The sequence below is a fragment of the Streptosporangium brasiliense genome (assembly GCF_030811595.1).
Taxonomy (GTDB): domain Bacteria; phylum Actinomycetota; class Actinomycetes; order Streptosporangiales; family Streptosporangiaceae; genus Streptosporangium; species Streptosporangium brasiliense.
The window spans coordinates 3,978,160-4,439,532 of record NZ_JAUSRB010000002.1 but is presented as its reverse complement, the minus strand read 5'-3'; the positions used below and the strand labels follow the sequence as shown (position 1 = coordinate 4,439,532).

The 461,373-nt window shown below is 71.3% G+C and carries 398 protein-coding genes, 4 tRNA genes, 2 rRNA genes, 1 other RNA gene and 4 pseudogenes (2 of these 409 cut by a window edge); 191 read left to right on the top strand and 218 right to left on the bottom strand.

Features of this window, described 5'->3' with window-relative positions; genetic code table 11:
- The 6 genes from J2S55_RS29025 to J2S55_RS29000 form a co-directional block, all read left to right on the top strand.
- Nucleotides 1-706 carry the end of a glycoside hydrolase family 36 protein gene (locus J2S55_RS29025; protein WP_306867458.1) on the top strand. 1,043 nt of this gene lie to the left of the window's left edge, so 706 of the gene's 1,749 nt are visible here — the last part of the coding sequence; its start codon lies beyond the left edge, outside the window; it ends in the stop codon at nt 704-706.
- A complete protein-coding gene (locus tag J2S55_RS29020; RefSeq protein ID WP_306867455.1) occupies nt 703-1,698 on the top strand; it encodes a LacI family DNA-binding transcriptional regulator in 996 nt (331 codons plus the stop codon). The genes J2S55_RS29025 and J2S55_RS29020 overlap by 4 nt, the downstream gene beginning before the upstream one ends.
- Nucleotides 1,699-1,775: 77 nt before the next feature.
- Entirely contained in the window at nt 1,776-3,719 is a 1,944-nt protein-coding gene (locus J2S55_RS29015) for a carbohydrate-binding protein (protein WP_306867452.1), read from the top strand.
- Between the two features lie 363 nt (nt 3,720-4,082).
- Complete coding sequence (locus J2S55_RS29010) at nt 4,083-4,298, top strand: methyltransferase domain-containing protein (RefSeq protein WP_306867449.1); 216 nt, start codon at nt 4,083-4,085, stop codon at nt 4,296-4,298.
- 434 nt (nt 4,299-4,732) lie between these two features.
- On the top strand, nt 4,733-5,926 hold the full coding sequence (locus J2S55_RS29005) for an IS110 family RNA-guided transposase (protein WP_306867446.1): 1,194 nt from the start codon (nt 4,733-4,735) through the stop codon (nt 5,924-5,926).
- Nucleotides 5,927-6,324: 398 nt separating this feature from the next.
- Nucleotides 6,325-7,149, top strand: a complete 825-nt coding sequence (locus tag J2S55_RS29000) for a hypothetical protein (RefSeq protein WP_306867443.1) — start codon at nt 6,325-6,327, stop codon at nt 7,147-7,149.
- A 944-nt stretch (nt 7,150-8,093) separates the two neighbouring features.
- On the opposite strand, the pseudogene J2S55_RS28995 reads toward J2S55_RS29000, so the two are convergent.
- Nucleotides 8,094-8,400, bottom strand: a pseudogene (locus J2S55_RS28995) (hypothetical protein); the annotation flags it as partial.
- 156 nt (nt 8,401-8,556) lie between these two features.
- On the opposite strand from J2S55_RS28995, the gene J2S55_RS48640 reads away from it, so the two are divergent.
- A protein-coding gene (locus tag J2S55_RS48640) for an IS630 family transposase (RefSeq protein WP_442480352.1) occupies nt 8,557-9,626 on the top strand; the annotation gives its coding sequence in 2 pieces (ribosomal slippage) (nt 8,557-9,055 and nt 9,055-9,626; 1,071 coding nt in all).
- An 87-nt stretch (nt 9,627-9,713) separates the two neighbouring features.
- Here the strand turns inward: J2S55_RS48640 and J2S55_RS28980 are convergent.
- The 5 genes and pseudogenes from J2S55_RS28980 to J2S55_RS28960 form a co-directional block, all read right to left on the bottom strand.
- A complete protein-coding gene (locus J2S55_RS28980) occupies nt 9,714-10,280 on the bottom strand; it encodes a DUF4291 domain-containing protein (RefSeq protein WP_306867441.1) in 567 nt (188 codons plus the stop codon).
- Between the two features lie 75 nt (nt 10,281-10,355).
- Nucleotides 10,356-11,009: pseudogene (locus tag J2S55_RS28975) on the bottom strand (transposase).
- 91 nt (nt 11,010-11,100) lie between these two features.
- A complete protein-coding gene (locus J2S55_RS28970) occupies nt 11,101-11,484 on the bottom strand; it encodes an SMI1/KNR4 family protein (RefSeq protein ID WP_306867438.1) in 384 nt (127 codons plus the stop codon).
- A 136-nt stretch (nt 11,485-11,620) separates the two neighbouring features.
- Complete coding sequence (locus J2S55_RS28965; RefSeq protein ID WP_306867437.1) at nt 11,621-12,205, bottom strand: hypothetical protein; 585 nt, start codon at nt 12,203-12,205, stop codon at nt 11,621-11,623.
- 69 nt (nt 12,206-12,274) lie between these two features.
- Nucleotides 12,275-13,018, bottom strand: a complete 744-nt coding sequence (locus tag J2S55_RS28960; RefSeq protein ID WP_306867435.1) for a DJ-1/PfpI family protein — start codon at nt 13,016-13,018, stop codon at nt 12,275-12,277.
- Between the two features lie 71 nt (nt 13,019-13,089).
- Between J2S55_RS28960 and J2S55_RS28955 the strand changes: the two genes are divergently transcribed.
- From J2S55_RS28955 to J2S55_RS28945, 3 genes are all read left to right on the top strand, one after another.
- The gene (locus tag J2S55_RS28955; RefSeq protein WP_306867434.1) at nt 13,090-14,058 is read left to right on the top strand and encodes a GlxA family transcriptional regulator; all 969 of its coding nucleotides are present in this window, start codon (nt 13,090-13,092) and stop codon (nt 14,056-14,058) included.
- A gap of 341 nt (nt 14,059-14,399) precedes the next feature.
- Nucleotides 14,400-14,945 (top strand): hypothetical protein, encoded by a 546-nt coding sequence (locus J2S55_RS28950; RefSeq protein ID WP_306867432.1) that lies wholly within the window; start codon nt 14,400-14,402, stop codon nt 14,943-14,945.
- A 438-nt stretch (nt 14,946-15,383) separates the two neighbouring features.
- Nucleotides 15,384-15,806 carry a tyrosine-type recombinase/integrase gene (locus J2S55_RS28945; protein ID WP_306875606.1) on the top strand — a complete coding sequence of 141 codons (423 nt, stop codon included), beginning with the start codon at nt 15,384-15,386 and terminating at the stop codon, nt 15,804-15,806.
- 66 nt (nt 15,807-15,872) lie between these two features.
- Here J2S55_RS28945 and rnpB read toward each other — a convergent pair.
- The 4 genes from rnpB to J2S55_RS28925 form a co-directional block, all read right to left on the bottom strand.
- Nucleotides 15,873-16,265, bottom strand: an RNA gene (rnpB, locus tag J2S55_RS28940) — RNase P RNA component class A.
- Nucleotides 16,266-16,336: 71 nt separating this feature from the next.
- Nucleotides 16,337-17,578: a bifunctional RNase H/acid phosphatase gene (locus tag J2S55_RS28935; protein ID WP_306867429.1), complete on the bottom strand. Its 1,242-nt coding sequence runs from the start codon at nt 17,576-17,578 to the stop codon at nt 16,337-16,339.
- A complete protein-coding gene (locus tag J2S55_RS28930) occupies nt 17,575-18,315 on the bottom strand; it encodes a zinc ribbon domain-containing protein (RefSeq protein WP_306867425.1) in 741 nt (246 codons plus the stop codon). Before J2S55_RS28930 ends, J2S55_RS28935 begins: the two co-directional genes overlap by 4 nt.
- Nucleotides 18,312-19,148, bottom strand: a complete 837-nt coding sequence (locus J2S55_RS28925; RefSeq protein ID WP_306867422.1) for a Nif3-like dinuclear metal center hexameric protein — start codon at nt 19,146-19,148, stop codon at nt 18,312-18,314. Before J2S55_RS28925 ends, J2S55_RS28930 begins: the two co-directional genes overlap by 4 nt.
- Nucleotides 19,149-19,228: 80 nt before the next feature.
- On the opposite strand from J2S55_RS28925, the gene J2S55_RS28920 reads away from it, so the two are divergent.
- The 5 genes from J2S55_RS28920 to menC all read left to right on the top strand — a co-directional run bounded on the left by J2S55_RS28920 (nt 19,229) and on the right by menC (nt 25,263).
- Entirely contained in the window at nt 19,229-20,668 is a 1,440-nt protein-coding gene (locus J2S55_RS28920) for a flavin-containing monooxygenase (protein WP_306867419.1), read from the top strand.
- 216 nt (nt 20,669-20,884) lie between these two features.
- Entirely contained in the window at nt 20,885-21,922 is a 1,038-nt protein-coding gene (locus tag J2S55_RS28915; RefSeq protein ID WP_306867417.1) for a dipeptidase, read from the top strand.
- The gene (locus J2S55_RS28910; protein WP_306867414.1) at nt 21,919-23,262 is read left to right on the top strand and encodes a M20 family metallopeptidase; all 1,344 of its coding nucleotides are present in this window, start codon (nt 21,919-21,921) and stop codon (nt 23,260-23,262) included. The genes J2S55_RS28915 and J2S55_RS28910 overlap by 4 nt, the downstream gene beginning before the upstream one ends.
- Nucleotides 23,259-24,092: a GNAT family N-acetyltransferase gene (locus J2S55_RS28905; RefSeq protein WP_306867411.1), complete on the top strand. Its 834-nt coding sequence runs from the start codon at nt 23,259-23,261 to the stop codon at nt 24,090-24,092. Before J2S55_RS28910 ends, J2S55_RS28905 begins: the two co-directional genes overlap by 4 nt.
- 70 nt (nt 24,093-24,162) lie before the next feature.
- On the top strand, nt 24,163-25,263 hold the full coding sequence (gene menC, locus J2S55_RS28900) for an o-succinylbenzoate synthase (RefSeq protein WP_306867408.1): 1,101 nt from the start codon (nt 24,163-24,165) through the stop codon (nt 25,261-25,263).
- A gap of 24 nt (nt 25,264-25,287) precedes the next feature.
- Here menC and J2S55_RS28895 read toward each other — a convergent pair whose 3' ends face one another.
- From J2S55_RS28895 to J2S55_RS28885, 3 genes are read right to left on the bottom strand one after another with little or no spacing between them, the layout of a single operon-like run.
- The gene (locus J2S55_RS28895) at nt 25,288-26,766 is read right to left on the bottom strand and encodes an AMP-binding protein (RefSeq protein WP_306867404.1); all 1,479 of its coding nucleotides are present in this window, start codon (nt 26,764-26,766) and stop codon (nt 25,288-25,290) included.
- A 17-nt stretch (nt 26,767-26,783) separates the two neighbouring features.
- Complete coding sequence (locus tag J2S55_RS28890; RefSeq protein WP_306867402.1) at nt 26,784-27,764, bottom strand: acyl-CoA dehydrogenase family protein; 981 nt, start codon at nt 27,762-27,764, stop codon at nt 26,784-26,786.
- Nucleotides 27,761-29,017, bottom strand: a complete 1,257-nt coding sequence (locus J2S55_RS28885; protein ID WP_306867398.1) for an acyl-CoA dehydrogenase family protein — start codon at nt 29,015-29,017, stop codon at nt 27,761-27,763. The genes J2S55_RS28890 and J2S55_RS28885 overlap by 4 nt, the downstream gene beginning before the upstream one ends.
- Nucleotides 29,018-29,189: 172 nt before the next feature.
- Here J2S55_RS28885 and J2S55_RS28880 point away from each other — a divergent pair, with 172 nt between their 5' ends.
- Nucleotides 29,190-30,536 carry a sensor histidine kinase gene (locus J2S55_RS28880; RefSeq protein ID WP_306867395.1) on the top strand — a complete coding sequence of 449 codons (1,347 nt, stop codon included), beginning with the start codon at nt 29,190-29,192 and terminating at the stop codon, nt 30,534-30,536.
- 9 nt (nt 30,537-30,545) lie between these two features.
- Entirely contained in the window at nt 30,546-31,148 is a 603-nt protein-coding gene (locus J2S55_RS28875; RefSeq protein ID WP_306867391.1) for a TetR/AcrR family transcriptional regulator, read from the top strand.
- Here the strand turns inward: J2S55_RS28875 and J2S55_RS28870 are convergent.
- Nucleotides 31,105-32,028 carry a DMT family transporter gene (locus J2S55_RS28870; protein ID WP_306867388.1) on the bottom strand — a complete coding sequence of 308 codons (924 nt, stop codon included), beginning with the start codon at nt 32,026-32,028 and terminating at the stop codon, nt 31,105-31,107. The genes J2S55_RS28875 and J2S55_RS28870 overlap by 44 nt on opposite strands.
- A gap of 206 nt (nt 32,029-32,234) precedes the next feature.
- Between J2S55_RS28870 and J2S55_RS28865 the strand changes: the two genes are divergently transcribed.
- Together J2S55_RS28865 and J2S55_RS28860 are read left to right on the top strand one after the other, a co-directional pair.
- Nucleotides 32,235-33,224, top strand: a complete 990-nt coding sequence (locus J2S55_RS28865) for an AurF N-oxygenase family protein (protein ID WP_306867385.1) — start codon at nt 32,235-32,237, stop codon at nt 33,222-33,224.
- Nucleotides 33,221-34,018, top strand: a complete 798-nt coding sequence (locus tag J2S55_RS28860; protein WP_306867382.1) for an SDR family NAD(P)-dependent oxidoreductase — start codon at nt 33,221-33,223, stop codon at nt 34,016-34,018. The genes J2S55_RS28865 and J2S55_RS28860 overlap by 4 nt, the downstream gene beginning before the upstream one ends.
- A gap of 62 nt (nt 34,019-34,080) precedes the next feature.
- Here the strand turns inward: J2S55_RS28860 and J2S55_RS28855 are convergent, their stop codons facing one another.
- Nucleotides 34,081-35,187 (bottom strand): zinc-dependent alcohol dehydrogenase, encoded by a 1,107-nt coding sequence (locus J2S55_RS28855; protein ID WP_306867379.1) that lies wholly within the window; start codon nt 35,185-35,187, stop codon nt 34,081-34,083.
- Complete coding sequence (locus J2S55_RS28850) at nt 35,180-36,130, bottom strand: Gfo/Idh/MocA family protein (protein WP_306867376.1); 951 nt, start codon at nt 36,128-36,130, stop codon at nt 35,180-35,182. The genes J2S55_RS28855 and J2S55_RS28850 overlap by 8 nt, the downstream gene beginning before the upstream one ends.
- Nucleotides 36,131-36,298: 168 nt before the next feature.
- On the opposite strand from J2S55_RS28850, the gene J2S55_RS28845 reads away from it, so the two are divergent.
- The 6 genes from J2S55_RS28845 to J2S55_RS28820 all read left to right on the top strand — a co-directional run bounded on the left by J2S55_RS28845 (nt 36,299) and on the right by J2S55_RS28820 (nt 43,865).
- Entirely contained in the window at nt 36,299-37,288 is a 990-nt protein-coding gene (locus tag J2S55_RS28845; RefSeq protein ID WP_306867373.1) for a glucosyl-3-phosphoglycerate synthase, read from the top strand.
- Complete coding sequence (locus J2S55_RS28840; RefSeq protein ID WP_306867370.1) at nt 37,285-38,505, top strand: glycosyltransferase; 1,221 nt, start codon at nt 37,285-37,287, stop codon at nt 38,503-38,505. Before J2S55_RS28845 ends, J2S55_RS28840 begins: the two co-directional genes overlap by 4 nt.
- 128 nt (nt 38,506-38,633) lie before the next feature.
- Nucleotides 38,634-39,242: a class I SAM-dependent methyltransferase gene (locus J2S55_RS28835; protein WP_306867368.1), complete on the top strand. Its 609-nt coding sequence runs from the start codon at nt 38,634-38,636 to the stop codon at nt 39,240-39,242.
- A 181-nt stretch (nt 39,243-39,423) separates the two neighbouring features.
- Nucleotides 39,424-41,961 (top strand): chitinase C-terminal domain-containing protein, encoded by a 2,538-nt coding sequence (locus J2S55_RS28830; RefSeq protein WP_306867365.1) that lies wholly within the window; start codon nt 39,424-39,426, stop codon nt 41,959-41,961.
- A gap of 294 nt (nt 41,962-42,255) precedes the next feature.
- A complete protein-coding gene (locus tag J2S55_RS28825) occupies nt 42,256-42,837 on the top strand; it encodes a copper resistance CopC family protein (protein WP_306867362.1) in 582 nt (193 codons plus the stop codon).
- A complete protein-coding gene (locus J2S55_RS28820) occupies nt 42,834-43,865 on the top strand; it encodes a CopD family protein (RefSeq protein ID WP_306867360.1) in 1,032 nt (343 codons plus the stop codon). Before J2S55_RS28825 ends, J2S55_RS28820 begins: the two co-directional genes overlap by 4 nt.
- Here the strand turns inward: J2S55_RS28820 and J2S55_RS28815 are convergent.
- A complete protein-coding gene (locus J2S55_RS28815; protein WP_306867357.1) occupies nt 43,823-44,980 on the bottom strand; it encodes a hypothetical protein in 1,158 nt (385 codons plus the stop codon). The genes J2S55_RS28820 and J2S55_RS28815 overlap by 43 nt on opposite strands.
- Nucleotides 44,981-45,089: 109 nt before the next feature.
- Between J2S55_RS28815 and J2S55_RS28810 the strand changes: the two genes are divergently transcribed.
- The 14 genes from J2S55_RS28810 to J2S55_RS28745 all read left to right on the top strand — a co-directional run bounded on the left by J2S55_RS28810 (nt 45,090) and on the right by J2S55_RS28745 (nt 56,709).
- Nucleotides 45,090-45,611 (top strand): GNAT family N-acetyltransferase, encoded by a 522-nt coding sequence (locus tag J2S55_RS28810; RefSeq protein WP_306867355.1) that lies wholly within the window; start codon nt 45,090-45,092, stop codon nt 45,609-45,611.
- A 64-nt stretch (nt 45,612-45,675) separates the two neighbouring features.
- Nucleotides 45,676-48,294, top strand: a complete 2,619-nt coding sequence (locus tag J2S55_RS28805) for a CocE/NonD family hydrolase (RefSeq protein WP_306867351.1) — start codon at nt 45,676-45,678, stop codon at nt 48,292-48,294.
- Nucleotides 48,291-49,202, top strand: a complete 912-nt coding sequence (locus tag J2S55_RS28800) for an ABC transporter permease (protein ID WP_306867350.1) — start codon at nt 48,291-48,293, stop codon at nt 49,200-49,202. The genes J2S55_RS28805 and J2S55_RS28800 overlap by 4 nt, the downstream gene beginning before the upstream one ends.
- A 179-nt stretch (nt 49,203-49,381) precedes the next feature.
- Nucleotides 49,382-50,299: an aminoglycoside phosphotransferase family protein gene (locus tag J2S55_RS28795; RefSeq protein ID WP_370879708.1), complete on the top strand. Its 918-nt coding sequence runs from the start codon at nt 49,382-49,384 to the stop codon at nt 50,297-50,299.
- A 421-nt stretch (nt 50,300-50,720) separates the two neighbouring features.
- Complete coding sequence (locus J2S55_RS28790; protein ID WP_306867345.1) at nt 50,721-51,383, top strand: hypothetical protein; 663 nt, start codon at nt 50,721-50,723, stop codon at nt 51,381-51,383.
- A gap of 6 nt (nt 51,384-51,389) precedes the next feature.
- The gene (locus tag J2S55_RS28785; protein ID WP_306867342.1) at nt 51,390-52,718 is read left to right on the top strand and encodes an SRPBCC family protein; all 1,329 of its coding nucleotides are present in this window, start codon (nt 51,390-51,392) and stop codon (nt 52,716-52,718) included.
- Between the two features lie 41 nt (nt 52,719-52,759).
- The gene (gene gvpJ, locus J2S55_RS28780) at nt 52,760-53,167 is read left to right on the top strand and encodes a gas vesicle protein GvpJ (protein WP_306867340.1); all 408 of its coding nucleotides are present in this window, start codon (nt 52,760-52,762) and stop codon (nt 53,165-53,167) included.
- 1 nt (nt 53,168) lies between these two features.
- Entirely contained in the window at nt 53,169-53,981 is an 813-nt protein-coding gene (locus J2S55_RS28775; RefSeq protein ID WP_306867338.1) for a GvpL/GvpF family gas vesicle protein, read from the top strand.
- A 3-nt stretch (nt 53,982-53,984) separates the two neighbouring features.
- On the top strand, nt 53,985-54,257 hold the full coding sequence (locus J2S55_RS28770) for a gas vesicle protein GvpG (protein WP_306867337.1): 273 nt from the start codon (nt 53,985-53,987) through the stop codon (nt 54,255-54,257).
- Nucleotides 54,258-54,261: 4 nt separating this feature from the next.
- Nucleotides 54,262-54,702: a gas vesicle protein GvpO gene (gvpO, locus tag J2S55_RS28765; protein WP_306867334.1), complete on the top strand. Its 441-nt coding sequence runs from the start codon at nt 54,262-54,264 to the stop codon at nt 54,700-54,702.
- A gap of 11 nt (nt 54,703-54,713) precedes the next feature.
- A complete protein-coding gene (locus J2S55_RS28760; RefSeq protein WP_306867331.1) occupies nt 54,714-55,199 on the top strand; it encodes a gas vesicle protein in 486 nt (161 codons plus the stop codon).
- Complete coding sequence (locus tag J2S55_RS28755) at nt 55,192-55,998, top strand: GvpL/GvpF family gas vesicle protein (RefSeq protein ID WP_306867328.1); 807 nt, start codon at nt 55,192-55,194, stop codon at nt 55,996-55,998. Before J2S55_RS28760 ends, J2S55_RS28755 begins: the two co-directional genes overlap by 8 nt.
- On the top strand, nt 55,995-56,237 hold the full coding sequence (locus tag J2S55_RS28750) for a gas vesicle protein (RefSeq protein WP_306867325.1): 243 nt from the start codon (nt 55,995-55,997) through the stop codon (nt 56,235-56,237). Before J2S55_RS28755 ends, J2S55_RS28750 begins: the two co-directional genes overlap by 4 nt.
- A gap of 175 nt (nt 56,238-56,412) precedes the next feature.
- Nucleotides 56,413-56,709, top strand: a complete 297-nt coding sequence (locus J2S55_RS28745; protein WP_306867322.1) for a gas vesicle protein K — start codon at nt 56,413-56,415, stop codon at nt 56,707-56,709.
- A 66-nt stretch (nt 56,710-56,775) separates the two neighbouring features.
- Here J2S55_RS28745 and J2S55_RS28740 read toward each other — a convergent pair whose 3' ends face one another.
- A complete protein-coding gene (locus tag J2S55_RS28740; RefSeq protein WP_306867319.1) occupies nt 56,776-56,943 on the bottom strand; it encodes a hypothetical protein in 168 nt (55 codons plus the stop codon).
- Nucleotides 56,944-57,167: 224 nt separating this feature from the next.
- Here J2S55_RS28740 and J2S55_RS28735 point away from each other — a divergent pair, with 224 nt between their 5' ends.
- On the top strand, nt 57,168-59,225 hold the full coding sequence (locus J2S55_RS28735) for an ATP-binding protein (RefSeq protein ID WP_306867316.1): 2,058 nt from the start codon (nt 57,168-57,170) through the stop codon (nt 59,223-59,225).
- Here J2S55_RS28735 and J2S55_RS28730 read toward each other — a convergent pair whose 3' ends face one another.
- A complete protein-coding gene (locus J2S55_RS28730) occupies nt 59,226-60,146 on the bottom strand; it encodes a 4-epi-cubebol synthase (protein WP_306867312.1) in 921 nt (306 codons plus the stop codon).
- A gap of 145 nt (nt 60,147-60,291) precedes the next feature.
- On the bottom strand, nt 60,292-60,684 hold the full coding sequence (locus J2S55_RS28725; RefSeq protein WP_306867309.1) for an ankyrin repeat domain-containing protein: 393 nt from the start codon (nt 60,682-60,684) through the stop codon (nt 60,292-60,294).
- Between the two features lie 102 nt (nt 60,685-60,786).
- On the opposite strand from J2S55_RS28725, the gene J2S55_RS28720 reads away from it, so the two are divergent.
- Entirely contained in the window at nt 60,787-61,695 is a 909-nt protein-coding gene (locus J2S55_RS28720; protein WP_306867306.1) for a proteasome assembly chaperone family protein, read from the top strand.
- A complete protein-coding gene (locus J2S55_RS28715; RefSeq protein WP_306867303.1) occupies nt 61,688-62,725 on the top strand; it encodes a Gfo/Idh/MocA family protein in 1,038 nt (345 codons plus the stop codon). Before J2S55_RS28720 ends, J2S55_RS28715 begins: the two co-directional genes overlap by 8 nt.
- Nucleotides 62,726-62,791: 66 nt before the next feature.
- Here J2S55_RS28715 and J2S55_RS28710 read toward each other — a convergent pair whose 3' ends face one another.
- The 3 genes from J2S55_RS28710 to J2S55_RS28700 form a co-directional block, all read right to left on the bottom strand.
- On the bottom strand, nt 62,792-63,589 hold the full coding sequence (locus tag J2S55_RS28710) for a tyrosine-protein phosphatase (RefSeq protein ID WP_306867299.1): 798 nt from the start codon (nt 63,587-63,589) through the stop codon (nt 62,792-62,794).
- Between the two features lie 91 nt (nt 63,590-63,680).
- Nucleotides 63,681-66,242: a tetratricopeptide repeat protein gene (locus J2S55_RS28705; protein ID WP_306867296.1), complete on the bottom strand. Its 2,562-nt coding sequence runs from the start codon at nt 66,240-66,242 to the stop codon at nt 63,681-63,683.
- Nucleotides 66,243-66,642: 400 nt separating this feature from the next.
- The gene (locus tag J2S55_RS28700; protein WP_306867293.1) at nt 66,643-68,736 is read right to left on the bottom strand and encodes a M6 family metalloprotease domain-containing protein; all 2,094 of its coding nucleotides are present in this window, start codon (nt 68,734-68,736) and stop codon (nt 66,643-66,645) included.
- Between the two features lie 168 nt (nt 68,737-68,904).
- On the opposite strand from J2S55_RS28700, the gene J2S55_RS28695 reads away from it, so the two are divergent.
- Nucleotides 68,905-69,951: an amidohydrolase family protein gene (locus J2S55_RS28695; RefSeq protein WP_306867289.1), complete on the top strand. Its 1,047-nt coding sequence runs from the start codon at nt 68,905-68,907 to the stop codon at nt 69,949-69,951.
- 178 nt (nt 69,952-70,129) lie between these two features.
- Here the strand turns inward: J2S55_RS28695 and J2S55_RS28690 are convergent, their stop codons facing one another.
- On the bottom strand, nt 70,130-70,546 hold the full coding sequence (locus J2S55_RS28690) for a MarR family winged helix-turn-helix transcriptional regulator (protein WP_306867286.1): 417 nt from the start codon (nt 70,544-70,546) through the stop codon (nt 70,130-70,132).
- 122 nt (nt 70,547-70,668) lie between these two features.
- On the opposite strand from J2S55_RS28690, the gene J2S55_RS28685 reads away from it, so the two are divergent.
- From J2S55_RS28685 to J2S55_RS28675, 3 genes are all read left to right on the top strand, one after another.
- Nucleotides 70,669-72,405: an ABC transporter ATP-binding protein gene (locus J2S55_RS28685; RefSeq protein ID WP_306867283.1), complete on the top strand. Its 1,737-nt coding sequence runs from the start codon at nt 70,669-70,671 to the stop codon at nt 72,403-72,405.
- A 133-nt stretch (nt 72,406-72,538) separates the two neighbouring features.
- Nucleotides 72,539-73,675 (top strand): PP2C family protein-serine/threonine phosphatase, encoded by a 1,137-nt coding sequence (locus J2S55_RS28680; RefSeq protein ID WP_306867280.1) that lies wholly within the window; start codon nt 72,539-72,541, stop codon nt 73,673-73,675.
- A 104-nt stretch (nt 73,676-73,779) separates the two neighbouring features.
- Nucleotides 73,780-76,593 (top strand): ATP-binding protein, encoded by a 2,814-nt coding sequence (locus J2S55_RS28675; protein WP_306867277.1) that lies wholly within the window; start codon nt 73,780-73,782, stop codon nt 76,591-76,593.
- 127 nt (nt 76,594-76,720) lie between these two features.
- On the opposite strand, the gene J2S55_RS28670 is transcribed toward J2S55_RS28675, so the two are convergent.
- The 3 genes from J2S55_RS28670 to J2S55_RS28660 form a co-directional block, all read right to left on the bottom strand.
- On the bottom strand, nt 76,721-80,116 hold the full coding sequence (locus tag J2S55_RS28670) for a M28 family peptidase (RefSeq protein WP_306867274.1): 3,396 nt from the start codon (nt 80,114-80,116) through the stop codon (nt 76,721-76,723).
- 606 nt (nt 80,117-80,722) lie between these two features.
- Nucleotides 80,723-81,145 (bottom strand): DUF5360 family protein, encoded by a 423-nt coding sequence (locus J2S55_RS28665; RefSeq protein ID WP_306867272.1) that lies wholly within the window; start codon nt 81,143-81,145, stop codon nt 80,723-80,725.
- Entirely contained in the window at nt 81,132-81,692 is a 561-nt protein-coding gene (locus J2S55_RS28660; RefSeq protein WP_306867269.1) for a TetR/AcrR family transcriptional regulator, read from the bottom strand. Before J2S55_RS28660 ends, J2S55_RS28665 begins: the two co-directional genes overlap by 14 nt.
- A 67-nt stretch (nt 81,693-81,759) precedes the next feature.
- Between J2S55_RS28660 and J2S55_RS28655 the strand changes: the two genes are divergently transcribed.
- The 3 genes from J2S55_RS28655 (at nt 81,760) to J2S55_RS28645 (ending at nt 84,807) form a co-directional block, all read left to right on the top strand.
- Nucleotides 81,760-83,298, top strand: a complete 1,539-nt coding sequence (locus J2S55_RS28655) for a gamma-glutamyltransferase family protein (protein WP_306867267.1) — start codon at nt 81,760-81,762, stop codon at nt 83,296-83,298.
- Nucleotides 83,299-83,345: 47 nt separating this feature from the next.
- Nucleotides 83,346-83,651 carry a DUF5709 domain-containing protein gene (locus J2S55_RS28650; RefSeq protein WP_306867264.1) on the top strand — a complete coding sequence of 102 codons (306 nt, stop codon included), beginning with the start codon at nt 83,346-83,348 and terminating at the stop codon, nt 83,649-83,651.
- 373 nt (nt 83,652-84,024) lie between these two features.
- Entirely contained in the window at nt 84,025-84,807 is a 783-nt protein-coding gene (locus tag J2S55_RS28645) for an AfsR/SARP family transcriptional regulator (RefSeq protein WP_306867262.1), read from the top strand.
- Here the strand turns inward: J2S55_RS28645 and J2S55_RS28640 are convergent.
- From J2S55_RS28640 to J2S55_RS28620, 5 genes are all read right to left on the bottom strand, one after another.
- Complete coding sequence (locus tag J2S55_RS28640; RefSeq protein WP_306867260.1) at nt 84,787-86,334, bottom strand: ATP-binding cassette domain-containing protein; 1,548 nt, start codon at nt 86,332-86,334, stop codon at nt 84,787-84,789. The genes J2S55_RS28645 and J2S55_RS28640 overlap by 21 nt on opposite strands.
- The gene (locus J2S55_RS28635) at nt 86,324-87,496 is read right to left on the bottom strand and encodes a protein-L-isoaspartate O-methyltransferase family protein (RefSeq protein WP_306867259.1); all 1,173 of its coding nucleotides are present in this window, start codon (nt 87,494-87,496) and stop codon (nt 86,324-86,326) included. Before J2S55_RS28635 ends, J2S55_RS28640 begins: the two co-directional genes overlap by 11 nt.
- A gap of 8 nt (nt 87,497-87,504) precedes the next feature.
- Nucleotides 87,505-88,506: an MvdC/MvdD family ATP grasp protein gene (locus J2S55_RS28630; RefSeq protein WP_306867257.1), complete on the bottom strand. Its 1,002-nt coding sequence runs from the start codon at nt 88,504-88,506 to the stop codon at nt 87,505-87,507.
- A 150-nt stretch (nt 88,507-88,656) separates the two neighbouring features.
- Nucleotides 88,657-88,986 (bottom strand): hypothetical protein, encoded by a 330-nt coding sequence (locus J2S55_RS28625; RefSeq protein ID WP_306867255.1) that lies wholly within the window; start codon nt 88,984-88,986, stop codon nt 88,657-88,659.
- Between the two features lie 905 nt (nt 88,987-89,891).
- Nucleotides 89,892-90,551 (bottom strand): HAD family hydrolase, encoded by a 660-nt coding sequence (locus tag J2S55_RS28620; protein WP_306867253.1) that lies wholly within the window; start codon nt 90,549-90,551, stop codon nt 89,892-89,894.
- 159 nt (nt 90,552-90,710) lie between these two features.
- Here J2S55_RS28620 and J2S55_RS28615 point away from each other — a divergent pair, with 159 nt between their 5' ends.
- Nucleotides 90,711-91,313: a Uma2 family endonuclease gene (locus J2S55_RS28615; RefSeq protein ID WP_306867251.1), complete on the top strand. Its 603-nt coding sequence runs from the start codon at nt 90,711-90,713 to the stop codon at nt 91,311-91,313.
- 127 nt (nt 91,314-91,440) lie between these two features.
- On the opposite strand, the gene hrpA is transcribed toward J2S55_RS28615, so the two are convergent.
- The 8 genes from hrpA to J2S55_RS28575 form a co-directional block, all read right to left on the bottom strand.
- Nucleotides 91,441-95,319: an ATP-dependent RNA helicase HrpA gene (gene hrpA, locus J2S55_RS28610; protein WP_306867249.1), complete on the bottom strand. Its 3,879-nt coding sequence runs from the start codon at nt 95,317-95,319 to the stop codon at nt 91,441-91,443.
- A gap of 288 nt (nt 95,320-95,607) precedes the next feature.
- Nucleotides 95,608-97,911, bottom strand: a complete 2,304-nt coding sequence (locus tag J2S55_RS28605; protein ID WP_306867247.1) for a glycoside hydrolase family 6 protein — start codon at nt 97,909-97,911, stop codon at nt 95,608-95,610.
- A gap of 246 nt (nt 97,912-98,157) precedes the next feature.
- The gene (locus J2S55_RS28600) at nt 98,158-98,844 is read right to left on the bottom strand and encodes a class F sortase (RefSeq protein ID WP_306867245.1); all 687 of its coding nucleotides are present in this window, start codon (nt 98,842-98,844) and stop codon (nt 98,158-98,160) included.
- Complete coding sequence (locus J2S55_RS28595; RefSeq protein WP_306867243.1) at nt 98,837-99,487, bottom strand: hypothetical protein; 651 nt, start codon at nt 99,485-99,487, stop codon at nt 98,837-98,839. Before J2S55_RS28595 ends, J2S55_RS28600 begins: the two co-directional genes overlap by 8 nt.
- 121 nt (nt 99,488-99,608) lie before the next feature.
- Nucleotides 99,609-100,343 (bottom strand): polyphosphate--glucose phosphotransferase, encoded by a 735-nt coding sequence (gene ppgK / locus J2S55_RS28590; RefSeq protein ID WP_306867240.1) that lies wholly within the window; start codon nt 100,341-100,343, stop codon nt 99,609-99,611.
- Between the two features lie 70 nt (nt 100,344-100,413).
- Entirely contained in the window at nt 100,414-101,457 is a 1,044-nt protein-coding gene (locus tag J2S55_RS28585) for an NADP-dependent oxidoreductase (protein WP_306867237.1), read from the bottom strand.
- Nucleotides 101,458-102,202: 745 nt separating this feature from the next.
- The gene (locus J2S55_RS28580; protein WP_306867234.1) at nt 102,203-103,183 is read right to left on the bottom strand and encodes a LacI family DNA-binding transcriptional regulator; all 981 of its coding nucleotides are present in this window, start codon (nt 103,181-103,183) and stop codon (nt 102,203-102,205) included.
- Nucleotides 103,184-103,288: 105 nt separating this feature from the next.
- The gene (locus tag J2S55_RS28575; RefSeq protein ID WP_306867231.1) at nt 103,289-104,926 is read right to left on the bottom strand and encodes an ABC-F family ATP-binding cassette domain-containing protein; all 1,638 of its coding nucleotides are present in this window, start codon (nt 104,924-104,926) and stop codon (nt 103,289-103,291) included.
- A 240-nt stretch (nt 104,927-105,166) separates the two neighbouring features.
- Here J2S55_RS28575 and J2S55_RS28570 point away from each other — a divergent pair, with 240 nt between their 5' ends.
- The 4 genes from J2S55_RS28570 (at nt 105,167) to J2S55_RS28555 (ending at nt 109,008) form a co-directional block, all read left to right on the top strand.
- Nucleotides 105,167-105,895, top strand: a complete 729-nt coding sequence (locus J2S55_RS28570) for a hypothetical protein (RefSeq protein ID WP_306867228.1) — start codon at nt 105,167-105,169, stop codon at nt 105,893-105,895.
- Between the two features lie 165 nt (nt 105,896-106,060).
- Nucleotides 106,061-106,867 carry an SAM-dependent methyltransferase gene (locus J2S55_RS28565; RefSeq protein WP_306867225.1) on the top strand — a complete coding sequence of 269 codons (807 nt, stop codon included), beginning with the start codon at nt 106,061-106,063 and terminating at the stop codon, nt 106,865-106,867.
- Nucleotides 106,867-107,784, top strand: a complete 918-nt coding sequence (locus tag J2S55_RS28560) for a TIGR03619 family F420-dependent LLM class oxidoreductase (RefSeq protein ID WP_306867222.1) — start codon at nt 106,867-106,869, stop codon at nt 107,782-107,784. The genes J2S55_RS28565 and J2S55_RS28560 overlap by 1 nt, the downstream gene beginning before the upstream one ends.
- Nucleotides 107,785-107,856: 72 nt before the next feature.
- Complete coding sequence (locus tag J2S55_RS28555; protein WP_306867219.1) at nt 107,857-109,008, top strand: acyl-CoA dehydrogenase family protein; 1,152 nt, start codon at nt 107,857-107,859, stop codon at nt 109,006-109,008.
- Nucleotides 109,009-109,102: 94 nt separating this feature from the next.
- Here the strand turns inward: J2S55_RS28555 and J2S55_RS28550 are convergent, their stop codons facing one another.
- From J2S55_RS28550 to J2S55_RS28540, 3 genes are all read right to left on the bottom strand, one after another.
- Nucleotides 109,103-110,143: a family 2 encapsulin nanocompartment cargo protein polyprenyl transferase gene (locus tag J2S55_RS28550; protein ID WP_306867216.1), complete on the bottom strand. Its 1,041-nt coding sequence runs from the start codon at nt 110,141-110,143 to the stop codon at nt 109,103-109,105.
- 150 nt (nt 110,144-110,293) lie between these two features.
- Entirely contained in the window at nt 110,294-111,691 is a 1,398-nt protein-coding gene (locus J2S55_RS28545; protein WP_306867213.1) for a family 2B encapsulin nanocompartment shell protein, read from the bottom strand.
- Nucleotides 111,692-112,154: 463 nt separating this feature from the next.
- On the bottom strand, nt 112,155-112,427 hold the full coding sequence (locus J2S55_RS28540) for a GlsB/YeaQ/YmgE family stress response membrane protein (protein WP_306867210.1): 273 nt from the start codon (nt 112,425-112,427) through the stop codon (nt 112,155-112,157).
- A gap of 395 nt (nt 112,428-112,822) precedes the next feature.
- On the opposite strand from J2S55_RS28540, the gene J2S55_RS28535 reads away from it, so the two are divergent.
- From J2S55_RS28535 to J2S55_RS28520, 4 genes are all read left to right on the top strand, one after another.
- On the top strand, nt 112,823-113,221 hold the full coding sequence (locus J2S55_RS28535; protein ID WP_306867207.1) for a hypothetical protein: 399 nt from the start codon (nt 112,823-112,825) through the stop codon (nt 113,219-113,221).
- A gap of 65 nt (nt 113,222-113,286) precedes the next feature.
- A complete protein-coding gene (locus J2S55_RS28530; RefSeq protein WP_306867205.1) occupies nt 113,287-114,150 on the top strand; it encodes an NAD(+)/NADH kinase in 864 nt (287 codons plus the stop codon).
- A gap of 209 nt (nt 114,151-114,359) precedes the next feature.
- On the top strand, nt 114,360-115,559 hold the full coding sequence (locus J2S55_RS28525; protein ID WP_306867201.1) for an FxsB family cyclophane-forming radical SAM/SPASM peptide maturase: 1,200 nt from the start codon (nt 114,360-114,362) through the stop codon (nt 115,557-115,559).
- A complete protein-coding gene (locus tag J2S55_RS28520) occupies nt 115,556-116,860 on the top strand; it encodes an HEXXH motif domain-containing protein (protein ID WP_306867198.1) in 1,305 nt (434 codons plus the stop codon). Before J2S55_RS28525 ends, J2S55_RS28520 begins: the two co-directional genes overlap by 4 nt.
- On the opposite strand, the gene fxsT is transcribed toward J2S55_RS28520, so the two are convergent.
- Nucleotides 116,857-119,394, bottom strand: coding sequence for an FxSxx-COOH system tetratricopeptide repeat protein (fxsT, locus tag J2S55_RS28515; RefSeq protein WP_306867195.1), 2,538 nt, complete (start codon nt 119,392-119,394; stop codon nt 116,857-116,859). The two genes, J2S55_RS28520 and fxsT, sit on opposite strands and share 4 nt — an antisense overlap.
- A 271-nt stretch (nt 119,395-119,665) precedes the next feature.
- Between fxsT and fxsA the strand changes: the two genes are divergently transcribed.
- The 3 genes from fxsA to J2S55_RS28505 all read left to right on the top strand — a co-directional run bounded on the left by fxsA (nt 119,666) and on the right by J2S55_RS28505 (nt 122,764).
- Complete coding sequence (gene fxsA / locus J2S55_RS48385; RefSeq protein WP_370879707.1) at nt 119,666-119,830, top strand: FxSxx-COOH cyclophane-containing RiPP peptide; 165 nt, start codon at nt 119,666-119,668, stop codon at nt 119,828-119,830.
- A gap of 79 nt (nt 119,831-119,909) precedes the next feature.
- Nucleotides 119,910-120,791: an SIR2 family NAD-dependent protein deacylase gene (locus J2S55_RS28510; protein WP_306867193.1), complete on the top strand. Its 882-nt coding sequence runs from the start codon at nt 119,910-119,912 to the stop codon at nt 120,789-120,791.
- Nucleotides 120,788-122,764, top strand: a complete 1,977-nt coding sequence (locus J2S55_RS28505) for an nSTAND1 domain-containing NTPase (RefSeq protein ID WP_306867191.1) — start codon at nt 120,788-120,790, stop codon at nt 122,762-122,764. Before J2S55_RS28510 ends, J2S55_RS28505 begins: the two co-directional genes overlap by 4 nt.
- On the opposite strand, the gene J2S55_RS28500 is transcribed toward J2S55_RS28505, so the two are convergent.
- The gene (locus J2S55_RS28500; RefSeq protein ID WP_306867188.1) at nt 122,694-123,521 is read right to left on the bottom strand and encodes a hypothetical protein; all 828 of its coding nucleotides are present in this window, start codon (nt 123,519-123,521) and stop codon (nt 122,694-122,696) included. The genes J2S55_RS28505 and J2S55_RS28500 overlap by 71 nt on opposite strands.
- A gap of 192 nt (nt 123,522-123,713) precedes the next feature.
- Entirely contained in the window at nt 123,714-124,958 is a 1,245-nt protein-coding gene (locus J2S55_RS28495) for a hypothetical protein (RefSeq protein ID WP_306867186.1), read from the bottom strand.
- A 463-nt stretch (nt 124,959-125,421) separates the two neighbouring features.
- Between J2S55_RS28495 and J2S55_RS28490 the strand changes: the two genes are divergently transcribed.
- Entirely contained in the window at nt 125,422-127,059 is a 1,638-nt protein-coding gene (locus J2S55_RS28490; RefSeq protein ID WP_306867182.1) for a glycoside hydrolase family 13 protein, read from the top strand.
- 91 nt (nt 127,060-127,150) lie between these two features.
- On the opposite strand, the gene recQ is transcribed toward J2S55_RS28490, so the two are convergent.
- The 7 genes from recQ to J2S55_RS28455 form a co-directional block, all read right to left on the bottom strand.
- The gene (gene recQ / locus J2S55_RS28485) at nt 127,151-129,037 is read right to left on the bottom strand and encodes a DNA helicase RecQ (protein ID WP_306867179.1); all 1,887 of its coding nucleotides are present in this window, start codon (nt 129,035-129,037) and stop codon (nt 127,151-127,153) included.
- Between the two features lie 170 nt (nt 129,038-129,207).
- The gene (locus tag J2S55_RS28480; RefSeq protein ID WP_306867176.1) at nt 129,208-130,755 is read right to left on the bottom strand and encodes an N-acyl-D-amino-acid deacylase family protein; all 1,548 of its coding nucleotides are present in this window, start codon (nt 130,753-130,755) and stop codon (nt 129,208-129,210) included.
- A complete protein-coding gene (locus J2S55_RS28475; RefSeq protein WP_306867174.1) occupies nt 130,752-132,509 on the bottom strand; it encodes a dipeptide ABC transporter ATP-binding protein in 1,758 nt (585 codons plus the stop codon). The genes J2S55_RS28480 and J2S55_RS28475 overlap by 4 nt, the downstream gene beginning before the upstream one ends.
- Nucleotides 132,506-133,360, bottom strand: a complete 855-nt coding sequence (locus J2S55_RS28470; protein ID WP_306867171.1) for an ABC transporter permease — start codon at nt 133,358-133,360, stop codon at nt 132,506-132,508. Before J2S55_RS28470 ends, J2S55_RS28475 begins: the two co-directional genes overlap by 4 nt.
- Nucleotides 133,357-134,307, bottom strand: coding sequence for an ABC transporter permease (locus J2S55_RS28465; RefSeq protein ID WP_306867169.1), 951 nt, complete (start codon nt 134,305-134,307; stop codon nt 133,357-133,359). Before J2S55_RS28465 ends, J2S55_RS28470 begins: the two co-directional genes overlap by 4 nt.
- 20 nt (nt 134,308-134,327) lie before the next feature.
- Entirely contained in the window at nt 134,328-135,902 is a 1,575-nt protein-coding gene (locus J2S55_RS28460; protein ID WP_306867166.1) for an ABC transporter substrate-binding protein, read from the bottom strand.
- Between the two features lie 77 nt (nt 135,903-135,979).
- Nucleotides 135,980-137,527 (bottom strand): serine hydrolase domain-containing protein, encoded by a 1,548-nt coding sequence (locus J2S55_RS28455; RefSeq protein ID WP_306867163.1) that lies wholly within the window; start codon nt 137,525-137,527, stop codon nt 135,980-135,982.
- Nucleotides 137,528-137,725: 198 nt separating this feature from the next.
- Here J2S55_RS28455 and J2S55_RS28450 point away from each other — a divergent pair, with 198 nt between their 5' ends.
- From J2S55_RS28450 to J2S55_RS28425, 6 genes are all read left to right on the top strand, one after another.
- A complete protein-coding gene (locus J2S55_RS28450) occupies nt 137,726-137,977 on the top strand; it encodes a transposase (protein ID WP_306875604.1) in 252 nt (83 codons plus the stop codon).
- Nucleotides 137,978-138,105: 128 nt separating this feature from the next.
- Nucleotides 138,106-138,579, top strand: a complete 474-nt coding sequence (locus tag J2S55_RS28445; RefSeq protein WP_306867161.1) for a hypothetical protein — start codon at nt 138,106-138,108, stop codon at nt 138,577-138,579.
- A gap of 2 nt (nt 138,580-138,581) precedes the next feature.
- Nucleotides 138,582-138,731, top strand: coding sequence for a hypothetical protein (locus J2S55_RS28440; protein ID WP_306867158.1), 150 nt, complete (start codon nt 138,582-138,584; stop codon nt 138,729-138,731).
- 288 nt (nt 138,732-139,019) lie between these two features.
- Nucleotides 139,020-139,946, top strand: a complete 927-nt coding sequence (locus J2S55_RS28435; RefSeq protein ID WP_306867155.1) for a TIGR03619 family F420-dependent LLM class oxidoreductase — start codon at nt 139,020-139,022, stop codon at nt 139,944-139,946.
- A complete protein-coding gene (locus J2S55_RS28430) occupies nt 139,943-140,587 on the top strand; it encodes a hypothetical protein (protein ID WP_370879800.1) in 645 nt (214 codons plus the stop codon). The genes J2S55_RS28435 and J2S55_RS28430 overlap by 4 nt, the downstream gene beginning before the upstream one ends.
- 234 nt (nt 140,588-140,821) lie before the next feature.
- On the top strand, nt 140,822-142,171 hold the full coding sequence (locus tag J2S55_RS28425) for a carotenoid oxygenase family protein (RefSeq protein WP_306867150.1): 1,350 nt from the start codon (nt 140,822-140,824) through the stop codon (nt 142,169-142,171).
- A gap of 647 nt (nt 142,172-142,818) precedes the next feature.
- Here the strand turns inward: J2S55_RS28425 and J2S55_RS28415 are convergent.
- The 3 genes from J2S55_RS28415 to J2S55_RS28405 all read right to left on the bottom strand — a co-directional run bounded on the left by J2S55_RS28415 (nt 142,819) and on the right by J2S55_RS28405 (nt 144,643).
- On the bottom strand, nt 142,819-143,613 hold the full coding sequence (locus J2S55_RS28415) for a nucleotidyltransferase domain-containing protein (RefSeq protein ID WP_306867148.1): 795 nt from the start codon (nt 143,611-143,613) through the stop codon (nt 142,819-142,821).
- Nucleotides 143,614-143,704: 91 nt separating this feature from the next.
- Complete coding sequence (locus J2S55_RS28410) at nt 143,705-143,917, bottom strand: hypothetical protein (protein ID WP_306867146.1); 213 nt, start codon at nt 143,915-143,917, stop codon at nt 143,705-143,707.
- A 228-nt stretch (nt 143,918-144,145) separates the two neighbouring features.
- Nucleotides 144,146-144,643 carry a P-loop nucleotide/nucleoside kinase family protein gene (locus J2S55_RS28405; RefSeq protein WP_306867143.1) on the bottom strand — a complete coding sequence of 166 codons (498 nt, stop codon included), beginning with the start codon at nt 144,641-144,643 and terminating at the stop codon, nt 144,146-144,148.
- A 224-nt stretch (nt 144,644-144,867) separates the two neighbouring features.
- On the opposite strand from J2S55_RS28405, the gene J2S55_RS28400 reads away from it, so the two are divergent.
- From J2S55_RS28400 to J2S55_RS28380, 5 genes are all read left to right on the top strand, one after another.
- Nucleotides 144,868-145,350 (top strand): MarR family winged helix-turn-helix transcriptional regulator, encoded by a 483-nt coding sequence (locus J2S55_RS28400; protein WP_306867140.1) that lies wholly within the window; start codon nt 144,868-144,870, stop codon nt 145,348-145,350.
- A 140-nt stretch (nt 145,351-145,490) separates the two neighbouring features.
- Nucleotides 145,491-147,224 carry a thiamine pyrophosphate-binding protein gene (locus J2S55_RS28395; RefSeq protein WP_306867137.1) on the top strand — a complete coding sequence of 578 codons (1,734 nt, stop codon included), beginning with the start codon at nt 145,491-145,493 and terminating at the stop codon, nt 147,222-147,224.
- Nucleotides 147,221-148,180, top strand: coding sequence for a hypothetical protein (locus J2S55_RS28390; RefSeq protein ID WP_306867133.1), 960 nt, complete (start codon nt 147,221-147,223; stop codon nt 148,178-148,180). Before J2S55_RS28395 ends, J2S55_RS28390 begins: the two co-directional genes overlap by 4 nt.
- Nucleotides 148,181-148,522: 342 nt before the next feature.
- Entirely contained in the window at nt 148,523-148,987 is a 465-nt protein-coding gene (locus J2S55_RS28385; RefSeq protein WP_306867131.1) for a hypothetical protein, read from the top strand.
- A gap of 6 nt (nt 148,988-148,993) precedes the next feature.
- Nucleotides 148,994-150,181 carry a GDSL-type esterase/lipase family protein gene (locus J2S55_RS28380; protein WP_306867128.1) on the top strand — a complete coding sequence of 396 codons (1,188 nt, stop codon included), beginning with the start codon at nt 148,994-148,996 and terminating at the stop codon, nt 150,179-150,181.
- Nucleotides 150,182-150,185: 4 nt separating this feature from the next.
- Here the strand turns inward: J2S55_RS28380 and J2S55_RS28375 are convergent, their stop codons facing one another.
- The 6 genes from J2S55_RS28375 to J2S55_RS28350 all read right to left on the bottom strand — a co-directional run bounded on the left by J2S55_RS28375 (nt 150,186) and on the right by J2S55_RS28350 (nt 156,448).
- Nucleotides 150,186-150,911, bottom strand: coding sequence for an alpha/beta fold hydrolase (locus J2S55_RS28375; protein WP_306867126.1), 726 nt, complete (start codon nt 150,909-150,911; stop codon nt 150,186-150,188).
- 156 nt (nt 150,912-151,067) lie between these two features.
- Nucleotides 151,068-151,751 carry a 4'-phosphopantetheinyl transferase family protein gene (locus tag J2S55_RS28370; protein ID WP_306867124.1) on the bottom strand — a complete coding sequence of 228 codons (684 nt, stop codon included), beginning with the start codon at nt 151,749-151,751 and terminating at the stop codon, nt 151,068-151,070.
- A complete protein-coding gene (locus J2S55_RS28365; RefSeq protein WP_306867122.1) occupies nt 151,735-152,118 on the bottom strand; it encodes a hypothetical protein in 384 nt (127 codons plus the stop codon). The genes J2S55_RS28370 and J2S55_RS28365 overlap by 17 nt, the downstream gene beginning before the upstream one ends.
- A gap of 761 nt (nt 152,119-152,879) precedes the next feature.
- A complete protein-coding gene (locus J2S55_RS28360) occupies nt 152,880-153,587 on the bottom strand; it encodes a maleylpyruvate isomerase family mycothiol-dependent enzyme (protein WP_306867120.1) in 708 nt (235 codons plus the stop codon).
- Nucleotides 153,588-153,609: 22 nt separating this feature from the next.
- Entirely contained in the window at nt 153,610-155,289 is a 1,680-nt protein-coding gene (locus tag J2S55_RS28355) for an acyl-CoA carboxylase subunit beta (RefSeq protein ID WP_306867117.1), read from the bottom strand.
- A 91-nt stretch (nt 155,290-155,380) separates the two neighbouring features.
- Nucleotides 155,381-156,448: an SDR family NAD(P)-dependent oxidoreductase gene (locus tag J2S55_RS28350; RefSeq protein WP_306867115.1), complete on the bottom strand. Its 1,068-nt coding sequence runs from the start codon at nt 156,446-156,448 to the stop codon at nt 155,381-155,383.
- A 678-nt stretch (nt 156,449-157,126) separates the two neighbouring features.
- On the opposite strand from J2S55_RS28350, the gene J2S55_RS28345 reads away from it, so the two are divergent.
- Entirely contained in the window at nt 157,127-157,414 is a 288-nt protein-coding gene (locus tag J2S55_RS28345) for a hypothetical protein (protein WP_306867111.1), read from the top strand.
- 26 nt (nt 157,415-157,440) lie between these two features.
- Here the strand turns inward: J2S55_RS28345 and J2S55_RS28340 are convergent, their stop codons facing one another.
- Both J2S55_RS28340 and J2S55_RS28335 read right to left on the bottom strand, forming a co-directional pair.
- Nucleotides 157,441-158,427 carry a helix-turn-helix domain-containing protein gene (locus tag J2S55_RS28340; RefSeq protein ID WP_306867109.1) on the bottom strand — a complete coding sequence of 329 codons (987 nt, stop codon included), beginning with the start codon at nt 158,425-158,427 and terminating at the stop codon, nt 157,441-157,443.
- A gap of 118 nt (nt 158,428-158,545) precedes the next feature.
- Nucleotides 158,546-159,016, bottom strand: coding sequence for a MarR family winged helix-turn-helix transcriptional regulator (locus J2S55_RS28335; protein ID WP_306867107.1), 471 nt, complete (start codon nt 159,014-159,016; stop codon nt 158,546-158,548).
- A 436-nt stretch (nt 159,017-159,452) separates the two neighbouring features.
- Between J2S55_RS28335 and J2S55_RS28330 the strand changes: the two genes are divergently transcribed.
- Both J2S55_RS28330 and J2S55_RS28325 read left to right on the top strand, forming a co-directional pair.
- Nucleotides 159,453-159,899: a MarR family winged helix-turn-helix transcriptional regulator gene (locus J2S55_RS28330; RefSeq protein ID WP_306867104.1), complete on the top strand. Its 447-nt coding sequence runs from the start codon at nt 159,453-159,455 to the stop codon at nt 159,897-159,899.
- A 311-nt stretch (nt 159,900-160,210) separates the two neighbouring features.
- The gene (locus J2S55_RS28325) at nt 160,211-161,518 is read left to right on the top strand and encodes a chymotrypsin family serine protease (RefSeq protein ID WP_306867102.1); all 1,308 of its coding nucleotides are present in this window, start codon (nt 160,211-160,213) and stop codon (nt 161,516-161,518) included.
- Between the two features lie 177 nt (nt 161,519-161,695).
- On the opposite strand, the gene J2S55_RS28320 is transcribed toward J2S55_RS28325, so the two are convergent.
- The 3 genes from J2S55_RS28320 to J2S55_RS28310 all read right to left on the bottom strand — a co-directional run bounded on the left by J2S55_RS28320 (nt 161,696) and on the right by J2S55_RS28310 (nt 164,312).
- Complete coding sequence (locus J2S55_RS28320) at nt 161,696-162,682, bottom strand: YcaO-like family protein (RefSeq protein ID WP_306867099.1); 987 nt, start codon at nt 162,680-162,682, stop codon at nt 161,696-161,698.
- A gap of 533 nt (nt 162,683-163,215) precedes the next feature.
- Nucleotides 163,216-163,941, bottom strand: a complete 726-nt coding sequence (locus J2S55_RS28315; RefSeq protein WP_306867096.1) for an alpha/beta fold hydrolase — start codon at nt 163,939-163,941, stop codon at nt 163,216-163,218.
- An 89-nt stretch (nt 163,942-164,030) separates the two neighbouring features.
- Nucleotides 164,031-164,312 (bottom strand): phosphopantetheine-binding protein, encoded by a 282-nt coding sequence (locus tag J2S55_RS28310; RefSeq protein WP_306867094.1) that lies wholly within the window; start codon nt 164,310-164,312, stop codon nt 164,031-164,033.
- Nucleotides 164,313-164,793: 481 nt separating this feature from the next.
- On the opposite strand from J2S55_RS28310, the gene J2S55_RS28305 reads away from it, so the two are divergent.
- Nucleotides 164,794-165,570: a tryptophan 2,3-dioxygenase gene (locus tag J2S55_RS28305; RefSeq protein WP_306867091.1), complete on the top strand. Its 777-nt coding sequence runs from the start codon at nt 164,794-164,796 to the stop codon at nt 165,568-165,570.
- Nucleotides 165,571-165,704: 134 nt separating this feature from the next.
- Here the strand turns inward: J2S55_RS28305 and J2S55_RS28300 are convergent, their stop codons facing one another.
- A complete protein-coding gene (locus J2S55_RS28300; RefSeq protein ID WP_306867088.1) occupies nt 165,705-166,199 on the bottom strand; it encodes a SigE family RNA polymerase sigma factor in 495 nt (164 codons plus the stop codon).
- Nucleotides 166,200-167,017: 818 nt separating this feature from the next.
- Here J2S55_RS28300 and J2S55_RS28295 point away from each other — a divergent pair.
- Nucleotides 167,018-167,785, top strand: coding sequence for a helix-turn-helix transcriptional regulator (locus tag J2S55_RS28295; RefSeq protein ID WP_306867085.1), 768 nt, complete (start codon nt 167,018-167,020; stop codon nt 167,783-167,785).
- Nucleotides 167,786-168,347: 562 nt separating this feature from the next.
- Here the strand turns inward: J2S55_RS28295 and J2S55_RS28290 are convergent.
- The 11 genes from J2S55_RS28290 to J2S55_RS28240 form a co-directional block, all read right to left on the bottom strand.
- Nucleotides 168,348-169,790, bottom strand: coding sequence for a cytochrome P450 (locus tag J2S55_RS28290; RefSeq protein WP_306867082.1), 1,443 nt, complete (start codon nt 169,788-169,790; stop codon nt 168,348-168,350).
- The gene (locus J2S55_RS28285) at nt 169,787-170,326 is read right to left on the bottom strand and encodes a flavin reductase family protein (RefSeq protein WP_306867079.1); all 540 of its coding nucleotides are present in this window, start codon (nt 170,324-170,326) and stop codon (nt 169,787-169,789) included. Before J2S55_RS28285 ends, J2S55_RS28290 begins: the two co-directional genes overlap by 4 nt.
- A gap of 30 nt (nt 170,327-170,356) precedes the next feature.
- Nucleotides 170,357-170,785, bottom strand: coding sequence for an acyl-CoA thioesterase (locus tag J2S55_RS28280; protein WP_306867076.1), 429 nt, complete (start codon nt 170,783-170,785; stop codon nt 170,357-170,359).
- Between the two features lie 3 nt (nt 170,786-170,788).
- Nucleotides 170,789-176,578: a type I polyketide synthase gene (locus J2S55_RS28275; protein WP_306867073.1), complete on the bottom strand. Its 5,790-nt coding sequence runs from the start codon at nt 176,576-176,578 to the stop codon at nt 170,789-170,791.
- A complete protein-coding gene (locus tag J2S55_RS28270; RefSeq protein ID WP_306867070.1) occupies nt 176,575-177,561 on the bottom strand; it encodes an enediyne biosynthesis protein in 987 nt (328 codons plus the stop codon). Before J2S55_RS28270 ends, J2S55_RS28275 begins: the two co-directional genes overlap by 4 nt.
- A gap of 2 nt (nt 177,562-177,563) precedes the next feature.
- Nucleotides 177,564-179,537 carry a CRTAC1 family protein gene (locus J2S55_RS28265; RefSeq protein WP_306867067.1) on the bottom strand — a complete coding sequence of 658 codons (1,974 nt, stop codon included), beginning with the start codon at nt 179,535-179,537 and terminating at the stop codon, nt 177,564-177,566.
- Nucleotides 179,534-180,496, bottom strand: coding sequence for a DUF1702 family protein (locus J2S55_RS28260; RefSeq protein ID WP_306867065.1), 963 nt, complete (start codon nt 180,494-180,496; stop codon nt 179,534-179,536). Before J2S55_RS28260 ends, J2S55_RS28265 begins: the two co-directional genes overlap by 4 nt.
- A 245-nt stretch (nt 180,497-180,741) precedes the next feature.
- Complete coding sequence (locus J2S55_RS28255; RefSeq protein ID WP_306867062.1) at nt 180,742-181,734, bottom strand: DUF1702 family protein; 993 nt, start codon at nt 181,732-181,734, stop codon at nt 180,742-180,744.
- Nucleotides 181,735-181,890: 156 nt separating this feature from the next.
- On the bottom strand, nt 181,891-182,103 hold the full coding sequence (locus tag J2S55_RS28250; protein WP_306867059.1) for an acyl-CoA carboxylase subunit epsilon: 213 nt from the start codon (nt 182,101-182,103) through the stop codon (nt 181,891-181,893).
- Between the two features lie 394 nt (nt 182,104-182,497).
- Nucleotides 182,498-182,842: an MmcQ/YjbR family DNA-binding protein gene (locus J2S55_RS28245; RefSeq protein ID WP_306867057.1), complete on the bottom strand. Its 345-nt coding sequence runs from the start codon at nt 182,840-182,842 to the stop codon at nt 182,498-182,500.
- Nucleotides 182,843-182,882: 40 nt separating this feature from the next.
- Entirely contained in the window at nt 182,883-184,958 is a 2,076-nt protein-coding gene (locus tag J2S55_RS28240; protein ID WP_306867054.1) for a glycosyl hydrolase family 28-related protein, read from the bottom strand.
- A gap of 447 nt (nt 184,959-185,405) precedes the next feature.
- Here J2S55_RS28240 and J2S55_RS28235 point away from each other — a divergent pair, with 447 nt between their 5' ends.
- Nucleotides 185,406-186,089, top strand: a complete 684-nt coding sequence (locus J2S55_RS28235; protein WP_306867051.1) for a pentapeptide repeat-containing protein — start codon at nt 185,406-185,408, stop codon at nt 186,087-186,089.
- 133 nt (nt 186,090-186,222) lie between these two features.
- On the opposite strand, the gene J2S55_RS28230 is transcribed toward J2S55_RS28235, so the two are convergent.
- From J2S55_RS28230 to J2S55_RS28210, 5 genes are all read right to left on the bottom strand, one after another.
- Nucleotides 186,223-186,459 carry a hypothetical protein gene (locus tag J2S55_RS28230; protein WP_306867048.1) on the bottom strand — a complete coding sequence of 79 codons (237 nt, stop codon included), beginning with the start codon at nt 186,457-186,459 and terminating at the stop codon, nt 186,223-186,225.
- Nucleotides 186,460-186,520: 61 nt separating this feature from the next.
- A complete protein-coding gene (locus J2S55_RS28225) occupies nt 186,521-186,652 on the bottom strand; it encodes a hypothetical protein (protein ID WP_306867046.1) in 132 nt (43 codons plus the stop codon).
- A gap of 130 nt (nt 186,653-186,782) precedes the next feature.
- Nucleotides 186,783-187,316 carry a hypothetical protein gene (locus tag J2S55_RS28220; protein ID WP_306867043.1) on the bottom strand — a complete coding sequence of 178 codons (534 nt, stop codon included), beginning with the start codon at nt 187,314-187,316 and terminating at the stop codon, nt 186,783-186,785.
- Nucleotides 187,317-188,083: 767 nt separating this feature from the next.
- Nucleotides 188,084-188,422 (bottom strand): helix-turn-helix domain-containing protein, encoded by a 339-nt coding sequence (locus J2S55_RS28215; RefSeq protein ID WP_306867041.1) that lies wholly within the window; start codon nt 188,420-188,422, stop codon nt 188,084-188,086.
- On the bottom strand, nt 188,419-188,781 hold the full coding sequence (locus tag J2S55_RS28210) for a type II toxin-antitoxin system RelE/ParE family toxin (RefSeq protein WP_306867038.1): 363 nt from the start codon (nt 188,779-188,781) through the stop codon (nt 188,419-188,421). Before J2S55_RS28210 ends, J2S55_RS28215 begins: the two co-directional genes overlap by 4 nt.
- A 383-nt stretch (nt 188,782-189,164) precedes the next feature.
- On the opposite strand from J2S55_RS28210, the gene J2S55_RS28205 reads away from it, so the two are divergent.
- On the top strand, nt 189,165-189,779 hold the full coding sequence (locus tag J2S55_RS28205; RefSeq protein WP_306867035.1) for a DUF6461 domain-containing protein: 615 nt from the start codon (nt 189,165-189,167) through the stop codon (nt 189,777-189,779).
- 513 nt (nt 189,780-190,292) lie between these two features.
- A complete protein-coding gene (locus J2S55_RS28200) occupies nt 190,293-191,204 on the top strand; it encodes a sulfurtransferase (RefSeq protein ID WP_306867033.1) in 912 nt (303 codons plus the stop codon).
- Nucleotides 191,205-191,639: 435 nt separating this feature from the next.
- On the opposite strand, the gene J2S55_RS28195 is transcribed toward J2S55_RS28200, so the two are convergent.
- Nucleotides 191,640-191,948, bottom strand: coding sequence for a helix-turn-helix domain-containing protein (locus J2S55_RS28195; protein WP_306867031.1), 309 nt, complete (start codon nt 191,946-191,948; stop codon nt 191,640-191,642).
- A 710-nt stretch (nt 191,949-192,658) separates the two neighbouring features.
- Between J2S55_RS28195 and J2S55_RS28185 the strand changes: the two genes are divergently transcribed.
- Nucleotides 192,659-192,835, top strand: a complete 177-nt coding sequence (locus J2S55_RS28185) for a type II toxin-antitoxin system RelE/ParE family toxin (protein WP_306867028.1) — start codon at nt 192,659-192,661, stop codon at nt 192,833-192,835.
- A complete protein-coding gene (locus J2S55_RS28180; RefSeq protein ID WP_306867025.1) occupies nt 192,832-193,158 on the top strand; it encodes a helix-turn-helix domain-containing protein in 327 nt (108 codons plus the stop codon). Before J2S55_RS28185 ends, J2S55_RS28180 begins: the two co-directional genes overlap by 4 nt.
- A gap of 148 nt (nt 193,159-193,306) precedes the next feature.
- Here the strand turns inward: J2S55_RS28180 and J2S55_RS28175 are convergent.
- From J2S55_RS28175 to J2S55_RS28150, 6 genes are all read right to left on the bottom strand, one after another.
- Nucleotides 193,307-193,378, bottom strand: a tRNA-Val gene (locus J2S55_RS28175).
- Between the two features lie 32 nt (nt 193,379-193,410).
- The gene (locus tag J2S55_RS28170; protein WP_306867022.1) at nt 193,411-194,358 is read right to left on the bottom strand and encodes an ROK family protein; all 948 of its coding nucleotides are present in this window, start codon (nt 194,356-194,358) and stop codon (nt 193,411-193,413) included.
- Nucleotides 194,359-194,469: 111 nt separating this feature from the next.
- Nucleotides 194,470-194,781, bottom strand: a complete 312-nt coding sequence (locus J2S55_RS28165; protein ID WP_306867019.1) for a hypothetical protein — start codon at nt 194,779-194,781, stop codon at nt 194,470-194,472.
- A 59-nt stretch (nt 194,782-194,840) separates the two neighbouring features.
- Entirely contained in the window at nt 194,841-195,299 is a 459-nt protein-coding gene (locus J2S55_RS28160) for a peroxiredoxin (RefSeq protein ID WP_306867016.1), read from the bottom strand.
- Between the two features lie 85 nt (nt 195,300-195,384).
- Nucleotides 195,385-195,813, bottom strand: a complete 429-nt coding sequence (locus J2S55_RS28155; protein ID WP_306867013.1) for a DUF3052 domain-containing protein — start codon at nt 195,811-195,813, stop codon at nt 195,385-195,387.
- 123 nt (nt 195,814-195,936) lie between these two features.
- A complete protein-coding gene (locus J2S55_RS28150; protein ID WP_306867009.1) occupies nt 195,937-196,344 on the bottom strand; it encodes a secondary thiamine-phosphate synthase enzyme YjbQ in 408 nt (135 codons plus the stop codon).
- A gap of 480 nt (nt 196,345-196,824) precedes the next feature.
- On the opposite strand from J2S55_RS28150, the gene aceE reads away from it, so the two are divergent.
- On the top strand, nt 196,825-199,572 hold the full coding sequence (aceE, locus tag J2S55_RS28145) for a pyruvate dehydrogenase (acetyl-transferring), homodimeric type (protein WP_370879706.1): 2,748 nt from the start codon (nt 196,825-196,827) through the stop codon (nt 199,570-199,572).
- A gap of 89 nt (nt 199,573-199,661) precedes the next feature.
- Complete coding sequence (locus J2S55_RS28140) at nt 199,662-201,218, top strand: alpha/beta hydrolase (protein ID WP_306867007.1); 1,557 nt, start codon at nt 199,662-199,664, stop codon at nt 201,216-201,218.
- Nucleotides 201,219-201,266: 48 nt separating this feature from the next.
- Here the strand turns inward: J2S55_RS28140 and J2S55_RS28135 are convergent, their stop codons facing one another.
- Nucleotides 201,267-203,066, bottom strand: a complete 1,800-nt coding sequence (locus tag J2S55_RS28135) for a bifunctional serine/threonine-protein kinase/glutamate ABC transporter substrate-binding protein (protein WP_306867005.1) — start codon at nt 203,064-203,066, stop codon at nt 201,267-201,269.
- A 166-nt stretch (nt 203,067-203,232) separates the two neighbouring features.
- On the opposite strand from J2S55_RS28135, the gene J2S55_RS28130 reads away from it, so the two are divergent.
- Genes J2S55_RS28130 through J2S55_RS28105 form a run of 6 tightly spaced genes read left to right on the top strand, consistent with a single transcriptional unit; the run spans nt 203,233 to nt 208,725 of the window.
- Nucleotides 203,233-203,736 (top strand): hypothetical protein, encoded by a 504-nt coding sequence (locus J2S55_RS28130; RefSeq protein WP_306867003.1) that lies wholly within the window; start codon nt 203,233-203,235, stop codon nt 203,734-203,736.
- Nucleotides 203,733-204,779, top strand: coding sequence for a peptidoglycan-binding protein (locus J2S55_RS28125; RefSeq protein ID WP_306867000.1), 1,047 nt, complete (start codon nt 203,733-203,735; stop codon nt 204,777-204,779). The genes J2S55_RS28130 and J2S55_RS28125 overlap by 4 nt, the downstream gene beginning before the upstream one ends.
- Entirely contained in the window at nt 204,776-205,555 is a 780-nt protein-coding gene (locus J2S55_RS28120) for an ABC transporter ATP-binding protein (protein WP_306866998.1), read from the top strand. Before J2S55_RS28125 ends, J2S55_RS28120 begins: the two co-directional genes overlap by 4 nt.
- A complete protein-coding gene (locus J2S55_RS28115; protein WP_306866996.1) occupies nt 205,552-206,916 on the top strand; it encodes an ABC transporter permease in 1,365 nt (454 codons plus the stop codon). The genes J2S55_RS28120 and J2S55_RS28115 overlap by 4 nt, the downstream gene beginning before the upstream one ends.
- Before the next feature lie 49 nt (nt 206,917-206,965).
- Nucleotides 206,966-207,619 (top strand): response regulator transcription factor, encoded by a 654-nt coding sequence (locus J2S55_RS28110; protein WP_306866993.1) that lies wholly within the window; start codon nt 206,966-206,968, stop codon nt 207,617-207,619.
- Nucleotides 207,616-208,725, top strand: a complete 1,110-nt coding sequence (locus J2S55_RS28105) for a sensor histidine kinase (protein ID WP_306866991.1) — start codon at nt 207,616-207,618, stop codon at nt 208,723-208,725. Before J2S55_RS28110 ends, J2S55_RS28105 begins: the two co-directional genes overlap by 4 nt.
- Nucleotides 208,726-208,866: 141 nt before the next feature.
- On the opposite strand, the gene J2S55_RS28100 is transcribed toward J2S55_RS28105, so the two are convergent.
- Nucleotides 208,867-210,369: an MFS transporter gene (locus J2S55_RS28100; protein WP_306866988.1), complete on the bottom strand. Its 1,503-nt coding sequence runs from the start codon at nt 210,367-210,369 to the stop codon at nt 208,867-208,869.
- An 89-nt stretch (nt 210,370-210,458) separates the two neighbouring features.
- On the opposite strand from J2S55_RS28100, the gene J2S55_RS28095 reads away from it, so the two are divergent.
- Entirely contained in the window at nt 210,459-211,622 is a 1,164-nt protein-coding gene (locus J2S55_RS28095) for a LysR family transcriptional regulator (RefSeq protein ID WP_306866985.1), read from the top strand.
- A gap of 13 nt (nt 211,623-211,635) precedes the next feature.
- Here the strand turns inward: J2S55_RS28095 and J2S55_RS28090 are convergent, their stop codons facing one another.
- Entirely contained in the window at nt 211,636-212,904 is a 1,269-nt protein-coding gene (locus J2S55_RS28090; protein ID WP_306875597.1) for an amidohydrolase family protein, read from the bottom strand.
- Nucleotides 212,905-212,986: 82 nt separating this feature from the next.
- Between J2S55_RS28090 and J2S55_RS28085 the strand changes: the two genes are divergently transcribed.
- Complete coding sequence (locus J2S55_RS28085; protein ID WP_306866982.1) at nt 212,987-213,520, top strand: MarR family winged helix-turn-helix transcriptional regulator; 534 nt, start codon at nt 212,987-212,989, stop codon at nt 213,518-213,520.
- Nucleotides 213,521-213,542: 22 nt separating this feature from the next.
- Here the strand turns inward: J2S55_RS28085 and J2S55_RS28080 are convergent, their stop codons facing one another.
- Nucleotides 213,543-214,331: a helix-turn-helix transcriptional regulator gene (locus tag J2S55_RS28080; RefSeq protein WP_306866979.1), complete on the bottom strand. Its 789-nt coding sequence runs from the start codon at nt 214,329-214,331 to the stop codon at nt 213,543-213,545.
- 115 nt (nt 214,332-214,446) lie between these two features.
- On the opposite strand from J2S55_RS28080, the gene J2S55_RS28075 reads away from it, so the two are divergent.
- From J2S55_RS28075 to J2S55_RS28035, 9 genes are all read left to right on the top strand, one after another.
- On the top strand, nt 214,447-214,875 hold the full coding sequence (locus tag J2S55_RS28075; RefSeq protein WP_306866976.1) for a hypothetical protein: 429 nt from the start codon (nt 214,447-214,449) through the stop codon (nt 214,873-214,875).
- Between the two features lie 10 nt (nt 214,876-214,885).
- Nucleotides 214,886-216,046, top strand: a complete 1,161-nt coding sequence (locus tag J2S55_RS28070) for a glutathionylspermidine synthase family protein (RefSeq protein WP_306866973.1) — start codon at nt 214,886-214,888, stop codon at nt 216,044-216,046.
- Nucleotides 216,047-216,061: 15 nt separating this feature from the next.
- On the top strand, nt 216,062-216,547 hold the full coding sequence (locus tag J2S55_RS28065) for a DUF350 domain-containing protein (RefSeq protein WP_306866970.1): 486 nt from the start codon (nt 216,062-216,064) through the stop codon (nt 216,545-216,547).
- Between the two features lie 152 nt (nt 216,548-216,699).
- Complete coding sequence (locus J2S55_RS28060; protein ID WP_306875594.1) at nt 216,700-217,884, top strand: PucR family transcriptional regulator; 1,185 nt, start codon at nt 216,700-216,702, stop codon at nt 217,882-217,884.
- A 116-nt stretch (nt 217,885-218,000) separates the two neighbouring features.
- Complete coding sequence (locus J2S55_RS28055) at nt 218,001-218,906, top strand: ACP S-malonyltransferase (protein WP_306866968.1); 906 nt, start codon at nt 218,001-218,003, stop codon at nt 218,904-218,906.
- 74 nt (nt 218,907-218,980) lie between these two features.
- Nucleotides 218,981-219,937, top strand: a complete 957-nt coding sequence (locus J2S55_RS28050; RefSeq protein ID WP_306866966.1) for a beta-ketoacyl-ACP synthase III — start codon at nt 218,981-218,983, stop codon at nt 219,935-219,937.
- 112 nt (nt 219,938-220,049) lie between these two features.
- Nucleotides 220,050-220,289 (top strand): acyl carrier protein, encoded by a 240-nt coding sequence (locus J2S55_RS28045; protein ID WP_306866964.1) that lies wholly within the window; start codon nt 220,050-220,052, stop codon nt 220,287-220,289.
- Nucleotides 220,290-220,342: 53 nt separating this feature from the next.
- A complete protein-coding gene (gene fabF, locus J2S55_RS28040; RefSeq protein WP_306866962.1) occupies nt 220,343-221,575 on the top strand; it encodes a beta-ketoacyl-ACP synthase II in 1,233 nt (410 codons plus the stop codon).
- A 33-nt stretch (nt 221,576-221,608) separates the two neighbouring features.
- On the top strand, nt 221,609-223,030 hold the full coding sequence (locus J2S55_RS28035) for an acyl-CoA carboxylase subunit beta (RefSeq protein ID WP_306866959.1): 1,422 nt from the start codon (nt 221,609-221,611) through the stop codon (nt 223,028-223,030).
- Nucleotides 223,031-223,419: 389 nt separating this feature from the next.
- Here J2S55_RS28035 and J2S55_RS28030 read toward each other — a convergent pair whose 3' ends face one another.
- Nucleotides 223,420-223,914, bottom strand: coding sequence for a DUF3145 domain-containing protein (locus J2S55_RS28030; RefSeq protein WP_306866956.1), 495 nt, complete (start codon nt 223,912-223,914; stop codon nt 223,420-223,422).
- Between the two features lie 205 nt (nt 223,915-224,119).
- Here J2S55_RS28030 and J2S55_RS28025 point away from each other — a divergent pair, with 205 nt between their 5' ends.
- From J2S55_RS28025 to J2S55_RS28005, 5 genes are all read left to right on the top strand, one after another.
- Nucleotides 224,120-225,181, top strand: a complete 1,062-nt coding sequence (locus J2S55_RS28025) for a S8 family peptidase (protein ID WP_306866951.1) — start codon at nt 224,120-224,122, stop codon at nt 225,179-225,181.
- Between the two features lie 61 nt (nt 225,182-225,242).
- The gene (locus tag J2S55_RS28020) at nt 225,243-225,815 is read left to right on the top strand and encodes an RNA polymerase sigma factor (protein ID WP_306866950.1); all 573 of its coding nucleotides are present in this window, start codon (nt 225,243-225,245) and stop codon (nt 225,813-225,815) included.
- A complete protein-coding gene (locus J2S55_RS28015) occupies nt 225,812-226,276 on the top strand; it encodes a hypothetical protein (protein WP_306866947.1) in 465 nt (154 codons plus the stop codon). The genes J2S55_RS28020 and J2S55_RS28015 overlap by 4 nt, the downstream gene beginning before the upstream one ends.
- Nucleotides 226,277-226,975 carry a tetratricopeptide repeat protein gene (locus tag J2S55_RS28010; protein ID WP_306866945.1) on the top strand — a complete coding sequence of 233 codons (699 nt, stop codon included), beginning with the start codon at nt 226,277-226,279 and terminating at the stop codon, nt 226,973-226,975.
- A 74-nt stretch (nt 226,976-227,049) separates the two neighbouring features.
- A complete protein-coding gene (locus J2S55_RS28005; protein ID WP_306866942.1) occupies nt 227,050-228,780 on the top strand; it encodes a recombinase family protein in 1,731 nt (576 codons plus the stop codon).
- 56 nt (nt 228,781-228,836) lie between these two features.
- Here the strand turns inward: J2S55_RS28005 and J2S55_RS28000 are convergent, their stop codons facing one another.
- Both J2S55_RS28000 and J2S55_RS27995 read right to left on the bottom strand, forming a co-directional pair.
- On the bottom strand, nt 228,837-228,980 hold the full coding sequence (locus tag J2S55_RS28000; protein ID WP_306866939.1) for a hypothetical protein: 144 nt from the start codon (nt 228,978-228,980) through the stop codon (nt 228,837-228,839).
- Nucleotides 228,981-229,272: 292 nt separating this feature from the next.
- A complete protein-coding gene (locus J2S55_RS27995) occupies nt 229,273-230,871 on the bottom strand; it encodes a replication initiator (protein WP_306866936.1) in 1,599 nt (532 codons plus the stop codon).
- A gap of 92 nt (nt 230,872-230,963) precedes the next feature.
- Here J2S55_RS27995 and J2S55_RS27990 point away from each other — a divergent pair, with 92 nt between their 5' ends.
- Entirely contained in the window at nt 230,964-231,917 is a 954-nt protein-coding gene (locus J2S55_RS27990; RefSeq protein WP_306866933.1) for a GntR family transcriptional regulator, read from the top strand.
- Between the two features lie 659 nt (nt 231,918-232,576).
- On the opposite strand, the gene J2S55_RS27985 is transcribed toward J2S55_RS27990, so the two are convergent.
- The 4 genes from J2S55_RS27985 to J2S55_RS27970 all read right to left on the bottom strand — a co-directional run bounded on the left by J2S55_RS27985 (nt 232,577) and on the right by J2S55_RS27970 (nt 235,238).
- On the bottom strand, nt 232,577-232,813 hold the full coding sequence (locus tag J2S55_RS27985; RefSeq protein WP_306866930.1) for a hypothetical protein: 237 nt from the start codon (nt 232,811-232,813) through the stop codon (nt 232,577-232,579).
- On the bottom strand, nt 232,810-233,133 hold the full coding sequence (locus tag J2S55_RS27980) for a hypothetical protein (RefSeq protein ID WP_306866927.1): 324 nt from the start codon (nt 233,131-233,133) through the stop codon (nt 232,810-232,812). Before J2S55_RS27980 ends, J2S55_RS27985 begins: the two co-directional genes overlap by 4 nt.
- Complete coding sequence (locus tag J2S55_RS27975) at nt 233,130-233,528, bottom strand: hypothetical protein (protein ID WP_306866925.1); 399 nt, start codon at nt 233,526-233,528, stop codon at nt 233,130-233,132. The genes J2S55_RS27980 and J2S55_RS27975 overlap by 4 nt, the downstream gene beginning before the upstream one ends.
- 486 nt (nt 233,529-234,014) lie before the next feature.
- A complete protein-coding gene (locus J2S55_RS27970) occupies nt 234,015-235,238 on the bottom strand; it encodes a helix-turn-helix domain-containing protein (RefSeq protein ID WP_306866922.1) in 1,224 nt (407 codons plus the stop codon).
- A gap of 481 nt (nt 235,239-235,719) precedes the next feature.
- Between J2S55_RS27970 and J2S55_RS27965 the strand changes: the two genes are divergently transcribed.
- Nucleotides 235,720-237,438 (top strand): CHAT domain-containing protein, encoded by a 1,719-nt coding sequence (locus tag J2S55_RS27965; protein ID WP_306866918.1) that lies wholly within the window; start codon nt 235,720-235,722, stop codon nt 237,436-237,438.
- Here the strand turns inward: J2S55_RS27965 and J2S55_RS27960 are convergent.
- The 4 genes from J2S55_RS27960 to J2S55_RS27945 form a co-directional block, all read right to left on the bottom strand.
- Entirely contained in the window at nt 237,378-238,190 is an 813-nt protein-coding gene (locus J2S55_RS27960; RefSeq protein WP_306866915.1) for a sulfurtransferase, read from the bottom strand. The genes J2S55_RS27965 and J2S55_RS27960 overlap by 61 nt on opposite strands.
- Nucleotides 238,187-239,302 carry an alkaline phosphatase family protein gene (locus tag J2S55_RS27955; protein WP_306866912.1) on the bottom strand — a complete coding sequence of 372 codons (1,116 nt, stop codon included), beginning with the start codon at nt 239,300-239,302 and terminating at the stop codon, nt 238,187-238,189. Before J2S55_RS27955 ends, J2S55_RS27960 begins: the two co-directional genes overlap by 4 nt.
- Nucleotides 239,299-239,889, bottom strand: a complete 591-nt coding sequence (locus tag J2S55_RS27950; RefSeq protein ID WP_089207763.1) for a DUF5998 family protein — start codon at nt 239,887-239,889, stop codon at nt 239,299-239,301. Before J2S55_RS27950 ends, J2S55_RS27955 begins: the two co-directional genes overlap by 4 nt.
- A gap of 295 nt (nt 239,890-240,184) precedes the next feature.
- Entirely contained in the window at nt 240,185-242,803 is a 2,619-nt protein-coding gene (locus J2S55_RS27945) for a bifunctional acetate--CoA ligase family protein/GNAT family N-acetyltransferase (protein WP_306866906.1), read from the bottom strand.
- Between the two features lie 175 nt (nt 242,804-242,978).
- Here J2S55_RS27945 and J2S55_RS27940 point away from each other — a divergent pair, with 175 nt between their 5' ends.
- Entirely contained in the window at nt 242,979-243,872 is an 894-nt protein-coding gene (locus tag J2S55_RS27940) for a carbohydrate kinase family protein (protein ID WP_306866904.1), read from the top strand.
- A 200-nt stretch (nt 243,873-244,072) separates the two neighbouring features.
- Nucleotides 244,073-245,119 (top strand): magnesium transporter CorA family protein, encoded by a 1,047-nt coding sequence (locus J2S55_RS27935; RefSeq protein ID WP_306866901.1) that lies wholly within the window; start codon nt 244,073-244,075, stop codon nt 245,117-245,119.
- An 89-nt stretch (nt 245,120-245,208) separates the two neighbouring features.
- Here the strand turns inward: J2S55_RS27935 and J2S55_RS27930 are convergent, their stop codons facing one another.
- Together J2S55_RS27930 and J2S55_RS27925 are read right to left on the bottom strand one after the other, a co-directional pair.
- Nucleotides 245,209-247,278: a RecQ family ATP-dependent DNA helicase gene (locus J2S55_RS27930; protein ID WP_306875593.1), complete on the bottom strand. Its 2,070-nt coding sequence runs from the start codon at nt 247,276-247,278 to the stop codon at nt 245,209-245,211.
- Between the two features lie 155 nt (nt 247,279-247,433).
- Nucleotides 247,434-248,255, bottom strand: a complete 822-nt coding sequence (locus J2S55_RS27925) for a TauD/TfdA dioxygenase family protein (RefSeq protein WP_306866897.1) — start codon at nt 248,253-248,255, stop codon at nt 247,434-247,436.
- A gap of 292 nt (nt 248,256-248,547) precedes the next feature.
- Here J2S55_RS27925 and J2S55_RS27920 point away from each other — a divergent pair, with 292 nt between their 5' ends.
- From J2S55_RS27920 to J2S55_RS27895, 6 genes are all read left to right on the top strand, one after another.
- Nucleotides 248,548-249,129, top strand: coding sequence for a GNAT family N-acetyltransferase (locus J2S55_RS27920; RefSeq protein ID WP_306866894.1), 582 nt, complete (start codon nt 248,548-248,550; stop codon nt 249,127-249,129).
- 342 nt (nt 249,130-249,471) lie between these two features.
- Complete coding sequence (locus J2S55_RS27915) at nt 249,472-251,967, top strand: DNA gyrase/topoisomerase IV subunit A (RefSeq protein ID WP_306866892.1); 2,496 nt, start codon at nt 249,472-249,474, stop codon at nt 251,965-251,967.
- 238 nt (nt 251,968-252,205) lie between these two features.
- Nucleotides 252,206-252,646: a hypothetical protein gene (locus J2S55_RS27910; RefSeq protein WP_306866889.1), complete on the top strand. Its 441-nt coding sequence runs from the start codon at nt 252,206-252,208 to the stop codon at nt 252,644-252,646.
- A 2-nt stretch (nt 252,647-252,648) separates the two neighbouring features.
- Nucleotides 252,649-253,029 carry a hypothetical protein gene (locus J2S55_RS27905; protein WP_306866887.1) on the top strand — a complete coding sequence of 127 codons (381 nt, stop codon included), beginning with the start codon at nt 252,649-252,651 and terminating at the stop codon, nt 253,027-253,029.
- Nucleotides 253,030-253,039: 10 nt separating this feature from the next.
- Nucleotides 253,040-254,146: a sensor histidine kinase gene (locus J2S55_RS27900; RefSeq protein ID WP_306866884.1), complete on the top strand. Its 1,107-nt coding sequence runs from the start codon at nt 253,040-253,042 to the stop codon at nt 254,144-254,146.
- On the top strand, nt 254,143-254,748 hold the full coding sequence (locus tag J2S55_RS27895; protein ID WP_306866881.1) for a response regulator transcription factor: 606 nt from the start codon (nt 254,143-254,145) through the stop codon (nt 254,746-254,748). The genes J2S55_RS27900 and J2S55_RS27895 overlap by 4 nt, the downstream gene beginning before the upstream one ends.
- Nucleotides 254,749-254,778: 30 nt before the next feature.
- On the opposite strand, the gene J2S55_RS27890 is transcribed toward J2S55_RS27895, so the two are convergent.
- Together J2S55_RS27890 and J2S55_RS27885 are read right to left on the bottom strand one after the other, a co-directional pair.
- On the bottom strand, nt 254,779-255,144 hold the full coding sequence (locus tag J2S55_RS27890) for a VOC family protein (RefSeq protein ID WP_306866878.1): 366 nt from the start codon (nt 255,142-255,144) through the stop codon (nt 254,779-254,781).
- Nucleotides 255,145-255,221: 77 nt separating this feature from the next.
- Nucleotides 255,222-255,539: a hypothetical protein gene (locus J2S55_RS27885; protein WP_306866874.1), complete on the bottom strand. Its 318-nt coding sequence runs from the start codon at nt 255,537-255,539 to the stop codon at nt 255,222-255,224.
- 171 nt (nt 255,540-255,710) lie between these two features.
- Between J2S55_RS27885 and J2S55_RS27880 the strand changes: the two genes are divergently transcribed.
- A complete protein-coding gene (locus tag J2S55_RS27880; RefSeq protein WP_306866870.1) occupies nt 255,711-256,208 on the top strand; it encodes a beta-class carbonic anhydrase in 498 nt (165 codons plus the stop codon).
- Nucleotides 256,209-256,506: 298 nt separating this feature from the next.
- On the opposite strand, the gene J2S55_RS27875 is transcribed toward J2S55_RS27880, so the two are convergent.
- A complete protein-coding gene (locus J2S55_RS27875; RefSeq protein ID WP_306866867.1) occupies nt 256,507-258,579 on the bottom strand; it encodes a DNA gyrase/topoisomerase IV subunit B in 2,073 nt (690 codons plus the stop codon).
- Nucleotides 258,580-258,818: 239 nt separating this feature from the next.
- On the opposite strand from J2S55_RS27875, the gene J2S55_RS27870 reads away from it, so the two are divergent.
- Nucleotides 258,819-259,049: a DUF7455 domain-containing protein gene (locus J2S55_RS27870; protein ID WP_306866864.1), complete on the top strand. Its 231-nt coding sequence runs from the start codon at nt 258,819-258,821 to the stop codon at nt 259,047-259,049.
- A gap of 3 nt (nt 259,050-259,052) precedes the next feature.
- On the opposite strand, the gene J2S55_RS27865 is transcribed toward J2S55_RS27870, so the two are convergent.
- Nucleotides 259,053-259,763: a GNAT family N-acetyltransferase gene (locus J2S55_RS27865; protein WP_306866862.1), complete on the bottom strand. Its 711-nt coding sequence runs from the start codon at nt 259,761-259,763 to the stop codon at nt 259,053-259,055.
- 46 nt (nt 259,764-259,809) lie between these two features.
- On the opposite strand from J2S55_RS27865, the gene J2S55_RS27860 reads away from it, so the two are divergent.
- Nucleotides 259,810-260,550, top strand: coding sequence for a YaaA family protein (locus J2S55_RS27860; RefSeq protein WP_306866860.1), 741 nt, complete (start codon nt 259,810-259,812; stop codon nt 260,548-260,550).
- A 162-nt stretch (nt 260,551-260,712) separates the two neighbouring features.
- Here the strand turns inward: J2S55_RS27860 and J2S55_RS27855 are convergent, their stop codons facing one another.
- Entirely contained in the window at nt 260,713-262,341 is a 1,629-nt protein-coding gene (locus J2S55_RS27855; protein ID WP_306875591.1) for an RNA polymerase sigma factor, read from the bottom strand.
- Nucleotides 262,342-262,585: 244 nt separating this feature from the next.
- Nucleotides 262,586-264,679: a SpoIIE family protein phosphatase gene (locus J2S55_RS27850; protein WP_306866857.1), complete on the bottom strand. Its 2,094-nt coding sequence runs from the start codon at nt 264,677-264,679 to the stop codon at nt 262,586-262,588.
- A 743-nt stretch (nt 264,680-265,422) separates the two neighbouring features.
- On the opposite strand from J2S55_RS27850, the gene J2S55_RS27845 reads away from it, so the two are divergent.
- From J2S55_RS27845 to J2S55_RS27825, 5 genes are all read left to right on the top strand, one after another.
- On the top strand, nt 265,423-265,665 hold the full coding sequence (locus J2S55_RS27845) for a hypothetical protein (protein WP_306866855.1): 243 nt from the start codon (nt 265,423-265,425) through the stop codon (nt 265,663-265,665).
- A gap of 197 nt (nt 265,666-265,862) precedes the next feature.
- A complete protein-coding gene (locus tag J2S55_RS27840; RefSeq protein ID WP_306875589.1) occupies nt 265,863-267,374 on the top strand; it encodes a hypothetical protein in 1,512 nt (503 codons plus the stop codon).
- A gap of 7 nt (nt 267,375-267,381) precedes the next feature.
- The gene (locus tag J2S55_RS27835; protein ID WP_306866853.1) at nt 267,382-268,137 is read left to right on the top strand and encodes a LamB/YcsF family protein; all 756 of its coding nucleotides are present in this window, start codon (nt 267,382-267,384) and stop codon (nt 268,135-268,137) included.
- Nucleotides 268,138-268,147: 10 nt separating this feature from the next.
- Complete coding sequence (locus J2S55_RS27830) at nt 268,148-269,020, top strand: 5-oxoprolinase subunit B family protein (protein ID WP_306866851.1); 873 nt, start codon at nt 268,148-268,150, stop codon at nt 269,018-269,020.
- Nucleotides 269,017-269,889 (top strand): 5-oxoprolinase subunit C family protein, encoded by an 873-nt coding sequence (locus tag J2S55_RS27825; RefSeq protein ID WP_306866848.1) that lies wholly within the window; start codon nt 269,017-269,019, stop codon nt 269,887-269,889. Before J2S55_RS27830 ends, J2S55_RS27825 begins: the two co-directional genes overlap by 4 nt.
- 20 nt (nt 269,890-269,909) lie before the next feature.
- On the opposite strand, the gene J2S55_RS27820 is transcribed toward J2S55_RS27825, so the two are convergent.
- The 7 genes from J2S55_RS27820 to J2S55_RS27790 all read right to left on the bottom strand — a co-directional run bounded on the left by J2S55_RS27820 (nt 269,910) and on the right by J2S55_RS27790 (nt 281,619).
- Entirely contained in the window at nt 269,910-270,998 is a 1,089-nt protein-coding gene (locus J2S55_RS27820; protein WP_306866845.1) for a winged helix DNA-binding domain-containing protein, read from the bottom strand.
- 67 nt (nt 270,999-271,065) lie between these two features.
- On the bottom strand, nt 271,066-272,802 hold the full coding sequence (locus J2S55_RS27815; protein ID WP_306866843.1) for an ABC transporter family substrate-binding protein: 1,737 nt from the start codon (nt 272,800-272,802) through the stop codon (nt 271,066-271,068).
- Nucleotides 272,803-272,815: 13 nt separating this feature from the next.
- On the bottom strand, nt 272,816-274,954 hold the full coding sequence (locus tag J2S55_RS27810) for an ABC transporter ATP-binding protein (RefSeq protein ID WP_306866840.1): 2,139 nt from the start codon (nt 274,952-274,954) through the stop codon (nt 272,816-272,818).
- Nucleotides 274,951-275,862 carry an ABC transporter permease gene (locus J2S55_RS27805; protein ID WP_306866838.1) on the bottom strand — a complete coding sequence of 304 codons (912 nt, stop codon included), beginning with the start codon at nt 275,860-275,862 and terminating at the stop codon, nt 274,951-274,953. The genes J2S55_RS27810 and J2S55_RS27805 overlap by 4 nt, the downstream gene beginning before the upstream one ends.
- Complete coding sequence (locus tag J2S55_RS27800) at nt 275,859-276,854, bottom strand: ABC transporter permease (protein WP_306875587.1); 996 nt, start codon at nt 276,852-276,854, stop codon at nt 275,859-275,861. The genes J2S55_RS27805 and J2S55_RS27800 overlap by 4 nt, the downstream gene beginning before the upstream one ends.
- 308 nt (nt 276,855-277,162) lie before the next feature.
- Nucleotides 277,163-279,505, bottom strand: coding sequence for an AAA family ATPase (locus J2S55_RS27795; protein ID WP_306866836.1), 2,343 nt, complete (start codon nt 279,503-279,505; stop codon nt 277,163-277,165).
- A 254-nt stretch (nt 279,506-279,759) separates the two neighbouring features.
- Complete coding sequence (locus tag J2S55_RS27790; RefSeq protein WP_306866832.1) at nt 279,760-281,619, bottom strand: tetratricopeptide repeat protein; 1,860 nt, start codon at nt 281,617-281,619, stop codon at nt 279,760-279,762.
- 233 nt (nt 281,620-281,852) lie between these two features.
- On the opposite strand from J2S55_RS27790, the gene J2S55_RS27785 reads away from it, so the two are divergent.
- The 3 genes from J2S55_RS27785 (at nt 281,853) to J2S55_RS27775 (ending at nt 285,670) form a co-directional block, all read left to right on the top strand.
- Nucleotides 281,853-283,409 (top strand): MFS transporter, encoded by a 1,557-nt coding sequence (locus J2S55_RS27785; RefSeq protein WP_306866829.1) that lies wholly within the window; start codon nt 281,853-281,855, stop codon nt 283,407-283,409.
- A gap of 68 nt (nt 283,410-283,477) precedes the next feature.
- Nucleotides 283,478-284,248, top strand: a complete 771-nt coding sequence (locus J2S55_RS27780) for a DoxX family protein (RefSeq protein ID WP_306866826.1) — start codon at nt 283,478-283,480, stop codon at nt 284,246-284,248.
- 258 nt (nt 284,249-284,506) lie between these two features.
- Nucleotides 284,507-285,670: a low temperature requirement protein A gene (locus J2S55_RS27775; RefSeq protein WP_306866823.1), complete on the top strand. Its 1,164-nt coding sequence runs from the start codon at nt 284,507-284,509 to the stop codon at nt 285,668-285,670.
- Nucleotides 285,671-285,777: 107 nt separating this feature from the next.
- Here J2S55_RS27775 and J2S55_RS27770 read toward each other — a convergent pair whose 3' ends face one another.
- The gene (locus J2S55_RS27770) at nt 285,778-286,137 is read right to left on the bottom strand and encodes a winged helix-turn-helix transcriptional regulator (protein ID WP_306866818.1); all 360 of its coding nucleotides are present in this window, start codon (nt 286,135-286,137) and stop codon (nt 285,778-285,780) included.
- Between the two features lie 83 nt (nt 286,138-286,220).
- Between J2S55_RS27770 and J2S55_RS27765 the strand changes: the two genes are divergently transcribed.
- Nucleotides 286,221-286,892 carry an NADPH-dependent F420 reductase gene (locus J2S55_RS27765; RefSeq protein ID WP_370879705.1) on the top strand — a complete coding sequence of 224 codons (672 nt, stop codon included), beginning with the start codon at nt 286,221-286,223 and terminating at the stop codon, nt 286,890-286,892.
- 439 nt (nt 286,893-287,331) lie between these two features.
- Here the strand turns inward: J2S55_RS27765 and J2S55_RS27760 are convergent, their stop codons facing one another.
- Entirely contained in the window at nt 287,332-288,858 is a 1,527-nt protein-coding gene (locus J2S55_RS27760; protein WP_306866812.1) for a hypothetical protein, read from the bottom strand.
- A 63-nt stretch (nt 288,859-288,921) separates the two neighbouring features.
- On the opposite strand from J2S55_RS27760, the gene J2S55_RS27755 reads away from it, so the two are divergent.
- Nucleotides 288,922-289,161 (top strand): hypothetical protein, encoded by a 240-nt coding sequence (locus J2S55_RS27755; RefSeq protein ID WP_306866811.1) that lies wholly within the window; start codon nt 288,922-288,924, stop codon nt 289,159-289,161.
- Nucleotides 289,162-289,284: 123 nt separating this feature from the next.
- Here J2S55_RS27755 and J2S55_RS27750 read toward each other — a convergent pair whose 3' ends face one another.
- The 4 genes from J2S55_RS27750 to J2S55_RS27735 all read right to left on the bottom strand — a co-directional run bounded on the left by J2S55_RS27750 (nt 289,285) and on the right by J2S55_RS27735 (nt 295,288).
- On the bottom strand, nt 289,285-289,542 hold the full coding sequence (locus J2S55_RS27750; protein WP_306866808.1) for a metallothionein: 258 nt from the start codon (nt 289,540-289,542) through the stop codon (nt 289,285-289,287).
- A 256-nt stretch (nt 289,543-289,798) separates the two neighbouring features.
- On the bottom strand, nt 289,799-290,218 hold the full coding sequence (locus tag J2S55_RS27745; protein WP_306866805.1) for a sensor histidine kinase: 420 nt from the start codon (nt 290,216-290,218) through the stop codon (nt 289,799-289,801).
- A gap of 131 nt (nt 290,219-290,349) precedes the next feature.
- Nucleotides 290,350-291,711, bottom strand: a complete 1,362-nt coding sequence (locus J2S55_RS27740) for a serine/threonine-protein kinase (RefSeq protein WP_306866802.1) — start codon at nt 291,709-291,711, stop codon at nt 290,350-290,352.
- Nucleotides 291,712-291,748: 37 nt separating this feature from the next.
- Entirely contained in the window at nt 291,749-295,288 is a 3,540-nt protein-coding gene (locus J2S55_RS27735; RefSeq protein ID WP_306866798.1) for a WD40 repeat domain-containing serine/threonine-protein kinase, read from the bottom strand.
- A 112-nt stretch (nt 295,289-295,400) separates the two neighbouring features.
- Between J2S55_RS27735 and sigJ (J2S55_RS27730) the strand changes: the two genes are divergently transcribed.
- The 5 genes from sigJ (J2S55_RS27730) to J2S55_RS27710 all read left to right on the top strand — a co-directional run bounded on the left by sigJ (J2S55_RS27730) (nt 295,401) and on the right by J2S55_RS27710 (nt 298,718).
- Nucleotides 295,401-296,270, top strand: a complete 870-nt coding sequence (sigJ, locus tag J2S55_RS27730; RefSeq protein WP_306866795.1) for an RNA polymerase sigma factor SigJ — start codon at nt 295,401-295,403, stop codon at nt 296,268-296,270.
- Nucleotides 296,267-296,731, top strand: a complete 465-nt coding sequence (locus J2S55_RS27725) for a carboxymuconolactone decarboxylase family protein (RefSeq protein WP_306866792.1) — start codon at nt 296,267-296,269, stop codon at nt 296,729-296,731. The genes sigJ (J2S55_RS27730) and J2S55_RS27725 overlap by 4 nt, the downstream gene beginning before the upstream one ends.
- Nucleotides 296,732-297,063: 332 nt before the next feature.
- Nucleotides 297,064-297,219: a hypothetical protein gene (locus J2S55_RS27720; RefSeq protein WP_306866790.1), complete on the top strand. Its 156-nt coding sequence runs from the start codon at nt 297,064-297,066 to the stop codon at nt 297,217-297,219.
- Between the two features lie 68 nt (nt 297,220-297,287).
- On the top strand, nt 297,288-297,983 hold the full coding sequence (locus tag J2S55_RS27715; RefSeq protein WP_306866787.1) for a pyridoxamine 5'-phosphate oxidase family protein: 696 nt from the start codon (nt 297,288-297,290) through the stop codon (nt 297,981-297,983).
- A 156-nt stretch (nt 297,984-298,139) separates the two neighbouring features.
- A complete protein-coding gene (locus J2S55_RS27710; protein ID WP_306866785.1) occupies nt 298,140-298,718 on the top strand; it encodes a TetR/AcrR family transcriptional regulator in 579 nt (192 codons plus the stop codon).
- Here the strand turns inward: J2S55_RS27710 and J2S55_RS27705 are convergent.
- Nucleotides 298,633-300,360 carry an alpha/beta fold hydrolase gene (locus J2S55_RS27705; RefSeq protein WP_306866783.1) on the bottom strand — a complete coding sequence of 576 codons (1,728 nt, stop codon included), beginning with the start codon at nt 300,358-300,360 and terminating at the stop codon, nt 298,633-298,635. The two genes, J2S55_RS27710 and J2S55_RS27705, sit on opposite strands and share 86 nt — an antisense overlap.
- A gap of 232 nt (nt 300,361-300,592) precedes the next feature.
- Complete coding sequence (locus J2S55_RS27700) at nt 300,593-301,153, bottom strand: TetR/AcrR family transcriptional regulator (RefSeq protein ID WP_306866780.1); 561 nt, start codon at nt 301,151-301,153, stop codon at nt 300,593-300,595.
- Between the two features lie 225 nt (nt 301,154-301,378).
- On the opposite strand from J2S55_RS27700, the gene J2S55_RS27695 reads away from it, so the two are divergent.
- From J2S55_RS27695 to J2S55_RS27685, 3 genes are all read left to right on the top strand, one after another.
- Complete coding sequence (locus tag J2S55_RS27695; protein WP_306866778.1) at nt 301,379-301,879, top strand: DinB family protein; 501 nt, start codon at nt 301,379-301,381, stop codon at nt 301,877-301,879.
- 146 nt (nt 301,880-302,025) lie between these two features.
- Nucleotides 302,026-302,664, top strand: a complete 639-nt coding sequence (locus J2S55_RS27690; RefSeq protein ID WP_306866775.1) for a TetR/AcrR family transcriptional regulator — start codon at nt 302,026-302,028, stop codon at nt 302,662-302,664.
- A 91-nt stretch (nt 302,665-302,755) separates the two neighbouring features.
- Nucleotides 302,756-304,135, top strand: a complete 1,380-nt coding sequence (locus J2S55_RS27685; protein WP_306866772.1) for a pyridoxal phosphate-dependent decarboxylase family protein — start codon at nt 302,756-302,758, stop codon at nt 304,133-304,135.
- 13 nt (nt 304,136-304,148) lie between these two features.
- On the opposite strand, the gene J2S55_RS27680 is transcribed toward J2S55_RS27685, so the two are convergent.
- Entirely contained in the window at nt 304,149-305,135 is a 987-nt protein-coding gene (locus J2S55_RS27680; protein ID WP_306866769.1) for a helix-turn-helix domain-containing protein, read from the bottom strand.
- Between the two features lie 131 nt (nt 305,136-305,266).
- Between J2S55_RS27680 and J2S55_RS27675 the strand changes: the two genes are divergently transcribed.
- Nucleotides 305,267-305,743, top strand: coding sequence for a rhodanese-like domain-containing protein (locus J2S55_RS27675; protein ID WP_306866766.1), 477 nt, complete (start codon nt 305,267-305,269; stop codon nt 305,741-305,743).
- A gap of 93 nt (nt 305,744-305,836) precedes the next feature.
- Here the strand turns inward: J2S55_RS27675 and J2S55_RS27670 are convergent, their stop codons facing one another.
- Entirely contained in the window at nt 305,837-306,346 is a 510-nt protein-coding gene (locus J2S55_RS27670) for a cupin domain-containing protein (protein ID WP_306866763.1), read from the bottom strand.
- Nucleotides 306,347-306,424: 78 nt separating this feature from the next.
- On the opposite strand from J2S55_RS27670, the gene J2S55_RS27665 reads away from it, so the two are divergent.
- On the top strand, nt 306,425-306,919 hold the full coding sequence (locus J2S55_RS27665) for a MarR family winged helix-turn-helix transcriptional regulator (RefSeq protein ID WP_306866761.1): 495 nt from the start codon (nt 306,425-306,427) through the stop codon (nt 306,917-306,919).
- 124 nt (nt 306,920-307,043) lie between these two features.
- Here the strand turns inward: J2S55_RS27665 and J2S55_RS27660 are convergent, their stop codons facing one another.
- Nucleotides 307,044-307,382 carry an MmyB family transcriptional regulator gene (locus J2S55_RS27660; RefSeq protein ID WP_306866758.1) on the bottom strand — a complete coding sequence of 113 codons (339 nt, stop codon included), beginning with the start codon at nt 307,380-307,382 and terminating at the stop codon, nt 307,044-307,046.
- A 20-nt stretch (nt 307,383-307,402) separates the two neighbouring features.
- Between J2S55_RS27660 and J2S55_RS27655 the strand changes: the two genes are divergently transcribed.
- The gene (locus J2S55_RS27655; RefSeq protein ID WP_306875585.1) at nt 307,403-307,699 is read left to right on the top strand and encodes a nuclear transport factor 2 family protein; all 297 of its coding nucleotides are present in this window, start codon (nt 307,403-307,405) and stop codon (nt 307,697-307,699) included.
- An 82-nt stretch (nt 307,700-307,781) separates the two neighbouring features.
- Here the strand turns inward: J2S55_RS27655 and J2S55_RS27650 are convergent, their stop codons facing one another.
- The 4 genes from J2S55_RS27650 to J2S55_RS27635 all read right to left on the bottom strand — a co-directional run bounded on the left by J2S55_RS27650 (nt 307,782) and on the right by J2S55_RS27635 (nt 312,149).
- Nucleotides 307,782-310,616, bottom strand: a complete 2,835-nt coding sequence (locus tag J2S55_RS27650) for a vitamin B12-dependent ribonucleotide reductase (protein ID WP_306866754.1) — start codon at nt 310,614-310,616, stop codon at nt 307,782-307,784.
- Between the two features lie 84 nt (nt 310,617-310,700).
- Nucleotides 310,701-311,162 carry a transcriptional regulator NrdR gene (gene nrdR / locus J2S55_RS27645; RefSeq protein ID WP_306866752.1) on the bottom strand — a complete coding sequence of 154 codons (462 nt, stop codon included), beginning with the start codon at nt 311,160-311,162 and terminating at the stop codon, nt 310,701-310,703.
- Between the two features lie 443 nt (nt 311,163-311,605).
- A complete protein-coding gene (locus tag J2S55_RS27640) occupies nt 311,606-311,872 on the bottom strand; it encodes a LysM peptidoglycan-binding domain-containing protein (RefSeq protein ID WP_306866750.1) in 267 nt (88 codons plus the stop codon).
- Between the two features lie 40 nt (nt 311,873-311,912).
- On the bottom strand, nt 311,913-312,149 hold the full coding sequence (locus tag J2S55_RS27635) for a hypothetical protein (protein WP_306866747.1): 237 nt from the start codon (nt 312,147-312,149) through the stop codon (nt 311,913-311,915).
- Nucleotides 312,150-312,208: 59 nt separating this feature from the next.
- On the opposite strand from J2S55_RS27635, the gene lexA reads away from it, so the two are divergent.
- From lexA to J2S55_RS27620, 3 genes are all read left to right on the top strand, one after another.
- Nucleotides 312,209-312,919, top strand: coding sequence for a transcriptional repressor LexA (lexA, locus tag J2S55_RS27630; protein WP_306866743.1), 711 nt, complete (start codon nt 312,209-312,211; stop codon nt 312,917-312,919).
- 533 nt (nt 312,920-313,452) lie between these two features.
- The gene (locus tag J2S55_RS27625) at nt 313,453-314,334 is read left to right on the top strand and encodes a hypothetical protein (protein ID WP_306866741.1); all 882 of its coding nucleotides are present in this window, start codon (nt 313,453-313,455) and stop codon (nt 314,332-314,334) included.
- Nucleotides 314,335-314,485: 151 nt separating this feature from the next.
- Nucleotides 314,486-316,480: a glycosyl hydrolase family 18 protein gene (locus J2S55_RS27620; RefSeq protein ID WP_306866738.1), complete on the top strand. Its 1,995-nt coding sequence runs from the start codon at nt 314,486-314,488 to the stop codon at nt 316,478-316,480.
- Nucleotides 316,481-316,680: 200 nt separating this feature from the next.
- Here the strand turns inward: J2S55_RS27620 and J2S55_RS27615 are convergent, their stop codons facing one another.
- Entirely contained in the window at nt 316,681-318,780 is a 2,100-nt protein-coding gene (locus J2S55_RS27615) for a GTP-binding protein (RefSeq protein ID WP_306866736.1), read from the bottom strand.
- Nucleotides 318,781-319,125: 345 nt separating this feature from the next.
- Here J2S55_RS27615 and J2S55_RS27610 point away from each other — a divergent pair, with 345 nt between their 5' ends.
- A complete protein-coding gene (locus tag J2S55_RS27610; RefSeq protein WP_306866733.1) occupies nt 319,126-319,779 on the top strand; it encodes a TetR/AcrR family transcriptional regulator in 654 nt (217 codons plus the stop codon).
- 132 nt (nt 319,780-319,911) lie between these two features.
- Here J2S55_RS27610 and leuS read toward each other — a convergent pair whose 3' ends face one another.
- A complete protein-coding gene (gene leuS, locus J2S55_RS27605) occupies nt 319,912-322,380 on the bottom strand; it encodes a leucine--tRNA ligase (protein WP_306875584.1) in 2,469 nt (822 codons plus the stop codon).
- Between the two features lie 555 nt (nt 322,381-322,935).
- Here leuS and J2S55_RS27600 point away from each other — a divergent pair.
- On the top strand, nt 322,936-325,026 hold the full coding sequence (locus J2S55_RS27600; protein ID WP_306866731.1) for a hypothetical protein: 2,091 nt from the start codon (nt 322,936-322,938) through the stop codon (nt 325,024-325,026).
- Between the two features lie 2 nt (nt 325,027-325,028).
- On the opposite strand, the gene J2S55_RS27595 is transcribed toward J2S55_RS27600, so the two are convergent.
- From J2S55_RS27595 to J2S55_RS27580, 4 genes are all read right to left on the bottom strand, one after another.
- The gene (locus J2S55_RS27595) at nt 325,029-326,303 is read right to left on the bottom strand and encodes a cytochrome P450 (RefSeq protein WP_306866727.1); all 1,275 of its coding nucleotides are present in this window, start codon (nt 326,301-326,303) and stop codon (nt 325,029-325,031) included.
- A 46-nt stretch (nt 326,304-326,349) separates the two neighbouring features.
- Nucleotides 326,350-327,594, bottom strand: coding sequence for a cytochrome P450 (locus J2S55_RS27590; protein ID WP_306866724.1), 1,245 nt, complete (start codon nt 327,592-327,594; stop codon nt 326,350-326,352).
- Between the two features lie 135 nt (nt 327,595-327,729).
- Nucleotides 327,730-328,980 carry a cytochrome P450 gene (locus tag J2S55_RS27585; RefSeq protein ID WP_306866721.1) on the bottom strand — a complete coding sequence of 417 codons (1,251 nt, stop codon included), beginning with the start codon at nt 328,978-328,980 and terminating at the stop codon, nt 327,730-327,732.
- Nucleotides 328,981-329,124: 144 nt separating this feature from the next.
- Nucleotides 329,125-330,669: a GMC family oxidoreductase gene (locus J2S55_RS27580; RefSeq protein WP_306866717.1), complete on the bottom strand. Its 1,545-nt coding sequence runs from the start codon at nt 330,667-330,669 to the stop codon at nt 329,125-329,127.
- 180 nt (nt 330,670-330,849) lie between these two features.
- Here J2S55_RS27580 and J2S55_RS27575 point away from each other — a divergent pair, with 180 nt between their 5' ends.
- The 3 genes from J2S55_RS27575 to J2S55_RS27565 all read left to right on the top strand — a co-directional run bounded on the left by J2S55_RS27575 (nt 330,850) and on the right by J2S55_RS27565 (nt 336,217).
- Nucleotides 330,850-332,385, top strand: a complete 1,536-nt coding sequence (locus tag J2S55_RS27575) for a long-chain-fatty-acid--CoA ligase (protein WP_306866712.1) — start codon at nt 330,850-330,852, stop codon at nt 332,383-332,385.
- Nucleotides 332,386-332,550: 165 nt separating this feature from the next.
- Nucleotides 332,551-334,710, top strand: a complete 2,160-nt coding sequence (locus tag J2S55_RS27570; protein ID WP_306866709.1) for a P-loop NTPase family protein — start codon at nt 332,551-332,553, stop codon at nt 334,708-334,710.
- A complete protein-coding gene (locus tag J2S55_RS27565; RefSeq protein ID WP_306866706.1) occupies nt 334,703-336,217 on the top strand; it encodes a type 1 periplasmic-binding domain-containing protein in 1,515 nt (504 codons plus the stop codon). Before J2S55_RS27570 ends, J2S55_RS27565 begins: the two co-directional genes overlap by 8 nt.
- Before the next feature lie 130 nt (nt 336,218-336,347).
- On the opposite strand, the gene J2S55_RS27560 is transcribed toward J2S55_RS27565, so the two are convergent.
- The 4 genes from J2S55_RS27560 to J2S55_RS27545 all read right to left on the bottom strand — a co-directional run bounded on the left by J2S55_RS27560 (nt 336,348) and on the right by J2S55_RS27545 (nt 341,684).
- Entirely contained in the window at nt 336,348-337,607 is a 1,260-nt protein-coding gene (locus J2S55_RS27560; RefSeq protein ID WP_306866703.1) for an SAM-dependent methyltransferase, read from the bottom strand.
- A 12-nt stretch (nt 337,608-337,619) separates the two neighbouring features.
- Entirely contained in the window at nt 337,620-338,969 is a 1,350-nt protein-coding gene (locus J2S55_RS27555) for an FAD-binding oxidoreductase (RefSeq protein ID WP_370879799.1), read from the bottom strand.
- Between the two features lie 119 nt (nt 338,970-339,088).
- Nucleotides 339,089-340,069, bottom strand: coding sequence for an NAD(P)-dependent oxidoreductase (locus tag J2S55_RS27550; protein ID WP_306866699.1), 981 nt, complete (start codon nt 340,067-340,069; stop codon nt 339,089-339,091).
- A 1-nt stretch (nt 340,070) separates the two neighbouring features.
- Complete coding sequence (locus tag J2S55_RS27545) at nt 340,071-341,684, bottom strand: serine/threonine-protein kinase (RefSeq protein ID WP_306866696.1); 1,614 nt, start codon at nt 341,682-341,684, stop codon at nt 340,071-340,073.
- Between the two features lie 213 nt (nt 341,685-341,897).
- Between J2S55_RS27545 and J2S55_RS27540 the strand changes: the two genes are divergently transcribed.
- The 5 genes from J2S55_RS27540 to J2S55_RS27520 all read left to right on the top strand — a co-directional run bounded on the left by J2S55_RS27540 (nt 341,898) and on the right by J2S55_RS27520 (nt 345,617).
- Nucleotides 341,898-343,031, top strand: a complete 1,134-nt coding sequence (locus J2S55_RS27540) for a CaiB/BaiF CoA transferase family protein (protein ID WP_306866693.1) — start codon at nt 341,898-341,900, stop codon at nt 343,029-343,031.
- 112 nt (nt 343,032-343,143) lie between these two features.
- Complete coding sequence (locus J2S55_RS27535; protein WP_306866690.1) at nt 343,144-343,989, top strand: ABC transporter ATP-binding protein; 846 nt, start codon at nt 343,144-343,146, stop codon at nt 343,987-343,989.
- Nucleotides 343,986-344,822 (top strand): ABC transporter permease, encoded by an 837-nt coding sequence (locus J2S55_RS27530; RefSeq protein ID WP_306866687.1) that lies wholly within the window; start codon nt 343,986-343,988, stop codon nt 344,820-344,822. Before J2S55_RS27535 ends, J2S55_RS27530 begins: the two co-directional genes overlap by 4 nt.
- A gap of 19 nt (nt 344,823-344,841) precedes the next feature.
- Nucleotides 344,842-345,078 (top strand): helix-turn-helix transcriptional regulator, encoded by a 237-nt coding sequence (locus J2S55_RS27525; RefSeq protein WP_306866685.1) that lies wholly within the window; start codon nt 344,842-344,844, stop codon nt 345,076-345,078.
- Nucleotides 345,075-345,617: a hypothetical protein gene (locus tag J2S55_RS27520; RefSeq protein ID WP_306866682.1), complete on the top strand. Its 543-nt coding sequence runs from the start codon at nt 345,075-345,077 to the stop codon at nt 345,615-345,617. The genes J2S55_RS27525 and J2S55_RS27520 overlap by 4 nt, the downstream gene beginning before the upstream one ends.
- Before the next feature lie 81 nt (nt 345,618-345,698).
- Here the strand turns inward: J2S55_RS27520 and J2S55_RS27515 are convergent, their stop codons facing one another.
- The gene (locus tag J2S55_RS27515; protein WP_306866679.1) at nt 345,699-346,166 is read right to left on the bottom strand and encodes a GyrI-like domain-containing protein; all 468 of its coding nucleotides are present in this window, start codon (nt 346,164-346,166) and stop codon (nt 345,699-345,701) included.
- A 136-nt stretch (nt 346,167-346,302) separates the two neighbouring features.
- On the opposite strand from J2S55_RS27515, the gene J2S55_RS27510 reads away from it, so the two are divergent.
- A complete protein-coding gene (locus J2S55_RS27510) occupies nt 346,303-347,742 on the top strand; it encodes a GuaB1 family IMP dehydrogenase-related protein (protein WP_306866676.1) in 1,440 nt (479 codons plus the stop codon).
- Nucleotides 347,743-347,812: 70 nt separating this feature from the next.
- Here J2S55_RS27510 and J2S55_RS27505 read toward each other — a convergent pair whose 3' ends face one another.
- Nucleotides 347,813-347,956 (bottom strand): hypothetical protein, encoded by a 144-nt coding sequence (locus tag J2S55_RS27505; RefSeq protein ID WP_306866675.1) that lies wholly within the window; start codon nt 347,954-347,956, stop codon nt 347,813-347,815.
- Between the two features lie 254 nt (nt 347,957-348,210).
- Between J2S55_RS27505 and J2S55_RS27500 the strand changes: the two genes are divergently transcribed.
- Entirely contained in the window at nt 348,211-348,945 is a 735-nt protein-coding gene (locus J2S55_RS27500; protein WP_306866671.1) for a YflT domain-containing protein, read from the top strand.
- On the opposite strand, the gene J2S55_RS27495 is transcribed toward J2S55_RS27500, so the two are convergent.
- The 3 genes from J2S55_RS27495 to J2S55_RS27485 form a co-directional block, all read right to left on the bottom strand.
- Nucleotides 348,903-349,853 (bottom strand): carbohydrate ABC transporter permease, encoded by a 951-nt coding sequence (locus tag J2S55_RS27495; RefSeq protein ID WP_306866668.1) that lies wholly within the window; start codon nt 349,851-349,853, stop codon nt 348,903-348,905. The two genes, J2S55_RS27500 and J2S55_RS27495, sit on opposite strands and share 43 nt — an antisense overlap.
- Before the next feature lie 64 nt (nt 349,854-349,917).
- A complete protein-coding gene (locus tag J2S55_RS27490) occupies nt 349,918-350,889 on the bottom strand; it encodes a carbohydrate ABC transporter permease (RefSeq protein ID WP_306866665.1) in 972 nt (323 codons plus the stop codon).
- Between the two features lie 84 nt (nt 350,890-350,973).
- Entirely contained in the window at nt 350,974-352,329 is a 1,356-nt protein-coding gene (locus J2S55_RS27485) for an ABC transporter substrate-binding protein (protein ID WP_306866662.1), read from the bottom strand.
- 192 nt (nt 352,330-352,521) lie between these two features.
- On the opposite strand from J2S55_RS27485, the gene J2S55_RS27480 reads away from it, so the two are divergent.
- Nucleotides 352,522-353,901, top strand: a complete 1,380-nt coding sequence (locus tag J2S55_RS27480) for a GH1 family beta-glucosidase (RefSeq protein ID WP_306866658.1) — start codon at nt 352,522-352,524, stop codon at nt 353,899-353,901.
- Nucleotides 353,898-354,897: pseudogene (locus J2S55_RS48380) on the top strand (LacI family DNA-binding transcriptional regulator). Before J2S55_RS27480 ends, J2S55_RS48380 begins: the two are co-directional and overlap by 4 nt.
- Here the strand turns inward: J2S55_RS48380 and J2S55_RS27460 are convergent.
- From J2S55_RS27460 to J2S55_RS27450, 3 genes and pseudogenes are all read right to left on the bottom strand, one after another.
- Nucleotides 354,881-355,876 carry a LacI family DNA-binding transcriptional regulator gene (locus J2S55_RS27460; RefSeq protein ID WP_306866648.1) on the bottom strand — a complete coding sequence of 332 codons (996 nt, stop codon included), beginning with the start codon at nt 355,874-355,876 and terminating at the stop codon, nt 354,881-354,883. The pseudogene J2S55_RS48380 and the gene J2S55_RS27460 overlap by 17 nt on opposite strands.
- A pseudogene (locus J2S55_RS27455) lies at nt 355,877-356,788 on the bottom strand (glycoside hydrolase family 1 protein); the annotation flags it as partial.
- A gap of 20 nt (nt 356,789-356,808) precedes the next feature.
- A complete protein-coding gene (locus J2S55_RS27450) occupies nt 356,809-357,579 on the bottom strand; it encodes an SDR family NAD(P)-dependent oxidoreductase (protein ID WP_306866643.1) in 771 nt (256 codons plus the stop codon).
- Between the two features lie 160 nt (nt 357,580-357,739).
- On the opposite strand from J2S55_RS27450, the gene J2S55_RS27445 reads away from it, so the two are divergent.
- The 4 genes from J2S55_RS27445 (at nt 357,740) to J2S55_RS27430 (ending at nt 361,954) form a co-directional block, all read left to right on the top strand.
- The gene (locus J2S55_RS27445) at nt 357,740-358,114 is read left to right on the top strand and encodes an FKBP-type peptidyl-prolyl cis-trans isomerase (protein ID WP_306866640.1); all 375 of its coding nucleotides are present in this window, start codon (nt 357,740-357,742) and stop codon (nt 358,112-358,114) included.
- 118 nt (nt 358,115-358,232) lie between these two features.
- Nucleotides 358,233-359,759, top strand: coding sequence for an ATP-dependent DNA ligase (locus tag J2S55_RS27440; protein WP_306866637.1), 1,527 nt, complete (start codon nt 358,233-358,235; stop codon nt 359,757-359,759).
- Between the two features lie 249 nt (nt 359,760-360,008).
- The gene (locus J2S55_RS27435; protein WP_306866634.1) at nt 360,009-360,842 is read left to right on the top strand and encodes a septal ring lytic transglycosylase RlpA family protein; all 834 of its coding nucleotides are present in this window, start codon (nt 360,009-360,011) and stop codon (nt 360,840-360,842) included.
- Between the two features lie 194 nt (nt 360,843-361,036).
- Nucleotides 361,037-361,954: an AEC family transporter gene (locus J2S55_RS27430; protein ID WP_306866631.1), complete on the top strand. Its 918-nt coding sequence runs from the start codon at nt 361,037-361,039 to the stop codon at nt 361,952-361,954.
- A 294-nt stretch (nt 361,955-362,248) separates the two neighbouring features.
- Here the strand turns inward: J2S55_RS27430 and J2S55_RS27425 are convergent, their stop codons facing one another.
- On the bottom strand, nt 362,249-362,833 hold the full coding sequence (locus J2S55_RS27425) for a DUF1707 and DUF4870 domain-containing protein (RefSeq protein ID WP_306866628.1): 585 nt from the start codon (nt 362,831-362,833) through the stop codon (nt 362,249-362,251).
- Between the two features lie 191 nt (nt 362,834-363,024).
- Here J2S55_RS27425 and J2S55_RS27420 point away from each other — a divergent pair, with 191 nt between their 5' ends.
- The gene (locus J2S55_RS27420; protein ID WP_306866626.1) at nt 363,025-363,363 is read left to right on the top strand and encodes a hypothetical protein; all 339 of its coding nucleotides are present in this window, start codon (nt 363,025-363,027) and stop codon (nt 363,361-363,363) included.
- A gap of 4 nt (nt 363,364-363,367) precedes the next feature.
- Here J2S55_RS27420 and J2S55_RS27415 read toward each other — a convergent pair whose 3' ends face one another.
- From J2S55_RS27415 to J2S55_RS27390, 6 genes are all read right to left on the bottom strand, one after another.
- Nucleotides 363,368-364,477, bottom strand: a complete 1,110-nt coding sequence (locus J2S55_RS27415) for a DUF4192 domain-containing protein (RefSeq protein WP_306866623.1) — start codon at nt 364,475-364,477, stop codon at nt 363,368-363,370.
- Nucleotides 364,478-364,581: 104 nt separating this feature from the next.
- Entirely contained in the window at nt 364,582-365,334 is a 753-nt protein-coding gene (locus J2S55_RS27410) for an EI24 domain-containing protein (RefSeq protein ID WP_306866621.1), read from the bottom strand.
- A gap of 255 nt (nt 365,335-365,589) precedes the next feature.
- Nucleotides 365,590-366,183 (bottom strand): Maf family protein, encoded by a 594-nt coding sequence (locus J2S55_RS27405; protein WP_306866618.1) that lies wholly within the window; start codon nt 366,181-366,183, stop codon nt 365,590-365,592.
- Between the two features lie 177 nt (nt 366,184-366,360).
- A complete protein-coding gene (gene ftsH, locus J2S55_RS27400) occupies nt 366,361-368,373 on the bottom strand; it encodes an ATP-dependent zinc metalloprotease FtsH (RefSeq protein WP_306866616.1) in 2,013 nt (670 codons plus the stop codon).
- Between the two features lie 60 nt (nt 368,374-368,433).
- Entirely contained in the window at nt 368,434-368,577 is a 144-nt protein-coding gene (locus J2S55_RS27395) for a hypothetical protein (RefSeq protein WP_306866615.1), read from the bottom strand.
- A gap of 58 nt (nt 368,578-368,635) precedes the next feature.
- Nucleotides 368,636-369,634, bottom strand: coding sequence for a hypothetical protein (locus J2S55_RS27390; protein ID WP_306866614.1), 999 nt, complete (start codon nt 369,632-369,634; stop codon nt 368,636-368,638).
- 108 nt (nt 369,635-369,742) lie between these two features.
- Between J2S55_RS27390 and J2S55_RS27385 the strand changes: the two genes are divergently transcribed.
- Complete coding sequence (locus tag J2S55_RS27385) at nt 369,743-369,961, top strand: DUF3616 domain-containing protein (RefSeq protein ID WP_306866612.1); 219 nt, start codon at nt 369,743-369,745, stop codon at nt 369,959-369,961.
- Here the strand turns inward: J2S55_RS27385 and J2S55_RS27380 are convergent.
- Nucleotides 369,948-370,640, bottom strand: coding sequence for an aminoacyl-tRNA hydrolase (locus J2S55_RS27380; protein WP_306866609.1), 693 nt, complete (start codon nt 370,638-370,640; stop codon nt 369,948-369,950). The genes J2S55_RS27385 and J2S55_RS27380 overlap by 14 nt on opposite strands.
- A gap of 64 nt (nt 370,641-370,704) precedes the next feature.
- Complete coding sequence (locus J2S55_RS27375) at nt 370,705-371,979, bottom strand: MFS transporter (protein WP_306866606.1); 1,275 nt, start codon at nt 371,977-371,979, stop codon at nt 370,705-370,707.
- A gap of 714 nt (nt 371,980-372,693) precedes the next feature.
- Here J2S55_RS27375 and J2S55_RS27370 point away from each other — a divergent pair.
- The 6 genes from J2S55_RS27370 (at nt 372,694) to J2S55_RS27345 (ending at nt 379,857) form a co-directional block, all read left to right on the top strand.
- On the top strand, nt 372,694-374,439 hold the full coding sequence (locus tag J2S55_RS27370) for an ABC transporter family substrate-binding protein (RefSeq protein WP_306866603.1): 1,746 nt from the start codon (nt 372,694-372,696) through the stop codon (nt 374,437-374,439).
- Between the two features lie 147 nt (nt 374,440-374,586).
- A complete protein-coding gene (locus J2S55_RS27365; RefSeq protein ID WP_306866600.1) occupies nt 374,587-376,095 on the top strand; it encodes an ABC transporter permease in 1,509 nt (502 codons plus the stop codon).
- A 16-nt stretch (nt 376,096-376,111) separates the two neighbouring features.
- Nucleotides 376,112-377,095: an ABC transporter permease gene (locus J2S55_RS27360; protein WP_306866597.1), complete on the top strand. Its 984-nt coding sequence runs from the start codon at nt 376,112-376,114 to the stop codon at nt 377,093-377,095.
- Complete coding sequence (locus tag J2S55_RS27355) at nt 377,095-378,249, top strand: ABC transporter ATP-binding protein (RefSeq protein ID WP_306866593.1); 1,155 nt, start codon at nt 377,095-377,097, stop codon at nt 378,247-378,249. The genes J2S55_RS27360 and J2S55_RS27355 overlap by 1 nt, the downstream gene beginning before the upstream one ends.
- Nucleotides 378,246-379,280 (top strand): ABC transporter ATP-binding protein, encoded by a 1,035-nt coding sequence (locus J2S55_RS27350; protein ID WP_306866591.1) that lies wholly within the window; start codon nt 378,246-378,248, stop codon nt 379,278-379,280. Before J2S55_RS27355 ends, J2S55_RS27350 begins: the two co-directional genes overlap by 4 nt.
- 184 nt (nt 379,281-379,464) lie before the next feature.
- Nucleotides 379,465-379,857 carry a DUF3224 domain-containing protein gene (locus tag J2S55_RS27345; protein WP_306866589.1) on the top strand — a complete coding sequence of 131 codons (393 nt, stop codon included), beginning with the start codon at nt 379,465-379,467 and terminating at the stop codon, nt 379,855-379,857.
- A 36-nt stretch (nt 379,858-379,893) separates the two neighbouring features.
- Here the strand turns inward: J2S55_RS27345 and J2S55_RS27340 are convergent, their stop codons facing one another.
- A complete protein-coding gene (locus tag J2S55_RS27340) occupies nt 379,894-381,477 on the bottom strand; it encodes an alpha/beta hydrolase (protein ID WP_306866587.1) in 1,584 nt (527 codons plus the stop codon).
- A 592-nt stretch (nt 381,478-382,069) separates the two neighbouring features.
- Between J2S55_RS27340 and J2S55_RS27335 the strand changes: the two genes are divergently transcribed.
- Nucleotides 382,070-383,293 carry a sensor histidine kinase gene (locus J2S55_RS27335; protein WP_306866584.1) on the top strand — a complete coding sequence of 408 codons (1,224 nt, stop codon included), beginning with the start codon at nt 382,070-382,072 and terminating at the stop codon, nt 383,291-383,293.
- A complete protein-coding gene (locus J2S55_RS27330; RefSeq protein ID WP_306866581.1) occupies nt 383,290-383,952 on the top strand; it encodes a response regulator in 663 nt (220 codons plus the stop codon). Before J2S55_RS27335 ends, J2S55_RS27330 begins: the two co-directional genes overlap by 4 nt.
- 64 nt (nt 383,953-384,016) lie before the next feature.
- On the opposite strand, the gene J2S55_RS27325 is transcribed toward J2S55_RS27330, so the two are convergent.
- Both J2S55_RS27325 and J2S55_RS27320 read right to left on the bottom strand, forming a co-directional pair.
- A complete protein-coding gene (locus J2S55_RS27325) occupies nt 384,017-384,361 on the bottom strand; it encodes a VOC family protein (RefSeq protein WP_306866574.1) in 345 nt (114 codons plus the stop codon).
- 1 nt (nt 384,362) lies between these two features.
- Nucleotides 384,363-384,539: a ribbon-helix-helix protein, CopG family gene (locus tag J2S55_RS27320; protein WP_306866571.1), complete on the bottom strand. Its 177-nt coding sequence runs from the start codon at nt 384,537-384,539 to the stop codon at nt 384,363-384,365.
- Nucleotides 384,540-384,639: 100 nt separating this feature from the next.
- On the opposite strand from J2S55_RS27320, the gene J2S55_RS27315 reads away from it, so the two are divergent.
- Nucleotides 384,640-386,247 carry an MFS transporter gene (locus J2S55_RS27315; RefSeq protein WP_306866568.1) on the top strand — a complete coding sequence of 536 codons (1,608 nt, stop codon included), beginning with the start codon at nt 384,640-384,642 and terminating at the stop codon, nt 386,245-386,247.
- 182 nt (nt 386,248-386,429) lie between these two features.
- Here J2S55_RS27315 and J2S55_RS27310 read toward each other — a convergent pair whose 3' ends face one another.
- From J2S55_RS27310 to J2S55_RS27295, 4 genes are all read right to left on the bottom strand, one after another.
- The gene (locus tag J2S55_RS27310; protein ID WP_306866564.1) at nt 386,430-386,837 is read right to left on the bottom strand and encodes a PaaI family thioesterase; all 408 of its coding nucleotides are present in this window, start codon (nt 386,835-386,837) and stop codon (nt 386,430-386,432) included.
- Between the two features lie 307 nt (nt 386,838-387,144).
- Nucleotides 387,145-387,217: transfer RNA gene (locus J2S55_RS27305), tRNA-Ala, on the bottom strand.
- A 199-nt stretch (nt 387,218-387,416) separates the two neighbouring features.
- The gene (locus J2S55_RS27300; protein WP_306866562.1) at nt 387,417-388,892 is read right to left on the bottom strand and encodes a vWA domain-containing protein; all 1,476 of its coding nucleotides are present in this window, start codon (nt 388,890-388,892) and stop codon (nt 387,417-387,419) included.
- Nucleotides 388,893-388,991: 99 nt separating this feature from the next.
- Nucleotides 388,992-389,525, bottom strand: a complete 534-nt coding sequence (locus J2S55_RS27295) for a TIGR03086 family metal-binding protein (RefSeq protein ID WP_306866559.1) — start codon at nt 389,523-389,525, stop codon at nt 388,992-388,994.
- A gap of 64 nt (nt 389,526-389,589) precedes the next feature.
- On the opposite strand from J2S55_RS27295, the gene J2S55_RS27290 reads away from it, so the two are divergent.
- Nucleotides 389,590-390,531: a helix-turn-helix domain-containing protein gene (locus J2S55_RS27290; protein WP_306866557.1), complete on the top strand. Its 942-nt coding sequence runs from the start codon at nt 389,590-389,592 to the stop codon at nt 390,529-390,531.
- A gap of 127 nt (nt 390,532-390,658) precedes the next feature.
- Complete coding sequence (locus J2S55_RS27285; RefSeq protein ID WP_306866554.1) at nt 390,659-392,935, top strand: family 2 encapsulin nanocompartment cargo protein terpene cyclase; 2,277 nt, start codon at nt 390,659-390,661, stop codon at nt 392,933-392,935.
- An 87-nt stretch (nt 392,936-393,022) separates the two neighbouring features.
- Here the strand turns inward: J2S55_RS27285 and J2S55_RS27280 are convergent, their stop codons facing one another.
- The 3 genes from J2S55_RS27280 to J2S55_RS27270 all read right to left on the bottom strand — a co-directional run bounded on the left by J2S55_RS27280 (nt 393,023) and on the right by J2S55_RS27270 (nt 395,261).
- Nucleotides 393,023-393,532 carry a DoxX family protein gene (locus tag J2S55_RS27280; RefSeq protein ID WP_306866551.1) on the bottom strand — a complete coding sequence of 170 codons (510 nt, stop codon included), beginning with the start codon at nt 393,530-393,532 and terminating at the stop codon, nt 393,023-393,025.
- Nucleotides 393,533-393,812: 280 nt separating this feature from the next.
- Nucleotides 393,813-394,184 (bottom strand): nuclear transport factor 2 family protein, encoded by a 372-nt coding sequence (locus J2S55_RS27275; RefSeq protein ID WP_306866548.1) that lies wholly within the window; start codon nt 394,182-394,184, stop codon nt 393,813-393,815.
- Nucleotides 394,185-394,301: 117 nt separating this feature from the next.
- Entirely contained in the window at nt 394,302-395,261 is a 960-nt protein-coding gene (locus J2S55_RS27270; protein ID WP_306866546.1) for an isocitrate lyase/PEP mutase family protein, read from the bottom strand.
- 215 nt (nt 395,262-395,476) lie between these two features.
- Here J2S55_RS27270 and J2S55_RS27265 point away from each other — a divergent pair, with 215 nt between their 5' ends.
- The gene (locus J2S55_RS27265) at nt 395,477-396,862 is read left to right on the top strand and encodes a selenium-binding protein SBP56-related protein (RefSeq protein ID WP_306866544.1); all 1,386 of its coding nucleotides are present in this window, start codon (nt 395,477-395,479) and stop codon (nt 396,860-396,862) included.
- Between the two features lie 37 nt (nt 396,863-396,899).
- Entirely contained in the window at nt 396,900-397,499 is a 600-nt protein-coding gene (locus J2S55_RS27260; protein WP_306866539.1) for a hypothetical protein, read from the top strand.
- A gap of 140 nt (nt 397,500-397,639) precedes the next feature.
- On the opposite strand, the gene J2S55_RS27255 is transcribed toward J2S55_RS27260, so the two are convergent.
- On the bottom strand, nt 397,640-398,473 hold the full coding sequence (locus J2S55_RS27255) for an SCO6745 family protein (RefSeq protein ID WP_442480499.1): 834 nt from the start codon (nt 398,471-398,473) through the stop codon (nt 397,640-397,642).
- Nucleotides 398,473-399,264, bottom strand: coding sequence for an SDR family oxidoreductase (locus tag J2S55_RS27250; RefSeq protein ID WP_306866532.1), 792 nt, complete (start codon nt 399,262-399,264; stop codon nt 398,473-398,475). Before J2S55_RS27250 ends, J2S55_RS27255 begins: the two co-directional genes overlap by 1 nt.
- 165 nt (nt 399,265-399,429) lie before the next feature.
- On the opposite strand from J2S55_RS27250, the gene J2S55_RS27245 reads away from it, so the two are divergent.
- Entirely contained in the window at nt 399,430-400,281 is an 852-nt protein-coding gene (locus tag J2S55_RS27245) for a MerR family transcriptional regulator (protein WP_306866529.1), read from the top strand.
- Between the two features lie 187 nt (nt 400,282-400,468).
- Here the strand turns inward: J2S55_RS27245 and J2S55_RS27240 are convergent, their stop codons facing one another.
- Together J2S55_RS27240 and J2S55_RS27235 are read right to left on the bottom strand one after the other, a co-directional pair.
- Nucleotides 400,469-401,389 carry a diacylglycerol/lipid kinase family protein gene (locus J2S55_RS27240; RefSeq protein ID WP_306866527.1) on the bottom strand — a complete coding sequence of 307 codons (921 nt, stop codon included), beginning with the start codon at nt 401,387-401,389 and terminating at the stop codon, nt 400,469-400,471.
- Between the two features lie 224 nt (nt 401,390-401,613).
- Entirely contained in the window at nt 401,614-402,765 is a 1,152-nt protein-coding gene (locus J2S55_RS27235; RefSeq protein WP_306866525.1) for an alpha/beta hydrolase family protein, read from the bottom strand.
- Nucleotides 402,766-402,874: 109 nt separating this feature from the next.
- On the opposite strand from J2S55_RS27235, the gene J2S55_RS27230 reads away from it, so the two are divergent.
- From J2S55_RS27230 to J2S55_RS27215, 4 genes are all read left to right on the top strand, one after another.
- On the top strand, nt 402,875-404,014 hold the full coding sequence (locus tag J2S55_RS27230) for a sensor histidine kinase (RefSeq protein ID WP_306866522.1): 1,140 nt from the start codon (nt 402,875-402,877) through the stop codon (nt 404,012-404,014).
- Nucleotides 404,011-404,658 (top strand): response regulator, encoded by a 648-nt coding sequence (locus tag J2S55_RS27225; RefSeq protein WP_306866519.1) that lies wholly within the window; start codon nt 404,011-404,013, stop codon nt 404,656-404,658. The genes J2S55_RS27230 and J2S55_RS27225 overlap by 4 nt, the downstream gene beginning before the upstream one ends.
- 366 nt (nt 404,659-405,024) lie before the next feature.
- On the top strand, nt 405,025-408,504 hold the full coding sequence (gene rpoB / locus J2S55_RS27220; protein WP_306866516.1) for a DNA-directed RNA polymerase subunit beta: 3,480 nt from the start codon (nt 405,025-405,027) through the stop codon (nt 408,502-408,504).
- 41 nt (nt 408,505-408,545) lie between these two features.
- Complete coding sequence (locus J2S55_RS27215; RefSeq protein WP_306866513.1) at nt 408,546-409,028, top strand: hypothetical protein; 483 nt, start codon at nt 408,546-408,548, stop codon at nt 409,026-409,028.
- A 314-nt stretch (nt 409,029-409,342) separates the two neighbouring features.
- Here the strand turns inward: J2S55_RS27215 and J2S55_RS27210 are convergent, their stop codons facing one another.
- Entirely contained in the window at nt 409,343-409,837 is a 495-nt protein-coding gene (locus J2S55_RS27210; RefSeq protein ID WP_306866511.1) for an SgcJ/EcaC family oxidoreductase, read from the bottom strand.
- Between the two features lie 62 nt (nt 409,838-409,899).
- Between J2S55_RS27210 and J2S55_RS27205 the strand changes: the two genes are divergently transcribed.
- Nucleotides 409,900-410,382 carry a MarR family winged helix-turn-helix transcriptional regulator gene (locus J2S55_RS27205; protein WP_306866507.1) on the top strand — a complete coding sequence of 161 codons (483 nt, stop codon included), beginning with the start codon at nt 409,900-409,902 and terminating at the stop codon, nt 410,380-410,382.
- A gap of 281 nt (nt 410,383-410,663) precedes the next feature.
- Here the strand turns inward: J2S55_RS27205 and J2S55_RS27200 are convergent.
- Both J2S55_RS27200 and J2S55_RS27195 read right to left on the bottom strand, forming a co-directional pair.
- Nucleotides 410,664-410,736: transfer RNA gene (locus J2S55_RS27200), tRNA-Ala, on the bottom strand.
- A gap of 19 nt (nt 410,737-410,755) precedes the next feature.
- Nucleotides 410,756-412,186 (bottom strand): MFS transporter, encoded by a 1,431-nt coding sequence (locus J2S55_RS27195; RefSeq protein WP_306866505.1) that lies wholly within the window; start codon nt 412,184-412,186, stop codon nt 410,756-410,758.
- Nucleotides 412,187-412,296: 110 nt separating this feature from the next.
- Between J2S55_RS27195 and sigJ (J2S55_RS27190) the strand changes: the two genes are divergently transcribed.
- Nucleotides 412,297-413,184, top strand: a complete 888-nt coding sequence (gene sigJ / locus J2S55_RS27190; protein ID WP_306866502.1) for an RNA polymerase sigma factor SigJ — start codon at nt 412,297-412,299, stop codon at nt 413,182-413,184.
- A 132-nt stretch (nt 413,185-413,316) separates the two neighbouring features.
- On the opposite strand, the gene J2S55_RS27185 is transcribed toward sigJ (J2S55_RS27190), so the two are convergent.
- From J2S55_RS27185 to J2S55_RS27160, 6 genes are all read right to left on the bottom strand, one after another.
- Complete coding sequence (locus tag J2S55_RS27185) at nt 413,317-414,117, bottom strand: SAM-dependent methyltransferase (RefSeq protein ID WP_306866500.1); 801 nt, start codon at nt 414,115-414,117, stop codon at nt 413,317-413,319.
- Nucleotides 414,118-414,225: 108 nt separating this feature from the next.
- Nucleotides 414,226-415,068, bottom strand: a complete 843-nt coding sequence (locus J2S55_RS27180; RefSeq protein ID WP_306866497.1) for an alanyl-tRNA editing protein — start codon at nt 415,066-415,068, stop codon at nt 414,226-414,228.
- 66 nt (nt 415,069-415,134) lie between these two features.
- Nucleotides 415,135-416,364 (bottom strand): CynX/NimT family MFS transporter, encoded by a 1,230-nt coding sequence (locus J2S55_RS27175; protein ID WP_306866494.1) that lies wholly within the window; start codon nt 416,362-416,364, stop codon nt 415,135-415,137.
- 201 nt (nt 416,365-416,565) lie between these two features.
- The gene (locus J2S55_RS27170) at nt 416,566-417,249 is read right to left on the bottom strand and encodes an SRPBCC family protein (RefSeq protein WP_306866491.1); all 684 of its coding nucleotides are present in this window, start codon (nt 417,247-417,249) and stop codon (nt 416,566-416,568) included.
- Between the two features lie 61 nt (nt 417,250-417,310).
- Nucleotides 417,311-417,691, bottom strand: a complete 381-nt coding sequence (locus J2S55_RS27165) for a hypothetical protein (protein WP_306866489.1) — start codon at nt 417,689-417,691, stop codon at nt 417,311-417,313.
- Nucleotides 417,688-418,050: a hypothetical protein gene (locus J2S55_RS27160; RefSeq protein ID WP_306866487.1), complete on the bottom strand. Its 363-nt coding sequence runs from the start codon at nt 418,048-418,050 to the stop codon at nt 417,688-417,690. Before J2S55_RS27160 ends, J2S55_RS27165 begins: the two co-directional genes overlap by 4 nt.
- Nucleotides 418,051-418,136: 86 nt before the next feature.
- On the opposite strand from J2S55_RS27160, the gene J2S55_RS27155 reads away from it, so the two are divergent.
- Complete coding sequence (locus J2S55_RS27155) at nt 418,137-418,634, top strand: 2-thiouracil desulfurase family protein (RefSeq protein ID WP_306866485.1); 498 nt, start codon at nt 418,137-418,139, stop codon at nt 418,632-418,634.
- 18 nt (nt 418,635-418,652) lie between these two features.
- On the opposite strand, the gene J2S55_RS27150 is transcribed toward J2S55_RS27155, so the two are convergent.
- Nucleotides 418,653-419,306 (bottom strand): hypothetical protein, encoded by a 654-nt coding sequence (locus J2S55_RS27150; protein WP_306866482.1) that lies wholly within the window; start codon nt 419,304-419,306, stop codon nt 418,653-418,655.
- 50 nt (nt 419,307-419,356) lie between these two features.
- On the opposite strand from J2S55_RS27150, the gene J2S55_RS27145 reads away from it, so the two are divergent.
- Together J2S55_RS27145 and J2S55_RS27140 are read left to right on the top strand one after the other, a co-directional pair.
- Complete coding sequence (locus J2S55_RS27145; protein WP_306866480.1) at nt 419,357-420,034, top strand: response regulator transcription factor; 678 nt, start codon at nt 419,357-419,359, stop codon at nt 420,032-420,034.
- A complete protein-coding gene (locus J2S55_RS27140; RefSeq protein WP_306866477.1) occupies nt 420,031-421,371 on the top strand; it encodes a sensor histidine kinase in 1,341 nt (446 codons plus the stop codon). Before J2S55_RS27145 ends, J2S55_RS27140 begins: the two co-directional genes overlap by 4 nt.
- A 148-nt stretch (nt 421,372-421,519) precedes the next feature.
- On the opposite strand, the gene J2S55_RS27135 is transcribed toward J2S55_RS27140, so the two are convergent.
- Nucleotides 421,520-421,969: a hypothetical protein gene (locus J2S55_RS27135; protein ID WP_306866473.1), complete on the bottom strand. Its 450-nt coding sequence runs from the start codon at nt 421,967-421,969 to the stop codon at nt 421,520-421,522.
- A gap of 63 nt (nt 421,970-422,032) precedes the next feature.
- On the opposite strand from J2S55_RS27135, the gene J2S55_RS27130 reads away from it, so the two are divergent.
- Nucleotides 422,033-423,013: a helix-turn-helix transcriptional regulator gene (locus tag J2S55_RS27130; protein ID WP_306866470.1), complete on the top strand. Its 981-nt coding sequence runs from the start codon at nt 422,033-422,035 to the stop codon at nt 423,011-423,013.
- Between the two features lie 166 nt (nt 423,014-423,179).
- On the opposite strand, the gene J2S55_RS27125 is transcribed toward J2S55_RS27130, so the two are convergent.
- Complete coding sequence (locus J2S55_RS27125; protein WP_306866467.1) at nt 423,180-426,500, bottom strand: AfsR/SARP family transcriptional regulator; 3,321 nt, start codon at nt 426,498-426,500, stop codon at nt 423,180-423,182.
- A 213-nt stretch (nt 426,501-426,713) separates the two neighbouring features.
- Between J2S55_RS27125 and J2S55_RS27120 the strand changes: the two genes are divergently transcribed.
- Together J2S55_RS27120 and J2S55_RS27115 are read left to right on the top strand one after the other, a co-directional pair.
- Nucleotides 426,714-427,307, top strand: a complete 594-nt coding sequence (locus J2S55_RS27120) for a PadR family transcriptional regulator (RefSeq protein ID WP_306866464.1) — start codon at nt 426,714-426,716, stop codon at nt 427,305-427,307.
- Nucleotides 427,308-427,503: 196 nt separating this feature from the next.
- The gene (locus J2S55_RS27115; protein ID WP_306866461.1) at nt 427,504-428,178 is read left to right on the top strand and encodes a DUF998 domain-containing protein; all 675 of its coding nucleotides are present in this window, start codon (nt 427,504-427,506) and stop codon (nt 428,176-428,178) included.
- Between the two features lie 181 nt (nt 428,179-428,359).
- Here the strand turns inward: J2S55_RS27115 and J2S55_RS27110 are convergent.
- The 4 genes from J2S55_RS27110 to nadD all read right to left on the bottom strand — a co-directional run bounded on the left by J2S55_RS27110 (nt 428,360) and on the right by nadD (nt 430,350).
- Nucleotides 428,360-428,432 (bottom strand) — tRNA-Ala (locus J2S55_RS27110).
- 125 nt (nt 428,433-428,557) lie between these two features.
- Nucleotides 428,558-429,190 (bottom strand): histidine phosphatase family protein, encoded by a 633-nt coding sequence (locus J2S55_RS27105; RefSeq protein ID WP_306866458.1) that lies wholly within the window; start codon nt 429,188-429,190, stop codon nt 428,558-428,560.
- Nucleotides 429,187-429,594 carry a ribosome silencing factor gene (gene rsfS, locus J2S55_RS27100; protein WP_306866456.1) on the bottom strand — a complete coding sequence of 136 codons (408 nt, stop codon included), beginning with the start codon at nt 429,592-429,594 and terminating at the stop codon, nt 429,187-429,189. Before rsfS ends, J2S55_RS27105 begins: the two co-directional genes overlap by 4 nt.
- 135 nt (nt 429,595-429,729) lie before the next feature.
- Nucleotides 429,730-430,350 (bottom strand): nicotinate-nucleotide adenylyltransferase, encoded by a 621-nt coding sequence (gene nadD / locus J2S55_RS27095; protein ID WP_306866453.1) that lies wholly within the window; start codon nt 430,348-430,350, stop codon nt 429,730-429,732.
- A gap of 74 nt (nt 430,351-430,424) precedes the next feature.
- On the opposite strand from nadD, the gene J2S55_RS27090 reads away from it, so the two are divergent.
- On the top strand, nt 430,425-431,450 hold the full coding sequence (locus tag J2S55_RS27090; protein WP_306866450.1) for a M48 family metallopeptidase: 1,026 nt from the start codon (nt 430,425-430,427) through the stop codon (nt 431,448-431,450).
- An 87-nt stretch (nt 431,451-431,537) separates the two neighbouring features.
- Here the strand turns inward: J2S55_RS27090 and J2S55_RS27085 are convergent, their stop codons facing one another.
- The 25 genes from J2S55_RS27085 to J2S55_RS26965 form a co-directional block, all read right to left on the bottom strand.
- Nucleotides 431,538-433,310 carry a serine/threonine-protein kinase gene (locus J2S55_RS27085; protein WP_306866447.1) on the bottom strand — a complete coding sequence of 591 codons (1,773 nt, stop codon included), beginning with the start codon at nt 433,308-433,310 and terminating at the stop codon, nt 431,538-431,540.
- 151 nt (nt 433,311-433,461) lie between these two features.
- A complete protein-coding gene (locus tag J2S55_RS27080) occupies nt 433,462-434,085 on the bottom strand; it encodes a DoxX family protein (protein WP_306866446.1) in 624 nt (207 codons plus the stop codon).
- Nucleotides 434,082-434,273 carry a hypothetical protein gene (locus tag J2S55_RS27075; RefSeq protein ID WP_306866443.1) on the bottom strand — a complete coding sequence of 64 codons (192 nt, stop codon included), beginning with the start codon at nt 434,271-434,273 and terminating at the stop codon, nt 434,082-434,084. The genes J2S55_RS27080 and J2S55_RS27075 overlap by 4 nt, the downstream gene beginning before the upstream one ends.
- A gap of 326 nt (nt 434,274-434,599) precedes the next feature.
- The gene (locus J2S55_RS27070; protein ID WP_306866440.1) at nt 434,600-435,889 is read right to left on the bottom strand and encodes a glutamate-5-semialdehyde dehydrogenase; all 1,290 of its coding nucleotides are present in this window, start codon (nt 435,887-435,889) and stop codon (nt 434,600-434,602) included.
- Nucleotides 435,890-435,905: 16 nt separating this feature from the next.
- Nucleotides 435,906-437,057, bottom strand: a complete 1,152-nt coding sequence (proB, locus tag J2S55_RS27065; protein ID WP_306866436.1) for a glutamate 5-kinase — start codon at nt 437,055-437,057, stop codon at nt 435,906-435,908.
- 26 nt (nt 437,058-437,083) lie between these two features.
- Complete coding sequence (gene obgE / locus J2S55_RS27060) at nt 437,084-438,436, bottom strand: GTPase ObgE (protein ID WP_306866434.1); 1,353 nt, start codon at nt 438,434-438,436, stop codon at nt 437,084-437,086.
- Between the two features lie 105 nt (nt 438,437-438,541).
- Nucleotides 438,542-438,799 carry a 50S ribosomal protein L27 gene (rpmA, locus tag J2S55_RS27055; protein ID WP_012893687.1) on the bottom strand — a complete coding sequence of 86 codons (258 nt, stop codon included), beginning with the start codon at nt 438,797-438,799 and terminating at the stop codon, nt 438,542-438,544.
- A 19-nt stretch (nt 438,800-438,818) separates the two neighbouring features.
- Nucleotides 438,819-439,121 carry a 50S ribosomal protein L21 gene (gene rplU / locus J2S55_RS27050; protein WP_306866422.1) on the bottom strand — a complete coding sequence of 101 codons (303 nt, stop codon included), beginning with the start codon at nt 439,119-439,121 and terminating at the stop codon, nt 438,819-438,821.
- A gap of 219 nt (nt 439,122-439,340) precedes the next feature.
- Complete coding sequence (locus tag J2S55_RS27045; protein ID WP_306866419.1) at nt 439,341-442,109, bottom strand: Rne/Rng family ribonuclease; 2,769 nt, start codon at nt 442,107-442,109, stop codon at nt 439,341-439,343.
- Nucleotides 442,110-442,204: 95 nt separating this feature from the next.
- On the bottom strand, nt 442,205-442,981 hold the full coding sequence (locus J2S55_RS27040) for a TIGR03936 family radical SAM-associated protein (RefSeq protein ID WP_370879798.1): 777 nt from the start codon (nt 442,979-442,981) through the stop codon (nt 442,205-442,207).
- A gap of 106 nt (nt 442,982-443,087) precedes the next feature.
- A complete protein-coding gene (locus J2S55_RS27035; protein WP_306866414.1) occupies nt 443,088-444,998 on the bottom strand; it encodes a TIGR03960 family B12-binding radical SAM protein in 1,911 nt (636 codons plus the stop codon).
- A gap of 17 nt (nt 444,999-445,015) precedes the next feature.
- Entirely contained in the window at nt 445,016-445,915 is a 900-nt protein-coding gene (locus J2S55_RS27030) for a phosphotransferase family protein (protein ID WP_306866411.1), read from the bottom strand.
- Nucleotides 445,912-447,339, bottom strand: a complete 1,428-nt coding sequence (locus J2S55_RS27025) for a hypothetical protein (RefSeq protein ID WP_306866408.1) — start codon at nt 447,337-447,339, stop codon at nt 445,912-445,914. Before J2S55_RS27025 ends, J2S55_RS27030 begins: the two co-directional genes overlap by 4 nt.
- Before the next feature lie 162 nt (nt 447,340-447,501).
- Nucleotides 447,502-447,726 carry a hypothetical protein gene (locus J2S55_RS27020; RefSeq protein WP_306866403.1) on the bottom strand — a complete coding sequence of 75 codons (225 nt, stop codon included), beginning with the start codon at nt 447,724-447,726 and terminating at the stop codon, nt 447,502-447,504.
- Nucleotides 447,727-447,837: 111 nt separating this feature from the next.
- On the bottom strand, nt 447,838-449,001 hold the full coding sequence (gene rodA, locus J2S55_RS27015) for a rod shape-determining protein RodA (RefSeq protein ID WP_306866400.1): 1,164 nt from the start codon (nt 448,999-449,001) through the stop codon (nt 447,838-447,840).
- Nucleotides 449,002-449,140: 139 nt separating this feature from the next.
- A complete protein-coding gene (mrdA, locus tag J2S55_RS27010; protein WP_306866397.1) occupies nt 449,141-451,204 on the bottom strand; it encodes a penicillin-binding protein 2 in 2,064 nt (687 codons plus the stop codon).
- 67 nt (nt 451,205-451,271) lie between these two features.
- On the bottom strand, nt 451,272-451,802 hold the full coding sequence (mreD, locus tag J2S55_RS27005) for a rod shape-determining protein MreD (RefSeq protein ID WP_306866395.1): 531 nt from the start codon (nt 451,800-451,802) through the stop codon (nt 451,272-451,274).
- Between the two features lie 2 nt (nt 451,803-451,804).
- Nucleotides 451,805-452,848: a rod shape-determining protein MreC gene (gene mreC, locus J2S55_RS27000; RefSeq protein ID WP_306866391.1), complete on the bottom strand. Its 1,044-nt coding sequence runs from the start codon at nt 452,846-452,848 to the stop codon at nt 451,805-451,807.
- Nucleotides 452,848-453,879 carry a rod shape-determining protein gene (locus J2S55_RS26995; protein WP_306866388.1) on the bottom strand — a complete coding sequence of 344 codons (1,032 nt, stop codon included), beginning with the start codon at nt 453,877-453,879 and terminating at the stop codon, nt 452,848-452,850. The genes mreC and J2S55_RS26995 overlap by 1 nt, the downstream gene beginning before the upstream one ends.
- Nucleotides 453,880-454,069: 190 nt before the next feature.
- A complete protein-coding gene (ndk, locus tag J2S55_RS26990; protein WP_271223390.1) occupies nt 454,070-454,480 on the bottom strand; it encodes a nucleoside-diphosphate kinase in 411 nt (136 codons plus the stop codon).
- A gap of 94 nt (nt 454,481-454,574) precedes the next feature.
- Nucleotides 454,575-456,884: a hypothetical protein gene (locus tag J2S55_RS26985; RefSeq protein WP_306866382.1), complete on the bottom strand. Its 2,310-nt coding sequence runs from the start codon at nt 456,882-456,884 to the stop codon at nt 454,575-454,577.
- An 11-nt stretch (nt 456,885-456,895) separates the two neighbouring features.
- The gene (locus tag J2S55_RS26980; protein ID WP_306866379.1) at nt 456,896-457,234 is read right to left on the bottom strand and encodes a DUF4233 domain-containing protein; all 339 of its coding nucleotides are present in this window, start codon (nt 457,232-457,234) and stop codon (nt 456,896-456,898) included.
- Between the two features lie 26 nt (nt 457,235-457,260).
- Complete coding sequence (locus J2S55_RS26975; protein ID WP_306875582.1) at nt 457,261-458,553, bottom strand: bifunctional folylpolyglutamate synthase/dihydrofolate synthase; 1,293 nt, start codon at nt 458,551-458,553, stop codon at nt 457,261-457,263.
- Nucleotides 458,554-458,676: 123 nt separating this feature from the next.
- A 5S ribosomal RNA gene (rrf, locus tag J2S55_RS26970) occupies nt 458,677-458,793 on the bottom strand.
- 144 nt (nt 458,794-458,937) lie between these two features.
- Nucleotides 458,938-461,373, bottom strand: a 23S ribosomal RNA gene (locus J2S55_RS26965) (it continues 688 nt past the right edge of the window).

Sequence of the window (461,373 nt, the reverse complement as noted above, 5' to 3'; positions counted from 1 at the left end):
CGCCATGAACGTGCTGCTGACCGAGCTTCAGGCCGCGCTCGAGGCCATCCGGCCCGACGTGCTCATCGAGCTGCGCCAGCCGTACGTCGGGCCGGGCATGGCGCCCTTCGGCAACATGCTCCGGGCCGACGACTGCCCGGCCGACGCGACCGCCAACCGGGTCCGTACGATCGACGTCGGCCTGCTCTCCGTGCGCGGGGCCGTCCACGCCGACATGCTGATGTGGGACCCTGAGGGGGAGGCGCGGAGCGCCGCGCGCCAGCTCATCGGCCCGCTGCACGCCGTGCCCCAGATCTCCGTGAGACTCGCCGGGCTCAGCGAGGAGCACCGGCGGATGGTGGCGTTCTGGCTCGGCCAGTGGCGCAGGCTGCGGCCTCTCCTGCTCGACGGTGAGGTGGAGCCGGGCCGCCCCGACGAGCTGTACCCGGTCATCACGGCGTCGCGGGGAGAAGACTGCGTGATCACTGTCAGCGCCGACCGGGTGGCCACGCTGGACACCGCGCGGCACCGGCGGATCACGCTCGTCAACGGCACCGCCGCGGAACGCCTCGTCCTCGACGTCACAGGACCGGGAATCACGGTAGAGCTGATCGTCTACGGTGCGGCTGGATCTATGATCGAGCGGGTGGAGCGGCGGCTTGAGCCCGGCCTGTGCGCGCTGGCCGTCCCGCCCTCGGGCCTGGCGACTCTGGAGGAGACCCAGTGAAGATCGGCATCACCGAGGTGGCGGCGCGGGCTGACGTGAGCGAGGCCACGGTCAGCCGGGTCATCAACCGCCGCTCCGGTGTCTCCGCCAAGACCCGCGAGGCCGTCGAGCGGGCCATGGCGGAGCTGGGCTACGAGCGCTCCACCCGGGGGCAGATCGTCGCGGTGATAACGCCGTGGCTGTCCAACCCGTTCTTCGCCGATGTCGCCGAGCTGATCGAGGCCGCGCTGGCACCGCACGGGCTCAAGGGCGTGCTCTGCCCCGCCCTGCCCGGCGGCATCCAGGAGCGCGAGTTCGTGACCGCGCTGGCCGACCACGGTGTCGCCGGGGTGGTGTTCCTGTCGGCCAGCAACACCATCGAGAACGCCGATCCCGAGACATACAACGTGCTGGCCGCGAGGCGGATCCCGTTCGTGGGGGTCAACGGCGGCTTCGAGGGGCACGACGCGCCGGTCTTCTCCACGGACGACCACCTCGCCGCCGAGCTGGCCGTGGAGCACCTGTTCTCGCTGGGGCACCGCAGGGTCGGCATGGCCGCCGGTCCCGTCGGCAACCGGCCCGCCGATCGCCGGGTCGAGGGATTCCTCGCCGCGCTGGAGCGGCGCGGGGTGGAGGACCCGGACCAGTGGGTAGTCCGGCAGTACTACACGATCGAGGGCGGCCAGTCGGCCACGTCCACCCTGCTCAGGCAGGATGTCACCGCGATCGTCGCGGCCAGCGACTTCATGGCGCTGGGCGCTATACGGGGCGTGCGCAGGGAGGGGCTGTCCGTGCCCGGCGACGTCTCGGTCGTGGGTTACGACGGCTCGATGATCATGGAGTTCGTCGATCCGCCGCTGACCACGGTCCGGCAGCCCGTCGACCGCCTGGCCAAGGAAGTGGCCCGTAGCGTGGTCGCCCTGGTGAGCAACCGCGAGGTGCCGCCGGGCGAGCTTCTGTTCAGTCCGGAGCTGGTGGTGCGGGCGTCGACGGCGCCGCCGCGCTCCGCCTGATTTTCTCGAATTTTCACCTCATCTCACCGTTGATCGCCTGAGATTCATCCGATCACCCCCTGAATCGGGAGACACCCATGAGGTACATCGCGTTATCCGTCCTGCTCGGCTCCTCCCTTCTCGCCGCCGCGGCCCTGACCCCGGCCCAGGCGGCGGCGGGCGGCCCGCTCGTCGTGGTCAACCCCGGCTTCGAGAAGGGCGTCGAAGGCTGGACGTTCACCTCCGGCACCGGAGTCGCCACCAACCTGCCGCACGGCGGCACCAAGCTGATCTACCTCGACTCCGGTGAGGGCAGGAGCATCAGCCAGACCGTCGTCGCCCCCGCCGCGGGCCGCTACTCCGTCTCCGCCTGGATCGCCACCGGCGGCGCGGGCGGTACCTTCACCGTGCTGCGCAACGGCGCCGCCGCCGGCTCCGTGACCCTGCCGGCCCGCTCCACCTACACCCGCTACACCGTCTCCGACGTGGAACTCGCCGAGGGCGACCGTCTGGGGATCGTGTTCGGCTCCGGTTCCGGCTGGGTGAACGCCGACGACGTGATGGTCTCGCCCGGCGCGACCGCCGGGCCCCGCGTGAGCTCGTCCAACGCCAAGATCGTGGAGATGTTCGGCTGGGCCAAGGCCAAGGCGGGCAGCTGGGTGCATCAGAACGGCGTCCCCGGCCCGCTCAACGTCGACGAGCGCAAGCCCGCCGGCACCGGCGAGGGCAGCTACGTCTCCTCCTACTGGGCCGGATACGCCCACCGCAGCGGCTACTACTCCCGCGACTTCGCCCACCAGCTGGCCGGAGCGCACATCCTCGGCCTGGCGGCCGAGAACAAGGCGATGCTCCGCTCGTTCGCCGCCTCGGCCACCGAGGAGCACAAGTACTACCCGGTGTGGGCCCTCAACTTCGACGCCTCCACCTACCTCGACATCGACTACAGGAGCCCGACCAACTTCGTGCGCGAGGTGCCGGCCACGTTCGAGCTGGTCGAGAAGGCCAACCACGCGTTCCGCTGGAGCGGCGACCGCTCCTACATCGACGACCCGGTGTTCTGGGACTACTACCGGCACGCCACCAAGGAGTTCGTCGAGCTGCACGACGGCACCGTCCCCAACGGCTCCGTCAAGGTCGCCGAGGGCACCGGCAAGGGCATCTTCCAGGGTACGGCCAGCTACAACGAGGACGGCGAGCCGCTGATCGAGGCCGGTGACGGGATCGGCGCCCAGTACCAGGCGTACAAGGCGCTGGCGGACCTCGCCGTCGACAAGCGCGACCTGAAGCTGGCGGCGGAGTACGCGGCCAAGGCGCGCGAGCTCAGGCGCTACTTCAACGACACCTGGAGCCGGAAGGAGGGCAGCACCGACTTCGTCCGCGCCTACAACGTCTCCGGCGAGCCGGTGACCGGCTTCGGCAAGGAGAACAGCTGGTTCATGCCGATGAAGGGGATCATCGACGCCGGCCCGCGCAACGACGCCTACCTCGACTTCATCGACACCCAGGCCTCCGGCCCGGAGGGGCCGGTCAACATCGAGGCGTTCACCTACCTGCCCGACACGTTCTTCAGGCACAACCGCAACGAGACCGCCTGGAAGTGGATGCAGAGCGTCTACGACAGGCGTGAGAACAGGCACGTCGTCGGGCGCCAGGGGCTCAACGGCGACTACCCCGAGGTGTCGTTCACCCTGGTCAGCCAGACGGTCGAGGGACTGATGGGCATCCAGCCCGACGCCCCCCGGCGCACCGTCGCCACCCAGTCGCGGCTGCCCGCCGACATCGGCTGGCTGGAGGTGGCCGACGTGCCGGTCGGGGACGGCAAGGTGACGGTCCGGCACGACGGCCAGACCTCGACCACGCTCACGAACGGTTCCGACCGTCAGACCTTCTGGGAGGCGCGCTTCCCGGGCAAGCACCGCTGGCTGGAGGTCGACGGGCACCGCATGATCGGCATGCCCAAGGTGATCGACGGCGTCGGCTACACCGTCGCCCTGGTGCCCGTGCGCGCCGGCCGGACCGCCACGGTCAAGGTCTCCGGCTGACCCACGTCCGCCGCCGCCCCGCCGTACCGGCTCCCCGCCTTCCGGGATCGGTACGGGGCTTGAGCAACAACGGAACGGCCAGTGGCGGTAGCGGGCTGAAGACCGCCGGACTGCCGCCGCTGGCCGTTCGAATGTCGTTCACCGGGTTGGTGGACCAGCTCGATCTCGATGGCGAGGACGCCGAGGGCTCCGTTCTCATGGGTCGTGGATGCGGGGGATGTCGGCGAGCTGACGGGAGAAAGGGGCAGCCCCCTGGTCACCGACCACGCCTCTGGAGTGATTACGGCTCGAACATGGCGGGATAAGTCCGGCGCGATAACAATCACTGACCTTTAAGTCGTGATGTTCACCGATCATGTGACCATGGCTGGAAAATTGATACCGGAGCGGTTCTCCTGGGCGGTGGAGACACTGGATCTCGCGCCGTCCGATCGGGTCCTGGGGATCGGATGTGGCCGCGGTGTCGCGGCCACGCTCGTCCTTGACCGCCTCAAGGCGGGGTCGCTCACCGCGATTGACCGGTCGGACACAGCCATCGAGGCGGCCAGGCAGCGCAACAGCGGGCACGTGGCAGCCTGACCTTCACTTTTCAGAAGTCACGATCACTCTGCCCAGTCAGACCGACCGGGTACCGGGCCGCCGTCGAGAGTGCGCGTCGTGTGGGTTTGGTGTCCGACGTCGCCGTCAGCGTTGCCATCACGGCGACCACTGTGACCAGCGCCAAGGCCGACGAAGGAGGGCCCTGGCGGCGATCGTCCCGATCGCGTACGGGGGCGGCGAAGTGAGCGATCCCTACCTTCTTCTTGGGCCGTCCGAACCGGTCGTAGGGTTCTGACACCCAGGGGTGCCGGGTGTGGCTTTGAGCGATCTGCCGTCCGTGGCTTGTGACGATTGGCCGCCCGGCACCCGGGACGACTCGGCCGCTGATTGAGAATTGCGAGTTCATCGCTGTGTAGGGATGCGCCGGCGAGGTCGTCCGCGGGACCGCAAGAACGATCGAAGGAGGGACGACGGTGCAGCGGGTGTGGGCCGGGGTGGACATCGGCAAGACTCATCACCACGCGGTGGTGATCGACTCGGAGGGCAAGCGGCTATTGTCGCGGCGGGTGGCCAACGATGAAGGCGCCCTGACTGCGCTGTTCGCCGAGGTCACTGCGCTGGCCGAGGAGGCGGTGTGGGCTGTTGACATCATGACCGGCGGGGCGGCGCTGCTGCTGGCGGTGCTTCTCGATCACGGTCAGCAGGTGCGCTACATCTCCAGCACCATGGTCAACCGGGCTGCCGATGGCTACCGAGGAGCGGGCAAGACAGACGCCAAGGACGCCGCGATCATCGCCGACCAGGCCCGGATGCGGCAGGACCTGACCGTGCTGCGCCCCGGACCCGAACTGATCGCCGAGCTGCGGATGCTGGTGGCCCGCCGCCAGGACCTGGTGGCCGACCGCACGCGCGCAGTCAACCGGCTGCGCGATCAGCTCTTGGCCATCTGCCCGGCCCTGGAACGCGCGCTGGAGGTGACCAACAAGGGACCGTTGATCCTGCTTACCGGCTATCAGACCCCTGCGGCCATCTGCGCGGTGGGCCAGGACCGTCTGGAGGAGTGGCTGCGCGCAGCCGGCGTGCGCCGCGGCGCGAGCGAGTTGGCCGCGCGAGTATTCCAGGCGGCATCTTCCCAGACCGTCACCGTGCCGGGCGAGCAGATGGCCGCCCTGCTGGTGGCCCAGCTCGCTACGGAGCTGATCAGGCTCAATGCGCTGATCGACGACGTCGATGCCCTCATCGCCGACCGGTTCGGCCGCCACGAACTGGCCGAGATCATCGTCAGCATGCCCGGCATCGGTGTCCTGCTCGGCGCCGAGTTCCTGGCTGCCACCGGCGGCGACATGACCGCCTTCGCCTCACCGGACCGCCTGGCCGGCTATGCCGGGCTCGCCCCCGTTCCCCGCGACTCCGGACGCATCAGTGGCAACCTGCACCGGCCACGGCGCTACAACCGCGCCCTGAACCGGGTCTTCTACACCTCGGCCCTGATCAGCGTCCGATGGCACTCCGACTCGCAGGCCTTCTATGAGCGCAAACGCGCCGAGGGCAAGCTTCACACCCAAGCCGTGCTGGCTTTGGCCCGGCGACGGGTCAACGTGTTGTGGGCGCTCATCCGTGACCGACGATGCTACGAGGCAACCCCGCCGCTTCCTCAAGCGGCATAGCCGACCACCTTGACAACTTCATTGAGAATCGTCACGGCCTCAGCGGCCACCCGCGGTCTTCTGATCTGCAGGGAAGCTCCAGCGACGTGCGATCATGCCGCTGCCCAGGCGCTGATGTGCGGCTACATGTCCCGTTCGGCCATCGTGAGGCCTCACCAGTGCCCTGGATGTCTCGCCACAGCGTGCCGGACAAGGCTTGCCTTCCCAGGATGGCCGCCTCTGCCGGCCCTGACCCGAAAATACGAGAAAAGGCAAGGATTACCCCGCCCGCCTTCGTCGAAGGGCTGTCACCACTTGAGATCACCGGTCTGCACGGGATCGTTATAAGACCTCCTTTATCTCGCTAACACCACCCTCATACTCTTTTTTCTGCTATATCCCCATAATCAAGGACGCTGATGAAGCTCTTCTTCGCAGGCCTCGTGGCAACGGCCGCGGCCGTGTCCGCGGTGGCCGTACCCGCTCAGGCGGCATCCGTCGCATCCGTGCAGGCCGCCCCAGTGGACCCGGTGAAAGCCCTGAAGGCCCAGCTGGTCCCGGGCAGAGGCGTAAAGATCACCGAATCAAGCGGCATCATCCTCGATTTCACCGCCGACGACCGGGCTATGCAGATACGGGTGAACACCCGCACGGTCGGCACCCTGGCTTTCGGCAAGGGCAATGCAGCGGCTGCCGACCTCCGTGTCCGCATGTCCTCACCCCAGAAAGGGTCCAACCCTCCCTACCGGGTCATCGCCGAGGGCAGAAACGCCTACGTGACCAACGCCGGCATCGCCAAGGCGCTGCCTTCCGGTCGTTCCTGGATCCAGTCGAAGGCCAGTGGGCACAGAAACGCCGTCCCCGACATCGTCACTCCTGCCGAACTGAAGTTCATGCTGGACAACGCATCAGAAGTGGCGACCGGCGAGTATCAGGGCACCGCCACGCTCGCTGACTTCCAGCACGACAGATCCGCCGGGGAAGGCAGCGTCGAGTTCCGCCTGTACTTCGATGAACACAACCTGCTCACCCACACGGTCGTCGACACGACAACCTACCCGGACGACGACACCATGGCCTATGACCAGATGGTCTTCCACACCGATACCAAGTATTCGGGCTGGGGCACCAAGGTGAAGATCGCCGCACCGGCGGCCAGCAAGGTCATCAGTGAGAAGAAACTCAACGCGAAGACCCTCAAGGCCGCCATAAAGGCCGGCTATCCGGAGAGCGGCCCTTTCTGATCTGCGCCAACAAAAGGAACCGACATCGGCGGGCGAACCCGTGTACATCTTTCCCGCCTGAGCAGTACCCCTTCAAAGGGGCATGGGAGCCAATCAGGAGGCACCGAGCCCTCATGGGGGTCAAGACGAGATCGCCAAGCGGCGAACCAGCGAGGTCCTGAGCTCCGGAGTGTGGGGCCGTACTGGGGACGACCAGCCGACATCGCCTGACAACCGCCGGATGCCGAAACATGATCCACAAGCGAAAAGCCCTGGTCATCGCTGAGATGACCGGGGCTTCCGTTACGCGCGGCCGAGAAGATTCGAACCCCTGACCTTCTGATCCGCAGGGAAGGGCATACGCCTCGTCAGTGCTCTTTCGCCCTGGTGGAGCGGTGGACGCGGGTCCCTACCGTGTGATCGCGTAAGACGGTGTTGCTGTACGCGCCGCTGTACTGATCAAGAAAAACGGGCATGACGAGTTCGCCTCTCACCCGTCAGGCCATTTCCACAGATGACTTCCGCCATGCCAGAAGGACGGCCCGCTATCCCTGCTGAGCTGGAGCGGGCGGTGATGGTCGAGGCGGGACGTCGATGTGCGATCAGGGATGGATCTGCTTGTGATGAACCTGGTCAACGACGGGCATCTCATCCCAGGGAAGGTCTGGTACGCCAAAAGCCTCCTTGAGCCAGTATCTTTCACCCTGGCAGCCACACGGGAATGCCTGATAACGCGAGATGTCCGTGAGCTCGTGCAACGCCGGAAAGATGCTCAGCCGCTCGATCAGCGAAGGCTCCACCGGATCCGGGGATTGATGGAAAATGTAGTTAGTTGTAACGCCTAGCATTCTTTATCCTGGTCAAGGGCCCAGATACTGGCTGCTACAGCACACGGCCGTTAGAAGCTGCTTCCTGGATCAGGTCGGAGCCAGATAACCAGTGCGGCGACGGTGACGGTTCCCAGGCGGACGGCACCGCCCCTCGGCCGGCACGTGGATCTCCGTGGTGAACCCGCCGCGTGAGCGCCCTGAGCACTCCCCGGTCGGATCACCTCCGCCAGCCGGGCTGCCAGGGTTGCCAGCACCGGATCGCCCCGATCTGTCCCCGCCCGGTCCCCCTTTTGCCGACTCGGCGACGGCGGGTGGGCAGGGCCGCGCGGAGCGCGCCGGCTGCGTGCTGGTGCGCTCGCACGGTCGTCGAATCCACCGACACGTCCCGGTCCACCCGCCCCTGCTCGTCTTGAGCCGCCTGAACCGCCGCCAGCAGCCGCTCCCGCTCGGCATTGGTCAGGTCTCCACGACCCATACGTCAAGAGCGGCAAGCCAGGCACAGGCCGCCGGCAGATCTGACAACAACTCTTACTGATCTTTAATTCGTGGTGTTAAGCGATCATGTGACACTGCCGGTTTCTGGCGGTATGTCCAGGTCATGCGGTACGCGCAAGGCGGCGGGCTGACCGCCGCACAACGAGCCAAGCGCGAACAGGTACGGCTGTGCGCGGCCGAACTGTTCGCCCGCGGATACACCGACCTGCAGATAGCCAAGGAACTGCGCGTCAGCCGGATGTCGGCCAACCGATGGCGCCGCGCCTGGGCGCACGGCGGCGGCGCGGCCCTGACCTCCAGGGGACCGGCGTCCCTGCCGCGGCTGAGCGAGGCGCAGTTCGCCCGGCTGGAGGCCGCGCTGCTGCGAGGCCCGGCCGCGCACGGCTGGAACGACCAGTACTGGACGCTGACCCGGGTCCGGCGGGTGATCGGCCGGATGTTCCACGTGTCGTACTCCCTGCCCGGGGTGTGGAAACTGCTGACCCGCCATGGCTGGTCGTGCCAGGTGCCCGCGCGCCGGGCCCGCGAACGCGACGAGAAGGCGATCGAGGTATGGAAGGAGCAGGTGTGGCCGGCCGTGGAAAGACCGCGGCGGACCTGGGCGCGTGGGTCTGCTTCGAAGACGAGTGCGGGCGCACTTTGAGGCCGCCGATCGCCCGCACCTGGGCGGTGCGCGGCGCCACCCCGGTGGTGCGGGTACCGGGCCACCGCACGGGCAGGGTCTCCGTCGCGGCACTGGCCTGCTATCGGCCCGGCCGGCGCTCCCGGCTGATCTACCGGGTGCACGTTTACCGGCGGCGCAAGAACGAGGCAGCGAGCTTCACCTGGCGCGACTACCGGGACCTGATCACCATGGCGCATCTGCAGCTCGGCGCGCCGATCGTGCTCATCTGGGACAACCTCAACCGGCACACCTGCCCGCAGATGCGGCAATTCATCGCCGACAACGCCGACTGGCTACGGGTTGTCCGGTTGCCGGCCTATGCTCCCGATCTCAATCCGGTGGAGGGCCTGTGGTCGCTGCTGAACCGTGACGGGCTGGCCAACCTCGCCGCCACGGGCCTGGACCACCTAACGCGCGTGATCAAGCGAGGCCTGAAGAAGATCCAGTATCGGCCGTATCTGATCGACGGCTGCCTGGCCGGGACCGGCCTGCTTCTCAAGCCGCCGTAACTTCACGCATTAAAGATCAGTAAGGCCTGTTGCGAAAGGACCCGTAGTGTCTCAGGCGCGGGCAACTTATCCCTCGCCAGTCGGCCGTCAGCTACCCGGGGAAAGGAGGCTTTCCAGCGTCCGTGGCAGTGGATACACCCGCTCTGCGGGAAATAGCCGCTGAGCCTTGGTAGCGTGCCCGGTTTGTGTCAATACCGCGGCCTTGCGGACCTGGGGGGTGAGGTCGGTGAGGCTGACGATCCAGTCGTCGGTGAATGTGCGGATCAGATTGCGGCCGATGCCGACCTGGATGCTGTAGTGGTTCAGTGCCGCTCCGCGCAACGAGCGTTCCGGGTCCCACTGGACATGTACGGCTGCCTGGGTCACAGCTGCCGGATCCGCGGTCGTGAGCACGGCCTGGGACAGAGCTTCCTCCCAGCCCTGCCGGGTTATCCGCACTGCGAGAACGCGCTCTTGACCGGGTTTGCGGGCCCAGTTGCTGCGATGCATGAGCCACAGGAATGAGGGCTTGATCCATGTCATCCTGTGGAATGAGAACGGCGCGACGAAGCGGCCCGCTCGCAGCGCTGCGTCGGCTATGGCAGGCGCGTATGCCTGGTAGACCACGATCGTGTCAGCGTCGTAGTCTGCGCGAATCTGGTACTGGGGTGCCATGCGTTGCACCCTGCCATCCGGTGCACTCGCATCGCGAAGCTTTTTCCCCGCCCCCGGCCGGAGCGAATGTGCTGGTCATAGCCACTCGTTGATGGCCGCTACGAGGACGGTCGCCTCGTAGCGGACCGCGAGCTTGTCGTATCTGGTGGCCACGGCACGGTGCCTTTCGAGGCGGTTGATGCCGCCCTCCACCGCCTGCCGAGCCTTGTAATCCTCCGGATCGAACTTCGGCGGACGACCGCCCCTGGATCCGAGTTTCTTGCGGTTGCGGGCCTGGTCGGCCTTGTCCGGGATCGTGCAGCGGTGCCGCGTCAGCGCAGGTAAGCACGGTTCTTACGGGAAGCGTATGCCTTGTCGGCACGCACCCGCCCGGGCCGGGTGCGCGGCCGGCCGGGCCCGAGGCGGGGCACCCGGATACGGCCCAGAACGGCCTCGAACTGCGGGGCGTCGCCACGCTGCCCGGCCGTGATCACGATCGACATTGGCTTCTGGCCCTGCTCGACAGCCAAGTGCCGTCCCGCTGCCGGCGCCGGACAAGTCGTACACCCGACCCCACGGCCCATACTCCTCAGGCATGTCCCGCCACGGGATGCCGGTGCGGACCCGGAACCGTATGCCGTCGATCAACTGCCGCCGAGGCCATACCGGCGGCCGACCGGGCCTCTTGTCCTTCGACAACAGCGGCCCCAGCACCGCCCACCGCTCGTCCGTCAGATCCCCACGCGCCACAAACCGTGATCTCCCCACGGCCAAGATCCACTTTCGGCACACGCTGACTCGTTCGGCCCACGCCGGTAAGCGAACCCGAGAATGCCCTTTGTCAGCAGGAAGGGACAGGACCAAGCGATTCGATCCAGGACGCGAAGTCCGCGGACACGACGTCGAAGTCCGCAGGCTCCAGATCGCCCAGACCGGAGGAGAACACGGCGGAGTCCCGGTCATCGGCACGCAGGAGAAACCCGCGGCCACCACTGTCATCGCCGACGAGGAGGAATCCTGGTGCATACCGCGCGACTTCGTAAGTGGCGTTGCGTTCACCGATGTCCCCTGCCGAGTACACCGCGACACCGGACTCTGCGTGAAAGCCGTCCCTCACACTCCACAGTGCCACCAGCGGAGCCGGAAGGCTCATCGCCGTCTCGGCCCGCGCCCGCATCACATCGTCCGGCGTTGCCGCCGCCGGCCTCGAAACCGACCCCGCCATCCTCCACCCCTCCCAACAGACTCCGGCCGCCCTGGCAGGCGGCGGCACAGCCACTCCCACCAGGACCGCTCCCAAAGCAAACCACTGCAACCGGCCGACGGCGGCCCCAACATGATCACGATCTACGGCTGAAGTACTACGGAGAACGCACGCTGGACACGTCCCCGCCGTCACATGTGTCACTGCGGGCCATGATGGCGGCGAGCCGGGCAGACCACTCGCGTTCGGCGATGACGAGGCCGCCCTCCAACGTCTCGACGAGCACCGTCCGGCTCACCGACACCACCGTCGGCTCACGCCGGGCCTCGGTGCCCCAGGCGGGACCGCCTCCATCGCGTACCCGACAGGCGAGGTGCACCCGGTCCCCGTCAGGGAACGCGAACGCTGTCACCTCGTCGGTGCACTCCCCCCACTCCAGGAACACACACCGTGCGAGTGCCGCCTCGGCCCCAGGTGCGGCCCCGATACTGGCGTCGTCGTACATCCAGCTCTCGGCAATGCGGAAGGACTCAGACGGCGAGGTGAACCCCATCGGCGGCACAGCCGGCGTGCGGAAGCGGCTGAGCTCGTCCTTGAGCTTCTTGACCAGCAGCGGCGGATAGAACGCGTTGTCCCACGTGTTCACATGGAGCCCGCCGACGAAGACGTCGACGCACAGCAGCCCCGGGTCCTGTTCGACGTGGAACTCCAAACCGAATCCGGTCCGCGACCCGAACAACATGGCGACCTCCTCAGCCCTGGCGCGACACCCATCAGCCAGCCGCGTTCCTAACCTCTCAGGTCAATACACCTAGCCGCGGCGGCGGGCCTCGTGGACGACGCCGCGGCGTTCGTACTCCAGCACCATCTCGACATTCATCGACATCTGCGTGCCATACGCGCGTTGGACGAGCCACAAGGCCAGTTCCAGGCCGCTCGTGACGCCGGCTGAGGTGACCAGGTCACCGTCGTCGACCACGCGTGGCCCCAGCATGCCTCCGCCGGGCCCGTTGACGACCTTGCCGCCCTGCTCAGCCAACTGTTTCTTGCTGCTGTGATGCGTGGTGCACGGCCGACCCCGGACCAGACCCGCCGCACCCAGCAGCAGCGCGCCGGTACACACCGACGCCATGGTCAGCCCCCGTCTGCGGGCCGTGCGCAACGCGGTCGGGATCACTCCGCGCTTGATCTCCGCCGCCACGCCGGGCTTGCCGGCGTCCCGAACGTCGCCGCCCGGCACCAGGATCACGTCCGCTTCCCCAGGCATCCAGTCGGCGCCTACATCGATCCGCGTGCCGCAACTGGCCGTCACCCTACGCGGCCCTTCGACGGTGACCAACCTCGTCTCGATGGGCGCGCCGAACTTGCCGGCGATGTCGAGGGTTTCCAGCGGCGCGGCGAAGTCCAGTTCCTCGACGCCGTCGAACAACACGATGTGCACGCGTTGCCGCGCACCGACGGGCGAGTCCGCCGTGGCGGCAGCAGCCACGGTATCCGGTAGGGCGGCCGCGGTGATCGCGGCGGTCATACCCATCAAGAGGTTTCTGCGTTCCATGGCCCAAGTGTCGAGATTGACGGGATGACCGGACCAGGGCCGGGCGTGCCGTGTTGCGATACGTTCTGGCCATGCACACGGTGGCGGTACTGGCCTTCGACGGGGTCGTCGCGTTCGATCTGGCGGTGCCGTGTCAGGCGTTCTCCGCGGCATGGCGTTCTGACGGAACGCCTCGGTATGCGGTCCGGGTCTGCGGTGATCAGGACGTCACCGCCACCGCTGTCGGCGTCCCGAGCTTCCAGGTGCGCTGCGACTTCCCGCTCGACGCGGCCGCCGACGCCGACACGATCGTGGTGCCGGGCGTAGCCCGGCACTCCCAGCCGCCGGAACCACGGGTGCTGGAGCTGCTGCGCACGGCCGCGGGGAACGGCGCACGGATCGCGTCGATCTGCACGGGCGCCTTCGTCCTCGCCGCCGCCGGGCTGTTGGACGGACTCCGGGCCACCACCCACTGGCGTGCCGCCCAGGATCTCGCCCGGTCCTACCCGCGTGTCACGGTGGACCCAGCGGTCCTGTTCGTCGACAACGGGCAGGTGCTGACCTCCGCGGGGGCCGCCGCGGGACTCGATCTGTGCCTGCACATGATCCGCACCGATCACGGTGCCGCGGCGGCCGCCGATGCCGCACGTACCGTGGTGATGCCGCCGCAGCGCGACGGCGAGCAGGCCCAGATCATCCGGCACCCCGCTCCCCGAAGCGACGGCCCGATCCTCCGATCGACCTTGCAGTGGATGCACGAGAACCTGCATCTGCCTCTGACGTTGGGCGACATCGCCCGGCATGCGCACTTGAGCGTACGCAGCCTCAACCGGCAGTTCCGGGCACAGACGGGCACCACTCCGCGGAAATGGCTGCTGACCGCGCGACTGGACCATGCCCGGGAACTGCTGGAGACCACTGATCTCCCAGTCGAGCGGATCGCCGCCCTGGCCGGCTTCGGCTCACCCGTGACGCTGCGCTCGCACTTCGCCTCCCGCATCGGCCCCAGTCCCAGCGCGTACCGCGCCACGTTCAAACTCCAGAAGCAGGTCAGGCCATGAATTCAGGAACGTCGGGGGCTTCCGCCTCGTAGTGCGTAGTGCGCACGGGCGGACGGCGGGAACCGCGCCGTGCCGTTGTGGAACGGCACCGGCACCTCCGGCTGCTGTTCTCGCAACTGTTGAGCCGGCCATACGTCGCGCTCTGGCCCTTGTTCTCGGAGGTCCTCGCGGCTGGAGCTTCCGAGCAGATGGTCTTCTCCGATCCCGAACGAGCAGGCCGCACTGAAGTGCGTCTACATGGCGGTCATGGGCCTGGACCCCACCGGCAAGGGGCGCAAACGATGGGCCAGCGGCTCCTCACTCTTCTTTTGGACTCTTATGCAACAGAATCCGGATAAACTATGACTCTTTTTCCTGCTGAAAACCAACAGCGTCTTCTGGTGGCACACGGGCTCGACAGGAGGTTCGGTGCCCTATGGGTCAGCATTGCGGACGGTCACGAGGTGGCCCGGGGTCTGCACTTCCCGGCGGGGACGATAGAGACGTGCGACTTTCAGACCGCTATGAGGACATACGATCCTGCGGGCTCTGCGCAGCGGGTCTGGATCACGTCGCATGCACCCGGCTGGTCCCATGTCCTTATCCTCAGTGGCGGGCAGGCGTCGTCCGCCGAGGAGCTCAGCCGCCATGACCGGCGCGTGTTTGAAATTTCATACGTCGGCGGGATCGAGGACCTTGACGAGCCGATCCACACCTACGACGGCGAGTACAGAAGCGTCTTCGACGAGGCCGAGCATGAAGCCCATTGGACAGATCTGCCAAACGACAACACGATGCCGGTACCAGAAGCGCTGGACCAGTTTCTGATCATCATAGGAAGAATCACAGGGCGTTTCCTCGACCAGGATTGGGTTTCATCGGAGGGGCTGCTGTGTGTCATGCCTTGATGCTGGCGTAATGCCTTGTGCGGACTGATACAAGTGGGGCGATCGCACTGAGAGGAATCGGTCAACCCAGGCAGGTCGAATCGCAATGAAATGAGCACCCTCGGCAAGATCGCAATGTCCTTCCGGCGGCCCCGGTCCGCTCCAGCCGGGTGCCCGCCCACATCGACCGCGTCGGTGGACGGCCCGTTCGCGCTACCCCGGAACTCGACCCTGTGCCTGCCGAAAACACATCCAGGCACGTCAAGCAGGAATTGCATCGCTTCCGAAGCGACAACAGGTCATCCTGGCGATCAGCCGCGCATCGTCCACCGATGACTGCTCGGCGGTTGCTCGCGTGTATGCGATACAGCGCGGCATGCGTCGACACAGGCCGACACGACGATGGGGAGAATTCCGGCAACGGCGGTACAGGACAACACTTGACGGCACTGAGCGGCACTGATCGAGCTGACTCATAATCCGCAGGTCGCAGGTTCGATTCCGTCCATCCGTGACGTCCCCATCCGGGCCGTCCTGGCCGACGCGCTGACCGAGCACATCGACCGGCACAGTCCCGAGGACGCGCTGTTCCGGACGGCGCGCGGCAACCTGATCCGGCGCGACCACTTCAACGTCGACATCCTCGGACCCGCGATCCTCGCGGCCGGGGTGCCGGTGGACATGACGTTCCACGATCTGCGGCGCACCTTCGCCAGTACGGCCCTCGCCGAGAGGGTGCCCATCTCCGAGGTGTCCCGGTGGCCGGGCCACGGGTCCGTCACCACGACCGTGGACCTGTACGGGCATCTGGTCCCGGAGGCGTCCGAGCGGGCACGGACGGCGCTGGACAACGCCTTCGCCACCGGACCTCAACTCACCTGAATGTGCCCTCTCAGGGTCTCCAGCTCCATGAGCAAGAGCTCCGCCGCAGGTCAGGGGCGGGGAGGGCGGACGAGTCGGCCTGTAGGCCGGGTTCTGTCCTTCACTGACGTGAAGGGGCGACCATCCATCTAGGGCCGCCGTTGCCGGCGGCCTCAAGCGGTCTACCCGCACGACTCGGGCGGGCAGCCCTCGAACGTCGTGCGCGGGACGCTCCGGGGAGCGTCCCTTCTTGACCTTGCTCCAGGTGGGGTTTACCGAGCCGCCCACGTCACCGTGGGCGCTGGTGGTCTCTTACACCACCGTTTCACCCTTACCTCCCTCACGGGAGGCGGTCTGTTCTCTGTGGCACTGTCCCGCGGGTCACCCCGGGTCGGCGTTACCGACCACCCTGCCCTGTGGAGCCCGGACCTTCCTCGGCGGGTCTCCGAAGAGACCCGACGCGGCCGCCCGGCCGGCTCGTCCGCCGTGCGTCCCAGCCTAATGGCTCCCCAAGTGGTCTCCAACCGAGCGGCAAGTCGCCTCCGGTGGAATCAGGGTGCCGTCTCAGCCAGGTGCGAGGTGTCGTTGAACACCTTGACCACCGCCGGGCCGTCGGCGTAGTACTCGATCAGGGACAGGGCTGCCAGATCGAGATGCATGCGGTACAGCGCGGCGAGGGGAGCGAGCAGCGCGGACCGGAGCAGCATCTTGATCGGCGTGACGTGGGAGACGGCGAGGACCGTCCTGCCCTCGTAGCGCTCGACCAGCCGGTCTCCGGTCGCCTGGACCCGCCGCGCCGCCTCCCCGAAACTCTCCCCACCCGGCGGCGCGGCGGACGGGTCCGCCAGCCACGCGGCGAGCAGGTCCGGCCACCGGCGCTGGATCTCGGTGAAGGTGTGGCCCTCCCAGTCGCCGAAGTCGACCTCCCTGAGCCCCTCGTCGACGACCACCTCCAGCCCGAGCCGGGCGGCGACGGTCTCGGCGGTGGCGCGGGCGCGCCTGAGCGGCGAGCTGACGACCACCTGCACGCCGTACGGCCCGCGCGACAGCCTGGCGGCGGCGGCTTCGGCCTGGGCGACGCCGTTGGGGGTGAGCTCCGGATCGCCGAGCCCGGAGAACCTGCGCTCGACCGAGAGCGGCGTCTCGCCGTGCCGGAGCAGGAGCAGCGAGGTCGCCACGGTCGTGGGCGCGCGCCAGCCGCTGCCGACGGTGGTGGTGGCCGCCACGACCTGCTGCCCCGATGAGACGTCATCGGAGTCGAGGAGGTCGAGGAGGGAGTCCTGCGCGGCCGGCGCGGCGGCGGGAGAGCCGGCCCCGCGGGACGGGGCTCCGCCCGCGGTGGAGCCGGCGACCGAGGATCCGCTGAGCTGCCAGGGGCGGCCCTTGGCGGCGGCGTCCATGGCCTCGTTGGCCAGCCGGTCGGCGTCCTTGTTCTTCTCCCTGGGGATCCACTGCCAGGTGACCCGCAGGCGCCGGGCCAGGGCACCCGCCTCCAGCGCGAGCGGGCGCAGCCCCTCGTTCTTGATCTTCCAGCGGCCGGCCATCTGCTCGATGACCAGTTTGGAGTCCATCCGGACCTCGACGGCGGCGCCGTCGCCCGCGAGGGCGAGAAGCGACTGCAGGCCCGCGATCAGGCCGCGGTATTCGGCGACGTTGTTGGTCTGGGTGCCGATCGCCTCGGCGGTCTCGACCAGCACCTGGCCGTCGGCTGCGTCCTTGACGACGGCGCCGTAACCGGCGGGGCCGGGGTTGCCCCGGGACCCGCCGTCGGCCTCGACGACGTAGGCGGTCACAGCCCCGACTCTGCGGTGCGGACCAGGATGCGGCGGCATTCCTCGCAGCGGATGACCTCGTCGTGCGAGGCGGCCTTGATGCGGTTGATCTCGGCGATGGACAGGCTCGTGCGGCAGCCGAGGCAGCGGGCGCCCTGCAGCATCGCGGCGCCCACTCCGAACTGCTCGCGGAGCTTCTCGTAGAGGGCCAGCAGGTCGGCGGGGATGTCGGCGGCGACGCCCGAGCGCTTGCCCTTGACCTCGGCGCTCTCCTTGTCGATCTCGGCGAAGGCGGCGTCCCTGCGGTCCTCGGCGACGCCGCGGACGGCGGCGAGCTCGTCGCGCTCAGCGACGATCTTGGCGACCTGCGCGTCGGCCGACTCGCGGCGCTCCATGATCTCCAGCACGACCTCTTCCAGGTCGCCCTGGCGGCGGTTCAGGGAGGCGATCTCGGACTGGAGGCTGGCCAGGTCCTTCGGCGAGGACACCTGGCCGGAGTCGAGGCGCTTCTGGTCGCGCTCGGCGCGGATGCGGACCGAGTCGACGTCCGCCTCGGCCTTGGACTGCTCGCGGGCCAGGTCGCCCGCCTCGGTCTCGGCGGCGATCACCTGGGTCGCGAGCCTCGCCACGCGGGTGGAGACCTCGTCGATCTCGGCCAGCTCGGGCAGGGTGCGGCGGCGGTGGGCCAGCCGGTCGATGACGGAGTCGAGTTCGGCCAGGTCGAGCAGACGCTTCTGGGCCGCCGGGGCTGCTTTCACTTCAAATCCTCGCACTCTGCTGTTGTCTTCCAAGCGTCCGTGACCGTCTCGGATACGCGCGTCTCAACAGTAATCCCCTTCCCGGCCAATCCGGACTCCAGACGGCGTGCCGCCTCGGCCAGCCAGGGCCACTCGGTGGCCCAGTGGGCGGCGTCGATCAACGCCGGTCCGCCGGAGGCCTCCATGAACTCGGACGCCGGATGGTGGCGCAGGTCCGCGGTGAGGAAGACGTCCACCCCGGCGGCGCGGGCCGTGCCGAGGAGGGAGTCTCCCGATCCCCCGCTCACCGCCACCAGCCGGATCTCGCGGTCGAGGTCACCGGCGACCCGCAGCCCGCCCGCCGTACCGGGGAGCCCGCGCGCGGCCTGCCGGGCGAACTCGCGCAGCGACAGCGGGGCGGGCAGCGAGCCGACCCGGCCGAGCCCGCGCCGCGGGCCGTCGGCCGAGGGCAGCAGGGGCGTGAGCGGACCGGCCAGGCCCACGGCGCGGGCGAGCGCGTCGGAGACGCCGGGGTCGGCGACGTCGGCGTTGGTGTGGGCGGTGAAGAGGCCGATGTCGTTCTTGATCAGCGTGTGGACCAGACGGCCCTTGAAGGTGGTGGCCGCGACACTCGTGGTGCCGCGCAGGTAGAGCGGGTGATGGGTGACGATCAGGTCGGCGCCCCACTCGACGGCCTCGTCGGCGACGGCGGCCACCGGGTCCACCGCGAACAGGACTCTGCGCACCTCCGAGGAGGGGTCTCCGCAGACGAGCCCGACGGCGTCCCACGACTCCGCCCATCGGGGGTCGTAGGTCGATTCGAGCTCTCGGACGACGTCGGCGAGGGTAGGCACGTGCGCAGACTACCGGCCTATGTCCGGACGGAGGCGAATCGCTTAATGTAAGTGGATCCCGACCTCCGGAGGGCTGGTCTGTGAGTCCGACTGTCGCGATCATCGGTGCCGGTTTCGGCGGGCTGTGCATGGCCATACAGCTGGAGCGGGCGGGGATCGGCTCCTACACGATTTTCGAGAAGGGGCCCGGCGTCGGGGGCACCTGGCGGGACAACACCTATCCGGGGGCCGGCTGCGACATCCCCTCGCACCTGTACTCCTTCTCCTTCGAGAGATACTCCAGCTGGACCCGCCGCTATCCCGGACAGCCGGAGATCCTCGCCTACCTGGAGATGTGCGCCGACAAGTACGGCCTGCGCCCGCGGATCCGGCTGGACACCGAGGTCACGGCCGCCACGTTCGACGAGTCGCTGGGCAGGTGGCGGGTGCGCACCGCGGCCGGCGAGCAGCTCTTCGACGTGGTGGTGTCCGGGGTGGGGCAGCTCAACCGCCCCCGGCTGCCCGACATCCCAGGAATGCCGGACTTCGCGGGCGCGGCCTTCCACTCCGCCCGCTGGGACCACTCGCAGGACCTGACCGGCAGGCGGGTGGCGGTGATCGGGAACGGGTCGTCGGCGGCGCAGCTCATCCCCCGGGTGGCCGAGGTCGCCGGGCGGGTGGACGTCTTCCAGCGCACCCCCAACTGGGTCATCCCCAAGCCGGACGCCGTCTTCGGCGAGGGCGTCCGGACGGCCTTCCGCCACGTGCCGTTCCTGCAGCGGGGCTACCGCGAGTGGGTCTACCGATACGCCGAGGGCGCCCTCCACCCGGCCCTGGCCGGCGGGTGGAGCGCGGGGATGCTGCGCAGACGCGCCCTGGCCCATCTGCACGGCCAGGTCCAAGATCCGTTGCTGCGGGCCAAGCTGACCCCCGGCTACCCGCCCGGCTGCAGGCGGGTCATCATCGACAGCGACTTCTATCCCGCGCTGACCCGCTCCAACGTGGATCTCGTCACCGAACCGATCACCCGGATCACCGCGGCGGGCGTCGAGACCACCGCCGGCCTCCGCGAGGCCGATGTGATCGTCTACGCCACCGGCTTCCACAGCACCGACTTCCTGGCCCCCATCGAGATCACCGGCCGTCAGGGGCGCCGTCTCGGCGAGGAGTGGAAGGACGGGGCGGAGGCCTACCTCGGCATCGCGGTGCCGCACTTCCCGAACCTGTTCCTGCTCTACGGGCCCAACACCAACCTCGGTCACAACTCGATCGTCTTCATGATCGAATGCCAGGTCGGATACGTCATGGGCTGCCTGCCGCACCTCGCGCGGAGAGGACCGATGGAGGTCAGGCCGGAGGCGATGGACGCCTGGCGGCGGAGCCTGGAGCAAGCGATGGACACCATGGTGTGGGGGGCGGGCTGCACGAGCTGGTACAAGAACTCGGCGGGCCGGGTGACCAACAACTGGCCGGCCCCGACGACCGTCTACCGGCGGATCACCAGGGCGCCCCGTCCGGCGGCCTTCCGCTTCGCGCGCTGACCCGCCGGACCCGCGCGCCGGCCCGCTCCGCCCGCCCCACCCGCTCCGCCCGCTCCGCCGGGTGTCCGGGCGACCTGGCGACCTGGCGACCTGAGGCTACGCGTGCCGTCCCGTCCGCCGGCCGGCGGCCTCACAGAGCGCCCCGTCCAGGCGCCGGGCGCGGACTCTCGATAGCGTCGGCGGTGACGAGAGCCACCTGCGAAGAAGGGCCTGCCCGTGTCCGCTGACCTCCACCGTGACGCCGTGGTCGCCGATACCCACAACGACCTGTTGATGGCCGTCACGGCACGGCCTCCGCGACAGTGGGCCTCCTTCTTCCGCGAGCGCTGGCTGCCCCAGCTCCGCGAGGGCGGGGTGGACCTGCAGGTGCTGCCGGTCTTCATCGACGACCAGTACCGGCCGGAGGGGGCGCTCAGGCAGACCCTGCGCATGATCGAGTGCGCGCACACCCTGGCCGAGGGCAACCAGGACGCGGTACGGCTCTGCACCGACGGCACCCAGATCGACGGGGCGCTCGGCGAGGGGAGGATCGCCCTGGTATTGGCGCTGGAGAGCGCTCCCGGCCTGGACGCCGACGTGGAGCTGCTGCCCACCCTGCACCGGCTGGGCGTGCGGGTCGCCTCGATCGCGCACTGGGGCCGTACGGCCCTCGCCGACGGCAGCGGCGAGGACGCCACCGGCAGCAGGCTCACCACGGCGGGAGTGGAGGTGGTCCGGGAGATGGAACGCCTCGGCATGATCTTCGATGTCTCCCACCTGAGCGCCTCCGGGGTGGAGCACGTGCTGGAGCTGGCCACCCGCCCGGTGATGGCGACCCACTCCTCGGCCCGCGCCCTGCGCGAGCACCACCGCAACCTCACCGACGACCAGATCCGCGCCGTCGCCGCGACCGGTGGCGTGGTGTGCGTCAACTTCCTGGCGGCCTTCCTCGCCGACGACCCGGCCGACTACACCGTGGACCGCCTGGTGGACCACATCGAGCACGTCGTGAGCGTCGGCGGGATCGACCACGTCGGGCTCGGCCCCGACTTCATGCGCGAGGTCATGAACGACGTCACGCCGCCGTGCTGCGAGGGGTTCAGCTACAGCGGCGTCGACCCGCTGGCCGCCGTCCCCGGGCTGGCCGGCCCCAGCGGGCTGCCGCTGGTCACCGACGCCCTGCTCAAGCACGGCTTCGCCGACGAGGAGATCGTCAAGATCATCGGTGGCAACGTCCTGCGGCTGTTCCGCGCCGAGCTGGGGAGACCGGCGTGAACCTCGACCTGATGCTTGAGGACCTGGCGGAGCTCGTCGTCTGCGAGTCCTTCTCCGCCGACCACGAGGCGGTGGCCCGCAGCGCCCGGGTGGTCGCCGACCTGGGGTCCAGGAGGCTCGGCGCGCACCCGGAGACGATCGTGATCGACGGGGTCACCCACCTGCGGTGGAGCTTCGGCACGCCCCGGGTCCTGCTGGTCGGCCACCACGACACGGTCTGGCCGGTCGGGACGCTGGCCGAGCACCCCTGGTCGCTCGTGGACGGGATCGCCCGCGGGCCGGGGGTCTTCGACATGAAGGCCGGGCTGGTGCAGGCCTTCCACGCGCTGGCCGCGCTGCCGTCGCCGGACGGGGTGTGCGTGCTGGTCACCGGGGACGAGGAGGTCGGCTCGCCGACCTCGCGCGCGCTGATCGAGGAGTCGGCGCGCGGTTGCGCGGCCGCGTTCGTGCTGGAGGCCAGCGCCGACGGCGGGGCCCTCAAGACCGCGCGCAAGGGCACCTCCAACTACCGGGTCACCGTGCACGGCAGGGCCGCGCACGCGGGACTGGAGCCGGAGAAGGGGGCCAACGCCGCGGTCGAGCTGGCCCACCAGATCCTCGCGCTCAGCTCGATCGCCGCGTCGGTGGACGGCGGGCCGGCGCCGGGCCGGCCGGGCGGCCTGGGTCCGGCCACGGTGACGCCGACCGTGCTGTCGGGGGGCACCACCGTCAACACCGTGCCCGCGCTCGCCGGCGTGGAGGTGGACGTGCGCGTGCCCACCGTCGCGGCACAGGAGCGGGTGGACGAGCTGGTGCGGGCGCTGGTCCCCCGGGTCCCGGGGACCCGGCTGGAGGTGAGCGGGGGCCCGAACCGGCCGCCGCTGGAGGAGACCTCCTCGGCGCGCCTGTTCGAGCTGGCCCGCCGGATCGCGAAGGATCTGGGCATGGGAGCGGTGCGGGGGGTGGCCGTGGGCGGCGCCTCCGACGGGAACTTCACCGCCGGGGCCGGCTGCCCGACGCTCGACGGGCTGGGCGCGGTGGGAGGCGGCGCGCACGCCGCGCACGAGCACGTGGTCGTCGCGGAGATGCCCGGCCGGGCGAGGCTGCTGGCCGGGCTGATCTCGGCGGTGCTGGCGGGAGAGCTCGCGGCACCGGCGGCGGAGGCTCCGGCCCCCGGGCAGACCTCCGTGGCGCTGGGAGACGGCCCGGCGCCCTCAGGAGACGGCTCCGCACCCCGGAGAGACGGCCCGGCACCTCAGAAAGACCACTCCGCACCCCGGAGAGACGACTCGACATCCCAGGAAGACCACTCCGCAGCCCGGGAAGACCACTCCGCGCCCTCGGGAAGGGGCGGCGGGTGACGGACCGTCCGGCGGGCTCCCCGCGGAGCGACGAGCACGCCGAGGCGGCGGCGGAGGCCGCGGGGGTGCGCATCGTCGAGCTGTCGGAGCTGTCCGGCTTCGAGGAGGTCCACCGGCTGTTCGACGACATCTGGCACCCCGGGCTCGGCGATCCGCCGATCTCCGTGGAGATGATGCGGGCGCTGTCCCACGCGGGCAACTACGTGGCCGGGGCCTACCAGGGCGGCCGGATGGTCGGGGCCTCGGTGGCGTTCTTCGGGGCGCCGCCCGGGCAGGTGCTGCACTCCCATGTCACCGGCGCCTCCGTCGGGCGCGGGATCGGGTTCGCCCTCAAGCTGCACCAGCGCGCCTGGGCCCTCGACCGGGGCCTGGACCGGATCACCTGGACCTACGACCCGCTGGTGCGGCGCAACGCCCATTTCAACATGGTCAAGCTCGGCGCCCGCCCCGAGGAATACCTGCCGTCCTTCTACGGCGTCATGGAGGACGCGATCAACACCGGTGACGAGTCGGACCGGGTGCTCGCCGTCTGGCGGCTGTCCGAGCCGCGGGTGTCGGCGGCCGTCCGGGGCGAGCCGTACCGGCCGCAGGTCCCGCCGGACGCGGTGACCGCCCTGGCCGAGCGCGACGGCCGCCCGGTCGCCGGGCGCGGCGACGCCCGGGTGGCGCTGGTCGCGGTCCCCTCCGACATCGAGACGCTGCGCCGCGCCGATCCGGGTGCGGCGCTGGCGTGGCGCCACGCCGTACGTGACGTGCTGGGCGGGTTGATGAGGGAAGGGGCCCGGGTGACCGGGTTCACCGGCGAGGGCCACTACATCGTGGAACGGTGAGCCCGGCCGGAGGGAGCGGGGGCGGGCAACGGCCCCCGGCAGGCGAGGGACCCACCGAGAAGGAGAGAACATGAAGATCACTGGAATCGAACTGCGGCGGATCGGGATGCCGCTGGTCGCGCCGTTCCGCACCTCGTTCGGCACCGAGACCGAACGCGACGTGCTGCTGGTGCGGGTCGTCACCCCCGACGCCGAGGGCTGGGGCGAGTGCGTGGCCATGTCCGACCCCCTCTACTCCCCCGAGTACGTGGACGGTGCCGCCGACGTCCTGCGCCGCTTCCTCATCCCCGCCCTGCCCGCCCACGCCGACGTCCACGGCGTGGGCCGGGCCCTCGAACCGTTCAAGGGGCACCGGATGGCCAAGGCCGCCCTGGAGAGCGCCGTCCTGGACGCCCAGCTCCGGGCTGGCGGGCAGTCCCTCGCCTCCTTCCTGGGAGCGTCCAAGGACCGGGTGCCGTGCGGAGTGTCGGTGGGCATCATGAACTCCGTCCCGGAGCTCCTGGACGCCGTCGGCGGCTATCTCGCGGAGGGCTACGTCCGGATCAAACTGAAGATCGAGCCCGGCTGGGACGTCGCCCCCGTCCGTGCCGTGCGTGAGCGCTTCGGCGACGACCTGCTGCTCCAGGTCGACGCCAACGCCGCCTACACCCTCACCGACGCCCCCCACCTGGCCAAGCTCGACGACTTCGGCCTGCTGCTCATCGAGCAGCCGCTGGCCAACGACGACATGGTCCAGCACGCCCGGCTCGCCGAGCGGCTGAAGACCCCGATCTGCCTGGACGAGTCCATCGAGTCGGCCGAGCACGCCGCCGCCGCGATCACCCTGGGCTCCTGCTCCATCATCAACGTCAAGCCCGGCCGGATCGGCGGCTATCTGGAGGCCCGCCGGATCCACGACCTGGCCCGCGCCCACGGCGTCGCCCTGTGGTGCGGGGGCATGCTGGAGACCGGCGTCGGCCGCGCCGCCAACGTCGCCCTGGCCGCGCTGCCCGGCTTCACCCTGCCCGGCGACACCTCCGCCTCGCGCCGTTACTTCGCCACCGACATCACACCGCCGTTCGAGCTCCGCGACGGCCACCTGGACGTCCCGACCGGCCCCGGCATCGGCGTCGACCCCGTCCAGGACATCCTGGAGGAGGTCACCACCTCCACCGAGTGGATCACCACCTAGTGGCGGCGCCGGACGGCCCGGCCGCTAGCGGGACAGATACTCCTCCCGGACCCTGGTCCGGGAGAGCTTCCCGGTGGGGGTGCGGGGCAGCTCCTCACGGAACTCGATCACCCGGGGGTGCTTGAACCGAGCGATGCGCGGGCCGAGGTGCTCCAGCAGCTCCTGTGGGGAGGGCGGGGCGCCGGGCGCCGGCTGGACGAGCGCGACGACGGTGTGGCCCCATTCCTCGTCGGGCACGCCGATCACCGCGACGTCGGCGACCCCCGGGTGCTCCAGCAGCGCCGCCTCGATCTCGGCGGGGTAGATGTTCACCCCGCCCGAGACGATCAGGTCAGTACGGCGGTCGCACAGGAACAGGAAGCCGTCCTTGTCCATGAACCCGATGTCCCCGGGGGCGTACCACTCCCCCCGCATGCTGGCGGCGGTCTTGGCCGGGTCCTTGCGGTAGGCGAAGCCGCCGAGCCCCGACTTGACGTAGACCATGCCGGGCTCGCCGACCGGGAGTTCCTCGCCCTCCGGGCCGAGGATCCGGGCCTCGAAGCCCGGCGCCGGGCGGCCGACCGTGCCGGGGCGCTCCAGCCAGTCGTGCGGCTTGACGGAGAAGGCGATGGTCGACTCGGTGGAGCCGTAGTACTCGTACAGGACCGGGCCCCACCAGTCCATGATCTGCTTCTTGACCGCCACCGGGCAGGCCGCGGCGGTGTGGACCACCTGCCGGAGCGACGACACGTCATAGGCGCGGCGGACCTCCGCCGGCAGCCGGAGCATCCGGTGGAACATCGTCGGGACCATCATGGCGTTGGTCACCCGGTACCGGTCGATCAGTTCGAGGATCCCGGCCGGCTCGAACCTGGGCGCGATCACCAGGGTGTGGCCCAGGTGCAGCGCGAACATCGTGTGGGCGCAGGGCGCGGAGTGGTACATCGGCGAGGTCACCAGGTGGATCCCGTCGCCCGGCCGCAGGTCGCAGACCTCGCCGAGGAACCAGGTGACGAGCGGGACCGTCGCCTCCGGCTCGGTGCCGGGCAGCGGCCGCTGCACGCCCTTGGGGAACCCGGTGGTGCCCGAGGTGTACCACATGACCGCGCCCGCCGATCTGCCCTCGGGGGCGGTCACCGGCTGCCCCTCGGCCAGGTCGGCGGTGCCGGTGAGCGCCCCTTCCACGGGGCGGGCCGGGCCGGCGACCACGATCTCGGCGTCGCAGTCGGCCAGGATGTAGGCGATCTCGGTGTCCGTCAGGTGCCAGTTGACCGGCACGTAGTACAGTCCGACCTGGCCGGTGGCCATCAGCATGACCACCGCGTCGAGGCCGTTGGGCAGCACGCCGGCGACCACGTCCCCCTCGGCGAGTCCCCGGGCCCGCAGCCCGTGCGAGACCTGGTTGACCCGGGCGAGCAGCTCGCCGTAGGTCGTCACCGCGCCGTCGGTGTCGATCACCGCCCGGCGGTCCGGGTCGGCCTGCGCGATCCGGTAGAAGCCGGGGAGCGCGCTGATGTCGGGCATGGGGTCCCTCCTCGGGCTCAGAGCTCCAGCAGATCGGCCAGACGTGCCCGGTGGATCCGCGGCGGGCCGAGGAGCACCTCGTCGGCCTTGGCCCGCTTGTAGTAGAGGTGCGCGTCGTGCTCCCAGGTGAAACCGATCCCGCCGTGCAGCAGCAGGCTGTCGCGGGCCACCTCGAAGCAGGCCCGGCCCACGTGGGCCTGGGCGAGCGCGGCGGCCAGGGGCAGCTCGCTAGGGGCCTCGTCGGCCGCCCAGGCGGCGTGCCGGACGATCGAGTCGGCCTGCTCCAGCTTGCAGTGCATGTCGGCGAGCCTGTGCTTGACCCCCTGGTAGGAGCCGATGAACCGGCCGAAGGCCACCCGGACCTTGGCGTAGGCCACGATCGCCTCCAGCGAGGCCCGCAGCACGCCGAGCTGCTCGGCGGCCACCGCCACCGCGAACAGGTCGCGGGCCCTGGCCAGCGCCGCCTCCGGGGCGGAGACGGCCTCGCCCTCCCGCAGGTCCACCCGCGCCTGCCTGCGCGTCGGGTCCAGGACGGTCAGCGGGGTGCGGGCGCCGCCCCGGACGGCCCGGACCCGCGTGCCGTCCACCGCGAGGACCACCTCGGCCTCCGCGCCGTTGAGCGCCCGGTCGCCGTCGAGTGCCACGGTCGCGACCGTGGTCCCGGCGGCGATGCCCGGCAGCGTCTCCTTGTCCTCCAGCTCGGTCAGCAGGATCGCGGCGAGGGTGGTGGCCAGGAACGGGCCGGGCAGCAGCGCCGCGCCGGTCTCCTCCAGGACGACGGCGAGCTCGGCGTATCCCGCGCCGGCCCCGCCGTGCTCCTGCGGGACGATGAGGCCGGCGAGCCCGAGCTCGCCGTTGAGACGCCGGTAGACGGCCGGGTCGTAACCGGTCTCCGAGTCGGCGGCCCGGCGGACCTCGGACAGGGGCGAGGCGGCGGCGAGGAAGGAGCGGACCGTGTCGCGCAGCTCCCGCTGCTCCTCGGTGAGGACGAGTTTCACTGCTGGGTTCCCGTCTTCAGGTCCTTGAACGGCACGTTCTTGTCCACCCGCGGCTCGGGCGGCAGGTTCAGCACCCGGTCGCCGATGATGTTGCGCATGATCTCGTTGGTGCCGCCGCCGAGGGACAGCGCGGGGGCGAGCGCGATCGATCCGGCCAGCCGGCCGTCGTCCTCGTAGGCCACGGCCTCCGGGCCGGCCAGCGAGGTGGCCAGGTCGGCCTGGAACATGCTGAGCTCGGCCAGGAGCAGCTTGGCCGCGCTGCCCCGGGCGCCGGGGAAGACGCCCGCCTTGGTCTCCTGGGCGAGCCGCTGGTTGAACAGGGCGAGCGCGCGGGAGCGGATGTAGAGCTCGACGAGCTGGTCCCGCACGAGGGGGTCGCCGGTGTCGGCGGTCCGGCGCAGCGCCTCGAAGGCGGCCGGGTTGTCCTTCTGGCCGCTCATGCCGACGCCGCCGGAGATCGACAGGCGCTCGTGCAGGAGGGTCGTGACCGCGCAGCTCCAGCCGTCGTTGACCTGGCCGACCAGGTTCTCGGCGGGAATGCGCACGTCGTCGAAGAAGATCTCGTTGAAGTGGGCGCGGCCGGTCATGTCCCGCAGCGGCCGGACGGTGACGCCGGGGGCCCGCATGTCCACGATGAACATCGTCAGGCCCCGGTGCTTGGGCACGTCCACGTCGGTGCGGGTGAGCAGCAGGCCGTGGGAGGCGTGCTGGGCCACCGAGGTCCAGACCTTCTGGCCGCTGACCACCCAGCCGTCCTCGGTCTCCGTCGCCCGGGTCTGCAGGGCGGCGACGTCGCTGCCCGCGCCGGGCTCGGAGAACAGCTGGCACCAGATCTCCTCCCCGCGCAGCAGCGGCCGGATGTGGCGGGCCTTCTGCTCGGGGGTGCCGAGGTCGAGCAGGGTCGGCCCGCACATGCCCAGTCCGATGGAGAACAGGTAGGTCGGCAGCGCGAAGTCTCTCGCCTCCTCGGCGAAGACCCGCTCCTCGGCCTGGCTCAGCCCCTGCCCGCCCCACTCCGCGGGCCAGGAGATCCCCGAATAGCCCGCGTCGTGGAGGCCGGCCATGAAGGTCTTCGCCGCGGCGACCCCGTCGGCGCCGGGGCCTCCCCCGGCCCCGGCCTCCGGGGCGTTGGCCGCCAGCCAGCTCCTGGCCCGCCGGCGGTAGTCCGCGAGGCCGGCGTCCTCGGGGCCGGCGTCCTCAAGATCGGTGTTCGCCGGGTCCGTGCCCGCAGCGTCCGCGTCCGCAAGGTTCATGTCCGCTCCAATCAGCGCTCACTTACTCTAACCAGCGCCGGATCAGCAGTACAGAGCAATGCTCTGCAGCGGAAGGTGGGAGGGATATTTGCCCATTCTTGGCCATGAAGCACCAGGAATCGGTAATTAATTCATCCATGTGATCGTCTGATCTCCGGGGGGAGAGATTGGCGTGATCACACGGAACGGCTACTCCGTGCGGGCGCGGCTGACACTCATCGCCGTCACCGTCACCGTCCTGTGCGGCATCCTGGTCACCACCGTCCTGACGCTCGCCCTCTACGACATGGCGGAGTTCTCCCGGACCAACGAGGTGGCCGGATCCGCCCTGGAGGTCGTCAACCTCGCCCGGAGCGGGAGCGCGCGGCCCGCCACCCTGCCGGTGGGGAACACCGAGGGCGTCCAGGTCCTGAACCCGGAGGGCAAGGTCGTCGCCTCGTCCCCGGGCCTGGCCGGCGCCCCCCCGATAGCGGACTTCGCTCCCCCCGACGGGAAGGTGCGGGCCGACCGGCAGCTCTGCGACATCCCCCGGTTCCCCGACAGGTGCATGGTCGTCGTGGCCCTCCGCATCCGCAGGCGGGAGGGCGACTGGCTCATCTACTCCGTCGACGACGCGACCCCCTGGTACGTCCACCCCGGCGTGTTCGCCGCGCTCGTCGGCTCCTCCCTGCTGCTCGTGGCGCTGGCCGGGCTCGGCGCTTACCACATGGTGACCAGGGCGCTGCACCCGGTGAACGACATCAGGAAGCGGCTGGCGGAGATCACCGCGACCGACCTCGGCCGGCGGGTCCCGGTGCCCGAGGGGCACGACGAGATCAGGCAGCTGGCCGAGACGATCAACCAGACCCTCGACCGCCTGGAGGCCGTGGTGGAACGGCAGCGCCGGTTCGTCTCCGACGCCTCCCACGACCTGCGCAGCCCGCTCACCGCCATGCGCGCCCAAGTGGAGGAGGCGCTGCTCTATCCCGACGACACCGACTGGACCGCGAAGGCCACCGCGATGCTCGCCAGTCTCGACCGGCTCCAGGCTCTCGCCTCCGATCTGCTGATGCTCGCCAGGATCGACGCCGGCACGCCCTCCGACAGGGAGCCGGTCGACCTGGGCGAGCTGTGCGGCGACGAGCTGGACCGCCGCAAGCGCGGCGTCACGGTGGTCCGGGAGCTGAAGCCCGGCCTCGTCGTGTCGGGCGACCGGCTCCGGCTGGCGCGGCTGCTGACGAACCTGCTGGACAACGCCGAGCGGCACGCCGCCTCGTGGGTCTCGGTGAGCGCGACGGAGCAGGACGGCACGGCCGTCGTCGAAGTGGTCGACGACGGCGCCGGCATCGCCCCCGAGCACCGGGAGGTGGTCTTCCACCGGTTCACCCGGCTGGACGCCTCGCGCAACAGGGACGCCGGGGGCACCGGGCTGGGGCTGGCCATCGCCAGGGAGATCGCCCAGGCGCACGGCGGACAGCTGACGCTCGAAGACAGCCCGCAAGGCGCACGTTTCGTCCTGCGTATCCCCCTGAACCGCTAGGGTTCCCCTGTGGCACGGGGATTTGGGCGACTACGCCGTGACGATCTACTCCGGACCGCCTGCGATGTCATAGCGGCCCAGGGGTTCGGGCACACCCGGACCGCCGACATCGCGCAGGCCGCCGGGGTCAGCCAGGCGCTGCTGTTCTACCACTTCGAGACCAAGGAGAAGCTGTTCGCCCAGGCCTTCGCCTATGCGGCGGAGCGCGACCTGGAGGCGCTCACCAAGCTGGAGGAGTCGGGCGGCTCCCCGCTGGAACGGCTGCGCGGACTGCTCAGGCTCTACTCCCCCAGCGGCAGGTCCAAGTCGTGGACGCTGTGGATCGACGCCTGGGCCGAGTCGATACGCAATCCCGACCTGGAGGAGATGTCCCGCAGGATCGACCTGCGCTGGAAGCAGGCGCTGCGCGCGATCATCGACGAGGGCGCCGCGGCCGGGGCCTTCACCTGCGCCGACCCCGACGGTTCGACCTGGCGGATCATCTCGCTCGTCGACGGCCTGTCCACCCAGGTGACCGTGCACAAGCGTGTGCTGCCCCGGGCCCGCATGGCCCAGCTCGTCCGTACGGCTACCGCGGCGGAGCTGGGCCTGTCCGTCGACGCGCTGTCCTGAGCAGCCCGCCGGGCAGCACGACCAGGAGCATGGCCAGCGCGATCAGCCCTCCGCCGAGGAAGACGCTCCAGGTGAGCGGCTCGCCGTACAGCACGACGGCCAGGGCGGTCACCCAGAGCGGCTGGGCCGACAGGAGCACGGCGGCGGGCACCGGCGGGACGTGGAGCTGGCCGTAGGAGCGGGCCAGGAAGCCCAGCGCGCAGGCCACGACCGACAGGTGGCCGAGGATCAACCAGTCGCCCGGCGTCCGGGGCAGGGTGAGGCCGTCCGGCACCGCCAGGACGCCCGTCATGAGCGCGATGGTGCCGAGCTGGATCACCGCGACCGCGTAGGCGTCGCGCCGTGCCCCGGCGGAGCTCCCCAGCACCAGCGTGTGCGCCGAGTACAGGACCGCCGACAGCAGGGTGACGGCCAGGGCGGGCGGGGAGACGGCGGCGCCTCCGGCCTCCCGCAGCAGGGTGAAGACCGTCATCGCGGCCAGCGCGAGCGCCACCGCGACCCAGGTGCGCCCCTGGATCCTGGTGCCGAGCAGGACCAGCCCGAGGACCGGGGTGATCACCACGTAGGAGCCGACGGCGAAGCCCGACACCGATGACGGCAGGTCGTGCAGCGCGACGGCCTGGGCGGTCTGGCCCACGCCGAACAGCAGGCCGAGCAGGGCGCCGGTCAGCCAGGTGCCGTCCGACAGCCCCCGCAGGCAGCCCGGACGGGCCGCGACCAGGACGAGCGCGGCGATGCCATACCGCTCGGCGAGCAGGTCGGCCACCGGCATTCGGACGATGAGGTCTTTCATCAGCGGGAAGGCCGACCCCCAGGCCGCGCTGACGGACAACAGAAGTATGGCTCCCAGGAGGGGTCGAGAAGCGAACACCGCTGTCATACCGGAAGGATCGCATCACCGGGAGCTACCGGAAGGTCACGGCGAGGATCGGGAGTGGTCCGAATACAACGCTGAGTCGGTCCGAATACAACGCTGAGGTAAGGACGCCACACCGGCGTGAGGGAGCTCACACCCTCTCGGGGACTTCCGCCGCTATTAGATGCTTCGTACAATTACGCGGCAGGACACCCGATGGGAGTGCAGCGATGACACCCGCTCCGAACACCACCGCGGACAGAGAGAACGACCAGACCGTCACGGAGAGGCGCGCTTACGAGGCCGTCATCGAGCGCCTGTCCAAGGCCTCGGTCGACAAGCACTGGGAGCCCTACGCCGACATCCCCTGGGACGACGAGGACTTCCTCGTCCGCCAGGACGACCCCCGCTGGGAGCTGCCCGGGGTCGACAGGCTCGGTGGGCACCCCTGGTACCGGGCGCAGCCGCCCGAGGTCCGCGCCAGGATCGGCCTGTGGCGGGTGGCGACCGCCATGAAGATCGGCCTGCAGTTCGAGAACCTGCTCAAGCGCGGCCTGCTGAACTACGCCTACCGGCTGCCGAACGGCTCCCCCGAGTTCCGCTACGTCTACCACGAGACCATCGAAGAGGGACATCACGGGATGATGTTCCAGGAGTTCGTCAACCGCACGGGGCTTCCGATCAGGGGCATGCCGGGCCCGCTGAGCCTGCTGGCCCAGATCACCCCCTGGATCCCGCTGATCTCCACCGAGCTGTTCTTCATCTTCGTGCTCGGCGGCGAGGACCCGATCGACCACGTGCAGCGCAAGACCCTCAGGGAGGGCCAGATCCGGCACCCCCTGGAGGAGACCATCATGCGGATCCACATCGCGGAGGAGGCCCGGCACATCTCCTTCGCCCGGCACTACCTGCGCCGCCGGGTCCCGCGGATGCCCCGCTACCGCCGCTTCACGCTGGGGATCGTCTCGCCCGTCGTCCTGGGCGTCATGGCCCGGATCATGCTGTCGCCCCCCGGGTCGATGATCAGGCGGTTCCGGATCCCCGAGCACGTCGTCAAGGAGGTCTACACCGACAGCCCCGAGACGGCCGGGCAGATCCGCGACTCGGTGGCCAAGACCCGGGAGCTCTGCGCCGAGCTGGGCATGACGAACCCCGTCCAGCGCGGGGTCTGGAAGGCGATGGGCATCTGGGCGGCGCCGGCCCGGGAGAGGGCCCGATGAGGACGGCGATCGTGACGGGCGGGGCCTCCGGCATCGGCCGGGCCCTCTGCCGCGAGCTCGGCCGGCGCGGCGCGCACGTCGTGGTCGCGGACCTGGACGGCGCCGGGGCCGAGCGGGTCGCCAAGGAGTGCGGCGGCGTGGGCGCGGCGCTGGACGTCACCGACCCGCAGGCCGTCCAGGACCTGGTGACGGCCGTCAGGGCCGAGCGGGGCCGGCTGGACTTCATGTTCAACAACGCCGGGATCGCGGTCGGCGGCACCACCGACGAGCTCACCCTCGACCACTGGGACCGCACCATCGACGTGAACCTGCGCGGCGTGGTCCACGGCGTCCACGCCGCCTATCCGGTCATGATCCGGCAGGGCCACGGCCACATCGTGAACACCGCGTCCCTGGCCGGCCTGGTCCCCGCCCCGCTGATGGCCCCCTACACGGCGACCAAGCACGCGGTGGTCGGGCTGTCGCTCGCGCTGCGGGCCGAGGCGGCGGCGCACGGCGTGCGGGTGAGCGTGGTCTGCCCGGGCTTCACCGACACTCCGCTGCTCGACCACGCCAACCCCGGCCTGCCGCAGACCGCGACCGGGGCGGGGGCCCGGCGGTCGGCGGTCAGGACCCAGGGCCGGCTCTACTCGGCCGACTCGCTGGCCGTCGACGTCATGAGGGGCCTGGCACGCGACCGGGCGCTCATCGTGGCCCCGGCGTCGGGGCGGATGGCCTGGCGCGGCACGCGGCTCTCGCCCGTGCTCGCCGTCCGCGCCGCCGCGCTCGCCGTCCGGCGTCTGGGCGGCGGCTGACGGGCCGCCCGGCGACGGGCCCCGGACCGGCCCGCAGGGCAGGGGCCGGGGCCGCCGGCCGGTCACCCGGAGACCATGTCGAACACGGTCTGGACGGTGTGACGGCGCCGGGCCGCGAGAGCGGACATGAACGGGGGCGCGTCGTCGAAGGGCACCATGTCTGTGATCAGGTGGCGGCGGATCCCGTCGCCGTGCGCGCGCAGGAGGTCGAGCGTCTCGGCCGAGAGCCGGTCCCGGCTCCAGACGTGGTCCAGCCCGCGCGGCACGCGGCCGATCTGCGAGCACCTGATCGACAGCGCGTTGTGGTGGAACTCCTCGCCGAGCCGCAGTCGCGCCGCGCCCTCCTGGTAGAAGGCCAGATCGACGACCGTGCCCTGGGGCCGCAGCAGCCGCAGCCCGAGGTGCAGGCTCTCCGGCCGGCCGCGGCACTGGAAGACCACGTCGGCGCCCCGGTCGTTGCGGGAGTGCCGCCAGCGGGCCTTCACCGCGAGCGCCGGGTCCTGGCCGTCCATCGCGACCGTGTCGAAGCCGAGCCGTCCGGCGCGCTCCAGCCGGTCCCGGGTCCGGTCCACCACCGTCACCGCCGCGGCGCCGTGATGCCGGGCGAACAGGGCGGTCATCAGCCCGACGACCCCCGCCCCGGTCACCGCGACGCACCGGCCCCGCACGCCGTCGCCGAGGGTGCGCACGTCCGCCCCGCAGATGTCGGCGGCCGCGTGCAGCAGGCCGTTCGCGCAGATGGGCCCCATGTGGGCGGCGTAGATGCCCAGCAGGGGATCCAGCCCGGCGGGCAGCGGGACGTAGCGGTCCTCGACGGAGTCGGCCGTGTAGCCGGTCCGGTGGCCGTACGCCATCGCCACGACCTGGCCGGGCGACAGCGCCGGGGTGCGGCTCTCGGCGACCTGGGCGACCTCCATGTAGCCCAGCCGCGTCACCGGGTACGCGGCGGCCGGCCGGTCGGCGCGGAACAGCCCGAACGCCGGATCCCAGCCCGCCGACAGGTAGGGGTTGGTCCCCTTGACGTAGGACAGCTCCGTGCCAGCCGACAGCCCGCTGTAGAGCGTCTCGACGCGGAAGCCGCCGTCCCCGACCGGCGCCTCCGGCTCCTCGGCGATGACGACCCGGCCCGCGCCGGCGACCTGCAGCACCCGCACGACCCGCTCACCCATCGGTGTCCTCCAACCTCACCGGGGCGCCGGAGGTGGCCGCGCGGGCGACCGCGCACGCCAGCCGGTGCGTGCGGAGCGCGTCGTCGTAGGGGGCCCGCACGTCCGTGCCGCGGCGCAGCACCGCGTCCACGAACGCCCGGTCCACGCGGCGCCTGGCGTCTCCGGCTTCGACGATGACCCGGCGTCCCGCCCCGGTGTCGACGACCAGCCGGTCCTCCGATATCCGCAGCGCGATGCCCTCGGCGTAGATCTCCAGCCCGGCCCGGTGCTTCCAGCCCAGCAGGCAGGTGGCGCCGAGGATCCCGGTGGCGCCGTCACGGAAGCGCAGCAGGGCGCCGGTGGCCGCCCCGACCGCCCCTTCGGCCTGGTCGGGCGGGTGTCCCGATTCGTGGGCGCTCACCTCGGTGACCTCTCCGACGAGCAGCCGGGCCAGGTCAAGCACGTGCACCGCCTGCTCGATGACCTGCCCGCCCGAGCCGTCGCGGCGCGGCCACCAGGGCACCGGGGGCACCTTGTCCAGCCACACGCCCACCGCCAGCCGTACCGGCCGGTCGCCGAGCAGCCGCCGCGCCTGCTCGACGACGTCCAGGTAGCGCCAGTGGTGCCCGACCGCGGTCACCGCCCCCCGCCGCCGTGCCGCGGCGGCCACCCGCCGGGCGGTCGCCTCGTCCAGTGCGAGCGGCTTCTCCACGAACAGCGACAGGCCGGCGTCCAGGACGGCGAGCTCGATCTGGCCGTGCGCGAAGGGCGGCACGCAGACGTAGACGGCGTCGAGCCGCTCGCTCCGCAGCAGGGCGGCGTGGTCACCGTAGGCGGCCGTCCCGTGCTCGCGGGCCAGCCCGGCGGCCCGGGCGGCGTCGGTGTCGGCTATCCCGACGATACGGACGTCCGGGAAGCCCGACAGCACACGCGCGTGGCGCGCGGCGACGTTCCCCGCGCCCACGAAACCGATTCGACAGGTCACAGGACGAGCAATCCCACCATTACTCGACGCCAAACCCTCTGACACCGGATTTGAACTGCTCTGACCAGGGCAAACAGTAATAACACGGGTATACAGCCGGGGGGACACAGTCGATGACGACGCTTGGGTATCCGCCCTTGAGGGGCGATGTTCACTGAGGTCGGTCGCTGGCTGGACGCGCGCACCAGCCGGGCCGGCGACTGGCTCCCGGAGGCCGTGCTCGCCGCCAAGGGCGACCACAGGGTCAGCGTGGTCCTGCCGGCGCGCGACGAGGAACGCACCGTCGGGGAGATCGTCGGGCGGATCCGGCGGGACCTGCGGGAGCGTCTCCCCCTGATCGACGAGCTCGTGGTGATCGACTCCTGCTCGACCGACGCGACCGCCCGGGTGGCCGCCGACGCGGGCGCGCAGGTCGTCCACCAGAACGCCGTGCTGCGCGGGTACGGCCTCCTGCCCGGCAAAGGGGACGCGCTGTGGAAGGCGCTGGCCGTCACGACCGGTGACCTCGTCGTCTTCATCGACGCGGACCTGCGTAACTTCGGCACGCATTTCGTCACCGGACTGCTCGGGCCGCTGCTGTCCGACCCCTCGGTGGCCTACGTCAAGGGCTGCTACGACCGGCCGCTGGCCGACGGCACGGCCGCGCAGCCGCACGGCGGCGGAAGGGTGACCGAGCTGGTCGCCCGCCCGTTGATCAACCTGCACTGGCCCGCGCTGGCCGGCTTCATCCAGCCGCTGGCCGGCGAGTACGCCGGCCGCCGCGCCGTGCTGGAGGAGATCTCGTTCGTCACCGGGTACGGCGTCGAGCTGGGCCTGCTCGTCGACCTGCTCGGCCGGGTGGGCCTGGACTCCCTCGCGCAGGTCGATCTCGGCGTGCGGGTCCATTCCCACCAGCCGATCGAGGCGCTCGGCCGGATGGCCGGCCACATCATGCTCACCGCCTGGTCGCGGCTGGAGCGGGAGGGCCGGCTCGTCACCGCCGACCCGCCCAACGGGCGGATCGCGCAGGTCCGCCGGCTCGGGAACGGCCGACGGCTGCACGTCAGCGACGTGGGCGTGCACGAGCGGCCGCCGCTGATCACCATTCCGGAGTACGCCTCGGGCGCTCGGCTGATGCCGGAACGGCGGCAGCCGTGAACATCACAGTGCTGATGAACGCCGGCCCCTGGCTGCCGGTCCCGCCCCACGGATACGGGGGGATCGAGACAGTCGTGGCCACGCTCGTGCCCGAGCTGAGGGCACGCGGCACCCGCGTGGTCCTGGCCACGGTCGCCGCGAGCACCCTGGCGGCCGACGATCAGGTGTGCGTGTTCGACGAGGGACAGTTCGCGCAGCTGCAGCGCCCCTACAACCAGGTGATGGGGCTGGCCCACGCGCACATGCAGCGGGTCGTCGCGGAGCTGCGCCGGCGCGAGGACATCGACCTGGTCCACGACCACGTGGAGGCGGTCGGCCTCGGCGTCCTGAGCACCATGGGCCGCTCCGCCCCGCCCGTGCTGCACACCCTGCACTGGGACCTGCACAAGCATCCCGAGCTGTACGGCGGCTTCAGCGGCGACGGCAGGGTCTGGGTCAACGGCGTGTCCCGCTCCCAGGTCGCGCGGGCGCCGCGCAACCTGCGCGAGCACAGCCTCGGCTGGGCGTATCTGGCGACCCCGCTGGCCGGCGCGGACCGTACGGCCCCGCCCGAGGAGGGCCGGGTCCCGGACGGAGCGCGGCCGGCGGCCCCGTCCGACGGCGCGGGACGGGGCCACCGCGGTCCGCTGGTGATGCTGGGCCGCATCAGCCCGCTCAAGGGTCAGCACCTGGGCGCGCGGCTGTGCCGGGAGCTGGGGCTGCCGCTCGTCCTGGCCGGCCCGGTCGGCGGGCTGCGCGGGCCCCGGGAGCTGGCCGCCGCGCTCGCCGATCCGGACCACGGCGCCCACGCCAATCCCGACGTGCGCTACCACCTCGACCGGCTGGCGCCGTACGTCGACGGCGAGCTCGTCCGCTGGGCCGGCTCGGTGAACGGCCCGGAGCGCGAGCGGCTGCTCCTCGACGCCCGCGCCGCGCTGTTCCCGGTGCAGTGGGAGGAGCCCGGCGGCACGGCCGTGATCGAGGCGCTGGCCTGCGGCGCCCCCGTCGTCGGCCTGCGGCGCGGCTGCCTGCCCGAGCTCGTCGAGCACGGGCGTACGGGACTGCTCGCCGACACCGAGGAGGAGCTGCGCGAGCACCTGAGGCGTGTCGAGGACATCGACCCCGAGGAGTGCCGCCGCAGCGCCGCGCTCCGGTTCTCCCCGCCGGTGATGGCCGAGCGGTATCTGGACTTCTACGGCCGGGTGCTGGACCTCGCCGCCCGGACCCGCCGGAGGTAGCACGGCGCCGCGCCCGGCCGTCACGCCCGGAGACCATGGCCCCGTCCGGGGTCCCGAGGTCGCGGGCCGGTCCGGAGCGGACGTCCGAAGATCACGTATGCGCCCGCCGCCCGGAGTACAGTGCGCTGATGCCCGACGACTACTGGAACCACAACGTCCACTACCATCCGCTGGTGCTCGGCGCCGTGCCGGAGGGGTGTGGCGAGGCGCTGGACATCGGCTGCGGCGACGGCCTGCTCGCCCGCAAGCTGGCTGGCCGGGCCCGCCACGTGACAGGGGTGGACCGCTCGCCGGAGATGATCCGTCTCGCCCGCGAGCGCGACGTGCCCGGCGGCGAGGTGACCTTCGTGGCGGCGGACTTCCTCGACGACCCCCGGGGCCGCTTCCCCGCGGGGAAGTACGACTTCGTCAGCGCCGTCGCCGTCGTGCACCACATGGACTTCGGAGCCGCCGTCACCGGCATGGCCCGGCTGCTCGCGCCGGGGGGCCGCCTGGTGATCGTCGGGCTGGCCCGCAACCGCACCGCGTCGGACTGGCTCATCAGCGGCGCCGGCGTCCCCGCCTCTCTCGTCCGGGCACGGCGGCACGGCGGCAAGGGCCACCCGGCCGGCATGCCGATGGAGGACCCCGACATGTCCTGGGGCCAGGTCCGCGACGCGGCGCGCCGTCTGCTGCCCGGCTGCCGCTTCCGCCGCCACCTGCTGTGGCGCTACTCCATCGTGTGGCAGCGCCCCTGAAGCCGTGCGGCAGCGCCCCTGAAGCGCCGCGGGCCGTCGCCGCCCACCTCGCACACCTTAACTATCAAGAAAGTTTCTTAAAAGAGAGCATTGACGGACCTGGTGGGACCGCATAGTTTCCGGTTCAGACGACCCGTGGGGGGCGGGATCACGGCCATGTTCCCTCGGAGGTAGCTCTCCCATGTCCTCACGCCTACGCGCCGGCCTCGCGGCGGCCGGCGCGTCACTCGCCCTGATCGCAGGCGCGCTCGCCGGCACGGCCGGCGCCGCCGCCGGCGACGAGTCCTGCCGCCCGGACGGCCTCTACACCACACCCGGCCTCGACGTGCCCTTCTGCCAGGTCTACGACGAGGCCGGCCGCGAGAAGATGGGGGCCGACCACCCCCGCCGCATCATCGGCTACTTCACCGGGTGGCGGACCGGCAAGAACGGCCGGCCCTCCTACCTGGCCAAGGACATCCCGTGGGGCAAGATCACCCACATCAACTACGCGTTCGCGCACGTCGGCCCGGACAACAGGATCTCGGTCGGTGCCGACGGCCCGGACAACGCGGCCACCGGCATGGAGTGGCCGGGGACCGACACCCTCGACCCCGCCCTGCCGTACAAGGGCCACTTCAACCTGCTGAACAAGTACAAGAAGGCCAACCCGGACGTCAAGACGCTGATCAGCGTCGGCGGCTGGGCCGAGACCGGCGGCTACCTCGACGGCTCCGGCAACCGCCAGCCCTCCGGCGGCTTCTACACGATGACGACGAACGCCGACGGCTCGGCCAACACCGCCGGGATCAACGCCTTCGCCGACTCCTCGGTGGCCTTCGTCAGGAAGTACGGCTTCAACGGCGTCGACCTCGACTACGAGTACCCGACCTCGATGAAGGACGCGGGCCACCCGCTGGACTGGCAGGTCGCCAACGCCCGCCGCGCGTCGCTGATGAAGAACTACGCGGTCCTGATGAAGACCATGCGCGACAGGCTCAACGCCGCCTCGGCCGCCGACGGCAAGTACTACATGCTGACGGTCGCCGCCCCGTCGTCCGGCTATCTGCTGCGCGGCATGGAGACCTTCCAGGTCACCCAGTACCTGGACTACGTCAACATCATGTCCTACGACCTGCACGGCGCGTGGAACGAGTTCGTCGGCCCCAACGCCGCGCTCTACGACGACGGCAAGGACGCCGAGCTGGCCAAGTGGAACGTCTACAACACCGAGGCGTACGGCGGGATCGGCTACCTCAACACCGACTGGGCCTACCACTACTTCCGCGGCGCGGTGCAGGCCGGCCGGATCAACATCGGCGTGCCGTACTACACCCGCGGCTGGCGCAACGTCACCGGCGGCGTCAACGGCCTGTGGGGCACGGCCAAGAGCACCAGCGGCTGTCCGACCGGCCTGACCACCTGCGGCGACGGCGCGCGCGGCATCGACAACCTCTGGCACGACGAGGAGAACAACACCGAGGTCAGCGGCGGCGGCAACCCGCTGTGGCACGCCAGGAACCTCCAGGACGGCCGCACCGGCTCCTACGGGCCCGCCTACGGCCTGGACCCGGCCGACCCCGAGGACAGGCTCACCGGCACCTACACCCGCAACTACGACTCCACCCTGGTGGCGCCGTGGCTGTGGAACTCCGCCAAGAAGGTCTTCCTGTCCACCGAGGACGAGCAGTCCATCGGCGTCAAGACCGGCTACGTCAAGGACCGGGGCATCGGCGGCCTGATGATCTGGGAGCTCGCCGGCGACTACGACTGGGACGCGGCCAAGGGCGAGTGGTTCATGGGCGACACGCTCACCAGCCAGGTGTACGAGGCGTTCAGGAGCGCCACGCCGTACGGCGCGACCCGCGCCAAGGTGAACGTGCCCGCCGAGAAGCTCGACGTGAGCGTGGAGATCGGCGGCTTCCCGGTCGGCGACAGCAACTACCCGATCACCGGCAAGCTGAAGATCACCAACAGGTCGGCGACGGCGATCCCCGGCGGCGCGGAGTTCCAGTGGGACTACGCCAGCTCGGCCCCGAGGAACGCCAAGGACCAGTCCGGCTACGGCGTCACCGTGATCAGCAGCGAGCACGGCGCGGGCAACAACGTCGGCGGCCTGAAGGGCGACTTCAACCGGATCTCCTTCAAGCTGCGCGCCAACGAGCCGCTGGCCCCAGGCGCCTCGCTGAACATGGACTACGTCTACTACCTGCCCGCCCCGGCGCCGGCGAACTTCACCGTGAGCTTCGGCGGCAGGACCTACGGCCTGACCGCCGACAACGCCCGCGGCGGCGTGATCGTCAACCCGACCCCGACGACCGGTCCGGGGGGCGACTGCACCGCCCCCGCGTGGTCGGCCACCCAGGTCTACGGCGGCGGCAACAAGGTCTCCCACAAGGGCAGGCAGTGGGAGGCCAGGTGGTGGACCCAGAACAACGAGCCGGGCACCAACGACGTCTGGAAGGACCTCGGGGCCTGCGCCGGCGCCACCCCCTCCCCCACGGTGACGCCGACGGTCACCCCCACCCCGACCGTCACCCCCACCCCGACGGTCACCCCGACGCCGACGCCGACCGTCACCCCCACCGGGGCCTACCCCGCCTGGAAGGCGGGCACGGCCTACACCACCGGCAACCGGGTCTCCTATTCCGGCGCCGACTACGAGTGCCGCCAGCCTCACACGGCCTACGCCGGCTGGGAGCCCTCGAACGTCCCCGCCCTCTGGCTGCGCCTGAGCTGAGTCCCCCTGACCCCGCCGGACGTGCCGGCGCCCGGCCGCGCCCCCCAGTCCCGCGGCCGGGCGCCGGCGCCGGCTCCGAGCACGGCGAGGTCGAACACGCGCTGCACAGGGCCGGCCGGGAGCGCCGGGAGACCGCCGAGCGGGCCCGCCGCCAGGACCGCGCCCGCCGCGCGGGAGCGGGCCCGTCCGCTCCCCCGGGCCGCCCGGCCGTCCCGGGCGGCTCGATTGTCCGGGCGGAAGGTAGTGATGGGACCATGTCCGGGTCATGAAGAACCCAACGGAAGGCCCTCATCGGTGAGGCGGCTACTCACGGTCCTGCTGTTCGCGGGCGCCGCGCTGCTCGGCGTGGTCACCCCGGCCCAGGCCCACAACGTGCTGATCGGCAGCGACCCCAAGGACGGCGCCCAGTTCGCCACCGGCCCGGAGAAGGTCACACTCACCTTCGACCAGCCGGTGCGGCAGGGCTTCGCGCAGATCAGCGTGACCGGCCCCGACGGGAGCCGCTGGGAGGACGGCAAGTCCGCCGTCGACAGCCAGAAGGTCAGCGTCGCGGTCAGACCCCTGGGCCCGGCCGGCCAGTACGTCGTGGGTTACCGCATCCTCTCCTCCGACGGCCACCCGGTGGCCGGCAAGGTGACCTTCACCTTGACCGCCGCGGGACCGGGCACCGCCGCCCAGCCCGCCCCCGTCCCCTCGGCCGCCGCGCCGCAGGCGACCGCCTCCCAGGCCCCCGATCTGAGCGCCCAGGCCGCCGAGGCCGCGCAGAACGGCGGGGCCGGGATGGCCGTGCTGTGGATCGCCGCCGCCCTCGTCCTGCTGGGCGGGGCCACCGTCGTGGCGCTGCGCCGTACGAGGGAGCAGGGGGCCGGGCGATGACCGCGACCGTCGAGAGCGCCCCGGAGGCGGGCACGGTCAGGAGGCTGGTGGTCGGGGGGCTCGTCTCGGGGGCCGTGCTGGCCGTGCTGGCCGCGACGGCCTTCAGCGCCCAGGAGGCGGTGCCGGGGATCGCGATGCCCGGCCCGCTGGTGGAGTACGGCCTGCCGGTGCTGCGGGTGCTGCTGGACCTGGCCGCGGTGGCCGTGGTCGGGCTGAGCCTGCTGCCCAGGCTGCTCGGCTTCGACGATCCGGAGCGGACCGAGCCGGTGATGCGCCGGGCCCGGCCGCTGGCGGTGACGTTCGCGTGGGCCTGGGCGGTGCTGGCACTGGTCATCATCGTCTTCCAGACCGCCCAGCTCAACCCCGGCCTGGTGCCGACCCCGGGGATGATCGCCGAATACGTCGACAGCGTCGGCGCGGGCCAGGGGATGCTCTTCAGCGCCGCCTGCGCGCTCGCCTACGCCGGGATCGGGCTGCTGGCGGTCCGCTTCGGCGAGAAGGTCCCGGCCGAGCTGCGGATCGTGATCGCCTTCTTCGGGCTGCTGCCGATCCCGGTCACCGGCCACGCGGTCGACTCGGTCTGGCACGACCCCATCATGATCTCGATGGAGCTGCACGTGATGGGCTCGGCCGCCTGGACCGGCGGGCTGCTCATGATCGTCACGCTGGCCGCCGGGGACCGCGAGCTGCTGGCACAGGTCCTGCCGAGGTTCTCCAGGCTGGCGACCCTGGCACTGCTCCTGGTCAGCGTCTCCGGCCTGGTGAACGGCCTGGCCACGATGGCCCTCACGCAGGGGGTGGAGCTGCCCGGCGCGGTGTTCACCAGCGACTACGGGCTGCTCGTGGTGGCCAAGACCGTGTGCGTGGCGCTGCTGATCCCCTTCGCCGCTCACATCCGCTTCCGCCTGCTGCCGCGCATCGCGCAGCGGCAGGGGACGGCGGTCGTCGCGTGGGCGGCGGCGGAGATCACCGTGATGGGCCTGGCCTACGGCATCGCGGTGGCGCTGACCACGGCCTCCATGTCCTGAGACCGGAGCCGGTGACGGGTGGAGGCCCATTCGAGGCCCAGCCACAGGGCGGCGAGCAGGAGACCGCCGATCAGCATGGTCATGGGAGACACCAGGGGCGGGGTGTAGTAGGCCCCGCTCTGGAGGCGGAGCGCCTGGTCGACGAGGACGGTGACGCCGAGCGAGCCGACCAGCGCCCGCACCGCCGGGATCCGGATCAGGAACGCCAGGTCGACGGCGAGCGCCCCGGCGATCAGGAAGACCGGCACCGACGAGCGCGGGAAGTCCGCGATCGCCAGGAGCGGCCAGATCAGGGCCCGGTAGGTGAGATAGACGCCGATCACGGCGGTGGCCGAGAACATCCGGCCGATCATCGCGCGGGCGGCGACCAGGACGACCATGGCGGCGACCGCGGCGTAGAGCGGATACACCTGGTCGGGCACCGGCAGCGAGAAGTTGACCACCATCTGCCGGTCCACCGCGCGGCCCATCTGGTCGGCGGCGAACTGCAGCAGGATGGGCTCGGCCTCCGGCTGCCCCCGGTCCCAGGCGGCGATGCCGAACACGCCGTACTCCTGGTGCTGAGCCGGGAACCAGACGTTCTCGAACAGGAACACGAAGAGCCCGCCGAGCACCATCGTCCGCATCCGCCCGGGGGCCGCGCCCATGAACCAGCCGCGGATCACCCCGCAGATCATCAGGAACGTGCCGATGTAGAGCATCATGTGGGACGGGCTCCACGAGGTGATGTCGAGCCCGTTGATCCGGTGGTTGATCAGGTCCAGCGGCACCGCGACCAGGAAGATCCCGGTGCCCCAGCCGACGAGGCGCTGCGCCGTCCTGTCCACGCCGTAGCCGGTGTAGAGGTGAATGATCGTGAGCACCAGCGCGATGGCCGTGCCGACGCTGTTGAGCAGGTGCGGCGGCGCCAGGTCGTCACGGAGCCACTTGAAGTGCCAGGAGACGTCCCACGAGGCGCCCAGCACCTTGAAGGAGAAGGCCACCAGCCATCCGAGATACAGCAGCCGGAACAGCTCCTCCGGCGTCTGGCGACCGGCCTTCCCCCTGGTCCACAGGGGCAGGGCCCACTCGACGGCCGGGGTGACTCTTCGTTTGAGGCTCTCGACTGACTTCACGCGTCGAAATGATGCCTGGCCTTTACCTTGGTCCGCAATCGGGGACATCCCTGAGGCATCGTCCGAGCATCGACATGAGCGGACCTTCATGTCTGGATAATTGTCTGATATGGGAGCTTTTGTGCGGGACGGCGGGCCGGACGACGCCCTGGATGTCATGCGCATCAGGACCGAGACCTGGAAGACCGCCTACAAGGGACTGCTTCCGCAGGACTTCCTCGACGCGCTGCGGATCGAGCCCCGCGCGGTCGAGCTGCTGCGGGGCAGGCTCGCCGGCGGCGCCGAGCACCTCGTGATCGGCGAGGCGGGCGGCGAGGCCGCCGGTTTCAGCCTGTTCGGGCCCGCGCGCGGCGAGGGGCTCACCGGCGGGGAGGTCTACGCGCTCTACGCGCTCAGCGGGCACTGGTCGACCGGACTGGGCCTGGCCATGATGGAACGGTCCGTGGCGCGGCTGCGGGGCATGGGCCACGCGGAGGCGGGGCTCTGGGTGCTGGAGGGCAACGCCCGCGCCCGCGGGTTCTACGAGCGCTTCGGGTTCACCCTCTCCGGGCGGGCCCAGGACGCGGCGGGCCTGCCGTTCTCCGTCCCCGAGGTGCACTACCGGCTCTCCCTCGCCCCCGCGGGCGCCTGATGCCGCGCCGACGGCCGCCGGGCCGTCTCAGGTCTCTCTCAGCTCCCCTCAGTAAGCTCGCGGCATGAAACTTGCGGGGAGAACGACCACCTGGGTCGCGGTGGTCGCCGTGCTGGCCGTCGGCGTCGCGGCCTGGCTGCTGTGGCCGTCCGCGCCGCCGGTGCGGGCCCAGGATCACAGGATCGAGGTGCTCGACGGCCCGCGGGACGACCAGCGGGTCACCCTCGACGCGAGTTTCTTCCCGCCCGCCGGCGGCGGCAAGGCTCCGGCGGTGCTGCTCGCACACGGCTTCGGCGGCAGCAAGCGGAGCGTCCGTGACGCGGCGGTGCGGCTGGCCCAGGAGGGCTACGCCGTGCTGACCTGGTCGGCGCGGGGCTTCGGCCGCTCCACCGGGCAGATCGCGCTCAACTCCCCCGACTACGAGGTCAAGGACGTCCGCCAGCTCGTCGACTGGGTGGCCAGGCGGCCCGAGGTCCGGCTCGACGCGGCCGGCGATCCGCGGGTGGGGATCGCCGGCGGCTCGTACGGCGGGGCCATCGCGCTGATGGCCGCCGCGCACGACGGCAGGATCGACGCGATCGTCCCGCAGGTCACTTGGTACGACCTCGCCGACGCGCTGTTCCCGGACGCCACCGGACAGGGGCCGGCCAACGGCGTGTTCAAGCGGATGTGGGCGGGGCTGTTCTTCAGCCGGGGAGGTCCGGCGCCGGAGGCCGGGCAGGCGGTGCCGGGCCCTGCCGCCCGGCCCGCCCCGGCCCTGCCGGCCGGCCCGCCGCCGACCGCGCAGGAGGTCCGGTGCGGCCGCTTCCTGCCGGAGATCTGCGACATGTACCAGCAGGTGGCCGAGAGCGGCCGGGCGACCCAGACCGCGATCGACACCCTGCGCAGGTCCAGCCCGATCTCCGTGCCCGGCAAGATCAAGATCCCGACGCTGCTGCTGCAGGGGCAGCGCGACTCGCTGTTCCCCCTGGGCCAGGCGGACGCCAACGCCAGAGCCGTCGCCGCGACGGGCGCCCCGGTCGCCGTCGCCTGGTTCGACGGCGGTCACGACGGCGGCGACGGCGAGGTCGACTGGCTCCACGAGCAGACCCTCGGCTGGTTCGACCGCTATCTGAGCGAGAGCGCCGGCGCGCAGGCGGCCGGCAGCCCGTTCACCGTCACCCGCGACGGCGGCCGGGACCCGGGCACCCGCCGCCCGGTCCAGCTGCACGCCACCGCGGACGCCTATCCCGGCCTGTCCGGCAGCGGCCGGACCTCGGTGCCGCTCAGCGGTCCCGAACAGCGGGTGGCCAACCCGCCGGGCGGGTCCCCCGCCTCGATCTCCGCCGTCCCCGGCTTCGGCGGCCTCACCGGTGGTGTCGGCAACCTGAGCGTGTCCGTCGACATGGCCGGTCAGAGCGCCGGCTTCGACTCCGCCCCGCTCACCGCCCCGCTCCAGGTGACCGGCAGCTCCACCGTGCGGGTGAAGGTGGCCTCGGAGGACGGGGAGAGCCCCGGCGGGGGCGCCGACCAGGAGGGGCGGCAGGCCGGCCGGGGTGAGGTGACACTGTTCGCCAAGCTCTACGACGTGGCGGGGGACGCCCAGGCGCCGCTCCTGCCCGAGGGGCTCGCCGCCCCGATCAGGATCCCGCTGTCCGAGGGCGGCACCGGGGAGGCCACGGTCACCCTGCCCGCCATCGACCACCGCTTCGACGTCGGGCACCGGCTGCGCGTCGCCTTCACCACCACCGACCTCGGCTACAGCACGCCGGCCGCCCCGGCCGTCTACAGGGTCGGCCTGGCCGAGCCGTCGGTGACCGTCCCGACGGACACCGCGCTGCGGACCCCCTCCGCCGCCCCCGCCTGGTGGACCTGGGCGCTGCCGCTGGCCTCCCTCGTCGTCGCCGCGGCCCTGCTGCTGACCGGGCGCCGGCGCGGCCGGGACGAGCACGACCCGGCCCTGGCCGCCGTCCCGCTGCGGATCAGCGGCCTGACCAAGGCGTACAGCAACGGCGAGCTGGCCGTGAACGACCTGTCCTTCACGGTTGAGCACGGTCAGGTGCTCGGCCTGCTCGGACCCAACGGCGCGGGCAAGACCACCACCATGCGGATGCTGATGGGCCTGATCCACCCCGACGCGGGCGAGATCCGGATCTTCGGCCACCGGGTCGTCCCCGGCGCCCCGGTCCTGTCCCGGCTGGGCTCCTTCGTCGAGGGCCCCGGCTTCCTGCCGCACCTGACCGGCCGGGCCAACCTGGAGCTCTACTGGAAGGCGACGGGCCGGCCCGCCGAGGACGCCCACTTCGCCGAGGCCCTGGAGATCGCCGGGCTCGGCGGCGCGCTGGAGCGCGCCGTGCGGACCTACTCCCAGGGCATGCGCCAGCGCCTGGCCATCGCCCAGGCCATGCTGGGCCTGCCCGACCTGCTGGTCCTCGACGAGCCCACCAACGGTCTCGACCCGCCCCAGATCCGAGAGATGCGCGAGGTCCTGATCGCCTACGCCGCGCGGGGCCGCACCGTCATCGTCTCCAGCCACCTGCTCGCCGAGGTGGAGCAGACCTGCAGCCACGTGGTGGTCATGCACCGCGGGCGCCTCATCACGGCCGGCCCGGTGGGTGACCTGCTGCGCAGCCGTACCACGTCCAACGGCTCGGGCACCCGCCTGGAGGACGTGTTCCTGGACCTGATCGGAGAAAACGCATGAGCGGCGCCAACGGCTCCGGTACGGCTCTCGCCGGCGGTCCGGCGGCCACCGGCTCCCCGGGGAACGGCTCGGCGGGCGGATACCTGCCCCGGCACACCCTGCCGCTCGCGGTGGAGGTGGTCCGCCAGTTCAAACGGCGCCGCACGCTGGTCATGTTCGGCCTGCTGCTCGCGCTGCCGTGGGTCCTGGTGGTCGCGTTCAAGGTCGGCGCCGACTCCGGCCAGCCGGGCAACACCTTGCGCATCTCCGACCTGGCGACCGAGGGCGGCCTGAACTTCGCCGCGTTCGCGCTGTCGGTGTCGGCGAGCTTCCTGCTGGTCGTCGCGGTGGCGCTGTTCTGCGGCGACACGGTGGCCAGCGAGGCGAGCTGGTCCTCGCTGCGCTACCTGCTGGCCGCCCCCATCCCCCGCGACCGGCTGCTGCGGCAGAAGCTGGTCGTCGCGATGGGCTACTCGGCGGCGGCGGTGATCTGCCTGCCGCTGATGGCGTTGCTGGCCGGGACCCTCGCCTTCGGCTGGAACGACGTCCGGGTGCCGGGCACCGGCGAGACCATCGCCGCGCTGGAGGTGCTGCCCCGCTTCGGCATCGTGATCGTCTACGCCCTGATCAGCCAGTTCGTGGTGGCGGCGGTGGCCTTCCTGCTGTCGGTCGGCACCGACTCCCCGCTCGGCGCGGTGGGCGGGGCGGTCGGCCTGGTGATCGTGAGCAACATCCTGCAGGCGGTGGAGGCGCTCGGCTGGCTGCGGGAGTTCCTGCCGACGTTCTGGAACACGGCCTGGACGGCAGCCCTCACGCCGCAGCCCGACTACAGCGGAATGATCAAGGGTGTGGCGATCTCGGTCACCTACTCGGCGATCCTGGTGGCGTTCGCCTTCCGCAGGTTCCGGCGGAAGGACGTCGTTTCTTAGCGCCCGCAACCTGCACGACGCCCTCGTCTCCCTCATCTGCTGGAGACGCCTTGCGAAAGCCCAACCGTGATCGTGCGTGAGCTGTGACTGGTGAAGGCCGAGGACGGTTGGCCGTCCACTGTGATCCGGTAGGTTGCCGCGGGAAACGCGATTCCCGCTGGAGGGAACAGGATTTGAGCATGTTGGAAGCGGTCGAGGTCCCGCAGTCCCTGGCGGTGTCGTACGCCAGAGGTTTCGGTGAGGAAGGGAGGGCCTGGATCGCCGGACTGCCGGCTCTCGCTGCGGAATTCCTGGACCGCTGGGAGCTGGAACGGGACGGCGCAGCCGGAGCCGGGGAAGCCTCGCTGGTGCTGCCGGTGCTGCGTAAGCACGGCACGCGCGCGGTGCTCAAACTGCAGATGCCCAGAGAGGAGACCACCGCCGCACTCATCGGGCTGCGCACCTGGAACGGCGCGGGGATGGTGCGGCTGCTCGACCAGGACCCAGGAAGCAGCACCATGCTCCTGGAGCGGCTGGACGCCGCCCGCACGCTGACCTCGATCGAGGACGACGACGTTGCGATGGGCATCCTCGCCGAGCTTCAGGCCCGGCTGGTCCGCGTCCCTGCGCCGCCGGGACTGCGTAGCCTCGGCAACATCGCCACCGAGATGTTGGAGCAGGTCCCCGAGGCGGTCGCGGCTCTGGCCGACCCGGCGGACCGGCAGCTCCTGCGCGGCTGGGCGTCGGCGGTGGCCGAGCTGGTCGGCGAGCCCGGAGACCGGATGCTGCACTGGGATCTGCACTACGACAACGTTCTCGCCGCCCATCGTGAGCCGTGGCTCGCCATCGATCCCGAGCCGCTCGCCGGGGACCCCGGCTTCGACCTCTGGCCCGCCCTGGACAGCAGGTGGGACGACGTCGTCACGAAGGGCGATGCTCCGCGCGTAGTGCGGCGCCGCTTCGACCTGCTCACCGAGGTCCTCGGACTGGACCGCGCACGCGCGACCGGCTGGACGCTCGGGCGGCTGCTGCAGAACTCGCTGTGGGCCATCGACGACGGCGAGACCGCTCTCGACCCGGCCTCCGTCGCGATCGCGGAGTCGCTGCTCAACCGGTGACCCTGCCCCCTTGGCGGGATGAAGATCCGCCGCCCGGTATTCATCCCCGCCAAAGGCCGAATCGTCACACCTGTCAGACACGGCCGGCAGACCTCGACAAGATCGTGTTACGAACTCTTAGCGCTTCAGCGCCATTTCACGATTCCCGCGCATTCGCACCGAGCATTTGGTCACGGACCGGCTGCCGACATAGCGACCTGAGTATCTTTCCACAGGGTTAATTATGTCCGCTTTTTACCTATATGTGTTTCTTTATCACGTTCTAGGGTAGGAAACAGCCGATCCGGAAGCGAGACGCTTCCGCCACGTTCAAAGCGGCAGACGTCAGCGCTTCCGACGTCTTCCCTTCCGTCCGGCCGACCGGTCGAGCCCGTAGACGGACGGATCCCAAGGCGGAGTGATCGATTGGGGAGTGGTGATCGTGAAATGCGGACTGCAGATGGCCCTGGCCGTCGGCGCAGGCTATCTTCTCGGCCGGAGTCACAAGCTGCGGCTGGCGCTCGCACTGGCGGCGGCCGGCGCGACCGGGCGGCTGGGAGTGAGCGGAGGCGACCTGCTGCAGCAGGGGCTGAAGACGCTCGGATCCTCTCCCGAGCTGAGCAAGCTCACCGACAGCGTCCGGGGTGAGCTGCTGGAAGTCGGCAAGGCCGCCGTCCGGACCGCGGCGAGCAAGCAGATCGACTCGCTGACGTCCAGGCTCCACGAGCGCGCGGAGTTCCTGCGGGGGCAGGGCGAGGCCGCCGAGGAGGAGCCCGAGGAAGAGCGGGAACCCGCCCGCGGGCGCCGGGCCGCCGGCCGCCGTCCGGCCGGCAGGTCCCGCGCCGCCCGCGAGGAGCCCGAGGACGAAGAGGAAGAGTACGAAGAGGGGCCCGAGGAGGAGGAAGAAGAGGAAGAGGAGGAACCGGCTCCCGCCCGCGGACGCCGGAGCACCGGCAGGTCTCGCAGCGAGCGCGAGGAGCCCGAGGAGGAGGAAGAAGAAGAGGAAGAGGAGCCCGAGGGGGAGCCTCCGGCCAGGCGCCGAGCCGGCGCGCGGCGCACCCAGACGGCCACCCGCGAGCGGCCGGTCCGCCGGGCCCGAGGGTGAGGCCCGATGACCGAGCAACCGAGGATCGCCCGGCCTGACCAGGACACCGGGCAGGTGCTGCCCATCGAGGAGCTCACCCAGGAGCTGCGCAACCTCGCCGAGGCGCTCGGGGAGCGGATCCTGTCGTCCGCGACCGAGAAGATCGGCGGGCTGACCGAGCGGCTGACCGACTACGCGCAGGGCGGAGGCGGGGGCGGCGGAGGCGGCGCGTTGAGCCTGCTGGGCTCGGTGGTCGGATCGAAGCACCCCGTGGCCGCCGGGCTCAAGGGCGCGGTGAAGATGGCGGCCGGCGGCCTGATGAGCAAGATCACCGGGGGCGGCAAGGGGGGCAAGGGCAAGAAGCTCAAGCTCACCAACATCGTCGAGACGCTCGACGTGGGCGCCTCGCGGCGACTCGTCTACGACCAGTGGACCCAGTTCCAGGACTTCCCCAGCTTCACGAAGAAAGTCGAGGGAGTGGATCAGCAGGACGACCAGAAGACGAACTGGAAGGCGCAGGTCTTCTGGTCTCACCGGACCTGGGAGTCGACGATCGTCGAGCAGGTGCCGGACCAGCGGATCGTCTGGCGTTCCAAGGGGGCCAAGGGCTACGTCGACGGCGCCGTGAGCTTCCACGCGCTCAGCCCCGACATGACCCGGATCCTGGTCGTGTTGGAGTATCACCCGCAGGGCCTGTTCGAGCGCACCGGCAACCTCTGGCGCGCGCAGGGCCGGCGGGCCCGCCTGGAGCTCAAGCACTTCCGGCGGCACGTCATGACGCAGACCGTGCTCCACCCCGACGACGTCGAGGGCTGGCGCGGCGAGATCCGCGACAGCAAGGTCGTCAAGGACCACGAGACCGCCCTCAGGGAGGAGCGGGAGCGGGAGGAAGCGGAGGAGCGGGAGGAAGAACCCGGAGCGGGACAGGAGGCCGGCGAGGAACAGCCGCCGGAGGAAGAGGAACAGGCAGCGGAGGAGGAAGGGCCGGAAGAAGAGAGGCTCGTGGAGGAAGGCGCAGCGGAGGAAGGCGCGGAAGAAGAAGAGGGAGAAGGCGGGGAGGAGGAGCCGGAGGAAGAACCGGCCCCCAGGAGACGCCCCGCCCGCCGACGCGCCGCCGCCGCCGCCGAAGAGACGGAGAGCGGAGAGCAAGAGGAGCCGGAGGAAGAACCGGCCCCCAGAAGGCGCCCCGCCCGCCGACGCGCCGCCGCCGAAGAAGCGGAGAGCGGAGAGCAAGAGGAGCCGGAGGAAGAACCGGCCCCCAGGAGACGCCCCGCCCGCCGACGCGCCGCCGCCGAGACGGAGGAGAGACCTCCTCCGCGTCCCGCCCGCCGACGGACAGGCGCCCGGAGCACATGACCCGGGAGCCGGAAGCGAGCAGCGGACCGAGGAGATAACGGATGACCATCGTGCAGCCTTCAGGAGGCGGAGGAGCCGGCCGCGGGTCCTCGTCGGGACTCGCCGACGTCATCGACACGATCCTGGACAAGGGCCTCGTGATCGACGCGTTCGTCAGGGTCTCCCTCGTCGGCATCGAGATCCTGACGATCGACGCGCGCATCGTCGTGGCCAGCGTCGACACCTACCTACGTTTCGCCGAGGCCACGAACCGGCTGGATCTCACGCAGACCGGAGGGAAGGGACTACCGGAAGTCGTGCAGGACATGACGCAGGGCGTGAGCAGCTCCAAGAGCAAGGGGGTCGCCCAGGGGATGCTGGAGGCGGCCTCGGAGAAACTCCAGGACTTCCTCGGCGAGCCCGAAGAGGAACCGGCGCCTCGCCGGCGGCGACGGCGAGAGGAGGGGTGAGATGGCCGGGCCTACCGAGAAGACAGGGACCGCCGGGTCCGAGGAGACCGCCCGGCAGGGGCGGGTCGGCAATTCCTACGTCTACGGCGTCGTGCCGGCGGACGTCGAGCTGGCCCCCGAGGCCCGCGGCGTGGGCGATCCCCCCCAGCCGATCAAGCTGATACGGCACGGCGAGGTCGCCGCCCTGGTGAGCGACATCGTCCTGGACCGCCCGCTGGGCAGGCCCGACGACCTGGTGGCCCATCAGCGGCTGCTGGACGACACGGCGGCCGAGGTGCCCGTGCTCCCGTTCCGGTTCGGGGCGGTGGTGACCGGCCCGGAGGCGGTCGTCGAGGAGCTGCTGGGCCCCAACCACGATGCGTTCGTCACCGCGTTGAAGGAGCTTGAGGGGCGGGCGGAGTACGTCGTCAAGGGCCGCTACGTCGAGCGGGTGGTGATCGGGGAGGTCCTCGCGGAGAACCCGGAGGCCGAGCGGCTGCGTGAGGAGATCCGCGGCCGTCCGGAGGAGGCGACCTGGGACGCGCGGATCCAGCTCGGGCAGATGATCGGTGAGGCGGTCGCGGCCAAGCGCGACGCCGACACGGCCGTGCTGGTCGAGGCCGTCGCCCCGCGGTGCGTCGCCGTCGCCGTGCGCGAGCCGACCCACGAGCAGGACGCCGCGCACGTGGCCGTCCTGGTGGAGACCGGCCGGCAGGCCGAGTTCGAGGAGGTCCTGGACGGGCTGGGCGAGCGCTGGGCGGGCCGGGTCGACCTGCGCCTGCTCGGCCCGATGGCACCGTACGACTTCGTCACGACGCGGGGACAGGGGGAATGACGGATGGACCTGTTCAGCCTGACATTCGGCCTGCCCTTCGCCCCGATCCGCGCGCTCATCAAGATCGGGGAGATGCTGCAGGAACAGGCCGAACTCGAAATGCGGCACCCGGCCGCGGTCCGGCGCAGGCTGGAGGAGGTCGAGGAGGCCAGGCTCTCCGGCCAGATCTCCGAGGAGGAGGCGGCCCAGGCGACAACGGAGATCCTCGAACGGATGGTGGCCCAGCCGGACCTGCCCGGCATGACCGTGCCGGGCCGAGGCGGAGAGGGGGAATGATCCCGTGCCTGTCAGGCGCAGTTCCCACGACAGGCGTGCGGACGCCTCCGACGACCTCTACGACGAGGAGGACGAGCGTCTCGACGAGGACGAGGACGAGGACGAGGACGACGACGCCTTCGACGACGAGGACTTCGACGAGGACGAGCCGGTGGAGGAGATTCCGGACACCCGCCGGCGGCCGCGCGGCCTCACCGCGGCGACCGCCGGCCGGGCCGGGCTGCGCCACATCGCCGACCTGACCGGGAAGGCTCTCGAAGGCGTCACCTTCGTGCAGCCGCAGGAGAACGGCTGGCGGGTCGGGGTCGAGGTCGTCGAGGACCGCCGCATCCCCTCCTCCGGCGACATCCTGGCGCTCTACGAGGCCGAGATGGACCAGGAAGGCGATCTTCTCTCCTACCGCAGGACGCGCCGCTACAAGCGCGGCAGAGGCGACGACGGTTAGGCGTGACTGAGATGACCGATCCGGCACGGTCCGGCTCCGTTTTCCCCCAGTCCTACGGTGGCAGGGCGCCCGCCCGGCACGAGTCCACCAACCTGGGCGACATCCTGGAGCGGGTGCTCGACAGAGGCGTGGTGATCGTGGGAGACATCCGCGTGAACCTGCTGGACATCGAACTGCTCACGATCAAGCTGCGGCTGCTGATCGCCTCGGTGGACACGGCGCGGGAGCTGGGCATCGACTGGTGGGAGGACGATCCGTGGCTCAGCTCGGACAGCCGCCGGCTGGCCGAGGAGAACCGCCGGCTCCGCAGGCGGCTCGCCGCCGCGGAGGACGGCCTCGGGGCTATCCAGGACGAGCAGGAGGACCTGGAGGAGCTGGAAGAGCGGGAGGACCGGCGGGAGGAACTGCGGGGCGACCGGCGGGAGCGCCGCTCCGTCGGGGCCCGGCGGAGAACCTCCGAGGGGCGTCCGCGCGGGACGGAGGAGCGCGGTGGCTGACACCGGCACGTACGTCTACGCGATCGCGCCTGAGGCGGGCTCTCCCCGGCCGGGGGGCCTGACGGGTGTGGCCGGAGCGCCCGTGCGGACGGTCGGGCGCGCCTCACTCGTCGCGTACGTGAGCACCGTGCCGCTGGACCGGTTCGGGGAGGAGGCGCTGCGGCACTCCCTGGAGGACCTGGAGTGGGTCGAGGAGACGGCCCGCGCCCACCACCGCGTCGTGGAGGCGGTCGCGGCGGCCGTCCCGACGGCCCCCGTCCGGCTCGTGACCGTCTACAGCGACGAGGAGCAGGTGGGCGACCTGCTCCAGCGGCGGCACGACGACTTCGTGGCGCTGCTCTCCCAGGTGGCCGGGCGGCGGGAATGGGGGGTGAAGGGCTACGCCGAGCGGGTCGGGCCGCCGGCCCCGGCCGGCGGCGACGTCTCCGGGACGGGCAGCCCCGGCACCGCCTACCTGAGACGCCGCCAGGCGGACCTGCGTGGCAGGGAGGACACGTGGCGGCACGCGGTGGCCGAGGCCGAGCGCGTCCATGCCCGCCTCTCGGCTGTCGCCGTCGCCGACCGGCTCCACCGGCCGCAGGATCCGAGCCTGTCCGGCCGCGAGGAGTGGATGGTGCTCAACGGGGCCTATCTCGTCGACGACGACCGCGGCGACGAGTTCGCCGCCGCCCTTGAGTCCCTCCGCGGCCACGGGATCGACCTGGAGCTCACCGGCCCCTGGGCGCCCTACTCCTTCACCGTCCTCGACACCGGCACGACGGGTCCGGAAGGCACGGCCGGCCCGGGAGACACGCCATGACGCCCCGCGCCTCGCGAGGCGCCGAACTGGCCGCCGAGGGGCGCCTGCCGTCCCAGCGCGTGGCGCTCGTCGACCTGCTCGACCGTCTGCTGGCGGGCGGCGTCGTGGTGACCGGTGACCTCGTCCTGTCCATCGCCGACATCGACCTCGTGCGCGTCTCCCTGCGCGTGCTGATCACGTCCATCCTGGAGTCCGACCCGTCCGAACGGGAGAACCGGAATGACCTCGCCCGGAAGTGAACCCGCCTCGACAGGCACCGGCCGGCCGTGGGACACGGCGCCCCCCGGCCCCGCGACGCCGTACGCGACCCGGCCCCATGGAGCGCGGCCGTACACGGCCCGGCCGGACGCGGCCCGGCCGGACGGGGCGCGGCCCTACGCGGCCCGACCTCACGGAGCACAGCCGGACGCGACCATGCAGGACGGGGTGCGGTCGGGACACCGGCGCATCGAGGCCGACCCCGAGACGGTCCAGCGCGACCTGACCTGCCTGGTGCTCACCATCGTCGAGCTCGTACGCCAGCTGGTGGAGCGGCAGTGCATCCGGCGGATGGACCGGGGCGACCTGTCCGAGGAGCAGATCGAGACGGTGGGCCTGACGCTGATGCGCCTGGAAGAGGCCATGGCCGAGCTGTGCGACCACTTCGGCCTGTCCCCGTCCGACCTCAACCTCGACCTGGGCCCGCTCGGGACCCTGCTCCCCACGGACTGAGCCCGCACGGACCGGACCCCACGGACCGGACCCCACGGGCCGCGGCCTCCTGTCCGGCGGCGGCGCCTAGCCCCAGTGGGGCGGGCGGTCCTCCAGCAGCCGGGCGTCGTCGTCCGCCTCGCGCCAGTCTCCCCACCCCAGGTCGGTGTCGTCACCGGTCTGGTCGGGCAGGATGGGCGGACCGTCGTCGGAGAGGTCGACGGGGCGCAGGTCGTCAGGCTCATTCGATGTCACCCGTCCATGCTAGCCACCGTTACGGCGAGTCATTTTCTCCTTCGGAACAAGGCGCGTCGCGCCCGGTGGAAAGCTCCGCACCGTGGCCCGCAGCGCAAAGGACAGCCGAGGCTCCCGGCGGGTACGATGCGGGTTCAGTGTCAGCTACCCCCCGTGAGGCGGCCATGGCAACGCCATCTGGATGGCGGCGAGACGGCAATCTCCCCAACGAGCTAACCAGCTTCGTGGGACGCACCAGGTTACTGACCACCCTCCGGCAGCGGCTCCGCGAGCACCGCCTGGTCACCGTGACCGGCATCGGCGGGGTCGGCAAGTCCCGCACGGCGCTGCGCATCGCCCACCTGATGCGCGACCAGTTCAGGGACGGCGTGTGGTTCGCCGACCTGGCCCGGCTGCAGGACTCGGGGATGGTCCGGCACACGATCACCTCGGCGCTCGGGATCGCCGACCAGTCGTCCCGCTCGGCGGACGAGACGCTGGTCGAGTGGCTGGGCGACCGCGAGATCCTCCTGATCATCGACACGTGCGAGCACCTGGTCGACGCCTGCGCCACGCTCTTCGAGGACCTGCTGAGCAACGCCAAGGGCCTGACGATCCTGGCGACCAGCCGCCAGTCGCTGAACGCCAGGGGCGAGCACACCGTCACCATCCCGCCGCTGGCCGTCCCCGGCGACTCCCCCGGAGAAGACGTCTTCACCAACGAGGCGGTGCAGCTGTTCACCGCGCGGGCGGGCGCGGTGGTGCCCAACTTCATGCTGGACGAGCACAACATCGGGCCGGTGGCCGAGCTCTGCCGCCGCCTCGACGGCATCCCGCTCGCCATCGAGCTGGCCGCGGTCCGGATGCGGGCGCTGTCGGTGGAGCAGATCCTCGGCCTGCTGGCCGACCGCTTCAGCCTGCTCGCGGGCGCCAGCCGTACGGCGCTGCCCCGGCACCAGACGCTGCGCGCCGCGATCGGCTGGAGCCACGAGCTGTGCGAGCCCGCCGAGCGGCTCCGGTGGGCCCGGCTGTCGGTCTTCGCCGGCGACTTCGAGCTGGACGCCGCCCGCTACGTCTGCTCCGGGGAGAGCCTGCCCGCCGAGGACGTCATGGACCTCGTCGCCAGCCTGGTGGAGAAGTCCATCCTGCTGAGCGACGGCACGCCCTCGGGGCACCGCTACCGGCTGATCGACACCCTGCGCCAGTACGGCGAGGAGTGGCTGGAGAAGCTCGGCGAGACCGCCGCCGTCCGGGAGCGGCACCGCGACTACTACCTGCAGCTCGCCACGAGGAGCGAGGACGCCTGGTCCGGCCCCCGCCAGGTCTACTGGTACGTCCGGATGCGCCACGAGCACGACAACATCCGGGTGGCCCTGGACCACTGTCTGCGCAGCCCCTCCGAGGTGCAGGCGGGGCTGAAGCTGCTGTCCTCCCTGTGGTTCATGTGGGTGGCCTGCGGGCTGGCCCGCGAGGGCAGGGTCTACCTGGAGAGGACCCTGGAGCTGTCCTCCCACCCGAGCCCGGAGCGGTGCAAGGCGCTGTGGGTGCTCTCCTACATCCACAGCGCGCAGGGCAACATCGCCGGGGCCGTGGAGGCCGCCGAGAAGTGCAGCTCCGACGCCGTCCGGGTGGGCGACTCCGGGGCGGTCATCCTGGCCACGAAGATGCTCGGCACGGCCGCGTTCCTCCAGGGCGACCTGCAGAAGGCCAGCGCGCTGCTCGGGGTCGCGATCGAGTTCCACAAGAGCGGCCGGGAGCTCAACCCGGGGCTGCTCCCCTCGATCGTCGAGCTGTCGATGGTGCTGCTCATGCAGAACGACCCGGCCGAGGCCGAGGTGCTGCTGCGCGACTGCATCGCGGTCTGCACCCAGCGCGGCGAGCTGTGGCTGCGCTCCTATGCCATCTACGCCCTGGCCAGCGTCTACCAGGCGATGGGCCGGGCCCCGGAGGCCATGGCCAACGCGCGCGAAGCGCTCCGGATCAAGCGCTACTTCCACGACGTGCTCGGCATCGGCCTGGCGATCGAGGTGGTGGCCAAGCAGGCCCTGGACGACGGGCAGCCGCTGCTCGCGGCGCGGCTGATGGGCGCCGGCCAGGCGAACTGGCGCACCTTCGGGATGCCCCAACTCAACTCGCCCTTCTTCAACACCGAGCACGACCGGTGCGTCAAGGAGTGCCGGCGCGTCCTGGGCGAGCAGGCGCACGAGGAGGCGTTCGCCCAGGGCAGGAAGCTGAATCTGGAGGAGCTGATCGAGCTCGCGCTCGACGACCAGGAGCCGGGCGACCCGCTCCTCCAGACCTGATCACTGGGGGGAGATCCGCTGGGCCGCCCGCTGCCAGGCGACCGTGTAGCGGGAGCTGGTCAGCGAGTAGTCGACGCTCCCGCTGATCCAGAACTCCAGGCCGCGCACGTAGGCGAGCACCGCCTCCGAGCCGAGCGCCTCCAGCGAGGGACGGACCGCCACCATGTCGGCGATGGCCCGGTTGCGCATCTCGCCGATCTCCTCCATCGCCTGCTGCCGGGAGTAGTGCCGGTGCTCGGCCAGCACGTTCACCAGGTTGTTGCGGGAGTTGCCGCCGTCGCTCTCCTTGGCGTAGGAGATGAGGTCGTTGTCCCAGACGACGACGTCGTTGGCGCTCTCGGTGATCGCGCGCATCCCGGGGTGGCGCCACTCGTCGGCGGTCAGGCGGCGGCCGGTGGCGACGTCGATGAGGGCGAAGACGGTGAGCATGGCCCCGGTCCGCCGTCGCATGAAGATGTAGTCCCCCAGGGAGGGCACCACCTCGTCCTCCCGGTTGGCCGCCTCCCACACCTGGGCGAACAGGTAGTCCTTGGTGACGTTGCGCCAGCGGTCGAGCTGGTCGGCGTTGCCGTAGGCGGCGATCCTGCCCTTGATCTCCAGCAGGGATCTGGCGAACACGTCGTCCACCTGCGAGCCGACGTCCAGGTCCTCCAGGACCGCGTAGAACTGGGGCAGCGCGCGGGCGATCTGCGCGGCGCGCCTGTCCGACTCGCAGAAGGCGTCGTCGAAGGCGAACAGCCACACACACCAGTCAGTCACCAGGCGGAGCGTGTGATGGTCGGCGTAGGGGTATGTCCGAGCGGACAGCCACCCGTATTCGGCCCGCCTGTAGCGCTCCACCGTCTCGGCGTCGTCGAGCATTTCCGAGCCGATGAGCCATTCCAACGTCTCTTTGTTGACCTGCTCGACGTAGGGGTTCACTTCACTCGGGAAGGGACAGGGGAGTGGAGGGAGGCGGAGGGGCCGGTCGAACCTGTGCGTAGTAGTAGTTCCCACCCGACAAGAATGGCCGAACACTCAGTGATTTCATATATGTCTTAAAGTAACGACACGTCATAAACAACGTTTAATGCCCGAACCATTTTAGATACTCTCCGTGACCGAACATCCGGGCCGTGTCCGTCGCCGAAGGGGTCCCCTGGTCAGGGTCGGCGCCGGCCTCCAGGAGCGCGCGGATCACCTCTGACTCCTTCTTGAAGACCGCCCCGGACAGCGGCGTCTGCCCGCGGTCGTTGGCCCGTCCCGGGTCGGCGCCCAGGGCGGTCAGCGCGCGGACCGTCTCCGGGTGACCGTGGTAGGCGGCGAGCATCAGCAGCGTGTCGCCTCGGTCGTTGGACAGATCGGCCGGGACCCCGGCCTCGACATACGCGCGGAGCCGGTCGGTCTGCCCGGTCCTGGCCAGGTCGAACAGGCGGGTGGCGAACTCCTCGAGCTCCGGGTCAGGCTGCATGGGATCCATTGTGCCCCGGTAGGGTGCCCATTGATCGCCGCGGGTAGGCGGAATTCACCGGACACCCCACGGGTTCATGTGAAGAGACGACCGACGAAAGGCTGGAACACGGTGTTCGACCCGACGGATCTCTACCGGCTCAGCGGAGACGTCCCTGAGCTGACCGATCCGGTGCTGCTCTACCACTTCGACGGGTTCGTGGACGCGGGGGGCGCCGGACGGCTCGCCTTCGGCCATCTGCTCGGCGAGCTGGAGCACCGGGTCGTGGCGACCTTTGACGTGGACCGCCTGCTCGACTACCGCTCCCGGCGGCCGGTCATGACCTTCGACACCGACCGGTGGGTCGGCGTGGAGAGCCCCGAGATCGCCCTCCACCTGGTCAACGACACCACGGGCACGCCGTTCCTGCTGCTCACCGGCCCCGAGCCGGACCGGGAGTGGGAGCTGTTCACCGCCGCCGTCGACACGCTGGCCACCCGGCTGAAGGTGAGCAAGCTGGTGACCACCCACGGCATCCCGATGGCCGTGCCGCACACCCGCCCGCTGGGCGTCACCGGTCACGCCAGCCGGGCCGAGCTCGTCACCGGCCAGAGCAGCGCCTTCGGCCGGGTCCAGGTGCCCGGCAGCGTGGCCGCGCTGATCGAGTTCCGGCTCGGCGCCAAGGGCCACGACGCCCTCGGCTACGCCGTGCACGTCCCGCACTACCTGGCCCAGGCGGAATACCCCGCGGCGGCGGTGACCGCTCTGGAGGCGGTGACCGGGGGCACCGGCCTGGTGTTCCCCCTGGAGAGCCTGCGCGAGGCCGCCGGCAGGACCGACAGCGAGATCGCCGAGCAGATCGAGGCCTCCGACGAGCTGTCCACCGCGATCACCGGCCTGGAGCAGCAGTACGACGCGTTCGCCGCCGGGGCCGAGCGCGAGAACCTGATGGCCGAGTCCTCCGAGATGCCCACCGGCGACGAGCTCGCCGCCCAGTTCGAGGCCTTCCTCGCCGAGCGCGACGAGCAGCGCGGTGACTGACCTCCGCGTCGGCCTCATCGGATACGGCGTGGCCGGGGCGTTCTTCCACGCCCCGCTGATCGCCGCGACCCCGGGGCTGCGCCTGTCGGCCGTGGTGACCGGCAACCCCGAGCGGGCCGCCGAGGTGGACCGGAGATACGGCGCGCGGGCGGTGGGCGACGCCGCCGAGCTGTGGGACTCCAGTGACCTGATCGTGGTCGCCTCCCCCAACCGCACCCACGTCCCGCTGGCCGAGGCCGCGCTGAAGGCCGGCCTGCCGGTCGTGGTGGACAAGCCGCTGGCGGCGACCGCGGCGCAGGCCGAGTCCCTGGTACGGCTGGCCGGCGACCTCGGCCTGATGCTGACCGTCTTCCAGAACCGGCGCTGGGACGGCGACTTCCTGACGGTCAGGCGGCTGATCTCCTCGGGAGAGCTCGGCACGGTGAGCCGGCTGGAGTCCCGGTTCGAGCGCTGGCGTCCCACCCCCAAGGGGGGCTGGCGGGAGGTCGGCGGGGCCGAGGAGGTCGGCGGTCTCCTCTACGACCTCGGCAGCCATCTGGTGGACCAGGCCCTGCGCCTGCTCGGCCCGGTCACCGACGTCTACGCCGAGTCCGACGTCCGCCGCTCCGCGGTCACCTCCGACGACGACACCTTCATCGCCCTCACCCACGCCGGCGGCGCCCGCTCCCACCTGTGGGTCAGCGCGGTCGCGCCCCGGCTCGGCCCCCGCTTCCGGGTCCTGGGCTCGGCGGCCGGCTACCTGAAACACGGCCTGGACGTCCAGGAGGACCGCCTGCGCGCCGGTCTCACCCCTGACTCCCCGGGTTTCGGCGAGGAGCCGCAGGAGCGGTGGGGCAACCTGGGCACCGACGACGCCCACCACCCCGTCCGCACCGAGCCGGGCGCCTATCTCGACTTCTACAAGGGGGTGGCGGCGAGCCTGCGCGAGGGCGCCCCGCCGCCGGTCGACCCGGGCGAGGTGGTCGAGGCCCTCACCGTCCTGGAGGCCGCCCGCCGGTCGGCCGCCGAGCGCCGGGTGATCGCCGTCTGACGGCAGCGGGTCGCGGACGGCCGCCCCGGCGAGCGGGCGGGAGACCGGGATCCCCCGCCGGCGGCGTCAGTCGCGCAGGCGGGAGCGGAGCGCCTGGGAGTCCGCCTCGGTCCAGCCGTGGGAGGCGAGCCACGGCAGGGGGCCGCCGAAGCGGTCGTCGATGACCTGAAGGAACTGCTCGATGTATTCCGGCCGCGGCCGGTGGTCGTCGGCCGGACGGGAGTCGAGGTCGTCGCGGTAGGTGGCGCTGGAGCGCAGGCGGGCCAAGATGCTCTCCAGGCGCTCGCCGGTGGCGGTGTAGTCGGCGACGATCGCCTCCCGGGTGGCGCCGGCGACCTCCAGGGCCAGGGCGCAGACGACGCCGGTGCGGTCCTTGCCCGCCGCGCAGTGCACGACGGCGGCGCCGTCGCCGCCGGCCATGGCGCGCAGGGCGGCCAGCACCGAGTCAGGACGGTCACGCAGGTAGGCGTAGTAGAAGCCGGTCACCCTGAGCTCGGCGAGATCCTCCTCGACCCGCTCCTGCCAGGGCAGCACCCTGTCGGCGTCGATCGTGTCGGCCTCGACGTCGGTGTGCCTGCCGCCCTCGGCGAACAGCGTGTGGTGGTGGATGCTCACCTCCGGCACGGCCGTGAGCGGCCCGGGGCCCTCCAGGGACACCTCGGCGCCGGAGCGCAGGTCGATGACGTGGCGGAGCTTGAGCTCACCGACGAGCAACTGGATGTCGCGTCCGGTCAGCCCCTGCAGGTTGTCCGACCGGAACACGCGGCCGAAGCGCGTGGTCCCGCCGTCCACCGTCGCGAGCCCGCCGAGGTCGCGCACGTTGACGGCACCTTCAAGATCAATCCATCGCGTGAAGTCATTCATCACGATGAGCCTATACGCCAGGGTATGTCCGCACAGTTAACGCCCGGTGCTCATTGCCGCAACGGCGCCGCCCCGCCGAGCGGGGTCCGGCTCACTCTCCGGCGCGGCGCAGGAGTTCGAGGGTGCGGCCCATCCCGGCCTGGTTGCCCAGGCTCCGGTAGATGTCCTGGGCGTGCCTGAGCGGGAAGAGCGCCGCATCGCGATCACCCGCCTCCAGATGCGCCTCGCCGAGGTAACGCAGGCTCCTGGCCATCCACCAGCGGTCGCCCAGCTCCTCGAACGCGTGCACGGCCCGCTCCAGGGACGCCCGCGCCTCGGGGGCACGGCCCAGCCGGCCGTGGGCGCGTCCGGCCGACAGCTCGGCCCTGGCCACGCCCCAGGAGTCGCCGAGGGCGCTCAGCATCTCCGTGGCCCGCCGTACGTAGGTCAGCTCGCGGAGCCCGTCGGCCGGGTTGCCGACCTCGCCGGCCGCGCGCAGGCACCTGGCCTCCTCCCAGAGCTCGCCTCTGAGCCGGAAGGTCTCCGCCGCCCGGTCGAGGCTGAACCCGGCCCGGATGAAGTCCTCCTCGGCGGCCCTCGTCTCCCCCTTGGCGTGCAACGCCCGCGCGGTCGCGCCGAGCACCTCGCCGTAGGCGCGCAGCGTCTGCGCCTCGGAGTAGCGGTTGCGGTCGTGCTTGAACACCTGCAGGGCCTCCTCCAGCAGCTCCTTGGCCTGCTCGGGCCGGCGCTGGGCGAGCCGGAGCTCGGCCAGGTTGCGCTGGGTCCGGGCCGTCCACCAGCGGTCGTCCTCTCCCTTGAAGGCGGTGATCGCCTCGATGAGGTAGTCCTGGCCCAGGTCGAGGTTGCCGTCGCTGAACAGCGACATGCCGACCGAGCGCATCGCCCGCGCGGCCCACCAGGACTCCCCCAGCCCGGTGAAGAGCTCCAGCGCCCGCTCGGCGTCCGCCCTGGCGACCTGGTGGCTGCCCTGCCCGCCGGTCACCGCCGCCCGGTCCAGCAGCGCGATGCCCAGGGCCCGCCGGTCGTCCATGTGGACCGCCGCCTCGCAGACGATCTCGGCGACCGCCCGCCAGTCGGACCAGTAGGCCCGCAGGGAGTGGCACAGCGAGCAGAAGGCCCGGCCCAGCCCCCAGGCCAGCTCCCACATCTCCAGGCCGCGGGCCTGGTTGATCATGGCGACCAGGGTCAGCCGCTCGGCGTTGAGCCAGTCGGCCGCCGACGCCTGGGCGAGCGTCGTGGACGCCGGGTCGGCGTTCCTGCCGCTGCGGCCCCAGTCCTGCGGCCAGCGGGCCATGGCGGCGGTCTCGGCACGGCGGCGGTAGCCGGACAGGACCCGCTCGATGGCCGCCCGGCGGTGGCCGTCGTCGTCGCCGGAGCCGGAGTAGGCCAGCTCGCGGGCGAAGATCCGGACCAGGTCGTGCAGCCGGTAGCGCATCACGCCGGAGAAGTCGATGCCGGAGCACTCGGCGAGCTGGGTGTCGACCAGGGCCTCCAACTGGTCGGCGCCCTCCAGCTCGGAGGCGGCCAGCAGCTCCCCCGCCACCCAGCCGGGCACGTCGGGGGCGGTGAGCAGGCTGAGCAGGCGCAGCAGGCGGCGCTGGAGGCCGGTGCAGTCGTCGTAGCTGAGCTGGAGCGAGGCGCGCACGCTCTTGTCGAGCCTGCGGGCGAGTTCGAGCTGGTCCAGGCGGCGGCGCTCGTCCCTCAGCCGGTCGGCGAGGCCGCGCAGGGTCCAGTTCTCCCGGGTCGCCAGGCGCCCGCCGCAGATGCCGATGGCCAGCGGCAGGTGGTCGCACATGCGGACGATCTCCTGGGCCGACTCCAGGTCGGCGGCGACCCGGTCGTCCCCGGCCAGCCGGGCCAGCAGCTCCACGCCCTGCGCCTCGCTGAACACCGACAGCTGCTTGTCGTAGGTGTTGAGCAGGAACAGCGGCTGCCGCGAGGTGATCATCACGGCGCACCCCGGCTCGGCCGGGATCAGGTCCTTGACCTGGTCCCCGTCCTGGGCGTTGTCCAGGCCGATCAGGATGCGCCTGCCCTTGGTCCAGGTCAGCCAGAGCTTGCGCAGCTCGGTCAGGCCGCCGGGGTCGGTGGTGAGCCGCACCCCCAGCGCCCGCAGGAAGCCGATCAGCACCTCCTCGGGCTGGACCGGCGCCTCCACCGCGCCGCGCAGGTCGGCGTAGAGGCGCCCGTCGGGGAACCGGTCGGCGACCTCGTGCCCGAACCTGGCGGTGAGCGCGGACTTGCCCACCCCGCCCCTGCCGTACACCGAGACGACCAGCGGCGAGGTGTTCTCGCCGGGGCCGCGGGAGCGGCGGCGCTCGGCGAACACCTGGCGCAGCTCGGCCAGCGATTCGGTGCGCCCGGTGAAGTGCGTGGAGACCGGTGGCCACTGGTCGGGCGGGCGCCAGGAGGGGCCGTGCCCCGGGGCGGGCTCCTGCTGCTCCCGCTCCCGCGCCCCGGTGGTCGCCCAGGTGAGCAGGCCGACCAGGAGGGCGGTGCACACGGTGATGCCCACCTTGACCTGGGTGGGCAGGTCCCAGATGTCGAGCGACGTGGCCAGGATGCTGGCGACCGCGGCGGCGATTCCGGCGGCGGCGGGGGCCGCCAGCGGGATCGATCGCCTCCGCGGTCCCGGATCACGATGATCAGGCACGTTCGACGGCCTGGGCATCCACACCCCCCGGAGAGAACCGCGACACGTCCGCGGCCCCCGCCCCGGCCGACGTGTCGTCCAAGATTTATTGAACCAGACTCCCGGCGGCCGGCGGCGTCCCGAAGTGACACGGATCAGTCGAGAACGTGACATTACCGCGAATTTCCGGAGCGGAGCGCCCCGGCCCCGGCCATGCGGAGGGCCGGCGGGCACGCCCTCGACCCCGCCCCGGCGCGCCGCCGGAGATCCGGCCTGAGCCGCCGGTGACGGGGTACGGCACGCGCCTCCGCGACCGCGGTACGGCGCGCGCCCCCGGAGCCGCCGGTGACGGGGTACGGCGGGCCCGCCGTACCCCGTCACCGTCCGTCCGTGGGTCTCCTCCGGCCTCCGCCGGGACCCGCTACAGGCCGATCACGTGACAGGTGGCCTTGGCGGTCCTGGACGGGTCGCTCTCGGAGGTGGCGGTCAGCGTGACCTTGGCCAGACGGCTGCCGCCGGAGGCCCGCTGGGCGTTGACGGCCACCAGCGTCCGCCCGCCGAAGTCCGCGGTCGCCAGCTGGTTGGGCAGCGAGGCCGTCCAGCCCCTGCCCTCGACGGTGGCCGAGAGCCGGTAGACGTCGCCGTTGAGGTAGGCGCTCACGTCCTCGGGGTGCTGCCCCTGGGCGGGGGCGGCCTTGCCGGTGTTGAACAGCGGGAAGCGGCAGGAGGACAGGCCCTTGCCGTCGGGGACCCCGGCGGCGGGCAGCAGCTTCAGGCCGCGCCGCTGCGGCCCGGCGCCGTCCAGGGAGCGGACGGCCACCGTGTAGGACAGGACGCCCTCGCGGTCGCGCTGCACGTCGAGGACGTAGAAGTGGAGCCTGTTGGCCTCGTCGACGTACTCGAACTCGGAGCCGGAGTCGGTGCCGGCGTGGAACAGGGCGTCCGAGAGCTGGCGGTAGTCACCGATCGTGATGGGCACGGCGGTGCCGTCGGGCAGGACGTAGTCGGTCATCCCGATGTCCTGCGGGTTGGCGTCGACGACCCACTCGAACGGCGCGCGGTCCTCGTTCTTGGTCTTGGCCAGCAGCACGCCGGAGTCGGGCGTGAAGGAGTCGGCACCCATCCGGTCGACGACCTCGACGGTGTAGTTGTTGTAGCCGCCGCCGTCGCAGAACGGGTCCTTGGCGGTGTCGCAGGCCGGGCTGCGGTCACCGTCGCCGAAGGCGATGTTGACCCCGGACAGGCCGGTCGGTCCCGGCTGGACCACCCGGGCGGTGACCTTGGCCACGACGAGACCGGACTCGGCCAGCGCCTCGCGGGACAGACGCAGCACGTTCCGCTCGTCCACCATCTCAAGCTTGATCTTGTTGCGGAGCATGTGCTGGGCGCCCATGGAGCCGCCTCCGGTGGGCGGGATCATCCAGCGGCTGTGCGGGCCGCCGGGCCCGTTGAAGCTGCCCCGGCTGAGCATCTCCCAGATGCCGGTGTAGGCCCGCCTGGGCGGCACCCCGAACGGGTTGTTGTAGTTGTCGCCGATGCCGAGGATGTGGCTGAGCTCGTGGGCGTAGACGCCCTGCCCGGAGCTCTCGGCCTGGGTGGAGGACCCGCCTCCGGCGTTGGGCCAGATGGCCGAGGCCGAGGCCCAGGAGGTCCACTCCACGTACCGGGTCCTGGCCCAGTTGGGCAGGGCGGGGTCGGGCGGGCCGAAGTCGTCGGTCACCGCCTCCTTGGCCGGGAACTTGATCGGCCCGAACTCCTGCCAGGTGGCAGACTCGTCCTGACCGGCGCTCAGGAAGAAGACGAAGTCGAACCCGGCGGGGACCTCCGTCCCCTCGGCGGCCACCCAGGCGGCCCGCCCGTCGGTCCTGATGTTCTTGTTGCAGCTGTCGCCCGCCGGGCAGCCGGTGCCCGCCTGGAACTCCATGGCGTACTCGTGGGACTTGCCCGGCATCCGGTAGGGGCCGAAGGCGGTCAGGTCGACGCCGTAGCGGCCGCCGGAGTCCTCCATCCAGTACTCGTGGATGGTGTGGCCGCGGTTGAGCTGGTTGGGGGTGTTGAGGAAGTCCTTGTAGAACTGGGCGACCTTCTCACGCGGCACGTCGTGGGCCTCGGCGCTGGGGTTCTTGAAGACCGTCGACCCCTGGGGCTGGGTGACCACGAACGGCTGGTTGGGATAGTCGAGCAGGACCAGCGCGCCGCGGAAGGTGCGCTTGGAGCCCTTGACCGCAGGGTCGGCCCAGTCGGTGCCCGGCGATTTCCGGTAGTCGGCCCACGTCATGTGGTCCGGGTTCTTCCAGTTCTGCGGGTCGATCGGGGCCGGGCCGCCGGGCTTGCCGCGGAGCGTGGCCGTGGGTTCGTCCCGCTGCCAGGGCTGGGTCTGGGGCCAGTGGTCCAGACGCCAGGGGTGCTCGGGCGCGGGAGAGGGGTCGGCGGAGGCGGGGGCGGAGGCGAGTCCGACGGGGATCAGCACCACCGCCGCGATGAGAGCTTTCAGCAACCTGGGGGGTCGAGTCACGCCAAATGACGCTATAGATCGCTTTATCAACGATCAATCGTCTTATGTAGGAATGTCGTCTGTCAGGTGTAGGAAAACGGCCCGCGACGCACCCCTCCGGTGCGACATTTGAGATCAGCAGGCCGATGCCCTTACCCTCCCTAAAGGGACAAACGGACAGGAGTGTCTATGCCCACGCGCGCGGGCCACGCCATCGGCGCCCGTGCGCTCACGCCGGTCGCCGTGCACAGCGCGCCCCTCGTCCTCCCCGTCTGCGAGCCGCCCGTCGAGGACGGCGCCGTCGCCGTCCGGGGCCACCGGGTGGTCCGGGTCGGCCCGCGCCGGGAGATCGAGGCCGCCTATCCCGAGCTCGTCCCGGCCCGCTGGCCGGGGATGATCATACCGGGGCTGGTCGACGCCCATCTCCGGCTGGACCGGGCCCTGTCCCGGGTCACCGCCCACGGCGTCACCGCGGTCGCGGGCGTGGCGGGCGACCTGGACACCGCGTCCGCGGCCGGTGAGGCCGGCCTCGGCGGCGTGACCTACCTGGAGACGCGCTGCGAGGACGAGAGGCGCTGGGAGCACGACGGGCGTGACCGGCTGATCACCGCCATCCGCGAGGTGGACCATCCGGGGATCGTCGGCATCGCCCCGCACTCCCCCGACCCCGCGGTCATGGAGGACCTGGCCATCCTGTCCCGGACGTTCGGGCTCCGGCTCCACGTCGAGCTCGGGCGGCATCCGGCCGCCTTCCTGGACGAGGTGGGCGCCCTCGGGCCCGGCTGCCACGTGGCGATCTCCGGCCCGCTCGACGAGACCGGACGCAAGCTTCTCCGGGCCCGGAACACGGCGGTGGCGATCTCGTCGCCGTTCGCCGCCGAGGGGCTGCTGGACGGCGAGCTCACCGTCGCCTTCGGTACCCGGACCGGCGGCGACCCGCTGGCCGCCGCCCGCGCGCACGCCCGCGACCCGGTCCGCGACCGGCTCCTGGTCGAGGCGGTGACCCTGGGCGGGGCCCGGGCCCTGGGCATGGCCGAGGGCCCGGGCCGCCTGGGCTCCCTCGGCCCGGGCAGCCGGGCCGACTTCGCCGTCTTCGCGGTGGAGGCCGACGGGCCGACCGCCTACACCGCCCTGCTCCGCGAGGGGCCGGGCCGGTGCGTGGCCACGGTCATCGGCGGCCGGATCCGCCACCGCCCCGGCGACGACCTGGACGCCGAAGCCAGGCGGCTCGCCTGACCGGGGCCGGGAGGCCCGCCCCGGCCGCCGGACCTCCCACGCCCGGCGGGCGACATGACGGCCCGGACGACCGGCCCGGCGACGCCCGAGCCCACCGGCCCGACGACCCCGGCGAGCCCACCGGCCCGGCGGACGCGCGAGCCCACCGGCCCGGCGAGCCGGCGGGCGCGCGGCCCGCCTACCCGAACTCGCGGTCCACCAGCCCCAGCAGCTCCCTGAGCCGGTCCTGCTGCTCGGAGGTGAGGACGGAGAACAGCTCCTCGGCCACCTGCCTGCGCGCCTCGCGCACCTGCGTGTACTGGGCCCGGCCCTCGGGAGTGATCACCAGCAGGATGGAGCGGCGGCTGGCCGGGTCGACCTCGCGGCGGACCAGACCGGCCTCCTCCAGCGCGTCCACCACCGGGGTGACCGAGCGCGGCACGATCCTGAGTCTCTCGGCGAGCTGCACCATCTTCAGCGGCGGCTCGGCGTCGGCGATCACCCGCAGCGCACGTGCCTGGCCGGGGCTGAGTCCGAGCGGCCCGAGCCGCTCGCCGTAACCGCGCCGCAGCCGGTGGCCGACGCCGTGCACGAGATCGGCCAGTTCCCTCTCCACACCCCGAACTTATCTCATTGTCCGCTGGAATTAATGTGAGTTAACCTCTGTTTGAGATAGCATCAGAAAGAGGTTGCATGACTGAACGAACCGAGAAAGCTCTCCGGCCCGAAGCACCTGACATGAACGACGGACCCCAGGTGCCCCTGCGGCGCATCGTCGCCCTGTTCCGCCCCTACCGGGGCCGGCTCGCCCTGGTGGGCGCCCTCATCGGGCTGTCCTCGCTGGTCTCGCTGGCCTCGCCGTTCATGCTCCGCGAGGTGCTCGACGACGCCGTCCCCAACGGCAGGACCGGCCTGCTGACGCTGCTGGCGCTCGGCATGGTCGCGGTCGCCGTCACCACCAGCGTGCTCGACGTCGTCCAGACGCTCATCTCCACCACCGTGGGCCAGCGCGTCATGCACGACCTGCGCACCGCCGTCTACGGCCACCTCCAGCGCATGTCCCTGGCCTTCTTCACCCGCACCCGCACCGGCGAGGTGCAGTCGCGCATCTCCAGCGACATCGGCGGCATGCAGTCGGTGGTCACCTCCACCGCCGCCTCGATCGTGTCGAACCTGACCACCGTGGTGGCGACGGTCATCGCGATGCTCGTCCTCGACTGGCGGCTGACCGTCGTGTCGCTGCTGCTGCTGCCCGTCTTCGTCGGGATCAGCCGCAGGGTCGGCCGCGAGCGCAGGAAGATCACCTCGGAGCGGCAGCGGAAGACGGCCGCGCTGTCCTCCATGATCCAGGAGTCGCTGTCGATCAGCGGGATCCTGCTGGGCCGGACCATGGGCCGCGGCCCCGAGCTCACCGGGCGGTTCACCGCCGCCTCCGGCGAGCTGGCCGACCTGGAGGTCCGCTCCAGCATGGCCGGGCGCTGGCGGCAGTCCACCATCCAGATCATCATGGCGGCCATGCCCGCGATGATCTACTGGGCCACCGGGCTGACCTCCGCCGTCTCCATCGGCACCGTCGTCGCCTTCACCACGCTCCAGATGAGCCTGTTCCGGCCCACCGTGTCGCTGCTGCGGCTCGGCGTGGACGTGCAGAGCTCCCTGGCCCTCTTCGCCCGGATCTTCGAATACCTCGACCTGCCCGTGGACATCCACCCCGGCACCCGGACGTTGACGGACGTGCGCGGCGAGGTGCGCTTCGAGCGCGTGGACTTCTCCTACGGCGAGGCCCCGACCCTGTCGGAGGTGGACCTCACCGTCCCCGCCGGCACGTCCCTGGCCGTGGTCGGCGAGACCGGCTCGGGCAAGACCACGCTGAGCTACCTGCTCCCCCGCCTCTACGACGTGACCGGCGGCCGGGTCACCGTCGACGGCGTGGACGTGCGCGAGCTGACCTTCGAGACGCTGGCCGAGACGGTCGGCGTGGTCTCCCAGGAGACCTACCTGTTCCACTCCTCGATCGCCGACAACCTCCGTTTCGCCAAGCCCGCCGCGACCGACGCCGAACTGGTCGAGGCCGCACGTGCCGCCCGGATCCACGACCACATCATGTCGCTGCCCGACGGCTACGACACCATGGTCGGCGAGCGCGGCTACCGCTTCTCCGGCGGCGAGAAGCAGCGCCTGGCCATCGCCCGTACCCTGCTGCGCAACCCGCCCGTGCTGATCCTCGACGAGGCCACCAGCGCCCTCGACACCCAGACCGAGCGCGCCGTCCAGGAGGCCCTGGACACCCTGTCGCGCGGCCGCACCACCATCACGATCGCCCACCGCCTGTCCACCGTCCGCGACGCCGACCAGATCGTCGTCCTGGACCACGGCCGCGTCGCCGAGCGCGGCACCCACGGCGAGCTCCTCGCCGCCGGCGGCCCCTACGCCGCCCTGGTCCGGCGCGAGGAGCCCCTGGCCGCCGCCGCCTGATCCGCGGGCTCGGTCCGGCGGGCTCGGTCCGATGGGCTCAGTACGGCGGGCTCGATCCGGCGGGCTCGGTCCGGCGGGCTCGGTCCGGCGGGCTCGGGAAAGATCCGTTTCCAGCAGGGTGTAAGCAGGAAGAATGCAGCTTAGGCAGCGTGTTTCTGAGTTACGCGACCTGCGGCGTCCGGGATACGCGCTGGCCGCGATCCCGTTCGGGCTGATCCTGGGGATCACGGTCGCCGACGTCCTGATCCCGGGCCGGGTCCACCTGGCCCCGCTGCTGGTCGCCGCGCCCGCGATCACGGCCGCCCTCGCCGGCCCGCGGCTGACCGGGACGGTCGGCCTCCTCGCCGTCGCCGACCAGATGCTCATCGGCGCCCGCGACGGCGAGCTGGGCTCCCAGGAGCTGCGCGTGCAGGTCCTGGCCCTGATGGTGGTCACGGCCCTGGTGGTGGGCTTCTCCCTGCTCCGCGACCGGGACCGGCGGGAGCTCGTCCAGGTGCGGTCGGTGTCCGAGGCCGCGCAGCGGGTCCTGCTGCGGCCCCTCCCCGAGCTGATCGGCCCGCTCCGGCTCGCCTCGGTGTATCTCGCCGCCGAGGAGGAGGCCCAGATCGGCGGCGACCTGTACGGCGCCGCACGGACCACCGGCGGGACCCGGCTGATCATCGGCGACGCCCGGGGCAAGGGCCTGGAGGCCATCTCCGAGGCCGCCCTGCTGCTCGGCGCCTTCCGCGAGGCCTCCCGCCGCCACACCAGCCTGCCCATGCTCATCGCCGACCTGGAGGAGAGCGTCAGCGCGGGCCCGGGGCAGCCGGTCGAGGCGGGGCACGACGCCGACGAGAGCTTCGTCACCGCCGCGGTGTTCGAGATCCCCGACGACGACGCGCTGCTCGACATGATCAGCTGCGGGCATCCGCCGCCCCTGATGATGCGCGGCGGGCGTGTCACGACGCTCCACGCCGGCCGGCCCGCGCCCCCGCTGGGCCTGGGCGTGCTCCACGAGCCCGACTACGACATCGAGACGTTCAAGTTCGAGGCGGGCGACATCCTCCTGCTCTACACCGACGGCGTCATCGAGGCCCGCGATCCCGGCGGCGTCTTCTACCCGCTGGCCGAGCGGGTCTCCGGCTGGACCGGCGACAGCCCCGAGGCACTCCTGCGGCACATCCACGACGACCTCCTCGCCCACGTCGGCGGCCATCTTGGCGACGACGCCGCCATGATCGCGATCGAACGCCTCGCCGGCCGGGACGGCCCGGCCGCGTGTGATTCTTGACACGCACCCGCAACAAGCCCGTTATGTCCAAGGGTTGACCTTGAATGGAGATATGTGGGTACCCTCCGTGAGGGTCCCGCAGCCGTCTCCCCTCGGAGCCGCCAATGAGCAACCCGGCCTCGCCCGTACTCGTTGGACGCGCCTCTGAGCTGCGGGTTCTGATCGACGCGATGACCCGCCCGCCGGCCGTGGTGATGGTGGAGGGAGAGGCCGGCATCGGGAAGACCCGGCTCGTCCACGCCGCGCTGAACCGTCTCGTGTCCGGCGACCGCTCCATCCTGCTCGGCTACTGCCACCAGATCCGCGAACCCTTCCCGTACGGGCCCGTGGTGGAGGCGCTGCGGGAGGTCGCGGGCCGGCTGCCGGCGGCCGAGGCCCTCAGTCCGGTCACCGGCGCGCTCCGCGACTACCTCCCCGAGCTGGCTCACGCGCTCCCGCCCGCGCCGCAGCGGCTGAACGACCCGCGGGCCGAGCGGCACCGGCTGTTCCGCGCGATGCGCGCCCTGCTGGCGGCCGTCGGACCGGCCCTGCTCGTGATCGAGGACCTGCACTGGGCCGATGACGGGACGCGGGACCTGCTCCGTTTCCTGGCCGACCAGCCGCCTGAAGGGCTGACGGTGGTGGCGACCTACCGGCGCGAGGACCTGGGCACGCCCGGCCTGCCGCTGGGTCACACCTACCGGCGCCCGCCCGGCACGACGAGCCTGGTGATACCGCTGCGGCCGCTGGACGCCCCGGGGGTGAGCAGCCTGGCCTGCGCGCTGCTGAAGCGCCCCGACCTGCCCCCGGCGTTCATCACCCGGCTGCACGAGCGTACGGCGGGCATCCCGTTCGTGGTGGAGGAGGTCGTCCGCTCCCTGCCCGACGTGGAGGGGCCCGACGCGCTGGACCGCGCCGGGGTGCCACTGCTGCTGCGCGAGGCGATGGCCGAGCAGATGGCCGGCCTGTCCGCCGCGGCGGTGAGCGCCGTGCAGGCGGCGGCGGTGCTGCGGCTCCCCGTGGGCGAGCGGCTGATCACGGCGGTCGGCGGGGACCCCGCCGGGCTGGGTCAGGCGCTGCGCGCCGGCGTGCTCCACGAGCATCCCGGCGGCCGCTACGGCTTCCGCCACGCCCTGGCCCAGCAGGCCGTGTACGACGCGATCCCGGGCCCGGACCGGCGGCTGGCGCATGAGCGCGCGATGACCGCGCTCGCGGCGGTGGAGCCGCCGCCACTGGTCCAGCTCGCCTTCCACTCCCGGCAGGCCGGGGACACCGGCGCCTGGCTGCGCCACGGCAGGGCGGCCGCCGACCAGGCGGCCGCCCTCGGCGACACCGCCCTGGCGGTCGAGGTGCTCGACGGCATGCTCGCCGACCCCGATCTGCCCACGCCGGACCGCGGTCCCCTCGCGCTGGCGCTGAGCCGCCTGGCGGCGGCCGAGCTGTCGCACCAGCGGGTGGTGCGGCTGCTGCGCCGCCTGCTGCGGGACGACTTCCTCGCCCGCGAGGTGCGCGGCGAGGCACGGCTCAACCTCGGCCTGGTGCTGTGCAACCAGGCGGGCGACAGCGCCGCCGGACGTCCTGAGATCATGGCCGCCGTCGCCGAGCTGCACGACCGGCCGACGCTGGCCGCCCGCGGCTGGGCCAGCCTCGCGCTGCCGGGGTGGGGGACCGAGTCGCTGGCGACGCACGAGGAGTGGATGGCCCGCGCCGAGGCGCTCGTCGCGACCGCCGACAACCCGGAGCTGGCGGCCGCGGTCCTGGCCAACCGGGCCTCGTTCGAGATGACGATCGGCTCCCGCGACGCCTTCGCCGTCGCCGCCACGCTGCCGGTCACCGACCCGTCCGCGGCGGTCCGGCGGGAGGCCGCCCGCGGCTACTGCAACCTTCACGACTCGGCGACCATGCTGGGCCACTACGCCGCGGCGGAGATGTTCGGCCGGGAGGGCCGGCGGCTGGCCGCGGAGGCCGGCGCGCAGTACCCCGCCTATCTCGTCGACGTCTCGACGGTCCACCGGCAGTGGCTGACCGGCCGGTGGGACGGGCTCCGCGACCGGGCGATCACCCTGGCGGAGCTGGCCACGGAGACTCCGCTGATCGCGGTGGACGCCTGGCTGGTGCTGGGGCTGCTCGCCCTGGCCACCGGCGAGTGGGAGGAGGCCGCCGGGCACCTGCGGGGCGCGGGCATGGACGCGCCGGACGCGCGCTTCCTGCCGGTCGTCGTGGCCGCCGCGGGCGGTCTGGTCGAGCTGCACCTCGCCCGCGGCGCGCTGGAGAGCGCGGTCACCGAGGCCCGGCAGGCGGTCGCCCGGCTACGCCGCAAGGGGGTGTGGGTCTGGGGCGCCTACCTGATCCCGTCCGCCGTCACCGCGCTCGCCCGGGCCGGGCTCGTGAACGAGGGGTCCGAGCTGGTGGCCGAGTTCGCCGACGGGATCGCGGACCGTCTCGCGCCCGCCGCGCACGCCGCCCTCGACCACGCCCGGGGCGCGCTGGCCGCCGACCGGCGGCCGGCCGACGCCGCCTGCTGCTTCGCCCGTGCCCGGGAGGCGTACGCGGCCCTGCCCCAGCCCTACGCGGCGGCGCGGGCGGGTGAGGGCGAGGCGCGGGCCAGGCTCGCCCTCGGTGACCGCTCCGCCGCCCCGGCCCTCGCCGAGCTGGCGGAGCGGTTCGGCGCGCTCGGCGCCACCCACGACGCCGCGCGCTGCCGGCGCGCGCTGCGTGACATCGGCGTGGAGTCCCCGCTGCCGCGGGGGCGCAAGGGCAACGCCGGCGCGCTGTCCCAGCGGGAGAAGGAGGTCGCCCGGCTCGTCGCGCTCGGCCGGACCAACCGGGAGATCGCCGACGTCCTGTTCCTGTCGACGCGCACGGTCGAGACCCACGTCGCCACCGTGCTGCGCAAGCTCGGCCTGCGGTCGCGGACCGAGGTCGCCCCGCCCGTCTGAACGGGTGCGCGCGCCGGCCCGTGCTCACCGGCCCGGGCGGCCCCGCCCGTCCGGACCCGGGAGACGGCGGACCCCCGGGACCCGACCGCTCGGTCCCGGGGGCGTCTTCGATCCGCTGGCCGGTCACTCAGACGGTGATGCTCCACCAGTCGAGGTAGCCGGTGTCGATGAAGTAGTTGTCGGTGACCTCCAACAGCCACTGTCCGGCCGCCTGCTGGGTGACCGGGACCGTGTAGGTCCGCGTGCCGTACGACGTGCAGGTGGAGCCGCCGCTGGAGTCGAGGAGATACCACTTCCCGCTCGGGCCGCGGAGCCAGATCTCAAGGTCCTCGGCGCAGGTGTGGTCGATCGTGACGGTGAGCTTGACGGGCGAGGTCGCCGGCCCGGTCGCGGTGGAGGTGATCGGGCTCTCGACGGTTTCGAGGTCGTCGATGGTGTAGTCGGTGTCGTTGCGGAACGTGCGGCCGGGCGAGGTGCCCTGCACGGTCAGCGTGTACACCGAGGTGTGGGTGGCGGTCTCGCCGGTGCCCGTCACCGTCACCTGGTAGGTGCCGGCGGGCGTCGTGGCCGTGGTGGCGATGGTGAGCGTGGAGGAGCCGCCCGAGGTCACCGACGCCGGGTTGAAACCGGCCGTGGCGCCGCCGGGCAGACCCGACGCGGACAGGTTGACCGTCTGCGCGGTGCCCGCCGTGGTGGCGGTGGCGACCGTGGAGGTGGCCGCCTGGCCGGCCTGGACCGTCCCCGACGACGGGTTCGTGGAGATCGAGAAGTCGCGGCTCGTGGTGGTGCCCGTGGCGAGCTTCCAGATCGCGTACGCCGAGGCGTCGGCGGCCCGGTCCAGAACGGTGTCGTTGATGTTGCTCGTGGTGTCGCACGACTGGTGGTAGCAGGGGTCGTACGCCCGGCCCGCCGTACCGCCCCACTTGGTGGCCTGGGCCGAGGACTTGATGGCGCTGGCGCCGGCCGCCACGCCGGAGGTCGCGATCCCCGCGTTGCGGAACGACGCGTCGTCGGACCGGTTGGCGCCCTCGGTATTCTCCTCCGGCTGGAGGCTCAGGCCGTCGTAGAAGGCCTTGAGGTACCGGGCCGCCTCGGTGGTGATGTTGTTGATGAAGTAGCCGCCGTTGGTGGAGCCCACCATGTCGTAGTTGTGGTAGACCTTGATCTTGCTACGCTCGGTGGAGCTGAGCGAGTTGACGTAGAACTCCGAACCGTTGAGGCCCTGCTCCTCGTCGGTCCACCAGCCGAACCGCACGTGCTTGGCCATCGTCGGGTTCTTCGCCGCCAGGGTCAGCGCGACCTCCAGCAGCACCGACGAGCCCGAGCCGTTGTCATTGATGCCCGGACCGGCCGAGACGCTGTCCAGATGGGCGCCGGCCATGACGACCTGGTTGGCGTCGCCGCCGGGCCAGTCGGCGATCAGGTTCGGCCCGGCCCCGGAGGTGCAGCCGGAGGTGCAGGGCTGCCGCACCACGGTGTAGCCGGCGGCGGTGAGCTTCTGCTCGATGTAGGACACCGACGCGGTGTAGCCGGCGCCCGTGGACCTGCGGTTGCCGCCGTTGGCGGTGGCGATGCTCTGGAGCTGCTGCAGGTGAGTCTTGACGTTCGCGACGCTGATGTCCGGCGGGTCGGTCGGGTTGGGCCCGGTGCCGACCGTCAGGGTGTAGGCCGCCGTGTGCGTGCCGGAGGTGGCGGAGCCGGTGACCGTGACGGTGTACGTCCCGGCCGGCGTCGACCCGGCGGTGCTGACGGTCATGGTGGAGGAGGCGCCCGAGGTCACCGAGGCCGGGTTGAAGCTCACGGTGGCGCCCGCCGGCAGGCCGGAGGCGGTGAGGTTGATCGTCTGCGCGCTGCCCGAGGTGGTCTGCGTGCCGACGGTCGAGGTGGCCTGCTGGCCGGGCTGCACCGAGCCCGCGGCGGGGTTCAGCGACACGGAGAAGTCGTTGCCCGTCGCGGCGCAGGTCGGCTCGCCGGACTGCACCGGCACGCTGATCGCGTTCCAGGCCGCCTTGGTGGCGGCGCACTCGGGGCTGTTGGCGCCGTACAGTTCCACCGCCGCCGTCAGCGACGCCGACCTGGCGTTGGCGTACTTCCAGGTGGAGGTCTTGCGCATCAGCGCGCCCATGAAGATCTTGCCGGCCTTCTGGATGCCGATACCGGACACCGAGGAGGGGCCGCCGGAGCAGATCGGGCTGTTCGGCTTGCCGCCGCCCGGCGAGGAGCCCTCGGCCAGCAGGTAGAACCAGTGGTTGAACGGGCCGGCCGCGGCGTGCACCTCGGTGTTCGGGATCGAGGAGGACCAGCAGTTGGGGTCGCCCACCCGGGACGGGTCGTACATGTAGCGGATCGGACCGTCGCCGACGAGGTCCACCTCCTCGCCGACCTCGTAGTCCGGCGGGTCGTTCGGGTTGTTGGCGTAGGCCTCGGTGAGCGCCCCGAAGACGTCGCCGACGGCCTCGTTGATACCGCCGTTCTCGTTGCCGGAGCCGGCGCCGCCGGGAGTGGTCTGGAAGACGGCGTGGCCGAACTCGTGACCCACCACGTCGATGTTCGTCGCCTGGCGCTGGTTGTCCTGCGAGTGGCCGAAGTTGGTGGTGCTGCCGTCCCAGTAGGCGTTGACGTCGGAGAGCCCGACCTTGGCCGGGAAGCCGCCGCCGCTGCCGTTGATGCCGCTGCGACCGAGCCAGTCGCGCAGCATGTCCCATTCCTTCTGGACCGCGTAGAGCGCGTCCACGCACGCGGTCTCCAGGTTCGTCCCGGAGCCGTTCCCCCAGGCGTCGTCGGTGCCGGTGTAGGCGGAGCCGTTCTGCCCGCCGCAGCGGATGCCGCTGCGGGTCGTGTCGGTCATCGAGTACGAGGTGCCGGAGCCGCTCGTGGCGATGGTGACCTGGCCGTTGTAGTAGCTGTTCCCGGTGCCCGCCCGCACCTCGTCGTAGGAGTCGACGATCTTTCCGGTGCGCGCGTCGACGAACACGTGCTGCTTGCTCGGCTTGCCGTCGGCGATGCCGGAGACCAGGGCCTCCCAGGCGAGGCGTGGCCTGGCACCCCAGGCCAGGACCACCAGGCGCGGGTCCGCGCTGTCGTCGACCCGGGTCAGCCGGGTCTTCGCCTCGGCGCGGGCGGCCTCGGCGGTCACCGTCGGCGAGGTCGGCACGTTCCGGGTGGCGCCGGCGGCCGCCGCGGTGTCGCGGACGTTCCCGGCGGAGTCGGTGATCACGACCGCGTCGCCGCCCACCACGGGGAGCCCCTTGTAGGTGCGCTCGTAGGCGACGGAGTACATGCCGCCGGAGCCCGCGGTCACGGCGGTGCGCCGGTAGCTCTCCTCCGGGCCCTTGCGCAGGTCGTCCAGGCCGCTCGCGACGGCCTGGTCGGCGGCGGCCAGGGCGAGCTGGGGCGGGTCGGCGAGGGAGCGGAGGTGGTCGGCCGTCCCGGGGGACGGTTTCGCGGCCGCAGGTGAGGAAGGTGCCACCGCGGCCACGACGGCCAGGCCGACGGCAGCCGCGAGTACAGCTCTGCGTCTCACGCGTGTTCCTTTCGATCGATGTCCCGCGCCGCGGCCGTCCGCGTGAGCGGGCGGCGGCGGCCGCGCCGCCGGGGATCACCCGGCGGCGGGCACAGCGGGATCGGGGGGGTGAAAAGGAAGATGAGCAGCGGAATCCGCCCGGGTGAGACGGGCGGTCGGCGGGAGTTCCGCCCGGACGGAACAGGTGGCCGGATCGGGAGAGGTCATCCGTTTCCGGGCCGCCGTTCCAGCCGCGGCCGACGGTGCCGGCGGTGACACCGTCGCCGGACGGCTAGGGCGGGGAGGGGAGGCGGCGCTCCATGACGCTCCTTGTTCTGCGGATCGCTCCGCGGACGCGGTGGGCATTTCCGGGCCGCCGGTCCTGCTCGGTCGGCGTTCGCGCGTCTCCGTCACCCGTGCGGGCCGGAGAGGGGCGTCGATCTCGCGCGATGACCGGGCGGATGTGCGGCGACCTGTGCCGTGACGCTAGATCCGCGATCAGGCGCCGAACATCCGTATCGACATCCGTATGCCTACGGAAAAAGCGGCTCCCGCGCCGAGCCGCTTGAGGATGAGCCCGTTCCCGGGCTGGACATGCCGGAGCCAGATAAACGGACAAATAACGCTTTACCGGGCGGTCGTGGCCGGCGCGGCCGGACCGGCGAGACGGACGATCGCGGGGAGGGGGAACAGCAGCAGGTAGAGGTTGGGGATCCACCAGGCCGGGGAGAAGTCCCCGCGCAGGGTCCAGAAGGCGATGGCCATCAGGCCGGAGGCCGCGGTCAGGACCAGGGAGACGAGCATCAGCGGCGGGCCGTTCGGCGCGCCCCTGCGGATGAGGTGGAGGCTGGTCAGGCCGGTGGCGCCGGCCAGGACGTCGATCCAGAGGAACGACCAGTTCCAGGAGACCATGATCGGGTCGGCGTAGTCGGCGAAGGCCCACTCCGGCGGGACGAGGCCCAGGCCGGTGACCGAGAAGTAGACCAGGAAGCCGATGTCGGTGACCAGCATGAGCGCCTTGGTCACCCCGGAGGGGCTACGGCGCGCCACAGTCGATCATCTCCATCAGATGGCGGCGGACCCGCTCGTGCAGCCCGGCCTCGGGCTCGGCCAGGCCCAGCAGGCGGGCCGCCCACCAGCCGTCCACGGCCAGGCGGACCAGGGTGGCGACCGCGGGGTCGACCCCGTCGTCGGTGAGGCGGCGCTGCCAGGTGGCGTAGCGCTCCCGCAGGGGCGCGAGCCCGCCGGGGTCGACGAGGACGCCCGCCAGCAGGGCGGCGGTGACCCGGTCGGCCGGGGCCCGACCGCCGGCCGGACGCTCGGGGACGGCCTCGGGGACGGTCGCGGCGACATAGGCGCGCAGGAAGTCGCCCGGCCGCGGGCCGGCGTCGGCGAGAGCCGCGTCGAAGGCGCCGACCAGGCGCTCGATCATCGCGGCGACCAGGGCCTGCTTGGTGGGGAAATGGTAGAACAGCCCGCCCTTGGAGATCCCCGCACGCCGGGCCACGGCCTCCAGGGTCAGCGACTCGGCCCCTTCGGTGAGCAGCACCTCGGCGGCGGCGTCGAGCAGGCGATCTTTTGAACTCGGTCTCGGCACGGCCGAAACTGTACCGGCCGACCGGTATAGTTTCAACGGCGGACAGCGGAAGCCGTACGCTCTCGTCATGCTGAACACCCGCTACGCGCGCTCTGGAATGGTCTGCACTGTCGATCACCTCGCCTCCAGCGCGGGCGTGGCCATGCTGGAGCGGGGAGGTTCGGCGGCCGACGCGGCGATCGCGGCCAACGCCGTGCTGGCGGTGACCGCACCGCACATGTGCGGGCTGGGCGGCGACCTGTTCGCGCTCGTCCATGACGGCTCCGGCGCGCCCGCGGCGCTCAACGCCTCCGGGCGGGCGGGATCGGGCGCCGACCCCGAGCGGCTGCGCGCCGAGGGGCACGACCGCATGCCGCACCGGCACGACGTCCGCTCGGCCCCGGTGCCGGGATGCGCGGACGGCTGGCTGGCCCTGCACGGGCGGTACGGCAGGCTGCCGGCGGCGGAGGTGCTGGCACCGGCGATCAGGCACGCCCGCGACGGGTTCCCGGTCTCGCCGCTGATGGTCCCCGCGTTGGAGACGGTCGGCCCGCTGTGCGAGGACTTCGCCCCGGCCCGGCAGGCCGGCGACCTGATCCGGCGGCCCGGGGTGGCGCGGGCGCTGGAGGCACTGACCGCCGGCCGGGACGGGTTCTACCTCGGCGAGTTCGGCGAGGGACTGCTCGCGGTCGGCGGTGGTGAGTACACCGAGGACGACCTGGCCAAGGACAGCGCGCAGTGGGTGGATCCGCTGCGGGCGCGGGCCTTCGGGCACGACGTGTGGACCATGCCGCCCAACTCGCAGGGATACCTGCTGCTGCTGGCCCTCGGCATCGCCGAGGGGCTCGACCTGCCCGCCGACCCGGCCGACCCCCTCTGGGCGCACCTGCTGGTGGAGGCCGCGCGGCTGGCCGGGCACGACCGGCTGGAGGTGCTGTTCGACGGCGCCTCCGTCGACGGGGCGCTGGGCTCGGCCGCCGCGCGCCGCGCCCTGATCGACCCGGCCGGACGGGCCGCGGTGCGCGATCTCACCGCGCCGGGCGACACCACCTACCTGTGCGCGGTGGACGGCGACGGCATGGGCGTCTCGCTGATCCAGTCCAACGCCGCCGGCTTCGGCAGCCTGGTCTTCGAGCCTCACACCGGCATCAACCTGCACAACCGGGGCATCGGGTTCTCGCTGGTCCCGGGTCATCCCGCCGAGTACGGCCCCGGCCGCCGCCCCCCGCACACCCTGGTCCCCGCCCTGGTCACCCGGCCTGACGGGTCGCTCCGCTCGGTGGTGGGCACGATGGGCGGCGACGCCCAGCCGCAGATCCTGCTCCAGGTCCTGACCCGCCTGCTCGTCCACGGCCGGACGGCCGGCGAGGCGGTCGGCGCCCCCCGCTGGCGGCTGGCCGCAGGCGGCACCGGCTTCGACACCTGGCACGCCCCCGACCAGGCCGTGGTCGAGGTGGAGGAGGGCGGCCCGTGGGGCGAGGGCCTGCGCGACCGGGGACACCCCGTCGCCGCCGCGCCGTACGGTTCCGCCTTCGGCCACGCGCACCTGATCGACGTGCTGCCCTCGGGCGTCCTGGCCGGGGCCGCCGACCCGCGCTCGGTCATCGGGGCCGCGGCGGGGCTCTGACCGGGGGTTTCCGGCGACAGAACGGGTAGGGCGGCGATATGAGTGAAATGCCCCCAGACCGTGAGGGTCTGAGCGACGAGCAGGCGGTCGAGGTCGAGGAGTGGACCGACGACCTCGGCATCAACCACGAGATCCGCGAGGACGACCCCGAGCACCGGGACACCCTTGACGAGCGCCTCCGGCGCGAGGCCCCGGACCGCGAGCGACCCTCGCGCGAGGAGAGCCGCCTGGTGGCGCCGGACGAGGGCATCGGCCCGGACGAGACGTCCGAGGCCTACGCCCGGGACGTCGGCCCCGACGACGGCGACCTGTCGGCCGAGGAGCGCGCCGTCCACATCGACCCCGAGACCTGACCCGGGAGCACGGCCGCCGGCCGCGCGGGCGAGGGCCGGCCCCAGAGACCCGCCCGCGCGGCCCACCCGGTCCGCCTCAATGAGGAGGGCCGGCAGGACGCGCTGCCGGCGAGCACGCCCGAGGACGGCCGGCGACCCGCCGGCTGTGACGGGGGACTCCCCCGACGGCACGGACTCCGCGGTTCCCGCCCGTACTCCCCGCGACGGCTCCGCCGCCACCGGGACGCCAATCGGTGACGCGTCATTCTTTGTCAGGCTATTCAAGATTTATTCAAGGTTTTTCGCACAGTGGCCGATGAATAGTGAGTGTTGATGGGTCCTCGGGCCCGTCCAGACAGTCCTGGCCCGTGCGAAAGGGTTCGACGGTCGCGACATGGTTGCACACGGCGTATCTGACGACCGGTCCCTGCGTTTCAGCATCCTCGGCCCGCTGGAGGCGAGCCGGTACCAGCAGATCCTGCCGATATCCGCCCGGCGTCCGCGCGTCGTGCTGGCGACCATGCTGCTGGCCGCGAACAAGGTCGTGTCCGCCCAGCGGCTGACCCGGGCACTGTGGCCCGGCTGGCCGCCGGACACGGCGCGGACGCAGATCCACTACTGCGTGTCCTCGCTCAGGAAGCGGCTCGCGCCGGCGGACGTCATCCTCTCCCACCCCTCGGGTTACGCCCTGACGATCGCCGAGGATCAGCTCGACGCGCTGGCGTTCCACCGGCTCGTGTCCGACGCGGAGGCGGCGCGGGAGAACGGCGACCTGGACGCGGCCGCCCGGCTGCTGCGGCAGGGGCTGTCGCTGTGGCGGGGCCCGGCCCTGGACGGGCTCGACGTCCCCTGCCTGGGGGCGGAGGCCGCCCGGCTCGACGAGCTGCGGCTGCTGGCCTTCGAGGAACTGGTCGATGTCGAGCTGCGGCTGGGCCGGGCCCAGGAGGTGATCCCCGGGCTCCGCGAGCAGGTGGCCCTCTTCCCCCTGCGCGAGCACCTGGCGGCCCAGCTCATGACCGCGCTCCACCGCGCGGGCCGCCGGTCCGAGGCGCTCGCCGTGTTCCGCGGGGTACGGCGCCGCCTACGGGAGAACGAAGGGCTCGGGCCGGGGCCTGAGCTGCGCGGCGTCGAACAGCTCATCCTCAGCGCCGACGCGTCACCCGGCCGCGGCGCCTGACTCCTCCACCGCGCCGGACGGCGCCGCGTACACGGCCAGATGCAGCCGGAACAGCTCCGCGTACAGCCCGTCCTGCGCCATCAGCCCGGCGTGCGCGCCGTGCTCGACGATCCGGCCGCGGTCCAGGACGTAGATCCGGTCGGCGAGCTGCGCGCTCGTCATGCGGTGGGTGATGAGGACGACCGTCCGCGGTTGCCGATCCTCCTCTCCCGCCGGCGCCCCCCGCCCGAGGACCCGCGCGCTGACGTCGGCGAACAGCGCGTGCTCCGCGCGCGCGTCCATGGCCGCCGTCGGCTCGTCGAAGATGAGCAGCGGCACGTCCCGGTAGAGGCCGCGGGCGATCGCGATCCGCTGCCACTGCCCCCCGGACAGTTCCTGCCCCCCGGCGAAGCGGCGGTCGAGCAGCGTGTCGTACCCGTGCGGCAGCCGGTCGACGACCGGGCCGAGCCCGGCCGCGGCGCCGGCCGCGATCACCGGCGCGTCTCCTCGCGCGTCGCCCGCCTCGATGTTCTGCCGTGCCGTGAGGGGCCAGCGGGTGTAGTCCTGGGGCACGTAGCCGATCCGCGCCCGGAGCGCGGCGGGGTCGATCTCGGTCGTGGGCACGTCGTCCCATCTCACCTCGTCCCTGTCCGGCCGGTAGAGTCCGGCCAGGATCCTCGCCGGCGTGGACTTGCCCGAGCCGTTCTCGCCGACGAGGGCGATGATCTCCCCTCGCTTGATCTCCATGTTGACGCGGTCGAGCACCGCGACGTCGGAGGCCGGATAGGAGAACGACACGTCACGCAGGGTGATCGTGTCGAAGGCCGGGGACGCGGCGCCGGGCGACGGCTCCGGCGTGCGCTCCCGCGCCAGCGTGCAGAAGTCGAGATAGTCGGTGAAGTACAGGCCCTCCTCGTAGCAGCGGCTGACCGTGCGCATCAGGGCGATGAGCGTCGTGCGGCCGACGCCGACGGCGAGCGCCGCAGTGGCCGCCTCGGCCAGCGGGACCACCCCGAAGACGAGCAGGAGGCCCAGCGTCAGGTACACCACGCCCGCGCTCAGGGCCGCGAAGGCCTCCCCCAGCACCCGGACGCCCGTCTGCCTGCGCGCCAGGCGCAGGCGCTCGCCCTGCTCGACGCGGGTGACCGCGGAGAACTGCGCCAGCAGGAAGCGGCTCATGCCGTACGAGCGGACCTCCGGTGCCGTGGCACGGTCGGCCATGAGCTCGTTGAGGATCCACTTGCGCCGCAGGCTGGTCGACAGCAGGTGGACCGTCGCGTACCCCATCCTGGCGACCAGCACCTCGGCCCACCCGGCCGGCAGCGCGGCGACGACCAGCAGCGCCAGCAGCAGCGGGTGGAGCATGCCCAGCACGCCCGCCACCGCGGCGATGCCGGCCAGCCCGGCCACGACGTCGACGGTCGCGTCGACCACGGCGCCCGCCGAGGCGGCGCCGCGGAAGGGCACGCGCGACAGCTCGTCCTCGCGGGGATACCAGGCGGGGTCGTCGGCAAGCTCCGGGAACTCCGCGGCCTCCTCACGTCCCAAGGAAGCCCCGCTCTCCCAGCACGCGGCCGCCGCGCGTGGCGAGGCTCGTACGGCCCGCCTGCCACGACCACACGTAGCCGCCCTCGTCCGGGCGTCCGGCGCCGTCCCAGAGCCGGCGCACCGCCGTCAGCCGTTCGGCCAGGCCACGGCCCGCGGACGTGGCGCGGACCGCGCCGCTCCCGTCCACGATCAGCGAGCAGTTCTCGCGGTGGCCGTCCACGAGCTGGACGGCGGGGGCACCGCCGGCCGGGGGAGAGAACGGCAGGGCGGCCAGCCCGGGGATCGCGAAACCGGCGAGCAGGGCCAGGCCGGCAGGCGTGCCCGGCTCGATCGACCCGGCGGGCCCGAACTCGTCCAGGCTCACCTCCACGGCCTCGTGGACCGGCACGCCGGGTAGCGCCGTGGCACCGCTCGATCCGCCGTGCACCAGCGAGGGGCAGGTGCGCCCGCCGTTGGCCAGGAACCGCCCGGTGGCCATGTCCTCGCCGGTCCGGCGGACCACGAGGGTGAGCCCCCGCCACGGCAGCGGATACGTGGCGACCAGCGTCCCGCCCGGTCGCAGCGCGGCGATCCAGCCACCGGGGACGACGGTGGTCGCGGCCGAGACGAGGACCCGGGAGAAGCACGCGTACCCGGAGTCAAGCCGGGTGGCGTCGCCCGCGCGGACCGTGACCGCGTCGAAGCCGAGGCGCGCGAGCGTCCTGCCCGCCACGGCGGCGAGGCCGTGGTCGATCTCGACGGTCTCGACGGCCGCTCCGGTGACCTCGGACAGCAGCGCCGCGGCGTACCCGGTGCCCGTTCCGATCTCCAGGACTCTCGCCCCGGTGGGCGGGTCCAGTTCCTGCAGCAGGTGCCCGACGAGCGACGGCGCGGTGCAGGACGATCGGATGCCGCCGTCGTCCGCGCACCGGACGACCAGGGGCCGGTCCGTGTAGGCGGCGGCGATCGCCTCGGCCGGATCCGGCATCTCGGGCCAGCGGAACCGGTCGTCCGGCCGTTCCGGCAGCCAGAAGGCGTGGTCAGCCACGAAGGCGTGCCGGGGCACCCGGGCGAAGGCGGCCCGCAGCCGCGGACAGGACAGACCTCTCTCCTCGGCGAGCAGCGTGACGAGAGCCGCCCGGCGCTCCGCGGCGATCTCGTCGACGGTGGTGGCGGGTCGCACGCCGATCCCTATCGGGCCAGGCCGGCCGCCAGGTACTCGGCCATGGCCCCCCTCAGATTCAGGTCCTCGATCTCGTCGTCCAACCAGGCGAACTGCCCTGACGGGTTGACCTCCAGGAACACATGCTCGCCGCGGGGTGTGACCACCATGTCCACGGCGCCGTAGTTCAGCCCGAGCTCGCGCATGAGCGCGCGCAGGCCGGTCTCCACCGATTCGGGGATGTCCACCCTGCTGTGCCGGAGGTGCTCGTCGGAGCCCACCGGGCAGGAGCGCCAGTCGACGGCCCGCCCGCCGTCCTCGTCGACGCCGTCGATCCTGACGGGGAAGAGCCGGTCGCCGATGACGGTGATGCGCAGGTCGTACGCCTTCTCGACGAGCTCCTGGAAGATGCAGGGCGCGAACCGGACGCGGGCCAGCAGGTCGTCGTCGAGCTGCGCCACCGCCGAGGTGAACAGGCCGCCGGGCCAGCCGCCCGGCTCGCGGATCAGCCCGCTGTTGAGCGCCTTGTAGATCATCGACCCCTCGCACTCGGCATGGAACGGCCTGACGCGGGCGGGATCATTGGTGATCAGGGTCCGGGGCACGCGCAGGCCCACGCTTCTGGCGATCCGCAGTTGCAGCGGCTTGTAGTCGGCACGTGCCTCCAGGTCGGGACGGTTGACCCAGAGCACGGGCAGGCCGCTCATCACCCCGCCGAACGCGTGCGCCGCCTCCTTCTGCGCGAACTCGCGGAACGGGCCGGTGAGCGCGTCGTCGAACCGGAACGCCGTCGGCCGCAGGTACCAGACCGACGCGACATCCTCCAGCGAGATCGACCGCTCGCTGTGGGTCGAGTCGAACAGCTCGGTCGTGCATCCCGCGGGACCGATCCGGTACGTCAGCGTGGAGTTGACCGGGTAGTAGCTCGTGTCGTAGCGGAACACCGGGACATCCATGTCGTGGAGGACCTTGACGACGCTGTCGGCGGTGAGATCCATCTCCTGGGTGAGGACGACGACCGTGCGCTTCATGCGGATCCCTTCGTGCTTCGTGTTCGGCAGGCTGCTCGCAGGAGGAATGACCGGCCGGTGAGGAGGCGGGAACGCGGGAGCTCCCGCCTCCGCCCGGACGAGCGGACGTCACGGAACCGGACGGTGGCCGGCCGTCAGGTCACCGGACCGTCAACAGGCGTCATCGGTGGTCGGGTCGTTGATCCACACGCCGCCGCCGATATAGGTGCTCTTGTTGGTCTTCGTGTACACGCCCTGCATGCGGATCTCCTGGTGCGAGGTCGACCAGATCTGCGCCTTGGGGTCGTAGTGGTGCTGCGACCAGAGGTCGGCGAGCGGGTTCTTGCCCGCGACCAGGTCGGGCCCGTAGTCGATCTCGAACGCGTACCCGAACGGCTTGACGGCGTCGTCGACGTCCAGATAGGCCGTGATGCGCTCGATGGATTCCGGCAGGCTCAGCTCGAGGAACTGCCGGGAGGTGCGGAAGGATTTCGGATACATTTCCCTGGCGGGCGCTTCTTGGATAACGAGGTCGAATGCCATTCCCAAGCCCTCCTTGCGGGACGCGGAATTCCGGCGGGCCGAATTCGGTCCGGCCGTTTCCACCCGAAGAATAAACGACCGACGCTACCAAAGGACTATCAAACCGCTACCACGGCTCCGACCTGGATTTTTCCGTCAAAAGACCTGTTTTGCAGGTGCTGAGGGTGCGGCTCCGGACGACGCCGCCCTCCGGCCCGGGAAAACGCCGCCCTCCGGCCCGGGAAAGAGGACGGCCGGGAGCGGGCGGTTATGTGACCGAGATGTCGGCGGTGGCCTCGGCGCCCGCTCAGGCCCCACCGGACAATCGCCGTCCCGGGCGCTCCGCGTCCTGGTGCCGCCCCTCGGTCCGGTAGCACCGCTGGGCCCGATCTCGATGTGCCGACCGTCGAGGAGGACCTCGACGTCACCCAGAAGCCGAAACTCCACCGGCATGACCGCCCCCGTCAATTGATCTTCTTTGTCCAACGGACCGGACATGCCGATTCAAGGGGTCGCACCGGGACCGCACGTGGGCGGCCGGGAGCGATCAGCCGTGGGCAGGCCGCACCGCACCGCCGGGCCGCAGGCCACGGCTCCGCCCCTTCCTGGAAAGTCACTTCACCGGCACGGGAGCGGCCCGCTCCGGTGGACCCTCCACCCGGGTCCGTGCGATGAGCCCTGAGCGGAGCGCCTTCCCCGGTCACAGCACCTGCCGCCATCGTGAACGGGGCCCGGCGGTATTGGCGCGGCATCCAACGGATACGCCTCAGACCTGCGCTTACGCAGAGGTCTCGAGCTGGTGGAACAGACCTGAGCCCTGCCCGTCAATGCGGGCCGGCGGCATGTCCGGCAGATGGGCAGATCAAAGCCCGCCCCTGAGGCGGTCAGCCGGCAGGCGTGGCGGTCAGCGCCGTGACGAGGGCGGGGAAGTCGTCGACGACGAAGTCCGCGTCCCCCGCCTCGGGGCGGGCGGCGTGCAGGTGACCCCAGGGGCCGCGGCGGATCAGGGCGGTCCGCATCCCGGCCGTGCGGGCGGGGCGGACGTCGTTGTCGATCCGGTCGCCCACGTAGAGGATCTCGCCGGGCTCCCGCCCCGACACCGCGACCACCTCGGCGAAGAAAGCGGGGTCGGGCTTGGCGACGCCCCAGCCGTCGGAGGTGTGGATCGCGTCGACGGGCAGGTCCATCGCGGCCAGCGCGTCGTAGGCCTGCGGCGGCTGGTTGCCCGCGATGATCAGCTCGTAGCCGAGGTCGCGGAGCACGGCCAGGCCGGGCCGTACGTCCGGATAGAGGTCGTCGGCGTCGAAGTTCACCCGGAGCCCGTCGGGGTCCTCCCGCTTCCACGCCTCCTGTTCGGCCTCGACGTCGAATCCGGGCCTGAACAGCTCGAAGGCGTCGGTGAGCGGCCGGTCGAGCGCGGCCATGCCGCCCAGCACGCCCAGCAGCGTGAACCGGGGGACGCCGAGCCGGTCGGCCCAGCGCGACCAGATCCGCGTCTCGTCGATCAGCGTCTCCCCCACGTCGAACACCAACGCCCGCACCACGATGCTCCCCCTTCGCTCAACCCACCGATCCTATTGGCGTACGGCGGCGCCCCCCGCGGCGGCCGGGGCGCCTCATAGCCACCGCGCATACCTCGCGTGTTTCGACGATCTCCATGGAACACTCAGAGTGCTTGTTCGGACACGAAGGGACACAGGTCGATGGTGATGACAGCGCCCGGACGCCCCGCTCAGCACACCGCCCCGGAAGACCCACAACTGCCTCGCACGCCGAGGGAGCTCTTCGAGTCCCTTCCTTCCACCCTCTGCCTCCGGGCCGAGATCATCGACGGGAACCTTCTCTTGAGCCCTTCCGGGACCCCCCAGCACGCCCGTATCGCCAGACGCCTCAGCCGAGCCCTGATTCCCGTGGAAGACGAGAACGGTTGGGAGAGCTTCACCGGCGACGTCGACGTCTGCATCGAGGGACCACGTGACACGGTGATCCCCGACTACTGCCTGGCCCCCGTGAACGCCCCGCTCTGGGGTGATCGAGAGATCCTCTCCTCAGGTTTGATCATGGTCGCCGAGGTCGTCTCACCGGGGAGCATGGAGATCGGCCGCGCCACCAAGCCCAGGATCTACGCGGGGTGCGACATCCCGATCATGCTGATCGTCGACTCCGTGGCCTCCCCGCCGACGGTCACCGTTCTCAGCGACCCCGAAGAGGGCGTCTACCGGAGCATGAGCCAGGTCCAGACAGGCAAGCCGATCCGGATCCCCGCCCCCGTCGACTTCGAGTTGGACACCTCGATCTTCCTGTAGTCCGCGCTTCCTCGACCGGACCCGTCGACGGCGTGCCTCCAGGGCCGTGACGGGGCCGCTCACGGGTGGCACGGCGCAGCCGCCGGACCACCCGGACGTCCTCCTCCGGAGGAGCCGGCGCCGGCGGTCAGCCGACGAGCTGCTCCATGGCCTTGCGGACGCGCTTGTCGGAGATCGAGTAAGGGGTGCCGAGGGTCTGGGCGAAGTAGCTGACCCTGAGCTCCTGGATCATCCAGCTGATCCGGCGGACGTCGTCGTCGGAACGGCGGGCGGGGGGGAGCTTGTCGACCAGGTCGTGATAGTCGTCCTCAAGATCGTGGATCTTGTGCATCCGCTCCTCGTCACGGAGCCGGTCGTCGGGCAGCTTCTCCAGCCGCCGCTGGGCCGCCTTGAGATAGCGGAGCAGGTCAGGCAGGCGCTTGTAGCCGGTGGCGGTGACGAACCCCGGGTAGACCAGTCCGGCCACCTGGTCGCGGATGTCCTCGATCGCGGGGGTCGAGCGGGCCTCGGGCAGCATGGTGGTGACCGAGTGCCAGACCCTGAGGATGCCCTCCACCCTGGCGACCACCTCGGCGGTGGTGTCGAACAGCTCGGCGCGGACCTTGTCGTGCAGGGCGGTGAAGGCGGGCCCGTCCCAGACCGGCCCGCCATACTCGCCCATCAGCTCGTCGGCGGCGCAGGCGATGCAGTCGTCGAACAGGGCGGTGGCGCCGGGATGCGGGCTCCGGCTGAGGGCGAGCTTGGCCTGGTTGTCCAGGCGGCCCAGCACCCATTTGGCCGGGGAGGGGGTGTTGAGCAGCAGCAGCCTGCGGGTGCCCTCCCACATGGCGCGGCGCTGCTCGGCCTCGGTCTCGAACATCCGCACGGCCACCGTGGCGCCCTCGTCGGCCAGCGCCGGATATGCCTTCATCCGGCGCTGCTCGAAGGTCTTGGGCAGCTCCCCCAGGTCCCACGTGGTCAGTCCGGACTTCTCCAGGCCGTCGGCGGCCCTGGAGAGGGTCTGGCGGAGCTTGGGCGCCAGCCGCCGCTTGAGCTCGGCCAGGTCCTTGCTCTCGGCCAGCTTGTGCTTGCGGCCGTCGATCACCCTGAAGGTGATCTTCAGGTGGTCGGGGACCAGGTCGAGCTGCCACGCCTCACGCGGCACCTGGATGCCGGTCAGGTCGAGCAGCTCCCGCTCCAGCACCGCCAGCAGCGGCTCCTGGGTGGGTCTGGCCCGCTGGAGCACCTGCCTGGCGTAGTTGGGGGCGGGCACGAAGTTGCGCCGGACGTTCTTCGGCAGGGCCCGGATCAGCGCGGTGAGGAGCTCCTCGCGCAGGCCGGGGATCTGCCAGTCGAAGCCCTCGACGTTCACCTGGTTGAGCAGGGCCAGCGGGATGTGCGCGGTGACGCCGTCGGCGTCGGTGCCCGGCTCGAACTGGTAGGTCAGCGGGAAACGCAGGCCGCCCTGGCGCCAGACGTCGGGGTAGTCGCGCTGGCTGACGTCCCCCGCCGCCTCGCTGATCAGCATCGACTTCTCGAAGCTGAGCAGGTCGGGCTGGGCCGTCCGGGTCTTCTTCCACCAGGAGTCGAAGTGGCGCCCGGAGACGACGTCGGCCGGGACGCGCTGGTCGTAGAAGTCGAACAGCGTCTCGTCGTCGACCAGGATGTCGCGGCGGCGGGCCCGCTCCTCAAGCTCCTCGACCTCTTCGAGGAGCCTGCGGTTGTCCTTGAAGAACGCGTGGTGCGTCTCCCAGTCGCCCTCGACCAGGGCGTGCCGGATGAACAGCTCGCGGCTCAGCTCCGGGTCGATGCGGCCGTAGTTGATCTTCCGCTGCACCACGATCGGCACGCCGTACAGCGTGACCTTCTCGTAGGCCATCACCGCGCCCTGGTTCTTCTCCCAGTGCGGCTCGGAGTAGGTGCGTTTGATCAGGTGCTGGGCGAGCGGCTCGACCCACTCGGGCTCGATCTTGGCGTTGACCCGGGCCCAGAGCCGGGAGGTCTCCACCAGCTCGGCGGACATGACCCACAACGGCTGCTTCTTGGCCAACGCGGAGCCGGGGAAGATCGCGAAGCGGGCGTTGCGGGCGCCGATGTATTCGGTGACGGGGCGGCGGGGACCGTCGTTCGTCGTCTTCTTGTCGATGTCCTTGACGCCGACGTGGGACAGCAGGCCCGACAGCAGCGAGAGGTGGATCTTCTGCTCGTCGCCGGGGGTGCTGTTCAGCGTGACGCCGAGCGACTTCGACATCTGGCGGAGCTGGCTGTAGACGTCCTGCCACTCGCGCACGCGCAGGTAGTTGAGGAACTCGGCCTTGCACAGGCGGCGGAAGGCGCTGGAGGACAGCTCCTTCTGCTGCTCCTGGAGGTATTCCCACAGGTTCAGGTAGGAGACGAAGTCCGACTCCTTGTCGGCGAAGCGGCGGTGCTTGTCATCGGCGGCCTGCTGCTTTTCGGCCGGGCGCTCGCGCGGGTCCTGGATGGACAGCGCCGCGGCGATGACCATGACCTCGCGGACGCACCCGTTGTGGTCGGCCTCCAGCACCATGCGGGCCAGACGGGGGTCGACCGGCAGGCCGGCCAGCTTGCGGCCGAGCGGGGTCATCTGCTTGGCCTGGTCGAAGGCGCCCAGCTCCTGGAGCAGGTCGTAGCCGTCCTTGACCTGGCGCTGGTCCGGCGGCTCGACGAACGGGAAGGCCCCGATGTCGCCCAGGCCGATGGAGGTCATCTGCAGGATGACCGAGGCGAGGTTGGTGCGCAGGATCTCCGGGTCGGTGAACTCCGGCCGGGTGAGGAAGTCGTCCTCCTCGTACAGCCGGATGCAGACGCCCTCGGAGACACGGCCGCAGCGGCCCTTGCGCTGGTTGGCCGAGGCCTGGGAGATCGCCTCGATGGGCAGGCGCTGGACCTTGGTGCGGTGGCTGTAGCGGGAGATGCGGGCGAATCCGGGGTCGACCACGTATTTGATGCCGGGCACGGTCAGCGAGGTCTCGGCGACGTTGGTGGCCAGCACGACCCGGCGGCCGGTGTGCCGCTGGAAGACCTTGTGCTGCTCGGCCGCCGACAGCCGGGCGTACAGCGGGAGGATCTCGGCGTCCTTGCGTTTGGACAGCGCGTCGGCGGTGTCGCGGATCTCGCGCTCGCCGCTGAGGAAGACCAGGATGTCGCCCGGCCCCTCGGCGCACAGCTCGTCCACGGCGTTGCTGATCGCCTGGATCTGGTCGTCGTCCTCGGCGACCGGCCGGTATCGGACCTCCACCGGGTAGGTCCGGCCGGAGACCTCGACGATCGGGGCGTCGCCGAAGTGCTTGGAGAAGCGCTCCGGGTCGATGGTGGCCGAGGTGATGACGACCTTGAGGTCCGGCCGTTTCGGCAGGAGCTGCTTGAGGTAGCCGAGGATGAAGTCGATGTTGAGGCTGCGCTCGTGCGCCTCGTCGATGATCAGCGTGTCGTACTGGGCGAGGTCGCGGTCGGTCTGCAGCTCGGCCAGGAGGATGCCGTCGGTCATCACCTTGACGAGCGTGCCGTCGCTCACCTGGTCGGTGAAGCGCACCTTGTAGCCCACGGCGTCGCCGAGCCGGGTGTCCAGCTCCTCGGCGACGCGCTCGGCCACGGTGCGGGCGGCGATCCGGCGGGGCTGGGTGTGCCCGATCAGGCCCCGGACGCCCCGACCCAGCTCCAGGCAGATCTTCGGCAGCTGGGTCGTCTTGCCGGAGCCGGTCTCACCGGCGACGATCACGACCTGGTGGTCGCGGATCGCCTCCAGGATGTCGTCCTTGCGCTGGCTGACCGGCAGCGCCTCCGGGTAGGTGACCACCGGCACCCCGGCCCGGCGGTCGGCCACCCTGCGCTCGGCCTTCTCGATGTCGGCGGTGATCTCCGCGGCGATCTTCTGCTGTGCGGTGCGGTTTCTGACCTTGCGCGCGCCGTCGAGCCGGCGCCGTAGCCGCCGCTGGTCACGCAGCGTGAGCTCGGGCAGGCGCGTGTGGAGGTCGGCGAGTGGAGATGTCAACGGAGGCGTTCCCATACTGCTTCCAGAGTACTTTCAGCCCGCAAGTCAGGAGCCAACCGCCCATCGTGCCCGAGCCTCGGCGCGGCCGCATCCCAATATTCGCCCATGCCCGCCCGGCCTGCGCGGGACCCCGCGGAGACGGGCACGGGACCCCGCGGAGACGGGTACGGCCCCGCCGCTCCCTCACGGGGAGTGGCGGGGCCGCACGGCGCCGGTCACGGGACCACCGGGCGCCCCCGCCGGAGCGGGGGCCGCGTCGGGGTTACGGGAGGGCGGGGTAGGCGTTCCTCAGCAGCTCAGGGGTTACGGGAGGGCGGGGTAGGCGTTCCTCAGCAGCTCACGGAACTGCGCCGAGAACCACTGGCCGGAGATCGGGGCGTCCGCCAGCGCACCGGTCAGGTTGTTGCCGTTGCGCTCGTTGCCGGTGTAGGTCGGGTCGCACATCCGGTCGAAGCCCTTGCCCTCGTCGTTGGGGATGAGCTTGCTGGAGCCGTCGGACTCGCCCGGCGGCTTGATCCAGACGTAGGCGTCCAGACCGGCGGCGGGGCTGGCCTGCGGGCGCTCACCGAGGCCGGCACCGCTCTGGTTGCACCAGTTGCCGGCGTGGATCCGGCGGTCCACCCGCGACTGGTCAACGAAGGTGTTGAGGTCGGTGGAGGTGCTGGGAGCGGCCGGGCGGGCGGTGCCGCCCCACCCGTTGCGGGAGGTGTCGATCAGCATGCCGAGGCCCGGCTTGAAGCCCTTCTGGACCAGCAGGTTCCGGAACGCCTGGGCGTAGGACAGCTCGTCGACGTAGAAGTTCCAGTCGACCCACCGCGACTGGCGGATCGTCTGGCCGCCGACGGTGGTGTTGATGGCGAAGTGCGGCTCCCGCAGCGCCGAGTAGTTGGCGGTGTTGGTGATGAAGCCGTCGACGCTGTCGAAGCCGGCCGTGGTGCCGGAGACAGTGCTCGCGAACAGGTCGGCCGAGGGACCGAAGTTGGTGTCCCAGCCCAGCCAGCCGTGGTGGCCGGCGTCGATGTAGGTGTAGACGTTCTTGATCGCGTGCAGCTTGTTCAGGGCGTAGCGGACGCCGTCGACGTAGGCGCCGGTCGACTTGGCCTCCGCGCACTTGGGCACGTTGAGGTTGGTGATCAGGTTGGGCAGCGAGTCGATCTCGATGATCGTCGAGATCCGGAGCGCGGAGTACTTCGCCTCGCCCATGATCGCCGCGATCGGGTCGATGTACTCGGTCTTGTAGCGGTTCAGGCCGTTCTGGGCGATGAGCAGCTCACCGTTGGAGGCCAGCGCCGAGCAGTCGCGGTTGGGCAGGTTGTAGATGACGAACTGGATCGTCAGCGGCTTGCTGCCGTTGGCCGCGTCCTGCTTGAGGGCCTCGTCCAGGTGGGCGCGGAGGCCCTTGGCCGAGGCGCTGCCCTCGATGGCGGCGATGCGGTCCAGCCAGACGCCGGTCGAGATGCCGGCCACCGCGTCGCCGCCCGGCTCGGCGGCGGCCTTGGCCGACCAGTCGGGGTTGACGTAGCCGGTGGCCCCGGCGTACGGGTTCTCCACGTGCTCACCGGGCTGCGTGACGACGTCGTCGTCGGACTCGGTCGCGGTGACGGAGACGCCGGTGTGCCCGGTGGCGGCGGCCGCGACGGTGGCGGTGCCGTCGGTCTGGTCGGCGTCCTGGGCGGCCGAGACGGTCACGTTCTGCGCCGTGTTCCAGTTGGCGGAGGTGAAGGTGAGCGTGGAGGGCGCGATGGTCAGGTCGGCGTCGCCGGTCTTGGTCAGGTTGACCGTGACGTTGCCGGCGGGCGCCTTGCCGAGCCGGAAGCCGACGGTCCTGGAGCCGCCCTCGGGGACGCTGACCGAGGTCGCGGAGGCGACGATCGACGCGGCGCCCCCGTCGGAGCCCACGGTGAAGGAGACCTCGGCGCTCTCCTTGGACAGGACCGGGGTGCCGTTGTCGTAGGCCTTCGCCTTGGCGGTGTGGCCGCCCGCCGCCACGCCCGTCGCGGAGTAGCTGTAGGGGGCGGAGGTGTCGGTGCCGACCAGGGCGCCGTCGACGTAGAACTCGACCTTGCCGACCGCGCCGTCGTCGCTCGCCGTCGCGGCGAGCGGTACGGCGGAGCCCGCCGGGATGGAGGCGCCGCCCGCCGGGCTGGTCAGGCTGACCGTCGGGGCCTGGTTCACCGGCGGCTGCCCGCCGCAGGTGACGCCGTTGACCGTGAAGGAGGTGGGCTTGGGGTTGCTCCCGCTCCACGACCCGTTGAAGCCGATGCTGGTCGACGCGCCGGTGGCGAGGTTGCCGTTCCAGTCCAGGTTCTTGGCGGTGACCTGGTTGCCGCTCTGGCTCCAGGTCGCCGACCAGCCCTGCTGGAGCTGCTGAGTGCCGGGGAAGGCGAAGCCGAGGGTCCAGCCGGTGAGCGCGTCACCGAGGTTCTTGATGCTGACGTTGGCGGTGAAGCCGCCCTGCCATTCGTTGGTGCTGTAGGCGACGTCGCACGAGACTGCGGCGTGCGCCGTGCCGGCCTGCCCGGCGGCGAGACCGGTGGCGGCGACGAGCAGGGCCGCCGTGGTCACCGCCCGGTTGCGCCAGGCTCGGCGGCGCGGATGAGCTGTCATTCGTAATCATCTCCAGGACGAGGGTGGGAGCGCTCCCATAGTCCGGATGTTTCACGCGTGTGTACAGCGTGTCGCCCGCCGGGAGGCTTCCGCCGGGACCGCCCTCGCCCCTGACCTCACCGAACGCCGCTCCAGCCCGATGAAAGTTTCAAAACCGCCCCGCGGCCGGTCCCGCGCCGCGTGGTCACGGCCGCCCCCGCGTCCGGCGGCCCCGCCGGACCCGGCGCCGCCGGGACCTCCCGGCGGTCAGGCGCGGGGCAGGTCCGACAGGCGGTACCAGCCCGTGAGGCCGCCGTAGACGATCAGGTTGTCGTCGTAGGAGTGCCGCTCGGAGTCGTAGGTTCCGCCACAGGTCACCAGCCTGATCGCCGGACGCGGCGGCGCCCGGTAGACCTTCCCCACCGGGAAGGCGCTCTTGCGGACCCGCTCGACGGCCGACACTCGGAAGACCACCGCGGTCCTGTCCTGACGGGTCACCACCACCGCGTCCCCCTCGCGCACCTGGGACAGCCCGGCGAACACGGCGGGCCCGGTCTTGGTGTCGAGATGGCCGACGACGACCGCGGAGCCCGGTTCACCGGGCGTCGGCCCCAGCCGGTCCCAGCCGACGAGGTCGGCCCGCCACAGGGGCGGCGGCTCCAGGGTGCCGTCGGCTCCGGAGTCGATCGGGGCGACGGGGGCGTTCACCTTCGCCCGCGGCACCACGAGCGCCACCGGATCCGACTCGCCCGGAAGCCCCGGCAGCGTCTGGGGCCATCCGCCCCGCCCCGCTCCGGCGTGCGCGGCGGCGCCCGGCCGCGGCACCGCGGGGGCGGTCACCGGCAGGGCGCGGACCAGCGCGGGGTCCGCCTCCTCACCCGTCCTGGGCAGGCAGCCCGCGAGCAGGAGGACGGCGACGGCCGCCGAGGCCGTCACCGCCCGGAGGTCAGCCACGCCCCGCCGCCCGGCGTCTCCTCACCAGGATCAGTCCACCGGCCCCGGCGAGTACGGCGGCCGCCCCGGCCCCCCAGCCGAGTGCGGGGTCCGCTGTCGTCTCCCGGGTCGCCACCGCCCCGTGCGCCGTCCTCCCGGCGAGCGCGAGGCCGCCGCCCCCGGTGTCCGGGCCGAAGCCGTCGACCACGTAGAGCTCCCCGTAGACGGTGTCATCGGTGCCCTCGCAGTCCACCTCCACGGAGTAGGCGCCTCTGGGCGCGTCGTAGTCCACCTGCGCCCAGCCGACCGCCGGCGGGCCGCCACCGGACCCGTCCCCGGGGCCTCCCCCGAACCCGCCGGGCCCGTCCTCCCCGAACCCCTCGTCCCCGAACCCCTCGTCCTCCCCGAACCCCTCGTCATCCTGGAGGCCCCGGTCGCCGAACCTCACCTCGTCCTGGAAGGCCGCCGAGTGGGCGAGAACGGGGCCGCCGCATCCCGGCACCGCGATCTCGATGTCCTGCCCCGGCCGCACCCGGTACGGCGAGAGCCTCACCTCCCGGTCGTCCCCTGTCGCCGCGGCCGGCCACGCCGCCCCCGCGGCCAGGAGGGCCACCGCCCCGGCCGCCCCGGCCCAGCGGGCAAGAACCCCCGTCGACTGCATCACGCTCCCCACCCCCAGCAGATCTCGATCTTGCTGACGTAGCGCTACCTACCCAGGTCGGAGAGCGTGTCCGGCAAAAGAAGATCAAAATCTGAACGGCCTTCCCGGCCGCGCCGGCGGGGCCCTACGCCGCCGCGGCGGCCATGGCGGCACCCACGATCCCGGCCTCGTTCTGCAGGGTGGCCGGCACGAGCGGGGTGCGCACCTCCACCTTGGGCAGGAACTTCTCCGACTTCTTGCTGACCCCGCCGCCGATGATGATCAGTGACGGGGAGAACAGCGCCTCGACGTGCTGCAGATACTCCTCGACCCGCCCGGCCCACTGGTTCCAGCTCAGGTCGTGCTCCTCGCGCGCGTGATCGGAGGCCCGCTTCTCGGCGTCCTTGCCCCTGATCTCCAGATGCCCCAGCTCGGTGTTGGGCACCAGATGCCCGTCGACGAACAGGGCGCTGCCGATCCCGGTGCCGAAGGTCAGCATCAGCACCACCCCGCCCTTGCCCCGGCCCGCGCCGACCTCCATCTCGGCCGTGCCCGCCGCGTCGGCGTCGTTGAGCACCGTCACGGGCAGGCCCGTCGCCTTGGCGAACAGCGCCCGCGCGTCCTCGCCGATCCATGACTGGTCCACGTTGGCGGCCGACCTCGTGACCCCGTCGGTCACGACTCCCGGGAAGGTCACCCCGACCGGCCCTTTCCAGGAGAAGTGCTCGGCGATCTGCCCGACCACCGCGGCGACCGCCTTGGGAGTGGCGGGGACGGGGGTCGGGATCCGCAGGCGATCCTGCGTCAGCTCACCTTTGGCGATGTCCACCGGCGCACCCTTGATCCCCGATCCGCCGATGTCGATTCCCAGCGCTTCCATGACATCCACCTCCTGTTCCGGGCTCCTTCCCCGGGACAGGGCGCTGATGCTCCCGCGGGTGCGGCGGCCGTCAGCCCCCGAGGCGGACGAGCATCTTGCCGACGTTGGCGCCGCGCAGCACGCCCAGGAAGGCGGCGGGCGCCTGGTCGATGCCCTCGATCACGGTCTCTTCGGCCCGCAGCGTGCCGTCGGCGAGCCAGCCGGTGGCCCGTTCGATGTATTCGGGGAAGAGAGGGAAGTAGGAGTTGATCAGCAGGCCCCGCATGGTGAGCTCCTTGTAGGCCGCCTGGAAGAGGTTCACCGGCCCGGGGAGCGGCTCGGTGGCGTTGTAACCGCTGACCGCGCCGACCAGGGCGATCCGGCCCCCGGGCCGGGCCGCGGAGATGGCGGCCTCCAGATGGTCGCCGCCGACGTTGTCGAGATAGACGTCGATGCCCTCGGGGGCGGCCTGGGCGAGCTGGGCGGCGAGCGGACCGGCCTGGTAGTCGATCGCGGCGTCGAAGCCGAAGTCCTCCACCAGCTTCCTGGCCTTGCGCGGCCCGCCGGCCGAGCCGATCACCTTGGCGGCGCCGAACGTGCGGGCGAGCTGCCCGGCGACGCTGCCGACCGCGCCGGCCGCGGCGGAGACGAAGACCACGTCGCCCTGCCGTACGGGGGCCACCCGGGTGAGGGCGGCGTAGGCGGTCAGGCCCGTCGTGCCCAGCACGCCCAGGTACGCCTGGGCGGGGACGGCCGCGGTGTCGACGACGGTCGCGGCGGAGGCGTCCAGGACGGCGTACTCGCGCCAGCCCAGGAAGTGCGAGACCGTCGCACCGACCGGAACGGCCTCGGACCGGGAGGCGATGACCTCTCCGACGGCGCTGCCCTCCAGCACGGCGCCGAGCTGGAACGGCGGAATGTAGGACTCGGCGTCGTCCATCCGGCCCCGCATGTACGGGTCGACGGACATCCAGGTGTTGCGGACCAGGATCTGGCCCTCGCCGGGCTGCGGCACCTCGGCCTGGACCAGTTCGAAGTCCTCCGGGCTCGGCTCACCGGCCGGACGGGAGGCGAGCCGGATCTCCCGGCCGATGATCGTCTTGTCGGACGTGACGGTGGTGATGGTGGAGGACATGGCGATCGCCGCTTTCTGTCAGATGTGCGTCGGGTGTGAGCCGGGTGTGAAAGGCCGTACTGATCCACCGGCACTCCGTGAGAGCCGGTCCGCGGGTGCCGTGGAGGGCGTACGCCCACCGGCCGGGCGCACTCCCGCGGAGCGCGGCCCGTCCTCGACCCCGCCAGGCTCAACTGTGCCGACGGGCGCGCACGATCCGCTGGGGGTCCGCTGAGGGCCGGCCGGGGGCCGACGCACAGCCGGGCACGGACCGGCCGGTCCGGCGCCACCCAGCTGCGCCGATGCGGCGGCTACGCGGCTCGCTCGGCGGGGACCGCCTGCCGGCGACGGACCACGGCGGGCCGTTCTCCACGGCCAGGGTTCCTACGGCGTGGACCCCTTACGGCCAGGGTTCCTACGGCGTGGGCCCTACGGCGTGGCGCTGATCCCGGCCGGGCTCGGCTCCATCGCCGGGCAGCGCGGCGATGCCGGGCAGGCCGCGCTCTCCGTTGTGCGGATCTGGCCGCATCGAGCGGGGCCGGCCGCGTTGGGCGGGGCCGGCCGCGGCACGTGAGATCGGCGGCCCTTGGGCGATCGCCTCGCCCCTGAGGGCTTGGCCGGCGCGCAGGTGATCGCGGGACACCACGGCCACGTGTTTGCGACAGATATCCGTAACACCGGTATGCATACCCGCAAGACGGCGACCGGGGCCCGTGGGATCACCCACCGGCGGACGGCACGCGGCCCGGACGCACCGGAGCCCGGCTCAGCGCTTGACCGGCCCCGTGGAGGCCCTGACCACCAGCTCGGGCTCGAAGAGCAGCTCGTCGGCCGGGACCAGGGCCTTGTCGATCTGGGCGGCGAGGAGGTCGACGACCGCGCGGCCCATCGCGTCGATCGGCTGGCGCAGCGTGGTCAGCGGCGGGTCGGTGCAGTTCATCAGGGCGGAGTCGTCGTAGCCGATCACCGAGATGTCGCCGGGGACCGACAGCCCCGCCCGGCGCGCCGCCCGGATCGCGCCCAGCGCCATGACGTCGCTGGCGCAGATGACGCCGGTCACGCCCCGCCGGATCAGCCGGGTCGCCGCCGCGTGCCCGCCCTCAAGGGAGAACATGGTGTGCTCGACGGCCTCCGGGGGCAGACCGGCCGCCGCCAGCTTGCGCCGCGAGGGGACGTGGTCCGGCGGCCCGAGCACCATGCCGATCCGCTCGTGCCCGAGCGAGCGCAGGTGGCCGAGCGCCATCTCGGCGGCCGCCACGTCGTCACAGGAGACCTGGGGGAAGGCGAGATGCTCGACCGCGGCGTTGACCAGCACCGTCGGCAACCTGCGCTCCAGCAGCAGCTCGTAGTGGCTGTGGGAGGCGTCGGCCTGGGCGAACAGCCCGCCGGCGAACACCACGCCGGACACCTGCTGCTGCAGGAGCAGGTCGACGTACTCCGCCTCGGAGACCCCGCCCAGCGTCCTGGTGCACAGCACCGAGGTGAAACCCTGCTGGGCCAGCGCTCCCCCGACCACCTCGGCGAAGGCCGGGAAGATCGGGTTCTGCAGCTCCGGCAGGACGAGCCCCACCAGCCTCGCCCGGTCGCCGCGCAGCTGCGTCGGCCGCTCGTAACCGAGCACGTCGAGCGCCGTGAGCACGGCTTCCCGGGTCGCCTCCGACACTCCGGGTTTCCCGTTGAGCACGCGACTCACCGTCGCCTCGCTCATGCCGACCTTCTTGGCCACCTCTGCAAGCCGTCGCGTCATGGCGAAACCATACGGCATTAAGCGCAAATATTTGCGGTTACTTGCGAAAATTATCGCATATTTCTCTGGGTCCCCCGCCCCCGCGTGGCCTGCCGCGGCGCCTGTCTAGAGCTCCGCGATCCGGCCGGCGTCGAGGTGGATGTGGCGGGTGGTGTGCACGGCCTCCAGCATCCGCCGGTCGTGGGTGACCAGCAGGAGGGTGCCGGGGTAGGAGGCGAGCGCGGACTCCAGTTGCTCGATGGCGGCCAGGTCCAGGTGGTTGGTCGGCTCGTCGAGGACGAGGAGGTTCACCCCCCGGGCCTGGAGCAGCGCGAGGGCGGCCCGGGTCCGCTCTCCGGGGGAGAGCGTGGCGGCCGGGCGCAGCACGTGCGCCGCGCGCAGCCCGAACTTGGCCAGCAGCGTGCGCACGTCGGCGGGGGGCATGTCCGGCGCGGCCGCGCCGAAGGCGTCCAGCAGCGACTCGCCGCCGAGGAACAGCCCGCGGGCCTGGTCCACCTCGCCGACGACCACGCCGGGGCCGAGGGAGGCGTTCCCCTCCTCCAGCGGGACGCGGTCCAGCAGCGCGGCCAGGAGCGTGGACTTGCCCGAGCCGTTGGCGCCGGTGACCGCCACCCGCTCGGCCCAGCCGATCTGCAGGTCGACCGGGCCGAGGGTGAAGGCGCCGCGCCGGACCACGGCGCCGCGCAGCGTCGCGACGACCGCCCCGGCCCGGGGGGCCACGGCGATCTCCATCCGGAGCTCCCACTCCTTGCGGGGCTCCTCGACCTCCTCCAGCCGCTCGATCATCCGCTCGGTCTGGCGAGCCTTGGCGGCCTGCTTCTCGGTCGTCTCCGTCCGGAAGCTCCGGCCGATCTTGTCATTGTCGGGCGCCTTGCGCCGCGCGTTCTTGACGCCCTTCTCCATCCAGGCGCGCTGCATCCCGGCCCGCTGCTTGAGCGCCGCGACGGTGCCGGCGTACTCCTCGTACTGGTCGCGGGCGTGCTGCCGGGCGACCTCCCGCTCGGCGAGGTAAGCCTCGTAGCCGCCGCCGTAGATCCCGATCCGCTGCTGGGCGAGGTCGAGCTCGACGACCCGGTCGACCGTCCTGGCCAGGAACTCGCGGTCATGGCTGACCAGCACCGTCCCGGCCCGCAGCCCGGCGACGAAGCGTTCGAGCCGCTCCAGGCCGTCCAGGTCGAGGTCGTTGGTGGGCTCGTCCAGCAGGAAGACGTCATAGCGGCTGAGCAGCAGGGAGGCCATCCCGGCGCGGGCGGCCTGGCCGCCGGAGAGCGCCGTCATCGGCCGGTCCAGGTCCACCGCCAGGCCGAGCTCGGCGACGACCTCCTCGGCGCGCTCCTCCAGATCGGCCCCGCCCAGGGCGAGCCATCTCTCCAGGCCGGCGGCGTAGTCGTCGTCGGCCCCGGGGCGCCCTTCCACCAGCGCCTCGGTCGCGGCGTCGAGCGCGCGCTGGGCGGCGGAGACCCCGGTCCGCCGGCCCAGGAAGGCCGCGAGCGTCTCGTCCGCCCGGCGCTCCCGCTCCTGGGGCAGGTAGCCCACCGCCGCCGAGGGCGGGCTGAGCCGTACGGTGCCGTGCTCCGGGGGCAGCAGGCCGGCCAGGATCCGCATCAGCGTGGACTTGCCGGCCCCGTTCACCCCGACCAGGCCGATCACCTCGCCGGGGGCGACGACCAGATCCAGACCGGAGAACAGCGCGCGGTCGCCGTGTCCGGCGGCGAGGTCCTTGGCGACGATGGTGGCACTCATGAGGGAAACCGTATCCGCCGCCGTGACCTCTCCCGGGCCGCCGGGTCCGCGCGCCCGGTCCGCGGGCCGGCCCTCCGGCACCGGCGCGACCTGCGGTTTTACCGGGAAACGTTATCTTACGGAAACTTTATCCGGACTTTTTCGAGACTTCAGCCAACATTTGCCGTGCCAACCCCGTCTTATAAGGGTGGAAGCGATCGTCCCGGCCGCTTCTCACAACGGGGAGAGGGAAACGTCTTGATGAAACGAATCGCCGTCGGCCTGCTGTCCGTGGTCGCGGGCGGCTCACTGCTGCTGTCGGCCGGTACGGCCTCCGCCGAGCGCACCGCCCTCAGCGTGCGCGTCGACAGTGTGAACCCCAACCCGGTCGTCGTGAAGAACGGCGCCGACACGAGGGTCACGATCGAGGTCCGCACCACCGAGGCGACCCGCGTCGAGCTCCGTCTCAAGCCGGTCTCCAGTCAGTTCCGCACTCTGGACGTGCGCGAGCCCAAGATCATCCAGGAGGGTGACCTGTGGCGCTTCAGCACGAGCTTCGACGAGAACGACTTCGAGGGCCGCTGGCTCGCGATCGCCGACGCCTACGACAAGGACGGCAAGAAGGTCACCGACCAGGTCAACTTCTCCGTCAAGCACGAGCAGGACAGGGCCGACACCCGCCTGTCCGGCTTCTCCGCCGACCCGGGCGCGGTCCGCAAGGGCCGCTGGGTCTACTTCACCGGCCGCCTCCAGTCCGACGCCGACGGCCACTGGCGGGGCGTCGAGGACGAAGAGGTGACGATCTACTTCCGGCCCCGCGGCTCCAGTGCCTGGAAGTGGGTCACCACCGCCGACACCGGCTGGCGGGGCGGGTTCCGCGCCAAGGCCCGCGCCTCCAAGAGCGGTGAGTACCGCGCCGTCTTCGACGGGACCGACGACCTCGGCGACAGCACCAGCCGGTCCGACCGGGTGCGGGTCTGGTACCGGTAGTCCCTCACGGACCGCGCCCGCCGAGACGGGCGCTCCTCGATGACGCGGAAGCCCAGGGCGACCTGGGCTTCCGCCGTTCTTATCCGAAAAACCTATCCGATCCCCGCAGATAGGGCATTACGCTCAGGATAAGGATCTTCACGACTGTTCAGGCGAGGGGCGAACATGGCGGAAGACGAGTGGACGCGGCGGGGGATCGACGTCAACACTCCAAGCGTCGCCAGGCTGTACGACTACTACCTCGGCGGCAAGGACAACTTCGCGGCCGACCGCGCCGCCGCCGAGGAGATCCTCTCGATCGCCCCGGAGCTGCGCATGGCCGCCCGGGAGAACCGCGCCTTCCTCGGCCGGGCCGTCAGGTCCCTGGCGGAGGCGGGGATCGAGCAGTTCCTGGACATCGGCACCGGGCTGCCCACCCGGGGCAACGTCCACGAGGTGGCGCACCAGGTGACACCGGACGCGCGCGTCGCCTACGTCGACAACGACCCGATCGTCCTCGTGCACGCCAGAGCCCTCCTGCGCGGCACCCGGGACGAGGTCATGGTCACCTCGGGTGACCTGCGCCAGCCGGAGGAGATCCTCAAGTCCCCGGAGATCCAGGACCACCTCGACTTCTCCAAGCCCGTCGCCGTGCTGCTCGTGGCGATCATGCACTTCATCACCGAGTCCGACGACCCCCGGCGCATCGTGGCCACGCTACGCGACGCCATGCCGCCCGGCAGCTATCTGGTCCTCTCCCACGGCACCCGCGAGTCCCGGGCCGAGGCCGTGGACAGGGGCACCAAGGTCTACGAGCGCGCCAACTCGCCGCTCGTCCTCCGCTCCCGCCAGGAGATCCTCAACCTGTTCGACGGGTTCGAGCTGATGGATCCGGGGCTCGTCTGGCTGCCCGAATGGCGGCCGGACGGGCAGCCGCCCCACGACGACCCCTCACAGGCGCTGATCATGTGCGGCGTGGGAAGGAAGCCCTGATGCCCGTCCGTCTAGGTCTGGCGCTGCCGCAGTACGGCCGCTTTGCCGACGGGGAGGCGCTCGTCACGGTCGCGCGGGAGGCCGAGGCCCGGGGCTTCGCGAGCCTGTGGGTGGGCGACCGGCTGCTGACGCCACTGGACCCCGCGGACCGCTACCCCGGCGGCGACGGCACGATCCCGCCCGCGCACCGCACGTTCCTCGACCCGTTCGCGGTCCTGTCGACCGCGGCCGCCGTCACCTCACGGGTCCGCCTGGGCACCAGCGCGCTGAACGCCAACTGGTACCCGCCGGCGCTGCTGGCCCGCTCGCTGACCACCATCGACCGGCTCAGCGGCGGCCGCCTGGACGTGGGGCTGGGGCTCGGCTGGTCCAGTGACGAGTACGCCGCGGCCGGCGTGCCCTGGCGGGGCCGCGCCGCGCTGTTCGACGCCACGCTCGACGCCCTGGAGGCCGTCTGGCGCGACGACCCGGTAAGCGTCACCGGTCCGCGCTGGGACATCGCGCCGAGCCACATCCTCCCCAAGCCCGCGCAGCGGCCCCGTCCCCCTGTCTACCTCGCCGGCTTCTCACCAGCGGCGCTGGCCCGCGTCGGCCGCCGCGCCGACGGATGGCTCGCGGCCTCCGTGCCCCCGCCGGTGCTCATGGGCATGTGGGACACGGTCAGGGAGTCGGCCGAGCAGAGCGGGCGCGACCCGGACGGGGTGCGCGTCGTCGTGCGGGCCAACCCGATCGTCGTCGAGTCCCCCGCCGGGGCCGCGCCGCCGAGAAGCGGGACCCTGGAGCAGCTCGCCGAGCACCTGGGAGCCCTCGCCGGGGCCGGCGTGCACGAGATCTTCCTCGACCTCCAGCACACCGCGACCGACCCTCTCCACCTGCTCGACCTCGCCGAGTCCCTCCGCAAGTCGTCCGGCCTGTGAGACGGGTCACGGGTTGACCCCCGGGTCCCTGGGCAGATGGCCCGGCACACGGACCTGAGGGGGACTGCGACGATGACGACGGGTGACTTCTACGACTACTCCGAGCTGCTGGAGGAGGACGAGAAGGAGATCGTCCTGCGGGTGCGGGAGTTCATGGCGCGGGAGGTCGCGCCCATCGCGGACGAGGCGTGGACCAACGCCCGCTTCCCCCATCACCTCATCCCGGAGCTGGCGAAGCTGGACATCGCGGGCCTGCCGTACCGGGGGGCGCGGAGCCTGCTGACCGGGTTCGTGGTGCTGGAGATGAACCGGGTGGACCCCTCGATGGGGACGTTCTTCGGCGTGCACAACGGGCTGGCGATGGGGAGCGTCGACCGGCTGGGCTCGGCCGGGCAGCGGGAGCGGTGGCTGCCCGCGATGGCCTCGATGGAGAAGATCGGGGCGTTCGCCCTGACCGAGCCCGACGGCGGCTCCGACGTCGCGGCGGGGCTGCGCACCACGGCCCGGCGCGAGGGCGACGTGTGGGTGCTCAACGGGGCCAAACGGTGGATCGGCAACGCCACCTTCGCCGACCTGATCGTGGTCTGGGCCAAGGACGAGGCCGACGGCCAGGTCAAGGGGTTCGTGGTGGAGAAGGGGACGCCCGGGTTCTCCGCCACGACGATCGAGAACAAGATCGCGCTCCGGACGGTCCAGAACGCCGACATCACGCTGACGGACTGCCTGGTGCCCGAGGAGAACCGGCTGCAGAACGCCGGCGGCTTCCGCGACACCGCGACGATCCTGCGGCAGACCCGGGGCGGGGTCGCCTGGCAGGCGGTGGGCTGCATGATGGGCGCCTACGAGCTGGCGCTGGAGTATTCCAGGACGCGTGAGCAGTTCGGCCGGCCGATCGCGGGCTTCCAGCTCGTGCAGGACCTGCTGGTGCGGATGCTCGGCAACGTCACCTGCTCGCTGGGCATGGTGGTGCGGCTGGCCCAGCTCCAGGACGCGGGCGTCTACAAGGACGAGCACTCGGCCATGGCCAAGGCGTTCTGCACCGTGCGGATGCGCGAGGCGGTGGGCTGGGGCCGGGAGATCATGGGCGGCAACGGGATCGTGCTCGACTACGGCATGGGCCGGTTCGTGGCCGACTCCGAGGCCATCTACTCCTACGAGGGCACCCGTGAGATCAACAGTCTGATCGTGGGCCGTGCGATCACCGGCGTGGGCGCCTTCGTCTGACGCCCTCCCCTCCGGAGAGCACCCCGCCTGGATCCCGCGACGCCCTCCTCTCCGGAGAGCGCCTGGCCCCGGCCCCGGCCGCGCGCCAGGCCGATCAGTGATCGCGGTGGGTGACGAGCCGGGCCAGCGCGCTCAGCTCGGCGACCGGTCCCGGCACCGACCCGGCCGACCGCAGCCGGCGCAGCGCCCGGGTCAGCAGCTCGTCGGCCTGCGACTGGCTCCAGGCACGTCCGCCGACGGCGTCGATGAGCTCGGCGGCGCGGACCAGATCGGCGTCGGACAGGGGGCGCTCTCCGTGATAGAGCAGGGCCAGCTCCCGTCCGGCCGGCGTCGCGGAGGCGAGCGCGGCCACGACCGGCAGGGACTTCTTACGGCTGCGCAGGTCGGAGTAGACCGGCTTGCCGGTCGCCGCCGGATCCCCCCAGATGCCCAGGAGGTCGTCGACGAGCTGGAACGCCAGCCCCAGGTCCCTGCCGAAGGCGTGCAGGTGCTCGATCTGTTCCAGGCTCCCCCCGCCGAGCAGCGCGCCGAGCGCGCAGGCACACCCCAGCAGGGCGCCCGTCTTGCCGGCCGCCATGCTCAGGCACTCGGCGAGCTCGACGTTCTGGCGCCGTTCGAAGGCGACGTCGGCGTGCTGGCCCTCCAGCAGCTCCTGGACCGCGGCGCCGAAGATCCGCGTCGCCTGTGGGGCCGCCGGGTGCCCGCCCGCGGCGAGCACGTCGAAGGCCAGTGTCAGCAGGGCGTCACCGGCCAGGATCGCCGGGCTGACGCCGAAGACGGTCCAGGCCGTGGGACGGTGGCGGCGGGTCCGGTCACCGTCCATCACGTCGTCGTGCAGGAGGGAGAAGTTGTGCGCCAGCTCGACGGCGGCCGCGGCGGGCAGCGCCGCGGCGGCGCCTCCCCCCACGGCCTCGGCCGCCAGCAGCACCAGCGCGGGACGGATGGCCTTGCCGCCGTCCGCCACGGTCTGCCCGCCATGCTCGTCCCACCACCCGAAGTGGTAGCCGGCGATGCGCCGCATCGATGGGGGCAGCGTGTCGGCCGCCGGCCGCAGGGCGGACTCGACCAGCTCGCGGCTCCAGGCCAGCACCTCGCGCGCCGATCGCCCCCCGGCCGTAACCTCAACCGCGGTCATGTTCCCCGTCTCCTCGCTCTGTGGCCGGGCCCGGCGCCGGTGAGGGCGCCGGGCGCGAGGGGGACAGGACGGCGCCCCGGCCCCCATCGAAAGATCATGTGCGGCGGCCGGGCCCGGACCGGGGGTCCGGAGAGCCGCGGGTGCCCGTCCTCAGTGGCCGAGCTCGACGTCTTCGAGAATGCCGAGGGCGTCGGGGACCAGGACGGCGGCGGAGTAGTAGGCGCTGACCAGGTAGGAGATGATCGCCTTCTCGCTGATGCCCATGAACCGGACCGACAGGCTCGGCTGGTATTCGTCCGGGATGCCGGTCTGGTGCAGGCCGACGACGCCCTGGTTGTCCTCCCCGGTCCGCATGGCGAGGATCGACGTGGTGCGGGTGCCGGAGATGGGGATCTTGTTGCAGGAGAAGATCGGGATACCGCGCCAGGCGGGCACGGTGCCGCCGCCGACGTCGATGCCGAGCGGGTAGAGCCCGCGGCGGTTGCACTCCCGGCCGAAGGCGGCGATGGCGTAGGGGTGGGCGAGGATGAACTGCGTGTTCCTCCGGCGGCTGATCAGCTCGTCGAGGTCGTCGGGGGTGGGCGGCCCGGTCCGCGTGTGGATCCGCTGCTTGAGGTCGGCGTTGTGCAGCAGCCCGAACTCACGGTTGTTGATCAGCTCGTGCTCCTGCCGCTCCCGCAGCGCCTCGATCGTCAGCCGGAGCTGCTGCTCGATCTGGTCCATCGGGTCGTTGTAGAGGTCGGCCACCCGGCTGTGGACCCGCAGCACGGTCTGCGCGACGCTCAGCTCGTACTCCCGGGGCGCGAGCTCGTAGTCGACGAACGTGCCCGGCAGGTCGGGCTCCCCCACATGGCCCGCCACCGTCTCGATGGCGGCCTCGCCGTACTTGTTCTGTGGCCCCTTGGGAGCGGCCTGGACCTGGCGCAGGTGGGCCTGGAGCGTTTCGGACTGGTCGACCAGCTCACGGAACGCCTGCCGGGGCAGGATCATCGCGGTCCCCGCGGTGATCGCCTGGACGGTGAACTCCCACTCCCCCTGTGAGTCCCCCTGCGAGGCCGCCAGCGTCTCGTCGCCGAAATGGTCGCCGCCGGCCAGCACCCCCAGGACGACCTGGTCGCCGTAGGGGCCGGTGCCGACCTTGTTGAGCTTGCCGTGGGCGATGAGCACCACCTCGTCGGCTGGCCGGCCCGCCTGCACCAGCACCTCCCCGGCCGCGAACTCCCGCTGCGTGAACCGCTCCCCCAGCGCCTCCAGGACATCGGAGTCGTCGAAGTGACGCAGCGTCGGCAGCTCGCACAGCTCGGCCGGGACGACCCTCACCTGCGATCCGGTGGTGGTGAAGCTGACCCGGCCGTCGCCGACGGTGTAGCTCAGCCGCCGGTTCACCCGGTAGGTGCCGCCCGACACCTGCACCCACGGCAGCACCCGGAGCAGCCACCGCGAGGAGATCTCCTGCATCTGCGGCACTGTCTTGGTCGTCGTCGCGAGATTGCGCGCCGCGGCCGTCCCCAGGCTCAACTGCGCCCTGCCGGCATCGATCTCCGTCACAACCCACCACCTGTCTGCACTCGTGTCGAAAGGGAGGAACTGAAGGTTTGAATCGGGAAATGGGAATTCGCCGGATCAACCGTCACCGGATCCGCAGGTTTTCCCACTCCTGGAACGGAATCCGGACACGGACCGTCATCGCGAACAGGACCAATTTTGGAGTTCAATTAAATGGCCTGTCAAGCATTAAAAATAATTCAGTAAAAAGCGAATATCGCTATTACCATGAAATGACAGAATAGGAGTTAATAACTGAGTTTTGTCGGTTGCTGCGGAGGCCATGCCCGTCTGCGGCCTTCCCGGCGATCCGTCTTCTTCTCCGGCCCGGACCGGTCCCGCCCGGCCGGGACGCGGAAACGCGGAGACCTCCGTACGCGGTGTGGAGTCCAGGCTCCTTCGGCGCGTACGGAGGTCTCCGCTGTCGATCAGGCTCTGCCGTCGACGACACCCGCGGTCGACACGGCTAGCGGAGCCCGCGTCTGCTGTACATGCTGGCCGCCAGGAAGACGCCCACGGCGGCCAGGACGACCTGGATGGCCAGCTCGATCCAGTCGATTCCCCGCGTGACGCCCACCCCCAGCGCGCCGGCGATCGCGGTGCCGATGAGGGCCGCGATGATGCCGATCACGACGGTGAGCCAGATCGGGATGCTCTGCCGTCCCGGCACGACCAGACGGCCCAGGGCGCCGATGATCGCTCCGATGACGATGGCGGTGATGATGCCGGTGACTGTCATGATCCACGCTCCCAGTGCTCGGCTGCCGGACATGTGCCCGCGGAGAGGGGAGTGACACATAGAAGAACGATCGCGACGGCCGGGGTGTTCCCCCGGGCCCCGCGCACGGCCCCCGCGCGGGCGGGCCGTGGTGTCGCACGGCCAGTCAGCACGAGGGAGAACTCCGCGGGCCCCGCGCGGGCGGGCCGTGGCCGCCGGTCGCCGCGGCCGCGCCCGGCTCCGGCGATTCACTGCCCCCAGCGTGGGTAGACAGAGGTTTCCGCAGCTTGGAGACCGGAAGGCGGCGGTGACCGAGTCCGGTCCCGGTGGTCGCGGGCCGGGCGGGCCTGTCCGGCCCGCGACCACCGAGGCCGTGCCCCTGCCCGGATCGGCGGGGGCCGTTCTGAGGAGGGCATGTGACCATTGACGGACGGACGGCCGAACGCTCGGCTCCCGACATCGACGACACGACCGCCGAAGCGCTGGGCAGGCTCTCCGAGGCACTGGAGACGACGGAGCGGGCCCGCGGCCACCTCTACTCCTTCCACCAGCTCACCGGCCATGCCGACCTGCAGCTCGACCGGGCCGTGGAGCTGCTGCGCGCCGCGGGCCACAGCGACCTGGCCGACGTCGTGGCCGACGAGCTGATCGGCCGCAACGTGCTGCCCGACCGGTGGACCTTCCAGATCGTGGAGGAGTACGACGACGGCTACTACCGCTTCTTCGCCGGGCTGGAGAAGCGGATCAGGGACGAGCTGGCCGGCGGCCGCCGCCATATCTACGAGGCGCGGATGAAGGCGGAACGCCAGAGCTGAGACCGGCCGCCGGTACGGTCCGGGCGGGGGGACCGGCACCCGGCGGCGCGCCGTACAGTGGCGGCATGGGGATGGTCGAAACGGTGGGGCTGGTGCTGCACCCGCAACGTGACTCCAAGGTGGCCATCGACACGATCGTGGAGTGGGCCCGCCTGCACGGCGTGACCGTGTACGGCCTGCCCGACGAGGTCGGGCGCATCGACTGCAGCGCGGTGCCGGTCGACGTCGAGACCCTGGTGGACCGTGCCGACCTGCTCGTCAGCCTGGGGGGCGACGGCACCATGCTGCGCACCATGCGGCTCATCGCCGGGCGGCCCACCCCCATCCTCGGCGTGAACCTCGGCAAGCTGGGCTTCCTCGCCGAGATCGACGTCGACGAACTGTCCTCCGCACTGTCGGCCATCGACAACCACCACTACACCGTCGAGCCCCGCATGGCGGTACGGGTCACCCTGCCCTCGGGCGAGACGGTGACCGCCTTCAACGACATCGCCCTGGTGCGCACCCCCGGCGACGGGCTGTCGGCGGTGGCGATCACGGTGGAGAGGCACCCCTTCGTCCGCTACGCGGCCGACGCCGTCATCGTCGCGACCCCCACGGGGTCGACCGCCTACAGCTTCTCCGCAGGCGGCCCGATCGTCTCCCCGACGGTCGAGGGGTTCCTGGTCGTGCCCGCGGCGGCCCACTCGGCGTTCAACCGGGCCCTGGTGCTCTCCGCCGACGAGCGGGTCGACCTGGAGGTCCTCCCGACCAGCGGCCGGCTGGCGATGGAGGTGGACGGGGCGATCGGCGCCCATCTGTCGCCCGGCGACCAGGTCACCGTCACCGCGATCCGCGCCTTCGCCTGGGTCGTGCGGCTGGGCACCACGAGCTTCTACGAGCGCGCCCGCCGCAAGCTCCGCGTGAACGGCAGCGCAGAGGTCGACTAGCGACCAACCGTCCCGTCCAGACCGGCCGTCCCACCCGGACCGGCCACACCGCCGCAGGCCCGTCGCGCCACCCGGAGCGGCCACACCGCCGCCGGACGGGGCCGGGGAGCGGCATCGGCGAAATACCGGGAACGCCGGGAGGGCTTCGCTATGCTGATCTCTCCCGTCACGGCGGGTTACACATCCGGTCTCAGCGTGGAGGCTCGTCTGTGCCCGAATGGCCGTCCACCCTCGACGTGACGGAGCTGATGGCGGGTGGCTGGCGCCCCACCCCGTTCCGGCAGTTCATCCTCAAGATCCACAGCCGGTGCGACCTCGCGTGCGACTACTGCTACATGTACGAGATGGCGGACCAGAGCTGGCGCTCGCGTCCCCGCCAGATGTCCCCGGAGATCGTGGCCGCGGTCGCCGCCCGGATCGCCGAGCACGTCCACGCGCACGCGCTGCCCTCGGTCGAGGTGATCCTGCACGGCGGCGAGCCGCTGCTCGCCGGCCGGGAGCCGATCCGGGAGGCGGTCTCCTCGATCCGTTCCGCGGTCGGCCCCGGCAGCCGCGTCGACGTCAGCCTCCAGACCAACGCGACTCTGCTCGACACCGCCTACCTCCGGCTCTTCGACGAGCTGGACGTGCGGGTCGGGGTCAGCCTCGACGGCGACGCGCAGATGCACGACAGGAGCAGGCGGCGCCCCAACGGCGAGGGCAGCCACGCGGCGGTCGCCGCCGCCCTGGGCCGCCTGTCCTCCGCCCCCTTCCGGCACCTGTTCGCCGGGCTGCTGTGCGCCGTCGACCTGCGCAACGACCCGATCGCGACCTATGAGGCGCTTGTCGCTTTCGATCCGCCGGCCGTGGATTTCCTCCTCCCCCACGGCAACTGGTCCGCTCCCCCGCCCGGCCGCGTGCCGGGCTCGGACGCCACGCCGTACGCCGACTGGCTGATCGCCGTCTTCGACCGGTGGTACGGATCTCCCCGCCCGCAGACCCGGGTCCGGCTCTTCGGCGAGATCATGCACCTGCTGCTGGGCGGAGCCTCCGCCAACGAGCAGGTGGGGCTCTCCCCGGTGGGGACGGTGGTCGTCGAGACCGACGGCGGGATCGAGCAGTCCGACATCCTCAAGTCCGCCTACGACGGCGCGGCCTCCACCGGGCTGCACGTCACCCGTGACCCCTTCGACGCGGCGCTGACGCTCCCCTCCGTCGCCGCGCGCCAGATCGGCGAGCTGGCCCTGGCGCCGCAGTGCGCGGCCTGTCCGGTGGCCCGCGTGTGCGGCGGCGGCCTCTACGCCCACCGCTACCGCGCCGGCAGCGGCTTCGCCAACCCCTCGGTCTACAGTCCCGACCTCCTGCGCCTCATCACCCACATCAGGCGAGCCGTCGCAACTGATGTGTCCACGCTGAAAGGATCCCGATGAACCTCCGCGAGCACCGGATTCCGGCGGACACCTTCTCCGAGCTGTCGGCGGGCGCGGGGGGCGCGGCCGCGGCGCGCCTGCTCGCGGCCACCCAGTACAGCAAGCACGTGCTGCTCGTGCGCGGGGTCGTGGACACCGCGCGGGCGGCCGGGCATCCCCAGGCGGACGCCGCGCGCCGCGGCTACGACATCCTCACGGCCCTCCAGGCCGGACATCCGGAGGCCGTCGACGCGGTGCTGCGCTACCCGTCGGTCGGGGCGTGGGCCCGGCACACCGTCAGGAGGCTGTCGGAGTCCGGCGGCCCGGCCGTGCCCGGACAGCTCGGGGCGCTGGCCGCCGCCGCCGCGCTGCGGGCCGGTACGGCCTGCACGGTCGAGGTGCCCGTGACGGACGCGGTCCTCACCCTCCCCTCGGTGGGGCAGGTCCTCCTGCCCGGCGGCGCCGCCGCCGCGACGGTCCGGTGCGCCGGGGGCGGGGCAGAGGTCACGGCGGAGGGCTTCCGGATCGAGATCTCCCCGTCCGGCGCCGAGACGCCCGGGTGGCTGCCCCTGCGGGCGCTGGAGTCCGAGTCCGGCGGCAGGCGCCTGCGGGTGCTGGTCGACGACCTCGACCCCTACCGCATGCCGGGCTCGGCCGACCTGAGCGGCCGGCTCGGCCCGACGCAGGTGTCGTACTGGCAGTCCACCCTGGACTCGGCCTGGGAGCTGCTCGTCCGGCACCATACGACGGTGGCCGACGAGACCGCCACGGTGGCCTCCGTGTTCGCGCCGATGGCCCCCGAGAGCGGGGGGCAGTCGAGCGCGTCCTCCCGCGAGACCTTCGGCTGCGTGGCGCTGTCGGAGCCGCTGGACGGATGCTCGCTCGCGGTGACGCTCGCCCACGAGATCCAGCACGCCAAGCTCTCGGCCCTGCTCGACGTCGTCACGATGCTGCTGCCCGACGACGGCTCCCGGCACTACGCGCCCTGGCGCGACGACCCCCGGCCGCTGGGCGGGCTGCTCCAGGGGGCCTACGCCTACCTCGGCGTCACCGAGTTCTGGCGGCGCCAGCGCGCGCACGAGAGCGGCAAGGCCGCCGTCCTGGCGAGCGCCGAGTTCGCGCAGTGGCGCGAGGCGGCGCGCATGGTCTGCGGGACGCTGGAGGGCAGCGGGCGGCTGACCGCGGCGGGAGAGATCTTCCTGGCCGGCATGGTCGCCCGGCTGGACGGGTGCGCGGCCGAGCCCGTCCCGGCCGAGGCCCTGGCGCTGGCCCGCGAGGCGGGCCGGCGCCATCACGACCGGTGGGTCGAGCGCAACGGCTAGATCGCCGGCGGGTCGAAGTCGAAGTCGAGGCGGTCGTTGCGGGCCGCCACGATGACGTCGGGGTGGTTCTGCCCCAGCACCCGGTGGTAGCGCTCGAAGGTGTCGGCCCACAGGACGTCCGCCTCGTCGTCCCTCCGCTCCGCCCGCAGGTCCTGGACCAGGTTGGTGGCGCAGGCCAGGGTCAGCGGGTGGTCGACGCCGAGGACCTCGCGCAGCCGGACGAGGGTGTCCTGGCTCATGACGAGCGCGGCGGCGCTGTCGCCGAGGACCGCGAGGTCGCTGGCGAGATTGATGGCGCAGGTCAGCGAGTAGTGGTGGTCCACGCCGAGCGTCCGGTTGAGTCCTTCCAGCGATATCTCGTCGAGCTGCCGGGCCTGCTCGGCGTCTCCGTGGACCCGTAGCAGCAGCGCGAGGTTGGTGGCGCACCCGTAGTTGAAGGGGTGGTCCTCGCCGTACATCGCCGGGTAGCGGGTGGAGGTGTCACGGAGGAGGTCGAGGGCCTCGCCGGTGCGCCCGCCGGCCCGCAGCGCGTTGGCCAGGCACAGGGCCGCCGCGAGGGTGTCGGGGTGGTCCCGGCCGAAGATGCGCTCCTGCCGCTCGAAGGTGCTCTCCGCCAGCTCCAGCGCCTCGTCGATCGCTCCGGCCCGGCGCTTGGCGATGGACAGGTCCTTGGCGGTGCGCAGCGTCCAGGGATGGTCGGCGCCGAGCTCCTGCAGGCCGTACTCCAGGGCGTCCTCGCCCAGGTCGCAGGCCTCGAAGTATTCGCCGCTCAGCCGCACCACCCGGGCGAGGCCGTTGCGGAAGGCGAGGATGTTCTGCTTGCTGGAGCCGGAGCCGGCCCTGCTCTGCACCATGTAGGTCCGCTCGAGCAGCTGGCGGGTCGCGGTGTAGTCGCCGAGCAGGAGATAGTCGATGCTCAGGTTGTTCATCGCGCGCAGCGTCCGCCGGTGGTCGGGCCCGAACACCGCCTCGTGCTGGCGCAGGGACTCCTTGTCGTGCTCCAGGGCGGCGGAGAACTCGCCGCGTGCCCGGATGTCGGCGCCGTAGCTGTTGGTGAGCAGCAGCGTCTCGGCGTGCTCCGGGCCCAGCACCTCCAGCATGCGGGCGAGCGTCACCCGGTTGAGGTCATAGGCGGCCTGGTACTCGCCGAGCTCGCGCACGACGATGCCGAGGTGCCGCTGGGCCGAGAGCACGTATTCGTCGTCGTCGCTGGAGTCTTCCCGCCACTGGGCGAGGAGGCCCTCGACGAGCACCCGCGCCGACCTGAAGTCTCCGGAGGAGTAGAGGTAGCGCACCACGTCGAGGACGAAGCGGCGGACCTGCGGCTCCCGGCTCTGGGCGACGCGGGCGGGCGTCACGTGACCGAGCAGCTCGGAGTAGCGGGGCCAGGCGGTGTTGTCGTCGGGCTCCTCGGGCGCGGCGGCGGCCAGCAGCAGGTGCACCTCGTGCCGGAAGCTCGTGCTGTCGCGCTCGCTGAGCTCGTCGCGCAGGAGGGCCTGGACCAGCCGGTGGACCTGGATGGTGCGGCTGACGGAGTCGAGACGGACCAGCGCGTAGCGGCCGAGCTCGCGGATGGCCCGGCTGACAAGGATGGGGTTTCCCAGCAGCGCGCCGAGCCGGGACTCGGCCTCGGCCTGCTCCGACAGCGGCGCGAACACGTCGCGGGGTATGGGCTCGGGGCCGAAGAAGGCGCAGCAGCGCAGGAGCTCGACCGCCTCGGGCATCTTGGAGATGAGCTGCGACACCGACAGCGACCAGGCGGCGGTCATCGACACCGGATAGTCGGACGGCTTGCTCTCGGCCAGCAGCAGCGCCGTCTGCTCGTGGAGCAACCGCAGGTATTCGTCGACGGACATGCCGGTCTCGGCCTGGAGCGCGCCCGCCTGCTCCAGCGCCAGCGGCAGGTCTCCGAGCTCCTCGGCCAGCCGGTCCGCCTCCTGGCGGCTCATCGCCTTGGACACCCGCTTGCTCAGGAACTCGATGCTCTCCTCGCGGCCGAACACGTCGATGGCGACGGTGTCGACGACGCCCTGCCACCGGTGGTTGCGGGAGGTGATCAGGACGTGTCCCGGGCCCCGGGGCACGATCTCGTTGAGGTCCTCGGGCTGGTCGGCGTTGTCGAATATCAGCAGCCACTTGTCGTACGGCTCGCCGCGGCGCAGCGCGTCGAGCACCGCCGTGGCCGCGTCTTCGATGCCGGTGGTCGCCGCCGAGGGCAGGCCGAGATAGGGGGCGAGCCCGGCCAGGGAGGAGCGGACCAGCACGGGCTGGTCGGCGGGGACCCACCAGACGAGGTCGTAGGCGGATCTGTAGCGGTAGGCGTACTCGATGGCGACCTGGGTCTTGCCGACGCCGCCCAGTCCGTGGAGGGCGTGCGGGACCACCGCGGTGACCTCGGCGGTGACTCCCTTGCGCAGCTGTTCGAGCAGATCGTCTCTGCCGGTGAAGTTCTTGTTCCGCTGCGGGACCTTGCCCCATACGTCCGGTGACCGTCCCGGCGCCCGTGACGCCCCGGAAGAGTGCGCGACAGACACGCGATCGCCTCCACTGACTGATTCTGCGCTCATGCTAGCGCTGGGTTAACTGAATGTTTATAAGCCAGTTGGACAGAACTTTCTATTCGGCTCGCTTAACTTGGAACACTTTCGTGACAACGAAATACAAAAAGGAGCTTCAGTCCCTGCAGTCGCAGGTAGCAAAACTCCCTTATAGCTACAAACATCCCCGTCTAGCCTACGGTCGAAGTTGACTTCATAACATGGAAGGATGTAGGCGTCAAGATGTTTGAGGAGCCAGGGAGCCCAGGTGGGTGAGCAAGCTACAGATTTCGGCACAGACCTCATCGATGTGACCGACATAAGGCTGAGTGACCTCGACCAAGTCGGTGAGTCCAGTCTCGCGCTCGCACTGCGCCGGTTGCTTAGCGAGGAGGACACCGGCCCGGTCGCCGGATTCACATCGTCAATCTAGCGGGACTTGACGACACCGCCCTGGATGTGCGACACAAGGTGTCACAAAGGGACCTTCCACCAATAACCAGGGCGGTGTCGTGGACGACGCGGACTGGCGGCGACTGATCGACCAACTCCGCAGTGGAGACTGCACGCCCTTTCTCGGCGCGGGGGCCTGTTACGGCACCCTCCCGACCGGCTCCGAACTCAGCAGAAAATGGGCAAAAAGCTATAAATACCCTTTTCCTGATGACCACGACCTCGCCCGCGTGATGCAGTACGCGGCGGTGCTGGAAGGCGACCCGGTCTACCTCAAAGAGCAGATCTGCGAATACCTCCAGTCGCACGGGCTGCCCGACTTCGGCCACGCCGGCGAGCCCCACGCGCTCCTGGCCAAGTTCAACCTGCGCGTCTTCCTCACCACCAACTACGACAACTTCCTGGTGGAGGCGCTGGCGGGCGAGGGCAAGACGGCTCACACGGCGCTGTGCTCCTGGGCCGACCGCAACCCCCAGGAGACCCCGGAGCTGCCGGAGCCCTCGGTCGACGAGCCGCTGGTCTACCACCTGCACGGGAGCTGGGCCGAATCCTCGTCCCTGGTCCTCATCGAGGACGACTATCTCGAGTATCTGGCCAACGTGGCGGCGGCGCAGGCATCGGGCAACCGGACGCTGATCCCCATCCCCGTGCTGCGCGCGATGACCACCCGCCCCCTGCTGTTCGTGGGCTACAGCCTGCAGGACTGGACCTTCCGCGTGCTCTTCCACGGCCTGCTCCGCGCCATCCCGGCCGTCCGCCTGCGGCGCCACGTGAGCGTGCAGTTGCTGCCGCCGCTGAACACGCCGATAGCCGAGGCCGAGGAGCGGGCGAAACAGTATCTCGTCCGATACCTCGACGCGGGATGGCGCATCTCGATCTTCTGGGGCACCGCGGCCGAGTTCTGCCAGGAGCTGCGGCGACGGCTGGGACCGGACGCATGACCTCCACCGGCCACGTGCAGAACGAGACGGGCCAGCCGTATGTGGGGCTGCGCGCCTTCCGGCGGCGGGACGAGGGCCTGTTCTTCGGCCGCGAGCGCGAATCACGCGAGATCGCCACCCTCTGGCAGGCCGACAGGCTGACCGTCCTCTACGGCGCCTCCGGCGTCGGCAAGACCTCCCTCCTGCACGCGGGGGTGCTGCCGCTCCTCGACCCCGACCGCGTCGACGTCCTGCCGGTGGGCCGGGTCGCCCCGGACCCCGCCCTCCTCGTCACCACCACGCCGGTGCGCAGCGTCTACACCCTGAGCCTGCTGTCGTCGTGGTCGGCCGCGCCGCCCGCCGAGCTCGCCGGGCTGACCGTCCGCGACTTCCTCGACCGGCACCCGGCGCGCGTCGACCGCTACGACGACCCCATCCCGACGCTGATCGCCATCGACCAGGCCGAGGAGATGTTCACCGGAGCCCCCTACGGGGAGGCCGACCTGGAGGAGTTCGTCGCCCAGCTCGCCGACGCCCTCCAGGCCCACGCCGGGCTGCGCCTGCTGCTGTCGATGCGCCAGGAGTATCTCGCCTCCATCGTCCCCTTCGAACGCGTGCTGGGCCAGGGCTCCCGCTCCTGGTTCCACCTGCTGCCCTTCCGGCGGGAGGCCGCGCTGGAGGCCACCCGCCGGCCGCTGGAGGGCACCGAGCGCAGGTTCGGCGAGAACGCCGCGGAGATGCTGGTCGACGACCTGCAGACCGTGACGATATACAGCGACCAGGGCGAGAAGACCGTGCTGAGGGTCAGCGGCGTCGAGCCGGTGCAGCTCCAGGTGGTCTGCGCCGCGCTGTGGGAGTCGCTGCCGCCCGACGTCCACGAGATCACCGTCGACCACGTACGGCTGCACGCCACCGTCGACCGCTTCCTGGCCGGTTTCTGCCGGCGGATGCTGAGGGAGGTCGCCGAGGAGCTCAACGTGCCCGAGGGCAGCATCCGGGCCTGGCTCAGGCGCACCTTCATCACCGAGCACGGCACCCGGGGCACCGCCTACGAAGGGCTCGACCAGACCGCCGGCATGCCCAACGCCGTGGTCAGGGCCCTGGAAGACCGCCACATGCTCAAGGCCGAATACCGGGCGGGCGCCCGCTGGTACGAGCTGCAGCACGACCGTCTCATCGCCGCCATCCGGCACACCGACCCCGAGACGTTCCTCCAGGCGGCGCGGACCGCTCTCTCCAGGGCCCAGTGGACCCACGCGCGGGAGCTGACCGAAGACGCGGTGCGCGCGGCGGAGTTCGACGACCTGGGCGTGCGCGCCGAAGCCGAGGCGATCTTCGGCGACGTCGCGGTCGGGACCGGGGACCCGGAGACCGCGTGGCGGCGCTACGACGCGGCGGCGGAGATGTTCGCCGTGCTCCAGCGGGCCGACGGCGTGGGCCGGGTCCTGGCCGCCAAGGGGCGCCTGTCGCTGAGCCTGGGCGACTATCCCACCGCGGTCAGCGCGCTGACCGCGGCCGCCGCCAGGATACCGGGCGACATGTCCGCGCAGACCGCCCTCGCCCAGGCGCTGTGGCACGTCGGGCAGCCGCGCTCGGCCCTGATCGTCCTGAACGGCGCGCTGGCCGTGGCGGGCGACGCCCTGCTGGACGCCCTCGCCCTGCGCGGGGCGATCCTCGCCGACCTGGACCAGCCCGAGGCCGCGCTCCGCGACCTCGACCTGGTCCGCCAGCACCAGCGGCCCGCGACCCTGGCGGCCCGCGCGCTGGCGCTGGCGCTGGCCGGCCGTTTCGACGCCGCGGAGCAGGAGGCGGCCGACGCGATCGCCAACGCCGGGAGCAACGGCCCCGTGCTGCTGCGCGCCGCCCGCATCCGCGTCATCCTCGGCAACGCCGTGGCGGGCGCGGACCTGGCCGCCCAGGCGATCAGGGCGACCGATCCCGCCCTTCCCGAGCATCTGCGGGAGCAGGCCCGGCGTCTGCTCCCGCAGGAGTGACCTCCGGCTGCGCCGCCTCCCGCCAGATGTAGTCGAACTGCCGGACCCAGTAGGAATACCAGCGCTCGTTCTGCGCGCGGCTGAGCTCCAGATGCATCCGCGACGAAGTCGACGGATTGTGAAAACCGTGGATCTCGACGATCGCCCGGCCCTTCGAGCTGTCCGGGTCGATGAGCACGATACTGAATCCGGGGCTGTAGGGCAGGAGCCGGTAGCGGAACTGTCCTTCGATCTCCCAGCCGCTCATCAGATCCAGCCGTTCGACCGCGCTCTCGAGCGCCGCGGGCAGTTTCTGGATCGGGAATTCGACGGAGTCGTCCAGCTGCCTGGAGGCCATCCGCACCGCGGCCTTCTCCGCCGGGTCGAGAATCACGACGCGGACCGACCCGCCCGTACGGGCGAGCACGGACTTACGCAGGACCTCGCACGTGTGCGCGGAGAGCAGATTCACCGCCGACGGCGCGAACACCCGCACATCACGCGCATTGGCCAGGGCCGACGACAACGGCACGGAGTCGAACGCCGACCGGTCCCCCAGAATGCTCGTGGAGATCTCCGAGCGCTCTTCCGGCAATGTGAGCCGGTAGACCAGAATTCCCACTCCGGAAAGGAGCGCGGCCCATTTCAGTTGGTCGGGGACCACGTCTCCGAAGATCGAGACGACGGCGAAGGCGAACACCACGATGGTCACGACATGGGCATCGACGTTCTGCCGGACTTTCATGTCCTGGATAAGCCGCCGCAGCCAGACCACCACGCCTCCTCCGGGCCTTCTCGCCGTTCACGGCCCCTGAACACATTGTCGACGACGGCAATTCGGAATGCGCGTCGTCCGGACGATCCCGTCGGTGCCGGCCCCGCGCGCCGCCGGCGCGCCCGGGACCGGCGGGCCTCCCGCCGTCGCCGGCCCCGCCGGCGGAGGGCCGCCGGCGGCCACGGCCGGCCGGCTTCAGGAGGCGGGCGCCGAGCCGTTCACCGTCAGGATCCGCTCCTGCGTCTCGATGGCCGGGAAGGTGCCGGTGTCGACGATCCCGTGCTCGTTGTAGGCGGCCTCGATCAGGGCGTGTGCCCGTGGCTCCAGCTTCCACAGCGCCCGGTATTCGCGGGCGGTCGCCAGCGTGATGCCGGTCTCGTGGGCGATGTCGGCCGCGCGGGGGACGAACTTCCGCTCGATCTGCTGGTCCCAGTATTCCCGCGCCGCCCGCATCAGGGCCGCGCGCTGCGCGGTGTCGACGACCGGCAGGGCGGTCTCCACCACCTCGGCCTCGTCGTCCTCGTCGTCGTCGTAGGCCGAGGGCCGGGCTGCGGGCAGCGCCTGCGGCTCCTCGGGCTCGGGGGCCCACGGGACGGGCGGGCTCAGGTCGATCAGGGCGGAGGTGTTGTAGAGCGCGCCGATCTGGGACAGCAGCGCCTCCTGGCGGGCCGTGTCGACCGCCAGGCCGGTGTGCTCCACCGCCTGGTCCATCGCCCGGTCCAGCTTGACGAGCGCCGCGCGCATCTTGCGGTCGGAGGCCCCGGCCTCGCGGAGCGCGCGGGCGCGCTTGGCCGCCAGCGCGACCCGGGTCAACCTCCGGTGGGCGTCCACCTCGCTCGCGGTCCGGTCGCTGGCCTCGGCCAGCCCGACACGGACGAGCATGCGCTCGGGGGTGATCCGCCAGTTGATGCGGGCCCGTCCGGTGATGCGGTGCCGTTCGATCGCCATGCCGCGCTCCCACAGCCACGCGGCCACCAGCGGGGCGGCCAGCCGGAAGACGGCCTCGGCGAGGCTGCGGGCGTCCATGCTCGACAGCACCGCCGACAGCCCGGTGAGGGTCCACACCGCGACGCCGTCGATGCCCGCGGAGTAGTTCTCCCGCATGTTGCGGCGGGCCCGCACGGCACTGGTGATCACCGCGACCTCGATGAACGCGAAGAGCAGCAGCCGCAGGGGGCCGTCGAAGCCGAGCACGTCACCGGAGAAGCGCCACATGCCCTGGGCGGACACGCCCGTGGCGATGCACGCGGCGACGATGGTGAGGATGTCCTCGGCCGGGCGGGGGGCGACGTAACGGTGGAAGAACCGGTTGCCCGCACGGTAGGCGGCACGGAGGGCGAAGTAGGCCAGGCCGAGCAGGGCCAGCGCGACCACGCAGATGATGACCGTTCCGACCGGATGGTCCGACGTGAAGGCGGTGATTTGATCGATGGGGGGCATCAGTCACTGTCCGTCAGTCTCGATGTCCGACAGGATATGGACGCGATCATTCCAGAATGTCGGCAGCTTGTTCGTGAAACGGGTAGTCACGCCTGTGACTTGAGTGAACACGGGTGCGGACCCGTCCCCGGCCCGGCGTGGAGAGCCGCGCGGGGCCGGGAGAGGGGTCCGGGCCGGGAGAGGGTCGGTCCGGGCGGTCCGGGCACGGAGGGAGCCCTGTCACGGGCGGTCCCGAGGAGGGACCCGCGCGGGCTCCGGCGCGGCTCCACGGGGCGGGCGGCCGTGCGGCGCCCGGGGGCCGCCGTGAATCGGCGATTACACCCTCTTGACGTCTACGTAACGTGAATGCATAACATGCATGCATGTAACCGCGGAGATCACCGTGATCCTCCACGGCGGCGGGCACGGCCGACCGTAGGCCCCGCACAGCCAGGCTTGACGTCCCCACCTGCAAGGAGCACAAGTGACGCAACGGTCCGTCGCCCCCTGTGCCGTCCCGTCGCCGGCCCCGTCCGCGCCCCCGCCCTCCGAATGGTGGCGCGATGCCGTGATCTACGAGATCTACGTGCGCAGTTTCGCCGACGGGAACGGCGACGGCATGGGCGACCTGCTGGGCGTGCGCAGCCGCCTGCGCTATCTCGCCGACCTCGGCGTGGACGCCGTCTGGCTCACCCCCTTCTACCCGTCCCCGCTGCACGACGGCGGGTACGACGTGTCGAGCTACCGCGCCGTCGACCCCCGGCTCGGCACTCTCGACGACGCCCGCGCCCTCGTCGCCGAGGCGCACGGCCTGGGCATGCGCGTGCTCATCGACATCGTGCCCAACCACACCTCCTCGGAGCACCCCTGGTTCGCGCAGGCGCTGCGCGACGAGCCCGGGGCCCGGGAGCGCTACGTCTTCCGGCCGGGCCGCGGGGAGGACGGGGCCCAGCCCCCCAACGACTGGGAGTCGAGTTTCGGCGGGCCCGCGTGGACCCGGCTGCCCGACGGCATGTGGTACCTGCATCTCTTCGCCCCCGAGCAGCCCGACCTCAACTGGGAGAACCCCGAGGTCCGCGCCGAGTTCGAGGACGTGATGCGGTTCTGGCTGGACATCGGCGTGGACGGGTTCCGCGTCGACGTGGCCCACGGCATGGTCAAGGCCGAGGGGCTCCCCGACGCCGGGTTCACCGGCCAGCTCAAGCTGCTCGGCCGCGCCCCGCTGCCCTTCTTCGACCAGGACGGCGTGCACGAGATCCTGCGTTCCTGGCGGCGGCTGCTGGACTCCTACCCGGGCGAGCGCATCGGGGTGGCGGAGGTGTGGCCGCCGTCACCGGCCCGGCTGGCCAACTACGTCCGGCCCGACGAGCTCCACCAGGCGTTCAACTTCAACTATCTCGCCGCCGAATGGGGCGCCGGCCCGCTCCGCCAGGTGGTCGACGCCTCGATCGCGGCCACCGACCTGGTCGGCGCGCCCACCACGTGGGTGCTGTCCAACCACGACCAGGTCCGCCACGTGACCCGCTACGGCGGAGGACGGCGCGGCACGCGGCGGGCCCGCGCGGCCGCGCTGCTCACCCTGGCGCTGCCCGGCTCGGTCTACATCTACCAGGGGGAGGAGCTCGGCCTGCCGGAGGTCCTCGACCTCCCCGACGAGGTGCTGCAGGACCCGATCTTCTTCCGTACGGCCGGCGCGGACCGGGGCCGTGACGGCAGCCGGGTGCCGATCCCGTGGGCGGGTGGCGAGTCGTCGTTCGGCTTCTCCCCGCCGGGAGCCGACCCGAGCTGGCTGCCGATCCCCCGCGACTGGGGCAGGCAGGCGGTGATCCCGCAGCTCGGCGACCCCCGGTCCTTCCTCAACCTCTACCGCAACGCCGTGCGCCTGCGCCGTACCCACCCCGCCCTGGGCAGGGGGACGATGCGGTGGCTGGACTCGCCGCCGGAGACGCTCTTCTTCACCCGCGAGCCCGGGCTGCTGTGCACGGTCAACCTGGGCGCCGACCCCGTCGTCCTGGAGTCGCCCGGCACGCTGCTGCTGGCCAGCAGCGACATGCGCTCCAACGGGCTCCAGGCGGTCCTGGAGCCCGACACGGCCGCCTGGTGGTCACGCACCAGCCCCTGAACGCGCCGGTCGGGGGGCCGCGCGAGGCACCGCCGGCCGGTCCCCGTCACGGTGGCGATCCCGCCGCCGTACGGGGACCGGCCGGGGGATGTCACTGGAGCGTGAGAACCGGGTCGTCGCCGGGGGCGGCCTCCGCGAGGGCGTCCAGGATCTGCCGGCCGTACTTCGCCAGCTTGTTCTCGCCCACACCGCTCACCTGGCCCAGCTCGGCCAGAGACGACGGAGGCTCGGTCGCGATCTCGCGCAGGGTCGCGTCGTGGAAGATCACGTAGGCGGGCACGCCCTGCTCCTTGGCGGTGGCCGCGCGCCAGGCGCGGAGCCGCTCGAAGACCGGCACCGCCTCCTCGGGCAGCTCCGCGGGGGCGGCGCGACGGGACCCGCCGCCCCGGGCCGCCGCCTCCGGCCTGGCCCGCGCCGCCCGCTCGGGCTCGCGCCGCAGCAGGACCTGGCGCCGGCGGCCCAGCACCTCGGCGCTCGCGTCGGTGAGCAGCAGCGTGCCGTAGTCGCCCTCGACGGCCAGCAGGCCCTGGGCCAGAAGCTGGCGGACCACACCGCGCCACTCGGCCTCGCTCAGCTCCGTGCCGACGCCGAACACCGTCAGGGAGTGGTGGTCGAACTGGGTGACCTTGGCCGTCTCCCTGCCGAGCAGGATGTCGATGATCTGGCCGGCGCCGAACTTCTGGCGCCGCTCGCGCTGGAGCCTGAGCACCGTCGACAGGAGCTTCTGGGCGGCTATCGTGCCGTCCCACGACTGCGGCGGCGTCAGGCACGTGTCGCAGTTTCCGCAGGCGGTGCTCTGCTGGCCGAAGTAGTCCAGCAGCCGCACGCGGCGGCACTCGACCGTCTCGCAGAGGGCCAGCATGGCGTCGAGGTGGGTGCCCAGGCGGCGCCGGTGGGCGTCGTCGCCCTCGGAGGTGTCGATCATCTTGCGCTGCTGCACGACGTCCTGGAGCCCGTAGGCCAGCCAGGCGACGGAGGGCAGGCCGTCGCGCCCGGCCCGGCCGGTCTCCTGATAGTAGCCCTCGACGGACTTGGGCAGGTCGAGATGGGCGACGAAGCGCACGTCGGGCTTGTCGATGCCCATCCCGAAGGCGATGGTGGCGACCATGACGAGGCCGTCCTCGCGCAGGAAGCGCGCCTGGTTGGCGGCCCGGGTGCGCGCGTCGAGCCCCGCGTGGTACGGCAGCGCCTGGATGCCGTTGCCCACCAGGAACTCGGCGGTCTTCTCCACCGAGGAGCGCGACAGGCAGTAGACGATGCCCGCGTCTCCGGAGTGCTCGGTGCGCAGCAGAGTGAGCAGCTGGCGCCGGGGCTCGTTCTTCGGCGCGATGCGGTATTGGATGTTCGGGCGGTCGAAGCTCGACACGAAGTGCCGGGCCTTCTCCAGGTTCAGACGGGAGGCGATCTCGGCGTGGGTGGCCTCGGTGGCGGTCGCGGTCAGCGCGATGCGGGGCACGGCGGGCCAGCGCTCGTGCAGCGTGGACAGGGCGAGGTAGTCGGGGCGGAAGTCGTGTCCCCACTGGGCCACGCAGTGCGCCTCGTCGATGGCGAACAGGGAGATCGTGCCGCGGTCGAGCAGCCGCAGCGTCGAGTCGAGCCGCAGCCGCTCCGGAGCCAGATAGAGCAGGTCGAGCTCGCCGTCGAGGAAGGCGGACTCGACCTCCCGGCGCTCCTCGGAGTCCTGTGTGGAGTTGAGGAACCCGGCCCGCACACCGAGCGCCGTCAGGGCGTCGACCTGGTCCTGCATGAGTGCGATGAGCGGGGAGACGACCACGCCGACGCCCTCTCGCACGAGGGCGGGGATCTGGTAGCACAGCGACTTGCCGCCGCCGGTGGGCATCAGCACCAGCGCGTCGCCGCCGTCGACGACATGGTCGATGATCTCTTGCTGGCCTTCCCGGAACGAGTCGTAGCCGAAGACGCGGTGCAGCACTCGCAACGCGTCGCTCACTTCGGGACCGCTCACGGGGGTGACCATCGGGTCATTGTATGAGGACCGGGCCGGTCGCCCGGCGTTTTCCCCGGTGCGGGCGGTGGCGGCCCGGATGGCCTCACTACAGCACCCCGACCCCTCCGCCCCTCTATGATCCACACCAAACTACGGGCAAGAGCGCAGGAGCACACCCGGCGTGATGCCTGCCGGGACGCTCATCGGCGCCCTGATCGGAGCATCCGGCCACGCCGTACCCCGGTGAACTCGCCGTCGACGATCACGGGTTCGCCCTCAAGGAGGACGTGCACCATCCCGGTCGGACGGACGTCCGGCTGCTCGTAGGTGCCGGCGTGGCCGATCGCGGCCTCGTCGAGGACCACCAGGTCGGCCGCGGCGCCCGGCCCGAGCCAGCCCCGGTCGGCCAGGCCGAACCGGGCGGCGGTGGTGGAGGTGACCTTGCGGATGGCCTCGGCCAGCCCCACCACGCCCTGGTCGCGGACGTAGTCGCCGAGGAACCTGGGGAAGGTGCCGAAGGTGCGCGGATGGTTCGTCCCGAACGGCAGGCCGCTGTCTGATCCGATGGCCACCAGCGGGTCCGCCATGATCGCGAGTACGTCGTCCTCGTGCATGGTGTGGCACACGGTGGCCGCGTGGGGGTCGGCGATCAGCAGGTCGCACAGCGCGTCCCAGGGTTCGCGCCCGTTCAGCACCTGGGCCAGGGTCCGGCCGACCACCGCCGGGTCGGTGTGCTCCAGGATCTGCAGGTCCTCGGGGTGGAGCTCGCGCCACAGCCCGACGCCGGTCCCTGACGGCCCCTCGGCCGTGGCCAGCAGCGCGGCCCTGGTGGCGGGGTCGGCCAGCCTGGCGCGCATCGCGTCGATCCCGCCCTCGCAGGCCTCGGGAGGCAGCATCGCGGCCAGGGCGGTGCAGAACGCCTGGTAGGGGTACTGGTCGCCACAGACGTCCACGCCCTGGCGCCTGGCCTGGGCGAGCTTGTCCAGGATCATCTTCGCGGACCCGTGTACGGCACGCCCGGACGCCTTGCAATGCGACACCTGCAACCTGATGCCGGCGGACCTGGCCACCTCGATCGCCTCGTCGAGCGCGTCGGCCAGGCCCTCGCTCTCGCTGCGGCTGTGGGTGGCGTAGATCCCGCCGTACCGGTGGGCGACCAGCGCGAGGGCGACCAGCTCCGCCCTGTCGCCGTAGGCGCCAGGCACATACTCCAGCCCGCTGGAGAACCCGCAGGCTCCCGCCCTGAACGCCTCTTCCACATGCGCGCGCATCATGTCCAGCCCACCAGGTGGCAGCTCCCGATCCATGCCCGCGACCATCAGCCGCACCGTGTTGTGCCCGACCATCGCGGCGAGGTGGTTGCTCGGCCCTGCCGCCTCAGCGGCGTCCAGATACTCGGCGAACGTCGCGAACGTCCGCCCCCCGAGGCTGACCGGGGCCAGCCCCGCCGTGGCCGGGTCGGCAGGCCCCATGGAGAAGCCGCAGTTGCCGACGATCTCCGTGGTCACTCCCTGGAACAGCTTGAACGGCTGGGCGTCCGGCAGGAACGGCACGCTGTCCGAGTGGCTGTGCGGATCCACGAACCCGGGCGCCACGACCAGCCCGTCCACGTCGACCGTCCGTCTGGCCGGCCCGAGCCCGGCGCCGACGGCGGTCACCCGGCCTGCCGAGATGGCGACGTCGGCGGTGATGGGCGGGTTCCCGAATCCGTCGTGGACCTGGCCACCGGTCAGAATCAGGTCGTTCATGCGTCGCTCCTCGCGAAGGTCGGCACCGAGGCGACGAGCCGGCGGGTGTAATCATGGCCGGGCGAGTCCAGAACGGACGCGGTGACACCGGTCTCGACCACCTTGCCGTGCAGCAACACCACGATGCGGTCAGTGACCTGCCGGACAACGGCCAGGTCGTGTGTGACGAACAGCAGCGCCGTCCCCAGTTCCGAGTTGACGGCACGCAGCAGCTCAAGGATGTGTGCCTGCACCGACACATCCAGCGAGGCGGTCGGCTCGTCGCAGATCAGCAGCGCCGGACCGACCGCGAGAGCCCGGGCGATGGCCACCCGCTGCTTCTCCCCGCCCGACAGTTGACGCGGCCGCAGCTTGGCGTAACCGCTCGGCAGGCCGACCAGCTCCAGCATCTCGCCGACCGGGCGCCGGTTCTGCTCCTCGGCCAGGGTGGCTGCCTCTGCCAGGGTCGCGCCGACCGTCATGGCCGGGTTGAGCGAGGTGGACGGGTCCTGAAAGACGCACTGCACCAGGGGCCGCACCTCACGCTGCCGCGCGGCGGGCAGGCGTCGCAGCCGCGTGGTGTCCATGCCGCCGAGCTGGATGCTGCCGCCGCTGGGGTCGACCAGGCCGAGCAGGCAGCGGGCCAGCGTCGTCTTGCCGGAGCCTGACTCGCCGACCAGTCCGAGACGCTCTCCCGGTTCGATCCGCAGATCCACGCCGTCCAGCGCGACGGCCTGGCCGTACCTTTTGCGCAGGCCTTCGACCAGCAGCAGCGGGCCGCCGGAGGAGGCCTTGCGTGCGGAGGGCACGGTCGCGGGCGCGGCGACCGACCCGGCAGGAACCACGTCGTACCTGCAGGCCGTCAGCCGGCCGGAGTCCAGCAGTCGCAGCGGCGGCCGATCGGTGAGGCAGTCGTCCTGCCGTTGGCCGCACCGGCCGGCGAAGGCGCACTGGCAGGCGACGTCCGCGGCCCTGGGGACCGAGCCCGGGATGCCCTCCAACCGGACAGCGGTGCGTTCCACGGCCGGCAGGGCACTGATCAGGCCGAGGGTGTAGGGATGTCCGGGAGCGGTGGCCAGAGCCTTGCTCTCCCCTGATTCGAGGACTCGACCGGCGTACATGACCTGCACCCGGTCGCAGAGCTGGAAGGCCACCCGCAGGTCGTGTGTGATCAGGAGGACGGCCATGCCACGGGACTCCTGGATGCGGGCCAGGAGCTGCATGATCTCATGCTGGATGGTCGCGTCGAGCGCCGTGGTGGGCTCGTCGGCGATGAGCAGCTCCGGATCTCCCGCGAGGGCAGCGGCGATGGCGACCCGCTGCCGCATGCCGCCGGAGAGCTGGAAGGGGTAACGGCGCGCCACATCGGGGTTGGTGATGCCGACCTCGGCGAGGCGGCGGACGACTTCCTGCCTGTCGCGCCTGGCTCCGCGCGGCAGCGACTCGGCGATGTGGGCACCGGCGGTCAGCAGTGGGTTGAGCATCGCGAACGGGTCCTGCATGAGCAGCCCGATCCGCCGGCCGCGGATCTTGCGAAGCGCCCGTTCCGAGGCGCCGATCAGCTCGGTACCGGAGATCCGTACCGAACCGCCTGCGGTCAGCGTCGGCGGCAGGAGACCGGCGACCGCCCGCGCGGTCAGCGACTTCCCGCTGCCTGACTCGCCGACCAGGCCCACGGTCTCACCGGAGCCGACCTCCAGGTCGACGTCGTCGACGATCCGGCGGTCCGCGAGGCTGACGGTGAGCCCGCTGACCCTGAGCAGCTCGTCGCTCATGCGGTGAGCTCCTTCCCGGCGCTGAGGCGCTCGAAGATCTTGTCGCCCAGGATCGTGGCCGCCACCGCCGTGATCGTGATGAGCAGGGTGGGCGCCACCGCGGCCCATGGGTTGAGGTCGAGGATCGTCCGGTTCTCCTGGATCATCAGCCCCCAGTCCGGGGTGCCGGACGGCAGCCCGATGCCCAGGAAGGACAGGCCTGACAGGGCGATCAGCGCGAAGACGAAGCTGAGCAGCAGATTGGAGGTCACCGTCGGCGCCAGGTTGGGCAGCACGTGGCGGAACATGATCCGCCGGTCGGACAGACCCATCGTGCGCGCCGCGTCGACGTAGGCCAGTTCCCGCTGGCTGAGCGCGAGGCTGCGGATCACCCTGATGTCGACGGGGGCGCCGAGCACGATGAGCGCGACCACCGCCGTGACGTACGACCCGCCCGCGACCCCGACCACCACGATGAGGATGAGGAGCCCTGGCAGGGCGAACATCAGGTCGGTCAGCCGCATCATGATCGCGTCCAGCCAGCCCCGCCGGAACCCGGCGAGCAGGCCCAGCGTGGTGCCCAGCACGGTGGTCCCGGCGGCGATGAAGATCGGGCCGATCAGCGCGGTACGCGCCCCGGCCAGCAGCCGCGAGAACACGTCGCGGCCGAGGTTGTCGGTGCCGAGCAGATGGTCGGCACCCGGTCCCACGGCGCCGAGTGCGGCGTTCTGGGCGCCGGGGTCGTAGGGCGCCAGCCACGGGCCGAGCAGCGTCGCCAGCGCGATGACCACCAGCACGACCAGGGAGATCAGGCCCAGCACCCGGCGGGGCGCGAGCCTGCTTCCTGCGGCCGGCGCCGCCACGGCGCTCACGCCTCCGCCCTCGTGGAGGCTCCGTGCCTGACGCGCGGGTCGACCACCATGTAGGCGAGGTCGACGAGCAGGTTCACCGCGATCACGACGGCGCCGCCGAGCAGGACCAGTGCCTGTACCAAGGGGATGTCCTTCTGGTTGACGGCCTGGATCAGCAGACTGCCGAGGCCGGGCAGGCTGAAGGCCTGCTCCACGAAGACCGCGCCGGTCAGGTTCCCCGCGGCCAGCAGCCCCGCGACGGTGAGCACCGGCAGAGCGGCGTTGCGCAGCGAGTAGCCGCCCCAGATCCGCAGCCGCGACAGCCCTCTGGCCCTGGCGAAGGTGACGTAGTCCTGGCCGCCGACGTCCAAGGCCGCGGCCCTGGTCTGCCGGATCACCACAGCCGCCTGGCCGAGGGCGAGCGCGGTCGCCGGCAGGACGTAGTTGCTGATCTGGTCGGAGCCGTAGATCGGCACCCACTGCAGCGCCACCCCGAAGGTGTACAGCAGGACCAGCGCGATCCCGAACGGCGGGAAGGCCAGCGCGACCAGGGTGCTGAAGGTGATGCCCTGGTCCAGGGCACCGCCGCGGCGCAGGCCGGCGGTCAGCCCCGCCGGAATGCCGACGGCCAGGGTCAGCAGGATCGCGAAACCGGCCAGCGTCGTGGTGACCGGCAGCCGATCGCCGATCACCGACAACACCGGCTGCCGGAAGTAGATGGAGCTGCCGAAGTCTCCGGACAGCGCCCCGGTCAGCCACTCCCAGTAACGCACGGGGAAGGGTTCGTCCAGGTGGTACAGCGCGCGGATCGCCGCCCTCGTCTCGGGTGTGGAGGCCCGATCGCCCAGCAGCGCCTGCTCGGGCCCGCCCGGCGCGAGGGCGAGCAGCGCGTAAGTGAGTACGGACAGCGCCAGCAGCAGCACCACCACCGCGCCCAGCCGCTTGACCGCCACCCTGGCGAAGTCCATATGTCTACTCCGCTCTGTGTCTAGTTGCCGGCAGGCTTGATGGAGGCGATCTGCTGGATCGTCCAGGGGCCGACCTTCTCAGTGAACTTCTCATTCAGCGCAATGCCATAGTGAACGTAGTAGAGCGGGACATAGGGCATCTGCCTCGCGGTCTCGGTGAGGATCTCCGTCACCACCTGCTTGCGCTTCTCGCCCTTCAGACCCAGCATCCGATCCAGCCTGGCATCCAGCTCGGGGCTGGCGTACTGGGCGAAGTTGAAGCCCTGCGGCTTGGCCGCGGTGCTGCCGAGCAGGTCGGGTAGCGTCTCGCCGGGGTCGGGGGTGCCGTAGCCGAGCTCCGACAGACTCAGGGTGAGGTTCTCGTGGCGGAAACGCTTGGCCCGCTCGGCATCGTGCGGCATCCCCTTGAGCTCCACCCGGATGCCGATCTTGGCGAGGTCGGCCGCGATCGACTGGAGCGCGTCGACGCGCTGATCGTCGGTGGCGTAGGTGACCTTGATCGTGAAGCCGTCGGGGTAGGCCGACTGCGCCATCTCGGCCTTGGCCGCCGCCAGATCGTGCGGGTAGGCGGGCAGCGAGGCGATCACCTGCTCGTACGCCTGGCCGTACAGGGTCTGGAGCTGCGGCAGCGGCAGGATGGTCGAGGCCGCCGACGCCTTGTCGCCGACGGCGGTCCGCTGGACGGCCTCGCGATCGACCGCGTGCGCGATGGCCCGCCTGACGTGGACGTCGGACAGGTACTTGTCCTTGACGTTGAGCGCCAGGAAGGCGATCGACATGCCGGGGTAGAAGCGGACCTTGACCTGCTTCATGCCCTCCCACTTGCGGGCGTCCTGCGGTGGGACCTGCAAGGTGCCGTCCACCGAGCCCGACGCGATCGCCAGCCGCAAGGCCTCGGGCTCGCTGATGGCAGTGATCTTGACCTTGGCCATGGGAGCTCGGCCGCGCCACCACTTGTCGTTGCGTTCGAGGGTGAGCCCGTCAACGCTGAAGGAGGCCACTTTGTACGGGCCGGTGCCCAGCGTGGGCGCCTCCGGCGTACCGAGGTCGTCGGGGTGGGCCTCGGCCAGCTTCCTGGGCACCACCTGCCAGACGAGCGCCGCGTTGGGCAGGAAGGTCGGGCTCGGGCTCCTCAGTTCGACCGTCACCTCGCGCTCGCCGGTGGCCTCGACCTTCTTCACCAAGATCACCGTGCTGGCCGCCTGAGAGGCGATCTTGGGGTCGGTGTGGCGCCGCAGAGAGTAGGCGACGTCGTCGGCGGTCATCGGGGAGCCGTCGGAGAACACCACGCCGGAGCGGAGCTTGAAGACGTAGATGCCGGGCTTCGGCTCGGTCCACGACTCGGCCAGCGACGGCTGGATCGAGCCGTCCTCGCCGAGCGTCACCACCGTGTCCAGGATGGCGAACTGCGCCAGGGTGGACGAGGTGTTGAAGCCGTGGGCGATGTCGAGCACGTTCGGCGGGGCCGCGGTGGCCAGGGTGAGCGTGTCGGCGTTCGCCTTGCCACCACCACCGCCGCCGTTGGTGGCGCAGCCGGACAACAGCAGGACGCCACACATCGCGCCGGCCAGCAGAGATCGGAGCTTGGCAGACATCGAATACCGCCTTGTGTGGGTTGGGATGTGATGTGGAGTGGTGCTACTTCGCCCCCGTGGCGTCAGTCCGTACGTGCTCAGGCCGTGAGGTTGAGCCCGGGCGGCACACCGACCGGGCGGGTGCCGTCGGGCTGGCGGACGAACCGCAGCCGGTATGTGCCGGGGATACTGACCAGGAGGTCGTCGCCGTCCGGGCGGAGGGTGACCATGCCGGCGGAGAAGCAGCCGCCGGGGGCCGGCTCGATCGGCGCCACCAGGCTCAGCCCGAGCTCCAGGACACCTTCATCGGTGATCGTGGCCAGGGTTCCGACCTCGGGGCTGAGGTAGACGGCCGCCGGCAGCATGGCGCCTTCGACCGGCGCCGCGCAGGGCAGGAAGGCGCGGGCCCGTCCCGGGGCGTAGATCGACCCCGCCCTGATCTCGCCGTCGATCACCTGCAGCCGGTTGTCCCCACCGTGCCAGGTCCCGTCGCTCGTGAGCGCGAACGTGCCTGAGAGGTGGCCGCCGCCGGTCAGCGTGATCCTGCCGTCGTCCGCCTGCTCGACCTGGAATGTCGTCTCGGTGCCCGAGTCGTGCCAGAACCCGCTCAGCGCCTCGGCCGCCGCATGGTCTTCGATGAGGGCGGGCCGGGCCTCGTCGGGCAGCCCGGCGGCCAGGCGCAGCGCCTGGTAGCCGACCCTGCCGGGGTCGATCGAGGTGTTGTTGGTCAGCGCCGCGATGCCGATGCCCTGCTCGGGCAGCAGGAGCAACTGAGAGCGGTAGCCAGGCGCGCCGCCCGCATGGCCGAACGCGGGCTGCCCGCTGACCGTCGTGTGGTAGATACCGAGGGCATACGGAGCATCCGTGTCGTCCCGTTCGAGCAGCGCGTCGCGTACGTCAGCGCCGAGGACCCGGCCGTCGTGGAGGAAGCCGAACCACGGCCCCAGGTCGGCGACGCTGGTCACGATCATGCCGTCGCCGACGGCGCACTCCTCGGTGTCCGCGCGGCGCACCCCTTGCTCCGAGACGTCATAGCCGTAGGCGTACCTCGCCAGCGGCTCCTGGCTGTCGTCACGGAAGTGGGTGTCGGTCATGCCCAGCGGGGCGAACATGCGCTCGGTCGTGAACGCGCGCAACGACTGCCCGGTGATCCGTTCGATGGCGGACGTCACGAGGATGTAGCCGGTGTTGGAGTAGGAGAAGTCGGTGCCCGGCTCGAAGTTGACCTCGGCCAGCCCGGCGACGAAGGCCAGCGCCTGGGCTTGCGTTATCCGGGTCAGCGACCGGCCGGCCAGCATGGACAGGGACAGCCACTCCCGCAGGCCACCGGTGTGACGCAGGCACTGGGCGACGGTCACCGGCACGGACAGCTTGAGCTCCGGCAGGTGTTTGCGAATGTCGTCGTCCAGTGAGAGCCGCCCGTCGCGGCACAGCAGCAGGGCTGCCGTGGCCGTGAACTGCTTGCTCATCGACGCGATGTCGAACCGCGTCCGGGTGTCGATCGGCACCTCGAACTCCACGCTGGCCATTCCGGCAGTTGCGTGGTGGATCAGCTTTCCGTCGGAGTAGACCCCGATCGCGAGCCCGGGACCTCCTGGCCGCACCGACGAGTGCACCAGGTCAGACAACCTCTCTGCGACATCCATGCCCGACATGGTGGCAGGGGGGTGAAGCGCCAAAGTTTGTCAGAACACCCAAATTAAATGGCCTGGACATTGGCCTGCGCGACCAAGTGCCGCGCTTGGCCGACCGCTGCTGACGTGTGGACGGGGTCTCCCCCTGAGATGTGGACACCTCGAGTGCCAGATCATGGAGATCTGGAGACCAAGGAGTTCCTGGTGGCCATGGAGGTCCACCCGCCCGAGTTCAAAGCCGACGCCGTCGCGCTGTACCTGGCAGATCCGGCCCGGACGATCGTCTCGGTGGCCCGGGACCTGGGCATCAGCCCTGAGACGCTGCGATTGTGGGCGCGTCAGGCTCAGCCGGCGGGCACGTCCTCGGCACCGCCCACCGGACGCCCGCGCACGACCGGCGGCGCATACCTGACAGTGTTTTCACTCTGTCCGGCCCACCTCTGTCCGATCCACCTCCGGTAACGATCATGTAGCGTCCGGCCGGATGCGGGCTGCGGGCGGCTGGAATGGAGGGCATGCCGTTACTGCCGCGTCGCCTTTCCTCCCGAGTTGATGTGCCGGTTGTCGCGGCGGAGGTGGTTCCGCCGCGGTTGCGTACTCCCCGGCCGGCGGCGTGGTGGATCGTGCCGGTCACGCTGCTGGTGGGTGGGGTGGTCGGTGGGCTGGCGTGGCTGCTGCTGGGGGCCGGGTGGAGCGCGGCCGAGGCCACCGCCCGTCAGGGCGCGATCCAGACCGCGCTGGCGGCCGGTGCCGGGGTCGGCGCGGCGGTCACGCTGATGCCGGCCTTCCGCCGTCAGCGCCACCAAGAGCACGCCGCGCACGTCACCGCCTACCTCGCCGAACGCAACGCCCAGCTGACCGAGCAGATCGCCGAGCGCAACGCCGCGCTGGCCAAGCAGGTGGCCGACAACACCAAGCACGACGCCACCGAGCGCCGGGTGACCGACCTGTACACCAAGGCCGCCGAGCAGCTCGGCCACGAAAGGCCGCGGTGCGGCTGGCCGGCCTGTACGCGCTGGAGCGCCTGGCCCAGGACAACCCCGGTCACCGCCAGACCATCGTGAACGTGATCTGCGCCTACCTGCGCATGCCGTACACCCCGCCTGAGCCCGCGCCCGCCCCTGATCCCGAGCGGGACCGCACGGCCGCGCTGCGGGTGGCCCGGCGCCGCTACCAGGCCGCCCGCGCCGGCATCGCCCCGCCCCAGGGCGCCTGACCGCAGGCGGCGGGCCGGCGGTGACGCATCCAAGGCGGACACTGGACAGTGCACAGGCACTGTCTGATCAATCTTTCAGTGCTGAGACTCCAAGATCGTTATCAGCGCTGACGGCTGTCCGCAGGTTCCTCAACCCCGGGATCCCAGCCTGCTCCAAGTCCCATCCAAGGGGTGTTGCCTAACGTCTCCCTGGACACTCGACCAAGAACGTCCAGGGGTTGAGATGCGTACGCAATATGCACCTCGGTCCTGCCCGGCTTTCCACGGCGAATTACCAAGGAATTTCTCATGCAGATCGGATACGCAGTCCCGCAGTACGGTGCTTTCGCCGACCCGGATTTCATCCGGCAGGCCAGCACGGACCTGGAGGCCATGGGCTATAGCAGCCTGTGGGCGGGTGATCGAATTATGCTGCCGCTCGCACCCAGCGATCCCTACCCAGGAGGAGACGGCGAGATCCCTCCGGCCTTCGCAACGTTCTTCGACCCGCTGACCGCATTGACGCTGGCCGCGGTCAGCACACGGGAGGTCCGGCTGGGAACCAGCACGCTCAACGCGCTGTGGCAACCGCCGGTCCTGCTTGCCCGCATGCTGACCTCGCTCGACCTGCTCAGCCGCGGACGGCTGGACGTCGGCATCGGTCTCGGATGGCTGCGTGACGAATACACCGCGACCGGGGTGCCTTGGCAGGGGAGGGGAGTCCGGCTCGAAGAGACGCTCGACCTGATGGAGGCCGTCTGGAGCAGTGAGGTGGTCGAGCACAAGGGCACGCTCTGGACCGTGCCGCCGTCGCACATCGACCTCAAGCCCTTCCAGCGGCCGCGCCCCCCGATCCTGCTCGCCGGTTACACGCCCCCGGCTCTGGAGAGGATCGGCCGGCGAGCCGACGGTTGGCTGTGCGCGGCGATGCCCATGCCCTATCTGACCTCCCTGTGGGATGTGGCGCTGCAGACCGCGGCACGCGTCGACCGGGACCCGTCGGCCCTGCGAATGGTGGTGCGCGTCAATCCGCAGATCACCGATTCCCCCGCGCCCGACGACCAGGTGCCGCACGCCGGAACCGTGCAGCAGATCGGTGACTACCTGCTGACCCTCGCCCAGGCCGGTGCCCACGAGGCGTTCGTCGACCTGCAGACGACGACGTCCTCGCGCGGTCAGTTCCTGGACGTCGCGCATGAGCTCATCACCAGGCTGCACGCCGGCGCTTTCACCTGACCTACACCCTCCAAGGCATGCGCAAGCTGCTGATCCGCAACGGCTACACCTGCCAGATCCCGGCCGTTGTTGATCCCCCTTGCGGGGGAGCCAGTTGGTCCCCCGGAGGGAGGTTCCGGACCCGGGGCTGTTCCAGGCTCAGCAGCATGACCTCGATGAAGTCCCCCAAGGCCATGTGGTTCGGAATCGCTGCACTGGCTCCCTACATCCTGATGAAGACCTACTGGGCGTTCGGCGGGAACGCCGGCCGACCGGCCGGTGATCTCGGCGCCGGGATGCGCGCCAACGGCGCACCCGAGGCACTGGTGTGGATGGAGCAGCACGGGGTCGACTTCACCGTGCTGGGCGCCCTCGGCGGGGTGTTGCTGCTGATGGCGCTGGCCCGCCCCTGGGGCGAGCGGCTGCCGCGCTGGGCACTGCCCGTCCCGGGCTGGATGGGCGCGCTGGCCCTCACCCCCTACGGTTTCGCCACCTTGATCGCCTCGGCCGTCGGCTTCACGGTCGGCGACGCCGAAGGCTGGTCCCCTTGGGTCGGCTACGTGGGCGGACTCGCCTTCGCCGGACTGGGCCTCTCACTCGCCATCTGCACCCGCTCCTACCAGCGCCGTACCCGCCCCTCGGCCGTCCTCGCCCGCTCCTGAGCATCTTCGCTCCGTCCGTCCGCAGAGGGAGCTCCCGCGGACGCCGGCGGGCCGGGTGCCCGCGCCGGTCTCGTCACGACCTCCGTCCGAGCCTGCCGCCGAAGATCCTCGCACCGCCCTGGCCTGCGCGTACGCCGGGCGGCTGACGGCGTCCGGCAAAACAAGACTGTTCTTCGCGGATTTCCCCGCGCATGGTTGTCGGCGTCCCCCGACCACGCCGACAGGAGATCCACCATGGCCGAGACCGTCCCGCTGCATCTCGCGGGCAACAACGCGCCGATCGCGGAGGAGGTGACGCTGGAGCCCGCCAAGGTGACGGGCGAGATCCCCGCTGAGCTGTCGGGCCAGTTCTTCCGCAACGGGCCCAACCCGCGCACCGGCTGGTCGCCGCACTCCTTCGCGGGCGACGGCATGATCCACACGATCGCGCTGGACGGCGGCCGGGCGCGCTGGTACCGCAACCGGTACGTCCGCACGCCGCTGTACGAGCACCCCGGCGAATCCCGGTTCGCCCTCGCCTTCGATCCCGGCACGGGCCGGATCGACTACCGGGTGACCACAGCCAACACGCACCTGATCGCGCACGCGGGCAGGCTGTTCGCGCTGGAGGAGGGCGGCTTCCCGTACGAGGTGACGCCCGACCTGGCCACCGTCGGGGCGTACACCTTTGACGGGGCACTGCAGACGCCGATGACCGCGCACCCGAAGACCTGCCCGATCACCGGTGAGCTGCTGTTCTTCGGCTACCGGCTGCGCCCGCCGTACCTGACGTACTACCGCGCCGACCCTGCGGGGAAGGTGATGCAGACGCGGGTGATCGACGTGCCGCGGGCGACGATGATGCACGACTTCGCCGTCACCCGCGAGCACGTGATCTTCCTGGACCTGCCGGTCGTCTTCGACGCGGCCCAGGCCGCCGCCGGTGCACCGCCATGGCGCTGGGATGACGCCCATCAGGCCAGGTTCGGCGTCCTGCCGCGCACGGCCGGCGACGACGCGCCCGTACGCTGGTTCGACATCGCGCCGTGCTACGTCTGGCACACCATGAATGCCTTCGAGGACCCCGCCACCGGCACGATCACGGTCACCGGCACCCGGGTGCCGTCGCTGTGGCGCGGCGGCCCCGAGGACGTCGGCGGCGGCCTGCCCACGCTGCACCGCTGGACCCTGGACCCGCGCGCGGGCACGGTCGCGGAGGCCCCCATCGACGACGCGCCCAGCGAGTACCCGCGTGTCGCCGACAGCGCGATCGGGCTGCCGCACCGCTACGGCTACACCACCAGCTTCGCCCTGGAGGCCGAGCCGGAGCGGTCGGAGATCTACGCCTACGACCTGGCCGACGGCGGCGTACGGGCGGTGCACCGCTTACCGGCCGGGCACACCTGCGGCGAGGCGGTGTTCGTGGCGGCGGGCGCGGCCGGGGAGAACGACGGCTACCTGATGACCTTCGCCCACGACCGGGCCACCGACCGCAGCTACCTGGCCATCCTGGGCGCCGCCGACCTGGCTGCGCCGCCACTGGCCGAGGTGCATGTCCCGGTCCGCGTCCCGGCCGGCTTCCACGGCAACTGGATCCCGGCCTGAGCATCGGGATACCGTTCGCCGAGTCTCAGTGACCCTCAGCTGAGCGGTCGCGCGGACAGGTGACGGTCATCGGCGTCGATGGGGCTGGGCGTCCCAGCGGTGAGTGTGCCAGGCTCGGCGGGTCAGGTTACGGACGGTGATGATGGCTTCGGCGAGGTCGGAGAAGGCCTCCACGTTCCCTAAAGGCGATCCCGGCCGAGATCGTCACCGCCACCAGGTCGTGGCACGCCTGGCCGCTCGCCTACCTGAAGGGCAGCTTGTGGGACCGTATGGACGAATTCGCGGAGGATCCCGACCTCGACAAACTCGCACACCAGTTGATCATGGCCGCCACCCGTCCAGCCATGAATCACGCTTCGTGCGGTTGATCGCCATAGCCCCGCCGAACTCGGCGGTCCCGGTGAAGGCCACCCCGCCGAACCGGGCGTCCCCGGTGAAGGCCGCACTGTCAAACAGGGCGTGAAAGACCATGCCTCGGCGTCGCCCCCGGGCGGCTGGATCGTTGACCGGGGTGAGGTGGGCCGGGGAATGTCCGGCCATGGGTGAGGAAGGGGCGCCATCTACCAGGCGTACCGGGACGGGATGGAGAACCTGAGCCGACGGGGGCGGCGAGGTACTTCAGCTGGCTGTGTGTCAGCCCGTTTCAGTCAGCGGCCTTGATCGATGATGTCGTGAAGGTACTGCATGGCGAGCTTCTCGGCGTGGTGACGCCGTTCAACGATCGTTCCACCGGCATCGGACCATCGGCGGTAGAGATCGACGGTGGCGAGGAGCGCCCGTCCTGCTTCATGGCGGTCGTAGCCGCACAGCGTTGCCTGAAGGGCGCGCGCCTCTTCGGGCGCGATGGTCTCCAGGTGGCGTACACCGCGGGGGATCGCGCCCACCCGGCGGGCGGCCAGGGGGCCGAGCACGGTCTCGCGCAGGTAGGTGAGGAAGCTGATGGCCTCGAACAGTTCCCCGCGGCCGAGCTTCGTCGCGCCGTAGTGCACCCAGATCCAGAACCGGTCCTCGATCCACTGGAGGTCGAACGCCGGAGTGACCGGCAGCTGCTGGGCGAGGACGCGTGCCAGGAGGCCGTCCCGGTCCCACAGGATCTCCAGGTCCTCGATCCGCTCGGCGAAGTCGGAGGCACGGACGAACTTGAAGTCGACGTGCAGGAGGGGCGGCCCGACGAGCGTGATGATCACGCGCGGCTCGCCGACATGCTCCCCGGTGAATCCGGCCACCAACGAGGCCCAGGAACCGATCAGCACGAGCCGCTCCCGCATGACCGCGTCGTACGCCTCGTCATCGATGACCAGGATCAGATCCACGTCCGAGTAGACATCGGGGCGGCCTCCCACGATCGACCCGGTGATCGCCACGCCGGCCACGCGCGCATCCTCCCGGATCCGAGGAAGCGTGTCACTGAGGAACCTGCTGTGCAAGGAGGGGACGTCCATCTGCTTTCCTTCCGATCGGAGCAAAGCAGATCAACGTAACACTCAGCCGGGCGGGAATCGCAACCCGAATTTCTCATAAACGACGGCACCCTCAATCGGAGCCGGCGTCCAGGACAGCTTGGGCGTGTGGCAGCAGCCGAGCGTAGAGCGGCCAGGAGGAGATGCGCTCGGGGTCGTCGGGCAGGGCGGCCTGCAGCAGGTCGGCGGCGGCGGCGCCGTGATGGGCCGCGACGTCACCAGCGGCGAGAAAGGCAAGGACGTCGACGTCCACGCTTATCGTGAGTGACTCTAAGTGGTCAGTCATGTATGACAAGTAACGTGGATGCCGACTTGCCCTCACAGTATTCGGAGGTCTTCCGGCATGTCAGGTGCACCGCCTCGGTACTACCGGCCTGAGCGGGCACCGGCCCGCGACGCCTGCCGACCTCATGAGCCAGGCACAACGACGAGATCTGCCTGGTCCTGGCCCTGCCGGGGAGACTCACAGTGGCCGAGTCACCTGACCCGTCTCACCCCACACCGCAGGCGCCGATCATCCACGTCGACCCAGAAGCGGCTCGTCGAAAAGAGCGAGCTCGTCAGCGTCCGGAGCCTGGAAGATCTCAACATACTCCTCAAGCAGCTCGCGGCTGACCGGGGCCGTCCCAGGCACCCCTTCCCCGTTGCGGGCTTCCAGACGGCGGCACAGCTCGTCGACCGGCGCAGCAAGGTAATGCAATTCGACGGGAAGACCGAGTGCGCGGGCTCCCAAACGCTTCTCATCGCGCTCAGCACGCGCCCAGAAGCCGAACTCCAAGATCACACTCTGCCCTAGCCTCGACAGATCCTGAGCATGCTCCCAAAACCGCCGCTCAAGCCGGTCGCGGATGTTCTCGTCGAACAGGTCGATGCCGAGATCAGCCATCCATTCGTCCGGACACAGCCGCACAGCAGGAAGCTCTCTCGCCAAGCGCTTGGCCAGTGTCGTTTTCCCGGAGCCAGGCAGCCCACACAGCAAGATCAGCCTGGGTTCAGGGCTCACATCATCCATCAGGCGCCTCTACAGCACCGCAGCAAGGTCACTACGGCATGCTCGCGCAACAGCCCAGCAGAAGGAAATGGTCAGCCCCCACGCGGGGCCCGTTTCTCAGCGGGCTGTCGGCCTACGCCGCGGCCGCCGACCCGGTGCTGGCCGCCGCCGCGAACAGCCGGAAATTTTATCGGGAATCATATCATTAGGTAACCGAATAATATGGGCAAGCTAGCATTGGCCGCGTGGAGCCGCAAGAGTCCGTCACCCGGAGCCTGGCCTTCCTCCTCGGCAAGCTGGGCCAGACGGCGACCAGCCGGTTCGCCGACCGTCTGGCCCCGCTCGGCCTGCGCCCCCGGCACTGCGCCGTCCTCGAACTGCTGAGCCCCGCTCCCCTCGGGCAGCTCGCCCTCGCGCAGGCCGTCGGGGTGACGCCCAGCGTCGTCGTGGACATGCTCGACGAGCTGGAGGCCGTCGGCGCCCTGCGCCGGGTGCGTGACAGCGCGGACCGGCGGCGGCAGATCGTGGAGATCACCGATGACGGGCGGGCCCTGGCCCTGTCCGCCGCACGCCTGGCCGAGCAGGTCGACGCCGAGCTGCTCGACGCCCTCGACCCCGCGCAGGCGACGGCCCTACGGGAGATCCTGGTCCGCGTCGCCACCGCCCAGGGCCTGCCCGTCACCCAGGCCGCGCCGGGCGGCGGCCGTACTGCCGCGCCGTCCGGTTGATCCGGATATCGGCGACAGATCCGAAAACTCCCCTTTCAAGGGGATGTGATGTCAGTCTGGGGAGTGATGACCTGCGGACAGGCATGCGATGACCATGTCATCGGATGATGCGCAGTTAAGGTTCCCCAGGAGGCATGTCGGTGCGGAGCATCGGAGCACGGTCCCAGGACGGGACGACCGTGGCGGAGTTTCTTCTCGACCGGCTCGACGCCATGGGCGTGGACGCGGTGTTCGGCATCCCGGGCGGGAACATATCCGCCTTCATCCAGGCCCTGCGCGGACACCCGAGGATCAGGTTCGTCATCGCCTCCCACGAGGGAGGGGCGGCCTTCATGGCGGACGGGTACGCGCGCTCGACAGGGAAGCTGGGCGTGTGCCTCGTCACCGCCGGCCCCGGCGCCCTCAACGCGCTGACCGGCGTCGCCTCCGCCCACCGCGACCAGGTCCCGCTGCTGGTGGTGGGCGGCCAGGTCCCGACGGACCGCTTCGGCCTGGGGGCCATCCAGGACAGCAGCGATCTGGGCGTCAACACGGCCGCGATGTACTCCCACGTGACCGGATACTCGACCGGCGTGAGCGACCCCGGCTCGTTCCCGCGCGTCCTCACCCAGGCGATCAACGTCGCCACCGGCCCCCGCCCCTGCGCCGCCTACCTGGCCGTCCCCGCCGACCTCGCCCGCAGACCCGTCGGGAACGAGACCGAGAAGGTCTCGGCGGCGCCGCGGCGGCCCACCGTGGAACTCGACCCCCGGGAGGCGCGGCGCGTCATCCGGACCCTCTCGCAGGCACGGCGCCCCTTGATCTTTCTGGGCGGCGGCGCGAGGGAGGCGCTGCGGTCCGGCCACTCCTCCTTCCGGCGGCTGGTCCACACGTTGGGGGTACCCGTCGCGACCAGCCTGCGCGGCAAGGGCGTCTTCCCCGAGAGCGACGACCTGTCGCTCGGCGTGCTGGGGATGGCGGGTGCCGAGCGGGCGGCGAGCTACGCGGCGGCGGGGATCGACGCCCTGGTGGTGATCGGCAGCGGGCTCGGGGAGTGGGCGACCAGGGGCTACGACCGGGCCTTCACCGGTGCCTCGACCTATTTCCACGTCGACCTGGACCCCTCGGTCTTCGGCCGGTTCCTCGAAGGCGGCGATCATCTCCACGTCGACGCCGAGGTCTTCCTCCGCGCCCTCTACCGCGAACTGCCCCGCTCCGGCGGGGCCGCCCGAGCCGTCCCCGCCGCGGCCCGGCGCCCGCCGTACGGGCCGGTCCCCGCGGCGGGCGGGCCCGGCGTGTCCCCGGCGGCGGTGATGCTCGCCCTCAACGACCTGCTCACCGGAGAGGAGGATCTCTACGTCGACATGGGCAACTGCACGGCGTGGGCGACCCACTACCTGATCGTGGACCCGCCGACCCGCATCTTCTACCCGTGCGGGCTGTCCTCGATGGGCTGGTCGTGCGGCGCGGTCGTCGGCGGGAGGATCGGCACCGCGGAGCGCGCCGCGATCGCGCTGCTGGGCGACGGCTCGTTCCTGATGAACGGCAACGAGGTGCGGACCGCGGCGAAGAACCGGGTGGGGGCCGTGTTCGTCGTGCTCGACGACGGCTACCTCGGCATGGTCAACCACGGTGAGCACGAGCAGAGCGGGGGCGCCTTCCCCCTGGACGACGACCACTACGGCCTCGGACCGGTGGACCTCGTCCAGTTCTCCCGCGCGCTCGGCGCCGACGCCCACCCCGTCGGCGACATCGCCGCGTTCCGGGAGGCGATGCGCGCGGCCCGGGCCGCGGCGGCCGGGCGGTCCCGGCCACAGGTCGTCGTCGTCAAGACGGACCACCGGGTGAGCCCTCCCTACGGGGAGCGGTTCACCGCGGTGGCGGGGGACGCGTGACGGCCGGGGGGCCGCGCACCGGGATCGGCATCGCCGGTCTGGGGTCGGCCCTGCCGGGGACGTCCGTGGCGGCGGGATCCACCGCGTCCGCGCCGTCGGCCGAGAGCGAGCTGTTCAGCGGGTCCCGCACCCGCCGGGTCCTGGGGCCCGGGGAGGCGGTCGAGGACCTGGCGGTGTCGGCCTGCCGCCGGGCCCTGGAGAACGCGGACGTCGCCCCGGAGCAGGTCGACGGCCTGTACGGGTACATCACCGTCCCCGAATACCTGAGCCCGAACGGGCTGTTCCGCGTCCACCGCGACCTGGGGCTCGGACGCCACGCGCTCGTGGTGCCGATCAACTGCGAGTTCGGCACCTTCGTCATGGCACTGGCCCTGGGCTGGGAGGCCATGCGAGGCGGGCGTCTCACCCACACCCTCGTGACCGTCGGGTCGAACTGGAGCCGCCATGTGGACAGCCGGAACCCGCACGCGGGGACGATAGGGGACGGCGCGGGCGCGGCCGTGCTCCGCCGCTCCACGCGCATGGTGATCCTCGACTGGATCTCCGACACCAACAGCGCCGAGTACGGCGCGATGACGATGGCCGTCCGCCCGGACGACGGCGGCACGGCCCGGCCCACCTACCGGATCGAGCCCGACTCCGGGGTGGCGGCCTTCCGGTCCTCGGGGATGGACGGGCCGCCTGACCTCGTCGAGCGATTGCTCGACCGCAACGGGATCACCGCCGGGGAGGTGACGGTGATCGGTCACCAGGCCTCCGACGTCCTGATCGACCACTGGAAGGAGCGCCTCCGCCCGGCCCGCTACCGCGACACGCTCAGCCTGTACGGCAACCTCACCGTGGCCTCCGCCGCCGTGACGCTCGACGCCTCCGCCGACGCCCTCGACACGCCGTATCTGGTCGTGTTCGGCGTGGGCATCGGCTCGTACCAGATCGCGATGCTGATCAGACGGTAGGACCCGGCGCCGGGCCGCCCGGCGGCGGAGCCGGGCCGTCACCGGAGGCCCCGCCGCCGTCAAGCCGTCGGCCCGGCGCCGGGAAAGTCAGCAAATACGGAGAAGCCGGTCCCAGGACCTCCTCGCCACAATAGGCATTCGGCTCGACAATGCCGCCGCGGGAAATGCGGGGCGAGGGAGGGTCCGCCACGGCATTCGCGGCGGGCATACGGTCGTGATTTCCGGGATCGAGGTCTGTACATGGCAACCGGGACAGCTTCAGCGAGCTCTTCTCCAGTCCGGATATCGGCCCTCAACAGCCGATATCACCAGGCCGCATTGGGCCTTTATCTGTTGTTGGTCGTGGCCCACTGGGCCGAGCACGTCGCCCAGGCGATCCAGATCTACGTCCTGGGCTGGCCGCTCCCCGAGGCGCGTGGCGTGCTGGGCCTGCCGTTCCCCTGGCTGGTCAAGTCCGAGTGGATGCACTACGGCTACGCGCTGCTGATGCTGGTCGGCCTGATCATCCTGCGCAAGGGCTTCACCGGCAGGTCGCGGACGTGGTGGAACGTGTCACTGGCCATCCAGGTGTGGCACCACTTCGAGCACCTGCTCCTGCTCACCCAGGCGCTCACGGGCTCGAACCTGCTGGGCCGCCCCGCTCCGACCAGCATCATCCAGCTCATCGTGCCGCGCGTGGAACTGCACCTGTTCTACAACGCGATCGTCTTCCTGCCCATGGTGGTGGCGATGATCCTCCACCGGCGTCCCCGCGTGTCCGAGCGCGCCGCGATGCGCTGCAGCTGCGCCGTCCCCGCCCACGGGTGACAGGGAATGGCGGGTGGACGGGCGGTCCGCGGCCCTGCCGTCCCGGCCACGGCTCCGAGCCTGATGATCGTCGGTGACTCGATCAGCCACGGCCTGGAAGGCGACTACACCTGGCGGTACCGGCTGTCCCGGAACTTCGACAAGCACGACTTCCCGGTCCGCTTCGTCGGACCGGGGAGAGGCACCTCGGTGCTGCCGCCGAGCCGGCCGGGCGACCGCCCGGCCGGCTCGGCAGGTGCGGCCTGCGCGGCCTGCGCGGCAGAGGCGGCAGGGATGGCGTGTACGGCCTGCGCGGCCGGTGCGGCGTGTACGGCCTGCGCGGCCGACCCCGTCCACAACGGCCGTTACCGGCCGGGGATCGGCTTCGGCGGCAGCAGGCACCACGCGAGGTGGGGCCGCCGGCTCCACGAGGCCAAGGACGACATCCGGGAGACCGTCGCCGCCCACGCCCCCGGCTATCTCATGGTCGAGCTCGGGTTCAACGACCTGGCCTGGGGCGTGTCCGGCCCCGACCGGCTGAGGGCGGACATCGAGACCTTCGTCCGGCGGGCCCGTGAGGCCGATCCGGACATCCAGTTCCTGATCGCCAACGTCGTCCATCGCACACCGCTGGACTCCAGCCCCGGTCTGCCGGACATCATCACCTCCTACAACGAGGCGCTACCGGCCACACTGGCCGCGATGTCGACGGCCCGGTCGAAGGTCGTCCTCGTCGACCTCGACGGCGCCTACGATCCCCACAACGACGCCTACGACGGTCTCCATCCGAACAGCATCGGCGAGTTCAAGATCGCGAAAGCGTTCGCCGACGCCTTCTCGTCGGCGTTCGCCCACGGCCGGGTGGATTTCCTCGACCCGATCCCCCGCACGGCCGACCCACTCGTGATCTCCGCGCCGGCCGGCATCACCGCCACCCCGCACGGCTCGCACATCAGGGTCTCGTGGCCGCACGTGTTCGGCGCGAGCGGGTACTGGCTCTACTGGCGCGACGCCACCGTCGGGCAGGGCTTCCAGAGGTCACCGCTGCCGATACTCGCCGACAGCGTGGCGTCACCGGCCCAGGCCGGGCACATCTACGAGTTCATGGTCAGCGGCGCGCGCGGGTCCCAGGAGACCCCGGCCACCGAGATCGCCGCCGCCGTCCTCGACGGGCGGCCGGCGCTGTCCCTGACAGGCGGTCAGGCGGGGCGCTGAGCGGTCAGTTCTGCTGGGAGACGATGTCGGTGAGGAGCGTGACGAGCTGGTCGGGAGCCGACACCATCGGCCAGTGACCGGTCTTCAGGGTGTGGAAGGTCCAGTTCGGCTCGGCGCGCATGGCCGCGACGTCGTCGGAGACCCTGCCGTCGAAGTGCTCCAGCTCGCACACGATGTAGCTCGCCCGCTGCTGTGTCAGCGGCCGCGCCAGGACCGCCGGTTCGGACAGCGTGCGCCCCGGGTGGCCGACAGAGCGCTCCACCAGCCACCGTGCCTGCTCGATGGACAGGTCCTGCCCGTCGGCCACGGCGGCGACGTCCGGGACGGGCCAGCGGCCCCGGTTCTCGGCGATCAGCCGGAGCTCGTCGGCGCGCTGGCGCTCCGGGAAGACCTGGAGCATCGACGTGCCGTCGTGGGGCAGGAACCCCTCCACGAACACGGTGCGCGCCACCCGGCCGGGTGCCCGGTCGGCGACCTGACCGGCCACGATGCCCGAGTAGCTGTGCCCTACGAGGGTGACGTTCCGCAGGTCCTCCGCCTCCAGGAGCATCAGCACGTCATCGACGTGGGTGGCCAGGCCGACGCCCGAGACGTCAGCCTCGGGGCTGGCCAGTCCTGACAGCGTGACCGGACGGACGTGATGACCGAGCGCGCGCAGCCCGCAGGTCACCGGCTCCCAGACCCAGGCACCCGTCCACGGGCCGGGAATCAGGACGAAACAATTCTTCACGGAAGATCAGTTCCTCTCCTTACGCTAAGGCTGTCCTGAACGGCGCGGGGGGCCGGCCCGGTGGTCCCTCATATCCATATCCGCAGGCCGGCCGCCCCGCAGGGCACAACTTCGCATTTTCATTCAGCAGCCTTTTACCAATACAGTCAAGTGTTGTCAGGCCACCATGTCCGCCATGGCGGGCAGCGAGAACGGGATCGACTTAAGGTCGAGGGCGTCCGACTCCGACACCGTGACCGGGAAGTCGTCGGCGATGACCGCGACCATGCCGGCGTATCCGCTGCCGGGGTCGAGGGGATGGAGTTGCACCCGCTCGGGAGGGATGTCCAACGGCCAGCCGAGCAGCGCGGGCCTCTCCCGCGGACTGCTCACCTCCACCTGGTCCGGAGGGATCCGCAGTCCGTGGCCCGTCGCCTTGAGCACCGCCTCCTTGCACACCCACATGCGGGCGAAGGCGAGGTGCTGCTCGTGATCGGGGAAGGTCCGCAGGATCTCCTGCTCGGCCGGCGACAGGGCGCACCGCACGAGCTCGTCGACCGGGCAGGAGGGCACCTCCTCCACGTCGACCCCCAGCCGCCCGGCGGGGCTCAGGGCCACCGCCACGCGGTTGGCCGAGTGGGAGATGGAGACGTGCAGCTCCGCCCCCTCGTTACGGATGTACGGCTTGCCGTGCGGCTTGCCGCAGTCCGAGCACCGCCGCTCCACGGGGACGTCCTCGGGAGGGACGCCCAGCTGGAGGGCCGCGGTGGTGCGCAACAGCCAGGACGCGGTGAGATACCGGAGCCGGTCGGGCTCGCGACGGAAGGTCGCGGCCCGCTCCAGCTCAGTTCCACTGAGCACGCTGGTCAGGGCCTCGGCCTGGTGATCCCGTGGATCCGCCCACCATACGCTGCACTCCCCAGCCTTTAATATGGGGGTAATCATGGTCAGCCTCCTTCGATTCTCGATTACCGGTTGTCAGAATGTGACAGGTCGCGAGTTTCCAGTGGTTGACGGCCGGATCGGCGAGAATTTCGATCACCTTGGCGCAGATCTGCTCACTGGTTGTTTCCTCGTCGGTGTGGATTCGAATAACGATTTCCCCGGTCGCCTGCCTGAGGTCTTTACGCCATTTCTCGGGCAGTAGCGCCAGGATTCGGATTCCGTCCACCGGTGAATTGTTCGACGGGTCTCCTCCGCTCCGCCGCATCGTCAGCTCGACCAGCATGGCTCTAACCCCAAGGCGTGTCGGCGGCGGTGGGCGCGGAGTCCCAGGTGGTACCGGCGGCGACGGGCGGTGCGGAGTGCCCTGTCGCGCCCGCGCCGGTCGACACGGATCGGCCGCCGATGACGACGGCGCCTGGGACGGCACCGGAGACAATCGCCGCCGGCACTTTCACGGCGGCCCTGGAATTGCCTGTAGACGCGGCCGGGCTTTTCATTAACTACCCCTTTCTCGGCTGTGTGTTCGTTCTCGCATAATCAACTCTGCGCTCTCGGCGGCCCGCGGACCAGACAGATCGGAGTCAGCAAGTTGCCCGGCCCTAACCGCTTCCTGCCAGCGCGGCGCCGGATGGCCGCGCGTGCCGGGTGGGAGACGCTCCCCCGGACGGGAAAAGCCCGTACGCCGGAGCCGGCGCGGGGCTGCGAGAAGGCACGGGGCCGCGAGAGGGAAGAGGCCGCGAAAGGGGGAAGGGGGAAGGGCCGCACGAGGAGGCGGCCGGGCACGCGGCTCAGGCCGCGGAAAGGGCCGGGCACGCGTCCCAGACCGGGGAGGCGGCCGGCCACGCGACCCAGGCCGGGGACGCGACCCAGGCCGGGGACGGGGCCGGGCTGGGGACGGGGCCGGGGACCGGGCACGCGGCTCAAGGCCCACGCGGGTCAGGCCGGAGAAGGGGGCGGGGTGGCTCTCAGCAGCTCTGAGACGGCGCTTTCACGCGGGGGAAGAGCCCGGTCGGGACGGTTGTCAGACGCCCTGAGACGGCGCTTTCACGCGGTGGTGAGCGCGCTCTCCGCCGGTCGCTCCGGCGGGGTGAACGGCCCCCAGGTGAAGGCCGGCAGCCACGGCCGCGGGTCCTCGCTCCAGTGGAGCCGCGCGATCTGCGCGGATGTGCGCCGCCCGGCGAGCGACCGGTACAGGTCGTGCCGGTGGGCGCTGAGCGTGGCCGCGGGCCGCCCCGCCGGGCCGGCCGTCCACCGGGCGCCGGGGGTCTCGATCCGGAGCGCGGGAAGGCCGCGTGCGCTCACCTCGGCGGACAGACCCGAGACGACGACGTCGAGCGCGCCCGGGTAGGCCGGGTGCTCGGCGGGCGGCGGCAGGCCCAGGGCGTAGCGGATGTCGAGCTCGTGCGTGAACGCGTCCATCGTCATCACGCCGCCACGCCGGGCGGCGTCACCGGCGACGAGCCGCTCCACCTGCTCGCCCGCCGTGGTCCAGGCGGCGAGGAGGGCGGCCAGAGCGGCGTCGCCCGGGAGCGGGCCCACCACGGGCCGGCTCCCCAGCCTCCCGGCCACCCGCGCGCAGATCTCGACGAGGTGGGCGACGACCTCGCGGACCGTCCACCCCGGGCAGGCGGCGACGGCGAGGTCACCGGCGGCCGGACGGCCGGCCAGCAGCCGTGTCACGTTCTCGCGGACATGGCGGTAGGCGACGTCGGCCGGCACCCGTTCCCAGTCCGGCACGTTCACAGCGGCCACAGCGGCGCGTTCCGTGCCGGTGTCACAGCGGCACGTTTCCGTGCTTGCGCTGCGGCGGCTGCTTGCGCTTGTTGCGCAGCATCGCCAGCCCGCGGGCCACCACCGCCCGCGTCTGCACCGGATCGATGACGTCGTCGACCAGGCCGCGCTCGGCGGCGTAGTGCGGGTGCACGAGCTGTTCGGAGTACTCGGCGACCAGCTCCGCGCGGAGCTCGGCCGGGTCCACGGCGGCGGCCAGCTCCCTGCGGAAGATGACGTTCACGGCGCCCTCGGCGCCCATCACCGCGATCTCGTTCGTCGGCCACGCCAGCGAGAGGTCGGTGCCGATGGAGCGCGAGTCCATCACGATGTACGCGCCGCCGTACGCCTTGCGCACGATGACCTGGATGCGCGGCACGGTCGCCTCGCAGTAGGCGTACAGCAGCTTGGCGCCGTGCCGGATGATCCCCGCGTACTCCTGGTCGGTGCCCGGAAGGAAACCGGGGACGTCGACCAGCGTCACCAGCGGGATGTTGAAGGCGTCGCAGAACCGCACGAACCGTGCGGCCTTCTGCGACGCGACGACGTCCAGCACACCGGCCAGCACCATGGGCTGGTTGCCGACCACTCCGACCACGTCGCCGTCGATCCGTGCCAGCACGCAGATCACGTTCGGCGCCCAGCCCTCGTGCAGCTCCAGGAATTCCCCGTCGTCCACCAGCTCGGCGACGACCTGCCGCATGTCGTAGGGCTTGTTCGGCTCGACCGGGACTATCTCGGCCAGCCGGGGCCGCACGTCCGTGGCCGCGTCGTAGGACGGCGTGCTGGGGGGGAACTCCAGATTGTTGCTGGGCAGCATCGAGACGAGATAGCGCACGTCCTCCAGGCAGCTCTCCTCGTCGTCGTGGACGAAGGTGGCCACGCCCGACCGGCCGCCGTGCACCTCCGCGCCGCCGAGCTCGGCGTGGCTGACCCGCTGGCCGCTCACCGCCTCGACGACGTCGGGACCGGTCAGGTACATCTGCGCGGTGTCGCGGACCATGAAGGTGAAGTCGGCCAGCGCCGTGGAGTAGGCGGCCCCTCCGGCGCAGGGCCCGAGCACGACGCTGATCTGCGGTATCACTCCCGACGCCTGGACACTGCGCTGGAAGATCCCGCCGTATCCGTTGAGGGACATCACCCCCTCCTGGATCCGGGCGCCCCCGCTGTCGTTCAGCCCGATGAAGGGGGACCCGGTGGAGATCGCCAGATCCATCACCTTGTGGATCTTCGAGGCGTGGGCCTCGCCGAGCGAGCCGCCGAAGACGGTGAAGTCCTGGGCGTAGACGAACACCCGGCGGCCGTGGATCGTGCCGGAGCCCGTGATCACACCGTCGGTGTACGGGCGCCGCTCCTCGATCTTCAGACCGTGCGACTGATGGCGGCGGTACATGTCGATCTCGGTGAACGACCCCTCGTCCAGCAGCAGGTCTATCCGCTCGCGGGCCGTATGCTTGCCGAGCGCGTGCTGCCGGTCGACCGCCTGGCGGTGGCCGGCGGTGACCTCCTCACGCAGCTCTTCACGCTGCTCGCGCAGCAGGCGCATGGACCGGGTCTGGGGCTGCGGGACCGGTGGCTCCACCCGTCGGGGCCCGCTCGCCTGGCCGTCGGGACGGCCGTCGATGACCTCCTCGACCGGCGTGGGCAAGGGGACGAGTATGAAATCGAGCTCCGAGGTGCTCATCAGCGCTCCTTCCCCTGGCCGTCCAGGTTCCCCTGGGCGCCCAAGGCTCTGGCCCGCCGGGCGGTCCGCTCGCTCATGGGGGCATCTCCCGTCAATGCGTCGTTACAGATGACAGGCTCGGCCGGCCGGAACCCGCCTGCCGGGCAGACAGGTGGCCGCTTCCGTGCAGCCAGCGCACCGTGTCACCGAAGGTCTCGGTGACGGGCCGTGGGCTGATCCCATGAGTGCTGACGCCCTCGGCCAGGCGCGTGGCGCAGGCGCACGTGTAGATGGCCCCGTATTCGGCTGGGATGTGCCACGGCCAGACGCGCTGCACGAGATCGACGAACAGCCCGACGGGGATCATCGCGTGAGCCGGCAGGAAGACCGCCGGCAGCGCGCGCCCGGTGACCTCGCGCAGCACCTCCACGTACTGCCGGGTGGAGAGGTAGCGGCCCGGCCCGAAGTGGCGCTCCGGCCTGCCTCCCGGTCTGTCCCCCGGCCTGTCTCCCGGCGGGGCGAGCAGCCGGGCGTGCAGCGCCGCGGTGTCCCGCACGTCGCCGACTGGGAACCCGCCCAGCGGCCAGATGGGCGTCAGCCCCCGGAGCACGCTGCGGACGCGGGAGACCTGGTCACCCAGGTTGGGGTCGTGCGGGCCGAGCAGGGCGGGCGGATAAGTGATCACCACCGGGGCTCCCTCGGCCTGGTGCCGGCGGGCGACCACCTCGGCCGCGGCCTTGCTCGCCATGTACGTCTCGCGGGGCCGGCCGACGGGCGAGTCCTCGTCGATCACCCGCCCCCGGGCCGGGAACATCGCCACGATGCTGGAGACATGGATGATCCGGCCCGCGCCCGCCCGCCGCGCGGCGCCGAGCACGATCTCGGTGCCCTGCTCGTTGACCTGCCGCATCCTCGCGTGGAGCCTGCTGTCGAAGGAGTAGACCGACGCCGCGTGCAGAACGGCGTCGGCGCCGCGCACCGCCCGGGCCACGGAGGCCCCGTCGGTGACGTCCCCGGCGACCACGTCGACGGCTCCGGGGGCGACGCCCAGCGGCGACAGCGCGCGCTCCGCCTTCGACGGATCGCGGACGAGCATACGGACGCGGTGGCCCATCTCCACAATCGCCGCAACCGAATGGGCACCGACGAATCCAGTACCGCCGGTCACGCACACCAGCATCAGATCATCTCCTCTAATCCATACCCAGTGAAATGCCCTCGCCTCTCTCCTGTCATCTCCGAGTGTGCTTTCACCCCGCAGCGCGGAACGCCGGCTATCACGGGGCCGTCCGCGGGCCGTTTCCAGGCGGAGGACAACCCGTTCCACGGCCAATGTTCGCCGCCGGGGCGACAATCCGTTCCACCGCCAATGGGCACACCGGAAGGCGCGGACGGAATGAATCGCGGACCGGCTCCTGCGGCCCGGAGGGCCGCCGCAGCCGTGCCCGGCCGCCCCGGGCCGGACCGCGAGCGCGTGGCCGGAGGTGGCCGCCGTCCTGGCCGGCGGCCCTTGTCGGAAGGATTTCACCTGCGGTTTCTCCCTGCCGTCCGGCAGATGTGCGGATGTCCAGCGGCCGGCTGGCAGGAAGCGGCTACGGGCGGGCAGCTTGCTGACCTCGTTCCGCCTGTCCCCCGGCCCGCGGAGCGCGCAGAGTTGGCCGTGCCGGCAAAAGCCGGACAGCCCGATTAAAGGGATTGAGAAATGAAAAGCCCGATCGCCTCCTCACTCTTTTCCAATACCACTGCCAAACTGCCGTCCACGCATTTTTCCGGTATAATTCCATCCGCCGTCGCCGTCGGCGTCCCTTCCATGGCGGCCTCGGCCGGCACCACCCGGGACTAGGCGGAGGCACCAGCCATGTTGGTTGAGCTGACAATGCGGCGGACGGCGGAGGAGCCGTTCAACAATTCACCGGTGGACGGGATCCGGATCCTGGCGCTGCTGCCGGAGAAATGGCGTAAAGACCTCAGGCAGGCCACCGGGGACGTCGTCATCCGGGTCCACACCGACGAGAGGGTGACCAGCGCGCAGATCCGCGCCGAGGTGATCGAGGCTCTCACCGATCCGGCGATCAGCCACTGGGAGCTCGCGGCCTGCCAGACCCTGGCCACCGGCCGTCCCGGGCCCGGGGAGGCCGCCCCCTGACCTCTCCCCCTCCCGGAACGGGACCGTCAGATCCAATTCTCCTCCTTGGCGCGCAGGGCGGCCTGGAAACGGTTGACCGCGCCGAGCCGGGCCATGAGGTCCGCGACATAACGGCGATAGGTCCGGACGGACACGTCGATCTCGCGTGCCGCGATCTCGTCCTTGTCGGCGGTGGCCATCACCGCGAGCACCCGCTTCTCCAGCTCGGAGAGGAGCGGCGCGCCCGTGGAGGGCTCGGTGAAGTCGCGGAAGTCGGTGGCGGCCTGCCACACGCCGTCGAAGTAGGTGACCAGCTGGGAGACCAGGCCGGGCTCCCTCACGAGCAGCGCGCCGCGCGAGCTCTCCTTCGGGTTTATCGGCACGACCGCCACGCTGCGGTCGAAGATGAGCATGCGGTCCATGGGGTCCTCGGTGATGTGGATCTGACCGCCCAGGCTGACGACATCGCGCAGATACGACGCCATCATCGGGTCGTCGAGCGCCTTGGGGTGGTAGACCGCTTTCACCGCCAGTCCGCGGCGCAGGGAGCGGGTGTCCAGCGGCAGCGCCGTCTCGATGGCGCCCTGGGAGAGCGGGCCGCCGGGATGCAGGCACAGCGTCTCCTTGTAGGAGAAGAACCCGAGGTCGTCGAGCCGCTGACGGACCCGGTCGAGGCCCTCCACCCGCTCGATGTCGAGCACCGGCGTCGCGTTCTCCCCGTGCCGCTGGTCCTCCACGAACGACGCGATGGCGTCACGCGCCGCCAGGACGCGGCGGATCTCCATGTTGAGCTGGTCGAGCCGCTGCTCCACGAGGCGCTCGATGCCGATCCTCGGCTCGGTGGCCACCACCCGGTGGCGGTCGGTGAGATCGAGCAGGGAGAGCCTGCCGAGCACCTCGGCCGCGGCCTCGACCGTGTCGGGGTCCATGTTGAGCGCCTGCCGTACCGAGCCGATCCCCTCGCCGCGGTGCCGCAGGAAGTATCGATAGAGCTCCTCGGCCTCGGCCGAAATACCGATGATGGAAATGTCCATGGCTCACCTCCTGGCCATGTACCTCACCCAGGGGGGTGACCGCAGGCTGGTCCACCTTGGCCCGGCACGCAGATATGTATATTTCCAAACTATCAGACCATAGATCGTTTGTAAACCCTCATATAGTGCCGGTCCGGCTCCCGCCGGTCAGCTGCGCGAGGATCCGGTCGAGATGGGCCCGGTCCTCATCCGTCAACCTGCCGATCACGCGGTCGTGGACCTCGGCGGTCACCGGATGGAGCACCTCCACCAGGAGCGCACGCCCGGAGTCGGTCAGTTCGATCGAATAGGCCCGGCGGTCGGTCAGGTCGCGGCTGCGCACGACCAGCCCGCGCTGCTCCAGGACGTCGATGATGTGCACCATCGTCGACCGGTCGACGGCGAGCCGCCGCCCGATCTCCTGCTGCGACAGCGGCCCGGCCGCCTCCAGCACGCTGAGCACCCCGTAGTCGCGCCAGCGGAGGTCGGCCCCCTTCAGCGCCTCCTCCAGCTCCAGCGTGACCTCGCGCGCCGCGCCGTTGAGCAGCCAGCCGGTGGACTCGGCCAGCAGCCGTGCGGCCGGCACGGGCGCGCCCCGGTCTCCACCCATAGCTCCACCCCTTTCCAGCGGATCGGCCGTCAGCCTTCCTGCCCGTCGGCCTCCTCTGACGGATCCACTCCGAGCACGATCTCACGGACCTCATCCCATGTGGTGCCGGCGTCAGGGCCGACCTGGCCTGCGGACATGGAGTCTCCTCACCCGGGATGGCCGCGGGTCCCCAGGCGGACCCTCCACCACCCTTCACGCATTAATCAGCTTCACAGATCCTCAGCAATCCTGTCAATCAGTAGTACTGATGATTTGAATCCAGCTGTTGCGCTGCACATGTCGGCGTGTGACACTCTTGCCCTATAGCGTGTGACAGTCTTGCCATATATGAGCGTGCTTGATATGGGCACTTTTGCGCATTATGGAACGTGTGGCCGCTGAAGGGACGTATGTGAGCACTGATTCTCCGAATACGGATCTTCCCCTGCCGGATCTCATGTCCAGCTCCACCAGCCTGCTCGTGAGCAAGGCCAATGATCTTTTCGTCGAGATCTTCGAGTCGGCGGTGGAACCCTTCGGGCTGCGGTCGAAGGACTTCATCGTGCTCACGGCCATCGACTCCATGGGGCCCCAGTCCCAGCAGCAGCTCGCCCGCACCCACGGCATCGACCGGACCACCATGGTCAGCGTCGTCGACGGCCTGGAGCGGCTCGGCCTCGTCCAGCGGGCGCGCAACCCGGACGACCGGCGCAAATACGCGATCGCCCTGACCAGCGAGGGGCAGGCGCTCCTGCGCCACGATCTCGCCCCCACCATGACGAACGCCCTCGACACCTTCCTGGCGCCGCTCACCCCCGACGAGCGCGAGCTGTTCAACAAGCTCCTGTGGCGCCTGGTGCACGAACGCGGCCCGGTGGGATCCAGCGGAGCCGCCGCCTCCTAGGGAGCCGGAGCGGACGACCCGCCGCGGGCGCCGAGTCCATCCAGGGTCACCCGGTACGGCCGGCCCGCCCCGCGCCGTGCCCCACCCGGCGGAGCGCCGACGCACCGGCCGCCGCACGGAGGCTTCCACCGCCGTTTCAACGAGTGATCACGGAATGGGCCACGCCTTGGGCGCGGAGCCGGAATCCCAGCACAGAAATGTCTGACTGCATCGATTTGCCGCCTCTGAAAGCCCTGTCAAGACATTGATTACGCCGTAAACACATGGAATACCGGATGCATCCCCGTAATTAAGGCACGGAGGAGCATCCGGTGAAAATCCCCCCGATCACCTCAAAAGCCCCACGATCCACCGGCCGTCTGGCGGTGGCGCTGGGAGTCGCCCTCGCCATGGTCGCGATGGGCGCCGCCCAGGCCACGGCGGCCCCCGTCCCCGTCCCCGCTCCCGCCCTCACCCCCGTTCCCGTCAGGGACGCCGGCACCCGGGCCGTCGAGCCGGCCGGCAGGGTCCCGGGCGGTTTCGCCTCCTGGAAGGACCTGCTGGCCACCCAGGAGAAGCTGGTCAAGGCCGCCGACCGCGTCACCACCGCCGTCAGGACACAGGACGGCACCGGGTTCGCCGGCATCATCGCGGCGCCGGAGAACCGCGAACTGCGCGTCTACTGGAAGGGAGACATCCCCGAGCGCGTCAGCGCCCTGGTCGGCCGGCTGCGCCGGGACGTCCCGGTCAGCGTCCTGCCCGCGGCCCACTCGGCCCGCGAGCTGGAGAGCGAGACGGACCGCCTCGTCCGCGCCTCCGGCGGCGCGATCACCTCGATCGCGCCGAACGCCGACGGCTCGGGCCTGACGGTCTCGGGCGCCGACTACGGCCTGACCCGCTCGAAGGTCGCCGACTCGGCGGTGCCGGTCACCGTGGAGGCCGGCGTCACGCCGGCCCCGGCCAGCCGCTGGGACGACGCCGCGCCCTGGCTGGGCGGCGCGGCCTGGCGCAACACCGGCACCGGCCGCGGCTGCTCGACGGGCTTCGCCGTCACCGCCGGCGGGACGAGCTGGATGCTGTCGGCGGCCCACTGCGGCAGCGTCGGGCAGACGGCCACCGACCCGACCGGCCAGGTGATCGGCCCGATCACCCATGCCAACACCAGCCGCGACGTGATGCTGATCCGCGCCGGCACCGCCGGCCGCGTCTACAACAACAACCCCGGCACCGTATCGCCGGAGTTCAGCAACCCGGTCGCCGGCACCTCCGCCTCCTACGTGGGCATGTGGCTCTGCACCTCCGGCGCCTACTCGGGCACCATCTGCCTCTGCCAGGTGAAGATGACCAACGTCACGATCTACCTTGCCGAGAGCGTGCTCTACGGCCTGGCCCTCCTCGAGAACTCGACGCGCAAGAACGTCGCCGGCCAGGGCGACAGCGGCGGCCCGGTGGAGACCCCCGAACCGTCCAGCACCACCCGGCAGTCCGCGGTGGGGGTCATCTCCCTCATCGACACCAGCGCTCAGGTGCCCTGCACCGGCTACGTCGTCAACGGCCGTATCTGCTCCTGGCGGCTGTACTACTCGCCGTGGAGCAACGCGACCGCCGCCTTCCCCGGAATCGCCGTCGTGACCGGCTGACGGACGATCGAGCGAGCGGCCGGGCGGTCACGGCCGGCCTCATGGACGGGCCGGCCTCATGGACGGAGGGGCGCCCGGCGGGCGCCCCTCCGTCCGGTGGATGTCGCGGCCCGGCATCGCCGCCGCCCCCGCCCGTCACCGCCTCAGCCATCGCCGCCTCGCCCGATGGGACGGCTTTCAAGGGACCGGGCACGGAAGCGTGGTGCCCGGCGGGACCGTCCGGTAGCAGGCGGCGCCCGGGCACACGACCTTCACCGGAGTGCCGGGCTCCCCCAGGCCGACGACGACCGGCTCGTGCCCGAACCGCCGGCAGGCGATGTCGATCCAGCCGAGCGCCCCGTCCGGCGTGTCGGGGCCGTCGAGCGCCGACGGGTCCGCGTCGACGGCGGAGCGCTCCAGGTAGGCCAGGTAGTCGGCCTCGCGATGCCACACCGTGATGCGGCGCAGCGAGTCGGCCACGGGAAGGGTGTCCCACGGCTGCGCGCGCGCCGCCATCGCCCGCAGGAACGCCCTGCTGACCGCCTCCTCCATCGAGCGCGCCGCGGCGGTGGCTATCGTGGTCCCGTCTCCGCTGACGCCCACGACCGCGATCTGGAAATCGGGGCCGGGCAGCACGAACGCCGGCACCCACAGCCCGAGCGCGGAGGCCGCCTCCGCGGCACCCGCCGGGATCAACCTCCCGAGGTGCTCGGAGACCCTCAGGAGCGGCATCCGCGGGCTCGCCCACCAGCGGGTGAACACGTCATGGGCGAGGAGGTCGGCGATCCCGCCGGAGACGCCGTCTGCGGGGTCGTCCACCACGCCGACGACGGTGGGCTCGACCCGGCAGTCCCGCTCGCCCATCCACACGACCTCGGCCGGCAGGAGATAGCGCTCCCGGCTCAGCAGGCCGGTCCCGGCGACGCGTGACCGGTTGTCGGGCGGCGGTTCCGGCATGAAGTCGGCCAGGCACAGCTGCCTGCCGTCGTCACCGGCGCAGGGCTCCGCCTCGCCGTCCGGGATCCGGTAGAGGAGGTCCATGGCGGCGGCCCGCGCCTCCGCCCGCGCCCGCGCGGCGTCCGGGGAGAAGCCCGCCGCGACGGTGACGACTCCGGACGCCGGACGCCGCGCGTACGCGAGGTGGACTTCCCCGCCAAGACACTCGGCGACCCCCTCCGTCGGCACCGGCGACCACGACGCTCCTGAGATCGCCGGCCGAGAGCTTCCAGGTGTGGGCGCCATCAGTCCCTCCTCGCCACGCGTGCCGGGCCCCGGAGGGTCCATGGTGAAGCCCTCCGACCCGCGGCCGATCACCGCCGCCCGAAGGGTCTTGCCATTAGCGAGGGCCACGGTCCGAGCTCACCCGGCACCGGCGCCCAATTCGTGTCGCGGATCGCACAAGTGCCGACACAAGACCAATACAACATGCCTCACGCAGGGGCCGTCAACGCAAAAGGAGCCATCCAGCAACCTGGAAGAAAAAGGGGGCCGTCAAGGGTCGAATATCACCTTTTGCAGCGCCGTAAAATAGCTGTCCGGCCTGGTCGGACGGCAGTTGATCGGAAACCTAAAATAACATGGAAAGGGTCCGCGGATAAGCCGTTCCGTAATTTAGGTAAACAACTGTCCGGCCTGTCCGGCAATTCGCTTTCCGTGGAACGGCCGGGCGCGGCGGCCGCCGGCCCCCAGGCCCGTGCGCCGGGGCGGCGCACCGGCGCTCAGCGGCGCTGGGCGGCGATGCCGGTCAGGAGCGCGACGAGCGGATCGGGGGCCGAGATCATCGGCCAGTGGCCGGTGTCGAGGGTGTGGAAGGTCCAGTTCGGCGCGGCGCGCATGGCCGAGACGTCGGCGGAGACCCGGCCGCCGAAGTGCTCCATGGCGCACACGACGTATGTGGCCCGCTGGTGTGCCAGCGGGCGGGTCAGGACGGCCGGCTCGGCTATCGTGCGCCCCGGGTGGCCCACGAAGCGCTCGGCGAGCCACTGCGCCTGCCGCGGGGAGAGGTCCTGGCCGTCGGCCACGATCGCGGAGTCAGGCGCCGGCCAGCGGCCGTGGTTGTCGGCGATCAGCCGGAGCTCCTCGGCACGCTGGCGCTCCGGAAATGCGTGGAGCATCGATCTGCCGTCATGGGGCAGGAACGCCTCGACGAAGACGGTGTGCGCGACCCGGTCGGGCGCCCGGTCGGCGACCTGGCCCGCCACGATGCCCGAGTAGCTGTGTCCCACGACGATGACGTCGCCCAGTTCCTCCGTCTCCAGGACCGACAGCACGTCGTCGACATGGGTCTGCAGACCGACGGCGGAGACGTCCGTGTCGGGAGCGGCCAGTCCCGACAGCGTGATCGGACGGACGTGATGGCCGCGCCTGCGCAGGCCGCAGGTCACCGGCTCCCAGCCCCACGCCCCCGTCCACAGGCCGGGGAGCAGCACGAAACGGCCCTTCACGGAAGGTCACCCCCCTCCTCGACCGTCGGGGCGTCCACCGGAGGTCATCCTCCGGGAGCCGCTCCGCCGGTCACCCGCCGGAGGTCGCCCTACCGGTCACCCACCACCGGGGGGAGCTGCGCCCTCGCCATGACGTGGTGCACGAAGGAGTCCATGCTGGGGTGCTCGTACAGCTCGCCGACCTCGACCCGGACGCCGAGGGCGTTCTCGACGCGGGCGACGATCCGGAGCGCGGTGATCGCCCTGCCTCCCAGCTCGAAGAACGTGGCGTCCGCCTCGTCCTCGGAGATGTCGAGCACGCTCTTCCAGATCTCCTCGACCTGCCTGCCCGCGGCCGGCGGCCTCAGGTCCGGTACGGCGTCACCGCCCATGGGGACACCGCCCGCCCCGGTGTGCGACCGGTGCCGCCGGGGCTCCCGGAGGGCCGTCCAGCAAGGTCATGCGCATCCGCCCACCTCCCTATCGGGCCACCAGGGCCGGCGCCAAGCGTATCCACCGGACCGGGACCCGGCATCTTCCACATTGCCGGATTTCTGGCGGCGCGACCACAAGCGGGCGGCCATGATTCCCCGCTGCTCGGGAAAGGCCGGGGAAGGGCTCCGCGGAAAGGCCGGGGAGCTGCGGCGCGACGGTTTTCCCGGCGGCGCCGACCGCGGCGATCCGGACCGCGTCGGGTCCCGGCCGTGGAGATTCTCCCGGCACCGGCCCGGACCGGCTGTTTCTTCCAGATTGCTAATTCCGCCGGCATCTCCACGATTCCTTTCTGGCGGATGCCGCGCACCGTAGCCTGACGCTGTTGAATGACAGCGAATTTATCCGTTGTCCCTCCCTTTTACGAAGGTTGATGGAGCCGTGATCGTCGACCGCTCACCTGTGCTGACCTACTCCTCGTACCTGGCACTGAACGAGATCCTGACGGCCCAGCGGCCGCGCTCGACCGAGCACGACGAGATGCTGTTCATCGTCGCCCACCAGGCGCACGAACTCTGGTTCAAGCAACTGCTGTACGAGTTCGCCGGCCTGCAGCGCCATCTGGCCGTCGGTGACACCGCGCACGCGCTGCGCACCCTGCGCCGGTCGCTGGGCATCCTGAAGGCGGCGATCTGCCAGATCGACGTCATGGAGACCATCACCCCGCTCCGGTTCACCGGCTGCCGGGGCGATCTCGGCGCCGCCGACGGCTTCCAGTCGGCGCAGTTCCGCGAGGTCGAGGCGGTGCTGGGCAGGCGCGACCACCAGGCGCACCACTCCTACCCGGAGGGCAGCGGTGAGCGCCACCAGGTCGAGACGGCGATGAACCGGCCGTCCATCTTCGACTCCTTCCTCGGCTACCTCACGGCCCAGGGTTACCAGGTGCCGCATGAGCTGCTGTATCGGGACGTGTCGCTGCCACCGGCGCCGTCGGCCGAACTGCGGGCCGTGCTGCTGCGGGTCTACCGCGACGACGACGTGACGGCGCAGATCTGTGAGGGGCTGGTGGACCTCGATCAGCGCGCCCAGGAATGGCGCTACCGGCACGGGAAGACAGTGGAGCGGATCATGGGCGACAGCTCCGACGCCGTCCGCCCGCACCCGACCTCGTTCACCCCGATATTCCCCGACCTGTGGACCGTGCGGAGCCAGGTGTGACTCGGCCGGTCACGGAGCTACCCGGGCCGTAGCGGGCGCCGGTACGGCACGCACGCCGCCCGGGAACCGCCCCCGTCCCGCCTTTCCGGCCTCCGTACGGCCCCGCCGGACCTCCGCGCGACCGCCTGCCCGGCTCACTCGGCCCGGAGCGCCGAGCGGAGGGCGGTCAGCGCTCGGGCGGTCTGGCTGCGCACCGTCGAGCACACGCTGCCCATCACCCGCGCGGTCTCCTCGACACTGCGGTCCTCCCAGTAACGGAGCACGACCGCCGCCCGCTGCCGGGCCCCGAGCCCGGCCAGCGCGTCCATCAGGACCATCCGGTCCCCCACGAGCGCATATGGGTCGAGCGCCGGAGCGGGCTCGGGCGGCGTCTCCCGGAGCGTCTCGCGCGACCACCGGTGCGACCGGCGGTCACTGATGATCATCCGGATCATGATCGTGCGGGCGTAGCCGTCGATCCTGTCGCGCCGTTCAAGGGTCTCCCAGCGCCCGTGAATGGCGATCAGAGCCCGCTGGACGAGATCGTCCGCCTCGTACCAGTCGGACGAGAGCAGGAAGGCCGTCCGTCGCAGCGCCGGCCTCGTCTCCCTGACATAGCGCGAGAACTCGTCCTCGCGAGCCTCGGCCATCCCCACACCCCATCACAACGGACCGACCCCACCCCCGGCGTGAAGTCCTCGGAGAAACGCTCGACGACAGCTCGACGGCATCGAACCGGCGCCGTCACAATTTACCGGGCACTCCGCCGGGGACAACCCCTATTCATACCCCTGATACCCCTATTAGGACCGGGAGAACCCCAGGAAGCGCGCAATTCGATTCCCCCGGCGAGGGCGTACGAATACGCTCTCGACGTGAGTGGTGTGGAGACGGAAATCGGAAGGTTGCCGACGACGGGCAACCTCCGTATCGCCTCTGCGGAAAATTCCCGCGGCACCCGTACGGATGATCGGGCGCCCTTCGGAAACCTGCGCCTCACCCCGACTCCCACCCCACCTGACCAGGTAAGCGGTCCCCGCGCGCACGGCCGTAGGGCGGCATGTCGGCATGCCGGCCGTACCCCGGCCGCACATATCGATTCATCACGTGCAACGGCCGGAAAACAGCCGGGCACGCTCATGGCGCGTTTACGCGCATTGCGTAGTCGTTCGACTACCCCAACATATTTTCGAAAGATCTTCACTCCGGTGCAGCGTTCCGTGCGCTCCGCCGCGTGTAATAACCGGACAGGCCGATAGCCGTCGCCGGCGTAAAGCCGGCCGATTTCATCGAGCAGCAACAGGCGGCAGCGGCCGGGGACACTCGAAAACATTTCCGCAGGCATGTGGATAAATGTTCCGGCCGGGCGCCCGCAAGGCGCGCACAGGCCGTGACCATCCGTTCAATTTTCCGCCCCATGTCAATTCAAGGTCAATCAGGATGACACCTTCAATACCCGGGAGGAGTAATGAACGACGTAATCGAGCAAGCCGTCATGCGAGTCGTCGACAGCATGCACGATAACTTAGGTGATCAGATCACCATCGACGACATGGCTCGCACCGCGATGTTCAGCAAGTTTCATTTCTCCCGTGTCTTCCAACGGGTCACCGGCCTGTCGCCCGGCAGGTTCCTGTCGGCGGTACGGCTCCGCGAGGCCAAGCGGCTCCTCGCCTCCACCTCGCTGACCGTCACCGACATCAGCCATCGGGTGGGCTACTCCAGCGTCGGCACCTTCAGCTCACGGTTCACCAGCAGCGTGGGGGTCTCTCCGACCAAATACCGCCAGTTCGAGAGCGTCACGCCGCAGCTCCTCATCGAGGAACGCCCCGCCCTCGGGGGGACCGCGACCATGACGGTCCGCGGTGACATCTCGTCCCCGCTGACGGACCGGCCGGTCTTCGCCGGGCTGTTCCCCGACCGCATCCTTGAGGGCCGGCCGGTCAGATACACGGTTCTCCACCGGCCCGGGCCGTACGTGCTGGAGGACGTCCCCGAGGGACAGTGGCACCTGATCGCGCAGTCCGTCGCCGCCGGCAGCGAGAACGCCACCAACTACCCGCCCGACGGGGACGAGGCGCTGTGCATCGGGCGTCACGGGCCGATCACGGTAGAGCCCGGCGCGGACACCGCGCTCGCCGACGTCCAGCTCAGGCCGATGCACGCCCTCGACCCGCCGGTGCTGCTCGCGCTGCGCGACCTGCTGGCCGTGGCCGCCGTCCGGCAGGCGAGCTGACCCACCGTCCCCTCACCCGCATCGCGCCGGCGCCGGTGCGGGAGGACCGGGACACCGCCCGGCGGCCCGCACACGGGAACAGGCCGCCGCCCGGGACGGGCCGAACACGGGGAACAGGCCGGCACACGGGGACGGGCCGGCAGACCGGGGAACGGGGCTGAACACGGGGAACAGGCCGGCGCGGGAGGAGCGGGCCGCCATACGGGAAACAGGCCGGCAGGCGGGGACGGGACCGGCAGACAGGAAACAGGCCGGCACACGGGGACGGGCCGCCATACGGGAAACAGGGCGGCACACGGGGACGGGGCCGAACACGGGAAACAGACCGCCGCGCGGGGGACGGGGATGCCGCCCCGGGGCTCCGGCCACGGGGCGAGCGGGGGCGGAGGGGATGACGACGGCAGGCCGCTGAGGGGACGTCCCGGCCGGGCCCTCCCTCAGCCCGTCACCAGGACCTCCCCCCACCACTCACCAGGCCCTCCCCGCACTCTCACCGGGCCCTCTCGTCACCGCCCGCGTACCGCGGCGCCCACGTGCTCCGAGGCGCCGCGGCGGGCGGATCTCACGCCCCGGCCTGCCGGGAGCCGGCCCGGGGCCGCGTGGCCCGGGAGCCGGCCGCGGGGTGCACGGTCATCGGCAGCCCGCCGCGCACCCGGAGGGACAGCATCGGCTCGGCGACCACCTTGTAGCCGGGCACCTTGGCCAGGCGGAGGTCGCGGGCGACCATGGCGATCACGAACGTGGCCTCCATCATGCCCAGGTGGTTGCCGACGCAGAACCGGGGCCCGGCGCCGAAGGGGATGTAGGCGTACCGGGGCCGGCCCGTGGGACGGTCCGGGTCGAAGCGGTCCGGGTCGAAGCGGTCCGGCGCGTCCCAGAAGGCGGGGTGCCGGTGCAGCGTGTACGGGCTGATCAGGACGTCGGAACCGGCCGGCACGCGGTAGCCGCCGACCTCGTCGTCCCCCTGGGCCTCCCGCGGCAGCATCCAGACCGGCGGGTAGAGGCGCATGACCTCTTCCACCACCATCGCGGTGTACTTCAACCGGTGGAGGTCCTCGTAGACCGGCAGCCGGTCACCGAGCACCTCCACCGCCTCGGCGTGCAGCCGCTCCCGGACCTCCGGGTGCCGGTCGACGAGGTAGAAGGTCCACGACAGCGTGCTGGCCGTCGTCTCGTGCCCGGCGAGCAGCAGCGTGACCAGCTCATCGCGCATCCGCTGGCGGCCGACCCGGGGGTCGGCCTCCTGCCGGGTCGAGGCGATCAGTCGGGACACGACGTCGTCGCCCCCGTCGCCGGACCGCGCGAGGCGGTCGGCGACGAGATGGTCGACGATGCGCTGCAGCTCGGCGCGGGCGCGGCGGAAACGCAGCTGCTTGGGCAGGGGCACCCACATCGGCACCTTGCCCAGCGTGACCAGCTCGAACATCGCCTGGTCCTGGACCGCCTCGAAGGAGTGCCCGATCTCGCTGAAGGCACCGAGGTCGGCGTCGAGCAGGGTTCGGCCGAGCACGCCGAGGCTGAGCGAGGTCATCTCCTGGACCACGTCGACCGGCTGCCCGCCGGTGTGGGACCGGAGCCGGTCCACCAGGGCCGCCGCCTCCGCGGCGATGACCCCGGCCTGCTGGGAGATCCGCTTGTTCTGGAAGACCGGCTGGATCATCCGGCGCTGCTTGCGCCACAGCTCGCCCTCGCTGGTCAGCAGCCCCTCACCGATGGCCCGCCGCGCCTGGACCAGGCCGACTCCCTTGTGGTAATTGCCGCTGTTGTCGGCCAGCACGTGCTTGGCGTGGTCGGGATGGTTGAAGAAGTAGAGGGTCTTGGGCCCGATGGACAGCCGGGCCGCGTCGCCGTACGTCGCGGCGAGCGACATCATGCCGAGCCGGTCCGTCGCCAGTTTCTTGAACAGGCTCGGCCCCGCCCACCACGGCGGTCCGGGCGGCACCCGGCGGGTGCCGGGGGACGTTCCCCCCGGCACCGCCTCGGCGTGTCGTCCTCCGGAGGTCATGCCGTCACCTCGCTCCAGTCCGGGGTGATCTGGCGGAACTTCCCGTTGAAGACCAGCAGCCCGTCCCGGCCCGGCTGCTGGTCCATGGACAGCACCTTCCCTATGAAGATGGTGTGGTCACCGCCGTCGTAGGTGCGCCACAGCTCGCATTCGAAGCGGGCGAGGGCGCCCTCCATCAGCGGCACACCGGTGAGCTCCCCAGGCAGGCAGCCGACGTTGTCGAACTGGGCGGCGCCCAGGGTCCGCCAGCGGTCGGCGAAGTGCCGGGCCTCAGCCTCCTGGTGGTCGGCCAGCACGCTCACTCCGAAGAACTCCGTGCTGGTGAGACACCGGTGCATGACCGCGTTGCGGTCGACGCAGACCAGCACGAGCGGCGGGTCGAGCGAGACCGAGGTGAAGGAGTTCGCGGTCATGGCGTGCGGGATGGGGCCGCCTGTCGTGACCACGGTGACACCGGTGGCGAACGTCCCGAACGCCCGCCGCAGTGCCTTCGCGTCTGCCGCCTCGCGGGACGACGTGGTGTTGTCGACTGTCACGCTGACCTCCTGGCCTGTCTGGATCCGCGCCTACGACGCGTACGGTTCGAGCGCCCGGGCCAGCGGCTCAGGGACTCTGGCGGGGGCCGTGCGGGTGTTCGGCCCTCTCATGCACGCCACGCGCTGCCGTCCGCGGGCGACGAGCGTCTCCCGCTCGCCGGCGTCGAGCCGGACGTAGTCGAAGCTGAACTCGATCTGGGTCTGCGCCAGGTCGACCAGGCGCATCCTGATGGAGAGCTCGTCGAAGGCCGTGATCTCGGCGAAGAACTCGCAGTCGACCTTCAGCGTGAAGAGCTTCAGGTCGTCCTGCAGGTCCGCGAGCACCTCCGGCGCCCGCTGCTTGAGGAACATCTCCCGGCACCGTCCCTGCCAGCGCAGGTAGTTGACGTAGTAGACGTTGCCGACGATGTTGGTCTCTTCGAAACCGACCGTGTGCAGGTATTCGTAGTACTTGCTCATGGCCTACGACCGCCCTTCGGTGAGGACTGCGAACACGACTGGGGCCTGGGCGTCCCGCAGGCTCGTGACGAGCGTCGCGATCCGCAGGGCGCCTGAGGTGAAGACCACCCAGGCGTCCCGCTGCGCCGGGGCCAGGGTGAGGGGGGCGTCCGCCGGGAGGCCGGCCTTCCGCAGACATCCGGCGGCGGCCAGGACGCGCGTCCCCGCGGTGTCGAGGCTCTCGCCCGTCTCCGCGGCGACCGGCTCGACGATGAGGGCGTACTCGCCGAGCAGTTCCTTCCACACCGTCGCCGACCGCTCGGTCACCCCTTCGACCTCGCAGCCCACCGTGCCGGCGGCCGCGACGCCCAGGGTCACCCCGGCCCCGTGGGAGGCCGAGATCGCCCGGTCTCCGTCGATCTCCGGCTGCCCGTCCGGCCGGTAGCGGACCTCGACCTGGTGACCGAGCGCCCGTCCCACGGCCACGGCCGTCCGGGTACGGTGCTCACCGTCGCCTTCCGGGACGTCCGGACGGCCGGGTTCCACGGCGACCGCGACCCGGGCGCCGACCAGGTCCTCCAGCGTCCGCTCCAGGTAGGAGCCGAGCAGCGGGGTCACCCACGGCCCGCGCCCGTCCTTCTTGCGCACCGCCTGCAGGCGCAGGCCCTCCCACCGCTCGACGACCTCGCCGGCGGCGGTGCGCACGGCGATGTCGTAGATGTAGGTGTCGCCGTCGCGCTGCCGTTCGGTGGCGCAGTAGCGCAGCTCGCCCGCCTCGGCCAGCGCGGCACCGCCGGGGTGCACCCGCTCGATCCCGGTCGGCAGCAGCGTGGCGTCGGGCACGCAGACCTGGTTGCCGTGCATCAGCGCGTCGCGCATGCCCGGGTCGCCGAGCAGCAGCTCGCCCGGGAGGAATCCGGCGAACCAGTCCCCCGCCTCCACCGCCGCCACGTCGGCGTCGACGTGCCGGGCGGCAGCCCGGTGGTAACGGCGCAGGCGCTGGAAGCGCGTGCCCTGGAACAGCACGTCCCCGTACATCTCGCTGTCCGGGTCCAGCGGCACCAGCGGCAGCCCGGCGCCGACCTGGTCCGGCGGCCCGTCGGGCGCGCCGTCACCGGTGAAGCGCAGCCGCGCCCGGAAGTGCTCGACGTCGAAGCCGGTCTCCGCGCTGCGGATGGCCACCTCCACCGTCTGGTCGCCGGTGACGGTCGCGGCGATGCGGACCGTCGTGCTGCCGTTCGGCGGCACGATGATGGGCCGCATGAACTCCGCCTGCTCGATCACCGGCACCGTCTCCCAGCCGGTGGCGGCGGTGGCCACCTGTGCCATGGCCTCCATGCCGAACACGGCCGGGAAGAGAAGGTTGCCGTCGAGGAGGTGGTCGGCGAGGTAGAGGTCGGTCCCGGCGTTCATCTCGATCTCGGTGACGAGCTCGACGCCGTGGTAGCGGATCAGCGGCCTGTCGACGAACCGCAGCAGCGGCAGCGACGGCAGGTCGTAGCGGACGGTGTCGATGCCCTCGGTACGCCCGCTGATCACCACGACGGTGGGCGCTTCGGGGTCGGCCACCAGCCGCCGCATGATCTCCACACCCTGCTCCGGGGAGATCGGCGTGATGCCCTTGCGGGCCAGGCCGTCGACGACCGACAGCCGCTCGCCCATGCCGACCTCGGACCAGACCGACCACTCCATGCAGATGCTGCGGCACTGCGGGTGGCGCGCGGCGACCTCGCCGGTGAGGTCGGCCAGCCATTCGTTGGCGGTGGCGTAGTGCGCCTCGCCGTGCAGCCCGGCGCGGCCGATGATGCTGCCGAAGGACACCAGCAGGCGCAGCCGGCCAGGTTCGACGGCGGCCAGCACGTTGCGCAGGCCGCCGACCTTGGGGGCGAAGGTCCGCCGGAAGGCGGCCATGTCGAGGCTCGCCAGCCCGCCGGGCTCGTTGCGGCCGGCACCGTGCAGCACCGCGGTGACGGGCCCGAGGGCCGCCTCCACCTCGGCGACCGCGCGGCGCACCTGGTCGGCGTCGGTGACGTCGGCCCGGGCGTAGCGCACGGTCACGCCGGAGTCCGTCATCCGCCGGAGGTTGTCGGCCAGCTCCTGGTCGTCGGCCGGGTCCGAACGTCCCAGCACGGCCAGCTTGGCGCCGCTGTCGACGGCCACCGCCAGCGCGCACTCGGCGGTGATGCCCTTGCCTCCGCCGGTCACCAGCAGCACGTCGGTCCCGTCGAGCGGCTGCTCGGTGCGGGCCGGCCGTACCGGCATGGCGCGCATCGTCGGCACCCGCCGCACGCCGTCGGCGTCGTAGTGGACCTCGGCGTAGCTCGTGGTCGCCGCCACCTCGGCCGCCACCCGGCCGACCGTCTCGGCGACCGCCGGCGCGTGGACGATGGTGACGCGCAGGTGGGGGGCCTCCAGCTGGAGCGTCTTGGCCAGGCCCGCCGCGCCGCGGCCGTGCTGGAGGAGGACGAACCGGCTGTCCTGCGCGCCCCGGATGGCCGCCTTGGCGCCCAGCAGCGCCTGCTCCAGGTGCTTTTCGGCGCAGTCCTGCGGCAGGCACACGAGCACGCCGGAGCCGACCTTCTCCCGTTCGAGCGCCAGGCGCAGCGGCTCGGCGAGCAGGGACTGCTCGGCCCCGAACACCTGCCACTGCCCGCTCTCCTCGGGCGTGGTGCGCGCCGGCAGCGGCACCTCGTCGAGGTCGACGGCGAACGGCCGGGCCCACGGCGCCGCGCCCGCCACCAGCTTGGCGGGGGCGGAGTCGGCCGCCTGGGCGTTCTGCGCCAGCGTGTCGAGCGCGGCGGCCAGCTCGCGCAGGCTGGCGGTGGCCAGGTTCGTCGGCGCCTGCGCGGCGGGCACGCCCAGCCGCTGGGTCGCCTGGTCGATGATGTGCATCACCGTGACCGAGCTCAGGTGCAGCTCGTCGAGGGGGTGGCTGTCCTCGCTGACCATCTCCAGCGGCAGCTCGGCGCGCTCGGCCGCCAGGCGGCGGAGCAGGTCGACGCTCGACTCGCCGGGCTGTCCCTCCGACTGCGCCGGCGCGGTGCCGACGGCCGGCGGGATCTCCTCGACCTTGCGGGCGCCGCCGCGGATGTGGATCTGCGGAGCCTGCTCGACCGGGCTGGCGAAGAACTTGAACTCGGCGCCGACCTCCAGCGGCCGGACCAGCCGGCCCTGGAAGAGCTCCTCGTGGATGATCGGGACTCCGGTGACGTAGGCCGCGCCGGCCACCCGGAGCAGCCCGGTCAGCGACTCGTCGTCGGTGTCCAGCGCGACCGCCGGGACGTCCGTCACGTCCGCGGCCAGCCCGCTGAGCACCCGGCCGGGCCCGACCTCGACGAACAGGTCGATCTCCTTGGCCGCCGCCTCCACCGCCTGGGTGAACAGCACGGGGTCGGTGATCTGCCTGCGCAGCAGCGCCGGGACGTCGGTGTCCGGCGGCAGCGTCTGCCCGGTGACGGTGGAGACGACCGGCCGCTCGATCCGGCCGAACTCCTCGCCGGCGAGGTGCGCGCCGAAGGCCTCGGCCGCCGGCGCCACCAGCGGCGAGTGGAAGGCGTGCGACACCGACAGGCGGGTCCACCTCAGGCCGGCGGCGGCGGCCCTGCTCCCAAGGGTCTCGACCGCGTCGACGGGTCCGGCGACGACGGTCTGGTTCGGCCCGTTGTACCCGGCGATCACGACGGGCAGGTCGTCTATCAGCTCGGTCACCGCGTCCGGCGTCGCGCGGACGCCGGCCATGGTGCCCGAGGCGCTGTGCTCGGTCATGGCCTCGCCGCGGACGGCCGCCACGCGCAGCAGGGCCTCCTCGTCCAGCGCGCCGGCCCACTGCAGCGCCGAGATCTCGCCCAGGCTGTGGCCGACCGCGATGTCCGCCTCCACGCCGAGGGCGGACAGGGCCCGCAGGCCGGCCATGGAGCCGGTGACGATACGCGGCTGGGCGACCGCGGTCGCCACCATGTCGCCGTCGGTGGGCAGCGCCGCCTCGGCGTAGATCTCCTCGACCTCGGCGAAGCGCCGTCGCAGCGCGCCGCCGCTGGTGCCGCGGCCCGATCCCTGGCCGGGGAAGAGGTAGCCGACCCGGCCCGGCCCGTCCGCGTGGCCGAGGAAGGCCCGGCCGTCCGGTGTGAACAGGCCGGTCTCGCCCGCGTCGAGGGCCTCGATCACGCGCCGCAGCTGCTTCTCGGCGTCCTCGGGCGAGGAGACGACCACCGCGGCCCGGTGGGGCAGGTCGCGCAGGTCGCGCTGGAGCGTGGCCGCCAGGTCGGAGAGCTGGGCGTAGGACACCTGCGGCACGAAGTCGGCCAGCCGCGTGAGCCGCTCGCGCAGCTCCTGCGGTGAGGCCGCGTCGGCCAGTAGCAGCTCGGCGTCCTGCAGCGACGAGGCCAGCATCCGGGTACGGCTGGGCAGCGGCACGCGCCGCCGCGGGCCGGTCTTCTCCAGCACGACGTGGGTGTTGATGCCGCCGAAGCCCATGGCCGTGACGCCGGCGCGCACCGGGGCGCCGGCCGGCCAGGGCTCCGCCTTGCGCAGCACCCGCAGGGACGCCGACTCGTCGGTCAGGACCTGGTGGGGGTCGACGCAGCCGATGGTCGGCGGCAGCACCTGCTCGTGCACCGCCATCGTGGCCTTGATCAGACCGGCCACCCCGGCCGCCGCCTTGGCGTGCCCGATCATTCCCTTGATCGAGCTGACCGCCGCGGGCGAGGCCCCGGGGGCGGCGGCGGACCTGGCCCCCGACAGCGCGGTGAGCTCCGTCATGTCGCCGACCGCCGTACCGGTGCCGTGGCCCTCGAACAGCTCCACGGTCTCGATGCCGAACCCGGCCCGCTCGTAGGCCCGCCGCAGCGCCAGCTGGTAGCCGCTGACCTCGGGCCTGGTCATGCCGCCCTTGCCGTCGGAGGAGATCCCCCACCCGGCGATGGTGGCGTAGATCCGGCGCCGCGCCTCCAGGGCGTCGGCCTCGCGCATCAGCACGATCATCCCGCAGCCCTCGCCCGGCCAGAAGCCGTTGGAGTGGCGGTCGTAGAGCCGGAACTCGCCCTTGGCCAGGGCGCCGGTCTTGGCGAAGCCCACGATCTCGAACGGGTCGATGGACAGGTCGACCCCGCCGGCGATCGCGACGTCGACGTCGCCGTCGATGAGCGCCTTCGCCGCGGTCACCACCGACAGCAGCGACGACGAGCACGCGCCGTCGACGGTGTAGCCGCCGCCGTTGAGGTCGAAGTGGTTGCAGATCCGCCCGGCGATCGTGTTGGACAGGCCACCGGCCAGGGTGTCCTCGTCGATGCCGGGGAACGGGCTCTTGTAGGTGGCCTCGAAGTCGTCGAGGAAGGCGGCCAGCCGGTCGTCGTCCCAGCCCTGCTCCTTGAGCGAGGCGGCCAGTGTGCGGCGCACGTACGGCCAGCGCAGGCGCATCACGTTGGCCCTGGTGAACTCGCCGGTGAGGGTGTTGCCCACGACCACGCTGGTGCGCTCGCGGGGCAGGCCCTCGCCCATCGGGAAGCCGGCGTCGGCCAGCGCCTGGCCCGCCATGTCGAGCGCGAGCCAGTGGGTGAGGTCGGTCGAGCGGTAGGTGCTGCCGGCGATCTTGTAGGCGATGCGGTCGAACTCGTAGCCTTCGATGACGGCGGCGTTGCGCGCGTAGAAGCGGTCCGGGGTGGCCGGATCGGCGTCCCAGTAGTCTTCCAGTCGCATGCGCACGTCGGGCAGTCGGCGGAAGGCTCGGCGACCGGCGAGAGCGTTCTCCCACAGCTCTCTCGGCGATGTGGCGTCCGGGTAGCGGCACGCCATGCCGACGATCGCGATCCTGCTCATACGGCCGCGACCTCCTTTCCATCGGCCGCGGAACCGGCGACGGCTGGGGCGGGCGCCTCGGCGGCGGCGAGCGCCTCCGCCTTGGCCTGCTCACGGGCCTTGTCGACGATGTACAGGGACCACAGGAACCCGCCGCGGATGAGGCAGACGATGGCGGTGGCGAAGAAGATCCCGTAAGGGATGTTCATGCCGGTGAGGATGCCGTACATCAGGGCCACTCCCCCGCCGAAGGCGACCTGCGAGAGCGGCTTGGACGGGCTCGTGCCCGGGTCCGTGATCATGTAGTTGCTGAAGAGGACGAACGCCACCCCGGTCATCATGGCCAGCCCGCCGAGGACGGAGACGTCCAGGAAGAGGCTGCGGACGACGGCCTGCAGGGCGAAGACGCTCAGCCAGGAGACGATCAGCCACATCCGGTTGGTGAGCTTGGCGTTGAGCATGGTGCCGAAGAAGATGATGACGCCCGGGACGATCCAGTCGATCGGGTTGCTGACCTGCTCGGTGAAGTGGTACGGCGGCGCGATGCTGGCCCACGGGAAGAGCACCAGGATGATCGCGATGCCGAAGTTGGAGGGGTTCATGAAGTGCCGCAGGCGGCCCCGCACCGGTGCCCGGAGCACCCACTTCGTGCCGACCGCGACGATGACCCCGAACATCATCACCAGGATCTGGTCGTTGACGTAGATGAGCATGTTCATCGCGAGGCTGGTGATGTGGGCCGGCAGGAGGAACTCCGCGAGCCCGCGGAAGCCGTTGCCGAGGAAGCGCGGCGCGCGCTGCTCGGACCTGGCCCCGAGGATCTCCAGCCCGATCTCCACGACGTAGCCGGTGGCCAGGGCGACCAGCGGCCACAGCCAGGGCTGCTCGAACCCGAGGACCGTGTAACCGAGGATGTTGAAGACCGAAATCGAGATGGCGAACCTGCGCAGAGCCGTGATGACCTTCGGGTCATGACGGGGCGGGTTGGTGGTTTTCTCGGCCATCGTCACTTCTCCTTGGCCTGGGATCCGAGCTGGAGCGAGTGCCAGCCCGTGCTCAGCTGAAGGGTCTGCTCGTGGATCTGTCCGGCCCTGTCGCGCCAGCACAGGCTCACCTGCACCGGTCCGGTCACGTTCTGGCCCAGACCGATGTGCACCTCGTGGCTGCGCCGGCCGGAGTGGCCGCTGCCGCCGTCGACCCGCCCGACGAACTTGCGCCCGTCGGAGGTGGTCACCGTCACCTGCGCGCCGATCACGGCCGAGCCGAGGGCGGGGAGCGTCCCGTCGGCCGGGGTCGTGCCGGCCGGGCTCTCGTGGGTCAGCCGCAGTCCGAGGAAGGCACCGGCCGAGGGGCTCTCGTTGCGGTAGAACACCGGCTCGTCCCACTGCCGGGCGATGGCCATGTCGACGCGGCCGTCGCCGTCGGCGTCACCGGTGGCGATGCCGCGGGTGGGCACCGGGATGGCCAGGCCGAGCTCCTTGGCGATGTTGGCGTACCGGCCGTCCTCGGTCTTGGCGAAGAAGGCGAAGGTCTGGTGTCCGCCGACGTCGTCACCGGCCCGGACCTTCGGCCATGAGTGCGGGTTGCGCAGGACGCCGTCGTTGGCGGTCGCCAGCTCCTGCAGCACCGGCCAGCGGTTGACGTCGCCCTTGACGAACCCGGTGGCCTGGGCGATCTCCGGGGCACCGCTGTTGGCGAAGTCGTCGATCTTGACGTCCCAGCCCCAGCCCGACCAGGCGGTGGACGCCTGGGCGCTGCGGTCCTCCCACGGCGCCTCGCCCTTGGCGAGCTTCGCGCGCAGGTCGGCCTTGTCCTTGGCCGTGGACATGAACTGGAAGTTGCTCTCCTCGATGCCGAAGGAGGTGGTGATGTTGCTGACGAACATGTCGTAGATGCCGTCACCGTTGAGGTCGCCGAAGTCGAGGCCCATGCCCTTGAAGGAGTCGTGGCCGAGCACCTTGGACTTGGGGATCAGCGGCGTGCGCACACCCTCCACCAGCGAGAACTTGATCTGACCCGGCTTGGAGCGGTTGTACAGCAGCCGGTCGGGGCCGAAGTCGTTGGCCAGGTACAGCTCGGGCAGCATGTCGCCGTCGAGGTCCGCCGAGCCGGCTCCGAGCTCCCAGCCCTTCGAGACGTTGGTGGGCAGGACGTTGTCCAGCTTCTGGAAGGAGGCCGACGGCTGCGCGCCCGAGGTGGCCCCGGTCCAGCGGAAGAAGTAGTCCTCACCGCCGTTGAGCCCGCGGGACATCGAGTCGTTCATCTCCACGCCGCCGTTGACCTTGTCATTGAGGACCGGGCTGTGCGGGAAGTAGTTGCCGATGAAGATGTCGTCGTGCCCGTCACCGTCGAAGTCGGCGAAGGTGGCCGTGTTGGTGTTCCACAGCGGCCCGGTGTATTTGGCCCCTCCGACGCCCGGCACCAGCTCGGTGGGCAGGTAGGTGCCGGCGGTGAGGCCCTTGGCGTCGGCCTTCGCCAGGTAGACGATCGGCGTGCGGCCCCACAGGTAGACGAGCAGGTCGGTCCGGCCGTCCTCGTTGAAGTCGCCGGGCAGGCACCCCATGGGGGCCATGGCGTCGTTCATGGGCAGGGTGCCGGGGTTCAGCGCGAACGGCGCGTACCTGGCGGGCTGCCCGCCGGGGGCGGGGGTGACCACGACCTGGTCGATCCGGGGGTCGGTGATGCACAGGTCGTTGGCCAGGCCGTCCCCGTCGAGGTCGTTCATCGCGATCCCGGCCCCGACCGAGGAGATCCACGCGTCGATGTGCGTGTATCTCTGGTTCACCGCGCGGATCGTCTTCTGGGAGAATCCGCCCGGCATCGCGATGTTCATCGGCTTGAACGCGTACTTGCTCGCGATGTCCGCCTTCTCGTCCGCTGACGATGTGGGCGGGTGGCTCACGATGAACGCACCCGTCATCAGCACGAGGGCGACGATTCCGGGTAGCTGCTTCCGCAGCCAGCCAGTTGTCGTGGTCACGGACTAACACCTCCAAGAGATACGAATTCACCGGCGATGCGCTGCCGCCACACCTCATAGGCCGGCAGCTCACCCGGTACCGCCCCGTGGGGCCGGGTCTCATGACAGATCTGCGCCGCCTGCTCCGGCGTCGTGCCGCAGAACACCTGCGTCGCGACATGGTTGTGCGGCACCAGCAGCCCGGCCCGGCATCGGGCCTCGGCCGCGAACGCGCTGCCCTGCGCGAGCAGGGGACGGTACTCTCCGGCCTGCTGCCAGAACCGCTGCAGCTCGCCCTCGTGGGCGCCGCCCGCGTAGGTGGCGGCCAGCCCCGCGCCGCCGTACAGGTCGGGGCGCCGCGACTCGGGAAACTTCTCGATCATCGAGGTGACCAGGTCGCCGTCGGTCCCGCCGACGAACCACAGGGCCCGCCCGATGCCCTGGTCGATGGCCCGGCCGGCGTAGGCCCGGCCGGCGGCCGGCCACGGGAAGTCCGTGTCCTGGTGCTGCCCGTTCACGTACTTCTCGGTGTGGAAGTACGCCTGGTGGAAGCCGTAGCCGTCGTGCGCCAGCCAGAGCAGCAGCGGGTCGAGCGTGTCACTCTTCGGCCACAGGAACCGCGGCAGCCGCGCCATCGCCCAGCCGACCCCGACGTAGATCATGTAGATGTGGTCGTTGCCGCGTCCGGCCAGGAACTCGGCGAGCTTGCCCCCGCCTCCGCCGCCGACCGGCATCGCGTCGAGGATCGTGAAGGCCATGCCGGCGCCCTCGTAGGCGAAGCCCCGGAACCGCTCGGGGAGCTCCTCCAGCCGTTCCTCCGCTTCGGCGGGCGAGCGGGCCTCGGCCGCGTAGGCGTAGCCGGTGAGAAACATTTCACCGACGGTCTCCAGCATTTCCCGGGCCTCCGGGCTTTTCACATGGAAACCACGTGTCGCAAGCTTGGTCTCTGATACATTAGGCGTCAGAATACGCCGTCTCAATGACCGCAGAATACTGGTCAATTACCTCTCCCGCCCCTCGTAGGGTTGCCCTTCTCACGGGATTGTCCTTAGGTAAATCTAGCCATGTGGACCACCCTCGGGGCTACTTCAAACGTGCCCACCGGAGAGGTAGAATATTTTTTTGGGCACGATTCAATTAGCATTCTGCGGCACAACGGAATCCGTCCGGTCCGGACAGGCGGGCGGCCGGACGGCCACGGTGGGCGGCCGTCCGGCGGGCGCGGTCAGGCCGGGAGGCGGTCCGCCGCCGCGAAGTGCGCGCGCACCCGCTGCCGCCACAGCTCGTACTGCGGGACCGGGCCGGAACCGCGAGGGTCGACGGCGGTGTCGTCGGCGAGCGCGACGGCGTCGGCGACCGACAGGTCGGCGAGTACGGCGGAGGCGGTCTCGGTGTGCGGGGGGACGAATCCGGCGAAGGTCCGCGCCTTGACCGCGAACACCACGCCCTGGGCCAGCTCGGCCCGGTGCTCGCCGGCCTCCCGGCGCAGCGTGGCCAGCGCCTCGCTCCCGGAGCCGCCGGCGAACGTCGCGGCCAGGCCGACACCGCTCCACAGGTCGGCCTGGCGGTGGCTCGCGAAGCGGCCCACGGCGGCGGCCACGTCGGGCACCTGGCCGCCGTGGATGAACCACAGCGCCCGGCCGATGCCCTGGTCCACCGCCCGCAGGAAGTAGTCGGGCGAGCCCTCCCAGGGGTAGGGCGCCGGCACCTTCTGCTCGTCGACCCAGCGCCGGGTCTCGAAATAGGCGCGGTCGAAGCCGTAGCCGTCGACGGCCAGCCAGCTCATCGTCGGGTAGTAGGCCGACCCGTCCAGGTCGGGCATGACCTTCTTCCACAGCGGCCGGGGCAGGCGCGCCATGGCGAAGCCGATGCCGATGTAGGTCAGGAAGATGTGCGGCTGGCCGGGGCCGAGCAGCAGGTCGCGGGTACGGTGGCCGCGGCCGCCGCCCATCGCGTCGACAATGGTGAAGGCCATCGTCGCGCCCTCGTAGGCGAAACCGCGCAGTTCGGGGTCCACCATGTTCAGCCGGCGCTCGACCTCCCATTGGTCGCGCGCGTCGATCCCCCATTCGAATCCGCAGATCACGGCCTGAGGAATCGCCTCGAGTCGCCGGGTGGCATCCGTCGGCGTGACCGGAAAGCCCCGCCCGTCAAAACTCACCTCGGCCAACGACGGCGTCAAAACAAGCCTGCGCAGTGAACCGAACAACGTCGGCATGGGACCCTCCTCACTTATGCCATCGGCCGATGGCCGTCACCCGCCACCGGCTGGCCTATCCCATGGTCGTATATGGAATCCGGGGATACATCTCGCCGATTGCGGGATTCTTCGATAATCGATCACTTTGCAATTACCGGCGCCGGAGGGCGGATTTCAGGCGGAGCGGGGCCGCGCGTCGCCGGCGGTGCCGCGGCGGGGTGCGAGCGGCCGCCTGGCGGAGTGGGCGCGGTCGGCCCAGGCCGACGGCCCCCGGGCCTCCGGAGCGGCGGCCGGAGACGTGCGCGCGACCAGGACCGCGATCAGCGCCGCCAGTTCCTCAGGCGTCGGATCGCCGCGTACGACTTCCAGGAACGGGATCTCGTCCACGCCGCACCTCCCGGTTGCGCCCTGCCACGAGAGTCGCCCCCGGACCCGGCCGGGCACAACTTCCTGGATGCGGACCCTCCGGCCTGCCGGGCGCGGACATCCCGGCGCCCTCCTGGGAGGGGGGCACCCCCTTCCTGGGAGGGGGGCATCCCGGTGCCTTCCGGGGCCCCGTGCCCGCCCGCCGCTCGTGTGCCGCGGAACACCCCGGCGGGACCCGACACGGTCCGGCGCTGTGAGGCCGGCGACGTCGAACAGCGCACCGCACGGCCTCACCAGGAGCCGCCGGGCGGCGCCCCGGCGCTGACCTCCAGCCCGTCGGTCCCGAGTGAGGTGAGGTAGGGTCTCCGCCCGCGGTGGGGACGGCCGCCGCACACCCCCGGCGACAGCCGTACGGCTATCGCGCGGCCTCGTGGGCGGCGACCATCTGCTTGGGGGCGGTCAGACACCACGCCTCGGTGACCAGCTCGAACAGCTCCTCCGCGTCGATCTTCGCGAGGTGGACCACGACCCAGCCGAACCGGCCCATGGTGAACTGGACCTCGAACACCTCCGGCCGCTCGGCCACCAGCGCGAGCTGCTCCTCGATCGTCGCCTTGAGCCCGACGGTCTCGGTCTCCTCCCACAGGTAGCCGAACCCCTTGCCCCGCACCTTCAGCGAGACCCAGTTACCGCCATCGCTCCGCGTGACCTCAGGCAGCCTGTCCAGCATCTCCAGGAACTCATCGACTCGCACGCCCATGGCCCAACATGTACCAGAGCACTCCGACACTTTCCGCGCGTCACCACGGGGACGGCGCCGGCGGCGCGACGACCGGCGGACGGTCGTCGCAGGTGATGGTGTTCGGCAGCTCCCACGGGGCGAGCCAGGGACCGGTGGTGCCGCCCCCGTCGTTGCCGCCCAGGTCCGTCAGCGAGAACTCCGAACCGGTGGGCGGGAAGTTGAACGATCCGCAGTTGTTGACGCCGACCGCGCCGACGTTGCGGGCGTCCACGTTCTCGAAGGACGCCGCTCCCTTCACGCGAGCGCTGACCACCGAGGTCCCCGTGCCGTCGACCCTGATGTCCTTGAAGCGGACGTTCGGGATCGAGTACAGGTCCTTCACCGACCACTCGCTGACCATCATGATCGCGTTGTAGGTGCTGTCGAGGTAGTGGTCCCCGGTCACCTGGATGTCCGCGTCGATGTTCTTGTCCAGCGCGTAGAACCAGATGGATCCCAGGCCGATCTTCCAGTTCAGCTCGTAGGTGCCGGCACGGACCGTGGTGTTGCCGGTGATCCGCAGCTTCCCGGTGAACGGCTCGGCGCCGAAGCGGGACCCGACGTGGATGGCGCTGCCCTCACGGACCGGGTCGGCGACGAGGTTGTTCGAGACGGTGTTGTCCGTGCCGCCGTAGACGGCGATGCCGTTCGCGAGAACCGGCGTCTGCACGGTGTTGTGGTCGAAGGTGTTGCCGGCGTTCGCGGTCTTCTCGGACCACATGGCGAGGCCGTCGTCACCTGTGTTGCGGACGAAGTTGTTCGACACGACCGAGTCGGTGACTCCGGTGTGGAAGTTGAGCGCGTCGGCGATCTGGTCGACGATGACGCTGTCCGTGATCCGCAGACCGGTCATCGGTCCGTCGAACCACATGCCCACCTTGGTGTGGCGGATGTGGAGGCCGTCGATGGTCGAGTCGCTCATCGCCCCGCCGATCCCGTTCACCTGGTCGGTGTCGACGCGCTCGCGGACGTCGCCCTCGATCGCGAAGCCGGACAGGTGGACGTTGTGGCTGCCGCCGTCCTTCGCCTCCTTGCCGTAGAAGCCGACACCGGTGTGCACCGAGCCGTCGGGGGCCGGTGTGTCGAGGGTGACCTCGCGGCCCTTGATGATCGTGTACCAGCTGCCGGCGCCCTCGATCGTCACGTTGTCGACGATGATGTGGCGGTTCACCTGGTAGGTGCCCGGCGGGAGGTGGACCTTGAGGTGCTTGCGCTGCGCGAAGGCGATCGCCCTGTCGAACGCGGCGGCGGAGTCGCGCCTGCCGGACGGGTCGGCGCCGAACGCCAGCACGTTCGCCGCGACGAGGTTGACGTGCGGCCGGCCGACGAGCTGCGAGTCGAGCAGGTCGATGACCGTCCACGCGGCGTTGCTCCCGGTGGGGACCGTGAGCCGCACCTTGTCACCCGCGCGGTGGGTCCGGCCGAGCAGCAGTCGCTGCTCGTCGTAGAAGTGGCTCGGGCGGAACGGCGTCGTGATCACCGGAGGCGGTGTCGTGGCGGCGGGCACACAGGCGCACTCGGTGATCCACCAGTCCGGGTGCAGCAGCCCGGCGTCCGGGTCGTTCGAGAACGGATACTGGTTGTACAGCCACGCGTACTGCGACGTGAGGGTCATGGTCCTCTTGCCCCCGCCGTTCACCGTGACAGCGAGTGGCGCGGTGATGCCGCCGCCGTTGGGCGCGTCCGGGATGCTGTAGCGCACGGTGATCGCGTTGGCCGCGCTCGGCAGGGTGAACTCGACGTACTGTCCCGGCGTCAGCTTGACCGCCTTACGGCCGGAGGCCTCCGCCGGCAGCGTGTACGCGGAGCGGTCCGGCCCGATGACCGTGCCGTCCGTCGCGGCGTTCTCCGCCTCCTGCTCGGCGAAGTCGACGTCGGCGCCCCGGCCCGCGACGAGCGACGGATCGAGGCCGGCGCGTGTCACGACGGGGGTCGAAGTGCCGGTCGCGCCGGTGCCGGCAGGGGTCGAAGCACCGGTCGCGCCTGTGCCGGCAAGGGCCGTGCCGCCGGACACGACGCCGAGACCCAAGGTGGCGGTCACCGCCGCGACCGCGACCGCGGCCCTCCACGACAGCCTGCCGGACCACCTCGCCACAGCTCCTGCGCTGCTCCGTGACATCGAATGCTCGTTTCTCTCGGGGGGGGGTGAACACCTGAAGACGCTCGGGGCCGAGCGGACGCCATGAGGGTGAGGTGACATTAGGTCCCCCGCGCCCCACTCCACAAGCCTCCTGCGAAATAGTTTCGTAATCTTGCTGTACAAGTGCTGCCGCAACTTGTGTTCTTGCATAGATAGCGTGAGTCGTTGCGGCCCTCCCGTAGCGCGCGACCTTCCGTAGCGTGACCTCCCGCAGCGCGCGACCTCCCGCGACACGGAGCGAGCGCTTCACCGGCGGCACGGCCCGGATGTCTCATCGGGAGATGAGGCCCCCGGCCTGTTTCGCGCGGCAGCGCGTCGGAGTCCCCGTCGAGGCCGGAGCGGCCCGCCCGTACGCGACGTGATCCGACGCGCCGCCCGGCCGCCGGGACTAAGCTCCGCCTCATGTCTTCCCGTCCCCCTCAGCGCCGGCCGGAACGGCTGAAAGAGCCGGCCGCGCCCAAGCTGCCCGCCTCGCTCACCGTCGCGCGGCTCCCGGAGCACGGCATCGAGGACGACGCCGCCTATCGGTCGATGGAGTTCAAGGGCGTCGAGCTGTCCCCTCGGCATGTGGACGCGGCCGACTTCGAGGGCTGCCGCTTCGTCGACACGAGGTTCTCCGGCACGCGGATGCGCCAGGCGGGGTTCACCGACGTGGAGCTGGAGCACTGTGATCTGTCGAACATGAGAGCCACGACATCGGCGATGCACCGCGCTCGGGCGTCCGGGAGCCGGTTGACCGGCATGGCCTGGTCGGAGTGCGCGTTCCGAGACGTGGTGTTCGACACCTGCCGCGCCGATCTGGCGGGTTTCAGGTTCTCGACCTTCAAGAACACCGTCTTCCGCGACTGCACCATGCTGGAGGCCAACTTCCAGAACGCCGACCTGCGGGGAGTCAGGTTCGAGCGCTGCGACCTGACGGGGGCCCAGTTCTCCAACGCGCAGATGGACGGCACACGCTTCGCCGACTGCGTGTTGCTGGGGATCGGCGGCGTAGCCGGCCTCAGAGGCTCGATCGTCAAGAGCCGGGACGCGCAAGGGCTGGTCTACGCCCTGGCGGGCGCGATGGGGATCACCATCGAGGATTAGACCGTGTCCCTGGCGAGGGTCTCACCACGCCGTCCCTGGCGAGCGCCTCACCAGACCGGTCACACGGTCAAGTGACGGTGGCAGAGCCCCATGGGGCGGTCCGCCGGCTCCCCGGCCGCCCGAGCATGAGGGGTCAGTCGCTGACGGGGGTGTGCAGGACCGGGATGTGGCTGTAGTCCTCGCCGTCGATCTTGGTGATGTCGTCCGCGGCGACCCACCGCTCGGCGACGTGGCGCCGGTAGCCGTCAGCCTCGTCCCAGTAGATCAGGGCGAGCCACCGGGCTTCGCCACGGCGCCAGGCTCTCAGCCATGCTGCGCGGGAGCCGTACACCACCAGGGGAGAGCGAGGCGGGACAGGTGCGGCGGACACGAGATGAGGCTACGGGCGAGGGCCGACAGATCAGCGAGGGGTCATGAGGCTCAGCGAGGGGTCATGAGGCGAGGAGGTCGGAGCGGAAGCCGGCCACCAGCAGCAGGGCCGCCATGATGTCGATGACAGCGTGCAGCCGGTCCGCGGACGATGCGAGGCGCTCGGGTCCTGCGATGTCCAGCAGGACCGACACGCCGGCCGGGCCGCGCCGTCACGGAGTCGGACCCGTGGTTCCCGGATCGGCCCTCCCAGGCGCTCCGGCCACGGACCGCCGAGTCCGGCCCCGTCCATGGTCGTCGTAACCCAGCCGGTCACCCACGGATTCAGAAGTTCTCGCTCCACAGGTACCAGGGGCCGTAGTAGTGCTCGACGTCAGGTCCGTACTTCTCCTCTTCCGGCAGCGGTGGTTCACCGTGCGGGCTCCATATGACGCCGTGCTGATGGCTGCCGTCTCCCCCGTCGGACAGCGCGAAGCGCACCGTGCCCTCATGCCGCGCAGCCCAGGAGACGTCGAACGACCCCAGCGTTCCACGGCCCATCTTCCAGTCGGGACTCCCCGCCACCGCCGACCGCGCGACCTTCTCGAAGCTCTCCGCCGACAGGGCGAACCTGGACTTCCTCAGCTCTCCCACGGCAGGCAGCGTGAACACCAGGACGCCGATGAGCGGCGGTGCCGCCCAGCGCAGCAGGTCCCGCTTGACGCCCGGCCGTCCCACTGGGTCGAAGAGCGCTGCGGCGAGGCGGACGAGCCAGACCGCTCCGAGCACGGAGAACGCCAGGAGGGCGGGCAGGGACCAGAGAGGGGCGACACCGGGAAAGCTCACCGCGTACAGGAGCAGGAGACCGATGACCGCCAACGAGCCGATCAGAGGAAGACCCGGTGCGCCGATCGAACTCCTCGGGGACCGCTCCTTCAAAGTCACAGCAACTCCAACCAGAGTCGATCAGAACACCTCATGATCCACGCGAATCCTATCCATGGCCGACGGAGCGTGGTCGATCGTCCGCGAGTAAGACAACACGAAGGCCGTCCCGCCGGATGCGACCGCCGGCCCCGATGGTCACGTTCACAGATTTCCTGCCCCCGGACCGCCCTGTCGATCCGCCGCTGATCGTGCTGCTTGGCCTTGCGGAGAACCATGAGCGACACGATTGCCCTGTCCGGAGCGCACCGACACGTCAGCCGAGCCGCGACATCACGGACTCGGACCCGTGGTTCCCGGATCGGCCCTTCCAGGTGTTCCGCCCATGGACCGCCGAGTCCGGCCCCTTTCTCACCAGCAGTCCGGCCACCTCGGTCAACCCGCTTGAAGCTGACGGCAACACTCCCGAAACGCTCCCGATCGGGAGGCGGGCATCTTCACGCAGAACCCGCAGACGGGCCTGACCTGGGTGGGCACTACTGGGTTCGAACCAGTGACATCTCGCCTGCAAGGCCGTCCGAGCAGGGGCGCGGCCAAAGCGGACATCGGCGCTGGCCTAGGCGTACGGTCCACCGTTGTCCGGCATCGTTGTCACCCGATTGGTCACTCGAGTACGACACGCGGCCAAACGGCGCAGCAGCAGCGCAAACGCCTAAAAGGAGAGAAGAACACGGAAACCACGGCATCCATCATGGATACGATCACCCAGTACGGCGACCGCGAGGCATGTCAAGCACCATGGCCGAGTCGCCGAAGTCAGCCACGATCTTGAGCTGACCTCCGAGCGCCGTTACATAAGCGGCCAAGGTGGCCACTTCGCTGATCACTCCACTCTCTATCTGTGAGATGCGGGCCTGTGACACGCCCATCGCCTGAGCGACATCCTCCTGCCGCAGGCCGAGCTTGCGTCTGGCTTCAGCGAGCTGGTAGGCGCGCTGGCGGGCTACGAGCCCATCACGGAGTTGGGCAATCTCCGGCTCATCGCTGGGCTGGACAAGCTCAGCACGCAGTTCCTCCCATGTCACCGCCTGATCGCTCATTGCTCCCTCTCCTCGATATATCGGGCAAAACGCACCTCTGCCGCTTTGATCGCCACGTCATACCAACCGCTCCAGTCGCCGGACTTGTCTCCGGCGACCAGGAACACGGCTTGACGCCAAGGGTCGAAAACAAAGAGCAGCCGCACCTCGCTCCGCCCGCTGGATCCAGGTCTCAGCTCCTTGAGGTTACGGATGGTCGACCCTTGAAGCGTGTCCACCAAGGGCCGCCCCAGACCGGGCCCTTCCTCGGCGACCCGGTCCAAGGCCGCAGCGATCAACAAGAGTGTCTGCCGATCCACCTTCCGTAACTCGTGAAGCCAGTCACGGACCTCTGGAACGATCATTATCTGCCAGTTCACTCCATCATAATAAATTTCTTATGTTGATCCAAGAGGAGCTTTGGCAACTCAGCGTATTGCCAGCGTCACAAAAGCCCCTCTCTCCCTGGCGTGGAGATCTTGAGGCATGGATCACAAGGGGACCAGCGGGAGAACCTTGCCAGAGTCACCCACGTGGTCGGATGCCCCAGGGTGGCGATGCGATCGGACGGGGTCTCGACCTGGGCAGATACTTGCCCTGACCTGCGATTACAGTCCTTGGTCATCCACCGGTGCCCGACCCCGTCCGTGGTCGTTGTCACTCAGTTGGTCACTCACGCCCATGTCTCCGAGACACTGCGAGCAATGCCCTCCCTGTCGGTGACTGCTGCCATCGTCACACGTAACTGATCAAGGGAGAGACAGTGGCGGACACGCACGAAGAATTCGGCTGGCTCGCGAAGCACGGCCCGTTCTGTCACGTCTCCTGCATCACCTTCGCCCGATCCTTCAGCCCTCGCGAGGCGTTGATGCGTCTCGGCGCAGACAGCAGTGGGATCGAAGAGGTGACCTTTGAAAAGCACCAGGAACGAACGATGGAGTACATCGACTCGGACAACATGCGCACCAGCTACGTGGGCGCGCTGGAGATGAAAGGCTGGACTGTGCTGATCCAGCTCTGGACCGGATCGATCGGCCTTAACAGACTCCTACTACGCAGCCTCTCCCGGTCGACCGAGGTCGTGTCGATCCATCGCAACGTCCATGCCACGGACTATTTCGTCTACGCGATCGACGGCGAACAGGTCACATGCTTCGACCAGCTGGTTCCTGACACACGCTGGGGCAGTGATCCAGACCGCCTGGTCAGCAAAATGCGCGAAGTCGGCTTGTCCTGGGAAGGGCCCGGCGTCGGTGCCCCCTTTCCACGGCCCTCCTTTCCACGGTCCTTCACCCTGGCGAAGAAGATCACCGGCTTCTCCTTCTCCGAAGACATACTGAACACACGATTCCTCGGAGCCGCAGTCCGTGACCGGTGACTGGTTTTGCAGCCATGCAGTCGGCCGCAGTGGCAGGCACGGAGATCAGGCACTCATGGGGGAGCGAGTCAGCGGCTCGCGCACTTGGAGAACATCGACGTGGTGCTTGAGCCGGGCCAGGACCACACGGGCGCGTTGAGTGGTGAGATCGAGCGACATGTCCAGCATCCGTGACGCCGCGTTCGCCGCGTCCTCAGGTTCGTTGGCGTCTGCGAAGCCGACGGCAAGCCAGGATGGGTACAGCGCGACTTTCCGTGGCGTGTCAGAACATCGCTGAGCAGGGGCCTGACCAGTCCCGACCGGGCGTACGGTCCCCGGAGATCACGGTGTCCGACCCTGTCCGGGGTCGTTGTCGCTCAGTGCGAACAGAAGTTCGATAAGGTGCCGCTCACCGCACGACAGCCGGTATCCACACTCCGAGGGACCCTCCAGGGCCGATCTCTGTGGTCATATGCGATAGAGCACGGAGGCGCTCATGGGATGCCGCCAACACCGCCAACGGGGAGAATCACTGTGGAGAAACTGCTCGTCTCGTGTGATGAGCTGGCCGGGTTGATCGGCGCACCGTCGGTCCGGATCGTCGACACGCGCTGGCCCGTGGGCGATGGTCCGGCCGGGCATAACCTGTATCGCCGCTCGCGCGTGCCCGGCGCCGTCTACCTCGGATTCGACGCCACCCAGGCGCCCGGCCCGCAGCCACCGGGCCGGGCCGCCCATCCCGCGACGCTCGCCGCCGCGCTCGCCGACCTCGGCGTCGGCACCGACACCACCCTGGTGGCCTACGACGACAATCACCAGTTCACTGCGGCGCGGCTGGTATGGCTGATGCGGGCTCACGGCTTCGAGCGGTCGTTCCGCCTCGACGGCGGATGGCCCGCCTGGCTGCGGTCAGGTGGGCCCGTGGAGACCGGGCCGACCTCCCGGCGGCTCTGCGTGACTCACCCGCCGCTCCTGAGTCAGACCGGCTCCGCCATCGCCGGTCTGAACGACCTGCTCGCGCACCAGGCGGGCGGCCTGCCCATCGCCGACTGCCGCCGCGACTCCAGTTGGGCGGAGCAGCCGCAGCTCATCCCGGGCGCGACGAGACTGCCGATGCGCATGCTCGTCAACTCCTCGGGGCTGCACCATCCGCCGTCCCGCATCAGGTCGCTGGCCGCCGCAGCCGGGATCGACGTCAACACACCGGTCATCGCGTACTGCGGCGCGGCAATCTCCGCCCCGGCTGTTTGGCTCGCCCTGCGCGCAGCCGGCGTCACCGGGGTACGGGTGTACGACGGTTCCATCACGGAATGGATCGCCAGCGGCCGGCCTCTGACACCTGCGGCAGCGTGCCGCCCCGAGCACTCCCGGACGGCACAGCCTCGAACGGCCACGCCCGCGGGCCGAGAAGGTGCAGGCGGGGCGCCAACGATCGAGGATCGCTAGGGCACGATCCGGTTCCAAGCTTCCTCCGGCGAGTGCGGGCCAGTAACGCCATGTACCGCGATCCCGCGAACCCGTCCGTGATTTCGCGGCGGGGGCAGGGGTTCACAGGCAGCGTAGGTCGGCCTGACCGGGTTCGGACCGGAGGGTTCTCCAGGTCATCCCGATCGGTATGAGAGTCGCCACCGGCTCCGAGAAGTTGGGGCAAGGAGAACCCGATCGAGACCTGGGTCAGCATGACCGCACCGCCGGCAAGCCACATGGTTGCGACTACCCTCCTGGGCCGAGTCACAGCGGCTTCACCAGTTCTGGTCCCCGTTCGACACCCCGGCAGCCCGCGTCGACGCATCCGTCCACGCACCGGCTTCTTTCCGGCACCGTGGGGTCTCTGTCCATCCCCAAGAGCTGGAAGTCGCATGAACGACGTCTCTCTGCTGATCAGGCCGCGTGCGGCTCGAACCGTACCGAGCCCAGATCGTGACCGGAGGTAAGGCGAACGTCAGCGTTCAGCGCCGCAGCCAGATGCCGTAGCAAGGCGATCGTCGGCGAGGTCCCACCCTCCTCTATACATTCGATCTCATCCTCGGTCATACCCGCACGCTCGGCCAGTCCGGCAACGGTCAGCCCAAGCGCATCACGTCGGTCATACAGAGCCTTACCGAAGGCCAACGCCTCTCGAATCATGATCCGTTCAGGGTCCTCGGCCTGAGGCTCAGGGCGCACCCAGCGGGTGTGATAGCCAGTCATCACGCCTTCCTCTCATAGATCTCGGCCACCGGCCCATGATGGTCGCGTTCACAGATCTTCTGCGCCCGGACCGCCCTGTCGATCTGCCGCTGATCGTGCTGCCTGGTCTTCGGAAAACCGTGAGCAACACGATCGTCCTACCCGAGTACGCCAGTACGTCATCCGAGCTGCAACATCACGGAGCCGGACCCGTAGTTCCCAGACCGGCCCTTCCAGATGATCCGACCACGGACCACCAAGTTCGGTCCCTTTTTCCGCCAGTAGACCGGCGACCTCATCGACCCGCTTCCCCGATCGAGAGGTCGTTCGCCCTGGCGAGCAGGATCACCGGCCTCCGCTTCTCTCCAGAGATGCTGAAGCTGTGCTTCCCCGCTGCGGAACCCCTTGAGAACTGATCAGCAGATCTATGGGAAGACCTGTCTGCCAGCGGACTCAGGCGCTCATGGGATAGCGGGACAGCAGCTCCCACGCCTGGAGACGTCGGCGTAGGGTTTGAACTGTGCCAGGAGTAGGCTGGTGAGGTCGGCGGATCATGTCCAGCATCCGTGACGCCGTGTTGGCCGCCTCCCACAGCTCGTCGGCGCCGCCCCAATACATGTAGGCCGGTTCGTCGGCTCCGGCCCTGTTCGCCGGGTTGCACTTGCCTCACCCAACGCTCTGATCTGGTCGATCCTCCAGACAAAATATGAGACAAAAGTTATCTTCTGAAGATGGCTTGGGAGGTCGTCCTATTCGACCCCGACAGAGAAGCGATCTTCCTCGTGGCGGGAGACAAGGCAGGCAAGTGGTCGCGCTGGTACGACGAGGCGATCCCGCTGGCCAAGTCTCGCTACGCGGAGTATCACGCGGAGAAGAAGGACGAGAAGACGAAGGAGGACAGGCGATGAGCCCTGCTCGCCGCTGGCGGGAGGTCAAGGCCGAGGCCCACCGGCTCCATCCCGAGTTGGCCACTCCCGAGCGACAGGCCGCCGAAGCCGAACTGGATGCGTACGTGGCCGGCTACCACTTGAAAGAGCTGCGCAAGTCACTGGGCAAGACGCAGGCCGATGTCGCCGCCGCACTCGGCATCTCCCAGTCACAGGTCTCCCAGATCGAGAACGGCGATCTCGACGCCATGGAGCTGGAAACCCTCCGTGCCTATGCGGCCGCGCTAGGCGGGCACGTCGATGTGACGATCAGCGTCGGTCCGCACTCCGTCAAGGTCGCCTGAAACAGGTTACGTTCACCAGGAACAGCCCTTGGCTCAACCCCTGGAGCACTCACCGATGAAGCAAGTGCTCATCAGGCGGCGAATACTCGCCGCCATCCCTGAAGACACAGAACCCCTGGCCCGTCAATGCAGGTCAGGGATTCTTTTGTGGGCACTACTGGGTTCGAACCAGTGACATCTCGCTTGTAAGGCGAGCGCTCTACCGCTGAGCTAAGCGCCCCGGGGATCCCGTCCGACAGACGGGATAACACCTTACGCCACGCGGGGGGATTTCAGCACATCCAACGACCATGTGGCGCCGGCGTCGGGGATTCCGGCGGCGCGCCAGCCGAGGAGGGCCGCGCCGAGCATGCCCGCGTTGACGCCCAGGGCGGCCGGGCGGAGGGGCGGGGCGTCGCGGAAGGTCAGGCGGCCGCGGAGGCGCTCGGCCAGCGGGTCGGACAGGAGGGGGCCCGCTTCGGCCAGGCCGCCGCCCAGGACGATCGCGGAGGGGTCCAGCAGCAGCGTGTAGGTGGCCAGGGCGAGGGACAGGGCCTCGACCGCCTCCCCCCACACCTCCACGGCCAGCGGGTCGCCTGAGACGGTCAGCGCGGCGACCTGTTCGGCCGTGGCGGGTGAGGCGGCCCGGGCGGAGTAGCGGCGGCCCACCGCGGAGGCCGAGGCGTAGGTCTCCAGGCAGCCGATCTGGCCGCAGGCGCACACCTCCCCGGCGGGGAAGACCGGGATGTGACCGATCTCACCGCCCCATCCGGCGGTCCCGCCGTACGGCTCGCCGCCGAGGATCACGGCACCGGCGATGCCCGTCCCGATGGGCAGGAAGAGGAAGTCGGAGACCTCGCGGCCGGCGCCGAGCACGCTCTCGGCCAGGCCGCCGGTGCGCACGTCGTGGCCGAGCATGACGGGCACGTCGAGCGGGACGAAGTCCGCGGCCGGGACGTCGCGCCAGCCGATGTTGGCGGAGTAGAGCGCCGTGTCGGCGGTGACGAGGCCCGGCACGGCCAGGCCGACCCCCGCCGGGGCGCCGCCGCCCGCGGCGGCGAGGTCGTCGATGAAGGACCGGATCGTCCCGACGACGGCGGCGGGTCCTTCGTCGCGCGGGGTCGCCCGGCGGTCGGTGAGAACGACCTCGCCCGAGCGGGTGACGAGACCGCCCTTCATCGAGGTGCCGCCGACGTCAAGGGCCACAACGAAGGAGCTCATGCACGCATCCAGCAGGTCGAAGGGGCGGGGCCGAGCCCGACCCTAGCGCATGGGAAGAACGACAGATCACTCCCCAAGCTCATAAATGCACTTAAAGCCGATTTATGAGCATTAATGAACCCGGCCCAGGACACGGTTCAGCGCGGCCTCCACCTCGTCCGACAGGCCGGGCGCGCAGGACTCGGTGAGCTGCTCACCGGCCCGGGCCAGCCGTACCGCCCCGCAGGAGCGGCACTCCACCTCGCCGAGCCGGCAGATGAGCGCCACGGATCCGCACCCGGAGCACGTGTCGAGGTCGAGGTCGTGCGTGCGCTGGCAGTCCGGGCAGATGAGCACCTGTGTCTCGTGGCGCACCCCGCGCTTCCACGGGCTGGCGCCACGGACCGGATCGGTCTGCCTGGCCCCGCAGGAGAAGCAGGGCATGATCGCCTCCGGAAGGTCGAGACCGGCGGACGCCTCATGAGCGTCCGCCGGATCACCGCTCAGGAAAGTTCGGCGAGCACCTTGTGGTACTCGGCGATGTCGCGTGCCACCGGGATCGGGTTCACGACACTCCAGCGGACCACGCCCTCGCCGTCGATGATGAAGGTGCCCCGTGTGGCGAGCCCCTTCTCCTCATCGAACACACCGTACGCCTGGGCGACCTGTCCGTGCGGCCAGAAGTCGGAGAGCAGGGGGAAGGTGTAGCCCTCCTGGTCCGCCCAGGCCCGGTGGGTGAACATCGAGTCGACCGAGACGGTCACCACCTGGACGTCCTCGGGCGCGGTGGCGATGAACTCGTCGCGGATCGCGCAGAGCTCACCGTGACAGACGCCGCTGAACGCGAGGGGATAGAAGATCAGCACGACCTTTTTACCCCGGTAGTCCGAGAGCTTGACCGGAGCGCCGTGCTGATCCTTCAGCTCGAAGTCCGGAGCCGGGGACCCCACCTCGACTGCCATGTCCACAGGTCCTTTCATCGGATGACGGGCAAGCGTCATCATCCTGCCGTACGGCTCGCGCGAGCCGTACGGCAGGGCGGGACCCTCAGCGGCGCGCCCGAGGCGTGGCCAGCCTCGTCCCCGACCAGTCGGGGGCGGCACTGATGCTGCTGGTCTGCGACAGACCCGCCGTCGTGGAGTCTTCCCCGATGTCGCTCGGCTCCACGTGCCCCTCCCGCCCCGCCTTGGGGGTGAGCAGCCAGATCTGGCCCCCCTCGCTCAGGTTGGTCAACACGCCGCTCAGGGCGTCGAACAGATCACCGTCGCCGTCGCGCCACCACAGCAGCACGATGTCGACGACGTCTTCGAAGTCCTCATCGACCAGTTCGTTGCCGGTCAGTTCCTCGATGGAGTCGCGCAGATCGTCATCGGCGTCCTCGTCCCATCCGATCTCCTGCACCACCTGACCCGGCTTGAGACCGAGTCGTTCGGCCAGGCTGCGTTCGCCCTGCGCCTGACCCGCGGTCGCGCTCACGTTTGTCCCTCCTGCTTGAATGGCCCCGCGATTACACGGTGCTCAAAGTGCTTCGGCACAGTCCACACGCTGTGACCCTTAGTCGTCAACGGTCGCCACGGCAACGACTGGGCTACGTATGAATTAGTCCGACAAAAATGACAAACGGACCTGGCGTTCCCGATTGTCGATGTTGAGATCCACAACGGCGATGGACTGCCAGGTGCCCAGCGCGAGCCGCCCGGCCAGGACCGGGACGGTTGCGTACGGAGGAATGAGAGCCGGCATGACATGCGACCGTCCATGCCCTCTGGATCCGTGCGCATGCCTCCATCTCTCGTCGGCCGGAAGCAGGTCCTGCAAGGCCGCGATCAGGTCGTCGTCACTGCCCGAGCCGAGCTCGATCAGCGCGATCCCCGCGGTCGCGTGCGGCACGAAGACGTTCAGCAGACCATCTCCTCCGCACGACCGGACGAAGCTCTCGCACTCGGAGGTGATGTCGTGCACCCGCTCGCGGGAACCCGTTACCACCTCGATTGTCTGAGATCTCACATACCCGATCCTACGATCCATCCTGAGCTGGGACGACGACCACGCGCGGTCCGTGTGCCGCGGGATGGGCCGCACCCGTCGCCGGAGCGCGCCGCGCACCCGGGCGGACCGGCCGCCACCCGCGTCGACGGCCTTTCTTCACCAGGCTCTTCACCAGGCGCGGAACCGGCACGGAACCAGCGAGAAACCAGGCACGGAACCAGCGAGAAACCGGGCATGGACCGGCCGCGTACAGGGGTTCCCGGAGCCGCGCGGATCAGCCCCCCAGAAGCCCTTGACCCGGGCCTCCAGAAAAAGGGGAGATGGATGTAACCTTTGGTGGCAATTCGTCCTACCATCGGTGGTCTAGGCCACATCTACCCCCCTGCCAGCAGGGACTTCCTGGTTACCGGTCAGTAGAGATGCACTTTCCGGGGTAAGAGACCAGGATGGAAGACGACCTACACCAGACAAAAGTCCATCCTCGGAAGGCGAGACCCAGTGGCTTCCGGACGCCAGCGTTTCTCGGTCATCAGCGACGGCCTACCCAGCCAGCTCCCTGATGTCGACCCCAGCGAGACCCAGGAGTGGCTCGAGTCGCTCGACAACGTCATCAAGACGGAAGGTCGCACTCGGGCCCGTTATTTGATGCTTCGCCTGTTGGAGCGGGCCCGCGAACACCAGGTCGGGGTCCCCGGCCTGCGCAGCACCGACTACATCAATACCATCCCCCCGGAGCGAGAGCCCTGGTTCCCTGGCGACGAATACGTCGAGCGCCGGATCCGCGCCTACATCCGGTGGAACGCGGCCGTCATGGTGACCCGGGCCAACGCCCGCACCAACGTCGGCGGCCACATCGCGACCTACGCCTCGGCCGCGTCACTCTACGAGGTGGGCTTCAACCACTTCTTCCGCGGCAAGGACCACGGCGAGTCCGGCGACCAGGTCTTCATCCAGGGCCACGCCGCGCCGGGCATCTACGCCAGGGCGTTCCTGGAGGGCCGCCTCAACGAGGGCCAGCTCGACGCCTTCCGGCAGGAGCTGTCGCACGGCTTCAAGGGCCTGCCCTCCTACCCGCACCCGCGCCTGATGCCGGACTTCTGGGAGTTCCCCACGGTCTCCATGGGCCTCGGCCCGATCGGCGCGATCTACCAGGCCCGGTTCAACCGCTACCTGCTGAACCGGAAGATCAAGGACACCAGCCGCAGCCACGTCTGGTGTTACCTCGGCGACGGCGAGATGGACGAGCCGGAGTCGCTCGGCGCGATCGGCCTGGCCGCCCGCGAGGAGCTCGACAACCTCACCTTCGTCATCAACTGCAACCTGCAGCGCCTCGACGGCCCCGTGCGCGGCAACGGCAAGATCATCCAGGAGCTGGAGTCCTACTTCCGGGGCGCCGGCTGGAACGTCATCAAGGTCGTCTGGGGCCGCGACTGGGACCCGCTGCTGGCGGCCGACGTCGACGGCGTGCTGGTCAACAAGATGAACACCGTCCCCGACGGTCAGTTCCAGACCTACTCCGTCGAGAGCGGCGAATACATCCGCGAGAACTTCTTCGGCGGCGACCCGCGTCTGCGCAAGATGGTCGAGCACCTGTCGGACGAGGACATCCGCAAGCTGTCGCGCGGCGGCCACGACTACCGCAAGGTCTACGCGGCCTACAAGGCGGCCCGCGAGCACGTCGGCCAGCCGACGGTCATCCTCGCCCAGACCATCAAGGGCTGGACGCTGGGCAAGGACTTCGAGGCGCGCAACGCGACGCACCAGATGAAGAAGATGTCCAAGGCCGACCTCAAGGAGTTCCGCGACCGGCTCTACCTGCCGATCCCCGACTCCGCGCTCGAGGGCGACCTGCCGCCCTACTTCCACCCGGGCGAGAACGACCCCGAGATCGAATACATGAAGGAGCGCCGCGCGGCCCTGGGCGGCTTCCTGCCCAAGCGCGTGGTCCGCGCCAAGCCGGTCAAGCTCCCCGGCGACGCCGCCTTCGCGCAGCTCAAGAAGGGCTCCGGCAAGCAGAACGTCGCCACCACCATGGCGTTCGTCCGCCTGCTGAAGGACCTCATGCGCGACAAGGAGATCGGCCACCGGTTCGTGCCGATCATCCCGGACGAGGCCCGCACCTTCGGTCTCGACGCGATCTTCCCGACCGCCAAGATCTACTCGCCGCACGGCCAGACCTACGACGCCGTGGACCGCGAGCTGCTGCTGTCCTACAAGGAGTCGACCGAGGGTCAGATCCTGCACGAGGGCATCAGCGAGTCGGGCTCGATGGCCTCGACGATCGCGGTGGGCTCGGCGTACGCCACGCACGGCGAGCACATGATCCCGATCTACATCTTCTACTCGATGTTCGGCTGGCAGCGCACCGCCGACCAGATGTGGCAGCTCGCCGACCAGATGGGCCGGGGCTTCCTGCTCGGCGCCACCGCCGGCCGCACCACCCTGAACGGTGAGGGCCTGCAGCACGAGGACGGTCACACCCCGCTGATCGCCTCGACGAACCCGGCGGCGGTCTCCTACGACCCGTCGTGGGGCTTCGAGGTGGCCCACATCATCAAGGACGGCCTGCGGAGGATGTACGGCGAGCAGCCGGAGAACGTCTTCTACTACCTGACCGTCTACAACGAGCCCTACCCGCAGCCGGCCGAGCCCGCCGACCTGGACGTGGAGGGCCTGCTCAAGGGCCTTTACCGGTTCGCCGCGGCGCCGGCCGCCGCGGGCCCGAAGGCCAACATCCTGGTATCGGGCGTGGCCGGTCCGTGGGCCATGGAGGCCCAGCGGATGCTGGCCGAGGAGTGGGGCGTGGCGGCCGAGGTGTGGTCGGCCACCTCCTGGGCGGAGCTGCGCCGCGAGGCGCTGGCCGCCGAGGAGCACAACATGCTCAACCCCGACGCCGAGCAGCGCGTGCCGTACGTGACCCAGGCGCTGTCGGCGGCCCAGGGGCCGTTCGTGGGCGTCAGCGACTACATGCGCGCGGTCCAGGACCAGATCGCCCAGTGGGTGCCGGGTGACTGGACCTCGCTCGGCACCGACGGCTTCGGCCTGTCGGACACCCGGTCGGCGCTGCGCCGCCACTTCCACGTGGACGCGGCCTCGATCACGCTCGCCGTGCTCACCCAGCTCGTCAAGCGGGGCGAGCTCGACTCCAGGGTGCTGAACGACGCGATCGCCAAGTACCACCTCAAGAACGGCGTCACCGAGGCAGGCGGCGCCGAGAGCAACGACACGCAGTCCATGGGGCTGTGATCCCTGCCGGGCGGGTCCCTTCTTTGGAAGGCCCCGCCCGGTTAGTGTTGAATCGCTTCCCCCGGCGAACGATCCGAGGGGAGCACCACGTGCGAAAAGTCTTGACGGCCGCCACCGTGACGGCGGTCCTGTCCACAGCGCTGACCGCCTGCAGCGGCGGCACCGCGGCGGACGGCCACCGCGCCTCCGGCGCCCCCCAGGCACCGGCCTCCGCCCACAACGCGGCCGGGACGTCGGACCCGATCGCCTGGGGCCCGTGCACCGACATCGAGCGCCCCGGCGGGCAGGCTCCGGCCAAACCCGACCCCAACCTGCAGTGCGGCAAGCTCAAGGTCCCCCTCGACTACGCCAGACCGGACGGCGAGACGCTGGAGATGGCCGTGATCAGGGTCAGGGCCACCAACCCCGGCGAGCGGATCGGCTCCCTGGTCTTCAACTTCGGAGGTCCCGGCGGGTCCGGCGTCGACACCCTGGCCCAGGCCGTCAAGGTCTTCAGCACCCTGCGCACCCGCTACGACCTGGTCAGCTTCGACCCGCGCGGGGTGGAGCGCAGCGCCGGCGTCAAGTGCGGCGACAGCAAGGTGATGGACCGGTTCACCTCGATGGACAGCGTGGCCACCACCCCGGCGGAGCGGGCCGCGATGGACAAGATCATCAAGGAGTTCGCCACCGCCTGTGAGCAGACCTCCGGCAAGGTCCTGCCCTACGTCGGCACGGTGAACGCCGCCCAGGACATGGACCGGCTCCGCGCGGCGCTGGGTGACAGGCAGCTCAACTACTTCGGCATCTCGTACGGCACGCAGCTCGGCGCGGTCTACGCGACGAAGTTCGCCAAGAACGTGGGGCGTTTCGTGCTGGACGCCCCGCTCGACCCCAGCGTCACCCTGAAGCAGCGCACGCTGGTGCAGACCTCCGGGTTCCAGCAGGCCTACGAGTCCTTCCTGAAGGACTGCGTCAAGGACCGGGGCCAGTGCGAGCTCGGCGCCGACGCGACCATCGCCAACAAGAACGTCGATAACTTCCTGGACGAGCTGGACAACCGGCCGCTGCCGGTGGGCAACCGCTCACTCACCCAGGGCCTGGCCAGCACCGGCGTCGCCGCCGCGCTGTATTCCAACCTGACCTGGCCGCTGCTGGAGCAGGCCCTGGCCCAGGGGTTCAAGGGCGACGGCCGGCTCCTGCTGTCGCTGGCCGACAGCTACAACGGCCGCAGGCCCGACGGGTCCTACTCGACCCTGATGAGCAGTTTCCCGGCCATCAGCTGCGCGGACACCGCCGAACGGCCGACCTCCGAGGAGCTGGTCAAGGTGGAGGCCGCGGCGTTGAAGATCTCGCCGCTGTTCGGCAGCGCGGGGCTGGGGATCATCTGCCGGGCATGGCCGGTCCCGGGCAGCGACGAGGCCAGGAAGGTCAACGCCACCGGCTCCGCGCCGATCGTGGTGGTCGGCGGCACGGGCGACCCCGCCACGCCGTACGAGTGGGCGCCGAAGATGACCTCGGAGCTCACGACCGGCGTGCTGGTCACCTACAAGGGCGAGGGCCACGGCGCCTACCTGTCGGGCGACGCGTGCGTGAAGAAGGTCATCGACGGCTACCTGCTCGGCGGGAGGACTCCCGCCAAGGGCACGACCTGTCCCGCGTCCTGACCGGTGGGGGCGGTCCCGCCGGGCGGGGCCGCCCGGCGGCCTGCCCCGCTACCGGCAGGTCTCCAGCTCGGGCAGCTCGGTCTCGAAGCGGAAGCCGACCCTGCCGAAGTGACGTTCGAGCAGCGTCCGCATGGTCCCGTCGGCGTACATGGACCCGATCGCCGCGTTGATCGCCCGGCAGGCCCCGGGGTCGCCGGCTCTCAGCGCCACGCCGTACCGCTCGGCGGTGAGCCGGATCCCGGCGATCTTGAGTCCCGCTCCGCGCAGCCGGGCGCCGAACCCGGCGATCAGCACGTCGTCGCCGGGCAGGGCGTCGGCACTGCCGTCGGCCACCCGGGTGGCGCACTTGGAGGTGTCGGCGTCGCGGACGGCGACGAACCTGACGCCCCTGTCCCTGATCAGGGAGCTGGTGGTCTGGCCGGAGGCCAGGCAGAGCCGCTTGCCGCGCAGGTGCTCGACCTTGGAGATCTTGGTGCCCGCCCGGACGAGCACGTCGCGGTGGGCCAGGTAGTACGGTCCGGCGAAGGCGACCCGGCCGCGGTCGGCGCTGTCGATCGAGAGGTTGGCGACCACGAGGTCCACCTTGCCCCGCTCGACCGCCGCCTCCCGGGCGGCGTAGCCCACGGGCACATACCTGACCCTGCCCTCGGGCACCTTCAGGGCCCTGGCGATGTATTCGGCCACGTCGATCTCGAACCCGGTGGGCGGCGCGCCCAGCGAGACGCCGGGGAGGCCGTCGCGGTAGCCGACCCTGAGCACGCCGCCGGCCCTGATCCGGTCGAGCAGGGGCGAGCCGGTGGAGGCCGTCGGGGCCGGGGTGGAGGCGGCCGGGCTCGGTGAGGCGGCGGCGCCCCAGCCGGAGATGGGGCCGGACTGGACGGCCACGAAGGCGGCCGCCGCGCCGAGGACCACGGCCACGGCGGCGGCGACGGTCCGGCGGCGGCGCCGGGCCGGGGTCCGCCGCTCCACCCGGGTCAGGTCGACCGTGGCGGCCTGGACGCCCTCGGCCAGCACCTCCTCGGAGACCTGGGCCTCGTCCACCGGATGGCCGAGCAGGCGTTTGAGCACCTCGTCGGCGGTGGGCCGGAGCCGCTGGTCCTTGTTCAGGCAGGCGGCGACGGTCGGGCGCAGGTCCTCGGGGAGGGCGCTCAGGTCGGCTTCGTGGTTGATGACGCGGTTGAGCGTCGCCACGATCGTGTCACCGCCGAAGGGCGCCTTGCCGGTGGCGGTGAAGACCATGGTCGAGGCCCAGGCGAACACGTCGGCGGGCAGGCCGACACGCTCCTCGGCGATCTGCTCGGGGGCCATGTAGGCCGGGGTCCCGACCGCGCGGGTGGTGATCGTCCCGCTCTCGTCGATGATCTTCGCGATGCCGAAGTCGACGACCCGGGGGCCGTCCGCGGCCAGCAGCACGTTGTCCGGTTTCAGATCGCGGTGGGCGATCCCGGCGTGGTGGATCGCGGTCAGCGCGGTGGCCGTGCCGATGGCGAGCCGGCTGAGCGCGTCGCCGCTCAGCGGTCCGTCGCGCTCGACCACCTGGCGCAGCGAGGGCCCGTCGATCAGCTCGCTCGCGATGTAGGGCGTCTCGCCGTCGAGGTCGGCGGCGAGGACCCGGGCGGTGCAGAACGCCTCCACCCGCCGGGCCGCGGCGAGCTCGCGCGCGAAGCGGGAGCGCGCGTGGGCCTCGCCGGTGAAGCGCACGTGCAGCAGCTTGATGGCGGCGCGTCCCCCGTCGGCGGACTCCCCGAGGTAGACGACCCCCTGACCGCCCTCCCCCAGCCTGCCCTGGAGCGTGTAGTCCCCCAACTGCGGCGGGTCCCCGGGCCGCAGCGGTCTGATCTCCGGCATCGCCGACCCCTCGTATGCACCGCTTTGCCCAAGCATTACACATCGGAAGGGGGAAGATCGCCCGCTCCCGCCACGGCCCCGGGGATAAAGACCGGTTAAACGGATCCGCTTAAAGAGTGTTTAACAGGGTTCTCGCAATATCTGTGGCGACAGGGAGGGAATCGCGATGAGAACAGTTCTGGTGGTAGCGGCGATCGTCTCGGCCGCCGCGGTGAGCGGGTGCGGGCAGAGCCCTGAGACCGGGATCGCCTCCGCGGGAGGCGCCACGTCCTCGGCCGCCCCGGCGGCACCGGCCCAGCCGGACGGGCTGAGGTTCGCCCGGTGCATGCGGGAGAACGGCGTCGACATGCCCGACCCGGAGCCGGGCAGCGACGCCGTGACGCTCCGCGGGGAGGTCGACAAGGACAGTCTGGACAGGGCGTCCAAGGCCTGCGAGAAATACGGTCCAGCCGGTCAGAAGAAGAGGGCGGCGGCCGACCCCGCGGTCCAGAACGCCTTGCTGAAGTACGCCCGCTGCATGCGGGAGAACGGCATCGACATGAAGGATCCCGACTTTTCCGATGGAAGGGTTCGTTTAGCCGGAAATAGGATGAATCTCAACTCTCCTGAGACCGAGAAGGCGATGGAGATCTGCCGCGAGCACCTGCCCGGATCGGGGAAGCGGCCTTGAGACACGGCAGGGTCATCGCCGGGGCCGCCGGGGCCGTCCTGCTCGCCGGCGGCGGCGTGGCGGCGCTCACGCTGACCGGCCGGCAGGACGCCCCCGCCGCGGCCTCCGCCGCCCCCGTGGCGACCGCCGAGATCACCCGCTCCGACCTGGCCGACGCCGAGGCCGTCGACGGCACGCTCGGCTACTCGGGCCGCCGCAGGCTGCCCAACCACGCGGACGGCACGGTCACCAGGGTCAGGGAGCAGGGGTCCACGGTGGGGCGCGGCGGCTGGCTCTACCGGGTGGACGGCAGGCCGGTGATCCTGATGTACGGCGACATCCCGATGTACCGCACGCTGTCCTCCGGTTCCAGCGGCAAGGACGTCGAGCAGCTGGAGCGCAACCTCAAGGCCCTCGGCCACGACCCCGGCACGGTGGACGGCGACTTCTCCTGGCTGACCGCGCGGGCCGTACGGCGGTGGCAGGACGCCGCGGGCCTGGCGGAGACCGGGTCGGTCGACGCGGCCCAGGTCGTGGTCGCCTCCGGGAGGCTGCGGATCGCCGAGGTCACCGCGGAGCCCGGGACCGCCGCGGGCCGGTCGGTGGTGACCACGACCAGCACCCGCCGGATCGTCCACATCGACCTCGACTCGGCCGACCAGCAGCTCGCCAGGATCGGCGCCCCGGTGACGGTGGAGCTGCCCGGCGGCGGCCCGGCCAGGGGCCGGATCACCTCGGTCGGCACGGTCGCCGAGCCCGAGATGGACGGCGGCCGGCCGACCGGCGCCTCCACGATCGACCTTGAGGTCACCCTGGCCGACCCCCGGAAGCTCGGCCGCCTCGACCAGGCCCCCGTCACGGTGAACCTCCGCGGCGAGCACCGCCGGGACGTGCTCTCCGTCCCGGTCGAGGCGCTGCTGGCCCTCCGCGAGGGCGGCTACGGCCTGCGCCTGGCCGATCACCGCACCGTCGCGGTCGAGACCGGCCTGTACGCCTCCGGCCGCGTCGAGGTGTCCGGCGCCGGTCTCGCCGAGGGCATGAAGGTCGAGGTGCCGCAGTCATGAGCCACCGGCCCGACCCCACCTCCGACCCCGCGGGCACCACCGGCCCGCCCGCCCCGGTGATCGAGCTGTCGGGGGCGGAGAAGATCTATCCCGGCGGGGTGCGCGCGCTGCGCGGCGTGGACCTGAGTGTCCTCCCCGGCGAACTCGTGGCGATCGTCGGCCCCTCCGGGTCGGGGAAGTCGACCATGCTGCACCTGATCGGCACCCTCGACCGCCCCTCCGCCGGGACCGTCCGCATCGCCGGGCACGACGTGGGGGCGCTGTCGGACCGGCAGCTGTCGGCGCTGCGCGCCCGGCGCATCGGGTTCGTCTTCCAGCAGTTCCATCTGGCCGCCGGGGTCGCCGCGCTCGACAACGTCGCCGACGGCATGCTGTACGGCGGAGCCCCACGCCGGGAGCGGCGGGAACGGGCCGCCGAGGCGCTCAGGCGGGTCGGCCTCGGCCACCGGCTGGGGCACCGGCCCGGCGAGCTGTCCGGCGGGGAGCGCCAGCGGGTCGCGGTGGCCAGGGCCGTGGCCGGCGAGCCGTCGCTGCTGCTGGCCGACGAGCCGACCGGCAACCTCGACACCGCCTCCGGCCACGCCGTGCTGACGATCCTGCGCGAGCTCAACGCCTCCGGCACCACCGTGGCGATCATCACCCACGACGACGAGGTGGCCGCGGCCGCCCCGCGCCGGGTCAGGCTGCGCGACGGCCTGATCGTCACCGACGAGAGGACCGACATCGACGCGGGCGGGAAGACCGGCGGCGGGGCGCACCCGGGGGGCACGGCATGAACCGGACACGGCACGTACCGGAGGACAGACGACCCGGCCCGGACGCCCCCGGGCGGGAGCGGCCCGGCCCGGCGCACGCCGTACCCGAGTACGGACGGAGCGACGCCGCACCCGAGTACGGACGGCACGACGCCACGCTTGGACATGAGCGGCCCGGCCCGGCGCGCACCGCACCGGATCTGGTCCCCGGCCGGCTCGGCTGGGCGGACCTGCTGCGGGTGGGCGGCTCCGGGCTGAGGACCCGGCCGGGCCGGGTGCTGCTGTCGGCGCTGGGCATCGCGATCGGCATCGCGACCATGGTGGCGGTCGTCGGGATCTCCTCCTCCAGCAAGGCCCAACTGCTCGACGAGCTCGACCGGCTCGGCACCGACCTGCTCACCGTCACCGCCGGGCGGACCGTGCTCGGGGGCAGTGCCGAGCTGCCGGAGGAGGCGGTCGCCATGGCCGCCCGGATCGGGCCGGTGACCGGCGCCGCCGCCACCGGTGACACCGGCGAGCACGTCTGGCGGACCGACATGGTGCCGCGGGAGCAGACCGGGGGGCTCGGGGTCCGGGCGGCCTCGCCCGGCCTGCTCACCACGCTCCAGACCCGCGTCGAGCGGGGCGTCTGGCTCAACCGGGCGACCGGGGCGCAGCGCGCGGTGGTCCTGGGGTCGGTGGCGGCCCAGCGGCTCGGCGTGCGGGAGGTGGGGGACCAGGTGTGGATCGGCGGGCGGTGGTGGACGGTCACCGGCGTGCTGGCCGCCTCCCCGCTGGCACCGGAGATCGACCGGTCGGTGCTCGTCGGGTCCGAGGCCGCCGGGCGATACCTGGACTTCGACGGCCACCCCACCACGCTCTACATCCGCTCCTCCGACGCCGCGGTGGGCGAGGTGCGCCAGGTGCTGCCCAGGACCGTGAACCCGGAGCACCCCGAGGAGGTCGAGGTCAGCAGGCCCTCCGACGGGCTCGTCGCGAAGGCCGCGGCCGCGGGGGCGTTCACGGACCTGCTGCTCGGCGTCGGCGCGATGGCGCTGCTGGTCGGCGGGGTCGGCGTGGCCAACACCATGGTCATCTCGGTGCTGGAACGCCGCGGGGAGATCGGCCTGCGCCGCTCGCTCGGCGCCACCCGGGGCCAGGTGCGCGGCCAGTTCCTCACCGAGTCGCTGCTCCTGTCGGGCATGGGCGGCGCCGCGGGGGTGGCGCTGGGGGCGCTGGTCACCGTCGGGTACGCCGCCGTGCGGGACCTGCCCGCCGTGGTCCCGCTCTGGGCCATGGCCGGTGGCCTGGCGGCGCCCCTGCTGGTGGGGACGGTCGCCGGGATCTATCCCGCGATGCGGGCGGCCCGCATGTCCCCCACCCTCGCCCTCACCACGCCCTGAGGGATGGTGCTTATCCGATGTTTACCCCTGGACGGGCAGGATTGCGATCATGCGAGTGCTCATCGTGGAGGACGAGCGGGTGCTCGCCGACGTCGTGGCGACCGGTCTGCGCCGGGAGACCATGGCCGTGGACGTGGTCCACGACGGGGACGCGGCGCTGGAACGGGCCGCCGTCAACGACTACGACGTGATCGTGCTGGACCGGGACCTGCCCGTGCTCCACGGCGACGAGGTCTGCCGCCGCCTGGTCTCCGCCCGGATCCCGGCCAGGATCATCATGCTGACCGCCGCCGGGGACCTCGGGTCGAAGGTGGAGGGCCTGTCGATCGGCGCCGACGACTACCTGCCCAAGCCCTTCGACTTCCCCGAGCTGGTGGCCCGGCTGCGCGCGCTGGCCCGCCGGACCCCCCAGATGGTGCCGCCGGTGCTCAACCGGTCGGGCATCACCCTCGACCCGGGCCGTCACGAGGTCTTCCGCGACGGCCGGTACGTGGCGCTGAGCCCCAAGGAGTTCGCGGTGCTGGAGATCCTGATGCGCGCCGAGGGCACCGTGGTCAGCGCCGAGGACCTGCTGGAGAAGGCCTGGGACGAGAACATCAACTACTTCACCAACTCGGTGCGGGTCACGGTGATGACCCTGCGCAGGAAGCTCGGCGACCCGCCGGTGGTGGAGACGGTGACCGGCCTGGGATACCGGCTGTGAGCTCGCGGCGGATCTCGGTACGGCTCCGCCTGACCCTGGTCTACGGCAGCCTGTTCTCCGCCGCGGGCCTCGTGCTCGTGCTGGCCAACTACTTCGTCGTACGGCAGATGCTCCACCAGCCCGTCAGGGTGACGCCCCGGGAGGCCGTCGCCGTACCGCTCCCCCGGGACGGCGACCTCCTGCGGACCTTCACCGACGCCAAGGGCCAGTACCGCGACAGCGTGATGGCCTCGATGGTCCAGTGGTCGCTGCTGGCCACCGTGATCGTCGGGGTGACGGGGCTGGCCGTCGGGTGGATCGTGGCCCGCCGGGCGCTGGCCCCGCTGCACACGATGACCGAGGCGGCCCGCCGCCTGTCGGAGAGCACCCTGCACGAGCGGATCGCCCTGGACGGCCCCCGCGACGAGCTCCGCGACCTGGCCGACACCTTCGACTCCATGCTGGAACGCCTCGACCACGCCTTCGACAGCCAGCGCCGCTTCGTCGCCAACGCCTCCCACGAGCTGCGCACCCCGCTGGCCATCAACCGGGCGCTGGTGCAGGTCTCCATGACCGATCCCGGCCTTCCCGCGGAGATCAGGGCCGTCGGCGCCGAGCTGCTGGCCGCCGGCGCCCGCCAGGAACGGCTCATCGAGGGGCTGCTCCTGCTGGCCCAGAGCGAGCGGGAGCTGACCGAGCGCCGCCCGGTGGACCTGGCCGAACTCGCCGGGAGCGCGCTGGCCTCCGTGCCGGAGGCCACGGCGGACCTGAGCCCGGCCCCGGCGACCGGTGATCCGGTGCTGCTGGGACAGATGATCGGCAACCTGCTCGACAACGCGGTGAAGTACAACGACGGGCGCGCCCTGGTCACCGTCCGCACCGGCCGGGACCGGCGAGGGAGCGTCGTCACCGTGGAGAACACCGGCCGCGTCGTCCCCGCCGACCGGATCGAGGAGCTCTTCGAACCGTTCCGCCGCCTCGACCGCGACCGGACCGGCTCGACCGCCGGCGCGGGTCTCGGCCTGTCGATCGTCCGGGCGGTCGCCCGGGCCCACCGCGGCTCGGTGGAGGCCGTGCCGCGTCCGGGCGGCGGCCTGACCGTCACCGTACGGCTGGCGCCGGGATGAGCGCACCGTACGGCCGGCGCCGGGGATGAGCGCACCGTACGGCCGGCGCCGGGGATGAGCGCACCGTACGGCCGGCGCCGGGGATGAGCGCACCGTACGGCCGGCGCCGGGGATGAGCGCACCGTACGGCCGGCGGGGACGTCAGGAGGGCTCCGCGGCCCGCGTCCGCGCGCCGGCGTCCCGAGCGGGCCGCACGGTCACCGACACCAGCAGGGCGGCCAGGAGCAGCACGCCCGCCGCGGCGTAGAAGGCCCACTGGTAGCCGCTGACGGCGGCCGCCGGGGAGGACTGCCCGGCCTCCAGCGCCGTGCCGGTGCGGCCTATCGCGACCGCGGTGAAGACGGCCAGGCCGAGGGCGCTGCCCAACTGCTGCATGGTCGTCTGCACCCCCGAGCCGAGCCCCGCGTCGTCGTCGGTCACCCCGTGCAGGGCCGCGTTCTGCAGCGCGGGGAAGGCGGTCCCCAGCCCCGCGGCGATCATCACCATGGCGGGCAGCACGTCGGCGGCGTAGCCGCTGGTGACCGACATGCGCACGGCCACGTACAACATCCCGGCGGCGCTGAGGACGAGGCCGGCGCCGATGGTGCCCGTGGTGCCCAGCTTGGCGGTGAGCGCAGTCGAGGCCGCCAGGCCGGCGAGGAAGGCCACACAGAAGGGCAGGTAGGCCAGCCCCGTGGCCAGCGGCTGGTAGCCGAGGACGTTCTGCATGTAGAGGGTGAGCAGGAACATGGTCGCCGCCATGCCGCTGGTCAGCGTGATCGTCGCCAGGTTCGCCGACAGGCGGACGCGGCTGGCCAGGAAACGCGGCGGCACCAGCGGCGCGGCGCTCCTCGTCTCCACCACGGCGGAGGCGGCCAGCGCGGCCAGCCCGGCGCCCAGGGGCAGCAGCACGACCGGGGCGCCCCAGCCGTTGCGGCCGGCCGCGAGCAGGCCGGAGATGAGCGCGATCAGGCCGCCGGTGACGAGCACCGCGCCCGCCCAGTCCACCCTGCGCCCGCCGGCGCCGGGCCGCGCGTCCACCAGCCGGGGGGCGAGCAGCAGCGCGACCGCGGCGACCGGCAGGTTGACGAAGAAGACCCAGCGCCAGCCGGCCAGCTCCGTCAGCGCCCCCGACAGCAGCACCCCGGCCGTGGCGCCCAGCCCGCTCAGCCCTCCCCAGATCGCCAGGGCACGGGCCCGCTCGCGGCCGTCGGGGAACATCAGCACGATCATCGACAGGGCGGCCGGCGCCGCCAGCGCCTCCCCGAGCCCCTGCCCGAACCGGCCGGCCACCAGCATGCCGGTGCTCCCCGCGACACCGCTGGCCAGCGACGCCAGCGCGAACACCGCGGTGCCGGCGAGGAACACGCGGCGCCGTCCCCACAGGTCGGCCAGCCGCCCGCCGAGCAGCAGCAGCCCGCCCGCGGTCACGACGTAGGCGTTGACCACCCAGGCCAGGCCCTCCGTCGACGCCCCCAGATCCCGCTGCACCGAGGGCAGCGCGATGTTCACGATCGAGCTGTCCACGGTGAACATGAACTGCACCAGGGCCAGCACCGCCAGCGCGCGCCAGCGACGTGGATCCGGCGCGGCCGCCGTGCCGTCCGGGTCTGCCGCGCCGTCCAGGTCTTGAGCCGGTCCGCGGGACCGGAGGTCCTCATCCATGTGATCCACTCAACCGCCTGGTGTCCCAGGGCGTCCAACAACAACTCGCCTCCTTGACAAGCAGTTCTTGTCACTGCAGCTTGTTGGGGATGGATCTCGACCTGCGCCAGCTCCAGGCCTTCGTCACGACCTCCGAGGAGCTGCACTTCGGCCGGGCCGCGGGCCGGCTGTTCCTCACCCAGCAGGCCCTGTCCCACCGCATCCGGCGTCTGGAGGCGACGCTGGGCGGGCCGCTGTTCGTGCGCGGCCATCACGTCGTCGAGCTGACCGATCTCGGACGGCGGCTGCTGCCCCTGTCGCGGCAGGCCCTGGCCGTCGCCGACGAGATCGTGGCCGCGGCGCAGCTCGATCAGCAGCCGCTGCGGCTCGACACCTTCCGCCCGATCGCCGCCTCCTCGCTGCTCCGCCAGCTGATCGTGGATCTGGGCGACCTGCCGCTGGAGCTGAGCACCCGGCACAGCCTGGGCACCGCCCTGTCGGCACTGCGGCGCGCCGAGATCGACGTGGCCTTCGGGCGGGTGCACGGCCTGCCCCACCCCTGGCCCGACGGCCTGGCCCACCGGCTGCTGCGGCTGGAGCCCCTCCACGCGCTGATGTCGCGGCGCCACCCGCTGGCGGCGCGGCCCACGCTGCGCCCGGCCGACCTGCGCCCCCACGGGATCTGGACGCCCGCCCTCGCGGGCGCCACCGAGCTGGACGGCTATCTGCGCGCGCTCGGCGACCACTTCGGCATCCCCCTGACCATCGGACCGGCGGTCGCCACCCTCGACCAGGTGGTGGCGCAGATCCACGCGCACCCCGACCGCGTTTGGCTGATCGACGCCGACGTCCAGACCGCCCGGCTCCCGGCCACGGCGCTGGTCCCGCTGGCCGGTCCCACCCCGCTCTATCCCTGGTCGCTGGTCTGGCGGCGCGACAACCGCCATCCGCTCCTCAGCCGGATGCTGGACACCGCCGACGCGACGGCCCGGCGGGAGGGGTGGCTGCACTACGAGCCCGGCCGGCACTGGCTGCCGGCCGAAGACCGCGCCGCCGCCACCGCCACCGCCGACGCATCCGCGCCCGTACCAGGACCAGGACCAGGACCAGGACCAGGATCCGGACCGGAACCAGGAGCGGGAGCGGAACCGAGACCAGGAGCGGGACCAGGACCCGGAGCGGAGCTGGGCCCCGGAGCGGAACCAGGGCCGGAACCAGGAGCGGGACCCGGAGCGGGAACGGGAGCGGGGTCCGGCCAGGGCGCCGGCCGGTGACCGCCGGCCGGCGTCAGCGCCGGGCCGCCGCCGGGGCCCCGGCAGCCGCGCCGATCCGCGCGGCCGAGCGGGAGGCGAGGTCGAGGGCCCGGCGCACGTCCGCGTGGACGAGCCGGCCCGCCCGCTTCACGATCCGGCCGGCGACGATCACGGTGTCCACGTTGCTCGTGTCGGCGCAGGTCACCACCGCGCCGATCGGGTCGTGCACCGGCGCGAGGTTGAGGGCGTCGGCGCGGAGCAGGACGAGGTCCGCCTGCTTGCCCGGCCGCAGCGACCCGATCCGGTCCTCCAGGCCGAGGACCCGCGCCCCCTCGACCGTCGCCATCCGCAGCACCTCGCCCGTGGTCAGCGATCCGCCCTGGACCCGCTCGGCGGCGAAGGCGGCGCGCATGACGGCGAACAGGTCACCCGGCGCGTCGGTGACGGTGTCGACGCCGAGCCCCGTCGGGATCCCGAACTCGCGGAACCTGCCGGTCTCCGGGTGCCCGTGCCCCATCTGCGACTCCACGACGGGGGCGACCGAGGCGGTGCCGCCGCTGCCGGCGATGAGCCTCATGGCCTCGTCGGTGAAGCCGTTGCCGTGCACGAACATCACGTCGGGCCCGAGCAGCCCGCTCCGGTGCAGCCGCTCGACCGCCCCGGTCCCGGTCGCGTGCAGGCTGATCGGGAACCCGAGCTCACGGGCCAGCCGCCAGTCGGCCTCGGCCGCGCCGACCGAGCCGTAGACCGGTCCCCACGCCGCCAGAGCCGGGGTCACCAGGCCGGACAGGCCCAGCGATGCGACCCTGCGTACCTCTCCCTCACGGCGTGCGGCGTCGTCGCTGCCCGGATGCGCGTAGGCGAAGACGGCGCGGATCCCCGAATCGCGCAGGGCGTCGATCGCGGCGTCGGTGTGCGCCGGGGTGAGCTGGATGTGCGACCAGTCGTAGAGCGTGGTGACACCGGCGTTGAGCGCCTCCAGCGCGCCCCACAGGTTGGCGGCGTAGACGTCCTCGGCCTGGAAGGCGGGGGCGAGCCGGCCCAGGACGAGGCTGAGGTAGTCGCCCAGCGTCGTGTCGGCCGCGATGGAGCGGAGCACGCTCTGCCACAGGTGGCGGTGGGTGTCCACGAAGCCGGGCAGCACGATCCGGCCGGCCGCGTCGACGACCTCGACGCCGTCGAGCGCGGCGCCGAGCCCGGGGCCCACCGCGGCGATCACGCCGTCCTCGATGAGCACGTCCGCCCCCGGCAGGACATGTGGTTCCGGATCGGTGTCGATCACGGTTCCGTCGGTGATGAGCATGCGCACGGGAGATCCTCTTTCAGAAAAGCAATCAATAAAGCTTTTCTGAAAGCTATCAGGGGCGAGGGATATCCTCAATCCCATGGGACGGCGAGACACCACGCGGCGCGACCACGTCGACGAGATGATGGAGGGGTGGCGGGCCGAGCTCCCCGAGGCCGCCACCGTCCAGCTGGAGATCATCAAGCGCACCGGCCGGCTGAAGGCCCTCGTCGAGGAGACCACCCAGGCCGTGCTCGGCGAGTACGGCCTGACCTACGCCGAGTTCGACGTCCTGGCGACACTGCGCCGGGCCGGAGCCCCCTACCGCCTCAAGCCCAGCCGGCTGGCCTCCCGCTCCTCGCTCACGACGGGCGGCACGAGCAACATCCTGCAGCGGCTCACCACCGCCGGACTCGTCGAGCGCGAGCCCGACCCCGCCGACGGCCGCAGCTCCTGGGTCCGCCTGACGCCCGCGGGCGCCCGGCGGGCCGAGGAGCTCGCCCTGGCCACGACCGAGGCCCACGGGGAGCTGCTCGCCGGCGTCCCGCAGGAGACCGCCCGGGCACTGGCCGACCTGCTGCGCGAGGTGCTCCTCGCCCTCGGCGACCGGCCGGCCCCCTCCCGCCGGGGCTGAGCGCGCGGCCGCGCGGGCGGGCTCAGCCGGTTTCCGGAGTGCCCGTGATCACCTGGGGGAGCTGCGGGGCGAAGCGCTCCGGCGGATGCTCGGGCGAGGACTCGTCGGTCTCCTCCGCCCAGCCGATGCGGTCGAGACGGAAGACCCTCGCGTCCTGCCGGAGGCGGCACATGCCCACGAGATACCAGTGGCCGCCGCGCCCGCCCACGAAGATCGCCGGCTCCACCTCACGCGTGGTGACCCGGCCCTTGTGGTCCTCGTATCGGATCCGCAGCACCCTGCGGTGGAGCAGTGCCTGCCCGATCACGCGCGAGACCCGGGGGTAGGGCTCCGGCTCGACGGCGGCGTGCACCCGGACGGCCGGCCCCCCGGCCCCGGCGCTCTCGACATCCTCGGCGCTCTCGACGTCCCCAGCCCCGGTGCTCTCGACGTCCCCGGCGCTCTCGATGCTCTCGACGTCCTCGGCGCTCTCGGCGGGCGACATCGCGGCGACCAGCTTGCGCAGAGCGCTGCGGGCGTGGTGGGCCGAGGGGTCGCCCCCCGCGCGCTCGAGCGCCGCGACGACCGCCGCCGCCTCGGCCGGGGTGAGGTCGAGCGGCGGCAGGGACATGCTCTCGCCGAGGGCGTAGCCGCCGCGCCTGCCCGGCTCGGCGTATATCGGCACCCCCGACCGCTGGAGCGCGGAGATGTCGCGCTCGACGGTGCGGACGCTCACCTCGAACCCGGCGGCGAGCTCCCGCGCCGACCGGGAACGGGGCGAGATCGCGCGGAGCTCCTCGACCAGGGCGTAAAGCCGATCCGTACGGTTCACACTTGCGACGTTACGCGGCGATACCGACACTCCAGATGAGAGGCAATCCCTTTGCCGTAGTTGAACAGACAAAACAGCATCGATAGCCTGTGCCGACACATCTCATTGGAGTTCGATGGCCGCAGGACCGAAACACCCACTGGCAGCAGGACAGCGTCCTCCGCACGAGCCCGCCTCCTCCGGCTCGAAGGCCACCAAGGTCATCACGCTCACCGGCATCGGTGTCGTCTCGCTGCTCCTCATCGGCTACTGCGCGGCCCAGGACGACTACGAAGAGGTCGGCGCCGACTGCGTGGATCTCAACAGCTACCAGCCGGACGGCTCCTACACGGTCGTGGACGAGGATTACTGCGACGACGACCACGTCCACTACTCCGGCTCCCGCGGCGCCTACGGCTGGTACTACGGAGGTGTGCGGTCCGGGGCGCGGATCCTGCAGGGCACCACCGTGCGCCCCTCGGACGTCAGGATCACAAGCCGTAACGGCACCGTGATCCAGCGCGGCGGCTTCGGCGGCCGCGGCGGCTGGGGCAGCGGGAGCTGAGCCCGGGCAGATGCGACGCGAAACCTCGCTCCCCCGGGACGGCTGGGAGAGCATCATCGAAGGCCACGGTCTGGCCTACCACCGTTCGGCCCACCCCGACGGCCTCGCCCGCCCCTACTGGGACGAGGGCGTGCAGTACGTCTTCTCCATGGACGAGGTCCTCGACCTGGAGAACCAGGTCGAGGAGCTGCACCGGATGTGCCTGCACGCGGTGGAGCACGTCATCGAGCACGGCCGCTACGCCGACTTCGCCGTCCCCGAATGGGTGGCGCCGGAGATCGCCCGCTCCTGGGAGCGGAGCGACCCCCACCTGTTCGGCCGCTTCGACCTGCGCTACGACGGAAGCGGCCCCGCCAAGCTGCTGGAGTACAACGCCGACACCCCGACCAGCCTGCTGGAGAGCTCGGTCGTGCAGTGGTTCTGGCTGCGCGACCGCTACCCCGACGACGACCAGTGGAACTCCATCCACGAGCGGCTGATCGACCGGTGGCAGCAGATAGCGGCCGGTCTGCCCACCGGGCCGGCGCACTTCGCCTGGACCAACATGGACGAGACCGGCGAGGAGGCGATGACCCTCGCCTACCTCCAGGAGACCGCCGACCAGGCCGGGCTGAAGACGGTCGCGGTGGCCATGGAGGACATCGGCTGGGACAGCCTCAACCTGCGGTTCGTGGACATGGAGCGCCGGGTGATCCGCTCGCTGTGCAAGCTGTACCCGTGGGAGTGGGCGGTGGCCGACCCGTTCGGCGACCGGGCGGTGCGCCAGCAGGTCTCGATGACCTGGATCGAGCCGCTGTGGAAGATGCTGCTGTCCAACAAGGCGCTGCTCGCGGTGCTCTGGGAGCTGTATCCCGGGCATCCGAACCTGCTGCCGGCCTACCTCGACGGCCCCCGGGACATGCCCTCCTACATCGCGAAACCGCTGCTCGGCCGGGAGGGCGCGAGCATGCGGATCATCACCCCCGGCGACCGGGTCGAGACCTCCGGCGGCTACGGCGCCGAAGGGCACGTCTACCAGGAGTTCCAGGCGCTGCCCGTCTTCGACGGCTGGCGTCCCGTGCTCGGCGCCTGGGTCGTACACGACGAGGCGGCCGGGGTCGGCATCCGTGAGACCTCAGGGTTCATCACCGACGACACGTCGTCCTTCGTCCCGCACCGCATCGAACTCTGAACCCTGGAGAACCACATGAGTCCCACCCCCCAGCCCAGCCTGCTCCCCGCCCCGATCGGCGCCGAGACCATCTCCCTCGCCGAGACCCTCGGACGCGGCGCGCTCGCCGTCGTCTCCTACGCGGCGCTCGGCGTGATCCTGCTGATCATCGGCTTCTACGTCATCGACATGGCCATCCCCGGCAAGCTCAGCCACCTGATCAAGACCGACCGCAACCCCAACGCCACCCTGCTCACCGGCTCCGGCCTGGCCGCGGTGGGACTGATCGTCGCGGCCTCCATCTGGTCCTCCGGCGGAGCCCTGCACGAAGGGCTGCTGGCGACCGCGGTCTTCGGCCTGGTGGGCATCGCCGTGCAGACGGTGGCGATGGTCGCCTTCGACAAGGTCGCCGGGATCTCGGTCCGCGAGCTGGTCAGCGAGCCCGACCCGCAGCCCGGCGCCCGCCTTCTCGCGGTCACCCACCTGGTCATCGGCCTGATCACCGCCGTCGCCGTCATCTGACCCGCCGTCGGCCGGCGCCCCGCCTGTGCGCGGATCGCACAGGATCGCGGCCCGCGTGCTGTGCGGTCCGACGGCTGGCGCATCTCGTGCGACCTGGCACTCTTAGTGACGTGAGGGAGCGGAGCGAGCGAGGCAGCAGACACGGTGACGTCATGGTCGAGCCCGGCGCGGAGGAGGCCGACCAAGACCGCGTGCGGGAAGACACCACGCGCAGGCTGGAGCGGGCCATGGGCACGCTGGGCACGGCCGCCATGGCGAGGATGGACGACCGGCTGATGTGGTTCCGCGCCCTGTCCGCCGAGGACAGGTCGTGGGTCGGGCTGGTGGCCCAGGCCGGGATCGCCGCGTTCGTGGAGTGGTTCCAGCACGCCGGGGAGGGCCGTCCGACCCCCAGCATCGAGTTCTTCGGCACCGCTCCCCGCGAGCTCAAGCGCTCCATCTCCCTGCAGCAGACCGTGGACATCGTCCGGATCGTGGTCGAGGTGGTCGAGGCGCAGACCGGGGACCTGGCCGCGCCCGGCGGGGAGGACCAGCTCCAGCAGGCGATGCTCCGCTACACCCGTGACGTCGCCTTCGCCGCCGCCCAGGTCTACGCGCGGGAGGCCGAGGCGCGCGGCGCCTGGGACGCGCGCCTGGAGGCGCTGATCGTCGACGCGCTGGTGCGGGGCGAGGTCGACGACGGCCTGCACTCGTGGGCCGCCGCGCTGGGCTGGACCTCCTCCCCCGTGGTCGTGCTGGCCGGGCAGACACCCGACGACGACCCCCAGGCGGTGATCGACGGGCTGCGCGACCGGGGGCGCAGATCCGGCCTGGACATGCTGGCCGGGGTCCAGGGCGACCGGCTGATCGTGATCGTGGGCGGCGCGGACAACGTCGCCACCGCGGCCAGGCACGTGGTGCCGCGCTTCGGTCCGGGACCGGTCGTGATCGGGCCCGAGGTGAACGACCTGCACGCGGCGGCGCGCTCGGCGCGGGCCGCGATCGCCGGCCTGCGGGCCGCCTCCGGGTGGCCGGACGCGCCCCGGCCGGTCCACGCCGAGGACCTGCTGGCCGAGCGGGCGATCGACGGCGACGCCGACGCCAGGGGCCAGCTGATCGAGAACGTCTACCTTCCGCTGGTGGGCACGCCACTGCTCGACACGCTCGCGACCTACCTCGAACAGGGCACGTCCCTGGAGGCCACGGCCCGCCTGCTCTTCGTGCACCCGAACACGGTGCGCTACCGTCTACGGAAGATCACCGAGCTGACCGGATACCAGCCCACGGAGGGCCGCTCCGCATTCACCCTCCAGGTGGGACTCATCCTCGGCCGGCTGTCCGAAATGACTGCGCCCTAGCCTCCTTCTTTAACCTGCATGAAACCACCGCTGTAGGCTTCCTACAAAACTATGTGGATAAAGTTCGTTCGTATCCTTATCCGTGTAGCGGACTCCTACAGGGCAGGCTGGATTTCGTGCTCGTCATCGTCGCTCCGGGCCAAGGCGCCCAGACCCCAGGCTTCCTGGCTCCATGGCTTGAAATACCGGGCGTGGCTGACCGTATGTCCGCCTGGTCCGACCTGGTCGACCTCGACCTGGTCGCCTACGGCACCACCGCCGACGCCGAGGCGATCCGTGACACCGCGGTCGCCCAGCCACTGCTCGTGGCCGCCGGGCTGGCCGTGGCGGAGGTCCTCGGGGCCTCCCCCGCCGTCGTCGCCGGGCACAGCGTCGGGGAGCTGACCGCCGCCGCCCTGGCCGGGGTCCTCACCCCCGAGCAGGCCCTGACCCTGGTCCGCGAGCGCGGCCAGGCCATGGCCAAGGCCGCCGCGGTGACCGAGACGGGCATGGTCGCCGTCCTCGGCGGTGTCGAGGACGACGTGCTCGCGGCCATCGACAGGCACGGCCTCACCCCGGCCAACATCAACGGCGCCGGGCAGATCGTGGCCGGCGGCACGCTGGCACAGCTCGAGGCGTTCAAGGCCGAGCCGCCCGCGCGGGCCCGGCTGATCCCGCTCTCGGTCGCCGGCGCCTTCCACACGGTGCACATGGCCACGGCCGTCGACCGCCTGCGCGAGGCCGCCGCCGGCATCACGCCCGGCGACCCGTCCGCCGTCCTGCTGTCCAACGCGGACGGCGCGGCGGTCACCAGCGGCGCCGAGTTCGTGGAGCGCCTGATCAACCAGGTGGCCAACCCGGTCCGCTGGGACGCCTGCATGGCCACGATGGCCGCCCAGGGCGTCACCGCGATGATCGAGCTGCTCCCCGGCGGCACCCTCACCGGCCTGGCCAAGCGCGCGCTGCGCGGCGTGGCCACGGTCGCCCTGAAGACCCCCGACGACCTGGACGCGGCCCGCGGGGTTCTCAGTGGATCGGCCTGACGCCGGCGCGGTGGGCACGACGGCCTGCGGGGCACAGGCGGCCCACGCAGCTAACGAGAAGTGGTGAGCGACGGATGAAGATCATGAACGGCGCGCCGGGCGCGAAGATCCTGGCCTTCGGCCACTACCAGCCGTCGAAGATCGTCACCAACGACGATCTGTCGGCCACCATGGAGACCAACGACGAGTGGATCCGCAGCCGCGTCGGCATCCAGGAGCGCCGGATCGCCCCCGAGGGCGAGTCCGAGATCGACCTGGCGGTGCAGGCCGGCGGCAAGGCCCTCGCCGCGAGCGGGCTGTCGGCCGCCGACATCGACCTGGTGATCGTCGCCACCTGCACGCTGGAGACGCAGATCCCCAACGCGGCCGGCCGGGTGGCCACCCGGCTCGGCATCGACGCCCCCGGCGCGTTCGACGTGAACACCGCCTGCTCCGGCTTCTGCTACGCGCTGGCCGTCGCCAACGACGCGATCCGCGCGGGCTCGGCCACCAACGTGCTGGTCATCGGCACCGAGAAGCTCTCCCAGTGGATCGACTGGACCGACCGGGCCACCGCGGTGATCTTCGCTGACGGCGCGGGCGCCGCGGTCGTCGGCCCGTCCGACACCCCTCGCATCGGCCCGGTGGTGTGGGGCAGCGCCGGCGACAAGTCCGACGCGATCATCATCAGGGACCGCGACTCCTTCCTGCACCAGGAAGGCCAGACCGTGTTCCGCTGGGCGACCACCGCGCTCCACCCGGTGGCCAAGGAGATCTGCGAGCGTGCCGGGGTGGACCCCGCCGACCTCGCGGCCTTCGTGCCCCACCAGGCCAACCTGCGCATCATCGAGGCCATCGCGCGTAAGATCGGCGCCGACAACGCCGTCATCGCCAAGGACATCGTGCTGGCGGGCAACACCTCCGCGGCCTCGATCCCGCTGGCGCTGTCCCGGATGATCGAGCGCGGCGAGGTCCAGTCGGGCGGGCTCGCCCTGCTGCTGGGCTTCGGCGCCGGCCTGACCTATGCCGGTCAGGTCGTCGAGATCCCTTGAGACCTGTACGGTCCCGCCGTACGGAACTCGTACGGCTCGCCGTACGGAAACAGAACTTGCACGGCTCGCCGTGCAGAACAAGAAGAAACCGAATCCAAGGAGAACACGCGACATGGCTCTGACCGAGCAGGAGATCCTCGCTGGTATCGGCAAGATCATCAACGAGATCACCGGCATCCCGGCCTCCGAGGTCAGCCCGGAGAAGAACTTCGTGGACGACCTCGACATCGACTCGCTGTCCATGGTCGAGATCGCCGTCGCCGCCCAGGACGAGTTCGGCGTCGAGATCCCGGACGAGCAGCTCAAGAACCTCAAGACCGTCAAGGACGTCATCAGCTTCATCCAGAGCTGAGAAATCTTGAACCTTCCCGGATTCGACCCGCGATTCACAAGGAGCGCAAGAACGTGAACACAGACCAGGTACGTGTCGTCGTCACCGGGCTCGGCGCGACGACGCCTCTCGGTGGGGACGCCGCCTCGTCCTGGTCGGCGCTTCTCGCCGGTCAGTCCGGGGTCCGCAACCTCACCGAGGACTGGGTCGACTCGGTCCCGGTGAAGTTCGCCGCCGTGGCCGCCGTGGACCCGACCGAGGTGCTGCCCCGGCCGGAGGCACGGCGGCTTGACCGGGCCGAGCAGTTCGCGCTGGTCGCGGCCCGCGAGGCCTGGGCGCACGCCGCGATCGACAAGGTCGACCCGGAGCGCCTGGGCGTGGTCGTGGGCAGCGGGATCGGCGGTATCACCACGATCCTCGCCGCCTACGACACCTTCAAGGAGAAGGGCTGGCAGCGGCTGTCGCCGTACACCGTCCCGATGCTGATGCCGAACGGCGCGGCGGGCTGGATCGGCATCGAGATCGGCGCCCGTGCCGGCGTGCACGCCACCGTGAGCGCCTGCGCCACCGGCGCGGAGTCGATCGGCTACGCCATCGAGATGATCCGCTCCGGACGCGCCGACGTGGTCGTGGCCGGCGGCACCGAGGCTGCCATCCACCCGCTGAACATCGGCTCCTTCGCCGCCATGCGCGCCATGTCCACCCGCAACGACGAGCCCGAGCTCGCCTCGCGGCCGTGGGACAAGAACCGTGACGGGTTCGTCCTCGGTGAGGGCGCCGGCATCGTCGTGCTGGAGTCGGAGGCGCACGCCCTCGCGCGCGGCGCCAAGATCTACGCCGTCGCCGCCGGTGTCGGCTACTCGGCCGACGCCCACCACATCGCCCAGCCGGAGCCGACCGGCGCCGGGGTCATGCTGGCCATGCGCCGCGCCCTGGAGAACTCCGGTCTCACCGGCCAGGACATCAAGCACGTCAACGCGCACTCCACCTCCACCCCCGCCGGTGACGTGGTGGAGACCATCGCGATCAAGGAGGTCATCGGCAGCCACCCGCTGGTCAGCGGCACCAAGTCGATGACCGGCCATCTGCTCGGCGGTGCCGGCGGCATCGAGTCCGTCTTCACCATCATGGCGCTGCACGAGCGGATCGCGCCCGGCACGATCAATCTCGACGACCTCGACGACGGCGTCGAGGTCGACATCGTGCGCGGCGCGCCGCGCAAGCTGCCCGACGGTCAGATCGCGGCGATCAACAACTCCTTCGGGTTCGGTGGACACGACGTCGCCGTGGCCTTCACCAGCATCTGACAACCTTCACCAGCATCTGACAAGGAGCTAGTGATGACTGTGCTCGACAACAGGGTGGTGACCGACGCCTCCGACAAGGAGGCCACCGATCCCCGTGATCCTCAGGTCCGCCTGGCGGCCCTGTTCGACGAGGGATCGGTCCGGCTGATCACTCCTGTGGACCGCAGCGGCGTTCTCTCCGCGATGGGCCGCGTCGAGGGCGTGCCCGTGGTGGCGTTCGTCAGCGACCCCCGCGTCCAGGGCGGCGCCATGGGCAGCGAGGGCTGCGAGCACATCGTGCACGCCTACGACGTCGCGGTCCGCGAGCGCGTCCCGATCATCGGCGTGTGGCATTCGGGCGGCGCCCGCCTGGCCGAGGGCGTGGAGTCGCTGCACGCGGTCGGCCGCGTGTTCGCGGCGATGACCCGCGCCTCCGGCGTGGTCCCGCAGCTGTCCGTGGTGGTCGGCCCCGCGGCCGGCGGGGCCGCGTACGGCCCGGCGCTGACCGACGTCGTGATCCTGGCCGACGAGGGCCGCATCTTCGTCACCGGTCCCGACGTGGTGCGCAGCGTGACCGGCGAGCAGATCGACATGGCCGCGCTGGGCGGCCCCGAGCCGCACAGCAAGCGCAGCGGCGTCGTGCACATCGTCACCAAGTCGGAGACCGACGCCTACGTCCAGGCCCGGCGCCTGGCGGTGCTCCTGGGCCACCAGGGCCGGGTCCGCACCGAGGTCGAGGAGATCGACTTCTCCGGCCTGCTGCCGGACAACGCCCGCCGCGCCTACGACGTCAAGCCCCTCGTCAAGGGGCTGCTCGACGAACCGGGCGTCGAACTGCACGCCAAGTGGGCGCCCAACATCGTCACCACACTGGGCCGCCTCGGGGGCCGGACCGTCGGTGTGATCGCCAACAACCCCATGCGCCTGGGCGGCTGCCTCGACTCGCTGTCGGCGGAGAAGGCCGCCCGGTTCGTCCGGATGTGCGATGCCTTCGGGGTGCCGCTGGTCGTCCTGGTGGACGTCCCCGGCTACCTCCCCGGCGTGGGCCAGGAGCACGACGGCGTGGTCCGCCGCGGCGCCAAGCTCCTGCACGCCTTCGCCGAGGCCTCCGTGCCGCGGATCACGCTGGTGACCCGCAAGGCGTACGGCGGCGCCTACATCGCGATGAACTCCCGCTCGCTGGGCGCCACCAAGGTCTTCGGCTGGCCGACCACCCAGATCGCGGTCATGGGGGCGGTCGCCGCGGTCCGCATCCTCAAGCGCCGCGAGCTCGCGGCCGCGCCCGAGGAGGAGCGCGCGGCCCTGGAGGCCCGGCTCGCCGAGGAGCACGAGATCGTCGCCGGCGGCCTCGACCGGGCCATCGAGCTCGGCGTGGTGGACGAGGTCGTCAAGCCCGAGGAGACCCGCGGCGCCATCGCCAGGGTGCTGGCCCAGGCCACCCCCGCCCGCGGCGCCCACGGCAACATCCCGCTCTGACCTGATTCGATCCTGATTCGACGGAGCCCCCGCCGGTCCGCACCGGCGGGGGCTCCGTGCGTTGTGGGGCACCACCGTGGGCCCACCACGGCGGCGCGGCGGGTGCGGTGCCGTGTCGTGTCGTGGCCGCCCCTGGCCTCCGCCACAGCCCGTGGCAGTGCCGTGCCGTGTCCTCCACGGCCTCCGCCACAGCCCGTGGGCGGTGCCGTACCCTCCATGACCTCCGCCACAGCCCGTGGCAGTGCCGTGCGACGTCGTTCCCTCGGTGACCTCCGCGGCGGCGCGGACGGGGGACAGAGCAGGCGCCACTCTCGTCCCCGCCCGGGCCGGGTCCGCCCACCTCCCGGCCGGAGGATCCGTCCTCCTTCCGGCCGGAGGCGATCGCCTGGTCAGACCGCGGCGTGCAGCCAGCGGACCGGGGCGCCCTCACCGGCGTAGCGGAACGACTCAAGCTCGGCGTCCCACTGCTTGCCGAGCAGGCGGTCGAGCTCCTCCTCCAGCACCACACGGCCCTGACGCGCGGCCAGCATCGCCGAGCGCAGCCGGTCTTCGGGCACCAGGATGTCGCCCGAGGCCCCGATCACCGCCGTGAAGGCGCCGAGAGACGGGGTGTAGGCGTGACGGGACCCGTCGGCACCCGGCGAGGCGTCCTCGGTGATCTCGAAGCGGATCCGCTGCCAGCCCATCAACGACGAGGTGATGGCCGCCGCGGTCCCCTGACGGGCCTCCCACTCGGCCTGTGCGCGCACGTGGCCGGGCGCGGCGGGCTGCGGAGTCCAGGTCAGGTCTACGGGCACGCCAAGGACACCCGCGACCGCCCATTCGATATGAGGGCACAGCGCAGGCTGAGCTGAGTGGACGTAAAGCACGCCACGAGCAGACACCGGACCTCCCGTTTCGTACGAGGTGCGCCTTCCCCAACGGCCTCGTCCCAGGATGATCACAAGTGACTGAAGGAGAGACTACCGTCGGTTGTGACGTCGCACCAGAGGGGGGTCATACCGAGATGTTGTGCCACGGGCGCCCGGCTCGGGGCATCCTCGGAGAGAAGAAGACCCAGCGACAGGGCGATCACCCCCGGAGGAGCGGATGGACACCGACATCGAGCGGGTGGAGCCCGTGCCCGGGGCGCCCGCGCTGATCAGGCCCGGCCAGCTGCTGACCGACGCCTCGGGGATGGCGGCGGTCTCCCGGTGGACCGCCGCGGCGGCCGAGGCCGACGGGATCTTCCGCATCCGGCTCTCACCCGGCGTGGACGTCTGCGACCTGGTGGCGGCGGTCCGCGACCAGGGGCACCCCGCCTCCCCCAACCACGTCCTGGTCGGCCAGCCGCTCTTCTTCGGCGGCCCGGCCTCCCGCCCCTTCCCGGCCGCCCCGCCCTCCCCGCCCGGCGCGCCCGAGGCGGCCGCGGACGCCGTGACCGTGGCCATACCCGACACCGGCCTGACCGCGCACCCCTGGTGGCAGGAGCAGCCCTGGTTCCTGCGGCAGCGGCGCGAGGCCGCCGAGCCGCCCGACTCCGACGGCGACGGCGAGCTGGACACCCAGGCGGGGCACGGCACCTTCATCGCGGGGCTGGTCCTGCGCTCGGCCCCAGGCGCGTGGCTGCGCCCGCTACGGGTGCTGGACGGGCGCGGCGTCGGGGACGAGGCGGGGCTGCTGCGCGTCCTGGCCCGGCTGAGGACCGAGCCGCCCCAGGTGCTCAACCTCTCCTTCGGCGGCCACACCTTCGACGACCGGCCCTCCCCGCTGGTGGAGGCCGCGCTGGCGGGCCTGACGGGCACCGCCGTGGTCGCCTGCGCCGGCAACACGGCCTCCGACCGGCCGTTCTGGCCCGCGGCGCTGCCCCGGGTGATCGCCGTCGGCGCGCTGGACGCGGCCGAGGAGGCCGCGGCCCCCTTCTCGGCGCACGGCCCCTGGGTGGACGCCTGCGCCCGGGGCGAGTGGCTGACCAGCTCCTTCCTCGATCACGGAGCGTTCCGCGGCTACGCGCGATGGAGCGGGACCTCCTTCGCCGCGGCCGTGGTCAGCGGGGCGATCGCGGCGGCGGCCCGGGACCGGACGCCGCAGGAGGCCGCGGCGCACGTCCTCGATCCCCGGCGAACCCGACAAATCCCCGAACTGGGGGCCGTCGTGCCCACCCCAAGGTAAAGTCTCACCCAAAGTCATCGCACGGACACTCAGAGTGTCCGCCGTGGCCTTGGAGGCGCCGGTGAGTGACCAGCACGCGATCGACGCCGCACTGGCAGGCGACCAGGCGGCATGGGACGCGCTGGTCAACCGGTTCTCGGGGCCGCTGTGGTCGGTCGTGCGCGCCTACGACCTGAGCGCGGCGGATGCGGCCGACGCGGTGCAGGGGGCGTGGCTGCGGCTCGTCGAGAGCCTGCACACCATCCGTGACCCGGACCGGATCGGCCCCTGGCTGTTCACCACGGCCAAGCGCGAGGCCGCCCTCCTGAGCAGGCGGAACCGGGGCGAACGGCTGATCGCCGACCCGGCCGACGCCGAGCACGCCCGCGCCGATCCGGCACTGGCCGAGCATCTCCACCCCGACCCGGCGGTGGCGGTGCTGACCGCCGACGAGGGCCGCAGGCTGTGGCGGGCCGTCGAGGAGATGCACGAGCCCTGCCGCTCACTGTTCCGGCTGATGGCCACCTCGCCCGAGGCGGGCGTCCACCAGCTCGCCGGCCGCCTGGGCATGCCCAGGGGCAGTTACGGCCCCACCCGGGGCCGCTGCCTGAACCGGCTACGCACCATGCTCACCGCCCAGGAGGCGACACCGTGACCCGACATCCCCCCACGATCGACGATGAGTCCCTCATCGCCGCGCTCCGCCTGACGGCCGGCCACGACCCCGTGCCCGCCCACGTCTCCGCCGCCGCCCGCGCGGTCTTCGGCCTGCGGCTGCCCGGCGCCGCCACGGCCCGGCCGGTGCCCACGCCCGCTCCGCTGGGCGTCCGGTCCGCCGACGAGGCGCGGCTGCTCCGGTTCACCGCCGCCGAACTGACGGTCGACCTGGAGGTCACCGCCATGGACGGCCTGGTGGACCTGGCCGGGCAGGTGTCCCCGTGCCCGGAGGCCGGCACCCGGGTGGAGGTGCGCACCCTGCACCTCACCGAGTCGCGTGAGCTCTCCCCGACGGGCCAGTTCGCCGTGACGGGCCTGCCCCCGGGCTGGTTCAGCGTGGTGTGCCATCGGCCGGAGCACTCCCCCGTGGCCACCAGCTGGACCCGGATCCGCCCGTAGGTGACCACCGACGACGCGCTCGCCGCCGCCGAGCAGGCACTGGACCTATCGGGCAGGGCCCCGGAACAGGCCCGGACGCTGGCGCACAGCGTGCTACGCCGTGTGTCGGCCTCCGACCCTCGCGGCGAGGCCGCGGCGGTCGCCCACCGGGCGCTGGCGGTGGCCGCACGCGAGCTGGGTGACCTGCCGCTGGCCGAGGAGCACCTGCGCCAGGCCGTGGACGTCGCGCTCCGCGCGGGGCTGCCGCACCGGGCCGCCCAGGCGCGCCTGTCGCTGGTCCACGTCCGCACCGAGCTCGGCCATCCACAGCAGGCGCTGGCCATCGCCGACTCCGCCGAGCCGCACCTCACCCCGGTCGAGGTGGCCAGGCTCGGCGTCCACCGGGCGGTGGCGCTGAGCCGCCTCGGCCGCTACGCCGAAGCCGTCGGCCACTGCGACCGCGCCCTTGACTCCCTCGGCGGCGACGTCAGGTTCCTGGCCGGGGCGGTGCTGAACCGGGGGCTGGCCCGGGTGTTCCTGGGTGAGTTCGAGGCGGCCGAGGCCGACCTGACCCGGTGCGCGGAGCTCGCGAAGGGCGCGGGCCTGGACCACGTGCTCGCGCTCGCCGAGGGCAACCTGCCGTTCCTGGCCGCGCGGCGCGGCGACCTGCCCGCCGCGTTCACCGCCTACTCCCGCGCGGAGAACAGCCTGTCCGGCTAGCCTATCTATGGGTTATCACATTTCTTTTTCCTAGAATGGGGGGTAAGGCAAAGCGGAGGGAAAGGGTGGTAAAGGTGGCGTCCAAGAGTAAGAAGGCTCCCAGTCGAGCCGAGATCGAGCAGCACGCACGCATCACAGTGATCAAGGAAGCCATGCTCGGCGGCGGCTTCATGTCGATCAACGACATTGCCGGACGATGGAACCCCGAAGGCGATGTATGGACGGCTGACGACCCCTCCGCAGGTAACACTCTGATCCTTGTGCGGATCTCAGACGCCGACGAGGAGGAAGTCAACGGAGTAGCAAGGCAGATCGAGGACACCTGTTCCTTGACCGCCCGTCGCGGCGCGCGAGTCGGCATGATCCTGGTCGAGAACGACACCAGCGCATTCAAGCGCCGCAAGATCAAGCTACCCAACGGAGAGACCCAGCTCCGCACTGTACGCCCGAAGTTCCGACTCGCTCTTAAGCTACTCGGCGAAGGCAGGTTCCGACGGTTCACGACCTACCACCTTGACCGCACCGTACGTGACCCGCGCGATCTAGAAGACCTTATCGACGTGGTCGAGGGTTCCCGCCCGCGAACCATTGTGGATTCGTTCACTGGCAGTCTGCGTCTGGCCAACGATTCCGACATCACCTCTGCCCGCATCCATTGCGCCATCGCCAACCAGGCATCGCGTGACACGGTGCGTCGAGTCTCCCGGGCACGCAAGCAGCAGGCACAAGAGGGACGCTATGGAGGGGGGCGACGCCCCTACGGGTTCGAGTCAGACGGGATCACGCCCCTTACGGAAGAGGCAGAGATCATCAAACGCTGTCACGCCGCCGCACTGGCAGGTGTGCCCCTTCGAGAGATCACGCGTGACCTCAACCGGGAAGGCTTCCTCATGGCCAGCGGGAAGCCGTGGCAGGGATCACGCGTGCGTGACATGCTGCTACGCCCTCGTAATGCTGGGCTCATCGTTCACCGGGCGGGGAATACTGCCCTCCATGAGGAGGAAACCGCCGCTCACGAGGAGAACATTGATGACTCTGTGACGCGGCACTACACGCCGGACGACATAGCGGGCCGTCTGCCCGGAGATCCGATCATCGAGCCCGAGGACTATTGGGCGTTGGTACGTAAGCTGACCGATCCCGACCGACGCGCCAATCATGTGGGCAACACGCCGAGCTTGCTTGGGTCGTGCATCTATCAGTGTGCCTGTGGAAGCACGATGGGCGCGCAGGTCAGGTACCGGAAGCATAAGGACCCCGAGACTGGCGAGATCTTCCAAATCGACGAGTTCAAGGCTTACCGGTGTCGCGAGGCAGGCCCTGGCCATGTCCTGTGTCTCGCCGCAGAGTTAGACGCGCTAGTCACCGCAGCGATCATTGAGCTGATCCGGATCTCCGACCCTTCCGACATCATCGGGCACGCTGCAACTGAAGGGATCGACATCCCCGCCCTACGCGCGGAACTGGCGATGCACCAGCAACGGCTAGAGCAGATCAGCGCGGACCACGACGACGATTTGATCACCCGCTCCCAGATGCTCACCATGACCGCCAAGCGACGCCAGAAGATCGACAAGGTGAAGGCCGTACTCGACCGAGTGAGCGAGGATGTCAATCCCGCCGCGAAACTCTTGGGCATAGACAACATCGAAGCGGCATGGGATGCCCTGACGCTCGGGGAGCAGCGCGAGATATGCCGCCGTATGGTGACCGTGACCGTTCACCCAGTCGGGCGAGGCAGGCGGGTACCCACCCGGGATCGGATCACCATTGACAAGCGCCGCCAGAAGGTCCACACCGCCTGACAACCCACGCCACAATGCCCCGGGCAGTGTCCGGGGCATTGGTCATCTTGTAGGCGTCAACGGTGATTCTTGAAGATCAACGCCAGGTAATCCCGATCTTCATCAGCCAGCGGCCCCATGTTCGCCACCGTGCGCCGCACCCACTCCCGATCTTCATCGGTCAGCCGATCACGAGCTTGTGACCGGACGGTTACCCGCACGGCTGAAGTGTCCCCGATGGCCGCACGGGCGCGCGTGGAGCGCCGACGCCGCTTACCCGCGTGACTCCTGTCCCACCGACCAAGATCATCAATCGGGGACTGGCTCTGCCCCGTCCCGTCTTCGGCCCGCCCACCCGCCCTAGGATCCGTCGTGGCTTGCCCCCGCACTAATGGCACCACTTCACCCTCAGAGTCGGAGCCTTCGGCACTGCCCTTTTCCTGGCGACCCTCACCGCGTAGCCGCCGCGCCGTCACGCATCCCAGGCTTTCATCATCCATGCCAGGCAGGGGATCAACGATCATCGCACCCCCCGTCCTGCCAACCGGCCGACTGCTCACCTTCGGTCCGCTTGGCCCGCTCAGCCTCGATAGAGCGCGCCATAGCCACCCGCTGTCTGACGTCTGCGGCCATGATCTCCTCGCCCGGTGTGTAGCCCGACCCGGCGAAGCGCCAATGCCCCAGAACGAGGGTTGTCTCATCACCCAGCGCCGGAAGCCCGTGCCACTCGCGTGCCTGTTGCGCCCGATGCGCTGCCCTGGCTTGGCGCAGATCACCCAGCGTGGTGGAGTAACGGCGTGACTTAGTCGAGAAGTGGCCGCGAAAGCCCAGCATGTGAGCCCATGGCCGCAGCCGCAACGCCGTGAACTCCCTTCGTGCGCCCAGCTCCCAGCAGGTGCGGATCATCCGCCGCGCGTGCTCGGTCACCGGCAGCGCATCCAGGTACAAGCCCGGCTTGAGCCCGGTCCCCCGGCAGCGCCCGCAGGAGGCCGCCATCGACAACCGGCCCCGACCCTTGCACGCCGGACATGACAAACGGTGATCCACCGTCCCCGACGCTTCGGCCCCCTTGGTCGCGTACTTGGCGATGTAGGAGGCCACCGCCCGCTCACTCAGGCCATCCGCCCCCCGATCAAGCAGGATCGGCCGGATATCGAGCTGATCACCCCAGCGCAGTTCCCGCCGACCCATGCCGCTTTCCGGGGAACGCACCATGACGCGGCGCACCGCTGACGGGATGGCCCGCACCAACAGATGATGATCAGCCCAGTCCGGGGGAACATCGGCGCTGCCTTCCGGGCCGTCCAGCCGGATCACGGTGTGAAAGTGCACCAGGCCCCGCCGTTGATACTCGGCGACCTTGGCGAAGGAGACCCGGACCCGCTTGCCGAACTCCGCGCGGCTCATTCCCGCCTCAGATGCCAGGGTGCGCCGCATCTCCAAAGTGAAGCGGTGCCACAGCGCGCCCGCGTGTGCCTGCCATAGCACCGCGCCTGTGTAGTCGTAGCAGTCGGCGCAGATCGGTTGCCCGAGCCGTTCGTCTCCGCTCTCGTGCCGGAAGTGACAGCCGACCGGCCGCCCGTGCTCACACGCCTTGTCTCGGTTGCGGGGACGGCAGGCCCGCACCGTCCCGCTTTTCTCCCGCCGAGTGTGCACCGGTCCGAACGACGGAGCTGTCAGGGTGACGAACGCCCGGGGGTGAGCGCTGACCGTCTCCGGGGTGCCTTTGCCGCCCGACAGGCCCGCCCGGATGAGTTGGAAAGTGTCGGCTTGGTAGACCTTCGAGCAGGACGGGCAGACCGAGGCCCGCCGGTTGCCGCAGGCCACCAGCAGATGCCCGCGCACCTCATCAGTGGTGCGGTAGCCGTGCAATACCTCACCCGTTGCCGCATCGACGATCAGAGACTCCCCGGCCAGATGGATCGGGTGAGCACACCCGCCCGTCGCGGCCACCATGGAGCGCCAGCGGTCATAGCCCGGATCGTTGACCAGACGCATCACGTCGATCATCCATTCCGGGTGGCCCGGTTGGACGGCCCCGCCGCCCGCGCCGGGTGAGTCGTGGTGCTGTTCCTCCTTGCCCATGATCACCATCTCCTCATGCATACTCATGCGGTTAACTTGTCCTACAAGTTGAGCTACGTTGCGACGCCCTGTCAACATGTAGTACAAGAGAAACGTACGAGAGATACGGAGGAGTTCCCATGAACAGCAACGACTACGAACCCGACCTCAACGACCTCGACCTCACCCCCGACGAGCGCGACCGCCTCGCCGACTCCCAGCGCCCCCTCTGGGAAGTCATCGCCGCATCCCTGCGCGCCGATATCTTGGAAGCCCGCTACACCCCCGGCGCACCCCTGCCCAGCGAGACCGCCCTGTCGGCCCGCTACAGCGTTTCGCGCCCCACCGTCCGCGACGCCGTCAAAGCCCTGGTCGGCGAAGGACTCGTCAGCGTGGTACGCGGACGCGGAACCTTCGTCCGCGCCGTCCCCGACCGCTACGCGATCCTGCTAGGCGCATGGCCCCGTCACGACATCGCCAACCCCGACTTCATCCCCACCGCCCGTGAATGGGGATGGACCCAACTCGCCATTCCCAACGCCGATGACGACGAAGGCCAGCGGAGCTACAGCCGAACCGAGTTCGCCACCGCTAACCGCGACATCGCCAACACCCTCGGTCTGCGCACCGGCCATACGGTGTTTCGCCGCTACAGCCGATGGCACCACGCCGCTACCGGCCTAATCATCGGCGTCAGTTCCTACACCGTCCCCGAGATCATGCCCGACCCCACCGCCAAACAGACCCTCGCCCAAACCCTCGCCCCGCTGCCCTTCTACGACGCGATCACCGAAGGACGCGGCCCCACCACGTGGGAGACCACCGTCACCGCCCGCATGCCCTACGCCGACGAACGCGACCTGATGTCCCTATCGGTCGGCAGCCCCATCCTGATCATCCGCCGTATCCTCGCCGACAAAGACGGCCGCCCCCTGGAGATGACCGAGGTCAAGGCCGACGCCGAACGATTCGAGACCGCCTACGCCCAAGAGAAGCCCACCGTTTTCCCCGAGGGCATAGACCCCGACGACTTCGACCCCGACCACGAGCAGCCCGACCCGCAGCCCACCGGCCGCATCCTGCTCTTGGTATGACCGGCATTGGCTCATATTTTCTTTACTGGTTCAAGGCGGCAGCGCTCCGCGCCGCCGCACGGCGCGGCGTGCCCGCCCGCGCCGCGCGGACATCGGGACCGGGCATGCGGCCTGGGGGCCGGTCCCGGCCCGCGCCCGCGCGGCGCGAACGGGCAGACCCCGCCGCCCACCGCACAGGCCGCCCGCCGCAACCAAGCGCCGCGCCGACCGCCAACGCACTGCCGCCAAGGCTGCTTTCGGTCCCCGGCTCAGTTACGAGCACCGGCTCAGCTACGGGCACCGGCTCATCTCATGGCCACCGTCATCTACCTGCCTCAGGCATCCATCTCTCATCCAGGCTGTTTCTTCTCAGCCGGAAGGGCTGCCCGGCCCGGTCCCTCGTCCGCTTGCCGACTCGGCGGGACTGCGCGCGGCGACTCCGTCGCCGTGCTCGCCCACCGGCCGCCCGCGTCCAGCGGTCCCAGCCGAACAGCCCACCTGATGAAGTCATGGCCTATTGGATTCTGACGGCCGCGCAGACCGCCGGCCCAACCGCTACGCGGCCCCTACGGGGTGCCATTCGGCATTGCGCCGGCCGTCTACGCTCCGATGCTCGCTTTCCCCGTAGACCATGGTTGGCCTAACCACACGAGCACCGGAGCAGCAATTCCCCTTATGAGTCAGGAGGGCGCGTGCCGCACCGGGACATGTCGCCAGGCTTGGCTTTCAAGCCGCGTCTCGGCCTCCAGATTGCGCGCCAGCTCCACCAGGGTCGCCCCACAGCGGACATCGGACAGGCCATGCTCGCGCCCCTGCGCCGAGATGGCATTACGCCGCACGGCATACCAGCCGCTCCCGATACTCTCCGAGATCTGCCACGTCCGCTCGTAGAGCTTCCTCAACTCCGCCAAGGTCATGACGGACCCTCGGTGATCGGATTCGACCGGGTAGAGGCCCTGCGCAGCCGGGCGTAATGGAAGGCGATCCGTTGCGCAGCGCGAACGACTTCGGACGCCTGTTGTGAGGCGTAGACGCAGCACCGGCGCTGATCATCCCATCCGGCGTTCCACCAGAACCGCTCACCGTTGGACCACACCACCAGGCCCGCCCAGACCGACACCAGCGCCAGCCCGTAACCGTCGTGAACATCAACGGCGATCTCGTGCTGTGCCAGGGCATCGCGCAGTTTCTCCGCCGCATCCACCGCAGCCGAGCCGTACCCCACAGACGCGCTCATGACCTGCGCTCCACGGCGAGGATGAGATCCACGACCTTCTCTGGATGCTCGCCTCTCACCTTCTGAAGACCGGACTCGTCACGAAGCGCCACCAGATAGCAGCCCGAGCGCGGCCCCACGCTCACCGTCGCATCGCACCAGCCCTGCGAACCGGTCACGACCAGCTCAGGCGAGTACCGCTTCAACCAGGACTGCATGGAAGCCCGATCGGGCCAGGGAGCCTCACCGTCAGAGATGAGGCCGAGAGTGATCTTGTGATGGCATCGAGCGCGGATGCCCCGCTCCCTCAGAAGCCGCTGCACCACAGCCAGCGCTTTGTCCTGTTCCTCTGCCGTAACCTCGTCAACGACAGGCGGGATAGCTATAGCACGCGGGATAGCTCTAGAGTGATCCACGGATCGCACCTCCAGTGTGCGGTCAAGGACCCGTCCAGTGTTCACGCACTGAGGCGGGTCCGCTTTTGTGTGCCCCTGTTACGCTCTGAGGGGTTTGTCGGTTTTTACGAAACCCGAGAAGATTCGCTTTCGACCTGAATGAAACGCTTGTCGGCCTGAATTAGCAGCCCCTCTAGCGCGTCGGAACTGTGCGCGCGCACTTCCTCCTGCGGTCCATTTATCCGTCTAGCGACCCAGTCGCCATGACGCCCAGTTGAGGTACGTTCGCGCCAGATGTCCCATTTGTCGCTATACTCCGCCTGTAGCTCCTCGATAGAGCTAGGCCATGGTCCGTGCAGGCTTTCCGCCCTTTGTCTCTCTGGCCTCATCTTTGTGACCCCAATCAGCACGTCTGCAATGACGGTAGGTGAGGGGTCACTTAAAAAACAGAAGCGCAGCACGGTCCTTTGACCGTGCTGCGCCAATAAGGGCTACGTTACGTAGCCCTTATTCTCTGATGCCCATGAAATCAGCTAAGGCCCGCTGTTCCTCGCTGAGGGTCCTTGTGCGGGCCACCAGTACGTCGCGTAGCGTGTCCCGCCCTAACTGTTGATACCGAAGCCATCGAGGACTGCGTCCCCGAAGTTCCAAGAGAATTTCGGTTGCGCTGTCTACGCCCCCAGTCTGAACATGAGCCCTGGCTTCGTCTAACAGATGCCTGTCCCATTCCTCAGAGGTCATGTCGTCGCCCCGCCTCAGCGGCGCTGATAGTTCCAACGCTCTGACAGGGTCACCTGCGACAAGGGCGTTTTCTACCGCTTTCAATGCCACCGTGACAGGACCAAAGGTCTTGTAGTCCACGGTGTGATGTTCCCGCTGAAGCGGTGCAGCAGCAGCGGCAGCCATGCCGTGATACTCCTGAGCCTCTTGTGGTCGGTTGTTCCTCGCTGCCGCCGCGCTTGCCCTCAGCAGCATCCAGCCCCAGGCGGCTAGTTGGTTGGGGGTGGCCTTGGACAGTTGGGGCTCGATTTGCTCGGCGGTTTCCCTGCATAGCCGCTCAACCTCAGCGAGTCGCCCCTGACGCAGCATGGCATGAGCCTGTCCGCTTACAGCCGCCGCCGCGAGGGCAGTGTCTCCAATCTCCAACGCATCCATCAGAGATGCGTGAAGGGCCATCAGAGCGAGATCGTGAGCCCGGATCTGAATCAGATAGCGACCAGCCAGCCCTACCACATCTGCGCGGAGCCGCAGAGCTTCATGCCGTTCCTGGCTGTCCGCGTAACCATCTACATGATGGTGTGCCGATCGGACAAGAGCGGGTAGGAAGCTCGCCAGATCATCGTAGCGATCCGCGTGATAAGCACCCGCTACGACTTTGACGGCTGCACTAAGCCGCGACAGGTCTAGATTGTCACTATCGGCTGTTCCGTAGATCGGTCGTCCCGAGAGGCCCATCGGTGGATTGATCACGGATCGCATGTCCGCTAATACGACATCGTCGTGATTGTCTTCCATTGGTTCCGGTGAAGTTGGCCCCACGAAAGTGAGGGTCACCACGCCGAGAGTCCGCGCCAGTTGGTGAAGCGTTTCCAGCCTCGCGCTTCCACCCTGTTCGATCTTCTTGACTACTTGAAGACTCAGATTCGACGCTTTGGCAAGTTCTTCCTGCGTCATCCCGCGCCGTCTGCGCACCTCGCGTAGACGATCACCAATTTCCTGGCTATCGGTCACTGTGCATCCTCCTGCCTCTGACGCCAATTTCAGGCTAGCCGAGCATGCCCAGTTTGTGACCGCTTCGCTGACACCTGACCGGCCACGAAAACATCACTCAAAGACTTAACATGCCTCCGGCGGGGGCACTCCGCTCCGGGATGCAGGAGAAGCGCGGCGTGCGGGTTGGTAGTGGTTGAGGTCTGCCTGATCATCCCGCCTGCCACGCCCCAGGCAGAGCCCAGCAGTCCGACTCCTACGGATCAAGGCCGTCTGTGATCGTTGGCATCCAATGATCGAGGAACGGCAATCGGCGAGGGGACACGCAAAGACGGCCTTGACCCTCCGTCCCCGGCCCGCTGCCCTTCGGGTGGGACGAGGCAGACGGGATGATCAGGCTAGGCGGAGTATGTGCAGCACCTAGCCAGCTAGACCGATCTGCCTACGACTGCCAAAAAAGTGTAACAATCACACATCGGGCTACCCGGAGCGGCTGGCCACGATGCGCTGTGACCTGGCCGAGGCGCTGATCGCCGCCCATCTGCCGGGTGAGGCCCGGGCGCTGCTCGACCTGGCGGTGCCGGAGCTGGCCGCGGCGGGGGCGAACGTCGCCCTGGCCGAGGCCCGCCTCCTGCTCGCCCGGGCCGAGCTGCGCACCGGCGACCCGCACCGCGCCCGTCAGAGCGCGGAGCGGGCCGCGGCCGATCTGGCCGCGCAGGGCCGGACGGTCCTGGCGCCGCTGGCCACCGAGATCCTCCTGCGCGCCCGGCTCATGCTCGGCCCGCCCAGCGCGGAGCTGCTGGCCGAGATGCTCTCCTGCGCCGCCGGCCTCGACGCCGCGGGCCACCGGCATCTCTCCAGGGCGCTCAGGCTCACCGCCGCCGAGGTCGCGCTCCGGCTCGATGACCGTCCGGCCGCCGACGAGCAGCTCGCCCGGCTCGTCTCGGCCGGCCCGGACCTGGTCTCCCGGCAGGCGACGGCGCTGCGGCGGGCGCTGGCGGGCGACCGGCGCGGGGCCTTCGCGGCGGTCCGGGCCGGGCTGGCGGAGGTGGGCGCCGGGGCGACGGCCTTCGGAGACCCGATGGTGCGCGCCCATGCCGTCAGGGCCGGCGAGCCGCTGGCCGGGCTCGGGCTGGCGCTGGCCTTGGAGACCGGGCGGGGCCGTACGGTCCTGGCCTGGGCGGAGCGGTGGCGGGCGGTCGCCGGGGGCGCCGGGCGGCCCGTCGCGCCCGGCGTGGCGGAGCTGCGCGCCGCGCTCGGGGAGGCGGCGCTGGTGGAATACGTCCGTCACGCCGGTGAGCTGGTCGCCGTCGCGGTCACCCCGGACCGCGTCGTGCTGCGCCGCCTCGGTCCCTTCGCCGCGGTCGCCGAGGCCACCGTCAGGATCCGGTACGGCCTGCGCCGGACGCATCTGCTCGACGGGCGGGCGCCGGAGCTGGCCGGGGAGGCGGCGCTGCTGGAGCGGCTGCTCCTCGGCCCGCTGCGCGGCCGGCTGGGTGACCGGCCGCTGGTGATCGTGCCGACCGGGCCGCTGCACACCCTGCCCTGGCCGATCCTGCCGATGAACGCCGACCGCCCGGTGACCGTGACCTCCGGCGCCGCCGCCTGGCTGGCCGGCCACCGGATGCGGGCCGTACGCGACGGGGGGATCGTGGCGGTCGCCGGCCCCGGGCTGCGGTGCGCGGAGGCGGAGGCGGACATGGTCGGCGGCTGCCACCCGGGGGCCGGGCGGGTCACGGCGCTGCGGGCGGAGGTGATGGCGGCGCTGGACCGGGCGGAGGTGGCGCACCTGGCCGCGCACGGGATGTTCTCCCCGCGCAGCCCGCTGCTGTCCAGCCTCGACCTCGACGACGGCCCCCTGATGGCCTACGACCTGTTACGGCTGCGCACGCCGCCGCGGCTGGTGGTGCTGTCGGCGTGCGAGGCGGGCATGGCGCACGCTCCGGCCGACGGGGCGCCGCTGGGACTGGCGGGCGCCTTCCTGTCGCTGGGGTCGCAGTGCGTGGTGGCCAGCCTGGTCCCGGTACGCGACGAGGAGACCCTGACGCTGATGACGGTCTTCCACGAGCTGCTGGCCGCCGGCCACCCGCCCGCCCGGGCGCTGGCGGCGGCGGGCGGGAAGACCGGGGTGGCCGGCTTCGTCTGCTTCGGGTATGGGGATCAGCCGGTGGCCACCGGCCGCGAGGGGTCGGCCACCCAGTTGGACCAGGACCCGACGTAAAGGGCGGCGGGGATGCCCGCCACCTCCAGGGCCAGCACCTGGTGGGCCGCCGTCACGCCGGAGCCGCAGTAGGCGCCGACCCGCACGCCGGGGACGGCGCCGAGGGTGTTGAAGCGCTCGCGCAGGAAGTCGGGCCGGTGGAAACGGCCAGACGGGTCGACGTTCTCGCCGGTGGGGGCGCTGACCGCGCCGGGGATGTGCCCGGCGACGGGGTCGATCGGCTCGACCTCGCCCCGATACCGTTCGGCGGCGCGGGCGTCGAGGAGGACCCCGTCGGAGGCGAGCTCCAGGGCCTGCTCGGCGTCGAGCACGGGCATCCCGCCCGGGCGTGCGACGAAGTCACCGGGCGGGGCGGTCTCCTCCCCCGCGGAGACGGGCAGGCCCGCGGCGGTCCACGCGCGCAGTCCGCCGTCGAGGACCCGGACGTCGGGGTGGCCGAAGTGGCGCAGCGCCCACCAGGCCCGGGCGGCGGCGGTGGAGTCGGCCCCGTCATAGACGACGACGGTCCGGGAGCCGGACACGCCCAGGCGGCGCATGGCCTCCTGGAACCGCTCGGCGGAGGGCAGCGGGTGGCGGCCCGCCGGCCCCGGTGCGGCGGCGAGGTCGGCGTCGAGGTCGCAGAAGACGGCGCCGGGGACGTGCCCCTCGCGGTAGGAGTCGACGTCGGGCGGCCCGCCGAACTTCCAGCGCACGTCCAGGACCGTCACCTCGGCCAGGTCGGCCAGGTCGGCAGGGGTGATCAGCGGGGTCATCGGGTGCTTACCTCCAGCAGAGGAACGTGCTGCTCGGCGGGTGTCAGCGAGCCGTGGCAGCCGGTGAACGACGCCTCGAGCGGCTCGGCGACCGAGGCGACGATAGCGCAGTCGGTGTAGGGGACGGCGAGGACGTCGCCGATCCGGGGCAGCCATTCGGAACGCACCCGCGGCCCGAACCAGCCCGACTCGACCGCCTCCTCGCGGGAGACCACCCACGCCTTGCCCGCCAGGATGTCACGCCAGGCGCCGAGCACGGCCGCCGCCGCGCCTGGACCGGTGTAGACGTGCCGGGCCCGGGTCTCGCCGCCGAGCAGGGCGACGCCCTCACGCAGCTCGGGGACGGCGTCCACGTCGATCTTCTCGGTGACGTTGACCATGCCGTGGTCGGCGGTGACGTACATCGCCGAGCCGGGCGGGAGCGCGTCCGCCAGCCGCTCGGCCATCCGGTCGACCAGGGCGAGCTGCTCCAGCCACTGCGGGGTGCCCCAGCCGGTCAGGTGGCCCATGGCGTCGAGGTCGCCGTAGTAGACCGTGACGTGGGAGCGGGGCTCGGCCAGGGCCCGGCGGGCGCCCTCGATCCGGTCGTCGACCGCGTCGGCGCCGACGAAGTTCACGCCGCGGTAGACGGCCCGGTTGAAGGCGGTGGGCTCGAACTTCGAGGGGGCGACGTAGCCGACGGCGATCCCGGCCGCCGCGGCGCGCTCGTAGACCGTCGGGGTGGGCTGCCACTCGTCGGGAGGGACCGGCGGGCCCGGGGCGGTCCAGCGCAGGCAGTTGAGCAGGTAGCCCGCGCCGGGCACGGCGAGCTGGTAGCCGAGCATGCCGTGCTCGCCCGGCGGCAGGCCGGTGCCCAGCGTGCCCAGGCTGGTCGCGGTGGTGGCGGGGAAGCCCGCGGTGAGCACCCGGCCGGTCCGGGCCGACAGGAACGGGGCCGCCTCGGGGTGGGCCCGGAGCAGCTCGGCCCCCAGGCCGTCGACGAGGAAGACCAGGACGCGCCCGGCCGGCGCGAGGCCCAGCGGGTTGCCCTCCCCCATTCCCAGGGCCGCCAGGAGGGAGGAGGACAGGTCGGCGAGCGAGGCCGCGCCGTAGGCGGGGACCAGGGGGTTCATGAGGCGGCGCGTGCGGTGGCCTCCGACAGCGCCTTGGCGAAGGCCAGCACGTGCGAGACGGCCTCGGGCCCGTCCGCCGCCTCGCTCACCCGCAGGGAGAGGTCGTCGGCCGTGATGGCACCGGTGTAGCCGTGGTCGGCCTCGCAGTTCTCGTCGCCGCAGGTGGCCGGCTCCAGGTCGACGTGGGAGATGGCCCCCCAGCCGATGGTGAGCGTGACCTCGGTGGGCGGCACGCCGGGCACGTAGGAGGCGGGGTCGGGGACGACCCGGGTGACGGCCACCGACTGGATACGGCTGAGCCGTACGGCCTCGGTGGTCGTGGAGGCGTGGGAGGCCGAGACCCCTTCCACCGGCGGGTGCTCGTCGGTGTGGCAGACGAGCAGCCGGGTGGGTGAGAGCACCAGGACGGTGACGTGCCGGCGCACCTCCATGGCCGGGTCGAAGGTGGCCTCGTGATGGACCACGTAGGCACCCACCTGCTCCTTGCCCAAAGCGGATTCGACCGCGTCGGCGACCAGGTCGGGATAGTAGCCACTGCGGTCGATGGCGTCGCGCAGGCCGGCGGCCGAGAGTCGGGTTTCCCTCATGGGTCCATCCTGCCCTGTCCGGGGCAGCGCTTTCACCCTGTGCGCACGCGGTTCGGCCATCGGCGCAAATCGTGACCCGACGCGCCGCGGCCCTTTTACGCGCCACCGGCATTCAATTCCAATTTCCGTGGTCAATTGTCGTTCTCCGGCCACCCGGGCGCTTTTCACCGCGCCCCGGGCGCCCGAGTGCTTTTCACCTCGTCCCGAGGGCTTTTCACCCCACCCTGGGCGCCTTTCACCGCGGCCCGGCCGGCGTCGGGGCGGTCCGGCCGGGGCGGCGCCGGCCGGGGTGGCGCTAGCCGAGACGGCGCGGTCCGCCGTCGAGCCGCGGCCCCACCGGGCTGCTCAGCACCGCGCGCGCCCCCAGCACGATCACCTCGGACTCTCCGACCAGCACCGGGTCGAGATCGAGCCTGGCCACCTCGGGAAGGTCGTCGGCCAGCCGTCCGACCCGGACCAGCAGGTCCTCCAGCGCCTCGACCGCCACCGGCGGGTAGCCGTACTCGCCGAAGAGCAGGGGTGCCGCACGCGGTGACCTGACCAGGGCCGCCGCGTCCTCACGCGTCAGCGGGGCGAGCCGGTAGACCTCATCGCGCAGCAGCCGGGCGGTGACCTCGCCGAGCCCGAAGGAGACGACCGACCCGAACGCGGAGTCCTCGACGACGCCGACCACCGTCGGCACCGCGGGCTGCGGGACCATCCGCTGCACCGCGAGCACGGCGTCGGAGCCGAGCTGCTCCCGCAGGCCGGCGAAGGCCTCACGGACCCCGTCGGGGCCGGTCAGCCCCAGACGCACCGTGCCCGCGCGTTTGGCCGCCTCGGGATCGGCGGCCTTCAGCACCACCGGCCAGCCCAGCCGCCCGGCCGCCTCGACGGCCTCCTCCGGCGAGCCCACCACCTCCGCGGGCCACACGGTCAGCCCGTAGCAGGCGAGCAGCTCCGAAGCCTCGATCTCGGCCGGCTCCTCCCCCAGCCCGGACAGCACCAGCCGCCGTGCCGCGGCGGTGTCGACGCCCTCGATCTCCTCCTGGAGACCGGCGGGCTGCTTGAGCCAGTGCGCGTGCCGTACGACATGGGCCAGCGCGCGGACCGCCTCCTCCGGCGCCGGGTAGGACGGGATCGACCCGCGCTCGGGGACGGCGCCGACCCGCAGCTCCGGCAGCATGCCGATCCTGCCCTCGAAGGTGGCCAGCACCGGCTTGCCGCAGTCGCGGGAGACCCGCAGCAGCTCGGCGGCGACCTCGTCGGCCCCTCCGGGGATGGGCGGCATGTAGATCGCGACCACCGCGTCCACGTCCGGGATCAGCGAGGCCAGGGCCGTGCCGAACTCGGCGGCCCCCGCCCGCGCGCCGAGGTTGACCGGCGTCCCGGGCTCCAGCCCGGCACGCACGCAGGCGTCGGCCGCGAGCAGCGCCAGCGCGTCGGAGTTGCTCACCAGGCCGACCCGGGGCCCCGCGGGCAGCGGCTGGTAGGCCAGGAGCTGCGCCACGTCGAACTGCTGGATCAGGTCGTCGACCCGGACCACCCCGGCCTGCTCGAACAGCGAGCTCAACACGGTGTCGGGCAGGCCGAGCACGGGCGCGGCGTGGCCGGTGGGCACGCCCTGGGTGGTGCCGCCGCTCTTGACCACCACGATCGGCTTGCGCCGGGAGATCCGCCTGGCCAGGCGGGCGAACTTGCGGGGGTTTCCCAGCGACTCCAGGTAGAGCAGGATCACGTCGGTCTGCGGGTCCTCCTCCCAGTATTGGAGCAGGTCGTTGCCCGAGACGTCGGCGCGGTTGCCCGCCGACACGAACGAGGAGATGCCCATGCCGCGCTGGGCCACCCGCTGCAGCAGGGCGGTGCCCAGGGCACCGGACTGGCTGAAGAACCCGACCCGGCCCCGCCCGGGGATGGTCGCGGCGAGCGTGGCGTTCAGCCGGACCGCCGGATCGGTGTTGGCGACGCCGAGGCAGTTGGGGCCGACGACGCGCAGGCCGTAGGCGCGGGCGATGCGGACCAGCTCATCCTGCCTGGCCCGTCCCTCGGGGCCGGTCTCGCCGAACCCGGAGGAGACCACGATCAGCCCGCGCACGCCTTTCTCCGCGCACTCCTTCACCACCTCGATCACCCCGTCGGCGGGTACGGCCAGCACGGCGAGGTCGACCTCTCCGTCGATGGCCGTCACGCTCGGGTAGGCCCGCACCCCGGCGACGGCCCGCGCCTCGCGGTGCACCGGGTAGACCGGGCCGGTGAAGTCCGCGCCGAGCAGGTTGCGCAGAACGGTCTGGCCGACGCCGCCCGGCTCGCGGCCCGCGCCGACGACCGCCACCGAACCCGGGGAGAGCAGCCGCTCGATCGAGCGGGACTCGGCCCGGTGCTCGCGGGAGGCGGTCACCTCCTGGGCGGTCTCGGTCGGGGTGAGGTCGAGGGTCATCCGGACCACGCCGTCGGCGAAGCGGCTCTGCGCGGTGTAGCCCACCTGCTTGAGCACCGCCATCATCTTCTGGTTGGCGGGCAGCACGTCGGCGACGAAGCGGGCGATCCCCCGCTCCCGGGCGGTCGCGGCCAGATGCTCCAGCAGCACCGAGGCGACCCCCCGCCCCTGGTGGGCGTCCTCGACGAGGAAGGCGACCTCGGCCTCTCCCGGCCCGATCCGGTCATAGCGGATCACCGCCACCATCTCCGTGCCGATCGTCGCGATCAGCGCGACGCGGTCCACGTAGTCGACGTTGGTGAACCAGGTGATCTCACGGTCCGACAGCCGGGGCCGGGGGCCGAAGAACCGGAAATAGATCGACTCCTCGGACAGCCTGGAGTAGAAGGAGCGCAACCGGTCGGCGTCGGCGGGCCGGATCGGGCGCACATGGGCGGTACCGCCGTCCGACAGGACGACATCCGCCTCCCAGTGAGCGGGATACTGAGAAACCTCCACACTCCCGAGAGTAAACGTGGATCCCACATGACGGACAAGCCGGGCATGTTCCCACAACGCTTGTGCATCGACTACGGTCCCGTGTCCGGTCCGGACCCCATACGCTGGCCTGAAGCTGTTAAGTTTTTCGCGGCTAGAGGCACGTCGGCATCGAAGGCAGCAAGGTGGTGACATCATGACGCGGGTGGTCGTGGTGGGCGATCTCATGACCGACGCGGTCGCACGGGCTCGCTACCCGTTGGCCAGGGCCAGCGACACACCGGCGGTCGTCACCATGCACGGCGGGGGCTCGGGCGCCAACATCGCCTCCTGGCTCGCCGTCGAGGGCGCCGAGGTGGCCTTCATCGGGCGTCGCGGCGCCGACATCACCGGACGTAACCGCGACATGGAGCTGATGGGCTACGGCGTCGACGCCCGCCTCGTCATGGACCCCGAGCGGCCGACCGGCACCTGTGTGGTGCTCGTCACGCACAAGGGCGAGCGCACCATGCTCTCCGACCCGGGGGCGAACGCCGCCCTGTCGCCCGAGGACCTGCCCCGCGACCTGTTCGCCCAGGGCGGCCACCTGCACCTGTCGGGCTACACCCTGATCAACGAGGGCTCCCGCGAGGCCGGCCTCGCCTCCCTGGAGATGGCCCGCCGCGCCGGGATGTCCGTCTCGGTCGACTGCTCCTCCTCCGCCCCCCTGGAGCGGACCGGGGCCGAGCCGTTCCTCGAATGGACCCAGAACGCCAAGCTGCTGTTCGCCAACGCCGACCAGGCCAAGGTGCTGACCGGCCGTGACGAGCCCGCCGCCGCCGCGAAGGTGCTCACCGCCTGGTTCCCCCAGGTCGTGGTCAAGCTCAACGACGAGGGCGCGCTGTGGTACACCAACAGCCGCACCGAGCCGGTCAAGGTGCCCGCCGAGACCGTGGAGCGCGTGGTCGACGGCACCGGCGCCGGTGACGCCTTCACCGCCGGATTCCTGCCGGCCTGGCTGGAGGGCAAGCCCCCCGCCGACGCCCTCGCCTCCGGCTGCCGCCTGGCCTCCAGGGCCATCTCCCACCTGGGCGCCCGCCCCCGCCTCTGACCCCGTACGGCCCGCCGTGGCGGGAGCCGTCCTGTCTCGGCAGGGCAGGCGCCGGGCCACCCGCGAAGGCCGGACACCGATGTGAAGTCCCTGGTCGCAGGGGCGCCGGCGGCTCTTGACACGATCGGAGTCGAGACGCAGTCAGCCCGCGGCGCCGGTCCGACCGGCCCGCGCCGGCATCGGTGAGGGATGTGAGCAGGATGGACGTTCGCCTGGTCGGCAACGAGGGGGTCGAGGAACGTCCCGTCGAAGAACTGGCGGCGCTGCTCGACCGTGAGGACGTCCTGGTCTGGGTGGACATCCCCGGCTGTGACCAGGAGGCCGCGCACGTGCTGTCGGAGGTGTTCGGCTTCCATCCGATGGCGGTCCGGGACTGCGTCGGGCGTAACCGGGTGCCCAAGGTGCACGCCTACCCGGACCACGCGTTCGTCGTCCTGCACGCCCCCGCCCGGGGCGAGCGCGGCCACGTGCACTACATCGAGCTCGACCAGTTCATCGGCCGGAACTACGTGGTGACCGTCCACGGACCGATCAACCCGGCGGTCGACCCGGGGATCGCCCTGCGTGAGACCCGCGCGGTGCTCACCCGGATCGTGGCGGGGCGCCTGCGCCCCGCCACGCCGTCCGAACTGTCGTACGCGATCGTCTCCGCCCTGATCCGCAATCAGGAGGAGTACGTGGAGACGGTGACGAGCGACGTGTGGCGGCTGGAGCAGCGGGTCACGGGCGGACAGGTCGGCGATCCCGAGGAGTTCCTCAACGAGCTGTTCCGGGCCCGCCACGGCCTGCTCGCCGTACGCACCATGGGCGCGCTGGGCGGCGCGATCTACGGGAGGATGACCAACCTCACCCGTGTCTCCCCCGAGGGGCGGCGGCTGGTGGTCGACGTCGCCGACCAGTTCGACCGGATCCGCACCCTGGCCGACGGCGAGAGGGAGTATCTCCAAGGGGTGATCGAGTTCTACCAGACCACCCTCACCATCAAGGCCGCGCTGGTCGGCCAGGCGCAGAACGCTGAGGTCAAGCGCCTGACCGAGGCCAGCTACACCCAGAACGAAGAGATCAAGAAGATCTCCGCGTGGGCGGCGATCTTCTTCGCCCCCACTCTCGTCGGCACCGTGTACGGCATGAACTTCGTCCACATGCCGGAGCTGCACTGGATCGCCGGCTACCCGTTGGCACTGGTCCTGATGGTGCTGGGATCCGCCGTGCTCTACGTGATGTTCAGGCGGCGGGGGTGGCTGTGACCGCTGTGGACCGGTGACGCGCCGCGCTCGGAGGTCTCCCACCCGCCGGCCGCGTCACCGGCCTGACCTGGCCTGGCCTGACAGCCCGCCTAGCTCGTCACCGCGAGGGCGAGCGGCAGCACCGCGGGGGCCCCGGCGTGACGGATCATGGCGGCGCCGAGCGTCATGCTCCAGCCGGTGTCGACGCGGTCGTCGACCAGCAGGACCGGGCCGCCCGCCCCGGCGACGGCGGCGCCGAGCGCCGAGGGCATGGCGAGCGTGCCGCGGACGGCCTGGACCCGCTGCGCGCTGTTGAACTGGCGGCCGGGCGGGCCCGAGCGGTATCCGAGGTCGCCCAGATAGGACAGGCGGCCGACCTGGGCCAGCCGCTCGGCCAGGCTGCGGACCAGCTTGGGACGGGCGGCGGAGGGCATCGCGACCACCGCGACCGGACGCTGGGCCCACTCCCACGACGACAGCACCTTGACCATCGCGGCGAAGACGTCGTCGGGGACCGGGCCGTCGGGGGCGCCGTCGGCGAGGAGGCCGCGCAGGCGGTTGCCCCAGCCGATGTCGGTCAGCCGCCCCAGGGCGCGGCCGGGCTCGGCGCCCAGCTCGGGCTTGATCCGGCCCTTGAGGTCGGTCAGCCCGGTCGGCCACTGCCTGCGCGCCTCGATCTCCACCCCGGGCCGCCGCAGGCTCTCGGCGGCGTGCTCCACCGCCCGCGCCTCGACCTCGGGCGAGCGGTGCGCGCCCGTACAGTTGTCGCAGCGCCCGCACGGGGCGGCGGTGTCGTCGTCCAGGCGCCGGCGCAGGAACATCTCCCGGCACTCGGTGGTGTCGAGGTAGTCGAGCATGGCCCGCTGCTCGGCCTCGCGCTCGGCGGCGACCCGGGCGTAGCGGTCGGCGTCGTAGCCCCAGGTCTCGCCGGTGGCCTCCCAGCCGCCCTTGACCCGGCGCACCGCGCCGTCCACGTCGAGCACCTTGAGCATGGTCTCCAGCCGGGTGCGGCTGAGGTCCACCCTGTTCTCCAGCGCGGCCGTGGACAGCACGCCCCCCTCTTCGAGGGCGGCGAGCACGGTCCGCACGACCGGCTCGGGCGGGAAGGCCAGCGAGGCGAAGTAGGCCCAGATCTCCCTGTCTTCGGCGCCGGGCAGCAGGATCACCTCGGCCCGCTCGACCCCGCGCCCCGCCCGGCCGACCTGCTGGTAGTAGGCCACGGGCGACGGCGGCGCGCCGACGTGGACGACGAAGCCGAGATCGGGCTTGTCGTATCCCATGCCCAGCGCGGAGGTGGCGACCAACGCCTTGATCTTGTTGTCGAGCAGGGCCTGCTCGGCGGCGAGCCGCTCGGCCTGCTCGGTCTGCCCGGAGTAGGCCGCCACCTCGTGCCCCTGCTCGCGCAGATAGGCGGCGATCTCCTGGGCGGCGGCGACGGTGAGGGTGTAGACGATCCCGGAGCCGGGCAGCTCGTGCAGGGTCCGGGCGAGCCAGGCCAGGCGCTGCTCGGCGCCGCGCAGCCGGACGACCCCCAGATGGAGGCTCTCGCGCTCCAGCGCCCCGCGCAGGACGAGCGTCTCCTCGCCCATCTGCTCGGCGACGTCGCGGGTGACCCGGGCGTTGGCCGTGGCGGTGGTGGCCAGGATCGGCACGCCCTCGGGCAGCTCCTCGAACATGGTGCGCAGCCGCCGGTAGTCGGGGCGGAAGTCGTGGCCCCAGTCGGAGATGCAGTGCGCCTCGTCGACCACGACCAGGCCCGCGCTCTCGGCCAGCTCGGGCAGGACCTGGTCGCGGAAGTCGGGGTTGTTGAGCCGCTCGGGGCTGACCAGCAGCACGTCGACCATGCCCTCGGCGACCTGGCCGTAGACCTGCTCCCACTCCTCGGGGTTGGCCGAGTTGATCGTGACCGCGTTGATCCCGGCCCGCTCGGCGGCGGCGATCTGGTTGCGCATCAGCGCCAGCAGCGGCGACACGATGACGGTCGGCCCCTCGCCCAGCTCGCGCAGGAGCGCGGTGGCGATGAAGTAGACCGCTGACTTGCCCCAGCCGGTCCGCTGCACCACGAGCACCCTGCGGCGGTCCATGACCAGCGCCTTGATGGCCGCCCACTGGTCCTCGCGCAGCCGGGCGTGCTCGCCCGCCAGCGCCCGCAGCCGCCCCTCGGCCTCTTCGCGCAGCATCTGCTCTTCGCTCACCGGTCATTGGTACCAGGTCCCGGTGACTGTTTCACTCCGGTACGGCCCGCGGGTTCACTCCGGTACGGCCCGCGGGCCGTACCGGATCACGCGCCGGCGCCCGCCCGTCGGCCGGCCCCGCGCCCCCGCCGGTGGGCCGGTCAGCGGTCCAGGTGCTCCGGGAAGGCGTTGATGGTCACCCGGTGCATACGGCGGCGCTCGGTGTAGTCGGCCACCGCGTAGTGCTGGGTGCTGCGGTTGTCCCAGAAGGCCAGGGTGCCCGGCCGCCAGTTGAGCCGGACCTGGTACTCGGGCGAGCGGATGTGGTCGATCAGATACGGCAGCAGCGCCTCGTTCTCCCGGTCGGAGAGCTGCACCAGCCGGGTGGTGGAGGAGCGGTTGACGAACAGCGCCTTGCGCCCGGTCTCGGCGTGGACCCGGACCACGGGACGCTCGATCGGCGGCCATTTCGCCTGAATCTCGGCGAGGTCGAAGTCGTGGCCCTTGGAGATGGCCTTCTTCATCGAGGCCGTGATGTCGTGGATCGCGGTGAGCTCGTCACAGAGCCGCTGGATGGGCGGCGAGAGCGTCTCGTAGGCCAGATAGGTGTTGGCGAACAGGGTGTCGCCGCCGACGCTGGGGAGCTGCACGCAGCGCAGCAGCGAGCCCATCGGCGGGACGGGCTCGAAGGTGTTGTCGCTGTGCCACTCGTCGCCGCCCTCCCCCTTGGGGTCGGTCTGGTCGAGGATGTGGATCGGGGTGCCGCTGTCCTTCTTGAAGGCCGGGTGGTTGATGGAGCCGAAGTTCTCGGCGAAGCGGATGTGCTCCTCGTCGTTGATGTGCTGGTCGCGGAAGAAGAGGACCTTGTGCTCCAGCCAGCCCCGGCGGATCTCCTGGACCTCGCCCTCCGACAGTGGCTTGCGTAGGTCGACGCCGCTCACCTCGGCGCCGATGTGCCTGGTGACGGGCCTGAACTCGATCATCTTGTGGACGCCCCTCCGGTTGTGGCCGCATGCCGATCACAGGGGCCGCAGCCCCTCGCTCCGAGCGTCGCCCGACCGCGCCTATCAAGCAACCGCTTGGTCAAGCATATGCCCCGCCCGGGCCGGGGAGAAGGCGCCGGGGATCACTCCCGCCCGGACCGGACGGACCGGGCGGGGGCAGGCGGACGGGCCCGGCGGGAGCGACCGGACGGACCGGACGTGAACGGGCGGCCGTTCCCGGCGGGAGCGGGCGGACCGGCCACGCTCGCCACCGTGGTTTGATGCATCTCATATGGACGTCACAACGTGGTACCTCGAACAGACCTCGCGTTCCGACCTGCTCCCCGCGAAGCCGCCGGCGATCGAGGTCGACATCGTACGCGCCGAGGTCGTCTCCCCCGAGTTCAGCCGCTTCCTGAACACGGCCGTGGGCGGCGACTGGCACTGGACCGAGCGGCTGCCGTGGACCTGGCGGCAGTGGGCCGACTGGCTGGAACGCGGCGTGGAGACCTGGGTGGCCTATCACCGCGGCACCCCGGCGGGCTACGTCGAGCTCGTGCCCGGCGACGACGCCTCGGTCGAGATCTCCTGCTTCGGCCTCCTGCCCTGGGCGATCGGCAAGGGCATCGGGGGCCACCTGCTGGAGACCGGCGCGGCCCGCGCCTGGGACCTGGCCGAGCGGCAGCCGGAGCGGGAGCCCACCCGGCGGGTCTGGCTGCACACCTGCTCCCTCGACAGCCCGGTCGCGCTCGCCAACTACCGGGCGCGGGGGTTCCGGGTCTTCGACACCAAGCTGAACGCCCCCGGAGACGAGTATGAGGGGCCCGCGCCCGGCCCGTGGCCGGGGGCCGGGCCTCGCACGCCCGACGCCTGAACGATCCCGACAGACGGTCCGGAAGTGTCGGACGGCGTGAGTATCGTAACGAATCGTGGCACAGCATCCGGTCACGCCGATCGGGGTTGAGCCCGCGGATCAGCCCCGTCATCATCGAGGAGGCGCCTTCGACGACTCCGTTCCCCGTGCGTGAGCGCACAGGACGCGTCGTCGTACGCTACCGCATCGCCATCGGCACGGGATATACCGATACCCCGCACACCGACCCGACGCTCCTCCAGCGAGCCGAGGACCACCGTCACACCACGAAGACAGCGAAGACAGAAGGAGGATGCGCTTCCCTCTCGGTCTGAAGGCCGAGGTGCCCGCGCAGGAAATCAGATGGCCCGACGGACGACCACACCCCCGACTGACGAGGACTTCGAGGAGCGGATCGTCGACATCGACGTCTCCGCCGAGATGCGCACCAGCTTCCTCGAATACGCATACTCGGTCATCTACCAGCGCGCGCTGCCCGATGCCAGGGACGGCCTCAAGCCGGTCCAGCGCCGCATCCTCTATTCCATGAGCGAGATGGGCCTGCGGCCCGACCGGGGACACGTCAAGTCATCGCGGGTCGTCGGCGACGTGATGGGCAAGCTGCATCCGCACGGTGACACCGCCATCTACGACGCGCTGGTCCGCATGGCCCAGCCGTTCTCGATGCGGCTGCCGCTGATCGACGGCCACGGCAACTTCGGCTCCCCCGACGACCTGCCCGCCGCCATGCGTTACACCGAGGCCCGGCTGGCCGCCGCGGCCATGGCCATGGTGCAGTCGATCGACGAGGACACCGTCGACTTCAAGCCCAACTACGACGGCCAGGAGACCGAGCCCACGGTCATGCCGTCGGCCTTCCCGAACCTGCTGGTCAACGGGGCCACCGGCATCGCGGTCGGCATGGCGACCAACATGGCGCCGCACAACCTCGTCGAGGTCGTCGCCGCGGCCCGCCACCTGATCAAGAAGCCGGACGCCACGCTCGACGACCTGATGCGGTTCGTCCCGGGCCCCGACCTGCCCACCGGCGGCACGATCATCGGCCTCGACGGCATCCGCGACGCCTACGCCAAGGGCCGCGGCACCTTCCGGATGCGCGCCAAGTGCTCCGTGGAGCAGGTCAGCCCCCGGCGCAAGGGCATCATCGTCACCGAGCTGCCCTTCAACGTGGGCCCCGAGCGGGTGGTCACCAAGATCAGGGAGCTGGTCACGGCCAAGAAGCTCCAGGGCATCTCCGACCTGAAGGACCTCAGCGACCGGCACAAGGGTCTCAACCTGGTCATCGAGATCAAGAACGGCTTCATCCCCGAGGCCGTGCTGGAGGAGCTCTACCGGCTGACGCCGATGGAGGAGACCTTCGGCATCAACAACGTGGCGCTGGTCGACGGCCAGCCGCGCACGCTCGGCCTGCGCGAGCTGCTCCAGGTCTACGTGGACCACCGCCTCGACGTGGTCCGCCGCCGTTCGGCCTACCGCCGCCGCAGGCGCGAGGAGCGCCTGCACCTCGTCGAGGGCCTCATCATCGCCCTGCTCGACATCGACGAGGTCATCCAGGTCATCCGCTCCTCGGACGACTCGGCCCAGGCCCGCGAGCGGCTGATGGAGGTCTTCGAGCTGTCGGAGATCCAGGCCGGCTACATCCTCGACACCCCGCTGCGCCGCCTGACCCGCTTCGACAAGCTGGAGCTCGACAGGGAGAAGGAGACGCTGGAGAGCGAGATCGCCGAGCTGACCGCGATCCTGTCCTCCGAGGACAAGCTCCGTAAGGTCGTCTCCGACGAGCTCGCCCAGGTCGCCAAGACCTTCGGCACGCCCCGCCGCACGGTGCTGCTGGAGTCCTCCGGCATCACCAGGAACGCCTCGGCACCCCTGGAGGTGGCCGACGACCCGTGCCTGGTGCTTTACTCCTCCACCGGCCTGCTGGCCCGTACGGCCGACGCCTCCCCGCTGGCGGGCGAGGGCGAGCGCTCGGCCCATGACGTGCTGGTCTCCGTGGTGAACAGCACGGTCAGGGGCGAGGTGGGCGTGGTCACCAACCAGGGCCGGATGATCCGGATCCAGGTGGTCGACCTGCCGACGCTGCCCCCCTCGGCCAACCCGCCGTCGCTGTCCGGCGGACACCCCGTCTCCGAATACGTCACCCTCGCCCCGGACGAGACGGTCGTGGGCATCGGCTCGCTCGACCCCGACGGCCCCGGCCTGGCCCTGGGGACCGCGCAGGGCGTGGTCAAGCGGGTCGTCCCCGACTATCCGGCCAACCGCGACGACTTCGAGGTCATCGGGCTCAAGGACGGCGACACCGTGGTCGGAGCGGTGGAGCTGACCACCGAGGAGCACGATCTGGTCTTCATCACCTCCGACGCCCAGCTGCTGCGCTACCCCGCCGCCAACGTCCGGCCGCAGGGCCGTCCGGCGGGCGGCATGGCGGGCGTCCGGCTGGACGGCGGCGCCACGGTGATCTGGTTCGGCGTGGTCGACCCGGCACGCGAGTCCCGGGTCGTGACGATCGCGGGATCCTCCACCGCGCTGCCCGGCACCCAGGTCGGCGGTGCGAAGGTCTCCGACTACGCCGAATATCCGGCCAAGGGCCGCGCCACCGGCGGCGTCCGGGTCCAGCGCTTCCTCAAGGGCGAAGACGTGCTGCTGCTCGCCTGGGCCGGTCCCGCGCCGGCCCGCGCGGTCTCCACCGTCGGCAAGCCGGTCCCGCTCCCCGAGGAGCTGGGCCGCCGTGACGGCTCCGGCGTCCGTCTCACCCACACGGTGGCGGCGGTGGGCGGCGCCCTCGGCGCGTCCGGCGAGGAGCCGGCCGCCGGAGATCCGGCTCCGTCCGGAGAGTGACCCTCCGGGCCCCGTGGGGCCTCTCAGGACCCGCGTCCGCCGGACGCGACGCCGCGCCGGCCGAGCGGGCGGCCCCACGGGGCCTCTCGGGACCCGCGCGTCCCTGAGGGGCCCCACGGGCGCTCGGCCCCGGCCGGACCGGGCCGCCGGCTCCGGGCCCGGCCGGCATGCGGAACGCACGGCCGGTCCGTGCGTTCCGCATCTGCCCTTTGCGCGCCGGCCGCCCGATCGTTGAGACATGGACGACACACCCGCTCTCCCTCTCCGCCCCGCCGCCGCGATCTGGCGGCGTTGGCCCACGCTGGCCGGCCTCGCCATGGGCCTTTTCATGTTCCTGACCACCGACAGCTGGCGCCCCGGCGACGACACCACCTGGCTGCTGCCGCTCCTGGCGCTCGCCTACCTGGCCTTCGGCGCCGCCCGCGGCGAGCTGCGCAGGCCCGGCGTGCTGACGCTGCAGGGCGCCGGGCTGCTGGCGTACATCCTGCTGGCGGTGATCGCGCTGGTCGCCGATCCCGACGTCGGCCGCTACGTCGTCGCGGCCGGCTGGCTGGCCCACGCCGTCTGGGACGCCGCCCATCTCAAGGCCGGCCGGGTCGTGCCCCGCTGGTACGCCGAGTGGTGCATATGGATCGACCTCCTGGTCGGCGCCTCACTCCTGTTCCTCCCGGGGACGTGACCATGCGACTCCCCGTACGAGCGGTCCTGTACGGACTGACGACCTGGGTGGTCTGGGTCTCCCTGGTGGTCGGCGCGGTCGAGGCCCTGCCGGAGGCCGCCACCGGGACGGCGCTGTTCGTGACGCTGAAGACGGGCGCCCTGGTCACGATCGTGCTCGGCCTCGCCCTGCACTACCTGCGCAGGGCCGGCGGCGCCTCGACGGCCGAGGGCCTCCTGCTGGGCCTGCTGTGGACCGCCGTCCTGATCGTGATGGACCTCTGCCACTACCTGATGGTCCCCTTCGACGTCGGCGCCTACTTCGCCACCGTCGCACCGGGCTACGTGGTCGTGCCGGTTCTCACGACGCTGGCCGTACGGAGAGGACAGGATGTCGCGGCCTAGAATCGCGCTCGTGCGGGAGAGGCGGCTGCGCCGGGCCAGGATCGCCACGCTGGCCACGTTGAGCATGACCGTGCTGGCCGGCGTGGTCATGCCCGGAGCCGGGCTGCTGCGCGAGCCGAGCGCGGTCAGAGCGGCGCTCGGCGCCGCCGCCGTCCTGGCCTTCGCCGCCGCCCAGGCCGGGGTGCTGTACGCCGCGGTGACGCCCGCGCTGTCCGGGAAGACGCACCGGAGGTTGATCGTCGCGTTCGCGATCGCGACGCTCGCCTCGATCCCGCTGGCCGGGCCGGTCGGCGCCGGGCGGTGGGAGACCTGGGGATGGATCGGCGCCTCGGTGTTCGCCACGGCGCCGCTGCTGGCCGGGCGCGCCGTGGCCGTCGCCGTCATGGCGGCGGCCGTGGCCGTCTCCGCCGGGGTCGGCTGGTGGCTGGGCGGCCCGGTCCACGAGTACGTGCTGGTCACCTCGCTGAGCGGGATCGCCACCGTCCTGGTCAGCGGCCTGCACGTCTGGCTGTGGAACCTGCTGCTGGAGGCCGAGGACGGCAGGGCCGCGCAGGCCAGGCTGGCCGCCGCGGAGGAGCGGCTGAGATTCGCGCGGGACGTGCACGACCTGCTCGGCCACGATCTCTCCGTGATCGCGTTGAAGGCCGAGCTGGCCGAGCGGGCCCCCGAGCGCGCCGCGCAGGAGGTCGCGGACCTGCGACGGCTGGCCGCCGCCGCCCTCACCGACCTGCGGCAGACCGTGCACGGCTACCGCCAGGTGGACCTGCGGGCCCAGCTCACCGCGGTCGAGCGGGTGCTCAGCTCCTCCGGCGTCCGCTGCACCACCTCCCAGCCGCGCGGCGAACTGCCGCAGGAGGTGGCCGCCCAGCTCGCGTACGTCCTGCGCGAGGCGAGCACGAACGTGCTCAGGCACAGCCGGGCGGGCTGGTGCAGGATCGAGATCTCCCACGACGACGACGAGGTGCGGATGACCGTGACGAACGACGGCGCGACCGCGGCGGGTCCCGACCGCCACAGCTCCGGGCTGCGCGGCATGGCCGAGCGGTTGGCCGGAGCGGGCGGCACGCTCCGCACCAGCCTCGACGACGGCGTGTTCACGCTCGAGGTGACCCTGTGATCAGGGTCCTGCTCGCCGACGACGAGGAGCTGATCAGGTCGGCGCTGGCGGCCCTGCTCGGCCTCGAAGGCGACCTGGAGGTGGTGGCGCAGGCGGCCGACGGCCGGGCGGCGGTGGAGGCGGCGCTGGCCCACCGCCCCCACGTGGCCGTGGTCGACCTGGAGATGCCCGCGCTCGGCGGGCTGGAGGTCAGCGCCGAGCTCGCCGCCGCGCTGCCCTCCTGCGCCGTCGTCATCCTCACCGGGTACGGCCGGCCGCCCCTGCTCAAGCGGGCGCTGGAGGCCGGGGCCAAGGGATTCCTGCCCAAGGGATCGCCCGGCGGGGCGCTGGCCGACGTGATAAGGCGGGTGCACGCGGGCGGCCGCTACGTCGACCCGGCGCTGGCCGCGGACGCGCTCACCGCGCCGGAGTGCCCGCTGACGCCGCGCGAGCTCGACGTGCTGAGGCTGGCGGAGTATGACACTCCGGTCGCGGTGATCGCCAGGCGCACCCACCTGTCGAACGGCACCGTGCGCAACTACATGGCCGCCATCGTCACCAAACTCGGCGTGTCGAGCAGGGCCGAGGCGTTCGTGCTCGCCCGCGACCAGGGCTGGCTCTGACTTCGCCGGCTTCTCACGTCCGGCGGGGACCTAGTCCACGCAGAAGCAGAACGGATGCCCGGCCGGATCGAGGAAGACCCGGAACCCGTCGTTCTCGCCCGGCTGGTGCCGGTGTTTGACCGCGCCCAGCGCGAGGGCCTCGGCCTCGGCCCTGTCGAGGTCGTCCACCGTCAGGTCCAGGTGCAGCTGCTGGGGCCGGTCGGGGTTGGGCCAGTCCGGCGGCTGGTGGTCCTCGGCGAGCTGGAAGCAGAGCCGTCCTGGCTGCCCGTTGGTGACGACCACCCAGTCGTCCTCGACGGAAGTGATCTCCCAGCCCAGGAGCGCGCTGTAGAAGTCAGCGAGACGCTTGGGGTCCGGACAGTCGAGGACGACTGACCGCATCCGCGCGATTGCCACGGTTTCCTCCTCAATGACGACACCATCATGAAGCCGATGACAGTGTCCCCCGGGATCTCGGCGGTATTCCTCCCCGGTCAGGCCAGTGAGCCCTGGAGCGCGGACCGGATCGCCAGCAGCAGCTGCCAGGGCTCACCGGACTCCCACGAACGGACGAGCCCCGTGATCCGCCCGTCCGGCTGGAAGTCGTCGAAGCCGTGCGAGCCGTAGCATCCGGCCTCCACGAGCACCGCCAGGAGCGGATCGTCGTCGTCGAGCGACTGGGTGTAGGCCGCCGCGTCGAGCAGGGCGAGCGCCGAGCGGGCGTTGCGGCCCCCGTCGCGGACCTCCACCCGGTCCAGCTTCCGCCTGCCCTCGGCACGCAGATATTCGGCCAGGGATTCGATCCTGCTCATGACCCTCTCCAGGTTGCCGCACTTCACGTCACGACATCATCACTCATGGTGAGGGCCAATTGTGGGATCTTCCCGAAGTCGCGCCGGCATGACCCCCGGAAACATCTACGAAACGGGCATGCAGGATTATTGATTCGTTGATACCGCTACCGTCGAGCAAGGGATGTTCACGTGAGTGCCTTCGATGACCTGCTGGCCGCGAACGAGGAGTTCTCCGCCACATTCACCGACTCGGCGCTGACCGGTAGGGCGGCGCGCGGCCTGGCGGTGGTGACCTGCATGGACTCCCGGATCAACCCGCTGGGGGTGTTCGGCCTGAAGCCGGGCGACGCCAAGATCCTGCGCAACGCCGGAGCCCGGGTCACCGACGACGTGCTGCGGACGCTCGTGCTGGCGGTCTACCTGCTGGGCGTGGAACGGGTGCTGGTCATGCCGCACACCGACTGCGGCATGGCGAAGAGCACCGACGACGACGTGCACAAGCTCGCCGCCCAGCACGGTGTCGACACCCGGAGCCTGGAGTTCCACACCGTCCCCGACCAGGACGCCGCCCTGCGCCATGACCTGACGCGCATCAGGACCAGCCCGTTCCTCCCCCGGGAGCTGGCCATCGGAGGCGCCATCTACGACGTGCGCACCGGCAAGCTCGGGCCGGTCGACCTGACCTGACGCCCCGCCCCCGGCGGAGCCCGCCACGCGCCGGGGGCCCGGCGCGTGGCCACGGCGCGGGCACGGACCCACCGGTCGGCGGCCGTACCCGCCGCTGAACGGCACAGGGGACGGCCGTCGGCCGTACTGATCACTGGACGACGCGAGGGACGGCCGGCGGCCGTTGAACTCCAGGGCTCACAGGGGCCCGAGTGACGTCCGGCCGGGACGGTCGCGTGAGGGCGGCCGGGAGCGGGCCGCCCGCCGGACCGGCCTCTGGAGGGCCGGTGGCCGGACGGGCGGGCCTGGGGGCGGTGTCCTAGGCGTCGATGTGGTCGCGGTCGATCTCGGCCGCGCTGCCCACGATGAACTCCCGGCGGGGGGCCACGTCGCTGCCCATCAGGAGATCGAAGATGCGCTCGGCCTCCTCGATGTCCTCGATCCTGACCCGGCGCAGGGTCCGGTGCCGGGGCTCCATGGTCGTCTCGGCCAGCTGGTCGGCGTCCATCTCGCCCAGACCCTTGTAGCGCTGCACCGGGTCCTTCCAGCGCTTGCCGCGGCGCTCCAGGTCACGCAGGACCCGGTGCAGCTCGGCGTCGGAGTAGCAGTAGACGTATTTGCTCTGCCCGCGGCCGGGGTTGGTGACCTCGATCCGGTGCAGCGGCGGGACGGCGGCGAAGACGCGACCGGCCTCGACCATCGGCCTCATGTAGCGGTGGAACAGGGTCAGCAGCAGGCAGCGGATGTGCGCGCCGTCCACGTCGGCGTCGGCCATCAGGATGACCTTGCCGTAGCGGGCGGCCTCGATGTCGAACGAGCGGCCCGAGCCCGCGCCGATGACCTGGATGATCGCGGCACACTCGGCGTTCTTGAGCATGTCGGCGACGGACGCCTTCTGCACGTTCAGGATCTTGCCGCGGATCGGCAGCAGCGCCTGGAACTCCGAGTCGCGGGCGGCGCGGGCGGTGCCCAGCGCCGAGTCGCCCTCGACGATGAACAGCTCGCTGCGGTCCACGTCGTCGCTGCGGCAGTCGACCAGCTTGGCCGGGAGCGCCGAGTTCTCCAGGGCGGTCTTGCGCCGCTGGTTGTCGCGGTGCTCGCGGGCCGCGATGCGGGCCTTCGCGGCTGCGACGATCTTCTCCAGGGCCGCCCGGAGCTGCGGCTTGAGTGCGCGCGAGGGGTTGGCGAACAGCTCCTTGAGCTCGCGGGAGACCACGTGGGCGACGATCCGCGAGGCCGCCGCGGTGCCCAGGACCTCCTTGGTCTGCCCCTCGAACTGCGGCTCGGGCACCCGGACGGTCACCACGCCGGTGAGGCCCTCCAGGATGTCCTCCCGGGTGACCGGGGCGTCGCCGTTCTTCAGCAGGCGGGTCTCGCGCAGCTGCTCGTTGAGGGTGCGGACCAGGGCGCGCTCGAAGCCGTTGACGTGGGTGCCGCCCTTGGGGGTGGCGATCACGTTGACGAAGGAGCGGACGGTGCTGTCGTAGCCCTTGCCCCAGCGCAGCGCGACGTCCACGGTGAGCTCGCGCTGGACCTCGGTGGGGGTCATGTGCCCCAGGTCGTCGAGGACCGGCACGGTCTCGTGGAAGTGGCCGACGCCCTGCAGCCGCAGCACCTGGCAGACGGCCTCGTCGCGGGCGAGGAACTCGGTGAACTCCGAGATGCCCCCGTCGAAGTGGAACTCCTCCTCGGTCACCTCCTCGCCGCGGCTGTCGCGCACGGCCAGGGTGAGGCCGGGGACCAGGAAGGCGGTCTGGCGGAGGCGGACGTGGATCTCGTCGAGGGAGACCTCGGCCTCGGGCAGGAAGATCTGGCGGTCGGCCCAGAAGCGGACGCGGGTGCCGGTCACCTTGCGGGTGAGCTTGCCGCCGTCGCGCAGGCCGGACTTCTTCTTGAACTTGGCGGTGGGCCCGTCGCCGTCGAAGACGCCGGGGACGCCCCTGCGGAAGCTCATCTCGTGGATCTGGCCGTCGCGGTCGACCTCGACGTCCAGCCGGGACGACAGGGCGTTGACCACGGAGGCGCCGACGCCGTGCAGGCCGCCGGAGGCGGCGTAGGAGCCGCCGCCGAACTTCCCGCCCGCGTGCAGCTTGGTGTAGACGAGCTCGACTCCGGCCAGACCGCTCTTGGGCTCGATGTCCACCGGGATGCCGCGGCCGTTGTCACGGACCTCGATCGACCCGTCGGCGTGCAGCTCGACCTCGATGCGGGTGCAGTAACCGGCCAGGGCCTCGTCGACCCCGTTGTCCACGATCTCCCAGAGACAGTGCATGAGACCGCGACTGTCGGTGGACCCGATGTACATGCCCGGGCGTTTGCGGACGGCTTCGAGACCCTCCAGAACCGACAGATGACGGGCTGTATAACCCGCCTCCACGCTAACTGCGGTCACACCCACTCCCACTCTGCTCGAACACGTGTGCGCAGCCTACCGTTCTTCCCGGCGCGGCGCGTACAAGCTTGCCATCAGGGTCCCAACAGCGTTACTTCCGGCGTGCCCGCCGTTACTTTCGGACACTTTCCGCTCTCGGCGTAGCCGGGGGTCGGTTGGGAACGTTCGCATCGGGTTAGATGTTCTCTCAAGTGACTGACGCCAGATCCTCCACACGGGGATGACCTGAAAGGCGATACGTGACTGGAACTCTCGCCCCCGCCAAGCAGCTGAAGGCCACGGACCGCTGTGACCGGTGTGGCGCCCAGGCCTACATCCGCGCAACCCTGCCCGTAGGTGGGGAGCTGCTCTTCTGCGCCCACCACGGGCGGCAGCACGTAGCTGTGCTCAGAGCCAAGGGCGCCGACATCCAGGACGAGTCGGCACGCCTCAGCGACACCCCTTCGACCGCGAACAATGACGAACGGTAGGAATCACCGGACCCGATAGTGATATCGGCCGGACACCGTGAAGCCCTGCTGCCCGTAGAGCGACCGGGCCGCGGTGTTCGACTCCACCACGACGAGATATGCCTTCTGCGCGCCCTGCTCCCACGCATGTGAGAGCAGGGCGCGCAGTATCTCCCGCCCATGTCCCCGGCGCCGGGCCTCCGGCGCCACGGCCATGCAGTAGATCCCGAACCACTCTCCCTGGACGACACCCCGCCCGACGGCCTGCCGCCCCAGCGAGGCGTATACGGCGGGCACGCCGGTGAGGATCCGTCCGGCCGTCGCCGGCCCCTCGTCACCGAACCTCCCGTCCACGCTCCACCAGGTGTCCAGCCACGCCTGTGAGGGCTCCGGCACGAGCTCGACCCCTCCCCCGGCCGGTACGGCGTGCGTCAGCGGCGCCGTCATGACCAGCGTGGGGTCCACCAACCGATAATCACGCGCCCGCAGCTCCGCGTCCAGCCCGCCGGACGCGCCCGCGCCCACGGAGAACACGCACGGCAGCCCCCGGTCGGCGTAGAACTTCTCCGCCTCGGCGACAGCCTCGCCCAGGTTCTCCGGCTCCCCGAGCGGCAGCACCGAGTTGGCCCGCTTGGTCACCCCGTCCGCGGCGCGCAGCACCCATCCGCCCACGTCCACCCGGTGGAACGCCGGCCAGGCCCGGTCGACGAGGCGGTCGAAAACGTCGTCGTTCATGGCCGGAGATCCTAGCTCCCCGCCCCCCGCACTACGCTCGGCGACTGTGTTGATTCTGCTACCACCGTCGGAGGGGAAGGCCGAGCTGGGCGACGGCCCCGCTCTCGACCTGTCCCGGCTGAGCTTCCCCTCCCTGAACGCGTCCAGGGAGGCCGTCGTGGAGGCGCTCATCGCGCTCTGCGACAGGCCCGAGGCGCCGGCCGTGCTCGGACTGTCGCCGGGACAGCTCGGCGAGCTCGACAAGGACCGGGCTCTGCGGACCGCACCCACCTTGACGGCCGCCGAGCTCTACACCGGCGTCCTCTACGACAACCTGGGCCTGGCCTCGCTGTCGCCCGGGGCGGCCGGGCGGGCGGCGGAGAGCGTTCTGATCTTCTCCGGGCTCTGGGGCCTGCTCCGGATCGGCGACCGGGTGCCACCGTACCGCCTGGCCATGGGCGTGCGCCTGCCGCCGATGGGTGGGCTGGGAGCCTACTGGCGCCGGGCTGTCACACCGGTCCTGGACGCCCGGCCCGGCCTGGTGGTGGACCTGCGCTCCAGCAGCTACGCGACGGCCTGGCAGCCCGGCGGCCGGGCGGTCGCGGTGCGGGTCTTCAGGGACGGCAAGGTCGTCACCCACATGGCCAAGGCCACCCGGGGCGTGGTCGCCCGCTCCCTGCTGGAGGCCGGCTGCGACCCCCGGACGCCGGAGGAGCTGGTCAAGATTCTGGACGACCTCGGCCACGCCGTCACCCTCGGCCCGCCTCCCACCGGCAGGCGGCCGTGGAGCCTCGACATCACGGTGTGACCCGCGGCGCGGCCGTCCGGTGCGGGTCTCCTCCTCCGGTCGGCGCCCACCGGCCGGGGCACCGGGCCGGCGCGCCGTCCCGAGGCCGGGGCACCGGGCCGCCGCTCCGCCGTAACGCGACAGGGCCCGCGCCGTGTGGCGCGGGCCCTGTGCCGCGGAGTCTCAGTCGAGGTAGTCGCGCAGGACCTGGGACCGGGACGGGTGACGGAGCTTGGACATGGTCTTGGACTCGATCTGCCGGATGCGCTCGCGCGTCACCCCGTAGACCTTGCCGATCTCGTCCAGCGTCTTGGGCTGACCGTCGGTCAGGCCGAAACGCATCGAGACCACGCCCGCCTCGCGCTCGGACAAGGTGTCCAGAACGGAGTGGAGCTGCTCCTGCAGGAGCGTGAAGCTGACCGCGTCGGCCGGGACGATCGCCTCGGAGTCCTCGATGAGGTCACCGAACTCGCTGTCGCCCTCCTCACCCAGCGGGGTGTGCAGGGAGATCGGCTCACGGCCGTACTTCTGGACCTCGACGACCTTCTCAGGGGTCATGTCGAGCTCGCGGGCCAGCTCCTCGGGGGTCGGCTCGCGGCCCAGGTCCTGCAGCATCTGCCGCTGGACACGGGCCAGCTTGTTGATCACTTCCACCATGTGGACCGGGATGCGGATGGTCCGCGCCTGGTCGGCCATGGCCCGGGTGATCGCCTGCCGGATCCACCACGTGGCGTAGGTGGAGAACTTGTAGCCCTTGGTGTAGTCGAACTTCTCGACCGCACGGATCAGGCCCAGGTTCCCCTCCTGGATCAGGTCCAGGAAGAGCATGCCACGGCCGGTGTAGCGCTTGGCCAGCGAGACCACCAGACGGAGGTTGGCCTCCAGCAGGTGGTTCTTGGCCCGGCGCCCGTCTTCGGCGATCCATTCGAGTTCGGCGCGGACGTCCACCGGAAGCCTGTCGCCGTCGGTGCCCAGCTGCTCCTCGGCGAACAGGCCGGCCTCGATGCGCTTGGCGAGCTCGACCTCCTGCTCGGCGTTGAGCAGGGGGACCTTGCCGATCTGCTTGAGGTAGTCCTTGACCGGGTCGGCAGTGGCACCGGCGGCGGCGACCTGCGGCACGGGAGCGTCATCGTCGTCGTCGGAGAGGATGAGGACCTCGTCCTCGTTCTGCCCGACGGCCTCGGCCTTCGGCTCCTCCTCGACCTCGACCTCGACCTCGGTCTCAGCCTCGATCTCGACTTCGACCTCGACCTCGAGGTCGAAGTCCTCGATCTCGACGTCGTCCTCGAGCTCGATGACCTCGTCGTCCTCGCCGCCGGCCACCTTCGGCTTGGGCTCGGACTTGGCCGTGGGCGCGGGCGCCTCGGGTCCGGCCTTCTTCGGCGGACCGGGGATCGGTTTCTTGGCAGCCGGGGCGACCTTCTTGGCGGGAGCCGTCGGCTTCTTGGCCGCGGGCGCGGGCTCAGAGCCGCCGACGACCGCGGTGACGGTCTCCGGCTGCTCCTTGGCCGCCGCGGCGGTCTTGGTCTTCTTGACGGTGGCGGGAGCGGCAGGGGTGCGGCGCTTGTTCGAAGTCCGGGACTTCTTGGGGGCCGCGGAGTCCTCAGCGGTCAGCCGTACGGTGATGCCCTCTTTGCTGAGGCTACGCAGGATTCCAGCGACCTGCGCCATCGGGATGTCCGCTTCCTCGACGGCCTTGCGGACATCCTCGGACTCGAGGAACCCCTGCGAGCGTCCCCGCTCCATCAGCTGCTGAATGACGGGCTCGTTCAGCTCGGATGGCTTCGAGCGAGTCGAACTTGCAGGCGACACGAACACCTCTCGAAGGAAAGCGTGACGAGAATGGACCCAGATGCCCACTAGGGGCGGTTACCTCTAGTTGTGATGATGAACGAGGCCGCGCGAACCGCGACGCACCTGTCCAGCATTGTGACACGACACCGTGATCCATACGGCCGCCTCCTGGCGGTTGCCCTCCACCCTAGGCCGACCAAGAGAGTAGTGCGTACGGAAGCGGGGCACCGATACCCGAAAGCAACCGTTATGACTGTTTCATTCAGTCACTCTTCGTGGCCGGAGGGACATGGATCGCCAGCACCGTGACGTCATCATCCTGCTCATATCCCGACAGCATCCGATCAACGAGGAAATCCAGCAACATGTGCGGGCTTCCCACGACTTCGGGTGGCGCTTCGGTCACAACAGAGCAAAGTTCAGCAAGACCGGCATCCAGCCCACGCTTCCGGTTCTCCACCAGACCGTCCGAATACAGGACGGCGGTGTGGCCGGGCGGGACGCAGAAGCGGAACTGCCTGCGGCTCGTCGGCCAGCCGAGTGGGGTGCCCGGCTCGCCCTCGCACAGCAGCGGCATGCCCTGCGGTGAGACCAGCAGCGGCGGCGGGTGGCCGGCCAGCGCCAGCGTGCCCTCTCCCGTGCCGGGCTCCACGACCATGTAGGCGAGGGTCGTGACCTGCTCTTCCTCCTCTGTGGCCTCGAAGACCCGGTCCAGGCCGGTGAGGACCGCCGCGGGCGGCGGGTTGGTCAGCGCCAGGGCCCGCATGGCGTTGCGGATGCGGCCCATGCCGGCCGCGGCCTTGACGCCCTTGCCCATGACGTCGCCGACCACCGCCGCGACCCGGCCGTCCTGCAGGACGAACGCGTCGTACCAGTCGCCGCCGACCTGCACGTGGCGGCTGCCCGAGCGGAAGCGCTGGGCCAGCACCAGGCCGCGCACCACCGGCAGGCGGTCGGGCAGGAGGCTGCGCTGGAGCGTCTCGGCGGTGCGGTGCTCGCGCTCGAACAGGGTGGCCCGCTCCACGGCCAGGGCGCACTGCCCGGCGAGCGCCTCCAGGAACACCCCGTCTTCCTGGGAGATCTTCTGCGGACGGGTGAAGGAGAAGCGCAGCGCGCCGAGCGCGCGTCCCGCGGCCAGCAGCGGCAGGCCCACCCAGGCCCGCTCGTCGCTGTGGGCGATGAAGCCGGTGACGGTCTCCTCGTCGCCGCCGGCGTCCACGAGCTGGGCGCGCAGGCTGTCGGGCGACTCGGCGAAGACCGGACGGCGGCTGTTGACCGCCATGGTCATCACGCTGGAGTGCGACAGCGGGATCTCCTCGCCGGGCGCGCCGGGGACGTCCGGGATGCCGCCGCTGTTGACCAGCTTCAGCGCGGCCCGCTCGACGTCGAGCAGGGCCACGGCCGAGCGGTCGGCCGCCAGGGCCGTACGGCCCACGTCGATGATGACCTGGACGACCTGTTCGACGGTGAGCGCCTCGGCGAGCTGCGCCGTGGCGCCCTGCAGCCGCGCCGTCCGCAGGGCGGCGGCGCCGAGCTGGTCGGTGAGCCTGCCCCGCATCTCCTCGGCCTCGCGCTGCGGGGTGACGTCGGTGTTGGCGCCCACCCACTCGACCACCCGGCCGTGCCGGATGATCGGCACCGCGCGCACCTCGAAGTGGCGGTAGCCGCTGGCCCGGGTGCGGACCCGGTAGTTCCACTCGAACATGGTCCGGCCGCGCAGGGCCTCGCGCCAGGCCTCCTCCGCGTGCGGGCGGTCGTCGGGGTGGACGGCCTCCAGCCATCCGTGGGCGAGGTATTCCTCCAGGCCCTGGCCGGTGATGGCGCGCCACTGCGGCGCGTCCTCCGCCACGGCTCCGGTGGGGGCGGTGATCCACACGAGCTGGGACTGGGCCTCGACCAGCGAGCGGTAGCGCTCCTCGCTGCGCCGCAGGTCCTCCTCGACCTGCCTGCTGTCGGTGATGTCCACGCCGACCAGGCAGACCGCGCGCAGCGCGCCCTTGTCGTCGTGGATCGGGGAGAAGGTCAGCGACCAGTGACGGGTCTGCCCGTCGGAGGTGCGCACCCGGATCCGCTGGTCGGACTCGACCCCGGTCCCCTCGACGACGCCGCGGACCGACCCCTCCACCAGCGCGGTGAGGTCGGCGGAGAGCAGCTCGCCCGGGGCCCGGCCGACCAGGCGCTCGACCGGCAGGCCGACCACGTCGGCGAAGACCTCGTCGACCCGCTGGAACCGGCCCTCGGGGTCGAAGAACGCGAAGGCGAACGGCGACTGCGACAACAGGCCCTGCAACAGGCCGGGGTCTGAGATGTCCACACCCGACTCCCGGGGACGGGGCACGGAGGTTTCGGCGCTCACAGTCGGCACCTCCGTCGCGTGCCAGGGTCTCCCACGAGGCACATCTCCAAACTTGCGAATTGGCGTAGCGCAGCTCCGGGGGACCGGATCCTGCAGTACATCATCGGCGATGGGTGCACGCGGACGGAAGCCCCGCCCATGATGCGGTCGGCGCATCCCGCGGAGCTCCCGGTCCCGAAGCCCGGGCCCCCCACGCTAACGCGCCGGATCCCCGGCCCGGGCGCCACCCGACCGGCATCGCGCCGGAGCGGGACGGCGGTGCCGCCCCCCATCGCGTCCGCCCCCCTCCAGGGGTCGCCGCGACGGCCGCACCGGGGTGCGGGCGGCCCGCTCCCGGACGCTCCCGCCCGCTTCACGTCCTCGCCCCCGCCGACCTGCGCCGGCCTGGGCGTGACGCCGCCCCCACCGCCCTCCCGGGGCACCAGCGTGATCATCGCTGACGCCTTCGAACGTATGCGGCCAGGACCCTAGCAGGATCAAGCCGGACCGTCCCGACAACTGCCCACCTCATCTCCTTCAGCGTCCCAAGCAAGATCAGGCTACTGACTGATTGGCGATTTGGCTGCCCCTTCGCGAACACTCGTTTACTCCCGGGTCGACAAATCGAGTCAGGGTTGGGGTCAGCTTCGCATGTCACCCACTTAAGGGTTGACACTCGCGCGATAAGTTGTGGAATGAGAACGCACGTCCCCGCCGTCCATCCGGGGGATGCTCCCCGGGAAAACCGGAGGAATGCGACGCCCATGCCCGCACTCGCCATCCGCTTCACCGGCGGCACAACGACGTTCCAGGACCCGGTGAGCGCCCGTCTGGCCTCCGAGTTCCTCACCGTCCCCCTTGGCACCGTGGCACGGTGCGTGGCCGATGTGAGAGCCTGCGCCGAGCATCTGGGGGTCGACGCGACACCCGAGGTGATCGAGCGCGTGGCCCGCGAGCATCTGCTCGCCCGCGTGAACTCCGCGCCGCCACCGCGAAGTCCCCGGTAACATCGGGATCACCGGGCCGTGTTCCACGCACCGTCTGGCCCGGGAATGCGAGAAGGTTGGGACGTGAGCGAGCGGAGCGAGCGAGCCAATCAGCGCGGCGGCACTGGGCTCATACGGCCGACGGGGGAGGCCGCTTGAGCCGGCGACACCGTCGAGACCCCAGGGAGAGCCAGTCCCCGGACGAGGTGTTCTCCGAGATGCTGCTCGCCGCTCGCGAACTGCTGGCCGTGCGCAGCCCGCTGGACGCCGAGCTCATGGTCTCCGACATGGTCGGGGCCTGGTGGGGACGGCGGCTGCGGCGCGGGGACGCCGAGCAGGTCCTCGGCGAGGGGCTGGTCGACTACGCCGCCAAGGCGGGGTCCCCCGCCGCGCTGACCCTGCTGATCGCGCTGGCCTACCTCGGCACGGCCCGCCAGGCCGCCAAGGCCGAGGGCGCCGCGCTGGCGCTCATCGAGCGCGACGTGGCCAGGCCCCGCTGGGCCGACCGGCTGGGCGCGGTCAAGCCGGCCGGCTGCTACGTCTCCCGCGACGCCTACGGCGACCAGGACACCGTGGTGTGCACCTTCGCCTACCGCGGCGCCGACAGCGGCGAGGACCGGCACGCGCTGGTCGTGGTCGTCGACTACAACATGCGGGGGATCGCCCGCGACGCCTGGGTCTCCTCGCACGTGGACAAGCTCCTGGAGCAGGCCGGGGCCGAGGCCGAGGCCAACCCGATGCTGAGGTTCGAGGAGATCGAGCCACAGCAGGCCAGGGCGCTGCTGGAGTCGGCGATGAAGGCCACCGTGGACTACGGCGACCGCCGGACGACCGCGCCGGTCAGCGACAGCTACAGCGCCTACCACGCCTTCGCCCGGTCCCGGATCAAGGCCCTGCCGCCCGGCCGCAAGCGCCCGGCCCCGCTCCACAGCGAGGCCCCCTACAGCCGCGACCGCCGGGCGATGCTGGCGGCGGAGTTCCTCTCCTCGGACGCGGCCGAGCACCTGTCGGACCCGTCGGCGGCCTCGCGGTGCGCCGACCACATCATCGACTACGGCTGCGACCAGGACTTCGGCCGCCCACTACGGGTGAGCCCGACCAAGTGCCAGACGTTCCTGCTCGACTGGCTGCCGCGCAAGGTCATGCTCAGCCCGGCCGAGCAGGAGGCCGTCCCCTACGTGCTGGGGGCCTGGGCACGCTTCGCCGCGCGCCGGACCGGCCTGGCCGAGGAGGGCCTGCGCGCCACGCTCGACGGGATCTGGGAGGCCACGGCCAGGTTCGCCGAGACCTACCGCGACCCGACCACCTTCGGCCTCGACCGCGACCTGCTGGACCGGCTGCTGCCGGACGGCGACCTGTCGGCGCTGGCCCGGCGGGTGTTCGCGTTCCCGTTCCTGCAGGGCACACACGGCGAGATCAAGCTCGACCTGCTCAACCCGGCCGACGAGACCGACCGGCGAGTCCTGCTGGGCATCGACCACGGCGGCGAGCTCGACCGGCCCGACTACGACGAGCACCTCGCCTGGCACGAGGAGATCGCCGGCCGGCTCTGGGAGGGCGACCCGCCGCAGCTGTGGGAGGCCGCCCAGCGGCTGCTGGATCTCGGCCACGACCGGCACGACGTGCTGCACGTGCTGATCGAGATCGCCGAACGGATCGGTGACGACCCCGAGGAGCTGGCCATCGCCCTCGACGACATCGCCGACATTCCCGACGAGCCTCCGATGTAGGTGAGCCATGATGATCGACCTCAACGCCGACCTCGGCGAGGGTTTCGGAATCTGGCGGCTGGGCGACGACATGGCCCTGCTCGACCTGGTGACCAGCGCGAACATCGCCTGCGGGTTCCACGCCGGTGACCCGCTGACCATCCGCCGCACCTGCGCGGCGGCGGTGGACCGGGGCGTGGCGATCGGCGCCCAGGTGTCCTACCGGGACCTGGCCGGGTTCGGGCGGCGCGAGATGGAGGTGGACCCGGAGGAGCTCTGCGCCGAGGTGCTCTACCAACTGGCGGCGGTGGACGGGATCGCCAGGGCGATGGGCGGCCGGGTCTCCTACGTCAAGCCGCACGGCGCGCTCTACAACCGGATCTGCCGCGACCCCGAGCAGGCCGACGCGGTCGTGGAGGCCGTGGCCGACTACGACCGCGGCCTGCCGGTGCTCACCCTGCCCGGTTCGGCCGTCCATGAGATCGCCGCCCGGGAGGGCGTCGCCACCGTCACCGAGGCCTTCGCCGACCGCGCCTACACCCCCTCGGGGGCTCTGGTCCCCCGCCGCTCACCCGGCGCGGTGCTGCACGACCCCGCCGAGGTCGCGGCCCGGGCGGTGCGCATGGCGACCGCCCACACGGTGACCGCGGTGGACGGCTCACAGGTCCCGGTGGACGCCCGCTCGATCTGCGTGCACGGCGACACCCCTGACGCCGTGCTGCTGGCGCGGGCCGTCCGTGACGGCCTGGCCGCGGCCGGGGTGACGCTGAAGGCGTTCACGTGAGGCAGGAGCGGTGACCGGCGGGCCCCTCCCCCGGCACGGCCCGGGCGACGCCCGCCCCGCGCAAGCACCGGAGCACCGTCCGCCGGCCGGTCCGGAGAGAGCACACCCCGGCGACGCCCGCCCCGCGGAGACGCCGGAGCACCGCCCGGAGGGAGCGGGCGCGCCCCTCGGGGCGGACGAGACCCACGGGCAGAGCGCCTCCCTCCCGGCGGAGACCCCGGCGGAGACTCCCGCCGGGGGAGCCCGGGGGCGCGGGGAGCCGATCCGCCGGGCCGGGGAGCACGCCCTGCTGGTGGAGACCGGGTCGCTGGAGGTCTCCCACCGGCTGGACGCCCTCCTGCGGGAGGGCCGGCCGGCCGGGGTGGTCGAGATCGTGCCCGGCCCGGCGACCGTCCTCGTCGTCGCACCGGGCGCCGACCTGTCCCGGCTCCGCTCCCGCCTGTCCCTCCTGCTCGGTACGGCGCGCGAGGCCGGAGCCGGCTCCCCCGCCGCCCGGAGGACGGTGACGGTCCCGGTGGTCTACGACGGCGCCGACCTGGACGACGTGGCCGCCCTGAGCGGGCTGTCCGCCGGAGAGGTCGTCGAGCGGCACACCCGGCGGGAGCTGGTGGTGGGCTGGCTCGGCTTCGCCCCGGGGTTCGCCTACCTCACCGGCCTGGACCCGGTGCTGCACGTGCCCCGGCTGCCCACCCCCCGGACCTCGGTGCCCGCCGGCTCCGTGGCGATCGCCGGCCCCTACTCGGCGGTCTACCCCTCGGCCTCGCCCGGGGGCTGGCGGCTGCTCGGGCGCTCCCTCATGGCGGTGTGGGACGTGAGCGCCGATCCGCCCGCCGTACTGACGCCGGGCACGCGGGTGCGCTTCCAGGCGGTCACCGGCCCATGATCGAGGTCGTCGCACCGGGACCGTACGCCACCGTGCAGGATCTCGGCCGTCCCGGCCACGGCCACCTCGGTGTGCCGTGCTCCGGCGCCGCCGACGCGCCGAGCCTGCGGCTGGCCAACCGTCTGGTCGGCAATCCGGAGGGTGCCGCCGGGATCGAGCTGACCTTCGGCGGCGCCCGGCTGCGCTTCACCGGCGGGGCCTGGGCCGCCGTCACCGGCGCCCCCTGCCCGCTGGAGCTGCGCCGGCCGGGCGGGGTGGTCCGGCCGGGGATGGCCGCGCCGTTCTGGGTGCCGCCGGGCGGCGAGCTGCGGGTGGCGCTCCCCTCCACCGGCCTGCGGACCTACGTCGCGGTCCGGGGCGGCGTCGACGTGCCCGTCACCATGGGGAGCCGCTCGACCGACTCCCTGTCCGGCCTCGGCCCCGCTCCGCTCCGGGCCGGCACGGTCCTGCCCGTGGGGCCGACCGGCGCCCTGCCCCCCATCACCGTGGACGCGGCGCCGCCCCCCGCCGCCCGGCCGGACGTGCTGCGGGTCCTGCCGGGCCCCCGCGACGACTGGTTCGTCCCCGAGGCGCTGGCGACCCTGTGCGCGCAGCCGTATCTGGTGAGCCAGGACAGCAACCGGGTCGGCGTGCGGCTGGAGGGCGCCCGCCTGGAGCGCGCCCGCGGCGGGGAGCTGCCCAGCGAGGGCATGGTCGCCGGTGCCCTCCAGGTGCCGCCCGACGGCCGGCCGATCGTCTTCCTCGCCGACCACCCGCCGACGGGCGGCTATCCGGTGATCGCCGTCCTCGTCTCGGCCGACCTCGCCGGCGCCGCCCAGCTCCGCCCCGGCGACCGGGTCCGCTTCCGCCTCGGCCGGGAACGGGCCTGAGCAGGCGGCCGACGGCGGGCTCAGGCCAGCAGCGCGGCGACCCGGCGGGTCTCGGCGGCCAGGGCGGCGGCGGGGACGTCTTCCAGAAGGTCGAGGGTGATCTCGCCGTTCTTCGCCTCCCAGACTCCGACCACCCGGCCCTGGTGGACCACGACCGGGGAGATCCAGCCGGCGGCCCGGCTGACCTTGGGCCGGGCCTCCTTCGGCAGGAGGGCTTCGAGGTCGCGGGGGGCGCCGAGGATGTATTGGTCGAAGCCGGGCAGCAGGTGGACTCCGGTGGACGGCCGGGCCGTGGCCAGGTCGTCGAGATGCTCGGCGAGCACGACCATGGGACGGCCCTCCACCTCGACCTCGGCGAGCTCGGGGGCGAGGTCGGCGAACCAGCCGCGCAGCATCGCCTTGCGCGCGCCGCCCCGGTAGAGCCAGGTGTCGAAGGTCTCGGGGGCACCGGGACCGTGGGCGCCGAGGAAGGACCGGACCAGGCGCACGCCGCCCTCCTCCGGCGAGAGCGGCTCCACCGGCCAGCCGGGCACCCAGTCGCGGGGGCTGACGAAGGTCACCTTGCTCCCGCGCGGCGGGCCGTAGCAGAGCTCGCCGAGGAAGCTGAGCGGCTTGAGCAGGGCGCCCCAGCCGGAGGTGAGCGCCTCCTTGAGGTGGGCGTCGCCGGTGACCTCGATGACCCTCTCCACCAGCTCCTCGCGGGTGAGCGTGTGGCCGTCGAGCGCCTTGGGGACCGCGTCGAGGATGGCGGCGACCTCGGCGGCGGTGACGCCGTGGCCACGCTGCCAGGACCCCTTGTCCCAGTTTCGGAAGGCGCCCAGGACGGCGGTGTAGGAGGCCAGCTCGTCGGCGGGGACCAGGTGCAGGGTGCCGCGCGCCGTCCAGGTCTTGACCAGGGTGCGCTCCTGCCACAGGGCCCGGTCGATCTCGCCGGGGCGGGGGGCGGCGTGCCGTACGGCCACCGCCAGCTCCGCCGAGGAGGCCACCTGGGCCTGCACCCCGGTGAGCCGCCGCACCACCGACACCGCGTCGGGCCCGGCCGCCGGGTCGACGAACTGCCGTCCCAGCCGCCACGCCAGCACCTGAGGCCAGGTCACAGAGATAGCCATGGCCCTATTTTCTACACCGTCGTCCTGACAGAACGCATGCCGGCCGGCCGGCCGGCGCCGGACGGCGTCAGCCCACGAAGCCGATGTCCTGGTATCTCAGGTCGTAGAAGCCGCGGGCGCCGTAGTTGGCGACGGTGTTCTTGACCGCGACGTTCTGCGGGCGCTGATAGAGCGTCACCACGTTCACCGCCTCCCAGATCAGCCTGTCGGCGGCGTTGGTGTCGGCGATGGCCTGGGCGTCGTCGAGCTCGGCGGTCGCCTTGCCCATGGCGGCGTCGATCTGCGGGGAGCCGATCCGGCCGAGGTTGGCGTTCCACTGCGGCTGGCCCTTGGAGTCTTTGGTGGCGTTGGCGTACTGGCCGTAACCGCTGGAGATGGGGAAAGGCGTGCCCACGTAGCTGAAGGCGGTGATGTCGTAGTTGCCGGGGATGATGTATTTGGTGAAGTAGTCGTCGCTGGGCACCGCGTGGAGGGTCACCTTGATGCCGACCTGGGCCAGCATGTTCTGGACGAGCTCGGCCTCGGACTTGGTGAGCTGCAGACCGGACGGCATGACGAAGCGCAGGGTCAGCTCCTTGCCGTTCTTCTTGCGGGTCTGGCCCTCCATCCGCCAGCCGGCGGCGTCCAGGGCCTGCTTGGCCTTCTCGACGTCGTAGACGCCGACCGCGCCCGCGTTGTCCTGGTAGCCCTCCTGGGTGTTCATGAAGAAGTGGTTGTTCAGCAGGACGATCGGCCAGTCCAGGCCCTGCAGGTCGGACTGGGCGATGGCCTGGCGGTTGATGGCCGTCGCGACGGCCCGGCGGACGTTGACGTCGGAGAGCGCCGCGCTCTCGCCGTTCATCGTGATGTGCCGGAAGTCGGGCCCGGCCGCCTGCCGCACGACGGCACCCGGGCTGCTCTTGGCCCGGGCGTAGTCGGGCGCGGACGGACCGATGTCGAAGGTGTCGAGCTCGCCGTTGCTGAAGGCGCCGACCAGCGCGTCGCTCTCCAGCGCCCGGTAGATGATCTGGTCCAGCTTGGCCCTGTCGCCCCACCAGGCGTCGTCCCTGACGACGGTGATGGTCTTGGCCGTCTGGTCGAACGAGACGAACTTGAACGGGCCCGCGGTCACCGGGATCTTGTTCAGCCATCCGCTGTTGAACCCGTTGGGGGTGGCGTTGGTGGACTTGGGATACAGCGGCCCGAACAGCGACTGCCAGTCACCGAAGGGCTTGGCGAAGGTGACGACGGCCTCGTAGTCGTCCGCGCCCCGCTCCACGCTCTCGATGTCCTTGTAGCCGGTGACGCCCGCGACACGGTAGTCGCCGTTCTTGCCGTTCATCGCCTGCCACTGGGCCCGGTAGTCCTCCCAGGTGATCGGCTTGCCGTCGGACCACTTCGCGCTCCGGTTGAGCTTCAGCCGGACGACCTGCTTGGGCTTGGTCTCGGTAACCTTCCCCTCCAGCAGGTAGTCGGGATTGGCGGAGATCTCCCCCTTCTCGTCGGAGCGGAAGGCCGAGGGCATGAGCGCGTCGATGACCTTCTTGACCATCGCCAGGTTGCCGTCGACATGGTTGAGGTTCCAGTTGGTCGGATACTCGTTGAGGCCCCAGCGGAGCAGTCCCCCGTCGCGGACCCGGTCCCGGGGGACCGGGTTGATGTCGTAGGCCCTGACCGCCGAGGCGGAACCGGGCGACGACTCCCCTCCCGCGCCGCCCCGGCCGCCTTCACCGCCCCCGGTCTGACTGCCGCAGCCGGCCAGAGTCAGCGAGCCGGCCACGCTCAGGGCGGCGGCGAACGCGCCCACGCGCCGGATTGATATCACGGTTCCTCCTGGTTTATATGACTTTGAGCTTCTCGGCGAAGTGGCATGCGGCGCCGTGATCGGCTCCGAACGGGCGGATCGGGGGCTCCTCGTTCACGCACCGCGCCTGGTCGGTCTCGTCGAGGGTCTTGAACTTGGGACAGCGGGTGCGGAAGCGGCAGCCGGAGGGAGGGTCGGCCGGGCTGGGCAGGTCGCCCTCGAGCAGGATGCGCCTCCTGGAACGCTCCTTCTCCGGGTCGGGCAGCGGGATCGCCGACAGCAGCGCCTGCGTGTAGGGGTGCATCGGGCTGTCGTAGACCTGGTCGGCCCGGCCGATCTCCACGATCTTGCCGAGATACATGACCGCGACCCGGTCGGCGATGTGCCGGACCACGGCCAGGTCGTGCGCCACGAACAGGTATGACAGGCCCAGACGGCGCTTCAGGCCCTCCAGCAGGTTGATCACGCCCGCCTGGATGGACACGTCGAGCGCCGAGACCGGCTCGTCGAGCACGAGGAGCCGGGGCTCCAGCGCGAGCGCCCGGGCGATGGCGATGCGCTGGCGCTGGCCGCCGGAGAAGTCCTGCGGGTAGCGGGCGGCGTGGCCGGGTTCCAGGCCGACCAGGTCGAGCAGCTCCCGGATCCGCGGCCCCGGGTCCTTCCTCCCATGGGTGCGCAGCGGCTCGGCGACGATGTCGTAGACGGTCATCCTGGGGTCCAGCGAGGCCAGCGGGTCCTGGAAGACGACCTGCACGTCCCGCCGGACCGCCATCCGGTCGCGGGCGCCCAGCGTGGCCGTGTCGTGTCCCAGCACCACGATCGTGCCCCGCTGCGGCCTGGTCAGCTCCAGGATCTCCATCAGCGTGGTCGTCTTGCCGCAGCCCGACTCGCCGACCAGGCCGAGCGTCTCCATCCTGCGGACGTCGAAGCTGATGCCGTCCACCGCGTGGACCGTGCCGATCCGCCGCCGGAAGACCGACCCCTTCAGCAGCGGGTGGTGCTTGGCCAGGTCCTCGACCGCCAGGACCACCTCACGCTCCTCGCGCGGCGGCCGTACGGGCCGCATGTGAGCCGCGGGAGGCTCGGGAGAGCCGGCCGCGCGCCCGCCGGTCCCGGCGTGGTAGACCTGGGCCGGCGACCAGCCCTCCGCCTCGATCTCGCCCGCGCGGATGCACGCGGCCAGATGCCCGGGTGAGCCCACCCGCTCCAGCGCCGGCTCCGCGTCGGAGCAGGCCGGGACGGATATCGGGCAGCGGGGCTCGAACGGGCAGCCGGGCGGCAGCGCCGCCGGCGACGGCGGGTTCCCCTCGATGGGGACCAGCGGCTGCCCGCCGCCCCGGTCCAGGCGCGGGATGGAGGCGAGCAGGCCCATGGTGTAGGGCATGCGCATGCGGTAGTAGACGTCGTCCACCGCCCCGACCTCGACGGCGCGCCCGGCGTACATGACCAGGACCCGGTCGGCCGACCCCGCCACCACTCCCAGATCGTGGGTGATCAGGATGATCGCCGCGCCGGTCTCCCGCTGCGCCCGCTTCAGCACCTCCAGCACCTGGGCCTGGATCGTGACGTCGAGCGCGGTGGTCGGCTCGTCGCAGATGATCACGTCGGGGTCGTTGGCGATCGCCATCGCGATCATCACGCGCTGGCGCATGCCGCCGGAGAACTCGTGCGGGAACGCCTTGGCGCGCTGCGCGGCGTTGGGGATGCCGACCAGGTCGAGCAGCTCCACGGCCCGCTCGGCGGCCTGCTGCCTGGTGACCTTCTGGTGGATCCGCACGGCCTCGGCGATCTGGTCGCCCACCCGGTAGACCGGGGTGAGCGCGGACAGCGGGTCCTGGAAGACCATCGAGATCGTCTTGCCCCGGAACGCGGTGAGCGTCTTCTCCGCCGCCCCGAGGATCTCCCGGCCCTGCAGCAACACCGAGCCCGCGACGCGGGCGTGCGGCGGGAGCAGGCCCATCACCGCCAGCGAGGTGACCGACTTGCCGGACCCCGACTCGCCGACGATGCCGAGCACCTCTCCCGGGCGGACCGCGTAGCTGACCCCCCGCACGGCGCGCACCGCGCCGGGTCCGGACCCGAAGGTGACGCTGAGGTCGGTCACCTCGAGGACCGGGCCGGCCGGTCCCGGCCGGAGCCCCGGGCCCGCCTGACGCTCGTCACACTCTCTCATTGTCCGCCCCTCTTGGCGCCGGGGTCGAAGGCGTCGCGCAGGGAGTCACCCACGAGGTTCACCGCGAGCACGGTGACGATCAGCAGCCCGGCGCAGAACCAGAACGTCCATGGGGCGTAGACGGCCGTCTTGGCGCCGTCGGCGATGAGGCTGCCCAGCGAGACGTCGGGCGGCTGGATGCCGAAACCGAAATAGGACAGGGAGGTCTCGGTGAGGATCGCGGCGCTGACGTTCAGTGTGGCGTCCACGGCCAGCAGCGAGGACATGTTCGGGATGACGTGCCGGAATATGATCCTCACCGGCGGCACGCCCATGAACCTGGCCGCCTGGATGAACTCCCGCTCCTTCAGCGAGATGGTCATGCTCCGGACGATCTTCGAGGTGACCATCCACAGGAACAGGGCCAGCACGAGCACGAACAGCAGCCACTGGCCCTCGGCGAAGAGCGGCGACATGATCGCCAGGATCAGGAAGGCCGGCAGCACCAGCATCAGGTCGGTGAGCCAGGTCAGCGACCTGTCCGCCCAGCCCGTGAAGTATCCGGCGAAGGCTCCGACCACGGCCGCCAGCGTGGTGCCGACCACCGCGGCGAGCAGGCCCACGATCAGCGACTTCTGCATGCCGCGCAGCGTCACCGCGTACACGTCGGCGCCGGTCTGCAGGGTGCCCCACCAGTGCGCGGCGGAGGGCGGCTGCAGGAACGCCGTGAAGTCCTTGTCGGTGTAGGTCCACCTGCCCAGGTGCGGCCCGGCGAAGGCCAGCAGGAACATCAGGGCCAGCAGCGCGGCCCCCATCCGGCCCTGGGGCGAGTGGAGGAAGTGGGCGCCGACCACCCGGAGCCGGGAGGGCGCCCGGAGCCTGCCGATGGCCGCCTGCTGCTCGGCGAGCTCCTCGTCGGAGATGGTCATCTTCGCGCTCCCCCCACCCGGACCCGGGGATCGAGGACGGCATGGAGCACGTCAGAGGCCAGCGAGGCGGCCAGCACCGCCAGGGCCGCGAAGCAGCTGATCGCGGCGACGGTGTTGACGTCGTTGGTGGCGATGGAGTTGACGAGCTGCTCGCCCATGCCGTGCCAGCCGAAGATCTTCTCGGTGAAGGTGGTGCCGACCAGCAGCGCGCCGAAGGTGAAGGCGAAGTAGGTGACCGCCGGGATCAGCGCGGTGCGCAGCGCGTGCCGGATCAGCGCGGTACGGCGGCGCAGCCCCTTGGCCATCGCCGTGCGGATGAAGTCGGCGCCGAGCACGTCGAGCATCATGTTGCGCTGGTAGCGGCTGTAGACGGCGACCAACCCCAGGGAGAGCGAGAGCGTGGGCAGGATCAGGTGCTGGAGCCGGTCCACCACCTGGGCCGGCAGACCCCCCGGCAGGCCGGGGGTGGCCTCGCCGCTGACCAGGAAGATCTGGGCGCCGAACAGCCCGTTGAGCCAGACCCCGGCGATGATCAGGATGTTGGCCAGCACGACCGTCGGGACCGCGAGGACGACGAAGGACGCCCCCGTCGACAACCGGTCGAACGCGCCGTACTGCCTGACCGCCGCGTAGGCGCCGACGGACACCCCCGCGACGCTGCCCAGGACCAGGCCGATGGTGATCAGGCGCAGGGTGACGCCGACCCGCCGCCCGAGGTCCTCGCTGACCGAGCCGCCGGTCACCGACTTGCCGAAGTCGCCGCGGACGACGTCGCCCGCCCAGGTCAGGTAGCGCTGCGTCAGCGGGGTCCGGTCGTTGAGGTTCAGCTCGGTGAGACGGGCGTCGATGACCGCCGGCGGGATCGGCGGGTTGCGGCCCTCGTAGTTGGAGCGGGGGTCGAGCGCGGCCGCCGCCAGCATGTAGGCCAGGCTCGTGGCCACGACGATCAGCACCAGGTAGTTGAGCAGTCGACGAAGAAGGAATCCCGCCATCGTCCCCCCTCCGCGCTCCCTGCTGTCGGTGGCCATCCTGCTACATGTTGCGTCCACTCAACTACAGGGAGTGCTCAATCAGGGGTGCGATCTCGGTCAAGTGCGGTGTCCGCCCCGCTCCACGGGCGCCGGGTCCTCGCCCGGCGGCCCCGCGCCCGCGGCGCGCGGGTCATCGGCCACCGGATCCGGCCCGGCGGCGCACGGGTCAGCATCCGGCGGCGCGGGTCAGCGCCCGACGGCGCACGGGTCGGCATCCGGCGGCGCACGGGTCAGTGCCCGGCGGCGCGGGTCAGCCTCCGGCGCGTGGGTCAGCGTCCGGCGAGTTCGTCCACGGCGGCGCGCAGGTCGGCGCTGGTGATCGTGGTCAGGTCGGCGGCGCTGGCGGTGCCGCCGAGCTGGGCGGCCAGGCGCACGTCACGGCGCATCGCGGCGCGCTCGAACAGCGAGCGCGCGAACCGGCCGTTGCCGAGGCCGTCGATCAGGCCCTCGCCGCAGACCCAGGCGAACACCTCGGCCAGGTCCCGGCGGGCGGCCTCGTCGAACCGGTCGCCCGACCGTCCGGCGAGCAGCTCGGCGATCTCGGCGAGCTCGCCCGGCTGATAGGAGGGGAACAGCACGCGCTGGTCGAACCTGCTGGCCAGGCCGGGGTTGGCCGCCAGGAACCCGTCCATCTCGCGTCCGTATCCGGCCAGGATGACCACCAGGCGGTCGCGGTCGTCCTCGGCCCGCTTCAGCAGCGTCTGCACGGCCTCGGAGCCGAAGGCGTCGCCCCCGGCGTAGCCGGGGTTGACCAGGCTGTAGGCCTCGTCGATGAACAGCACCCCGCCGAGCGCGCGGTCCACCAGCTCGTTGGTCTTGATCGCGGTGGCCCCGAGGTGCTGGCCGACCAGGTCGGCCCGCTGGGCCTCCACCACGTCGGGCTGGGTGAGCAGCCCCAGCGCGGCGAAGATGCGGCCCAGGATGCGGGCCACCGTGGTCTTGCCGGTGCCCGGCGGCCCGGCGAAGACGAAGTGCCGCATCTGCGGCGGGGTCGGCAGGCCCCGCTCCTGGCGCATCCTGGCCACCTTGAGCTGTGCGGTGATCGCGTGCACCTGCCGCTTGACCGGCTCCAGACCGGCCATCCGGTCCAGGTCGGCGAGCGCCTCCTCCAGGCTGGGCGTGGCCTGGTAGCCCCGGAAGCGGACGGTGAGCTCGTCGAAGGCCTTGGCGACGTCCTGGGCGGAGGTGGTCACCAGGTCCTCGGTGGTGGGTGAGCCGCCCGCGCCCACCACCCGTACGTCCCGGGCCTGGGCGGCGGCCTCCACGAGGCTGCGCACGAACCGGGCGTTGCCCAGCTCGTCGACGATCGCGCGCCGGTGCACGTCTTCGAAGCGGGCCAGCAGCGCGGGCGCGGCGTCCTCGGCCATCCGGTCGCCGCGCCGCCGCTGCAGCAGCTCGGTGATCTGCAGCAGCTCCTGCGGCAGGTAGCTGGGGAAGCGGACCCGCCCGGAGAACCGGCTCGACAGGCCGGGGTTGGACGACAGGAAGGCCGACATCTCCTTCTCGTATCCGGCCAGGATGACGATCAGGCGGTCGCGGTCGTCCTCGGCCCGCTTCAGCAGCGTCTGCACGGCCTCGGAGCCGAAACGGTCGGGCTGGCCGTCGCCGGAGTTGATCAGGCTGTAGGCCTCGTCGATGAACAGCACCCCGCCGAGCGCGCGGTCCACCAGCTCGTTGGTCTTGATCGCGGTGGCCCCGAGGTATTCGCCCACGAGGTCGGCCCGCTGGGCCTCCACCACGTAGGGCGTCTCCAGCAGGCCGAACGCGTAGAAGATCTTCGCCACGGTCCTGGCCACGCTGGTCTTCCCGGTGCCCGGCGGGCCGACGAAGACGAAGTGCCGCATCGGCGGATCGGTGGTGTATCCCGCCTCCCTGCGCAGCCGGGAGGCCTCGATCGAGGCGGCGATGGAACGCACCTGCTCCTTCACCGGCGCCAGGCCGATCATGCTGTCGAGCTCGCCGAGGGCCTCCTCCACCGAGATCGGCGGCGGCGCGGCCCGCTCACCGGAGGCGGCGGCCTGCTGCCCGCCCTCGCGGGCCCGGAGCCGGGCCGGCTGCTCGGCCCCCGCCAGCGCGGCCCTGACCTGACGGGCCTGGACGAAGCGGTGGACCAGCACCGCGGCCGCCACGCCGTACGCGGCCCACAGGGCGACGGCCGGCGACACCGGGGCCAGCGCGAGGGCGGCCACCGCGGCGGGGGCCAGCGCCATGAGCGTGGTCAGCCACGGGGGGACCCAGCGGATGAGGTGCGCGGCCCCGGCCACCAGGACGGCCAGCAGCAGCAGCGCCGTGGAGGGCGGCCGCACGCCGCCGTACAGGCTCTGGAGGACCGGCAGGAACAGCGCCCAGGCGGCCACCACCACCAAGGTGGCGGCACCGCGGGGGAAGCGCAGGGTCAGCACGGCGAAGGCGAGCAGGGCGAGCGCGACGAGGAAGGCGTCGAGCGGCGACCAGCCCATGCCCAGCGCCAGCACGACGGCCCCGATCAGCAGCGCGGCGTAGATCACTCTGCGCAGGAACGGTGAAAGCCGGAAATAACGCAGCCTGACTTGTTCGAACGCATCCCGTGCCGCCGCGCGCCCCGCCGGCCGGGCCCTGTCGGGTTCCCGCATCACGCCTCCCCGGTCCGCCCCCGGTTATACCGCACCGGGAAGACGTTTGCGCGTGCCTGCGCAACGCGCCACGCCGCCGTACGGCACGATCAGATAAACGGATGAGACCGGATGAATCCTACGGTCCGGGCACCGGGCCCCGGGGGCGTGTCCCGACCCGGGAGACACCCCGCCGCCGCCGGAGGCCGGGCAGGGGAATGTCACCGGCCGGGAAGGGGCGGCGCGGGCGCGGGCGACGGGGCCCGCCGGGCCTGTCAGCCGGGGCGCAGGCGGCCCTGATGGCGGCCCGGATACTCGCCCACCACGACGTGCTCGGGGGTGACCCGGAGCACGGCGGCCTCGGCGTCGCCGACCGCGACGCCGCGCACCTCGGCCCAGAACCGGCGTTCCAGCGGGTCGGCGACGAACACCGCCACCCGCGGGTCGCGCTCGGCCGCCTGCCACGCGTCGTCGGCGGCGATCAGGCGGAGCTCGCCGCCCGGGCCGACCGAGCTGACCGAGCCGACGGCCAGGGCGCGCGGCCCGGTGGGGTCGGCGTAGGCGAGCACCACGCCGCGGGCGTGGGTGAAGGCGCGGCGCACCTGCCCGCTGAGCCGCACCGGGGGCCTGACGTCGCCCGGCAGCCGGGAGCCGCAGTTTTCGCACATCATCAGGGAGGCCCGCCACGGCCCCGGCACGCCCCGCCACCACGCCCGGGCCGACCTGGCGGCGAAGACGGCCACCAGCGCGGCCAGCGCCCCGAGCCCGGCCCACCAGGACCACTCGCCCAGCACCTCGGCGAGCCCCAGCGCCGACACCGCCGCCACCGCGCCGAGCGCCAGGGAGGCGGCGACCAGCAGGACCAGCGCCACCTTGAGCCAGCGGTCCGTGGCGAGCACCTGGCGGAGGCAGGAGGCCAGCCCGCCCCTGGCGTGCGCCCAGCCGAGCGCGAGCGGGACGGCCGGCGCGGCGGAGGCCCACCCCGGCCCGTCCAGGAGCAGGGCCGCCCCCGCGGTCAGGGCGAGCGCCGACCACGCGCGGCCCGCCACCAGCCAGAGGGTCACGTCGATGTTCCGCCGGGCCGTGCGGTCCCGGTGGGCCACGGTGAACTCGGCCAGCGCCCTGACCGGCCGCCCCCGCCACGCCTCGATCAGCACGCGCAGGACGATCACGGCCGCGCCGTTGAGGAGGACCAGCCCGGCCAGGACCGCCCACACACCGCCCGGCGACGCCGGGCCGAAGACGAACGGGGGGACCGCCCGGGGGAGGGTGGCGATCGCCGCGACGTAGGCGGCGACGGCGATCAGGGCGATCGAGACGGACATGCCGAGCCACGGGTCGCGGGCGAGCATGCCGGGGACGTACGGCCAGAGCCTGACCCGGTGGGCCTGCCTGAGGGTGACCGCCAGCACGGCGGCCAGCACCGCCGCGCCGCCGAGCCTGGCCTCGGCGACCATGCCGGGGCCGAAGGCCACGGCGGCGACCACGGCGAGCGAGGCGGCCAGCAGGACCCGGACCTGCCGGGACCACACCTCCATGGCCCGCCTGGCCCGGCCGGTCTCGCGGGGGTCGACCGGCCAGGCGGGATCGTGGTGGCCCCGGGGCCGCTCCCAGCGCAGGAGGGCCAGGCCGAGGTTGACCCGGGCGCCGGGGTGGTCGTCCAGGCGGCGCAGCGCGTCGCGGTAGGCGCTCTCGGCGCGGCGGTGCTCGCCGCGCAGCAGCGCGAGATCGCCGACGAGGACGTGCGGGTCGGGCTCCTCGGGCGCGTAGCGGACGGCCCTGACCGCCTGGACCCACGACTCCCGCCAGCGTCCCGGCACCCGGCGGAGGGCCGTGCCCAGGCGCAGCCGCGCGGCCCAGGATCCGGGCGCCAGCCGTACGGCCTCCTCGGCGGCGGCCACGGCCTCCGCGTCGCGGCCGAGCCGTTCGAAGGCGAGGCTGGCCAGGCGGTATCCCCAGCCGGCCTCCGCTCCGGCCCGGGGGTCGCGGTCCACCGCCTGACGGGCGGCCTCCAGCGCGGCCTCCGGCTGGTCACGGCCCAGCCAGGCGACGGCCGCGGCGCACCATTCGCGCGGATCACCGGGGTCCAGCGGGGACGGGACCTCGGCGGAGTCCTGTCCGACGGGACCGCTCACCACGACGGCTCATGCGCCTTGCGCTGACTCCCCACGACCGCCATGGTCCGTGCGCGATCACCGTTTGCCTAGATGGCGGATATATGCCTGTATCTCTCTAGAGAGGTCGCGCGCGCTGTCACGGGATGTGCATATCAGCGTGAACCCGATCGTCCGATGCCGTCTCATTCAGTGCCCGACTTCGCCTAAGCTGCGACGCATGTTCGTCCAGGCTGGCAACTCCTGAGCGGCCTATGACCACCACCATGGGGTTCGTGGCCGGCGCCACACTCGACGGAAACGATCCGCGGGCGCGCGGGGCCGGCCGCTGGCCGGTCCTGATACTTCTCTGCTTCAGTCTCCTGCTGATCGCGGTGGACGCCACCGTCCTGCACATCGCGGTCCCGGCGCTGACCGCCGCGCTCGAACCGAGCTCGGTGGAACTGCTGTGGATCATCGACGTCTACTCGCTGGTGGTCGCGCCGCTACTGCTGACCTTCGGCACGCTCGGCGACCGCTACGGGCGCAAACGCCTGGTGCTGGCCGGTTACCTCGTCTTCGGCGCCGCCTCCGCGGCGGCCGCGTTCGCGCCGACCCCGCTCACGCTCATCACCGCGCGGGCCTTCCTCGGCGTCGGTGGCGCGATGATCATGCCTGCCACGCTCTCCATCATCCGGCAGGTCTTCACCGACCGGCGCGAACGCGCGATCGCCCTGGGCGTGTGGAGCGCCGTGGCGGCGGCCGGAGCCGCGGTCGGACCGCTCATCGGCGGCCTGCTCGTCGAGCACTTCTGGTGGGGCGCCGTCTTCCTGATCAACGTGCCGATCCTGCTGGTGCTGCTGCCCGCCGCCGCCAGGATCCTGCCCGAGTCACGCCGGCGCGCCTCACAGCCGTGGGACGCGCCCAGCGCGCTGCTGTCCGTGCTCGGCATCCTCTCGCTGGCCTTCGGCCTGAAGGAGGCGGGGTCGGGCCATCCGGGCGGGGCGGTGGCGTTCCTGTGCGGGGCCGGGCTGCTGACCTGGTTCGTGCGCAGGCAGCGGCGGCTGCCCTTCCCCCTGCTCGACCTCGGCCTGTTCCGGCGGCGGGCGTTCTCCGTCGGGGTGGCCGCCGTGCTGCTGACGGTCTTCGCGCTGGTCGGGCTGGAGCTGATGCTCGCCCAGTATCTGCAGCTCGTGCTCGGCGACAGCCCGCTCGCGGCCGCGGTCCGCATGCTCCCGCTGATGATCGCCGCCGTCGCGGGCGGCCTCGCCGGCGCGCAGTTGCTGCGCCGGGTCGGGCTGCGCGCCACGATGAGCGGCGGCCTCGCGCTGACCACCCTGTCCCTGCTCCCCCCGCTGGGCTGGGGGACCGAGCCGCACCCGGTGGTGCTGGCGCTCTGCTTCGTCGGCATCGGCTTCGGCATCCAGGTCACCCTGCTGGCCGCCTCCGACACGATCATGTCGTCCACCCCCGAGTCGCGGGCGGGCGGCGCCGCCGCGATCGAGGAGACCGCCTACGAGCTCGGCGCCGGGCTGGGGGTGGCGGTCCTGGGCACGATCACCACCATCGTCTACGCGCCCTCGCTGGGCCCGGTCGCGGGCGTCTCCCCCGAGCTGATGACCCTGGCCCGCCAGTCGCTGGCCGCCGCCGCGCACGCGGCACAGGAGATCGGCGGCGCCGGAGGGAGCGCGCTGCTGGCCGCGGCCCGCGTCGCGTTCGTCTCCGGACTGCACACCACGCTGGTGGTGAGCGTGTTCCTGCTGGGCGCGACCGCCACGGCGGTGGCGCTCCTGGTCCCCCGCCGATCCGCTGACCAGGACAGCTCCGACTGACGGGTTTGGACAGCCGCCGCGCGGTCATCTATGGGCAAGAACGGGGAATCTGACCAGAATGAGGAACCGTGCGACGAACCCTCCACGATCTCGCCGCCCTGGCCGCCAGGCTGGGGGTGGGCGGGATCTTCTTCGCCAACGGGTGGCACAAGCTGGAAGCGGGGCTGACCGCCACCGGTGACCAGTTCGCCACCCTGGGCGCCCCCGCCCCCGGCGTCTGGGCCGCCACCACGATGCTCATGGAGCTCATCGGCGGAGCCCTGCTCGTGGCCGGGCTCGCCGTACCGGCCTGCGGGCTGCTGCTGTTCGCCGAGGCCGTCGCCGTGTTCGTCCTGGCCAGCGGCGATCAGGGCCTGCCGCTGACCGGCGGCGACGTCAACCTGGTCGTGGCGCTCGGCGCGGCCTCCATCCTCCTGGCGGTCGGCGGCGCGGGCCGCCTGTCGGTCGACCACATGGTGGTGATCAAGCGGCGCGAGGCCGAGGCCGCCGAGGACTTCGCCGCCGAGGCCGAGGCCGACGACGTCATCGCCGCACTGCGCGAGCCGGAGGCCCTCAGGCCCGCCCAGCCCTCCCCGCCCGCCCCGTCCGCCCCGGCGGAGACGGCGGTCCGGGCGGAGCGGCCGGCGCGGGCAGGCAGGGTCGGGAAGCCGGCCCGGACCACCCCGGCGGACGGCGCCGAGCCCGGCGGGGACGGCCCGGAGTCCCCCGCCGTCCCGCCCCGGGCGCGCCGCCGCAGCACGGCGAGCGAGCCGGAGCCCGCCTCCCACCCCGGCCAGGGCGCCGACACCCTGGTGGCCGGGCAGAAGGACGGTCCCGCCCGGGACGGCGACGGCGCCTGAGGGGGACGCGGGTCCGGGGACGGAAGCGGATCCGGGGAAGGATGCAGGTCCGGAGGCGGACGCGGATCGGGAGGCGGACGCAGGTCCGGAGAGGGGGAACCGCCCCATCAGGGCGGGGGGGCTGCCTCGGCGCCGGTGACAGTCTCGCCACGGCTCCGGGCCGGGCTCGGCGGATCCACCGGAGAACATGATCACGCTGTCCGCATAATTAACTCCGTATACACACATAACGGTCGGCTGATTCCCCACAATGGGCGCATGCGTCTGCCCGGCTGGTTCACCGAGCGGGTCGAACCCGCCCCCGCGGAGGGTGAGCTCCGCGTCTCCACACTTGAACTCTTCTTCGACCTGGTCTTCGTCTTCACCGTCACCCAGCTCACCAGCCTTCTGGCGGACGGACTGCAGGACGGCCGGCCCCTCGAGGGCGCGCTGCGCGTGCTGCTGGTGTTCGGCGTCATCTGGTGGATGTACGCGGGCTACGCCTGGCTGACCAACGTCGTCCCCCCGGTACGGCCCGCCCGCCGGGTGCTGACCCTGCTGGGCATGGCCGGTTTCATGATCGTCGCGCTGTCGATCCCGTCGGTGTTCGACGGTGACGGCGTGGCGTTCGCGATCGGCTACCTGCTGCTGATCACCGTCCACGCCGGGCTGTACCTCCAGGCCACCTCGGCCTTCGCCAGGGTGATCCCGTTCAACCTCTGCGGGGTCGCGCTGATCGGCGTGGCGAGCTTCGTCGGCGCGCCGTACAACTATCTGCTCTGGGGTGCCGCGGTGCTGCTGCTGTGGGGCAGCCCCTACTTCATCGGGCAGAAGGGCTTCGCCCTCAAGGCCGCTCACATCGTCGAGCGCCACGGCCTGCTGGTGATCGTGGTGCTCGGCGAGTCGATCGTGGCGATCGGCATCGGCGCCAAGGGGCTGCACATCGGCTTCACCCTCGGCCTGGCGGCGACACTCGGCCTCGCGCTGACGGCCTGCCTGTGGTGGATCTACTTCGGCGGGGACGACGAGCCGCGCGCCGAGCACGCTCTGGCCGGGGCCGAGCCGGTCCGGCGCACCCGGCTGATCCTCGGCGCCTACTTCTACGCCCACATCCCGATTCTGCTGGGCGTCGTCGCGGTCGCCGCCGGGGTCAAGAAGCTGATCGGCCACCCGGTCGATCCGCTGAAGCCCTCCGCCGCCGTCACCCTGGCCGTGGGCGTCGCGCTGTTCCTGGCGGGCAACGCCTGGTTCCGCCGGGTCCTGGGCATCACAGGCAACCGGCTGCGGAACGGCGGCGCCCTGATCTCGCTGGTGACGGTCGCCCTCGGGCTCTGGTCGGCCCTCGCACAGCTCACCGCGCTGGTCGCGCTGGTGGCCATGGTGATCGTGCTGGAGCGGCGCTCAGCCCCCCGCGGTCACGTTCTGGAACCGGCCGGCCACTGACCCACCGAGCGTCGCCCCTCGGCCGCCGCGGACGGCGGCCGAGGCAGGGAGGCTCCCGGCGCTCCCGGGCGTCGAGGACCTCCGCCTGGTCCCGGGCCGCAAGACTCTCAGCCTGATCCTGAGCGTTCGAGACTCTCAGCCTGGTCCTGAGCGTCGAGGACCTCGTCTCCGTGGTCGAACGCCCATTCCCCGAAAGCCTCGATCAGCGGCACCAGGGTGCGGCCCAGGTCGGTGAGCTCGTACTCGACCCGTGGAGGCGCCTCGGCGTAGGCGCGGCGGGAGACGAGGCCGTTGTACTCCAGCCTGCGGAGGGTCTCGGTGAGGACCTTCGCGCTGATCCCCCCGATGTGCTCCCGCAGGTCACCGGGCCGCCGTGGGCCGACCCGCAGAGCCCAGACGACGACGGCGCTCCAGGTGTTGCCGATCAGGTCGAAGGCGAGCCGGGCACGGCAGTCTGCGAGGAACACGCCGGGGTCCTCCAGTATCGCTGAGACGTTACGCACCGGATGGTGCCTGATGAGTTTTCTACATTCGTTCCTACATCAGCCAGATGACAGGAGGACGGATGCGTATCGGCATCCTCGGCGCGGGCCGCATGGCGGACGCGCTCGGAACGCAGTGGGTCCGCGCGGGACACGAGTTGACGCTGAGCGGCCGGGACCCGGTGAAGGTCGCCGCCCTTGCCGAACGCCTCGGCCCGGCCGCGCGCGCGGGCACCTGGACCGAGGCCGCGACGGCCGGCGAGGTGGTGCTGCTGGCCATCCGCGATCACGCGGCGCTCGACGTCCTGGAGGCGGCCGGCGCCGCCGGCGGGACGCTGCGCGGGCGCGTGCTGATCGACTGCACCAACCCGGTCGTGCCGGAGCGGTTCACCCTCGCGACGGAGGACGGGCCGTCGATGGCCGAGCGCGTCGCCGCGACCGCCGTCGGCGCCCGCGTCGTCAAGGCCTTCAACCTGTGCCACGAGGACGTCTGGCGGATGACACCACCCGTCTTCCACGGCACCCCGCTGGCCGTACCGCTGTGCGGGGACGACGACGACGCGCTGGCGACCACGCGCTCACTGGTCGAGGACCTGGGATGCGTGGCGGTCGAGGGCGGCGGCCTGGAGCGTGCCGGGCTGCTCGAGGCGACGGCGGCGTTCATGATCGGCCTGTGGTTCCGCGGCGCGGACGCCCAGGCGGTGCTGCCGCCGCTGGAATTCGCCTTCGGGAGGCCCTGACCGGAATGGCCGCCGCAACAGCGGCCATTCACCGGCGTAACGGAGTTACGGACCGACAGATCCACCACAGAAGAACAGATGGCTTTATTTCCTAGCACCGACGACATTCCACGGCAAGATTAAAGGCACCCATGTCCTTCCATGGCGCCAGAAGATCTAACGCCACCAAACCGCTACCCACAAGGGGATCGCGCGTTATTCGATCTTGAATCTCTGTTCACCGTCACGTTCTGGTCACCTGCCCACTTCTGGGTACGGATTTGCTGGTGAAGTCATCCGGCGGGAAGAAACTCGCTCAAACGGACACCCTAGGCACACATGGTGCGATCGGGAATTGTCCAACCATTCTGGAATCGCAGCGCAGGTTCGACTCGCAGGCCATTCACCAGGCAACGTTTCAATCAAAACGTGCAGAATTGAGACAAGAGTGGCACAGCAATCAAAAGTCCTCTTCGGTAGCCGGCTGCTTGCCGTCGCGGTCGCGATGGCGGCCGCCCAGGCCGGTGCCGTGGCCAGTGCGGCGTCCGTGCCGGCCATCGACCCCGCAACGGTTTACGCCTGCGTGAAGTCCTTCGGACCGACCAAGGGAAGGCCCCGCGTCCTCGGCACCGGGATCACCACGTGCTTCATCGACGAGACGCGGATCCTGTGGAATGTCGAAGGTCCCGAAGGTCCGCCCGGGCCCCGGGGCTTCCCGGGGCCCGCCGGTCCGCGAGGACCCAAGGGTGACACCGGCGACCAGGGTCCCAAGGGCGACACCGGCCCGCAGGGGCCGCAGGGCAGACAGGGGCCGCAGGGCGCCGAAGGTCCACGTGGCCCCAAGGGGGACACCGGCGACCAGGGAAGGCCTGGAGTCCCAGGCCCTACCGGCCCTCAGGGTGAGCCGGGCAGGCGTGGTGAGACAGGCCCGCAGGGACCCAAGGGCGACATCGGCCCGCAGGGGCCGCAGGGCAGGCAGGGGCCGCAGGGCGAACCTGGAGCTCGCGGTGAGATCGGCCCTCAGGGACCCAAGGGCGACACCGGCCCGCAGGGGCCGCAGGGCAGGCAGGGGCCGCAGGGCGTCGAGGGGCCGCGCGGCCCCAAGGGGGACACCGGCGACACCGGGCCACAGGGACCCAAGGGCGACACGGGTGACACCGGCCCGCAGGGACCGCAGGGTGAGACCGGCCCGCAGGGGCCCAAGGGTGACACCGGCGACCAGGGCCCGCAGGGCACGAGGGGTGACACCGGCGCCCAAGGGCCACAGGGGCCACAGGGCGACACCGGCCCGCAGGGCCCACGAGGTGAGACCGGCGACCAGGGTCCCAAGGGCGACACCGGCGACACCGGCCTTCAAGGCGACACCGGACCACAGGGTCCTCAAGGTGAGACCGGCCCGCAGGGACCCAAGGGGGACACCGGCGACCAGGGCCCGCAAGGCCCTCAGGGCGACACCGGCGACCAAGGCCCGAGAGGCGACACCGGCCCGCAGGGACCCAAGGGGGACACCGGCGACCAGGGCCCGCAGGGTCCACAGGGCGACACCGGCGACCAGGGCCCGAGAGGCGACACCGGCGACACCGGCCCACAGGGCGAGCAAGGCCCGCAGGGCGAACAAGGTCCGCAAGGCGAACAGGGCGACACCGGCCCGCAGGGCGAACAGGGTCCGCAGGGCGAGCAAGGCCCGCAGGGTGAGCAGGGTCCGCAGGGCGACACCGGCCCGCAAGGCGAGCAGGGACCGCAAGGCGACACCGGCCCGCAAGGCGAACAAGGTCCTCAGGGCGACACCGGCCCTCAAGGTCAGCAAGGCCCTCAAGGTGAGCAGGGACCGCAAGGCGAACAGGGCCCCCAGGGCGACACCGGCCCGCAAGGCGAACAAGGTCCCCAAGGCGACACCGGCCCGCAAGGCGAGCAGGGACCCCAGGGCGACACCGGCCCGCAAGGCGAGCAGGGACCCCAGGGCGACACCGGCCCGCAAGGCGAACAAGGTCCTCAGGGTGAGCAGGGGCCTCAGGGCGAGCAGGGTCCGCAGGGGCCTGCGGGGGTCATCGTGGCTCCTCAGGACGTCGACGAGAGCGTCACGATCGACGGTGACGACGTCGGGACCGCCGTTGCCGTCTGCCCGGTGAACACGACGCTGATCAATGGCGGATACGTGAACCCGGACGGGTTGATCGTCACCGCCAACCGGGCCGACAACGCCAACAACTCCTGGACCGTGACGGCCAGGAACTCCGGCGTTTCGCCTGCGCAGATCACCTCTCACGCCACCTGCTGGCCGCTGAGCTGATCTGAGCTCCCAACCGTCCGCGGGCCCGGCACGATCATTCGTGCCGGGCCCACGGCACAGGTGTCACGGGACGTCCGGAGCAGTCGTACCCGGGCGACACCTGTCCGGCCGACGGCCGCCTCCCTACGCGCCTTGCTGGGTGGGGATGCCGACCCGGTCGACGATCGTGTCCGCACCCTCCTCCCGGGCGCAGTGCGCGCAGCAGAACCAGCGCCGGCCGGCCTGGACCCCGTGCCCGACAACGCGGACCCCGCAGCGCTCACAGATCGGCGCCATCCGCTGGATCGCGCACTCGAAGCTGTCGAAGACGTGCACGGCCCCCTGGGCGTGCACCTCGAAACTCATGTCATAGTCGTTGCCGCAGACCTCACACTGCGCCATGTTTCCCCCCGAAAACGTCGGTTCATCCGGGCCGGGCACGAGTGATCGTCTCCGACCTGATCAGGCGGCTTGTATATGCCCCTACCTGCGCAAACTAGTTTCCGGATCCGGGAAAGCGTCACGCCATGGACAACGGTCGACAGTTGGGGCCCGTCATTCGCGGACCGCACCCGGGCCGACGGCCGCGGGCGTTCCGCCTGAACCCGGTGGGTGCGCGGCCCGTCCCGGGAGCGGCCACTGCCGGAGCGGACGGTCTTCACACGGGGACGGCCCCCGTTACCGTGGTGCCGCCTGCGAGGACGGAATTGATCGTCAAGGTGCCGCCCACCTCGGCGAGACAGGCCCGCATGGCGGCCAGACCTCTCCCTCCCGACCTGTCGGACCGGTCCGCGGCGAACCCCGCGCCGTCGTCGCTGACGGTCATGCGCAGGCCAGTCGCGCTCAGTGTGACCGCGACGGAGACGTGCCGGGCACCGCTGTGCCGTTCGACGTTGGCGAGGGCTTCGAGAACCGTCGCGTACACCGCCCGGGCCAGGTTCCGCGGCACGGCCGTACCGGGCAGCGCCCATGTCTCGACGACGATGCCGGTCCGCTCGCCCCAGCGGGCCAGGTAGCTCTCCAGGGCCTGGGTCAGGCCCTCACCCGTGAAGTCACTCGCATCGGACAGTTTGAGCATCGAAACTTCCCCCCGCGTCGTCTCCTCCGGCCGAGACTGTAGGAGAGCGGCTGTCGCGGGGGCGTCCGCCATCAGGGTGATTCACCTCATTCGCTCGGGTGATTACCGCGCCCGGCGCTGAGGTGGGCCGCTCAGGCCGCCACCCCGAAGACGGCCACTCCGAAGACCGCCACCGCGATTGCCAGGGCGGAAACCACCAGAATGATCAGGGCGAGCAGCGCCGGGCGGACGCGTCCGCCGCGCGCCATGAGACGGTGACGGTCGGCCTCGATCCACTCTCGCAGCCGGGGCCAGGCGTACGGCAGCGCCGGATGGGCCAGAGCGACCTCGCCTCCCCGGCGGACGACCAGGCAGCCGAACGCCTCGACGACCCGGGTCTCGATCCCCGCCCGGGGAGCTCTCACTCCTCGGGTCACCAGCCCGCCGCCGGCGGGCAGCACGACGAACCGGAGGAACACCTCGCGGACGAGCTCTCGCTCGGCCGGGTCCAGAGCGGCGTAGGCGTCCTCCGCGAGGGTGCCCAGCCCGGGATCGTCGCAGGCGGTGCGGAGCCTGGCCGCCACGTCACCGCCGGTGACGAGCAGGGGGTCCGCCGCCACGGGCGCCGCACCGGGGGACCCGTGGTCACCACGCGCCGCGCCGGGAGTCACCTCCTCCACACACCCGACAGGGGGCTCGGCACCCCGGACAGGGGGCTCGGCGCGACTCTCCCCGGCGACCAGGGTGGTGAGCAGTTCGCGGGCCGTGGGCCGGGCACGGGGGTCTCTGGCCAGCGCGGCGGCGGCCAGGTCGCGCAGCGTGCCGGGCAGGGGACTCAGGTCGGGCCCGGCCTGGAGGATCCGCCGCATCACCGCGTCCAGGGTGGGCGCCGCGAACGGATCCTCGCCGGTCGCGGCGTAGAGCACGATCGCCCCCCAGGCGAACACGTCCGCCGGGGCGCCCGTCCCCTCTCCGGTGAAGGACTCGGGCGCCGCGTAGGCCGGGGCGCCGGCCCCCAGGCGGCCCGAGGTCAGCGACATCGCCGGGGTCCGCGCCAGCCCGAAGTCGATGACCCGGGGGCCGCCGGGGCCGAGCAGCACGTTGTCCGGCGTGAGGTCTCCGTGGACCACGCCGGCGCCGTGCAGGGCGGTCAGGGCGGTGGCGATCGCGGTCGCGAGGCCGAGCAGGTCGCCGCCGGCGAAGATCCGGCCGGCCCGGCGCAGGCTGGGGCCCTCCACGTATTCGCTGACGACGTACGGCCTCGGACCGGCATGGCCGGCGTCGAGCACGGCGGCCGTGCAGAACGGCGCCGCCCGGCCCGCCGCGGCGGCCTCGCGGGCGAGCCCCGCCCACAGCTCCGGGTCGCCCTTGAGCACTTTCAGAGCCACCCGCCGGCCGCCGGGGTCGTACGCCTCGTAGACCACGCCCCGGCAGCCCTCGCCCAGCCGTCCGGCCAGCCGGTAGTCCCCCAGGTGCTGCGGATCCCCCTCGATCAACCTCGCCGCGACTCTCATAAGGGCTTGGATGCGATCCAAGAGTGGAAAGTTTGGGCTAACCAGGACATACGTCGCGATATGGAATGTCGGCCAGATAGGTCCGCCACTCCTTCCGCGACAGGGTACGGCCGGCCCGCTCGCAGACCGCGAGCGCCACCTCCTCGGGATCGACCGGCTGCTCGGCCAGGACGCCTTCGGAGTCGACCGTGACCAGCCGTGATCCGTCGGCGGTGAACGCCAGCGACTGGAGGTCTCCGGTGTGCGTCACGATCGGCTGGCCCAGGCGTCGCCCGGTCGCGATGTCCCACAGCGCCACCGACTGCGGGCCGACCCCGGCCGCGACCACGTCGCCGCGCGGCGAGTAGACCAGCCCGGTCCCGGCGCCGGCCCCGCCGCGGATCAGGGCGCCCACCCGGCTCCTGGAACCCGTCTCCCACACCGAGATCCGCCCGACCTGGTCGGCGGTGGCGGAGCGGGCGCCGTCGGCGCTGAAGGCCATGGAGGTCACCGGGATGCTGACGGTCGGCGAGCCGTACGTCTCGCCGAAGGGTCTGCCGGTCGCCACCTCCAGCAGCCGCTGCTGCCCGCCGGCGACCCCGATGGCCCTGCCGTCCGGGGTGAATCTCAGCGCCTCGACGTATTCCTGTTTCAGGGACCAGCGGTGCCGGCCGCTGGGCACGTCCCACAGGTGGATCTCCCCGCTGGGCGCCTTCTCGGGGTCGTAGTACAGGACGTAGGCCGCCACGGCGGTGCCGTCGGCGTTCATCGCCAGGGCGGGCACCTGGCCCCCGCGCGCGGTCTGGACGGCGGCGATCCGCCGGAAGGTCGCGGTGTCCCAGATCGTCAGCCTGGAGCTCTCCCCGCCGGTGTTGATCGCCAGCCGCCTGCCGTCGCCGCTGAAGGTCATCTCGAAGTAGCCGTCGGCGCCCTCGGGCCCCACCTTCAGGGCGGCGAGGGGCTCGCGCCGCCGGACGTCCCAGAGCCGGACCTCGCTCGCCCCGCTGTCCCGGGAGGCGAGCAGGCGCCCGTCCGGGCTCAGCGCGGCCCAGTGGGTTCCAGCGCCCTTGAGCGGGACGGGCCTGGTCAGCGCGGTGATGTCGAGGCTGGTGACCGACCCCTCGGTGAGGTAGCGCAGCGTGCGCCCGTCCGGGTCGAAGGCCACGGCGGGCATGAACGCCTCGATCCGCTGGGTGAGCAGGAGCCGGCCGTCCTGGACCCGCCAGAGCTTGACGCTCGTCTCGTCCGTCGCGCTCAGGAAGCGCCCGTCGGGGCTGAAGCGCAGCGTCCCGCCGTTGCCCGGGGGGAACGGGCGCTCCAGGTCGGCCCCGGTGAAGGCGTCGCGTAGTTGGACGGTCTTGCCTCGGCCGACCGCGAGGGTCTTGCCGTCCGGGCTGTAGGCGACGCGCATCCCGCAGGTGTCGCACCGGCTCCCCAGCGAGATCCTGTCCAGGCCCGCCAGGGTGAAGGCCACCGCCTGCCCGTCGATGGTGCCGACGGCCAGCCCGCGGCCGTCGGCGGAGGTGTCGAAGTCGATGCCCGCGGCGGACGGGAACTGCTTGTCCCCGGTCACGGGGTTCCAGACCGTCAGCCCCTCCCCCTGGGTGACCAGGACCTGGTCCTCGGCCTGGCCGAAGTGGACCTGGGTGTCGCCGCCGCCCTCGCGTCCCTGGACGGCGAGGGCCGCGCCGGTCGGCCTGCCCCTGGCCACGTCCCAGAGTTTCAGCTCCAGCCCGCTGATCACCGCCAGCCGCCTGCCGCTCGGGCTCAGCGCGATCCCGCGCAGGTCGTCGCCTATCCCCCGGAACCCGCCGGTGCGCCGGCCCGTCCGCACGTCCCAGATCCGCACCTCGCCCCCGCCCGCGCTGACGAGCGTGCGCCCGTCGCGGCTCAGCGCCCGGAGCGTCTGTATGGCGGTGGCCGGGTCGTGGAAGGTGGCCGTCTCCCGCTGGGCGAGCGAGCCGGTGAGGCTCGCCCTGGCCTCGGCCACCGGGGCCAGCCGCCAGGCCGCCACGCTGAGCAGCATGGCCCTGACCGGCTCGGCGACCCGCAGTGACTCCGCCGTCGCGGCGAGCTGACGGGCCCCCGCCTGGTCGCGCTGGAGCGCGATGGTGACGTTGCGCGCCTCGGCCACCCTGCTCTGCTGCAGGGCGAGCGCCCCGGCGGCCAGCGCGACCACCAGCAGCGCGGCCAGTGTGATGGACAGCAGCCGGCCCCGGCGGGCACGGCGCCGGGTGAGCGCGGCGCCGGCCTCCAGGAAGTCGCGTTCGACCGGGCTCAGCGTGATGTTGCGGCGGCCGGTGGCCGCCCAGCTCATGGCGTTCTCCAGGCTGCTGCCCTGGAACAGGTCGCCGTCGCGGCGGCCCTGGGCCTGCCAGTGCCGGGCGGCGGTGAGGATCCCCCGGTGGACGGCCAGGCCGTCCCGGTTGGCCTGGACCCACAGGCGCAGCCGGGGCCATGCCTGCGGCAGGGCCGGCCGGGACAGCCAGACCTCCTGCTCGTCGTGAGTGACCAGGTAGGCGAAGACCTGGAGCACCCGCCGGACGGCGGTCGCCTCGCTCTCGGGCCGCCCGTCGAGGAGCTCGCCCCACTGCGCCCGCCGTACGGCCGGCTCGCCGTCGTCGGTCACGGTGACCATCCGGAGGAACACCTCGGGGGCGACCTCGCGCTCGGCCGGGCCGAGCGCGGCGTAGGCGTCCTCGGCGAGGGCGCCGAGCGCCGGGTCCGCGGAGGCGGCGCGGATCTGCGCTCCGGCGCTGCTGCCCGCCGCCAGCAGCTTCGGGGTGTCGAGCCGGCCGTCGTCGCTGACCAGGGCCAGCAGCAACTCCCTGGCCGACGGCCTGGCCTGCGGATCCTTGGCGAGGGAGGCCGCGATGAACGGGCGCAGCCGTTCGGGCAGCATGTCGAGCTGGGGCTGGACGGACAGCACGCGGTGCATGACGCCGCCCAGGCTCTCGGCCCGGAACGGGTCGGCCCCGGTCGCGGCGAACACCATGATCCCACCCCAGGCGAACACGTCGGCCGGGGTGCCCGCGCGCTGGCCCATGAAGATCTCCGGGGCCATGTAGGTCGGGGTGCCCGCCACCATGCCGGTGGCGGTCAGCGACATGTCCACCGTCCGGGCGATGCCGAAGTCGATCACCCGGGGGCCGTCCGGACCGAGCAGCACGTTGTCGGGCTTGAGGTCGCGGTGGATGACCCCGGCGTCGTGGATGGCGGTCAGCGCGGTGGCGACCGCGGTTGCCAGGCGGTGCAGGTCGCCCCCGGTGAAGCGGCGCCCGTCGGTGACCGCCCTGCGCAGGCTGGGGCCCTCGACGTATTCGGAGACGATGTACGGCCTGGGGCCGTCCAGGTCGGCGTCGATCACAGCCGCCGTGCAGAACGAGGCGACCCGCCGGGCGGCGGCGGCCTCGCGGCCGAACCGGTCGCGCAGTTCGGGGTCGGCGCCCGCGTCGCCGTGCAGCACCTTGACCGCGACCCGCCTGCCCCCGGCGTCGTATGCCTCGTAGACCACACCCTGGCCGCCGGCGCCCAGCCGCCCGGCCAGCCAGTAGTCGCCCAGCCGCTGGGGATCCCCGTCGATCAGCCCGGTGCTCATCTCATACTCCGTTCACCGGTCTCATGCTCTGTTCACTGGCCTGTTGGACTCGCCGGTCGGCAGCATAGTTCTCCGGATGTCACACACTCAGGAGATGACTCGTCCTCCCTGTGTGAACAGCGATGAAGATCTCGCGGCCGAGTTCGGCGCCCTCCGGCCCCGGCTGGTGGGCGTGGCCTACGGCCTGCTCGGCAGCCTCGACGAGGCCGAGGACGTGGTCCAGGACGCCTGGCTCCGGCTGGGCCGGGCGGACCGCGCGGAGATCCAGGACGTCACCGGCTGGTTGGTGGTGACGGTCTCCAGGCTCGCGCTGGACGTGCTGCGCTCGGCGCGCGTGCGCCGGGAGGAGTACGTCGGGCCGTGGCTGCCCGAACCGGTGGTGACCGTCGAGGCCGACCCCGCCGACCGGGTGACGCTGGACGAGTCGATGAGCCTGGCGATGCTGGTGGTGCTGGAGTCGCTCAGCCCGGCCGAGCGCACCGCGTTCGTGCTGCACGACGTGTTCGGGCTGCCGTTCGACGAGGTGGCCCAGGCGGTCGGGCGCACCCCTGCCGCCTGCCGCCAGCTCGCCGCCCGTGCCCGCAAGCACGTCGCGGCCCGGGCGCCCCGGTTCGAGGTGGACGCGGCCGAGCACCGCAGGGTGGTCGAGGCGTTCTCCCGGGCCAGCAAGGGCTGTGACATCAACGCGCTGACGGCCCTGCTCGACCCCGATGTGGTGCTCCGCAGCGACGGTGGCGGCCTGGTCAGGGCGGCCAGGCGGCCGGTCCGCGGCGCCGGCCGGGTGGCCCGCTTCATCGCCGGGGTGGCCGAGCGGTTCGGCGCCGGGGGCCGGTTCACCCCGATCACGGTCAACGGCCGGCCGGGGCTGCTGCGGTTCCGGGACGGAGCGCTCGACGGCGTCTACGCGCTGACCGTGGCCGGCGGCCGGATCACCGAGATCGACATCGTGATGAACCCAGAGAAACTGAGGAGTGTTCGATGAAGGCACGGATGAACGTCGCGGAGTTCGCCCCCGAGGGCTACCAGGCCATGCTCGGCCTGGAGAAGTTCCTGGCCGGCAGCAAGCTGCCGCACGCCACGCTGGAGCTGGTGAAGCTGCGGGCCAGCCAGATCAACGGCTGCGGCTTCTGCGTGGACATGCACAGCCACGACGCCAAGAAGGCGGGCGAGACCGACGAGCGGCTGTTCTCGGTGGCCGCCTGGCGGGAGGCGCCGTACTACACCGACGCCGAGCGCGCGGCGCTGGCGCTGGCCGAGGAGGCCACCCGGCTCAGCGACCGCGGGGAGACGGTGCCGGACCACGTGTGGGACGAGGCCGCCAGGCACTACGAGCCGGAGATGCTGGCCACGCTGGTGATAGCGATCGCGGCGATCAACGCGTGGAACCGGATCGCCGTCACCACCCGTGCGGTCGCGGGTTCCTTGCGTAACCAAATCAGTTGATCCGGGTCGTGTCGCGGGGCTAGGTTGGCTCGCACGGACATCCGTGCGAGCCGGCCGCCCCGGGAGGCGGCGGCGCGTCGGACGACGTGAGCACGGTTTTCCCGAGGAACGGTGAGTCCGAGGAGAGGGCGCAGACCATGCGACGCATCAGGACCGTCCGGCCGCAGCGCCGGCTCCGTCAGCCCCGCACACCCGACCTGGACCTGCGGTCGCCCTCCGGCCGCCGGCTCCCCTACTGACCGACTCTTTACGGCGGTTTTACGGGGTGATCTGTAGACATCTCGCATAACGGATTCATCACGCCGGGGGGCTCAATGAAGAGACTTGTGGTCGTGCCACCATACGTAGCGCGATTCAAGATCAGGGATATCCGCTCCGCGACACGCCGCAAGACCGCCGCGGACACCAAGGTCGTCGACCTGCGCGCCTACACCGGACGGAACATCTTACGGTTCCCGCTCGCCGGCGGCCCCACCCCCGCCGCCTGACCCCCGATCTCCGAAGGCCCGCCGCCCGCGGGTCTTCTCTCTTTCCGGGCCTGCTTGAATGTCACCTCATGAACGGACTGTCCGCGACCGAGCGCACCCGGCACCGCCGTCTCCGTGAGAACGGCCGGACCGACAGGGCCGCGCTGTACGAGGTGCTGCGCGCCGGGTTCGTCTGCCATCTCGGCGTGGTGAGCGGCGGTGTGCCGATGGTGGTGCCCACGGTCTACGGCTTCGACGCCGACCATCTCTACGTCCACGGCTCGGTCGCCAGCCGGAGCCTGACGACGGAGGAGCCCGCCGGGTCCCCGTCCGCGCCGGCGGGCGGGTCCGCTGGCACGGTCTGCGTGACGGTCACTCACGTGGACGGCCTGGTCCTGGCCAGATCGGTGTTCGAGCACGGCGTCAACTACCGCTCCGCCATGGTGTACGGCGTGCCCCGCAGGCTGGAGGGCGAGGAGAAGACGGCCGCGCTGCGGATCCTCACCGAGCACGCCGCCCCGGGCCAGTGGGACTACGCCAGGCCGCCCAGCCGCAAGGAACTCGCCGCGACGACCGTTCTGGCGATCTCCCTGGCGGAGGCGTCGGTCAAGGTGAGTTCGGGACCGCCCGGCGACGGGGACGGGCCGGACGCCGAGCTGGGCCTGTGGGCGGGCGTGCTGCCGCTGGCCACCACCTGGCTGCCCCCGGTCGCCGACCCCCTGCTGCCGGAGGGCGTCACCGTCCCCGATCACATCGGCGGGCGCGCGGGGACCCGGCTCTCCTGACCCGGCTCGCCTGCCCCCGGCTCTCCTGACCCCGGAACAGCAGTCCGCCCGCCACGCCCGCCGTACCCACCGGGCCCCGAGCCCCGAGCCCCGAGCCCCGAGGCTCCGGGGGACGGCCGCAAGAGCGGACAGCGTGTCCACATATACCCTGAGGGCATGGAGAGAGCAGACGCCGCGCGCAATCGGGCGCGCATCCTGGAGGCGGCCGGACAGCTGTTCGCGGCCAAGGGCGCGCCGAACGTCACCATGGACGACATCGCCAGAGCGGCCGGAGTGGGGCGCGGCACGCTGTACCGCCGCTATCCCGACCGGGCCGCGATCGCGACCGCGATGCTCGACGAGCACGAGAAGGCCCTGCAGGAGAAGCTGATCGGCGGCCAGGCGCCGCTGGGCCCGGGGGCGCCACCCGCCGAACGGCTGGCCGCGTTCTACGCGGCGATGGTGGAGCTGCTGGAGGCCCACGCCCACCTGGTGCTTGGCACCGAGACCGGGCGTTCGCGCTTCGCCACCGGGGCCTACGGTTTCTGGCGACTGCACGTGCGCTCGCTGCTGGCGTCCGCCGGGGCGCCCGACCCCGACACGCTGGTCGAGGTCGTGCTCGCCCCGCTGGCCCCCGAGGTCTACACCTACCAGCGGACTGAGCGGGACCTCAGCCCCGGGCGGATCGCAGCGGCTCTGGGCGAGCTGGCCCACCGGCTGCTCGGAGCGCAGCCGCCAGCTCGCGAGGGTGCGTGAGCTGGGGATAGTGCCCGGCGCCCTCGACGAGGGTAGCCGGCACGTCCACGGCCAGCGGGTCGGCCGACCCGGTGACGATCGTCACCGGGACTCCGGAACCCTCCATGACCTGGTCGAGCACCCGGCGCAGCTCCGACCGCCCGGAGTGGGCCGCGCGCATCGCCTCGACCACCCGGCGGGCCGCTCCCGGGCGGCGCAGGTCCGCGACCGCGTCCGCCGGGACGCCGAGGCGCTCCCCCAGCCGGGCCCCGGACATCCGGCGCAGCGCCGGGACGGCCGCCCTCGAACGCGGCAACCACCCCGAGGGCGGTTGGAGGAAGGCGGGGGCGACGAGGACGACGGCCGCCACCCGGCCGGGGTTGGCCCGCGCGTAGCGCAGGACGGGTCCGCAGCCGAAGGAGTGGCCGACCAGCACCGGCCGCGTCCTGACCGGAGCCATCAGGGCCGCCGTCCAGCCGTCGAGCGAGCGGGCGGGCGCGGAACGGCCCAGGCCGGGCAGGTCGGCGGCCAGGACCGGGACGGCCAGCCGGTCGCCGACCTCCTCCCACGAACCGGCGTCCAGCGGCAGCCCGTGCAGCATCACGTATTCAGGACTCTCCCGCTCGCCCGTCACCCAGGTCCGGCTCCCCGCCACGTCCTGGAACCCGTACGGCCCGCGCGGCGGGGCGGCCGCGCCGAACCGGCTGCCGACCAGCCCGTCGGCCCAGCTCCGGAGCACCTCCCCGGCCGGGGGCATGCGCAGCCCGGCCCGCTCCGCGAAGGCCAGGGCGGGGGCGGTGTCGTAGCGGTCGCCGGACATGAACGACAGCGTCTCGGGATCGACCCCGGTGAGCGCGCGGGGCAGCCGCCGCAGGAGCCCGACCGGGACCGTCCGCCGGGGCGCGGGGACGCCCAGATGGCCGGCGACCAGGGCGACCAGCTCCGGCAGGTCCGGCGTGTCGTCGTCGAGAACCCAGTAGGCCCTCCCCTCGGTCTCCTCGTGCTCGGGCACGGCGGCCATGAAACGGGCGAAGTAGCCGCTCTCGACGACGGGCAGGAAGACCTCGGGGCCCCCGGGGAGCGCCGGGAGCCGCCCGCGCCAGAGGTCCTCGACGAGCGAGGCCAGGCCGATGAACTGGCCGGGGCCGACCACGGTGCTGGGGTTGACGATCGTCAGCGGGACGCCCAGCTCGCGCGCCCGGATCCGCACCGCCGCGTCGGCCTCTCTCTTCGACGCCTCGTAGGCGCCCTCGGCGCGGTAGTCCGCCACACCACCGCTGACCCGGTAGCCGCTGATGTGGACCAGGCGGCGCAGGCCGGGCCGGGCGGCGGCCCAGTCTGTCACGTTGAGCGCCCCGGTCACGTTGGCCCGCCTCGCCTCCTCGACGCTCAGCCCGAAGGCGAAGCGGGCGGCGGCGTTGTAGACGTCGCGCACCGCCTCCAGCCCCTCGGTGTCCGCGAGGCCGAGGCCGGGCGCGGTGATGTCGGCGGTGACGACGGTCAGCCCGGCCGTGTCCACCTCCTGCGCGGCGAGCCAGGACGTGAGCCGCTCCCCCGGCCCGCGCACGGCGGCCGCCACCCGGCGGCCGCGGCTCAGCAGCTCCGCGACCAGGGAGCGGCCGACGAACCCCGCGGCTCCGAAGACGATGGAGTCGGTCGTCACACGATCACCTCATAATAGATCGGTCTACATATTAAATGGACACACGGAACCCATGCGGAGCAGACCTGCACACCGCCACACGGAGCCCGTGTGGAGCAGGCCCGCACACCGCCGCACGGAGTTCATGTGGAGCAGGCCCGCACACCGCCGCCGCCCACGGCGGCCACGGCGGGCGGCGCCTTCAACGTCCCCGCCCCTCACCGGGCGCCGCCCCGCACGGCGGCGCGACGTCTTACAGCAGCGCCACGATCCGGCGGGCCACCCGGTCGAGCGGCTCCCGGCTGCGGTGGGCCCTGGCCAGCAGCAGCGCCCCCTCGATCAGCGCGAGAACGGTGACGGCCACGTCGTCCGCCTCGGGGTGCCCGTCGGCGGCCAGCCGGTCCCGGAGGGTGTCCTCCCAGGAGCCGTAAACCTCCGAGCAGACCCCCTGCAGCGGATCGCTGGTGGCCGCCATCTCCAGCGCGACCGTGGCCACCGGGCAGCCCTTGCGCCAGCCGGACGCCTCCAGCCGGTCACCGAGCAGCGCCAGCACGGCGACGACCAGGCCCGCGGTGTCGGGCACGGTCTCCGCCAGGTCCCGCACGGCCCCGCCGATCTCCCGGCCGGCCCGCCGTACGGACTCTCCGACCAGCTGGTCCTTGCCGCCGGGGAAGTGGAAGTAGAGCGAGCCGCGCGGAGCCCCGCTGGCCGCGATCACCTGGTTCAGCCCGGCCCCGAAGTAGCCGCCGCTCTCGATGAGCTCCTGCGTCGCGTCCAGCAGCCTGCCGCGCGTTTCCTCGCCCTTCTGTCCCATGACCAAAAAATAGACCAGTCTGCTTATTATTGGCAACCCGTCGGGAGCGCCGCCGTCCCGGGCGCGCCCGGCGGGGCGGGCGTGCCGGAGCACGCCCCTGCACACCCGGTCCGGCCGCCCCACCCGGGCCGTCCCCTCCGCGGGCCGCCTCCCTCCGCGGGCGACCGGGGCCCGGCGGGCGGCGCCGGTCAGCGCCCCGCCGGCCCCGGTTGCTATGGTCCGCGCATGATTCGAAAAGTGCCGTTCACCGGCGGCGAGAAGCAGAGCCTCCACATCAGCCTGGACCGGCACCGCGACGTGGTGGTGTGGAAGCTCGACGGCCTCGACGATGAGCAGTTGCGCCGTCCGATGACCCCGTCGGGGACAAGCCTGCTCGGGCTGGTGAAGCACCTGGCGAGCGTCGAATACGGCTGGTTCTGCGAGACCTTCGGCCGCGAGACCGAGCCGCTCCCCTTCGACGACGAGGACGAGAACGCCGACATGCGCGTGGAGCCGCACGAGACCACCGCCGGCATCATGGAGTTCTACGGCCGGGCCCGCGCCGCGGCCGACCGGGTGATCGACGGACTCGACCTCGACGACGTGGGAACGGCATGGTCCGGCGAAACGGTGTCGATGCGCTGGGTGCTCATTCACATGATCGAGGAGACCACCCGCCACGCCGGCCATATGGACATCCTGCGAGAGCTCCTCGACGGGGCGACCGGCGACCACCCCCGGAACTGACGGCCCCGCCCGGAGCCGGGCGCGCACGGCGCCCGGCCCGCGCGGCCCCGCACCCGGGGGCGGGGCGCCCTCCACGCGTGGCAGAGATTCCGGATTTTCCTTTCTGATAGAACGGAACATACTGTTCCAGTAGCTATATTGAGGGTATGGAGACAACCAGTACGGCGCCCATGAGCGGCCGGAAGGCCCAGGCGGCCCGTAACGACCAAGTCATCCTCGACGCCGCGCGCGCGGTCTTCGTCGCCGACCCCGGCGCCCCGATCGCCGCGGTGGCCGAGCGCGCCGGCGTGGGCATCAGCGCGCTCTACCGCCGCTACGCCGGCAAGGAGGACCTGCTCCGCAGACTGTGCTCGGACGGCCTGAAAATCTACATCGCCGAGGCCGAGGCCGCCCTGGCCGACGAGAGCGATCCGTGGAACGCCTTCACCGGGTTCATCCGCCGCATCGTGGACGCCGACGTCCACTCCCTGACGGTCAACCTGGCCGGCACCTTCACCCCCGACGAGGACCTCCACCGCGCAGCCGCCCGTGCCTCCGAGCTGTCGGTACAGGTCTTCGACCGCGCCGCCCAGGCCGGCGCCCTCCGCCCCGGACTGGACGTCGCCGACATGTCGATGATCTTCGAGCTGCTCGCCGCCGTCCAGCTCGGCGACGGGGAGCGCACCGCCCAGCTCCGGCACCGCTACCTCGCCCTGATCCTGGACGCCCTGCACCTGACCTCGGCCCCCTCCCCGCCGGGCCCGCCCCCCAGCACCGAGGAGGTCACCCGGCGCTGGAGGGTCTAGGCGCAGCCGGCCGGGGCCGCCCTGCCATGTCCGGGCCATTCGTTGATATTGGACTGGGACATATGCCCCGCCTGCTCCCTATCGTGGCCTCATGCATCCCCGACTCGATGACGATCTCATCCACCTGCCCGAACTGCTCGACACGGTGCGGGCGCAGGCCGTACGGCTGCTCACCGGTCTCGACAGCCGGCCGGTCGCGCAGGCGCCCGCCGAGCACCGGCCCGCCCCCCTGCCCGCGGACGGAGCGGGGCTGCGGGAGGCGATGGAGGAGTTCGCCCGGAGGTGGGAGCCCGGCTTCTCCGCCGGCGCCGGCCCCCGATACCTGGGCTTCGTCACCGGCGGCGCGACCCCCGCCTCCCTGGCGGGCGACTGGCTGACCGGCACGCTCGACCAGAACCCCATGTCCGGCCTGGACTCCAGCGCCCCCGACCTGGAACGGGAGACCGTCGCCTGGCTGCGCGAGCTGTTCGGCCTGTCCGCCGAGCACGAGGGCACCTTCGTCAGCGGCGCGACGATGTCCAACTTCGCGGGCCTGGCGACAGCCAGGGAATGGCTGGGCGAGCAGCGCGGCGTCTCGGCCGCCGAGCAGGGGGTCGCCGCGCTCGGCCCGGTCCACGTGCTCTCCGGGAGCCCCCACTCCAGCATCGGCAAGGCGCTGTCCATGCTCGGGCTGGGCCGTTCGGCGATCCGCACGGTCGATCTCCTGCCGGGCCGGGAGTCCGTCGACGTCGCCAGGCTCGCCGAGGCGCTGGAGTCCCTGGACGGGGCGCCGGCGATCGTGGTCGCCAACGCGGGCACCGTCAACACGGGAGACTTCGACGATCTGCGCGCGGTGGCCGCCCTGCGCGAGCGCCACCCCTTCTGGCTGCACGTGGACGCGGCCTTCGGGGCTTTCGCCGCGCTCTCCCCGGAGCACGCCCACCTCACCGACGGGCTCGACGCGGCCGACTCGGTCTGCGTGGACCTGCACAAGTGGCTGAACGTCCCCTACGACAGCGCCGTCCAGTTCACCCGCCGCCGGGATCTCCAGGTGCGGGTCTTCCAGAACTCCGCCGCCTATCTCGGGCCGATGGGCGACAGGCCCGACCCCGTGCATCTGACCCCGGAGAACTCCCGGCGGCTGCGGGCGCTCCCGGCGTGGTTCACCCTCGCCGCGTACGGACGTGACGGCCACGCGGAGATCGTACGGCGCGACATCGCCCTCGCCACCCGGCTCGGCGAGCGGATCGCCGCCATGCCCGCCTACCGGCTGCTCGCGCCCGTCCGGCTCAACGTGGTCTGCTTCACCCTGGCCTCCGCCCCCGAGCGTGTCGGGGAACTGGCCGCGGCCGTCACCGGATCCGGCGAGGCGTTCCTCACCCAGACCGTCCACGACGGGGTGCCCGCGCTGCGCGCCGCCTTCAGCAACTGGCGCACCACCGAGGCCGACGTCGAGCAGGTCGCGCGGACGCTGGAACGGCTCGCCCTCTGACCCCTGGGGCCGTTCACGCCGGGGCTCGGAAGACCCTGCGGTAGGCCGAGGGCGAGGTGCGCATCGCCCTGGTGAAGTGGTGGCGGAAGGTCACCGGGCTGTCGAAGCCGACCGAGACCGCGATCTCCTCGACCGGCGCGGCCGTGGACTCCAGCAGCGTGAGGCTGGCCGCGACCCGTTGGGAGATCACCCAGCGCAGCGGGCTGGTCCCGGTCTGGCGGGCGAAATGCCTGATGAAGGTGCGCTGCGACATGTGAGCGACCTCGGCCAGCCCGGCCACCGTGATCGGCTCGGCCAGGTGGTCCAGCGCCCAGGTCATCGCGGTGGCCACCGCGTCGTCGTCCTCCACCGGGGTGACCGCCGCCTGGACGAACTGGGCCTGCCCGCCCTCCCGGTGCGGCGGGATGACCAGCCTGCGCGCGACCGAGTTGGCCACGCCCGGCCCGTGGTCCTTGCGGACCAGGTGGACCAGCAGGTCCAGCCCCGCCGCGCTGCCCGCGCTGGTCAGCACGTCGTCACCGTCCACGTAGAGCACGTCCGGGTTGACCTCGACCAGCGGGAAGCGGCGCTGCAGCAGCTCGGCGTACTTCCAGTGGGTGGTCGCCTCCCGACCGTCCAGCAGCCCGGCCGCGGCCAGCGCGAAGGCCCCCGAGCAGATCGACACCACCCGCGCGCCCCGGGCGTGCGCCGCCCTCAGCACCGCGATCAGCTCCGGTGACACCGGGCCGGACACGTCCGGCACCGCGGGCACGATCACCGTGTCCGCCTCGGCCACGGCGTCGAGCCCGTGCCCGGCCCGCATGGTGAACCCCCCGACGATCCGCAGGTCGGCTGGGGTCTCGGCACAGACCTTGAGCTCGTACCAGGGCACGTCCAGTTCGGGCCGGGGGATGCCGAAGATCTCCACGACGCAGCCCAGCTCGAAGGGGGACATGCCGTCGAAGGCGAGCACGGACACGGTGTGACGGGCTCGGCGGAGCGTCGGCGGCGGGAGCAGCATGGCGAGATCTTAGCGATAAGCGGCATTCACGCCACTGTTGGGGCGGTGGCCGAGACCGGCACCATTTCTCTCGTCACCTTCACCCGTCACCTTCACTCGCCACCGCCGAGCACGACCGAAAGGCCCCCGAGATGACCACCGCCACAGCCCGTTCCGCCGTCACCGCGGTGCCCGCGGCCGGCAACGCCGCCGCACTGGCCCACTTCGCCGGCCGCCTGGCGTTCGAGACCGACGTGTCCGACGTGGCCGCCGACCTGGCCTCGGGGGCTCCGGGGATCATCGTGGTCGACTCGCGCAACCTGGAGAGCTGGCGGCAGGGGCACGTCGAGGGCGCGGTGCACCTGCCCACCGCCGAGATCGCCGCCCGCGCCGCCGACGTGGTCCCGGCGGGCGCGACCGTGGTGACCTACTGCTGGGGACCCGGCTGCAACGGCGCCACCCGCGCCGCCCTGGAGTTCGCCAAGCTCGGCTACCCGGTCAAGGAGATGCTCGGCGGGTTCGAATACTGGGCGAGGGAGGGCTTCGCGGTCGAGACCGCGGCCGGCGTCTCCCGGCGCGGCATCGACCCGCTCACCGCCCCGGTCTCCGGCATCGCCTGCGCCTGCTGACCGCCCCGCACCACCGGCCGTCCGGCCGCAGGCCGCCGCTCCCCGGCCTGCCCGCATCCGGGGCAGGCCCGGCCCCGGCACCGGCCGCTCTGGTCAGCCGCCGTCCTTGCCGGCCCGGGCCTCCCGCCAGAGCGGGCTGTCGAGGAAGTGGTTGTCGAAGCGCTCCTGCGCGGCGAGCAGCTCCTCCAGAGTCGCCTCCCCCCTGCCCAGGCGCGCCAGCAGGCGGAAGTAGTCGAACCGCTCGACCCCGGGGGTGATGACGACCAGCACGTCGGCCCCGCTGTCCGGCGCGGCGGCGAAGGCGTGCGGCATGTGCGGCGGGACGACGATCAGATCGCCTCCGCGCGCGGTGACCACCTGCTCGCCGGCGAGCACCTGAAGGGCGCCGTCGAGCACGTAGAACAGCTCCGACGAGGCCGTGTGGTGGTGGGGCGCCGCCCCGTCGGCCCCGCGGCCGAGGGTCACCCGCTGGGTACTGAGCGCACCGCCGGTCGCGCTGGAGTCGGCCAGGAGCCGCACGGTGCTGGGCGCCTCCCCGACGACCTCGGCGTCGGCGGCGCGCACGAGGACGGCACCGTGGTCCGCCGGACGGATGAACGACATCTCGGTCTCCTCACGACAAGGTAGTTACGCGTCCGATAGTACGACGTCAAACTATATGCTGTCGAATAGAATGTGAGGATGGACGAAGTCGACGTGATCGTGAGCCAGTGGCGGCACGAGCGTCCCGACCTGGACCTCTCGGCCATGGGCGTGTTCGGCAGGTTCAGCCGGCTGCACACCGCCGCCGGCCGGGCCGTCGACGAGGTGTTCGCCCAGCACGGCCTGCAACGCGGCGAGTTCGACGTGCTGGCCGCGCTGCGCAGGTCGGGCCCGCCCTACGTCCTCATCCCGTCGGTCCTGTCAGCGACGCTCATGCTGTCGAGGGCCGGTATGACCAACCGCCTGGACCGCTTGGAGGCGGCGGGCCTGGTCGAGCGGCGGCTCGACCCGGACGACCGGCGCAGCTTCCTGGTCGCCCTCACCGGCGAGGGCAGGCGGGTCGTCGACGCCGCGGTGAGCGAGCACACGGCCAACCAGGTGCGGCTGCTGTCCTCACTGACGCCCGCGGAGCGCCAGACCCTGGATCAACTGATCCGCAAGCTGCTGTCCGACGTCGAGGGGGAGGATCGGTGACCCCCGGCGCCGCCCCGCAGCGCCAGGGCGGTGCGCGCGTCGGCGGGGAAGTAGGTCTCGACCGCGATCTCCTCGAGCGTGATGTCGTAGGCGGCGCCGAACGTCGTGACCGTGTTGAGGAGGCTCAGCTCGGTCCCTCGGTCCCTCGGTGCCGGATCCGGATGGGCAGGGCGATGTCGGCCGGGTCGAGGGGCTCAGGCGGGTCGGGGGCGCCGTAGGAGACGAGCTCCGCGTGGAGCCCGCCCAGCCAGGGGTCCCCGGTCCGCTGGGCCTGCCGGGCCGGCCTCGGCAGCAGGAATCCCCGCACCTGGTCCAGGTTGAGCAGACGGGGCGCGAACCCGTCCGGATGCAGACCCAGGCGCATCATGTTGACCGGCGGTTCGAGCAGGGCGGGGGCGACGCCGTCGAAGAACACCTCGGCCGCCGAGTTGGCGAGCACCAGGTTCCAGCGGCGGTCCACCACCAGCGCCGGATCTCGACGTCCTGCGCACCCTGCTGCACGAGGACTTCATCGAGCACAACCCGGGCAACCCCTCGGGCCGGGACGCCTTCGTCGAGCATGTCACCGACGCCCCGGTGGCGAGCGCCGGGCTGGATCTCAAGCGCGTCATCGCCGACGGGCAGTATGTGGTCATGCACTATCTCATGACCAGGCCGGGCGAGGAGCGCGGCACCGCGGTCGTCGACATCTGGCGGCTGCGGGACGGCCTGATCGTCGAACACCGGGACGTCGTCCAGCCCGTGCCCGACCCCGCGGAGATCCCCCACGGAATGTTCTGAACACCCACGCGGGGCGGGACCTCGGCTGCCCGCCGACGTCCCGCCCCGACCAGGGCCATTCACGCCCGGAAGGGCGCCTGGATCAGCTGCAGCCGCTGGTGGAGCCGCAGCCCTCGCAGACGTAGCAGCTGCCGGCCGGGCGCATCTTGGTGCCGCAGGTCATGCAGAGCGGCGCGTCGGCGGTGCGGCCCTGGTGGGACTCCAGGGAGCCGGCCCGCTCCCGCGCCGGCGCGGCCACGGCCACGACCTCCGCGCGGGGCTGGGGCTTCTCCTCGATCGGCGCCGAGGTGGCCAGTTCGGCGATGACCTCGTCGGTGTGGATCGGCGCCGGGTCCTCCCCGCGCTGCTGGGCGGCCCGCTCGGAGGCGGAGAAGATGCCGAGGGCGGCCCGCTCGTCGTAGGGCAGGTGGTCCAGGGCCAGGCGGCGGAAGATGTAGTCCATCACCGAGGCGGCCATGCGGATGTCCGGGTCGTCGGTCATGCCGGCCGGGTCGAAGCGCATGTTGACGAACTTGCTGACGTAGGTCTCCAGCGGCACGCCGTACTGCAGGCCGATGGAGATGGCCACCGAGAAGGCGTCCATGACGCCCGCGAGGGTGGAGCCCTGCTTGGACATCTTCAGGAAGACCTCGCCGAGACCGTCGTCGGGGTAGGACGAGGCGGTCATGTAGCCCTTGGCGCCGCCCACGGTGAAGCGGGTGGTGGTGCTGGGGCGCTGGTTCGGCATCCGGCGACGGGTCGGCCGGCTGATCTCCACGACCTGGATCTCCGGCTCGGCCGGCGCGGCCTTCTCCTCGCTCTTCTTGCCCGCGACCGAGAGCGGCTGGCCGACCTTGCAGTTGTCGCGGTAGACGGCCAGGGCCTTCAGGCCGAGCTTCCAGCCCTCCATGTAGACCTGCTCGATGTCCTCGATCGTCGCCGACTCGGGCAGGTTGACCGTCTTGGAGATGGCGCCGGACAGGAACGGCTGGGCGGCGGCCATCATGCGCACGTGGCCCATCGGGGCGATCGCCCGCTCGCCCATGGCGCAGTCGAACACCTCGTAGTGCTCGGGCTTGAGGCCCGGGGCGTCGACGACGTGGCTGTTGGCGGCGATGTATTCGACGATCGCCTCGACCTGCTCCTCCAGGTAGCCCAGCTGCCGCAGCGCGCGCGGGATCGTCTGGTTGACGATCTGCATGGAGCCGCCGCCGACGAGCTTCTTGAACTTGACCAGGGCGAGGTCGGGCTCGATGCCGGTGGTGTCGCAGTCCATCATCAGGCCGATGGTGCCGGTGGGCGCCAGCAGCGAGGCCTGGGCGTTGCGGTAGCCGTTCTTCTCGCCCAGCTTGAGGCACTCCGTCCACTGGCGGGAGGCCTCGACGTGGATGGCCTTGTCCATGGCCTCCAGCGTGCGCAGGTCGTCGTTGGCGGCGGCGTGCTTGCGCATGACGCGCTTGTGGGCGTCGGCGTTGCGCGCGTAGCCCTCGTAGGGGCCGACGACCGCGGCCAGCTCGGCGCTGCGGCGATAGGAGGCACCGGTCATCAGCGAGGTGATGGCACCGGCGATGGCCCGGCCGCCGGCCGAGTCGTAGGCGTGGCCGGTGGCCATGAGCAGCGCGCCGAGGTTGGCGTAGCCGATGCCGAGCTGGCGGTAGGCGCGGGTGGTCTGGTCGATCTTCTCGGTCGGGAAGTCGGCGAAGGTGATGGAGACGTCCATCGCGGTGATGATCAGCTCGGTGATCTTCACGAAGTTCTCGATGTCGAAGGAGTTGTCGTCCTTCAGGAACTTCATCAGGTTGATGCTGGCCAGGTTGCACGAGGAGTTGTCCAGGTGCAGGTATTCCGAGCACGGGTTGCTGGCGGTGATGCGGCCCGTCTCCGGGCTGGTGTGCCAGTCGTTGATCGTGTCGTCGTACTGGACGCCGGGGTCGGCGCACTCCCACGCGGCCGTCGCCATCTTGCGGAACAGCCGCCGGGCGTCGACCTTCTCGATGATCTCGCCGGTGAGGCGGGCGCGCAGGCCGAACTCCTCGCCCTGCTCCACCGCGCGCATGAACTCGTCGGAGACGCGCACGGAGTTGTTGGCGTTCTGGTACTGGACGGAGACGATGTCCTTGCCGCCCAGGTCCATGTCGAACCCGGCGTCGCGCAGCGCGCGGACCTTGTCCTCCTCGCGCGCCTTGGTCTCGATGAACTCCTCGATGTCGGGGTGGTCGACGTCCAGGACGACCATCTTGGCCGCGCGGCGGGTGGCGCCGCCGGACTTGATGGTGCCCGCGGAGGCGTCCGCGCCGCGCATGAAGGAGACCGGGCCGCTGGCGGTGCCGCCGCTGGAGAGCAGTTCCTTCGACGAGCGGATCCGGGAGAGGTTGACCCCGGAGCCGGAGCCGCCCTTGAAGATCACACCCTCTTCCTTGTACCAGTCGAGGATGGACTCCATCTGGTCGTCGACCGCGAGGATGAAGCAGGCGCTGACCTGCTGCGGCGAGGCGGTGCCCACGTTGAACCAGACCGGCGAGTTGAAGCTGAAGACCTGGTTGACCAGGGCGTGCTTGAGCTCGTGGTCGAAGATCTCGGCGTCCTCGTCGGAGGCGAAGTATCCCTCCTCGACCGCGGTCCGGGTGTAGACGCCCACCACCCGGTCGACGAGCTGCTTCAGGCTCCACTCGCGCTGCGGGGTGCCGACCGCGCCGCGGAAGTATTTGGTGGTCACGATGTTGGCGGCGTTGACCGACCAGGACTCGGGGAACTCGACGCCCCGCTGCTCGAAGTTGACCGAGCCGTCCCGCCAGTTGGTCATCACGACATCACGGCGCTCCCAGCGCACCTCGTCATAGGGATGCACTCCCGGCGTGGTGAAGACGCGCTTCATCTTCAGCCCCTTGCGCAACCGCTTGCCCCCGCGCGCCGCCGCGCCACCGACCGTCTCCGTCATGACTTCCCCCTTCCGGGGCTCCGTGGAGCCCACGAGTCGGACCAATCAACGCGCCGCTCTGTCCCCCGGCGCCCGGGGTGTGAATCAGTCCTGCTTGGCGGAGCGTTCCGCCCGCAACTGCTTGATCTCGGTCTCGAAATCGGCCAGGGTCTCGAAGCTCCGGTAGACCGAGGCGAACCGCAGGTAGGCCACCTCGTCCAGGTCGCGGAGGGGCCCCAGGATCGCCAGCCCCACCTCGTGGGCCGCGATCTCCGCCGCCCCCGTCGCCCGGATGCTCTCCTCCACCCGCTGGCCCAGCTGGGCCAGCGAGTCTTCGCTGACCGGGCGTCCCTGACACGCCCGCCGGACACCGGCGATCACCTTGTCCCTGAAGAACGGCTCGGTCACCCCGCTGCGCTTGCTGACCATGAGCAGCACCGTCTCCTGCGTGGTGAACCTGCGCCCGCACTCCGGGCACGTGCGCCTGCGGCGGATGGCCCCGCCGTCCTCGGTGGACCGGCTGTCGATGACCCGGGTGTCAGGATGGCGACAGAACGGACAGTGCACGCGCGTCGCCTCCTTGAGCCGGCGAGTGGCCCACCTTCTCGTGCGTTTCCGGGCGTCTGACGAGACGCTCGCGCACGCCCCCCGAATAGTCGAGGTGCGGTAATGGAAACACAATCTATGGTGAAGCACGCCGATTAAGCCACTAGATGTTGTGGTCAACGGTAGAAGTGTCGGACCATGAACGCAAGTTGAAACGGCCCTGTCGGACGAAGTCGCTGATCAGCGCATCACATCCGCACGGGCCGGGCGTGTCACCCCTCCATCGGCCCCCGCCACCCTCCGGCGACCCCCCGCTACCCCCTCGGCGGCCCCGATCACCTCCACCAGGCACCCGACCGTCTCCACACCGGCCCCGGCCACCCCGGCCGCCCCCGCACGCGCGTCCGCGGCGCCGTCCCCGGTCCGTCACCTCACACGTGGGCCGGGCCCGCCGGCCACGCCCCTCAGGGAGCGGAGCCGTCAGGCAGGTAGAGCCGGGCCCCGGGCCGGATCACCGAGTCGGACAGGCCGTTGAGGTCCATGATCTGGCGGACCGTCGGGGCGGGATCCCCGTCCCGCGTCACCGCGTCGGCGATCTCCCACAGCGTGTCGCCCCCGTGCACCACGACCCACGGCAGCCCCTCGTGACCTCTCCGCTCGAAGGCCGAGGCGGCGTCGATGCGCGCGCCGACCCAGAGCGCCCCCAAGGTGACCAGCGTGAGCGCCGCCACCACCACGATCCTCCCCCGCCGGGTGAGCCGCAGGGGCGGATCAGGATATCGGATGTTCCCCGCGGGCCCGGGACGCCGGACGGGCGCGCGCCCGGGCCCCCTCTTCGCCGTGGTCGTCTTCATGATGGCCCCCCACCCCTTCGACCTGGCCGAACACATGTCGAAGAAAGATCGGCGAATCGAACACGATGTCGATCGAACTCCCGTACGATGTTGTACACCACGCCACCGCTGATTTCGAGAACGACTCGAACAATTGTTTGAATACGATCTTCAACGGGGGTACGGTCGCTGTGTGCGACGTAAGAGATACAGACCGGGAGGCGAGGAGACCGCATGAACGGGCACGACGAGAACGGTTCGGCCGTCAGCGACCTGGCGGTGCGCAGGCGTGACTCCCTCGGCCTCACCCCCAGGCAGCGGAAGATCCTTGAGGTGATCCGCGACTCGGTGCAGCAGCGCGGCTACCCGCCCTCCATGCGGGAGATCGGCGAGGCGGTGCAGCTCACGAGCACCTCCAGCGTGTCGCACCAGTTGACGGCGTTGCAGCGCAAGGGCTACCTGCGCCGCGATCCGCACCGCCCCCGCGCGCTGGAGGTGCGCCTGCCCGGCGAGCCGGTGCTGTGGGTGGACCCCGACTCCGGCACCGACGAGGCCCCGGTCAGCCGCCCGACCGCGGCCTACGTGCCGCTCGTCGGCCGGATCGCCGCCGGTGGCCCCATCCTCGCCGAGGAGAGCATCGAGGACGTCTTCGCCCTCCCCAAGCAGCTCGTCGGCGAGGGCACGCTCTTCCTGCTCCAGGTGACCGGCGACTCGATGATCGACGCGGCCATCGCCAACGGCGACTGGGTGGTCGTCCGCCAGCAGCCCGTCGCCGACAACGGCGACGTGGTCGCCGCGATGATCGACGGCGAGGCCACGGTCAAGACCTTCAAGCGCAAGGACGGCCATGTCTGGCTCGTCCCGCACAACACCAACTACGACCCGATCCCCGGTGACGAGGCCACCGTCCTGGGCAAGGTCGTGGCGGTTCTGCGCAAGCTCTGAGACGGCACACCACGAGGAGCGGGGTCCCCGATCGGGACCCCGCTCCTCGTCATGCGCCCGAGGCCGCTCGCAAGGCCGTACGGCGAGACCTCCGTCCCAGCCGTTCCGGGCTCCCCGCCCGCTATGGGCTCCCGGGCCGGTGTGGGCTCCCGCCGTTCCGGGCTCCCTGATCGGGACGGGCTCTCCGGCCGGTATGGGCTCCCGCCGTTCCGGGCCCCCGACCGGGACGGGCTCCCGAGCCGGTGGGGCTCCCCGACCGGGACGGACTCCCCGCCCCTCCGCCGGTGATCAGATCTCCTTTGTGGGGGCCGGGCATGTTTGTGGGGGTGCCGGGCATGCGCTGATTCTGTTTTCGGCTCGGCATAAGCCACAGGCGACGAAATTTCGGCAATTGCTACCTGTAGCGACCTTTCCGGGGATCGCGAGACGTTCTACGCTCGCTCCCCACAGAGCGCGGCGGGCCCGTGCCGTCCTCGCGGGGGAGGGGTGCGGGGGATCCCAGCCGCCCGCCTCGACAGCCGAGGAGCGCCCTCATGCCTCGCCGCCTCCCCGAACCGGCAGCCGACCGCGGCCTCCTGCTCCACTCGGGCCCGTTCCACCAGGCCCTGCGCGCCTGCATCCGGGAGAACGGCCTGCCACTCGACCGCATCCGGTCCCGCCTGGCCCAGCGCGGGCTGACGGTCGCGCTGTCCACCCTGAGCGACTGGCAGCGGGGCCACCGGCGCCCCGGCGGCGAGCAGTCCATGCTGGTCGTCACGGCCCTGGAGGAGATCCTTCGCCTGCCCGGCGGCTCGCTCACCCGCCTCCTCGACCGCGGGCCGGGGCTGGACGGGCGTTCCGGGGCGCTCGGCGAGCCGCTGGACGCGCTGCCGGGCTCACGCGACCAGGACGCCGTCGTCATCACCCAGCAGCAGAAGGTGCTGATCGACGCGGCGCGGATGTGCGCGTCGGTGTGGACCCGCACCCTGGTCAGGGCCCGGCGCGACGGCATGGACCGGTATGTGGTCAGGTCGTTCGTCGATCCCGGCACCGATCTCGAAGGGTGTGAGATCCACGCTCTGGAGAACTGCAGGGTCGGCACCGTCCTGCGGCACCAGCGGCGGGCGGTGATGGTCGCCGAACTGCTCTTCGACCATGTGCTCCGGGCCGGTGACACCTGGGTCTTCGAGTGGGAGAGCGTCGACAGGCCGACGCGGCCGTGCGTCGACCACGGCCACGGTTTCCGGCAGCCGGTCGCGCATTTCCTGCTCCAGGTGCGGTTCGATCCCCTGGCCCTGCCGGCCGAATGCCATTCCTACGTCCGGTCCGGACCGGACGAGACGCCTTTCCGGACCGGTGTCCTGGTGCCCACCGCCCATCACACCGTCCACATGGCCGCCTCCGACGTGGCCGACGGGGTGCTGGGCATCGCCTAGCGCTGGCCGTAAACCTCTCCCCGAGCGGTTGGGCCCCCCGAAATTTCGCACCATTGACGGCGCGGGGGCGCGTGATTACGTTCAGCTCAAATTGACAGTAAAGTTTCCTGTTAATTAATCCCCCGGTTCCAGGTCGTAGAGGCGGTCGCCCATGAGAAATCGACTTGTCCTGAAACTCTTAGGCGTGGTGGGGGCGGTCCTCCTCCCGCTGGGAGGGGCCGTCGCGACGGCGCCCGGCGCGTCGGCCGCCGTGACCGTGCCGATCCGGGCCAACGCCGGCGGATCCGCGCTCACCGACGCGGCGGGAGACCAGTGGGTCGCCGACAAGGCCTACTCCAGCGGTGACTGGGGCTACCAGACCAGCTACGGAGGCGGCTCGACCACCGGCGCGATCGCCGGGACGACCGACGACTCCCTCTACCAGAACTACAACACCTTCAACGGCTGGGGCGGCTACCGCTTCGACGTCCCGAACGGCACCTACCAGGTGACGCTGAAGATGGTCGAGGACTGGGCCAACGCGGCCGGCCAGCGCAAGTTCGACGTCCGCGTCGAGGGTGCCAACGCCCTGACCGGCTTCGACATCTTCGCCTCCTGCGGGGCGCTCACCGCCTGCGACCGGACCTTCCCCGCGACGGTCGCCGACGGCGCGCTCAACATCCAGTTCAACATGAACGGCGGAGCCAACTACGCGACGGTCTCCGCCATCGCGGTGACCGGCGGGGGCGGCGGAGGCGACGACACGACACCGCCCAGCACCCCGGGCGACCTCCGCTCCACCGCCACCACCTCCACCAGCGCCTCCCTCGCCTGGAACGCCTCCACCGACAACGTCGCCGTCACCGGCTACGAGATCTACCGAGGCGCCACCCTCCTCACCACCGTCAACACCACCACCTACACCGACACCGGCCTGACCCCCGCCACCACCTACAGCTACACCGTCCGCGCCCGCGACGCCGCCGGAAACCGCTCCACCCCCAGCACCCAACTCAACGTCACCACCCAGAACGGCGGAGGCGGCGGCGGCGGTAACAAGCTGCTGGGCTACTTCACCCAGTGGGGCATCTACCAGCGGGCCTACCACGTCAAGAACATCGTCACCAGCGGCTCGGCCGCCAAGCTCACCCACATCAACTACGCCTTCGGCAACGTCCAGAACGGCCAGTGCACCCTGGGCGACACCTACGCCGACTACGACCGCTTCTACCAGGCGGGCGAGAGCGTGGACGGGGCCGCCGACACCTGGGACAACGGCGCGCTGCGCGGCAACTTCAACCAGCTGCGCAAGCTGAAGAAGCAGTTCCCCAACATCAAGGTGCTGTTCTCCTTCGGCGGCTGGACCTGGTCGGGCGGTTTCGGCCAGGCGGCGGCCAACCCCGCCGCGTTCGCCGAGTCCTGCTACCGCCTGGTCGAGGATCCACGCTGGGCGGATGTGTTCGACGGCATCGACATCGACTGGGAGTACCCGAACGCCTGCGGCCTCACCTGTGACACCAGCGGTTTCGCCTCCTTCAGGAACCTGATGTCGGCGCTGCGCTCACGGTTCGGCCCCAGCTATCTGGTGACCGCCGCCATCACCGCCGACGGCACCTCGGGAGGCAAGATCGACGCGGCCGACTACGGCGGCGCCGCCCAGTACGTCGACTGGTACAACGTCATGACCTACGACTTCTTCGGCGCCTGGGCCACCACCGGGCCCACCGCCCCGCACTCCCCGCTCACCACCTACGGCGGCATTCCGATCCCCGGCTTCGACTCCGACTCCGCCATCCAGAAGCTCAAGAGCAAGGGGGTGCCGGCCGGCAAGCTGCTGCTGGGCATCGGTTTCTACGGCCGAGGCTGGACCGGTGTGAGCCAGGCCGCCCCCGGCGGCTCGGCGACCGGCCCCGCGCCCGGGACCTACGAGCAGGGCATCGAGGACTACAAGGTCCTCAAGACCCGCTGCCCGTCCACCGGGACCGTCGCGGGAACGGCCTACGCCTACTGTGGCAACCAGTGGTGGAGCTACGACACCCCGGCGACCATCGGGGGCAAGATGAGCTACTCGAAGAACCAGGGCCTGGGCGGGGCCTTCTTCTGGGAACTCACCGGAGACACCTCCAACGGCGAGCTGATCAACGCGATGAAGAGCGGCCTGGGCTAGTCCCCGGCCGGCCCGGCCGCCGCCCCGGGCGGCGGCCGGGCCCTCAGCCGCGCCGACCGCGGAGCAGCTCCACGACCGCGGTCATGTGGCGGTCGCCCCAGCCCTACCGGCGCGCGGGAGGGGCCCGGGGAGACGGTGCTCACATCGGCCACGGCCGGACCGCCGGGATCCGGCAGGGCCCACCGGAGGCGCCGGCGGCCTCACCCCGCCGTGCCGCGCTGTGCGAGGTGGCGCAGATACTCCCTGCGGTTGAGCGGGTTGCCGTCCGAGCGCTCGCGCACCGGGGCCGGTCCGCCGACCGGCCGGTCCCCCGACGGCCGTGACCACCAGACCCCTTCGCCACGGGTCAGTCCGGGCAGGCGCCGCCCGAACGCGTGCACCCGGCGCGCGGGGATGTCGCCCCCGAGCAGCCAGGTGTCCGTGTCGCCGGAGGACTCCCGGATGTCCGCGCCGAAGGCGGCGAGCTCGGCGGTGACGGCGCTGAGCGTGTCCGACGGGATCTCCACCTCGAAGGCGTGGCACGGCTCGTAGACCCGGGTCCCGGCGATGTCCAGGGCACGCATCAGGACCAGCGGCGTGAGGTTGCGGAAGTCACCGGCCGTGCTGATCGGGGCCGCGTAGCCTGTCCGGGTCAGGGTGACGACGCAGTCGGTCACCGCCCAGCCGTAGATCCCCTGCTCAAGGGTCTGCCGTACGGCGTCCTCGATCGCCCGGTGGAAGGGGCGCGGCAGCGAGCCGAGCTCGACCTCCCGCCGGAAGGTGATCCCCGCTCCGCTCCCGGGTCCGACCCGCAGCCCGACGGTCGCGAAGAACTCGTTGCGCCCGTGCCGATCGATCTCCTCACATGCCTCCCCGACGCCCACCGGGCGCTCGACGTAGACCGTACGGCTCTGCTCGAACACCGCCTCGACGCCGAAGTCGTTGAGGAGGGTCTCGGCTATGACGTCCTTCTGCACCTCGCCGTAGAGCAGGACCGAGGTCCCCTCCCCCGGGACGGCACGTGTGTGGATCAACGGGTCCTGGTCGGCGAGGCTCACCAGCGCGGCGTGCAGCCGTGCGGCGTGCTCGGCCCGCTTCGGCCGGGCGAGGGTCTCCAGGCTCGGCGGGGCGAAGTGCGTCCGCCCGCCGAGCCCGTCGGCCGAGCCGACCTGGTCCCCGACCCGGATGCGGGACAGGCCCCAGATCTTCGCGATGTTCCCCGCCGTCAGGTGGCGGGCCTCCCCCCGGGCCGGCCCGATGACCTGAAGCGCGGTGATCTGCTCGGTGTCCTCGCTGACGCCGCCGTCGGCTCCCCGCCGGTAGCAGGTGACCCGCTGCCGTGCGCGCAGCTCACCGGAGTGCATGCGCAGGTAGGCGATCTTCTCCCCGGCGCCGCCGCGCTCGACGGCGAAGACGGTGGCGCGAGGGCCGTCCTCTCCGGTGGCGGGGGCCGGCGGGAGCAGCCGCGAGATCCCGCCGAGGAGCGCCTCGACGCCCTGGCCGGTCAGCGCCGAGCCGAAGAACAGCGGGTGGAGCAGGCCGGCGGCGGTCTGGCCGCGGATCCCCGCCAGGAGCCGGTCACCCGTGGGGAGCGAGCCGGCGACGAGGTCGGCGAGCAGCGCGTCGTCGTTCTCCGCGAGGATCTCCGCCACCCGGGAGCGGAAGTCCGGCCCGCCCGAGGAGTCAAGGCCGTCCAGAGATCCTGGTCCGTCCAGGAAATTCGGCCCGCCCGGGGAGTCAGGGCCGCCCGGGGAATCCGGGCCGCCCGGAGATCCCTGCCCGTCCAAGAAGTCCGGGCCGTCCAGGGAGTTCGGGACGGTGTGCGCGGCCGGCGATCCGGCCTGCCGGACCCGGTTCATCGCGACGATCCGCGGCGTCAGCTTCCGCCGGACGTCGGCCAGGATCTCCTCGTGGCGGGCCCCGGCGCGGTCGATCTTGTTGACGAAGATCAGGGTCGGCAGGCGCATCTGCCGCAGGGTCTTCATCAGGACGCGGGTCTGCGCCTGGACGCCCTCCACCGCCGACAGGACCAGGACGGCGCCGTCGAGCACTCCGAGCGCCCGCTCGACCTCGGAGATGAAGTCGGAGTGCCCCGGGGTGTCGATCAGGTTGACCTGCAGGGTCCCGACGGTGAAGGAGGCGACCGCGGAGCGGATCGTGATGCCGCGCCGCCGTTCGATGTCGCCCGTGTCGGTCTGGGTGCTGCCGGCGTCGACGCTGCCGAGCCGGTCGATGACGCCGGTGTCGAACAGCAGGCGCTCAGTGAGACTGGTCTTGCCCGCGTCGACATGGGCGAGAATGCCGATGTTGAGGGTGTGCATGGGTGCTGGAGTCCTCGAAAACTCTCGTCCGGATAGGGCGCTGTGAGGTTTCGAAGGCTCGCCGCATCTCGTGCTCCCGGTAGTGGTCGGTCGGTCGCCGACATCCTTCCACCGGCGGGCTCGATTTTCGACGCAATAAATCCGACCCGACGACCACGCGCCTCGGACGGCTCCGCTGAGGCTCTGGTGGCTCCCGCCGTTGACCTCCTCGGCTGGGGCGTTCTCATCGGCGAGGAGACGGGCGGCCGCGACGGGGCCGGAGGCGGCCGGATGACCCGGGGCAGGCGTCTCATCAGGGGGGAGACGTTCCGTCAGGTGAACGCGGATGCTGCTAGCGTTCGACATGTGCCACAGCAGCGACGTCGAGCGGACGCCCTGCGCAACTCCGACCGGATCGTCCGCGCGGCGATCACCGCCCTGCAGGAGACCGGCCCGACCGTCCCGCTGGAGGAGATCGCCCGCCGGGCCGGCCTTGGCATCGCCACCGTCTACCGGCGCTTCGGCGACCGCGACGGTGTGATCCGAGCCGCCTTCGAAACCTACTTCGCCGAAGAGGTCGAGCCGCTGGCCCGGGCCGCCCGCACCGCCGCCGACCCCCGCCAGGGGCTGGCCACCGCGCTGGCCGCCACCGTCGACACCCTGGCCGCCCACCGCCGCCTGCTCGCCGCCGCCCGGGAGGCCGGAGCCTTCACCGTCGGCCTCGCCGAACGATTCGTCGACCCGCTCGGCGACGTCCTGACCGCCGCCCAGCGCCGCGGACTGATCCGCACCGACCTGCTGGTACGCGACCTGGCCGCGATCGTGGTGATGGCCCTGGGCACCGTCCATCCGGGCGACGACGGCGGCCGGCCCGAGGAGGACGGCGCCGACCACCGGCGCTATCTGGCCCTCCTGCTCGACGGCACCCGCCCCTCGGCCGAACCCCTCCCCCGCCCCTCGTCCCACCGCCTCTTCGCCGATGACACGGCCGGGGGTTGCGCGGCCGACAGGCACCGCTGAACGGCCGCGGGGCGCCCGCCGTACGCGGACGCCCCGCCTGCCGTACACAGATGCCGCGCCCGCCGTACGCGGACGCCCCGCCTGCCGTACACAGATGCCGCGCCCGCCGTACGCGGACGCCCCGCGTGACCGCTACGGGACGATGTTGACCAGCTTGGGCGCGCGGACGATGATCTTGCGCGGAGCCCCGGACAGGAAGGACTGGACCTTCGCCGAGGCCAGCGCCAGCGCCTCCAGCTCCGCCTCGGAGATCTCCGGGGAGACCTCCAGGCGGTCACGGACCTTGCCGGCGACCTGGACGACGCAGGTGACGGAGTCCTGGACCAGCAGGGCCGGATCGACCACCGGCCAGCCGGCCCTGGCGACCGAGGCGGGGTGGCCCAGGCGCTCCCAGCCCTCCTCCGCGGCGTACGGTGCGACCAGGGACAGCATGACCGCCAGCGCCTCGGCGGCCTCCCGGACGGCCGGGTCGGCCGCGCCGGGGCCGGAGTCGATCGCCTTGCGGGTCGCGCTCGTCAGCTCCATCATGCGGGCCACCGCGACGTTGAAGCGGTGGGAGTCGACCAGCTTGGTGACCTCGTCGATGGTCTGGTGGACGGCCTTGCGCAGGTTCAGGTCACCGGTCGCGAAGTCCACGCCGGGGGCGGAGGCCGCACCGGCCTCGGCCATGACGCGGAAGGCGCGGGCCAGGAACTTCTGCGACGCGGCCGGTGAGACGTCGGCCCAGTCGATGTCGTCCTCCGGCGGACCGGCGAACACCACGGTCAGCCGGACCGCGTCCACGCCGTAGGAGTCGATCTGCTCGCCCAGGTCCACGCCGTTGCCCAGTGACTTGGACATCGCCTTGCCCTGGTTGATCACCTGCCCCTGGTTCAGCAGGCGGGTGAAGGGCTCGGTGAAGTCGACCATGCCCATGTCGTGCAGGACCTTGGTGAAGAACCGCGAGTACAGCAGGTGCAGCACCGCGTGCTCGACGCCGCCGACGTACTGGTCGATGGGGCCCCACTTGCGCAGCTTCTCCACGTCGAACGGGCCGTCCTCGTAGGACGGGTCCACGTAACGCAGGAAGTACCAGGAGGAGTCGACGAAGGTGTCCATCGTGTCGGTGTCGCGCCGGGCCGGGCCGCCGCACTTGGGGCAGGCGACGTTGACCCAGTCCTCGGCCGAGGCCAGCGGGGAGACGCCCTTGGGGGCCAGGGCCTCGCCACGCAGGTCGGGCAGGGTGACAGGCAGCTGGTCGTCCGGGACGGGGACCTCGCCGCAGTCGAGACAGTGGATGATCGGGATCGGGCAGCCCCAGAAGCGCTGGCGGGACAGCAGCCAGTCGCGCAGGCGGAAGTTGACCGTCGCCTTCCCGGTGCCGCGCTCGGCCAGCACTCCGATGATCTTCCGGATCGCGTCGGCCTTGGACAGACCGTCCAGCGGGCCGGAGTTGACCAGGGATCCCTCGCCCGCGGTGGCCACACCGGTCTCGCCCGGGTCGGCCAGACCGGTGTGGACCACGACCCGCACCGGCAGGCCGAAGGTGCGGGCGAAGTCCAGGTCACGCTGGTCGTGCGCGGGGACCGCCATGATGGCGCCGTGGCCGTAGTCGGACAGCACGTAGTCGGCCGCCCAGACCGGCATGCGCTCGCCATTGACCGGGTTGATCGCGTAGCGGCCCAGGAAGACGCCGGTCTTCTCCTTGTCGGTGGAGAGCCGGTCGATGTCGGACAGCTTGGACACCTCGGCCCGGTAGGCCTCGAAGGCCTCGCGCTGCTCCTCTGCGACGATCTCCTCGGCCAGCGCCGCGTCCGGGGCGACCACGAAGAAGGTCGCGCCGTACAGGGTGTCGGGGCGGGTGGTGTAGACGGTGACCGGCTCGTCGCGGCCCTCGATGACGAAGTCGACGTCGGCGCCCTCGGACCGGCCGATCCAGTTGCGCTGCATGGTCAGCACGCGCTCCGGCCAGCCGCCCTCCAGCTGGGCCATGTCGTCCAGCAGCCGGTCGGCGTAGTCAGTGATCTTGAAGTACCACTGGGTCAGCTCGCGGCGGACGACCTCGGCGCCGCAGCGCTCGCACCTGCCGTCCTTGACCTGCTCGTTGGCCAGCACGGTCTGGTCATTGGGGCACCAGTTGACCAGGCCGCCCTTACGGTAGGCCAGGCCGCGCTCGAAGAAGCGGATGAACAGCCACTGGGTCCACTTGTAATACTCGGGGTCGCTGGTGTGCAGGCGGCGGGACCAGTCGAAGGAGATCGCGTAGCGCTTGATGGAGTGGGCCTGGGTCTCGATGTTGGCGTAGGTCCACTCGGCCGGATGCGCGTTCCGCTTGATCGCGGCGTTCTCGGCGGGCAGGCCGAAGGAGTCCCAGCCGATCGGGTGCAGCACGTTGTAGCCGCGCTGGACCCAGTAGCGCGAGAAGACGTCGCCGATGCCGAACGCCTCGGCGTGGCCCATGTGCAGGTCGCCGGAGGGGTAGGAGAACATGTCGAGCATGTAGCGCCGCTCACGCGTGTCGGCGGGATCGTCGGAGGCCCGGAACGGGTCGAGCTCCTCCCATCGCCGCTGCCACTTGACCTGCAGTGCCTGCGGGTCGTAGTGCTGCTCGTCGCTCTGCATGTCGGCTCGCTCGCTCACGTCAATCTTCCCTCGGTATACGTCTGCGCAGATGATCTGACCCATCCGACCCAATAGAAAAACCCTCCGCTCACGCGAAGGGCAGCCGCATCGGCGGGCGTCTAGCGCCGGGAGGGCCGATGCGGCCAGATAAGCAGCAGGGCCGCGGCACGCATATGCCAAGAGTATCGCAGCCCGCAAGCCATATTCATGACCCGGGAAATCCATCCGATCGCGGCGAACCGGGGACAGCGGCACCGGCGGGTCAGCACAATGGGAGGCTCATGCGTCTGGGACAGACCGAGGTTAGATGGTGATACGTCCGTTGTGACCTCACATGTCCCGTCAGTTTACTCTTTCACCGTGGCACACTCAGTCGAGCCGGGGCAGGGCCCGGATCCCTCGGAGGTCGGCCTGCCGATGCAGGATCCGCCAACCGACCCCACCGGACTCCAGTTCAGGGGGGCGTTCTCCAGTTTCCCTGCGAACCCCCCCGTCTCACGTGAGACCATGCCCAATACCCCTAATTCGGGCAAACGCCCTGGAGGTAAGGAAGCCATGGCCTCGGAGCAGTCCAGCCAGTCCCACCTACCTCCGGCATGGCCGGAAGCCGCAGAGCCGTCACCCACCTGGGCGGACGGCTCTTCCGGCACCGGCCCCCGGCTCCCCCTCCCCCAGGAGGAGCCCGCCGGAGACCGCGCCTCCTGGCAGGCCGCCGTCCCCGGCAACGGCTCCTGGCAACAGGCCTTCGGGACACCGCCCCCCGCCCCCCAGACCCCGCCCGCCTCCGGCCCGCGGCCGGGCGGCGACTCCTGGCAGGCCGCCGCCCCCGCGCAGGACGGGCCCGACACCCGGCCGCCCGCCGAGAACGGTGGGTGGCCGGCGCCGCAGTCCGCCGGCAACGGAGGGTGGGGCACGGCCCAGGCCGCTGACAATGGAGGCTGGGGTACGGCCCCTGCGGCCGGGAACGGCGGCTGGGACGCGGCCCGGAGCAACGACAACGGAGGCTGGGGAGCGGCCGCGGACGGCGGCGGGCCGAACACCGCACCGCCGGCCGAGAACGGCGGATGGGGCAGGCCGGCCGAGTCGCCGGGCCCCGGCCACTCCTCCCCCTCCTGGCCGACCCCGACGGACGGCGGCCACTCCTCCCCCTCCTGGCCGGCCCCGACGGGCGGCCCCGGCCCCTCCGCCGGCCAGGATCCGCTGACCAGTCCCAACGCCTTCGGCGGCCAGGAGCCGGCGGCCGGCTCCAACCCGTTCGGCCACCAGGACCCGCTCACCAGCCCCGACCCGTTCCGCAGTCAGGACCCGTTGACCAACCCCAACCCGTTCGGGCATCAGGACCCGGCGGCCGGCTCCAACCCGTTCGGCCACCAGGACCCGCTCACCAACCCCAACCCCTTCGGCCACCAGGACCCGCTCACCAACCCCAACCCCTTCGGCGGCCGCGATCCCCGCACCGCCCCGGATCCGTCCGGCGGCCAGGCCCCCATGGGCGGCCCCAACCCGTTCGGCCACCAGGACCCGCTCACCGGCCCCAACCCGTTCGGCGGCCAGGAGACACTCCGTAACGTCCCGGCCAACGGCGCCGCTCCGGAGAACCCCGGCGTGTGGGCCCTGGCGGGGGCGACCGCCCCGGAGGCCCCTCCCGGCGCGCCGCCGCAGGTTCCGCCACCCCACGCTCCCCCGCAGGGCGCGCCCGCGCACGCCCATCCGGGCGACGGCGGGCCCCACCACGGGCAGATGCCCCCGCAGGGACAGCCGGGCGGGCACCTGAGCCGGGACCCCTCCGACCCCAACAGGCCGTTCGTCACCGCGGGTCAGATCAGCGGGCCGAAGACCCCTCCGCCGGAGCGTCAGCAGGAGCTGTGGAACACGGTCTTCGGCGACAACTACCAGGCCATGGGAGAGGAGCCGGAGCTCGAAGGGACGGGCCGGCCGGTCTGGGTGTTCGCGCTGGCCGGCTCGGTGGTGATCGCTCTGATCGGCGCCGTGCTCTGGGCCTTCCTGGCGGGCCCCCTGGCCTCGACGGAGGAGAAGCCCATCCCGGAGGCCAAGCCCTCCGCGACCGGCAAGAAGCCCGCCAAGTCCCAGGCGGTGGGCCGCCTGCCGCGCTTCCCCGGCAAGGCCTCGCCGGTCGCCGGCACCCTGCCCGACCAGGCCGCGGCGATCAGCCTGGCCAAGCTCGGCGCGCCCTGGCGGCAGGACCAGCGCGAGAGCGTGTCCACCGCCTACGGCTTCACCACCCGCCAGTACGTCCCGGCCGGGTCGGACTCCCTGGGCAAGCCCCAGTTCGCCCAGGTGATGTCGGGGCCGCTCTCGCCCCGGCTGAAGAGCAAATACACCTCACCCGACAACCTGGCCCCGGTGATCAACGCGGTGGCCTACACCGGTCGCAAGAAGTTCTTCCCCGAGGACAACAGCGCCCGCAAGACCGCCCAGCAGAACCTGTCGGTCAACGGCCTGCGGGGGCAGCTCGCCGCGTACGAGATCACCGCGGGCACGTCCAAGACGACGATGGTCGTGGCGGCCGTGAGCACCGGCGCCGACCTGCCCGTGATCGTCTACATGTCGGTGCCGGACAGCAAGAAGGAACTGCTGCCCGACGTCAACACCGTGTTCAAGTCGATCCGGCCGGCGGCTGGATGATCTCAGAACGCGCAGTCCATGTGCTTGATGCCGTTGATGAAGCTGGAGTGGAGCCGCTGCGGCCTGCCGCCCTCGATCCGGGGGACGCGCCGCAGTAGCTCGCGGAACATCACGGTGATCTCGCGGCGGGCCAGGTGAGCGCCCAGGCAGAAGTGCGGCCCCGGACCGCCGAAGCCGACGTGCGGGTTGGGGTCGCGGGTGACGTCGAAGCGGAGCGGGTCGGGGAAGACGCTCTCGTCCCGGTTCGCGGCCCAGTAGTACAGGACGACCTTCTGGCCCTCGCGGTAGAGCCGGCCGTTCATCTCGTGGTCGCGGGTGACCTTGCGGCGCATGAAGTTCACCGGGGAGGCCAGGCGGACGATCTCCTCGACCGCGCCGGGGAGGCGGCCGTCGAGGTCGGCCAGGAGCAGCGCGCGCTGGTCCGGGTTCCGGGTGAGCAGCCGCAGGCCGTAGGAGATGGCGTTGCGGGTGGTCTCGTTGCCCGCCACCACCAGCAGGATGAAGAACGAGCCGAGCTCCTGCATCGTCAGCTTCTCGCCGTCGATGTTGGCGTTGACCAGCGACGAGGTGAGGTCCCCCGTGGGGTGCTCGGCCCGGTAGGCGGCCAGGTCCTGCACGAGCTGCTGCAGGTCCATGCCCGCGGCCAGCAGCTTCTCGGCGATCGTGGTCATGTCGTCGCCGCCGTATTCGGGATCGAACCCGCCGAGGATCACGTTGGACCGGTCGAAGACGGTGCCGTAGTCCTTCTCCGGGATCCCCATCATGTCGCAGATGATCTTCAGGGGCAGTCTGGCGGCGACCTCGGTCACGAAGTCGCAGCCGGGCCCCGCGGCGATCAGGTCGTCCACGATCCGGGCGGCCGCCGCCTCGACGTCGGCCTCGAACTGTTTGATCATCTTGGGGGTGAAGGCCCGGGAGACGATCCGGCGGAGCCGGGCGTGCCGCGGGTCGTCCATGTTGATCATCGACCCGAAGTACTCGGTGAACTCCGGCGGCATGTCCGGGATGTTGGTGGCTCCGCCATCCCCCGAGCAGAACACCTCGGGGTTGCGGCTGACCTCCAGGATGTCGGCGTGCTTGACCAGCGCGTAGTAGCCGGGCCCCTTGGGGGCGAAGGGGACCTCCATCTCCTCGTAGAAGGCGGGGCCGTCCAGGCCGCGCAGGAGCCGGAAGGCGTGCTCGCGCTCCCGCATGGGCCTGGCCCAGAAGTCGTAGTCCGACAGGTCGAAGTCGGCGGCGGAGACGATCGGCTTCCGCTCGGACGGCGTCACGCTCATATCGCCAATCATTTGCGCAAGCAACCACTTACGTCAATGGAGTGCCTCAGAAGTCACATTCGAGACGCTTGATGCCGTTGATGAAACTGGAGCGCAGGCGGTCCGGCTCACCGACCGAGCGGATCTGCGGCAGCCGGGTGAACAGCTCGCGGAACATCACGCCGATCTCACGGCGGGCCAGGTGGGCGCCGAGGCAGAAGTGCGGCCCCGGGCCGCCGAAGCCGAGGTGGGTCCCCTCGCCGCGCCGGATGTCGAAGCGGGAGGGGTCGGTGAACACGGTCTCGTCGCGGTTGGCCGCCCAGTAGAAGAGCAGGACCTTGTCGCCCTTGCGGTAGAGGTGACCGTTCATCTCGTGGTCGCGGGTGACGCTGCGGCGCATCCAGGCGACCGGGGAGGCCAGGCGGACGATCTCTTCGACCGCGCCGGGGAGGCGGCCGTCGAGGTCGGCCAGGAGCAGCGCGCGCTGGTCCGGGTTCTCGGTGAACAGGTGCAGGCCGTGGGAGATGGCGTTGCGGGTGGTCTCGTTGCCCGCCACCACCAGCAGGATGAAGAACGAGCCGAGCTCCTGCATCGTCAGCTTCTCGCCGTCGATGTTGGCGCTGGTCAGGGCGGTGATGAGGGTGTCGCCGTCACCGGCGGCCAGGGAGACGACGAGGTCCTGCAGACGCTGCCCCGCGCCCAGGAGCAGCTCGGCCGCCCGGCTGACGTCCTGGATGAACTCGGGGTCGCCGCCGGACAGGATGACGTTGGTGGCTTCGAAGACCGTCTGGTGGTGCTCGGGGCCGATGCCCATCATGTCGCAGATGATCTTCAAGGGGAGCTTGGCGGCCACCTCGGCGACGAAGTCGCAGCCGGGCCCCGCGGCGATCAGGCCGTCGACGATCCGGGTGGCCTCGGCCTGCACGTCGGCCTCGAACTGTTTGATCATCTTGGGGGTGAAGGCCCGGGAGACGATCCGGCGGAGCCGGGCGTGCCGCGGGTCGTCCATGTTGATCATCGACCCGAAGTACTCGCCGAACTCGGGGGTCAGGTCATGGATGGAGGTCGACCCCCGGCTGGAGGAGAAGACCTCGGGGGTGCGGCTGGCCTCGACGACGTCGGCATGCCGTACCAGGGCGTAGTAGCCCGGCCCCGGCAGGGCGAAGCTCATCTCCGGCTCGGCGAACCGGAGGGGGGCCGTCTGGGCGCGCAGCAGCGCGAAGGCGGCCTCCCGCTCGGGGATCGGCCGCTCCCAGAAAGCGATGTCCGACAGGTCGATGTCCGCGAGTGAAACCGTCACACCAGCCCCCATTAGAACCGCATTCGGTTTTTTGATCCTGCCATACGATCTTCAACCTAACCAGTCCAGGACGAGAGCGTTCGCCCGGCCGCCACAGTAGCCGCCCCCGGGGCGGCTCAGAGCCGGATCCGCCGGAAGGCATGGAAGTCAGGTCGCGTACGGCAGGTGCTTGATGCCGTTGATGAAGTTGGACAGCAGGTAGGCGGGCTCGCCGGCGGCCCGGATGCCGGGCAGCCGGGTGAACAGCTCGCGGAACATCACGGTGACCTCCCGGCGGGCCAGATGGGCGCCCAGGCAGTAGTGGGGGCCGGGGCCGCCGAAGCCGACGTGCGGGTTGGGGTGCCGGGTGATGTCGAAGACGTCGGGGTCGGCGAAGACGGCCTCGTCCCGGTTGGCGGAGTTGTAGAAGAGCAGGACCTTGTCACCCCTGCCGTAGGTCTGCCCGTTCATCTCGTGCTCGCGGGTGACCGTGCGACGGAACTGGATCACCGGGGTGGAGTAGCGGATGATCTCGTCGACCGCGCCGGGGATGTGCTTGTCGAAGTCGCCCACGAGCAGCTCGCGCTGGCCCGGGTGGTCGGTGAGCAGCTTCAGGCCGTGGGAGATGGCGTTCCGGGTGGTCTCGCTGCCGGCGACCACGAGCAGGATGAAGAACGAGCCGAGCTCCTGCGGGGTGAGCGACTCCTCGCCGTTGACCAGCATGCTGGTCAGGTCGCCGGTGGAGTCGCCCCGGCGCCGGCGGCCGAGCCTGGCGGCCAGCGTGTTCAGCTCACGCCCGGCGGCCATCAGCTTGACCAGGCCGCGGCCGACGTTCCAGCGGCTGAGCTCCGGGTCGATCCCGGTGTATTCGGAGTCGGCGTTGCCCAGGATGATGTTGGTGGCCCGCAGCACCCGGGGATGGAGCTCCGGCGGGATGCCCATCATGTCGCAGATGACCTGGACGGGCAGCCGGGCCGCGATCTGGGTGACGAAGTCGCCCGGCCCCTCGGCGATCGCCTCGTCCACGATCCGGGTGGCCGCCCGCTGCAGGTCCTCCTCCATCTTGGACAGGATCCTGGGGGTGAACGCCCGGGACACGATGCGGCGGAGCCGGGCGTGCCGGGGGTCGTCCATGTTGATCATCGAGCCGAAGTAGACCGCCATCCACCGGGGCATGTCGACGACGCTGTTGGCGGTCGGCTCGCTGCTGAACACCCCGGCGTTCCGGCTGGCCTCGGAGACGTCGGCATGCCGCACCAGGGCGTAGTAGCCGGGCCCGTGCCCGACGAAGGGGATCTTGTTCTCCCGCACGAACACGGGCCGGTCCAGCTCGCGGAGCCGCTTGAAGGCCGCCATGCGCTCCGCCTGCGGGCGCGCCCAGAAGGGGATCTCCGACAGGTCGGCATGTGCCGCGTTCATGGTCACCAACCCAGATTTATGCAAGTGCCCACTTACGTCAAGTGTGAGTCACGGCACACGGAGGCGGGCGCGCGGAAGGCTCACAGGAGGGCGCGCGGAAGGCTCACAGGAGGGCTCGCGGGAGGGCTCCACGGGCCGCCCGCCTCACCCGGTGCGGGCGATCAGGTCGGCGGCCTTCTCCGCGATCATCACGGTGGGGGCGTGGGTGTGGCCCCGGTTGATGACCGGCATGATCGAGGCGTCGACGACCCGGAGCCCGCCGACCCCGCGGACCCTCAGCTCCGGATCCACCACCGCGTCGGCGTCCTCCCCCATCCGGCAGGTGCCCACCGGGTGATAGAGGGTCTCGCTGCGTTCGCGGATCCAGCGGGTGAGCTGCTCGTCGGTCTCCGCGCCCCAGTAAGGGGCCATCGGCGGTCCGGCGAACGGCGTGAGCGCCGCGGTGGCGAACAGCTCCCTGGCCTTCCTCAGCCCGGCGACCTGCCGGCGGACGTCGGCCTCCGCCGTCAGGTAGGCGGGGTCGATCACCACCTCGCGGCCGTCGAGCGAGACGCGGCCGCGGCTCTCCGGCTGGAGCAGGATCGAGGCGATGGTCAGGCCGTGGCCGGGCGGCGGGGTGAGGCCGTGGTCGATGAACGGGCCGGGCGCGAAGATCAGCTCGATGTCGGGGGCGGGCTCGCCGGGGGAGGTGCGGACGAAGGCCACGGCCTCGCCGACGTTCGAGGTCAGCATGCCGCTCCGGCCGAGCAGGAAGCGGAGCAGGTTGGCGACCGACTCGGCGCCCGCGAGCGTCACCGGCTTGGGGCAGTGCAGGATGACGGCCGAGGCCAGGTGGTCCTGGAGGTTCCTGCCGACCTGGGGCAGGTCGTGGACCGGCTCGACGCCCTCGGCCCGCAGCTCGTCGGCCGCGCCGACGCCCGACAGCATCAGCAGGTGCGGGGAGCCGATCGCCCCGGCCGACAGGATGACCTCCCTGCGTGCCCGCGCCACCGTGCCGTCGCCGTACTCCACGCCGGTCGCCCGCCCGTCCTCGATCAGCACCCTGCGCACGCGCGAGGAGGTCAGCACGGTGAGGTTGGGCCGCCTGGCCGCGGGCCTGAGGTAGGCGTCGGCCGAGCTCCAGCGGCGGCCCCGGTCCTGGGTGACGGGGGTCCGGCAGCAGCCCTCGTTGGAGGGGCCGTTCAGCTCCTCCAGCCGGGCCAGCCCGAGCTCCTCGCAGGCGCGGAGGAAGACCGCGGTGACGGGGTTGGGGGTGCGCAGCTCGGAGATGTGGATCGGGCCCGCCGTGCCGTACACGCCGCCGCGGTTGGAGCCGGCGCGGCGCTCGGCCCGGTGGAAGTAGGGCAGGACCTCGTCGTAGGACCAGCCTGGCACGTCCCAGCCGTCGTAGTCGGCCCGGTGCCCGCGCACCCACATCTGGGCGTTCATCGAGGAGGAGCCGCCCAGCATCCGGCCGCGCGGCCAGTAGAGCTCGCGGCCGGACAGCTCGGACTGCTTGGCGGTGGTGAAGTTCCAGTCGCGCTCGGTCTTGAACAGCTTGGCGAAGCCGACGGGCATCCGGACCTCCAGCCCACCGTCGGAGCCCCCCGCCTCCACCAGCGCCACCGTCGCCGAGGGATCGGCCGAGAGCCGGTTGGCCAGCACGCATCCCGCCGAGCCCGCCCCCACGATCACGTAGTCGTAGTCCATGTGGCCACTGACCCTTCGTCGCACGAACGCACGGACGGCCGGCTCGCCCCCGGTAAGCGGGCTCTTACCTGCTTACTCCTCGCTGCTTTACACGTCAATTTGTAACCTTGGTTACCTACCGGTAGGTATCTCGAACTGCGAGTATGAGCGGGTCAGCGCTTGTTCGGAGGAGGAAGCACCATGCTCAACCTGTCGGTCGCACTGGAGGACAGCGCCCGGGAGCAGCCCGACCGCACCGCCCTGGTCTTCGGGGACCTGAGGCTGCCCTACTCCCTGGTCAACACCATCGCGAACCAGGTTGCCAACCTGCTGGTCTCCAGAGGCATCGGCAAGGGCGACAAGGTGGCGCTGGCCTGCCCCAACCTCCCCTACTTCCCGTTCGTGTACTACGGGATCCTCAAGACCGGCGCCACGGTCGTGCCGCTCAACGTGCTGCTGCAGCCCCGGGAGATCGCCTACCACCTGGAGGACTGCGAGGCCAAGGCGCTGTTCTGCTTCGAGGGCACCCCGGAGCTGCCGCTCGGCGAGCGCGGGCGGGCGGGCTTCGACCGGGCGGCGGCGACGGAGCACTTCTTCGTGCTGCCGGCCGCGGCGTTCGCCACCGAGTCCGCGTACGGCGAGACGCTGTGGGCGGCGCTGGACGGCGTGTCCGGCGAGTTCGCGACCGTGCAGACCGCGCCGGACGACACCGCGGTGATCCTCTACACCAGCGGCACCACCGGCCAGCCCAAAGGCGCCGAGCTCAGCCACCAGAACATGCTGCTCAACGCCATGGTCTCGGACGAGATGTTCCCGCGCGGCGAGGACGGCGACGCCTTCCTGGCCGCGCTGCCGCTGTTCCACTCCTTCGGGCAGACCACCGTCATGAACCTCGGCTTCCGCCGCCGGGCCACCGTGGTGCTCATGCCGCGCTTCGAGCCCGGCCCCGCCCTGGAGCTGATGCGCGCCGAGAACATCACGCTGTTCGCGGGCGTGCCGACGATGTACTGGGCCATGCTGACGAAGATCCACACAGACGGCGACGAGGTGCCCACCTCGCTCAAGGTCGCGGTCGCGGGCGGCGCCTCCTCGCCCGTCGAGGTGCTCAAGGACTTCGAGGCCACCTTCGGCATCGGCATCCTGGAGGGCTACGGCCTGTCGGAGACCTCCCCGGTGGCCAGCTTCAACCAGCTCGGCCGGCCCACCAAGCCCGGCACGATCGGCACGCCGATCTGGGGCGTGGAGATGAAGCTGATCGACAACGACTGGAAGACGGTCGAGGGCCAGGGCCCCGGCGAGATCGCGATCCGCGGGCACAACGTGATGAAGGGCTACTACAACCGCCCCGAGGCGACCGCCGAGGTCATGAACGACGGCTGGTTCCGCACCGGCGACATCGCCACCCGTGACAAGGACGGCTACTACGCGATCATCGACCGGGCCAAGGACCTGATCATCCGTGGCGGCTTCAACGTCTACCCGCGCGAGCTGGAGGAGGTCCTGATGACCCACCCCGCGGTCTCGCTCGCCGCGGTGGTCGGAGTCCCCCACGCCTCGCACGGCGAGGAGGTCAAGGCCTACGTCATCCGCACCCCCGAGGCGTCCGCCACCGAGGAGGAGCTGATCGCCTGGTGCAAGGAGAACATGGCGGCCTACAAGTATCCGCGGATCATCGAGTTCCGCGACGCCCTCCCGATGACCGCCACCGGGAAGATCCTCAAGCGCGAGCTCAGGTGAACGGTCGGCCTTTCCGCGGATAATTGAAAATAGCCATACTCACCCGATCCGAAAGCATTTCCTGAAAAGCTGGGTTACGATACGGGCCTGCGCAGAAAAGCCGCAGACGCGCTCTCGTCCATCCCCCGGCGCAACGGGCAGGAAATCGCCAGAGGCGGGCAGAATATGGCGGACAGCGAGTTGACGGTCGCCTGCGAACGGCTGATCAACGAGTGCCTCGACCGCGAGGACGGGCCCGGACGCGGCGAACTGCCCGTCATCATGCTCCTCGGTCCACGCGGAAGCGGCAAGACCACTCTTCTCACGGAGGTCGCGGAAAACGCCGCGGCCTCCTTTTCATTGCCATTCGTCCACATCGACTGCGCGGAACAACCCGACATAAAGGCATGGGAAACCGCCGCGCAGATCGCCAATCGCGTCATGGGCGGCCGCTGGCGCCAGTTCGCCCCCGTCAAACTGCCCCGGGTGGTGCTGGGGAACCTGGCGCTCACCCTGGACCCCGAACTGGGCCAGGAGGAGGCGGAGCAGGAGCTCTACGAGCTGATCCGCGGCAAGCGTGGGATCCCCGACGGCGCCAAGACCCTCAAGGAGCTGTTCAACCAGCTCGGCGCGGGTCTGCCGGTGCTGCCGGTGGCCGGTCCGCTGATCGCCGCGCTGATCGACCGGGTCTCGCGGGGACGGCGCCTGGTCGACCTCCTGGAACGCAGGGGCATGGCCTGGTACCGCGGACGGCTCGGGCCCGGCGGCCTGACGGACCTGAGCCGCTCCGGCGAGGCCGGCGACGGGTCCTCGGCCGCGGCGCGGATCATCTGCGAGGCGCTCCTGGAGGACCTGCGGGAGGGCTGGTCCAGGAAGTGGCGCCCGCGCAACTGCCTGGTCCTGCTGGACAACGCCGACAGCCCCTCGGGCCGGGAGTTCCTGCGGGCGCTGGTGGCCGCCAAGAGCCACCGGGCCGACACCCTGGGCCCGGCCGGCCGTGACCCCCTGCTCGTGGTCGCCGCCTCAAGGGCCTGGCAGGACCTCGGCCGCCACTGGGAACGTCCCGGGGTCCTCGGCCCGCCGGACGACGACGGCGGCGGCCGGCAGCCGCGCCCGGTACGGCGGGCCGGCCACGGCGACTGGCTCGCCGTCCGCGCGGGCGGCGGGCGCGAGCGCTGGTGGTATCCGGTGCTGCTGCCGGGGCTCAGCCGCGCCGAGGTGGCACGGATGCGCGCGGCCACCCGGGGGAGACCGGGCAGGGCGCACGCGGGATTCGTGCACGCGCTGACCGGCGGCCACCCGCTGGCGGTCGCGCACCTGCTGGAGGCCATGGCGACGCGGGAGCGGGAGGAGACCGCCCGGGGGCGACGCGCGGGGAGCGGGCGGGAGCGGGAGGAGACCGGCCGGGGCCCGCACGGGACCGCGCTCACCTGGGAGGGGCCGGACGTCCGGACGGGCCGGGGGCCGCGCGAGGTCACACCCGGCCGGGAGCCGGACGTCGGCTGGAGCGAGCAGGACCTGCGCCTGCTCCCCTCCTTCGGCAGGGCGCACCCCCAGCACCCCTTCCGGGACTTCCCGCACGACCTGGAGGACCTGGTCGCGTGCTCGGCCGCGACCAACCTGGCCGACGCCGACGACGCCGGGCTCCCCTCCCGCCGGTGGCGCTCGGCGATCGACGAGCTCGGCGACCACATGTGGTCCGTCACCGATCCGGCGCCGGGCGCGGCACCGGTGATCCACCCCTGGCTCAGGCATCTGCTCCTGCGGGAGCTCGCCGGCCGCCACCGCCGCGACGGCCCGCTGTGGGACACCGTCCACGGACGGCTCGAAGCCCTCTACGCCTCCCGCGACGAGCTGCCGCGCGACCGGCTGTCCATGGTCATGCATCACCGGCTGGCCCGCGTGGACCTGGGGCCCGCCGGCCGCCGCCACCTGCGGGAGGTGGTGGCGCTGCTCGACGGGCGGTTCAACCGGATCGACATGGCCGAGTGGATCAGGCAGTACAACTGGATCACCTCGGCGCCGAACCGGCTGCCGGTGACGGAGACCCTGGACGACCTGTACGGCCGGCTCATCCAGGAGCCGCCGGACGGACCGGAGCCGCCGGACGGTGAGGACGGTGACCGGTCCGGCACGGACCGGACGGCCGGCACGGACCGGACGGCCGTCGTGCGCAGCGTGGTCGTCGACCGCTGGTTCCTGTCCGACCCCGGGACGGACCCCCTGCGCAGCAGGCGCCAGGGCGTCGCCGACGGTCTGCGGCTGCTCGCCCGGTACGCCACCAGCGGCAGAGCGGTCCTGGTGAACGAGGCCCACCGCTACGACCGGGAGGACGACGATGAGTGAGCAGCGCGGTTTCGGCGGGCGCGCGCCGTTCCGGAAGGTGCACCCCTTCTGGTTCGGGCTGCTCTGCGCGCTGCTCGTCTGCGCCCTGGGCGCCGGACTGTTCGTCGTCCTGCGTCCGCTCCCCCGGGTCACCGACGGCTCCGAGCCCTACACCGCGGACCTGTCGGCCGTCACCGATCTCATCCGCCGGGAGAACGACTGGGTGCGCGCCCAGGAGACGCCCTACGTGAGCATCGCGGTGATGCTGCCGATGGACCCGGCGGCCAGTCCGGCGAGCATGCAGAGCACCGACTCCGTCCGGCACGCCCTGCAAGGGGCCTACCTGGCCCAATACTGGAGCAACCACAACGAGGGGGACGCCAGCGCGCCGAACGTGCAGCTCCTGCTCGCCGACTCCTCCGGTGGCGCCGACGCCTGGCAGACCACGGTGGAGGAGCTCAAGGAGAAGGCGGCGGGCCAGGAGCATCTGGTGGCGGTCACCGGACTGGGGTCGAGCGTCGCGGGGACGGAGGGCGCGATCAACGATCTCGTGACGGCCCAGATCGCCCTGGTGGGCTCCGTCATCACCTCCGACAGGCTGGCGGGCAAGGCCACCATGGTCCGGGTGGCCCCCTCCAACAGCGCCGAGACGCGGGCGATCGCGCACTTCCTCAAGGAGCGCGGCGCCGTCACCGCGGTCCTGGTGCAGGACAAGAACAGGAGCGACTCCTACACCAGCACCCTCGCCGGGGCCTTCACCACCGCCTTCGCCGACATCGTCGGCCGGGCGAAGGCGGCCAACCGTCTCCTGGACGTCCCGCTGACCTACGACTCCTCCCTCGACAGCGCCGACACGGTGCTCGGGCAGATGCCGGAGCGGATCTGCAACAGTGGCGCCAACGTGGTCTTCTTCGCCGGGCGGTGGCGGAACCTGCCGCCCTTCCTGCGGGCGCTGACCCGCCGCACGTGCGCCGACCGGAAGATCACCGTCGTCACCGGCGACGACGCCAGCAACCTCAACCGGGCCCAGCCGGAGCCGCTCTGGGACGACACCCGGGCCAACATGGAGGTCTACTACACGGGACTGGCCCATCCCGCCGCGTGGGACAGCTATCCCGACGCCGTCCAGCCCGCGATCGCCAACCGCTTCAGGCGGGGCATCGACAGCTTCGGCGCCCTGTTCCCCGAGGAGTCCCTCGACGACGGGCAGGCCATCATGCATCACGACGCGATGCTGACCGCCATCGGGGTGGTGGACATCTTCGCCGCGCAGGGCAAGACCCGCCCCTCGGCCAGTGCCGTCGCGAACCTGCTGACCAGTGCGCCCTTCACCGTGGCCGCCGCCAGCGGCTGGATCTCCTTCGACAAGCAGGGCAATCCCGTCAACAAGGCCATGCCGATCCTGCGGCTCCTGCCCGAGGGCAAGGTCTCCTTCACCGAGCTGACCTCGGAGAGCGGGGACCCGCCGGGCAGATCCGAGATGGACGGCAGGCCCGGCGTCCCGGGAGGGCCCGGCACGTCCGGCTGACCCGCCGGCGGGCGGGACGGGCCGGGCGACCGCTCCGGACCTGCCGGCGGGCGGGACGGGCCGGCCGACCGCTCCGGACGGCGTACGGCCCGCACCCCGGGCGGGGTGCGGGCGGTACGCCGATCGAGGCTCAGGGCCAGTCGAGAGAGGGACGGAGCGGCATGTGGGCCGCGCCCTCGGAGTCGAGCTTCACACCGAGGACCTGGTGGAGCTGGATCTTGTTGCGTTCGAAGCCGACCACGCAGCCGGCCATGTAGAGCCGCCAGACCCTGGCCGTGCCCCGGCCGACCTCCTGGACCGCCTCGTCCCAGTGCTTGTCGAGGTTGGCGCACCAGTAGCGGAGCGTCTGGGCGTAGTGCTCGCGCAGGTTCTCCTCGTGGCGGATCTCGAAGCCGAGATCCTCCATCTGGCGGATGAGGTAGCCGACCGACTCCAGCTCCCCGTCGGGGAAGACGTAGCGGTTGATGAAGCCGCCGGCGTTGATGGTCTTCTCGGTGCCGGTCGGCCGGGTGATGCAGTGGTTGAGGATCCGGCCGCCGGGGAGGAGCTTGTCATACAGGAAGCGGAAGTAGAACGGCAGCTGCTCCTTGCCGATGTGCTCGGTCAGTCCGATCGAGCTGACGGCGTCGAAGTCGCTCTCCTTCACGTCCCGGTAGTCCATGTGACGGACCTCGGCCAGGTCGCTCAGTCCCGCGTCGGCGATGGCCTTCTGCGCCCACTCGGCCTGCTGGCGCGAGAGGGTGACGCCCAGCGCCTTCACGCCGTATTCGCGGGCGGCGTGCATGACCATGCCGCCCCAGCCGCAGCCGACGTCCAGCAGCCGCATCCCGGGCTTCAGGCCCAGCTTCTTGGCCACCAGGTCGAACTTGGCGTACTGCGCCTCCTCCAGCGTGGACTCCTCGCCGGGGAAGACCGCACAGGTGTAGGCCATGGACGGGCCCAGCACCCACTCGTAGAACCTGTTGGAGACGTCGTAGTGGTGGTGGATCGCCTCGGCGTCGCGCTGCTTGGCGTGCCTGCTGCCCATCCTGGCCAGCATGCTGCGCCGCATCTCCTGGGGAGGCGGCGGCACCCGCATCAGCAGGGGCTTGACGCCGAGGGCCCGGATGGCCGCGAGCTTCTCACTCGTCGGGATGTCGTTGATGGTGAGCGACCACATCCGCGACAGCAGGGAGTACATGTCCCCGTGGACGTCGAGATGCCCGGACACGTAGGCCCGGGCGAGACCGAGCTCGCCGGGGGCCTGCGCCAGGTAGGCCACTGCTATCGGGGACCTCACCTCGACGGTGATGTCGGCGTCGGCCGGGCCGGCCTTGCTGCCGTCATAAGCGGCGAACCGGATGTCCGCCTCGGTACCTATGACTTTTTCGAAGATTTCTGCGAGCTTCACAGAATCAACCTCCTAACGCCCCCGTACACACTTGTCGTAGAGGTCGAGCAACCGGCCACCCGCGTCGTATGCCCGCTTGACGGGCCAGTAGGCGATTCCGTTATAAAACCGCCAGAACTCATCCCGGGAGTAGAACGACGTCGAGTACAGCGACTTGTGCCCGTCCAGTTCGTGCACCTTGTTCTCGATGAGCCGGTTGTAGTAACCGTCGAACTGGCCCCGGGGCAGCGGGACCGTCCCCCAGAAGCCGAAGTTCACATACAGCCGCCCCGGCTCCAGGGGGTAGAGCGGCCACTCGCCGGTGGACTTCAGCGGACACATCCACACCGGCTCCATGCCGACCTTGTCGTGGAAGAACTCCAGGAACTCCGCCCCCCGCTCGACGGGCACCTCGATGTCCTGGATGACCGACTCCTGGACAGGTTGCCCCCGCCACCGGTCCACCCGGGCGATCACGCCGTATTTGCGGTCCAGGCCGACGAGCTTGCGGTAGACGTCGGAGCGCATCCACTTGCGCGGCATGAGCGAGCGCACCAGCGCCCCCTGCACGCCGAAGGCGCGCGAGCACCAGAACCAGTCGGTGTCCCAGCGCCACAGGTAGTCGCGGACGGTCAGCCAGTCACGGGTCCTGGTCTGGATCGACCGGTAGTAGATGCGCATGCCGGTGTAGTCGGACAGGTATGGCGCCCGCTCGGCGAAGCGGCCGACGGTGATGTAGAGCTCGCCGGGACCGAAGAAGGTGCCGTCCACGAAGTCGACCGGCTCGCCGTCGTGCTCACCGCGCTCGCAGATCTCCTTCATGGCGATCATGCATTTGTCGGCGTCGCTGAACGGGATGTGGGTCAGCCGAACGTACGGCTGGACGGGCTTGAGCTTGATCCGGATCCGGAGCGCGTAACCGAGCGTGCCGTAGGAGTTGGGGAAGGCACGGAACAGGTCGCGGTGCTCGTTGTCGTCGCGGGCCACGACGATCCGGCCGTCGCCGGTGAGGATCTCCAGCTCCTCCACCGACTCGTGCGGCAGCCCGTCGCGGAAGCTGGTCGACTCGATGCCCAGCCCGGTCACCGCTCCGCCCAGCGTGATCGTCTTGAGCTGCGGCACGACGTACGGCATGAGCCCGTGCGCGAGCGTGGCGTCCACCAGGTGCTCGTAGGTGGTCATGCCCTGGACCTCTGCGGTCATGGTCACCGGGTCCACCTCGATGACCTGGTCCAGGTCCCGGGCCGACAGCTTCGCCCCGGAGGAGCCGTCCCGGAAGCGGAACAGGTTCGTGGTCGCCTTGGCCAGCCGGGGCACCGCGTCCTCGGGGATCGCGGCGTAGGATTCCCTGATCTGCTCGACGGCGCGCCGATGCGCCGACATCTGTGTCATCTGTTGCACAGGACCTCACCCCCAGAGCCCTCATAGTAAAGATCGGCCCTAGCACGTTATATCTCGGGTGTCCTCCGAGCCAGACCGGACACGTTAAACGCGCGGAAACTCTACGCCCGCCCGTCCGCGAGGCGTCGGCGGACCACCGGCTCCACCCCGTTGAGCACGTCGGCCACCGGGCGCCCCTCCACCGCGGCCTCCAGATTGTCCAGTACGCGCCGGAGCAGCCGGCCGGTGGACTGCGAGGTCACCCCGGCCACGTGCGGCGACAGCAGCACCCGGGGGCTGTCGCGCAGCGGGTCGCCAGGCGGCAGCGGCTCGGTGTCGAACACGTCCAGCGCCGCGCCGCCCAGGTGCCCGGACTCCAGCGCCGACACCAGCGCCGCCTGGTCCACCACTCCCCCGCGGGCGGCGTTGACCAGCAGCGACCCGGCGGGCATCCGGGAGGGGTCGATCAGGCCCCAGGTCTCCTCCGACAGGGCGACCACCGCCACGAGCACGTCGGAGGCGGCGACCAGTTCCGGCAGTTCCCGGTAGGTGTAGGGCACCTCGCGGGGGCGCCGCGTCCAGTAGGACACCTCGCAGCCGTGACCGGCGAACATCCGGGCGCACGCCTCGCCGATCGGGCCGTAGCCGACGATGCCCACGCGTGAGCCGGACAGCTCCCGGGGGCCGAGGTCGAGCTGTGGCCAGCCGCCGGCGCGGACCGCGGCGTCGGCGTCGAGCAGCCGGCGCGACAGCGCGAGCGCGGCGGCGAAGCACCACTCGGCCACGGCGACCGCGCTCACCCCCGCGGTGTTGGCCAGCGGCACCCCGGCGGCGGCCAGCGCGTCGAGGTCGTGGCCGTCCACGCCCACCGAGGGCTGCTGGACGAACGCCAGGCGCGGGGCGGCGGCGACGGCCTCGGCGTCCAGCACGAGCGCGCCGCTCCAGTCGCCGACCACGATCTCCGCCTCCGGCAGGGCGGCGAGCAGGGCCGCCCTGTCACGGGCCGCCGGGACGGACACGTCGACCCGCCCGCCCAGCGGGCCGAGCAGGTGGCGCAGCGCCTCCTCGGGCAGCGGCGGCAGCGCCAGCACCCTCCAGGTCATGTCATTCTCCTCCGCGCGGGTGGAAACTCTTGAACGCCTGGTTCATCTGGCCGATCTGCCCCTTCCACTCGCCGTCGGCGGTGGTCCAGCTCAGCACCATGATCGTGTCACCGACCCCGATGAAGCGGCGCACCTCGTGGTAGGTCACCCCGGAACGGGCCCACGGCACGCCGCCGCTGTCCTTCATCTCCCAGGTGAACTCCCACTGGAGGGCGGAGCCGTAGGCCACGGGGACCTTCGCCGTGTCCTCGGAGAGGATCTCGCTCCACTGCGCCACGTCGTCCCTGACGGTCCCCTGGAGCGACTCGACGCTGTCGTGCGGGCCGGGGAGCGTCTCCACCGACATGTGGGCGCTCCCGTCGGGGCGCAACCACTGGGTGTATCCCGTCTCGGCGGCCCAGTCGCCCCGCCAGCCCGCCGGATACCGGATGGACCAGTTCTCCGGCGCCTTGGCCCGCCACAGCTTCCACTGCTGTCCGGCCTCGACGGGCCTGCGGGTCCTGGACGGTCTGGGGGTGGGGGACTCCGCCGGCTGCTGGGTCTCGGTGGGCGCGGTGGCGTCGGCGCCGGCGTCGACGGTGGAGGTGTCGGAGACCGGACCGGCCTGCGAGGAGCCCGGCGGGTCGGACTGCGTCATCGCCACGGCCGCCGCCGCTCCCCCGCCGCCCAGGACGACCACCGCGGCCACGATCAACGGCAACCGGCCACGGCCGCGGTCCCGTCTCCGCCTGCTGGGCATCGCGGAGGTGGGCGCCTCCGCCTTGCGGTGCCGTTCGGTACGGCGGGGCGCCGTCCCCGTGGAGCCGGTACGGCGGGCCGCCGCCGTGGGATCGCCGGCCGCCTCCGCCAGGAGCATGTCGGCCTGCTGGGGGGTCAGCCGGTGGGCGGGGTCGCGCTGGAGCATGCCCGTGAGCACCTCCCGCATCGCGGGGGGCACCCGGCCGAAGTCGGGCTCCTCGGTGAGGAGGGCGCCGAGCGTGGCGATGGCGGTGGTGCGCTCGAAGGGGCCGTGGCCCAGCAGCGCCGCGTAGAGGGTGGCGCCGAGCGCCCACAGGTCGGACCAGGGGCCGGCGTCCTCGCCGGTGGCGCGTTCCGGCGGCAGGAAGCTGGGCGAGCCCGTCACCATGCCGGTCTGGGTGAGCGAGGTGTCGCCCTCCACGGTCGCGATGCCGAAGTCGGTCAGCACGGCCCGGCCGTCGGGGGTGAGGAGGATGTTGCTGGGCTTGACGTCGCGGTGCAGGATCCCCGCCTCGTGGGCCGCCTGGAGCGCCGACAGCACCTGGCGGCCGATGTCGGCGACCTGCTGGACGGGCAGCGGGCCGAGCTGGTCCAGGCCCCGGGCCCTGACCAGCTCCATGATGATCCAGGGGCGGCCGTCCTGCTCGGCCACGTCGTAGACCGCCACGATGCCCCGGTGGTTGAGCCGGGCCGCGGTCCGGGCCTCGCGCGAGGTGCGGGTCAGCTGGCGCTCGTGCTCGGCCGGGGCGAGGTTCGGCGGGAGCAGCACTTCCTTGACCGCGACCGGCCGGTCGAGGAGTGTGTCGTATCCCTCCCACACCACGCCCATGCCACCCCGGCCGAGCTCTCGCAGCAGCCGGTAACGCCCAGCGACCACCCGTTCACTGTGCGGATATGTCATCGCGTAACCCCTAGATCCCATTCAGATAAGGCGCAAGTTTCCCATAACACCCAGGTGCCAGGCGGCTCGACGCGACATGTCTTGCCACCGAAAGCCGAATGTTGTTCTACTTGGCCGGGAGGGAAGGGTGCCGCCACCGAGCGCGGGCCGCACCCGGCCCGAGCCGAGACCGCACCCGAGGAGATGTCGATGGAGCGCGTGACCAGGAAGGGCCCGCTGGCCGGAGTCCGCGTGCTTGAGCTGGCGGGCCTGGCCCCCGGGCCGTTCGCGGGGATGATGCTGGCCGACCACGGCGCGGAGGTGCTGCGGGTGGAGCGCGCCGCCACCGTCGCCGCCGCGGGGGACAGGCCGCGCCCCGACGTGATGGACCGCGGCAAGCGGACGATCGGCCTGGACCTGAAGTCGCCCGAGGGCGTGGCCGCCTTCAAGGAGCTGGCCAGGAACGCCGACGTGGTCATCGAGGTCTACCGGCCCGGGGTCGCCGAGCGGCTCGGCATCGGCCCCGCCGACCTTCACGCGGTCAACCCACGCCTGGTCTACGGACGGATGACCGGTTGGGGGCAGGAGGGCCCGCTGGCGCCGACCGCCGGGCACGACATCGACTACATCGCGGTCTCCGGCGTGCTGTCGATGCTGGGCCGCGCGAGTGGCAGCCCCACCCCGCCGATCAACATCCTCGGCGACTTCGCCGGCGGCGGCCTCATGCTGGCCTACGGGGTGCTGCTGGCGCTCATCGAGCGGGAGCGGACCGGCGAGGGCCGGGTGATCGACGCGGCCATGGTCGACGGGGCGGCGACGCTGTTCGCCATGTTCTACCACGGCGTCCAGAGCGGTTTCTGGGGCCCGCGCGGGACCAACCTGCTCGACACCGGCGCGCCCATGTACGACACCTACGAGACCGCCGACGGCCGGTTCCTCGCGGTCGGCGCGCTGGAGCCGCAGTTCTGGGCGGAGATGGTCTCGCTGATGGGCCTTGAGGACCTGCCCGACCGGGACGACAGGTCCCAGTGGCCCGCGCTGCGCGAGCGGCTGGCCGAGGCGTTCAGGTCCAGGACCCGCGCCGAGTGGGAGGCGGTGTTCGACGGCTCGGACGCGTGCGTCTCCCCGGTGCTGGAGATGGGCGAGGCGGCCGACCACCCGCACAACAAGGCCCGCGGCGCCTTCGTCGAGGTCGGCGGCGTCCGGCAGCCCGCGCCCGCGCCGCGCCTGCTCGGCGTGGCCGAGCAGGACCTCTCCCCCGCCACCCGGCTGACGGACCTGTCCTCCTGGGGGCTGTCCGACGAGACCGCCGCCGAGCTGCGCGCGGCGGGCGTGCTCGCATGACCTGACCGCCGGCCCGAGCGTCTCTTCTCAAGGGCGGTACACCTGGCGCAGGTGTACCGCCCTTCGTCGTAGGAGTTAGTGCGAATGTAGTAGATGTACTACATTTCTACATATGAGTACTGCGGTGACCGTCCGCGACCTGCGGATGACGTACGGCGCGACCGAGGTGTTGCGAGGGGTCGACCTCGACATCCAGCGCGGCGAGATCTTCACGCTGCTCGGGCCCAACGGAGCGGGCAAGACCACCACGGTCGAGATCCTGGAGGGCTTCAGGGACAGATCGGCCGGTGAGGTGAGCGTGCTCGGCGTGGACCCGGCGCGCGGCACCGACGCCTGGCGGGCCAGGATCGGGATCGTGCTCCAGAGCTGGCGCGACCATCCGCGGTGGAGCGCCCGGGACCTCCTGGCCCACCTCGGCGAGTTCTACGACGACCCCCGCGACCCGGACGAGCTGCTGGCCGCGCTCGGCCTGACCGCGCAGGCCGGACAGCGGGCGAGCCGCCTGTCGGGCGGCCAGCGCCGCCGGCTGGACGTCGCGCTGGGCATCGTGGGCCGCCCCGAGCTGCTGTTCCTCGACGAGCCGACGACCGGGTTCGACCCGGAGGCGCGCCGGGAGTTCCACACGCTGATCGAGAAGCTGTCGGCCGACGAGGGCATCACGGTGCTGCTGACCACGCACGACCTCGCCGAGGCCGAGAAGCTGGCGCACCGGACCGCGATCCTGGTCGGCGGGGAGATCGCCGTGTGCGGGACCCCGTCCGAGCTGGCGGAGGCCGTACAGGCGCAGTCACGCGTCCGCTGGCTGGAGGACGGCCGCGAGCGGGTCCTGACCACCCCGGACCCGTCCCAGGTGGCCTGGGAGCTGCACCGCAGGTTCGGCGGCCCGGTGCCCGGTCTGGAGATCCGGCGCCCGTCGCTGGAGGAGAACTACCTGAGCCTCATCGGGAGGGCGGCATGAACCTCAAGGCAGTCCGCATCGGCCTGCGCCGGGGCTGGAGAGAGCACCTGCACCTGGTCAAGGACCGCAAGGAGCTGGTCACCACCCTGATCGGCACGGTGGGGGTCTTCGCCCTGCTGGTGCTCTGGATCGGCGACGGCGAGGTCGGGGAGACGGGCGTCTCCCAGGGCACGTTCATGACGGTCGGGTTCCTGGCCTTCACCATCTTCTCCAACGGCCTGATGACCCTCCCGATGGCGATCGCCGCCGACCGCGAGGAGGGCACGCTCCTGCGGCTGCGGACCGTCCCCGGCGGGGTCCCGGCCTATCTCGCCGGGCGGGCGGTGACCTTCCTGTGCCAGATCGCCGTGCAGAGCGTGCTCATCGTGGCCACCGGCATCGCCGTGGGCGGGGTGGCGCCGCCCCACGACTGGCCGACCCTGGCCTGGGTGCTGCTGCTGGGCACGGTCGCCGTGGTGCCGCTGGGGGCGGTCATCGGCTGCATGGTCCCCGGGCCGAAGTCCGCGGCCAGGATCCTGGGGCTGCCGATGATGATCCTGATGATCACCTCCGGGGTCATGGTCCCCGCCACGTTCATGCCCGAGCCCGTCCAGTGGATCTCCCAGGCCTTCCCGCTCTACTGGCAGGGGCTCGGCCTGCGCGCGGCCTTCATGCCCGACTCCATGCTGGCCGCCGAGATCGGCGGGAGCTGGCGCCTGCCCTGGGTGGCCGCCGCGCTCGCGGCGTGGGCGGTCGCCGGGATGCTGCTGGCGCCGGGGCTGATCCGCCGCGTGACCCGGCGGGAGTCCGGGTCCCGGCTCACCGAGCGGCAGCTCGCCGCCCAGGGCGCGTGAATGCTGGGAGGCTGCTGCGATGTCCGCCGAAGACGTATACAACCGGATCTCCGTGCTGAGGGCCGAACGCGGCGTCTCGCGCAAGGATCTGGCGGCCGCGCTGGGCGTCCACTACCAGACGATCGGCTACCTGGAGCGCGGCGAGTACAGCCCCAGTCTGTTCCTCGCCCTGCGCATCGCCGAGTACTTCGAAGTGCCGGTGGAGATCGTTTTCTCCCTGAGACCGTTCCCCCGGCTGGGCAGTGAGGTGAGATGATGGGCGAGCTGACCCCCGGGCAGTTGGAGGTCCGCTACCGCGACTGGCCCCCCCGCTCCTGGTACGCCACCCGCGGGCGCCGCCGGATCCTCGTCGGGGTGGGTGCCGCGTCCGCCGGGCTGATCTGGATCAGCGCGATCGTCTGCTGCTACCTGGCACCGAGCACGGTCGCCATGTGGACCACCTTCGCCCTGGCGGGGACCGCACTGGTGATCTACGTCGTGGTCTACTCGGCGCTGGTCGGGGTCACCCGCGGAGTGGTCGGCCTCGCCGAGCACCACCTCGACGAACGCCAGTCCCGCGAGCGCCGGAAGATCCAGGCCAACGCCCGTCGGGGGACCACGGTGACCCTCGTCGCGCTCGCCGCGGTGCTCCTGACCGCCATGCCCAAGGGCGAGATGATCGTCCAGATCCCGGCCGCGGCGGTCACCATGATCATGTTCGGCCTGATCACGACGCACCTCATCCTGCCGCCGCTGATGGCGGGCTGGCAGCTGCCCGACCCGCCGGCGGACGACGAGGACGACGAGGAGGGCTGAGAGGGGCGGCACGGCCGAGGCGGCCGGCGCCGGCGGGACGGCAGGAGCGGCCGGGGCCGCGGGGACCCGGGCCGGGGACGATCACCCCATCGACGGGAACACCGCCACGTAGACGTCCACGCCCGCCGGGTGGTGGACCTCCAGGTCGGTGGTGAAGGCCCGGGGCGGGGTGCCACCGGACTCGGTGTGCTTCCACAGCTGCTGCCACGCCTCCAGCAGCGCCCCCGGCATCGGCCCGCGGGCCTCCAGCTTCAGCGTCTGGACCCCGGGGACCCGGACCGCGACCATGCCCTCGGGCAGCGCGGCGGCGGTGCGGACGGCCACCCCGACGATCTGCGTGTAGGAACCGTGGTGGTCGCTCTCGTAGTCGGTCAGCACCGCGTAGATGTTCTCGTCCACCCTGCCGGGGACGTGCGCGAAGGCGCCGGGCGCCCCGGCCCGGGCCCACAGCGCGCCGAGCCGCCCCCTGCCCGGCTCCGCCTCCTCCGCGTTCGAGGTCCGTACGGCATGCCCCACGACGATCATTTCAGGCCGATCAACAACGATCACAGCGCCTCCTCATGGCCACCCCGTTAAATTCACGCAAATGGGATCTTAGCTCCCTCTCCGACCGCTGCTCCCTCTTGGGAAACCCCAAAACAGGGAACGCTCACCTTGGACTATGCACCGGATAAGGTGGACGAACGTGAAGTTTCTCAACGAGATGGCACCGGCCTACGACCTGACCTACAGCGACGTGTTCATGGTTCCGTCGCGATCCTCCGTCGGCTCCCGGCTCGCCGTCGACCTGTCGACCAACGACGGCACCGGGACCACTATCCCGATCGTCGTCGCCAACATGACGGCGGTGGCGGGACGCCGCATGGCCGAGACCATCGCCCGGCGCGGCGGCGTCGCCGTGATCCCCCAGGACATCCCGCTCGACGTCGTCGCCGACGTCGTCGGCTGGGTCAAGGCACGCGACCTGGTCCACGACACACCGCTCACCCTCACCCCGCACGACACCGTCGGCGAGGCGCTCAACCTGCTGCCCAAGCGGGCGCACGGCGCGATCATCATCGTCGACTGGGACAACCGCCCGGTCGGCGTGGTCACCGAGGGCGACTGCAGCGGCGTGGACATGTACACGCAGCTCTCCCAGGTCATGTCCGACCACCTGCTCACCCTGCCCGCCGGACTCGACCCGCGCGAGGCGTTCGACCGGCTCCACGGAGGCCGCCACCGGCTCGCCCCGGTCGTCGACGCCGAGGGCCGTCTTGTCGGCATCCTGACCCGGACGGGCGCGCTGCGGGCTACGCTGTACCGGCCGGCGCTCGACGCCTCCGGCAGGCTGCGCGTCGCCGCGGCCGTCGGCGTCAACGGCGACGTGACCGCCAAGGCCAAGGAGCTGCTCGAGGCCGGGGTCGACTGCCTGGTGGTGGACACCGCCCACGGTCACCAGGAGAAGATGATCAGCGCACTGAGGTCCATCCGGGCGCTCGACCCGGGCGTGCCGGTCGCCGCGGGCAACGTCGTCACCGCCGAGGGCGTGCGCGACCTGGTCGAGGCCGGGGCCGACATCCTCAAGGTCGGCGTCGGCCCGGGCGCCATGTGCACCACCCGGATGATGACCGGCGTCGGCCGCCCCCAGTTCTCCGCCGTGCTGGAGTGCTCCACCGAGGCCCGCCGCCTCGGCCGCCACGTCTGGGCCGACGGCGGCGTCCGGCACCCTCGCGACGTGGCCCTCGCCCTGGCCGCCGGGGCGGCCAACGTGATGATCGGCTCCTGGTTCGCCGGGACCTACGAGTCTCCCGGGGACACCCGCACCGCCGCCGACGGCCGCAAGTACAAGGAGAACTTCGGCATGGCCTCGGCCCGCGCCGTGAAGCTGCGCACCGCCGAGGACTCCCCCTTCGAGCGGGCCCGCAAGGCGCTGTTCGAGGAGGGCATCTCCACCTCCAGGATGTATCTCGACCCGGACCGGCCCAGCGTCGAGGACCAGATCGACGCGATCGTGGCCGGTCTGCGCTCCTCGTGCACCTACGCGGGCGCCTCCACCCTGGAGGAGTTCCACGAGCGCGCGGTGGTCGGCGTCCAGAGCTCGTCCGGTTACACCGAGGGGATGCCCCTCCACCAGAGCTGGTAGTCCCGGCCGGGCGGCGGCCCACGGCGCCGCCGCCCCTGGCCCGTCCGCGCCCCGGCGCGTCACGGGGCGATCAGCGGTGCCGCCGCACCCCGGCGGCGCGGCCGCGGCGGTCGTGGGCGGACAACGGCCTGCCCGCGCAGCGGGTGAGACGGCACATCACCATCAGTCCCATGAGCGCGAGCACTGCCTCGACAAGCACGATGAATGCGATCATTCCAGGTTCCTTCGCGGACCTAGCTCCGGACAACCCGTACCGCCGCCCACCGGCGGCATCTATTCCTAAAGAACCTTAACAGTGGCAGGGCGCTTTGTCGCCCTATGTCCCACTTTCGTATGAAAACTTTTCGTTTGAAAGTATTACAGGTCCTCCCCGAGCACAAGGTCCACCGGGAAATCGCGCATTGTCGCCCGGCCGCCGGGTAGTCGCCAGACCGGATTCAACCCCCACACACGGGAAGGCGGACGGACATGGCAGAGCTCTCCACCCCCCTGGCCACCGAGGTCGTCGTCGACCGGAGGGTCCTGGTCGGTTACGACAACTACCTGGCCGCGCAGCGAGCCGTGGACTCGCTCTCCGACGCGGGCTTCCCCGTCGAGCACGTGGCGATCGTCGGCAGCGACCTGAAACTGGAGGAGACCGTCACCGGCCGGATGACCAACGGGCGCGCCGCGCTCGCCGGGGCGGGCAGCGGCGCCGCCTTCGGCGCCGTGGTGGGGATGTTCCTCGGGCTGTTCACCTCGACCACGATGTCGTTCATCGTTCTCGTGCTCTGGGCGGCGCTCTGGGGCGCCGTGATGGGGGCCGCGTTCGGGTTCATCAACCACTTCTTCACCCACGGCAAGCGGGACTTCGCCTCGCGCAGCGCCATCGTCGCCGGCCGCTACGACGTGCTGGTCGCGGCCTCGCACCTCGACCACGCCCGGGCCGTCATGGACGGCGCCCCCGGCCCCGCCGACACCATGGTCGTCGAGGTGCCGCCGTCGGCCGGGCTCTACGATCCGGCCGCCGCGCAGCCCACGGCGCGCGGCAACCACGCCGTCCCGGAGCACCCGGCCCCGGAGCACACGGCGGCGACCGAGCCCGCCGCGCCCGGCCACCACGCCGTCCCGGGGCCCGCGACCTCCGACCACGACGCCGTCACCGGGCCCACGGCCCCGGATCAGCCCTTGACGCTGCCCGCGAGCAGCCCCCGGACGAAGTAGCGCTGCATCGACAGGAAGACGATCAGCGGGATGATCACGGACACGAACGCGCCCGAGGTCAGGCGCTGCCACTCGTTGCCCTTGGTGCCGGCCATCTGCGCCAGCCGTACCGTCATGGGGGCGTTCTCGGCGGTGCCGCCCGCGAAGATCAGGGCCACCAGCAGGTCGTTCCAGACCCAGAGGAACTGGAAGATGCCGAAGCTGGCCAGGGCGGGGCCGACCAGCGGGAGGACGAGCTTGCGCAGGACCGTGCCGTGGCTGGCGCCGTCCACCCTGGCGGCCTCCATGAGCTCGCCGGGCAGTTCGGCCATGAAGTTGTGGATCAGGAAGATACCCAGCGGCAGCGCGAAACAGGTGTGCGCAAACCAGACCTGGACAAAGCGGGCAGGACCCTCCAGGTCCCAGGCGGGCAGCACCTGGACGCCGAAGACGTCAACCCCCTGGGAGAAGAACGACAGCAGCGGGACCAGCGCCATCTGCAGCGGCACGATCTGCAGCGCGAAGACGCCGATGTAGATCCACTCGCGTCCCCGGAAGGGCAGCCAGGCCAGCGCGTAGGCGGCGAAGGTGGCCAGGGCCAGCGGGAGGAGCACCGAGGGGATCGTGATGACGACCGAGTTGATCAGGAAGCTGGCCATCTGGCCGGAGGACGAGGAGGTGCCGAACAGCACCTGCTGGTAGTTCTCCAGCGTGAGCTGCGGGTCGGAGAAGAAGGTCCACCAGCCGGTGGACTTGATCTGGTCCTCCGGGCGCAGCGACGACAGCAGCAGGCCGAAGGTCGGGGTGGTCCACAGGACCGCGATGACGATCGCGACGGCGCTGGCGACCCGGCTCGTCAGCCGCCGCCTGACACGCTGCGGCGCCGTGACGGCCCCGGCCCGTGCCACGGTCTGGGTCAGTGTGGTCACGCGGACTCCTTCGCCGGCCACGTCCCCGTGGCGCCGTGCAGGTCGGCTCGCTCGCTCCACCCGCTCACCGGACCTCCCGGCGCTGCCGGATCTGGTAGATCACGATGGGCGTCACCAGGGCGAACAGGAAGACCGCGAGCGCCGCGCCCTTGCCGGTCTCGCCGTAGCGGAACGCCTGGTTGTACATCTCGTTGGCGATGACGCTGGTGTCGAACTGGCCGCCGGTCATCGTGCGGACGATGTCGAACAGCTTCAGCGTGCCGATCGACTGGGTGACCATGACCACGATCACGGCCGAGCGGATGGAGGGCAGCGTCACCCGGAAGAACATCTGCAGCGGGCCCGCCCCGTCCAGCCGGGCGGCCTCGATGATCTCCGCCGGGATCCCCTTGATCGCAGCGGAGAGCACCACCGTCGCGAAGCCCGCCTGGATCCAGATCATCACCACGATCAGGAACAGCGTGTTCAGCGGGGGCTCCTGCAGCCACTGCTGGGGCTCGCCCCCCATGCTCACCACGATCTGGTTGAGCAGGCCGATCTGGTCCTGGTCCTCGGCGCGGTAGGCGTAGACGAACCGCCAGATGATGCCCGCGCCGACGAAGGAGATCGCCATCGGCAGGAAGACCAGCGACTTGGCGATCGACTCGAAGCGGGTGCGGTCCACCAGGACCGCGTAGACCAGGCCGACCGAGGTCACCAGCAACGGCACGAGCAGGACCCAGATGAGCGTGTTGCGCAGCACGGTCAGGGCCTCGGGCTGGGTGAACATCCAGGCGTAGTTGTCCAGGCCCACCCACTGCTGACCGTCGCCGCTCATGAACGACAGCAGCGTCGTCCGTACGGCGGGCACCACCAGGCCGATGCCGAGCAGGACGAGGGCGGGCAGCAGCAGGATCGTCGCGTGCGGCCAGGCCCGACGCCGCATCGGGACGCGGTCGACCAGCAGCAGGACCACCGCGACCACCGCGAGGAACGCGGCGACGCCGATCAACAGCTGGATGAGCTTGGGCTGTTCGGCCGCGAAGTCGAAGTCCATCGGAGGGATCTCCCGGAAGGATCGTGCCGAAGGGCGACGTGCCCGGCCCCGCAGGCTACGCGGAGCCGGACATATCGGTAAATATCAGGACTTAGGCCAGGAGGCGTCGATGTAGTCGAGGACCGTCTTGGTGTCCTTGCCGTTGATCCAGTCGGTCATGCCCTTCCAGAAGGTGCCGGCACCGACCGCGGCCGGCATCAGGTCCGAGCCGTCGAACCGGAAGACCGTGTCCGGGTCCTGGAGCATCTGCATGGAGAGCTTGTCGATCGGGTTCTGCGCCAGGGCCGGGTCGACGCCCTTGCGCGCGGTGACATAGGTGGCCAGCTTCATCCGGGCCGCGGGGAACTCCGCCGAGGCGAGGTATGCCTGCACGGTCTGGACCTCGGGCCGGTCGGTGAAGGCCGCCACGAACTCGCCCGCGCCGAGGACCGGCTTCTTGGCCGGGTCGTTGCCCGGCAGGTAGAAGGCGAACACGTCGCCGTCCTCGGCCACCTTCGTGCCCTCGGGCCAGAAGTTGGCGTAGAAGGACGCCTGGCGGTGCAGCGCGCACTTGCCCTGTGTGATCGGGACGCCGCCCTCCTGGAAGGCGGTGCTGGCGATCGACTTCACCGGGCCGTAGCCGCCGTTGACGAACTTGTCGTTCTTGAGGATGGCGCCGACCTTGTCGACCGCCGCGACGACCTTGGGGTCGTTGAAGGCGAGCTTGTGGCTCACCCAGTCGTCGTAGCCCTCGGGACCGATCTCCCGGAGCAGGACGTCCTCGATCCAGTCGGTGGCCGGCCAGCCGGTCGCGTCACCCGACTCGATGCCCGCGCACCACGGCTTGATGCCGGTGCCGGCGATCGTGTTGGAGAGCGTCATCAGCTCGTCCCAGGTCGTGGGGACGGTCCAGCCCTTCTCCTTGAACATCTTCGGCGAGTACCAGACGAAGGACTTCACGCTGGCGCCCAGCGGCGCGCCGTAGAAGGTGCCGCCGACGGTCGCGTATTTGGCCCAGTCGGGCGACCAGCCCTCGTCGGTCAGCCGCTTCACCTCGGCCGAGGCGGGCTTGAGCTTGCCGGCCTTGGCGAAACGCTCCAGCAGGCCCGGCTGCGGGAAGAAGGCGATGTCCGGCGGGTTCCCGCCGTCGGCGCGCACCTGGATCTGGGCCTCGAACTCGCCGGTGCCCTCATAGGTGATCTTCATCCCGGTGCACTTCGCGAACGGCTTCCACGCCTGCTCGAAGAGGTCGGCCTCGGTGTCGCGGATCGGAGAGTAGATGCTGACGGTCTTGCCCTCGTGCTTGCCGTACTTGCTGAAGGCCGCGCATTCGGCCGACGCACCGCCGTCCCCGCCGGCCGACGGCTTGGGCTCCGTGGATCCGCAGGCGGCCACGGCCAACGCCAGTCCGACGGTGCTCGCTACCAAGGTGACGCGGTTGGTCCGTGAAAGGAGCGACATGGACCTTCCTCCATATGGTTGCCGGGAAGTGTGAGAGCGCTCTCTGGAAGAATTGTCCGCCCGCGTTCCCGCTGTCAATAACTGTGATATTACAGTTACAGTCCCCATTTTCTTGACAGGTAACTCAGACAGCCATGATGCTCCAAAGAGAGCGCTCTCACACTTCCCGGAACAGAATGGAGCGGTGAAGAGATGACCATGTCCGCCGAAAAGTCCTACATTCTTGAGGACTCCGGCGTGCTGAGGTTCCCCGAAGGCTTCATCTGGGGCGCCGCCACCGCTGCCTACCAGATCGAGGGCGCGGCGCGGGACGGCGGCAGGGGCCCCTCCATCTGGGACACCTTCTCCCGGACCCCCGGCAAGGTGCACGCCGGGCACACCGGCGACGTGGCCTGCGACCACTATCACCGCTACCCCGACGACGTCCGCCTCATGGGTGACCTGGGCCTGCACGCCTACCGCTTCTCCATCTCCTGGCCTCGCGTCCAGCCCGACGGCTCCGGCCCGGTCAACCCGCGCGGCCTGGACTTCTACGACCGCCTGGTGGACGAGCTGCACGGGACCGGCATCACCCCGATCGCGACGCTCTACCACTGGGACCTGCCGCAGACCCTGGAGGATCGGGGCGGCTGGACCAGTCGGGAGACCGCCGAACGGTTCGCCGAATACGCCGCGATCGTACACTCGCGGCTGGGCGACCGGGTCGAAACGTGGACCACGCTCAACGAGCCCTGGTGCTCGGCCTTCCTCGGCTACGCCTCGGGCATCCACGCGCCGGGCCGCGCCGAGCCGGGGCTGGGCTTCGCCGCCACCCACCACCTGCTGCTCGGCCACGGGCTGGCGGTCGGGGCACTGCGCGCGGCGGGCGCGGGCCGGATCGGCATCACGCTCAACCTCGCCCCCGTGCTCGGCGACGACGCCGAGGCGGTCTCCATCGTCGACGGCCTGCAGAACCGGATCTTCCTCGACCCCGTGCTACGCGGGGAATACCCCGCCGACGTGGTGGAACGGGCCAAGCGCTTCACCGATTGGTCCTTCGTCGAGGGCGGCGATCTGGAGACCATCGGTCGGCCGATCGACCTGCTCGGCGTGAACTACTACCACCCGCAGACCGTGGCCGCCCGCACCGGCGCGCCCGCCAACCCGACCTATCCGGGCAGCGAGGGGATCGACTTCCCCCGCCCCGACGTGCCCAGGACCGCGATGGGCTGGCCGGTCCAGCCGTTCGGGCTGACCGACCTCCTGGTACGGCTGTCGCGCGACTACCCCGGCACCCCGCTGATCATCACCGAGAACGGCGCCGCCTTCGACGACGTCGTGGAGGACGGCCAGATCCACGACACCGGCCGCCTGTCCTACCTCGACGGGCACCTGCGCGCCGCCCACGCCGCCATCGAGGCCGGCGCGGACCTGCGCGGATACCTCGTCTGGTCGCTGCTGGACAACTTCGAGTGGGCCGAGGGCTACGCCAAGCGGTTCGGCGTCGTGCACGTCGACTACACCACGCAGCGGCGCACCCCCAAGGACAGCGCGCTGTGGTATCGCGACGTCGTCCGCCGGAACGGGCTGTGAGGGCCCGACCGACTCTGGAGAAGGTGGCCGCCCGGGCGGGAGTGTCCCGGGCGACCGCCTCACGGGTGATCAACGGCTCCCCCCGGGTGGCCCCGCGGATCCGCGAGGCGGTCAACCGCGCCGTGGAGGAGCTGGGCTACGTCCCCAACCAGGCGGCGCGGAGCCTGGTCACCCAGCGGGCCGACTCGATCGCCCTGGTCTTCCCCGAGCCCGCCACCCGCGTCTTCTCCGACGACCCGACCTTCGCCGGGATCATCCGGGGAGTCAGCCTGGAGATCGAGAAGGCCGACAAGCAGCTCGTGCTGATGCTCACCGGCCCGGACGGCAGCTACCACCGGGTCGAGCGCTACGCCACCAACGGGCACATCGACGGCGTGATCGTCGCGTCGATGCACGGCGCCGACCCGCTGCCGGGGATCCTGACCCGGCGGGGGCGTCCCGGTGGTCTGCGGCGGGCGGCCCGGCGTGCCCGGCGACCTTCCATACGTGGACATGGACAACACCGGGGGCGCCGAACGCGCGGTCCGGCACCTGGTGGAGCAGGGGCGCCGCCGGATCGCCACCATCGCGGGCCCCCAGGACATGATCGCCGGGATCGACCGGCTGACCGGCTACCGCGACGCCCTGCGCGACTCCGACCGCCGCTCCATCGTCGCGGTCGGCGACTTCACCCGGGAGTCCGGCGCGGTCGCGATGCGCCAGCTCCTGGCCGACGACCCGGAGCTGGACGCGGTGTTCGTGGCCAACGACCTGATGGCGCTGGGCGCGCTGCGGACACTGCGCCGGGCGGGGCGCCGGATCCCCGGCGACGTCGCCGTGGTCGGCTTCGACGACATCCCGGCCGCGGCCTACGCCGACCCCCCGCTGAGCACCGTCCGGCAACCGACCGTGGAGATGGGGCGGCGGCTGGCCCGTATGGTGTTGAAGCAGGAGGAGGGGACCCCGGTGGTGCTCCCCACCGAGCTGGTGGTGCGGGAGTCTACGAGGAAGTCCTGACGACGAGCTCCGTGGGCATGATCAACGGGTCGGTGGGGCCGTCCTCCAGGAGACCGAGCAGCAGGCGGACCATGGCCGCGGCCTGCTCCGCGTGCGGGTTGCGGACGGTGGTGAGCGGCGGGTCGGTGTAGCGGGCGGCCTCGATGTCGTCGAAGCCGACGACGGCCACGTCGTCGGGGATCCGGCGTCCCGCCTGCCGCAGCGCGTGCATGGCGCCGATCGCCATAAGGTCGTTGGCGGCGAACACCGCGTCCAGCTCCGGGTCGTCGGCCAGGAGCTGGCGCATCGCGACCGCGCCGGACTCCCGGGTGAAGTCGCCGACCGCGATGATGGAGCGGCGGTCGGAGTCGTGGAGCACCTGCCGGTAGCCGGCCAGCCGGTCCTGGCCGCCGATCATGTCCAGCGGCCCGGCGATCGTGGCGATCCGCCGCCTCCCCCGCTCCAGCAGGTGACGTACGGCGGTGGCCGCGCCGCTCACGTTGTCGCTGTCCACGTACGGGATGGCGACCGGCACCGCGGGCCTGCCGTACGAGACGACCGGGACGCGCAGCCGGGTGAGCGCCACGGGCAGCGGGTCGGCGCCATGACTCGACACGAGCATGACGCCGTCCACGTGACCGCCGGCGATGTAGTGCTCCACCCGGGCGTGACTCTCCGGCGACCCGGCCAGCAGCAGGACGACCTGCATGTTGACGGCCTCCAGCTCGATGCTGGCCGAGCGGATCACGGTGGAGAACATCGGGTCGTCGGAGAACACCCGGTTCGGGGGCTCCGAGACGACCAGTGCGATCGAGTTGGTCCGCTGGGTGACCAGGTTGCGGGCCGCGCCGTTGGGGACGTAGCCCAGCTCGTTCACCGCCCGCAGCACCACCTCACGGATGTCCGGCGTGACCGTGGTCTGGCCGTTCACCACCCGGGAAACGGTCGACCGGGAGACTCCGGCACGGGCGGCGACCGCCTCCAAGGTGGGTCGTCTCATCTAATCCCCCAGCAGTCCGTTCCGCTTGATGACCTCGCGGTACCACAGCGCGCTGTCCTTGAGCAGGCGCCGCTGCGTGGCGAAGTCGACATGCACGATGCCGAACCTACGCCGGTAGCCCTCGGCCCACTCGAAATTATCCAGCAGCGACCAGACCAGATAGCCCCGCACGTCCGCGCCCTCCGCGATCGCGGCGTGCACGGCGCGCAGGTGGCCGTCCAGGTAGCCGGTCCGGCCGGCGTCGTGGACGCGGCCGTCCTCCACGACGTCGTCGAAGGCGGCGCCGTTCTCGGTGACGACCAGGCCGACCCCGGGATAGTCGTCGGCCAGCCGCAGGAGCAGCCGGGACAGCCCGTTGGGCACGATCGGCCAGCCCATCGCGGTGACCGGCACGTCGACCGTGCGGAACCGGACGTCCTCGCTGCCCGGCCATGCCGCGTCGGCCGCCTCGCCGGGCCCCGACTCCACCACGCAAGGGTTGTAGTAGTTGATGCCGATCGTCTCGATCGGCTGGTTGACGGTCCCGAGGTCGCCGTCGCGGATGTCCGCGAGGCCGCCGTTGCGCTCGGCGATCGCGAGCAGCTCCGCGGGATACTCCCCGCGCAGCGCGGGGTCGAGGAACTGCCGGGTGAGCAGGGCGTCGATCCGCCTGACCGCCTCGGCGTCCTCCAGGGCCTGGGGCAGGTCCCAGTGGTAGAGGGTGGCGTACGGCGTTATCCCGGCCTCCAGCAGCCTGTCGACCAGGCGGCTGTAGAAGTCCAGGCCACGGGGGTTGATCCGGCCGGTGCCGTCGGGCTGGACGCGGGGCCAGGCGACGGAGAAGCGGTAGGCGCCCAGGCCCAGCCCGCTCATCAGCCGGACGTCGTCGGCGTAGTGGAAGTAGTGCTCGCAGGCGACGTCACCGGTGTCGCCGCGCTCCCCAGCGTTTCCGATCAAGGCCCGGTGCGCCGCCAGCCCCCCGCGGCGTGGATGCCGCCGTCCACGTGCAGGGTGGTCCCGGTGACGAACCCGGCCATCTCGCTCGCCAGGAACACCACGGCGGCCCCGGCCTCCGCAGGGTCGCCCAGATGGCCGAGCGGCGGCAGCCGTACCGGCTCGAAGGGCAGCGGGTCCGCCGCCATGCGCTCCCGCACGGCCTCCTCTCCCCCGGTGGGGAGCGCGTCGGGCGCGACGGCGTTGACCCGGATCCTCCGAGGAGCCAGCTCCAGCGCGAGCGAGCGGGTCAGGCTCTCCACGGCCGCCTTCATCGCGGCGTAGACCGCGAACCCGGGCGCGGCCTGGTGTGCCTCGCTGGAGGTGACGTTGACGATCGACGCCCCCGGGGCCATCAGCGGCAGAAACTGCCTGATCACAGCGGTCACCTGGGTGAAGTTCTCCGCGATCAGCGTGCTCTCGCCCCGCGGGGAGGTCTCGGCGAAGGCCGCGTGGAAGGTCCCGCCGGCATTGTTGACCAGCACGTCCACCCGCCCGAACCGCTCCCGCACCGCCTGGCCGAACACCTCCAGCGCGACCGGGTCCCGCACGTCCATGGTCATCGTGAGCGTGTCGAACCCGTCGATCGGATCCCGGTCGCACAGCGCCAGCTCCGCGCCGAACTCCCGCAGACTCTCCGCGATCGCCCGCCCGAGCCCCCGCGCCGCACCGGTGACGACCGCGACCTTCCCGGTGAGGAGGATCTCCTCCGGGGTGTACGGCTTGCGCATCCCACCTCCACGGGTCCCCTTGGGAGATCTCCACGGGTCCCCTCGAGAGTACGACGCCGGGGCCGTCGCGTCCCTCCGCCTCTCATACGGCCGCCGGACCCCGTAGAGTCGTCCGGCCGGTCGGAAATAGGCCGGCACGTATCCGATCAAGGAGAGCCACGTGGCACTGGAGAAGCCGGAGATCGACTTCCCGGAGGGCGACGCGCCCACCGAGCTGCAGATCGTCGACATCGTCGAGGGGGACGGCCCGGAGGCCAAGCCGGGGCACCAGGTCAGCGTGCACTACGTCGGCGTCGCCTTCTCCACCGGCGAGGAGTTCGACGCTTCGTGGAACCGCGGTGACACCTTCGAGTTCCAGCTGGGCGGCGGCCAGGTCATCGCGGGCTGGGACCAGGGTGTCGCGGGCATGAAGGTCGGTGGCCGCCGCCGCCTCACCATCCCGCCCCACCTCGGCTACGGCAACCGCGGCGCGGGCGCCCGCATCAAGCCGGGCGAGACGCTCATCTTCGTCGTGGACCTGCTCGGCGTCAGCTGACGTCCCCGTGACGGGCCACCCCGCTGCCAGGGGTGGCCCGTTCCCCGTGGCTGGACCGCTCCGGAAAGCGGAGCTCCACTCTCCCGGAATGTCACCCCCAGCTTTTAGGCTGGGCCTTGTGTTGTTGATCGACCTTGCGCGCACCTCCACGGCCGTGGCGGCCGACTCCGCCAGGCTGACGAAGATCGGCCATCTCGCGGAGCTGCTCGGCCGGGTCGGACCGGACGAGGCCGAGATCGCCATCGCCTACCTCTCCGGCGAGCTGCCCCAGCGCCACATCGGCGTGGGCTGGGCCGGCCTGCAGGATCCGCCCGATCCGCGCCTGGCCGCGACCGCCACCCTGCGCCAGGTCGACGACCTCCTCGACCGCATCAAGGCCCAGGCGGGCCCCGGCTCCCAGGCCGCGCGCAGATCCCTGGTCACCGAGCTGTTCGGCGCGCTCACCCGCCAGGAGCAGACCTTCATGATGCGGCTGCTCCGCAGCGAGCTGAGGCAGGGCGCGCTGGACGGAGTGATGATCGAGGCCATCGCGAAGGCGTCCACCGTGCCGACGGCCGAGGTCCGGCGGGCGCTGACCCTCCGCGGCTGGCTGCCGGCCGTGGGAGCGGCCGCGCTCAGCGGCGGGGTCGAGGCGTTGCGGGCCTTCCACCTGGAGGTCGGCCGCCCGGTGTCGCCGATGCTCGCGCAGAGCGCCACCTCCGTCGCCGCCGCCCTGGGCAAGCTCGGCGGCCCGGCCGCGATCGAGTGGAAGCTCGACGGCGTCCGGGTCCAGGCCCACCGCTCCGGCGACACGGTGAGCGTCTTCACCCGGACCCTCGACGACATCACCGCCCGGGTGCCCGAGCTGGTCGAGGCGGTCCGCGCCCTGCCCTCCCAGGACCTCGTCCTGGACGGCGAGGTCATCGCGCTACGCCCCGACGGCCGCCCCGAGCCCTTCCAGATCACCTCCGGCCGCGTGTCCAGCCGCGTCGACGTGGCCCAGGTCCGCGCGAAGACCCCGCTGCGCGTGTTCTTCTTCGACGCCCTGCGGGTGGACGGCGCCGACCTGCTGGAGCTGCCGGGCGAGGCGCGCCACGCGGCGCTGGCCGCGGCCGTGCCGCCGGAGCTGGTCACCCCCCGCCTGGTCACCGACGACGTCGCGAGCGGTGAGGCGTTCTTCGCAGATGTCATCAGGGCCGGCCATGAGGGCGTGGTGGTCAAGTCGCTGCAGACGCCCTACGCCGCCGGGCGGCGTGGCGCCGGCTGGATCAAGGTGAAACCCCGCCACACGCTCGATCTGGTCGTCCTGGCCGCCGAATGGGGCAGCGGCCGCCGCGAGGGCAGGCTCTCCAACCTGCACCTGGGCGCCCGCGACCCGCGGACCGGCGGGTTCGTCATGCTCGGCAAGACCTTCAAGGGCCTGACCGACGAGCTGCTCGCCTGGCAGACCCAGCGCTTCCTCGAGCTCGCCGAGGGCCCCACCGACGGCTGGGTGGTCGCCCTCCCCCCGGTTCTCGTCGTCGAGATCGCCTTCGACGGGGTCCAGCAGTCCAGCCGCTACCCCGGTGGCATGGCACTCCGCTTCGCCCGGGTGATCCGCTACCGCCCCGACAAGACCGCCGACCAGGCCGACACCGTCGACATGGTGCGCTCACTGATGCTCTGACCACATCCGCCGGCATTGCACCAGGGAGGCGGATCACCCACCGATCCGTCACGTTCTCTTGACCAGGTGACATAAGTCACCCTTGCGACATTAACTTGCCTTTACTACCTGTTTGTCGCATATGGTCAACCGCATTACGCGGGAAACACCCCTGTGCCCCGCCCTGGGATCGGCCGACGCGTATCCCCCACCTCCTCTGCCCCGTACGGCCCTCCCCTGCCCTGCCCCCGATTTTGGACCGTGGTTTCCTTGGGCCTGCACTCCTACACCCCGTCCCCCGACACGCCGTCCTCCAAGAAAGCGCTGATGAGCAAGCGGCGCCTGGTGGCGCTGGCCGCCGGCGTCACCGTGGTGGCCGTGGCCTCGACCACCGCCTGGGCCGTCTCCTCCGGCGGCGACGCCTCTCAGACTGCCGCCTCCGCCGCTCTGACCAGCGCGCGGCAGCCAGGTGCCCAGTCCCCCGGCACCGCCCCGGACGGCTCCACGCCTTCCCAGAGTCCGGTGAGCGGGAGCGCGACGGCCGCCGCCGACCAGATCACCTCACCGTCCGCCAGGCCGTCCGCCAGTCCTTCCGCGGGTCCGTCCGCCCCTCTCCGGGCTCCGGCCGGACCGAGCACTGCGGCCGTCCCGACCAGGACCGGCGCCCCCAAGGCCGCCCCCAGGAAGGAGAGCACGGCCGCTCCCAAGGCGGAGGCCGTACGCGACGACGCCGTCACCGCCAGGAAGGAGAACGCGCCGAAGACCGACAGGACCCGCACCCCGAAGAAGGTCGCCTCCAGGCCGAAGACTCACGTGGTCTCCACCGGGACCTGCGGCGCCTCCTACTACGCGGAGGGGCAGATGACGGCCAGCGGCGAGCGCTTCAACCCCGGCGCGATGACCGCCGCGCACAAGACTCTCCCCATGGGCAGCAGGGTCCGGGTGACCAATCCCGCCAACGGCGAGTCGGTGACGGTCCGGATCAACGACCGTGGCCCCTACGTGGGCGGACGCTGCCTCGACCTGTCCAAGGCCGCCTTCTCCGCCATCGGCAGCATCGGCGCCGGGGTCATGCGGGTCAAGTATGAGGTCCTCGGCACCTGACCGCGGCCCGCCGGGGCGGATGCGTCAGCATCGACACCGGCATGCCCCAGGCCGAGCACGGAGCCCTGAGTCCCCTGGGCTCCCTCGGCCCCGGCCCGCCGGGCCGGATGCGGAACGGCCCGGCCGCCGGCCGTCAAGATCGAGCAGGATACGCTCGACTCCTGCCGGTGCAAGGAGATTGGGGTGATCACTCGTTGATCGCGGCCTTCACCCCGATCTGGACACTGACACTGCTCGGCTACCTGGCCGGACGGTTCCGGCTGCTCGGCGCGGAGGCCGACCGGGTGCTCGGCGCCTTCGTCTTCCACCTCGCGATGCCGGCCGCGCTGTTCTCCGTTCTCATGCGGACCCGGCTGTCGTTCAGCTGGTCCGCGCTGGGCGCCTTCGCCGCCGGCACCGCCGTGACCATGGCCCTGGGCGCCGTTCTGAGCCGCCGGTTCTTCGGCCGGAAGCCCGGCGAGGCCACGATCGGTGCGATGTCCGCCGGTTACGTGAACTCCGCGAACCTCGGCATCCCTGTCACCCTGCAGGTGCTCGGCGACGCCACCTTCCTGACCGGGGTGCTGCTGTTCCAGGTCATGGTGATCACCCCCCTGGTGCTCGCGCTCCTGGACCGGGGCGCCGACCGGCGGCTCCGGCCGGCCCGGCTGGCAGGGCTGCCGCTGCGCAACCCGGTGATCCTCGGCCTGGCCGCCGGCGCGCTCTGCTCGGCCTCCGGCTGGCAGCCACCCACGATGATCACCGGGCCACTCGCCCTGCTCGGCGACGCCGCCGTGCCCGCCGCCCTGGTCGCCCTCGGTCTCTCCCTGACCGTGCGCGGCCCGGGTCTGGCGGGCGAGCGGGCCGAGGTGCTGGCGCTGTCGGCCCTGAAACTGCTGGTCCAGCCGCTGCTGGCATATCTGTTCGGACTGCTGGCGCAGCTCCGCCCGGCCGAGCTGCTCGCGCTGGTGGTCTGCGCCGCCCTCCCCACCGCGCAGAACGCCTACATCTTCGCCCGCGAATACGGTCAGGCCGATTCGGTGGCGCGCGGGGCGGTGATCACCAGCACCGCGCTGTCGATGCTCACCCTCGCAGTGATCGGCTGGCTGCTGGGGTCACCGGCAGCGCCCTGACAGCGCCCTGACGCATTGCCCTGGCCGCAGCGCGCGATCCACCGCGACCCGCCCCTGATCCGATGGCCGCCTGCCGGCTGATCCAGTAACCGCCTATCGGCTATGGCCCGGTAGCCGCCTACCGGGCTGATCCAGCGGCCTCCTACCAGCTGGTCCAGCGCCGGCCCACCGGCTGCGGCCCGGTAACTGCCTACCGGGCTTGATCCAGCGACCGCCCACCGGCTGTGGCCCGTTGACCGCCTACCGGCAGATCGGGGGGCACCTACGGCTCGCCCTGGGCGGCTCCGGGCGGTCCTACTTCACCAGGCGTAGCGTGAGCGGGTAGCGGAAGTCGCCCTCGCCCAGCGCCGCCATGCCTCCGACCACGGACAGGACCACGCCTCCGATCCAGAGCACGGGCATCAGGACGAGGCCCACGACGGTGATCGCCAGCAGGACGGTGGCCCCGAGCAGGGTGAGCTGGAAGTTGAGCGCCTCCACCGCGTGCTTGCGGATGTAGGGCGAGGTCTTGCCCGCGGCGAGCAGCATGATCAGCGGGCCGATCACGAACAGGCCGGCCAGCGGGAGCAGGTGCGCCGCCGCCGCGCCCAGGCGATCTCCCCCCGTGTCGGCCCGCACGTTGTGATGGTGGCCCGGCACCGTCCGGCCGGGCGGGTAGGGCATGGGGGCGACCGGGCGCGGGCCGTACAGCTCGTGCATGATCGGCATGAGGTCGCCATGGACGCGGGCCGTCATCGCCCGCTCCAGCCGGTCGTCGAACTCGAACTTGTCGAACCGCCCCTCCGCGTAGGCGGCCTTGACGTGCTCGACCACCTGCTCCCGGTCCTGGTTGCTCACCCTGAGGTCGGCGTGGCCGGGCCTCACGCCGGGTGCCGGCACGCCTCCGTGCCATGGGCTCGCCACTGGTGTCGCTCTGCCTGCCATGGAACCGACATCCCTTTCGTCGCCGCTTTGCCTTTCATATTTGTCACTGATTTCCGTCCGGTCCATCCGGATGAACCCTTGGATGTCCCTTAGAGTCCACCCTGGCCTCCCACCATGAAACGTCCGGGAGAGGTATACAAGGAGTCATGAGATGGCGGGATCGCTATGGGTTGAGGCGTTTGCGCGGGCCGAAGATCGCCAAGTTCGACCGTGAGGCGACCGACGCCGACGTCGAGGCGCTCATCGCCTTCGCCAAGTCGCGTCGTGGCGTGGAGTTCTACGTCGAGCCGGAGACCTTCGCGACGGACACCACCGCGATGGCCATCGCCGACGACGGCGAGTGGACCCGGCGCCGGGTCGGCTCGCCCGCGGTGATCCGCAAGGTCGCCCGCGACCTGGCCCTCCCCGTCTATGACGTGCAGCTGACGGGTTATCCGCCCCGGATGCGGGCCTACAACGAGCGCCGCAGACGCGCCGAGGACTGATCGATCACCCCGACGGCGGCTCCGGCTCCTCCAGCAAGGCGAGCATGGGGAGCAGCCAGACCGCCCGGGGGCTGCCCATCTCCTCCGCCAACTGCTCGGGGGTGGGCATCCTGTCGGTCAGCGCGTGCGGCGGGAGCAGATGGTGTAGTGCGTGCATGAGCAGATCCGCCATCGAGTAACCCGGGTCGACGGCCCGGGCCCGGCTGAGCGCGACACCGGCCAGCGCGGAGTCGCCGTCGCGCCAGGCGACCACGCCGAGCAGGGATGCCGCCGGGGGCACGAATCTCGGCTCCAGCCGCCGGGTGAGGTCATGCCAGAGCCTGCGGTGGACGTCGTGGGTGCCGTCGGTGACGAGCGCCCACGCCTCGTCGCGGATCCGGATCACCGCCAGGTCCAGTCCGAGCCTGGCCGCCTGCTCGTCGTCGAGCCGCCCGCCGGAGGCGTAGGTGCCGATCGCCGCGCGGACCCGGGCCATCCCGTCGGCGACGAACTCCGCCGCGAGCCCCTCGACGTCTCCGCATCCGGCGAGCCTGTCCCGCAACTCCCGCGTGACGCGGGCCGTGATCCGGCGCATGGCCAGCCTCTCGGCTCCACCGACGGGGTCGAGCGAGCGTTCCAGGGTCTCCCGGTCGGGCAGGGCGACCAGTCCGTGCACGGTGGCCTCGGCCGCGATCACACCTGCCTCCTGTCCGTACGGCGTGCCGTCCACCGGGCAGCAGTCCGCCCGGGAGCAGAGGTAGGACCAGTAACGGCCGTCCTCCACCCGGAGGGCGTCGACGACTGTGACATCGCTCCTGCGTAACAGCGTGACGGCCATGTCGACGGCGGGCGTCACCAGCTGGCCCGGGCCGTAGCCGATGACGATGACCTGGCCGCTCCTCTCCGCGCGGAGCAGCGGGATGATCCGGTCGAGGTTCGGAGCGGCCAGAGGGAGGTCCCACCGGACGGTGAGATGGAGCCGGCTCCGGGACGGCCGCCCCTTCAGTCCGATCACGATCAGGCTGTCCGCGGGGTGGAACCCCACGAGGTAGGGGACAGCGCCGAGGACCTCCTCCGTGGAGCCCAGGAGCAGGCGGGGCCGGTCGGCAGGCGGGGCCGGGATGTCGGTTGTCATGGCCCAGAGCTTCGCCGGATCGCGCCCCGCGCCTGCACGCCGAACCGCGCTCTGTGGAGAGTCGCGGGCTGTCCACAGCCCGGCGGGGTGAACGGAGGGAGAGCTCAGGCGACGGGCGCCAGGCGCGTGCGGACCATGATCGCGCCGCCCGCGACGGCAGCGGGCATCGCGACCACGGCGCCCAGGGGGATGAGGAAGAGCAGGAAGATGAGCACACCGAAGCCGAGAGCCACGGCCTTGTTCCTCCGGAGAAGGGCGAAACGGCTCTTGCGTGCCATGCCGCGGCGCTCCATGGCCAGCGTGGTGAGCTCGACCGTGAGGAAGAAACCCGAGACCAGGGCGCCCAGCACCGGCACCACCGTCTGCCCGACCACCGGCACGAAGCCCAGGAAGAACAGCGGGATGGTGAACAGCAGGACGTATCCGAGAGTGATCAAGCTGTCCTTGATGGACCTGGGGATCGACTTCCAGAGCGGGAGTTCATACCCGCTCGGCACCTCGCCGTAGGTCTCCTCGACCTTCTCCGAGAGCTTCTCGTAGAAAGGGTCTCCCACGATCAGGGTCACCGCGGTGAAGGTCACCACGGACAGGACCAGCCCGGCTCCGAAGATCACCAGCCCGAGCAGGGCCCGGAGGGCGTTCCGTGCCGCCTCGCCCCACCCGCTCGCGAACGGCGTCGCCCACTCCGCGATGTCTCCCGCGTTGGTGCCGAGGAAGTAGAGGCCGACCATGTAGAGCACGGACACGATCAGAGCGGGGATCAACCCGAACAGCCACCACCTGGGGTTCCGCGCGACCCAGCGCAGCCCCTGCAGAAACAACCCGATGCCGTCCATAAAGGAGCGGAGATGACCCATGCCCGGAAGATTAGCGGGATCGGTGGATCACCGCGCGACGGCACCGGGGACCACCGCCCGCCCCGCCCCCGCCGTGGCGGTCCCTGCCCGAGAAGGCGACGGCCCCGGGCGGCGGATCGGGGCACCGGCCGCCGTGGCGGCCCCCTCCCTAGGGGAACGGGACCCGGACGGCGGGCGGGCCGGCGCCCGCCGTAGCCACCGCGAGCGCGGCGCGGCGCGAGACAGATGCGACGTGGCGCGGGACAGGCGGTGCGGTCAGGCGTGCTGCCAGAGGGCGGGCACGGAGACACCGAGGGTGGTCAGAAGGCGGCGCAGGAGGGGCAGGGAGATGCCCAGGACGTTGCCGTGGTCGCCGTCGATGCCGTCGACGAACCAGCCGCCGGCGCCGTCCAGGGTGAAGGCGCCCGCGACGGCGAGGGGCTCGCCGGTGGCGACGTAGGCGGCGATCTCGGCGTCGGTGGGGGTGCCGAAACGCACGACCGTGGCGGCCGCCTCGGCCACCTCCCGCCCGTCGGCGGCGTCGATCACGCAGTGGCCGGTGAGCAGCCGGCCCTCACGGCCGCGCATGCCCTGCCATCGGGAGACGGCCTCCTCGGCCGAGGACGGCTTGCCGTAGGCCCGGCCGTCGAGCTCCAGCACCGAGTCACAGCCGATGACCAGGCCCTCGGTCAGGTCGCGGGCCACGACAGCGGCCTTCGCGCGGGCCAGGGTGAGGCAGAGCTCGCTCGGGGTGTCTGCGGTGACGGCCTCTTCGTCGACCCCACTGACGATCACCTTGGGGTCGAGTCCGGCGCTGCGGAGCAGGGCGAGGCGGGCGGGCGAAGCGGAGGCGAGAACGATCTGGGTCACGTCAATCGAGCCTAGCGCGGGTCGACCACCTCTCCTCGTCCTCTCCTCGTCCTCTCCTCGTCCTCTCCTCGCCCTCCCCCGCATCTCCCGCTTCCCCGTATCACCCCGCTTCTCCTTCTCCGCCTTCTCCCACAGCCCCCGCCCTCCCCCCGCTTCCCCCGCAGTCCTCGCTCCCCTTCACCGCTCCTTCTCGCCTTCCCGTCGTGTCCCTCCTGCCGCCTCCCCGCCCCACTCCGTCTGTCCGCCGCGCGGCAGTCCCGCGGCGGCATATGCCTCGGCCTCGCCCAGGGTCTCCTGCTCCAGCAGGGCGATGACGATGGCGTCCAAGCGGTCGCGGTTCTCCCTCAGGACGCGCAGGGCCACCCCGTAGCACTCGTCCACGATGCGCCGGGTCTCCTCGTCCACGGCAGCCAGGGTGGCCGGAGCGGCCGTGAGCTGGCCGTCGGCGGAACTCGGCAGGATGGTCAGCGGGCCGATCCTGGAGGACATGCCCCAGCGGCCGACCATGCCCCGGGCGATCATGGTGACCTGCTCCAGGTCGTTCTCCGCGCCGGTGGTGACGAGGTTGTAGACGACCTGCTCGGCGGCCATGCCGCCGAGGGCCCCGATGATCCGGCCGCGCAGATACTTCTCGTCGTAGGCGTAACGATCGGTGTCGGGCGTGGAGAGCGTGACGCCGAGCGCCCTGCCGCGCGGGATGATCGAGATCCTCCTGACCGGGTCCGCCCCGGGCTGGAGCATGCCGAGCAGCGCGTGGCCCGCCTCGTGGTAGGCGGTGCGCCTGCGCTCCTCCTGCGGGATCACGAGCGCGCGGGCCGTACCGAGCAGGATCTTCTCCAGGGCGTCGGCGAGATCGCGTGCCCGCACCTCGGCGTTGTCCCGCTTGGCGGCGAGCAGCGCGGCCTCGTTGACGAGATTGGCCAGATCGGCGCCGGTCATGCCGGGGGTGGCCCTGGCGAGCCGCTCCAGGTTCACGTCGTCGGCGAGCGGCACGCCGCGGGTGTGCACCTTGAGGATCTCCAGCCGCCCACCGGCGTCCGGCGCGGAGACCGTGACGGTCCGGTCGAAGCGGCCGGGCCGCAGCAGCGCCGGGTCGAGGATCTCCGGCCGGTTGGTGGCCGCGATCACGATGACGCCCTCGGAGCCGGTGAAGCCGTCCATCTCGGTGAGAATCTGGTTGAGGGTCTGCTCGCGCTCGTCGTGGCCGCCGATCGTGCTGCCGCCGCGCACCCGGCCGATCGCGTCGATCTCGTCGATGAAGATGATCGACGGGGCGACCTTGCGGGCCTCCTCGAACAGCTCGCGCACCCGTGACGCGCCGACGCCCACGATCATCTCGATGAACTCCGAGGCGCCCGCCGAGAAGAAGGGCACGTCGGCCTCGCCCGCGACCGCCCGGGCGAGCAGGGTCTTGCCGGTGCCGGGCGGGCCGGCGAGGAGCACGCCCTTGGGGAGCTTGGCGCCCAGCCTGAGGTACCTGTCGGGCTCCTTGAGGTAGTCGACGATCTCGGCGAGTTCGTTCTCCACCTCGTCGATGCCGGCGACGTCGTCGAAGTCGACCCGGACCTTGCCCGCCTCCACCGGCGTGGCCGCCTTGGACCTGCCCATGCCGCCCAGGCCGCCCAGCCCTCCGCCGCCCACCATGCCTGCCGCCGAGCGGCGCATGAACCAGATCCACAGGCCGGCCAGCAGCAGCACGGGCAGCAGTGACAGCAGCAGGTTGACCACGAAGCCGCGGTCACCGGTGACCGGCTCGGCCTTGATCTCCACGCCCCCCGCGACGAGCTGCCGGTAGAGCTGGCCCTCGTCGGCGAAGACCGGGATCTCGCTGGAGAACTTGGTGTAGCCGCGGTTGTCGCTGTCGGGATCCTGGGCGGCCTTCTTCAGATCGCCCTGGACGGAGAAGCCCTTGGCGTAGATGTCCTTGACGTTGCCGGCCTGCACCTGCCGGAGGAACTGGGTGTAGGAGACCGTCTCGACCCCGCCGCTGTCGAAGATCGACGAGATGAGGAAGAAACCCGCGTAGACCACCAGGAGTGTGAGCAGGAAGCGTTTCCAGTTGATCTTCGGGCGCTGCGGGGCCGGTGGCTCGCCGGGCAGCCCTTCGGACCGCCACGGCTTGGGCTGGTCTTCCCTGTCGCGCCCTTCGGCGTCGGGTCCCCTGCGCTCCGGAGACGCCGGTCGTTCCACGACTCCTCCCTCCAGGGCCCCGGCCCGACCCCCGCGGAGATCGCCCTGGGCCCGGCGTCCTCAGCCGCGGGCCCGGCCCGCGGCGCCCGCGCGGCGGGTCGGCGGCCCGGCCGGGGATCCGGAGGAGCGGCCCGTGTCCTGTCCGGCCGTGGCGAGGTCGCGGCAGGCGGCGGAGTCGTTCCGGACGGCGGAGAGATCGGCCATGAAATCCCCCGATTTCCATCAGGCCGGATGAACAAGGCGATTCCTGCCCAGCCAGTGCCTACTTCAATCTGATCGAGGAAATCGCGGTGTTGATGTCGCGCCAGTTCTTCCGCTGGGCGTCGGGGATCGTCACGAAGACCATGGCGGGCTTGGCGCCGGGCACCTCGGTCACGGCGACGGCGGCCATGGACAGCCGGGTCTTGCCCTTGACCTTGTACGTCACCCGGTAGCCGAGCAGCCAGCCGTCCTTGATCGGCTGGGAGGCGGTCCATCCGATCCTGGAGCCCTTGGGGTGGTGGTTGAGCGTCCAGCGGGCGGCCAGCAGGGCGGTGTGCTTCGGGCTCTCCTGCACCTTGATCGGCACGGGGCAGCTCACGAGCATCGCCCGGGTGGGCACGCCCTTCGCCCTCGGCAGCACCTGCCGGGTGGCGAACGGCGAGGCGCCGAAGACCTTCCACGGCTTGCCGAGCCGGGCCAGCGAGACTCCCGACTTGGCGTCCTGCAGGCGGCGCTTGGTCTTGTGCTCCTTGCCGGGCAGCCGGCCGAGGCGCCTGTCACGCGGGAGCTCGGGGACGCGGGGGTCGGCCAGAGCCACCACCACCGCCGCGCTCGGCCCCTGCGAGCCAGCCGCGCTCGCGGTCGGCGAGGGCGACAGGGACGCCTGGGCCGGGGACGCGGTGGGGGAGGGAGCGGTGGGAGAGGGCGCGGCCGGCGAGCTGACACCGGGCGAGGGCGTCGCGGCAGATGGCGCGGCGATCTGCCCCGACGCTCCCTCGCCCGGCTGATCTGGGGAGCCGGAGTAGGTGAAACCGACCACGGCCGCGACGGCGGCCACGACCACCGCGGTGGCCACGGCGAGGATCCGGTAGATCACGCGCATCGGCAGGTCACCGATGCGGGACTTCTTGATCGGCGACCTCGACGGGGTGGCCGGCGGCCTCGACCGGTCGTCGACGGTGACCTTCGGCAGCTCCGACGTGTCCGCCTCCGCGGTCACATACGTCGGTACGGAACCCGTCCCCCGGGTCCCCGGAGTCCCACCCAACCCATCGAGCACGATCGGGAGCGTACGACAAATCCGGTTTTCTCGTGCGCGATCCCCATCACACTTCGGGAACGAGTGCCTCCCAACTGCGAGGGGACACCTACCTGCGATGATTCGCGGATGTCCGTAGAACGTCAGGTGGAACTCCGGTTCCACGCCACCTCGCGTGAGGCGAGGACCCACCCCGATCTGTCCGCCGTCGGCGTCGACGGTCCCGGGCTCTGGGCGGCGGGGGACGAGACCGCCACCGTCGAGCGTCTGACGTTCCGCGACGGCCCGTCGGAGGCCCGGCCGGCCCCTGGGGGAGGGGTACTCGCCGACATCGTCAGGATGACCTGAGCGGGCCTGAGGCCGCGGGCCGGAAGCCGCCCTGGCGCAGCCACGGGGCGTCCGCGACGACGGTGCAGGACCCGGGCTCGATCTCGGTGAACCCCGCGTCCCGGACCACCGGCAGCCCCGAGGCGGTCAGCGCGGCCCATCCGGCGGGGTCGGCGGTCCGCACGGAGACCGTCAGTCCCCGCTCCCGCCACGCCTGCCGGGCCGGCCCGTCACTCCCCCACCAGGCGAGCTGGGCCGCGTGCCCGGCCTGGGCCATGGCCTTGCCCGCCGACATCTCCAGCTCCGGGTTGATCCAGAGCGTCACCTCCCCCGCCGGTCCCGGCGGGGCCGGGTCGGTCAGTTCGGTGCCGGAGACCTGGAGCCTGGACAGGTCCTTGGGCCAGTCGTCGAGGGGCACCGGCGGGTGGACCCGCACCTCGGCGGTGCCGGAGGTCACCGTGATGCCGGGCAGGTCGAGCACCCGGCGCCACTCGGCCCCGCGCGCCCGCCGGACGACCTTCCTGATCCCGATCTCCTCCCAGGAGCGGACCGCCTGGGTCCACTCGCCCTCGCCGCGGGCCCGGGGGTCGTCGAGCAGGGTCAGCACGGCCAGCGCGGCCGCCTCCAGGGCGTCGGTGCGCTCCGGAGGGGCCGCCCGCTCGATCCTGACCACGAGCGGTAGCACTTTCTGGCCGGTCACGAGGCCCCCGCTCGCCGTGCCACCGATCCGCTGTCCTGCCCGCCGACTGACCTGTTCCGCTCGTTCACGCTCTCAAGGATGCCTTCTTCGCGATGGCGACCGACATCAGGGCCGCGATCAGGCAGAGGAATCCGGCGGCGTACCAGGCGAGGTCGTAGGCGCCGAAGTGGTCGCGGGCGAGTCCCGCGCCCACCGCGGCGACGGCCGCGCCGACCTGGTGAGAGGCGAAGACCCAGCCGAACACCACCGCGCCCTCGGAGCCGTAGATCTGTCGGCACAGGGCCACGGTGGGCGGTACGGTGGCCACCCAGTCGAGGCCGTAGAAGATGATGAAGACGAGCATGCTGGGCTCGGCGGTGGCCCCGAACAGGCTGGGGAGGACCATCAGCGACAGCCCGCGCAGCCCGTAGTAGGCCCCGAGCAGGACCCGCGAGTCGACCTTGTCGCTCAGCCAGCCGGACGCGACGGTCCCGACGACGTCGAAGATCCCGACCAGGGCGAGGAGCCCCGCGGCGGTCGGCTCGGCCATGCCGTGGTCGTGGGCGGCGGGGATGAAGTGGGTGCCGACCAGGCCGTTGGTGCTCATCCCGCAGATCGCGAACCCGCCGGCGAGCAGCCAGAAGGGCCGGGTCCGCGCGGCCGTCCACAGCACGGTGAGCGCGTGCGCGGCGGCCCCGCCGGTCCTGACGGGCGGGGCGGGGGCGGCCGCGCCGGGATCGGCCCCCAGGGCGGTGGTGCCGACCTCCTCGGGGCGGTCGCGCAGCAGGAACCAGACCAGGGGGACCACGGCGAGGGCGGCGACGGTGACCGTGACGGCGGCCGAGCGCCAGCCCTGGGCGGCGGCGAGGTGGGCGAGGATCGGCAGGAAGATGAGCTGCCCGGTGGCGCCGCCCGCGGTGAGGATGCCGGTGACGAGGCCGCGGTGGCGGACGAACCAGCGCTCGGTGAGGGTGGCGGCGAAGACCAGGGCCATCGACCCGGTGCCGAGGCCGACCAGGACTCCCCAGCACAGGACGAGCTGCCAGGGGGCGTTCATCAGGATGGTGAACCCGCTGCCGGCCGCGACGAGCAGCAGCGCGCACGCCACCACCCGGCGCATGCCGAAGCGGTTCATGAGGGCGGCGGCGAACGGGGCCGTCAGGCCGTAGAGCATGAGGTTGACCGAGACGGCCAGCGAGATCGTGCCCCGGGACCAGCCGAACTCCTGCTGGAGCGGGGTGATCAGCACCCCGGGCGTGGCCCGGAATCCGGCCGCGCCGAGAATGGCCACGAACGCGACTCCCGCCACGATCCAGGCGCGATGCAGTCCGCGCTCACGCGTCTGAAGAGTCGTTGACATGGGCCCAATCATGGGGGTCGCGGACATGGCCCCACGAGTGGCCCGGGTGCCAATGTCCGCAAGAATCGGGCCATCGCGCCGGCCGCCCCGTCAAGTCCGATCGGAGCCGGCCGTCCCACGGCGGACGCCCTCTCCACGCCCGCCGGCGGGCGTGCGGTCCGGCCGGCCGGCCGCGGAAAGGGACCCACACAACGGGGACGGCGTAAAAATTCCATTCATAGGATGATTTTTCATCCTATTGCTGGGCCAGAAACCCGCAGGAGAAAAGGAATTCCCGTACAGCCCACCCTCCGGCGACTCCCGCGACACGGCTCACGCCATCGTCGCGGTCACGCCAGGCCACGGGTTCCGGCGCGCCCAAAACCCCACCGCCCGACTACCCGGAGTGATCGCGAGTGCGATCCCGGCGGAAGTTTCCGAACTGCTTGCCCCGCCTTTCGAACATCGGAGATCCTTAACGCGGAACTCGCTCCGGCTACTCTCTGTTATCTCACATACTGGGACTATTCGGTCAAACGTTACGTTTTTCCCTATCCGCCCCAATTGGGAAGTTTGGCGCTTCACGCCCGACTTTGTTACAGCTTGGGGCGGTGCCGGTCTCAGGTCTGCAACACCCAAGTCGTCCTACTTGTCCAGGAGAGAGTCACGGTGCTCAGCTTTGTTCGACCAATGCTGGCGGCTGACCTCAGACCGGACAATTAAAGGAGTGCTGGCGTGTTCCAATCGCGGACATCTGGCAAGTTTCTAGCTGCTGTGGCGGGAGGTGCGCTCCTGCTGACCGCCTGCGCGGGTAACGACGCCGGGACGAGCTCGCCGACCTCGCCGGGCTCGGCGTCAGCCTCGGCTCCGGCGGCCCAGACCATCACCTATGCCTACGAGCAGGAGTTCCACTCCTACAACAACAACACCGTCGCGGAGAACGCCACCCGCAACGCGGGCCCCCTCCAGCGCGTGCTGACGGGCTTCTGGATCTACGGTGACAAGGGCGCCATCACGCCCGACAAGGACTTCGGCACCTACGAGAAGACCTCCGACGACCCGCTGACCGTCGAATACACCATCAGCGACAAGGCCGTCTGGTCGGACGGCGTGCCGATCGACTGCGACGACGTCATGCTCTGGTGGGGCTTCAAGTCCGGCAAGATCAAGGGCTTCTCCTCCTCCGGCAACGAGGGCGTCCAGGACACCAAGCTGCCCGAGTGCGACAAGGGCGGCAAGAAGTTCTCCCTCATCTACGACAAGCCCTTCGCCGACTGGGTGGCCAACGGCCCCGGCGCGACCGAGATCCTGCCGGCCCACGTGGTCGCCAAGCAGGGCGGCCTGTCCGAGGACGAGTTCATCGCGGCGGTCAAGGACACCGACGCCAAGAAGCTCGAGAAGTCCATCAAGTTCTTCAACGACGGCTGGGTCTCCGAGGGCACGCTGCCCGCGGCCGACCTGATCCCCTCCTCGGGCCCGTACAAGCTCTCCAAGATGGACGCCGGTCAGTCGCTGACCTTCGTCGCCAACGACAAGTGGTGGGGCACCCCGGCGGCCACCCCGACCGTCGTGGAGCGTTTCATCGCCCTGGACGAGCAGGCCCAGGCGCTGCAGAACCGTGAGGTCCAGATCGTCGAGCCGCAGCCCGGCCCCGACGTGCTCAACCAGCTCAAGGCCATCGAAGGCGTCAAGGTCAACCTCAGCGACGAATACACCTACGAGCACCTCGACTTCAACTTCGACTCCAGCCCGTTCAAGGACAAGGCGCTGCGTGAGGCCTTCGCCAAGTGCGTGCCCCGGCAGCTCATCGTCGACAACCTGATCAAGCCCGTCGCGCCGGAGGCCAAGCCTCTGGAGATCCGCAACGTCGCCCCGTTCCAGGCCAACAGCGCCGCGGTCATCTCTGCCAGCGGCGGCGCCGGCGTCTACGCCCAGCAGGACATCGAGGGCGCCAAGGCGCTCCTGGAGAAGGCGGGCAAGACCGGCCTCGAGGTCAAGGTCGGCTACCAGACCCCGAACCCGCGCCGCACCGCGGCCGTGCAGCTCATCATCGACTCCTGCAACAAGGCCGGTTTCAAGGTCGTCGACAAGGGCTCCGAGGACTTCTTCGGCACCGTGATGCCGGCCAACGGCTACGACGTGGCGCTGTACGCCTGGGCGGGCTCCTCCCTGGTCAGCGGCTGGGCCTCCACCTTCACCACGCCGAAGAAGTGCGACGGCGAGAACAAGGGCAACAACAACGGCTGCTACTCCAGCAAGAAGGTCGACGAGCTCATCACGAAGCTGAACGCGACCGTCGACCTGGCCGCGCAGGACCCGATCATCGCTGAGATCGAGAAGAACCTCTGGGCCGACCTGGCCACGATCCCGCTGTTCCAGCACCCGGGCCTCAGCGCGTGGGACGAGGCGGTTCAGAACGTCGTCCCGAACCCCGCGCAGTCGACCATCACCTGGAACATGGACAAGTGGAGCCTGTCGTAACCCCCTCGTTCTAGGGCCCGTTCCCTGACCGTCGCGTGCGGTTGATGGAACACCAACCACCCAGGGCCGGGACCAGAGAATCACAAACCTCTGGTTCCGGCCCTGACCCGCACATATAGTCCCTTCGAATGAGCAGGAGGTGACGTAATGATCGTCTTCATCGCGCGGAGACTGGTCATCTCGTTCTTCGTCCTCCTGGCGGCCACCTTCATCATCTTCGTGCTGACGGCGCTCTCGGGCGACCCGTTGGAAGACCTCCGCCAGGACAACAGCCCCAACAAGGCAAACAAGATCGCCGACCGCACCGAGCGGATGGAGCTCAACACCCCGATCCCGCTCCGCTACCTGGGCTGGCTCGGCCGCATCGTCCGGGGCGAGCTCGGCGTCAACCGCGACGGCCAGGACGTCGCCCCCCTTCTCGGCCACGCCCTGTCGGCCACCCTCCAGCTCGTGCTCGCCGCCACCGTGCTGGCGATCGTCGTCGGCATCGTCGTCGGCATCGTCTCCGCCCTCCGCCAGTACAGCGGCTTCGACTACACCGTCACCTTCGCCGCCTTCGTCTGCTTCTCCCTGCCGCTCTTCTGGGTCGCGGTGATGCTCAAGCAGTACATGGCCATCGAGTTCAACAACTGGCTGAAGGACCCCGGCATCCCGCCGACCGTCATCGGCCTCCTGGCGCTGGTCGGCGGCCTGATATTCGGCGCGCTCACCGTGGGCGACCGCAAGCGGCGGCTCCTCGCCTTCCTCATCGGCGCCGTGATCAGCGGTGCGCTGTTCACCCTGCTCTCGGTGACCCGCTGGTTCGCCGACCCCGGCTTCGGCCTCCCGCTCGTCCTGGCCATGTCGGCCGCCGCCGCGGTGGGCTTCACCGTCCTGTCCGCCGGGCTGCGCCAGCGCGGACCGCTGTACGCCGCCCTCGCCGCCGCCCTGATCGGCGCGCTGGCCTCACAGGTGCTCGACCCGCTGCTGGTCGACCCGACCTGGCTGGAGATCATCGGTCTCGCCCTGCTGACGGTCGCGGTCTGCGTCGGCCTCGGCTACGGCCTCGGCGGGATCCAGCGCCGGCAGGCGACCACCGCCGCCGTGCTGACCGGCCTGTTCACCGGCGCCGTGATCTTCGTGGACCACATGCTCCAGGCGTTCGACTCCTACAGCAAGGTGGTGCGCGGCCGCCCGATCTCGACGATCGGCGCACGGACCCCCAACTTCAAGGGCGACTTCTGGCAGCTGAACCTGGACTCGGCCGGCCACCTGCTGCTGCCGAGCCTGGCGCTCATCCTGATCTCCCTGGCCACCTACACGCGCTACAGCCGGGCGAGCATGCTGGAGGTCATGAACCAGGACTACGTCCGCACGGCCCGCGCCAAGGGCCTGCCGGAGCGGACCGTCGTGGTCAAGCACGCCTTCCGCAACGGGCTCATCCCGGTCACCACCCTGATGGCCTTCGACTTCGCCGGCGTCATCGGCGGCGCGGTGGTCACCGAGAACGTCTTCGGCTGGCAGGGCATGGGCAACCTGTTCATCAACGGCCTGCGGGAGGTGGACCCCGCCCCGGTCATGGCGTTCTTCATCGTCACCGGGACCGCGATCGTCGTCTTCAACATGATCGCCGACATCCTCTACGCGTACCTCGACCCGCGCATCCGGCTGTCCTGAAATCGGAGAACCACCCATGACGCTCAATGCGCAGGCCACGGGACCTGACACCGCATCCGATTCGCAGGGCATGGCGATCGTCGCCCGGACGCAGGGCCAGATGGTCCGCCGCCGCTTCTTCCGGCACCGCGCCGCGCTGGTCGGGATGATCATGTTCGGCCTCGTCATCATCCTGGCGTTCAGCTCCATCGGCTTCGCCGGCATCCCCGGCTGGTGGGACAAGAACTACCTCGACACCGGCGCGCTGACCAACCAGGGCAGGCCGACCCTCAGCCTGATCCCCGAGTTCCTCGGCGGCACCGGCATCCACCTCGGCGAGCACCCGTTCGGCCAGGACGACATCGGCATCGACTACTTCGCGCTCACCATGCGCGGCGCCCAGCAGTCGATCATCATCGCGTTCATCGTCGGTATCGTCGCGACCCTCAGCGGCACCATCGTCGGCGCGCTGGCCGGCTACTTCCGGGGCCGGATCGAGGCGGTGCTGATGCGCCTCACCGACGTGATGATCACCATTCCGGTCCTCATCATCGCCGCCGTGGTCGGCCGGATGATGGGTGACAGCGGGGCCGTCGTCCTCGGACTCTTCCTGGGCCTGGTGACCTGGCCGACGCTGGGCCGGCTGGTCCGCGGCGAGTTCCTCTCCCTGCGGGAGAAGGAGTTCGTGGAGGCCGCCCGCGCGATCGGCACGCGGCCGAGCCGGATCATCTTCCGCCACATCCTGCCCAACACCATCGGTGTGATCATCGTCAGTGCCACCCTGGGCATCGCCAGCGCGGTGCTGCTGGAGTCGGCGCTGTCCTTCCTGGGCCTCGGCATCCAGGCGCCGGACACCTCGCTGGGCCAGCTGATCAGCCGCTACCGCAGCGCGATGGTGGTCCGCCCGTGGCTGTTCTGGTGGCCCGGCGTGTTCATCATCACGATCGCGCTGTCGATCAACTTCATCGGCGACGGCCTGCGTGACGCCTTCGACCCCCGACAGACCCGGGTGCGTGCCTAATGACGACTCCTAACGTGCCGATCGAGCCCCGCAAGGGCGACGTGCACACCTATGACATCGCCCCCAACGTGCTCGACGCCGCCGGCGAGGTGCACGTCGGTCTCAACCTCGACGCCGTACGGCCTCCGTCGGAGGAGGAGATCCTCCGGGTCGACGACCTGACGGTGGAGTTCCCCACCGAGGACGGCCTCGTCCGCGCGGTCCGGGGAGTCTCCTACAGCCTGCGCGAGCGCGAGGTGCTGGGCATCGTCGGCGAGTCGGGCTCCGGCAAGTCGGTCTCCTCGCTGGCGGTCATGGGCCTGCTGCCCAAGAGCGCCCGGGTCAAGGGGCAGATCCTCTTCCGCGGCGAGGACATGCTGAAGATGTCGGCCCGCAAGCAGCGGAGCCTGCGCGGCCGGAAGATCGCGATGGTCTTCCAGGACCCGATGACCGCGCTGAACCCGGTGCACACGGTCGGCGACCAGCTCGCCGAGGCGGTGCTCGCGCATGAGCTGATGCCGCGCAAGACGGCGCTGGCCCGCGCCAAGGAGATGCTCGACCTCGTCGGCATCCCGCAGGCCGAGGCCCGGCTGCGCAGCTACCCGCACGAGTTCTCCGGCGGCATGCGCCAGCGTGCGATGATCGCCATGGCGGTCATCAACAACCCCGACATCATCATCGCCGACGAGCCGACCACGGCCCTCGACGTGACCGTCCAGGCGCAGATCCTGGAGAAGCTCCTGGAGGTCAAGGACGCGGTCAACGCCGCGATCGTGCTCATCACGCACGACCTGGGCGTCATCGCGGGCATGGCCCACCGGGTGCTGGTCATGTACGCCGGGCGCCCGGTCGAGGTCGGCGACACCGACCCGGTGTTCGAAGAGCCCCGCATGCCGTACACGGCCGGCCTGCTCGGCTCGATCCCGTCCCTGGAGAACTCCGGCAGCCGGCTCCGCCCGATCAAGGGCACTCCCCCGTCACTGATCAACCTGCCGACCGGCTGTCCCTTCTCGCCGCGCTGCCCGCTGGCCGACGACAAGTGCAGGACGGCCGAGCCGGAGCTGGCCGAGACCGACAGCGGCGGGCACTTCGCGGCCTGCCACCACTGGGACCGGCTGGCCGCGGTCGAGGACCCGACCGTGTTCTTCCGCACCGAGAGCGAGACTCTGGCATGAGTGTGAAGACCGAGGAGACGCCCGCCCCGGAGCGCGAGCCCGCCGGCGGCGCCCACCTGCTGGAGGTCAACGACCTGGTGATGAACTTCCCCGTCCGGGGCGGTGGTTTCCTGCGCCGGGTGGTGGCCCATGTCCAGGCCGTCAGCGGGGTCTCCATGCATGTGGACGAGGGCGAGACCCTCGGCGTGGTGGGTGAGTCCGGCTGCGGCAAGTCGACGACCGGCCGGGCGATCCTGCAGCTGCACAAGCCCACCTCGGGCTCGGTGCGCTTCCAGGGCCAGGAGCTCACCACGCTGTCGTCCAAGCAGCTGCAGCCCGTACGGCGCGACATGCAGATCGTCTTCCAGGACCCCTACGCCTCGCTCAACCCGAAGATGCCGGTCAACGACATCATCGCCGAGCCGCTGAAGGTCCACGAGCGCTGGAAGGACGGCGGGCCGGAGCGGGTGGCCGAGCTGCTGCAACTGGTCGGCCTCAGCCCCGAGCACGGCAACCGCTACCCGCACGAGTTCTCCGGCGGCCAGCGCCAGCGGGTCGGCATCGCCAGGGCGCTGGCCCTGGAGCCGAAGCTGCTGGTGCTCGACGAGCCGGTCTCCGCGCTGGACGTGTCGGTCCAGGCGGGCGTGGTGAACCTGCTGGAGGACCTGCAGGAGTCACTGGGACTGGCCTACATCTTCATCGCGCACGACCTGTCGGTGGTCCGCCACATCTCCGACCGGGTCGCGGTGATGTATCTGGGCAAGGTCATCGAGACCGGCCCCCGGGACGACCTCTACGACCGTCCCGCCCACCCCTACACCCAGGCGCTCCTGTCGGCCGCCCCCATGGCCAACCCGAAGGAGGAGCGCGCCAGGGAGCGCGTCATCCTCACCGGAGACGTGCCGAGCCCCCTGGACCCGCCGAGCGGCTGCCGCTTCCGCACCCGCTGCTGGAAGGCCCAGGACATCTGCGCCACCGAGGAGCCCCCGCTCGTCGACCGCGGCAACGGCCACCCCGTGGCCTGCCACTTCGCCGAGGTCACCGCGCGCTGACCGGATGGAGCGGGCCGTGCGGGATCCCCTCCCGCACGGCCCGCGGCGTCTGGGGGCCCGTACCCGGCCTGCCGGCTCACACCCAACCTGCGGCCCGTACCCGGCCTGTGGCCCGTACCTGACGCCAGGTGACAGGTACGGGCGCGACGATGGGAGCATCACCCCGACACCGAGGAGAGCCCCCATGCCCCGTGCCAACGGCACCTTCACCATCGACAGCTGGGACGCGCGGCCCTACGACGAGGCCGAGGGCGCCGCGCTCTCCCACGTCCACCTGACCAAGACCTTCGACGGCGATCTGGTGGGCACCAGCACCACCGACATCATCACCGCGACGGCCCAGGTCGAGGAGTCGGCGGCCTATGCCGGCTTCGAACGTTTCACCGGCACCGTGCACGGACGCAAGGGCACCTTCGTGCTCCACCACACCGCCACCAGCCACGCCGGGGAGTCATCCCTGAGCTGGACGGTCCTCCCCGATTCGGGCACCGGCGAGCTCCTCGGCATCAGCGGCGGGGGCCAGATCGTCAACGATGACGGCGCCCACTCCTTCCACCTCGACTACGGGCTCGGCTGAGTCCTGGGCGGCCGCGTCCGAGGGCTCCGAGGCGTGTCAGCGCCGGCCGGCGGCCGGGGCGGCGGAGCAGGTGGTGTCCTTGGCTGGCAGGACGCCGTCGACCAGATAGCGGTTGACGGCGCTGTCGACGCAGGCGTTCCGGGGGGCGAAGAGTCCCCCGTACACGGTGTGGCGGAAGGCGCCGCGCAGGGTGACCAGGCGGGAGCCCGTCAGGGCCCGGTGCGCGGCCTGCTGGCCGGGGTAGGTGGCCGCCGGGTCGCCGTCGGCGCCCACCATCAGCACCGGGACGTCGTTACGGACCCGGGTGGGAGGTTCGGCGGGGGCGACCGGCCAGAACGAGCAAGGGGTGAGGTTGCGGGTCAACGGGCCGAACAGCGGCTCGTCGGCACGGTGGGCCTGAATGTCGCGGTAGTAGGTGTCAGGGTCGCGGGACGCCGCCCGGTCCGCGCAGGAGATCGCGGTCTGGACGCTGGCCGAACCGTCCGCGTCCGGGGAGGACAGACCGGTCAGGACCTGTTCCAGGACCGGGGTGGGGGTGACCTTGACGCCGCGGGCGGCCTCGCTCAGGACACGGACGTCAGCGGCGAAGCTCCCGTACGCCTCGTCGCTGTCCCCGGCGGTGACGTTCCACAGGAGCTGGGGCAGCACGCGGCTGTCGACCTGGTGGTCGCCGACCCGCAGCGGGCCGCGGGTGACAGCCTGGCCGATCCGGTCCACGGTGGCCAGGACCTGGGCGGTGGTGGCGCCCAGGCGGTAGCGGCCGTGGTGGCGGGCCGCCCAGGCCGCCCAGTTCTCCAGGACCGCGGTCACGGCCGGCCCCGTCGTGCTTGTCAGGTCGGGACCGAACAGATCGGGGTTCAGGGCGCTGTCGAGCACCACCCGGTCGGCGCGGCGGGGGAACAGCTGCAGGTAGACCTCGCCCAGGTAGGTGCCGTACGACGAGCCGAGATAGGACAGTTTCGACTCGCCGAGGGCGGCCCGGATCACGTCCATGTCCCGGGCGGTGTTGCGGGTGGAGGCGTGGGGCAGCACATCCCGGTGAACGGCGCAGCGGGACGCCAGGTCCTTGGCCAGGGCCGCGCTCCGGTCGAAGGCGCGCCGGTCCGGTCCGGCGGAGCCGATGCTGACGGTGGGCCACCCGCAGTTCAGGGGGGTGCTGCGCCCGACGAAGCGAGGGTCCATCCCGATCAGGTCGTAGCGGGCCGCGACCGCGGGCCCGGCCTGCTTGACCTGGAGGGTGAGATACATCGCGGGGACTCCGGGGCCGCCGGGGTTGTAGAACAGGGATCCCCGCCGGCGCCCGGGGTCGGTGGCTCTCAGCCGGGACAGCGCGACCTTGATGGTCCGCCCGCCCGGGTCGCTGTAGTCCAGCGGCACGGTGACCTCGGCACACTGCGCCTTCGCGTCGTCCAGCTCCTTGCCGACGGTGTCGTCCGGGCCGCTCTGGCAGCGGTGCCAGGCGATCTCCTGCTGCTGGAAACGGGCCGGCCCGGCGTCCGGGGCACGGCCGCCGGCGTCTGCCCGGGCCGCTCCGGCGGCCGGCGGCACACCGGTCACGGTGCCCGTCAGCGCCGCCACCACGGCCCCGGCCACGGCCACGGCCGTCCTTCGTCCACGCATCGGATTCTCCTCCTGCACATTGTCCGCACACTGTCTCGGGCACGACCGGCCACGATTTCTCGGGCACGACCGGCCACGGCGCGCGGGCGGCTCCCCGGCGCCCTGAACGGCCCGGTGGATCACGGGTCGCGCCATCACGGGGTACGAAGTTAAGCCGCGCGGCCGGCCCGGCGCGTCAGCCCCCGGTCGGGTTTCCCGAGCCTGCGCGCGGCCTCCGCGCCGCCCCGTGGGGCTGCCGACGATCCCGCCTCTGACCAGCGGTTCCTCCGGGGCGGGGCCGCGCCGGACGCCTCGTCCGGGAGATCCGTGTACGACTCCAGGCTGACGCGGGCCGGCCGATCCGGCCGGTCCGGGGACCTCCGGTGCGGGGTCGGCGGACCTCCCGCGCGGGAGGAGACCCATGCTCCGCCGGGCGTGCCGGCCGGCCGCTCCGGGGCCTTGCGCCCCGCCCGGGACGCCGGGCGCGCGCTTGTCGTCCTCCGGCGGGAGCCCACTATGGTGGCGCCATGGACCGGGCTCGCCGTCCCTGCCCGTACGCGGCGGCGGCCCCGGCCGCGAGGATCGCGAGGATACGGAAACGACAGGACGTGTGATGACCGGTGGCGCGGTGGCCGTGACGGAGGCGGCGCGGCCGGTACGGTCCCTGCAGCGGGTAGGTGCCCGGCTCCCGCCCGTGGCGTTCGACGCGGTGCTGGCGCTCGGGCTCTTCTCCGTGACCGCCGGCCTCAACAGCAAGGTCTACCAGGACCCCCCGGGGACCCTGATCCTCCAGGCGGCCCTGTCGCTGCCCCTGGTGTGGCGGCGGCGCGCGCCCCTGACGGTGTTCTGCGCGGTGGCCGCCGTGGCGTCCGTCCAGTGGCTCATCGGCGTCCAGCTGCTGACCGACGTGGCGCTGCTGGTCGCCCTGTACACGGTGGCCGCGCGCTCCGCCTGGCGCCACACGCTCATGGCCGGAGCCGTCCTCGGAACCGGCATCCTGCTGGCCTCCGCGCGCTGGGCGGCACCCGACGGCGCGTTCCTCAACTCGGCCGTCTTCCTGACCGCCGTGGCCGTCGCCGCCGCCGTCACGGGTGTGAACACACGGATCCGGCGCGCCTACCTCGCGTCCCTGGAGGACCGCGCGGTCCGCCTGGAGCGCGAACGCGACCAGCGGGCCAGGCTCGCGGTGGCGGACGAACGGGCCCGCATCGCCCGTGAGATGCACGACGTCGTCACCCACAACCTGTCGGTCATGGTGGCGCTCGCCGACGGCGCGGTCTTCGCGCAGCACGGTTCACCCGACCAGGCGACCGCCGCCATGCGCCAGATCTCCGGCACCGGGCGGCAGGCTCTCACCGACATGCGGCGCTCCCTGGGCGTCCTGCGGGCCGACGAACCGGACGCGCTGCGCCATCCGATGCCCGGCATCGCGCAACTGGAGTCCCTCGCCGAGCAGACGCGCGCGGCCGGGCTGCCGGTCCGCCTCCATGTGGAAGGCGATCCCGCCTCCGTCCCCGCCGCCGCGCAGCTCACCGTCTACCGCCTGGTCCAGGAGTCCTTGACCAACTCCCTCAAGCACACGCCGTCCGGCACTCGCGCCGAGGTTCGGGTGCGCTGCGCGCCCCGGACCGTCACCGTCGAGGTCACCGACGACGGCCGCGCCACGCGAGCCGTCGTCCCGCCGTCCGGGCAGGGCGTCCCCGGCATGCGCGAGCGCGCGGCCGCGTACGGCGGGACCCTGGAGGCCGGCCCGCTCCCGGGCGGCGGCTGGCGGGTCTCGGCACGCCTCGACCTCGGCATGACCGGCGCCGGCACGGCCGGGGAGGGCGCCGCATGACGATCCGCGTCCTGCTCGTCGACGACGAGCCGCTGCTCCGCATGGCGTTCACCATGGTCCTGCGGGCCCAGCCGGACATGGAGCCGGTCGGTGAGGCCGGGGACGGCGCCGAAGCCGTACGCCTCGCACAGCGCCTGCGGCCCGATGTCGTCCTGATGGACGTGCGCATGCCCGGTGTCGACGGGATCGAGGCGACCCGCCGGATCACCCGGAACGGCCGGCAGACCCGGGTCCTCATCCTCACCACCTTCGACCTCGACGAATACGCCTTCGCCGGGCTCAAGGCCGGCGCGTCCGGTTTCCTCCTCAAAAACGCCCTGCCCGAGGAGCTGCTCGCGGCGATCCGGAGCGTCGCCGCGGGCGACGCCGTGGTCTCCCCGCGGATCACCCGCCGCCTGCTGGAGAACTTCGCCCACCAGCTCCCCACCGGCGGCGCCCCGGCGAGCGACGAGCGGCTGCGACGGCTCACCCCCCGCGAGCGGGAGGTGCTCGTCGAGGTGGCCCGTGGCCTGTCCAACACCGAGATCGCCGCCGGACTGCACCTCGCGGAGGCCACGGTGAAGACGCATCTGGGCCGGATCCTGCTGAAGCTGGAGCTGCGCGACCGGGTGCAGGCCGTGGTCTTCGCCTACGAGAACCGGCTCATACGCCCGGCGTGAGGAGACACTCAGGCGAGGGTGGCCCGCCCTGTTCAGGTGAGAACAGGGCACGCCCGACCGGACATCATTCCTTCGCCGGCGCCTCGACACTCCACAGGCGCCCGTCGGGGTCACGCAACGTCAGCCGCTTGGTCCCGTAGTGGGTTTCCTCGAACGGCGTGACCACGTCGAAGGACGGGTCGGCCGGGAACGCCTCGGCGTCCGCGACCCGCAGCACGACCTGGGTGTCGGGCCGCTGTTCCTCGGGGACTTCGGCGAGGAGCAGGTAGGGGCCGTCCCCGCGCCGGAACAGGCCCGAACCGTGGTCGGTCGCGAACTCCACGTCGAAGCCCAGCGCCTGCAGGAACTTGGCGCTCTTCCCCCAGTTGTGGGTCTCCAGATAGACGCCTTCGATGCCCTCGGTAGCCATGTCATGTCTCCTTTTTTCCTGGGGGCGGCCCGTCCTCATGGGCCGACAGATAGGTGCGCAACGCCTCGGCCACGAGGGCCGAGAGCGACATCTCGGCTTCGATGGCGTGGTGCTTCACCTGCCTGATGAGAGTCAGCGGCAGGTAGACGTTGAACTGCTTTACCTCCTCGGCGGCCATGGCCATAATGCTAGCATCCTAGAAATCAAGGATCCTAGGGACGAGGCCCCTCGTCTCCGTTCCCAGCGCGACGAACCGCGCAGCAAGGAGGATCTGGACCATGGCACGCAAGTGGTGGACGCTGGTGGTGGCGTGCGCCGCGACGTTCATGCTGCTGCTCGACATCACGATCGTCGTCGTCGCGCTTCCGGACATGCAGCACGCGTTGGACGCGAGCTTCGGCGACCTGCAGTGGGTGACTGACGCTTACGCGCTGACCCTCGCGGCGCTCCTGCTCACCTCGGGGTCCCTCGCCGACCGGTTCGGCAGGCGGCTGCTGTTCCTCATCGGCCTGACGGTCTTCACGGCCGGCTCGCTGCTGTGCGGCGTCGCGCAGGACCCGCTGACGCTGATCGCCTCCCGGGCGGTCCAGGGGGTCGGCGGCGCGGTCATGTTCGCCACGTCGCCGGCGCTGATCGCCACCACGTTCCAGGGCCGCGAACGCGGCATCGCCTTCGGCGTGTGGGGCGCCGTGGCCGGCGTGGCCACCGCCCTCGGCCCGATCCTCGGGGGCGCGATCACGACCTGGATCAGCTGGCGCGGCATCTTCCTGGTCAATCTGCCGATAGGTGTCGCCGCGATCGCCGCCGCCGTGCGCCGGGTGGACGAGTCGCGCTCGCCGTACGCTTCCCGGATCGACTGGCCGGGGGTCAGCACGCTGACCGCCGGGCTCTTCAGCCTCGTGTACGCGCTGATCAGGGCGGGCGAGACGGCGTGGAGCGACCGCGGGGTCGTGATCTGCTCCGTCCTGGCGGCGGTGTTCCTGGCCGCGTTCCTCGCGGTCGAGGCGAAGGTGTCCGAGCCGATGTTCGACCTGTCGCTGCTGCGGACTCCGACGTTCCTCGGCGGTTCGATCGCCGCGTTCGCCATGAACGCCTCGCTGTTCGCGATGTTCCTGTACCTCGTGCTGTACCTCCAGAACGCCCTCGGCCACAGCCCCCTGGGCGCCGGCGCCCGGCTGCTCGTCGTCTCGGCCTGCTCGACCGTCGCCGCGACAGTGGCGGGCCGGCTGTCGAGCCACGTCCCGGCCAGGTGGCTCATCGGTCCGGGCCTCATCCTGGTGGGCGTCGGCCTGTTGCTGATGACGGGACTGGACGCCGGATCGGAGTGGACGCACCTCGTCCCCGGATTCGTCGTCGCGGGCATCGGCAGCGGCATGGTCAACCCGCCACTGGCCTCGACCGCGGTGGGCGTCGTACCGGCCCACCGCTCCGGCATGGCCTCCGGTGTGAACCAGACCTTCCGGCAGGTCGGCATCGCCGTCGGCATCGCCCTGTACGGCTCGATGTTCTCGTCGTCGCTGTATTCCGGCCTGAAGGAGCGGCTCGGCTCCACTCCGGAACTGCGCGGCTACACCGACCGACTCGCGGACGCCGTACATCGCGGCGATCCCGGCCAGGTGATCGGCTCAGCGGCACTGCAAGACCGCGGCCGGCTCTGGGAGGCGGCGGGGGCGGGCTTCGCGTCGTCTCTCAACGACCTGCTGCTCGCCGGCGGCATGATGGCCGTCGTCGGCGGCATCCTGGCTTTCGCGCTCATCCGCAGCAAGGACTCCGTGCCGCCCGGAGGCGGCCGGGAGCAGCCGCAAGGCGCCAACCCCCCTGCGGCGCGGCCCTCATCGACCCACCCCGCCGACTCCGGGGCACGAGACTCTACTTGCGGGCATTAGCGCCGAGCGCCGGACCGGTGGGTCAGGCGCGTCCGGTGAGGGCCGTCTCCGCCGAGCCGGGAGGCCCCGGCGGTGTGCTCGGCGACGGGCAGCAGTTCCTTCTCCCCGTCGTTACCAGGACGAGGACGGCGTGCTCGTCGGGCTGGAGTCCGCCGTCGCCGCCGGCCGCCTCTCATAGCGCGTCAGGCGAGGATGGCATAGACGGTGGTGGCGTGGGCCGAGGGCTCGGTGGCGCCGTCGGGGATCATGGTGACGTCGCAGAAGGCCAGCGTGCGGCCCAGCTTGGTGATCCAGACGTGGAGCAGCACGTCCTTGCCCATGACCGGCCGCTGGAACGTCGTCGACTGCTGCACCGTCGTCATCGGCACGAACCCGCCGCGGGCTGCGGAGATGGCCACCACGGTGGCGGTGTCGGCGGCGGCCATCATGGCCTGGCCGCACAGCCCGCCGCCCTCCCTGGCCAGCGAGTCCGACCACGGCAGGCGCACGATCGCATGGCGCTCGCCGACCTCCTCCACGGCCAGCCCGAGTTCCTGGATCCAGGGGGCGAAGTAGTTCCTGAGAATCGCGTCTCCGTCTTCAGGTCTCACGGAGGCATCATGCACGCGGCATACGCGTGTGGAGAACGTCTTCCTGCCGTCCACTATGAGAGCGACGTACTGTACGAGCTGTTCGGTGAGCGGGCCCGACCGGAACTCCAGCCTTGCCGCCTTCCTCCAGCAGGACTCCGTCCCCGAGCGGGATGGCACGCTCAAGGATGTTCCGGTGGTCAGGCTTACCTTGGACGAGGCCACCGGCGGTCACGCCGACCCGGAGAACGACGAGATCCCGCCCGATCGAGGTGATCGGACGGGATCTCGTCAACCAACTGCCAGCCGTCTCAGGAACGGCCCGCTGTGGAGCTATGGGGATTCGAACCCCAGACCTCCTCCATGCCATGGAGGCGCGCTACCAGCTGCGCCATAGCCCCTCAGGTTTCGTGTCGCCGGTCTCTCGCCCCAGCGGCACCACGCCAGTGTATAGGACATCGGGGACCACTCAGAAACCGTCCGCGCGCGGCGGACGCGGCGCAACCGCCCTGCCTCCGGGGAAGGCGGCGGCCCGGATTGGTGGGCCGGGACGCCGAGCGGCGGCCCGGCCCGGTCCCGGGCCGCCCGGGGCGGCGGGCGTCAGCCCAGCGACGTGGCCCGGCCGATCAGTCCGGCGAGCTCGGACACCGCGGCGTCCTCGGTGGAGGAGGCCAGCCGCGCGGCGTGCTCGGCGAGTTCCCCGGCCCCCACCCCGGCGGTCCACTCGCGGGTCCGAAGGTATTCGGCGAAGGCCGCCGCCACCACGTCCACCTGGAACCTCGGCGAGGTCCCGCGCCAGACCGAGGGGGACAGGTCGGCCGACTCCAGGGAGCGGCTGGTCTCGCCGGGGCCCCGGGTGTCGGGGTCCTGCCAGCGCACCGTGGCCATGGCCAGCTGGCCGGAGGCGCCGCTGCGCAGCCGTACCTCGTACAGGGCGGTCACCGAGTGGCCCGGGCCGATCTCGCCGCCGTCCTTGGTGTCGTCGCGGAAGTCCTCGGCGGCGATCCGGCGGTTCTCGTAGCCGATCAGGTGGTAGGACTCCACGGTCGAGGGGTTGAACACGACCTGCGCCTTGGCGTCGCGGGCCCGGAGGTCGAGGTTGGTGGCGAGCTGCTCGACGAACACCTTGCGCGCGCCGTCGACCGAGCTGACGTAGACCGCCGCGCCGTCGCCGTTGTCGGCGAGCTGCTCCATCAGCTGGTCGCCGTAGTCACGGCCGACTCCGACGCAGAGCAGGGTGATCTGCCGGCCGGCGGACTCCTCCACCCGGTCGAGGATGCCCTGCCAGCTCGTGTCACCGGTGTTTGCCAGCCCGTCGGACAGCAGGATGACCCGGTTGGTGGCCACCGGCCGGAAGGTGCGGGCGGCTTCGGCGTAGCCGCTGGTCAGCCCCGCCTCCAGGTTCGTCGAATCCTGTACGGCGAGGCGATCCACCGCCGCGTGCAGCTGCTCCGTCCCGGTCGCGGGCGTCATGGGGACGACGAGCCGCGCCTGGCCGCTGAAGGTCACGATGGAGACCTGGTCCCCCGGCCCGAGCTGGTCGACGAGCTTGTGCAGGGCCTCGCGGACCAGGTCGAGCCGGCCGGGCTCGCCCATCGAGCCGGACACGTCCACCACGAAGGTCAGGTTGGCCGGGCGCCGCGCCTCCGGGTCCGCCCCGCGGGTCTGCAGGCCGACCCGGACCAGCGCGGCGCCGTTCTCCGACATGCGGGCGCCGTCCATGTGCACGGTGAAGCCGTCGCCGCCGGGCTCCCGGTAGTCCTGCCGGAAGGAGTTGACGAACTCCTCGGGGCGGATCCGGTCCGGTTCGGGCAGCCTGCCCTCCTGGAGGGTCCGCCTGGCATAGCCGTAGGAGGCGGTGTCCACGTCGAGGGCGAAGGTGGAGATCTGGTCGGCGGTGGTGTCCCGCTCCTCGGCGGCCGCGGCGTCCCGGTCCTGCGCCAGGGACGGCACGGCCGGTCCGGAGCCGCTGTTCGGTATGGTCGCGGGCTTGCCGCTGCTCCCCGATCCGCCGCAGGCGGCGGCGAGCAGCAGGGCGATCACGACGAGGGCAATGGCGAACGTGCGCGGATTCATGTCGCCTCCGTAGGATGCGTGTCATCCCCTACGACGACCCGCCCCGCCAGGGGGCCGGACACTTCACCCAAGCGAGCGCAAACCGTTCCCGGCCCGTGATCAGGGCTTCCAGCGCGGGTCGCGGCCGCTGAACGCCAGTGCCCGCTCCAACGGCGGGGCGTCCCGCGGCACGGCCGGCGGCTCACCGAAGATCCCCGCCTGCCGGGCCTGCGGGGCCATCCGCTCGACGAAGGCGGCCACGGCCTCCGCGGTCTCCGCGTCCACCTCGTAGTCCTGCCCGGTGGCCCTGGCCAGGTCCCAGCCGTGGATCACCATGTCGCCCAGGCCCATCTGGTAGACGGTGGTCATGGGCATCCCCATCGTGGGGCTGGTCCCCTCGAAGGACTCCGGCCGCGACCAGGCGGCGACCATCCCCGCGGCGCGGCTGCCGAAGGAGGTGTGGTCGGCGTCCTCGGGCGGCGCCTGCTCCTTGCGCGCCAGCGCCTCGAACATCACCGCCACCCACGACATGTGACCGACCAGGGCACGCACGTCGAATTCGGTGCACGGGGTGGGCAGGTCCAGCTGGTCCTCCCGGATCCCGCCGACGACGGCCGCGGTGCGGGTGACGGCGCGTGAAAGCAGTTCGTTCATGACGGCCATGGTCTCCCGCGGGCCCCCGGCCGTCTTGAAAAAACACGACATATGATCCCTGAGCATGCGCGTGCATCGTGGGCCGGCTCCCGGACGCCCGGGAGCCGGGATCCCGGGTACGGCACCGCGCGCCGCCGGAGGCGCGGCCGGCTCCGCCCCTCCCGGCCCCGCGGTGACCCCCGCCGGCGACACCCGGGGCATCCTCAACGCGGGCGCGGCCCGCTTCGGCTACGGGCGCCACGCCTGCCATCCCTCGCTCGCCCCCTTCGTCGAGCACCACTGGATCATCCGCTGGGACCTGACGGAACCGTACGAGCAGCGGGTCGTGTCGCATCCGTCGGTCAACCTCGTCTTCCAGGAGCGCGGCTCCCGGGTCGCCGGAGTGATCACGGGCGACTATCTGGAGACTTTGGCCGGCACCGGCGTCGTGGCCGCCACCCGCTTCCGCCCCGGCGGCTTCCGCCCCTTCCTCGGCGCCCCGGTCTCCACGCTCACCGACCGCTTCCCACCCGTCTCGGAGGTCTTCGGCCCCGCGGCGGAGGCGACCGCGCCGGCTGTGCTCGCCGCCTCCGACGCCGGGGCCGTGGCGCTGCTGGACGCCTTCCTCCTGGCACGGCTGCCGCCCCGCGATCCCGTCGCCGAACGGGTGGGCGCCATGGTCGCCGGGATCGTGGACAGCCCCGGGATCACCCGCGTCGACGACCTGGCCGCCCGGCACGGCCTGACCGTGCGGACCCTGCAGCGGCTGTTCAGCGACTACGTCGGCGTCTCCCCGAAGTGGGTGATCCGCCGCTACCGCATCCATGAGGCCGCCGAGCGCGCGAGCGCCGCCACCGACTGGTCCCGTCTGGCGGCCGAGCTCGGCTACAGCGACCAGGCCCATCTCACCCGTGACTTCACCTCGGTCGTCGGCATGTCCCCCACCGCCTACGCCCGCTCCGCCGTACCCGCCCGTCCCTCGGCGCGCCCCGCCGGCGGCACCGCGCCGGCCGGGCCGCCGGGCTGAGCCCGCGGCGGAGGGAGACGTTCGGGAGACACCTTCCGGCCGGGCACCGCGACACACTACTTTAAGTGTCGATGCCATCACCTTTGGTGAAGCGCGCCAGTCGGCCCGAGAGAGAGTAGGCACGTTCATGCAGGCTTTCACGCTGCCCGACTTCTACATGCCTTACCCGGCCAGGCTCAACCCCCACCTGGAGCGCGCCCGCGAGCACAGCATGGCCTGGGCCCGGCGGATGGGCATGCTCGACGCCCCCAAACCCGGCGGCGGCGTCGTCTGGGACGAGGAGGCGCTGGCCAGGATGGACTACGCGCTCATGTGCGCCTACACCCACCCCGACTGCGACGGCCCCGCCCTGGACCTGATCACCGACTGGTACGTCTGGGTGTTCTTCTTCGACGACCACTTCCTGGAGGAGTTCAAGCACTCCCGCGACCTCCCGGGGGCGCAGGCCTATCTCGACCGCCTCGAACTGTTCATGACCGCGGAGGGCCAGACGCCGCCGGAGCCGGAGAACCCGGCCGAGGCGGGGCTGCGGGACCTGTGGGAGCGCACGGTGCCGGCGATGTCACACGGGTGGCGGCGGCGCTTCATCACCAGCACGCACAACCTGATGGTGGAGTCGATGTGGGAGCTGGACAACATCGACCGCGGCCGGATCGCCAACCCGATCGAATACGTGCAGATGCGGCGGAGGGTCGGCGGGGCGCCCTGGTCGGCGAACCTCGTCGAATACGCCGTCGGCGCGGAGATCCCCGACGGTCTCGCCGGGACGAGGCCGATGGGGGTCCTGTCGGACACCTTCTCCGACGCGGTGCACCTGCGCAACGACCTGTTCTCCTACCAGCGCGAGGTGCAGGAGGAGGGCGAGAACTCCAACGCGGTGCTGGTCTTCGAGCGGTTCTTCGGCTGCTCGACACAGGAGGCCGCCGAGATGGTCAACGACCTGCTGACCTCCCGGCTGCAGCAGTTCGAGAACACGGCGCTGATCGAGGTCCCGGCCCTGCTGGCCGAGCACGCCGTGCCCCCGCACGAGCAGGGCGGGGTGGCCGCCTACGTCAAGGGCCTGCAGGACTGGCAGTCCGGCGGGCACGAGTGGCACGCCCGGTCCAGCCGCTACATGAACGACGGCGCCGTCTCGGGCTCCCCCGGCGTGCTGGGAGGCCCGACCGGCCTGGGCACCTCCGCCGTCCGGCCACTGCCCTCCCCCGCGGCGCTGGGCCTGCGGCGGAGGGTCCAGCAGCACTCCTACGTCCCGTTCCAGCCGGTGGGGCATCTGCCGCTGCCCGACCTCTACATGCCCTACCCGGTCCGCACCAGCCCCCATCTGGACGCCGCGCGGCGCTACGCGGTCGGCTGGGCGCGGCGGATGGGCATGTTCGACCCGGTCCCGGGGACCGGGCACGGCGGGCTGTGGGACGAGCGGCGCTTCGCCGGCTTCGACTTCGCGCACTGCGCCGCGATGATCCACGCCGACGCGAGCCCCGAACAGCTCAACCTGTCGTCGGACTGGCTGGCCTGGGGGACCTACGGCGACGACTACTTCCCCGCGGTGTTCGGGACGGGCCGCGACCTCGTGGCCGCGAAGCTCTGCAACGACCGGCTGTCGGCGTTCATGCCGCTGGACGGCGAGCCCGTCCCGGAGCCGGTCGGCCCGATCGAGCGGGGCCTGGCGGACCTGTGGCGGCGCACCGCGGGGCCGATGACCCCGGCCGCCCGGCGGCAGTTCCGCGGGGCGGTCGAGGCCATGACCTCCAGCTGGCTGTGGGAGCTGGCCAACCAGGCCCAGAACCGCGTCCCCGACCCGGTCGACTACATCGAGATGCGCCGCAGGACGTTCGGCTCGGACATGACGATGAGCCTGGCCCGGCTCGCGCACTCGGACGTGGTCCCGGCCGGCCTCTACGAGACCCGGACCATGCGCGAGCTGGACACCGCGGCCCAGGACTACGCCACCTTCACCAACGACCTGTTCTCCTACCAGAAGGAGATCGAGTTCGAGGGCGAGGTCCACAACCTCGTCCTGGTGGTGGAGAACTTCCTGAACGTGGACCGCTGGAAGGCCCGCGACATCGTGGCCGACCTGATGGCGGCGCGGATGCGGCAGTTCGAGCACATCGTCGCCAACGGCCTGCCCGCGCTGTTCGAGGATTTCGACCTCGACGGGCCGGTCCGCACGCTCCTGACCCGCCACGCCGACGACCTCAAGGAGTGGATGTCGGGGATCCTGGAATGGCACCGCAGGTGCGCGCGCTACACCGAGGCCGAGCTCCGGCGCAGCCGGGCCTCCGGCGCGCCGCCGGTCCTGTCCTTCCTGCCCACGGGGCTGGGCACCTCGGCGGTGCGGGCCGCGGCCCCGGCCGGGGCCGGCGGGTTCCACGGCCGGCCCGGACGGCCCGGCCAGATGTGACCGGACCCTCCCCGCTCGCATGAGAGCCCGGCTGGGCTCTCATGCGAAGGGGCCCGCGAGCCCGGCCACGCCACCCCCGTTCCCGTCTCAGCCGACGAGCTCGTGGCGCAGGGCGCGGACGGATCCGCGGGGAGCCGACCTGGCCACCCAGAGCACGACGGCGATGTACAGCAGCTGCTCCGGGATCCGCACCCACAGGGGCGTCGCCTCGTCACCGCCGAACGGCACGTCGGACACCGCGGCGTAGATGTTGGCCGGGAGCAGCAGCACGAACAGGAGCGCGAGGCAGATCCCGGCGGCCCGTCGGGTCGCGGCCAGGACGAGCCCCGCGGCGCCGAGCAGCTCCAGCACGCCGGTCACGTAGACCATGACATCGGGATACGGCACGGACGGCGGCACCATGCGCACCAGGTCGGCGTGGTTGGGCATGACCGTGACGCTCTCGGGGACGAAATGCGCGCTGGCGGTGACGACGAGCATGGCCGCCATCGCGTGTGCCGCGCCGGCCGGCCAGGTGCCGAACCGGCCGACGCCGAGCATCCCCAGCAGGCGGAAGCCCAGCAGGGCTACGACGAGAAAGATGACGAGGTCGAACATGGCTTCCCACCCTTGGATAGCACGACTATCTAGATGCTGGATAGCAAAACTATCCAATGGATGGCCGACAGGCAAGGCCGGATGAACCGGAAGGGTCTCCGCGAGGGTTGCGCCCCGGACGGGCAAGGGCGCCTCGCGCGCCCTTGCCCGCCGGCCGCGCCCGATGCCGGAGCTCGATCCCGGGACGCCCCTCGGCGTCCGGGGGCGTAAGCCGCGTCGCGGCGGAGCGGTCCGGCCCCTTACCGGCTCCCCCTGCCCCTTACCGGCTTCTCCCGGCCCTTTATGTGAGCGGGCCCGCGAAGACGACGATCTCGTCGATACCGCCCTCCGGCGTGACATGGATGGTGTCCATGCCGGAGAGCAGGGCCTCGCCGGTGGCGCTCTCGTAGCGCCAGCCGTAGCGGGCCCACTCATCCGGCGCGTCCACCCGGGTGGTCCGGACCATACGGCAGGCCCCGGACGGATGGCGCTGGACCACCTCGCTGATGAAGTCCTCGACGGCCTCGCGCCCCACGCCACGCCCCAGAGGCCCCCAGAAGACGATGTCGTCGGTGAGGGCACGGCCCAGCAGGGCGGCACGCCGCTCGGGATCGGAGGCGTTGGCGGCCTCGATGAAGGTGTCAACGGCCCTGGCGTGGAGTTCGTCGTTCATCGCACCGTCGTATCACGCCCGCCGGCCGGCTCGCACGGCCGCAGCGCGGCGGGAGAACCGCCGGCCGGGGCGCCGGCCCCTCGGTCCCCCCTGCGCGGGCCGTCCTCCCGGCCCCGATCAACGACGGAACAGGACGTCGAGCTCGCTGAAGTCCAGCGAGCCGTCCAGTGCCGTGAGACCTCCCGTGCCGAGCAGTTCCGCGGCGGCCCTGCGGGCGGCGGTGTAGGCGGCCTGGGCCAGCCCGGTGCCCACGCTGATCCTGCGCACCCCGGCCTGCGCGAGCTCGGCGACACTCGGCCCGCCGGCGACGGCCATCGCGTTGACCGGCAGCGGCGACTCGGCACAGAGAGTTCTCAGCACGTCCAGATCGAGCAGGCCGGGGACGAAGATGCCGTCGGCTCCCGCCTCGGCGTACGCCTCCGTGCGCGCCAGCACCTCGCCCAGCCGGCCGTCGGAGGCGCCGATCGCGAACAGGAAGACGTCGGTGCGCGCGTTGACGAACAGTTCCGGCAGGCCCGCCGCGGCCGCGGCGTCCCTGGCGGCGCGCAGCCTGGCGCCCTGCTCGGCGACGTCGAACAGCGGACCGCCGACGGCCGTGGAGTCCTCCAGATTGACGCCCACCGCCCCGGCCCCGACCACCGCCCGCACCGTCGCGGCGACATCGGCCGGGGCCGGTCCGTATCCTCCCTCCGCATCGACCGTCACCGGCAGGTCGACGGAGTCCACGATGCGCCGCGCGGCCTCCACCATCTCGCCCCGGCTGAGCCGCTGCCCGTCCCCGTGGCCCAGCGACCACGACACGCCGCCGCTGGTCGTGGCGATCGCCGTGGCGCCGGCCGCGGCGATCACAGTCGCGCTGGCGGCGTCCCAGGCGTTGGGCAGCACCAGCACGGACTCGGCGCTCAGGGCGCGGAACAGCCTGGCCTTCCTCCCGGCCGCGGCATCGGTCGCGGTATCGGTGGAGGGGGAGCTGTCAACAGACATGTGCATGACCGCCTTCGTGTTGTTCCGCTTCTCGGCACTCCGCATCCCGGGCGCCTGCTCCAGATGCTGCTGGGCGGAGAAACGGTCGTCCACTGATTAAGTTCAGGTCGAATCTCCGCCCGTCGGCCCGGTCCCGCGCAGGCACGGCACGAGCTTCCGCGCCGCCGTCACCGGCCGTCCGGGGCCGCCGGGGGCGGACCGGGGGGGGCGACTCAAGCCCTCCGGGACGATTACGTAAAATGACCCCTAGACAGCGGAGAGTTTTCCTACAACATTAGTGGGATATTGATCTCGGCAGAGGAGTCCCCATGGCGCTCATCCAGCCCGATCCCACCTTCTACCCGTCCGCCCGCGAGGCCATGGCCGCCCCGCGGGAGGAGCTCGCCTACGTCGCCCTGCTCGATGCCACCGGCGAGGGGCGCCCCGACGGGCTCGCCACGATCGACCTGTCCGACGGGTCGGTCGCCAGCGTGCACGACATGTCCGTGCCGGGCGACGAGCTCCACCACTTCGGATGGAACGTGTGCAGCTCGGCCCTGTGCCCGTACGCCCCGCACCCGCACGTCGAGCGGCGCTATCTGGTCCTGCCGGGCCTGCGCTCCAGCCGGATCTACATCTTCGACGTCAAGGACGATCCCCGGCACCCCAAGCTCGTCAAGACGATCGAGCCGGAGACGATCTTCGAAAAGACCGGTTACAGCCGTCCGCACACCGTCCACTGCGGCACCGACGCGGTCTACGTCAGCGCGCTCGGCAACGTGGACGGCGACGCGCCGGGCGGGGTGTTCACGCTCGACCACGACACCTTCGAGCCCAAGGGCCGCTGGGAGGTGGACCGGGGGTCGCAGGCGCTGCACTACGACTTCTGGTGGCACCTCGGCCACGACACGATGATCACCAGTGAGTGGGGCACGCCGAACCAGATCGAGCCGGGCCCCTCGCTGGAGCTGCTCGTCGGCCGGGAGTACGGCCACCGGCTGCACATCTGGGACCTGACCAAGCGCAGGCACCTGCAGGAGATCGACCTGGGCGACCAGCACCAGATGGCCCTGGAGCTGCGTCCCGCCCACGACCCGACCAAGACCTACGGCTTCGTCAACACTGTGATCAGCGTCGAGGACCTGTCGGCGAACATCTTCACCTGGCATCTGGACGGCGGGGTCTGGAAAGCCCAGAAGATCATCACCATCCCCGCCGAGCCGGCCCCGGCCGACCTGCTGCCGGAGCCGCTCAAGCAGTTCGGCGCGGTGCCGCCGCTGGTCACCGACATCTCGCTGACCCTTGACGACCGCATCCTGCTGGTCTCGTGCTGGGGCACCGGCGAGCTCAAGGCCTATGACGTCTCCGACCCGTTCGATCCCCGCGAGACCGGCTCGGTCCGGATCGGCGGCATCGCCCGGCGCGACCCCCACCCGGCCTCCCCCGGGCGGGCACTGAACGGCGGCCCGCAGATGGTCGAGGCCAGCAGGGACAGGCGGCGGGTTTACTTCACCAACTCCCTCTACCGCTCCTGGGACGACGTCTTCTACCCCGACGGCGTCTCCAGCTGGATGGCCAAGGTGGACGTCGCCGACGACGGCTCGCTCACCCTCGATCCCGCCTTCTTCGTCGACTTCGCCTCCGACGGCCGCCGCGCCCACCAGATCCGCCTGCAGGGAGGCGACTCCTCATCCGACTCCTACTGCTTCCCGTGACCGCCGCCCCGGCCACGGCCCTGTCGGGGCGCACCCGATGGACCTGACGTCGGCGCTGGTCCTGGCCGGGCTCGGCGCCTTCCACGGCCTGAACCCGGCCATGGGCTGGCTCTTCGCGGTCGCCCTGGGCCTGCAGGAACGCTCGCGCGCGGCGGTGCTGCGCGCGCTGCCGCCGATCGTGCTCGGCCACGCGGGGTCGGTGCTGATCACGCTCGCGCTGGTGTCGGCGGCCCGCCTGGCCGCCCCGCCCAAGCTCGTCTCGTACGGCGTGGCGGCCCTGGTCTGCGGGTTCGGGGTCTGGCGGCTGGTGCGCCGGCGCCATCCCCGCTGGGTCGGGATGAAGGTCTCCCGCCTGCAGCTGGCCGGGTGGTCGTTCCTGATGGCCACCGCCCACGGCGCCGGCCTGATGGTGCTCCCGATCACCCTGCGCGCCGGGCACGGTACCGCCGCGCTGGTCTCGCAGAGCCTGCTGACGACCGCGATCCACACGCTCTCCATGCTCGCGGCGACCACCGCACTGGCGCTGGTCGTCTACGAGCGGCTGGGGGTCGCGGTGCTCCGCAAGGCGTGGTTCAACCTCGACTCCGTGTGGGCCGTCGCCCTGATCGGCGCGGGAGTCTCCGCCGCCCTCACCTGAGCCGCCCGGCGGGCCGGGCCGGCCTCAGGCGGGGGCCGCCCCCGGACGGGGCCGGTCTCAGGCGAGGACAGCCCCGTCCGGGTCCGGCCTCAGACCCGAGCCGGCCCCGGACCGGGTCCGGTCTCAGGCCAGGGCCGGCCTCAGGCCGAGAAGGTGAGCAGGCCCGCGTCCACCACGGCCCGGCCGAAGATCCGGGCCAGCTCGGCGAGCCGGGCGAGCTCCTCCTCCGAGAGCGCGGCGTAGGCGGGCAGGGCCAGCTCGTCGGTGCGGTCCTCGATCCGCTGACGCAGCGCCCGGCCCTCCTCGGTGAGCCCGTCACCCTCCAGCAGGCCGCGCTCGCGCAGCCCCTCCTCGGCCGCCGCCCACTGCTCCTCCGGCCAGCCCCGGCTGACCTTCAGGAAGATCGTGGGCATCTGCCCGGTCGCGCCGTGCAGGATCAGCGCCTCCAGCCCACCGACCCCCTCGGTCAGCAGGGCCGCGACATGACCGTCGCCGCGGAACTCGCGCAGCAGGGTCTGGGCGTGCCAGAGCTCCAGCAGCGGGCCGTCCGGCCACGGCAGCGCGGCGTGCGCGGCCGCCAGCGGGCGGCCCTGCACGTGCTCGCCGACCTGCTCCGCCGCCCGCCTGGCCAGCGCCGCCGTCTCGGCCAGGACCGGGATCTCGTGGATGGCCACCCGGCGCAGGGCGGCGTCCGCGGCGTCGAGGCGGGCCTCGATCACCTTCTCGGGGGTCGTGACGTCCCAGGCGGCCGGGAGCGCCTGCCGTACCAGGGCAGGGCAGAAGTTGTAGAAGGTCGCGATGACCAGCTCGGGTGAGGCCGCCCCGAAGGCCGCCCCGCGGGAGGCGAAGTAACCAGCGTGGGGCTCCAGGCCGAGGGCGGCGTAGCGCTCGGTGGCCTCAGGCACGAAATAGATCATCCCGTGGACGGGTTCCAGACGGCGCCAGGACTGCCGGGCCAGCCGGATGTCGGTCATCATGCCTCCAGGGAATCGACGAAACGGGCCATCCCCGCCAGCCAGCGGTCGGGGTCGTCGGCCTTGCGCCGGACGAACTCGGCGACCTCGGGGTGGGGAAAGATGTGGAAGCGTTCGGCCGCGAGCCCCTCTATCACCTCATCGGCCACGGTGTCCGGGTCGAGGATGGCGCCGGAGGCACCCACCGCCCTGGCCGTGAGGTGCTGTTCGGCGATCCCCTGCTCGAACATGCCGGTCCGCACGCCCTGCGGGCAGAGCACGCTGACCTTGACGCCCTTGGTCGCGTAGTGGATGGCCACCCATTCGGCGAAGGAGATGGCGGCCGACTTGGTCACCGCGTAGGGGGCGTCGCCGGGGCAGCTGACCAGCCCGGCCGCCGAGCAGGTGTTGAGCAGGTAGCCCCCGCCGCGCTCGACCATGCCGGGCACGACCGCCCGCGCCGCGTAGACGTGGGCCAGGACGTTGACCGCGATGGTCCGGGTCCACTCCGGGTCGGTGGCCTCCAGCCCGTGGCCGGTGATGATCCCGGCGTTGGAGCAGAACAGGTCGACCGGCCCGAAGGTGCCCTCCGCCGCGGTGACCAGGCCGCGGACGTCGTCCTCGACGGAGACGTCGGCCCGCACGGCCACCGCCCGCTCGCCGATCCGGTGGGCCACCTCGCTCGCGCCCGCCCCGTCGAGGTCGGCCACCAGCACCCCGGCCGCCCCTTCGGCGGCGAAGCGCAGGGCCATCGCCCGCCCGATCCCGCTCGCGGCCCCGGTCACCACGACGACCTTGTCCCGCACCCGCATAGAAGCTCCTTAAACCGACCAGTCGGTATCTGGGAACCTATGCTTACCCGTCAGTAGCAGTCAACGGCGGCACGGCGGGCCTCCCGGGCCGCGCCGGAGGAGCCGGAGGAGCCGGAGGACGGGATTGACCCTGACACCGTGTGAGCCCCTACACCTGGAAGCATCATGTTCAGCATCGGAGACTTCGCCCAGCTCGGCCGCGTGTCGGTGCGCATGCTGCGCCACTACGACGCGCTCGGGCTGCTGCGGCCCGCCCGCGTCGACCCGGCCAGCGGCTACCGCTCCTACCAGGCCCACCAGCTCTCGCGGCTCAACCGCGTCATCGCGCTGAAGGATCTCGGATTCACCCTGCAGCAGGTGCGGTCGATCCTCGACGAGAAGGTGAGCACGGCCGAGCTGCACGGGATGGTACGGCTGCGCCGCGCGGAGCTGGAGGAGCGGATCGCCGCCGACACGGCGCGGCTGCTCCGGGTCGAGGCGAGGCTCCGGTCGATGGAGAGGGAAGGACACATGGGCATCGAAGAGGTTGTCCTCAAGCGGGTCGCCCCGGTCCGGCTGGCCGAGCTCACCGCCGTCGCGGCGAGCTACGACAGCGAGGACATCAGCCCCGTCATCCAGCCCCTGTACGGCGAGCTGTTCCGGCGGCTCGACCGAGCCGGGGTGACGCGGTCCGGGTACGGCATCGCCTGCTACGAGCCGGAGGCGGACGGCCGGGTGGTCGTGCACGCCGGGGTGGAGGTGACGGCGGAGGCGTCCGGGGAGCACGACTTCGCGATCGTGGACCTGCCGGCGATCGAGACGGCCGCCACGATCATCCATCGGGGCTCGATGGACGAGGTGGGCCCGACGTTCCAGGCGCTGGCCCACTGGATCGAGGAGCACGGCTACCGCAGCGTCGGGCTGGCCCGGGAGGTCAGCATCGAATGTCCGCACGACGACCGCGACAGCTGGGTCACCGAACTCCAGATGACCGTCGCCACCGCACAGGACGGACGGGCGGACACCGGCCCCGCGTGACCGGCGTCCGCTCCTCCCCGGCCGCCAGGGCTCCACCACCGCCGGCCCCGCCGCAGAGCTTTGACGCGTCGGCCTCCGCCTCAACAGGACCTCTGGCGTCGTCGGACCCGGCCCCGGGTCTCCGAGGCAGAGAAGGCCGATCCCGCCGGGCAGGCCACAGGACGGCCCCGTGGCCTGCCGGAGACGCTCAGGTCCGGCCGTCGGGGCCGTCCGGCACGGGGACCCGGACGGTGATGCCACCGGGCACGACCTTCGCCTTGAGCCGGGTGACGGAGTCCTTGGCCCCGCCGTCCAGCTCGTAGGTCATCGGCGCGCCGAGCTTGACGCTGATCTTGCGCGCCCGGGTCATCCGGACGAAGGGCGACTCGTCCGACCGGCCGGCGCTCATCCGGCCGAGCACGCGGGCCCACTGGATCGGCCCCTTCGCCGTGGACACGCCGATCTCCAGCCATCCGTCGTCGGGGCGCGCGTCGTCGAAGGCCTCGATGCCCCCGGTGATGGTCCCGACGTTGCCCAGCAGCAGGCAGCTGGCCTCCCCCTCGAACCACTTCACCCCGTCGAGCTTGACCTCCATCCGGACCAGCTCGCCCCGGACGTGCCGCAGCCCGGTCCACACATACGCCGCCCGGCCCAGCTTGTCCTTCAGCCCCCGGTCGGCGTCCTTGATCATCTCAGCGTCGAAGCCGAGTCCCGCCATGACGGCGAAGTGCTCACCGTTGACCTTGCCCAGGTCGAGCTCCCGGCTCTGGCCCCAGAAGGCGATCCGCACGGCCTCGGGGAGATCCTCGGGGATGCCGAGGTTCTGCGCGAGGAGGTTGGCCGTCCCGGCGGGGATGATGCCCACGGTCACCCCGGAGCCGGCCAGCGCGTCCACGCAGCGCTGCACCATGCCGTCCCCGCCCCAGACCAGGACCAGCTCGGCGCCCTCCTTGAGCGCCTTGCGCGCCTGCTTGGGAGCCTTCTTGCTCTTGGGCACCTCGTACCAGAGCAGCTTGCCGGGCTCCTCGTCGGCCAGGAGCCTGCGCAGCTCGTCCAGCCCGCCCCCGATCGACTTCTTCTGATGGGCGATCACCGCGACCGTGCCGACTGCCCGCTTCTGCCGCAGCATGGAAACCCTCCTTTAGCACCGCCTTGGGCACCGCCTCGGCTGCCCCCGCTCCGCGGCCGCAAACGTCAGGCCACCCCTGCCCGGGGGTGATCTCCCCCACCGAGCAGGGGCGTGCCGCGCTCCTGGCCGCGACTCCCGGGCACGTGGCGACCATCAGGCCGCCGGCTGACCGCACCGGCCTTCGCTCCGTGCGGACCCACGCCCGGCCGGACCCGTACGGCCGTTCAGTGGAATCTCACCTCGGGGTGGTCGGCCGACGGCCTGTCCAGCAACGGCTGACGCCTGCCCTTCAGGTGCAGGTCGAGGAAGGCGGTGACGTACGTGCGGGTGATCTCTACGGCGCGCTCTCCGTCGAGCGGGTGCTCCGGCAGCCCGAGCTGCGGCTGGAGCACCGCGTAGTCGACGAAGCTCATGTGCTCGGCGCCCGTCACGGTGAGCCACCGCTTCCAGTCACCCGTCACGTGCGGCCAGAACAGGTCCCAGGAGCCGTTGCCCCCGCCGGCGCCCGGCGCCTGCCTCGGGTTGCCGATCATCATGAACGGCTTCTCGACCGGCTCCGCCGGCGTCCTCGGATTGTAGGAGCCGTCCAGATTGACCGCGGCCTTGATCCACCGGCTCCCGGGCAGGAGGTGCGCGGCACTCTGACCGCCGACCGAATGCCCCACCATCGCGATCCTGCTCTCGTCGATCAGCCGGCCCCAGCGCCTGCTCCCCTCCAGCCGGTCCAGCACGAACGCCGTGTCGGCGGCCCTGACCCGGGCGACCTTCGCGCCCAGCTCCGGGGTCTGGCCGCCCCTGCCCGCCTCGAACGTGACGGTCCTGCCGTCGGGGAAGGTGGTGGCGATCGACTCGTAGGTGTGCTCGATGCCCGCCACCAGGTAGCCCCGGCTCGCGAACTCCTCGGCCAGCGAGGTCATCGTCGCGCGGGGCAACGTCATGCCGGGCGACAGGACCACCAGCGGCCAACCGCCCTTCCGCTTCAGCGCGGGCGCGTCGACGCGGGCGTACGTCTCCGTCCTGGCGAGCGTGTCCGGCGGCACGTCCTTCAGCTGCGGCACGCTTCTGATGATCAATTCCGATTCCTGCGGCGTGACGTACGGCGCGGGCCTGCCCACGGCCTTCCGCGCCGGATACCAGACCGAGACCATCAGCTCGCGCGCCTCCTGGCCGGCCACCCACGGGTCGGGGCGGCCGGGGTCGATCAGGTGCATGACCGATCTTCCGACGGCGTGGCCGCCCGTCGGCGCGGGCAGGGCGGGCCTGAGGGCGGAGGCGGACGTGGACACGGGCGTGGGGGCGGACGCCGCGGCGGCCACCGTACCGATGCCGGTGAGTGCGGAGAGCGCGAGCAGGCTCGCGACGGCTGTTTTCCTCATGCCCTCACCATGCGGTGCGGCCAGGCCGTACCGTCCTCGGCGAAAGTCACCCGGCACCCGCAACTTTCGTAGGGGGGCGCCGCCCAGCTCCCCCTATAGCCTCTTGGCCATGACATACGGCAGGTTCGAGATCGTCGAGCGGATCACGCCGTGGGCGCTCGGCGTGGCGGTGTTCCTCCTGTCCGTGGCTTCGGCGTCCGGTTCGATGGGCGTGGAGTCGGCGTTGCCGGCCCCCGTGCTCGCGGCCGTCGCCGCCGCGTCGGGAGTGGCCGCGGCCCGCGCCAGGCGCTCGCTGTGGCCGCTGGCCGCGGTGGGCGCCATCGCCTACGCGTGGCTGGTGATGTGGCCCGCCGCCGTCGCGGCCTCCTACTACGCGGGCACCCGCCTGAGCCGCCGCGACCTGTGGCTCTACATCGGCGGCGCGACCGTGGTCTTCGCACTCAGCGGTCTCGCCTCCTACCGCGACGGGGGATATCGGGCGCTGGTCGTGGGCACCTTCGCCAACGCGGTCCTCATGGGCGGCGCGCTGCTCGCCCTGCCCCTGCTCACAGGGCTGTGGGTCCGCGCCAGGCGGCAGGTGCTCGACGCGGTGCGCGAGCAGGCGCGACAGCTGCAGCGCGAGCAGGTGCTCCGCGCCGAGCAGGCACGCGGCCAGGAGCGAGCGCGCATCGCGAGGGAGATGCACGACGTGGTCGCGCACCGGGTGTCGCTGATGGTCCTGCACGCCGGCGCCCTGGAGGTCAGCGCTCCCGACGAGCGCACGGCCGAAGCCGCGGCGCTGATCAGCGGTGCCGGCAGGGAGGCGCTGAGCAACCTGCGCGAGGTGCTCGGCGTGCTGCGATCGCCCGACTCCGTACGCGGCCCGCAGCCCACGCTGGCCGACCTCGACCGGCTGCTCGACCAGTCCCGCGTGCTGGGCATCGTGGTCAACCGCCACGACGAGGGCGCCGCGCGTCCGCTCAGTCCCGTCGTGGAGCGCACCGCCTACCGCGTGGTCCAGGAGGCGCTGACCAACGTGCACAAGCACGCGGGCAACGCCGAGACCGAGGTGTCCGTCCGCTACCGGCCCGTCGAGCTGGAGGTCACCGTGCGCAACAGATCCTCCGCCGGGACGCGCGGCGCGCTGCCCGGCTCCGGCTGGGGACTGGTCGGCCTGCGCGAACGCGTCGAGCTGGTCGGCGGCCGGCTGGAGGCCGGCCCGGGGGACGAGGACGGCTTCCAGGTCCTGGCCAGGATCCCGGCCGCATGATCCGCGTACTGATCGTCGACGACGAGGCGCTGGTCAGGTCCGGGCTGCGGATGATCCTGGAGGCGGCGGGCGACATGGCGGTCGTCGGCGAGGCCCGCGACGGCGACGAGGCGGTCGCCGCCGCCGCCAGGCTCAGGCCCCAGGTCGTGCTGATGGACGTCCGCATGCCCGGCACCGACGGCCTGATCGCCGGGGCCCGGGTCCTGGCCGCGCCCGACGCGCCCAAGCTGATCATGCTCACCACGTTCGACCTGGACGAATACGTCCACGAGGCGCTACGGCTCGGCGCGGTCGGGTTCCTGCTCAAGGACACCCCGCCCCGGGAGCTGGCCGCCGCCGTCCGCACGGTCGCGGCGGGCCAGGCCATGCTGTCTCCCACGGTGATCAAGCGGCTGATCAGCTCGTTCGTCGACAAGGCCCCTTCCCGGGCCGAGTCCGCGCGCGACCGGCTGGCGTCACTGACCGCCAGGGAGGAGGACGTGGTCAGGGCACTGGCCCGCGGCCTGTCGAACGCGGAGATCGGACGGGAGCTCAAGCTGACGGAGGCGACGGTGAAGGCGCACGTCAGCCGGCTGCTCGCCAAGCTGGGCCTGGCCAACAGGGTGCAGGCGGCGATCCTGGTGCACGATGCGGACCTCGGCTGACCTGCCGTCTCCCGCCGGCCGCCGAGGTGCTCGCGTCGCGCCTTCCACCGACGGCGGAGGTGCCGGCCCGGCTCCTGGAGACGGTGAGACCACCCGGCTCCGTCCTGCTCGACGGGCGGGAAGACGCCCACGAGGCGGTCGGCGGATGGCGTCGACGCGCACCGCGACCGTAAGAAGTTGACGAGGCCACTCGGGCTGTGACAAGCTGAAAGCGGCAGCGAGGTTGACGCTTATAGTATGTATGGCAATCTGTTTGTCATTTGCGTTATGATGCTCCCTCGCGCCGTCTGTTGACGCCCCCGGATCATCCCGGGGCGTTTGGCGTGCGCGCAGTTCGATTCCATCCGTGCCTCCGGAAGGACATCTGTGGCAGCCTCGCGCAACGCCTCCGCCATACCCGCCGGCCCCCGTCGCGTCTCCTTCTCCCGCGTCCAGGAGCCGCTCGAAGTTCCTGATCTTCTCGCTCTCCAGACCGAGTCCTTCGACTGGTTGCTCGGCAACGAGAAGTGGAAGGGGCGGGTCGAGGCGGCTCGCCAGGCCGGGCGCAAGGACGTTCCGGCCCAGTCGGGTCTCGAAGAGATCTTCGAAGAGATCAGTCCCATCGAGGACTTCTCCGGAACCATGTCCCTGTCGTTCCGCGATCACCGATTCGAGCCGCCCAAGTACTCAGTCGATGAGTGCAAAGACAAGGACATGACCTACTCCGCCCCGATGTTCGTCACGGCGGAGTTCATCAATAACACCACTGGTGAGATCAAGAGCCAGACCGTGTTCATGGGCGACTTCCCGCTCATGACCGGCAAGGGCACTTTCATCATCAACGGCACCGAGCGTGTCGTGGTCTCCCAGCTGGTCCGGTCCCCGGGCGTCTACTTCGACCGCAGCGTCGACAAGACCTCCGACAAGGACCTCTACGGCTGCAAGGTCATCCCGTCCCGGGGGGCCTGGCTCGAGTTCGAGATCGACAAGCGTGACAGTGTCGGCGTCCGTATCGACCGCAAGCGCAAGCAGGCCGTCACGGTGCTGCTGAAGGCGCTGGGGTGGACCAACGAGCAGATCCTCGAGCGGTTCGGCCAGTACGAGTCGATGCGGGCCACCCTGGAGAAGGACCACACGGCCGGCCAGGACGACGCCCTGCTCGACATCTACCGCAAGCTGCGGCCCGGCGAGCCGCCGACCAAGGAGTCGGCGCAGACGCTGCTGGAGAATCTGTATTTCAACCACAAGCGTTACGACCTGGCCAAGGTCGGCCGTTACAAGATCAACAAGAAGCTGGGTGTCGACAGCGACATCACGCAGGGGACGCTGACCGAAGAGGACATCGTCGCCACCATCGAATACATCGTCAAGCTCCACGCCGGTGAGACCTCGATGCCGGCGGCCGAGGGCGCGCCGATCGACACGGTGATCATCGAGACCGACGACATCGACCACTTCGGCAACCGCCGCCTGCGCAGCGTCGGCGAGCTCATCCAGAACCAGGTCCGCCTGGGTCTGGCCCGTATGGAGCGCGTCGTGCGCGAGCGGATGACCACCCAGGACGTCGAGGCGATCACGCCGCAGACCCTGATCAACATCCGCCCGGTCGTCGCCTCCATCAAGGAGTTCTTCGGCACCTCCCAGCTGTCGCAGTTCATGGACCAGATCAACCCGCTGGCCGGCCTGACGCACAAGCGGCGGCTGAACGCATTGGGTCCCGGTGGTCTGTCCCGTGAGCGGGCCGGCTTCGAGGTCCGTGACGTGCACCCGTCCCACTACGGCCGGATGTGCCCGATCGAGACGCCGGAAGGCCCGAACATCGGCCTGATCGGCTCGCTGGCCTCCTACGGCAGGCTCAACCCCTTCGGCTTCATCGAGACGCCCTACCGCAAGGTCGTCGACGGGACGGTGACCGACCAGATCGAATACCTCACCGCGGACGAGGAGGACCGCTACGTCAAGGCGCAGGCCAACACGGCGCTCAACCCCGACGGCACGTTCGCCGAGGCTCGCGTCCTGGTCCGCACCAAGGGCGGGGAGACCGAGCTCGCCCGCGCCGAGGAGATCGACTACATGGACGTGTCGCCGCGCCAGATGGTGTCGGTGGCCACCGCGATGATCCCGTTCCTGGAGCACGACGACGCCAACCGGGCGCTCATGGGCGCGAACATGATGCGCCAGTCGGTGCCGCTGCTCAAGAGCGAGTCGCCGCTGGTGGGCACCGGCATGGAATACCGTGCCGCGACCGACGCCGGTGACGTCATCACCGCCGACAAGGCGGGCGTGGTCGAGGAGGTCTCGGCCGACTACGTCACGGTGATGAACGACGACGGCACCCGCACCACCTACCGGGTCGCGAAGTTCAAGCGCTCCAACCAGGGCACCTGCTTCAACCAGAAGCCGATCGTCAAGGAAGGCGACCGGATCGAGGTCAACCAGGTCGTCGCCGACGGTCCGTGCACCGACAACGGCGAGATGGCGCTGGGCAAGAACCTGCTGGTGGCGTTCATGCCGTGGGAGGGTCACAACTACGAAGACGCGATCATCCTGTCCCAGCGGCTGGTCCAGGACGACGTGCTGTCCTCGATCCACATCGAGGAGCACGAGGTCGACGCCCGCGACACCAAGCTGGGCCCCGAGGAGATCACCCGGGACATCCCGAACGTCTCCGAGGAGGTGCTGGCCGACCTCGACGAGCGCGGCATCATCCGGATCGGCGCCGAGGTCGTCCCCGGCGACATCCTGGTCGGCAAGGTCACGCCCAAGGGCGAGACCGAGCTGACGCCCGAGGAGCGGCTGCTGCGCGCGATCTTCGGTGAGAAGGCCCGCGAGGTCCGTGACACCTCCCTGAAGGTGCCGCACGGCGAGCAGGGCAAGGTCATCGGGGTGCGGGTGTTCAGCCGTGAGGAGGGCGACGAGCTGCCGCCGGGGGTCAACGAGCTGGTCCGCGTCTACGTGGCGCAGAAGCGTAAGATCACCGACGGTGACAAGCTGGCCGGCCGGCACGGCAACAAGGGTGTCATCTCCAAGATCCTCCCGGTCGAGGACATGCCGTTCCTGGAGGACGGCACGCCGGTCGACATCATCCTCAACCCGCTGGGCGTGCCCGGCCGGATGAACGTCGGCCAGGTGCTGGAGACCCATCTGGGGTGGATCGCCGCCCGCGGCTGGGACATCACCGGCATCCAGGAGGCCTGGGCCGAGCGGCTGCGCGACAAGGGCTTCGCCGAGGTCGACCCGCGCACCAACATGGCCACCCCGATCTTCGACGGCGCCCACGAGGAAGAGATCGTCGGCCTGCTCGACAGCACCGTCCCCAACCGTGACGGGGACCGGCTGGTGCAGTCCAGCGGCAAGGCCCGGCTGTTCGACGGCCGTTCCGGCGAGCCGTTCCCGCACCCGATCTCGGTCGGCTACATCTACATCCTGAAGCTGCTCCACCTGGTCGACGACAAGATCCACGCGCGGTCGACCGGTCCGTACTCCATGATCACCCAGCAGCCGCTGGGTGGTAAGGCGCAGTTCGGCGGGCAGCGTTTCGGTGAGATGGAGGTGTGGGCGCTGGAGGCCTACGGCGCCGCCTACGCCCTGCAGGAGCAGTTGACGATCAAGTCCGACGACGTCCTGGGCCGGGTGAAGGTCTACGAGGCCATCGTCAAGGGCGAGAACATCCCCGAGCCCGGCATTCCGGAGTCGTTCAAGGTCCTCATCAAGGAAATGCAGTCGCTGTGCCTGAACGTCGAGGTGCTCTCCAGCGACGGCATGTCCATCGAGATGCGTGACACCGACGAGGACGTCTTCCGCGCCGCGGAAGAGCTCGGCATCGACCTGTCCCGGCGTGAGCCGAGCAGCGTCGAAGAGGTCTGAACCACGACAGGATCCGGGGGCCGCGAGCTTCGGAGGACACGATGAACGACGAGACGGCCGCACTGCTCTTCGATGTGGTCGAGCGTCTCCAGAAGAACATCGCCGCCCGCGACTGCCCCGCGATCGTCGTTCTCGAAGGAGAGCGGAGGCTCGTGCTCAGCGACTACGACTACCTCCGCGATCCACGGTCCGCCATCTCGTTCGAGACGCGGGCAGCCGCCAGGGCACAGGAGATCCAGGCAACGCGATGGGTCTTCGCCGTCCCTCTGGTATGGGTCACCACACCTGACACCGTCTACAGCCGGGCCGTGTCCAACCATCCGCTACGCGAAGGGGAACAGGAAACGATCACCTGGATGAGCTTCGACGGAAGCGACGGCGTGGATTACGGGCGGGTCCCCTACACACGCCGCCCCAGCGGGGAACCGGTGTTCGACGACCCGGAGATGTTCGCCGTAGGCGTGCGTCCGGCCCAGGCCATGCCGGGCCACACACTCCTCCACGAACTCTTCCCGAACAGCTGATCCGGCCTGGAGCGCCCCTTCGCCGCCGCACACGCTCGGAGGGGCCCGCCGACGGCCACGGCCTCCGGGGAAACGGCGAGATCCCGTCCGATCGAGGTGATCGGATGGGATCTCGCCGACATGCCTCAGGCCATCCGAGAACGGCCCGTTGTGAGGTGTTCACGGACGGACCCGCGTGGCCCCCGGCCCGGCCGGCACCGCGTCCGTCAGTTCGGCCTGCGGCACCGGGAACACCGGCACGGCGCCCCTGACCGGGGCCACCACCCCGACGACCGCCCTGGACCGGGGCAGCAGCCGCCACCGCGGGGGCGGGGTCAGCGTCGGCCCAGGCCGAGGCGGCGGGCGGCGCGGCTCATCAGTTGGGACATCTTGGACGGGAAGGCGTCGGGCGCGGGGACGCCGACGGGCCGGACCCGGCCGTTGTGGATGGCGCTGATCTTCCAGCCGCCGGGGGTGCGGACCAGGACGATGGTCTGCCGGGACAGGCGCCGCTTGGGCAGTTTGCTCCGCCAGGGCATCAGGACCGAGGCGGTGCCGTGGACGACGGCCACGTCCGCGGTGAGGTAACGGATCGACTCCAGGTCCCCGACCAGGGCCGAGCCGGCCAGTACACCGCGGAAGAGCAGGTCATGGTTGTGCTGGTGCTCCCGGCGCCCGCGAGCGCGGGTGCCGTCATAGGAGACGTAGTCGGAGTCGTCGGTGAACAGCGCGCCGAAGGCGTGGGCGTCGTTGTCGGTCCAGGCCTGCATGAACTCCTGGAACAGGTTCTTGATCTGGATGTCGTCGGTGGTGAGGGTGGCGGTGTCCATGGCGGCGTCTCCGAGGTATGGTTGCTTCGACCAACGAAAAGTACGATATCAGAAAGATTCGAATGTCGAAAGATTTGATCCGGGAGATCGCCATGCTCCTGCGACAGCTGCAGCAGAGCTTCGACGCCTTCGACGAGACCGCCGCAGCGCGGCTCAGCCTCAACCGCACCGACCTGCGCTGTCTTGATGCGGTACTGGGTGACGGCCCACTGCCCGCCGGGCGGCTCAGCACCGCGCTGAAGCTCAGCCCGGCGGCCACCACCACCGTCATCGACCGGCTGGAACGCGCCGGGCTGGTCTCACGCACCCGTGACCCCGGCAACCGCCGCGTCGTCCTGGTCACCTCGACCGGAACCGCCCGGGCGGCGGAGGCGGAACTCTTCGCCCCGGTCGGCCAGGCGGGCGCCCAGGCGCTGACCCGTTATGGCCATGACCAGCTCACCGTCATCCTGGACTTCCTCCAGACCGTCCTGCGGGTCCAGGAAGAACAGACCGCCCGCGTCGCGGCGCTGCCCGAAAGTCGCCGGGTGCCGGCGGATGACTGATCACGGGTGCGCCGGCGGCGGACGGCCGATCTCCCCGTGATGTCCTCGACGCGGAGCGACCTTCCAGTGCGACCACCTGGCCGACAATGGATGTGAGCGGCGCGGCCCGCCCGGCGGCTCCGTCGTCCTGCCGCGGAGATGGGCGGTGAAGCGGTCACCGCCGCGGATCTCCCGGCGCGGGCGGTGCGTGCGCAATACGGAAAATGCGAGATCCCGCCCGATCGAGGTGATCGGACGGGATCTCATCAACGTGCTTCAGGCCGTTCAAGAACGGCCCGCTGTGGAGCTATGGGGATTCGAACCCCAGACCTCCTCCATGCCATGGAGGCGCGCTACCAGCTGCGCCATAGCCCCTTGCGATGCAGATGAAATCTTAGCGGACTCCGGGCACCCCGCGCGCCATCGTGCCGGAGACGAGAGCGACGGCGGCGGAGGCGATGGCGCTCACGGTGATGATCGCGAACGACAGGACGTATGCGTCGCGGGACGGGATCGCGGTCCCGGCGATGGTGATCGAGGTCAGGAGGGCGGCGGTCGCGGCGCCGGAGACGCTGCCGCCGATGGAGCGGACCAGGGAGTTGATGCCGCTGGCGATGCCGCTCTGGTCCATCGGCACATGCTGTACGGCCAGCGCGCCGAGCGCCGCGTAGGCGACCCCGAAGCCCAGCCCCTGCAGCGCGTTGGCCCCGAGCAGGTCGAGCACCGAGGCGTTGAAGAGTGTGAACCAGCCGAATCCGGCCGAGCACAGGGCCGCGCCCAGGGCGAGGGAGTGGGCCGGGCCGAGGCGGGCCGACAGGCGGCCGGCCATGAAGGAGGCGGCCAGCATGGTCACGGTGCTGGGCAGGGCGTAGAGGCCGACGTCGAGGACCGACCCGCCGAAGCCGTATCCGGCCGACGGCGGCGTCTGGATGAAGCTGGAGACCAGGGCGAACGAGCCGAACATCGCGAAGCCCAGCAGCAGCGAGGCCAGGTTGGCCTGCAGGGAGCGGCCGCCGACGAGCAGCTGCAGCCGGACCATCGGCGCCCGGACCCGGAGCTGGCTGAACACCCACACCGCGCAGAGCGCCGTCGCCGCCGCGAACAGCCCGACGACCCGTCCGGACCCCCAGCCCCAGTCGTTGCCCTTGGATATCGCCAGCAGCAGGCAGACCAGCCAGCAGGACAGCAGCACCGCGCCGATGAAGTCGGGGCGGCCGCCGGCCTTGCTCCCGGTGTCGTGGGCGCTCAGCGCGATGAGTACGAACGCCGCCGCGGCGAGTCCCGCGGTGATCCAGAAGACCGGGTGGTGACTGGGCGTGCGGTCGGCGATGAGGCCCGTGACGATCATGCCGAGGTTGCCGCCGACGCCCATGGTGGCGCTGACCACGCCGATGGCCGTCATCACCCGGGTGCGCGGGAAGCTGTCCCTGATCATGCCGATGGCCAGCGGGATCAGCGCCGCCGACGCGCCCTGCAGGGCACGCCCGGCGATCAGCACCGCCAGGGAGCCCGACAGCGCGCAGACCACCGAGCCCAGGACGAGCAGGCCGACGGTGAACAGGATCATCCGCTTCTTGCCGTACATGTCACCGAGGCGGGACAGCAGCGGCGTGGCGACCGCCGCCGCGAGCAGCGAGGCGGTGAAGACCCAGGTGACCTCCGCGACCGGCACGTCCAGGGTGACCATCAGCCGGGGCAGCAGCGGGATCACCACGGTCTGTTGGACGGAGACGACCATCCCGGCCATGGAGAGCGCCAGCAGGGTCAGCCAGAGCTGTTTGCCCTGCGGCACCACGCTCGGATCGGCGACGACTGTCTCTGTCACGGACCACCCCTCTGCCGCCGACTTTCGCAATCAAATGGTAGATCGTAGGTGGAAAACGTCATCGCGTGGGTCGTGTCACGCCAGGGATAGCGTGATACGTCTTTACTCTCATGGCCATCGATCGCTTCGAGGAACACCGAGACCTGCTGACCGCGGTCGCCTACCGCGTTCTGGGCACCGTGACCGACGCCGAGGACGTCGTCCAGGAGGCCTGGCTGCGCTGGTCGGGGGTGGACACGGCCGAGGTCGAGGACGACCGGGCCTACTTGATCAGGGTGACGACCCGGCTCTCCATCGACCGGCTGCGGCGGGTGAGGGCGCAGCGGGAGTCCTACGTCGGGCCGTGGCTGCCCGAGCTGGTCGGCGCCGTGCCCGACGTGGCCGAGCACGCCGAGCTGACCGCCTCGGTCGAGCTGGCGCTGCTGGTGGTGCTGGAGACCTTGTCCCCCCTGGAGCGCGCGGTGTTCGTGCTGCGGGAGGCGTTCGCCCTGCCGTACGCGGAGATCGGCGAGATCATCGGCCGCACCGATACGACGGCCCGGCAGCTCGCCCGGCGGGCCAAGCAGCACGTGCAGGAGCGCAGGCCCCGCTTCGAGGTGGACCGCACCGAGCGGCGCAGGCTGACCGAGCGGTTCATCGGCGCGGCCGCCGACGGTGACCTGGACGCGCTGACCGCGATGCTCGCCCACGACGTGTCGCTGGTCAGCGATGGCGGCGGGAAGGTCAGGGCCCCTCTCCGGGTCGTCACCGGCGACCGGAAAGTGGCGCGTTTCCTGCTCTCCGCCGCCTCGGACAGGGGCACGCGCAGGTTCCTGGGGTCGCTGGACACCGGCCTGACCCCGGACCTCCAGGTGGCGGTGACGGACGTCAACGGCGCGCCGGCGGCCGTGGTGACCGCCGGCGGGCGGCCGGTCTCGGTGTTCTCCCTGGTCATCGAGGACGGCCTGATCCAGACCGTCTTCCTGGTCGCCAGCCCGGAGAAGCTGCCGCGGCTGTGATGTCACGGAGCCGCCCCGGGCGCCGCCGAGCGCGATCACCATCAAGCGGCGGCCGCGGGCCCCGGTGGCGGAGGACCTCCGTACCCGGGGCGCCCGGTACCTCGGCGCGGAGGCGACGCGGGCGGCCAGACGTCAGCGCTTCCTGCCGACCCCGCCGTAACCCATGCTCGCCAGGCCCGGGTCGACGGACTCGGGCAGTTCGGCGAACGGCCAGATGTTGACCAGACCCGGGCCGGCCATCTCGAAGTCGCCGAAGAAGCGGCCGATCTCCTCGCGGCTCCTGGGCGCGAACGGCGAGTCCGTCCTCCGGTAGATCGTCGAGATGCGGGCCATGACCTCGGGGCGGCCGTCGGAGGCGGCGTGGGAGAGGGCCAGGTAGCTCCCGGCCGGCAGGGCGTCCCGGTAGGCGGCGACGACGTCCTGCGGCCCGTCCGCGTCCGGGACGAGGTGGAGCAGGAACATCATCAGGACCGCGACCGGCCGGCGGAAGTCGACCAGCTCGCGGACCTCGGGCGAGTCGATGATCGCCTGAGGTGCCCGCAGGTCGCCCCGGACCATGGTCACCCTCTCCGGCTCGGCCAAAATCGCGCGGCCGTGGGCGCAGACGACCTCGTCGTGGTCGACGTAGACCACGTGGGTCTCCGGGGCGAGCCGGTGGGCGATCTCGTGCACGTTCTCCCGCGTCGGCAGGCCGGAGCCGATGTCGATGATCTGGCGGATCCCCGCCTCGCCGACCAGGTGCCGCACGACCCGGGCGACGAGCTCACGCCCCTGCCGCGCGACCTCGCGCATCTCCGGGGCGACGGCGAGCACCCTGTCGGCGGCCGCGCGGTCGGCGACGAAGTTGTCCTTGCCGCCGAGGTAGTAGTCGTACATCCGCGCCGCGTTGGGGATGCGCGGGTCGACGCCCCGCGGTGCCACTTCTACGGCCACAACCACTCCTCGCCTACGATCACCCACTCGACGGCGATCATAGGCGGGTGGAACGGGGCGACGTGCCACGACGGTCCCGCGCCCGCCCCGGGCCGCTCCGGCGGCGGGCTAGCCGACGGCGGTGTGCATGGTCAGCTCGGAGCCGTCGCCGGACAGCTCCAGCGTGACGGTGACGGAGCCGAGCTGGGAGGTGCGCGACAGGTGCGTGCCGCCGCACGGGATGACGACCTCGCCACCGGGCAGGCCGCAGTGCCAGGTGCGGCGGGCGGTCAGCTCGGGGCCCGGGCTGTCGATCCAGACCGGGACGTCGGCCGCGACCCACTCCTTGAGCCGGTCGTCGACCCGCTGGGCGATCTCCGGCAGGTCCTCGGCCAGCCCCTCGGCGGTGAAGCCCTTGCGGCGCAGGGATTTGCCCAGGCGGTAGACGTCCCGGCTGCCGTCCGGCAGGATCCGCGAGGAGACGATGGCCGTCTGGTCGAAGTCGGGGTGGCCGAGCCCGTCGGCCGGGACCTCCTTGCGCCACCGGCCGGCCAGCGCCGCGTTGAGCGCGAGCGCGGCGAGGTGGCAGGCGGTGTGCCCGGCCGACAGCGCGCGGCGGCCGGCCTCGTCGACCACCAGCTCGACCTCCCGCTCCGGCACCGGCGCGTCGGTGACGTGGACGACCAGCCAGCTCCAGCCGGGGGTGCCCCGGCGCACCGGGATGTCCTCGCCGAGATGGACGGTCTCCCCGCCCTCCTGCACGGCGCCGGTCACGCAGTCGACGACCGCCAGCCCGCCGATCGTCCCGGTGTCGGCGGGCTGGTCCGGCCAGGTGTGGTCCAGCGGGTGGAACGGGGTCCGGGCCACGATCGTCCCGTGCCGGTCCCCCACCGGCACGGTCCCCACGACCGCCGAACGTCCTCGAATCTCACCTGCCGGATAGCTGACCAGCGTCGACCCACCGATTTCCATCCCCTCATCATGCCAGTACGGCTTGCGCCGCCCCCGATGGGGCGCAAGCCGTACCGTGGGGAGAGGTCACCCGGCGAGGACCCGCTCGTCCTCCAGGTAGCGGGAGCGGCCCGCGTACCAGCCGGTCGCGAGCTGCACCCCGACCACCGCGAACAGCAGCAGGAACGGCAGCGTCCAGCCGCCGGTCGACTCGTGCATCACGCCGACGACCAGGGGACCGGCGCCCGCGATGAGGTATCCGGCGCTCTGCCCGAAGGCCGACAGCGCGGCGGTGGCCTCCGGGGTGCGGGTGCGCAGGGCGAGCATGGTCAGCGCGAGCGGGAAGGATCCCATCCCGATGCCGATCAGCACCGCGAACGCCCAGGCCGCACCCGCCGGGCCCAGCCAGAGGCCGAGGAAGCCGACCGTGTAGAAGGCCACGAACGCCGCCACCACGGGCCGCTGGTCGGAGAACTTCGAGGCGATCCAGGGCACGACCATCGAGACCGGGATGCCGATCGCGGTGAAGACGCCCAGCACCAGCCCCGCCTGCCCGCTGGTGTAGCCGCCGTCGGTGAGGATCTTGGGCAGGAAGCCGAACATGATGTAGGCCACCATGCTCTGCGTGCCGAAATAGGCCGCGACCGACCAGGCGAGCTTGCTCCGGACCAGGGTCCGGGGCCCGAGATCGCTGCTTCCGGTGTCCCGCTCCGGCTCACTGCGCAACAGCGCAAGCCACGGAATGGCGGCGACAGCGGCCAGCGCCGCCCACACCCCGAGGGCAACGTGCCAGTTGCCGTCGGCGGCCCGCTCGATCGGCACGGTCGCGGCGGCCGCGAGCATCGTGCCCACCGCGAGCGCGGTGGTGTAGACGGTGGTCATGGTCCCGGCCCGGCCCGGGAAGTGGCGCTTGATCAGGGTGGGGATGAGCACGTTGCCCACCGCGCCCCCGGACAGCGCCAGGGCGCTGCTGAACAGGAACACCCCCGCCGAGCCCACCATGGAGCGGATCAGCAGGCCGGTGCCGAGAGTGATCAGGGCGATCAGCAGCAGCCGGTGCTCGCCGACCTTCCTGGCCAGCGCCGGGGTCACCGCACCGACCGACGCGAAGATGAGCACGGGTAGTGTGGTGAGGAGTCCCACCCCCACTCCGGACATGCCCAGGCCGGAGGAGATGCGGTCGAGGACCGGCCCCACGCTGGTGACGGCGGTGCGCAGGTTCAGCGCGGCGAGGACGATACCCGCCACAAGCAGCCAGGCCAGGGATCCCGTCGTTCCACCGGTGCGGCCCCGTGTCTCCTGGGTTAGCACGGTCATGGGGGGCTCAGTCCTCCTTCAGCGATTCAACCAATCGTAGGATGATTGGCAGACTGCAACTGTAACAGGACTGAAATGCCGTTTTGTTCCTGTCTCCACGGATTCCCGGCAACCCCCCGCCAACCCCTGACAGTGTGAAAGCCGGGCCACCCCGCCCTTTACAGGGCGTGACCCGGCTCTCTCACGCGTCAGACGCGGGCGTCAGATGTGCGGCCCGGGGGCCGGCGGCGCCTCCTCGCCCGGCCGGCGTCCGGCCGGCGGCAGCGGGCCGGTGCCCGGCGGCGGGAGCGGGGACTCCGGCGGGTATCCCCCGCCGACCGTGCGCGGCGGCGCCGGCTCGTCGAAGCCGTAACCGCTGCCTGTGCCGCCCGCGGGCCGCTCGTTCAGGCCCACGCCTCCGCCCGGACCGAAGTCGCCCGTACCGCGGTCCTGCGGGCCGGGGACGTCGCCGCGCCAGGCTCCGGTCTCGGCGCCGCGCGCCTCGATGAAGGTCTTGAAACGCTCCAGGTCGCCCCGGACGCGCAGGCGGACGATCTGGAGCCAGTCACCGACGGTCTCGACGAAACCCTCCGGGTCGTACTCCATCTGGAGCGTGACCCGCGTGATCTCCGGTCCGAGGTGGTGGAAGGTCACCACGCCGGCCTGGTGCGGCCGGTCCACGGACTTCCAGGCGACCCGCTCGTCGGGGTGCTGCTCGGTGATCTCGGCCTCGAACTCGCGGCGGACGCCCGAGATCTCGACGACCCACGCCGTACGGGTGTCGCCCAACTGCTTGACCGACTCGACGCCTTCCATGAACTCGGGAAAGCTCTCGAACTGGGTCCACTGGTTGTACGCGGTCCTGATCGGGACGTTCACGTCGACGGACTGTTCGATCGTGCTCACAGCGCTGCCTCCCTTTCTGTGGGTTCGGGGAGCAGACCTGCCCGACGGGGCCGGGCCCTAACTATTTGCGGCGTAAAAGCCAATAAAGCCCGAGCACCGGCAGCAGGAGCGGGATGAACACGTAGCCGCTGCCGTAACCGGACCAGACCGTGGCGCGCGGGAACGCCTCGGGGTCGGCCATGCTCAGCGTGCCGACGACGAGGACCCCCGCCAGCTCGATGCCGCAGGCGGCCAGCGCCAGCCGCCGGTCCCCCCGGGCCAGCGCCACGGTGAGTACGACGTAGACCGCCGCGGCGAAGGCCGACAGCGCGTAGGCCAGCGGGGCCTCGCCGAACCGTGTGGCGATCTGCACGGCGGCACGCGCCCCGGCCGCCAGGGCGAACACCCCGTAGACCGCGACCAGCGCGCGGCCCGGCCCGCTGCCGATGGCCGGCTCCCTCATGCCGCCCCCTGCCAGAGCTGCAGCAGCCGCCCGACCATGACGCAGACGGCGAAGCTCCCCACCGCGATCACGATCGCCCCCCACCGTGAGCGCTCGGCGAGCCCCAGGAACGCCGCGGCGGGCGGGATCGCCAGCGTGCCGGCGAGATAACCGATGACGGTGGCCGTCTCGTCCGGCCCCTCGCCCCGGACCATCCCGGCGACCGCGAAACCGGCCTGGACGAGCAGGCCGACCTCCAGCACCCCGAGCGCGACGAGCAGGACCGTCCCCATCGCCCGGTTCCGCGCGGCGGTCACGATCGCGGCCAGCACGATCAGCAGCGACAGCACGATCACCCCGGTCGCGAGCGGGCCGATCATCGGGACATCACAGGGGTGAAGGACATGACCAGTAGGGTACTGCCCGGCCATGCCGCCCTCCGTCCCGCGGCGCATAGGCTGGATCCATGGAGAGGATCCTGGTCAGCGCCTGTCTGATGGGGCGGAAGGTCCGTTACGACGGGGCCGCCAAGACGAGCGGCGACGCGCTGCTGGCCACCTGGCGGCAGGAGGGACGGCTCGTCCCGTTCTGCCCGGAGGTCGAGGGCGGTCTGCCCGTCCCCCGCCCGGCCGCCGAGATCGAGGGCGGCGCCGGGGGCGCGGCCGTGCTCGCGGGGGCCGCCCGGGTGCTGGCCACCGACGGGAGCGACGTCACGCGGGCGTTCCTCGCCGGGGCCCAGGCGGCGCTCGCCGTCGCCCGGTCCTTCGGCGTCAAGGTGGCGATCCTGAAGGAGGGCAGCCCCTCCTGCGGGAGCCTGACCATCTACGACGGCACCTTCCGCGGCCGCCGCCTGCCCGGCAACGGCGTCACCACCGCCCTGCTCGAACTGCACGGCATCGCGGTGTTCACCGAGGACCGCGTCGCCGACGCCGGAGAACGGCTGCGCGAGCTCGAAGGGGCCTGACACTCCCGGGTGAGGGGCCTAATAATCCCAGGTGTCGGTCCGGTTCTCCCCGCCGATGCAGAACACCGCCGTGCCGTGCCCGTTCCGGGCCAGGTCCACCCGGATCCAGCCGAGCGCCTGGGACACCTTGGCCTCGAAGCCCACGTTGGGCGCGGCCGCGACCAGGCGGCACCTGTCGTCCTCGATGACGAACGAGACCGAACCGCCCCCGACGTTCACCACGCGCACCTTCCCCTCGGAGGCCGCCGGGACCGAGGGGCCGGGCGCGGCGGCGGACAGGGTCGGCCTGGGCCCGGCGGCGCTCGCCGACGGCCGTGGCTCGGCGGTCGCGGGCGACCGCACCGTGATGTGCGGGGCCTCCAGCGGGGACCGGGTGGCCCGTGGGCGGGCGGTGTTGTGGGTGGGCCCGGCCTGGGTGCGGCGGGGGGCGGGGGCGCGCTGCTCCGGGGAGGCGGAGGCGGTCGGCGTGCCGAGTGCGGCCGCCTGGCCGGTGGGCGCCTCGGAGGGGAGCGGCGCGGCCTCCATCCGGCTGATCGCGGCGTTGATCGGCTCGATCCTCGCGTCGTCGAAGACCTGGCCGCGCAGCACGTCGCTGACGCCGAACCAGGCTATAGACGTCGCCAGGACCGTGGCTCCGCACCACACCGCCAGGAAACCAAGGGTCTGCCGCATGCGGTGAATTATTACCTCACATACCTCTTTGTTCACTACGGTTACGTCGCATGGCGACGGTGCTGGTGGTGGAAGACGACGAGTACGTGCGCTCCGCGATCATTCAGGAACTGAGCAGGCGCCAGCACGCCGTGCGCAGCGCGGGACGCGCTCTCGACGCGCTGCGGGAGATCACCCAGAACCCCCCGGACGTGGTGGTCCTCGACCTCGGCCTGCCCGACCTGGACGGATCGGAGGCGCTGAAGATGGTCCGCAGCGTCTCCAGTGTCCCGGTCATCGTGGCCACGGCCCGGGACAACGAGGCAGAGATCGTCCGCCTGCTGGAGGCGGGCGCGGACGACTACCTGGTCAAGCCGTTCTCCGGCGACCACCTGAACGCCCGGCTGGACGCCGTGCTACGGCGGGCCAGGGCCGCGGCCCCGCCGTCGGTGCTGCACGTCGGTGGACTCTCGGTGGACCTCAACCGGCGGGAGGCCGCCGTGGAGGGCGCGCCGCTCTCCCTGACCCGGCGGGAGTTCGACCTGCTGGCCTATCTCGCCGTCCGCGCCGACCGGGTCGTCTCCCGCAAGGAACTGCTCACCGAGGTGTGGCAGCAGTCCTACGGCGACGACCAGACCATCGACGTCCATCTGTCGTGGCTGCGGCGCAAGCTCGGCGAGAGCGCCTCCGCCCCCCGCTACCTGCACACCGTGCGCGGCGTGGGCGTCATGCTGATCACACCCTCGTGAGACGGACCCTGGCCCTGCTCGCCGTCGCCGGGGCCTCGATGATCGCCCTGGCCTTCCTGATCCCGCTCGGACTCATCGTCAAGGAGATCGCTCACGGCCGGGCCATGGCCGATGCCGAACGGCAGGCGTCGGCGCTGGTCCCCGTCCTGGCCATCACGGTGGATCCGGCCCGGCTGACCCACGCGCTGGTCAGCACCGGGGCGGGAGACCGGATCGCGGTCCACCTGCCGGACGGTGGCTCGGTGGGCACCGTACGGGCGCCCGCCGAGAGCGTGGTCACGGCCACCCGGCTGACGCGGGCGGTGACGGCGGAGACCGAGACCGGCTACCTCCTGCTGCGCCCGGTCGTCCTGGACGGCGGCCGGACCGTGGTCCTCGAGATCTTCGTGCCCGCCGGAGACCTCACCCGGGGCGTCACCAAGTCATGGGCGGTGCTGACCGGGGTGGCGGTCACGCTGGTCGCCGGCTCGGTGCTGGTCGCCGACCGGCTGGGGGCACGGGTGGTGCGCTCGACCCAGCGCCTCGGGCGGGCCGCCGGCGCCCTGGGCGCCGGGGACTTCAGCGTCCGCATCGAGCCCGAGGGGCCGCCCGAACTCGTCTCCGCCGGAGAGGCGTTCAACACCATGGCCGACCGGGTCGTGCGGCTGCTGGCCGCCGAGCGGGAGATGGCCGCCGACCTGTCTCACCGGCTGCGGACCCCGCTCACCGCGCTCCGGCTCAGCCTGGACAACCTGGGGCCGGAGGCCGAGCAGAGCCGCCAGGCCCTGGCCCGCCTGGAGTCCGAGGTGGACCAGATCATCGCGGCGGCCCGGCAGCCCTCCCGGGCGCCGGAGTCCGTCTCCTGCGACGCCGCCCACGTGCTGCGCGAGCGGCTGACCTTCTGGTCCGCCCTGGCCGAGGACCAGCAGCGCCCGTGGCAGCTGATCGGCGCCGCGGATCCGGCCCCGGTCCCGGTCGCGGCCACCGAGCTCAGCGCCGTGGTGGACGCGCTGCTCGGCAACGTCTTCCGGCACACCCCCGAGGGCACGGCGTTCACGGTGACCCTGCACCGGGGCTCCGGCACGGTGGGCGTGCTGATCGCTGACGCCGGCCCGGGCATCCCCGATCCCGAGACGGCCCTGCGGCGTGGGGCCAGCGGCTCGGGCTCCACCGGACTCGGCCTCGACATCGCCCGCCGGCTCGCCGAGGGCTCCGGCGGCACGCTGCGGATCGACACCTCCTCCCTGGGCGGCGCCGGGGTTCAGCTGTGGTTGCGCACCGACCGGCGCGATCGCGCCCCGCGCGGGAGCCGGCGGCCGGTCGGCGGCGGCTGGCCGCGCAGGAGGAAGGCCCCCTGACCCCGCTGTCTCCCTGACTCCGCCATCCCGGACACCTGGCCTGTCCCGGACACCCGGTTCGGGCGCGGGCGCGGGCGCGGGCGCCGGCTGGCCGGAGCGGGCGCGGGCCGGCCGGAGCGGTGCGGGGCACGGCCGCCGCGCGGCGGTCCTACGCCCTGCTCAGCTCCATGATCCAGTTGGTCTCCCAGGTCTTCTCCCCGTCGGCGGAGAATGCCTGCTCCCAGCGGGCGGAGGTGGCCGTGATCTCCGACCAGACGAAGCGGACCCTGACCGGGGCGCCCTCGTGGGTGTCGTCGCCGTAGAACTCCCCCGTGCCGCCGGTGAAGCGGCCCACGACCGGCGGGAACAGCGTCCCGGTCCGGCTGCTGGCCCAGTGGAGCGACCACTCCTCGCGCTCGACGTCGAACAGCCGCAGGGTGAGCCCGGAGAACCCCATGCTCGGAAAGGTGATCTCGTCGATGTTGGCCGCCCCGCCGAACGCCTGCCGGGCGACGGAGGTGGCGGGGAACTCCTGCCATTCGGTGCTGCCGGTGAGGGGCTTGACGAGCCGGCGGTTGGCCACGTCCCAGGTGCCGGTGAGGAAGTCGAAGTCGTTCATGCCTGGAAGCTAGGGCCAGGTCACTGACATCTGCTGTCAGCGTTTCCGCCGATAATTCAGGTCATGCGTGCGAGCCGGCTCCTCTCCCTGCTGATGCTGCTGCAGACCCGGGGCCGGATGACCGCCCAGGAGCTGGCGGCGGAGCTGGAGGTCTCGGTCCGGACCGTCTACCGGGACGTGGAGTCGCTCCACTCCGCCGGCGTCCCCCTGTACGGCGACGCCGGCCCCTCGGGCGGCTACCGGCTGCTCGACGGCTACCGCACCCGGCTCACCGGCCTGACTTCGGGAGAGGCGCAGGCGCTGTTCCTCGCCGGGATGCCGGGCCCCGCCGCCGAGCTCGGCCTCGGCTCGGTGGTGACGGCCGCCCAGCTCAAGCTGATGGCCGCGCTCCCGGTGGAGCTCCGGGACCGGGCCGGGCGGATCCGCGAGCGTTTCCACCTCGACACCCCCAACTGGTACCACGGCGCCGACGAGACCCCGTACCTGGCGGCGGTCGCCGACGCGGTGTGGAACGAGCGCCGCCTGGAGATCCGCTACCGCCGCTGGAAGGCCCCCCAGGAGGTGCTCCGCACGCTGGAGCCGTACGGGCTGGTGCTCAAGGCCGGCCGCTGGTATCTCATCGCCCGCGCCGGACAGGACCTGCGCACCTACCGGGTCTCCCAGATCCTGGAGCTGCACGCGCTCCCGGAGACCTTCGAGCGGCCCGCCGGCTTCGACCTCGCCGCCCACTGGAACGGCGCCCTGGAGGAGTTCGAGGCACGGCTCCACCAGGGCGAGGCCGTCATCCGGCTCTCACCGCACGGGATGGAGCGCCTTCCCGACATGGCCCGCCCGGCCCTCCTCCGGGCGGCCGAGGCCACCGCGCGGCCTCCCGGCCCGGACGGCTGGACACAGGTCACGGTCCCCATCGAGTCACTCCCGAACGCCCTGAGCGAGTTCCTGCGGTTCGGCGTGGACCTGGAGGTCGTCTCCCCCGCCGAGCTGCGCGACCTCATGGCGGAGACCGCGAGGTCCCTGGCGCGGCGCTACGACACGGCCGGCTGAGGCCCCCTCCGCCCAGCCGGCCGCCGGGCCGACCACCCTCACACCAGGCCGACCGCCTCCACACCGCATCAGGCCGACCACCCCCGCACCAGGCCGACCGCCTCCACACCGGACCAGGCCGACCATCCTCACACCAGGCCGACCGCCTCCGGGCCGGCGGAGGGCCTCAGGGCACCGGGGCGCCGGCCATGGCCAGCGCCTCCTCACGGGTCATGGACCTCCCCCGCCCGTAGGCGGCCTCGTACGCCTCGGCGCCGAGCGCCTCCCGCGCGGCGGCCTCCAGCCGCACCACGTCGACGTCTCCGGCGACCGCCGTCCCGCGCACCGCCCTGCCCGCGCCCAGCAGCAGGGCGGCCCGCTCGCCGTCGCCCTCCAGCAGCGCGACCCCGGAGAGCGCCTCGGTCGCCAGGGCGGCCATCGTCATGTCACGCTGCGCGGACGCCGAGGCCAGCGCCCGGCGGTGCCAGCGCAGGGCCGTGCGGGCGTCACCCCCGGTCTCGGCGATCAGGCCCAGCTCGATCATGATGCCGACGCGGATCTCCTCGGCGACGAACCATCCGGTCGGGCATCCGGCCAGCGCCGCCTCCGACAGCCGGCGGGCCTCCGCCGGCTCCCCCCGCAGCCGGGCGACGCGGCTCAACCGCCGGCCCGCCTCGGCGAGGACCTCCGGCGCCCCCGCCCTGCGGGCCAGCTCGGCGGCCTGCGCGGCGTCCCGGTGCCCTCCCTCCAGGTCGCCGCCGCGCGTGCGCGCGCCCGCGCGCTGGCAGAGCCGCTCGGCGATGTCCTCGTCGGCGCTGAGCTCGCGGACCAGCTCCAGGGACTCGCCGCACAGCGCCGAGGCCCGCGCGAGGTCCCCCCGCCATTCGGCGACCTTGGCCAGCTCCGCCAGGGTCGTCGCCAGTCCCCACCGCTCCCCGATGGCGCGGAAGCCGTCCAGCGCGACCGACAGGTCACGCTCGGCCTCGTCCATCCGTCCGGCGTACAGCCACGTGAGCCCTTCCCCGAGGACCAGGAGCGCCCGGCTCCACGGGTCGGCGCCCACCAGTCTGCGCCGCTTCTCGGTCAGGCCCGGCGTCTCCGGGTCGGGGGCCCCGATCGCCATCCCCCACAGCACGATGAGGAACGGGCGCCGCGGCGGCCTCTCAAGCGCCACCATCGTCTCGACGGCGCTGTCCAGGTGGACGCCGAACTCGCTGCGGGACCCGCCCGAGGCGATGCTCATGACGCACATCGCGTATTCCTCCTCCAGCCCGCGAGGGGACCGGGTGCCGACCGCCCTGACGAGCTCCTGGGCCCGCGCCGCCCCCTCGCCACGCAGCCCGCGCAGCCACCAGTAGATCGTCAGGGAGGCGAGCAGCCGCAGGGCCCGCTCCACGTCGAGGGCGTCCACCGCGCGCCGGAGCGCGGCGTGCAGGTTGCCGCGCTCGACGTCCAGCGACGCGAGCCACCCAAGCTGGTCGGCGGTGAGCAGCCGCGGCTCGGCGGCCAGCACCAGGTCGAGGAAGTGGTCGGCGTGCGCGCGCCGCAGCCGCTCCCCCTCCTCCGCCTCGGCCAGGCGTTCGGCGCAGAACGCCCGGATCGTGTTGAGCATCCGGTAACGGGCGCCGGAGACCTCGACAAGAGACTTGTCCACCAGCCCGGTCAGCGGCTCGACCACCTCGCCGCCGGGCAGCCCGCAGACCGCCGCGATCGCCTCCAGCGTCGCCCCGCCCGAGAAGACCGTCAGCCGCCGGGCCAGCGTCTGCTCGGTCTCGTCGAGCAGGTCCCAGCTCCACTCCACCACCGCGCGGAGCGTGCGATGTCTCGGCTGCGCCGTACGGCTGCCGCGCGACAGCAGCCGGAACCGGTCGTCCAGCCTGGCGGCCACCTCGGCCACCGGCAGCGACCGCAGCCGCGCCGCGGCCAGTTCGATCGCCAGCGGCTGCCCGTCGAGGGCCCGGCAGATGCGCAGGACGGCGTCGGCGCCCGCCTCGTCGACGGTGAATCCCGGAAGGACGGCCGCCGCCCGGTGCTCGAAGAGCCGGACGGCCGGGTAGCCGAGCGTCTCCGGCGCCGGCGTGCCCGGGGGCGGCACCGCGAGCGGGGGGACCGGGCACAGGCTCTCGCCGGTGATGCCCAGCGCCTCCCTGCTGGTGGCCAGGATCCGCAGCCCGGGGCAGGCGCCCAGCAGGCGCCCGGCCAGCCCGGCGGCGGCCTCGACGAGATGCTCGCAGTTGTCGAGGACGAGCAGGACCCGCCGGCCGGCGAGCGCGGCGATCATCCGTTCGACGGGGTCGGCCGGTGGCCGGTCGGGCGCCGGGGCGAGCCCGGCCTCGCGGAGTCCGAGCGCGCCGGACACCGCCTGGGGGATCTCCGCCCCCTCGCCCAGCGGCGCGAGGTCGACGGAGCAGACCTCCCCCGGCTGCCGTGCCGCCACCTCCACCGCCAGCCGGGTCTTGCCCGCTCCCCCGGGGCCGGTGAGGGTGACCAGGCGCCCCTCCTCCAGGAGCGCGCCGACCCGCGCCAGCTCCTGCTCGCGGCCCACGAAGCTGGTGAGCTGGGCCGTGAGCACCCGCCGTACGGCCGGCGCCGGCGTCCCGGAGACGGCCGTTCCAGGCCCGGCCGGATGGGCGGCGGCCGCGTGAGGCCCGGCCGTGGGAGGCGCGAGCGTGGGAGGCCCGGCGCTCTCAGGCACGGCCCCGTGAGGCGTCAGCGCGTGAGGCGTCAGCGTATGAGGCCCGGCCGGCCGCACGGTAGCCGCCGCGGCGGTGAGGGACGGGTCGGCCCGGAGCACGGCCAGGTGTGTCGCCGCCAGCTCGGCCGTGGGCTCGGCTCCGAGCTCCTCGGCGAGGATCCGCCGGGCCTCCTCGTAGACGGCCAGCGCCTCCGCCTGCCGCCCGCTGCCGTACAGCGCGCGCATGAGCTGTCCGCGCAGCCGCTCCCGGAGCGGCTGCGCGGCCACCAGGTCCCGTAGCTCCGCCACCAGCGTCCGGTGCCCGCCCGTCGCCAGCTCGACCTCGACGCGCTCCTCGACGGCCGCCAGGCGCAGCTCCTCCAGACGCGCGACCTGCGCGCGGGCGAACGGCGCCGCCCCGACGTCGGGCAGCGCCGGCCCCCGCCACAGGGCCAGTGCCTCGCGCAGGAGCGCGGCGGCGCGGGGCCGGTCGGCGGCGGCCAGGGCCCGGTGCCCCTCCTCGGCCAGCCGCTCGAACCGGTACGCGTCGACCTCCTGCGGCGGCACCGCCAGCCGGTAGCCCGCCGGGTGGAACTCCACCGCCCCGCCCCCCAGCAGCCGGCGGAGCCGGGAGACCTGGGACTGGAGCGCGTTGGCGGCGTTGCCCGGCGGCTGCTCGCCGTAGAGGCCATCGATCAGCCGTTCGGTGGTGACGATCCGTCCGGCGTCGAGTGCCAGCATCGCCAGCAGCGCCCGCACCCGCGGACCGCCCACAGCGATCGGGCCGCCCGCGGCGTCCCGCACCTCCATCGCGCCCAGCACACCGACCCGCATGGCACCGATTATCGTGCGCGACGGGCCCCGGCCCGCAGCAGACGTCCGGCCGGATCGAGCCGCCCGGAGCGGGCGGCTCGGAGCGGGAGAGGGCGCCCCCGAGGCCGGAGCCGGCGCGGTTTCGAGGCCCATCAGATCCATAACCCGGCTGAGCCATATAGTTGACATCAACTAAATAGCTATGGATAGTTGATATCAACTAGAGAGGTCGCGATGGACAAGCGGCGCAAGGTGTCCAACCCGCTGGCCCTGGCGGTGCTGGCGTTCCTGCTGATGGAGCCGATGCATCCCTACGAGCTCGGCCGGCGGCTGCAGGAGACCGACAAGGATCGGAGCTTCAACTACAACCGGGGATCGCTGTACATGGTGGTGCGGCAGCTGACCAAGGCGGGGTTCATCGCCGAGCAGGAGACCGTACGAGACACCGAGCGGCCGGAGCGCACGGTGTATTCGATCACCGATGAGGGCCGGCACGAGCTCTACGACTGGCTGCGCGAGCTGGTCGCCACCCCCCGAGAGGAGTATCCGCACTTCGGCGTGGCGCTGTCGCTGCTGAGCGTGCTTCCGCCCGCAGAGGCCGCCGAGCTGCTCGAACGGCGCTCACAAGCGCTGGTCACCGAGATCGGCGGGATCCGCGAGAGGGTGCGGGCCGCCACCGGCGGCGGCCTGCCCTGGGTGTTCCTGGTGGAGGAGGAGTACCGCCTCGCGCTGCTGGAGGCCGAGCACCGCTTCGTCACCCGGCTCGTTCCGGCGCTCGAGCAGCCGGACTACATCTCGTCGTGGCACAAAATCTTCGACCCGCAATGACGTCTGGAAGGTTCTCGTGAAGATCGCTGTCGCCGGTCCGGCCGGGAAGCCGTCGGCGGCGCCATCCACGCCCGACCCGGATCCACCGGGCCCTCGGGAGACCCGGACCGGCCCTCCCCCGGGCAGCCAAGAGCCCTGGGCTCCGGCCACGGGCCCTGCTTGAGCGGACTCAACAGCTGAAAGGCGGCACAGGCCCATGACCACCTCGCCCCCGATCACCTCGACCTCGACCTCGACCATGGCTCGATGGCTCGCGCTCGGCGCCATCGCCGGACCGACACTGTTCACACTCGCCTGGCTGATCCTCGGCTCGCTCAGCACCGGTTACCCGATCTTCGGCGCCCGGATCGAGCCCTACTCGCCCATCGCCCAACCGATCAGCGGCCTGGGGCTGGGCGACACGGCGCCCTTCATGAACGCGGCCTTCGTCGTCGGCGGAGTCATGCTGCTCGCCGGGGTCGCCGGCATCGCCATGACCGTCGACACACAGCGTCGGCGGACGGCGCGCATGACGTGCGCGGTCCTGCTCGCCGCCACACCAGTCGGGATGATCATCGACGGCGTCTTCGATCTCGAGGCGATGGTGCCGCACTCCATCGGATTCCTCCTCGCCGCCGGGGTCCCCGTAGCCAGCTTCCTCGTCGCCGGCTCGCTGTTCCGGACCACCCGGCGCCACCGGCGCCTGGGCCTGTGGCTGCTCGTCGCCAGCCCGGTGATCCTGGCCCTGGTCGTCGGGTTCTTCCTGACGTTCGAGCCGACCGTAGAGGGGGCCGGCCACGGCATCGCGGGCCTGGTCCAGCGGCTGCTGGTCAGCGTCGTTCTCGCCTCATTCGTCGCCATGGCCTGGCCCGCCTTCCGGCAGACCCGTTGATCGAACCGCCGGGTTCCGCGGAGGCCCGCACCCTGCCCGCACCCTCCGCCACGACCGTCCCACGCGCTTGGAGGGACTCACCGGCGGCCGCACATGCCTGAGAACGACAAGATCCCGCCTGATCAAGATGATCAGGCGGGATCTCGACTCCCTTCAGGCCGTCCCAGGAACGGACCTGCTGTGGAGCTATGGGGATTCGAACCCCAGACCTCCTCCATGCCATGGAGGCGCGCTACCAGCTGCGCCATAGCCCCTGGTCACCGCTCCGAGTGCTCTCGTTGCGGCGCTTCGGAAGCATATAGGGACAACCGCGTGTTCACCTAATCGACGGCCGTACGGCTCGCGCCCGTCATCCCCGGGCGCAAGCCTCGCCGGGGAGTCAGGCGTTCGTGGCCTCGGGACTGTCGTCGCTCTTGACCGGCTCGGGTAGGGTGCCGGCGTTGTGCTCCAGCAGGCGCCAGCCCTTGCGGCCCTCCTCCAGCACCGACCACGAGCAGTTTCCCAGGCCGCCGAGGGCCGACCAGAGCTCCTCGGGCAGGCCCAGCAGGCTGGCGATGCCGAGGCGGAGCGCCGCCCCGTGGGAGGCGACCACCAGCAGACCGTCGGGGTCGAGCTCGGCCGCCCAGCGGCGGACCGACGTCGACACCCGCTTGGCGACGTCGGTGACGTGCTCGCCGCCCGGGGCCTCCCAGTCGGCGAACTCCCGGGGCCAGCCCGCGGAGATCTCCTCGCGGGTGAGCCCCTCCCACTCGCCGCCCCCGCGCTCGCGCAGATCCTTGTCCACGGCCACGTTCAGGCCGGTGATCCGCCCCAGTGCCGAGGCGGTGTCCACGGCCCGCTGGAGGTCCGAGGAGACGATCATGCTGGGGCGGAGGGCGGCGAGCAGCGAGGCGGCGCGGGCCGCCTGCGCCATACCGGTCTCGTCCAGCGGTATGTCGCTGTGGCCCTGGAAGCGGCGTTCGACGTTCCAGAGCGTCTGGCCATGCCTCAGGCAGACGACCCGGCGGCTCACTCAGTTACCGCCTGGCGGGCGCGCTGGGCGGCGACCTGGGTCACGCTGTCGGGCAGGGCGATGGAGGGGCAGTCCTTCCACAGGCGCTCGAGAGCGTAGAAGGTGCGGTCCTCCTCGTGCTGGACGTGGACGACGATGTCGACGTAGTCCAGCAGGACCCAGCGACCCTCGCGCTCACCCTCGCGGCGGACGGGCTTGGCGTCGGCCTCGATCCGGAGCCGGTCTTCGATTTCGTCGACGATGGCGCGGACCTGACGGTCGTTGGTGGCGGAGCAGAGCAGGAAGGCGTCGGTGATGACGAGCTGCTCGCTCACGTCGTAGGCGAGAATGTCATCGGCCAGCTTGTCGGCGGCGGCCTCGGCGGCGAGCCTGATGAGCTGGACGGATCTGTCGGTTGCGGTCACGGTGTCGGTTAGTCCTCCTGTAGTCGGCGCTGTCACCTATCAGGGTGCCCGATCGGATGCCCGATGAGGGCACCACAGATACAACGCCTATCGTGTGCCACCCGATTCCGCTCCGCAAACGAATTGGCGGTCCGATCAGGGGCTCACGTAGCGGTAAAGACCGCGCTTGTTGATGTACTGAACGATACCGTCCGGCACGAGATACCAGATGGGCTGCCCGGAGGCGACCCGTTCCCGGCACTCCGAGGACGAGATGGCCAGCGCCGGGATCTCCAGCAGGCTGACTCTGCCCTCCGGCAGCCCCGGGTCGTGCAGGACGTGGCCGGGCCGGGTGGCGCCGACGAAGTGGGCGATGGTGAACAGCTCGTCGACGTCTCGCCAGCTCAGGATCTGGGCGAGGGCGTCGGCGCCGGTGATGAAGTACAGCTCCACGTCCGGCCCCCAGGCGGCGGCGATCTCCCGCAGGGTGTCGATGGTGAAGGTCGGGCCCGGACGGTCGATGTCCACGCGGCTGACCGAGAAGCGCGGGTTGGAGGCGGTCGCGATGACCGTCATCAGATACCGGTCCTCAGGCGCGGAGACCGTCTTGTCGGCCTTCTGCCACGGGTGCCCGGTCGGCACGAAGACCACCTCGTCGAGGTCGAAGTGGTGCGCGACCTCGCTGGCGGCGACCAGGTGCCCGTGGTGGATCGGGTCGAAGGTGCCGCCCATGACGCCCAGACGTCGCTTCCCCTGGCCGGTAGGCGCGTTCATCATGGAAGGGACCATACGCGCAAGCCGTACTCAGCTTTTGCCCGCCCCCCGCGCGTGCCAGGCGCACCCGACGTAGCATGCCGGACATGACCACCACCCCGGATCGCAACCGCGTGCAACTCCCCGGCATCAGCTCACGTGCCTACGAACATCCCGCTGACCGGTCCGCGCTGGTCGCCCTGCGCTCACTCAGCGGATTCGACACGGTGCTCAAGCAGATGTCCGGCCTGATCAGCGAGCGCCGCCTGCGCCTGATCTACCTCGCCTCGGCCGTGCGCACCAGCGAGACCCAGTTCCGTGCCCTGCACGACATGGGCCGCGACGCCGCCTACACGCTCGACCTCCACCGCATCCCCGAGGTCTACGTCCAGCAGAGCCCGCAGGTCCAGGCGAAGGCGATCGGCTTCGACGATCCCTTCATCGTCGTCTCCACCGGCCTGCTCGACCTGATGGACCAGGAGGAGCAGCGCTTCGTCATCGGCCACGAGACCGCGCACATCCTGTCCGGCCACGCGGTCTACCGCACCATGCTCGACATCCTCACCCGCCTGGCCACCCGCGTGGCCTGGATCCCACTCGGCTACATCGGTCTGCGCGCGATCGTCGCGGGTCTGGAGGAGTGGCACCGCAAGTCCGAGCTGTCGGCCGACCGCGGCGGCCTGCTCTGCGGCCAGGACACCGACGCCGCGCTGCGCGCGCTGATGAAGCTCGCCGGCGGGTCGCGCCTGCACGAGATGAACATCGAGGCGTTCCTCGACCAGGCGCGCGAATACGACACGGCGGGCGACGTCCGCGACGGCCTGCTCAAGGTCCTCAACCTGCTGGGCACCACCCACCCGTTCGCGGTCTCCCGGGTCGCCGAGCTGGACAAGTGGCGCCGCGGCGGCGAATACGAGACGATCCTCGGCGGCACCTACCCCCGCCGCGCCGACGACTCCAACGCCAAGATCTCCGAGGAGGTCAAGGCCGCCGCCCGCTCCTACCGCGAGTCCTGGTCGCAGTCGCAGGACCCTTTCATCGGCGTCCTGCGTGACGTGGCCGAGGGCGCGGTCAACGCCGGAGAGCGCATCTTCAACCGCTTCTCCCGCCGCGACGGCAACTAGGCCGAGCCTCAGAAAAGGTCCAGAAGATCATCTTCTGGACCTTTCTGGTGAGAAGAACACCGCTCGGCCGGCGACGGGCGCCGGCTCTCAGACCAGGAGGGCGATCCCGCGCACCGCCGCCGCGCACAGCGCGACGAACCCGCCCAGCACGGCGAGCGCCCGCAGTCCCTCCTTGCGGAGTTCAGGGATCTCCGCGCTGATCCGCTCGACCTCTCGGCCGATGATCCCGCCGCAGACGACGCCGAACACGATGCCCGCGACCGCGACGGGGGCGGGGCGCAGCCACCACTCCGGCGGCAGCGACGCGCCGAGGACCAGCCACAGCGCCAGGCCCGCGAGCCCCGCCGCGGGCAGCCCCGGCCAGGCCAGCGCGGTCAGCAGCGACATCGTGAAGGTCAGCGGGAAGCTCACCACGCGCAGCAGGCCCCGGACCCTGGCCGACTTGCGCTTCTTGACCGCCCAGTGCCCGGCCCAGATCGCACGGGCCAGGACGGCGAAGAACCCGGTGACCGCGAAGGTCGCCAGCGGCCAGATCACCGTGGCCACCACGCACGGCACGGCCAGCACGGCCAGCAGGATCAGCGCGGCGCTCCCCGTCGGCAGCGGCCCCGCCCTGCCGGCGCCCATGGCCTCCGAGGCCGGCGCGCCGTCGACCTGCCGTCCTTTGGGCGTCCCCCGGGCGGGCTTGCCCCCCGTCCCGCCGGACGCGGGCCGGGCCGCCCGGGAGGGCTCCCCCGCCGGGGCGGCCGGCCGGCCGCCCCGGGACGTCCCGTCGCCGCCCGCGGCCGGGCGCGCGGACCCGTCCGCCCCGGCGGCCGGCCGCGCCCCCCGGGACGGCTCACCGGTGAGGGCGGCCGACCGGCCGCCGCGCGGGGAAGCCTCCCCGGCCGCGGCCGGACGCGCCCCGCGGTCGGCCTCACCCGTCCTGACGGCCGGCCGGCCGCCGCGCGGGGGCTCCTCCGTCTTGGCCCCGGACCTGGTCCGTGCCTCCGGCCTCCTGGACGTGGCCGGAGCGGCCTTCTCCCCCGCCGGCCGGGCCGCCGCGGGCGCCGGCTCGGGCGAGACCGCACGGGCCAGCCGGGCCAACCTGGCGGCGAGCAGGGCCGCGGTAGGGCGTTTGGCCGCCTCGCGGTGGAGGGCGGCGCGGATCAGCGGGAGCAGCGCGGCGGGGATGCCCGCCAGGTCGGCCTGGCCGTTGAGGATGGCGTACATCTGCGCCTCGACCGTGCCCCGGCCGAAGGTGGGGCGCCCGGTCGCGGCGAAGGCCACCGTGGCCGCCCAGGCGTGCACGTCGGCGGGCTCGCCCACGGGCTCGTCGACGAACAGCTCGGGGGCGGCGTAGCTCGGAGTGCCGAGAAAGGTGCCGGTCAGGGTGAGCCGGGTGGCGTCCAGGACCTGGGCGATGCCGAAGTCGATCAGGACGGGCTCGTCTCCGGCGTTGACCAGCACGTTGGCGGGTTTGAGGTCGCGGTGGACGACCCCGGCCGCGTGAATGATCGACAGCGCGGTGGCCAGGCCCTGGGCGAGGGAGATCAGGGCGGCCCCCTTGAGCGGGCCGCCGCGCCGTACGCGGTCGAAGAGGGTCTCCCCCTCGATGTGCTCCATGACCATGTAGGGCCGTTCGCAGGCGAGGTCGGCGTCGACGACCCGGGCGACGTAGGGGCTCTCGACCCTGCGGAGCGCGCGGACCTCGCGCTCGAGCCGTATTCGGGCCTCCGAGTCGGCGTCGACGACGTCGTGGAGCATCTTGAGCGCCACGTTCTCCCCCCGGCGGCTGGTGGCGAGGTAGACCTCGCCCATGCCGCCCCGGCCGAGGCGCTCTACCAACGTATAGGGGCCGACTCGCCCGAGACGACCCACGTGACCTCCCGCGTCGGCCACATGGGTCCAAGACCGCTGTGCCTATCGGGTCGCTCGCTTGCGCTCGCTCCCCTGCCCTCCAGCCATAGGAGACAACACCATAGCGGGCAGGTGTGACGAATATCCGGCGGCGCGCCGTACCGCTGGAAGATCAGCGTGGCGGGGGCCCGGAGTCCGGCGGCCCGGGGCGGGGCTCGCCGCCGGGCGGGGCGGGCGGCTGGGGCTCGCCGGGCGGCGTGGGCGGCTGGGGCTCGGCCGTGGGGGGCTGCGCCGGCGGCTGGGCGGCGGCGGGCGGGACCGGCCGCAGCGGCTCGGCCGCGATGGGCGGGACGTACGCCGGGACGTTCTCCGCCCGGCGGCGCGCCTCCCTCCGGCGGCCGAAGATCAGGTGGTCCAGGCTGATCCGGCCCGCTCCCCCCGCGGCCAGCAGCAGGGCGGCCGAGCCCAGGGCCCCGACCAGCTCGAACCCGCCCTCGGTGACGAACACTCCGGCACGCGAGTGGACGAAGAAGAACGCGCCGAGCATGTCGGCGGCGATCAGGAGGCCGACGAGCGGGGTCAGCAGTCCCAGGATGAGCAGGACCCCGCCGCCGAACTCGACGACGATGGCGAACGCGGCGGCCACCCTGGGCAGCGGGACCCCCGCCGAGGCGAACATGGTGGCGGTGGCCTCGACACCCCCGGCGCTGAGCTTCTGCCAGCCGTGCGCGATGAAGATCACGCCGAGGACGAGCCGCGCGATCAGCGCGGCCAGGTCGTAGAGGGCCCGCCTCATGGCCGGTGCGCGCTCTCGTGGGAGGGGGCCGCCAGCAGGCTGTCCAGCTCAACCGTGGGCTCGGCCGACAGGCTCCGGCGGCCGGTGCGCCGCCAGTTCACATGCCCCCGGCGCTCCAGCCACAGCATCATCCTGTCGAGCGTGAGCAGCACAAGGCTGACAAACAGGAATGCGACCACGATTTCCATGAAGCCCAGTCAAACCACAAGGGGCTTCGATTACCTGGAGCGACACGCTACTACATTCGGTGACCGGACAGATGCCGGACCGGGTCGGCCACGGAACGCCGGAGCACCGGCCTCACCGCGGGAGCCGCCCGTGGAGGCGGGAGCACCACCCGGCCCCGGACGGCGGCCCGCCCCGAGCGGCCGGTCCCGGGCGGCCCTCCCCGGACGACCGGCCCGGCGTGACGTCGGTCAGGACGGCCCGCGGACGCCCCGGCGGCGAGGACGGGTGCGGGTGAGGCCGGCGCCCCGTCCGGCCATGACACCGGAGACGCCCGCGGCGGCGGCTCCTACTTGTCACCGGCTCCACGGGAGGCGACGACCGTGCCCGTGCCGGTGCGCAGATGGCCCTCGCCGGTGTAGACCCATTTGGTGGAGGTCAGCTCGGGCAGGCCCATCGGACCGCGCGCGTGCAGCTTCTGGGTGGAGATGCCGATCTCCGCGCCGAAGCCGAACTCGCCGCCGTCGGTGAAGCGGGTCGAGGCGTTGACCGCCACGGCCGCGGAGTCGACCAGCGCGACGAACCTGCGGGAGGCGCCGACCGAGCGGGTGACGATCGCGTCGGTGTGGCCCGAGCCGTATTTCCTGATGTGCGCGACCGCGTCCTCCAGCGAGTCGACGACGGCGGCGGCGATGTCCAGCGAGAGGTATTCGGCGCCGAAGTCGTCCTCGCCGGCCGGCACCACCTCGCCGTAGGCCGCGATCCGGGCGTCGCCGTGCACCGTCACCCCCTCGGCGGCCAGCGCGGCCAGCGCGCGCGGCACGAAGGCGTCGGCCACGGCCACGTGCACCAGGAACGTCTCGGCCGCGTTGCACACCGAGGGCCGCTGGACCTTGGAGTTGAGCAGGATCTCGATCGCCAGGTCCTGGTCGGCGTCGGCGTCGACGTAGACGTGGCAGTTGCCCACGCCGGTCTCGATGACCGGGACCGTCGACTCCTCGACCACCGAGTTGATCAGTGAGGCCCCACCGCGCGGGATCAGCACGTCGACCAGGCCGCGGGCCCGCATGAGCTCCTTGACCGAGTCGCGGGTCAGGCCGGGGACCAGCTGCACCGCCCCGGCCGGGACCTCGGTGCCCGCCAGCGCGTCCTGCATGACCTTGACGAGGACCGTGTTGGACTCGTAGGCGCTGGACGAGCCGCGCAGCAGCGTGGCGTTGCCGCTCTTCAGGCAGAGCGCCGCGGCGTCCACGGTCACGTTGGGACGGCCCTCGTAGATGATGCCGATCACGCCCAGCGGCACCCGGAGCTGGCGCAGCTCCAACCCGTTGGGCAGCGTGTTGCCCCGGATCACCTCGCCCACCGGGTCGGGCAGGTCGGCGACCTGGCGGACCGCCTCCGCGATGGCGGCGACACGGGCCTCGTCGAGCCGGAGCCGGTCGATCATGTAATCGGAGGTGCCGCTCTCCCGGGCCCGCTCCACGTCGAGCGCGTTGGCCTGGACGATCTCGGCGGACCGGGCCACCAACGCGTCGGCGATCACGCGGAGCGCGGCGTCCTTCGGGGCCCTCGGCAGCGGGGCCAGCTCGGCGGCGGCCTCTTTAGCCGCCAGGGCTACCTTCAGGAAGTCCTCGGACATCTCGCGCTCCAATGAACTAGTGGTGAGACTCCAGTATGACGATGTCGTCACGGTGGATCAGCTCACGTTCATATTCCGGACCGAGGCTGGCGGCCAGCTCACGGGTGGAGCGGCCCAGCAGCTCCGGGATCTCCCCGGCGTCGAAGTTGACCAGGCCGCGGGCGAGCACCCCGCCGAGCGGCCCGCACAGGTCCACCGGGTCTCCGGCGGCGAACTCCCCCTCCACGGCGGTCACCCCGGCGGGCAGCAGCGACTTGCGGCGGCCCACCACGGCCTCGACCGCGCCGTGGTCCAGATGGAGCCGGCCGCGGCCGGTGGTGGCGTGGGCCAGCCAGAGCAGGCGGGTGCCCGGGTGGCGGCCGTCCGGGTGGAAGCAGGTGCCGATGTCGACACCCGCCAGGGCCTGTGCGGCGTGCGCGGCGGCGGTCAGGACCACGGGCACACCGGCCCCGGTGGCGATCCTGGCCGCCTGCACCTTGGTGACCATCCCGCCGGTGCCGACCGCGCCGCCCTTGCCCAGCTCCACCCCGACCAGGTCGTCCGGACCGCGCACGTCGCCCAGCCGGCGCGCGCCGGGACGGCGCGGATCGCCGTCGTAGAGGGCGTCCACGTCCGACAGCAGCACCAGCGCGTCGGCACGGGTCAGGTGGGCGACCAGGGCGGCGAGCCGGTCGTTGTCGCCGAAGCGGATCTCGTCGGTGGCCACGGTGTCGTTCTCGTTGACCACCGGGACGATGCCCAGCTCCAGCAGCCGGCCCAGCGTCCGCTGGGCGTTGACGTGGTGCGAGCGGCGCATCATGTCGTCGGCGGTCAGCAGCACCTGGCCGACGCGCAGGCCGTAACGGGCGAAGGAGGAGGTGTATCGGGCGACCAGCACCCCCTGGCCGACCGAGGCGGCGGCCTGCTGGGTGGCCAGGTCACGCGGCCGGCTGGCCAGGCCCAGCGGGCCGAGACCGGCCGCGATCGCGCCGGAGGAGACCAGCACGACCTGCGTGCCGGTCCCGCGCCGGGCGGCGAGCACGTCGACCAGGGCGTCCACCCGGTCGACGTCGATCATCCCCTGCGGGGTGGTGAGCGAGGACGAACCCACCTTCACGACGAGGCGTGAGGCCGTACGGATCCGATCGCGCACAGAGTCCACGACAGGCACCTTTCGCAGGGTCTTCATTCACGGGGTCTTCGGGGGAGGGCAGGTCATCCGAGCCGGTTGTCCGAGCCGCGCGGCCCCTGGTGCACGGCCTCGGCGTTGAGGGTCGGCTGCCAGTCGAAGATGTAGCCGTTCTCCATGGACCCGATGACCACCTCGGCCCCGGCCGTGGCCCCGGCCTTGGTGAGCTCCTCCTCGACCCCGAGCCGCTCCAGCCGGTCGGCCAGGTAGCCGACGGCCTCGTCGTTGGTGAAGTCGGTCTGGCGGATCCACCGCTCCGGCTTGACCCCGGTGACCTGGAAGGTGTTGTCGTCGACCCGGCGCACGGTGAAGCCCGCGTCGCCGAGCTGCCGGGGCTTGATGACCAGGCGGGTCGGCTCGACCACAGGCGCGGCGGCCCGGGCCGCGGCGACCATCTCGCCCATGGCGTAGGTCAGCTCCTTGAGGCCCTCGTGAGTGGCCGCGGAGATCGAGAAGACCCGCATGCCCCGCTCCTCGAGCATCGGCCGGACGATGTCGGCCAGCTCGCGGGCGTCGGGCACGTCGGCCTTGTTGAGCACGGCCAGGCGTGGCCGGTCCTCCAGCTTGCCGTAGGCCCTCAGCTCGGCCTCGATCGCCTCGTAGTCGCTGATCGGGTCGCGGCCGGGCTCCATGGTGGCGCAGTCGATCACGTGGACGAGCGTGTTGCACCGTTCGACGTGGCGCAGGAACTCATGGCCCAGCCCCTTGCCCTCCGAGGCGCCCGGGATGAGGCCGGGCACGTCGGCGACGGTGAAGACGGTGTCACCGGCGGTCACCACGCCGAGGTTGGGCACCAGGGTGGTGAACGGGTAGTCGGCGATCTTCGGCCGGGCCGCGGAGAGCGCCGCGATGAGGGAGGACTTGCCCGCGCTCGGGAAGCCCACCAGCGCCACGTCGGCGACGCTCTTCATCTCCAGCATCACATCGAGCTCGTCGCCGGGCTCGCCGAGCAGCGCGAAGCCGGGGGCCTTGCGCTTGGCGGTGGCCAGGGCGGCGTTGCCGAGCCCGCCGTGCCCGCCTTCGGCGATCACGTAGCGGGTGCCGGCGCCGATCAGGTCGATCAGGACCTCACCGGTCTGGGCGTCCTTGACCACGGTGCCGTCGGGGACCGAGAGGATGATGTCACCGCCGTTGGCGCCGTCGCGGTTGGCGCCCGAGCCCTGCCTGCCGTTGTCGGCCTTGCGGTGCGGGCGGCGGTGATACTCCAGCAGCGTGGCCGTGTTGGGGTCGACCTCCAGGATCACGTCGCCGCCGCGGCCGCCGTTGCCGCCGTCGGGGCCGCCCAGCGGCTTGAACTTCTCCCGATGCACAGAGGCGCAGCCATGTCCCCCGTCACCGGCCTTGATGTGCAGGACCACCTGGTCCACAAAGTCCGGCATGTCTGCCCTCCTACCCCCATCTGCGGAAATACCCGCTTACAACACCAACAGGGGCGGACCGCGCCATGCGATCCACCCCTGCCGTTAACGTCTGTCGGTGCGGATCTACTCCGCGACCGGGACGATGCTCACCGCGCGACGACCGCGCTTGACACCGAACTGCACGTGACCGGCGGCCAGCGCGAACAGCGTGTCATCGCCACCGCGGCCGACGTTGTCGCCCGGGTGGAAGTGGGTGCCACGCTGGCGGACGATGATCTCGCCGGCGTTGACCAGCTGGCCGCCGAAGCGCTTCACACCGAGCCGCTGGGCGTTGGAGTCACGGCCGTTCCGAGTGGACGACGCGCCCTTCTTGTGTGCCATCTCGCAAAACTCCCGAAACTCAGGCCTGGTTGATGCCGGTGATCTTCACCTGCGTGTAACGCTGGCGGTGACCCTGGCGCTTCTTGTAGCCGCTCTTGTTCTTGTACTTCAGGATCCGGATCTTCGGACCCTTGGTCTCGCCGAGAATCTCGGCGGCAACCGTGAACTTGCCCGTCTCGGTGGTCACGTCGCCATCGTTGACGACGAGCACCGTCGGCAGCGAAACCGTGGAACCGACCTCGCCGGCGACCTTGTCCACCTCGAGGACGTCACCGACGGAGACCTTCTGCTGCCTGCCGCCGCAACGAACGATCGCGTACACCGCGGAACCCTTCTTCTGACTACTTGCTCGCTGGATGCTGCGCCCCGCATCCGGCTATGGTCACTTGGTTGACCGACGAACCGGGTAGGCGCGCGAACAGGGCGCGCCATGAGCGCACCGGTTCACCAGGGTACCGGATTACCGGTGTCCTGGTCGAACCGGGCGGAACGTCGGCGGTCGCCGGCCTGACGGCCGGCGGGGCCTTGCCTGGTTGCCGACCTATTCGGCCGACTTGGCCTTGCGGGAGCGTCGCCGCCCCCGGCCGGAAGCCTGTATGCCTTGCGCGTCCTCGGTCGGGACGTCGTCAAGCGCATCGGTCACCGTATCACGGCCAGACTGGTCACTGGCCGCAACAGCGTGGCCGGCGTCCTTGCCGAGCTTCTCGGCGACCGCCTTCTCCACGGCCATCTTGCCCTGGGTGCCACGCGGCTCCGGCTTGCTCTCGACCGGCTCGGCCGAGACGTGCAGACCGCGGCCGTTGCAGCACTCGCAGACGGTGGAGAAGGCCTCCAGGAGGCCCTGTCCGACCCGCTTACGCGTCATCTGCACCAGACCGAGGGAGGTGACCTCGGCGACCTGGTGCTTGGTCCGGTCACGGGCCAGGCACTCCAGCAGCCGCCGCAGCACCAGATCGCGGTTGTTCTCCAGCACCATGTCGATGAAGTCGATGACGATGATGCCGCCGATGTCCCGCAGCCTGAGCTGGCGGACGATCTCCTCGGCCGCCTCCAGGTTGTTGCGGGTGACGGTCTCCTCGAGGTTTCCGCCCTGGCCGGTGAACTTGCCGGTGTTGACGTCGACCACGGTCATGGCCTCGGTCCGGTCGATCACCAGCGAACCTCCGCTGGGCAGCCAGACCTTGCGCTCCATCGCCTTGGCGATCTGCTCGTCGATCCGGTAGGCGGCGAAGACGTCACTGCCGTCCTCCCACCGGGAGAGCCGGTCGGCCAGGTGCGGAGCGACATAGCGGACGTATTCGTCGACCGTCTCCCACACGTCGCCCGCCACGACCAGCGAGGTGAAGTCCTCGTTGAAGACGTCACGGACCACCCGGACGGTCAGGTCGGGCTCGGAGGACAGCAGCTCCGGCGCGCTGGCCGACTTGGCCTTGCGCTGGATGTTCTCCCACTGGGCCGACAGCCTGGCCACGTCACGGCCGAGCTCCTCCTCCGACGCGCCCTCGGCGGCCGTGCGGACGATGACCCCGGCGTTCTCCGGCATCACCTTCTTCAGGATGCTCTTGAGGCGGGTGCGCTCCTTGTCGGGGAGCTTGCGGCTGATGCCGGTCATCGAGCCGTCGGGCACGTAGACCAGGTAACGGCCGGGGAGACTGATCTGCGAGGTGAGTCGGGCGCCCTTGTGCCCGATCGGGTCCTTGGTGACCTGCACCAGCACCGACTGGCCGGACTTCAGCGCCACCTCGATCCGCTTGGGCTGGCCCTCCAGCCCGGCGGTGTCGAAGTTGACCTCACCGGCGTACAGCACCGCGTTGCGGCCCTTGCCGATGTCGACGAACGCCGCCTCCATGCTCGGCAGCACGTTCTGCACCTTGCCGAGGTAGACGTTGCCCACGTAGGACTGGCTCGCCTCACGGTTGACGTAGTGCTCGACGAGGACGCCGTCCTCCAGCACCGCTATCTGGGTCCGGCCACCGGTGCGGCGCACCACCATCATGCGCTCGACGGACTCCCGGCGGGCCAGGAACTCCGACTCGGTGATGATCGGCGGACGCCTCCGGCCGAGCTCGCGGCCTTCCCGGCGGCGCTGCTTCTTGGCCTCCAGGCGGGTCGAGCCGCGCACACTCTGCACCTCGTCCGCCGAGGTGCTGCGCCCGGCGCGGGGCGCGCGGATCCGGACCACCGTGTTCGGCGGATCGTCCTGGACCTCGCCCGCCTCCTCGGTGCCCCTGCGGCGGCGACGGCGACGGCGGCGGGAGCTGCCGCCCTCCGCGTCCTCGTCGTGCTCGGCCTCGGGCGCCGCCGTGTCCTCGGACTGCTCGGAATCGTCGTCCTCGGTCTCGTCCAGCTCACGCGTCTTGCCCCGGCCGCGGCCGCCCCTGCGGCGGCGGCGACGGCGGCCACCGGCCTCGTCGTCGCCGTCGGTGTCGTCGTCCTCGGGCTCCTCGGCGGTCTCCGCCTCGACCTCGGCGGGCTCCGGCTCGGGCTGCGCCACAGGCTGCTGCGCCGGGGCCGGACGGACGGCGGGCTGCTCGGCCCGGTAGGGATCGGGTGCCTGGAACAGCGGCTGGAACACCGCCGCCGGCGCCTGGAAGGTCACCGAGGGGACCTCGGCGCGGTCCTGGACCGACAGCCCGAACGGGTCGACGAACAGCCCCGGCCGCTCTTCGGTGACATCTTCACCGGCGGGCTCGTCGTCCAGCGCCTCGTCGGCGGGCATCGTCAGCAGCAGCGCCGCCGCGACCTCCTCGGCCTCGGCCGTGCTGATGTCGACGATCGGCTCCGCCTCGACCGGCGGCGCCTCCTGCTGGACGGCCTTCTTGCGGGTACGGCTGCGCTTGACCGGCGCGGGCGCCTCCTCCGCCGCCGGCTCGGCGGCCGGCGCGGGGCTGTCCTGCGCCACCGGCGCGGGGGCCTCCTCCGCGGCGGGCGCGGCGGCCTCGGGGGCCGGCTCGGGCTCCGCCTTCTTGGCGCGGCTGCGCCGGGTGGTGGTCGTGGCGGCGGTCGTGGCCGCCTTGCGTCGGGTGGCGCGCTTGGGCGCCGCCTCCTGAGCCGCCTCCGGCTCGGGCGCCGTCTCCTGGACCGCTTCCGGCTCTGGCGCCGTGGTCACCGCCGCCGGGGCCTCCGGCTCCGGCGCCTCCGGCGCGGAAGGCCGCTCCACGGCCGCCGCCACCGGCGGGGCGGTCTCCGGCTCCTCCGGCGGAGGCCCGGCGGGCCGGCTTGCGGCCCGCCGACGGCGTGTCGGCTGTGTCTGTTCTGTCATATCCCCGCCGGGGCCATTGGCCCCGACGTTGGGCTCGTTGTCGAGCATGCGGGCGCTCTCCCGTCAGCTCCCGGGCGCGTCTCCGCGCCGCACAGGAGCTCTCGTCTCTCGCTGTACGCCGAGCCTGGGCCCGGCGCCAAGTCCTATAGGTCGCCGCCGACGTACGGGCCCACCGGTTCCGTTTCGCCGCCGCGCGTAGTGTCGCGGTCAAGGTCGAACGGATCGGCGGGCTTACCGGTGCGCACGTCCAGCGGTCCCTGCGCCAGCCTGGTCACCTCGGGGGGCACCGGCGGCGCGAAGTCAGCCACAAGTCGCAGTCCAGTAAGAACGTCGTCGGGTCGAACGGCAGGAGTTGCGTGCCGTACAACCATGCGAAGTATGACACATGGCTGACTGGACGCCTGACCTGCTGTTGTCTCAGTTCCCTCAATAACCCCGAGGCTCAGCACCGCCTCACGCGCGTCGAAGCGGCGCGGCCCCTTCTTGGTGAGGCGCTCCACCTCGACTCGCTCGGTGGTGAGGAACCGCTCGACCGCCACCCCGGCGAGGGCGGGGTCGGCCTCCGGGAGCCGCACCTCCCACGCAGAGCACTCCAGCCGGTCGGCCAGGCTCCCGGTGCCCGCCTCGACGACGTCGAGCACGTCGAGACCGTGCGGGAGCGAGGTGTCCAGGGCGGCATGGAGCCGGCCGGGGTCACACTCGCGCGTCACGGCGATCTCGAGGTATTCGGCCTCGCTGGCGACTCCGGTGGGTGCGGCCGCGCCCACGTAGGAGATTCTGGGGTGGGGTGAGAAGCCCGCGCTGAACGCCACCGGCACGTCGGCACGCCGGACCGCGCGTTCCACGGCCCGGGAGATGTCACGGTGGCTGGTGAAGCGCAGGCGTCCGCGCTTGGCGTAGCGGACACGCAGGCGCTGCACCACGGGCGCGGGCGGAGGCCCATCAGGAGCGGGTTTCAGGGTGGTGTCGTCCTTCCCAAGTCGTGGTCGTCAGTTCAGGATAGGCCGTGCTCACGCACGGCCTATCTCAGACAACCGTCAGTGGCAGCAGCTTCTTCCCCGTCGGCCCGATCTGGATCTCGGTGCCCATGGTGGGGCAGACGCCGCAGTCGTAGCACGGGGTCCAGCGGCAGTCCTCGACCTCGACGTCGCTGACGGCGTCCTGCCAGTCCTGCCAGAGCCATTCGCGGTCGAGACCGGCGTCGAGGTGGTCCCAGGGCAGCACCTCGTTCTCCTCGCGCTCGCGCGTGGTGTACCAGTCGACGTCGACGCCGACCTTGGCCGCGGCGTCCATCCAGCGCTGGTAGGAGAAGTGCTCGCTCCAGCCGTCGAACCGGCCGCCGTCCTCCCAGACGGCCCGGATGACCTTGCCCACCCGGCGGTCGCCCCGGGAGAGCAGGCCCTCCACGATCGAGGGCTTGCCGTCGTGGTAGCGCAGGCCGATGGCCCTGCCGTACTCCCGGTCACCGCGCAGGGCGTCCTTCAACGCCTTGAGCCGGTGGTCCACCGTCTCGTGGGCGGCCTGGGCCGCCCACTGGAACGGGGTGTGCGGCTTGGGCACGAAACCGCCGATGGAGACCGTGCAGCGGACGTCACGCGACCCGGTGGCCTCGCGACCCGCCTTGATGACCTTCTTGGCCAGGTCCGCGATGCCCAGGACGTCGGCGTCCTCCTCCGTGGGCAGGCCGCACATGAAGTAGAGCTTCACCTGCCGCCAGCCCTGGGTGTAGGCGGTGGTGACGGTCCGGATCAGGTCTTCCTCGGTGACCATCTTGTTGATCACCTTGCGCATCCGCTCGGAGCCGCCCTCCGGGGCGAACGTCAGGCCCGAGCGGCGGCCGTTGCGGGAGAACTCGTTGGCCAGGTCGATGTTGAAGGCGTCGACCCGGGTCGAGGGCAGCGACAGCGAGGTGTTGGTGCCCTCGTAACGGTCGGCCAGGCCCTTGGCGATGTCACCGATCTCGGAGTGGTCGGCCGACGACAGCGACAGCAGCCCGACCTCGTTGAAGCCGGACGCCTTGACGCCCGCGTCGACCATGTCGCCGATCGTGGTGATCGAACGCTCCCGGACCGGCCTGGTGATCATTCCGGCCTGGCAGAACCGGCAGCCGCGGGTGCAGCCGCGGAAGATCTCCACGCTGAACCGCTCGTGCACGGTCTCGGCCAGCGGGACCAGCGGCTTCTTCGGATAGGGCCACTCGTCCAGATCCATGACCGTGTGCTTGTGGATCCGCCACGGCACGCCCGACCGGTTGGGCGCGACACGCCGGATCCGGCCGTCGGCGTGGTAGTCGACGTCGTAGAACCTGGGCACGTAGACCCCGCCGGACTCGGCCAGCCGCATCAGCAGTTCGTCGCGTCCGCCGGGCGAGCCCTCGGCCTTCCACTCACGGATGACCTCGGTGATCGCGATGGCGATCTGCTCTCCGTCGCCCAGCACCGCGGCGTCGATGAAGTCGGCGATCGGCTCCGGGTTGAAGGCCGCGTGGCCGCCCGCGAGGACGATCGGATCGTCGTCGCCCCGGTCGGCCGCCTCCAGCGGGATGCCCGCCAGCTCCAGCGCGGTGAGCATGTTGGTGTAGCCGAGCTCGGTGGAGAACGACAGCCCGAACACATCGAACGCCCGCACCGGCCGGTGGGCGTCGACCGTGAACTGGGGAACGCCCTCGGACCGCATGAGCGCCTCAAGATCGGGCCAGACCGCGTAGGTCCGCTCGGCCAGCGTCTCGGGCATCTCGTTGAGGATCTCGTAGAGAATCTGGACGCCCTGGTTGGGCAGGCCCACCTCGTAGGCGTCCGGGTACATCAGGGCCCAGCGGACCGTGGTCTCGTCCCAGTTCTTAACGGTCGAGTTGAGCTCACCTCCGACATACTGGATCGGCTTCTGCACTCTGGGCAGAAGCGCTTCCAGGCGGGGAAACAGCGACTCGACAGACATGCGTCAAGCCTATCCGGCTAGAACGGGTGCCACAGGCGGTCGTCCCCCGCCCGCAGCGAGTCGAGCCGGTGCCGCAGCTCCTCGCCGGCCCGGCGGTCACGGTGGGCGTTGCGGAGCACGGCGGTGAGAGTCTGCAGTTCGCGCATGTCGCGCAGCACCGGATAGCCCTCCCAGCGCGTCGCGTCATAGCCGTAGGCCTCGCTGAAATTGGACCGCTGCCGCTCGGTGAGCCCGAACCGGACCCCCTGCAGGGTCGGGATCAGATCGATCTCCCGCGGCCCCGCGCACACCCCGTCCCAGTCGCACAGCAGGAACCCGTCACGCGTCCGGATCATGTTCCCGCGGTGGGCGTCGCCGTGCGTCAGCCCGTACGGCAGGGCGAACTCCAGCCGCTCGTAGTAGGTCTCGGCGAGTGTGTCGCAGCGCCCGAGCAGCCAGGCGCGGTCGTCGTCGTCGAGCGTGCGGCCGGCCAGGATCGCCCGGCGCACCGCCCCGAAGGGGTCGTGGGTCGGCAGCTCGAACGGCACCGGCGGCAGGTCGTGCAGCCTGCGCAGCAGCGGGCCGAGCTGCGCCGGGTCGGGCGGCGGCCCGATGTGCTCCTCGTGGTGCCAGAAGGTCGCCAGGAAACCCTCCGCGACGACCGGCTGCTTGATCTCCTCCAGCGGCCGGATGGTGGGGAAGCCCTGCTCGGCCAGCCAGCGGGTGACCCGGACCGAGGTCACCAGCCGGTCGAACTTGCCCGGCGTGGTCGCCTGCGCCAGCCGTACCACCACCCGCTCGGCGGGCAGGTGGTAGACGGTGTTGGCGAAGTCGCGCAGCAACGTGAAACCGGTGCTGTCCAGCCCGGCCTCCCGGCTGGTGTGGCCGAGCGCCGCGGCCGCCCGGGTGAGGAGCGGGTTTCCGGCGGCAATGGTCATCGTCCGCTCCTGTCCGAGATCGCGTGCCGGGCCTGCTGGGGGAGGCCGACGGCGCAGAAACTCTCGATCTGTCTGGCCATGTGCGCTCCTCCGGGTCTGGCCGACAGCAGCGCGCGGCCCGTGCTGAGGGTCGTGCCCAGGCTGCCGATGCGCCGGTCGGGCGGGAGCGCGAGGATCGGCGCCATGGCGCCCTCCGCACCCGCGGCGTCGCCCTCCATGAGGTGGGCGATCGCCAGGTGGGCGCTGGCCATGGACTCGCACCCGTAGGAGCGGTTCTCCGGATCCCCGGCGGCGTACAGGGCCAGCGACTCGCCCGCCGCCTCGATGGCCGCCGCCGAGGCGCCCAGATGCAGGTGGGTGACCGCCGCGTAGTAGCGCTCCTTGGCCGGGCGGAACGCGAACTCTCCGGCGATCTCGTCGTGCAGCTCGTCCGCCCCGGCCGCCCGGACGTCCGCCGCCCGGCGCAGCGCCTCCTCCGCCTCCCGGCCCCGGCCCATCAGCGCGTAGGAGCGGGCCCGCAGCATGTGCAGGCGGGTGGCGCCGGACCCCGCGCTCATCGAGGTCAGCCCCTCCTCCGCGTATCTGGCCGCGTCGCTGTAGCGCCGGTCCCACAGCGCCACCGAGGCCTGCATCCCGCGCGCCCAGCCCATCAGCGGCGCGTGCCCGGCCACCTTGCCGTAGGTCCAGGCGGCCCGGGCGAGGGTGTCGGCGGGGACCCGGCGGTCCATGTCCATGCTGACGTTGGCCATCAGCCCGCACAGCGCGCCGGTCAGGAAGTAGAGCTCCCGGGCCTGCCCGGGGTGGATGCGCTTGTCCAGCGCCCTGCGGGTCCGTTCCTGCAGTTCCCGCATCTCCACGAAGAGCGGCAGCGGGGCCTCGGCGACGTAGCGTTTGCCGACCCAGATCACCTGGGTGCGCAGCCGCTCCAGCGCGCCCGAGCCCAGCTCGCTCGCCTCGGCCTCCTCGGCGTGGGCGCCCGCCTCGTCGGCCGCCGCCGAGATCAGGTCCAGGGCGGGGGGCCCGGACGGCACGGAGCGCAGCTCCTCGGGGGTGTAGTCGTTGGCGAAGCCGAGCTGCACGGGCCCGGTCTCGTAGAGGCGGCACAGCAGGTCCGTGTAGTCCCGGTCGGGTCGCGCCCCGGCCTCCCACTCCCGCCAGGAGCGCTCGGTCAGCCCGCGCCGCTTGACGCCCTCCCTGTCGCACAGGGCGTGGAAGTGCTCGATGGCCTCCTCCACGGTCCAGCCGTGCGCGAGCCTGCGGCATTTGAACCTGGTCTGCTGCGGGCAGCAGGCATGGATCTCGTCGACCATCTGCTGGATCACCGCCGCCGACGGCGGACCGGACACGGAAGCCAGCGTCCGGTTACGGATGATCGTCGCGCAGGCCAGCGCGGCGCGGTCTCCACGGCGTGAACTCTGGGTCATCGGCTCTCCCGGCCGTTCTCCGAAGGGGTCGCCGCCACGCTAGTGCGCCGGCCGGTACCGGGTGGACCTGAGAGTCCGCCGCCGGCGCGGGAGCGGGCCCCCGCCATGAGGCGCGCTCCCCTCATGTTCATGAAGCGCACTCCCCTCACGGGCCGAACCCCCTCATGAACCGGCCTCCCCGAAGGGCCCGACCGTCCCGCCGTTGCGGAGCTGGGCCTGGAAGAGCTGCCCGCACAGGCTGCTCGGGGTCTCGGCGAACCAGACCGCCGGCGGGCTGCCCGCCGACACCGCGGCCCACCGGCCCTTGCTGAAGACGATCCGATAGTCGGGGAACGCGGTACGCAGCAGTTCCAGTGCCCGTTGCCGCTCGGCGAGCTCCGATGTCACGGCTCCTCCGTCATCGCGAGTTCCGTCATCGTTCCCAGAATGTTCGCTTGACCACCGCGACGCCAGTGAGAATCCGGGGCCACGGACATGCGGGCGGCTCTCATGTCGGGCCTAGAACGATTGTTCGCGGATGTGGATGGCCTGGAGCAGGCCGACGGCGATCATATTGGCGAAGGTCGCCGTGCCGCCATAGGAGACGAACGGCAGTGGAAGACCGGTGATCGGCATGATCCCGATCGTCATGCCGATGTTGACGAACGACTGGAAGGCCAGCCAGCACACGATCACTCCGGCCGTCAGCGTGCCGAACCGGTCGTCGCACTCCCGCGCGATCCGCATCCCGCGCAGCAGGATCACGCCGAGCAGGGCCACCACGGTGACCGAGCCGAGGAAGCCGAACTCCTCCCCCGCCACGGTGAAGATGAAGTCGGTGTGCTGTTCGGGCACGAACCGGCCGGTGGTCTGACCGCCGTCGAACAGGCCCTTGCCGAACAGCTCCCCCGAGCCGATGGCGATCAGCGACTGGGTGCTGTTGTAGCCGACGCCACGCGGATCACTGGCGGGGTTGAGGAAGGCGGTGAACCGGGCGATCTGGTACGGCTCCAGCACGTCGAGGAACCACACGGCCACCGCCCCGCCGGCCACGGCGAGGGTGAGGCCGCCGATCCAGCGTTTGCGGACCCCGGCGACGACGAGCGCGGCGGCCGTGATCACCCCGAGGACCATCGTGGTGCCCAGGTCGGGCTGGAGCATCACCAGCCCCATGGTGAAGACGCCCACCACCAGCGCTATCCCGACGTCCAGGCCGCGCGGCCGGTCGGTGCCGGCGGCGGGCTTGGCCAGCAGCATGGCGAGCATCAGCACCAGGCCGAGCTTGGCGAACTCCGACGGCTGGAAGGCGAACCCCCCGCCCACCATGATCCACGAGTGGGCTCCGTTCACGGTGGAGCCGAGCGGCGTGATCACCAGGAACAGCCCGAGCAGGGACAGGCCGTACACCAGCGGCGCGTAGGCCCGCAGCCTGCGGTGGTCGACCATCGCCGCCGCGACGGTCAGCGCGGTCCCGATGCAGAGGTTGAGGATGTGCTTCTTGACCAGCCCGGTGGACCCGGGCGCCCAGGTCCTGGTGGACGACCAGACCAGCATCGTGCCGATCACCGCCAGCGCCGCGACGGCGACCAGCAGCACCCCGTCCATGCGGCGCACCGCCGAGGTCGCCACCACTGCCCCGCGGGTGAGGGACCCCCTCCGCGGCGCGGCGACCGTCCGGCTCATCGCGCCACCGCCGGACCGTGGAGAACGCCGCGCGCCGCCGGACCGTGCAGAACGCGGCCGTGCGCCGCCGGGCCATGGAGAACACCGCCGTGCGCCGCCGGGCGGAGCGGGGCACCGCCGTGCGCGGTGGTCGTGCGGCTCATCGCGCCACCGTGCCGTCCCGTTTGATCATCGGCGGCTCGGCGGCGGGGCGGTGGGCCGGCAGTGCCGCCTTGGTCTGCCCGCCCGTGGGCGTGAAGCCGTAGATGCCCTCATAGATCTTCCGCGCGGCCGGAGCCGCCGTCTGAGCGCCCATGCCGCCCTGGGAGACCATGACGACGACCACGAAGCGCGGCTTGTCGGTCGGCGCGAACGAGGCGAACCAGGACGTGTCGGCCTTGCCGTAGACCTCGGCGGTGCCGGTCTTGCCGCCGATCCTCACCTTGTCCATGGGGAACCCGACGAAGGCCCCGGCCGCCGTACCGTCGGAGGGGACGTCGCTCAGCGCCCCCTTGATGTAGGCCCGCTCCTTCGCCGAGATCGGCAGCTTCCGCACCACCGGTACCTTGATCTCCTTGACCATGGTGCCGTCCGGCCGCACCAGCGCCCAGCCGAGCCGGGGACTGCGCAGCTTGCCGTCCCCGACCAGCGCCGCGTAGGCCGCCGCGAGCTGCAACGGGGTCACCAGGACGTCGCCCTGGCCGATGGAGAAGTTGGCCGCGTCACCCGGACGCCACTGGTAGCCCTCCAGGCAGTTCTCGTACGCCAACTGCTTGAGGAAGGCCGCCCGGCTGGGATCGCTCTTGGCCACCTCCGGATAGCCGGTCTTGGCCCGTTTGCAGTTGTCGGCCTTGGTGGCCGACCAGAGGTCCTTCTTCCACTGCCGGTCGGGGATCCGCCCGGCCGACTCGCCCGGCAGGTCGACGCCCGTCAGGCTGCCGAACCCGAAGGCGCGCGCCATCGCCGCCATCGGCTCCTTGGTCCTCGCCTTCGGCTTCAGCCCGCCGTCGCGCAGCCACTGCTCGTAGGCCGCCCTGTAGAAGATCGTGTCGCAGGACTTCACCAGCGCCGTGTGCAGGGTGAGCGTGCCGAGCCCGATGCCCCGGAAGTTGTTGAACGGCCGGCTGCCCACCATGTAGGAGCCCGGGCAGTCGTATTGACCGTTGAGCGGGTAGCCGTCCCGGAGCATCGCCGCCACCGACGACACCTTGAACGTCGAGCCCGGCGCGAACTCCCCCTTGATCGCCCGCGACACCAGCGGCTTGCCGACCTTGCCGGACAGCAGACGCTGGTATTCGGCCTCGGAGATGCCGCCGGTCCACACCTTGGGGTCGTAGGTCGGCGCGCTGGCCAGCGCGATCACCCGGCCGGTCTTCACGTCGAGGACCACCGCCGCCGCGCCGTCGGCCGTGGGCGCCGACTTCATGGCCTCGGCCAGGGCCTTCTCCGTCACGGCCTGCACCTTGGCGTCGATGCTGGTGATGAGCGTGTCGCCGGGCGTCGGCGGCACCTGCCGCTCCACCCCGATCACCTTGCCGAGCCGGTCGACCTGCATCCGCCGTATCCCGGGCACCCCCCGCAGGGCACTGTCGTACACCGACTCCAGACCGTCCCGGCCGACCAGGTCCACCCCGGAGAAGACCGCCTTGGACCCGGCCCGCCGGTCCATCTCGGCCTGCGTGATCGGCTGCAGGTAACCCAGCGCCTGCGCGCCCGCGCTGCTGCCCGGATATTCGCGCACCGCCTGCACCTCGGCGGTGACCCCGGGGAACTCCTCCTGCCGCTCCAGGATCTGCAGGGCCTCGCGGGTGGTGACGTGGTCGTCGATCGGGATCGGCTGGTAGGGCGAGCCGGGCCAGCAGGGCCTGGTGACCCCCGGCCCGCACGCCCTGATGCGCTCGCGCAGCTCCGCGGGCCGGCGGTCCAGCACCGAGGCGAGCCGTTGGATCACGCCCCTGCCGTTGCCCTCCATCCGGTTGAGACTCGTCCGGTCCACCGACACCACGAGCCTGGTCCGGTTGCGCACCAGCGGCCGGCCGGCCGAGTCGAGGATCTGCCCGCGCACCGCCGGCACCACCACGTCGCGGGTGCGCGTCTCGGTCGCGGCCACCACGAACTCGTCGCCCCGCACCACCTGCACCTGCCAGAGCCGTACGGCCAGCAGCGCCAGCAACGACACCACCAGCACCTGCAGCACGACCAGTCGGCCCCGCATCCGGGTCATGTCCGCTCCTCGCCCCACGGCGCGCCGGGACACGGTCCGGCGATCCCGTGCCCGTCGACCCGCCGGCTCATATGCGCCCCCGCGCCAGATGTCTCACCGGTTGCAGGCCCCGCCTCCGGGGCCCCCGGACGACTCTCGTCACCACCCACACCATCGGTGGCACGGCCAGCAGGTTGTAGAGGGCCGCCTGGGGCAGCGTCGCCGTCAGCATGGGCTGGCTGATCCGGTCGTCGCCGAGCAGCGCGCCGACCGCCACGGCGACCAGCGGGCCGACGGCCGCGCAGGCCAGCGCCGTGAACAGCCCGGCATCCGGATAGCTCTCCCCCACCCGCCCGGCCAGGAACCCGATCAGGCACAGCACCAGCGCCTGCTGCCCGAGCACGTGCGCGGCGGGCGGCAGCACGTCACCGGCCAGCCCCGCGCAGAACCCCGCGACCGCGCCTGCGGAGGAGCCGCGGACCAGTGCGTAGCCCACCACGGTGAGCAGCACCAGGTCGGGCGCGCCCGCCCCGGGCAGCGGCAGCCGGTTGACGACCGTCACCTGAAAGACCATGACCAGCAGGAACAGCCCCACCGAGAGCACGTCACGCCCGCTCACCGTCAGATCCCCTCCCCCGGTGCGCCGGGACCGCGCAGCGCCTCGGGCTGCTGCGTGACCTCCGCCCTGTCCGGCACCGCGGGCCTCTCGGAGGCCTCGGGCCTGGGCGAGGCGTCGGGCTCCGGTGAACCGTCGGGCCTGGGCGGCGCAGCGGGCTTGGACGGCGCAGCGGGCTTGGGTGGCGCTGCGGGCCGCACCGCGTCACGCGGCCCGCGCCGCGGCGACTGCACCACCACGCCGACCACGTCCAGCGCGGTGAAGTCGGCGTACGGCCGCGCGTAGGCGATCCGGGTCAGCTCACCAGGCGTGGCCTCCACCCGCTCCACCACCCCGATCGGCACCCCCGCCACGTACGGCACGCCGCGCTGGGAGCCGAAACTCACGATCCGGCGGCCCGGCACGATCTGCGCGGTCGAGTCGAGCAGCCGGAAGCGGAGCTGGCGGCCGCTCTCCCCGATCCCGTGGACCACCCCGATCTCGTTGCTCCCCTCCAGCCGCGCGCCGGCCGCCGAGGCGGGGTCGCTGAGCAGGACCACGGTCGAGGTGGACGTCCCCACGTGGACCACCCGTCCCACCAGGCCGTCGCCGTTCAGCACGGTCATCTCCGGACGCACCCCGTCGGCGCCGCCCACGTCGAGCTCGACGGCCTCCTCGAATCCGGGCGTGCCCCGCCGGGCGATCACCTGAGCAGTAACGATCTTGTATCCGGCGGTCCCGGCAACCCCCAGCAGACGGCGCAGCTCGGTGGAGTGCCGGCGGTCCAGGCTCTGCGCCACCAGATCGCGTCTGAGCCGCTGGTTCTCCGCGCTCAGCGCGTCGATGCGGCGCTGCGCGTCGGGCGCGCCCACCATCGTCTCGAAGAACCGGCCGACCGGCCGGACGACGCCGGCTCCCGCGCTCTCGGCGGTGCCGAACAGGGTCGTGCCGACCCCCCGCAGCGACCCGAGCGGAGAGTCGTCACCTGCCCGATGGTCCACGGTCATGAGCACGAGCGCCGCGGCCAGCAGCAGCCCTAGGCTCACCCGTGCCCGACGCGTGTCTTTCATCAGTGCCGCGGCTCCGAGACCAGGACCTGCTGCAAGGCCTCGAAATCCTCGACGCACTTGCCGGAGCCGAGCGCGACCGAGTCGAGCGCGTTGTCCACCAGGTGGATCGGCATGCCCGTCTCGTCCTTGAGCCGCTCGTCCAGGCCCTTGAGGAGCGCGCCACCCCCGGTGAGCGCGATCCCCCGGTCCATCAGATCACCGGACAGCTCCGGCGGGCACTTGTCCAAGGTGGTCTTGACCGCGTCGACGATCGTGTTCACCGGCTCCTCGGTGGCCTTGCGGACCTCGTGAGCCGACACGATTATCGTCTTGGGCAGGCCGCTGACCAGGTCACGGCCCCGGATCTCGGCATGCCCCTCCTCGGGGAGCACGCAGGCGGAACCGATCGCCATCTTGATCTCCTCGGCGGTCCGCTCGCCGAGCATGAGCGAGTATTCCTTCTTCGCGAAACTGATGATCGCCTGGTCCAGCTCGTCGCCGCCCACCCGGATCGACTGGCTGGTCACCACACCGCCCATCGAGATGATCGCCACCTCGGTGGTGCCGCCGCCGACGTCGACCACCATGTTGCCGGTCGGCTCGTGCACGGGGAGCCCCGCACCGATCGCGGCCGCCATCGGCTCCTCGATGATGTAGACCTGGCGCGCTCCCGCCTGGTAACCGGCCTCCTTGACCGCCCGCTGCTCGACCCCGGTGATCCCGCTCGGCACCGCGATGATGATGCGGGGCTTGGCGAAGTGACGGCGCCTGTGCACCCGCTGGATGAAGTAACGGAGCATGCGCTCGGTGACGTCGAAGTCGGCGATGACGCCGTCCTTGAGCGGCCTGATCGCCACGATGTTGCCGGGGGTGCGGCCGATCATGCGCTTGGCCTCGATGCCGATCGCGACGATCTTTCCCGTGGTCGTGTTGATGGCGACGACCGAGGGCTCGTTGAGCACGATGCCGCGACCCCGAACATAGACGAGTGTGTTGGCGGTGCCGAGGTCGACTGCCATGTCGCGGCCGAGAAAAGAAAGCTTGCTGCTCATGGGGAAGGCGACCCTCCTCCCGTGGGATCGTCGGCGAAAACTACAGAACGCACTCGAATCGTAACGTGACGTACCCACCCTTGAGCGCAATGAGCCCGCCAGTTCCAGGAAAATCTTAAGACGTGTCAAATACGTCGAGCCTCGTCATCCCCAGGGATGACGAGGCTCGACAGGGCCGGAGGCCAGGGACCTAGAAGCGGTCCGGGAAGAAGAGCTTGATCTCACGGGCGGCGGACTCGGGCGAGTCGGAGCCGTGGACCACGTTCTCACCGATCTCCAGGGCGTGGTCGCCGCGGATGGTGCCGGGGGCGGACTTGACCGGGTCGGTCAGGCCCGCGAGGGAGCGGAAGGCCTCGATGGCGCGGGGGCCCTCGGCGACCAGCGCGACCAGCGGGCCGGAGGTGATGAACTCGACCAGCTCGCCGAAGAAGGGCCGCTCGGAGTGCTCGGCGTAGTGCGACTTGGCGGTGTCGGCGTCCAGCGTGCGCAGTTCCAGCGCCGCGACCTTCAGGCCCTTGCGCTCGATCCGGGCGATCACGTCGCCGATGAGACCACGCGCGACACCGTCGGGCTTGATCAGGACAAGAGTGCGCTCGGACACTGAGGTTCTCCTTTGAACGGGGAGGATGACTCGCGGACTGCGATGAACGCGCGAAGTTTACCGCCCTCGGCCCGATTCCCCATGCTCGGCGACGTCATGACCGGGTGGGCCCGTCCCCCAGCGCGTCTTCCGGGGACGGCGTGGGCGGCGGCACCACCGGCAGGGTGCCGGTCTTGTCCGGCCGCGGATCCGGCTGTGGCCTGGGATCCGGCTGCGGCCTGGAGAAGGGTCCGGGCCGGTCTCGCCTGTCCTGTCCGGGCCCGCTGTCGCCCTGCCCGTCCCGTCCCGACCTGCGGCCGTCCCGCCCGTCCTGTCCGGATCCGCGATCCCGTCTGTCCTGTCCGGATCCGCCGACGTCCTGCCCGTCCTGTCCGAGCCTGCGGCCGTCCTGCCCGTCCTGTCCGGACCCGCGGCCGTCCCGTCCCGACCCGCCGACGTCCTGCCCGTCCTGTCCGAGCCTGCGGCCGTCCCGCCTGTCCTGTCCGGACCCGCGGCTGTCCTGCCCATCCCGTCCAGGCCTGCGGCCGTCCTGCCCGTCCCGGCCGGACCCGCCGTCGCTCTGCCTGCCCTGCCTGCCATGCCTGTCCTGCCCAGGCCCGGCACCGCCTGCGCCGGCCTCCGGCCCCCTCTCCGCCACGGCGCCGGCCTCTCGCGAGGGCTGGAGGCCGGCGAGAGGCTCCAGCTCGGTGGCCGGCTCCGGGATCATCCCGGGCTCGGCGGCACGCCGGACAGGTGGGCGCGGCCATGCCGCAGCCTCCGATGCCGGCGCCTGCCAGGTGGGGGTGGGCGCCTCGGTCCCCGGAGGGCTCTGGACGCCGGAGTCATCGAACGCCCCGGCCCGGGACGCCTCGGCCGGTGCGGCGGCGTCCGGGCCCGCCGGCACAGGCCCGGTGGAGGCGGCGGGCCCGGTAGATCCGTCGGCCCCGGCGGTCGTGGCGGATCCGTCGGACCCGGCGGTCATGGCGGTGCCGGCCGTACCGGATCCGTCGTCTCCGGCGTCTCCGGCGTCTCCGGCGGACGGGGACCGGCGGGCCAGGACGGCGCAGAGCACGATCACCGCGACCACCAGGCCACCACCCATCAGCGCCCACAGGTGGAGGGCGCCGACGAACCCGTCGACCAGCGCCTGGGAGGTCGTGGCCTCCTTCAGCCGGATGACCTGGACACCGCTGCCCAGCAGGAAGCCGGAGAGCACAGCCGGGAAGAACAGCGACAGCGCGAAGAGCGCCGCCCCCGGACCGGACGAGCGCAGCGCGGAGGTGAGAGCCACCGCCGCGCCGACTCCGAGCAGCACGAACGGCAGGATCAGCGCCGGCCCCTCGGCGGCGGGAAGGAGCAGCCGTACGGCGCACAGCCCGGCCACCACGACCACCAGGCCACCCGCGCCGACGAGGGGCAGGGCTCCGTCGCCCAACCGGCTCACCAGTGCCGCGGCGGCGACGCCCGCGACCCCGGCGATCACGAAGGCCGGCCACAGCCCGGACAGGCCCGGACCGCCGAGCCCACCGAGCTCGACATAGGTGACCTGGGCGGCGGTGGGCAGGACGACGACGCCCACCGCGAGCATCGTGTAAGCAGGCACCCGCCCGCCGGCACCGGCGAAGGCGCCGATCCAGAAGAGCGCGAGGACCGACACCACAGCCGCCAGGACCAGCAGCCCCGGTGGCCAGTCGAAGGTGCTGCCCAGGGCCAGCGCGGTGATGCCCACGGCCGGCACCACCGCCGTCAGCGGGCGTCCACGCTCGGCGGTGGCCGCCCCGCCGGCCGCGGCGCTCTCACCGCTCCTCATCCAGAGCACGAGATAGACCGCCGCCAGCACGAGCGCAACGCCCGTGAGCATCGGATAGGGCTGGAGCGTGACCCTCCAGGACCTCACCTCGTCCAGGGGCCACAGAGCGAGCGCCTGGGCGGTCAGGAGGCTCACCGCGAGCATGCCTCCCCACACGGCACGCAGGAACGGCGAGCGCTCCGAGACCGCCACCAGGGTGGCGGGCACCAGCAGGCCCGCACCGACCCCGTGCAGGACCCGCAGCATCCCCACCAGCGGCGCGGAGTCGGCGTAACCCCCGGCCGCGTCGGCCAGCGCCAGCAGGGTCAGCCCGGCGACCAGGATCGGCGCCGCCCGCACCCGGCGCACGGCGACGGCGGCCAGCGGCACCGTCAGCACCATCGCGGGCAGCGCCAGCCCGTGCGCCCGCACCATCGCGATCTGCGAGATCTCGGGCGGGAGCAGGGCGGCCACCACCGAGATGGTGTTGGGGATGGCGACGATCGCCAGCGGGAGGACCACCGCGACGAGCAGTCCGAGGATGACGTCGAGCACCGTGGAGACACCGAGCGTGCGCGCCAGGCCCTCGGGCCCGGCGGTCACCGCCCGGGTCGGTTGAGTGGGAGGGACGGCCATGTTGGCCGACTTTAGCGGGAAGTCACGCCCTCGACACGGCGAGCGACGAATATCGCCGTGATCCACAGTGCGGCGAAGATCGCGCCCAGGAAGAACATGGTCGGAACCAGGAAACCCGCGGCGATGGCGAGCACCTGGATCACACTTCCCATGATGTAGGCGAACGGACGTTTCAACATGCCCGCGACCAGGACGCACAAGACGGCCAGACCGATCCCGACGGTCACCGCGACGGTCGGCTCGACGTTCTGGGTGTTGATCGCCACCGGGGTGAACAGCCCGATGACGATCGCCTCCATGCCCAGCACGCTGGCACAGAGCCGCCGCATGCCCGGGGTGACCGTGATCAACCCTCGCCTCTCCTCCGCCGCCCCGCTCACGTGGGCTCTCCCGCCTTGAGGAGCAGCCGGGCGTCTCCGGCGGTGACCACGGAACCGGTGATCAGCACCCCGGCCCCGCTGAACTCGCCCATGGCGTCCGCCATCTCGATCGCCCGGTCGATCGCGCCGTCCAGCCGCTCGACCTGGTGGACCCGGTCCAGTCCGAAGATCTCCTCCGCGAGCGCCGCGAGTTCGTCGACGTCCATGGACCTGGGCGAGGAGTTCCGGGTCACCACGATCTCGTCCATCATCGGCTCCAGGAGCTCCAGGATGCCCTGGACGTCCTTGTCCTCGAACACCGCCACCACGCCGATGAGCTTGGCGAAGTCGAAGGACTCCTGGACGGCCTCCAGGGTGGCCTGGATCCCGCCCGGGTTGTGCGCGGCGTCCACCAGCACCGTGGGGCCCCGCCGCACGACCTCCAGCCTGCCCGGCGAGCTCACCTGCAGGAACGCCTGCCGCACCAGCTCGGCGTCGAGCGGTTCGTCTCCTACGGTCAGAGCCTCGACGGCGGCCAGGGCGCAGGCCGCGTTGCCGGCCTGGTGCGCGCCGTACAGCGGGAGCATGACCTCCTCGTAGGTCCCCTTGAGGGTCTTGAGGTGGAGCAGCTGGCCGCCGATCGCGAGCTCCCTGCCGAGCACGCCGAACTCCAGCCCCTCGCGGGCCACGGTGGCCCCCACCTCGGCCGCCCTGTGCAGCAGCACCTCGGCGGCGGGGAGCTGCTGCTGAGCCAGCACGACTGTCGCCCCGGGTTTGATGATGCCGGCCTTCTCCCCCGCGATCGTCGCGATGTCGGGGCCGAGATAGTCGACGTGGTCCAGGGAGATGGGGGTGATGACGGCCACGGCGCCGTCGGCGACGTTGGTGGCGTCGAAGCTGCCACCCATGCCGGTCTCGATGACGGCGACGTCGACGGGCGCGTCGGCGAAGGCCGCGAAGGCCATCGCCGTCAGGGTCTCGAAGAAGGAGAGCCGACGCCCTTGGGCGTCGATCATCTTGAGGTACGGCTCGATGTCCTCGTACACCTCGACGAAACGCTCCTCGCTCAGCGGGGCTCCGTCCACGGAGATCCGCTCGCGCATGGAGACCAGGTGCGGGCTGGTGAAACGGCCGACACGGAGGTTCCGCTCACGCAGGATCGTCTCGATCATCCGCGTCGTGCTCGACTTGCCGTTGGTGCCGGCGACGTGCACGACCGGATAGGAGTGCTGTGGGGAACCGAGCACGTCCATGAGCGCGGCGATCCTGTCGAGAGTGGGCTCGAAGTTCCACTCGACGCCGCGTTCCATGATTGCCAGTTCAACCGCTCGATAGTCCACGTCCCAAGCCTACTGACCTCGCGGGCGGTCCTCCTCACAGCCCCGGAACGCAGGAAAGGCCACCCCCGAAGGGGTGGCCTAACCTGAATGATTGTCCGGCGGCGACCTACTCTCCCACACCGTCCCCGGTGCAGTACCATCGGCGCTGAAGAGCTTAACTTCCGGGTTCGGAATGTAACCGGGTGTTTCCCCTTCGCCATAACCGCCGTAACACTATGAAACTGTCAAACACACACGTGTCGCGGTGTTCGCTGTTTCAGAATCGCATAGTGGACGCGGGCAACAACCCTGATCACGCGCTGCTCCGGACCCGGCGAAGGGACCAAAGCGCTGCAGTGACCAAGAATATGCTTTGTGGTCAAGTCCTCGGCCTATTAGTACCGGTCAGCTCCACACATTACTGTGCTTCCACCTCCGGCCTATCAACCCAATCGTCTATTGGGAGCCTTACCCCTCACGGGTGGGAGACCTCATCTCAAGGCGAGCTTCCCGCTTAGATGCTTTCAGCGGTTATCCCTTCCGAACGTAGCCAACCAGCCGTGCTCCTGGCGGAACAACTGGCACACCAGAGGTTCGTCCGTCCCGGTCCTCTCGTACTAGGGACAGCTCCTTTCAAGTCTCCTGCGCGCGCAGCGGATAGGGACCGAACTGTCTCGCGACGTTCTAAACCCAGCTCGCGTACCGCTTTAATGGGCGAACAGCCCAACCCTTGGGACCTACTCCAGCCCCAGGATGCGACGAGCCGACATCGAGGTGCCAAACCATCCCGTCGATATGGACTCTTGGGGAAGATCAGCCTGTTATCCCCGGGGTACCTTTTAGCCGTTGAGCGACGGCGCTTCCACAAGCCACCGCCGGATCACTAGTCCCAGCTTTCGCTCCTGCTCGACCCGTCGGTCTCACAGTCAAGCTCCCTTGTGCACTTACACTCGACACCTGATTGCCAACCAGGCTGAGGGAACCTTTGGGCGCCTCCGTTACTCTTTAGGAGGCAACCGCCCCAGTTAAACTACCCACCAGACACTGTCCCTGATCCGGATCACGGACCGAAGTTAGACGTCCAAAACGACCAGAGTGGTATTTCACCAATGACTCCACCATCACTAGCGTGACAGCTTCACCGTCTCCCACCTATCCTACACAAACCGTTCCAAACGCCAATGTCAAGCTGTAGTGAAGGTCCCGGGGTCTTTCCGTCCTGCTGCGCGTAACGAGCATCTTTACTCGTAGTGCAATTTCGCCGGGTCTGCGGTTGAGACAGCGGGGAAGTCGTTACGCCATTCGTGCAGGTCGGAACTTACCCGACAAGGAATTTCGCTACCTTAGGATGGTTATAGTTACCACCGCCGTTTACTGGCGCTTAAGTTCTCAGCTTCGCCACATTACTGCAGCTAACCGGTCCCCTTAACGTTCCAGCACCGGGCAGGCGTCAGTCCGTATACATCGTCTTACGACTTCGCACGGACCTGTGTTTTTAGTAAACAGTCGCTTCCCCCTGGCCTCTGCGACCCCCACCAGCTCAGGGAGCAAGTCCCATCACCAGCGAAGGCCCCCCTTCTCCCGAAGTTACGGGGGCAATTTGCCGAGTTCCTTAACCGCAGTTCACCCGATCGCCTTGGTATTCTCTACCTGACCACCTGAGTCGGTTTCGGGTACGGGCCGCCACGACACTCACTAGAGGCTTTTCTCGGCAGCATAGGATCACCCACTTCGCCACAATCGGCTCGGCATCACATCTCAGGATACATGGACCGCGGATTTGCCTACGGTCCTCCCTACATGCTTACCCCAGGACTACCATCGCCTGGGCTGGGCTACCTTCCTGCGTCACCCCATCGCTTACCTACTACCAGATCAGGCCAGGCGTTCACTCTGACGCCGCCCCCGAAGGGGCAACCGAGTTAAGGACCCTTAGTATCACTGGATTCAGTATTGGCGCATCGTAGCGGGTACGGGAATATCAACCCGTTGTCCATCGACTACGCCTGTCGGCCTCGCCTTAGGTCCCGACTTACCCTGGGCGGATTAGCCTGGCCCAGGAACCCTTGGTCATCCGGCGCAGAAGTTTCTCACTTCTGATTCGCTACTCATGCCTGCATTCTCACTCGCACGGCCTCCACAACTAGATCACTCTGCTGCTTCGCCGGCCGCACGACGCTCCCCTACCCATCCACACACCTAAACCACAAAGGCTCGGACACATGTGTGAATGCCACGACTTCGGCGGTGTACTTGAGCCCCGCTACATTGTCGGCGCGGAATCACTTGACCAGTGAGCTATTACGCACTCTTTCAAGGGTGGCTGCTTCTAAGCCAACCTCCTGGTTGTCACTGCGACTCCACATCCTTTCCCACTTAGCACACGCTTAGGGGCCTTAGTCGGTGGTCTGGGCTGTTTCCCTCTCGACTACGGAGCTTATCCCCCGCAGTCTCACTGCTACGCTCTCACTTACCGGCATTCGGAGTTTGGCTGACGTCAGTAACCTTGTCGGGCCCATCGGCCATCCAGTGCTCTACCTCCGGCAAGAAACACGTAACGCTGCACCTAAATGCATTTCGGGGAGAACCAGCTATCACGGAGTTTGATTGGCCTTTCACCCCTAAACACAGGTCATCCCCCAGGTTTTCAACCCTGGTGGGTTCGGTCCTCCACGCGGTCTTACCCGCGCTTCAACCTGCCCATGCCTAGATCACTCCGCTTCGGGTCTACAGCATGCGACTCAAACGCCCTATTCAGACTCGCTTTCGCTACGGCTCCCCCACACGGGTTAACCTCGCCACACACCATAA

Excerpts from the sequence above, each read along its gene's own strand:
- J2S55_RS28170 (WP_306867022.1), bottom strand. The coding sequence starts at position 194,358 with ATGAGCTCCTTCGTTGTGGCCCTTGACGTCGGCGGCACCTCGATGAAG.
- J2S55_RS28955 (WP_306867434.1), top strand. The coding sequence starts at position 13,090 with ATGCACACGGTGGCGGTACTGGCCTTCGACGGGGTCGTCGCGTTCGAT.
- J2S55_RS27950 (WP_089207763.1), bottom strand. The coding sequence starts at position 239,889 with ATGAGGGAAACCCGACTCTCGGCCGCCGGCCTGCGCGACGCCATCGAC.
- obgE (WP_306866434.1), bottom strand. The coding sequence starts at position 438,436 with ATGCCGGACTTTGTGGACCAGGTGGTCCTGCACATCAAGGCCGGTGAC.
- J2S55_RS27930 (WP_306875593.1), bottom strand. The coding sequence starts at position 247,278 with ATGCTGCGCGAAGAGGCCGAGGGGCGGCTGCGGGCGCTGGCGGGCGAG.
- J2S55_RS28675 (WP_306867277.1), top strand. The coding sequence starts at position 73,780 with ATGAGCAACCCGGCCTCGCCCGTACTCGTTGGACGCGCCTCTGAGCTG.
- J2S55_RS28160 (WP_306867016.1), bottom strand. The coding sequence starts at position 195,299 with ATGGCAGTCGAGGTGGGGTCCCCGGCTCCGGACTTCGAGCTGAAGGAT.
- J2S55_RS28555 (WP_306867219.1), top strand. The coding sequence starts at position 107,857 with ATGACGACGGGTGACTTCTACGACTACTCCGAGCTGCTGGAGGAGGAC.
- J2S55_RS28195 (WP_306867031.1), bottom strand. The coding sequence starts at position 191,948 with ATGACTGGCTATCACACCCGCTGGGTGCGCCCTGAGCCTCAGGCCGAG.
- J2S55_RS27570 (WP_306866709.1), top strand. The coding sequence starts at position 332,551 with ATGGCGGACAGCGAGTTGACGGTCGCCTGCGAACGGCTGATCAACGAG.
- J2S55_RS27540 (WP_306866693.1), top strand. The coding sequence starts at position 341,898 with ATGGAGCGCGTGACCAGGAAGGGCCCGCTGGCCGGAGTCCGCGTGCTT.
- J2S55_RS27595 (WP_306866727.1), bottom strand. The coding sequence starts at position 326,303 with ATGAGCGTGACGCCGTCCGAGCGGAAGCCGATCGTCTCCGCCGCCGAC.
- J2S55_RS27600 (WP_306866731.1), top strand. The coding sequence starts at position 322,936 with ATGGCCTCGGAGCAGTCCAGCCAGTCCCACCTACCTCCGGCATGGCCG.
- J2S55_RS27410 (WP_306866621.1), bottom strand. The coding sequence starts at position 365,334 with ATGGGTCATCTCCGCTCCTTTATGGACGGCATCGGGTTGTTTCTGCAG.
- J2S55_RS27245 (WP_306866529.1), top strand. The coding sequence starts at position 399,430 with ATGTTCAGCATCGGAGACTTCGCCCAGCTCGGCCGCGTGTCGGTGCGC.
- J2S55_RS27565 (WP_306866706.1), top strand. The coding sequence starts at position 334,703 with ATGAGTGAGCAGCGCGGTTTCGGCGGGCGCGCGCCGTTCCGGAAGGTG.
- J2S55_RS27915 (WP_306866892.1), top strand. The coding sequence starts at position 249,472 with ATGGCCCGACGGACGACCACACCCCCGACTGACGAGGACTTCGAGGAG.
- J2S55_RS28135 (WP_306867005.1), bottom strand. The coding sequence starts at position 203,066 with ATGCCGGAGATCAGACCGCTGCGGCCCGGGGACCCGCCGCAGTTGGGG.
- J2S55_RS28095 (WP_306866985.1), top strand. The coding sequence starts at position 210,459 with ATGGATCTCGACCTGCGCCAGCTCCAGGCCTTCGTCACGACCTCCGAG.
- J2S55_RS28830 (WP_306867365.1), top strand. The coding sequence starts at position 39,424 with ATGTCCTCACGCCTACGCGCCGGCCTCGCGGCGGCCGGCGCGTCACTC.
- J2S55_RS28865 (WP_306867385.1), top strand. The coding sequence starts at position 32,235 with ATGACACCCGCTCCGAACACCACCGCGGACAGAGAGAACGACCAGACC.
- J2S55_RS28045 (WP_306866964.1), top strand. The coding sequence starts at position 220,050 with ATGGCTCTGACCGAGCAGGAGATCCTCGCTGGTATCGGCAAGATCATC.
- J2S55_RS27985 (WP_306866930.1), bottom strand. The coding sequence starts at position 232,813 with ATGACCTTGGCGGAGTTGAGGAAGCTCTACGAGCGGACGTGGCAGATC.
- J2S55_RS27965 (WP_306866918.1), top strand. The coding sequence starts at position 235,720 with ATGCGCTGTGACCTGGCCGAGGCGCTGATCGCCGCCCATCTGCCGGGT.
- J2S55_RS27580 (WP_306866717.1), bottom strand. The coding sequence starts at position 330,669 with ATGGACTACGACTACGTGATCGTGGGGGCGGGCTCGGCGGGATGCGTG.
- J2S55_RS27335 (WP_306866584.1), top strand. The coding sequence starts at position 382,070 with ATGACCGGTGGCGCGGTGGCCGTGACGGAGGCGGCGCGGCCGGTACGG.
- J2S55_RS28495 (WP_306867186.1), bottom strand. The coding sequence starts at position 124,958 with ATGCCCCCCATCGATCAAATCACCGCCTTCACGTCGGACCATCCGGTC.
- J2S55_RS27680 (WP_306866769.1), bottom strand. The coding sequence starts at position 305,135 with ATGCTGCTCCCGCCGCCGACGCTCCGCCGAGCCCGTCACACCGTGTCC.
- J2S55_RS28310 (WP_306867094.1), bottom strand. The coding sequence starts at position 164,312 with ATGGGCGGTGACGCCGTACCGGACCTGAGGCCGCCGGCCGCGGGCAGG.
- J2S55_RS27695 (WP_306866778.1), top strand. The coding sequence starts at position 301,379 with ATGATTCGAAAAGTGCCGTTCACCGGCGGCGAGAAGCAGAGCCTCCAC.
- J2S55_RS27345 (WP_306866589.1), top strand. The coding sequence starts at position 379,465 with ATGCCCCGTGCCAACGGCACCTTCACCATCGACAGCTGGGACGCGCGG.
- J2S55_RS28245 (WP_306867057.1), bottom strand. The coding sequence starts at position 182,842 with ATGGGCGTGCGAGTCGATGAGTTCCTGGAGATGCTGGACAGGCTGCCT.
- J2S55_RS27070 (WP_306866440.1), bottom strand. The coding sequence starts at position 435,889 with ATGTCCGAGGACTTCCTGAAGGTAGCCCTGGCGGCTAAAGAGGCCGCC.
- J2S55_RS27980 (WP_306866927.1), bottom strand. The coding sequence starts at position 233,133 with ATGAGCGCGTCTGTGGGGTACGGCTCGGCTGCGGTGGATGCGGCGGAG.
- J2S55_RS27525 (WP_306866685.1), top strand. The coding sequence starts at position 344,842 with ATGTCCGCCGAAGACGTATACAACCGGATCTCCGTGCTGAGGGCCGAA.
- J2S55_RS27490 (WP_306866665.1), bottom strand. The coding sequence starts at position 350,889 with ATGGACTTCGACTTCGCGGCCGAACAGCCCAAGCTCATCCAGCTGTTG.
- J2S55_RS28570 (WP_306867228.1), top strand. The coding sequence starts at position 105,167 with ATGAAACGAATCGCCGTCGGCCTGCTGTCCGTGGTCGCGGGCGGCTCA.
- nadD (WP_306866453.1), bottom strand. The coding sequence starts at position 430,350 with ATGATGAACGCGCCTACCGGCCAGGGGAAGCGACGTCTGGGCGTCATG.
- J2S55_RS27955 (WP_306866912.1), bottom strand. The coding sequence starts at position 239,302 with ATGAACCCCCTGGTCCCCGCCTACGGCGCGGCCTCGCTCGCCGACCTG.
- lexA (WP_306866743.1), top strand. The coding sequence starts at position 312,209 with ATGAACGGGCACGACGAGAACGGTTCGGCCGTCAGCGACCTGGCGGTG.
- J2S55_RS28505 (WP_306867191.1), top strand. The coding sequence starts at position 120,788 with ATGACCTCCACCGGCCACGTGCAGAACGAGACGGGCCAGCCGTATGTG.
- J2S55_RS27315 (WP_306866568.1), top strand. The coding sequence starts at position 384,640 with ATGGCACGCAAGTGGTGGACGCTGGTGGTGGCGTGCGCCGCGACGTTC.
- J2S55_RS27650 (WP_306866754.1), bottom strand. The coding sequence starts at position 310,616 with ATGACGGAGACGGTCGGTGGCGCGGCGGCGCGCGGGGGCAAGCGGTTG.
- J2S55_RS28365 (WP_306867122.1), bottom strand. The coding sequence starts at position 152,118 with ATGCTGGTCGAGCTGACGATGCGGCGGAGCGGAGGAGACCCGTCGAAC.
- J2S55_RS28110 (WP_306866993.1), top strand. The coding sequence starts at position 206,966 with ATGCGAGTGCTCATCGTGGAGGACGAGCGGGTGCTCGCCGACGTCGTG.
- J2S55_RS28475 (WP_306867174.1), bottom strand. The coding sequence starts at position 132,509 with ATGAGCGACGAGCTGCTCAGGGTCAGCGGGCTCACCGTCAGCCTCGCG.
- J2S55_RS28655 (WP_306867267.1), top strand. The coding sequence starts at position 81,760 with ATGCTGAACACCCGCTACGCGCGCTCTGGAATGGTCTGCACTGTCGAT.
- J2S55_RS28885 (WP_306867398.1), bottom strand. The coding sequence starts at position 29,017 with ATGAACCTTGCGGACGCGGACGCTGCGGGCACGGACCCGGCGAACACC.
- J2S55_RS27250 (WP_306866532.1), bottom strand. The coding sequence starts at position 399,264 with ATGCGGGTGCGGGACAAGGTCGTCGTGGTGACCGGGGCCGCGAGCGGG.
- J2S55_RS27710 (WP_306866785.1), top strand. The coding sequence starts at position 298,140 with ATGGAGAGAGCAGACGCCGCGCGCAATCGGGCGCGCATCCTGGAGGCG.
- leuS (WP_306875584.1), bottom strand. The coding sequence starts at position 322,380 with ATGCAGAGCGACGAGCAGCACTACGACCCGCAGGCACTGCAGGTCAAG.
- J2S55_RS27725 (WP_306866792.1), top strand. The coding sequence starts at position 296,267 with ATGAAGGCACGGATGAACGTCGCGGAGTTCGCCCCCGAGGGCTACCAG.
- J2S55_RS28795 (WP_370879708.1), top strand. The coding sequence starts at position 49,382 with ATGTTGGAAGCGGTCGAGGTCCCGCAGTCCCTGGCGGTGTCGTACGCC.
- J2S55_RS27120 (WP_306866464.1), top strand. The coding sequence starts at position 426,714 with ATGGACAAGCGGCGCAAGGTGTCCAACCCGCTGGCCCTGGCGGTGCTG.
- J2S55_RS28120 (WP_306866998.1), top strand. The coding sequence starts at position 204,776 with ATGAGCCACCGGCCCGACCCCACCTCCGACCCCGCGGGCACCACCGGC.
- J2S55_RS27340 (WP_306866587.1), bottom strand. The coding sequence starts at position 381,477 with ATGCGTGGACGAAGGACGGCCGTGGCCGTGGCCGGGGCCGTGGTGGCG.
- J2S55_RS28165 (WP_306867019.1), bottom strand. The coding sequence starts at position 194,781 with ATGCCCTGCTTCTCCTGCGGGGCCAGGCAGACCGATCCGGTCCGTGGC.
- J2S55_RS27485 (WP_306866662.1), bottom strand. The coding sequence starts at position 352,329 with ATGTCGCTCCTTTCACGGACCAACCGCGTCACCTTGGTAGCGAGCACC.
- J2S55_RS27625 (WP_306866741.1), top strand. The coding sequence starts at position 313,453 with ATGCCTCGCCGCCTCCCCGAACCGGCAGCCGACCGCGGCCTCCTGCTC.
- J2S55_RS28680 (WP_306867280.1), top strand. The coding sequence starts at position 72,539 with ATGCAGCTTAGGCAGCGTGTTTCTGAGTTACGCGACCTGCGGCGTCCG.
- J2S55_RS28820 (WP_306867360.1), top strand. The coding sequence starts at position 42,834 with ATGACCGCGACCGTCGAGAGCGCCCCGGAGGCGGGCACGGTCAGGAGG.
- J2S55_RS27885 (WP_306866874.1), bottom strand. The coding sequence starts at position 255,539 with ATGAGCAGGATCGAATCCCTGGCCGAATATCTGCGTGCCGAGGGCAGG.
- J2S55_RS27665 (WP_306866761.1), top strand. The coding sequence starts at position 306,425 with ATGGACGAAGTCGACGTGATCGTGAGCCAGTGGCGGCACGAGCGTCCC.
- J2S55_RS27215 (WP_306866513.1), top strand. The coding sequence starts at position 408,546 with ATGAACGACGAGACGGCCGCACTGCTCTTCGATGTGGTCGAGCGTCTC.
- J2S55_RS28575 (WP_306867231.1), bottom strand. The coding sequence starts at position 104,926 with ATGAGTGCCACCATCGTCGCCAAGGACCTCGCCGCCGGACACGGCGAC.
- J2S55_RS27530 (WP_306866687.1), top strand. The coding sequence starts at position 343,986 with ATGAACCTCAAGGCAGTCCGCATCGGCCTGCGCCGGGGCTGGAGAGAG.
- J2S55_RS27920 (WP_306866894.1), top strand. The coding sequence starts at position 248,548 with ATGGACGTCACAACGTGGTACCTCGAACAGACCTCGCGTTCCGACCTG.
- J2S55_RS27865 (WP_306866862.1), bottom strand. The coding sequence starts at position 259,763 with ATGAACGACGACGTTTTCGACCGCCTCGTCGACCGGGCCTGGCCGGCG.
- J2S55_RS27130 (WP_306866470.1), top strand. The coding sequence starts at position 422,033 with ATGCGTGCGAGCCGGCTCCTCTCCCTGCTGATGCTGCTGCAGACCCGG.
- J2S55_RS27080 (WP_306866446.1), bottom strand. The coding sequence starts at position 434,085 with ATGAGGCGGGCCCTCTACGACCTGGCCGCGCTGATCGCGCGGCTCGTC.
- J2S55_RS27385 (WP_306866612.1), top strand. The coding sequence starts at position 369,743 with ATGTCCGTAGAACGTCAGGTGGAACTCCGGTTCCACGCCACCTCGCGT.
- J2S55_RS27535 (WP_306866690.1), top strand. The coding sequence starts at position 343,144 with ATGAGTACTGCGGTGACCGTCCGCGACCTGCGGATGACGTACGGCGCG.
- J2S55_RS27700 (WP_306866780.1), bottom strand. The coding sequence starts at position 301,153 with ATGGGACAGAAGGGCGAGGAAACGCGCGGCAGGCTGCTGGACGCGACG.
- J2S55_RS27520 (WP_306866682.1), top strand. The coding sequence starts at position 345,075 with ATGATGGGCGAGCTGACCCCCGGGCAGTTGGAGGTCCGCTACCGCGAC.
- J2S55_RS27160 (WP_306866487.1), bottom strand. The coding sequence starts at position 418,050 with ATGATCGGCCCGCTCGCGACCGGGGTGATCGTGCTGTCGCTGCTGATC.
- J2S55_RS28695 (WP_306867289.1), top strand. The coding sequence starts at position 68,905 with ATGCCCACGCGCGCGGGCCACGCCATCGGCGCCCGTGCGCTCACGCCG.
- J2S55_RS28050 (WP_306866966.1), top strand. The coding sequence starts at position 218,981 with ATGAAGATCATGAACGGCGCGCCGGGCGCGAAGATCCTGGCCTTCGGC.
- J2S55_RS28350 (WP_306867115.1), bottom strand. The coding sequence starts at position 156,448 with ATGCTGGTGTGCGTGACCGGCGGTACTGGATTCGTCGGTGCCCATTCG.
- J2S55_RS27285 (WP_306866554.1), top strand. The coding sequence starts at position 390,659 with ATGCAGGCTTTCACGCTGCCCGACTTCTACATGCCTTACCCGGCCAGG.
- J2S55_RS27940 (WP_306866904.1), top strand. The coding sequence starts at position 242,979 with ATGACGCGGGTGGTCGTGGTGGGCGATCTCATGACCGACGCGGTCGCA.
- J2S55_RS29010 (WP_306867449.1), top strand. The coding sequence starts at position 4,083 with ATGGCTGGAAAATTGATACCGGAGCGGTTCTCCTGGGCGGTGGAGACA.
- J2S55_RS28115 (WP_306866996.1), top strand. The coding sequence starts at position 205,552 with ATGAACCGGACACGGCACGTACCGGAGGACAGACGACCCGGCCCGGAC.
- J2S55_RS27165 (WP_306866489.1), bottom strand. The coding sequence starts at position 417,691 with ATGAGGGAGCCGGCCATCGGCAGCGGGCCGGGCCGCGCGCTGGTCGCG.
- J2S55_RS27910 (WP_306866889.1), top strand. The coding sequence starts at position 252,206 with ATGGACGACACACCCGCTCTCCCTCTCCGCCCCGCCGCCGCGATCTGG.
- J2S55_RS28845 (WP_306867373.1), top strand. The coding sequence starts at position 36,299 with ATGTTCACTGAGGTCGGTCGCTGGCTGGACGCGCGCACCAGCCGGGCC.
- J2S55_RS28330 (WP_306867104.1), top strand. The coding sequence starts at position 159,453 with ATGTCCAGCTCCACCAGCCTGCTCGTGAGCAAGGCCAATGATCTTTTC.
- J2S55_RS28345 (WP_306867111.1), top strand. The coding sequence starts at position 157,127 with ATGTTGGTTGAGCTGACAATGCGGCGGACGGCGGAGGAGCCGTTCAAC.
- J2S55_RS27715 (WP_306866787.1), top strand. The coding sequence starts at position 297,288 with ATGAACGGACTGTCCGCGACCGAGCGCACCCGGCACCGCCGTCTCCGT.
- J2S55_RS28895 (WP_306867404.1), bottom strand. The coding sequence starts at position 26,766 with ATGCCCGACATCAGCGCGCTCCCCGGCTTCTACCGGATCGCGCAGGCC.
- J2S55_RS28805 (WP_306867351.1), top strand. The coding sequence starts at position 45,676 with ATGAAACTTGCGGGGAGAACGACCACCTGGGTCGCGGTGGTCGCCGTG.
- J2S55_RS28085 (WP_306866982.1), top strand. The coding sequence starts at position 212,987 with ATGGGACGGCGAGACACCACGCGGCGCGACCACGTCGACGAGATGATG.
- J2S55_RS28215 (WP_306867041.1), bottom strand. The coding sequence starts at position 188,422 with ATGAGCGATCAGGCGGTGACATGGGAGGAACTGCGTGCTGAGCTTGTC.
- J2S55_RS28060 (WP_306875594.1), top strand. The coding sequence starts at position 216,700 with ATGGTCGAGCCCGGCGCGGAGGAGGCCGACCAAGACCGCGTGCGGGAA.
- J2S55_RS27785 (WP_306866829.1), top strand. The coding sequence starts at position 281,853 with ATGACCACCACCATGGGGTTCGTGGCCGGCGCCACACTCGACGGAAAC.
- J2S55_RS27550 (WP_306866699.1), bottom strand. The coding sequence starts at position 340,069 with ATGACCTGGAGGGTGCTGGCGCTGCCGCCGCTGCCCGAGGAGGCGCTG.
- J2S55_RS27115 (WP_306866461.1), top strand. The coding sequence starts at position 427,504 with ATGACCACCTCGCCCCCGATCACCTCGACCTCGACCTCGACCATGGCT.
- J2S55_RS28785 (WP_306867342.1), top strand. The coding sequence starts at position 51,390 with ATGACCGAGCAACCGAGGATCGCCCGGCCTGACCAGGACACCGGGCAG.
- J2S55_RS27275 (WP_306866548.1), bottom strand. The coding sequence starts at position 394,184 with ATGAACGACGAACTCCACGCCAGGGCCGTTGACACCTTCATCGAGGCC.
- J2S55_RS28970 (WP_306867438.1), bottom strand. The coding sequence starts at position 11,484 with ATGGCGGGGTCGGTTTCGAGGCCGGCGGCGGCAACGCCGGACGATGTG.
- J2S55_RS27090 (WP_306866450.1), top strand. The coding sequence starts at position 430,425 with ATGCCGGACATGACCACCACCCCGGATCGCAACCGCGTGCAACTCCCC.
- J2S55_RS27905 (WP_306866887.1), top strand. The coding sequence starts at position 252,649 with ATGCGACTCCCCGTACGAGCGGTCCTGTACGGACTGACGACCTGGGTG.
- J2S55_RS27125 (WP_306866467.1), bottom strand. The coding sequence starts at position 426,500 with ATGCGGGTCGGTGTGCTGGGCGCGATGGAGGTGCGGGACGCCGCGGGC.
- J2S55_RS27350 (WP_306866591.1), top strand. The coding sequence starts at position 378,246 with ATGAGTGTGAAGACCGAGGAGACGCCCGCCCCGGAGCGCGAGCCCGCC.
- J2S55_RS27795 (WP_306866836.1), bottom strand. The coding sequence starts at position 279,505 with ATGCGGGAACCCGACAGGGCCCGGCCGGCGGGGCGCGCGGCGGCACGG.
- J2S55_RS28760 (WP_306867331.1), top strand. The coding sequence starts at position 54,714 with ATGACCGATCCGGCACGGTCCGGCTCCGTTTTCCCCCAGTCCTACGGT.
- J2S55_RS27135 (WP_306866473.1), bottom strand. The coding sequence starts at position 421,969 with ATGAACGACTTCGACTTCCTCACCGGCACCTGGGACGTGGCCAACCGC.
- recQ (WP_306867179.1), bottom strand. The coding sequence starts at position 129,037 with ATGGTCACCCCCGTGAGCGGTCCCGAAGTGAGCGACGCGTTGCGAGTG.
- J2S55_RS28025 (WP_306866951.1), top strand. The coding sequence starts at position 224,120 with ATGGACACCGACATCGAGCGGGTGGAGCCCGTGCCCGGGGCGCCCGCG.
- J2S55_RS28235 (WP_306867051.1), top strand. The coding sequence starts at position 185,406 with ATGTCTTCCCGTCCCCCTCAGCGCCGGCCGGAACGGCTGAAAGAGCCG.
- J2S55_RS27820 (WP_306866845.1), bottom strand. The coding sequence starts at position 270,998 with ATGGCTATCTCTGTGACCTGGCCTCAGGTGCTGGCGTGGCGGCTGGGA.
- J2S55_RS27300 (WP_306866562.1), bottom strand. The coding sequence starts at position 388,892 with ATGAATCCGCGCACGTTCGCCATTGCCCTCGTCGTGATCGCCCTGCTG.
- sigJ (WP_306866502.1), top strand. The coding sequence starts at position 412,297 with ATGGCCATCGATCGCTTCGAGGAACACCGAGACCTGCTGACCGCGGTC.
- J2S55_RS28435 (WP_306867155.1), top strand. The coding sequence starts at position 139,020 with ATGCAGATCGGATACGCAGTCCCGCAGTACGGTGCTTTCGCCGACCCG.
- menC (WP_306867408.1), top strand. The coding sequence starts at position 24,163 with ATGAAGATCACTGGAATCGAACTGCGGCGGATCGGGATGCCGCTGGTC.
- J2S55_RS27805 (WP_306866838.1), bottom strand. The coding sequence starts at position 275,862 with ATGACCATCTCCGACGAGGAGCTCGCCGAGCAGCAGGCGGCCATCGGC.
- J2S55_RS27450 (WP_306866643.1), bottom strand. The coding sequence starts at position 357,579 with ATGCGCAAGCCGTACACCCCGGAGGAGATCCTCCTCACCGGGAAGGTC.
- J2S55_RS27810 (WP_306866840.1), bottom strand. The coding sequence starts at position 274,954 with ATGAGAGAGTGTGACGAGCGTCAGGCGGGCCCGGGGCTCCGGCCGGGA.
- J2S55_RS27045 (WP_306866419.1), bottom strand. The coding sequence starts at position 442,109 with ATGCTCGACAACGAGCCCAACGTCGGGGCCAATGGCCCCGGCGGGGAT.
- J2S55_RS28070 (WP_306866973.1), top strand. The coding sequence starts at position 214,886 with ATGCGACGCGAAACCTCGCTCCCCCGGGACGGCTGGGAGAGCATCATC.
- proB (WP_306866436.1), bottom strand. The coding sequence starts at position 437,057 with ATGAAGACCCTGCGAAAGGTGCCTGTCGTGGACTCTGTGCGCGATCGG.
- J2S55_RS26985 (WP_306866382.1), bottom strand. The coding sequence starts at position 456,884 with ATGGCCGTCCCTCCCACTCAACCGACCCGGGCGGTGACCGCCGGGCCC.
- J2S55_RS27990 (WP_306866933.1), top strand. The coding sequence starts at position 230,964 with ATGAACAGCAACGACTACGAACCCGACCTCAACGACCTCGACCTCACC.
- J2S55_RS27255 (WP_442480499.1), bottom strand. The coding sequence starts at position 398,473 with ATGACCGACATCCGGCTGGCCCGGCAGTCCTGGCGCCGTCTGGAACCC.
- J2S55_RS27740 (WP_306866802.1), bottom strand. The coding sequence starts at position 291,711 with ATGAGAGTCGCGGCGAGGTTGATCGAGGGGGATCCGCAGCACCTGGGG.
- J2S55_RS28180 (WP_306867025.1), top strand. The coding sequence starts at position 192,832 with ATGAGCCCTGCTCGCCGCTGGCGGGAGGTCAAGGCCGAGGCCCACCGG.
- J2S55_RS28625 (WP_306867255.1), bottom strand. The coding sequence starts at position 88,986 with ATGTATCCGAAATCCTTCCGCACCTCCCGGCAGTTCCTCGAGCTGAGC.
- J2S55_RS28800 (WP_306867350.1), top strand. The coding sequence starts at position 48,291 with ATGAGCGGCGCCAACGGCTCCGGTACGGCTCTCGCCGGCGGTCCGGCG.
- J2S55_RS27365 (WP_306866600.1), top strand. The coding sequence starts at position 374,587 with ATGATCGTCTTCATCGCGCGGAGACTGGTCATCTCGTTCTTCGTCCTC.
- J2S55_RS27675 (WP_306866766.1), top strand. The coding sequence starts at position 305,267 with ATGACCACCGCCACAGCCCGTTCCGCCGTCACCGCGGTGCCCGCGGCC.
- J2S55_RS28980 (WP_306867441.1), bottom strand. The coding sequence starts at position 10,280 with ATGGCACCCCAGTACCAGATTCGCGCAGACTACGACGCTGACACGATC.
- J2S55_RS28770 (WP_306867337.1), top strand. The coding sequence starts at position 53,985 with ATGGACCTGTTCAGCCTGACATTCGGCCTGCCCTTCGCCCCGATCCGC.
- J2S55_RS27500 (WP_306866671.1), top strand. The coding sequence starts at position 348,211 with ATGGCAGAGCTCTCCACCCCCCTGGCCACCGAGGTCGTCGTCGACCGG.
- J2S55_RS28615 (WP_306867251.1), top strand. The coding sequence starts at position 90,711 with ATGGTGATGACAGCGCCCGGACGCCCCGCTCAGCACACCGCCCCGGAA.
- J2S55_RS27935 (WP_306866901.1), top strand. The coding sequence starts at position 244,073 with ATGGACGTTCGCCTGGTCGGCAACGAGGGGGTCGAGGAACGTCCCGTC.
- J2S55_RS28685 (WP_306867283.1), top strand. The coding sequence starts at position 70,669 with ATGAACGACGGACCCCAGGTGCCCCTGCGGCGCATCGTCGCCCTGTTC.
- J2S55_RS28860 (WP_306867382.1), top strand. The coding sequence starts at position 33,221 with ATGAGGACGGCGATCGTGACGGGCGGGGCCTCCGGCATCGGCCGGGCC.
- J2S55_RS28130 (WP_306867003.1), top strand. The coding sequence starts at position 203,233 with ATGAGAACAGTTCTGGTGGTAGCGGCGATCGTCTCGGCCGCCGCGGTG.
- J2S55_RS27225 (WP_306866519.1), top strand. The coding sequence starts at position 404,011 with ATGATCCGCGTACTGATCGTCGACGACGAGGCGCTGGTCAGGTCCGGG.
- J2S55_RS27835 (WP_306866853.1), top strand. The coding sequence starts at position 267,382 with ATGATGATCGACCTCAACGCCGACCTCGGCGAGGGTTTCGGAATCTGG.
- J2S55_RS28455 (WP_306867163.1), bottom strand. The coding sequence starts at position 137,527 with ATGGATGTCGCAGAGAGGTTGTCTGACCTGGTGCACTCGTCGGTGCGG.
- J2S55_RS27840 (WP_306875589.1), top strand. The coding sequence starts at position 265,863 with ATGCTGCTCGCCGCTCGCGAACTGCTGGCCGTGCGCAGCCCGCTGGAC.
- J2S55_RS28960 (WP_306867435.1), bottom strand. The coding sequence starts at position 13,018 with ATGGAACGCAGAAACCTCTTGATGGGTATGACCGCCGCGATCACCGCG.
- J2S55_RS28950 (WP_306867432.1), top strand. The coding sequence starts at position 14,400 with ATGACTCTTTTTCCTGCTGAAAACCAACAGCGTCTTCTGGTGGCACAC.
- J2S55_RS27395 (WP_306866615.1), bottom strand. The coding sequence starts at position 368,577 with ATGGCCGATCTCTCCGCCGTCCGGAACGACTCCGCCGCCTGCCGCGAC.
- J2S55_RS28520 (WP_306867198.1), top strand. The coding sequence starts at position 115,556 with ATGAACCTCCGCGAGCACCGGATTCCGGCGGACACCTTCTCCGAGCTG.
- J2S55_RS27825 (WP_306866848.1), top strand. The coding sequence starts at position 269,017 with ATGATCGAGGTCGTCGCACCGGGACCGTACGCCACCGTGCAGGATCTC.
- J2S55_RS27320 (WP_306866571.1), bottom strand. The coding sequence starts at position 384,539 with ATGGCCGCCGAGGAGGTAAAGCAGTTCAACGTCTACCTGCCGCTGACT.
- ppgK (WP_306867240.1), bottom strand. The coding sequence starts at position 100,343 with ATGGAAGCGCTGGGAATCGACATCGGCGGATCGGGGATCAAGGGTGCG.
- J2S55_RS27180 (WP_306866497.1), bottom strand. The coding sequence starts at position 415,068 with ATGGAAATCGGTGGGTCGACGCTGGTCAGCTATCCGGCAGGTGAGATT.
- J2S55_RS28460 (WP_306867166.1), bottom strand. The coding sequence starts at position 135,902 with ATGTCTGCCAAGCTCCGATCTCTGCTGGCCGGCGCGATGTGTGGCGTC.
- J2S55_RS26975 (WP_306875582.1), bottom strand. The coding sequence starts at position 458,553 with ATGGAACGCGGCGTCGAGTGGAACTTCGAGCCCACTCTCGACAGGATC.
- J2S55_RS27235 (WP_306866525.1), bottom strand. The coding sequence starts at position 402,765 with ATGAGGAAAACAGCCGTCGCGAGCCTGCTCGCGCTCTCCGCACTCACC.
- J2S55_RS29015 (WP_306867452.1), top strand. The coding sequence starts at position 1,776 with ATGAGGTACATCGCGTTATCCGTCCTGCTCGGCTCCTCCCTTCTCGCC.
- J2S55_RS28835 (WP_306867368.1), top strand. The coding sequence starts at position 38,634 with ATGCCCGACGACTACTGGAACCACAACGTCCACTACCATCCGCTGGTG.
- J2S55_RS27175 (WP_306866494.1), bottom strand. The coding sequence starts at position 416,364 with ATGACCGTGCTAACCCAGGAGACACGGGGCCGCACCGGTGGAACGACG.
- J2S55_RS27035 (WP_306866414.1), bottom strand. The coding sequence starts at position 444,998 with ATGTCTGTCGAGTCGCTGTTTCCCCGCCTGGAAGCGCTTCTGCCCAGA.
- rpmA (WP_012893687.1), bottom strand. The coding sequence starts at position 438,799 with ATGGCACACAAGAAGGGCGCGTCGTCCACTCGGAACGGCCGTGACTCC.
- J2S55_RS27325 (WP_306866574.1), bottom strand. The coding sequence starts at position 384,361 with ATGGCTACCGAGGGCATCGAAGGCGTCTATCTGGAGACCCACAACTGG.
- J2S55_RS27150 (WP_306866482.1), bottom strand. The coding sequence starts at position 419,306 with ATGCGGCAGACCCTTGGTTTCCTGGCGGTGTGGTGCGGAGCCACGGTC.
- J2S55_RS27075 (WP_306866443.1), bottom strand. The coding sequence starts at position 434,273 with ATGGAAATCGTGGTCGCATTCCTGTTTGTCAGCCTTGTGCTGCTCACG.
- J2S55_RS28530 (WP_306867205.1), top strand. The coding sequence starts at position 113,287 with ATGGGGATGGTCGAAACGGTGGGGCTGGTGCTGCACCCGCAACGTGAC.
- J2S55_RS27745 (WP_306866805.1), bottom strand. The coding sequence starts at position 290,218 with ATGCTCAAACTGTCCGATGCGAGTGACTTCACGGGTGAGGGCCTGACC.
- mrdA (WP_306866397.1), bottom strand. The coding sequence starts at position 451,204 with ATGACCCGGATGCGGGGCCGACTGGTCGTGCTGCAGGTGCTGGTGGTG.
- J2S55_RS28550 (WP_306867216.1), bottom strand. The coding sequence starts at position 110,143 with ATGACCGCGGTTGAGGTTACGGCCGGGGGGCGATCGGCGCGCGAGGTG.
- J2S55_RS27750 (WP_306866808.1), bottom strand. The coding sequence starts at position 289,542 with ATGGCGCAGTGTGAGGTCTGCGGCAACGACTATGACATGAGTTTCGAG.
- J2S55_RS27415 (WP_306866623.1), bottom strand. The coding sequence starts at position 364,477 with ATGACAACCGACATCCCGGCCCCGCCTGCCGACCGGCCCCGCCTGCTC.
- J2S55_RS27210 (WP_306866511.1), bottom strand. The coding sequence starts at position 409,837 with ATGGACACCGCCACCCTCACCACCGACGACATCCAGATCAAGAACCTG.
- J2S55_RS28870 (WP_306867388.1), bottom strand. The coding sequence starts at position 32,028 with ATGACAGCGGTGTTCGCTTCTCGACCCCTCCTGGGAGCCATACTTCTG.
- J2S55_RS28300 (WP_306867088.1), bottom strand. The coding sequence starts at position 166,199 with ATGGCCGAGGCTCGCGAGGACGAGTTCTCGCGCTATGTCAGGGAGACG.
- J2S55_RS28585 (WP_306867237.1), bottom strand. The coding sequence starts at position 101,457 with ATGTCCTCCACCATCACCACCGTCACGTCCGACAAGACGATCATCGGC.
- J2S55_RS28650 (WP_306867264.1), top strand. The coding sequence starts at position 83,346 with ATGCCCCCAGACCGTGAGGGTCTGAGCGACGAGCAGGCGGTCGAGGTC.
- hrpA (WP_306867249.1), bottom strand. The coding sequence starts at position 95,319 with ATGGGAACGCCTCCGTTGACATCTCCACTCGCCGACCTCCACACGCGC.
- J2S55_RS28710 (WP_306867299.1), bottom strand. The coding sequence starts at position 63,589 with ATGAATGACTTCACGCGATGGATTGATCTTGAAGGTGCCGTCAACGTG.
- J2S55_RS27460 (WP_306866648.1), bottom strand. The coding sequence starts at position 355,876 with ATGAGACGACCCACCTTGGAGGCGGTCGCCGCCCGTGCCGGAGTCTCC.
- J2S55_RS27355 (WP_306866593.1), top strand. The coding sequence starts at position 377,095 with ATGACGACTCCTAACGTGCCGATCGAGCCCCGCAAGGGCGACGTGCAC.
- J2S55_RS28775 (WP_306867338.1), top strand. The coding sequence starts at position 53,169 with ATGGCCGGGCCTACCGAGAAGACAGGGACCGCCGGGTCCGAGGAGACC.
- J2S55_RS27375 (WP_306866606.1), bottom strand. The coding sequence starts at position 371,979 with ATGTCAACGACTCTTCAGACGCGTGAGCGCGGACTGCATCGCGCCTGG.
- J2S55_RS27575 (WP_306866712.1), top strand. The coding sequence starts at position 330,850 with ATGCTCAACCTGTCGGTCGCACTGGAGGACAGCGCCCGGGAGCAGCCC.
- J2S55_RS27420 (WP_306866626.1), top strand. The coding sequence starts at position 363,025 with ATGAGATGGCGGGATCGCTATGGGTTGAGGCGTTTGCGCGGGCCGAAG.
- rodA (WP_306866400.1), bottom strand. The coding sequence starts at position 449,001 with ATGAGCCGGACGGTCGCCGCGCCGCGGAGGGGGTCCCTCACCCGCGGG.
- J2S55_RS28810 (WP_306867355.1), top strand. The coding sequence starts at position 45,090 with ATGGGAGCTTTTGTGCGGGACGGCGGGCCGGACGACGCCCTGGATGTC.
- J2S55_RS27800 (WP_306875587.1), bottom strand. The coding sequence starts at position 276,854 with ATGGCGGGATTCCTTCTTCGTCGACTGCTCAACTACCTGGTGCTGATC.
- J2S55_RS27775 (WP_306866823.1), top strand. The coding sequence starts at position 284,507 with ATGCGTCTGCCCGGCTGGTTCACCGAGCGGGTCGAACCCGCCCCCGCG.
- J2S55_RS29000 (WP_306867443.1), top strand. The coding sequence starts at position 6,325 with ATGAAGCTCTTCTTCGCAGGCCTCGTGGCAACGGCCGCGGCCGTGTCC.
- J2S55_RS28335 (WP_306867107.1), bottom strand. The coding sequence starts at position 159,016 with ATGGGTGGAGACCGGGGCGCGCCCGTGCCGGCCGCACGGCTGCTGGCC.
- J2S55_RS27555 (WP_370879799.1), bottom strand. The coding sequence starts at position 338,969 with ATGTCGGCGCATCGGCGCGCCGTCGAGCAGATCAGGGAATCCTACGCC.
- J2S55_RS28465 (WP_306867169.1), bottom strand. The coding sequence starts at position 134,307 with ATGGACTTCGCCAGGGTGGCGGTCAAGCGGCTGGGCGCGGTGGTGGTG.
- J2S55_RS27765 (WP_370879705.1), top strand. The coding sequence starts at position 286,221 with ATGACAGGAGGACGGATGCGTATCGGCATCCTCGGCGCGGGCCGCATG.
- J2S55_RS27845 (WP_306866855.1), top strand. The coding sequence starts at position 265,423 with ATGCCCGCACTCGCCATCCGCTTCACCGGCGGCACAACGACGTTCCAG.
- J2S55_RS28405 (WP_306867143.1), bottom strand. The coding sequence starts at position 144,643 with ATGGATGATGTGAGCCCTGAACCCAGGCTGATCTTGCTGTGTGGGCTG.
- J2S55_RS26995 (WP_306866388.1), bottom strand. The coding sequence starts at position 453,879 with ATGAGCAGCAAGCTTTCTTTTCTCGGCCGCGACATGGCAGTCGACCTC.
- J2S55_RS27155 (WP_306866485.1), top strand. The coding sequence starts at position 418,137 with ATGGAGAGGATCCTGGTCAGCGCCTGTCTGATGGGGCGGAAGGTCCGT.
- J2S55_RS28035 (WP_306866959.1), top strand. The coding sequence starts at position 221,609 with ATGACTGTGCTCGACAACAGGGTGGTGACCGACGCCTCCGACAAGGAG.
- J2S55_RS27590 (WP_306866724.1), bottom strand. The coding sequence starts at position 327,594 with ATGGGGGCTGGTGTGACGGTTTCACTCGCGGACATCGACCTGTCGGAC.
- J2S55_RS28100 (WP_306866988.1), bottom strand. The coding sequence starts at position 210,369 with ATGGATGAGGACCTCCGGTCCCGCGGACCGGCTCAAGACCTGGACGGC.
- J2S55_RS28410 (WP_306867146.1), bottom strand. The coding sequence starts at position 143,917 with ATGACTGACCACTTAGAGTCACTCACGATAAGCGTGGACGTCGACGTC.
- gvpJ (WP_306867340.1), top strand. The coding sequence starts at position 52,760 with ATGACCATCGTGCAGCCTTCAGGAGGCGGAGGAGCCGGCCGCGGGTCC.
- J2S55_RS28270 (WP_306867070.1), bottom strand. The coding sequence starts at position 177,561 with ATGGCCGAGAAAACCACCAACCCGCCCCGTCATGACCCGAAGGTCATC.
- J2S55_RS28580 (WP_306867234.1), bottom strand. The coding sequence starts at position 103,183 with ATGACGCGACGGCTTGCAGAGGTGGCCAAGAAGGTCGGCATGAGCGAG.
- J2S55_RS27295 (WP_306866559.1), bottom strand. The coding sequence starts at position 389,525 with ATGAACGAACTGCTTTCACGCGCCGTCACCCGCACCGCGGCCGTCGTC.
- J2S55_RS28725 (WP_306867309.1), bottom strand. The coding sequence starts at position 60,684 with ATGGATCCCATGCAGCCTGACCCGGAGCTCGAGGAGTTCGCCACCCGC.
- J2S55_RS28415 (WP_306867148.1), bottom strand. The coding sequence starts at position 143,613 with ATGGACGTCCCCTCCTTGCACAGCAGGTTCCTCAGTGACACGCTTCCT.
- J2S55_RS27330 (WP_306866581.1), top strand. The coding sequence starts at position 383,290 with ATGACGATCCGCGTCCTGCTCGTCGACGACGAGCCGCTGCTCCGCATG.
- J2S55_RS27505 (WP_306866675.1), bottom strand. The coding sequence starts at position 347,956 with ATGATCGCATTCATCGTGCTTGTCGAGGCAGTGCTCGCGCTCATGGGA.
- J2S55_RS27280 (WP_306866551.1), bottom strand. The coding sequence starts at position 393,532 with ATGTTCGACCTCGTCATCTTTCTCGTCGTAGCCCTGCTGGGCTTCCGC.
- J2S55_RS27620 (WP_306866738.1), top strand. The coding sequence starts at position 314,486 with ATGAGAAATCGACTTGTCCTGAAACTCTTAGGCGTGGTGGGGGCGGTC.
- J2S55_RS28090 (WP_306875597.1), bottom strand. The coding sequence starts at position 212,904 with ATGCTCATCACCGACGGAACCGTGATCGACACCGATCCGGAACCACAT.
- J2S55_RS27670 (WP_306866763.1), bottom strand. The coding sequence starts at position 306,346 with ATGTCGTTCATCCGTCCGGCGGACCACGGTGCCGTCCTCGTGCGCGCC.
- J2S55_RS27480 (WP_306866658.1), top strand. The coding sequence starts at position 352,522 with ATGACCATGTCCGCCGAAAAGTCCTACATTCTTGAGGACTCCGGCGTG.
- J2S55_RS27690 (WP_306866775.1), top strand. The coding sequence starts at position 302,026 with ATGGAGACAACCAGTACGGCGCCCATGAGCGGCCGGAAGGCCCAGGCG.
- J2S55_RS28965 (WP_306867437.1), bottom strand. The coding sequence starts at position 12,205 with ATGTTGTTCGGGTCGCGGACCGGATTCGGTTTGGAGTTCCACGTCGAA.
- J2S55_RS28450 (WP_306875604.1), top strand. The coding sequence starts at position 137,726 with ATGGAGGTCCACCCGCCCGAGTTCAAAGCCGACGCCGTCGCGCTGTAC.
- J2S55_RS27615 (WP_306866736.1), bottom strand. The coding sequence starts at position 318,780 with ATGCACACCCTCAACATCGGCATTCTCGCCCATGTCGACGCGGGCAAG.
- J2S55_RS27925 (WP_306866897.1), bottom strand. The coding sequence starts at position 248,255 with ATGATCGAGTTCAGGCCCGTCACCAGGCACATCGGCGCCGAGGTGAGC.
- J2S55_RS28855 (WP_306867379.1), bottom strand. The coding sequence starts at position 35,187 with ATGGGTGAGCGGGTCGTGCGGGTGCTGCAGGTCGCCGGCGCGGGCCGG.
- J2S55_RS27995 (WP_306866936.1), bottom strand. The coding sequence starts at position 230,871 with ATGAGTATGCATGAGGAGATGGTGATCATGGGCAAGGAGGAACAGCAC.
- J2S55_RS27030 (WP_306866411.1), bottom strand. The coding sequence starts at position 445,915 with ATGACCATTGCCGCCGGAAACCCGCTCCTCACCCGGGCGGCCGCGGCG.
- J2S55_RS28605 (WP_306867247.1), bottom strand. The coding sequence starts at position 97,911 with ATGACAGCTCATCCGCGCCGCCGAGCCTGGCGCAACCGGGCGGTGACC.
- J2S55_RS28065 (WP_306866970.1), top strand. The coding sequence starts at position 216,062 with ATGAGTCCCACCCCCCAGCCCAGCCTGCTCCCCGCCCCGATCGGCGCC.
- J2S55_RS28480 (WP_306867176.1), bottom strand. The coding sequence starts at position 130,755 with ATGAACGACCTGATTCTGACCGGTGGCCAGGTCCACGACGGATTCGGG.
- J2S55_RS27260 (WP_306866539.1), top strand. The coding sequence starts at position 396,900 with ATGGACCTGACGTCGGCGCTGGTCCTGGCCGGGCTCGGCGCCTTCCAC.
- J2S55_RS28630 (WP_306867257.1), bottom strand. The coding sequence starts at position 88,506 with ATGAAGCGCACGGTCGTCGTCCTCACCCAGGAGATGGATCTCACCGCC.
- J2S55_RS27735 (WP_306866798.1), bottom strand. The coding sequence starts at position 295,288 with ATGAGCACCGGGCTGATCGACGGGGATCCCCAGCGGCTGGGCGACTAC.
- J2S55_RS28255 (WP_306867062.1), bottom strand. The coding sequence starts at position 181,734 with ATGCCGACGTTGTTCGGTTCACTGCGCAGGCTTGTTTTGACGCCGTCG.
- J2S55_RS28280 (WP_306867076.1), bottom strand. The coding sequence starts at position 170,785 with ATGAGCAAGTACTACGAATACCTGCACACGGTCGGTTTCGAAGAGACC.
- J2S55_RS27360 (WP_306866597.1), top strand. The coding sequence starts at position 376,112 with ATGACGCTCAATGCGCAGGCCACGGGACCTGACACCGCATCCGATTCG.
- J2S55_RS28185 (WP_306867028.1), top strand. The coding sequence starts at position 192,659 with ATGGCTTGGGAGGTCGTCCTATTCGACCCCGACAGAGAAGCGATCTTC.
- J2S55_RS27230 (WP_306866522.1), top strand. The coding sequence starts at position 402,875 with ATGACATACGGCAGGTTCGAGATCGTCGAGCGGATCACGCCGTGGGCG.
- J2S55_RS28645 (WP_306867262.1), top strand. The coding sequence starts at position 84,025 with ATGGTTGCACACGGCGTATCTGACGACCGGTCCCTGCGTTTCAGCATC.
- J2S55_RS28275 (WP_306867073.1), bottom strand. The coding sequence starts at position 176,578 with ATGAGCAGGATCGCGATCGTCGGCATGGCGTGCCGCTACCCGGACGCC.
- J2S55_RS27290 (WP_306866557.1), top strand. The coding sequence starts at position 389,590 with ATGCGCGTGCATCGTGGGCCGGCTCCCGGACGCCCGGGAGCCGGGATC.
- J2S55_RS28565 (WP_306867225.1), top strand. The coding sequence starts at position 106,061 with ATGGCGGAAGACGAGTGGACGCGGCGGGGGATCGACGTCAACACTCCA.
- J2S55_RS28290 (WP_306867082.1), bottom strand. The coding sequence starts at position 169,790 with ATGACCTCCGGAGGACGACACGCCGAGGCGGTGCCGGGGGGAACGTCC.
- J2S55_RS27960 (WP_306866915.1), bottom strand. The coding sequence starts at position 238,190 with ATGACCCCGCTGATCACCCCTGCCGACCTGGCCGACCTGGCCGAGGTG.
- mreC (WP_306866391.1), bottom strand. The coding sequence starts at position 452,848 with ATGAAAGACACGCGTCGGGCACGGGTGAGCCTAGGGCTGCTGCTGGCC.
- J2S55_RS28355 (WP_306867117.1), bottom strand. The coding sequence starts at position 155,289 with ATGAGCACCTCGGAGCTCGATTTCATACTCGTCCCCTTGCCCACGCCG.
- J2S55_RS27585 (WP_306866721.1), bottom strand. The coding sequence starts at position 328,980 with ATGAACGCGGCACATGCCGACCTGTCGGAGATCCCCTTCTGGGCGCGC.
- J2S55_RS27025 (WP_306866408.1), bottom strand. The coding sequence starts at position 447,339 with ATGACCCAGAGTTCACGCCGTGGAGACCGCGCCGCGCTGGCCTGCGCG.
- J2S55_RS27145 (WP_306866480.1), top strand. The coding sequence starts at position 419,357 with ATGGCGACGGTGCTGGTGGTGGAAGACGACGAGTACGTGCGCTCCGCG.
- J2S55_RS28560 (WP_306867222.1), top strand. The coding sequence starts at position 106,867 with ATGCCCGTCCGTCTAGGTCTGGCGCTGCCGCAGTACGGCCGCTTTGCC.
- J2S55_RS28340 (WP_306867109.1), bottom strand. The coding sequence starts at position 158,427 with ATGGACATTTCCATCATCGGTATTTCGGCCGAGGCCGAGGAGCTCTAT.
- J2S55_RS28745 (WP_306867322.1), top strand. The coding sequence starts at position 56,413 with ATGCAGGACGGGGTGCGGTCGGGACACCGGCGCATCGAGGCCGACCCC.
- J2S55_RS28540 (WP_306867210.1), bottom strand. The coding sequence starts at position 112,427 with ATGACAGTCACCGGCATCATCACCGCCATCGTCATCGGAGCGATCATC.
- J2S55_RS28750 (WP_306867325.1), top strand. The coding sequence starts at position 55,995 with ATGACGCCCCGCGCCTCGCGAGGCGCCGAACTGGCCGCCGAGGGGCGC.
- J2S55_RS27265 (WP_306866544.1), top strand. The coding sequence starts at position 395,477 with ATGGCGCTCATCCAGCCCGATCCCACCTTCTACCCGTCCGCCCGCGAG.
- J2S55_RS28075 (WP_306866976.1), top strand. The coding sequence starts at position 214,447 with ATGGCCGCAGGACCGAAACACCCACTGGCAGCAGGACAGCGTCCTCCG.
- J2S55_RS27205 (WP_306866507.1), top strand. The coding sequence starts at position 409,900 with ATGTCGAAAGATTTGATCCGGGAGATCGCCATGCTCCTGCGACAGCTG.
- J2S55_RS27240 (WP_306866527.1), bottom strand. The coding sequence starts at position 401,389 with ATGCTGCGGCAGAAGCGGGCAGTCGGCACGGTCGCGGTGATCGCCCAT.
- J2S55_RS27685 (WP_306866772.1), top strand. The coding sequence starts at position 302,756 with ATGCATCCCCGACTCGATGACGATCTCATCCACCTGCCCGAACTGCTC.
- J2S55_RS28295 (WP_306867085.1), top strand. The coding sequence starts at position 167,018 with ATGAACGACGTAATCGAGCAAGCCGTCATGCGAGTCGTCGACAGCATG.
- J2S55_RS28380 (WP_306867128.1), top strand. The coding sequence starts at position 148,994 with ATGGCGGGTGGACGGGCGGTCCGCGGCCCTGCCGTCCCGGCCACGGCT.
- J2S55_RS28425 (WP_306867150.1), top strand. The coding sequence starts at position 140,822 with ATGGCCGAGACCGTCCCGCTGCATCTCGCGGGCAACAACGCGCCGATC.